This window comes from Streptomyces sp. NPDC017991 (genome assembly GCF_044328075.1).
Lineage (GTDB): Bacteria > Actinomycetota > Actinomycetes > Streptomycetales > Streptomycetaceae > Streptomyces.
This window is the reverse complement of the sequence record NZ_JBIRGP010000004.1, coordinates 342155-792137: the sequence shown is the minus strand read 5'-3', so window position 1 is coordinate 792137 and position 449983 is coordinate 342155. Positions and strand designations below refer to the sequence as shown.

Here is a 449983-nt window from a genome sequence, read left to right as displayed (position 1 = left end):
TCACCCTCTCGGGCTTTCCTCCGGGCGCTTCCCTTCGGTCTTGCTGTCTTGCGTTTCCGACTCTATCAGACCGTTTCCGGTTCCGATTTCCTCGGTGCTTTCCAGGTTTTCGCTTTGGCGTTTCCCTTTCCGGCGATTCCGACTCTACCAGACCCTTTCAGGCCCGATTCCCAGTCGAAGTGGGGGTTGTCTTCCCGGCTGTTGGGCCGTTCCGACGAGTGAGACTTTAGCGGAATCCTGGCCCCCGAGCTAATCGGGGTCGCGCTCTCTCGAACGCGGATTCCTCATTTCGCAAACACGCATGAAAGCGAACCGACGACGGATCGTCGATCGCTGTGTGCTTGTTGCGGAATGGCTGTCCGGGGACCAACCGAAGTCGGCGCTCACGTCGGACAACTCGGAGAACACTACGTAGCGGGCAGGGGTGTGTCAACTCGGGTACGGGGACCACCCCCGAGGCGTACCCTCCGTGTCATGACTACGTACGCGTGCACCCAGCTGTGGTGGGCCGCCTGACGGCGGCCGTACATACGCGTGTACTCAACGGCCGCCTCCTCGGCGGCCGTTTCTGTATCTCCTTCCTGGAGTGCCGGCCGGCGGTGGTGGCGGCCTCGACCAGGAGGTAGAGGGATGAAGCGGGTCTTCAGCGGGATCAAGCCGACCGGGCATCTGACGTTGGGCAACTACCTGGGGGCGATGCGGCGCTGGAGCGCGGTCGACCAGCACGAGGCCGACGCGTTGTTCTGTGTCGTCGACCTGCACGCGCTGACCGTGGACCACGATCCCGGGCGGGTGCGCAGACTGAGTCGGCAGGCGGCCACCCTGTTGCTGGCCGCGGGGCTCGATCCCCAGCTGTGCACCGTCTTCGTACAGAGTCATGTGGATGAGCACGCGCGGCTGTCGTATCTGCTGGAGTGCGTGGCCACGGACGGCGAGATGCGCCGGATGATCCAGTACAAGGAGAAGGCGGCGGCCGAGCGCGCGCGGGGCGGGAGTGTGCGGCTGTCGCTGCTCACGTATCCCGTGCTGATGGCGGCGGACATCCTGGCGTACGGGACCGACGAGGTGCCGGTGGGGGACGACCAGACCCAGCACGTGGAGCTGACGCGGGATGTCGCGGTGCGGTTCAACCAGCGGTACGGGCGGACGTTCGTGGTGCCGCGGACCACGCATCCGGAGGTGGCGGCCCGGGTCATGAACCTGCAGGACCCCACGTCGAAGATGGGGAAGTCCGACGATGTGGGGCCCGGAGTCGTCTATCTGCTCGACGAGCCCGAGGCCGTGCGGAAGAAGATCATGCGGGCCGTGACGGACAGCGGAAGCGATGTCGTCCACGACCGGGAGGCCCGGCCCGGGGTCTCGAATCTCCTGGAGATCCTCGCGGCCTGTGAGGGTGGGAACCCGAAGGACCTGGCCGGTGCGTACGAGACGTACGGATCTTTGAAGAAGGACACCGCCGAGGCCGTGGTGGAGCTCCTCAGGCCCGTACAGCAGAAGCACAAGGAGTTGTGCGCCGATCCCGCGTACGTGGAAGGGGTGTTGCGCGAGGGTGCGGAGAGGGCCAGGGAGATGGCGCGGCCGAGGGTGGACGCGGCGTACCGGGCGATCGGGTTGCTGCCGCCGGCGGTCTGAGCAGCCGGGGGCCGCGGTGGCTACTAGCTGTTGCCCGAGGCCAGTGCGCGGCTGCGGTCGCGGGCTGCTTCGAGGGCCGCGATGAGGGCGGCCCGTACACCGTGGTTCTCCAGTTCGCGGATGGCGTTGATCGTGGTGCCCGCGGGGGACGTGACGTTCTCGCGGAGCTTCACGGGGTGCTCGCCGCTGTCGCGGAGCATCACGGCGGCGCCGATCGCGGACTGGACGATGAGGTCGTGCGCCTTGTCGCGGGGCAGGCCGAGCAGGATGCCGGCGTCGGTCATGGCCTCGACCAGGTAGAAGAAGTACGCCGGGCCGGAGCCGGAGAGGGCGGTGCAGGCGTCCTGTTGGGACTCGGGGACGCGGAGCGTCTTGCCGACGGCGCCGAAGATCTCCTCGGCGTGCGCGAGGTGAGCGGCGGTGGCGTGGCTGCCGGCGGAGATGACGGACATGGCCTCGTCGACGAGGGCGGGGGTGTTTGTCATGACACGGACGACGGGGGTGCGCTGGGCCAGGCGCTCCTCGAAGAAGGAGGTGGGGATGCCCGCTGCGCCGCTGATGACCAGGCGGTCGGCGGGGACGTGCGGGGCGAGTTCGTCGAGGAGGGTGCCCATGTCCTGGGGCTTGACCGTGAGGATCAGCGTGTCCGCCGTCTTGGCGGCCTCCTGGTTGGTGACCGGCGTGACGCCGTGGCGTTCCTGGAGTTCCTGGGCGCGCTCGGGGCGGCGGGCCGTGACCAGGAGGTCGGCGGGGGCCCAGCCGGCTCGGATCATTCCGCTGAGCAGGGCCTCGCCGATCTTGCCGGTGCCGAGCACTGCGACTTTCTGGGTCATGTTCGGTTGCCCTCCGGGGGTGCGTCGTCCGGGGCCCATCCTCGCACCGGGGTGTGGGGGTGGCCCGCGCTGTCCGGTGGGCGGGACGCGGGCGGGCCCCGGGGCTGTACGGGGTCGGGCTGTCCGGGATCAGGGGGTGCGGCGGCGGAGGGTTGCCGCGCCGAGTGTCAGTACGAGGAGGGCGCAGGCCGCGACGATCAGGGCGTCGCGGACGAACGCGGTGGTGACGTCGGTGTGCTTCAGGACTTCGTTCATGCCGTCGACGGCGTACGACATGGGCAGGACGTCGGAGATGCCTTCGAGTACGGGGTGCATGTCGGGGCGCGGGGTGAACAGGCCGCAGAGGAGGAGTTGGGGGAAGATCACCGCCGGCATGAACTGGACGGCCTGGAACTCGGAGGACGCGAACGCCGAGACGAAGAGGCCGAGGGCGGTGCCGAGCAGGGCGTCGAGAAGGGCGACCAGGAGGAGCAGCCAGGCCGAGCCGGTGACGTCGAGACCGAGGGCCCAGACGGCGAGACCGGTGGCGAGGACGGACTGGACGAGGGCGATCGCCCCGAAGGCGAGGGCGTAGCCGGCGATGAGGTCGCCTTTGCCGAGGGGCATGGCGAGGAGGCGTTCCAGGGTGCCGGAGGTGCGTTCGCGGAGGGTGGCGATGGAGGTCACCAGGAACATCGTGATGAGGGGGAAGATGCCGAGCAGTGAGGCGCCGATGGAGTCGAAGGTGCGCGGGCTGCCGTCGAAGACGTAGCGGAGCAGCAGGAGCATCACGCACGGGATGAGGATCATCAGCGCGATCGTGCGCGGGTCGTGGCGGAGCTGGCGCAGGACCCGGGTCGCGGTGGCGGTGGTGCGGGCGAGGTTGATGGCGCGCGGCTCGGGGTGTGCGGCGGGGCTTGTGCGCGGGGCGGCGGTCGTGGTCATCGGACGGACTCCTTGCGGGGCCGGCCGGGCCGACCAAGCTGGTTGGGCTGGTTGCCGGCGGTGGCCGCGATCGCCTCGTCGACCAGGTGGAGGAAGGCCGCCTCGACGGTGTCGGTGCCGGTCCGGGCGCGCAGGGCGTCCGGGGTGTCGTCGGCGAGGATCTCGCCCTCGCGCATCAGGAGCAGGCGGTGGCAGCGTTCGGCCTCGTCCATGACGTGGGAGGAGACGAGGAGGGTGGCGCCCCGGTCGGCGGCGATGGTGTGGAAGAGCTGCCACAGGTCGCGGCGGAGTACGGGGTCGAGGCCGACCGTGGGTTCGTCGAGGACGAGGAGTTCCGGGGTGCCGAGGAGGGCCACGGCGAGGGAGACGCGGCTGCGCTGGCCTCCGGAGAGGTTGCCCGCGAGGGCGTCGGCGTGGGAGGCGAGGTCCACGTCGGAGATGGCGTGCTCGACGTTCTCGTGGCGGCGGTCGGCGGCGGCGCGTCCGGGGTCGAGGACCGCGGCGAAGTAGTCCAGGTTCTGGCGGACCGACAGGTCGTCGTAGACGGAGGGGGCTTGGGTGACGTAGCCGATGCGGGAGCGGAGGGCGGCGTGGCCCGCGGGGAGGCCGAGGACGTCCAGGGTGCCGGTGACCTTGGCCTGGGTGCCGGCGATCGACCTCATCAGGGTGGACTTGCCGCATCCGGAGGGGCCGAGCAGACCGGTGATCCGGCCGCGGGGGACGTCGAAGTCGAGTCCGCGCAGGACCTGGTGGGGGCCTCGGACGACGGTGAGGCCGGCGGCGTGGACCGCCGGGGGGCCGGGGGGTGATGGCGTGGGGGCGGCGGGTGATGGCGTGGGGGCAGGGGTGCCGGACGCATTATTCATCATGTGATGAATAATGCGCCTGGGTGCGGACCTCGTCAAGCAGCCGGGGCGACGATCAGGACGACCTCGTAGCTCTCCTCCACCTGGCCGTCGGGGAAGGTCTTCAGGAGGTGGGCGCGCTCCTCGGCGAAGAAGGTCGCCGTCGCCTCTTCTCCCAGGACCAGGAAGACCGAGTGGCTGCTGATGTTGGCCAGGTGGGTGTCCAGGGGGACGGTTCGGCTCCAGCGGATCTCGTGGCGGGTGCACGCGGGCATGTACGGGGCGCGGGCGAAGACGTCCTCCGTACGGGCTCGGCGGCCGGAGCCGCGCTTCTCGGCGACGTCACCGCCGATGAACTCCTCCACGCGCCGGTTCTGCTCCGACTGCCAGGGGACGTCGAGGGCGGGGTTGTTCCACCAGAGGGCCAGGGCGCCGGCGGGGCGCAGTACGCGCATGGCTTCGGGGAGGGAGCGGGCGGGGTCCGTCCAGTGCCAGGACTGCGCGTAGGTGACGAAGTCGACGGAGGCGGTGGCGAGGGGCAGCGCGTCGCCGTCGCCCCGGACGACGGGGGTGCCGGGGAGGGAGCGGCGGAACTGGGTCGCCATCCCGTCGCCGGGTTCGACCGCGACCACGTCGGCGCCTCGGGCGAGGAGGAGGGTGGTGGCTATGCCCGTGCCCGCGCCTACGTCCGCGATGCGGGCGCGCTTGAGCGGGCGGGGGGCCGTGCGCTCGATCGTGTCGAAGAGGGTTGGGGGGTAGGAGGGGCGGTTGGTCGCGTACTGGGCTGCGGCGGTGTTGAAGGAGAGGGCGTAGTTGGGGTGGGAGGGGGTTTTGGCGGTCATGGCTCCATCGTGGCTGGCCGCGCAGTTCCTCGCGCCCCTTGAAGGGCGGGGCTGCGCCCCGACCCCGTACTCGGGTGCGGGATCGGTGGGGGTTGTTCGCGCCGTTCCCCGCGCCCCCGAAGAGCGGGCCTGCGGCCCAGCCCGGTACTCGGGTGCGGGTTCGGTGGGGGTTGTTCGCGCCGTTCCCCGCGCCCCCGAAGAGCGGGCCTGCGGCCCAGCCCGGTACTCGGGTGCGGGATCGGTGGGGGTTGGCCGCGCCGTTCCCCGCGCCCCTAAGGGGCTCGGGGGTGGCCGCCTTGTTTCGTGTGCGGCTGAGGGTGGGAGCTGGGGTGTAGGCCCGGATTTGGGGGGTGCGGGGAAGTGCGCGGGCGGCCTCCGGCCAGCCGCAGACAGCCGGTAAAGGGCGTGGCAGGGGCTCGGGTCGCCATGGGGCTAGTTGTGCTTGCGGTGGGATGCCGTTTCGTGTTCGGCGCGGTGGAGGCTTTCGCCCGGCGCTTCCGTCAGTGAGCGGAAGAAGTACGCGGTGAGGGCGCCGACGAAGCCGATCGTCAGCAGGCCCCGCAGCGCGGACTGGCTGTCCGGGGCCGGACGTTTCGTGTAGCCCGCCCAGGTGTGGCGGAACGCCAGCGCGCTGCAGACGGCGAACATCACCGCGACCAGCCCGGTGACGAAGCCGCCCACGGCCGCGATCTCCAGTCCCTCGTACGCGAAGCGCAGGACCAGGCAACTGCCCGCGATCGCGACGAGCGAGCCGACGGTCACGGCCACGCGGCGGACCGCGTAACCGCCGTCGTGGTCCACCCAGGTCGCCGCGAAGAAGCGGATCGGTTCGGGGCGGGGGCCTGCGGATGCGGAGATGGTGTCCGGTGTGTCGCTCACGGCTTGATTATCGCCTCGGCCCACCGACCCGCGGGCCGAGGCGATAATCCGAACAGGCGTACAGGCGTACAGGCGTCAGGCGTCAGGCGCAGCGCGATGCCACGTACCCGTCGCTTCCCGTGCGCACGTACGCGTCGGATACGTACTCCCCGACCTCGATGTTGTCCCAGATCTTCGTCGTCCCGTAGGGGCCGCTGATCGTCTCCCCCGGGCGCTGGCAGAAGATCGGGACCCTGGCGCCCGGCGCCAGGGTGCGGATCAGGCGGTACTGGGTGCCGGGGCCGCTGCGGACGTTCAGGGTGGAGCCGGGGGCGATCGAGTAGAGCGTCTGTGCCGCGACCGCCGCGGCTGCCTCGGCGCTCGCCGTCTCCACAGCCGCTTCGGTCACTTCGGTCACTTCAGCTGCCTCAGCCACTTCGGTCACTTCGGTCACTTCGGCTTCTCTTACTTCTTCAACAGCCATGTGTGTCTCCCCGTTGGATGTGGTGCACGCGTTGTCTCGAATGTGGTGTCTCGAAACACTGTCTTTGTTTTGTGCACGCGGAGGCTAGCAAGCCGCGTGGGCCTCGAACGAACCATCGACTAGGCTCCGTGCGTCGCGCGTGCGTACGCAATTCACGGGGGTGGACGATGCCGCCAAGACGCATCGCCGGATCGGATGCCGAAGCGGAACTTCCCGAGTACGCAGGGCAGTACCGCCTTGAGTCACGCCTCGGCTCGGGCGGCATGGGCGTGGTCCATCTGGCCCGCTCGGCGTCGGGACTGCGGCTCGCGGTGAAGGTCATCAACGTCGAGTTCGCCAGGGACCCCGAGTTCAGAGGGCGTTTCAAGCAGGAGGTGGCGGCGGCACGGCGGGTCAGCGGTGCGTTCACCGCGCCGGTCGTGGACGCAGACCCCGAGGCGGACCGGCCCTGGATGGCCACTCTGTTCATACCGGGACCGACGCTCGCGGAGCATGTGAAGCGGAACGGTTCCCTGTCGTCGGCGCAGTTGCGTCAGGTGATGGCCGGGCTCGCCGAAGCCTTGCGCGACATCCACCGTGCCGGTGTGGTGCACCGCGATCTCAAGCCGAGCAACGTCCTCCTCGCCGAGGACGGCCCCAAGGTCATCGACTTCGGCATCTCGCGCCCGTCGGACAGCGAACTGCGCACGGAGACCGGCAAGTTGATCGGCACTCCGCCCTTCATGGCTCCCGAGCAGTTCCGCCGCCCGCGCGAGGTGGGACCGGCCGCCGACATCTTCGCGCTCGGGTCCGTGCTGGTGCACGCGGCGACCGGGCGCGGGCCCTTCGACTCCGACAGCCCCTATGTCGTGGCCTACCAGGTCGTGCATGACGAACCGGATCTGACGGACGTCCCCGACGACCTGTCTCCGCTGATCGCCCGCTGCCTCGCCAAGGAACCCGACGAACGGCCGACACCCGACGAGCTCATGGCCGAACTGCGGCATGTCTCGTCCCTCTACGACACGCAGGCGTTCATCCCGGCGCAGCGCACGGCGGAGGGACCGGCGGAGGGACCGGCGGAGGCATCGGAGGGATCGGAGGGATCCGCGGGAGCCGTGGCCGACTCCCGCGACCGTACGACTCACGTGCGCGGCAAGCGGCGTATGCCGACGGGGTCCGACGGCGACGGCAGCCGCCGGGGTGGTGGCGGCGACGCCGGGTCCCACGACTCGGATTCAGGTACGGGTGCAGGTGCGGGTGCAGGTGCGGGTGCGGGTTCGTCCTCGGTACGTTCCCGGCGCCGGGGCCTGCTGACCGTCGCGCTCGGTGGCGTGGTCGTGCTCGCGGTCGGTGGCGCGCTGCTGGCCGGCCTGCCGGGCGACGACGGTTCCGGACGGCGGCCGGGCTCCGCGTCGGATGGCGCGGGCGGGTCCGCCGGTGAGGCGTTCCGGCCGTGGGTCACGAAGGTGGGCACGGGCCGGGAGGGCATGGCCAAGTGCACGTACGGCGATGGAACCCTGCTCTGTGCCGGTCCCGGCGTGCTCGCCGGCGCCCTCGGTCCGCGGGACGGAAAGGCGCGGTGGACGCGTTCGGCGAAGACCGGGGAGGACAGCTCGGTCTCCGCGCCCGTCCTGTCCGGGGGCCTCGTGCACGCGGTGACCGCGGACGGCGGGCAGTTGGTCGCACTCGACCCCGGCACGGGCAGGACCCGCTGGAAGCTGAACACCTCGGTGTACGGGGGCGGTGCGCAGTACGCGGGCGACACCGTTCTGCTGACCTCGGGCGACGGCACGGTCACCGGCATCGACGGGAAGACCGGGGAGCGGCTCTGGCACGGCCGCCCGGCCGACGGGGCCCAGCCCGCCTTCGCGTACTTCGGCGGCGAACTCGCGTACGCGACGACACTGACGTCCGACGGTACGGGCACGCGGGTGATCGCGGTGGATCCACGGACCGGGGACGTGCGCTGGCGACACCGCCTCGACGGGCTGCTCACTCCGGTCGGCACGCGGAAGGGCACCCTCTGGCTCACCGCGAAGAACGCGTCCCAGGAGACGCGGAGCATCGTCGGCTACACGCCGGGCAGCGCGTCGGACAGTGTGTCGGGCGGCGCGTCGGACGGCACATCGGGCGGCACATCGGGCGGCGCGTCGGGCGGGGAAAAGGAACAGCGGATTCCGCTCGATCTCCCGCTTCCGTCGGCCTCGGCCGCCCTGCACGGCGACGCGGTCTACTTACTGGCCGCGGGAGGTGCGCTGGTGGCCGTCGACATCGAGGCCGGCAAGCAGCGCTGGCATCGTGAGACCTCGGTCAGCAGGGCCTCGGCGCCGACCGCCGACGACCGGAACGTGTACGTCAGCGCCCCTGACGGCCGGTTGCTCGCGGCCGATGTCCGCACCGGCGAACTCGTGGGCCAGACCCCCACCCGGCTCGGCGACGACGGCGAACGGGTCGTGGCCGAGGTGCTCGCGCCCATGGTCGTGGGCGACCGGGTCTACGCGAGCGCGCCCGACGGCAGCGTCTTCGCCGTGGACGCCCGCAGGCCGGCCGACTGGTGAGCCGAGTGCTCGACCGAGTGGTGGGCCGAGTGGTGGGCCGCAAGGGCGGCGGGCCTGTCCTGTGAACAGCGAACCCGCCCGGTGATGAGGACCGGGCGGGTTCGGATGCGCGGGAAGTGCGGGAGCGGGCGGGAGAGAGCGAGAGGTCGTCGGGCTAGCCGAGCATCGAGACGTCCCGGACCGCGCCCCTGTCCGCGCTGGTCGCCATCGCGGCGTACGCGCGCAGGGCGGCCGAGACCTTGCGCTCGCGGGCGACCGGGGCGTACACGCCCTTGAGGGCCTCGCGGCGCTCGGCCAGTTCCTCGTCGGAGACCAGCAGCTCGATGCTGCGGTTCGGGATGTCGATGCGGATGCGGTCGCCGTCCCGGACGAGGGCGATCGTGCCGCCGGACGCCGCCTCGGGCGAGGCGTGGCCGATGGACAGGCCCGAGGTGCCGCCGGAGAAGCGGCCGTCGGTGATCAGGGCGCAGGTCTTGCCGAGGCCGCGGCCCTTCAGGAACGACGTCGGGTAGAGCATCTCCTGCATGCCGGGGCCGCCCCTGGGGCCCTCGTAGCGGATGACGACGACGTCGCCGTGCGTGATCTCCTTCTTGAGGATCTTGTCGACGGCCTCCTCCTGCGACTCGCAGACGACCGCCGGGCCCTCGAAGGTCCAGATCGACTCGTCCACGCCGGCGGTTTTCACGACACAGCCGTCGACGGCGAGGTTGCCCTTCAGGACCGCGAGTCCGCCGTCCTTGGAGTACGCGTGTTCCGCCGAGTGGATGCAGCCGTTCTCCGCGTCCTCGTCGAGGGCCGCCCAACGCTCGGACTGGGAGAAGGCCGTGGAGGAGCGGACGCCGCCGGGCGCCGCGTACCACAGCTCCACGGCCTTCGGGGAGGGGGAGCCGCCGCGGACGTCCCAGGTCTTCAGCCAGTCGGCGAGGGACGGGCTGTGCACCGAGTGCACGTCCTCGTTCAGGAGGCCCGCGCGGTGGAGTTCGCCGAGCAGGGCGGGGATGCCGCCGGCCCGGTGCACGTCCTCCATGTAGTACGTCCGGCCGTTCGCCACGTTCGGGGCGACCTTGGCGAGGCACGGCACGCGGCGCGAGACCGCGTTGATCTCGTCCAGGCCGAACGGGACGCCCGCCTCCTCGGCGGCGGCCAGCAGGTGCAGGATCGTGTTGGTCGAGCCGCCCATGGCGATGTCGAGGGCCATGGCGTTCTCGAAGGCCGCGAGCGTGGCCACATTGCGCGGCAGGACCGACTCGTCGTCCTGCTCGTAGTAGCGCCGGGTGACGTCCATGACCGTGCGCGCCGCGTCCTCGTACAGGCCTTTGCGGGCCGTGTGCGTGGCGAGGACCGAGCCGTTGCCGGGGAGGGAGAGGCCGATGGCCTCGGTCAGGCAGTTCATGGAGTTGGCCGTGAACATGCCGGAACACGAACCGCAGGTCGGACAGGCGTTCTCCTCGATACGGAGGATGTCCTCGTCCGAGATCTTGTCGTTCACGGCGTCGGAGATCGCGTCGACCAGGTCGAGCGTACGGACCGAGCCGTCGACCAGCGTGGCGCGGCCGGACTCCATGGGGCCGCCGGAGACGAAGACCGTCGGGATGTTCAGGCGCAGGGCCGCCATGAGCATGCCGGGCGTGATCTTGTCGCAGTTCGAGATGCAGATCAGGGCGTCGGCGCAGTGGGCCTCCACCATGTACTCCACGCTGTCCGCGATCAGGTCGCGGGAGGGGAGGCTGTAGAGCATGCCTCCGTGGCCCATCGCGATGCCGTCGTCGACGGCGATCGTGTTGAACTCGCGCGGGATGCCGCCGGCGGCCGTGATGGCCTCGCTCACGATCCGGCCGACCGGCTGGAGGTGGGTGTGGCCGGGCACGAACTCCGTGAAGGAGTTGGCGACCGCGACGATCGGCTTACGGCCGATGTCCGCGCCCGGTACACCGGAGGCGCGCATAAGGGCGCGGGCGCCCGCCATGTTGCGTCCGTGGGTGACTGTGCGGGACCTCAGCTCGGGCATGGCCGCTCGCTCCTTCGGAGAGTGTTGACTGCTGTCGAGCGTACGCCGGGCATCCAGGGTTCGGACGTGGTGTCCGGTATGCGGGATTGCTGTCTCGGGGTTTGGGGGAGCGCGGGGCGCTCGGCGCGGGCTGCGGTTCGGGGGCGGGGCGCTGGGCGTGGAGGTTTCGGGTGCGGGGCGCATGTGGCTGGTCGCGCAGTTCCCCGCGCCCCTGACGGGCGCCCCTGCTGGGCATCCGTGCTGAGCGCCCTCTGAAAAGGTGCGCCGCGTTCACGGGGCTGTCAGGTGGGACTGGATCACCGGGGAGACCCGGGTGATGATCTGTTCCGGGGCGGCGGAGGCGAGGGGTTCCACCTTGATCACGTAACGCAGCATCGCGATGCCCACGAGTTGCGCGGCGGCCAGTTCGGCGCGCAGTTCGGCGTCCGGGAGGTCCAGCTGGAGGGCGACGCGGCGCAGCAGCTGGGTGGAGATCAGCCGGCGGAAGACCCCTGCCGCGGTCTCGTTGTTCACGGCGGAGCGGACGATCGCGAGCAGGGCCTTGCGGGTGGCCGGGTTCTCCCAGACGCCGAAGAAGAAGCGGGCCAGCCGTTCGCCCACACCGTCGAGGGGGCCCTCGCCGATCGAGCCGGGCGCGCTGAGGAGGGGGCCGATGGCGACCTCGATGGACGCCTCGAAAACCTGCTCCTTCGTACCGAAGTAGTGATGTACGAGCGCCGCGTCCACGTCCGCCGCCTTCGCGATGGCGCGCATGGAGGTCTTCTCGAAGCCCCGTTCCGCGAACTCCTCGCGGGCCGCGGCCAGGATGCGGTCACGGGCCGCGGGGGTGTCCTGCGAGTCCGTACGGGAGGGGCGTCCCCGCCTGCGCGGTGCCGCGGCGGTCATGAACGCGGGACCCGGGCCGCCGAGGCCAGGTGAAGGCGGGTGAAGGCGAGGGCTTCCGCCAGGTCGGCCTCGCGCTCGGCGCTCGACATGGCCCGGCGGGTGTTGACCTCGATGACGACGTGGCCGTCGTAGCCGGACAGGGCGAGGCGTTCGAGCAGCTCGGCGCAGGGCTGGGTGCCGCGGCCGGGGACCAGGTGCTCGTCCTTGATGGAGCCGCTGCCGTCGGCGAGGTGGACATGGCCGAGGCGGTCGCTCATGCGGTCGATCATCTGGAGCGCGTCCGTGCGGGCCGTCGCCGTGTGGCTCAGATCGATCGTGAAGTGCCGGTAGTCGTCCTTCGTCACGTCCCAGTCGGGTGCGTAGGCGAGCATCTCGCGATCGCGGTAGCGCCAGGGGTACATGTTTTCGACGGCGAATCGTACGTCCGTCTCGTTGGCCATCTGCCAGATTCCGGTGACGAAGTCACGGGAGTACTGGCGCTGCCAGCGGAACGGGGGGTGTACGACGACCGTGCTCGCCCCGAGCTTCTCGGCTGCCGCCCGGGCGCGCTGCAGTTTGATCCACGGGTCGGTGGACCAGACGCGCTGGGTGATGAGCAGACAGGGGGCGTGTACGGCCAGGATCGGGATGCGGTGGTAGTCGCTGAGGCGGCGCAGGGCTTCGATGTCCTGGCTGACCGGGTCGGTCCACACCATGACCTCGACGCCGTCGTAGCCGAGGCGTGCGGCGATCTCGAAGGCCGTCGCTGTCGACTCCGGATAGACGGAGGCCGTGGACAGGGCGACCTTCGCATCCGGGATGCGCACGACTGGTTCTGCCACGGGGACAGGTTACGGGGTGGGTCCGTCAGGTGTGGCGGGGCGGGGTTGTTTGGCCGGGGGCCGTCGGTTCAGGGGGGGGAGGGTGGGCGCGGGGGTGGGGGCCGGGGTGGGGGCCGGGGTGGGGTCGTACGTCGGGTGGCCGGCCGTGGAGGGTTGCTCGCGCCGTTCCTCGCGCCCCTTAGGGGGTCGGGGGCATCTGGTCCAGGGAGCGGAGGATTACGCCCTCTCGGAGTGCCCAGGGGCAGATGTCCACTGTTTCCACTCCGAAGAGGTCCATCGCGCCCTCGGCCACCATCGCGCCGGCGAGGAGCTGGCCGGCGCGGCCCTCAGAGACTCCGGGGAGTTCCGCGCGTTCGGCGGTCGTCATGGCGGCCAGGCGCGGGACCCAGTCCTCCAGGGACCGGCGCTTGAGCTCGCGCTGGACGTACAGCCCGTCGACCGAGCGGGCGGCACCCGCGAGCCGGGCGAGCTGCTTGAAGGTCTTGGAGGTGGCGACCACGTGGTCGGGGGCGCCGAACCGGCTGAACTCCCCGACCGTACGGGCGATCTGGGCCCGCACATGGCGGCGCAGGGCCTTTATGTCCGCCGGGTCCGCCGGGTCGGTCAGCAGCCAGCCCGCGGTCAGCCGGCCCGCGCCCAGCGGCAGCGAGGCAGTCGCGTCGGGCTCCTCGTCTATCCCGTACGCGATCTCCAGCGACCCGCCGCCGATGTCCAGGACGAGCAGTTTCCCGGCCGACCAGCCGAACCAGCGGCGGGCGGCGAGGAAGGTGAGCCGGGCCTCCTCCGCGCCGGTGAGGACCTGGAGCTCCACACCGGTCTCCTCACGCACCCGGGCCAGCACCTCGTCGGCGTTGCTGGCCTCACGCACCGCGGAGGTCGCGAACGGCAGCAGATCCTCGACGCCCTTGTCCTCGGCGGCCTCCAGCGCCTCCTGGATGACGGCGACCAGTTTGTCGACGCCCTCGGAGTCGATCGCGCCGCTGTCGTCCAGAAGTTGGGCGAGCCGCAGCTCCGCCTTGTGCGAATGCGCGGGCAGCGGGCGCGCGCCGGGGTGCGCGTCCACCACCAGCAGGTGCACCGTGTTCGAACCCACGTCCAGGACACCGAGTCTCATGTACGGCACGCTACTGCGCCCGGGCCGCTCGGCCGTCCCCAGAGTGGTCGTGAGCGACTTACTCTGGACTGGTGCCAAAGACGAAAAAGGCGAAGAGCGACAAATCGGCCAAGGGTTCCGTCGCAGGGTCCGCAGACGACTCGCTTCCGGTGAAGACGTCCGGGTCCACGACGACCGAGAAGACGGCGCGGGCGGAGAGGCCCGGAAAGCTTCCGAAGGCTCCGAAGGAGGCCCTGAAGGCCCCGAAGGCTCCAAAGGTGCCGAAGGGCGACGAGAAGGGGCTCGACTTCGCGCGTGCGTGGGTGGAGTTCCCTGATCCGGCCGACGACGAGCAGATCTTCCGCTGCGATCTGACATGGCTGACCTCTCGCTGGAACTGCATCTTCGGAAGCGGCTGCCAGGGGATCCAGGCGGGCCGGGCGGACGACGGCTGCTGCACGCTGGGCGCGCACTTCTCGGACGAGGACGACGAGAAGCGCGTGGCCGGTCACGTGGCGAGGCTCACTCCGGAGATCTGGCAGCACCACGACGTGGGGACCGTGACCGGCTGGGTCTCGCAGGACGAGGACGGGGACCGGCAGACGCGCCCGTACCAGGGGTCCTGCATCTTCCAGAACCGGCCCGGTTTCGCCGGTGGCATGGGCTGTTCGCTGCACATCCTGGCCGTCAAGGAGGGCCGCGAGCCCCTGGAGACCAAGCCGGACGTCTGCTGGCAGCTGCCGGTGCGGCGTACGTACGAGTGGATCGACCGGCCCGACGACACGCGGGTGCTGCAGGTCTCGATCGGCGAGTACGACCGCCGCGGGTGGGGTCCGGGCGGGCACGACCTGCACTGGTGGTGCACGTCGGCGACGTCCGCCCACGGCGCGGGCGACCCGGTCTATGTCTCGTACCGCCCGGAACTGATCGAACTGATGGGCAAGTCGGGTTACGACCGCCTGGTGGACCTGTGCGAGGAACGGCTGGCCTCCCAGCTCCCCCTCCTGGCCCCGCACCCGGCGGACCCACCCCGCCTCCCGTAAGGGACAACCCCCGCCCCCCGCAAGGGGCGCGGGGAACTGCGCGACCAGCCACGACGGACCCGCAGCTGGCCTCCGGACCCGAAGCCCACACCCCCCAAGGGGCGCGAGGAACTGCGCGACCGGCCACAACGGACCCGCAGCCGGCCTCCGGACCCGCGGAAGCGTTCAACTCTGCGACGGACGTGGCTCACCGCTGCCACCAGCGGGGCCACCGGTCGCCGGCGCGGAACCTCCGGAGGATTCCGGCGGAGGCTCCGGCTCCGGGTCCGACGGCCCCGGCCCACTGGGCGTCGGATCCGGCCCGGGATCGGACGGCCCCGGTCCGGACGGCGTCGGCTCGGGATCGGGCCCGGGATCCGATGGCCCAGGCCCGGGACCAGGGCCGGGCCCGGGGCCCGGTCCAGGATCCGACGGCCCGGGCCCGCTCGGCACAGACGGATCCGGCCGCGGCCCCGGCCGCGTGGGCCCCGCGGTCCCGTAACCGCCGATCGTGACCACCGCCCCCGCCGGCCCGACCGCCACCCGCGCGCTCCACGCCCCGATCGGCTCACGCAGATGATCGACGTACACCTTGATCGTCAGTGACTCCCCCGGTTCCAGCGTCCCCGCCGACTGGCTCAGGTAGAGCCAGGACGCCTCGGTCCGCGCCGACCAGCGGACCGCTGAACCGCCGGTCGCCGTGAGGGTGATCAGTGTCGTGTCACCGGTGGAGTGGGCCGCGACGGAGAGCCCGCCCTGCTGCCCCGGTGCCACGCTGACGACCTCCACGGAGACGTCGGACGAGCCGCTGCGTGGGGTGAAGCGGGAGCCGTGCCGCGTCCTGGCGTTGCCCGCGTTCTCGTAGCCGGGTGCCTTGTCGCCGAGTTCCTCGGGGCCCTGCGCCTCGTTCGCGGTGACCGGCCGGCCGTCGGTGCCCTCGCCGATGAGGGGCGCCCCCCGGTAGGCCGCCCACAGGGCGAGCACGGGGGCCGCCACGACGGTGGCGACGACCGTGGTCGTGACGGCACGCGCGCGCAGCCGGTCACGGCGGGCCGCGTGGTCCTTGGGGTCCATCGGAAAACCGCGCCGGTCGAAGCGCGGACCGCCGCCACGCGCGCGTGGGAGACGCGTCATCGCCTTGTGGAGGGCCGCGCGCGGGGCTTCGAGTACGGGCAGCGCGGCGGGCGTGACGCTGGTGCCGGGCCAGGATCCGGGGCCCGCGCGCTCGGCGGTCCGGCGGCAGCGCGGGCAGTCGTCGACGTGTCGGACCAGTTCGCGGCGCAGGGCCGCGCCGAGGACGAGGTGGTTGTCGCCGGTGAGCCGGGCCACGCCCGGGCAGGTACCGGTCTCGACGACGGCCAGGGCCGCGCGCGTGCGCTCGACCTCGCAGGCGCCCGCGGCGAGGAGCTCCCGGGCGGACACCGGGTCGGTGCCGAGGACGGCGGCGACCTCGTGCGCGGCGAGCTGGTGGCGCACGGCGAGTTCGAGCGCCTCACGCTGCTCGGGCGTCGTTCCGGCGGCCTCGGGCCAGGCCAGCAGGGCGAGTTCACGCCGGCGCCGGTCCTTCTCGGCGTCGGAGAGGAGATCGGCGATGCGATCGCCGCCTCGGTCGCTGTCCCGTTCACCGACGCGCCCGCTGACGCGCTCGCCGCCTCGGTCGCCGGTGCGGTCACCGGCGCGTTCGCCGGCCCGGCCGCCGGCCCGCTCGCCGGCGCGGTCGCCCGTACGCCCCGGGCCCGCGGAAGACGTGCCGCGGGCGGCGGCATGGGCGCCCTTGGACCGGGCCTCCGCATGAGGGCCGGCCGTGCCACCCTCCGCGCGCGGGTTCGGCCGGTCCTGCGCGTGCGGGCCGGAGGAACGGCCGTCCGAGCCGGCGGCGCCGCCCTCGGACCGGCCCGACGCGTGGGCACCGTGCCGCCGCTGCCTGGCCTCGGCGAGCTTGCGCAGGCAGGACCAGCGGGCGAGCGCGTACAGCCAGGCCCTGCGGTCGTCGGGCGTCTCGCGGCCACGATGGCCGCGGCGCTCGGCGACCGCGAGGACGTCGCCGAGGGCGGCGGTCGCCGTGTCGTGGTCGCACAGCACGGACAGGCAGTAGGTGAACAGGCCGTCCAGGTAGGGCTCGTAACGGGACGGCGGGCACTGCGCCACCGTGCGCGCCGCTGCCCGGTCGCGCGCCTCGCGGTGCGCCCGGTGTGCGCCGGTGGTGCGGGTCGAGGTCTCGGGACTGCTGCTCATCACCCGTGCGACCGTAGGTGCCTTGTGGCGGGCCCTTCTCCCTGCTTGAGCACATTTAATCCATACGGGTGAAACGATCCCTCAAATGAGGGCGGGAGCCCGGTATTCCGTGTCGTGTCCCTGTCGCACCCATACGGAAACTCGGCCGGTTTGCGAAGGGTGCCCCGTTATCGGCAGTGGATGCCGACAGGCCGTCACGGCTCTGTCAGTGGCGGCGGTTACGGTTCGTGTCATGGCTGCCCGTACGAAGACCGCGAAGGACCGGCCGTCCTACCGCTGCACCGAGTGCGGCTGGCAGACGGCCAAGTGGCTCGGCCGCTGCTCCGAGTGCCAGGCCTGGGGGACGGTCGAGGAGTACGGCGCGCCCGCGGTGCGTACGACGGCCCCCGGCCGCGTCACCACGAACGCGCTGCCCATCGGCCAGGTCGACGGCCGGCAGGCGACCGCCCGCTCGACCGGTGTGCCCGAGCTGGACCGCGTGCTCGGCGGCGGCCTCGTACCGGGCGCGGTGGTGCTCGTGGCGGGCGAGCCGGGCGTCGGCAAGTCGACGCTGCTGCTGGACGTGGCGGCGAAGGCGGCGAGCGACGAGCACCGCACGCTCTACATCACGGGTGAGGAGTCGGCGAGCCAGGTCCGGCTGCGCGCCGACCGCATCAAGGCGATCGACGACAACCTCTTCCTGGCGGCGGAGACCGATCTGTCGGCGGTCCTCGGGCACCTGGACGCGGTGAAGCCGTCCCTGCTCATCGTCGACTCCGTACAGACGGTGGCCTCTCCGGAGATCGACGGGGCCCCAGGAGGCATGTCGCAGGTCCGCGAGGTGGCCGGGGCCCTGATCCGCGCCTCCAAGGACCGCGGCATGGCCACCCTCCTGGTCGGCCATGTCACCAAGGACGGCGCCATCGCGGGACCGCGTCTCCTGGAGCACCTGGTGGACGTCGTCCTGAGCTTCGAGGGCGACCGGCACGCGCGCCTGCGACTCGTACGAGGCGTCAAGAACCGGTACGGCACCACGGACGAGGTCGGCTGCTTCGAGCTGCACGACGAAGGGATCACCGGGCTCACCGACCCCTCCGGTCTGTTCCTCACGCGCCGGGCCGAGCCCGTCCCCGGCACCTGTCTGACCGTCACCCTCGAAGGCCGCCGCCCGCTGGTGGCCGAGGTGCAGGCGCTCACCGTGGACACCCAGATCCCCACTCCGCGGCGTACGACCTCCGGTCTGGAGACCTCCAGGGTCCAGATGATGCTCGCCGTCCTGGAGCAGCGCGGCCGGATCAGCGCCCTCGGAAAGCGGGACATCTACACCGCGACGGTCGGTGGCGTGAAACTGTCCGAGCCCGCCGCGGACCTCGCGATCGCGCTCGCGCTGGCCAGTGCGGCGAGCGACACCCCGCTCCCGCAGAACCTCGTCGCGATCGGTGAGGTGGGGCTCGCGGGCGAGGTCAGACGGGTCACGGGCGTTCAGCGCAGACTCGCCGAGGCCCACCGTCTCGGCTTCACCCACGCCCTTGTTCCGAGCGACCCGGGCAAGATCCCTCCCGGTATGAAGGTCCTGGAAGTCGCCGACATGGGGGACGCGCTCCGGGTCCTCCCGAGGTCGCGTCGGCGAGACGCCCCACGGGACGAGGAAGAGCGCCGGTAGACTTTGCCCAGGTCTCGCCCGTCCGTACGAACCGAGGGCGCCCTCAAAAGCCTGCGACCGGAGGAGTGCAGTGGCAGCCAACGACCGGGCAGCAGTTTCCGGCAAGACCGGCGGGAGTTCCGGCACCGATGGCCTGATGCGCACGGCTCTCAGCGCTGTGGCACCCGGCACAGGGCTGCGTGACGGCCTGGAGCGCATCCTCCGCGGCAACACCGGCGGGCTCATCGTGCTCGGCTGGGACAAGACCGTCGAGGCGATGTGCAGTGGTGGATTCGTGCTGGACGTCGAGTTCACCGCGACGCGGCTGCGCGAGCTGTGCAAGCTCGACGGCGGCATCATCGTCGACAAGGACATCACCAAGATCCTGCGGGCCGGCGTGCAGCTGGTCCCCGACCCGACCATTCCCACCGAGGAGACGGGCACGCGGCACCGCACGGCGGACCGGGTGAGCAAGCAGGTCGGTTTCCCCGTCGTCTCCGTCTCCCAGTCCATGCGCCTGATCGCGCTGTACGTGGACGGGCAGCGGCGGGTCCTGGAGGACTCGGCCGCGATCCTCTCCCGCGCGAACCAGGCGCTGGCCACGCTGGAGCGGTACAAGCTCCGGCTCGACGAGGTCGCGGGCACGCTGTCCGCGCTGGAGATCGAGGACCTGGTCACCGTCCGGGACGTGTCGGCGGTGGCGCAGCGTCTGGAGATGGTGCGCCGGATCGCCACGGAGATCGCCGAGTACGTGGTGGAGCTGGGTACGGACGGGCGGTTGCTCTCCCTTCAGCTGGACGAGCTGATCGCCGGGGTCGAGCCCGAGCGGGAGCTCGTCGTGCGGGACTATGTGCCCGAGCCGACGGCGAAGCGGTCCCGCACGGTGGATGAGGCGCTGTTCGAGCTGAACGCGCTCAGTCATGCCGAGCTGCTCGAAATGCCTACCGTGGCGCGGGCGTTGGGGTACACCGGGTCGCCCGAGGCGCTCGACTCCGCGGTGTCGCCGCGCGGGTTCCGGCTGCTGGCGAAGGTGCCGCGGCTGCCCGGCGCGATCATCGACCGGCTGGTCGAGCACTTCGGCGGGCTGCAGAAGCTGCTCGCCGCGAGCGTGGACGACCTGCAGACCGTGGACGGGGTCGGGGAGGCGCGGGCGCGGAGCGTTCGGGAGGGGCTTTCGCGGTTGGCGGAGTCGTCGATCCTTGAGCGATACGTGTAGCCGTCCGGCGGTTTGACGTTGCCCCTCAGGGGCTGGGGTCGGCTGCCGGGTGCGGGCCCGGCGGGGGCTTGTCGCGCAGTTCCCCGCGCCCCCAAAGGACGGCGTCCATACGCCGACCCCCTGCCTCTAGGGGCGCGGGGAACGGCGCGAACGACCCCCACCGGGCCCGCACCCCAAAGCCGAGCGCAGACGGTAGTTCGTCGGGTACCGGCCGGTGGGGGCCACTCGCGCCGCTCCCCGCGCCCCTGAAAGCAAAAAGCACGGGGCCGACGTGCGATGGCGTCGCTGCCCCGCACCCCGCCGTCTTAGGGGCGCGAGGAACTGCGCGACAAGCCCCCACCGGACCCGCACCCGAAAGCCGAGCGCAGACGGTTCGTTGTCAGTCCTTCTTCAGGACGAAGGAGGTCTGGGACTTCGGAAGGCCCGCGGGCTTCGCTTCGACCAAGTACGTGCCGGGGCCGGCCGAGAGGGCCGGCGGAGTCGCGCACTGCGGCGCGCTCGCCTTGCGGTTCCATTCGACCGTGCGGATGACCTGGTCGTTCGCCGGGATGCGGAACAGGACGCTCGCCGCACCCGTCGGGCAGTCCGCCGAGGACCAGATCTCGTCGTCGCCCTTCGCCTGAGTGATCGTCAGTACCGCGCTCTTCGGACCGAGATCGAGCTTGCAGTCGCTGCCCGAGGAGTTCTTCGCGAGGAGTTCGAAGGTGGGCTTCTCGTCGGGCGTGTACGAGTTGTGAACACTGCGCAGCGTCAACTTCACCGAGTCGGGCGTGCAGTTGGGAAGGCTGGAGCCGGCCGGAACCGTGTCGCCCGAGCCACCGCCACCCTCGCCGTCGTCCGCGCCGCCACCGCCGGAACCGGAGCCCGAACCCGAACCGGCCCCGCCCGCGGCGGAACCACCCGACCCGCCCGACCCGCCGGAGCCCTCCGAGCCTCCCGAACCTTCGGAGCCGCCGTCGCTCGACTCGTCGCGCCCGCCCGGCGCTTGGCTGATCGCGGACTCCGAGTCCGAGGGGCCGGGCGTGATCGACGCGGTGGGGTTCTTGCCGTTGGACCCGTCGGCGTCGTGATTGCCTCCGCCTCCGCCGTCGGAGGTCACCACCCAGGTGACCAACAGGGCCATCACGGCGAACATGGACGCCAGAATGGCCCTCCGTCGCCAGTAGATGGAGGAGGGAAGCGGCCCGACCGGATTGCGCAGAGATCCCACGGCGCAAACTGTACGAGAGATCGGGGAGTTCACTGTCCCCACCCGCCGTCAACGGCCCCAACTTTTTCCGATCATCAGCCCGGGACGACCCCGGGGAGCGGTCTCAGGGGCGCGGGGAACCGCGCGACACGCCCCCACCGACCCGCGGACAACACACGAGGCACCCCGCCCAAACCCCCACACGCGCCACCGCATGGAACAATCGGCCGTGCCATGACTGCGCCCACGAAACCCACGATCCCCGCCCAGGCCGACACACCCGAATCCGTCGGCGACGACCTGCACGCCCCCGTCATCGACTGGTTCGAGGAGAACGCTCGCGACCTCCCGTGGCGGCGGCCCGACGCGGGCCCGTGGGGGGTGATGGTCAGCGAGTTCATGCTGCAGCAGACACCGGTGAGCCGCGTGCTCCCCGTCTACGAGCAGTGGATGGCCCGCTGGCCGCGGCCCGCCGATCTCGCCGAGGACACGCCGGGCGAGGCCGTCCGCGCCTGGGGCCGCCTCGGCTACCCCCGCCGCGCCCTGCGCCTGCACGGCGCCGCGGTCGCCATAACGGAGCGGCACGACGGCGACGTACCCACGGAGCACGCGCAGCTGCTCGCGCTGCCCGGCATCGGCGAGTACACGGCCGCGGCGGTGGCCTCGTTCGCGTACGGGCAGCGGCACGCCGTCCTCGACACGAACGTGCGGCGCGTGTTCGCGCGGGCCGTCACCGGGACCCAGTACCCGCCGAACGCCACGACCGCCGCCGAACGAAAGCTCGCCCGCACGCTCCTGCCCGACGACGAGCGCACGGCCGCGCTCTGGGCCGCCGCGTCCATGGAGCTCGGCGCCGTCGTCTGCACGGCGAAGAACGAGACGTGCGTACGCTGCCCGATCGCCGCCCTGTGCACCTGGCGGCTGGCCGGGAAGCCCGCGTACGAGGGACCGCCGCGGCGCGGGCAGACCTACGCGGGTACGGACCGGCAGGTGCGCGGCCGGCTGCTCGCCGTGCTGCGCGAGGCGGTCACCCCCGTCCCCCAGTCGGCCCTCGACCGTGTCTGGGACGAACCGGTGCAACGGGCCCGCGCCCTGGACGGACTGGTCGCCGACGGACTCGTCGAACCGCTCGCCGGCGCTCTGTACCGGCTCCCGCAGAGCTGACCCACAGGCTTCACCGAGCCCGGTAACAGAGTCGCGGCGGGCAAAACGCCCCGTACCCGTCCCAGTCGACACCTCGTCTTACCCGGGCCCTACTTCCGTTACACAACCTATGGACAGCCGAGCGCTTGTCGCATGCTCGCTCGGACAACCCCGTGACAACAGCTCCGTAACTTCAGTGCCGTACCGCGGACCAGCGGTACGGCAGGCAACGGACACCCGGCAGCAACCAGGCCGGAACGGGGACGGAGGCGGTTGAAATGGCGCACGGCGAGGTGCTCGAATTCGAGGAGTACGTACGCACTCGGCAGGACGCGTTGCTGCGCAGCGCACGCCGCCTGGTCCCCGACCCCGTCGACGCCCAGGACCTCCTGCAGACCGCGCTGGTACGGACGTACGGACGCTGGGACGGCATCGCGGACAAGCGCCTCGCCGACGCCTATCTGCGCCGCGTCATGATCAACACGCGTACGGAGTGGTGGCGGGCCCGCAAGCTGGAGGAGGTCCCCACCGAGCAGCTGCCGGACGCGAGCGTGGACGACTCCACCGAGCAGCACGCGGACCGCGCACTCCTGATGGACATCATGAAGGTGCTGGCTCCCAAGCAGCGCAGCGTCGTCGTGCTGCGACACTGGGAGCAGATGTCCACGGAGGAGACGGCCGCCGCCCTCGGTATGTCGGCCGGCACGGTCAAGAGCACACTGCACCGGGCACTCGCCCGGCTCCGCGAGGAGCTGGAGCGCCGGGCCCGTGACGAGAACGACGTGCACAGCGAAGTGATCAGCGACGGAAACAACGACCGGAACAACGGCCGGGACAACGACCGGAACGGCAAGCTCGGTGTACGCGTGCCGGGGCGTGAGGAGCGGGAGCGTTGCGCGGCCTAGACCCAGCGGCTCCACGGGCCCGTGAGGTCCGGAAGGCGGTGGTCACGGCAGCGGCCGGACTCGCCGCCCTCGGCCTTTCCGTGTCCGCCTGCGGTACGGGTGGCACCGGCGCCCGGGACGAGGGCCCGGCCCTCTCCGACTCGGCCGCCGGGAGCGCCCGGGACGTGACCCCCTCCGTCTCGGCCCCGACTCCGGCCACTCCCGACCGGGTGGACGCGGTACGTCTCGTCAGGGCCGATCCCGGGGTCAGTACGGCGGTCAAGCGCGACCTGAAGCCGTGTGTCGGCGACGAGTACCCGGTCGACGTGTCGTACGGCAACCTCACCGGCGGTTCCGCGGCCGACGTCGTGATCAACGTGATGACCTGCGGGGACGCGGTCGGCGTCGGCTCGTACGTGTACCGCGAGCAGGGCGACGAGTACAAGAACGTCTTCCGCGCCGAGGAACCCCCCGTGTACGCGGAGATCGACCGGGGCGACCTGGTGATCACCCAGCAGGTGTACGAGAAGGACGACTCGGTGACGTATCCGTCCGGCGAGGAAGTGATCACGTACCACTGGACGGCGACCCGCTTCACCGAGCGGGCCAGGACGCACAACGACTACAGCAAGGTGGTGGGCGGCGAGTCGGCGGCCCCCACCGACCAGTAGTCCCGCACCGCGCGATCGCGTCATCGCACAAGCAGAAGCAGAAACAGAAGCAAGCACGAGCAATGGCCCGACAGACCGAGAAAACGAGAGCACCCGGATGGCAGAGCAGACCCATGTCCTGTTCGTCGAGGACGACGACGTCATCCGCGAGGCCACCCAACTCGCGCTGGAACGCGACGGCTTCGTGGTCACCGCCATGCCCGACGGGCTGTCGGGGCTGGAGGCGTTCCGCGCGAACCGGCCCGACATCGCGCTCCTCGACGTGATGGTGCCGGGCCTCGACGGGGTGTCGCTGTGCCGCCGGATCCGCGACGAGTCGACCGTCCCCGTGATCATGCTGTCGGCCCGCGCCGACTCCATCGACGTCGTCCTGGGCCTGGAGGCGGGCGCCGACGACTACGTGACCAAGCCCTTCGACGGGGCCGTGCTGGTCGCACGCATCCGGGCGGTGCTGCGGCGCTTCGGACACGCGAGCGGGCCGCGCTCCGCCGACGGGAGCGACGGTACGTCGGCCGAGCACGGCGGGGGTGTGCTGACCTTCGGCACGGGCTCCGGTTCCGGCGAGCTGGAGATCGACACGGAGGGCATGGAGGTGCGCAGGGGCGGTGCCCCGGTGTCACTGACGCCCACCGAGATGCGGCTGCTGCTGGAGTTCTCGTCCTCGCCCGGTACGGTCCTGTCGCGCGACAAGCTTCTGGAGCGGGTGTGGGACTACGGCTGGGGCGGTGACACCCGGGTCGTGGACGTCCATGTGCAGCGGCTGCGCACGAAGATCGGCCAGGACCGGATCGAGACGGTCCGCGGCTTCGGCTACAAGTTGAAGGCCTGAGCGGAGCGGACGATGCGGGGGACGAGCGGCGATCCGGCCGACGGGCAAGGTGGGTTCGGCGATGACGGGAACGGGCGCGGGCAGGGCCGTACGCGTGGGCACGGTGGGCGGGGCGCGGACGGAGAGGGACACGGGCGGGTCGTCCGGGCCGGGCGCGTCGTTCGGGCCGGTGCGGCCGGGCGGCGCGAGAGACTCGGGCGCCTGATGCCGCGTACGGGGATCAGATGGAAGCTGAGCGCCGCCATCGCGGCGGTCGGAGCGCTGGTGGCCGTCGCGCTGAGCCTGGTCGTGCACAACGCCGCCCGGGTCTCGATGCTCGACAACGCGCGCGACCTCGCCGACGAGCGCGTCCAGATCGCGCAGCGCAACTACGAGGCGTCCGGGCGGCCGAACTTCCCCGGCGTCAGGATCGACGACCCCGCCCTGCCGAAGGACCTGCTGGCGAAGGCGACGGCCGGGCGCCGGGCGACCTATGTGACGGAGCACTCCGACGGCGTGCCCGACATCTGGGCGGCCGTTCCGCTCAAGGACGGCCGCATCCTGTCGCTGCACACGAACTTCACCGACCGCAGCACGACCGTCCTGAAGGATCTCGACGAGGCGCTGCTCATCGGTTCGATCGCGGTCGTCTTCGGCGGCTGCGCGCTCGGCGTGCTCATCGGCGGCCAGCTCTCGCGGCGGCTGCGCAAGGCGGCCACGGCGGCCCGCCGCGTCGCACAGGGCGAACCGGATGTGCGCGTACGGGACTCCATCGGCGGGGTCGTGCGCGACGAGACCGACGACCTCGCGCGGGCCGTGGACGCGATGGCGGACGCGTTGCAGCAGCGCATCGAGGCCGAGCGGCGGGTGACCGCCGACATCGCGCACGAGCTGCGCACGCCGGTGACCGGGCTGCTCACCGCGGCCGAGCTGCTGCCGCCGGGGCGCCCGACGGAACTCGTACGGGACCGGGCGCAGGCGATGCGTCAGCTGGTCGAGGACGTGCTGGAGGTGGCCCGGCTGGACAGCGCGAACGAGCGGGCCGAGTTGCAGGACATCCTGCTGGGCGAGTTCGTGACCCGGCGGGTGATCGCGCGGGACCCCGGGATCGTCGTCCGGGTGGTCCACGAGTCGGCGGTCACCACCGACCCGCGCCGCCTGGAGCGGGTCCTCATCAACCTGCTGGTCAACGCCGCCAAGCACGGCAAGCCGCCTATCGAGGTCACCGTCGAGGGACGGGTCATCCGGGTCCGCGACCACGGCCCCGGCTTCCCCGACGCACTGCTCGCCGACGGCCCCAGCCGCTTCCGCACCGGCAGCAGTGACCGGGCGGGGCACGGGCACGGCCTGGGACTCACCATCGCGGCGGGGCAGGCGCGGGTGCTGGGGGCGCGGCTCACTTTCCGCAATGTGCGGGCGGTGGGGGCGGCGGAGGGGGTTCCTGCGGAGGGGGCGGTGGCGGTGCTGTGGCTGCCGGAGCATGCGCCGACGAACACGGGCAGTTACCCAATGCTGCCGGAGTGACCTGCCCCGGGGCTGCCGCCCCCGGCCCCCTTTGTCCTCACGCGCCGGACGGGCTGGAGGGGGGTGGTCTGGCTCCGGCTGCGGCTCCGGCTGCGGCTGCGGCTGCGGGCCGGTGGGGGCTGATCGCGCAGTTCCCCGCGCCCCTGAAAACGGGGCTGCGCCCCTGTTTTCAGGCTGGCCGTGGACTCGACGCCCGCGCATCCACCCCCTCCGGCGCCCCTGTCCAGCCCCTCCGGCGTTTGAGGAGCGGGGGTTCGGGGGCGGAGCCTCTGGGGTGGGGACGGGAATGGGTAGGGGCGGCGGGGGCGGAAAAGGCCCCCGGTCCCGGACACCGTCCGAAACCAGGGGCCGTCAGGCCGAACCGCCGAGTCCTGCGGACTCAGACCGCCTCCATCGCCTTCTCCCCGCCGGAGGCGCCCTCACCAGCCCCCGATCCCGCCCCCCGAAGCGGAACCTCCTTCACGAACACGGCCCCCACCAGCGCGACCACCGCGACAACCGCCCCCAGCAGGAACGCGGAATGCGTCCCGGACGCGACCGCGTGCTGGTACGCCTCCCGCGCGGCCACCGGCAACTTCGCCAGACTCGCCGCATCCAGCTGCGCCGACTGCTCGGTCACCTTGGACCCCAGCGCCCCGGCCCGCTCGGTCATCACGTCCTGGACGCGGTTGTTGAACAGCGCCCCCATGATGGCGACACCGAAGGACGAGCCGAGCGTACGGAACAGCGTGGTGCTGGACGACGCGACGCCCATGTCCTTCATCTCGACGCTGTTCTGCGAGACGAGCATGGTGATCTGCATCAGACAGCCCATGCCCGCACCGACCACGGCCATGTACACACCGGACGTCAGCCTCGACGTGTCGGTGTCCATGAGTGACAGCAGGTACAGCCCCACCACCATCAGCGCACTGCCCACGATCGGGAAGGCCTTGTAACGCCCGGTGCTGGTGGTGACCCGTCCGGCGACCATCGAGGTCACGAGCATCGCGCCGAGCATGGGCAGGAGCAGCAGCCCGGAGTTGGTCGCGGACGCGCCCTGCACCGACTGCTGGTACAGCGGCAGGAACAGCACGGCGCCGAACATCACGAACCCGGCGACGAAGCCGACGACGGACATCAGCGCGAAGTTGCGGCTGCGGAAGATGTGCAGCGGCATGACCGGCGCGGCGGCCTTGGTCTGCACGAACAGGAAGCCGATGAGTGCGGCGACCCCGATGGCGATCAGTTCCATGATCCGGGCGGAGCCCCAGGCGTACTCGGTCCCGCCCCAGGTGGTGACGAGCACGATCGAGGTGATGCCCACGGTGAGCAGCGCGGCGCCCAGATAGTCGATCCGCGCGTCCACCCGCTTCTTGGGCAGATGCAGTACGACACTGATGGCGATCAGGGCTATGACACCGAGCGGCAGGTTGATGTAGAAGGACCAGCGCCAGCCCCAGTTGTCGGTGATGGTGCCGCCGATCAGCGGTCCGCCGATCATGGCGAGGGCCATCACGCCGGCCATCATGCCCTGGTACTTGCCCCGCTCCCGCGGCGGAATCAGGTCACCGATGATCGCCATGACGCCGACCATCAGACCACCCGCGCCGAGTCCCTGGACCGCGCGGAACCCGATGAGCTGGCCCATGTCCTGGGCCATTCCGCTGAGCGCCGACCCGATCAGGAAGAGCACGATCGACGTCATGAAGACGCCCTTGCGCCCGTACATGTCGCCGAGCTTGCCCCAGATCGGGGTGGAGGCGGCGGTCGCGAGCGTGTAGGCGGTGACGACCCACGACAGATGCTCCAGGCCGCCCAGCTCGCCCACGATGGTCGGCATCGCGGTGCCGATGATCATGTTGTCGAGCATCGCGAGCATCATCGCGATCATCAGCGCCATCAGGACGACCCGTACGCTCCTGGGCTGCTTGCCCGCGTCCACGGCGCCCGCGGCATCCGCTGCGTCCACGGCACCCCCGGCGTCCGCTGCCGACGCCGCTACCGACGCCTGGGACGCCGCCGCGGATTTCACCAGCGCGTCCCCCGGCTCAGCCGACTCAACCGACTCGACCGATTTCGCCGACTTCATCGGCTTGATCGGCCTCCGCAGCCTCCTGGGCCTCCCCGACTCGTCCGGAGCCGACCCCGGCACCACGTCCGTCGGTTCCGCCTCATTCGCTGCTCCGGCCGCTCCGGCCGTCCTGGTGTCCGCCACTCTGCCCACTCCCCTGGGTACCGCACTTCACTGCTACTTACTTGCCGACCGGCAAGTTGACTACACTGGGGAAAGTAGACCCGTAACTAGCCGGGCGTCAAGTAAGTTTTTCTTTACCCACGCTGCGGCGTGCGACCAGGACGAGGGGCGGCCACGATGGGCGGCAGCAGGCAGCGGCGGCGCGGAGACACCCGCCAGCGCATCCAGGACGTGGCTGTCGAACTGTTCGCCGAGCAGGGCTACGAGAAGACGTCCCTGCGCGAGATCGCCGAACGGCTGGACGTCACCAAGGCGGCGCTCTACTACCACTTCAAGACCAAGGAAGACATCCTCATCAGCCTCTTCGAGGATCTGACGAGGCCGATGGACGAGCTGATCGAGTGGGGCAAGGACCAGCCGCGCTCCCTCGACACCAAGCAGGAACTCCTGCGCCGGTACAGCCGGGCCCTCACCGACGCGACCCCCCTCTTCCGCTTCATGCAGGAGAACCAGGCGACGGTCCGCGAGCTGAGCATCGGTGAGTCGTTCAAGGACCGCATGGTCAAGTTGCTGGACATCATCAGGGAGCCCGAGGCCCCGCTGACGGACCAGGTCCGCTGTGTGAGCGCGCTGTTCACCATGCACGCCGGGATGTTCGCCCTCAAGGACATGGAAGGCGACCCCGAGGACAAGCGGAAAGCCGTCCTGGAGGTCGCCATCGAACTGGTCACACGGGCACACTCGGGCCCGCACGAGTCCTGAGATCCGTCAGGGACGAGTCATGCGGTCCGTCGGAGACGGATCATGAGGCCGTCAGAGACGGATCCTGAGATCCGTCAGAGGCTGAGCCCCTTGGAGCGCAGGAAGGCGACCGGGTCGACCGCCGAGCCGTAGTTGGCCGTCGTACGGATCTCGAAGTGCAGGTGCGGTCCGCTGGAGTTGCCGGTGTTGCCGGACAGTGCGATCCGCTGGCCGGTCTTCACGACCTGGCCGGCCTTCACGTCGATACGGGACAGGTGCGCGTACTGCGAGTACGTACCGTTGCTGTGCTTGATCACGACGGCGTTGCCGTACGCGGGCCCGTCACCGGCGCCGTTGCCGCCGGTCTTCACGACGGTGCCGCCGTGGGCGGCGACGACCCGGGTGCCGGAGGAGACGGCGAAGTCCTGGCCGGAGTGGGTGGACGACCACAGGTTGCCGGCCTGCGCGAAGCTCGCGGAGAGCTTGTACTTCGCGACCGGGTCGACCCAGGAGGAGGCCTTCTTCGCGGCGGCCGGCTTGGCCGCGGCCTTCTCGGCCGCCGCCTTCTTGGCAGCGGCCGTGCTCTTCGCCTGGGCGGCCTTCGCCTGGGCGGCGGCCTGCTCCTGCACGGAGGCGGCGGCCGCACTCGACAGGGAGACCGCACTCGGCTTGGCGTCCGCGGCGACCGCGACCCCGGCTCCGACGGCGGTCGAGACTCCCAGGCCGAGGGCCAGGACGGCGGCCCGGGCACGGAGCTGGGACGTGCCGGGTATGCGGGACGTGATGCGCTGCGACATGGGGACTACCTCCGGGGGACGGGCAACAACACACCCGGCGCGCTGTCGGTGCGCCGGGCGGGGGTCATCCCTTGGTAACCCGTACTCCCGCCATCCCCCAAAACACCCTTCTACGACCTCAAGTCGTACTTGACCCCGAAACTTCCGCCTCCTTGACAGAAACACCGTCGAGTACGAAATCCTCCCGGTTTTCTGTGAGAAGTCCGGTTTACCCCCACTTCAGAGTGGCTCCTCACGGCCCGGCCCCCACTTCGCCGACCACTCCGCCCACCCCGAAGGACCTCGGACCCACCCCCAGGGCCAAAGGTCCTTTTTGTCCACCCCGCATCCGCCACTACCGGCCCTAGTAGGACGCGAAAGGCCTGTGCGTCATGTCACCGGGCGGCCCCGCCCGGCGGCCACCGGATGTGACGGCCACCACCGGCCACGACCGGCCATCACCGCACTGCCTACCGGCCACCACCGCACTGCCTACCCGAGCAGCGGCAACGCCCCGAAGACGTGCTCCTGCCACAGCTCCCGGGACACCTCCTCCGGGTACGCCGTCACGGTCGGCCGCGTGTCGAAGAGCCGTACCGGCCGCCGATCGACGTCGTACGCCGGCCAGCCGGGCCCCTCCCCCGCCGCGAAGCCCGTCCAGGTCGCCCGGAACAGCGCCGACAGCTCCTCCGCCTCCGGGGGCGGCGCCTCCCCGAACAGCAGCGCGGGCAGCCCGCCGCGCAGGTTGCCGAAGACCAGCGGCACATCGAGCCCGTGGCAGGCCCCGAGCAGCCCGCCCATGCCCGGCGCCTCCCAGACCAGCTCGTAGACGTGGGCACGGCCGCCGCCCGCGATGTGGGCCTCGGCCAGATGCAGTGACGGCATCCGGAAGAGCCAGTCGGAGCGGACCAGCTCGTACAGCCCCGCCGCGTCGAGGCCCGGGACCGCCTTCCGGTACGCCTCCTCGCCGCCCGAGCCTCCCGCGCTGCCCGAGGCGCCCGCTCCGCCCGAGCCGGGCGAGAACGTCCGCAGCGCCGCCGTCGCCCGGTCCTCCGTCAGCTCCTCGCCGAGCGTTCCGTCGAGGGCCATGAAGAGCCGGTACTCGTCCCGCGTGTGGCCGGCCACCAGCTCGATGTCGCGTGCGGCTCCGGCCGCGAGCGCCTCCCACGGCGCGCGGGGCAGCACGTCTCCGTCCACGACGGGTGCCAGCGGGATCGCCGTGTGCGCGAGCACTCCCCACCGGTGCGCGTACCGCTCCATCCGTGCCCCGACCGCGTCCGCCGCCGCCGGCAGCAGACCCGGCGCCACCGTGCCCAGGTCGTCCACGGTCGGCCGCAGCCCCAGCTCCGCCGCGAACTCCCCGGCGATGTCCGCGGCGAGCGGGGCCGAGAGGAACGGGCCGGGCACGCTCTGTGCGACGGCCCGCCGGAAGAGCCCGGCCGCGCGCGGCATCGTCAGCAGCGCGGCGAGCGACCCCGCGCCCGCCGACTCCCCGAAGACCGTGACGCGGTCCGGGTCGCCGCCGAAGGCACGGATGTTGTCCCGCACCCATGCGAGGGCGGCGACCTGGTCGAGCAGTCCACGGTTGGCGGGCGCGCCCTCGATGTGTGCGAATCCCTCGATGCCGAGGCGGTAGTTGAGCGTCACCAGGACGACGCCCTCCGCGGCCAGCCGGCCGCCGTCGTACTCGGGCAGCCCCGACATCCCGATGACGTACGCGCCCCCGAGCAGCCACACCATCACCGGCAGTCCGGCGCCGGGGGCGGGGTCGGGTGTCCAGACGTTGAGGGTCAGCCAGTCGCCGTCGTCGGTGTCCGGGGACGCGAGCGCGTCCATGCCGAACGCCGAGGACTGCGGGGGCGGTGTCCCGAACGCGGTCGCCTCCCGTACGCCGTCCCAGCCCCGCGCGGGCCGCGGCGCCCCGAACCGCAGCGCGCCGACGGGCGGTTCGGCGAACGGGATGCCCCGGAACACCGCCGTACCCGCCTTCCCTGCCTCGCCCCTCAACACCCCGGCCAGCGTGCGGACTTCGGGTCGGTCGACATCCATTGCGGCTCCCTTCCAGGACAGTTCGGGACATCGCGCATCCTCCCGCCCACCGGTCCGTACGGCCACCGCTTTTGTCGCGCCAAGATCCGCGGTTCCAGGACCACGGTTCCAGGACCTACAGTTCCAAGATCCACGGACAGAGTCCCGCACGGCGGTTACGCTGACAGCCGCCAACCACCCACCATGCCCTCGGGGGAGCGTCATGGAACCGGCAACCGTAGGCGTGCGGCTGGCGTCCGGCGTGGCCACACCGCTGATCAGGAAACTCTTCGTGACGGAGGGGCCGGGCGCGGGCCTGGTCGACAAGCCCGTACGCATCTCGTCCCGCGTCTCCTTCAAGGGCGAGCAGCGCACGCTGAACAAGAAGGACGTGACCGAACTCGCCACCGAACTGGTCACGCGAGCCGTCACGGACGCCTCGGAACGGCCCGTTCCCGCCGACGAGGAACAGCCCGTCGTCCACGCCCTCGCCGACACCCTGCACGCTCTCGGCGACCTCACCATGACGGACGTACAGGCCGTGGCACTCGGGCACTCCGGCCTGGCTCTCCACCTCCGCCACACCGCCGGAAGCCCTGACCGGGATCTCGGCTTCGACGCGACGCTGTTCTACGAGCGGCTGCTCGACACGGCCTGTCTGCACATCCTGCACTTCTTCACCCAACGCTCGACCTTTGTGGCGAGGACCCTCGTCGAGCAGACGCGCAGACAGGCCGAACTGATCGCGAAGGTGGACGAGTTGATCGCCCGTACACCGCTGCCCGGCGGGGGCGACGCGGCGTTCGAGCGGCGCTTCCTCGCGTACACGGCGACGAAGCACAGTCGGCTCACCATCTACGGGATCGACCTGGTGGACTCGCCCGACCGGTGGCCCCTGGACGCCGCCTACCTCACCCTCCAGGCCCTGCGCGCCGCCACGGACGCCGAGGACGGCGGGGTTCTCGGCGCGCCCGGTCTCCCGCTCTCCGCCGAAGAGGCGCTGGCCGAGCAGGACCTGGTGCTGCTGCGGGGCGTGGCCGGCTCGGGCAAGACGACGCTGGTGCAGTGGCTGGCGGTGACGGCCGCGCGGGGCGAGCGCGGCGACCGGGTCCCCTTCGTCCTGCCGCTGCGCACGCTCGTACGCCGTCCCGACGGGCTGCCCGCGCCCGCCGACTTCCTCGCCGCCGTCCGCGTGCCCTTCCATGGCGCGGCGCCGGACGGCTGGCCCGACCGGGTGCTGGCGGCGGGCCGCGGGCTGCTGCTCGTCGACGGCATCGACGAGATCCCCGAGCCCGACCGCGAGCGCACCCGCCGCTGGCTGCGCGACCTGCTCGACGCCTACCCGGGCAACCAGTGGCTGGTCACCTCACGCCCCTCGGCCGTACGCGAGAACTGGCTCGCCGCGGACGGCTTCACGGAACTCGCGCTCTCCCCGATGAGCCGGGACGACGTCACGGCGTTCGTCGAGCGCTGGCACACCGCGGCCCGCGTCGACGCCCCGGACTCCGAACGCGACACCGAACGCCTCGCCGCGTACGAGTCCTCGCTCCTCGACGCCGTCCGCACCAAGCCCGACCTCGGCCGGCTCGCCACCAACCCCCTGATGTGCGCGCTGATCTGTGCCCTGCACCGGGACCGGCGCGGCTATCTGCCGCACGGGCGACGGGAGTTGTACGACGCCGCCCTCTCGATGCTTCTCGCGCGCCGCGACCAGGAGCGGGACATGCTCCCGCACGACACCGTCCGGCTCACCGAGCTGCCCCAGATCCAGCTCCTGCAACGGCTGGCCTACTGGCTGATCCGCAACGGCCGGCTGGAGATGGACCGTGAGCGCGCCGAGCACCTCATCGCGGACGCCCTGCCCGCCCTGCCCGCCGTCGCGAGCCAGGGAGACGCCCCCACGATCTACCGCCACCTCCTGCTGCGCAGCGGCCTGCTCCGCGAACCCTCCCTGGGAACGGTCGAGTTCGTCCATCGCACCTTCCAGGACCACCTCGGCGCGAAGGCCGCGGTGGAGGACGGCGACTTCGGGCTCCTCGTCCGCAACGCCGCCGACCACCAGTGGTCGGACGTGATCCGTATGGCCGTCGCCCACGCCCGGCCCCGCGAACGCGCCGACTTCCTGACCCAGTTGCTGGCCGCCGCCGAACAGGCCGGGCCCGCCGGGGGCACCCGCGTCCGGCTGCTCGCCCTGGCCGGCCTGGAACACGCCACGGAACTCGACCCGACGGTCCGGGCCGCCGTGGAGGAGCAGGCGGCCACGCTCATCCCGCCCCGTACGGCGGAGGAGGCCCGCGAGCTGGCCGCGGTGGGCCCGCTCGTACTGGAACTCCTGCCCGGACCCGAGGGGCTGTCCGAGGCGGAGGCCAGGGCGGTCGTCGTCACCGCGTCCCTCATCGGGACCGACGCGGCCGTCCCGGTCCTGGCCCGCTTCCGCACCCACCCGTCCCTGCCGGTCCGCTCGCAGCTCACCTGGACCTGGCACCGCTTCGACCCCGAGCGGTACGCGGCAGAGATCATCGCCCACCTGCCGGAGGACGACCTGTACTTCACGGCGCACTCGGCGGGGCATCTGCGGGCCCTGCGCTCACTCGGCGGGCGCGAGCGGCTGCAACTCGACGGCGTCATCGAGCCCGCCGAGCTGGAATCCGGCCTCGTCCCGGACACGACGCGCATGCTCGTCTCACGACGCAACACGGCCCTGCGCTCCCTGGACTGCCTTTCGTCGCTGCACCGGCTCAGGCACCTCGACCTGAGCGGCAGTCCGTACGTCGAAGACCTGAGCCCTTTGGTCCGGCTTCCGCTGGATTGGCTGTCACTGGACCTGGCGGAGGGACTGGAGACGCCGGGCGTTCTGTCACCGCTCTCGGCGTCCACGACTCTGCGCAGCCTCGACCTCGGATTCGCGCTCATCGGTGAGTCGCTCGACGCCGTGCTCCCCGAGAACCTCAGCCTCGGCTATCTGCGCTTCACCAAGAGCTCCCTCCGGCACACCGGGCTGCGCGGTTTGCGTCAGATGCGCTCGGTGCGGACGCTGAGCCTGGCCGGTCTGCTGGAACCCCTCACCCCGAAAGACCGCGAAGAGGTCGCACTGCTCCCCGAGCTGGAGGATCTGCGGCTCAACTGGACGGCGGTTCCCTGGACGGAAGGCCCCGTTCTGCCGGGCGTCGAGCGCCTCAGTCTCAACAGATTCACCGGAACCGAAGACCTCTCGGCGATACCGGCTCTTTTCCCCGGATTGCGGTCCGTCACCTTCGTCCTCGCCCCGGAGACGACGGACGTGCCGGAACGGATCCGTGAACTCCTGCCGGGCATGCACACCGTCGTGAAACCGCACACCGTGCTCTAGGACCTGTCTGACAATTCCCGCCTGCCTCGCGACGCCATGCACGCACTCTCGCCGCACCGGACACAGAGCCAAGTACGTCCAGTACGAGGCCCTGCGCCCGGCACTCCCCCAGCCTCCGGCCGGGGGGACCCCCAGAGCACGCACCTGACGCCGCGAGGCCGCCCTCCGGGCGACGACGGGAATTGCCAGACAGGCCCTAGCCCAACCCCACATGCCCGCCCTACAGTTACCGCCCGGTAATCTCGTCGCCCCCCGCCGGCCCCGCACGCCCGTGAGCATGCACCACGAGCCATGTCCCGCAGCGCTCCCATGCGAGAGGAACCCCCCACCCATGACCGGAAGCAGTCTGCAGCGCCTGATCGGCGTGGCCGTCGCCGCCACGGCCGCCACCGCGGCCCTGATGAGCCCGGCCACCGCCGCGACCCCGGCCGTGGCCACCACCACGGCCACCGCCGCCGCCGCCGACGTCGACCACGCCACCTGGCAGAACGACTGCCGGGCCGTCATGGCCGAGGCGCTGCCGTACCTGAAGGAACGTATCGCCGGTGCGGCGTCGGGCGAGAAGCAGGCCATCGTCTTCGACATCGACAACACCACGCTGGAGACCGACTTCGGCTTCAGCTATCCCTCGCCGGCCAACGCACCCGTCCTCGACGTGGCCGAGTACGCGCAGGACCACGGCGTCGCCCTGTTCTTCGTCACGGCCCGCCCGGGCATCATCAGGTCGGTGACGGACCACAACCTCAAGCACGTCGGCTACCAGGTCTCCGGCCTGTACGTACGCAGCTTCGTCGACCTCTTCAAGGACGTCGCCGCCTACAAGACCGCCCAGCGCAAGGCCGTCGAGGCCAAGGGCTACACGATCATCGCGAACATCGGCAACAGCGCCACCGACCTGTCGGGCGGGCACGCCGAGAGGACGTACAAGCTGCCGGACTACGACGGCCAGCTGTCCTGACGGACGGGACACACAGCGGGGCCTGGGCCTAAGGCGTTCCGGACATGCCGATGGGGCCGGTGCTCGAAAGCACCGGCCCCATCGGCCGCTCGGTGAGCGGTCGTGCTCAGACGGACCCGGAGGTCACGCCTCCTTGCTCAGGTTGGGGCCTGCCCCACCGGCCGCCTGCTCGATCGGCGGAACGTCCGGCAGTGCGGTCTTCTCCTCGCCACGGAAGGTGAAGGTCTGGGTCTCACCCTCGCCCTCGGTGTCCACGACCACGATGTGACCGGGGCGCAGCTCACCGAAGAGGATCTTCTCCGACAGGGTGTCCTCGACCTCGCGCTGGATCGTGCGACGCAGCGGACGCGCGCCCAGCACCGGGTCGTAACCCTTCTTCGACAGCAGCTCCTTGGCGGACTGGGAGAGCTCGATGCCCATGTCCCGGTCCTTCAGGCGCTCGTCGACCTTGCCGATCATCAGGTCGACGATCGTGAGGATGTCCTCCTGCGTGAGCTGCGGGAAGACGACCACGTCGTCGACGCGGTTGAGGAACTCGGGCCGGAAGTGCTGCTTGAGCTCGTCCGCGACCTTGTTCTTCATGCGCTCGTAGTTGCTCTTCTTGTCGCCCGAGGCCGCGAAGCCCAGGTTGAAGCCCTTGGAGATGTCCCGGGTGCCGAGGTTGGTCGTCATGATGATGACCGTGTTCTTGAAGTCCACGACCCGGCCCTGGGAGTCGGTCAGGCGACCGTCCTCCAGGATCTGCAGCAGCGAGTTGAAGATGTCCGGGTGGGCCTTCTCGACCTCGTCGAAGAGGACGACGGAGAACGGCTTGCGGCGGACCTTCTCGGTCAGCTGGCCGCCCTCCTCGTACCCCACGTAGCCGGGGGGCGAGCCGAAGAGACGCGAGACCGTGTGCTTCTCGCTGAACTCCGACATGTCGAGGGAGATCAGCGCGTCCTCGTCACCGAAGAGGAACTCCGCGAGTGCCTTGGACAGCTCGGTCTTACCCACACCGGACGGGCCGGCGAAGATGAACGAGCCACCGGGACGCTTGGGGTCCTTCAGACCGGCGCGCGTACGACGGATCGCCTTCGACAGCGCCTTGACGGCGTCGACCTGGCCGATGACCCGCTTGTGGAGCTCGTCCTCCATGCGCAGCAGACGCGAGGACTCCTCCTCGGTCAGCTTGAAGACCGGGATACCGGTGGCGGTCGCGAGGACCTCGGCGATGAGCTCGCCGTCGACCTCGGCGACGACGTCCATGTCGCCGGCCTTCCACTCCTTCTCGCGCTTGGCCTTGGCGGCCAGGAGCTGCTTCTCCTTGTCGCGCAGCGAGGCGGCCTTCTCGAAGTCCTGCGAGTCGATCGCGGACTCCTTGTCGCGGCGGACGCCGGCGATCTTCTCGTCGAACTCGCGGAGGTCCGGCGGCGCGGTCATCCGGCGGATGCGCATCCGGGAACCGGCCTCGTCGATCAGGTCGATCGCCTTGTCGGGGAGGAAGCGGTCCGAGATGTAGCGGTCGGCGAGCGTCGCCGCCTGCACCAGGGCCTCGTCCGTGATGGACACGCGGTGGTGCGCCTCGTAGCGGTCCCGCAGGCCCTTGAGGATCTCGATGGTGTGCGGCAGCGACGGCTCCGCGACCTGGATGGGCTGGAAGCGGCGCTCCAGCGCGGCGTCCTTCTCCAGGTGCTTGCGGTACTCGTCGAGCGTCGTGGCACCGATGGTCTGCAGCTCACCACGGGCCAGCATCGGCTTCAGGATGCTCGCGGCGTCGATGGCGCCCTCGGCGGCACCCGCACCGACCAGCGTGTGCAGCTCGTCGATGAACAGGATGATGTCGCCGCGGGTGCGGATCTCCTTGAGGACCTTCTTCAGGCGCTCCTCGAAGTCACCGCGGTAGCGGGAGCCGGCGACCAGCGCGCCGAGGTCCAGGGTGTAGAGGTGCTTGTCCTTGAGGGTCTCGGGCACCTCGCCCTTGACGATGGCCTGGGCGAGGCCTTCGACGACGGCGGTCTTGCCGACGCCGGGCTCGCCGATGAGCACCGGGTTGTTCTTCGTACGACGGGACAGCACCTGCATGACCCGCTCGATCTCCTTCTCGCGCCCGATGACCGGGTCGAGCTTGGACTCACGAGCGGCCTGGGTGAGGTTCCGGCCGAACTGGTCGAGGACCAGGGACGTCGAGGGCGTGCCCTCGGCAGGACCGCCACTGGCGCCGGCGGTCTCCTTGCCCTGGTAGCCGGAGAGCAGCTGGATGACCTGCTGCCGCACCCGGTTGAGGTCGGCACCCAGCTTGACCAGGACCTGGGCGGCGACGCCCTCACCCTCACGGATCAGGCCGAGCAGGATGTGCTCCGTGCCGATGTAGTTGTGACCCAGCTGAAGGGCCTCGCGGAGCGAGAGCTCCAGGACCTTCTTGGCACGAGGGGTGAAGGGAATGTGACCGGACGGAGCCTGCTGGCCCTGCCCGATGATCTCCTCCACCTGCTGACGGACCGCCTCAAGTGAAATCCCGAGGCTCTCCAGGGCCTTAGCGGCGACACCCTCACCCTCGTGGATCAGGCCCAGGAGGATGTGCTCGGTGCCGATGTAGTTGTGGTTGAGCATCCGGGCTTCTTCCTGAGCCAGGACGACAACCCGCCGCGCGCGGTCGGTGAACCTCTCGAACATCGTTAATCGCTCCTCAGAGCGGTCAGGCAGTAAGGGGACGCTCCCCTCCCTGTCCTTCCGCAGCTTAGTCCCGCAAGCGGGGACCGCTCATTCCAACTGCCGACACCGTCCTTGGCCTCCTGACCCCGAACGCCGACATCTGCTCCAACCCGATGGTGCGAGACGATGTTCCCGCAGGCCAGACAGATACCCCCACCATCAGTACGCCGATGGCGAACGCGAGATGCCCGATCCATGCGTGTCGCCCCTCCCACTAGGGATGTCTTACCCGTACGCACCGACACTCCATGCCGAGTGCACCGGTTCCCTCCGCTACGGGCGAACACCCTTGCGTCGCCGACCGCCTCCGGGCGCCCGCTTTCCGGGCACCCTTCGCACATGCCGGACCACCCAGCGTAACCCGGGCGCTCCCCCGGCGGTTGGCCTTGCATGGTCTCCACGGTCCCCTTTCCCCGTCGTCCGCCCGAGGCGGTCCGTCCGGACGACGCGGTCCGGCACTGGTACGAGAACGAACTGGGGTGGGCGACGGTGCCCGGTAGCCCGGTCGACCTGCTGACGGGGCTGCGCTTCGACGTCCTGGAGGCGCCGGCGGAGGCGGGGTACGCGGCGCTGCGGCATCTGGGGCCGGGCTCTCCGGTGGCCGTGCGGGCGGATCGGATGCGGCTGTTCGTCGCCGCGGGGAGCGCGGAGGAACTGCCGGGACTCCTCGACTGGCTGGAGTGGGGCTCTCTCGCGCTGGACCTCGGGGCGACCGGCTCGGGCGGGCGCGTGGAGGCGCCACTGCCGCCGGGCCCGGCCCGCGGCACGCACGGCGGCCTCGACGAGGCTGGTGCTAATGCTGGTGCTGGTGCTGGTGCTGGTGCTGGTGCTGGTGCTGGTGGGGCGACCGATACCGGCGGGGCGGACCGAGGCCGGACCGCCGGCTCGCAGGGGGCCGCCGTCTGGCTGCGGCCCCCTGAGCCTGGCTGCGAGGTGGAGTCGTCGCTGCCGACGCTGTCGGCGCTCGGCGGGGGCGGTGGGGGCGCCCCCGATCTCGTACGACTCGTGGAGACGATGGCTTCGGAGTGCCATCGCATCCGGCTGCGCCGTGGCTGTGCTCAGCCGTTGGCCTTCTCGTAGGCCTCGCGAATGGACGCCGGAACGCGGCCACGGTCATTGACCTCGTAACCGTTCTCCTTCGCCCAGGCACGGATCTGCGCGGTGTCCTGGCTGCCACCCGAAGCGGCGCGCGCCTTTCCACGGCCACCCGAAGCACGGCCTCCGGTACGACGGCCGCCCTTGACGTACGGCTCAAGAAGTCCACGGAGCTTGTCCGCATTGGCAGTCGTGAGATCGATCTCGTACGTCTTGCCGTCCAACGCGAACGTCACGGTCTCGTCCGCCTCGCCGCCGTCGAGGTCATCGACAAGAAGGACCTGAACCTTCTGTGCCACCGGATTTCCTTTCATCGATATCTTCAGGGCCGAGGATCCACGGCAGCTGCCGCAGTTTCGTGTCCCCTGTTATATGCACTACTGCAGTACGTCGGAAAGCAAACCGCTTTTGATGGAAAAACACAAACCCCTGGGAGAGACCGACGAGACCCGCGAAGACCGGAAACGTGCGCGTTTCGGACATAGAGGCACTGGGCATGGGCCGACGGGCCGGGAGCGGAGGTATGTCCGGAGTATTACGCGGAGGCGATCACAGATGCAGAAGCATCCGGCTGTTGCCCAAGGTGTTCGGTTTCACTCGTTCGAGCCCCAGGAACTCGGCCACGCCCTCGTCATAGGAACGCAACAGCTCGGCGTAGACATCGGTGTCAACGGGCGTCTCACCGATCTCGACGAAGCCGTGCTTCGCGAAGAAGTCGACTTCGAAGGTCAGGCAGAATACACGGCGAACACCGAGCCAGCGGGCGGTCTCCAGCAACTTCCCCAGCAACTGATGGCCCACGCCGGCGCCCTTCATCACGGGGTTCACCGCGAGAGTGCGCACTTCCGCGAGGTCTTCCCACATGACGTGGAGAGCCCCGCAGCCCACGACCTCCGAACTCGGCCCGGTACCGCGTTCCGCGACCCAGAACTCCTGGATGTCCTCGTAAAGCGTGACCGTCGCTTTGTCGAGCAGGATGCGCCCGCGGACGTACGAGTCAAGGAGGCCGCGAACCGCCGGGACATCGCTGGTCCTGGCCCGGCGGACAGTGAGGGCATTAGTGCTGACTTCGGGCTGCTCTGCTGGCATGAACCGGACGCTATCCCCCGGCCGCACCCTCTGCGGCGGCGGGGTTCTCGGCAGGAGGGTTCTCGGCCGCCGTGTTCTGCGCCACCGGGTTCTCGGCCGCCGTGTTCTGCGCTGCCGGGTTCTGTGCTGCCGTGTTCTGCGCCGCGGGCGTTTCCGGCCCTTGGACGATACGTACGGCATCGCGCAGTGCTTCGCGCTGTTGTGGGGACATCATGCCGAAGAAGGCGACGAGAGCGGCGGCCGGGTTGTCGCTCTGGGTCCAGGCGTCGTTCATGAGTGCGGCCGAGTAGGCGGCCCGGGTGGAGACCGCCTCATATCGATAGGCCCGGCCTTCCGCCTCACGACGCACCCAGCCCTTCTGATGGAGATTGTCCAAAACGGTCATCACGGTGGTGTAGGCGATGGACCGCTCCTGCTGAAGGTCTTCCAGGACTTCTCGTACGGTCACCGGGCGGTTCCACTTCCACACCCGCGTCATGACCGAGTCTTCGAGTTCTCCCAATGGGCGAGGCACAGCCAGAACAATAGGGGGAGATGTCACCGATCACGTGGTGGACGTGGCGTTGACCGACAAACAGCAACAAAAAGGGCGTACGACTCGAAAAGCTTATGAGTCGTACGCCGTGCCGTGAGCGGTGTGCGCAGGGAGCCGCGCTCAGGCCTCGGTGTCACGGGGGGTCTGGCGGGTGTGCTCGGCGCGGGCGAGGACGGCGTCGACGGCCGCGTCCTCCTTGGCCTTGTTGGCACCGCCCTGGGTCTTCACGATCGTCACGATCAGACCGACGAAGAACACGGCCATCACTACCGGGGGCACGAGCGCGGAGACGTATTCCATGCCGTCCAGAGTAGCCAGGGTGCCGGGCCGGACGGGGATCGGGGTCACGGACCAGCCCCAGGGCGTTTCTTCTGGAACCGGGCTGATCCAGAAGAAACGCCCTAGACGGCGGCGAGCTGCCGGGGAGGGCCGTCGGGGGTCGGGGACGGAGCGGACGGCTTGCGCCGCGGGGGGAAGACCTCGCCCGGGGTCGGGATGGGACGGTCCCGGCGCGGCGCTTCCGGGGCGGGCCGGGGGGCCGGGTCGCCGGCGGGCCGCTCGGCGGGCTTTCCACCGGGGAGGGCCGTCAGCCGCGTACGGGGGCGGGTGCGCGAGGCCGGCACCGAGCGGCGGGCGAGGCGCGTGCGCACGTCCTGCTCCACGAGCGTCTCGCAGCGGTCGAGGAGGGCGGTCGCCACGGGGTTGCCGCGCAGGGCGCGCAGGGCGGCCAGGTCGTCGGGGACCGGACGGTGGCCGGCGCCGAGGGCCTCCTCCATGAGCGTCAGATAGCCGGCCGCCGTTCCCGGCAGCGCGGTGCGGTAGCGGGCGAGGTCGGCCAGCAGGAAGGCGCGCAGCCGGGCGCCCTCGCGGGTCGCCTCGTCGACGCTGTCCGCAAGACGGAGGCAGTCCTGGACGTCCTGGGCCGAGGATGGGCCGGGGTGAAGGGCGAGAGCGAGCGCACGTCGGAGCACACGCAGCTCCTCCGTACCGAACGCCATGCCGCCGCGGGATCCGTAGGGCGTGGGCATGATCGCGACGATACGCGCTAATCAGACAAAGCCCGCAGATCGACCATCGTGTGGCGTGGCTTCACCACGGGGCGTTCCACCGGGGTGCCGCCCGCGTTCCACCGGGGTGCCGCCGGGGGCGGGCGGGCGCCTACGGCCCGCCTGTGTTCGGCCGCGCAGTTCCCCGCGCCCCTGGCCCAGGTAAGGGCGAAGGTGAATTGATGCCTGCGGGCCTGTTGTGGTCAACCGCACCGCCCCCCGCCACGCGGTATGGCACGGCAGCACGGCACGGCACATAGAACGCCCGGCGGACTACACCTGTCCCTGCCCCCACCAACCCAGGGGCGCGGGGAACTGCGCACCCAGCCACAGCAAGCCCGCAGACAACACGCGCGGTCACCCCCACCCACCCAGGGGCGCGGGGAACTGCGCAACGAGCCACCCCCGACCCGCACCCACCCACACGCGGTCACCCCCACCCCCAGGGGCGCGGGGAACTGCGCGACCAGCCACAGCGAGCCCGCACGCACCCACCGGCACCCATCCACCGGCAAGCGCCCACCGGCCCGCACCCACTCACGTCCACCCCCAGCGGAGCGACTACGTGCGGGAGACGTTCCGTTCGTACACCAGTCGCAGACCGATCAGCGTCAGCCAGGGCTCGTGCTCGTCGATCACCGACGCCTCACCGAGCACCATCGGCGCGAGACCGCCCGTCGCGATGACCGTGACGTCGTCCGGGTCCTCGGCGAGTTCGCGGGCCATGCGGTGGACGACCCCGTCGACCTGCCCGGCGAAGCCGTAGATGATGCCGGACTGCATGGCCTCGACGGTGTTCTTGCCGATGACCGTGCGCGGTCTCGCGATCTCGATCTTGCGGAGCTGGGCGCCCCGGACGCCCAGCGCCTCGACGGAGATCTCGATGCCGGGCGCGATGACCCCGCCGGCGTACTCCCCGCGCGCGGAGACCGCGTCGAAGGTCGTCGCCGTGCCGAAGTCGACGACGATGGCCGGTCCGCCGTAGAGCTCGACCGCCGCGACCGCGTTGATGATGCGGTCGGCGCCGACCTCCTTGGGGTTGTCCATCAGGATCGGGACACCCGTCTTGATGCCCGGTTCGACGAGGACGGCGGGTACGTCCCCGTAGTAGCGGCGGGTCACCTCGCGCAGCTCGTGCAGGACCGAGGGGACGGTCGAGCAGATCGCGATGCCGTCGATGCCGTCGCCCAGCTCGTCGCCGAGGAGCGGGTGCATGCCCATCAGGCCCTGGAGGAGCACGGCCAGTTCGTCCGCGGTGCGGCGCGCGTCCGTGGAGATGCGCCAGTGCTCGACGATGTCCTCGCCGTCGAAGAGCCCGAGGACGGTGTGCGTGTTGCCGACGTCGATCGTGAGCAGCATGCCTACTCAGCCTCGCTCAGGGGCGCCTCGGGGGCGTCGCGCAGGTCGAGGCCGATGTCCAGGATGGGCGAGGAGTGCGTGAGGGCACCCACCGCGAGGAAGTCGACGCCCGTGCGCGCGTACGCCCCGGCGGTGTCCAGGGTGAGGCGGCCCGAGGCCTCCAGGAGCGCGCGCCCGCCCACCAGGGCCACGGCCTCCTCGCACTCGGCGGGCGTGAAGTTGTCCAGGAGGATCAGGTCGGCGCCCGCGTCCAGGACCTCGCGCAGCTGGTCCACGGTGTCGACCTCGACCTCGATGGGCAGCTCGGGGAAGGTCTCCCGGACGGCCTTGAAGGCCTGCGCGACGCCGCCCGCGGCGACCACGTGGTTGTCCTTGACGAGGGCCGCGTCCGAGAGGGACATGCGGTGGTTGACCCCCCCGCCGCTGCGGACCGCGAACTTCTCCAGGGAGCGCAGCCCCGGCGTCGTCTTGCGGGTGTCCCGCACGCGCGCGCCGGTGCCCTCCAGGACGTCCGCCCACGCGCGCGTGGCCGTCGCGATGCCGGAGAGGCGGCACAGGAGGTTCAGCGCGCTGCGCTCGGCCGTCAGCAGGTCCCGGGTGCGGGTCGTGACGCTCAGGAGCCGCTGCCCGGCCTCGACACGGTCGCCGTCGTCGACGTGCCGCTCGACCTCGAACTCGTCGGTGCAGACGACGGAGACGACCGCCTCGGCGATCCGCAGGCCCGCCACGACACCGGCCTCGCGGGCGGTGAAGTCGGCGGTGGAGACGGCCTCCTCGGGGATGGTCGCGACCGTGGTCACGTCCACGCCGTGGTCGAGGTCCTCCTCGATGGCCAGATGCGCGATGTCCTCGACCTCGACGGGGTCGAGCCCTGCGTCGGCGAGGAGCTGCGCGAGGGCGGGGTCGAGCCCGCACTCGGCGTACTCCGCGTCGTCGGCGCTGTACTCGCCGCAGCCGCAGCCGTCGCCGCAGCCACCGCCGTCGAGGAGGGGAAGGTCCGGGGTGCTCACTTCTGTCACTGCTCCTGGGGGCTGGGCGTGGGGGTTTCCCCGGTGCGCGCGGAGTCGCGGGCCCGGGGGAGTGTCGGGGGAAAGTCTGCGGTGTCGGTGGTGTGTACCGCGAGCGTCCGGTCGGGATTGAGCCGTACGACGATGTGGCGCCGCCAGTTGTCGTCGTCCCGTCCGGCCCGGTCCTCGCGCCAGTGGCAGCCGCGGGTCTCCTCACGGAGGCGGGCGGCGGCCACCAGGACGCGGGCCACGCACAGGAGGTTGGTCGCCTCCCAGGTGTCGACGCCGGGTTCGGCGGTCTTGCCGTTCTCGTCGAGGGCGTCGCGGGCGTCGGCGTGCAGTTGCTGGAGGCGGTCGGCGGCGGTCTCCAGGGAGCCGGCCGAGCGCAGGACACCGGCGCCGTCCGTCATGATCCGCTGGATCGCGAACCGGGCCTCGGCGGCGAGCAGCGGGTGGCCGGGCCTCTCCGGCCGGGCGACGGGCGAGGGCACGCGCGCGTGGAGGTGCCCGTCCCGCCCGGGCCGTTCGTCGCGGTTCTCGTCGTGGTTCTCGTCGTGGTTCTCGTCGTGGCCGGCCGCGATGTCCGCCGCGATGCGCTCGGCGTAGACGAGGCCTTCCAGGAGGGAGTTGGAGGCGAGCCGGTTGGCGCCGTGGACGCCGGTGCAGGCGACCTCGCCGCACGCGTACAGGCCGGGCACGGTCGTACGGCCCCGGGAGTCGGTACGCACGCCTCCGGAGGCGTAGTGCGCGGCCGGGGCGACCGGGATCGGCTCGGTGACCGGGTCGATGCCGTGGGCGCGGCAGGCGGCCAGGATCGTCGGGAAGCGGTGCTCCCACATGTGCGCCCCGAAGTGCCGGGCGTCCAGGTACATGTGCTCGGCGTCCAGCTCCTGCATGCGCCGCGTGATGCCCTTGGCGACGATGTCCCGGGGCGCCAGTTCGGCCAGTTCGTGCTGCCCCAGCATGAAGCGCTCGCCGTTCGCGTCGACGAGGTGGGCGCCCTCGCCGCGGACCGCCTCGGACACGAGCGGCTGCTGGCCCTCCGCGTCCGCGCCCAGGAACAGCACGGTGGGGTGGAACTGCACGAATTCGAGGTCGGAGACCTCGGCGCCCGCACGCAGGGCCAGCGCCACGCCGTCGCCGGTGGACACCGACGGGTTGGTGGTCGCCGAGAAGACCTGGCCCATGCCGCCGGTCGCGAGGACCACCGCGGGCGCGTGGACGGCTCCCACGCCGTCGTGCTGGCCCTCCCCCATGACGTGCAGGGTCACGCCCGCCGTACGCCCCTCCGTGTCCGTGAGGAGGTCCAGGACGAGCGCGTTCTCGACCGTGCGCATCCCGCGCGCGCGGACCGCCTCGACGAGGGCCCGGGAGATCTCGGCGCCGGTCGCGTCGCCGCCCGCGTGGGCGATACGGCGACGGTGGTGGCCGCCCTCGCGGGTGAGCTCCAGATCACCCGCCTCGGACTCGTCGAAGTGGGCGCCCGTCTCGATGAGGCGGCGTACGGCGTCGGGGCCCTCGGTGACGAGGATGCGCACGGCGTCCTCGTCGCACAGGCCGACGCCCGCGACCAGGGTGTCGTCGAGGTGCTGCTCGGGGGTGTCGCCCTCTCCCAGGGCCGCGGCTATGCCGCCCTGGGCCCAGCGGGTGGAGCCGTCGTCGAGGCGGGCCTTGGTGACGACGACCGTCCGCAGACCGGCGGCGTCGCAGCGCAGCGCGGTGGTGAGGCCGGCGACTCCGGAGCCGACGACCACGACGTCGGCGGTGAGGGACCAGCCGGGCGCGGGCGCGTGCAGCCGTATGCCTGTGCTGGTCCCTGTGCTGGTGCCTGTGCTGGTCACGAGGCGGCTCCGAAGGTCAGAGGAATGTTGTCGATCAGCCGGGTCGCCCCGACCCGGGCGGCGACGGCGAGGACCGCCTCACCGGTGTGGCCGTCCGGGATCTCGGTGAAGTCGGACGGATCGACCAGCGCCAGGTAGTCCAGGGCGAGCGGCGGGCTGAGCCGGGCCGCGTCGTCTAGGACCAGCCGGGCGGCGGCGCGGACCGCGGCAGGGCCCCCTGGGGCCGCCTTGGCGACGGCGTGCGTGTCGGCGGCGGCGCGGGACTCGCCGATGGCGCTCAGGGCCTCGGCACGCGCGTGCGTGGCGGGCACTTCGCGGGCCCGCGCGCACAGGGCCTCCTGTGCGGCGTGCCGGTCGCTGCCCGCGAACAGGGCCTGGGAGAGGGCGAGCGCGGTGCGGCGCTCGCCTGCCGACAGATAGCGGTTGCGGCTGGACAGGGCGAGACCGTCCGCCTCGCGCACCGTCGGGACGCCGACGATCTCCATGCCGAAGTTCAGGTCGCGCACCATGCGGCGGATCAGGGCGAGCTGCTGGGCGTCCTTCTGCCCGAAGAGAGCCACGTCGGGCCCGGTGAGGTGCAGCATCTTGGCGACGACGGTGAGCATGCCGTCGAAGTGACCGGGCCGCGTCGCGCCCTCAAGCCGCTCCCCCATCGGTCCCGCGCTGATCCGGACCTGGGGTTCGCCGCCGGGGTAGACCTCGTCCACGGAAGGGGCGAACACGACGTCCGCGCCCGCCTGCTCGGCGATCTTGATGTCGGCGTCCAGGGTGCGCGGGTAGCGGTCGAGGTCCTCGCCCGCGCCGAACTGGAGGGGGTTCACGAAGACGGTGACGACGACCTCGCCGTCACCGCCCGCGAGTTCCCGGGCGGTGCGGATCAGGGTGGCGTGGCCCTCGTGCAGGGCGCCCATCGTCATGACGACGGCGCGGCGGCCCGTGCGTACGCGCGCGTGGAGCCCGTCGGCGGTGCTCAGCAGGACGGTGGTCATCGGACTGCTCCGTTCCCGGCGGCCGGACCCGGACCTGCCCCGGTGTCCGCGTTCCCGGCGCCCCCTCGTGAACCCGCGCGCGTCATCGGGCGTCTCCTTCGGGGACGTCCGGTCCGTCGGGGCCGTCGGGGCCGTCGGCGAGTACGCCCAGGAGGTCCTCGGCGAGCTCCGGCTTGAGCAGGCCGTGGGCGAGGGCCCGGTCGGCCGTCGCGCGGGCCATCGCGAGGTAGCCGGCGACGGTCTGCGGCGCGTGCTCGCGCAACTCGGTGATGTGCGCGGCGACCGTGCCCGCGTCGCCGCGCGCCACCGGTCCGGTGAGGGCCGCGTCGCCCGATCTGAGGGCGTTGTCCAGTGCGGCGCCCAGCAGCGGGCCCAGCATCCGGTCCGGGGCGTCGACCCCCGCCGTGCGCAGCAGGTCCATGGACTCGGCGACCAGGGTCACCAGGTGGTTGGCGCCGAGCGCGAGGGCCGCGTGGTAGAGCGGCCGGGACTCCTCGGCGATCCACTCGGGCTCGCCGCCCATCTCGATGACCAGGGCCTCGGCGGCCAGGCGCAGCTCGTCGGGGGCGGTGACCCCGAAGGAGCATCCGGCGAGCCGCTGGACGTCCACGGGGGTGCCGCTGAACGTCATGGCGGGGTGCAGGGCGAGAGGCAGGGCCCCGGCGCGCAGAGCGGGGTCGAGGATCCTCGACCCGTACCGTCCCGAGGTGTGCACGAGGAGCTGGCCCGGCCGGACGGAACCGGTGTCGACGAGTCCCTCGACCAGGCCCGGCAGGGCGTCGTCCGGGACCGTCAGCAGGACGAGGTCGGCCCGCTCCAGGACCTGCTCGGGTGTCACCAGCGGCACGTCGGGCAGCAGTTGCGCGGCGCGGCGCCGGGAGGCGTCGGAAACCCCGGACACGGCCACCGGGCGGTGCCCGGCGAGCTGGAGCGAAGCGGCCAGGGCGGGGCCCACCCGGCCGGCGCCGACGACGCCGACGGTGAGCCGCGCGGGGCGGTCCTTGGGGTCTGCCTGGGGGAATGTACTCACTCGACGGCGGCCTTCCGTTCCAGTCCGCTCGGGGTACCGGACGCTTTCTCGTCATGTTAACGCGATCGGTCCGAGGCCGTTTTTCTGTCCACAGGTTCTTGTCCACAGCCTGTGGGAAATCCCCTGCGGGAAATCCTCGGCCCCTGACACGGAGGCCGCTGTCGAATTCGCGTGCTCCTCGGCATGGCGTCCTGCATCATCCGGAGCATGAGCGATGCGGCGGAGGGGTCGGAAGTGGCGGAGCGGACGCCCGAACAGCGGCGGGAGCGGCGCAGGGTCGCCTGGCGAGGGGCCCGGCGGGCGCTGTGGCGGCCCGGTTTCCGCGCCACGGTCGGTGAACTGCTGGCCGGGCTGACGGACGCCGCGCCGGACGTGTACGACCTGGACCTGCCGGTGGACATGTACGGCAACGGGATCGTCGAGACCCTGGAGGAGCGGGTCGCCGCCCTGCTCGGCAAGGAGGCCGCCGCCTTCTTCCCGTCGGGGACCATGGCTCAGCAGGTGGCGCTGCGCTGCTGGGCGGGCCGTACGGGCAACGCGACGGTGGCGATGCATCCCCTCTCCCACCCGGAGGTCCACGAGAGGCACGCGCTCAGCGCCCTCGGCGGTCTGCTTACCGTCCATCCCACGCGCGAGCCGCGGATTCCCTCCGCCGAGGAGGTGCGCGACCTGGACGAGCCCTTCGGGACCCTGTTCCTCGAACTCCCCCTCCGGGAGGCCGGTTTCGTCCTGCCCTCCTGGGAGGAGCTGGTCGCCGTCACGGACGCGGCACGCGAACGCGACGCCGTGGTGCACTTCGACGGGGCCCGCCTGTGGGAGTGCGGCACGCATTTCGGCCGCTCCCCGGCCGGGATCGCGGAGCTCGCGGACAGCGTCTACGTGTCCTTCTACAAGTCGCTGGGCGGATTCGGCGGCGCCGCGCTCGCGGGCCCGAGGACGCTCGTCGACGAGGCGAAGGCCTGGCGCCACCGGTACGGCGGCCAGATCCTCCAGCAGTTCCCGACCGCCCTGTCCGCGCTGATCGGCCTGGAGAGGGAACTGCCCCGGCTCCCGGAGTACGTGGCCCACGCGCGCGTGGTCGCCGCGGCGCTGCGCGAGGGGTTCGACGGGGCGGGACTCCCCTGGGCGCGTGTCCATCCCGAGGAGCCGCACACGCACCAGTTCCAGGTGTGGCTGCCGTACGAGGCCGACGGCCTGACCGACGCGGGGACGCTGCAGGCGGAGGAGACGGGCGTGTCGCTCTTCCCGCAGGTCTGGGAGCGGCGCGGGCCCGGCCTCGCGTACACCGAGGTCACGGTGGGCGCGCCGGGCCTGGAGTGGACGGCGGACGACGTACGGGACGCCGTCAGGGAGTTCGCGGCGCGCATTCCCCGCTGATCACCGGGCCGGCCTTCCCGATCGAGCCGGCCTTCCCGGTCGGGCCGGCCTTCCCGCCCGCACGGGCGAACAGGCGCGCCCGGACCGCCCGTATCCGCCCCCGTCCCCACCCCCGTCCCTGGGCAGGGCGGCCGGCCAGGACCGCCCGGAACCGCCGGTGGTCGGGCAGTTCGCGCATGACCTGCCAGTCGTGGGCGCCGGGGGCGGGCGGGGTCGGGTCGCCGTGCCGCCGGGCGCGATAGGTGTCCAGTAGGTACTGCTGCGTGATGCTCATGGCGGATCGCCTTCTCGGGACGGGTACGGACGTCTCCCGGCACCGGATCCGGCATCGGTTGGCCTTCGCTTCCGACATCGGTTCCGGTTCCGGGCGTTCTCCGTGGGCCCCGCGGTGCCCCGGTGGACCCAGCGTGCGCCTGCCCCGCCGTCGCCGTCCCGTCGATTGACGGCGCTCGTCAATCGAGGGCCGCGTTGTCGGTGGCGGGGTGCACCATGAGGTCATGAGCGTGACCATCGACATCTCCGGGCTGCGCAGGGAGCGGGTGGCCGTCGTGCCCTCGCCCCTGGCCGAGTTGTGCATGGCACTGCACGCGCTGGCCGAGCCGGGCCACCACCCCGGCCTGCAGGGCTGGGCGACCGGCGTGACCGCCCGCCTCGACCCGCATCTGGCCGACCGGATGTGCGAGGCCGACTTCCTGTGGCGGACGACGTTCTCGGACCTGTTCCTGCCGTACGCGGGAGCGGCGGGCGGCAGCACGCTCCCCGGCGCCACCCTCGCCGAGGAGCTGGACCTGCTCGACAAGCTGACGGACGAGCAGTTCGTGGACGCGGCCCTGGAGTTCACCTGCGCGCTCCCGTACGAGGCGCAGGGCGCCGGCGCCCTGGCCGACCCCGTGTCCCGTCGGCGGGCCCTGGAGCTGGCCGCCGCGCGCGGGCCGCGGCCGGCGGAGTTCACCGAGCGGCTGCTGGCCGACCCGCCGCGGATCCGGGCCTGGCTGCGGCAGTTCCTGGAGGACTGCGACGAGGCCTTCTTCGCCGACACCTGGTCCCGGCTGCGCCACCAGCTCGCGGCGGACGCCCGCCGCAAGACGGACCTGCTCGGCCGGCGGGGCCTGGGCGAGGCCCTGGCGTCCGTGTCGGCCGCGGTGACGCTCGACGAGGCCGCGGGCCGGATCGTCGTCGACAAGCTGGGCCACGGCCGCACGTCGATCCGGGCCGGCAGTCTCCTGCTGGTGCCGACGAGCCTCGGCTGGCCGCACCTCATGGTGCTGCACCGGTACGGCTGGCAGCCGGTGATCCACTATCCGGTCGGCTCCCCGGAGCTGACGGTCCCGACCTCCGTCGAGCAGCTGACCCTGCGGATGACGGCCCTGTCCCATCCGATGCGGATGCGGCTGTGCCGGAGCCTGGCCCGCAGCGCGTTCACCACGAGCGAGCTGGCGCAGACGCACGGGATGACGGCTCCCGAGATATCCCGGCATCTGAGCGTGCTGAAGAAGGCGGGGCTGCTGACCACTCGCCGTCGCGGCCGGTACGTCCTGCACCAGCTGGACGTCACGATGGTGGCGCGCCTGGGCAGCGACTTCCTGGAGGGCATCCTGCGCTGACCGCTCCGCGGGGGCTGCCGGTTGTCGTCGGCTGCGGGCCGGCGGGGGCTGGTCGCGCAGTTCCCCGCGCCCCTAAGGGGCCAGGAGCGCAGGGGACGTGTGTGACGTGCCCCGCGCCCCTGAGGGGCCAGGAGCGCGGGGCACCCGTGAGACATGCCCCAGCCCCCGGCAACCCAGGGGCGCGGGGAACTGCGCGACCAGCCACACACGGCCGTCAGCCGACAACGAGCACCAGCCACCACCGAACCCCCAGGGGCGCGGGGAACTGCGCGGGCAAGCCCCGCCGGCCCGCAGCCGACAGCAGCGCTCAGCCCCCCTGTCCACCCGCCCGTACAAGGCCCGTCTCGTACGCCAGGACCACGACCTGGACCCGGTCCCGCAGCCCCAGCTTCGTGAGGATGCGGCCCACGTGGGTCTTCACCGTCGCCTCGGAGAGGACGAGCCGCGCCGCGATCTCGCCGTTCGACAGGCCCTGGGCGACCAGGATCATGACCTCGCGTTCCCGGCCGGTGAGCCGCTCCAGCTCCTTGTGCTGGGGATCCTTGCCGGCGCTGGGCAGCATCGGCGCGAAACGGTCCAGCAGGCGCCTGGTCGTCGAGGGCGCGACCACCGCGTCGCCGCTGTGCACGGAGCGGATCGCGGCGAGGAGTTCACCGGGCGGCACGTCCTTGAGCATGAAACCGGAGGCGCCCGCCTTGAGCCCCGAGAAGGCGTACTCGTCGAGGTCGAAGGTGGTCAGGATCAGCACCTTCGGCGGGTTCGGGTCCGAGCAGATGCGGCGGGTCGCCTCCACCCCGTCCAGCTTCGGCATGCGGACGTCCATCAGGACCACGTCGACGTCCCTCCCGCGCAGCGCCTGCAAGGCCTCCACACCGTCGCCCGCCTCCGCCACGACCTCCATGTCCGGCTGGGCGTCGAGCACCATCCGGAACCCGGTGCGCAGCAGCGCCTGGTCGTCGACGAGCATCACGCGGATCGGCATGGGGAGGTCCTCCGGTCGGTTCGAATGCGCGTACGCGTCTTCGCGGGCGGGCACGTGTCAGTGAGCGGGCTTGAGCGGAAGCAGGGCGCTGATGCGGAAACCTCCGCCGGGACGCGGCCCGGCGTCCAGGGTGCCGCCGACCATGCCGATGCGCTCGCGCATACCGATCAGGCCGTGGCCCTGGCCGTCCACCCCGCCCTCCTCGTACAGCTCGTGCGGGGCGCCCTTGCCGTCGTCCTCGACGAGCAGGCCGAGGCCGTCGTCGAAGTAGACCAGGCGCACACTCGCTCCCGCGTTCGGCCCCCCGTGCTTACGGGTGTTGGTGAGGGCCTCCTGCACGATGCGGTACGCGGTCAGCTCGACGCCGCTGGGCAGCGGACGCGGAGTGCCCTCGATCTTGAAGTCGACGGGGAGACCGGAGCCGCGGCACTGCTCGATCAGGTCGTCGAGCTGCTCCACGTCGGGTTGCGGCACGTACTCGCCGGACTCCTGGTGCTCGCCGGTGCGCAGCACCCCGAGGAGGCGTCGCATCTCGGCGAGCGCCTGCCGTCCCGTCCCGGAGATGATCTCCAGAGCCTTCTTGGCCTGGTCCGGGGCGGAGTCGAGAACGTACGCCGCGCCGTCCGCCTGGACCACCATCACCGAGACGTTGTGCGCGACGACGTCGTGCAGCTCGCGGGCGATCCGGGCACGCTCGGCCGCGACCGCGACCTTGGCCTGCGCCTCGCGCTCCTTCTCCAGCCGCGCGGCCCGCTCCTCCAGCTGCGCGAAGTAGGCGCGGCGGGTCCGCAGGGAGTCGCCGAGGACCCAGGCGAGGGCGAAGGGAACCGTCTGGAAGATCACTATCGCCACCTGCCCCGCGGCGCTCTGGTGCTCCTCCGGCCAGCGCAGCTGCGCCAGCGGGGCCGCGAGCAGACCCGCCGTGAGGGCAAGCCGGGACGCCCAGCGGGTGCCGTTCGAGGCGACCGTGTAGGTGATCACCAGCAGCGCGAAGTCGGCCGGCACCAGCGGCATGTCCAGCACCAGCTGCGCCGCGCCCATGGAGACGGCGAGGATCAGCATCGACTCGGGCAGCCGCCTGCGCAGCGCGATCACCAGGCAGAGCAGCAGGGTGATCGGAAGGACGACGGCCAGATGGTCGGTCCCGGAGTCGGAATTCTCCTGCCCGGACGTTCCACTCGCGACCGAGATCCCGAGCAGGACGACGGCCCAGAAGCCGTCGACCCATGTCGGGTGCCTGCGGAGAAAATCATAGAGGCGCTGCACGTAACCCAGCGTAGGGAAGCGTGCTGTGTGCAGGGGTCAACCGGAGGGTCGATCCGTAACCGGTGCTTGTACTCCCCAAGGTGGAGGCCGCCGCGAACTCGGCGCTTAGCCTGGCGCGGTGACAGCGAGGGAAACAGGGGTGGGCGCAGTGGAGCGTGAGGCGGCGGGCGGGATGCGCGGGTGGCGCCCGGCGACCGAGGAAGCGCTGTACGGGCCCCGCGGTTTCTATCGCAGGCCGGAGGGTCCCGCGGGCCATTTCCGCACCTCGGTGCACGCGTCACCGCTGTTCGCGGGGGCCGTGGCCCGGCTGCTGCGGCTCGTCGACGAGGCCCTCGCCCACCCCGCCGAACTCGCCTTCGTCGACCTGGGCGCGGGCCGGGGCGAACTCGTGAGTGCCGTCCTGAGGGCGCTCCCCGCCGAAGTGGCCTCCCGCGCGCGTGGGTACGCGGTGGAGCGCGCCGCCCGCCCCACCGGACTCGATCACCGGATCGAGTGGCTCCCGGAGCCCCCGCCGGGCGTCACGGGCCTCCTGTTCGCCAACGAGTGGCTCGACAACGTGCCGGTGGACGAGGTCGAGGTGGACGCGCGCGGGGTGCCCCGCCTGGTCCTCGTGGACGCGGACGGGACGGAGTGCCCCGGGGAGCCGGTGGGGGGCGCGGACGCGCGCTGGCTGGAGAGGTGGTGGCCGCTCACGCACACGACCGGCGGCCCGCCACCCGTCGAAGGTCTGCGGGCCGAGATCGGTCTCCCCAGGGACACCGCCTGGGCGTCCGCCGTGGCCGCTCTCGGCCGTGGTCTGGCCGTCGCCGTCGACTACGGGCACAGCGCGGGCGCACGGCCGCCCTTCGGGACGCTGACGGGCTTCAGGGAGGGCCGGGAGACGGCCCCCGTGCCGGACGGCTCCTGCGACATCACCGCCCATGTGGCGCTGGACGCGTGCGCCCTGCCCGGCGGCCGGCTGCTGAGCCAGCGGGACGCGCTGCGGATGCTGGGCGTGAGCGGCGAGCGGCCGTCCCTGGCCCTGGCCTCGACGGACCCTGCGGCCTACGTACGGGCCCTGGCGGGCGCGGGCGAGGCCGCCGAGCTGACCGCCCGGGGCGGCCTGGGCGACTTCGGCTGGCTGACGCAGCCGGTCGGCATCCCGGACCCCCTCCCGGGCCCCCTCCCTCACCCGGACCCGGAACAGCCCTCTACGTAGAGGGCTGTTCCGGTCGACGAGCCCTACTTGCCGCCGACGAGTGCTACTTGTCGATGTCCCCCACCACGAAGAACAGCGACCCCAGGATCGCCACCATGTCCGCGACCAGCGTGCCCGGCAGCAGCTCGGTGAGCGCCTGGATGTTGTTGTACGAGGCCGAACGCAGCTTCAGCCGGTACGGGGTCTTCTCGCCCTTGCTGACGAGGTAGTAGCCGTTGATGCCGAGGGGGTTCTCGGTCCAGGCGTACGTGTGGCCCTCGGGGGCCTTCAGGACCTTGGGGAGCCGCTGGTTGATCGGGCCGGGCGGCAGCTCCGCGAGCCGGTCCAGACAGGCGTCCGCGAGGTCGAGCGCGTTGTGGGTCTGCTCCAGGAGGCATTCGAAACGGGCCAGGCAGTCACCCTCCTGGCGTGTGACGACCTTCAGGGTGTCCTGGAGTTCCCCGTACGCGAGGTACGGCTCGTCGCGGCGCAGGTCGAAGTCGACACCGGAGGCGCGCGCGACAGGACCGCTCACCCCGTAGGCGTGCACCGCCTCGGGGGAGAGCACTCCGACCCCGCGTGTCCGCCCCCGGAAGATCTCGTTGCCGAGCACCAGGCCGTCGAACCGGTCCATGCGGGAGCGCACTCCGGAGACGGCCTCCCGCGCGCGCGTGGCCCAGCCGGCCGGCAGGTCCTCCTTGAGGCCGCCCACCCGGTTGAACATGTAGTGCATGCGCCCGCCGGAGACCTCCTCCATGACGTGCTGGAGCTCCTCGCGCTCGGTGAACGCGTAGAAGATCGGGGTGATCCCGCCCAGTTCCAGGGGGTACGACCCGAGGAACATCAGGTGGTTCAGGACCCGGTTCAGCTCCGCGAGGAGCGTGCGGGTCCATACCGCGCGCTGAGGCACCTCCATGCCGAGCATCCGCTCCACACCGAGGACCACGCCCAGCTCGTTCGAGAACGCGGAGAGCCAGTCGTGGCGGTTGGCCAGCATGATGATCTGCCGGTAGTCGCGCGCCTCGAAGAGCTTCTCCGCGCCGCGGTGCATGTAGCCGATCACCGGCTCCGCGTGCTGGATGCGCTCACCGTCCAGGACGAGCTTCAGCCTGAGTACGCCGTGGGTGGACGGATGCTGGGGCCCGATGTTGAGCACCATGTCGGTGCTCTCCGCGGCGCCGCCGATACCGACTGTGGTCTCCGTGGGACCCGCCGTAGGAGTCATGCGGACAGTGTGTCGTACGTACGCTTGCTGCATGGAGACGGGGACCTCGGAAAACGCGGGGCAGACAGCGGGCGGGCCGGCCGGGCGGGCAGCGGGGCGACCGGCGGACGAGCCGGTGTGGATCGCGCTGCCGCCGGGGCTGCTGAGGATGCGACGGCTGTTGCTGGTGGTGTGGCTGGGGCTGCTGGCCCTCGCCACGGGAGTGTTGCTCGGTCTGTTCGCCGGGCCCGCCTGGGCGGCGTTCGCACTGCTGCCGGCGGCCGCGCTGCTGTGGGGCTGGCCGATGCTGGGCCGCAACTGGCGTTCCTGGCGCTATGCCGAGCGCGCGGACGACCTGCTGATCAGCCGGGGTGTGCTGTGGCGCGAGGAGACCGTCGTGCCGTACGGGCGCATGCAGCTGGTCGAGGTGACCTCCGGTCCCGTGGAGCGGCACTTCGGGCTGGCGAGTGTGCAGCTGCACACGGCCGCCGCGGCGACGGACGCCCGTATCCCCGGGCTCGTACCGGCGGAGGCGGAACGATTGCGCGACCGGCTCACCGAGCTGGGCGAGGCCCGATCGGCGGGGCTGTGACGACGTCACCGAACGCCCCCAAGGACGTACAGGGCATACGGACCGAGGCCGGGCCGGTGGGGAGATCCGCGCCGGCCGGGGAGTCGGTGCCGCGCGAGCGGCGGCTGCATCCCGTGACTCCGCTGCGGCGCGCGTGGGCGCCGGTCGCGGTGATCGCCGGATGGGCCGTGCACGATCCCGACCAGGCGCAGCGGCAGCTGATGCGGCTCACGACGACCGTCCTGCTGGCCACGCTCGCCGCGGCCGTCCTGGGGGCTGCCCTCTACGGCTTCCTGAGCTGGTGGTTCACGCACTTCTCGGTGACCGACACCGAACTGCGCATCCGTACGGGCCTGGTGTTCCGGCGTACCGCGCACATCCGGCTCGAACGGATCCAGGCCGTCGACGTCACCCAGCCGCTGCTGGCCCGCGTGGCCGGTGTCGCCAAGCTCAAACTCGACGTCGTCGGGACCGACAAGAAGGACGAGCTGGCCTATCTGGGCCAGGAGGAGGCCCGGATACTACGGGCCGAACTGCTCGCCCGCGCCGCCGGTTTCGCCCCCGAGACCGTGCACGAGGTGGGCGAGGCACCGGTGCGCCGACTGCTGCACGTACCGGCCAGGGTCCTCGCCGTCTCGCTCGTCCTGACCGGGGCCACCTGGGGGACGCTGGCCGCCGCACTCGTCGTACCGCCGCTGCTGTGGTTCGCCACCCACAGCGTGTGGACGGTGCTCGCGACGGCGCTGCCGCTGCTCGGCGCGGCGGGCGCGAGCAGCGTGGGCCGGTTCGTCGCCGAGTACGACTGGACCGTGGGCGAGTCGCCGGACGGACTGCGCATCGACCACGGACTGCTCGACCGTACGCACGAGACCGTGCCGCCCGGGCGCGTCCAGACCCTCCACATCGTCGAGCCGCTCCTGTGGCGGCGGCGGGGCTGGGTCCGGATCGAGCTGGACGTGGCGGGCTCGTCCAACTCCGTACTCGTACCGGTCGCCCCGCGCGAGATCGCCGAGTCGGTCATCGCGCGCGTGCTGCCGGGCGTGACCGTACCGAGCACCCTCGCGCGCCCCCCGCGCCGGGCGGGCCGGTGCCTGCCGTTCTGGTGGCGGGGTTACGGGATCGCCGTGACCGACACCGTCTTCGTGGCCCGGCACGGGCTGCTGCGCCGCAGCATCTCGCTCGTACCGCACGCGAAGGTGCAGAGCGTGCGCCTCGAACAGGGGCCGTGGCAGCGCCGCCAGGGGCTCGCCGACGTCCGGGTGGACACCGGGGCCAACAAGACCGTGACGGCCCGGCTGCGGGACGCCTCGGAGGCTGCGGAGCTGCTGTACGCGCAGGCGGACCGTGCGCTGACCGGCCGGCGCGAGGCCGGGCCGGACCGCTGGATGTCCTGACCTGACCTGCCTCGGAGAACCGCGCCTTCTTTGAGAAGACCCCGCTTCGAGGAAACCGTCGGGAGACCTCTAGGAGACCGCGCTCCGCAGTCCCGTCAGGTCGATCTGTTCCGTCTCGTCGTGCGCGGTCAGGTCGATGACCTGGCCGACACCGCGCGACTCCTCGCCCACGGGCTTGAAGCCGGACTCGGCCTCGGCCTTGTGGAGCGCGAGCGCCTCCTGCCCGACCACGTCGGCGAGGTCCTCGTTCTGCACGGCCTCCAGCGCTTCCGCGCCCTTCTGCGTACCGAAGAAGTCGAAGCCGCCCTCTACGGAAGGGCGCCGCACGGGCGTGGCCGGTGCGACCGCCACGGCCGTCGGCACGGTGAAGTGTCCGGCGCGGCGCGCGGGCCGCGCGGCGGGCGTCAGCGCTTCAGCGCTCGTCGGCGACGGACCCGCTTCGGCCGCGGGCGGCTGCTGTACGCGGGCCACTTCCGACGGGGTGGGACGCGCGAGGGCGCTGCCCGGCGAGGATTCGGGCGCCGGGGCGTGCGCGGTGTCCGGCGCGGGCCGGGACGCCGTGCGGGTCGCGGTGGACTGCAGGGACGTCACTCCGACGGCGCCGGACCGGGCTCGGGGCCGGACTGTCCCGGCGGACTGCGTGGTCCCGGCGGGCTGCGCGGGGGGCCGTACGTTCTCGGTCCCGGCGGACTGCGCGGGCCTCGGGACGGTCGCGGCGGCCGTGCGTTCGTGCCCGACGACCGCCTCGGGCTTCCCCAGCGCCTCGCCCTCCTGGCGGGTGTCGCCTTTCGCCGGCGCCGCCGTCACGGCGCCGCCCGTCGCGGAAGCGGCGGCGGCCTTCGGGGAGCCGCCCGGCCTGGGCGCGCCCTTGCCGGGGCCGCCCGGCGACGGCGAACCCTTCCGGGCCCCGCCGTTCGCGGAAGTCCGCTTGGCCGGGCCGCCCTTGGGGGGCGTCGTCGGCGCGGGGCCGCCGGTGTCGGGGTCTTCCGGGGCCGGGTCGTCGGGGGTCGTGCTGTTCGCGACCGCGCCGGCCTGCGCCGGACCGGCCACGACTCCCGCGTCGGCTCCCGTGTCGCCTTCCGCTTCGGCGGCTATGGACGCGTCCATCGGCGAGTCGGCCCGCACCGAGCCGGACTCCTCCGGGACGGCCTCGACGGCGGTGTCGTCCCCGGACCCGACCGTGGAGGACTCGGCCGTGGACCCGTCGTCGTCCGAGGCGTCCGAAGCCTTCGAGGCCTCCGAGTCGTCCGCCCGAGCCGCGTCCTCGGCCGCGACGCCGTCGCGGGCCCCCCGGAGGCGGTCCAGCGCCGAGTTGGCCTTCACATAGAGGACCGAGGCCGCGGAGGACGCCGCCAGGGCCGCCTGGACCGTCGCCGTCGTCGCCTCGGGCACCGCAGCCTCGGGAGCGGTGTCGGCGGACCCCTCGGGGCCCGTCTCCTCGGCCGCCGAAGCCGTGTCGGCGGCCTCCGGGGCCGGAGCGGCCTCTATCTCAAGGAGCCGGCGGCCCTCCAGCGCGGTCGCCCGCTCGGTCTCCGCCGTGGCGTACCGCCTCAGCAGCGCGGCGTGTTCGTTGCGCAGCCCGGCCAGCTCGGCACGCTTGGCGCGCAGCCGTTGTTCCAGCTTCGTACGGAGTTCGCGCGACTCGTCGAGGTCGCTCTCCAGTTCGGCGACCCGCTCCTCGTGACGCCACTCGTCGCTCGCGCGCCCGCGGGCGAGATCCGCGACACGCCTGCCCGCCGAGGCGTCCCAGCGGCGCATGACGACCGCGCCCACGACAGCCGTCAGCGCGGCGCCCGCGGCCAGCCCTCGGAGCACCGTCGGTTCGGAGAACAGCCATGGCCCCACGGCGCAGACGACGGATACGCCGGCGATCGCCGAAGGGGGCAACAGCCGGTGCAGAGGTGGGGAATGGCGGTGACGTCCTCGTGGCATGGCCAGAAACTTACCGCGCGTAGGCGAATGATGGTGCCCCGCGGGGCAAAAACGCAGCCACACCGAAACCTTCTCACCGCCCCTTCACCGGACAATCCCCGCACCGGCCCCTTCCGGAACGCCACTTGGGCCCGCCACCAGCAGCCGCACGGGTCCCGCGCCGTTCACCCGCCGTCCGCCTATTCGAGGCCGGTTCCCGCGTGGCCGCTCCGCCACTTCTCGATCAAGCTCCGCGCATTCGCCGACGGACGGGATCCCCGGTCTTGCCACCACACTTCCGGAGATCCGCGAAAATCTTCCGGCCGGTGAATTCAGCGGACTTCGCGGCGTATTCGCGTACAGCCATCGTCGGAAACCATGACCGACGGCCGTTCGGCAGCCGGTCAGCGATCGGTCAGCGGTCGCTCAGCCGCCCGCTGAGCCACTGGAGGGTCGCCGGGATCTCGCGCCGCCAGGTGTTGAAGTTGTGGCCGCCGCTGTCGAGGATGATCGACGAGATCCGGGTCGGCTTCCTCGCCTCGACCAGGTCGATGAACCGCAGCGTCTCCCGGTAGTTGCTCTCGCCCTGTCTGCTGCTGCTGACGAGCAGCGAGGTGTCGGGCGCGGGCCGGTGCTTGAGGTACCAGACCAGGTCGGCGCTGTCGCGCGACTCCTGGTCCCCGTGGAAGAGATCGCCCGTCGTGGGGTCGGACGGCGGCCGGTAGTACGGGGACAGGCCCGCCCCGGCGGCGTACGTCCCCGGGTGGTGGATCGCGAGTTTCAGCGCGCAGTAGCCGCCCGTCGAGTCACCGACGATGCCCCAGCTGTCGGGCCTTCCGCCCACCCTGTAGTGATGTGACACGGCGTCGGGGAGGTCCCGGGCGAAGAACGTCTCGGTCCGCGGCCCGCCGGGGACGTCCACGCACTCGGTGTCGCGCGGGGGCGCGACGGTCGGCCGCATCATGACCAGGATCATCGGCTGCATCCGGCCGTCCTTGGCCAGCGCGTGGGCGGTCTGCGGATAGTGCAGGCCCTTGACGAGCGCCTCCGCGGTGCCGGGATAGCCGGTGAGCACGACAGCGGCCGGGAACGTACGGGTGCGGTACCGCGGCTGGAAGTACTCCGGCGGCAGATAGACGTACGCGGGACTGGCGATGTGCGTCCGCCTGCCCACCAGTTCGACCTTCTGGAGCCGGCCGCCGACCTGCGGCCGCGCCCCGCCGGACACGTTGACCTGCCGGGTGCCGACCACTCGGAGCTGCCCGGCCGCGTCCCCGGGATCGTGGTCGACCACCACGCCCTGTCCGGATTCCCGGCCGAGGAGGTCGGCCCAGCTCGCGTAGAAGCCGAAGGCCTGGTTGGCGCCGAGGCCGACCGATGCGAAGACCGCGAACTGAGTGGCCGTCAGCAGGGCGATCCGCCCCGACACGGCACGCCAGTCGCGGCGCGCGAGCAGCGGCCAGCACCACACCGTGCCGACGAACAGCAGCACGGCGGCCAGGACCACCAGTGCCAGCACCTTCTTGCTCGTGAGTCCCATGAGCTGTTCCTGCCTGCGCTTTCCGACCGGTGGCCGCACCGCTGCCTTCACGGCGGCTTGCCCCGGTCTTTCCTTTCCCTTTGGAGCGGTTTTCCGGAAGGGAGTGAACCTGGCTCCTCAAGACACCGTCCTAGAGGGCGCAATGTCGCCGGATGCCGGATTGGCACCGGATTCAAGGTCTCTCGCAGAACCACGGGATGCGATGTCTGTCAGGATAGATGGGGAAAAGTCGGGCGACGTTCCGGAACGAACGGACCGGCCGCGGGGCGCACTCGGCCGTCCGGGCGGCGCCCCGCGCGGTCCGCGCCGCGTCCTCCACGGTCCGCCTCCCGAGGCCGTCCCCGCCTGGGTCGCCCGAGCCTGCACGCTCGTGGGGGTCCTGGACATCGCCGCGGGTGTCTTCCCGCGCTTCCGCCACAGCCGGATGCACACGCTCGCGGAGGTACTGCCGGGCGCGCTCGGGCCGTTCGCCGCCGCCCTGTCGCTCAGTACGGGTGTTCTGCTGCTGCTCCTGGCCCACGGGCTGCGCCGGCGCAAGCGGCGGGCGTGGCGGGCCGCGGTGGGGCTGCTCCCGGCGGGCGCCCTCGCCCAGTTCACGTACCGGCACTCGCTCGTCGGCGTGATCATCTCGATGGCGCTGCTGGTCCCGCTGCTGCGCCACCGGGACGAGTTCACGGCGCTGCCCGACCCGCGCAGCCGCTGGCGGGCGCTCGCCAACTTCGTTCTCATGGGCGCCGGTTCGCTCGTCCTCGGCCTGGTCGTCGTCAGCGCCCACCCGCACCGGATGATCGGCGACCCGAGCCTCGCGGACCGTATCGCCCATGTGCTGTACGGCCTGTTCGGCCTGGAGGGGCCCCTCGACTACACGGGCACCACGTCCTGGACGGTGGCCTTCTCGCTCGGCGCGCTCGGCCTGCTGACCGCCGTGACCACGATCTACCTGGCCTTCCGCCCCGAGCACCCGGCCGCCCGCCTCACCGAGGACGACGAGGTGCGCCTGCGCGCCCTCCTGGACAGGCACGGCGGGCGGGACTCGCTCGGCCACTTCGCGCTCCGCCGGGACAAGGCGGTCGTCTTCTCCCCCAGCGGCAAGGCGGCCGTCACCTACCGCGTCGTCTCCGGCGTGATGCTCGCCAGTGGCGACCCGATCGGTGACGTCGAGGCCTGGCCCGGCGCGATCGAACGCTTCATGGACGAGGCCACGGCCCACTCCTGGACGCCCGCCGTCATGGGCTGCTCCGAGACCGGCGGCGAGGTCTGGACCCGCGAGACCGGCCTCGACGCCCTCGAACTGGGCGACGAGGCGGTGGTGGAGGTCGCGGATTTCTCCCTGGCCGGGCGCGCGATGCGCAACGTGCGCCAGATGGTGAAGCGCATCGAGCGCGCCGGCTACGAGACCCGGGTACGGCGCATCCGTGACCTGGGCGAGGGCGAGCTGGACCGGATCCGCAGGGCCGCCGAGGACTGGCGCGGCACGGACACCGAGCGCGGCTTCTCCATGGCGCTCGGCCGCATCGGCGACCCGGCGGACGGTGACTGCCTCGTCGCGACGGCCCACAAGGCGGACGCCGAACCCGGCCCGTACGGCGACCTGAAGGCCGTACTCCACTTCGTCCCCTGGGGCGTGGACGGAGTCTCCCTCGACCTCATGCGCCGCGACCGCGCGGCGGACCCCGGCATGAACGAACTGCTCATCGTGGCGGCCCTGCAGGCAGCGCCCCGCCTGGGCATCAGCCGCGTCTCGCTGAACTTCGCGATGTTCCGCGCGGCCCTGGCACGCGGCGAGAAGATCGGCGCGGGCCCGGTCCTGCGGGTCTGGCGCGGTCTGCTGGTGTTCCTGTCCCGCTGGTTCCAGATCGAGTCGCTCTACAAGTTCAACGCCAAGTTCCGCCCCTGCTGGGAGCCCCGCTTCGTCGTCTACCGCACCTCCCGCGACCTGCCCCGCATCAGCCTCGCCGCCCTGCAGGCCGAGGGCTTCGTGAGCCTCGCCCTGCCGCGCGTCCTGCGCCGCCGCCCGAAAGCGCCCCGCCCGTGCGCCCACCCACTCGCGGAACGCGACGTACGGGCGGCCTGAGCGCCCCCGACCCCCATCGAGCCCCGCCCCCACCGAGCCCCGGCCGCCTCGCGACGCCCACCCCCGTGCCGCGCGGCGGCCGGTCCTGGCAGGCCTGCGGCCGTGAGGGGTGACCCACTCCCTTGGGCCTAGGCTGGACGGTATGAGCAAGATGAGCGGGCGAGGGCAGGTGTCAGGGCTCCCGGCATGGGACCGCTGCGCGGTCATGGGCGTCGTGAACGTGACCCCCGATTCCTTCTCGGACGGCGGCCGGTTCTTCGACACGACCGCCGCCGTCAAGCACGGCCTCGACCTGGTCACGGAGGGCGCGGACCTGGTCGACGTGGGCGGCGAGTCCACCCGCCCCGGCGCCGCCCGCGTCGACGAGGCGGAGGAGCTCAAGCGCGTCATACCGGTCGTCCGCGGCCTCGTCTCCGAGGGCGTCACGGTGTCCGTCGACACCATGCGCGCCTCCGTGGCCGAGCGCTCGCTCGCGGCGGGCGCCGCACTCGTCAACGACGTCAGCGGCGGCCTCGCCGACCCGGCGATGATCCCCGCCGTCGCCGCCGCGGGCGCCCCCTTCGTGGTCATGCACTGGCGCGGCTTCCTCCAGGGCAGCACCGTGCGGGGGTCGTACGAGGACGTCGTCTCCGAAGTGGTCGACGAGCTCCACGCGCGCGTGGAGGCCGTTCTGGCGGGCGGTATCGCCCCGGACCGCGTCGTCGTCGACCCGGGCCTCGGCTTCTCCAAGGAGGCCGAGCACGACCTCGTCCTCCTCGCCCACCTCGACCGTCTCCGGGAGATCGGCCACCCCCTGCTGGTCGCGGCGTCCCGCAAGCGGTTCCTCGGCCGCGTACTGGCGGGCCCAAAGGGCGCCCCACCGCCCGCCCGGGAGCGTGACGCGGCCACCGCCGCGGTCTCCGCGCTCGCCGCCCACCAGGGCGCGTGGGCCGTCCGCGTCCACGAGGTACGGGCCACCGCCGACGCCGTCCGCGTCGCCCGGGCCGTGGAGGGCGCCCGCACCGCGGAGGGAGACCGGACGGCCCGGGCAGCCGCGACCGGCGAGGGAGCCCGGTGAGCGCCCCGCACACGGACGTCGAACAGGTCGAACTCGCCAACACGGCCTTCTACGAGACGCTGGAACAGGGCGACTTCGAGGAACTGTCCTCGCTCTGGCTGACGCCCTCCGACCTGGGCCGGGACGAGGAGTACCACGACCCCGCGCAGGCCGGTGAGATCTCCTGCGTCCACCCCGGCTGGCCGGTCCTCAACGGCCGCGGCGAGGTCCTGCGGTCGTACGCGCTGATCATGGCGAACACCGAGTACATCCAGTTCTTCCTGACCGACGTGCACGTCTCGGTCACCGGTGACACCGCGCTGGTGACCTGCACGGAGAACATCCTCAGCGGCGGCCCCCCGCCCGAGGACAGCGACGAACTGGGGCCGCTCGTGGGCCAGCTCGTCGTCGCCACGAACGTGTTCCGCCGCACCTCGGAGGGCTGGAAACTCTGGTCGCACCACGCCTCGCCCGTCCTCGCCGAGACCGACGACGACGAACCGGACGAACCGACCCCCTGAGGCCCGCCGAGGCACTGCAGGGGCCCTGCTGGGGCCCGCCGAGGCCCCGAGGCAGCCCGGGCGGCCGATCATCGTCGTAGTACGTTGGTGATCGTGGCGCCGGCCCCGTGGCCCGGCCGACCGGCCGTGTCAGTGCCCGCGGGTAGATTCGTTCCAGGTCGGCGCACCGCCCGCACACGGCGGACCGGCTGCCCTCACCGTCGACGATTGCAGGAGTGATTCGCGTGGATCGTGTCGCGCTGCGCGGCCTCAGGGCCCGTGGGCACCACGGCGTCTTCCCGAAGGAACGCGAAGAGGGCCAGACCTTCATCGTGGACCTCGTCCTGGGCCTGGACACCCGGCCCGCCGCGGCCGACGACGACCTCACGAAGACCGTGCACTACGGCATCGTGGCGGAGGAGGTCGTGGCCGTCGTCCAGGGCGACGCGGTGAACCTCATCGAGACCCTCGCCGAGCGGATCGCCACGACCTGTCTGAAGCACGACGGGGTCCAGGAGGTCGAGGTGTGTGTCCACAAGCCGGACGCCCCGATCACGGTCCCCTTCGACGACGTGACCGTCACCATCATCCGGAGCCGTGCATGACAGCGTTCACCGAGGGCCAGAGCGACCCGACCGTACAGCCGGTGCCCGCCTCCGTGGTGGAACAGGTGGACGCCGCCGACTCGACCCTGCAGAACCCCAAGCGGGCAGTGATCTCCCTGGGCTCGAACCTCGGCAACCGCCTGGAGACCCTCCAGGGCGCCATCGACGCCCTGGAGGACACCCCCGGCGTCCGCGTCAAGGCGGTCTCCCCGGTGTACGAGACCGAACCGTGGGGCGTGGCGGCGGACAGCCAGCCGTCGTACTTCAACGCGGTGGTCGTCCTGAAGACGACCCTCCCCCCGTCCTCGCTCCTGGAGCGGGCCCACGCGGTGGAGGAGGCCTTCCACCGGGTACGGGACGAGCGGTGGGGCCCCCGCACGATCGACGTCGACATCGTGGCGTACGCGGACGTGGTCGCCGACGATCCGACGCTGACCCTCCCCCACCCGCGCGCCCACGAGCGGGCGTTCGTGCTGGCCCCGTGGAACGACGTGGAGCCCGAGGCCCAGCTGCCCGGCCGCGGCCCCGTGGCACAGCTGCTCGCCGCGGTCACCCGGGAGGGTGTCGCGCCCCGGGCCGACCTGGAACTCCAGCTGCCCGATTAGTCGTTAAGGTCAAGACGCGTCAGGACACACCATCGTGAGAGGGACTGAGTGAAAGAGCTGCGCATCAGGACGCTGGCCGCGGTGTTCCTCGTGGCCGGGGTGCTGTCCTGGGCAGGTGCCCGCCTGTGGAACTCGGTGGGCACGCTGCCCCGGGTGCCCCTCGCGGCCCCCATCGTCCTGGCTCTGATCGCCGTGGTCCTGCTGGCCACGGCGCTCTCCCTGCGGGCCCGGCTGAAGGCCCAGCGCGAGCGTGTGGCCGGCGCCAAGGGGGTCGACCCCCTGATGGCCGCCCGCGCGGTCGTCTTCGGCCAGGCAAGCGCGCTGGTCGCGGCCCTCGTCGCCGGGATGTACGGCGGCACGGGCGCGTTCCTGCTGGAGTCGCTGGACATCCCCGCCCGCCGCGACCAGGCCATCTACGCTGGCTTCTCGGTCCTGGCAGGCCTCGCCGTCATAGCGGCCGCCTTCTTCCTGGAACGAGTCTGCAAACTCCCGGAGGACGACGACACGAACGGCAACACGGCCCCGGCCTAACCCCACGCCACGGGGGGGCGCAGCCCCTCCCCGAGGGGCGCGGGGAACGGCGCAGTCTTTATGTCTTTCGCCCTTCAGGGGCGCGGGGAACTGCGCGACCAGCCACGACGAACCCGCACGTTCCACCAAGCCGCGGCAGCCCCCGCCCCCCTCGCGGGAGCGAGCAACTCAACGAGCCATGATCAGACTCATGGCCTCGTTACGCGTCGCCGCATCCCGCAACTGCCCACGAACGGCAGAAGTTATCGTCTTGGCCCCGGGCTTACGAATACCGCGCATCGACATGCACATGTGCTCGCACTCCACCACCACGATCACCCCGCGCGGCTCAAGGATCCCCATCAGCGATTCCGCTATCTGCGTGGTGAGCCGTTCCTGCACCTGCGGCCGCCGCGCGTACACGTCCACGAGCCGGGCGAGCTTCGACAAGCCCGTGATCTTCCCGGACGTGCTCGGGATGTAGCCCACATGCGCCACCCCCCGGAACGGCACCAGATGGTGCTCACAGGTCGAGAACACCTCGATGTCCTTCACGAGGACCATCTCGTCGTGGCCCAGGTCGAACGTCGTCGTCAGGACGTCCTCGGCCCGCTGCCGCAGCCCCGCGAAGATCTCCTGGTACGCCCGGGCGACCCGCCCCGGCGTCTCCCGCAGCCCTTCCCGGTCCGGATCCTCACCGACCGCGATCAGCAGTTCTCGTACGGCGTTCTCGGCGCGCTTCTCGTCGAAGTCGCCGATCACACCCTCGCCGTCCAGCCTCACGGGGTCGGTCATCTCGTGCCTCGTTCCTGTGCCTCTCACACGCGCGAACCGCGCGCCTCTCGATCGGGCATACGAAGATGCCGCGCCCCCCAGGCTAGAACCTGGGGGGCGCGGCATGCATTCCGGGCCTGGTGAGGGCGCCGGGAGCCAGGGTGCCGTCAGCTCTCGGTGCGGTCCTCGGGGGCCGTCTCGGTCACCGGGTGGGCCTCGGCGGATGCGTTGGCCTTCGAGGTGATCGCGGGGGCGGATCCGTTCGTCCCGTTCGTCAGTGACAGCTCCCTGGGGGAGAGCACCGGCGGGCGGGTGGACGGGGTGCGGCGGGAGGAGCCGGTCCACGCGGGACGGGCCGGACGCTTGATGAGGGGAGTGAAGACCTCGGCGATCTGCTCCTTGCTCAGCGTCTCCTTCTCCAGCAGCTGGAGCACCAGCGCGTCGAGGACGTCGCGGTTCTCGACCAGGATCTCCCAGGCCTCGTTGTGCGCGTTCTCGATGAGCTTCTTGACCTCTTCGTCGACGAGCGCGGCGACCTCTTCCGAGTAGTCACGCGGGTGCGACATCTCCCGGCCCAGGAAGGGCTCGGTGTTGTCGCCGCCGAACTTGATGGCGCCGAGGCGCTCGGTCATGCCGTACTGCGTGACCATCGCGCGGGCCGTTGCCGTGGCCTTCTCGATGTCGTTCGCAGCGCCCGTGGTCGGGTCGTGGAAGACGAGCTCCTCGGCCGCGCGCCCGCCCAGCATGTATGCCAGCTGGTCGAGCATCTCGTTGCGGGTCGTGGAGTATTTGTCCTCGTCCGGCAGGACCATCGTGTAGCCGAGAGCACGGCCTCTGGAGAGGATCGTGATCTTGTGCACCGGGTCGGAGTTCGGTGAGGCCGCCGCGACCAGGGCGTGTCCGCCCTCGTGGTACGCGGTGATCTTCTTCTCCTTGTCCGACATGATCCGGGTCCGCTTCTGCGGGCCCGCGACCACACGGTCGATCGCCTCGTCCAGCATGTTGTTGTCGATCAGCTTCAGGTTGCTGCGTGCGGTGAGCAGCGCGGCTTCGTTCAGCACGTTCGACAGGTCCGCACCCGTGAAGCCCGGCGTACGACGCGCGACGGCCGACAGGTCGACGTCCGGCGCGACCGGCTTGCCCTTCTGGTGGACCTTGAGGATCTCCAGACGGCCCAGCATGTCCGGGCGGTCGACCGCGATCTGGCGGTCGAAGCGGCCGGGGCGCAGCAGGGCCGGGTCGAGGATGTCCGGACGGTTCGTCGCGGCGATGAGGATCACGCCGCCCTTGACGTCGAAGCCGTCCATCTCGACGAGCAGCTGGTTCAGCGTCTGCTCGCGCTCGTCGTGACCGCCGCCGAGGCCGGCGCCGCGATGGCGGCCGACCGCGTCGATCTCGTCCACGAAGACGATCGCCGGGGCGTTCGCCTTGGCCTGCTCGAACAGGTCACGCACTCGCGAGGCACCGACACCGACGAACATCTCGACGAAGTCGGAACCGGAGATCGAGTAGAAGGGGACGCCCGCCTCGCCCGCGACGGCACGCGCGAGCAGGGTCTTGCCCGTACCGGGAGGCCCGTACAGGAGGACGCCCTTGGGGATCTTGGCGCCGACGGCCTGGAACTTCGCCGGCTCCTGGAGGAACTCCTTGATCTCGTGGAGTTCCTCGACCGCCTCGTCCGAGCCCGCCACATCGGCGAACGTCGTCTTCGGGGTGTCCTTGGTGATGAGCTTCGCCTTGGACTTCCCGAACTGCATGACCCGGGAGCCGCCGCCCTGCATCTGATTCATCAGGAACAGGAAGACGACGACGATGAGGACGAAGGGAAGCAGGGACAGCAGGATGCCGACGAAAGCGTTCTGCTTGGTCGGCGAGACCGTGTAGCCGTCCGGGATCTGCTTGTTCTGGAACTTGTCCTGGAGGGTCGTGGCCAGGTTCACACCCTGGTCGCCGATGTAGCTCGCCTGGATCTTCGAGCTGCCCTCGATCTTTTCGCCGTCCTTGAGCTCGGCCTTGATGACCTGCTCGTCGCCGGTTGTGATCTTGGCTTGTTTGACCTTGTTGTCACTGATCGCCTGGACGACCTGGCCGGTGTCCACCGTCTTGTAGCCGCCGGACGAGCCGACGACCTGCATCAACACGACCACGGCAAGGACGGCCAGCACGATCCACATGACCGGCCCACGGAAGTATCGCTTCACGTCCATCCATACGGAGCGGTGCCGCCCCGTCCCTCCTGCCATAGTGAGTTTGATAAGACTGTTCTTCGGACGGTACCCCAGCATTGCCACCGGAAGCTGCTCGGTCCGGCTGACAAGCCCCGTCTACGTATGCTCCAACGGCGCGAAACCCTCTGGGGTTCCCGGCCGTCCTACAGGGGCTGGGCCCTTGTCAGGGGGATCACCCGTCCAGGGTGCCTCAACCGCCGTAGACATGGGGCGCGAGCGTACCGACGAACGGGAGGTTCCGGTACTTCTCCGCATAGTCGAGGCCGTACCCGATGACGAATTCGTTCGGGATGTCGAAGCCGACCCACTCCACGTCGATCGCGACCTTCGCGGCCTCGGGCTTGCGCAGCAGCGTGCACACCTTGAGGGACGCGGGCTCGCGGGAGCCGAGGTTGGAGATCAGCCAGGACAGCGTCAGACCGGAGTCGATGATGTCCTCGACGATCAGGACGTGCTTGCCCTTGATGTCGGTGTCGAGGTCCTTGAGGATCCGCACCACTCCGGAGGACTGGGTGCCCGCGCCGTACGAGGAGACGGCCATCCAGTCCATGGTGACGGGGGTGGACAGGGCCCGGGCCAGGTCCGCCATGACCATCACGGCGCCCTTGAGGACACCGACGATGAGCAGGTCCTTGCCCGCGTACTCCGCGTCGATCTTCGCGGCCAGCTCGACCAGCTTCGCGTCGATCTCTTCCTTGGTGATGAGCACCGACTGGAGGTCGGTGCCCAGGTCTTTCGCGTCCACCCGCATCACTTTCGGTCGTCCCACCGGCTGCTTCCCGGCCCCTCGGCGAAGAGGGGCCGCTCCCCGAAGGGGTTGCCCTCCGGGGGAGTCACCGCCCGAGGGGCGACTCTTTTTCAGCCTTGCCGAATCACCAGTCTGCCACCCTGCCGCTGGGCGACGACCTTGCCCGGGAGGTTGATGGCTCCCTGGCCGCGCCAGCCGGTGATCAGCCGGTCGATCTCCTCGATGTGCCGGGCGAACAGCGAACCGGCGGGCGCCCCGGCCTCGATGGCGGCCCGGCGCAGGATGCGGCGGCGCACGGCGGGCGGCAGGGCGTACAGCTTGGCGCACTCCAGGAGGCCCGCCGCGTCGCGTACGGAGGCCTCGGCCCGGCCGGCCCACGCGTCGAGGGCGTCGGCGTCGTCACGGGACAGCTGGGCCGTACGGGCGAGTGCTTCGACGACGCCCTTGCCGAGCGCCTTCTCCAGGGCGGGCAGTCCCTCGTGGCGCAGCCGGGAGCGGGTGTACGCCGGATCCGCGTTGTGCGGGTCGTCCCAGACGGGCAGCGACTGGACCATGCACGCCTTGCGGGCGGTCTGCCGGTCCAGGTGCAGGAAGGGGCGGCGGTAGCGGCGGTCGGCGCCCGGCCCGCCGGAGACGGCGGCCATACCGGACAGGGAGCGCGTCCCGGAGCCGCGGGCGAGGCCCAGCAGGACGGTTTCGGCCTGGTCGTCGCGTGTGTGGCCGAGCAGGACCGCGGTCGCGCCGTGTCGCTCGGCGGTGGCGTCCAGGGCGGCGTACCGCGCGTCGCGGGCGGCGGCTTCGGGGCCGCCGTCCCGGCCGACGGTGACCGCGACGGACTCGGCGGGGGCCAGTCCGAGTTCGGTGAGCCGCAGGACGACCTCGTCGGCGCGCAGGTCGGACCCGGACTGCAGGCCGTGGTCCACGGTGACGCCGCCGGCGCGGATGCCGAGCTTGGGCGCCTCGAAGGCGAGGGCGGAGGCGAGCGCCATGGAGTCGGCGCCGCCGGAGCACGCGACCAGCACGAGCGGCGCGCGCGAGGGCGCATCGGGGGCCTGATCGGGGGCGCGTTCGGGGGCGTGATCGGTGAGGACGTCATGGAGTACGCGGCGGACCGCCAGGCGTATCGCCGCGACCGCAGGATGGGGACCCATGTCCGGTTCCCTTCATGAAATTGTCGGGGGGTGAGCCCGGGTTCGGTCACTCAGAGTGTCTCGATGGTGACAGAACCGGGCCGTTCCCCGAGCATTGCACGCCTACCCATGCCTCACGGTCCCTCGGACGGGTGATTGGAGGGGCGTTCACCTGCCGTCGGCCGAATTCAATTCACGACTCTGCCTTACGGTGCACCCGCGCGACCCAGTCCGCCGGTTTGGCGATCTCCGACTTGGTGGGAAGTGTGTTCGGCGAGGTCCACACGCGGTTGAAGCCGTCCATGCCCACTTCGTCCACGACCGCGCGGACGAAACGCTCGCCGTCCCGGTACTGGCGCAGCTTCGCGTCCAGGCCCAGCAGTTTGCGCAGGGCCAGGTCGAGGCGGGAGGCGCCGCGGGCGCGCCGCTGCTGGAACTTCTCGCGGATCTCGGCGACGGACGGGACCACGGCGGGGCCGACGCCGTCCATCACGAAGTCGGCGTGGCCCTCCAGGAGTGACATCACCGCGGTGAGCCTGCCGAGGATCTCCCGCTGGGCGGGGCTCTGCACGATCTCGACGATGGAGCGGGCCTCGTCGCCCTCCTCGCCCTCGGGGCGGCTGCCCGCGAGGGACTGGGCGGCCTCGCGGACGCGTTCCAGGACGGTCATGGGGTCGACCTCGGTCTCCCCCAAGAAAGACTGGATTTCACCCTCAAGATGGTCGCGCAGCCAGGGCACGGCCGTGAACTGCGTGCGGTGGGTCTCCTCGTGCAGGCAGACCCAGAGCCTGAAGTCGTGGGGCTGGACGTCGAGTTCGCGCTCCACGTGCACGATGTTCGGCGCCACCAGGAGGAGCCTGCCGCCGCCGTTCTGCCCGGCGGGCAGTTCCCGGGAGGCCGGGGCGAACGTCTCGTACTGGCCCAGCACCCTGGAGGACAGGAAGGACAGCAGCATGCCCAGCTCGACGCCGGTGACCTTGCCGCCGACGGCGCCGAGGACGGCTCCGCCCGGGGTGCTGCCGCGACGTTCCTGCATCTTGTCGAGCAGCGGTTTGAGGATCTCCCGGAACCCGGCGACGTTCGCCCGGACCCAGCCCGGGCGGTCGACGACGAGTACGGGGGTGTCGTGGAGGTCGTCCCCGCCCATCCTCGTGAAGCCGCGGACGTGTTCCTCCGACGCCTTTGCATGCCGGCGCAGCTCGGCGACGATGGCCCTGGCCTCGTCGCGGCTCACCTCTGGGCCCGGCCGTACGAGTCGGGTCGCGGTCGCCACCGCGAGATTCCAGTCGACCATCTCGGCACCACGGATGCTCGTCATGCTGCCAACCGTACGTGAGCGCTGCCGCTGGGGGCAGGGGTGGGCGGTGGGGCGCGCTCGCGGCGCCATACGCTGCGGGGGTGCCGCGTTGTCCGCTCGCCTGCGGATCCGCCGTGGCCGGGCGCGCAGTTCCCCGCGCCCCTTTTGGGCGCCCCCGCCCGTGCGGTCCCGCCAGCGCCTCGCGGATCGTCCGCGGGTGCGCCGTGGCTGGGCGCGCAGTTCCCCGCGCCCCTTGAGGGGGCTGCCCTGTTCGCTTGCCTGCAGGTCCGTCGTGGCTGAGCGCGCAGTTCCCCGCGCCCCTTGAGGGCGCCCCGCCCGTGCGGTCCCGCCAGCGCCTCGCGGATCGTCCGCGGGTCCGCCGTGGCTGGGCGCGCAGTTCCCCGCGCCCCTTGAGGGGGCGGTCCGTCGTGGCTGGGCGCGCTGTTCCCCGCGCCCCTTTGGGGGCGTGGCTGTGGGCGGCTTGCCGGTTTTTAGGGGCGCGGGGAACTGCGCCGCCTGCCCCCACCGGCCCGCAGGCGCGTTTTCACGGGGCGCGGTGCGGAGCTAGTCGCAGCCGCAGGTCGCCAGCGTGGAGGCCAGGGTGTCCAGGCCCTGCTGGGTGGTGGTCGCGTCCGTGGGCGGGTCGGACTCGGTGAGGAACGCGAAGGCCAGGAGGCGGCCGTCGGTGTCGACGACCGTGCCCGCGAGGGTGTGCACGCCGGTCAGGGTGCCGGTCTTGGCGCGTACGAGACCGGTGCCGGGCCGCCCCTCGTAACGCTTGCTGAGGGTGCCGGTGAAGCCGGCGACGGGCAGGCCCGTGAGGACCGGGCGCAGTTCGGGGCGGTCCTGGTCGGCCGCCTCGGCCAGCAGGGCCGTGAGCAGGTCCGCGGTGAGTTTGTCCGCGCGGTCCAGCCCGCTGCCGTCCGCGAACTTCGCCCCCTTGAGCGGCAGCCCGAGCTTCTTCAGCTGCTCGTGGGTCGCCGCGCCGCCGCCCTTGAAGCTCGCCGGTTCGCCCGCGGCGAGGGCGGTCTGACGGGCGAGGGCCTCGGCGATGTCGTTGTCGCTGCTGGTCAGCATGCGTTCGACGAGTGCGGACAGGGGCGGCGACTTGACGGTGGCGAGGGTCTTGGCGCGGGCGGACGCCTTCGAGGTGCCGGGGACCGTGGTCCTGATGCCCCGCTCGTGGAGGAGGTCGGCGAACTTCTCGGCCGCGTCGGCCGCCGGGTCGTCGCTGCGGTCCGCGGGGCCGCTGGAGGAGTCGTCGAGGCGGCCCTCGTCGGCCATCAGGGCGGTGACCGGGGCGAGGTTGGTGTTGCCGGCGCCGATGGGGTGCACGGCGGAGCCCGCGTACAGCGAGGTGTCGTACGAGAGCGTCACCTCGGCGGCCTTGCCACCCTTGCCACCTTTGCCGCCTTTGTCGGTCTTGCCGGTCTTGCCGGTCTTGCCGGTCTCGCGGGACTTGAGTGCGCGGGCCGTGTCGTCGGCGAGGTCACGCAGGCTCGCGTTGCCGTCCGCGTCCTTGCGGGCGGTCAGCGTGGGATCGCCGCCGCCGACGAGGACGACTTCCTCGGTGCCGGGTTCCAGGACCGCCCGGGTCGCGATGCGGTGCTCCGGGCCGGCCGCGGTGAGCGCCGCCACGGCCGTGGCGATCTTCGTGGTGGAGGCCGGGGTCAGCGGATCGTCCGCACCCTTGCCGTACAGCCGCTTGCCGGTTGCCATGTCGACGACGACGCCCGCGCGGTCGGTGCCGAGCGCGGGGTCGTCGAGCAGCGGCCCCAGGACGCCGCTCAGGGCCTTCTCCGTGGGCGAGGGCACGGAGCCCACGGAGTCCACGGAGCCGCCGAGGCCCGCGAGCACGGACACGGCGCTCGGCGCGGGCGCCGGTTCCTTGCCGGACGTACCGGACACCGAGCCGTGATCTGCGCCACCTGCGCGCTCCCGCGATGCGGCCCAGTCGCGCTCCGCCGTACGCTGGCCCGTGGAGTCCCAGGGCCCGGCCGCGGTGACCACGGTGGCCGCCACGACGAGTCCGAGAGTGGCGGCGCCCGTGGTGAACTGCACGGTGGACGGCCGCTTGACCAGCGGTTTCACGGCTTCCGTCGCCCGGACGAGCGGTGGTTTCACCACTTCCGCCGCCCGTACGAGCGGGGGCTTCACGGCCGCCGCCGCCCGGACGAGTCGCGGTCCGACGGATCGTGCGACCCGCACCACGCGCGGTCTCGCGGCCCGCCAAGCCCTCAGCTCCGGCACGACCACCAGCCCCTTTCGCGATCACACACCTGCGTGAGGGACACTTAACCACCAGAACTATGTGTTGATCATGGAGGAGCCACCGGTGGAGTTCGACGTCACGATCGAGATTCCGAAGGGTTCACGGAACAAGTACGAGGTGGACCACGAGACCGGTCGGATCCGTCTGGACCGTCGCCTCTTCACCTCGACCAGCTACCCGGCCGACTACGGCTTCGTCGAGAACACCCTCGGCGAGGACGGCGACCCGCTGGACGCGCTGGTCATCCTGGACGAGCCGACCTTCCCCGGTTGCCTCATCCAGTGCCGCACGATCGGCATGTTCCGTATGACGGACGAGGCCGGCGGCGACGACAAGCTGCTGTGCGTTCCCGCGCACGACCCGCGCGTGGAGCACCTGCGGGACATCCACCACGTGTCGGAGTTCGACCGTCTGGAGATCCAGCACTTCTTCGAGGTCTACAAGGACCTGGAGCCGGGCAAGTCCGTCGAGGGCGCCAACTGGGTCGGCCGCACGGACGCCGAGGCCGAGATCGAGCGTTCTTACAAGCGCGCCAAGGACGCGGGCGGTCACTGATCTCCCTGTCTCCTGCGGGCCGCGTGACCCCGACCGGGTCGCGCGGCCCGTTTGTGTATCAGTGCGCATACTGGGGCGTACTGGACGTGCGAACCAGGAGTGGTGCGTGACGGAATCGGACGCCGAGGACCGCAAGCCGCAGTCGGACGAGGCACGCAGCGCCTTCGTTCCGCCGAGCGGTGTGGTGACACAGGCCCCGCCGGTCGAGGAGGAGTCCTCGACGACGTCCGAGTTCGCGCTGCCCAAGGGCTACGGCGTCCCGCAGACGCCCGTCGCCGATCCCCCCGAGGGGTCGGCGTTCAGCATGCCGAGGACGTACAGCTCCAGGGACGCGCCGCCCGCCTTCACGCCCCCGGCGGGCATACCGCGGGTCGACCTCACCAAGGACGCCCCCTGGCAGGACCGGATGCGCACGATGCTGCGCATGCCGGTCGCCGACCGGCCCGTACCCGAGACCGTGCAGAAGTCGGAGGACGAGGGGCCCGCCGTGCCGCGCGTCCTCGACCTGACCCTGCGCGTCGGCGAGCTGCTGCTCGCGGGCGGAGAGGGCGCCGAGGACGTGGACGCGGCGATGTTCGCCGTCTGCCGCTCCTACGGCCTCGACCGCTGCGAGCCGAACGTCACCTTCACCCTGCTGTCGATCTCGTACCAGCCCTCGCTGGTCGACGATCCGGTGACCGCGTCGCGGACCGTGCGGCGCCGGGGCACCGACTACACACGTCTCGCGGCCGTGTACCAGCTCGTCGACGACATCAGCGACGACGAGACCGAGGTCTCCCTTGAGGAGGCCTACCGGCGGCTCGCGGAGATCCGCCGCAACCGGCACCCGTACAGCGGCTGGGTGCTGACCCTCGCCACCGGGCTGCTCGCGGGCGCGGCCTCCGTGCTCGTCGGCGGTGACATCATCGTGTTCGTCGCGGCGGTCGTCGGCGCGATGCTGGGCGACCGGCTGGCGTGGCTGTGCGCCGGGCGCGGGCTGCCGGAGTTCTACCAGTTCACGGTGGCCGCGATGCCGGCCGCCGCGCTGGGCGCCGCGCTCACGATCGCGCACGTCGACGTACGGGCGTCCGCGGTGATCACCGGTGGGCTGTTCGCGCTGCTGCCCGGACGGGCGCTCGTGGCGGGTGTGCAGGACGGACTGACCGGCTACTACATCACCGCGTCGGCCCGTCTCCTGGAAGTCATGTACTTCTACGTCGGCATCGTCATCGGCGTCCTGGTGATCCTGTACTTCGGCGTGACGCTGGGCGCCCAGCTCAACCCGGACGCGGCCCTGCTGTCCACGAACCGGCCGCTGTGGCAGATCGGCGCGTCGATGCTCCTGACGCTCGCCTTCGCGGTACTGCTCCAGCAGGAACGGTCGACCGTGCTGATCGTGACCCTCAACGGCGGGGTCGCGTGGAGCGTGTACGGCGCGATGCACTACGCGGGCGAGATCTCGCCGGTCGCCTCGACGGCGGTGGCCGCCGGTCTGGTGGGGCTCTTCGGACAGCTCATGTCGCGCTACCGGTTCGCCTCCGCGCTGCCGTACACGACCGCCGCCATCGGGCCGCTGCTGCCCGGCTCCGCCACGTACTTCGGGCTGCTCGCCATCGCCCAGAACGACGTCGACCAGGGCCTTGTGCAGCTCTCCAAGGCCGCGGCCCTCGCGATGGCCATCGCGATCGGGATGAACCTGGGGTCCGAGATCTCGCGGCTGTTCCTGCGGTTGCCGGGGGCTGCCGCTGGTGCGCGGCGGGCTGCGAAGCGGACCAGGGGGTTCTGACGGGTGGGGTGGCGGCCGTCGCTGTGTGACTGACCGCCGGTGGGGGCTTGTCGCGCAGTTCCCCGCGCCCCTTTCAGGGCGCCGTCAGTTGCGGCCGTGCTCCTGGCCGTACGGGTACTGCTGCTGGCCCTGCTGGTACTGCTGCTCGCCCTGCTGGTACTGCTGCTGGTCCTCGGGGTACTGCCACTGCTGCCGGCCGTAGTTCTGGTCCTGGCCGTACGGCTGCTGCTGGTAGTAGCCCTGGTTCTGATCCTGGTTCTGGTTCTGGTTCTGGTTCTGGTTGCCGTACTGGTCGTACTGGTCGTACTGCTGGCCGCCCTGGTCGCCGTAGCCCTGGTCCTGGCCGTACTGCTGCCGGCCGTACTGCTGCTGGTCGTAGCCGTTCTGGTGGGGCTGCGGGATCTGGCGGAGCTGGGCCGTGCGGTCGTCCATGACGGGGCCCGCCTGCGGGGCGTGACCGGCGTCGGGCTCGGTCTGCGACCCGTTCGCCGCGTTCTTCTTGGACTTTCCGCGGGCGCGCAGGAACTCGATGGCGATCGGGACCACCGAGATGAAGACGATCAGGAGCAGGATCGGCTCGATGTTCTTGTGGACGAACTCGATGCTGCCGAGCCAGGAACCGAGCGCCGTGACGCCCGCGCCCCACAGGACGCCGCCGATCACGTTGAAGATCAGGAACGAGCGGTACTTCATGCCGCTGACGCCGGCGATGATCGGCGTGAACGTGCGCACGATGGGCACGAAGCGGGCCAGCACCAGCGACTTCGGGCCGTACTTCTCGAAGAACTCGTGCGCCTTGACGACGTTCTCCTGCTTGAAGAGGCGGGAGTCCGGCCGGGTGAAGAGCGACGGGCCGACCTTCTTGCCGAACATGTAGCCCGCCTGGTCGCCGAGGATCGCGGCGAGACAGATCAGCGCGATGGCGCCCCACAGCGGGAAGTCCAGGGTGCCGGCGGTGATCAGCATGCCCGCCGTGAACAGCAGTGAGTCACCCGGCAGGAAGAAGCCGATGAGCAGGCCCGACTCGGCGAAGACGATCAGGAGCAGGCCCCAGATACCGAACGAGTCCAGCAGGTAGTCCGGATCCAACCAGCTTGGGCCAAGGGCAAGCGTCGTCACGTTTCCGGGCTCCTGAGGGTGGTGGATGCGGCGGCGGGCGAAGGTGTGGCCGACCAAAGTTATCAACGTGCCACGACGGGACCAGGTTCCACCGGCTCCTACAGGATGCACTGTGCCCCGACTGGGACAAAGCTGTGAGCCATGGGTATCGAAGAATACGGCGGGGGCCAGGGTCCCCGGCCCGACGTGCTGGTCGTGACGACGAACGACGTACCCGGCTACCGGGTCGAGCAGGTCATCGGAGAGGTCTTCGGGCTGACCGTCCGCTCCAGGCATCTGGGCAGCCAGATCGGCGCGGGGCTGAAGTCGATGATCGGCGGCGAGCTGAAGGGCCTCACGAAGACCTTGGTGGAGACCCGCAACCAGGCCATGGAACGGCTCGTCGAGCAGGCACGGGCACGGGGCGCCAACGGCGTGCTGATGTTCCGCTTCGACGTGACGGACGCACAGGACGTGGGCACGGAGGTGTGCGCGTACGGCACGGCCGTGGTGATGGTCAAGGATTAGCCGGCCGGGGGACGGACGGCAGAGAAACAGCGCGACCCTTGGGTAAGGGGCGCCCGCCATTGCGGGCGCCCCTTACCCAGCCATTACCGAGCCGTCATGCGCGCCGCGTCGCGTTCGCCGTGATCGCGTCCCTGAGATGCTCGGCGAGCCCCGGGCGCATGGAGTCGTAGAACGCCTTGAACCGTTCGTCGGACACGTACATCTCGCCGAGCCCCCGATGGATGTCGTACGAGCACGCGTAGAACCAGCGGGTGATGTGCTGCCGGTGTTCCTCGGCCAGGTCCATGGCGGGCTCCCCCGTGGCGGGCTCGCCGGACGCCATGAGAGCGTCGTAGCGCCCGCCCCAGGCGGCGACCTCGGCCTGCATGCGCTTCCAGTCGTCCTTGCCGTAGCGGGCGGCCCGGCGCTGCGACTCGGCGTACGCCTCCGTACCGCCCCAGCGGCTCCCGGCCTCCTCGGCGTGTTCCTCGGGGTCCTTGCCGCCGAAGACCTCGAATTTTTCCTCGGGTGTGAGCTCGATGCCCATCGTGTGTGCCTCCATGGCGTGCTCCACGGCCGTGGCCATCTTCCGCAGCTTCTCGATCCGGGCGGTGAGCAGGTCGTGCCGGCGGCGCAGTTGCGCGCGCGGGTCCGCCGTCGGATCGTCGAGCAGGGCCGCGACCTCGTCGAGCGGGAACCCCAGCTCCCGGTAGAACAGGATCTGCTGCAGCCGGTCGAGATCGGCGTCGCTGTAGCGCCGGTGGCCCGCGTGGCTGCGACCGCTCGGTACGAGCAGTCCGATCTCGTCGTAGTGGTGCAGCGTCCGCACCGTCACTCCGGCGAAACCGGCGACCTGTCCCACGGGGTGGCTCATGGCCTCCGCTCCCTCTTTCTCGGCCGTTCTCGGCCTTTTCGGTACGCGGTCCAGGCTGACGCCTCACGCCACGTGAGGTGCAAGCCGGAAAGCCGCCCCGCGCGATGTCGGTTTTACCCGCTTTTGGCGAGAGCGTGACCCACCATGGAGCCCTGGACCCCCTCAACCCCTTCGACCCCCTCGACCCCCTCGACCCCACCCAGACGACCGGAGGCATCATGGCGCTCCACAAAGGCCCCGCGAAGTCCGACGAGCACCCCTCGACCGTCAACCCCTTCTACGGGGAGGCGAATCCGGTCGACGGCATGACCGAGGCCCCGCCCCAGCACCGGCTGCCCGACGGGCCGCTGGCTCCCTCCACCGCCTATCAATTGGTCCACGACGAGCTGATGCTGGACGGCAATTCCCGGCTCAACCTCGCGACCTTCGTCACCACCTGGATGGAGCCGCAGGCCGACGTACTGCTCGGCGAGTGCCGGGACAAGAACATGATCGACAAGGACGAGTACCCGCGCACGGCCGAGCTGGAGCGCAGGTGCGTGGCGATGCTCGCCGATCTGTGGAACGCGCCGGATCCGGCCGCCGCCGTCGGGTGCTCGACGACCGGGTCGAGCGAGGCGTGCATGCTCGCCGGCCTGGCGCTCAAGCGCCGCTGGACCAAGCGCAACGCGGACCGGTATCCGGGGGCCCGCCCGAACCTCGTCATGGGCGTCAACGTGCAGGTCTGCTGGGACAAGTTCTGCAACTTCTGGGAGGTCGAGGCCCGCCAGGTGCCCATGGAGGGCGACCGCTTCCACCTCGACCCGCGGGCCGCCGCCGAGCTGTGCGACGAGAACACCATCGGGGTCGTCGGCGTCCTCGGCTCCACCTTCGACGGGTCGTACGAGCCGATCGCCGAACTCTGCGCCGCGCTGGACCAGTTGCAGGAGCGCACCGGCCTGGACATCCCCGTCCACGTGGACGGGGCCTCCGGCGCGATGGTGGCGCCCTTCGTGGACGAGGACCTGCTCTGGGACTTCCGGCTGCCGCGGGTCGCCTCCATCAACACCTCGGGGCACAAGTACGGGCTGGTCTACCCGGGTGTCGGCTGGGCGCTGTGGCGCTCGGCCGCCGAGCTGCCGGAGGACCTGGTCTTCCGTGTGAACTATCTGGGCGGCGACATGCCGACCTTCGCGCTCAACTTCTCCCGCCCCGGGGCCCAGGTGGTGGCGCAGTACTACACCTTCCTGCGGCTGGGCCGGGAGGGCTACCGGGCCGTCCAGCAAACGACCCGGGACGTCGCCATGGGGCTCGCGGAACAGATCGGGGCCCTCGACGAGTTCCGGCTGCTCACCCGGGGTGACCAGCTGCCGGTGTTCGCGTTCACCACCGCCCCGGACGTCACGGCGTTCGACGTCTTCGACGTGTCCCGGCGCATGCGGGAGCGGGGCTGGCTGCTGCCCGCGTACACCTTCCCGGCCGATCGCGAGGACCTGTCCGTGCTGCGGGTGGTGTGCCGCAACGGCTTCTCCTCGGACCTCGCCCAGCTGTTCCTGGAGGACCTGCAGCGTCTCCTGCCCGAACTGCGCTGCCAGTCGCGGCCGGTGACGAGGGACAGGGAGGCTGCCACCGGCTTCCATCACTGAGTCCAGGCGGGGAGTGGGCCTGAGCTTCACGGCCCACTCCCCGCCTGTCGCCGGAATCAGGGGGCCGCCGGACCGTACGCCGGTGCCTCGTCCTCATCGAGCGCGTAGGACAGCTCGGCGTGCAGTTGCTCCGCCTCGACCACGCTGAGCCGCACATGGGCATCGCCCTTGTGTTTGCCGTCGTGCAGCAGCCAGAGCGGCAGCCGTACGCCCTGGTGAACCGCCGTCACCCGCTTGCCGGGGATGCGGTCGATGCGCCATCCCTTGGCCTGGTCCGTCTCGTTCATTCGATTCCCCTTCGATTACCCGGAGTTGCCGAATACGCTCACAGCGTGACCGACTGGGGGCTACGGTCGGTAGTGGAGAGGCGTAGACCCGCACGTCAGGGCCATGGAGGGGGACCGACAATGCCACCACGGAAGCCGAACCAGAACCGGGGTAGCCATCACAACGGGTCAGCACGGATGGTGCTGGCCGCGGAACTGGCGCGGCTGCGCGAGAAATCCGGCAAGTCGCTGAGCGACCTCGCGGCGGACACGACGTACGACCGCACGTATCTGCACAAGCTGGAGACGGGGGTGAAGCTGGGGTCGCCCGACGTCATGGAGGCACTGGACAAGGTCCACGGGACCGGTGAGCACCTCGTTCACCTGTGGGTACTGGCTCGCGCGGACGGCATCAAGGACAAGTACCGGCACTTCATGGAACGCGAGAGGGAAGCGACCATGCGGTACGAGTACGCAAGCTCCACGATTCCCGGCCTGTTGCAGACCGAGGGCTACGCCCGCGAACAGTTGCGTACTGCCCGTCCTGCGGACGAGAACGAACTCGACGCACAGGTCATCACGCGCCTGGACCGCCAAGCCCTGCTACATGGCGAGGGCGCCGTCGAGTTCCGTGCCGTGTTGGACGAGTCCGCCGTACGACGTCCGCTCAGCGATGCCACCGCGTGGAGCGAGCAGCTTGCGCACCTGTTGAAAACGGCAGAACTCCCGAGCGTCACGCTGCAAGTGTTGCCTTTCTCCGCTGGTCTACAGCACCTTCTCGGTGGATCACTGACGTTGCTGTGGCTACCAGGCGGCCGCAACATCGCCTATACCGAGAGCGCCTACTCCGGAGACCTCGTCGAGGATCCGGCGGATGTCGAACAACTCCGCCTGTCATACGATTTGCTGCGAGACTCGGCGCTCTCGCCACGCGAATCCGTGGCACTGATCCGAAAGATCCTGGAGGCCAGCCCATCATGCGAACGCCCCGACTCGACCTCAGCGAAGCCGCCTGGCGGAAGTCCAGCTACAGCAACGCGGACGGCGGCAACTGCGTAGAAGTGGCCGTCAACCACTACCCCCTCACCCCCGTCCGCGACAGCAAACGCCCCGAGGCCCCCGCCCTGGTCGTCGCCGCCCCCGCCTGGGCGGTCTTCATCAGCCACCTGAAGGGCTAGTTCAACCGGGAGACGCCGCGCCCGTGCCGTACGGGTTCGCCTCGCCCTCCGAGAGCACCCCCACGAAGGGCTCGCCCTCGCCCGCGAAGGTGTACGCGCCGCCCTTGATCCGCTGGATCAGACCGCGGGTCCACTCGGCGCCGCTGTCGGCGGAGTGCACCCAGAAGTTCATGATCTCGCCGATGTGGCCGAGCTGGCCGGGCCCGTCGTCCGGCACATAGTGCTCGGTGACGGCCGTGCGCCACTCCTCGATGCCCCGCACCCGCTCCTCCAGGAGTTCGAGCGCCTCCTCGCGGCCGAGGTCCACCACGAAGCCGAGCGCCGCGGAGAGGACGTCCGGCTTCTGGTCGTACGAGGTCAGGGACTCGCGCAGGAGGGTGAGGTACTCCTCCGTGCCCTTCTCCGTGATCTCGTACTCCGTGCGCGGCGGACCGCCGACCGTGGAGGGCGCGATCTCGTGGGCGATCAGCATTCCCTGCTTCGCCATCTGCTTGAGCGCGTGGTAGATCGAGCCCGGCTTGGCGTTGGACCACTCGTGCGCGCCCCAGTACTCCAGGTCGTTGCGCACCTGGTAGCCGTGGGCCCGGCCGTGCTGACGTACGGCGCCGAGGACGAGGAGGCGGATCGCTGACATGCGGTCAAGCGTAGGACGCCGCGGTCCGCCCCGGGCGCCGGGCCCACCGGGACCCGGCGCGAACCTCTCGGCTCGGTACCGCTCAGAACGGGAAGAGGCTGCGGCCGTGCTGGACCGAGATCCACTTCTGGGTGGTGAACGCCTCGACCGTGGCCTCGCCGTTCAGCCGGCCCACGCCCGAGGACTTCTCGCCGCCGAAGGCGACCAGCGGCTCGTCGTGCACGGTGCCGTCGTTCACGTGGAACATGCCCGTGTCGATCCGCTTGGCGAAGGAGACACCGCGCTCGACGTCGGCGGTGTGCACGGCGCCGCTCAGCCCGTACGGGGTGTCGTTGACGATCCGTACCGCCTCCTCCTCGCCGTCGAACGGCACGAGGAGCGCGACGGGGCCGAAGATCTCCTGCCGGAGGATGTCGGACTCGGCGGGCAGACCGGTCAGCACGGTCGGCTCGACGAGGTTGTCGGTGGTCGTGCCCCGCACCAGGGCGGTCGCGCCCTCGGCGAGCGCCTGACCCACCACGGACGAGAGCGCGTCCGCCTGCGAGGAGTTGATGACCGGGCCGATGACGGTCTCCGGGTCGCTCGGGTCGCCGACCTTGAGGGACTTCACCTTGGCCACGAACTTCTCGGTGAACTCCGTCTCGACCGAGCGGTCCACGAGGATGCGGTTCGCGGCCATGCAGACCTGGCCCTGGTGCACGAACCGGCTGAAGACCGCCGCGTCCACGGCGTAGTCGACATCCGCGTCGTCCAGGACCACCAGGGCGCTGTTGCCGCCCAGTTCGAGGATCGAGCGCTTGAAGTGCGCGGCGCAGACGGTCGCGACATGGCGGCCGACCTTGTCGGACCCGGTGAAGGAGATGACCTTCGGGACCGGGTGCTCCAGGAAGGCGTCGCCGATCTCCGCGATGTCGGTGATCACGACGTTGAGCAGGCCGGCCGGCAGACCCGCGTCCTCGAAGATCTTCGCGACCAGGGAACCGCCCACGATCGGGGTGTTCTGGTGCGGCTTGAGGACCACGCCGTTGCCGAGGGCCAGGGCGGGCGCCACGGACTTCAGCGACAGCAGGAACGGGAAGTTGAAGGGGCTGATCACACCGACGACGCCGACCGGGACGAGGTAGAGGCGGTTCTCCTTGGTGTCGCCGGGCGAGGGGATGATCTTGCCCTCGGGGCGCAGCGCCAGGTTGACCGACTCGCGCAGGAACTCCTTGGCGAGGTGCAGTTCGAAGCCGGCCTTCAGCCGGGTGCCGCCGAGCTCCGCGACGATCACCTCGGCGATCTCCTGCTCGCGCTCCTCGACGATCCGCAGCGCCTTCTCGAACACGGCCCGCCGCGCGTACGGGTTCGTCGCCGCCCATTCCTTCTGGGCGCGGGCCGCGGCCCGGTAGGCCTCGTCCACCTCGTCGACCGTGGCTATCGTGATCGAGGCCAGCTTCTCACCGTCGTACGGATTGAAGTCGATGATGTCCCAGGACCCGGTACCCGGACGCCATCGGCCGTCGATGTACTGCTGAGCCAGGTCGGTGAAGTAGGACGACGACATGTGATCCCTCAATCCCTTGCTGCCCGAGGCAACAGCCCATGCATCTTCACGGTCTGATCACATGTCATCGTACGGGTGTTTCAACTGAGTTGGAGCAGTCCTCGGAGCAAATCGCGGCTCTCGTCGGGGCCCGGACTGTCCTGCTGGAGCTCCTTCATCGCCTTCTCGTACTGGGCGACGTCCTCGCGCTTGTCCAGATACAGCGCGCTGGTGAGCTGTTCCAGGTAGACCACGTCCGACAGATCGGACTCGGGGAAGCTGAGCACCGTGAAGGCCCCGCTCTCCCCCGCGTGCCCGCCGAAGCTGAACGGCATGACCTGGAGCCGTACGTTGGGGCGCTGGGAGATGTCGATGAGGTGCTGGAGCTGCCCGCGCATCACGTTCCGGTCGCCGTACGGCCGCCGCAGCGCGGCCTCGTCCAGCACCACGTGGAACTCGGGCGCGCTCTCCGCCACGAGGTACTTCTGGCGCTCCAGGCGCAGCGCCACGCGCCGCTCGATGTCGGCTGCGCTCGCGCCTCTCATGCCCCGGGTGACGACCGCGTGCGCGTACGCCTCGGTCTGCAGCAGACCGTGCACGAACTGCACCTCGTACGAGCGGATCAGGGCCGCGGCGCCCTCCAGACCGACATAGGTCGGGAACCAGCTGGGCAGGACGTCGGAGTAACTGTGCCACCAGCCCGCGACGTTGGCCTCCTTGGCGAGCGACAGCAGTGACTTGCGCTCCGCCTCGTCGGCGATCCCGTAGAGCGTCAGCAGATCCTCGACGTCTCGCGTCTTGAAGCTCACCCGACCCAACTCCATACGGCTGATCTTCGATTCGGAGGCTCGGATCGAGTAGCCGGCCTTCTCCCGGGTGATCCCACGCGATTCGCGCAGCCGCCTCAGATGTGAGCCGAGCAGCATGCGCCGTACCACCGATCCCGACTCCTGCGCGCTCACGTTCGCCAGCCTCCCCAACCCGTCTTCAAGGGCCGCAGTCTGCCACTAAAACACTTCAAGCAGTACTCGTTCGGTTACAGAAACGGCAAGCTTTCAGGGGAGTTACACAGGAAACGACAAGGAGAAGACAAGCCAGACCGAGAAATGTGACGGATAGGTGGCGGAAAAAAGCACCAAGAAGCGGTATGGGAAGGTCCAATTCGGGCGCGTGCACGTGCATCTGCCCTTGCATCTGCTGAACGCAGACGGAACGATGGTCTAGCGCCACCGCTGCATCGCAACGACCGCGAACCCCGGGAGTGCCTCGCATGGGGACGAATGGATCGACCATGCTGGAGCCGTTAAGGCAGGGGCTTCCGCCACTGGACCCGGCGGCCGTCTCCAACGCCGCCTCCTGCGCCCTCCCGCCGCGTTACGAAGCGGTGCGCGACGCACGGCAGTTCACCCGCCGCACGCTCGACCAGTGGGACGTGGGCAACCGCTTCGACGACGTCTGCCTGGTCGTCTCGGAACTCGTCACCAACGCGCTGCGGCACGCGCTGCCCGCGGACACCCCCCGATCCGCCGACCAGGACCCGCCCGTGCGGCTGCACCTGATGCGGTGGACCGAGAGACTGGTGTGCGCGGTGCGCGACCCCAGCCACGACAGCCCGGTCGCGGGCGACTCCGACGACTTCTCGGCGGAGTCGGGACGGGGCCTGTTCCTGGTCGAGTCCTTCGCCGACGGCTGGGGATGGCACCCGCTCGCCAACACGCTCAACGGCAAGGTCGTGTGGGCGCTGTTCCGCCTGGGGCCTTCCGCGTGATGAACCGCGGCGCTTTTTTCGCGCCGCGGTTCTACGCGCGTTACGGGCCACCGGGGCTCCCGGGGCCGTCGGGCGCCGCCTTCGTGCCGCGGGGCGCACGGCCCGAAGGCCGTATACACGCCGGTACACCTCTAAGCGCCCCTGCTTACACACCCTGCCTTACGCACCCCCTGACAGCCGGCGGCGTCAGCCCGCTATCAGATGGTCGAACTCGCCGTCCTTGATGCCCAGGAGCATGGCCTCGATCTCCGCGCGGGTGTAGACGAGGGCCGGGCCGTCGGGGAAGCGCGAGTTGCGCACGGCCACCTCGCCGCCGGGCAGCCGGGCGAACTCCACGCAGGACCCCTGCGAGTTGCTGTGCAGGCTCTTCTGCCAGGCCGCCTCGTGCAGCTCCGTGGCAGCCATGCCGTTGTACACGTCGTGGTCCACAGGTCGCTCCCCGGTGGTGCATTGGTGTCTGTTGCCATAGATGCAGTGGTCAACTGCCCCGGATCATAGCTGTCTTCACATGCAGATGCATGGGCATATGCACGTGCACGGGGGGTGGTCTCCTGGTTACAGGTTTGACGGTCGCGAAGCCCGAATCGTTCCAACTCCGCGCCCTGCCCATGGAAGAGACGCACGCCGGGCCGTTCCTGTTCCGACATGACCCCGCCCCGTCCGAAGTTTGAACGGGCGGGGCGGGGCCGTCGGGCAGGCGGGTGCGGTCGAGGCCCAGGAGACCAGGGGGACCTTGGGGGACTTGGGGAGCAGGAGGCTTCAGGGGCCTCCCGAAACCGGTGGGAGCGCCGCGGCGGCCGGGATTAGCGCGACGCGTAGGGCAGCAGAGCCATCTCACGGGCGTTCTTGATCGCGCGGGCCAGCCGCCGCTGCTGCCGGGCGGAGACACGGGTGACCCTGCGACTGCGAATCTTCCCGCGGTCGGAGAGGAACCTGCGCAGAAGGTCCGTGTCCTTGTAGTCGATGTACGTGATCTTCGCCGCGTCCAACGGGTTGGGACGGGACGACGACGGCTTGCGGTCGGCGCTTCGGGCGTTACGGGTGCCACGGGCGCCACTGGCATCACGGGCGTCACGGGCGTCACGGGCCATGGGGTCAGACCTCCAGGAGGGTGTCGAAGGCGGGCGGGAGCCGTTTCCAGGCGGTGCGGCCGGCGGCGTACTCCACGTCGGTCAGCAGGCAGGACTCCAGGAGCAGTTCGAGCCCGTCGCGGTCCAGGCCCGGCGAGGTGAAGACGAGGTGCTGGCAGCAGTCACCGTGCTCGGGGTGCCAGTCGAGCGCGGCGGCGGCCCGGCGCACCGGCGGCACCATGTCCCAGGCCGCGTCGGGCAGGGACGCCATCCAGGGTCCGGCGCTCTCCACGCACAGGGCGCCGCCTGCCGCGTCCCAGTGCAGCAGGGTGTCGGGCCGGTCCGCGAGCCAGAACCGGCCCCGGCTGCGCGCGGCGGCGCAGGCCAGTTCCTCCAGGGCCGCGTAGAGCCGCTCCGGGTGGAAGGGCCTGCTCCGGTGCCACACGAGCGTGGAGACCCCGCACTCGTCCGCCTCGGCCGGCAGCAGCGCGCAGGCCGGATGCTGGGCCGCGGCGGCCGACTCCACGTCGAAGCCGGCGAGGGCGGCGGTGGCCAGGGGCGAGGGGGCGTGCGCGGAGGGGCCGAGCGTGGAGGGGTCGAGCGTGGAGGGGTCGATCGGGACCCGGCGGGCGGTCGGGTGGAGTTGGGCCAGCAGGGCACGGTCCTCGTCGTCGGCCTCCGCCGAGTCGGCGAGGGCCAGGACCGGGGCGTACTCCAGCTGGCGGGCGAAGGTGTCGGCGATGGTGCGCTGGTCGGTCGCGGCGGCGGCGAGGCCCGCGTCGGCGAGGTCGTCGCCGTTGCCGAGGTACGGGAGCACCAGCGCGGGGTCGACCGCGGTGATGACGCCCGTGAGACGGAGTCCGGCGCTCGCGACCACCTCGGCCATCGCCTTCGGCTCGACCGAGTCCCAGAGCTCGACGATCGCGAGACGGGTCACGCCGTCCGCCGCGAGCCGCTCCAGCTCCGGGACCAGGTCCTCGCGCAGGGCGCAGCACGCGCAGTCGTTGACCAGCGGCGCCTCACCGGCCGAGACGATGCCGGTGCGGTCGCGGACGGTCCGTACCACGGTGCCCTTCGCGGCCGTCGCGAGGTCGTGGTGCAGCGCCACCGCGCCCGGTACGTCGGCGAGCAGCCGCTCCACCGCCTGCCCGCGCGCGTCGGCGTGCAGCCCGCCGACGACGGCGACGGACAGCATCAGCGCTCCCCGCTCTGGTCGTCACCGGGAGCAACACGCCTGCCGTCGCGCCTGCCGTCGCCGTTGCCGTCGCGCTTGCCGAAGCGGCGTTCGAAGCGCTCGACACGGCCGGCCGTGTCCAGTACGCGGGCGGTCCCCGTATAGAAGGGGTGGCTCACGTTCGAGATCTCGACGTCGACGACCGGGTACGTGTTGCCGTCCTCCCAGTCGATCGTCTTCTCGCTCGTCATGGTCGAGCCGGTCAGGAAGGCGTGGTTCGCGGCCCGGTCCCGGAAGACGACGGGCCCGTACGCCGGGTGGATTCCCTCGCGCATGACGCTCAGCGCTCCTCTCGGAAGTCGACGTGCCGGCCTGCGACCGGGTCGTACTTGCGCAGGGTCATCCGGTCGGGGTCGTTGCGGCGGTTCTTGCGGGTGACGTATGTGTAGCCGGTCCCGGCCGTGGACCGGAGTTTGACGACCGGGCGTAGTTCGTTGCGTGCCATGTGGCTAGTATATGAAAACGACTCCCATTGCCAATAACGAAAAGCCTGAAGCGACAGAGAGGTACGTCACTCACATGTCCGCGCACTGCATGCTGACCGGGACCCGGCCGGGCTTCGGCAACTCCATCTCCCACTCACACCGGCGCACGTCGCGCCGCTTCGACCCGAACATCCAGAGCAAGCGGTACTGGTTGCCGGGCGAGGGCCGTTACGTACGGCTGAAGCTGAGCACCAAGGGCATCAAGACGGTCGACGTCATCGGCGTCGAGGCCTCGGTGGCCCGGATCCGGGCCCGCGGGGTGAGGGTCTGATGGCCAAGAAGAGCAAGATCGCGAAGAACGAGGCGCGGCGGGCGGTGGTGGCGCGGTACGCCGTGCGGCGGGCCGAGCTGAAGGAGATCGTGCGCCGTCCGTCCTCGACGGAGGCGGAACGGCTGGCCGCCGGGCGGGAGTTGGGGCGGCAGCCGCGGGATGCCGCGGCTGTGCGGGTGCGTAACCGGGACGGGGTGGATGGGCGTCCGCGGGGGTATGTGCGGGCGTTCGGGGTCTCCCGGGTGAACCTGCGGGTGCTGGCGCATCGCGGCTTCCTGCCGGGGGTTCGGAAGTCTTCCTGGTAGGGGGTTATTGGGGGGCGGGGCCTGCGTGCCCTGCGGGGCCTGCGGGGCTTCACTTCGGCTGCGGGCCGATGGGGGCGGGCCAGGGTGCGCAGTTCCCCGCGCCCCTTGAAGGCGGGTCGGTGGGGGCCAGGCAAGGGAGGTCCAGCCCTGGGCCCCGTCAGGGGCGCGGGGAACTGCGCGACCAGCCCCCACCGGGCCCGCACCGGCGAACCCGCCCCGCCCCGCCAGGGGCCTTCAGGGGCGCGGGGAACTGCGCGGCCAACCCCCACCGGGGCCGCACCAACAAACCCGCGTCGCCCCGCCAGGGGGCTGAAGGGGCGCGGGGCGCCCCCACCGGCCCGCGCCGGCGGACCGATACGCCTACTGCTGGTAACTTGCAGCGGTTGGACCCGTCCGGCCAGACCCCTGGAGGCTTCAGTGACTTCGGCGACCTTCCCGCGCACGCGCACGCGCAAGCACACGCGCATCGCGGCCGCAGCCGCAGGGCTGACAGTCGCGCTCGCCCTGACGACGGGCTGCAGCAGCGACGGCGGCGGCGACAGTGACGGTGGCAAGGACCCGTCGTCCACTACGAGCGCCGCACCCACCAAGTCCGCGGACGCCGACGCCGACGCCGACGAGCTGGACGGCAACTGGCTGACCACCAAGGGCGGCAAGGCCGTGGCCCTGGTGTTCACCGGCAAGCAGGCGGGCCTGTTCTCGACGAGCGGATCCGTCTGCAGCGGCACCGCCGGCAAGACCTCGGGCATGCGGATGATCACGCTGAAGTGCACCGACGGGAACAAGGACCGGGCCGAGGGCATGGTGGACTCCGTCAACTCCACCACCCTGAAGGTCACCTGGGACGGCTTCGGCTCGGAGACGTACACCAGGTCCGAGGGCGAGGGCCTGCCGCCCGGCCTGCCTACGGCGAGCCTGGGTTCCTGACACCGTCCGTCTCCGTGCCCGTCGCAGTGCCCGCCTCCGTGACCGGCTCCGCGCCCGCCGACGTCCCGTCGAGCGTCATGGGCGGTACGGCGGTGTCGAGGGCCTCGGACAACTCGGTCAGCGCATCGAGGACGAGACGTGCCGCGCCGCCCACGAACGTGTCGTTGGAGGGGACGAGGGAGACTTCCTCCGCGTCCGGCGGCCCCGTCTCCCAGGCCTCCACGGCAGCCCGTACCGCGTCCCAGCCCGGCACCCGGCGCTCGCGGATGCCCTTCGCGCCCTGCTGCGTGGACTCGCGCAGAGCCTCGGCGAGACCGGCGGCTGCCGGGACCGGTGTCGCGCCGCGTTCCGGAAGATGGGCCTCCAGGAGCATGGCGACGCGGCCCAGCCGGCCGAGCGCGTCCTCGGCGTCGTCGGCGGCGGTCCGGGAGAGGCCGCGGTGGCGGACCGGCTCGGCGGTGGCACGGGCCACGGCGGTGTGCCAGGCCGCCCGGGCGGTACGCGCGGCGAGCAGGGCCGCACGGACGTCCGGGGCGTTCCTGAGCGCCGGGTCGGCGTAGGCGTCGAAGACCACGGCCGCGTAACGGCCCTGCGTCGCCAGCCAGTCCGCGAGGCGGGTACGCAGGCGCGGGGTCTCCCACGCCGGGTAGACGGCGTACGCGATCATCGCCAGCAGTCCGCCGAGCAGGGTGAGCAGGACACGCTCGGGCACGGTCTGCGTCCACTGTTCGCCGCCCATGCCGAGCAGGAAGACGACGTACGCGGCGATGCAGCCCTGGGCGGCGAACTGGCCCGTACGCATCAGTAGGTACATGAGCGCGGCGCTCACCACTGCGAGGGCGCCGGAGAGGTACGTGCCCGGGTCCGCGAGCCGCACCACTGCCGTGGCCACGGCCACGCCGACGACGGTGCCGCCGAGCCGGGCCACCGCCCGGCTGTACGTCTGTGAGAAGTCCGGGCGCATGACCATGACCGAGGTCAGCGGGGCCCAGTAGCCGTGGCCGAGGGGCAGCGCGGTGCCGAGGACGTATCCGGCGGCGGCGACCGCGGACACCCGCGTGGCGTGCCGGGTGATCGGGGAGCCCCTGCGGAGTTCCTTGCGCATGGCCTTGAGCGCGGTGGGGATCAGGGCGAGCAGGGTGGGGCGGCTGCGGCTGCGGGGGCGGTGGGACGGGGCGACCGGGGTGACCGGGGCGATGCCGACGGCCGGGGTCCGGTCACTGCCCTTCGGTGGGCTGCCGCCCGCCGTTTCCAGCACGTCCTGGAGGAGGGTGTTGAGGCGGGACGCCGCGCGGTAGGGGCGGCCGGTGAGAATGCTCCCGGTGTCCGGGGTACGGAAGGTGGCCAGGGCCGCGCCCGGGACGGTCACGGGCTCGCCCCGGCGGATCGAGTGGGCCGCCACGTCGAGGACGGCGCCGGCGGCGGCGAGCAGTTCACGGACGCGGTCGCGGGCGTGCCCCTCCGCCGGTACGCCCATCGCGGGGTCGGCCAGGGAGGCGAGTACCGGGCGGATGCGCTCGGCGATGCCCCGGGCGCCGTGCAGTTCGGCGGGGCGGCGGCGGGCCTGGCGGGGTGTGACGGCGGCCGCGTTGCGCGCCTCCATCAGGGGCAGCGGATCGAAGGACGCGAGGGGATCGTGGCGCAGCCGGCGTGCGTAGTCCGCCTCGGCGGCCAGGGCGTCGGCGAGAGCGTCACGATGGGCGCCCCAGCGGCGTACGGGGAAAAGCACGATCAGCGCGGCCTGGACGACACCGCCCACGATCATCATCGCGGCGTGGCCCGCGGCCTGGGCGACGGAGGTCGGCAGGGTCACCGTCACGAGCATGATCGCCACGTTCGAGGACGCGATCAGGCCGATGGTCGGGCCCGCGGCCCAGCTCATCCCCGCGGCGAACGTCCACACCACCAGCAGTGCGAGGAAGAGTGGTTCCTGGGAGATCGTCAGGTAGCCGAGGAAGGTGGAGACGGCGAGGCTCGTACCGGAGGCGAGGGCCAGTTCGGGGCGGGGGCGCCAGCTGCGCTGGAACGTGGCGATCGCCGCCTGGAACGCGCCGAACGCCGAACTCGCGGCGGCGGCCGGACCGAAGGCCCACAGGCTCACCGCGATCACGATCGCGAGGCCCACCGCTCCGCGCACCGCGACGAGAGGTTCGAGCCGTGTCTTCTCCACGGCGAGCCCCGAGCGCGCGGTGTCCTTAAGCGCTCGTCGCCAGCTCACTGCGCCAGCGTACGGGAGGGGCCGGAGGGGCGGAGGATCCATGATGATCTACGGATACCGTCATCACCCCGCATCACCGTCATCACCCCGCATCACCAGCATCAGCGGTACCAGGACCCGTACCGACATCAGCATCCTGAGGCCAGAGGAAATCCATGCGCACCCTGCCGATCGCCGTCACCGCCCTCGCGGCGACGCTCACCCTGACCCTGACCGCCTGCGGCGACGACGGTGGCGGCGGTGACAAGAAGACCAGCGGCGAGAAGAACGGTTCGCCGAGTTCCTCCAGCGCCTGCGCGGCCGACACGTTCGGTCAGGAGGTCGTCGCCAGTGAGGCCCCGGCCGCGGGCGACACCGGAACCGTCTCCGTCACCCTCACGAACGGCTCCGGGGCCGACTGCACGCTGAAGGGCTTCCCCACCGTCGGCCTGGACGTCCGCGGCACCGCGCTGTCCGTCGCTCCGGAGAAGTCCGCGGTGGCGGAGAAGCTGACCGTGAAGAAGGACGAGACGGTCGGCTTCACGATCACGTACGTACGAGGGCCCGCGGGTGACGCCGAGAAGGCCGCCGCGGTGACGACCGCGAAGTTCGCTCTGCCCGGGGCCGATGGCGAGCTGTCCTTCGCCTGGAAGTACGGCGAGGTGGCGCTGCGGGACGCGGGCGGCAGCGAGCCGGACGCGTCGGTCACCGCGCTGCAGCGCACGGGGGACTGAACGCTTCCGCGGCGAGCCTGGGATGACTCTGCGGGCCGGTGGGGGCCGGCCGCGCAGTTCCCCGCGCCCCTGACGGGGCCCGGCGTGGGCGAGACGGGCGCGTCGGTCACCGCGCCCCTGGCGGGGCCGGGTCAGGGGGTGGGGAGGGGTGGGTGGGTCCTGACCTGGGCGCGGTCCGCCGCCGCTGCTCCCTCCTGCCAGCCGGCCGCGTCGTTCACCCCGCGTAGCCGGGTCGTGACGGTGTCCGGGAACATGCGCTCCGTCTCGTCCGTGACCGCGACGTCGCGCGCCGCGAGGACCGGCAGCAACTCCCCCGCCGCGGCGGTCACCTGCCCCTCGGCCGCCTCGGCCAGCCGGTCGCCGATGCGATGCGCGTACGCGGCGAGGAAGGACTGCCGGAAGGACTTCGTACGTTTCCTGCCGCCCGCGCGCTGGGCCGCTTCCGCCTTGGTCATCGCGGCCGTGGCCTGCACGAGGAGCGAGGTGTGGAGGAGTTCGACCGCCTCCAGGTCGGGCTCGAAGCCGACGACGGTGGAGAAGCCGAGGGCCTCGTTCCACACCGCCCGGCAGCGGTTGGCGCCGGCCACCGCGTCGAGGAGGACGGCCTTGGCGGTCTCGTACGGCGGGTCGACGCCGATCCGGCAGGCACCGGGCGCGTCCTTGGCGTGCGTACGCGCCGCGAGCAGCGCCTCGTCGATGCTGTGCCGCGCCATCAGCTCCTGCGCCTTGGCGCTCAGCGCCTCCGCCTCCTCCGGGAACCCGGTCGCCTCCGCCTTGGCGAGGAGCGCGCGGATACGGGTGAGCATGCGGGTGTCCCGCGGGGCGGAGCCGCCCCCGGGCGCGCGGGGCGCGCGGGGCACATGGGCGTCCAGCGGCTCCAGGGAGGGCAGGCGCAGCAGCAGCCGGTACACCTCCAGGGCGGCGGTCGCGTACTGGAATCGGTCCAGGCGGTCCGGGCGGCCCGGCCCCGCGCCCAGCCCTGTCAGTTCGTCCAGCTGTGCCGTCCAGCGCGGGCCCCGGGGCGTACGGTCCCGGGCGGCCTCGGCGAGGACCAGCTCCGCCGCGAGGCGTTCGTGCACGTCGTCCAGCTCGCGCCGCACGATGCGTACGACGTCCGCGGGCTGCCAGCCGCGCCGCCAGGCCGCCGCGACGAACTCCTCGCCGCGACGGGCGAGTTCGGTGTCGGAGGCGGGGTCGGCGGCGAGCAGGGAGGCGCCGGTGTCGAGGGCCGTGTCGGAGTCGGCGTAGAGGGCGGCCGCGAAGGCGCGCTCCACCGTGGAGGACGTACTACTCATCCGTCGATCGTGTCATGGGGGGGAACGGACGACCGGAACGGGACCGCCGTCGGGCCGCCGCGGGACCGTCGGGAGATCCACGCCGGGGCCGGATACGGACGCGGGCGTCTCAGCGGGTGAAAATCGCTCGACCCGGCGGTCGGCGGGCCCGATCATGCCCCCATGGTCGACACCTCTCTGTACGCGGCGTTCCTGGTCGCCGCGCTCGCGCTCGTGGTGAGCCCCGGCCCCGACATGATGTTCATCGTGGCGATGGGAGGCCGGGGCGGGCCGGTCACGGGGGTGATGGCCGCGGCGGGCGTCGCCACGGCGATGCTCGTGCACTCGGTCGCCGCGATGCTGGGCCTCTCCGCCCTGTTCACGGCGCTGCCGACGCTGTACCACGTACTGCGCTGGGCCGGTGCGGCCTACCTCCTGCATCTCGCGGTCAAGGCGTTCCGGGACCGCTCGGTGCCGGTCGAGGAGGACGCCGCCGCCGTCGGGCCGGGCCGGCGGCGGGCCTTCTGGCAGGGGGCGGTCACCAACCTGCTCAACCCCAAGGTGATCCTCTTCAACGTGGCGTTCCTGCCGCAGTTCGTGGACCCCGGACTCGGCCATGTGATGGGCCAGTTCCTCGTCCTCGGCGTCACCATCGTGGTCATGGGCTTCGTTTTCGACGCCTCCGTGGGGCTGCTCTCCGGCCGCCTCTCCGACCTGCTGCGGCGCAGCCGCCGGGTCGCCCGGGCGCTCAACATCTTCAGCGGAACGGTCTTCACGGGGCTGGCCGTACGCCTGCTCGTGGCGTCCCCGAAGTAGCCGATACAGGCCGGGGCAGCCAGGGCAGCCCGTGGCGGCCATCGATCCAGGAACGTACGCCAACCAGGACGCAGACCACCCGGGAATGCGGTGTCAACGCGAGGTTGACACTGCTGCACTGTCAACCTACGGTTGACACATGACCACGAATCCACGCGGCACCACTTCCGTACGCCTCGACGACCTCATCGAGGCCATCAAGAAGGTCCACGAAGACGCCCTCGACCAGCTCCAGGACGCGGTGATCGCCGCGGACCACCTCGGCGACGTGGCCGACCACCTGATCGGGCACTTCGTGGACCAGGCCCGGCGTTCGGGCGCCTCCTGGACGGACATCGGCAGGAGCATGGGGGTCACCCGGCAGGCGGCCCAGAAGCGGTTCGTACCGAAGGCCGAGTCGGACCTCGACCCGAGCCAGGGCTTCAGCCGTTACACCGCACGCGCCAGGAACGTGGTGGTGGCCTCCCAGGAGGAGGCCAGGACCGCAGGCAACGACCAGATCCGCACCGAGCACCTGGTCCTCGGCCTGATCGCCGACCCGGAGGGCCTCGGGGCGAAGGCGATCACCGCGCAGGGCGTCGCCCTGGACGCCGTACGCGAGGCCGCGAACACCGGTCTCCCGCCGCGCGCGGAGACCATGCCCGCACTCGTCCCCTTCGACGCCGACGCCAAGAAGACCCTCGAACTCACCTTCCGTGAGGCCCTGCGCCTGGGCCACAACTACATCGGTACGGAGCACATCCTGCTCGCCCTGCTGGAGCACGAGGCCGGCACGGGCCTGCTGAGCGGACTCGGCGTCACCAAGGCGGCGACCGAGGCGGACATCGCGAAGTCGCTGGAGCAGCTGAAGAAGCCCGTCCAGTAGGCCCGGTCCCCTCCAGCGGTGGGACCGGATTGTCAGACCCTCCTGCGAGACTCACGTCATGACCGGACGGTGGGCTCTCGCGCCGGCCGAGGACGGCGGCGCCGAGCTGGCCCCCCTCGGCCCCGACGGGCTGCCCGCCGGACCGCTCCTGCGGGAGCCGGACCTCGCCGAGTCCGTACGGTCCCGGCCGGACGTCACCCGCTGGGTGTGGCGGGCGACGGCGGAGGTGTACCCACGGCTGCGCGCCGAGGGCGTCCGGGTCGAGCGGTGTTACGACGTGGAGGCCGCCGAGACCCTCCTCCTCGGCCACGAGGGACGGCTCGGCGAGCCCCGTTCGGCCGCCGCCGCCCTGGCCAGGCTGCGCGGCGGCCCCGTACCGCCCGACCCTCCGCAGCGTTCCGCCGAGCCCGGCTCGCAGTCCTCCCTCTTCGAGCCGCGCCCCGGCCCCGGCAGCCACGTATCGCTGGCCCAGCTCATCGAGGTGTACGGGGAACAGCAGCGCAGACACGACGCGACCGCGCGGCCCGAGCGGATGCGGCTGCTCACGGCCTCCGAGTCGGCGGGCACGCTGGTGGCGACCGAGATGAACGAGCTCGGGCTGCCGTGGAGCACCGACGTGCACCGGGAGGTCCTGCACGAACTGCTGGGCGAGCGGTACGCGGGCGGCGGTGAGCCACGGCGGCTGGCCGAGCTGACGGAAGAGGTGTCGGCCGCGTTCGGCCGCCGGGTCCGGCCCGACCTGCCCGCGGATGTCGTCAAGGCCTTCGCGCAGGCCGGGATCAAGGTGAGGTCCACGCGGCGCTGGGAGATCGAGACCATCGACCACCCGGCGGTGAAGCCCCTGGTCGAGTACAAGAAGCTGTACCGGATCTGGGTCGCCCACGGCTGGTCGTGGCTCCAGGACTGGGTGCGGGACGGGCGGTTCAGACCGGAGTACCAGGCGGGCGGCACCGTCACCGGCCGCTGGGTGACCAACGGCGGCGGCGCGCTGCAGATCCCCAAGGTCATACGCAGGGCCGCGGTCGCCGACCCCGGCTGGCGGCTCGTCGTGGCGGACGCCGACCAGATGGAGCCGCGCGTACTGGCCGCGATCTCCCGCGATCCCGGTCTGATGGAGGTGGCGGGCCGCGAGAGCGACCTCTACCAGTCCGTCTCCGACCGGGCCTTCTCCGGGGACCGCGCCCAAGCGAAGCTCGCCGTCCTCGGCGCGATCTACGGCCAGACGTCCGGCGACGGCCTCAAGAACCTCGCGCTGCTGCGCCGCCGCTTCCCCAGGGCGGTGGCGTACGTGGACGACGCGGCCCGCGCGGGCGAGGAGGGCCGGCTCGTACGGACCTGGCTGGGCCGCACCTGCCCACCGGCGGCGGGGTCGGACTCCTCGGGTGAGGAGGCGGGCATTCCGGACAGCGAGGAGGCCGGCGGCTCGGGCGGTTCGAGTGGTCCGGGCGGCCTGGGTGGTCCTGGCGGTCCGGGTGGTCCTGGCGGTCCGGATGAGGGCGCCGACGCCGGGAGCGCCCAGGACTGGGTGCCCGGTTACGCGTCCAGCAACTCCCGGGCCCGGGGCCGCTTCGCGCGTAACTTCGTGGTGCAGGGCAGCGCCGCCGACTGGACCCTCCTCGTGCTCGCCGGGCTCCGGCGCACCTGCCGGGACATGGCGGCCGAGCTGGTCTTCTTCCAGCACGACGAGGTGATGGTGCACTGCCCGGAGGAGGAGGCCGACGCGGTGGTCGAGGCCATCCGGGAGGCGGCGGCGGAGGCGGGACGGCTGACGTTCGGGGAAACGCCGGTGCGGTTCCCGTTCACCACGGCGGTGGTGAAGTGCTACGCGGACGCGAAGTGAGCACCGTGAGCACCGTGAGCACCGTGAGCGCCGTGAGCACCGTGGGTGCCGCGGGTGCCGCGGGTGCCGCGGGTGCCGGGAATGCCGTGGGTCCTGCGGTCCCTGTGATCCCAGCGGCCCCGCCCAGCGGCCCCGCCCAGCGGCCCCGGTGATCGGTGATCCCGGTGATAGGTGATCTCGGTGAGTGAGGGTCAGCCGATGCGGCTCAGGAGCAGATCCCGCAGCTCATCGACCACCGGACTGTCGGTGCCGTCGAGGTTGGCGAGGGCCAGTTCCCACTGCTCGTACGCCTCCTCCGTGCGGCCCGCCGACCGGAGGAGCAGTCCCTGCTGGTGCCGGGCGAGACCCGCGGTGTAGCGGTCGGCGCGCCGCTCGGCCCGCTCCAGCAGCAGGGCGCACTCCCGGGCGGCCCGCTCCGAGCGGTCGAGGTCGCGCAGGGCACGCACCAGACCCAGCCGGGTCTGCGAACCGCTCTGCCAGTCGACCCCGTCCGAGACGCTCAGGGCACGGTCGAAATGCTCCAGCGCACCGGCCGGTTCGCCGAGCGTGAGGTGGGCGTACCCGATGTTGCAGTGCCCCGACTCACGGACCCGCGAGTCGCCCATGACCTCCCCGAGCGCGAGGCTCCGCTCGTGCCATTCGATGGCGGCGCGCGGGTCGCTGTGCTCGTACAGGTTGCCGAGGTTGCTGTAGACGACGGCCTCGCCGTCCGCGTCGCCCGCCAGCCGTGCCAGTTCGAGGCTTTCCCGCAGGGCCGTCTCGGACTCGGCGTACCGGCCGAGGCTTTCGAGCAGCAGCCCCCGGTTGTTCAGACAGCGCTGGACGCGCGGCAGGACGCCGAGACCGCGCCAGCGTGCGAGCGCCTGGTCGGTCAGGACGAGCGCCTCGCCGGCCCGTCCCTGCATGAAGCGCAGACCCGCCAGGTCGGAGAGCGCGATCGCCTCGGCGGCGTCGTCACCGAGGCGCCGCGCCACGTCCAGCGCCCGCCGCCCGAGCGTCGCCAGCTCGCGGAGCCGGCCGCGGCGCTGCAGATACGGGAAGAGGGCGCGGACGAGGACGGGCACGAGCGGGGAGACGGCGGCCCGTCCCTCGACGAGCGCGACGACGTTCGCCACCTCCCGGTCCCCCCAGGCGACGGCCTCGCCGACCGAGCCGAACGGCGGGGGCGGGGCCCCGCCTCCACCTCCGTCGGCGGCCACGCACTCCCGCTCGGCGACGGTCACACCGAGCCGGTTGTCCCGGTCGACACCGGAGGGGGTCAGGGCCAGCACGCATTGGCGGGCGGAGGCGATGTACCAACGGAGGGCAATGTCTGTCGGGTCGTACGGATCCGTCGGGTACGGCTTCGCAGGGTCCGTCAGGTACGGGTCCGGCGGACCCGGGGTACCGGATCCCGCCCCCGCCGCGCAGGCGAAAGCGGCGGCATCCTCGCGGGAGACCTCATGGGAGACCTCATGGGAGACCTCGCGGGCGAAATCCCGTACGAGGTCGTGGGGGGCGTAGCGGCCGTACGTGCTCTCGTCGAGGAGGGCGACGTCGACGAGGCGGTCGAGGGCGGCCTCCGCGCGCCGCTCACCGGTGCCCAGCAGCCGTGCGAGCAGCGGGATCCCGTACGTCGGCAGGTCGAGCGCGCCGATCCGGCGCAGGGCGAGCGCGGCATCCCGGTCGGCCTCGCGGTCGGAGACGCGCAGCGCGTCGAGGGCGACCGCGAGCGAGCGGCGCACACTCAGGTCGTCGTACTCCAGATGGTTCAACCGTTCGTCACTGGCGGCCAGTTGACCCGCCAGCGCGTCCGGTGTGAGAACGTGCCGGGCGGCCAGGCGCGCCGCGACGATCCGCAGCGCGAGGGGCAGCCGTCCGGTGAGGCCGACGAGCGGGTGCGTACCGTCGAGGCCGTCCCGACCGGAGACGGCGCGCAGAAGTTCGGCGCTCTCCTCGTCGGAGAGCGGCGCGAGCGGAAAGCGTTTCGCGCCGTCCAGCGCGGTGAGGGGCGAGCGGCTGGTGACGATCACCGCGCAGCCGGGTCCCGCGGGCAGCAGGGGGCGGACCTGGGCGGCGTTCGCGACATCGTCCAGCACGAGCAAGGTGCGGGTGGGTGCCAGCAGCGAGCGCATCAACGCGCTGGCCGCGTCCGGGTGTTCGGGCACGCCTCGCGGCTCCACCCCGAGGTCGCGGAGCAGTGCGGCGAGGGCCTGCCCTGCGGTGAGCGGCGGCACGCCCGGTGTCGCCCCGTGCAGGCGCACGTACAGCTGGCCGTCGGGGAACTCCGTCCGCAGCCCGTGCGCCACCTGGACGCCCAGCGCGCTCTTCCCGACCCCCGCCATGCCGCTGACGACGGCGATCCGGGGGCGGCCGTCCCCGGCCGGGAGGAGCGCGGCGCGCAGCGCCTGGATGCTCGCCTCACGACCGGTGAAGTGGACCGGAACGGGCGGAAGTTGGGCGGGCCTCGGAATGGTGGTGCCGGTGGCGGTGGCCGTGGTGGTGCCGGTGGCGGTGACAGCCCGGGAGGCCTGGGAAGCCTGCGCGGGAATAGCCGGAACCGGAGCCCGAAGCGGGACCGGAGCCGAAGCCGTAGCCGCAAACGGCCCTGTGGCGAACGTCTCCGCCAGGATCGTGGTGGTGGCCGGCCGCAGGGGCCGGGCGGTCCTCCGGGAGCCGGACGCGCCGGTGGCCCGCTCGCCCACGGCCCGTTCGCCTGCGGCCATTCCACTGGCGGCCAGTTCGCCTGCGGCCCGTTCGCCCGCGGCCATTCCACTGGCGGCCAGTTCACCGGCGGCCAGTTCACCGGTCCGCGCCCGGAAGCGGGTGGTGACCCCCGCGGCCCCGCCTCCCGGAGGCCCGGCCCCCGGCTCCCGCAGAATCTCCAGGTGGGCCTCGCGTACCGCGCTCCCCGGCTCCACACCGAGTTCGCGGACGAGCCTGCCGCGCAGGTCGCGGTGGACTGCCAGTGCCTCCGCCTGGCGGCCCGTCCGGTACAGGACCAGCATCAGCTGCCGGTGGAAGGCCTCACGCAGGGGGAACTCAGCGGCCAGCGCGGCCAGTTCGGGAGCGAGCCCGGACAGCCGTACACCCCGCTCGGCCGCTCCCTGACAGAGCTCCAGTTCGGCGTCGTAACGGCACTCCAGGGCGAACAGCCGTGCCTCCTCCAGCCGCTGGACGAGGGAGATCCCACCGGCCTCCGGGGACCAGCCGTCCAACGGGGTGCCGCGCCACAGCGCGAGGGCCGCCACAGCCTCGGCCGAAGCCCTCCCCCAGTCGCGCCGCGCGTGTGCCGCACGGGCGGCCACGACCCGGGCCTCGAAGACCCGTACGTCCAACTCCCCTTCCGATACCCGCAGTCGGTAACCGGGCGCCACCGACCGCAGGCGGTCCGGGTCGTCCAGGAGCCGCCGCAGCCGGGTCACATGATTCTGCAGCGAGGCGTGCGCGGACGCGGGCGGGAAGGCGCCCCACAACGCGTCCTTGAGCGTGTGCACGGAGACGACCCGCCCCGGCTCCAGGAGCAGAGCGGTGAGCAGGACGCGCCCTTTGGCGCTGCGGACCGGCCGGGGTACGCCGTCGGCGTCGTACACGACCGTGGGCCCGAGCAGCCCGAAGCGCAGCCGACCCGGGCCCGCGACGGGAGCTTCGAGCAGGCCATCGGGCAATGCATCTGGCAAAGGGGCCGGAGCTTCGGACGTGGACGTGCCGGGCAAAGGAGCCGGGACTTCGGACATGGACATGGACGTGGACGTGGACGTGGACATAGACGTGCCGGGCGGGCCGAGCAGTCCGGCCTCCCGTTCCGACCGCGTCCCGCCGCCCACCTGTTCGCCCTCCCCGTCGACGGCGTCGGGCGGCCGGAATCCGACGCTCCGCCTGCCCCCGGGCGAAACTCCGTGCCCCGCCGCACCGTTCGTCCCATGTTAGCGATCGGTTGGCGTGGCCTGTTTTGATCACCACATCGGATCCGGTCGTTCCGGTACGCGGTTGGCGTCGTAGGTCGCCGCGACTCGGGGGAGTGTCGCCGTCGCGACCGGGTCCGAAAGTCCCGTGGAATACGCGTGAGGCACCCGCGTACCGGGCGAAACCCCAGGAAACAGGCCTCGCGCCTCTCCCCCTGCCCCTACCCCTCCTCCCCCTTCCGCTCCGTCTCAGATGACGGGCGGCCGACCCAGCCGCGTAAGCCGCCACACGGTCTTCCAGCGCATCGGCCGACGCTCCCCTGCCGACGCCCTCAGCCCCTCCACGAAACCGCCGAACCACGCCCGCAGCCCACCGACGGACCGCGTCCGTACGAGGGTCAGCGCGATCCAGACCGCCAGGTGGACGGGGATGAGCGGAAGGGGCAGCCGGCGCCTGACCAGCCAGACGCGGTTGCGGGCGGTGACGCGGTAGTAGATGGCGTGCCGGGCGGGTGACGTCTTCGGGTGCTGGAGCAGCAGCTGGGGCTCGTACCGGATGGTCCAGCCGGTGTCGGCGGCCCGCCACGCCAGGTCGGTCTCCTCGTGCGCGAAGAAGAACTCGGCGGGCCAGTCCCCCGTCTGCGCGAGCATCTCCATGGAGAGGGCGTGGCCGCCGCCGAGGAAGCAGGTCACCTCGCCGCCCCGCAGGGGGTCCTTGGCGCCGAGCCTGGGTACGTGGCGCCGCTGGGTCTCGCCGTTCTCGTCGGCGATGCGGAAACCGACGATGCCCAGGCGCGGCTCGACGGCGTACAGATCCCGTACGGTCCGCAGGACATCGGGGTCGATGAGCAGCCCGTCGTCGTCCAGTTCGACGACGACGTCCACGTCCCCGAACTCCCGCAGGCGCCGCAGTGCGACGTTGCGGCCACCCGGACAGCCGAGGTTCTCGTCGACCTCGATGGCGGTGACCTCACCGGGCAGGCCCAGCCGCTCGGCGAACTCCGGCAGCGGACAGCCGTTCCCGACGATCACGATCCGCTCGGGGGCGACGTCCTGCTTGGCCACCGACGTGAGCAGCGCGTCGACCTCGTCGGGCCGCGTCCCCATCGTCACCACGGCCACCGCGATCCGCGGTCCCACCGACACGACGCCCACCCCGATCTCGACCTCGTCGGACAAATCAGAGGACGATGCTAGCCGTTCACGCTGTGGACTCCTCACGTACGCGACTTCGTAAGGGTCTCGCGGCGCGCGTTCCGGCTCGTGTTCCCCGTGCCCGTGCTGTACGGATGTGAGCTCCAGCCGTCTCACGGCCGCACTGCGCTCCCGCGACTGCGCGGCGCTCCGTCACGTCGGGCGTCACGTCGGGCGTCACGTCGGGCGTCACGTCGGGCGTCACTCCAGGCCGTCACTCCGGGCAGCCGTCACACCAGGCCGTCATTCCGCTGGGTGCTCGGGGGCCCGGCGACCGGTAGCGTGTCCATGACCCGCAGGACCACGGGACCACGGGACGACGGGACGACCGGCAGATTCGGCGGACCCGCAGGACGTGCGGGACCCGCAGGACACGCAGGACCGAGGGGAAGAAGGGGCCCACGACATGACCGTAACCATCTCCCTCATGCTGATGGCGGCCGTCGCCCTGACCGCCGCGGTCGTGGCGCCCCGAGTCCTGACCGGCGCTTCCTGGCCCGAGCGGGAGCCCGTACTCGCACTGTGGGTGTGGCAGTGCCTGGTCGCCACGGTCCTGCTCTGCTGTCTGTCGTCGCTCGTGCTGAGCGCCTCCGCCGTCTTCCACACGGTCCGCGCCCATGTCTTCGCACCCGCGCCGCCCTCCGTCACCGCGGCGTACGACCTGGCCGCCGCCCCGCCGTGGACCACCGCGCTGACGCTGCTGCTGGCCGGCGGCGCCGCCTGGACCACGGCGATGCTCGCCCGTGAGGTGACGGAGGCCCGCAGGCGCAGCCGCCTGCGCCGCGAGCACCTGCGCGAGCGCGCGCCCGAGCTGCCGGCGGGCCTGCCGACCTCCCGCGGACCGCTGCTCGTGCTGGAGGACGAGTACCCGGACGCCTGGTGGATGCCGGGCAACCCGTCCCAGCTCGTCGTCACCACGGGCGCCCTGCAGCGCCTCACCGACCACCAGCTGGACGCCATCCAGGCCCACGAACTCGGCCATGCCCGCGCCCGCCACGACTGGCTCCTGCATCTCTCCCAGGCGCTGGCCGGCGGCTTCCCCGGCATCCCGGTCTTCCGGGACTTCCGCGACCAGACGCACCGCCTCGTCGAACTCTCCGCCGACGACACGGCCTCGCGCCGCTGCGGCCACCTCACGACCGCGCTGGCCCTCATCGAGCTGAACCAGCACCGGGGCGTACTCTCCTGCGCCACCCCCAGGCCCCTGCTCCACCAACGCGTGGAACGCCTCCTGGACCCCCCGCCCCGCCTCACCCGATCCCACCGCAGAAGCACCACGACGGCCGCCGCACTGGCCCCGCTGGTCCCGTTGCTGATCGCCTTCGGCCCGGCGTTGGCGACCCTGACCTCTTAGAACCCGTCGTCAGTTGCAGCCCCCTCCTCTTCCGTCCGTGCTGCGGGCAGATCCGTGGCCGTTCGCCCCGGACAGGTGACCTCCGTGCGACGTGACGCCCTGAATCCGGCGCCCCCGGGTCTCACGCCTCGCATTCGGCCTTGACGTCGATGGCGTCGCCGTTGCAGGTGTCGGTGTTGAAGCCCCCGTTGAGGGTGTCGCTGAAACCGTCGACGTCATGGAGCGAGTCGTTGCCGACATCGCCGAAGAGGATGTCGGCTCCGGTACCCCCGACGAGGGTGTCGTCGCCGAAAGAGCCCCCCAGGAAGTCGACGCCCCCGAGGCCGTTCATGGTGTTGGCCGCCACGCTGCCGAAGAACGCGTCGCCGAACTGGCTGCCGACGATGTTCTCCACGCTGGTGAGGACGTTGTCGCCCTCCCCGGTGGCGCCGTCGTCGCCGACGTCGTCGATGCTGACGACCACGCCCGAGCCGCTGTCCTGGTAACTGACGGAGTCCCTGGTGCCGCCTCCGCCACTGAAGGTGTCGTTACCGGGGCCGCCGATCATCTGGTCGAAGTCGGGTCCGCCGAGGAGGAGGTCGGGGTCCGCCCCACCGTTCAGGATGTTGTTGCGCGGAGTGGGCCCGCCGTCGATGACGTCGCTGCCCGGCCCTCCCCTCAGATCCCCCGCGAGATTGCCGGTCTTGGTGATGGTGTCGTTGCCGTCCCCGGCGTTGACCACGACGGTGGCGCTCCCGACATTGACGCTGCAGGTCACCGAACCGTCTCCGACGGCGAAGCAGCCTGCGCCGGCCGTCACCGTGTCGGTGGCGTCCCGGATGACGACCTTGCTGGCCGACAGACCGATCGTGATGTCGTTCGAAACGCCCGCGGCCGTGTTCACGGTCACGACGTCCCCGCTCCTGGTCACACCGGTGGCCGCGTTCGCCGGTCCGCCGCTCAGGGTCACCGCGGACCCCACCATCGCGGCGACGACCACGCCCCGGACCCACACTCTTCTCCTCATCGACTCCCCCTCGCTCGTAGCTCGGGCACACGCACACGCACACGCACACGCACACGCACACGCACTCGGACGCGTACTCGTCATGGCGCTCGCACTCGGGCTCGTAGTCACGCTCGTGATCGCGCTTGTAGTCGCACTCGTACTCATAGCCTCAGAGGCTGCTCGCGTCGGCGTGGCACGGCTTGAGTAGCCGCTACTCATCCGCACTCATCCGCACTCATCCGCGCTCACCAGGGGTGCGGGCAGCGCGCCGGGGGGACGGCGCTGCCCCGAGGGTCCGGGCCAGTTCGCGTCGGGTGGTGACGCCGAGTTTGATGTAGGCGTGGTGGAGGTGGTTGTCGACGGTGCGCACCGACAGGGTCAGGGCCTCGGCGATGTCCTTGCTGGCGTTGCCGACCGCGGCAAGCAGGGCTATCTCGCGTTCGCGGGCGGTGAGCGGAGCGGTGGCCCGGGCGGTGGTCAGCAGTGGCGTGCGGGCGCCTTCGCAACGGGTGAGGGCCGCGGCGGCCCGGTGGTCGGCCGCTGCGGCGCGCCGCGTGCGGTGTGCCCGGCGATGGGCGGCGGCGGCCGCGGTGGCCGCCTCGGCGGCGAGCAGGTTCGCGCCGATGTCCTGACACGCCTCGGCGGCCCGGAGGAGGCGGTCGGGGTCGCCGGACGCCAGCGCGGCCGCCAGGTCGGCCCGGGCGGGGGCGAGCGCCCCGTCGCATCTTCGCGCGATGGCCGTCAGCCGGTCCGTGACATCGCCCGCGCCGCCGAGCCGCGCGACATCGGTCAGCAGCAGCGCCTCGCCGGTGAGATGGCCGGTCGAACGGGCGACCCCGGCAGCGGCGGTGAGTACGGACCGTGCCCGCCCCAGGTGCCCACGGGCGGCCAACAGCCATGCCTCGCCCAGGCGTTCCTCACCGGCGGACAGCAGGCCGGGGGCCAACGGCGGCAGGGTGGCGTGCTCGGCCAGCGACGCCTCGGCGGCGTCCAGGTCACCGAGAACGGCCGCACACGCGGCGAGCCCTCCGAGCGCCGGGCGCAGGGCCATGACGTGGTCGAAGGTACGGGCCAGGGCGGCGGCCTCGGCCCACCAGCGGCGGGCGGTCGCCGGCCGCCCCGCCAGCCACTCCGCACGGCCGAGGAAGACCGCCATCCAGACCCGTACGACGGAATCGGCGACGACCAGTTCGGCATAGGCGCGCTCGCCCTCGCGGCGGGCTTCGGCCAGGCGGGCGGCCTCGCTGAGCGCGAGGACGAGCGGGACGCGCTGGATGGCCGGATGGGACACCAGAGCGTGTTCGTCGACCTGGCGGTGACCGGCGTGGGCGCGCTCCGCCCAGGTCACGGCGTCCGCGGTACGCCCGACCAGCGCCAGCGCGAAGGCCTTCATCCAGGCGCCCCGTAACCAGGCGTTGACATCGGAGGCGTCGCGGACGTCGGTCTCCAGGTCCTCCAGCAGGGCCAGCCCCTGGCTCGGCAGGCCTCCGACGATCCGCATGAACCCCTCGTTGACGGTGAGTCCGTGCCGGCCCGCCGCGCCGCTGATCCGTTCCAGGGCTGCCGTGTTGACCGCGAGCGCCTCGGTGAGGGGAGCGTTGCTCCACAGCAGATTGATCGTACGGACCAGGGCGACCGCGATCTGATCACGCTCACCGCGGGCCAGGGCGTCGGCCCGGGCGAGCACGGCCTCGGCCTCGGCCCAGCGGCCCATCTCGAAGAAGGCGTTGCCGAGCATCAGGTCGGTGGCGGTGGTGCGACGGCGTTCGGGCAGCGCCCCCAGAAGGGCGACGATCCGGGGGTAGTCGTGCGCGTGCCGGGCCACCGCGGCGGCCTGCGTGAGCAGGGCGGGGTCGGCGGTGCCGGTGGCGGCGAGCCGCCAGGTGGCAACGCGCAGCGGATCGCCCCGGCGACGGGCACCACGTGCCTCGACGCGCGCGGCCTGGTCCAGGAGCAGGTCCCGGCGGCGCAGGAGCGGCAGAGCGGCGCGCAGCACCTCGCCGTACAACGGGTGGGCCAGGGCGACCGTGGTACGCCGCCCTTCCAGGGTGACGCGGACCAGCCCGGCCTGTTCCAGGACCGCCATCACCTGCGGCCGGGCAACGGCTTCGGCATCGGCCAGGGGCAGCGGCTCGCACAGCGCCAACAGTTCCAGCGTGGGACGTCCGGCCGCCTCGGCGGACGCCAGCCGGGCACCGATCACCTCGATCAGCCGCGCCGTGGCCGGAAGCCGCCCCTCGGCAAGGTGCCAAAGGTGCCAGAGCTCACCGTCCTCGGTCAGCTCCCCGGCCGTCAGGGCTCCGAGGACCAGTTCGCGCAGGTACAGCACGTTGCCGCCGCTCGCGGCCGACAGCTCGTGCAGGGTACGCCGGGCGACCGGCCCTCCCAGCGCGGCCTGCAGCAGCGCCTCGATCTGCGCCGGGCCCAGTACGGCCAGGTCGACCCGGTGCACCGCATCCCCGCCCCGCAGCGCCGCGACAGCCTCCCCGTACGGCTCACCGGTACGCACCGTGCCGATCAGCAGGAGCGCTCCGGTGTCCATCAGCTGCCGCAGCAGCATCGCCGAGGCGGAGTCCAGCAGATGCATGTCGTCGATCAGCAGCACCCGCTGCCGCCCCGGCCCGGCGGCAAACCTCCTGGCGACCGCGGCGAACCCGGCCACCGGGTCGGACAGGTCCACCCCGGCGGGCAGCAGATGGGCGATCGCCCCCAGCGGCACCGCACCCGCCGCGGCACTCGCCGTGGCCCGCCCCACCCGCAGCCCCAGCGCCGCGGCCCGCTCCAGACACTCCTCGGCCAGCCGGGACTTGCCGACGCCCGCCGCTCCGCCCACCACGAACCCCCGGCACCCCCGGTCGGCCAACGCGTCGGCGAAGGCGTCCAGCTCCGGCCCTCGCCCGACCAACGGCCAGCGCCCCATCCGATCCCGCACCGTGCCTCCCCCGGCAGGCCACGCCACACGCTCCGCTGAAAACCAAAACTGACGCCAGATCAGCCTAGGAACGGGGGCGAGGAATGGCCAACGAGTTCTCCGGCACTTCTCCGACGCGCCTATCCCCCGCGCCTCTTCCCCGCGATTCACCCCCGCGCTTCTCCGACCGGTTCGCGAGCGGGCTCAGGACGTCCCGGCCCCGCCGTCCGTCGGCCACGCGCTCGGCTACGCGATGTGGTCTTCCTGCAGTTCCGCGGTATGGCGGTTGGTGAAGCGGTTGACCATGCGGTTCACGTCGTCGTCGGACACGAGGACGCCGTACGTCGTCTCCAAGGCCTCGCTGAACTGCCGGGCCGTGGGGTAGCTGCCGTCTATCGACTTCTTGAAGACGAGGTAGCCGTCCTCCTCGCGCAGCTGGAACTCCTCCGCGGACTGGCGCGCGGTGATCCTCTCGATCTTGGCGTCCATCTCTTCGCTGCGTCGGACAAGAATTCCCAGTTCGCGCCTGACCAGCGCGGCAGTGCGCTGGGCCTCCCGGAGCGCCTCGGCTTCGACCCTCCTGGCCTCTGTGACGATCCGCGAAGCGTCCGCCCGAGCCTCCTCCAGGAATTCCCAGGACCGTCTCAGGATCATCCCGGACACGGAGTGCTTGTGCCCCAGCTGTACGGCCTCCAGCAGGTTTACGCCGGGCTCGGTGACGGCGTGGTCCACGAGGAGGGTGCTCAGTGCTTCGTAGACCGTGGCCGCGTCCGCCGGGCGGTCCCCCGGGCGCTTGGCGAGGAGGCGCAGGATGAGGTCGTTCAGCGGGGCAGGGAGGCCTTCCACGTAGGCAGCGGGCGGTTCCGGGACGGCCTCGCGCTGTTTGCGGAGCACGGCCCACTGGTTGGTGCCGGTGAACGGTTGCCGCCCGGCCACAGCGTGGTAGAGGAGACACCCCAGGGAGTACAGGTCGCTGCGATGGTCGATCTCCCGGTCACCCTCGACCTGTTCCGGAGACATGTACGCCGGTGAGCCGAGCGGGGTGCCCGTGACGGTGAGTGCGCGGGCACCGAGGGTGTCACCCATGAACTTCGCGACCCCGAAGTCGAGCACCTTCACCGTCCCGTCCGGCCTGAGCAACGCGTTGGCGGGCTTGATGTCCCGGTGGACGACACCCTGCCGGTGCGCGGCGTGCAGCGCTTCGGCGATCTGCGCGGCCCACCCGGCGGCCAGCGGCCAGGACGGCGTGGACTCCTTGAACCGCCGGTGGAGTGAGACTCCCCGCACGAGTTCCATGACCAGGAAGAGGGTCGAACGCCCGTCGACCGACACCTCCCCCCAGTCGTGCACAGTGACGATGTTCTGATGGGAGAGCCGTCCCGCCAGTTGCACCTCGCGCTGGAAGCGGGCCTGCGTCTCCGCCTCATCCATGCCGTACTGCGGATGAACGACCTTTACGGCGACCTCCCGCCGCATTCGCTCGTCCTGAGCCGCCCAAACCTGCCCCGAGCCACCAGCGCCCAGCCGGTCACCGATCCGAAACCGCTCGGCGAGCAGTACGCCCTGCACCAGTCCCCTCCCCCGTCGGTGGACGGCCACCGCCGCGCGACGGTACGGCCCAACTCCCTTACGAGTATGGCGCCTTCACCAGTCCGTCGAGTCCCGGACGCTCCAGCACACATGGCCCGTCTCCGCTGCTCGCGGATCCGACGCACGGTACTGCGGAGGAGTACGCCCGTGGTTCCTCAGGAACTTCCCGAACTGCCGAACGACCCGCCCGCCAGGCGCCGCAACCGCCGGGCCTCCTCCTCGATGCGGCGGGCGACATCGTTGATGCCCGTCGTCTCGTCCAGTCCGCTGTCGATGAGCTGGGCGGCAAGGGTGGTGAAGTAGTGGCTGGTGGTGAGGAGATACTCGTCGACGTCGACACCGACGGACGCGGCCGCCCCTGCTGGAATGCGGTTGGCGTCATCACCGACTCGACCGATCTGTCGTTTGATCTCGTCCCCGACGTCCCACGACAGAGCCACCGCCCTATGGACCTGAGCGCGGATGGAATGGCAGGAATGCCTGAGCTCCCGCAGCAGCCGGTCGTCACGGTTGCGAGGGGTGCCCCCCGACGTCACAGGGCTGGGGTGACCCAGCGTGTTCCGCACGTCCGCGAACTGCACCTCGTAGGGCCGTAGGTCGAATGGCCTGGTGGCGCCAAGTGCTGCCCTGAAGCACGCGTGGACGTGGAACTCCGTCTCGTGCGGCTGGACCGGCAGGTCGTCGTCACCCGCGAACACCACGTCGTTCCCACGCCGGACTCCGAGAAAGCCGACGCCGTAGAGCACGTCGATGACTCCGGGCAGGGTCAAAGCGTTGGCGTACGCGGGGAAGTCATGGTGGAGAGTCTCAGCCGCGGCCTCGAAGCGACGTGCGAGCGCGACACGCGTGACGACATAGCCGGTGTTCTGGAAAAGCGGGCGCAGATGATTGAGGAACGGGTGCGCGACCAGATACTCCGAGCTCAGATCCTTGAGCTTCCACTCCGAGAACTGCCGGCTCGCCTGCCACACGTCCGCCTCGGTGATCCACTCACGCTGGTGCTCCAGCCAGGCCTTTTCCTGGCAGAGGTTGAGGAACTGGATGGCGTCACGCGGCCGTGGCAGACAGTGGCGGAAGAGGTACTTCGCGGTCTCCTCCCCACCCACGGTCTCCGGAAACAGCTCCGTCCACAGCCGCTCCTCGTCAAGGTCCTCCCCGACGGACGCCCGCGCCCGGGCGACCGCCAGATCTCTCAGGGCCCGCTCGGTCCAGGCGATCCGCAGTTCGTCACCGTGGAACTTGTCGCCCTCCCCGAAGGACAACGAGTCATAGATGTCGGCCCTCAGGAACAACAGAAAACGCACCGACCGCCCGTACAGACTTGCCGCGTGCTTGGCCGCCAACAGCAACCCGATCACCATGGAGTTGCTGTCCGGCTCAGCGGACCACACCTGCTCCAGCTGATCGACCATCAGCAGCAACGGGGGGTGCAGGCCCGCCCCACACCCCAGATCGACGAAGGCCCGTGTCACCCCCTGCTCGACGACTTCCAACTGCCGTGCGGCCCGCGCCCCTTCGGACGGAGACTGCGCGAGATCCACGCCCGCTTTGACGCCGAAGGCCTCCAGCGACAGCGAGGTCTGCAACCCGCGCGCCCCCTGCGCCAGTCTGTCCACCAGCCGATCACCGGCCGCCGCTTCCCCGTTCTGCTTCAGGAAACGGCCGAGCGCCTTCACCGAGTCGGGCCGTTTGCCGTGCGCTTCCTTGGCGTGGCCGACCAGATGCCGAGCCGCATGTACGGCAAACACATAGCGCCAGATCAGCGCCCTGGCCGAGTCCCCGGGAAGCCCCTGCAACTCGAACCGTCGGATTTCCTCTCCCGCCGCCTCGTCGGGCGTGACGAGTATCTTGCCGCCCCTGTGCCCACCGGGCCCGTCCGCCAGCAACTGCATGCAGATCGCACTCTTGCCGGACCCCTTGCGCCCGATGATCAACATCTTTCGCCCGGTGAGAGCACCCCGATAGGCGGCGTTGGGCACGAACCCGCCCCGCAGCAGCAGCCCCTCGGTCACATCCCGTTCGGCATCCTCACGCCCGAAATGCAGCTGTGCGAGTACTGGGCCGTCGGCCATCCTGTCCCCCTAGGTCATCCAGGTCTCCAAGTATCGACCCCGACTCGCACCGACGGCCTGCCCTGGGCCCCGTTCTCGCGCACACCCACAAGTCACCGGATGTGAACACGAGCAACAGCACCCGTCTGTCTCCGTCCACTCGACCGTGTTCGAAGCCCTGCTCACCGAGGCAGATGTCGACGCCCGCCGACTGACATGCCCACGACTTACACGTTCCTGCCCCGGAACCTGCTATGAGTCCGTGCCCGGGGGCTGGGACTGGGACTGGGACTGGGACTGGGTCGGGGATTGGAGACCGCCGCACGGCCCGCGCTCTCCGCATCCGCATCCGCATCCGCCCAAAGCAAAAGCCCCAGGTCACGGCGAGTGAGAATCCTGGGGCTTCTACAGAGCCGCCTTCGGGATTCGAACCCGAGACCTACGCATTACGAGTGCGTTGCTCTGGCCATCTGAGCTAAGGCGGCGCGCTGCCAGCACTATGGTGCGATCGGCAACGTCAGCAAGTCTACACAGGTTCCGGGGGTGCTCCGTACCGGCCCTGGGGGCACCCCCGACCGCTCGGTGATCAGGTCGCCGAGCAGCGCTTTCCCTTCTTCGGAGGGGTGCCTTCGAGCAGGTACTGGTTGATCGCGGAGTCGATGCAGGCGCTGCCGCGGCCGTACGCCGTGTGGCCGTCGCCGTCGTAGGTCAGGAGCGCCCCGGAGGAGAGCTGGGTGGCGAGGGCCTGCGCCCAGGGGTAAGGGGTCGCGGGGTCGCGGACCGTGCCGACGACGACGATGGGCGCCGCGCCCTTCGCCTCGATGCGGTGCGGCTCACCGGTCGGCTTCACCGGCCAGTAGGCGCAGTTCAGCGAGGCCCAGGCGAGCCCCTCGCCGAAGACGGGGGAGGCCTTCTCGAAGTCGGGGACGCCCTTCTCGACCTCCTCGGGGGAGGCGAAAGCGGCGGGCAGGTCCAGGCAGTTGACCGCCGCGTTGGCGGACATCAGATTGGCGTACGTACCGTCCGCCTCGCGCTCGTAGTAGCTGTCGGACAGGACCAGCAGGCCCGCCCCGTCCTTGTCCTTCATGGCCGTGCTGAGGGCCTCGCGCAGTTGCGGCCAGGCCCCCTCGTCGTACATCGCGGCGATGACCCCGGTCGTGGCCAGCGCCTCGCCCAGTTTGCGGCCGTCCGCGTCGCCCGCGTCGATGGGAGCGGAGTCCAGTTGCCGGAAGAAGGCCTTCAGGTTCTTGCCGACCTGCTCCGGCGACGTGCCCTTCCCGCCCAGCGGGCAGTCGGACTCCCCGACGCAGTCCTTCGCGAAGGACCTGAAGGCCGTCTCGAAGCCGGCCGTCTGGTCCCGGTTCAGCTGCCGCGCGGGCAGGGACGGGTCCATCGCGCCGTCCAGGACCAGCCGGCCCACGCGCTCCGGATACAGACCCGCGTAGGTCGCCCCGAGGAACGTGCCGTAGGAGGCACCCACGTACGTCAGCTTCTCGTCGCCCAGCGCGGCCCGTACGAGATCCATGTCGCGGGCCGCCTCGACCGTGGACACATGGCGCAGCAGATTCGCCGAGCGCTGTCCGCAGGCCGCCGCGAACTCCTTGTAGGCGTCGACCAGTTCAGTGGTCTCGCGCGCGTTGTCGGGGGTCGTGTCCGTCTGCGTGTACGCGTCCATCCGCTTGCCCGTGAGGCATTCGACGGGCTCGCTGCGGGCGACGCCCCGCGGGTCCACCGCCACCATGTCGTAGCGGGCGCGCACCTTCGCCGGGTAGCCGATCCCCGCGTACGACTGGAGGTAGTCGACCGCCGAGCCGCCCGGTCCTCCCGGGTTGACCAGCAGCGAGCCGATCCGCTTGCCCGGGCCCGTGGCCTTCTTGCGGGCCACGGCCAGCCGGATGTCGCCCTTGGCCGGCGCGGCGTAGTCGAGCGGCGCCTTGAGCGTGCCGCACTCGAAGCCGGCCACACCGCAGGCCCGCCAGTTCGTGCGCTGCGCGTAGTACGGGGCCAGCGCGGACGGGGTGGCCTCGGGCAGCGCGTGCAGCGCCACCGACCCGGCCGGGCTCGCGGCGGTCGTCGAACTCCCCGCGGAGCAGGCGGAGACGAGGAGTCCGGCGACGGCGAGCAGGGTGCCGCACGCGCGGAGGGATCGATGGGCCCGGGACGACCCGGGCCGGCGCCTGGTGTACATCGACCGAGCGTAACCCTGTGCGACGGATTGATTGCTCAGAGTTGCACGCATGCCTCGTACGAGTGATGCCGTCACCTCCCCGTTCGACCTGCGCAGGCCCGTCGCGCCCGCCGCGCCCGCCGCGCCCGCCGCGTCAACCGCGCCGACCGCCGGTGCGAGCCCGCCGCGCCGGCACCCGGTGACCGCACCGGGTTCCGCACTCGATGTCAGCCCGCCACGTCCGCACCCCGCGTCAGCGCCCAGCGCCCTCCCACCGCGTCAGCCCGCCGCCGTGCGGGCCCGCGTCAGCCCGCCGTGCTCGCCCGCGTCAGCCCGCCCGCAGCGCCATCGTCATGGCCTCCACCGCCAGCAGCGGCGCCACGTTCCGGTCCAGGGCCACTCTGCATGCGGCGATCGCCTCTATCCGGCGCAGGGTGGCCTCGGGCGACGACCCCCTCGCCAGCCGGTCCAGCGCGTCCTGCATCTCCGTGTTGGCGAGGGCGAGATCCGTGCCGAACTGCAGGGCGAGCACATCGCGGTAGAAAGCCGTGAGGTCGATCAGGGCCAGATCCAGGCTGTCGCGCTGCGTACGCGTCTTGCGGCGCTTCTGCCTGTCCTCCAGTTCCTTCATCACGCCCGCGGTGCCACGCGGCATACGGCCGTTCTGTCCCGCGCCGAGGGCCGCCTTCATGTCCTCGGTCTCCTTGACGTCGGTCTCCTCGGCGACCTGCTTGGCGTCCTCGGAGGCGGCGTCGATCAGCTCCTGGGCCGCTTTGAGGCAGGCGCCCACGTCGTCGACACGCAGCGGCAGTTTGAGGACGGCGGCCCGGCGCGCGCGGGCCCGCTCGTCCGTGGCGAGGCGCCGGGCGCGCCCGATGTGGCCCTGGGTGGCACGGGCCACGGCGGCGGCGATGTCCGGCTCGATGCCGTCGCGGCGTACGAGGACATCGGCGACCGCGGCCACCGAGGGCGTCCGGAGCGTGAGGTGGCGGCACCGGGAGCGGATCGTGGGCAGCACGTCCTCCAGGGAGGGCGCGCACAGGAGCCAGACCGTACGGGGCGCGGGCTCTTCGACGGCCTTCAGCAGCACGTTGCCCGCGCCCTCGGTGAGGCGGTCGGCGTCCTCCATGACGATGACCTGCCAACGGCCGACCGCCGGGGACAACTGGGCGCGGCGGACCAGGTCGCGCGTCTCCTTCACACCGATGGAGAGCAGATCGGTGCGGATGATCTGCACGTCCGCGTGCGTCCCGATCAGGCTCGTGTGGCAGCCGTCGCAGAATCCGCAGCCGGGGATCCCGCCGAGGGCGCGGTCGGGGCTGATGCACTGCAGGGCCGCCGCGAAGGCGCGCGCCGTGGTGGAACGGCCCGACCCGGGCGGCCCCGTGAAGAGCCAGGCGTGCGTCATCTTCGAGGCCTCGGGCGGCGGGGTGTCGGCAGCGACCGCGGTGACCAGGGCGTCGGCGTCCCGCGCGGCGGCCTCAAGCTGCCCGCTGACCTTCTCCTGGCCCACCAGGTCGTCCCATACGGTCATGGGGCGCCGCCCTTTCGTCGAACCTGCCGTCGTCGGCGCAGCCGGAGCCGCTGCCGCGCCTTTTGTCGCACGTGTGCCTGCTGCGTCCCATTGTGCGGGAGGGCACTGACAACGAGGCCCGACGCCGGCACGGCCCCGCTGCCAGGGCCCTGCCGGCGCCCTGCCGACGCCCTGTCAGCGCGCTGTCGGCACCGTGCCGACGCCCGTGCCCCCGATGGCTTCAGCGCCGCCGGCGCCCGTTCCCCTCGTCCTGCTCGTCGTCGTCACGCGGGCCGAGCAACTCGTCGGCCAGCGTCGGCAGATCGTCCAGCGGGGTCTCCTCCGCCCAGTCCGAACGGGGGCGCCGCCGGGGCCTGCCCTCGGCGTCTACCTGGGGCAGCTCACGAGTGCCACCGTCGGAGGCCCCGGTTCCGGTCCCGTACCCGGGAGGGACCCGGTTCTCGGGCCCACGGCCACGCTCGTCCCGTACCGGGCGAAGGACCGCCGTCTCGTCCGCGGCGGGCTCCGGACGGACCGGCGGCAGCACCGCGGTCTCATCGACGGCGCCCTGCGGGGGCTGCGGAACCTGCGGCAGCACAGCCGTCTCGTCGCCGGCCGAAACGCCGGCCGACCCAGCACCCGGTCCGGTGCCCGACCCGGCACCCTGCCGGGCATCGCGCGGCGGCACCGGAGGCAGGACGGCCGTCTCGTCGACCGGACCACCGGACGCGTTCGTCGGCGTCACCATGGGCGTCTGCACGGTGCTCTCGTTGTCCGGGCTCTCATTGTCCGGACCCTCGTTGTACGGGCCGCCGCTGCCCGAGTTCCCCTTGTCAGGACTCTCGTGGCCCGGACCACCCGCCACCCGACCGGACCCGGCCCTTCCGGAAGGCCCGGAGGCCGCAGGCCCAGCCCCCGCGGACGCAGACGAGGCAGACGCGGACGCCGCAGCCGCCTCCCGCGCCGAGGCCGCCGCAGCCGCCGAAGCAGTGGTGGCCGCCGCAGCAGCAGCCGCGGCCTCCGCCGCCCGCCGCGCCTCCTCGGCCCGGACCAGCGCCTCCTCGGCCTTCCGCTGCTTCTCCAGGCGCCGCTCCTCGGCCTCGGCCCGCAGCCGCGCCTCCTCCTCGGCCTGCTTGCGCCGGCGCTCCTCCTCGGCCGCGCGGGCCTTCTCCTCGGCGAGCTGCCGTGCCTTCTCCTGCTCGGCACGCACGCGTGCGGCCTCGGCGCGCTGCCGGGCCTCCTCGGCCTGCCGCTCGGCCTCGCGCCGCTGCGCCTCTTCCAGTTCGAGCCGCTTGCGCTCTTCCTCCTCCGCGCGCAGCCGGGCGAGCTGTTCCTGGCGCTCGCGCTCCAGCCGCTCCTCCTCCGCCTTGCGGGCCGCCTCTTCCTCGGCCTTGCGGCGCGCCTCTTGCTCGGCGGCCCTGCGTGCCTCCTCCTTGGCCTCGATCTCGGCCTCGGAGAGCGGCAGCACCACGTCGAGCCGGTGCCGGATCACGGTCGTGACGGCCTCGGGTTCCTGCCCGGCGTCGACGACCAGGTAGCGGCCGGGGTCGGCGGCGGCCAGCGTCAGGAAACCGGACCGCACGCGCGCGTGGAACTCGGCGGGCTCCGACTCCAGCCGGTCCGGCGCCTCGGTGAACCGCTCGCGCGCGGTCTCCGGCGCCACGTCCAGCAGCACCGTCAGATGCGGTACGAGCCCGTCCGTGGCCCAGCGGTTGATCCGGGAGACCTCGGTGGGGGACAGATCGCGCCCCGCTCCCTGGTAGGCCACCGAGGAGTCGATGTACCGGTCCGAGACCACGACCGCGCCCCGCTCCAGCGCGGGCCGCACCACGGTGTCCACATGCTCCGCGCGGTCGGCCGCGTACAGCAGCGCCTCCGCGCGGTGCGAGAGGCCGGCCGACGACACGTCCAGCAGGATCGACCGCAGCCGCTTGCCGACGGGGGTGGCGCCGGGCTCGCGGGTCACCACGACCTCGTGCCCCTTGGCGCGGATCCACTCCGCGAGGGCCTCGGCCTGGGTGGACTTGCCTGCCCCGTCACCGCCCTCCAGGGCGATGAAGAACCCGGCGTCGGTGGGTGCCTGTACCGGGTCGTCCCCGCCGCGCAGCGCGTCCCGCAGGTCGTGCCGCAGAGGTACTCCGGAGCGGTCGTCGGCCTTGGCGAGGACCAGTGCGGCGACCGGCAGGAGCAGCGCACCGACCAGCATCAGCGTGAAGGCGGCGCCGCCGTGCGCGAACACGAACTTGCCGTTCTCCAGGCGGTGCGGACCGATGGCGGCCGCCACCAGCGGCGCCACCAGGACGCCCACGGCCACGAAGACCCGTACGACCGCGTGCAGGTGTTCCGTCGTACGCGCGCGGCGGTAGTCCTCGGCCTCCTGGTCGAGGAGCGCGTGGCCGGTGTTGGCGGCGACGCCCGCGCCGATGCCCGCGAAACCGACGATCAGGAGCACGGTGGTGACGTCCGGGACGAGTCCCGCGGCGAGCAGCGCGATCCCGGTGAAGGCGATCGCCAGGGCGAGCAGCCGCCGGCGCGACAGGGACGGCAGCAGCTTGGGCGCCGTACGGATGCCGACCACGACCCCGCCGGTCGCCGCGAGCACCAGCAGCCCGAACGTCACCGGACCGCCGCCCAGGTCCTTGGCGTGCAGCACGGCTACCGCGACGGCTGCCGCGACGGCCCCGGCGACGGCCGCGCAGGCGAGCACCAGGAGCGGGATGGCCCCCGTACGGCCCTTGTCGATGCCCGAACCCGTCCTGGGGCGGCGCAGCCCTTCCAGCGGCGACCGCGCGCGCGGGGTGCGTACGTCGGGCAGTTCGAGGAAGGTGAGCACCGACAGGGACGCGGCGAACAGGCCCGCGGCGACGTACGAGGCGAGCGCCGCCTGGTGCTGGTCGAACCACGCGAGTCCGGCGCCCAGCAGGTTGTTGAGGAGCCCGGCGACGACGAGCACCGCCGCCGCGAGGGGCGCCGCGACGAATCCCGTACGCAGGGCGAGGCGCCGCAGGGCGTCCATGTGGTCCGGCAGCGGCCGTACCGTCGCGCCCTCCAGCGGCGGCGCGGGCAGCAGCGCGGGCGCCGCGCTCTCGCGGCACACCGTCCAGAAACGCTCGGCGACCCCGATGACGAACGCCGTCACGAGGAGCACGGCCAGCGCGTTCTCAGGGGTCCAGTCGATCCACAGGGGCGCGATGATCAGCAGTACGGCCCGTACGCCGTCCGCGCCGACCATGGTCCAGCGGCGGTCGAGCGGACCGTCCTGGGCGGTGAGGGAGGTGAGCGGGCCCAGAAGCACCGCTCCGAAGAGCAGCGTCGCGAGGATGCGTGCGCCGAAGACCGCCGACACGGCGAGGGCCACTCCGCGGTAGCCGCCTCCGAAGGATCCGTCGGACACCGCGGCCTGCAGGGCGAGCAGGACCAGCACCAGCAGGGCGAGGGCGTCACCGACGCCGCTCACCAGCTGTGCGCTCCACAGCCGCCTCAGTTGCGGTACCCGCAGCAGCGCCCGGACGGCTCGCTCCCGTGAGTCTGCGACCAGGGAGTCGTCGGGGGCCGGAGTGTGGGCCGTTGGCTGCTCGGCTCGCGTCATCCTGCCAGCCTATCCGGACGCACCCGGTCCCCGAATAGGGCCCCGAACATGCGAACGCCCTCGACACCAAGTGGTGTCGGGGCGTTCGTTCCGGGAACCGAAGGTGCAAGAACCGGTCCGCCTCCGGTCGGTCTCCCGACCGTCTGCGGACCGGTCCTCGACACCGGTCCTCGACCGGGGACGGAGAGCGGCTCAGTCCTGGGTGCGGCCTCTGTGAAGAACGGCTCAGTCCTCGGCAGTCGCCTTGGCCGCCGTGGCCTTCGCGGTTGTCTTCTTGGCGGCCGTCTTCTTGGCGGTGGTGGTCTTCTTTGCGGCCGTTTTCGTAGCAGCGGTCTTCTTTGTCGCTGTTTTCTTCGCGGGCGCCTTCTTGGCGGGTGCCTTCTTCGCCGCCTTCTTGGCCGTCTTCTTCGCCGGCCCCTTCGCCCGCTTCTCCGCGAGCAGTTCGAAGCCCCGCTCCGGAGTGATCGCCTCGACACTGTCGTCGGACCGCAGGGTCGCGTTGGTCTCGCCGTCCGTGACGTACGCGCCGAAGCGGCCGTCCTTGACGACGACGGGCTGCCCGCTGACCGGGTCGGTGCCGAGTTCCTTCAGCGGCGGCTTGGCGGCCGCGCGGCCACGCTGCTTGGGCTGCGCGTAGATCGCGAGGGATTCGTCGAGAGTGATCGTGAAGAGCTGGTCCTCGCTCGTCAGGGAGCGGGAGTCGGTGCCCTTCTTCAGGTACGGGCCGTAGCGGCCGTTCTGGGCGGTGATCTCCACGCCCTCGGCGTCCTTGCCGACGACGCGCGGCAGCGACATCAGCTTGAGCGCGTCCGCGAGCGTCACCGTGTCCAGGGACATCGACTTGAAGAGCGAGGCCGTACGCGGCTTCACGGCGTTCTTGCCGGTCTTCGGGGTGCCCTCGGGCAGCACCTCGGTGACGTACGGGCCGTAGCGGCCGTCACGGGCGATGATCTGGTGGCCCGACTCCGGGTCGGCGCCCAGCTCGAAGTCGCCGCTCGGCTTGGCGAGCAGTTCCTCGGCGAGCTCCACGGTCAGCTCGTCAGGTGCCAGGTCCTCCTGGACGTCGGCGCGCTGGTGGTTCTCGGAGTCCTTCTCGCCGCGCTCGACGTACGGCCCGTAGCGGCCGACGCGCAGCATGATGTCGCTGCCGTCCACGGCGAACGACGAGATCTCGCGGGCGTCGATGGCACCGAGGTCGGTGACGAGCTCCTTGAGACCGCCGAGGTGGTCCCCGTCGCCGTTGCCCGCCTCCGCGGCGCCGGTCGCCTCGCCCTCGCCGAAGTAGAAACGCCTGAGCCACGGGACGGACTGGGCCTCGCCCCGCGCGATGCGGTCGAGGTCGTCCTCCATCTTGGCCGTGAAGTCGTAGTCGACGAGCCGCCCGAAGTGCTTCTCCAGGAGGTTGACCACGGCGAAGGACAGGAAGGAGGGCACCAGGGCCGTCCCCTTCTTGAACACATAGCCGCGGTCGAGGATCGTGCCGATGATCGACGCGTACGTCGACGGGCGGCCGATCTCCCGCTCTTCGAGCTCCTTGACCAGGCTGGCCTCGGTGTAACGGGCCGGGGGCTTGGTCGCGTGGCCGTCGACCGAGAGCTCCTCGGCGGACAGCGGGTCGCCCTCCTCCACCTGCGGGAGGCGGCGCTCGCGGTCGTCCAGCTCGGCGTTCGGGTCGTCCGCGCCCTCGACGTACGCCTTCAGGAAGCCGTGGAAGGTGATCGTCTTGCCGGACGCGCTGAACTCGGCGTCCCGGCCGTCGGAGGCCCTGCCCGCGATCTTCACGGTGACGGAGTTTCCGACCGCGTCCTTCATCTGGGAGGCGACGGTCCGCTTCCAGATCAGCTCGTACAGCCGGAACTGGTCACCGGTCAGGCCCGTCTCGGCCGGGGTGCGGAAACGGTCGCCCGAGGGGCGGATCGCCTCGTGCGCCTCCTGCGCGTTCTTCACCTTCCCGGCGTACACACGCGGCTTGTCCGGCAGGTAGCTCGCGCCGTAGAGCTGCGTGACCTGGGCGCGGGCCGCGGTGATCGCGGTGTCCGAGAGGGTCGTGGAGTCCGTACGCATGTAGGTGATGAAGCCGTTCTCGTACAGCTTCTGCGCCACCTGCATCGTGGACTTCGCGCCGAAGCCGAGCTTGCGGCTCGCCTCCTGCTGGAGCGTGGTCGTACGGAACGGTGCGTACGGCGAACGTCGGTACGGCTTCGACTCGACGGACCGTACGGAGAAGTCCGTGTTCTCCAGGGCGGCGGCCAGCGCGCGGGCGTTGGCCTCGTCCAGGTGAAGGGTGTTCGCGCCCTTGATCCGGCCGAGCGAGTCGAAGTCACGGCCCTGCGCGACACGCTTGCCGTCGACGGCGGTCAGCCGGGCGACCAGGTTCGACGGGTCGCTGCGGTCGCCGGCCCGGCCGGTGCCGAAGGTGCCGGTCAGGTCCCAGTACTCGGCGGAGCGGAAGGCGATGCGCTCGCGCTCCCGCTCGACGACGAGCCGGGTCGCGACCGACTGGACGCGGCCGGCCGACAGCCGCGGCATGACCTTCTTCCACAGGACCGGCGAGACTTCGTAGCCGTAGAGGCGGTCGAGGATACGACGGGTCTCCTGGGCGTCGACCATGCGCTGGTTGAGCTCGCGCGGGTTGGCGACGGCGCTGCGGATCGCGTCCTTGGTGATCTCGTGGAAGACCATCCGGTGGACGGGGACCTTGGGCTTCAGTACCTCAAGGAGGTGCCACGCGATGGCCTCGCCCTCGCGGTCCTCATCGGTTGCGAGGAAGAGCTCGTCGGAATCCTTCAGCAGGTCCTTGAGCTTCTTTACCTGGGCCCTCTTGTCAGCGTTGACCACGTAGATCGGCTGGAAGTCGTTCTCGACGTCCACACCGAGCCGACGCACTTCGCCGGTGTACTTCTCGGGCACCTCCGCGGCGCCGTTGGGGAGGTCGCGGATGTGCCCGACACTCGCTTCGACGACGTATCCGGGGCCGAGATAGCCCTTGATCGTCTTCGCCTTGGCAGGCGACTCGACGATGACGAGTCGGCGGCCGCCGTGTGCGGTCTCGCTGGTCGGGGACAACTTCGCTCTTCTCTCCGGTCGACGCAGGGGGTCTCGCCCCAGGCCTTGAACCCGGGGGTCGGGTCATGCTGACGCTGCGGAGTGTGACGGTACATCCCGCCCCCGTGTCAAACGGGAAAAGCCCGCAACGGCCACTCGAACGGTAACCCGACTCCCGCCATTCCTGCCGCCCGGAGTGCCGACCTGCCCTTTCCGGGACATCCGGAGCGTGACCTCTCAATTACCGGAGAGGGCAAATCCGACCGGCGTCGATCTTGCCCGCGCCCGCCCTCGTACGGCGATTACAGGACAGGGGAGACGGTGTTTCCCGGACAGCGGGGCGGCGTTGCGGGCGGCGGGGCGGCCTCGCGCGGACACCGGGAGGCGTTGCCCGAAGAACGGGGCGGCCCGGCGCGTCGATGGCGACGGCGCTCAGACGCGAGTGAAACACCACACTGCGAGGAGCACGGCAGCCGTCCCGGCGAAGCCCGCGACCGTCGCCGATGCGACGGGGCTCACCCCGTGGGCGACGGGCGCGCGCTGCCGCAGCCGGACCGCGGTCCACAGCAGCAGTCCGCCCCCGAACAGGGCGAACACCGATCCCGTGAAGATCGCCGGTCCGCTCTCCATGACTCGTCCCTCCGCCCTGGTGTGTCCCCCGGGGTCCGCCCTCACGGGCCCCGGGTCGCGCCCTCGTGTGCTCCGGGTCGCGCCCTCGTGTGCTCTGGTCGGGAGGCTGGCACCTCCGGGAAGCCGGAATCCCAACCCGGGGTGAACGGGAGGCGGCCGACTCCGTGCGCCCCGAAGCGGAACAGCCCACACCGCGACCCGCACCGTTGCCGCACCCAGCACCGCACCGGTGCCACGCCACTCCCGCCGGGAGCGAGCCGGGAGCGGACCGCTCGGAAGGGCCGACCACCGCACGTAACAGGAGCCGACCATGCCGCCAGGTGGAGTCCGTCACACCGCGCCGGGCGCCGATATCTTTCCGCTCGTCTGCGCGGCGCCGGCAGGGCTCACCGCGCCCACCGCGCACACCGCCTCGGTGGATCCCCGGTTCCAGAAGTACTGGTCGGCTCGCGGCGCCGCGAGCCGTTCGGCACCGACTTGAACGGCGCGAGCGCCGTACGGGAGAGCCGGTCCCGGCGGGCCCGGGGGCCCGCGGCGTCACCGCGCCGCGGGCTCGATGAATCCCTGCTCGACCAGCAGCCGGATCTGGGCGGGCGTCCGGTCGCGCAGCAACACCGGATCCTCTCCGACCAGTTGGGCGATGGCGTCCAGGATGCTTCCCGCGCTCAGCGTGCCGTCGCAGACGCCCGCGAACCCCGCGCCGACCGTGTCCACCTTCGTGGCCCGCCGCATCCCGCGGTGCTGGCGCAGCACGACGTGCTCCGGGTCCTCGGCACCGGGCAGCCCGACCTGCTCCTGCACGACCTCGCCGACCAGCCGGAAGTGAGCCGCCAGCAGGGCCGCGTCGTCGTGCTCACGCAGATAGTCGACCCGCTCGAAGTGCGCGCGCACGGCGTCGCCGAGCGGCTGCTCGACGGAGTGCGGCCACTCCTCCAGGACGACCGAGGGCAGCTCCGCGTCCGACCTGCGCAGCGTGATCCAGCCGAAGCCGACGGCCTTCACCTTGCGCGCCTCGAACTCGTCCAGCCAGGCGTCGTACCGCGCCTGGTACTCCACGGGATCGGCGTGGTGGTCGCCCGCGTCCCGCAGCCACAGTTCGGCGTACTGCGTGATGTCCTGGACCTCGCGCTGCACGATCCACGCGTCGCAGCCGCGCGGCACCCAGGAGCGCAGCCGGTCCTGCCAGTCCTCGCCCTCCACGTGCTGCCAGTTGGCCAGGAACTGCGCGTATCCCCCTTCGTTCAGGTGCTCCCCCGCCTCCTGAACGAGCGTGCGGCACAGATCGTCCCCGCCCATCCCGCCGTCGCGGTAGGTGAGCCGGGCGCCGGGGGAGATCACGAAGGGCGGGTTCGAGACGATGAGGTCGAACGTCTCGTCGCCCACCGGTTCGAAGAGGGAGCCCTCGCGCAGGTCGGCCGCCGGAGCCCCGGACAGCGCGAGGGTGAGCGCGGTGATGTGCAGCGCGCGGGGGTTGAGGTCGGTCGCGCTCACGCGCGTGGCGTGCTGTGCGGCGTGCAGCGCCTGGATCCCGGAGCCGGTGCCGAGATCGAGCGCGGAGGCGAAGGGGGCGCGCACGGTGATGCCCGCGAGCGTGGTGGACGCGCCGCCCACTCCGAGTACGACACCTTCGTCATGGCTGCCGATGCCGCCGGCCCCGCCGACCGCGCAGCCCAGGTCGGAGACGATGAACCAGTCCTCGCCGCCCGGTCCGCCGTACGGCCGTACGTCGACCGCCGCCGCGACCTCGTCCCCGCCGACGCGAATCAGCCAGCCGCCCTCCAGGCAGTCCTCCACCGGCAGAACGTCCGCCACGCGCGCGTGCGGCACGGGCTGCTGCAGCAGGAACAGCCGTACGAGCGCTTCGAGCGGGGAGTCGCCCCGGGTGGCCCGGAGCGCGGGTACGGTCTCGCTGCGGGCCAGCGCCGCGTACGCGGGGGCGCCGAGCAGGTCGAGCAGCCCGTCGGCGCTGAAGGAGGCGCCCAGGAGGGCGTCCCGCAGCCGTGCGGTGACGTCGGTGCGGTCGGACGAGGGCAGCGGTGCCAGGCTGGTGTTACTCACCCGCCCATTGTGACGCGCGACCGGCACCGGGCGAGCGGCCCGCGTCCCCACGTCACCCACCTGACCGGATCCGCGTCGCAGGGCCCGCGTTACGTGGTTCGCGTTACGCGGTCCGATCATGCGATCCGTCGGAGCGGGCGGGCCCGCGCCGGAGGGCCTCGGCGGCGCCCCGGCGTTGGGCAGCGAATCCGCCGGGGTTCAGCTCTTCGTCGCCGAAGCCGACGGGGACGCGCTCTTGCAGCTCTCCTGCTTGGCCATCGCCTTGCCCACGTCGCCCTCCTCCAGCTTCGCGAGGGCGTCGTTGCCGCTCTGGCTCAGCTTGTCCAGCTGGGTGGCGATCCCCTTCAGACCGTCGGCGAACTTCGCCTGGTCCTTCGTGTCGAGGTCGTCGACCTGCTTCTTGAGGTCGCCGTACGACGCGGAGATGGTGTTGAGCTCCTTGACGGCGTCCGTCTTCTTCTTCTCGCCGCCCTCCACATCCGGCGCCCCGGCCTTGTTCACGGCGCTGCCGATCGCCTTGTAGGCGTCGGACATGTCCTGGAAGGCCTGGGCGTCGGTCTTCTGGACGTCCGCCGGGGTGCTGTTGTCCGAGGTCTGCTTCTGGATGGCGGTGTTGGCCGCCGAGATCTTCTTGGCCTGCGGCTTCACCGCGTCGCAGACCTGCTTGGCCCAGGAGTTCAGCTTGTCGCTGTTGTCGTCACTGCCGCCGCATCCCGACAGCGCCAGTACCAGTACCGCACCGCCGGACAGCGCGGACGCGAGCTTCTTGTTCACCGGGTTGGTCCCTTCCATGGCTCTCGGCCCCGGAACATACACGCCAATCGGGCGACACCACCGTGACGAACATCCGTTTGACCCTCTATTGAAGCCATTTGCACCAGGCGGGGAACAGGCGAGATAAGGCTCACGAAACAGGGCGTACGCACAGACGTACACACCGGCGTACGCACAGACGGGCGGGCGGACAGCGCGTCAGTACGCGCCGTCCGCCCGCCCGTTGAGCGGAACCCGCCCAGTCGATTGCCCGGAGGCTACGAAACCACCGCCGGATCGACCGGCTTGGCCACCCGCTCGGAGTTGCCCTCGTCGCCCACGGCGATGCCGCGCCGCTTGGACACGTACACCGCGCCGATGATGACGGTGAGCGAGAGCACCGCGATGAGGACCCGCATGCCGACGCTCTTGTCCTCGCCGTAGCTGAATTTGACCACTGCCGGCGCGATGAGCAGCGCCACCAGGTTCATCACCTTCAGGAGGGGGTTGATCGCCGGGCCCGCGGTGTCCTTGAACGGGTCGCCGATCGTGTCGCCGATCACCGTCGCGGCATGGGCCTCGCTGCCCTTGCCGCCGTGGTGGCCGTCCTCGACGAGTTTCTTGGCGTTGTCCCACGCGCCTCCGGAGTTGGCGAGGAAGACCGCCATCAGCGTGCCGGTGCCGATGGCGCCCGCGAGGAACGAGCCGAGCGCGCCGACCCCGAGCGTGAACCCGATCGCGATCGGCGTCAGTACGGCGAGCAGACCGGGCGTGGTCAGCTCGCGAAGCGCGTCCTTCGTACAGATGTCGACGACGCGCCCGTACTCGGGCTTCTCGGTGTAGTCCATGATCCCGGGGTGCTCGCGGAACTGCCGCCGCACCTCGTAGACCACGGCCCCGGCGGACCGCGAGACCGCGTTGATCGCCAGCCCCGAGAAGAGGAAGACGACCGCGGCGCCCGCGATGAGCCCGACCAGGTTGTTGGGCTGCGAGATGTCCATCATCAGGTTCATCGGGGCGCCCGGGCCCGAGACCTTCTGCCCCACGTCGTTCGCGGCCGTGAGGATGGCGTCCCGGTACGAGCCGAAGAGCGCCGCCGCCGCCAGTACCGCGGTGGCGATGGCGATGCCCTTGGTGATGGCCTTGGTGGTGTTGCCGACGGCGTCCAGGTCGGTGAGCACCTGCGCGCCCGCGCCCTCGACGTCGCCCGACATCTCGGCGATGCCCTGCGCGTTGTCGGAGACCGGCCCGAAGGTGTCCATGGCGACGATGACGCCGACCGTGGTGAGCAGACCCGTTCCGGCGAGGGCCACCGCGAACAGCGCCAGCATGATCGACGTACCACCGAGCAGGAAGGCCCCGTAGACGCCGAGGCCGATCAGCAGAGCGGTGTAGACGGCCGATTCGAGACCGAGCGAGATACCGGCGAGGACGACGGTGGCCGGGCCGGTGAGCGAGGTCTTGCCGATGTCCTTCACCGGGCGACGGGTCGTCTCGGTGAAGTAGCCGGTCAACTGCTGGATCAGCGCGGCCAGCACGATGCCGATGGCGACCGCGAGGAGCGCGAGGATCCGCGGGTCGCCGGACTTGCCGAGGATGGCCTCGTCGGTGACACCGTCCAGGTCGGCGTACGAGGACGGCAGATAGACGTAGACGGCCACAGCCACCAGCGCCAGTGAGAACACCGCGGAGATGAAGAAGCCACGGTTGATGGCGCTCATCCCGCTGCGGTCCGCACGGCGCGGAGCGACCGCGAAGATGCCGATCATCGCGGTGAGTACGCCGATCGCGGGCACGATCAGCGGGAAGGCGAGCCCTGAGTCGCCGAACGCCGCCTTGCCGAGGATCAGCGCGGCGACGAGCGTGACGGCGTACGACTCGAAGAGGTCGGCGGCCATACCGGCGCAGTCGCCGACGTTGTCGCCCACGTTGTCCGCGATGGTCGCGGCGTTGCGCGGATCGTCCTCCGGGATGCCCTTCTCGACCTTGCCTACCAGGTCGGCGCCGACGTCGGCCGCCTTGGTGAAGATGCCGCCGCCGACACGCATGAACATGGCGATCAGAGCGGCGCCGAGACCGAAGCCCTCCAGGACCTTCGGCGCGTCGGCCGCGTACACCAGCACCACACAGGAGGCGCCCAGCAGACCGAGCCCCACCGTGAACATGCCGACGACGCCGCCCGTGCGGAAAGCGATCTTCATGGCCTTGTGCGAGACGGCGGTGAGATCCTTTTCGGGCTCACCCTCCGCCGGGGTCGCTTCCCGTGCCGCGGCGGCCACGCGAACATTGCTGCGTACGGCGAGCCACATGCCGATATATCCGGTGGTCGCCGAGAACGCCGCGCCGATCAAGAAGAAGACCGATCGGCCGGCACGCTGATTCCAGTCGTCCGCGGGCAGCAGCATGAGCAGGAAGAACACCACGACGGCGAATACCCCGAGGGTACGCATCTGCCGCCCCAGGTAGGCATTCGCGCCCTCCTGGATCGCGACCGCGATCTCCTTCATGCTTTCGGTGCCCTCGCCCGCCGCGAGCACCTGGCGGACCAGGACTCCGGCGACGGCAAGCGCCGCAAGGGCGACGACCGCGATCACCACGACGATGAGGCGGTTGTCGTCCGTCAGTACCGCGGCTGCGAGGGTAGTGGGCTGGTCAAACTGATGAGGGGTAGAAAGCCCCGCCATTCGTCCTCCTTGACGCTTGGACCGAGCTCAAGATGTGGACGGATTGTAGGTACCGGAACCTGATCAAAACAGTGCGCGGTAAGCGGAATTGGCCTTCGCGTGCCCTTCAGCAAATGATCCGGGGATCCGCAGGGGGCTCGAAAGTGGTAATGCCTCAAACGCATTGACGCCAGGTCCATTACCGTGCGGCGCGGCGTAAAGCTGATCTTATTGTTGATCGAAATCCAGATCGTGAATTCATTCACGAAATACGCGTGGCTTGATCCGGAGGGCGCCGGGGGCACGGAGGGCCCCGTCGGTGACGACCACCCGAGGGGCTGGAGAGGTCGGAGAGGGCCGATGGGCCGGCCGAGCAGCGGGTGGGGCCGCCGTCGCCCCGTGAGGCGCTCAATGGGGCGCCTGTCGACACCTGGGGGGTATGAGGAACCGCAGCCGCGGGGAGCCCCGCCGCAGGACAGACGTGCCGGAGAGGCGCCGTGGTGGCCGTGGGGCGGACACCGGGCGGCAGAACCGTGCAACGGTGACGGTGCAGGCCGTGAGGCGCGACCCCAGGCCGACCGGTGGGGCGACGCGGTCGGTCGGTGGGGCAGCGCGGTCGGTCGGTCGGACACAGGTCAGCCGCGTGGGCGGCGAGGCGGGGCCGTCGCTGAGCAGTGTGGCCGGGCGGTGGCCGTGCAGTGGCCGGACATGCCAAAGGGCCCTGGTGAGCAGGGCCCTTTCGCACAGGTTCAGGCAGTACCAAGAGGGGTGGATCAGGAAACGAGCGTGGCCGGCGGCGTGGTGGGCCAGCTCATCCTGATCAGTCCGCCGTTCTCACCGGCGGTCACTTCCACGTCGTCGACGAGGCCGCTGATGACCGCGAGGCCCATCTCGTCCTCCTCGGTCTCGACGTCCGCGCCGTCGGCTCCGCCATGGGCACCCGGCGACTTGTCACCGGGAACCGTGTGCGGCGCCTCATCACCGACCTCGATGGAGAAAAGCTTCTCCTCCTCGATCAGCGAGACCCGCACCGGCGCCGAGATTCCGGCGCTTTGGTGCAGGCCGACGGCCCGGGTGCAGGCCTCGCCCACGGCGAGCCTGACCTCGTCGAGGACGGCCTCGTCCACTCCGGCCCTGCGCGCCACCGCTGCCGCCACCAGTCGGGCGGTCCTGACGTGCTCGGGCAGCGCGCTGAAGCGGAGTTCAACGGTGGCCATGCATCCCCCTCGGAACTACGGGCGTGCGGTCGGGGGGTCGGGTCGCCGAGACCTGACCCCCCTCCATTGACTTCTGCCTCCCGGGCCGTGCCCGGGATTCGGCTGTGACGGCTGACCGGCCAGTCAGCAGGGACGGGCCGGACCGTGGCCGCTCAGTCGGTGGCCGCCACCGCTTCTTCGACCGAGGTGTGGATCGGGAACACCTTGGTGAGACCGGTGATGCGGAAGATCTTCAGAATGCGCTCCTGGTTGCAGACCAGGCGGAGCGAACCCTCATGGGCACGCACCCGCTTCAGGCCGCCCACCAGAACGCCGAGACCGGTCGAGTCGAGGAAGTCCACGCCCTCCATGTCGACGACAAGATGGAAACTGCCGTCGTTCACCAGCTCGACCAGCTGTTCGCGCAACTTGGGCGCGGTATATACATCGATTTCGCCACCGACCTCGACGACCGTACGATCGCCGACGGTACGGGTCGACAGGGACAGGTCCACGGATCCTCCAGCACCTTGCTATCGAGCGGTCATCCCAAGGGACACCTCGGCGGAGCCCCCGGGACGGTTCGCCAGCCGCGATGGCATTCAATCACTTACCGGCAGGCGTGCACGACGCCTTGGGCCCATTGTCCGTCATGCCAGTGACACACTCGATGCCGATGGCCAATAATCTCCGACCCGATCGCACCTCGACGGACACCGCGTCCCGCCCCTCGCCGGGCGAGATCCTGGACCGGCTGGCCTCTGGGCCGAGCCGGGCTTCGCGCATCACTCATACGGAGCACTTGCCCCCACGTGAGGGTCGCCATGCCGTGTGGCCCGACCGGATCCGCTCGGAGATCGTCGCGGCGGTGCAGTCCGCCGGTATCGCACACCCCTGGGCCCACCAGGCACTCGCTGCCGAGCACGCCCTGGACGGCGAGTCGGTGATCGTCTCCACGGGTACGGCCTCCGGCAAGTCCCTGGCGTATCTCGTCCCGGTTCTGTCGACACTCCTCGACGGTTCCGAGGCGCCGAACGGCCGCGGCGCGACCGCCCTCTACCTCGCGCCGACCAAGGCCCTCGCCGCGGACCAGCGCCGATCCGTGAAGAAACTCTCACTTCCGCTGGGCCACGCCGTACGTTCCGCGGTCTACGACGGGGACACCCCCGTCGAGGAACGCGAGTGGGTACGCCAGTACGCCAACTACGTCCTCACCAACCCCGACATGCTGCACCGCGGGATACTTCCCTCCCACCCCCGGTGGGCCTCCTTCCTGCGTGCCCTGCGCTATGTCGTCATCGACGAGTGCCACACCTACCGGGGCGTCTTCGGGTCGCATGTCGCCCAGGTGCTCCGCCGGCTGCGCCGACTGTGCGCCCGTTACGGCTCGTCCCCCGTCTTCCTCATGGCCTCCGCGACCGCCGCGGAGCCCTCCGTCGCCGCCTCCCGCCTCACCGGCCTGCCCGTGGTGGAGGTCGCCGACGACGCCTCGCCCCGCGGGGAACTGGTCTTCGCCCTCTGGGAACCGCCCCTCACCGATCTGCACGGCGAGAAGGGCGCCCCGGTCCGCCGCTCCGCCACCGCCGAGACCGCGGACCTCCTCACCGACCTGACCGTGCAGGGCGTCCGCTCGGTCGCCTTCGTACGGTCCCGCCGCGGGGCCGAATTGATCTCGGTGATCGCCCAGGAACGGCTCTCCGAGATCGATCGCTCCCTGGCCCGCCGCGTGGCCGCCTACCGCGGCGGATACCTCCCCGAGGAACGCCGCGCCCTCGAACAAGCCCTCCACTCCGGTGAACTCCTCGGCCTCGCCGCCACCACCGCTCTCGAACTGGGCATCGACGTCTCCGGACTGGACGCCGTCGTCATCTCCGGTTACCCGGGCACCCGTGCGTCCCTGTGGCAGCAGGCAGGTCGCGCGGGCCGCTCCGGACAGGGGGCGCTCGCGGTGCTGGTCGCCCGTGACGACCCGCTGGACACCTTCCTCGTCCATCACCCGGAAGCCCTGTTCGACCAGCCGGTGGAATCCACCGTCCTCGATCCGGACAACCCGTACGTCCTCGCGCCCCACTTGTGCGCCGCGGCATCCGAACTCCCCCTCACCGAGGAGGACTTCGACCTCTTCGGCCCGACCACCGCCGAACTGATGCCTCAACTGGAGGCCGCGAAGCTGCTCCGCCGCCGCACGAAGGCGTGGCACTGGACCCGCCGGGAACGGGCCGCCGACCTGACCGACATCCGCGGCGGAGGCGGCAACCCGGTGCAGATCGTGGAGACCGGCTCCGGAAGGCTCCTGGGCACGGTCGACGCCGGAGCCGCGCACACCAGCGTCCACGAAGGCGCGGTCCACCTCCACCAGGGCCGTACGTACCTGGTCGACGAGCTGCACCTGGACGATTCGGTCGCCCTGGTCACGGAGGCCAACCCGCCGTATTCGACGGTCGCCCGTGACACCACGGCCATCTCCGTCCTGGAGACGGACGTCGAGATCCCCTGGGGCGACGGCCGGCTGTGCTACGGCTCCGTCGAGGTCACCAATCAGGTCGTCTCCTTCCTGCGTCGTCGTCTCATGACCGGCGAGGTGCTCGGCGAGACGAAACTCGATCTGCCTCCCCGCACGCTCCGTACGCGTGCCGTGTGGTGGACGGTCACGGAGGACCAGCTCGACGCCGCCCGGGTGAACCCCGAGATCCTGGGCGGCGCCCTGCACGCCGCCGAGCACGCCTCGATCGGCATGCTGCCGCTCTTCGCCACCTGCGACCGCTGGGACATCGGCGGCGTCTCCGTCCCACTGCACCCGGACACCCTCCTGCCCACCGTCTTCGTGTACGACGGCCATCCCGGCGGCGCGGGCTTCGCGGAGCGCGCCTTCCACACCGCCCGCGAATGGCTCACCGCCACCCGCCAGGCCATCGCCTCCTGCGAGTGCGACGCCGGCTGCCCGTCCTGCATCCAGTCCCCCAAGTGCGGCAACGGCAACGAGCCCTTGCACAAGCGGGGAGCCGTGCGGCTGCTGACAGTTCTCCTGCAGGGAGCGCCGACAGCACCGGCGGACCGACCCGGGGAAGCTCCCCCCGAGGAGGCGCGGCAACAGGGCGGCGGGCAGCCGGACGCCGTCACCGAGGTCTAGCCCGCAAAGGGCTTGAGTCCACAGCCACGGGTCCGGGCGGGCCCGCCCGTGACCTGACCTCGGCCATCAGCGGCTTCCGTCCCGCCTCGACCGTGACATCCGCGATCTCGCCCCGGACGGCGCACCGTACGATCCGGGTGCCCTGGGCCCGTGCCACACGGTCCGCCCGGGCGCATGCCTCCGTCCCGCCGTACATCCAGTGGTCGGCCGCCGCGAGCGCCGCCAAGTCGGCCGCGCCGCCCGCACGATGACGGACCACCACCGCCTGTCCCATCACGAGCACGGCGCCGAAGACCACGCACAGCACCGCGAGCGCACCCACGGTCCAGACGGTGGCCGACCCCCGGTCCGATCCCGCCCCCGCCGCCCATGACCTCGTACGCCGCCCGGGGCCGCCCTTCCTCGCCCCTCTCGATCCGCGGGGCCCTCTTGCCCCTCCCGGCATTCTCAGCGCCCTCGCCGTCCCTGCCGCCCCCGCCATCCCCGCCATCCCCGCCCTTCTCACCGCACCGCCCCGATCGTGTCCTCCGCCAGGGCGGTCGCCTCCTGCGCGAGGTCGAGGGCCAGCGCGTCCGGGCCGGGGGTCTCGGCCTGGACCCGGACGTGCACCAGGTCGCCCTCGCGCCGGACGGAGATCGTGGCGCCGCTCGGCGCCGCCTGGCGGGCGGTCTCCAGCACCGTGCCCGGCGGTTCCTGCCGGGCCGCCGCACGAGCGCCCGCCCGGGCCGCGTCCACGCACTGGATCAGCGCGGCCGCGGCCAGCAACGCCCAGACCAGCGCCATCGTGAACGCGACCAGCACCGGCAGCACCACAGCCGCCTCCGCCGTCACGAAACCGCGGTCCCGGGCCGCCGAGCCCTCGCGCACACCCGCCCTCGCACCGACCTCAGAACTTCCCACTGAGCGCCCGCCCCACGATGCCCTGCAGAGCCTCGCGCACCTGCCCGCTGGTGAGCACCTCGTAGAGCAGCGCGGCGAACCCCACCGCCGCGATCAGCCCCATCGCATACTCGGAGGTGACCATCCCGGCATCCCTCCGCCCCGACCCGGCCCGTCCCACCCGGGCCCAGCCCTCCAGAACCCACGCCCATGCCCGCACCCGCACTGCCTTGCCCATCCGAACCCCCGTACAGCTCTGTTCCGTCGACCTTTGACGTTTGGCCCTTGACGTTTGGCCTTGGACGTCTGGCCTTGGACGTCTGGCCCATGACCGCTGACCTTGCTCACTCGTGGTTCCGCCCGTCATCCATCACCCCCACCCAGCACCCCGCTCGCCAACCCGAGCACCACCGGCAGTACGCCGATCGCGATGAACGCGGGCAGGAAGCACAGCCCGACGGGAGCGGTGATCAGGACGCCCGCACGTCGCGCCCGAGCCGTTGCGGCGCGCCCTCGTTCCGCGCGGGCCTCGAAGGCGAGGCGTGCGACCGGTACCGCCGCCGGTACTCCCGAGCGGCCGGACCGCTCCAGCAGCCGGGCCAGCCCCCGCGCACCGGGCAACGCGGCCAGCGCGCGCCAGGCCTCCGCCGGTTCACCGCCTAGCCGCACCTCGGCCGCTCCTCGCGCCAGCCGCGCCCCCACGGGCCCCTCCAGCGCCTCCCCCACCGCCCGGGCAGCCATGACGGGGCTGGCGCCCGCCGCGATGCAGGCGGCCAGCAGATCAGCGGCAAGGGGCAGTTGCCGCGCGGCCCGCACCGCGTCGAACTCCTCCGCCGACGCCGACTCCGATCTGCGCTGCCACCTCCACATCCCGAACGCGGCCCCCAGTCCCGCCACGACCCCGGCCGTGCCACCGACGAACACCCAGCAGGCGCTCAGTGCGCCGATCACCGGCAGCCATCGCCGCACCGCGTCACGCAGGTGCGGGCGCCGCCGGAAGGAGACAGGCTCCACAGCCGGTTCGCGCTCGTCGGCCAGGATCGTCAGCATCGCCTCAAGCCGACCGCGGACCTTCCGCCTGCGCCCGGCCGCTCCCAGGGACCGGGCGAGCGCCCACAGTCCCGTCGCCACGCACATCGCCACCCCCAGCCTGTGGACAACCTCCGCACTCATCCGTCCTCCGCTCCCCGTACGATCCGCAGCGCCCACCACAGGCCGACGCCCTCCAGAACCCCGCCGACCAGCAGGCAGCCGAGGCCCGCCCCGGTGTGCAGCAGGATGTGCAACGGGTCGGCCCCGAGCGCGGTGCCGAGAAGCAACCCGAGCGCCGGCAGCCCTGCGAGCAGCACAGCCGTCGAGCGGGCGCCCGCCAACTGGGCCCGCAGGTCGGCACGTTGGTCCCGCTCCGCGCGCAGTGCCCCCTCCAGCCGGTCGAGCCCGGTCGCGAGGCCTGCACCCCGGTCCACGGCGACACGCCAGCACGCGGCGAGTCCCAGCAGCCCTTCGGCCCCGGGCCGCCGGGCCGCGTCGGTGAGCGCGCCCGGCACATCCCCGCCGAACCTCGCGGCGGCCAGGACCGACGCCTGCACGTCCCCGAGCCCTCCCGAGTCCCGGGCGGCGCCCAGCAGCGCCTCGCCCGGCTGCCGTCCGGCCCGGACCTCCCCCGCGAGCGCCCCGCACAGCGCGATCACCGCGGCGGCCCGCCGCTCACGCACCCGCCGCGCCGCTCCGGCCCGTCGGACACTCCGCACCAGGGGCACTCCGAGCGCCCCCAGGACGACCGGCACCACGGAGGCTCCCAGGATTCCGACCACCGACCCGGCGGCCAGTGCCCACCACTCGCCCCGCGTCCCGTGCAGCCGCCGAAGCCGCTCACCGGTCCGCAGCGCCCACTTCCACGACGGCGGACCGGTGCCCACCGCCCCGGCGCTCGCGCACACCAACCGCGCCCGACGCGTCCCGTGCCCCGGCCCGCCCATCAGCCAGACCGCCGCTCCGGCGCACACCGCCGCCACCACCGACATCCCGGCGACCCCCGTCACAGCCCGACCCTCCGCTCGCTCACGCCGTCCAGACCCGTCACATCTCCCCCGCCGCCCACGTCACCCATGCCGCCGAGCAGCCCTCGCAGCCGCGCCCACCCACGCCCGTACGTGAAGGCCTCCGCGCCCCATCGCAGTGCGGGCACCGTCACGACCAGCCCCGCCGGATCCCGCTCCAGCACATGCACCTCGGCGATCCGACGCCGTCCGGCCCGGTCCCGTACGAGATGGAGCACCACCGACAGCGCCGCCGCCACCTGGCTGTGCAACGCGGCCCGGTCGAGCCCGGCGGCCGTGCCCAGCGCCTCCAGGCGAGCCGGCACCCCCGAGGCGGCGTTGGCGTGCACGGTCCCGCAGCCGCCCTCGTGTCCCGTGTTCAGAGCGGCCAGCAGCGCGACCACTTCGGGCCCCCGGACCTCACCGACCACCAGACGGTCCGGTCGCATGCGCAGCGCCTGGCGCACCAGGTCCTGGAGCGTGACGAGTCCCGCGCCCTCCTGGTTGGGCGGTCTGGATTCCAGCCGTACGACATGGGGGTGGTCCGGGCGCAGCTCCGCCGAGTCCTCGGCGAGCACGATCCGCTCGCCCGGCCCGACGAGGCCGAGCAGCGCGCTGAGGAGCGTCGTCTTGCCGCTGCCCGTACCGCCACTGATCAGGAACGAGAGCCTCGCGTCGAGCAGCGCGCGCAGCAGCCGGTCCCCGCCCGGCGGTACCGTCCCCGCGGCCACCAGTTCGGCGAGCGTGAACGCCCTCGGCCGTACGACCCGCAGGGACAGGCAGGTCGAGCCGACGGCGACCGGTGGCAGCACCGCGTGCAGCCGGGTGCCGTCGGGAAGCCTGGCGTCCACCCAGGGGTGGGCGTCGTCCAGCCGCCGCCCGGCCACGGCGGCGAGTCGCTGTGCCAGCCGCCGTACGGCCGCCGCGTCCGGGAAGGACACCGCGGTCAGCTCCAGGCCGCCGCCGCGGTCCACCCACACCCCGTCGGGCGCCGAGACCAGCACATCGGTCACCGAGGGATCGTCGAGCAGTGGTTCCAGCGGGCCGCTTCCGACCAGCTCCGACCGCAACCGCTCGGCCGCGCCGAGGACTTCGGCGTCCCCGAGCACCCGCCCCTGCTCCCGCAGGGCCTGCGCCACGCGCGCGGGAGTCGGTTCGCCCCCGCTCTCCGCCAGCCACTGCCTGACCCCGTCCAGCAGTCCCGTGTCGGAGGCCGGGCCGCCGCGCGGCTGCCCGCCTACGAGCGGACCCGTGCCCGGTCGGCCGAGCGTGCCCGTGCCGGTGCGGCCTCCGGAGAGGCGGCCCCCCGACGGCCCCGCGTGCACCGGATGTCCGCCACGCGACCCCGTACCCCCGCTCATACGCCCCCTCCGGCGACCGCGGCCCGCTCCCAGAACGCCGAGCAGAAGCGGGCGAGCGGCCCGCGTCCGTCCCCGCCGGGCGGAGCGCCCCGCTCCTGGGCCGCCGGCAGCCCCGTCTCCGCGGGCACTTCACCGATCAGGGGCAGTCCCAGAAGCCGGGCCACCTCCCGGTCGTCCAGACCTGGCGCGTACGGCCCGCGGACCGCGACGCGCAGGTCCCTCAGGACCATGCCGACCGCGGACGCCACCCGTCCGGCCGCCGCGACGGCGCGCAGCTCGGCCGGGACGACGAGCACCCCGAGGTCGATCTGGGCGAGGGCCTCCGCGACCCCTTCGTCGATCCGGCGCGGCAGATCGACGACCACCACCCCGCCGCGCCGTCTGGCGGCGGCCAGGACCGCGCGGACGGCCTCGGGTGCCACGGTGACGCAGTCGCCCCGGTCCCAGCTGAGGACCCGCAGGGCGTGCAGTGAGGGCAGCGACTCCTCCAGGGCTCCGCCGCCGACCCGTCCGTGCGAGGCGGCGAAGGCGGGCCAGCGGAGTCCCTCGACGGATTCCCCGCCGAGGAGTACGTCGAGTCCGCCGCCCAGGGGGTCCGCGTCGACAAGGAGGGTGCGGGCGCCCCGGCGCGCCGAGGTGACCGCGAGCGCGCAGGCGAGCGTGGACGATCCGGCGCCTCCGCGACCGCCGATCACGCCGACGGTGAGGGCGGGCGGCCCGACTCCCTCGGCCACGTCGGCGATGCGGTCGACCAACCATTGTTCGCCATCCGGCAGCATCAGGACGTGGTCGGCGCCGATCTCCACAGCCCTTCGCCAGACCCCCGGATCGTCCTGATCCCGACCCACCAGCACGACTCCGCGTCTGCGTGCGGCGCCGCGCACCCGGCGCGCGGCGTCGTCGCCGACGAGCACCAGCGGTGCCGTGTCCCAGCCGCCGCCGCGCTCCGGCACCCCGTGGTGGACTTCGGGCCGGGCGCCGGCCGCGGCGCACAGCCGCAGCAGGTCGTCCAGCAGATCCGCGTCCTCGGTGACGATCAACGGTCCGCCCTGCCGCCCTTCGGCGGCCGACGGCCGGTCGTGTGTGATGGCTCCCGCCACGCTCTCCAGCCCCCTTCGCTGCTTACCCGCGGAACCCCTGCGGTCCCGCGATTCCCGCCCAGCGCAAGAGCCGTCAACCGGCCCTCCATATGAACCGCCGATACGAACCGGCCATAGCCGCCGGACAAACGGAACCGGCCATGAACTTCCGCGAGCGGTACGCGCTGGAATCACGGTGCAGGGAAGCTGGAAATCGTGTGGATCTTGGTCGATAACTGTGGACAACTCGGCGCCTGTGAATATCGCCTTCACCCAAACCGGTGACCGTTGTACGACTTCCTCGGCGCGACGCCACAGCTACACACAGTGACGAATCCTGTGCGGAGACAGAGAAACGCCGGGCCCCGCAGTGCGGGGCCCGGCGCTCTCAACAACGGACGGGAAAACCCATCCGGACATGCGACGACCCCCGCCGGGGGGGAGAGCGGGGGTCGTCCCCACGGTTTGACTCGGGGGGGGAGGAGCCAAACCGGGTTAGCACGGTCGCGAACGATCCGTGACTTCCATGGTGTACCCGAGAGCTCTCTCAGGCAAACCCACACGTCCCACACTAGCCCGAATGGCGGGCGCATATGCTCAACCTGTGGAAAACCACTCCTTGCCTCGTACAGCGGCCTTCTTTGACCTGGACAAGACGGTCATTGCGAAGTCGAGCACGCTCACCTTCAGCAAGTCGTTCTACCAAGGCGGTCTGATCAACCGCCGGGCGGTGTTGCGTACCGCATATGCCCAGTTCGTGTTCCTCGCGGGCGGCGCCGACCACGACCAGATGGAGCGGATGCGCGCGTACCTGTCCGCGCTGTGCCGCGGCTGGAACGTCCAGCAGGTGAAGGAGATCGTCGCCGAGACCCTGCACGACTTGATCGACCCGATCATCTACGACGAGGCCGCCTCCCTCATCGAGGAGCACCACACCGCCGGCCGGGACGTCGTGATCGTCTCGACCTCCGGCGCGGAGGTCGTCGAGCCCATCGGTGAACTCCTGGGCGCCGACCGGGTGGTGGCCACCCGCATGGTCGTGGGCGACGACGGCTGCTTCACCGGGGAGGTGGAGTACTACGCGTACGGCCCCACGAAGGCGGAGGCGGTCAAGGAGCTGGCCGCGTCCGAGGGATACGACCTGTCGCGCTGCTACGCGTACAGCGATTCGGCGACCGACATCCCGATGCTCACGGCGGTCGGCCACCCCCACGCGGTGAACCCGGACCGTGCGCTGCGCCGCGAGGCCCTCGCGCGCGCGTGGCCCATCCTCGACTTCAACCACCCCGTGCGGCTCAAGCAGCGGCTGTCCGCGCCGCCCCGGCCGGCCATCGTCGCCGCGGCGGCCATAGGGGCGGCGGCGGCCACCGCGGGGCTCGTCTGGTACGCCAGCAGGCGCCGCGCGACGGTGAGCTGACCAAGGCCGAGGAGGCACCACTCCAGCCCCCTATGGGCCTCTCCTGGTTCACCCCTTCGAGCCGGTCGCCCGATTCGTTCATCTTTGACCGCAAAAGTAAAGAAGCGCGGCGAGGGGTTCCGCTTGCCCCGGACCAGGAGTACAAAGGGATTAACGGCCCGCGAGACCAAGGACATCCGAGAGGATCACCTTCAAACGCAACCGAGGCCCCACGGACCGCGCATGAACACCGGGCACCCACGCGACGTCGACCCGTCGATTACGGGCCAGCCGCACCAGGCGACGGGCAACAGTTCCCGACCTGATGGGCAACACTCCGAGGACGCTTGGTACCCCGGTGAACATGCCAGCGGCGGTACGGACTCCGTACCGCCGCACCTTTGTGGCAAGGACTTATGCGGCGCCTCGCTGCAGCGCCTCGCACACGGCCGTCGACTCCCTGGCGCCGAGTTCGACCGCTCTGCCGCAGTGGGCGATCCAGGCCGCCATCCCCTCCGGAGTGCCCGAGGCGTAGCCGTCGAGAGCGGCGGCGTAGGCCGCTCGGCCGAGTTCCGCGTGGCCGACCTCCGGCGGGCAGACCGACTTGGGGTCGAGGCCGCTGCCGATGAGGACGATCCGTTCGGCCGCGCGGGCGACCAGGCCGTTGTGGGAGCCGAAAGGGCGCAGCGCGAGCAGTTCGCCGTGCACCACGGCGGCGGTCACCAGGGCGGGCGCCGAACTCCCCGCGACGACCAGCCGCGCCAGACCGTCGAGCCGGCCCTCGACCTCGCCGGCGCCAGGCAGCGGAAGCCCGATCAGCGGCGGCCCGGCGGCGCCTGCCGCCGGAGTCTCCGTGGCGGGCTCCCCGTCCCGTCGCGGACGTCCGACCGCGTCCCCGTTGTCGGCGGCGGCCACCAGATGCAGCCTCGCCAGCACCCGGAGGGGCGACTGCCGCCAGATGGACAGGAGTTCGCCCGACTCGGCGGTCAGCCTGAGGGCCGCGCCCACCACCCTGGCCTGGTCGTCCCCGCTGAAGTCGGCCCTTCGGCGCACCTCTTCGAGGGCCCAGTCCGCGCCGGACAGCGCCGCGGATCCACGGGAGCCCCGCAGTGCGGCCTCTCCAGTGATCTCGTTGCTGCGGCGCCGCATGATGCGATGCCCGTAGACCCGGTCCACGGCCTTGCGCACGGACTCCACGGATTCCGCCACACCGGGCAGCGAGCCAAGCGCCGCGAGGGGGTCGGCGTTCGTACCTGTCGCACCCGCTCCTGTCGTACTCATGAGTACGACCCTACGCACCCCGGCCCGCGCCCCACGAACGAGTGGTCTTCTTCACGTCCGACGGCCCTCCGGGGCAGCGGCACCACTACGCTACATGAACATGAAAATTGCTTTCGTTGGGAAGGGCGGCAGTGGCAAGACCACCCTGTCCTCGCTCTTCGTCCGTCACCTCGCGACCACCGGATCGCCGGTCGTCGCGGTGGACGCCGACATCAACCAGCACCTCGGCCCGGCACTCGGCCTCACCGACGCCGAAGCGCGGAACCTGCCCGCCATGGGCGACCGTCTGGGCCTCATCAAGGACTACCTGCGCGGCTCCAACCCGCGCATCACCTCCGCCGAGACGATGATCAAGACCACCCCGCCCGGCGAGGGCTCCCGGCTCCTGCGGGTGCGCGAGGACAACCCGGTGTACGAGGCCTGCGCGCGGCCGGTGGAACTCGACGGCGGCGCCGTTCGTCTCATGGTCACCGGCCCGTTCACCGAGGCCGACCTGGGAGTGGCCTGCTACCACTCCAAGACCGGCGCGGTGGAGCTGTGCCTGAACCACCTCGTCGACGGCCACGGCGAGTACGTCGTCGTGGACATGACGGCGGGCTCGGACTCCTTCGCGTCCGGCATGTTCACCCGCTTCGACATCACGTTCCTCGTCGCGGAGCCCACTCGTAAGGGCATCTCGGTCTACCGGCAGTACAAGGAGTACGCGCGCGACTTCGGCGTCACCCTGAAGGTCGTGGGCAACAAGGTGCAGGGCCAGGACGACATCGACTTCCTCAAGGGCGAGGTCGGCGACGACCTGCTGCTGACGGTCGGCCACTCGGACTGGGTGCGCGCCATGGAGAAGGGCCGCCCGCCCCGGTTCGAGCAGTTGGAGGACGGCAACCGCCGTGCGCTGCGCGCTCTCCAGGCGGCTGCCGACGCGACCTACGGACAGCGCGACTGGGAGCGCTACACGCAGCAGATGGTCCACTTCCATCTGAAGAACGCGCAGTCCTGGGGCAATGAGCGCACGGGGGCCGATCTGGCCGCCCAGGTCGACCCCGCCTTCGTCCTGCGGGAGGCCGCGCCCGCCACGGCGTGAGCCTCACGCCACCCAACACGGCCGGTCGGCCGGCGACGACCGGCCCCCTCGGACGGCGCCCGGGTACCACCCGGGCGCTACGGCTCGACCCCCGGACGCTTACGGCTTGACCGCCGGGGCGCCCGGCACTCCCTTCGGGGCCGGAGCGGGGGCCGGCCGGTCGGACAGGAACGACGCCCAGTCCTGCTTCGGGGACTGGCCCACCTTGAGCGTGCGGAGCTTGTCGAGGGTCTCGGGATCCTGGGCGTCGAGCCAGTCGGCGAGCTGCCGGAAGGACACACACCGCACCTCGCGCTTGGTGCAGACGCGCTCGATGGTCTCCTCGATGGCCCGCATGTACGTGCCGCCGTTCCAGGACTCGAAGTGGTTGCCGATGATCAGGGGCGCACGGTTGCCGCGGTAGGCGCGGGAGAAGCCCTTGAGCAGGCCGTCACGCATCTGGTCGCCCCAGTACTCGTGCTTGTCGGGATCGCCCTGGGACGTGGTCCCCGACTGGTTGACCATGAAGTTGTAGTCCATGGTCAGCGTCTCGAACCCACGGCCCGGGACCGGGACGAGCTGCATCGACAGATCCCACAGGCCCGCCTTCTTCTTGGGCCAGACCTGATCGTTGACGCCGCTGGTGTCGTAGCGGAAGCCGAGCTCGCGGGCGGCCCGCATGAAGTTCTTCTGCCCCTCCAGGCAGGGCGTGCGGGCGCCGATGAGCTCCTTGTCGTAGTCGAAGGGCAGCGGTGAGCCCTTCGCCGTGCCGGTGTTGGTCTTCCACGACTTGACGAAGGACTTGGCCTGGGCGATCTCGTCCTTCCACTCCCCGACCGACCACTCGCCCACTCCGCCGCCGCTGCCGCAGAAGTGGCCGTTGAAGTGCGTGCCGATCTCACTGCCCTCAAGCCAGGCGCCGCGCAGCTGCTTCACGGTGTCCCTGATGCCCTGCTCGTCGTTGAAGCCGATGTCGGAGCGCCCGGGTGAGTGCTGCGGCGGCCGGTACAGATCGCGCTTGCCCTCCGGGAGCATGTACACGCCGCTGAGGAAGTACGTCATGGTCGCCCGGTTGTCCTTGGCCACCTTGCGGAAGTGCGAGAACAGCTTCTGGCTGTCCTCGCCGGCCCCGTCCCAGGAGAAGACCACGAACTGCGGCGGCCGTTGACCGGGCTTCAGCCGCGCGGCCCGGGGCAGCCGCGGCTGCGCGCCGGTGAACGCGGTGGAGCCGTCGCCGATCAGCCGGACCGGGTGCTTCGGCGCCGGAGCGCCCCCGGCCTTCCTGGCACCGTGCGCACCCTCGTCGTGCGCCCCGTCACCGTGGGACCCCTCGCCACGCGCGCCTTTCCTGGCGCCCGTGTCGCCGATCCCGCATCCGGCGAGCGCCGCGGCACAGACCGCGATGACGGCGACGCCCGTGGTGAACCTCTGAGTGGCGGCCATGTTCCGCCCACCTTCTTCCTTCGATCGGGACAAAACAGACGGCGAGGCCAAGATCGCAGGGGTCCCGAAAGGAGGCGGTACGACAAGCCGATCAAAATGACTAATCACTCTCCGGAGTGAATCAATGGACTATTTGCGCGATTTTTCCTGACACGTCCTTTACTCTCCATTACGATTCATTTACCGAGCGTTGATAAATCCCGCCGCTGTACGCCGTGACCCACGGCCGCGCCCCCAAGCGACCGCGTAGCCCCGGAGGAGACGGGAACCATGACTGCCTTCGTCCCCACTCGCACCGACGACTCTTCGCACACCCCGGACGAGGGGCGGCCGCACAGCCCCTCCCCGCCCGACCGCCGAACTCCCCGGATCCCACGGATCCCCCGACCCCCCCGGCTCCCCCGGATCGCGGCCGTCGACCTGTCGGCCTCGGTCGCCGTCTTCCTGATCGCCCTGCCCCTGTCCCTGGGCATCGCCCTCGCCACCGGAGCACCGCTGCAGGCCGGGCTCGTGGCCGCCGCCGCGGGCGGGCTCGTGGCCGGCCGGCTCGGTGGGGCGCCGCTCCAGGTGAGCGGACCCGCCGCGGGGCTCACCGTGGTCACCGCCGACCTCATCCAGAAGTACGGATGGCGTACGACCTGCGCCCTCACCGTCCTCGCCGGACTGGCCCAAGTCGGCCTGGGCTTCCTGCGGGTGGCCCGCTCCGCGCTGGCCGTCAGCCCCGCGATCGTGCACGGCATGCTGGCCGGCATCGGCATCACCATCGCCGTCGCCCAGCTGCACATCGTGCTCGGCGGATCCCCGAGCAGCTCGGTGGTCGACAACATCCGAGCGCTGCCCGCCCAGTTGGCCCACCCCCAGGTGGCAGCGCTGTCGATGAGCGCCCTGGCCCTGTCCGTCCTGCTGGCCTGGCCCCGCATCCCCGGGCGCGCGGGCCGGCTCCTGCGCATCGCCCCGGCCGCACTCGTCGCCGTCGCCGCGGCCACCACGACGGCCGTCCTCGCCGGGCTCACCCTCCCGAAGGTCGATCTGCCGTCCTGGCGGAGTCACGCGCTGGCCGGGCTGCCCGAGGGCCCGGCGCTCGGAATCATCGCCGCCGTGCTCACCACCACACTGGTGTGCAGTGTCCAGTCGCTCCTGGGCGCCGTCGCCGTGGACAAGCTCACGGCCAGACGGCCGGCCCAGCAGGGGCGCTCCGACCTCGACCGCGAGCTGCTCGGGCAGGGCGCCGCCAACATCGTCTCCGGCACGCTTGGCGGGCTCCCCGTCGCGGGCGTGGCCGTACGAAGCTCGGCGAACGTCCACGCCGGCGCCCTCAGCCGGAACTCCACGATGCTGCACGGCATCTGGATCACGGTGGCCGCACTGCTGATGGTGCCGCTCCTGGAGCTGATCCCCCTCGCGGCACTGGCCGCCCTGGTGATGGCCGTCGGCATCCAGATGGTCTCCCTGCACCACATCCGCACCGTCACCCGCCACCGCGAGGTGCTGGTGTACGCCGTCACCACCCTCGGCGTCGTCGTCCTCGGCGTCCTGGAGGGCGTCACGCTCGGGATCGCCATGGCCGTCGGCGTCGCCCTGCACCGCCTCACCCGCACGCGGATCACCCGCTCGGTGGGCCCTGACGGCGTCCACCACGTGCGCGTGCGCGGGCAGTTGACGTTCCTCGCCGTGCCCCGCCTCAGCCGGGCACTGCATCTGGTGCCGCCGGGGGCCGATGCCGTGATCGAGCTGGACGGCTCCTTCATGGACCACGCGGCGTACGAGTCGCTGCACGACTGGCAGAGCGCGCACACCAACCGGGGCGGTTCCGTCGAGCTGACCGGGCGCACCGGGGCGCGGCTCGCGGAACCGCACGCCAAGGACGACGACGGGCAGACCTCGCACTGCCACTGCCGTCCCTGGACGCCCTGGCGCAACCACCACTGCGAGAGCCCCGAGACACCGCCGCCCGGCGGGCACCGCAGTGGGCATCAACTGGCCAGCGGCATCAGCACGTTCCAGCGCAACACCGCACCCCTGGTGCGCGGCGAGCTGGCCCGGCTCGCTCGGGAGGGGCAGCAGCCCTCACAGCTCTTCCTGACGTGTGCCGACTCCCGGCTGGTCACGTCGATGATCACTTCCAGCGGCCCCGGTGACCTCTTCGTCGTACGCAATGTCGGCAATCTCGTGCCGCCGCCCGGCGAGGAGAGCGGCGACGACTCGGTGGCGGCCGCGATCGAGTACGCGGTGGAGGTGCTGCGGGTGCGGTCCATCACCGTGTGCGGGCACTCCGGATGCGGGGCGATGCAGGCGCTGATGAACACCGAACCGGGAGGCGCCCGGACACCGTTGAGACGGTGGCTGCGGCACGGCCTGCCGAGCGTGGAGCGCATGACCGCCGAGGACCGGCCCGGGACGCGGATCGCCGGACGCGCGCCCGCCGACGCCACCGAGCAGCTCTGTCTCACCAACGTCGTGCAGCAGCTGGAGCACCTGCGGGCGCACGAGGCGGTGGCCCGGGCTCTGGAGGAGGGGTCGCTCGAACTGCACGGGATGTACTTCCACGTGGGAGAGGCCCAGGCCTATCTCCTCACGGAGGCCACCTCCCGTGACGAGGAGGAGGGCGAGCTCTTCGACCGGGTCGCGGCGACCGCCCTGTACGACACCCAGGCCTGAACCGCCGGCCCGCGCGACCCCCCGGCCTGAACCGCTCCCCTCCCCCGTCCGTGAGAACGTGTGGCCGCCCGTGTCCGCGGGCAGGCCACACGCACACAGGATCCCGCGCACCGATCCGGCACACAGGTCTAAACCAATTCTCGGACGGCCCTTGTCACCAGGGGCCCGCGTCTGATGAGCTGTGGCCTGGGACACAAGGGGCGCCCCTGGCACAGCACCGCAAGGGAGATGTCGTGAGCAACGAAAGCCTGGCCGACCTGCTGAGCGAGGAGGGGGAAGTATGAGTGAGCCGTCCTCCCTCTCCAACCTGCTCAAGGAAGAACGCAGGTTCGCGCCGCCCGCCGACCTGGCCGCGAACGCCAACGTCACCGCGGAGGCGTACGAGCAGGCCAAGGCTGACAGGCTCGGTTTCTGGGCCGAGCAGGCCCGCCGACTGACCTGGGCCACCGAGCCGACCGAGACCCTGGACTGGTCGAACCCCCCGTTCGCGAAGTGGTTCAAGGACGGCAAGCTCAACGTCGCGTACAACTGCGTGGACCGGCATGTCGAGGCCGGCCACGGCGACCGGGTCGCCATCCACTTCGAGGGTGAGCCCGGTGACAGCCGCACCATCACCTACGCCGAGCTGAAGGACGAGGTCTCCAGGGCGGCCAACGCCCTCACCGAGCTGGGGGTCGAGAAGGGCGACCGGGTCGCCGTCTATCTGCCGATGATTCCCGAGGCCGTCATCTCGATGCTGGCCTGCGCCCGCATCGGCGCCGCGCACTCGGTCGTCTTCGGCGGCTTCTCCGCCGACGCCATCGCCACCCGTATCCAGGACGCCGACGCCAAACTGGTCATCACCTCGGACGGCGGCTACCGGCGCGGCAAACCCGCCGCGCTCAAGCCCGCCGTGGACGAGGCGGTCGCCCGGGTCGACGGCGTGGCCAAGGTCCTCGTCGTACGGCGTACGGGCCAGGACGTCGCGTGGACCGAGGGCCGCGACGTCTGGTGGCACGAGATCACGCAGAAGCAGTCCGCCGAGCACACGCCCGAGGCCTTCGACGCCGAGCACCCGCTGTTCATCCTCTACACCTCGGGGACCACGGGTAAGCCCAAGGGCATCCTGCACACCTCCGGCGGCTACCTCACCCAGGCCGCGTACACGCACCACTCCGTCTTCGACCTCAAGCCGGAGACCGACGTCTACTGGTGCACCGCCGACATCGGCTGGGTCACCGGGCACTCGTACATCACGTACGGGCCGCTGGCGAACGGCGCGAGCCAGGTGATGTACGAGGGCACGCCCGACACCCCGCACCAGGGGCGCTTCTGGGAGATCATCCAGAAGTACGGCGTGACGATCCTCTACACGGCCCCGACGGCCATCCGTACATTCATGAAGTGGGGCGACGACATCCCCGCGAAGTTCGACCTGTCGAGCCTGCGGGTCCTCGGCTCGGTCGGTGAGCCGATCAACCCCGAGGCGTGGATCTGGTACCGCAAGCACATCGGCGGCGACCGCACCCCGATCGTGGACACCTGGTGGCAGACCGAGACCGGCGCGATGATGATCTCGCCGCTGCCGGGCGTGACCGAGACCAAGCCGGGCTCGGCGCAGCGGGCGCTGCCGGGCATCTCGGCGACGGTCGTCGACGACGAGGCGCGGGAGGTTCCCGACGGCGGCGGCGGTTATCTCGTCCTGACCGAGCCGTGGCCGTCGATGCTGCGCACCATCTGGGGCGACGACCAGCGGTACATCGACACCTACTGGTCGCGCTTCGAGGGCAAGTACTTCGCGGGCGACGGCGCCAAGAAGGACGACGACGGCGACATCTGGCTGCTCGGCCGGGTGGACGACGTCATGCTCGTCTCCGGGCACAACATCTCGACCACCGAGGTCGAGTCGGCACTCGTCTCGCACCCGTCGGTCGCCGAGGCGGCGGTCGTGGGCGCGGCCGACGAGACGACCGGCCAGGCGATCGTGGCCTTCGTGATCCTGCGCGGTTCCGCGTCGGAGACCGAGACCCTCGTAGCCGAACTGCGGGCCCACGTCGGCAAGGCCCTCGGCCCGATCGCCAAGCCCAAGCGGATCCTGCCGGTGGCCGAGCTGCCCAAGACCCGCTCCGGCAAGATCATGCGCCGGCTGCTGCGCGATGTCGCGGAGAACCGCCAACTGGGTGACGTCACCACGCTGACCGACTCCACCGTCATGGACCTCATCCAGACGAAGCTCCCCGCGGCGTCCAGCGAGGACTGAGGCAGGTCCCGATACGGACGCGGACCCGGGCCTCGTACGGACGCGGACCCAGGTCACGTACGGGCCGGACTTCGAAGGGGCACTCGGCGGCGGTCTCGCCGGGTGCCCCTCCGCCATGACGGGTAGGCTGCGAAACACGTAAATACGCGACAACACAACGTCCGCGCTCCGAACGAGCCCGGAGTTTCCACAGGTGCGCCGGGAAGTCTGGTCGGCATGTGCTCTGCCCTGCCCACCGACCGGAGGTCGACCTCGTGTCCGCGCCCACTCCCACACCAGGCACCGACCGACAGGTCGCCAAGAACCGCAAGGTCCTCGCACGGCTCTCGCTGCCCGAGCGGACCTTCGTCGCGGACGCGCTGCGCACCGAGACGGTCGGCGGCGTCCTCCTCCTCATCGCCGCCGTCGCCGCGCTGATCTGGGCGAACACCCCCCTGCGGGAGAGTTACGAGTCCGTCCGCGACTTCCACGTCGGGCCCGCCGCCCTCGGCCTGAACCTCTCCGTCCAGCACTGGGCCGCCGACGGACTCCTCGCGGTCTTCTTCTTCGTCGCCGGCATCGAGCTCAAGCGCGAACTGGTCGCCGGCGACCTCAAGGACCCACGGGCCGCCGCGCTCCCGGTGGTCGCCGCGCTCTGCGGCATGGCCATGCCCGCGCTGGTCTACACCCTGGTCGCAGTCACCGGCGGCGGCTCGCTCGCGGGCTGGGCCGTACCCACCGCGACGGACATCGCCTTCGCGCTCGCCGTCCTCGCCGTCCTCGGCACGTCGCTGCCGAGCGCCCTGCGCGCCTTCCTGCTCACCCTCGCCGTCGTCGACGACCTCTTCGCGATCCTGATCATCGCGGTCTTCTTCACCGACGACCTGGACTTCGCCGCGCTCGGCGGCGCCGCCGTCGGCCTCGCCGTCTTCTGGCTGCTGCTCAGAAAGGGCGTACGCGGCTGGTACGTGTACGTGCCGCTCGCCCTGGTCGTCTGGGGCCTGATGTACAACAGCGGCATCCACGCCACCGTCGCCGGCGTCGCGATGGGCCTGATGCTGCGCTGCACCACCCGCCCGGACGACGGCGAGGAGCACTCACCGGGCGAACAGGTCGAACATCTCGTACGTCCCCTGTCGGCGGGCCTCGCCGTACCGCTGTTCGCGCTGTTCAGCGCCGGCGTCGGGGTGTCGGGCGGCGCGCTCGGCGAGGTGTTCACCCAGCCGGAGACCCTCGGCGTCGTACTCGGCCTCGTCGTCGGCAAGGCGGTCGGGATCTTCGGCGGTACATGGCTGACGGCCCGCTTCACCAGTGCGTCGCTCTCCGACGACCTCGCCTGGCCGGACGTCTTCGCGGTGGCCTCCCTCGCGGGCATCGGCTTCACCGTGTCGCTGCTCATCGGCGAACTCGCGTTCACGGACGACCCGGCGCTCACCGACGGCGTCAAGGCGGCCGTCCTGACGGGCTCCCTGATCGCGACCGTCCTGTCGGGCGTGCTGCTGAAGATGCGCAACGCCAGGTACCGCGGGCTGTGGGAGCACGAGGAGCGCGACGAGGACCTCTCGGGCGTCCCCGATGTGTACGAGCAGGACGATCCGGCCTACCACCTGCGCATGGCCGAGATCTACGAGCGCAAGGCCGCCGAACACCGAAGGCTTGCCGAAGTGACGGGCGGGGCAGGCGTGGAGCACGACGGTCCGGCATGATCTGACACACACGGTCCGAAACGTACGGCCCGAAACCAATGGCCGGACCTGACGGTCCGAAACCACCGGCCGGGACATCCGGACGGGCAGGACAACGGCGACACGACAACCAAGACAACAGGGAGAACGCGATGAGCGCACCCGACGGCAGCCCGGTCGGCGCCGAACGCAGCATCGGCCAGCTGTTCGCCTCGGCGACGACCGAGATGTCCGCGCTGGTGCACGACGAGATCGCGCTGGCGAAGGCGCAGCTCAAGCGGGACGTCAAGCGCGGGGCGGTCGGCGGCGGCGCGTTCAGCGCGGCCGGCGCGGTACTGATCTTCTCCCTGCCGATGCTGAGCTTCGCCCTGGCGTACGGCATCCGCACCTGGAGCGGCTGGAACATGGCCGTCTGCTTCCTGCTGTCGTTCGCCGCGAACGTGCTGGTGGCCGCGGTCCTCGCACTGATCGGTGTGGTCTTCGCGAAGAAGGCCAAGAAGGGGAAGGGCCCGCAGAAGACGGCGGCTTCGGTCAAGGAGTCGGCGGCCGTACTGCAGAACGTGAAGCCGCACCCCCGTGAGATGACCACTGTGTACCGGGTCGGTGACGGAGTCGAGGCTGTGACACGCTCGTCCTCATGACGGGCTCCTCCATCCCTGCGGGGCAATCACCCTCGGCGCCACCCACCTCTGTCGTACGGCTCGACGTGCCCGGCGCGAAAGAGGTGATCCACCGGGATGTCGCCGCGAACGGGGCGCGCTTCCACATCGCCGAGATGGGTGACGGGCCGCTGGTCCTGCTGCTGCACGGCTTCCCGCAGTTCTGGTGGGCCTGGCGGCATCAACTGGTGGCGCTCTCCGACGCGGGCTTCCGCGCGGTCGCCATGGACCTGCGGGGCGTCGGCGGCAGCGACCGCACCCCGCGCGGCTACGACCCCGCGAACCTCGCGCTCGACATCACCGGGGTCGTACGGTCCCTCGGTGAGCCGGACGCCGCGCTGGTCGGCCATGACCTCGGCGGCTATCTGGCGTGGACGGCGGCCGTGATGCGCCCGAAGCTGGTGCGCAGGCTCGTGGTCTCCTCGATGCCGCACCCCCGGCGCTGGCGCTCGGCGATGCTCTCGGACATGAAACAGACCGCGGCCGGTTCGTACGTCTGGGGCTTTCAGCGGCCCTGGATCCCGGAGCGCCAACTCATCGCCGACGAGGGCGCCCTGGTCGGCCGGCTCATCCGGGACTGGTCGGGGCCCCGGCTGCCGGAGGACGACGTCGTGGAGGCGTACCGGCGGGCGATGCTCATCCCGTCCACCGCGCACTGCTCGGTCGAGCCCTACCGGTGGATGGTCCGTTCGATGGCCCGCCCCGACGGCATCCAGTTCAACCGGCGGATGAAACGGCCGGTGCGGGTGCCGACGCTGCATCTGCACGGATCGCTCGATCCGGTGATGCGCACACGGAGTGCGGCGGGGTCCGGGGAGTACGTCGAAGCGCCGTACCGCTGGCGGCTGTTCGACGGGCTCGGGCACTTCCCGCACGAGGAGGACCCTGTGGCGTTCTCCACCGAATTGGTGAACTGGCTGAAGGACCCCGAGCCGGACCGCTGAGACGGCCTCTCGGAGGGCCGACCACAGCCGATCACAGACCGATCACAGACCGGTCGCAGGGCCCCGTCAGAAGCTCCGCCAAAGGGCCCATCAGGGGTTCCGCCGCAGGTCGCATCGCAGGTCCGGGGGCCGGCAGTGGGGGCTGTCGCCCCGTGCGTCACACGGGTCCCAGGAACGTCTGTTCTACGAACGCCAATTGCCTCACGCATAGGCCAATTGGGGGGCGTGGGGGCGGTTATCGACCTTGGGGCTGGGGCAGACGTCGGTGTATGGGCTGGACGCACGACTACAGTGACGCAGCACGCAACCGCCGCTCGATCGGCGGGCTGAGTTCCCACCGGAGGGGCGCCCCGCGGTTGCAGGGCACGGACCCCCGGCTGGGAATCCCGCACATTCTGAGGCGCCGGGCCCGATGGGTCTCGGCGCGTCTGCGTCATCCCCGCGGCTGAACCGCCCAGGGATCTTCACCCGCGTGGCCCTTGCGGACAGGCATGACAGGCAACTCGCGCGACCCGGGTGACGGGTCTCAGAGCGCGCAGCTGTCGCTGTCCACCTGCTGGTTGGCGGTGCGGCCCTTGCTGATGTCCTCCTGGATCTCGTCCACGGTCAGCGCGTAACCCGTCTCGGGGTCGTCGAGGGACTTCGCGAACACCACGCCGTACACCTTGCCGTCCGGGGTGAGCAGGGGGCCGCCGGAGTTTCCCTGGCGCACGGTCGCGAAGAGCGAGTACACCTCGCGCTTCACCGTGCCCCGGTGGTAGATGTCCGGGCCGTTGGCCGTGATCGGGCCGCGCACCCGCGCCGCGTTGATCGTGTACGAGCCGTTCTCCGGGAAGCCCGCGACGATCGCGCCGTCCGATCGCACCGCCGGCCGGGAGGAGAACTGCAGGACGGGTGCCTGCAGTTCGGGCACGTCGAGTACGGCGATGTCGCGCTCCCAGTCGTAGAGCACGACCTTCGCGGCGAGCCGCCTGCCCTCGCCGCCTATCTGCACGTACGGCTCGTCCACGCCGCCCACCACGTGCGCGTTGGTCATCACGCGGCGCTGCCCGAAGACGAAGCCGGTGCCTTCGAGGACCTTGCCGCAGCTCTGGGCGGTGCCGGTGACCTTGACGATGGAGCGCTGGGCACGGGTGGCTACCGGGCTCGTCGCGAGGGCCGGATCGGGAGCGGCCACCTCGTCGATCTGCTCGTCCGAGAAAGGGCTGAAGACCTGCGGGAAGCCGTTCCGTGCGAGGACCGATGAGAAGCCGTCGAACCAGGTGTCGGCCTGGGCGGGCAGGGCCCGCGCCACTCCGAGGAGCACCTTGGAGCCGCGGACCTCCTTGCCGAGCGTCGGCAGCGTCGTACCGGCCAGGGCCGAGCCGATCAGCCAGGCCACGAGGAGCATCGCCACGACGTTGACGAGGGAGCCGCCCGTGGCGTCCAGGGCGCGGGCCGGGGACCAGGTGATGTACCGGCGCAGCTTGTTGCCCAGGTGGGTGGTGAGGGCCTGGCCGACGGAGGCGCAGACGATCACCACGACCACGGCGACGACGGCGGCGGTCGTACCGACCTTCGCGTCGTCCGTCGCCGCGCCCCAGACGACGGGCAGGAGGTAGACAGCGACGAGGCCACCGCCCAGGAAACCGATCACCGACAGGATGCCGACGACGAACCCCTGGCGATAGCCCACGATCGCGAACCACACGGCGGCGACCAGCAACAGGATGTCCAGCACGTTCACTGCTTCAAGCCTCGCCTCATCACTTTGCGGTAGCCACGTCCTCCTGGCCGGGGGGTCGGCCCACCGCGCAGCGGCAGGGGGACACGGAGCCTCCCGGGAAGACACAGCACAGGGGCCACCCTGTCATGCGCGCCAGTCGAGCGGGACCTGCTTGTCGCGGTCCCAGGGACGCTCCCAGTCGGCGTAGTGCAGCAGGCGGTCGATGATTCCGGCTGTGAAGCCCCACACCAGGGCCGATTCGACCAGGAATGCCGGACCTCGGTGGCCGCTGGGGTGCACCGCCGTCGCACGGTTGGCCGGGTCCGTGAGATCCGCCACGGGCACGGTGAAGACCCTCGCGGTCTCGTTCAGGTCGACCGCGTCGACCGGTGTCGGCTCCCGCCACCAGCCGAGGACGGGGGTCACCACGAAGCCGCTCACCGGGATGTAGAGCTTCGGGAGCACACCGAAGAGCTGGACGCCCCGGGGGTCGAGCCCGGTCTCCTCCTCGGCCTCGCGCAGGGCGGCCCGCAGCGGCCCGTCGGTGTGCGGGTCGCCGTCCTCGGGGTCGAGGGAGCCACCGGGGAAGGACGGCTGTCCGGCGTGCGATCTGAGCGAGGTGGCGCGCTCCATGAGCAGCAGCTCGGGACCGCGCTCGCCCTCGCCGAACAGGATCAGTACGGCCGACTGGCGTCCCGCGCCGTCCTCCGGCGGCAGGAAGCGGCTCAACTGGCGCGGCTGGACCGTCTCGACGGCGCGCACCACCGGGTCCAGCCAGCCCGGCAGCCCTGCCCTGGTCACGGCCGGCTCGCCGTACCGCGTGCCGTGCGTGCCGTCCTGTACGTCGTGCGTGTGGCTCGCGCGCGTCATCGCCACCCCCGTTCTGCTGCTCTCAACGCCCGCGAGGCCGCAGATCGTTCCGTCATCCGGTGCCCCGCGAGGGTGAACCGGGCGCGGGCGCGGCGGAACCGGTCGCGGGCGAGGTGGAGGCGGCGGGCACGGGTGAGGCGGAGGCGGTCGCGCCGAGCGGCGGGGCCGGGATGCCGCCCGCGTCCAGGTAGGACTGCGGAGGGTTGAGGCGCTGGCCGGGGAAGCCGCCCTTCTCGTACTTCAGGAGCTTCTTCGCCTTCTCGGGGTCCGTCTCGCCCTCCCCGTACGCCGGGCAGAGCGGGGCGATGGGGCAGGCGCCGCAGGCGGGTTTGCGGGCGTGGCAGATACGGCGGCCGTGGAAGATCACGTGGTGCGACAGCATCGTCCAGTCGGTCTTCGGGAAGAGCTCGCCGATGGCCCGCTCGATCTTGTCGGGCTCCTTCTCGGCGGTCCACTCCCAGCGTCGTACGAGCCGCTGGAAGTGGGTGTCCACGGTGATGCCGGGCCGGCCGAAGGCGTTCCCGAGGACGACGAAGGCGGTCTTGCGGCCGACGCCGGGCAGCTTGACCAGGTCTTCGAGACGGCCGGGCACCTCGCCGCCGAAGTCGTCCCGCAGAGCCTTGGAGAGGCCCATCACCGACTTGGTCTTGGCCCGGAAGAACCCGGTGGGCCGCAGGATCTCCTCGACCTCCTCCGGGTTCGCCGCGGCCAGGTCCTCGGGCGTGGGGTACTTCGCGAAGAGCGCCGGTGTCGTCTGGTTCACCCGCAGGTCGGTCGTCTGCGCCGACAGGACGGTGGCGACCACCAGCTGGAAGGGGTTCTCGAAGTCCAGCTCCGGGTGGGCGTACGGGTACACCTCGGCCAGCTCGCGGTCGATACGCCGGGCCCGCCGGACGAGAGCCGTGTGCGACTCGTTCCGGGGAGGCTTGGCGGGGGCGACTCGGGCGGGGCTCACTTCGGCGGATACCGCTTTCTTCCCGGCCACGGATTTCTTGGCGGGCGCGGACTTCTTGGCCGACGCGGCCTTCCTGGCGGGAGCGACCCTCTTGGCAGGCGCGGCCTTCTTGGCGGCAACGGTTTTCTTGACCGGCGCGACCTTCTTGGCGGGTGCGGACTTTTCAGCGGGCGCGGACTCTTCGGCTGGCACGGCTTTCCTCACGCGGGCGGCCCTCTCGGCGGACACGACTTTCCCGGCAGGCGCGGCCCTCCCGGCAGGCGCCGCCTTCCCGGCAGCCGCCGTCACGGACGCGCTCTTCGTCGCGCCCGCCCCGGATGCCCGGGCCCTGCCCACCGCGGACGCCCGGGCCTTCTTGACGGGCGCCTTCTTGGCGGACGTCTTCTTGACGGGCGCCTTCACCGGCGCGCTCTTCCTCTCGGTCTCCTTGGCGGTCCTCTTCGCGGCGGCGGCCTTCTTGGCGACCGCAGCCTTCTTCGCGGCCGCGGCCATCTCCGAGGCAGCGACCCCCGCGGCCTTCCCGGCGGCCCCCGCCGCGGTCGTCGCCGGTCTTGACCCTGCCGCTTTTGTCGCTTTCTTCGCTCCACCGGAACCCTGTTCGCCCACAGCGGAATCACGACGTACACCCACGCGCCCAGCCCCCTTGGCCTGTGCTCTCACCGGCGATTTGGACACCCGACCAGCCTAGAGCCCACCACCGACATCTGCCCCGGCCACCATCCATCAGCCCCCAATTGGCCCCCTGCCGCACTGTCGGACACGCCGGTGCGGCAGACTTGTGACTGATCACACTGTTTGGACCGTCCAGCAAAACGGGGAACACGGACCCCTGGTACACCGGGACCAAGATCCCCTGAGCAGGTCGACAAGGAGAGAACTCGTGGACGACGTTCTGCGGCGCGCCCCGCTCTTCGCGGCGCTCGATGACGAGCAGGCCGCGGAGCTCCGCGCCTCCATGAGTGAGGTGACCCTCGCACGCGGTGACGCGCTCTTTCACGAGGGCGACCCCGGAGACCGCCTGTACGTGGTCACCGAGGGCAAGGTGAAGCTCCACCGCACCTCACCCGACGGCCGCGAGAACATGCTGGCGGTCCTCGGCCCCGGCGAGCTCATCGGCGAGCTGTCGCTGTTCGACCCGGGCCCGCGGACGGCGACAGCCTCCGCGCTCACCGAGGTGAAGCTGCTGGGCCTCGGCCACGGCGACCTCCAGCCCTGGCTGAACGCACGGCCCGAGGTGGCCGCCGCCCTGCTGCGCGCCGTCGCCCGGCGGCTGCGCAAGACCAACGACCAGATGTCCGACCTGGTCTTCTCCGACGTGCCGGGCCGGGTGGCCCGCGCACTCCTGGACCTCTCGCGCCGCTTCGGCGTGCAGTCCGAGGAGGGCATCCACGTCGTGCACGACCTGACCCAGGAGGAGCTGGCCCAGTTGGTCGGCGCCTCCCGTGAGACGGTCAACAAGGCGCTCGCCGACTTCGCGGGCCGCGGCTGGCTCCGCCTGGAGGCCCGCGCGGTGATCCTGCTGGACGTGGAGCGCCTCGCGAAGCGCTCGCGCTAGTCGTCGCCACAGGACGCGCGTCGGCGGTACCTCACGACTTCTTGAAGAAGGGCCCTGCCACACGGCAGGGCCCTTCTTGTGCTCATTGGCCTTCATTGGGGGGCGCAAGGGGCGGGAAGGTACGAGGACAATGCGCCGGAGCCGGCCCGACCCGGGCCGGGCCGCGCCCGCGCCCGCGCGCCCGGAGTGCCGCTGGCGGCATGCCTGACAGCGATGAACGTTTGCAACGGGGAGAAATGACATGCTCTCGCCGCCCCCGCCCGGGCACAGTGGTCGCATGTCGAAAAGAGGGCTCGACTCCCTGGGGTACATCGAGCGCGAAGGTTCCCCCGGGCGCGTACCGGAGGCGTTCCGGCCGGTCGTCGCCGCGGCCCGCGAGCGGGTGCTGGGCGTCTTCGGGGCCCGGCTGCACAGCGCGTACCTGTACGGGTCGATTCCGCGCGGCACCGCGCGCGTGGGCCGTTCCGACCTCGACCTGCTGCTGGCCCTGCGCGAGGACCCCACGGAGGCGGACCGGGCGGACGCGCGCACGCTCGACGAGGCCCTCGACAAGGAGTTCGCCCAGATCGACGGGGCCGGGACGCTGCTGTTCGGCCGGGCACAGGTGCTGAGCGACCTGGAGAGGCACGACCTCGGGTGGTTCGTCGCGTGCCTCTGTACGCCGCTGCTGGGCGACGATCTCGCCGAGGAGCTGCCGTGCTACCGGCCCGACACACTCCTCGCCCGCGAGACGAACGGCGACCTCGCGCTGCTCCTCCCGCGCTGGCGCTTGCGGATCGCCGAAGCCACCGGAGCCACCGGAATCGCGAGGGCCACCGGAGCCGCCGAAGCCACCGGGGCGGGCGGTCCCGAGGAGGCAGCCCTGCGGCCCCTGGTGCGCCACATGTCCCGCCATCTCGTCCGAACGGCCTTCACGCTCGTCATGCCCCGCTGGAACGGCTGGACGAGCGATCTGGCGGAGATGGCCGAGGTGTTCGCCGCCCACTACCCGGAGCGGAACCACCCCTCGCGGGCCGCCCAGCTGCGGAAGGCCGCCGTCCTCGGCCACGAGCCGGTCGGCGACCGTGCCGTCCTGCGGTCGTACGTCGACGACCTCGGGCCGTGGCTCGCCGAGGAGTACGCGCGCGTGCACGGCGTCAAGAACCCGCGCCCCTGAGCGGCCGACGTTCACTCCCGGCCGATGAGTCCGTGCTCCTTGAGGTAGTCCAGCTGCGCCCGTACCGACAGTTCCGCCGCCGGCCACAGGGAGCGGTCGACGTCCGCGTAGACGTGCGCGACGACCTGGGACGGGTCCGTGTAGCCGTCCTCGACGGCCGTCTCGACCTGGGCGAGGCGGTGGGCCCGGTGGGCCAGGTAGAACTCGACGACTCCCTGGGCGTCCTCCAGGACCGGCCCGTGGCCGGGCAGGACCGTGTGCACGCCGTCGTCGACCGTCAGGGACCTGAGCCGCCGCAGGGAGTCCAGGTAGTCGCCCAGCCGCCCGTCGGGGTGGGCCACGACCGTGGTGCCCCGGCCCAGGATCGTGTCGCCGGTCAGCACGGCTTGGTCGGCGGGCAGATGGAAGCAGAGCGAGTCGGCGGTGTGGCCGGGTGTCGGTACGACCCGCAGCTCCAGGCCGCCCGTCGTGATCACGTTCCCGGCGGCCAGGCCCTCGTCGCCGAGCCGTAGCGCCGGGTCGAGCGCCCGCACCTTCGTGCCCGTCAGCTCGGCGAACCGCGCGGCGCCCTCGGCGTGGTCCGGGTGCCCGTGCGTCAGCAGGGTCAGGGCGACCCGCTTGCCGGCCTTCTCGGCGGCGTCGACGACAGCACGCAGGTGTACGTCGTCCAGGGGCCCCGGATCGATCACCACCGCCAGTTCGGAGTCCGGCTCGGCCACGATCCAGGTGTTCGTGCCGTCCAGGGTCATGGCGGACGCGTTCGGGGCGAGGACGTTGACGGCACGCGGGGTGGCGGGGCCGGAGAGCACCCCGCCGCGCGGCTGGCCGGGCAGTGCTGCGGCGTCGGTCATGCGTGGGCTCCACCGGTCGGGATGTGCTTGGTGAACTCGTCGTGGCCCGGCCAGCTGAGGACCAGCTCGCCGTCCACCAGCCTGGCCTGTGCCAGGACGGGTGTCATGTCCCGCCCGGGTGCCGCCGCGAGGGCCTCGGCGGCGGTCCCGTACGCGCCGAGCTGGCGCAGGGTCGCGATGGTGGGCGGCATCATCAGGAGGTCGCCCCTGTCGTAGCCGTCCATCGCCTCCGAGGGGCGGATCCAGACGGTGCGGTCGGCCTCCGTGGAGGCGTTCCGGGTGCGCTGGCCCTCCGGGAGGACGGCCACGAAGAAGAAGGTGTCGTAGCGGCGGGGCTCGAACTCCGGGGTGATCCAGCGCGTCCAGGCACCCAGGAGGTCGGAGCGCAGCACGAGCCCCCTGCGGTCGAGGAACTCGGCGAAGGAGAGGTCGCGCGCGACCAGGGCCGCCCGGTCGGTCTCCCAGTCGTCCCCGGTGGTGTCGCCGACCACGGTGTCCGCGGCCGGGCCGGCGAGCAGGACGCCCGCCTCCTCGTACGTCTCGCGGACCGCCGCGCAGACGATCGCCTGGGCGGAGGCCTCGTCGACGCCGAGCCGGGACGCCCACCACGCGCGCGTGGGGCCCGCCCAGCGGACGTGGTGGTCGTCGTCCCTGGGGTCCACCCCGCCGCCCGGATACGCGTACGCGCCTCCGGCGAAGGCCATGGAGGCGCGTCTGCGCAGCATGTGCACGGCGGGACGGGAGTCGGTGTCCCCGGAGCCGGAACCGGTGTCCCCGGAGGCAGAGCCGGTCTCCTCGGAGGCGGAGCCGGTCTCCTCGGGGTCGGCGCCCGGGCCGGTGTCCTTGAGCAGCATGACGGTGGCCGCCCGCCTGGGAACGACCGGTGTGAGCGTGCCCGCCGCGAGTGCGCGGATCCTCTCGGGCCACTCCGGGGGGTACCACTGCCCATTCGCCATGGGCGGAGGCTATCCCGGAGTGAGCTGATGTTCGAGAGGCAACAATCGGTCCCTCCGGAGGGCCCCATCAGCGCGTCGTCTCCCCGGCGAGGCGGGCGAAGGCGTGCTTACGCCTCCGTCAGCTCCACCTGGATCTCGACCTCCACGGGCGCGTCGAGCGGCAGCACCGCCACGCCGACCGCGCTGCGCGCGTGCACGCCCTTGTCGCCGAGGACCTCGCCCAGGAGCTCGCTCGCGCCGTTCAGGACGGCGGGCTGGCCGGTGAAGTCGGCCGCCGAGGCGACGAAGCCCACGACCTTCACCACGCGCGCGATGCGGTCGAGGTCACCCGCGACCGACTTGACCGCCGCGAGGGCGTTCAGCGCGCAGGTGCGGGCCAGTTCCTTGGCCTCCTCCGGGGTGACCTCCGCGCCCACCTTGCCGGTGAGCGGAAGCTTGCCGTCCACCATCGGGAGCTGTCCGGCCGTGTACACGTACACGCCCGACCGCACGGCGGGCTGGTACGCGGCCAGCGGCGGCACGACGGCCGGCAGGGTCAGCCCCAGTTCGGCCAGTTTCGCCTCGACAGCGCTCACGCGGCCCGCTCCCGCTTCAGGTAGGCGACGAGCTGCTCGGGGTTGTTCGGCCCGGGCACGACCTGGACGAGCTCCCAGCCGTCCTCGCCCCAGGTGTCCAGAATCTGCTTCGTGGCGTGGACGAGCAGAGGCACGGTTGCGTATTCCCACTTGGTCATGGGGGCGACTGTATCCGCTGGCGCGGCCCGTCTTTCCTGGACCTCCGTCCGCCGCCCGGCCGATGCCGGGGTGACGACCGGGGCCGCGACAGGGGCGACGACCGGGCCGATGACTGGGCGGGGCGCTCCCTGGGCACCCGTATGCGAAGCAGGGCCCCACGGCCACCGCACCACCCAGTGAGGAATTAGGCTCGAAGACGTGAGCAGGCTTCAGGTCGTCAGCGGCAAGGGCGGTACCGGAAAGACCACGGTCGCCGCAGCACTCGCGCTCGCCCTCGCGACCGAGGGCAAGCGTGCCCTTCTGGTCGAGGTCGAGGGCAGACAGGGCATCGCGCAGCTCTTCGAGACGCAGGCGCTGCCCTACGAGGAGCGGAAGATCGCCGTCGCTCCCGGTGGCGGGGAGGTGTACGCACTCGCCATCGACCCCGAGCTGGCCCTTCTGGACTACCTCCAGATGTTCTACAAGCTCGGCGGCGCGGGCCGCGCCCTGAAGAAGCTGGGCGCCATCGACTTCGCGACCACCATCGCGCCGGGCCTGCGGGACGTGCTCCTGACGGGCAAGGCGTGCGAGGCCGTACGCCGCAAGGACAAGCGCGGGCGGTTCGCGTACGACTACGTGGTGATGGACGCGCCGCCGACCGGGCGGATCACCCGCTTCCTGAACGTGAACGACGAGGTGGCCGGGCTCGCCAAGATCGGTCCGATACACAATCAGGCGCAGGCCGTGATGCGGGTGCTCAAGTCGCCCGAGACCGCCGTGCACCTGGTGACGCTCCTGGAGGAGATGCCCGTCCAGGAGACCGCCGACGGCATCGCGGAGCTGCGTGCCGCGCGGCTGCCGGTGGGGCGGACCATCGTGAACATGGTGCGGCCCGCGATCCTGGACGAGGCCGACCTGGAGCTCGCGCGCGAGGCGCCGCGTACGGCCGTCGCCAAATCGCTGTCGGCCGCCGGGCTCGGCGGCGCGCGCCGCGGCGGGGTCGCCGAGCGCCTGGTGGAGCCGCTGCTGAACCAGGCGGACGAGTACGCCGAGCGGTACGCGCTGGAGCGCGAGCAGCGGGCGGTGCTCCAGGGCCTGGAGCTGCCGCTGCACGAACTCCCGCTGCTCGCCGAGGGAATGGACCTCGCGGGCCTGTACGAACTCGCCAAGGAACTGCGTCAGCAAGGGATCTCATGAGTCAGGACCCGGCCCGCGCAAACGATTCTGCCCGCGGACGCGAGCCCGCTCGTACGTCCGGCCCCGCCCGCACACGCGACGCCCGCACGTCTGAGGCCCGCCCGTCTGAGGCCCGCACGCCGGACGGCCGCACGCCCGAGGCCCGCGCGATCGACCCCTCGTCCGCGGCCGTCCTGGGTGTCGACGCCCTGATCGACGATCCCGGGACCCGCATCGTGGTCTGCTGCGGTTCGGGCGGCGTCGGCAAGACCACCACGGCGGCGGCGCTGGGACTGCGGGCCGCCGAGCGCGGCCGCAAGGTGGTCGTCCTCACCATCGACCCGGCCCGCAGGCTCGCCCAGTCGATGGGCATCGACGCGCTCGACAACACCCCGCGCCGGGTGAAGGGCATCGACGACTCCGCGAGCGGCGAGCTGCACGCGATGATGCTCGACATGAAGCGCACCTTCGACGAGATCGTCGAGGCGCACGCGGACCGCGAGCGGGCGGCCACGATCCTGAACAACCCCTTCTACCAGTCGCTCTCCGCCGGCTTCGCGGGCACGCAGGAGTACATGGCGATGGAGAAGCTGGGGCAGCTGAGGGCGCGCGAGGAGTGGGACCTCATCGTCGTCGACACGCCGCCGTCGCGCTCGGCCCTCGACTTCCTGGACGCCCCGAAACGGCTCGGGTCGTTCCTGGACGGCAAGCTGATCCGGCTGCTGACCGCGCCGGCGAAGCTGGGCGGCCGGGCCGGGATGAAGTTCCTGAACGTCGGGATGTCGATGATGACCGGCACCCTCGGCAAGCTGCTGGGCGGTCAGCTCCTCAAGGACGTGCAGACGTTCGTGGCCGCCATGGACACCACCTTCGGCGGTTTCCGTACCCGCGCGGACGCCACGTACAAGCTGCTCCAGGCGCCCGGTACGGCGTTCCTGGTCGTCGCGGCCCCGGAACGGGACGCGCTCCGCGAGGCGGCGTACTTCGTGGAACGGCTGGCCGCGGAGGAGATGCCGCTCGCCGGTCTCGTGCTGAACCGGGTCCACGGCAGCGGTGCCACTCAGCTGTCCGCCGAGCGCGCGCTCGCCGCCGCGGAAAATCTTGCCGGGGCCCGCATTGTGGATCAGGTGGGCGGGAAAGCTGGACTTCGTAACTCTCCCGACACGTACGGCAGTTCAGAAACACCCGCTACCGAGACCGCCGTTCCCGAGGCTCCCTCATCCGACGCAGGCTCCCCCGCCGCGGACCGGACCAGTGCCGACGGAGCCGGAACGGACGACGACCGCAGCACGGAAGACCGCAGCATCGAAGACCGCGACGACCGCAGCACGGAAGGCCGCACCGTCGAAGAACTCACCGCAGGCCTGCTGAGGCTGCACGCCGAACGTATGCAACTGCTCTCCCGCGAGCAGCACACACGTGATCGCTTCGCCGCGCTCCACCCCGAGGTGGCGGTGGCCGAAGTGGCCGCGCTGCCCGGCGATGTGCACGACCTCGCGGGACTGCGGCACATCGGGAACCGGCTCGCGGCCGACATGCCCGCGGCCGGCATCTGACCGACCGGAGACCTTGAGCCCAAGGAGACGCTCCCTGGGCCCCTCGGGGCCCACAGGACCCCTTGTGGTGTTGCGCCGTCGTACATCGCGTACGGCGTCGTACGGAGGGCACGTGGACGTCACTCGTACCTCCGAGGACGCCACTCGTACCTCTGGCGCTTACGGAACCGATGTGAGTCCGCCGCGTGCGCGGAGCCCGGTCAGCCCACCGCTGCGTAGTTCTCGTACACCTCTTCCTCGTCGAGAGGCAGGATTCCCGCCCCCCGCTCGTACTCGGTACGCGCGGTTTCGAGCAGCCTGCGCCAAGAGGTGACGGTTGGTCGCCTGCGCAGCAGTGCGCGGCGCTCCCGCTCCGTCATCCCTCCCCACACGCCGAACTCGACGCGGTTGTCCAACGCGTCGGCCAGGCACTCCGTGCGCACCGGGCATCCGGTGCACACCGCCTTCGCCCGGTTCTGCGCTGCTCCTTGAACGAACAGTTCATCCGGATCGGTAGTGCGGCAGGCCGCCTGCGCACTCCAGTCGGTTACCCAGCCCATACCGGCGCCGTCCTCTCCCGAATCGAGGCTCCCCCACGGCGGCAGCGGCATATTCACCGCTACCAGTTCAGGACGTTACGGAAGGTGGGCACAGTCAACCAGCCCCTTCGGGCCCAATCTTGAATGGCCCGAATGGACTATGGGTACGCGACAGATCACCCAACGGAGTGACCCGACGACATACGTGACCTTCCCGGCAAACCGGGGCAGTTGAGTTGCGTCACAACGGGCACCAGGTGACACATAAGGCGGATTCGGGCACGTCCTCAACAAAAAAGTCGAGTGTCGACCGAACCGATCAGGGGTCGCCGGACGTATTGATACGTGGTCCTACTGCTGTGACAGTTGAGAGCAGCTTAGGCCAATGCCTATACGCGTGTCCGGCGAATGAGAACGTAGGCTGCCCTCATGCCAAAGAAGCGCTCGGGCGGTGGTCTGTCTCCCACGCAGCAGGCCGCCAAGTTCCTCGGTGTCAGTGTGCTCGCGGGGGCCGTCATGGCCGGGATCGCCGTGCCGGCGTTCGGTGCGCTCGGACTCGCGGCCAAGGGTTCGGTCGAGGGGTTCGACGAGATCCCGGCCAACCTGAAGCGGCCGCCGCTGAGCCAGCGCACCACGATCCTGGACAACCAGGGCGGCCAGATCGCCACGGTCTACTCGCGTGACCGCACGGTGGTCGACCTCAAGGACATCTCGCCGTACATGCAGAAGGCGATCGTCGCGATCGAGGACGCGCGGTTCTACGAGCACGGCGCGGTCGACCTCAAGGGCGTCCTGCGGGCCCTCAACAAGAACGCGCAGAGCGGCAACGTCTCGGAGGGCGCCTCCACGCTCACCCAGCAGTACGTGAAGAACGTCTTCGTGGAGGAGGCCGGCAACGACCCGACGAAGGTCGCGCAGGCCACCCAGCAGACCCTCGGCCGCAAGGTCCGCGAGCTGAAGTTCGCGATCCAGGTCGAGGAGGAGCTGGGCAAGAAGAAGATCCTTGAGAACTATCTGAACATCACGTTCTTCGGGCAGCAGGCCTACGGCGTGGAGGCGGCGGCCCAGCGCTACTTCTCCAAGTCCGCCAAGGACCTGGAGGTGCAGGAGGCCGCGCTGCTGGCCGGCATCGTCCAGTCGCCGACCCGGTACGACCCGGTCAACGACGAGGCCGAGGCCACCAAGCGGCGCAACGTGGTGCTGCAGCGCATGGCCGAGGTGCACGACATCTCGCAGGCGGAGGCCACCGCGGCCAAGAAGAAGCCGCTCGGCCTGAAGGTCAGCAAGCCGAACAACGGCTGCATCACGGCCGTCAAGGACGCCAGCTTCTTCTGCGAGTACGTGCGCAAGGAGTTCCTGAACGACCCGGTCTTCGGCAAGACCCAGAAGGCCCGGGCCAAGGTCTGGGACCAGGGCGGCCTGACGATCCGTACGACGCTCGACCCGCAGGCGCAGAAGTCGGTGCAGACCTCGCTCAAGGATCACGTCAACCAGTCGGACAAGGTCGCGGCGGCGTCGACGCTCGTCGAGCCGGGCTCCGGCAAGATCCTGGCGATGGGTCAGTCGAAGCCGTACGGCTTCGGAAAGAACGAGACCGTGATCAACTACTCGGTCGACTACTCCATGGGCGGCTCGAACTTCGGTTTCCCGACCGGTTCGACGTTCAAGCCGTTCCTGGCCGCGGCGGCCCTGGAGGGCGGCAAGCCGGCCACGCAGTCCTATCCCGCGCCGTACGAGATGCCGTACCCCGACAGTGTCCAGGCGTGCGGCGGAAAGACGTGGCGCAACACCGACAAGGCGAAGGTCGAGAACGAGGACGAGTCGGAGTCCGGCCCGTACGCGCTGAAGAAGGCCATGGCGCTGTCGGTCAACACCTACTTCGTGCAGATGCTCGAAGACATCGGGATGTGCCCGGTGGTGGAGATGACCGACAAGCTGGGCGTGGTGCAGGGCAACGGCACCAAGCTGCCCGAGCAGCCCTCGTCGATGACCCTCGGTTCCACCGGTATCTCCCCGCTGACCATGGCGAGCGCGTACGCCGCCTTCGCCAACCGGGGCACGTACTGCACGCCGGTCGCGATCGCGTCGATCAGCCAGCAGCTCGGCGGTGAGAAGAAGTCCCTGCCGGTTCCGAAGTCGTCGTGCTCGCGCGCGATGTCGGAGACCACCGCGGACACGATCAACACCCTGCTGAGCGGTGTGGTCGACTCCGGTACGGGTCAGCAGGCCGGTCTCACCGACCGCGCCAACGCGGGCAAGACCGGTACGACGGACTACCGCAAGAACGCCTGGTTCGTCGGCTACACGCCGAACATGTCCGGCGCGGTCTGGGTCGGCAGTGCCACCCAGAAGGTCAAGATGGTCAACATCACCATCGGCGGGACGTGGCACGAGAAGGTCTTCGGTGGCGCGGTGCCGGGTCCGATCTGGAAGGACGCCATGACCGGCGCCCTGTCCGGCAAGGACTCCCCGGGCTTCAACCTCGTCGACATCCCCGACGCCGACAAGGACCGTGACAAGGGCCGCGACGACGACAACAACGGGGACGACGGAGCCAACGGCGACAACGACAACGGCGGCGGGAACGGGAACGGGAACGGGGAGAACCGGGGAAATGACAACGGGGGTGGCACCGACGGTGGCCAGCCCCAGATCCCCACGCCGACCTTCTCCATCCCCGACGAGTGGACGATCGGCGGGAACGACAACGGCGGCGGGAACGGGAACGGTGGCGGCGGCAACTGGCCGTAGCCCGGCCTGACTTCTGCCGGCCTTGCCTGCTCTACCTGCTCCGCCTGTACGCCGATGGGGGCGCCCCTTGTTCTGAGGGGCGCCCCCATCGGCGTACAGGTGTGAGTGTGCCTTTGTCTGCGGCCGAGGCTTCGGCTGCGGTTGTGGCTGCGGCTACGGCTCGGCTTCGGCCGATGGGAGTGTCCGGGGGTCAGCCCGCGAGGCGCTTCTTGACCTCCGCGGCGACGCGACCGCCCTCCGCCAGGCCGGCCACCTTCGGGTTCACGATCTTCATGACCTGGCCCATGGCACGGGGCCCCTCGGCGCCGGCCGCCTTCGCCTCCTCGACCGCCCGCGCGACGATCTGCCGCAGCTCGTCGTCGGAGAGCTGCTTGGGCAGGTACTCGGCGAGGACCTCGCCCTCCGCCTTCTCGCGCTCGGCCGACTCGGCACGGCCGCCCTGTGCGAAGGCGTCGGCCGCCTCGCGGCGCTTCTTCGCCTCCTTGGCAATCACCTTCTGCACCTCGTCGTCGGAGAGTTCGCGCTTCTGCGTACCCGCGACCTCCTCCTTCTGGACGGCGGCGAGGGTCAGCCGGAGCGTCGAGGAACGGAGCTCGTCGCGCCCCTTGATCGCGGCATTGAGGTCTGCCTGCAGCTTCGACTTGAGCGTGGTCATGGGGTGATTGTCGCAGGTGTGGTGCGACGGACGCCCATGGATTTCGGCCGGGGCCGCCGCGGGCCGTCCGTGCGCCCGGCCGTGCGCCCGTACATGGGCCTCCCGTGGGGTTCGGGGCGTCCAGGGTCTGACACGATGGGCGTATGCGCGCGCGATACGGAGTACCACTGGGAATCGCGGCGGCTGGCGCCGCCGGTCTGCTCTACTCGGCGGGGTTCGAAGCCCGCTCGTTCAGACTTCGGCGGGTGACGGTCCCGGTGCTGCCCCCCGGGATGCGACCGCTGCGCGTGCTCCAGGTCTCCGACATCCACATGGTGAGCGGACAGCGGAAGAAGCAGCGCTGGCTGCGCTCGCTGGCCGGGCTGCGCCCCGACTTCGTCATCAACACCGGGGACAACCTCTCGGACCCCGAGGGCGTACCGGAGGTCATGGACGCCCTCGGCCCCCTGATGGAGTTCCCCGGCGCGTACGTCTTCGGCTCGAACGACTACTACGGGCCCACGCTCCGCAATCCCGCCCGCTACCTGTTCGAGAAGACGCAGGGCCGGCACGGGCTGAACGGCAACGCGCCCGCCGTCGACGTCGTCCACAACCCGTGGGAGGAGCTGCGCGACGGCTTCGACGCGGCGGGCTGGCTGAACCTGACGAACGTCCGGGGCTCGCTGAAGATCGACGGCTTCGAGATCGAGCTGACCGGGCTCGACGACCCGCACGTCAAGCGTGACCGGTACGCGCGCGTGGCCGGCGGCCCGTCGGACGCGGCCGACCTCTCCCTGGGCATCGTGCACGCGCCGTACCTGCGCGCGCTGGACGCCTTCGCCGCGGACGGCTACCCGCTGATCCTGGCGGGCCACACGCACGGCGGGCAGTTGTGCATCCCCTTCTACGGCGCCCTGGTCACCAACTGCGACCTGGACACCGACCGGGTGAAGGGCCTGTCCACCTACACGGAGGCGGAGTCGGACCGGACGTCCTACCTGCACGTGTCGGCGGGCTGCGGGACGAGCAGGTACACACCGGTACGGTTCGCGTGCCCGCCGGAGGCGACGCTGTTGACGCTCACGGGACGGGGACCGACTTCCGCGTAGCGGAGTTGCGGTCTCTCGGGGGGGGAGGGGGGAGGGGGGAGGAGGAACGGACTGCAGCTCTCTCCTCCCTCTCCTCCCTCTCCCCCCTCGGAGACCGCTACTCCTCTCCCTCCCACCCATCCGGTTCAATCCATATCGCCCCTTTTGTCCACCCCTCCTAGCGTGAGGGGATGACCACCCCCATACCTGCGGACATCCCGGACATCCCCAGGATCCCCGGCATAGCCGCCAGCGCCGCCGCTTCCGCCGTCCCCGTCGTGCCCGCGTACGCGGTGGTCCCGCGCGTACGCCGCCCCCTTGTCGCCGTCTTCCGCCTCCTCGTCGCGCTGGCGTCGGCCGCGGGTGTGGCGATCGATCTACTCCTGGGCGACCCGCTGCGCGTCCTGAGCTACGCCACGATCCTGAGCAGCATCCTGGTGACCGCGGTGTTCACCGTCTCGGCCTGGCGGGCGTGGAAGGCCCGCCACCCGCTGCGCCCGTCCATCACCGCCTGCACCCTGCTGTACGCGGTCGGGACGGGCCTCGTCTACCACCTGATCCTGGCCGACGACGCGAGCACCTTCTCCATGACGAGCGACGGCGCGGCGCTCACCGGGTGGCACGCGGTCACGAACCAGCTGCTGCACACGGTGATCCCGGTGGCGGTCGCGTTGGACTGGCTGCTGCTGACCCGGCCGGGGGCGCTGCGCCTGCACAGCGCGGCTGCCTGGCTGATCCTCCCGGTCGCGTACCTGGCGTACACGGTGACCCGGGGCCTGCTCCTCCCCGCGGGCACGCCGGTCCGCTACCGCTACCCCTTCCTCGACGTGTCCGAGCACGGCTTCGTCGAGGTCCTGGGCAACGTCACGATCCTCGGCCTCGCCTGCTACGGCCTGGCCGTCCTCCTCGTCGCCCTGGACCACATCAGGCCTGGCCCACGGCGCCACCGCGCCCCGGAAAACCGGATTTCGCCTCCGGCCACCGGTGGGCTAAAGTAAACGACGTCGCCACGGCACACACCACGAGAGTGGCTCGCCGCCAGTGACATCGGGGTGTAGCGCAGCTTGGCAGCGCGCTTCGTTCGGGACGAAGAGGTCGTGGGTTCAAATCCCGCCACCCCGACAGCCAAAACAGCAGGTGAGGCACCTACGGATTTCTGTAGGTGCCTCACCTGTTTTTGCGTGGGTCTCTAATCCAGAGGGTGCGGACTAGGGCGCGGTCGCCGAGCCGTCGTAGATGTTCTTCGGGGTGGCGACCGCTGTGATCGCTCGGGCTAGCAGGGTGGACGGTTCCTGGCCCTGGCTCGTGATGTCGGTGTTCATCATGACGACCAGGGTGGCCTTCTCCGAGGGCAGGTAGACCGTCACGGTCTCGTAGCCCGGGATGGAGCCGTTGTGCCCGATCCAGCCGTTGGTCTTGAGGATGCCGAGACCGTACGTGGTGCCGGGGATGCCGGTGGGCAGCGTCCTGAGCCGCTGCTTCTGGGTCTCGGGGCTGAGCAGCTGTCCGGTCGCGACGGACTTGGCCCAGTGCCGCAGATCGTGCAGGTTCGAGATCATCGCTCCCGCCGCCCAGCCCCAGCTGGGGTTCCAGTCCGTCGCGTCCGCGACCTCGCCGCTCAGCGTCTGGTCTGTGTAGCCGCGCGGGTGCGGCTGCGGGAACTCGTTGCCCTGCGGGAACAGCGTGTGGCGCAGGTGTGCCGGGCGCAGCACACGGTGGTGGATGAAGTCGGCGAGCGTGCGGTCGCTCACCTTTTCGATCACCATGCCCAGCAGGATGAGGTTGGAGTTGGAGTACTGGAACTTCTTGCCCGGCGCGAAGGTGTTGGGGTGCTTGAAGCCGTACGCGAGGGACTGGCGCGGGGTGAAGGTGCGCTGCGGGTCACTCAGGAGGTCGTGTACGAAGCCGGCGTCCTCGGTGTAGGGGAACAGGCCGCTGCGCATCTCCGCGAGCTGGCGCAGCGTGATGCGGTGGCCGTTGGGCACGCCCTCGACGTAGGTGGAGATCGGATCGTCCAGCCCGATCCGGCCTTCGTCCACGAGCTGCAGCAGCGCGGTGACGGTGAACGTCTTGGTCTCGCTGCCGATCCGGACGTAGGAGTCGGCGGCCATCGGCTCGCCGGTCCTGATGTCGGCGACGCCCATGGACCGGACGTAACAACCCTTGCCCGGCATCCACAGGCCGACGACGGCCCCGGGGATGTCCGCCTTCCTTCCGACGTCGTCCATGGCCTTGTCGAGGCGGGACGTGAGCTTGCGCCCCAGGCTGCGTGGGCAGTCGCCCTTGTCGGGGTGGGCGGAGACCGGTCGCTGCTCGGCCGCGGCGGGATGGGCTGCGGCGGGATGGGCCGCGGCCGAGTGGGCCGCCGTCGGCGCCCACAAGGACGCGGCTAGCAGCACTGCACAGAGAGTACGGCGGGAGGTGGTACGTCTCATTCGGGGCGCCTCTTCCAGACGGGGGGGCGGACGTCACGAACATCAGCACCTGACCCGCGGCGCGGGGCCTACCGCCCGTCCCCGTGTCGGGAAGTCCACTCGTTCGGCGCCACCGCACACCGCACACCATCGAGATCGAGGGTTACGCGTCCCGCACCGCAACCGTCGGTGCGTTCGGAGAGTCGTACCCGCCATGACCGACACACGTACACACCGCGGCGTGAGGCTGTCGCCCGCTTGCTCCACGGCGGTGGGCGTCGGGAGCCTGGTCCTCGCCGCGGTGGGGAGTTGGAGCGACCTCTTGCTGGTCGTGCGGGGGCGGGTGGTCCCCGGGTGGGGAGTGAGTGCGGCTCTCCTCGTCATGGCGCTCGTTCTTCGGTGGGCACTCGCCCGGGTGGATCACCTGGCGTCGGCGGATGCTGCGCGTCTCCCGCGGAAGCGAGCCGTGTGGGCGCCTCTGGGTACTCGTCTGCTGCTCGTCACGGCGGTGCTCGGCACCGCAGGGGGAGCGGTGGGCGATCTGTTCTCGGGCGCGGAGTACCACGTGCTGCGCCCCTCGGGGCCGGGGGGCTGCACGGCGGTGGTGCGCGAGGCGTCCTTTCTCATGAGCGGTGGTGGCGAGGCGTACGCGGTGGGGCGCACCGGCCTGGCCCTGGGCGAGTCGGGCTCCTGGACGGTCGACGACGGCTACCGGCCCGTCGACTCAGGCACGTACGCATTGGACTGGGGGCGGGACGCTGGTCTTCTGCGGATCAGCGGCACGAGCACCGACCCGGTCATCAGCGGAGGGTCGACCGACATCGACTGCGGATGGTGAGGCCGCCACCCGATGAACCGAGGGTGCGGACTTCGACCAACCCGATTCGATCAGCGGTCGAGGACAACCGCCGTGGAGCGAACGTCCCGTCCCGATCCGAGCGGCGCCGCTCGGCGCAGGAGCAGCTGCAGCGATCAGGCGGGCGGCAACTGCGTGGACGTGGCCGGCAGCTTTCTCCGGCGTCGCCCCGTCCGTGACGGCAAGGTCCCGTACGGGCCCTCCGTTACGTTCGCCGCGACGACCGAAGCAGCCGACGTCAGATCCGGACCGCCACCCCCGTGAACGTCGTCTCCGGGGTCTGGGGGCTCGTGAAGCGGGCGTTGACCAGGTACAGGCGGTTGGCGAAGCGGGCCGCTGTGGTGGGGACGTCGAAGCGGGGGTCCGTGATCGTGCCGGTCAGGGTGGCCCGGGTCGACGACCGGTTCAGGTGGAACACGCTGATCACGTTCAGGCGGTTCTGGACCACGTACAGGGTGCGGCCGATGCGGTAGAGGCCGTCGCCGTTCACGACGTTCGTCGCGCCGACCAAGGTGATGCGCGTGGCGTGGCCGGTGCGGACATTTATCTTGTACAGCTCGCCCGGGGTGCTCTTGACCACGATGAGGGCCCGGCCGTCGGGGGTGCCTACGACGCCGTTGGCGTTGTTGACGTCCGGGAGCTGGACCCAGTCGCCGGTGAGCGGCAGGGTGCGTACGGCTCCGGCGCGGCCCCTCGGGACTGCGTACAGCGCCGCCGCGCGGGAGTCCGTGAACCACGCCCTGTCACCCAGCAGCGCCACGTCGTTGATGAAGTGGCCCGTCGCTTCGCTCAGTTGGTGTGTTGCCACGACATCGCCCGTACGGGAGTCGTGTGTACGGGCCACCCCCGTGTTGCCCGCCACGTACAGCAGGCCGTCCCTGTCGAGTTTCAGGCCCACCGCCACCAGGCCCGTGCCGCCCGCGAAGAGGATCCCGCCCCTGCCCGTACGCAGATCGGTGCGGTAGATCGCCCCGTTCGCGCGCGAGCCCATGTACGCGTACGGCTCACTGCCGATGGCTATCCCTTCGGGGAGGAAGCCGTCGGGGAGGGGGAACTCCGTCGGCCACTTGGCGGTCGCGGAGGTCGTGGTGGCGGCGGTCGCGTTGCCCGTGCCTGCCGCCGCCGTGAACGCGGTGAGGGCAGCGCCGCCCAGGAGCGCCCGCCTGGAGGGGCGTTGCGGGTGTCTGCGGTTCGAGGGGGTCGAGGGGATCGAGGGGGTCGAGTGGGTCATCGTTCCGGGCCTCCTTGGAGGGACTGAGAACTGCAACTCCCGTTGAAGATAAGCCTGTTCGTGTGACGCGGGGCAGACGCGCGGTCCGTACCGCCCACCTCATCCTGGCTCAACCCCAGCGCTTCTCCCCCGTGCCTACCTCGTATCGACAGAGGATCGACAGCTTGGCCCGCGCGCGTACGTAACGTCTCAGCCGTTCCAGCTCTCGTCGTACGGATCCCGGGGGGCCTTGATCGGTTTGGCCTCCGTGACGTTCAGGAACGGGATGACTCCTTCGTTCACCGGGTCCTTCGTCCGCTTTTCGGTGTACGTGCCGGTGACCTCCAGCCAGGTGTCCGGGCGCAGGACCGTGGGCGTGTGGCCGGTCAGGCCGATCTTCACCGGCTGGGCGTCCGCCGCACAGCAACTGAGCGCCATGCGCACCAGGTAGGGCGTGCCGTCGCTGCCCACCGCCAGGAAGCCCGCCGTCCTGATACGGCGGTTGTCGAGGGAGCGGCCGTGGTCGTACGCGGCACGGCCCGCGTAGTCGACGAGGCTCAGGCGGACGGTGTCCCCCTCGGGCAGGTCGGCGAATCCCCACGGCTGTTTCTGCAGAGCCGTCCCCGTGCGCATCGCGCTGTACGAGCCGAGCGCCGGCGGGGCCACCAGGACGAGGGCCAGGAGGGGGAGGGTCATGAGCCAGGCGATACCGGGTTCCCGGTGAGGGTGAACTTCCCTTTGGGCACGGTTCCGTCGGTCGCGGCGTTCGTACCAGACCGTCGCGATCGCCGTCGCTATCAGGACCACCCCCGCCGCCAGCAGCAACGGCCGCAACCCCGCCTTGACGTACCGGAGATAGAGGTCGGTGAGGCCCGCGTGCAGGATCGCTCCGCCGGTGAGGAAGAGCACCGCTGCCTGTGCCTGGCGGTTCACAGGAGCACCGCCCCTACCAGGGACGACACCAGGACGGCGAGGGTGAAGGTGGCGGGTGCGAAGCGCAGGGCGAATCCCCGGCCGAACGTCGCCGTCTGCATCGCGAAGAGTTTCAGGTCGATCATCGGGCCGACGACCAGGAAGGTCAGCCGGGCCGTCAGGGAGAACTGGGTGAGGGACGCGGCCACGAAGGCGTCCGCCTCGGAGCAGATGGAGAGGAGCACGGCCAGGACCGCCAGGGCGAGGATCGACACCACCATGTTGTCGGCGGCGTATCCGAGCCAGTCCGCCGGGACCACCGCCTTGAGCGTCGCCGCCGCCATCGCGCCGACCACCAGGAACCCTCCCGCGTGCATCACGTCGTGCCGTACCGATCCCCAGAACGCCGCCCCCTTGCCGAGGCCCTCCCAGGAAGGGCGGTCCGGCGGGCGCAGCCAGTCCGCGCGGCCCAGCCGGTGCCAGAGCCAGCCCATCGCGCAGGCCACCAGCAGGCTCGCCACGAAACGCGCCAGGACCATCTGCGGCTCGCCCGGGAACGCGACCGCGGTCGCCGTCAGTACGATCGGGTTGATCGCGGGCGCCGACAGCAGGAATGCCAGCGCCGCCGCGGGCGTGACACCCCGGCGCACCAGCGCCCCGGCCACCGGCACGGACGCGCACTCGCAGCCAGGCAGCACCGCTCCGGCCATGCCCGCGACCGGTACCGCGAGGACCGGCCGCTTCGGCAGCGCGCGGGCGAAGAACGACGGCGGGACGAACACCGCGATGACCGCCGAGAGCATCACGCCGAGCACCAGGAAGGGCAGTGCCTGCACGATCACCGCGACGAACACGGTCATCCAGCTCTGCATCACCGGCGCGGACAGCGCCCCGCGGATGGGTCCCTGGAGCACGACACCCGCGAGCAGCAGCATGGTCAGGACGAGGGGGGAGTTGAACTGCCAGCCCTTCGACCCACCGCCGCCGGCCGTCTCGTCGTCGGCCATCGCATCGGCCGCCGTCGCGTCGTCGGCCGTCGCGTCGGTCGCCGTCACATCGGCCGCCGTCACATCGGTCGCCGTCACGTCGGCCGTCTCGCGGTCCTCAACCCCGGGTGGTGCTGCGTCGGTTGTGGTCACGGGAGAGGTACCTCCGGTAGGGAAGGGCTTCGTCGGTGGATCGCCCTCCGCCTTCAGTACGCCCGTTCCGGCACAGCTTCTCATCCCGGCCCGCCACCAGTTCCTGCAGCCGGTTCCCGCACGGCAGGCCACCGTGCAACCGCGGGTACTCGTGAGGCACTCTGTGCTGTTGTGGGGAGCCTTCCGAATCAGAGCGGATCGAACGATCGCGGACCGGACCATCGAGCGACGCACATGGTGGTGTGCGGGGACGACGCTCTCGCGCACCGGCTGGCGGCCGAGTTGCGGGGCGTCTACGGGGAGCGGGTGACGCTGGTCGTGCCGTCCGCCGAGCGGACCGTGCGGCCTCCGGTCGTGGGACGGGCCCGCGCCTCGACGCTGCTCGACCGGGTGTCGGCCGCCATGACCCGGGCCGCCGGAAACGGCACCGCAGGCACCGCACCGCTGCCGCCGGACAGCGCGTCCGGCCGCGGGACCGGCCGCGGAACCGCTTCTTCCGAAGGGGAGCGCACGGAACAGGTGTTGGAGGCCGCGGTCCTGACCGAGGCCGTGCTCGCCGAGGCCGGGGTCGAGCACGCCCACGCGCTGGCCCTCGTCCATGACGACGACGAGACCAACATCCGCGCGGCCCTCATGGCACGCCGGCTCAACCCGCGTCTCCGCCTGGTCATACGGCTCTACAACCGCCGTCTCGGCCAGCACATCGAGGCCCTGCTCGACCAGGCGTCCGCCCTGGCCATGGCGGGGATCGGGGAGTCCGCGGGCTCACCCGCGCCCGGTCTCCTCGACGCCTCCACGACCGTACTCTCCGACGCGGACACCGCCGCGCCCGCGCTGGCCGCCACCGCCGTGGCCGGGACCAGCAAGGTCGTACAGACCGACGGGCTGATGCTGCGGGCCGTGGAACGGCAGCCGCCGGGGCCCGGGGAGGTCGCCGATCCCGGGCTGTGCACCCTGGCCCTGCTGTCGGCCACCACCAACGACCCGGCCGGCGCGGACGGTTCGGAGAGCAGCGGCGAGCACGGGCCGCGGCTGCTGCCCGACGAGGCGTCCGTGGCCGCCGCGACCGGCCGCGGCACCATCGTCCTGGAGACCGTGTCGTACTCCGGTCCCCCGCTGCCCGCCCGACGCGGTGTCCTGCCGGGCGGGCTGTCCATCGGCCTGCCCCTGGGGAGGCTGTTCTCCCGGCGGCTGCGCTGGTCCTTCGCCGGCCTGGTGGCCTGTGTGGTCGCGCTCGCGGTCGCGTCCATGCTCGTCACGGGCGCCCATCCGCTGCACGCCACCTATCTGACCCTCCTCGACCTCTTCGCGATCAACGACCCCGCGCTCGACGACCCCCTCGGCCGCCAGATCCTCCAACTCCTCTCCGGACTCGTCGGGTTGCTGCTGCTTCCCGTGCTCCTCGCCGCCGTCCTGGAAGGCCTCGGTACGTTCCGCAGCGGGACGGCGCTGCGCAAGCCGCCCCGGGGGCTCTCCGGTCACGTCGTCCTCCTCGGAGTCGGCAAGATCGGTACGCGCGTCCTCGCGCGCCTTCGCGAACTCGACATCCCCGTGGTGTGCGTCGAGGCCGACCCCGAGGCGCGCGGACTCGCGCTGGCGCGCCGGCTGCGCGTGCCCGTCGTGCTCGGTGACGTCACCCAGGAAGGCGTCCTGGAAGCCGCCAAGATCCACCGGGCGCACGCCCTGCTCGCCCTGACCAGCGCCGACACCACCAACCTCGAAGCCGCCCTGTACGCACGGTCGGTGCGGCCCGATCTGCGGGTCGTCCTGCGTCTGTACGACGACGACTTCGCCACGGCCGTCTACCGCACCCTGCGCGCCACCCACCCGCACGCGCTCACCCGCAGCCGCAGCGTCTCCCATCTGGCCGCGCCCGCCTTCGCCGGAGCGATGATGGGCCGCCAGATCCTGGGGGCGATCCCCGTGGAACGCCGGGTGCTGCTCTTCGCGGCCCTGGACGTCGCGGGGCATCCGCATCTGGAGGGCCGGACCGTCGCCGAGGCGTTCCGTGCGGGGGCGTGGCGGGTCCTCGCCCTGGACACGGCGGTCCTGGACACTGCGGCCCCGGGCGGTCGCCGTTCCCGTCCGCCGGCCGACCCCGCCCCACCCGCGCCGAACCACCCGGCGTCCCCGGCCCCACCCCGGTCGGCCCCATCCCCGTCGGCCCCATCCCGGTCGGCCCCACCCCCGTCGGCTTCGGACCGCGACCGCAACGCCCCGTCCCCCGACCGTCCCTCGGGCCTGGTCTGGGACCTGCCCCCGAACTACGTGCTCGGTTCCGGGGACCGCGTCGTCATCGCCGCCACCCGACGGGGCCTCGCCGAGCTGCTGGGACGCGGCACCCGGGAACGGACGGTCGGCGAAGCCACGTAAGGGGCGCGGGGAACCGCGCGACCGGCCCCCACCGGCCCGCAGGTCGGCAGCGTGCTGCAGGTCGGCACCGGGCTTCAGCAGAGCGCTGCAGCAGAGCGCTCTCAGGAACGCTCCACCAAGCGCACCCGCCCCCTGACAACCACTTCCGAACTGCGGGGATTCGAAGTTCGGCCGCGCCACCACCCACTCCGGCCGGAGAGTTATCCACAGGCTGAGGGGCCCGTCAGCACGATGTCGTCCTGTGCGTGCAATATGGGGCCATGACTGAGAGCAACGGGGCCATCCCGCACGAGGGAACCATGCCCGACTGGGAGAAGCGCTTCCGGGCGCCGCGGGTGTCCTTGCCGGACTGGGCGGAGGACGCCCCGCACCGGTCCCTGTTCGTGTCCAACGCGACAGGGACGTACGAGTTGTACGCGTGGGACCGTGAGACGGGCGCCCAGCGCCAGGTCACGGACCGGCCCAACGGGACGACGGACGGCGTGCTGTCGCCCGACGGCGAGTGGATCTGGTGGTTCGACGACAAGGACGGCGACGAGTTCGGGATCTGGCGCCGACAGCCCTTCGCCGCCGGGACGGGCGATGAGGGCGGGTCCGGCGACCGGGGCGGACCGGCCGGGCCCGACGCGCCTGCCGCTCCCGGGCTCGACCCCTCCTACCCCGCCGGACTGGCGCTCGGGCGGGACGGGCGGACGGCGATCGTCGGCAGGTCGACCGACGAGGACGGTTCGACGATCTACGTCAGCCGCGCCGGCGAGGATCCTGTCGAGGTCTACCGCCACCGCGAGTCGGCGGGAGTCGGCGACCTCTCGCACGACGGAACGCTGATCGCGGTCGAGCACACCGAGCACGGTGACGCGATGCACTCCGCGCTGCGGGTGCTGCGGATGGACGGTTCGGCGGTCTCCGAGCTGGACGACACCCAGGGCGGCACGGCCGAGCTGGGCCTTGAGGTACTGGGCTTCGCACCGGTGGCCGGGGACACGCGGCTGCTCGTCGGACACCAGCGGCGGGGGCGCTGGGAGCCGATGGTGTGGGACGTGGTGTCGGGCGAGGAGACGGACCTGGAGCTGGCCTCGCAGCTGGACGGCGACCTGAGCGCCGAGTGGTATCCGGACGGCTCCGCCCTGCTCGTCGTCAACAGCTTCGAGGCGCGCAGCGAGCTGTGGCGGTTCGACCTGGCGACCCGCCGGCTGGAGCGGGTGCCGACGCCGAAGGGCTCGGTGTCGGGCGCGACCGCCCGCCCCGACGGCAGCGTGGAGTATCTGTGGTCGTCCTCAGCCGAGGCGCCGGTGGTCCGCTCCACGTCCGGCGAGGTCGTCCTCGATCCGCCCGGTATGAAGGCCCCGGGGTCGGTGCCCGTCGAGGACGTGTGGGTGACCGGTCCCGGCGGCCGTATCCACGCCCTCGTGCAGCGGCCGGCCGGAGCGAGCGGTCCTCTGCCGACCGTCTTCGACATCCACGGCGGCCCGACCTGGCACGACAGCGACTCGTTCGCGGCGGGCCCGGCGGCCTGGGTGGACCACGGGTACATGGTGATCCGGGTCAACTACCGGGGTTCCACGGGATACGGGCGCCAGTGGACGGACGCCCTCAAGCACCGGGTCGGCCTGATCGAGCTGGAGGACATCGCGGCCGTCCGGGAGTGGGCGGTCTCGTCGGGTTCCGCCGACCCGGACCGGCTGATCCTGACCGGCGGTTCATGGGGCGGCTACCTCACCCTTCTCGGTCTGGGTACGCAGCCCGAGGCATGGGCACTCGGTATCGCCGCGGTACCGGTCGCGGACTATGTGACGGCCTACCACGACGAGATGGAGGCCCTGAAGGCGATGGACCGCACGCTGCTCGGCGGCACTCCGGAGGAGGTTCCGGAGCGTTTCGAGGCGTCGTCCCCGCTGACGTACGTCGACGCGGTGAAGGCACCGGTCTACATCTCCGCCGGGGTCAACGACCCGCGCTGCCCGATCCGTCAGGTCGAGAACTATGTGACCCGCCTGGCCTCGCGTGGCGCGGACCACGAGGTGTACCGCTATGACGCGGGGCACGGTTCGCTGGTCGTGGACGAGCGGATCAAGCAGGTCCGGCTGGAGCTGGACTTCGCGGAGCGGCACCTGGGCGGCTGACCGCACCGGGGCCCGCGCGGGAAGGCCGGGAAGTCCGGGAAGTCCGGGGAGGGCGTGGAGGGCGTGGAGGGCGGGGACCGAGGCACCCCCCTCGGCCGTGCTCTCCGCGGGGCCCCGTACCTTTGAGGTCGTGTACCGGTTCCTGCTGACGCCCCGCTGGTGGGGGATCAACGTCTTCGTGCTGTTGGCCATCCCCTTCTGCGTGTTCATGGGGTCATGGCAGTTGGGGCGTTTCGAGGACCGGGTCCAGGACCATCGCGACGCAGGCGAACAGGCCTCAGCGGCCAGGACGCAGGCTCCCCGGCCGCTCGCCCGGCTGCTGCCCGTGGACAAGAAGACGTCGGGCAAGCAGGCCACGGCGACGGGCCGGTACGGGAAGCAGTTGCTCGTGCCCGGCCGGGAGCTGGACGACAAGCGCGGCTTCTACGTCCTGACGATGCTGCGCACCGACGACGGCAGGGCCCTGCCGGTGGTCCGGGGCTGGCTCGCCGGCGACGCCGACACCGCGAAGGCCCCGGCGGCTCCGGCCGGTGAGGTCACCGTGACCGGCGCGCTGCAGGCGTCGGAGACGCCCGGGTCGAACGGTGTGCCCGCGGCCGGCGGGCTCCCCGCCGGACAGACCGGCGCGATCAGCTCGGCTGCCCTGGTGAACCTCGTGCCGTACAAGATGTACGACGCGTGGATCACGCTCGCCGAGGCCGACCCGGGGATGAAGGCCGTGCCCGCCGCCGCGCCTTCGGACACGGGCCTGGATCTGAAGGCCTTCCAGAACCTGGGTTACACCGGTGAGTGGTTCGTCTTCGCGGGTTTCGTGGTCTTCATGTGGTTCCGGCTGATGCGGCGCGAGGTGGAGTCCGCGCAGGACGCGGAGCTGGGCCTCGTGGAGGAGACTCCGGCGGAGACCGGCGCCACGAAGGTGTCGTCCGCTTCGTCCACCACTGCCTGACACTGTCTGACAAGGCCCGGCACCCGGGCCCGGTCAGTGCCAGGAACCCTGTACCCGCCACCCCGTACCCAGTACCTGGCGCCCGGTACCTGCCACCCGCTACCTGATGCCCGGGCCCGAGCGGCAGCGCGGGCCCGGCGCGGTCAGGAGCCGGCCAGTACGCCGGTCCGGTAGACCGTCCCGGCACACGCGTTGGACACGGTCGTCGCGGTCGCCGGTGCGCCGCCCTCGGCCGTGTAGGACACGCTGACGCTTCCGTCGACGGTCCCGTCGGCCCTCATGAGCTGCGTGTCCACACCGCTGGTGCCCTCCGAGGCCGTACCACCGCTGTCCCCGGTGGGGTCCTCCGTGGGGGTCGGGTCGGGCGTGGGTTCCCCGCCGCCGGTGCCGCCTCCGTTGGTCGGGCAGGTCGCCGAAGGCACCCAGGCGAACTTCACGTGGTACGTCCCGCCCGGCGGCAGTAGCAGGGAGGCGGCGTAGGTGGACGGGTCGGGCAGTCCGGCGGCGGGGTCGCCCGCCATGTGCAGAGCCGTCGTGAGCTGGGACTGGTCCGCGGCGCCCACCGCGGTCGGCGACACCGAGCCGTCGCCGACGACCGTACAGCTGGCGGTCGAGACGTTGGTGACCGTGAAGGTGCCGTAGACCGCGCCGGTGGCGTCGGGGGTGCCACCCCCGGCGGCGGCGGTGAGCTGCGTCGGTGAGCAGGTCGGCGCGCTCGCGGTGGAGGTCGTGGGCTGGGCGCCGGCCGTGCCGCCGTCGCCTCCCTTGCCCTTGCTGGTCTCACCCTTCTTGTCGCCCTTGCCGGTGCCCTTGGACGAGCCCGAGGAATCGCCGGAGCCCCTTCCCGAGGAGGCTTCCTTGCCCTCGTTCGCACCGCCCTGGGTCGCCGAGGTGTTGCCCGCCATGGTCGGGTCGGCGTTGGAGCCCGTGGAGTTCGAGACGTGCACGAGGGCCGGGACGGCGGTGCCGATGAAGAGCGCGGCGGCGGCCATGCCGACGAGGGCCTGGCGCTTGCGTGCCCGCCTGGCCGGTACCGCGCGCCGCAGATGGTCCAGCGTGCCGTCGGTCGGCTCGATCTCCTCGACGGCCTGGTGCAGCAGTCGCCGCAGGGCCAGCTCGTCGGAGCCGAACCCGTCCGGTCCGGACCCGCCCGTGCCTCCGGGCTCCGAGCCGGCGGACTCCGTACCCGTGGACTCCGTACCCGAGCCCCCCACGCCACCCGAGCCGCCCGAGTCGCCCACGCCGTCCAAGTCTCCCGCATCGCCCGAGGAGTCCTTCGTGGACCGAGGGGACAGGGGCGACGGAGGGGACAGGGGCGAGACCTTGGTCGGTGCGTCGGCGGAAGCCTTCTCCGGCGTGCTGCCCGCGGCCTCGGCCGGGGACGTGTCCGGCGACTCGACCGCGTCGCCGGGGTCGACCGACTCGACCGAGTCGTCCGAGGCGTCCGGGGGACCACCCGGCGAGCGGTCCGACGGGCGGCCTTCCGTATCCGTGCGGCCCGACTCTTCCGGGCCCGAGTTCTCCGAGGGGCCGTGATTCACAGTTCCGTTCCCAGCGTGCAGCTCTTGCTCGTCGTCGTCGCCGTGGCGACCGTGCTCGTCGTGGCGCGCTCGCTCGTCGTGCCCGCTCATGCCGACGCCTCCATGGCGATGCGCAGCGCGGCGATGCCGCGCGACCCGTACGCCTTCACGGAGCCCAGGGAGACACCGAGGGTCTCGGCGACCTGCGCCTCGGTCATGTCCGCGAAGTACCGCAGGACCAGGACCTCGCGCTGGCGTCTCTGGAGCCCCTTCATCGCCTTGATCAGGGCGTCGCGCTCCAGCTGGTCGTACGCTCCCTCCTCCGCGCTCGCCATGTCGGGCATCGGCTTGGAGAGGAGCTTCAGACCGAGGATGCGCCGCCGCAGGGCGGAGCGCGAGAGGTTGACGACGGTCTGGCGCAGATAGGCGAGCGTCTTCTCCGGGTCGCGCACGCGCTTGCGCGCCGAGTGCACCCGGATGAAGGCCTCTTGGACGACGTCCTCACAGGACGCGGTGTCGTCGAGAAGGAGCGCCGCGAGGCCGAGGAGCGACCTGTAGTGGGCGCGGTAGGTCTCGGTGAGATGGTCGACGGTGGTGCCGGCCGCCAGGGCCTCGTCAGCGCCTTCACGCTGATTCGGGATGTGGGTCGGCCGCGCTGCGGGCATGGGGGCGATCACCGGCATGCCGCCGCCGGACGCGCCGGACGTGCGGGGTCGGCGGGGCGGACGGAGGGTCGTGCCCCGCGTCGCCACAGTGAATTCGAGAACCTCAGCCACGCCAGTTGGACACACGTCCCCCCGTCGGGGTTGTACGCGACAGGCATCACGTTTGCGTCGGACCTCATGCCGGGCCGTGCGCTAAGTGTCCTCATACGTAAAAGCCCATCCCCTATGCCCCATATGAACGTGGCGTCCGGTCACCCCTGAAGGGCGACCGCAAAGACGCTCCCCGCCCTCCGCGCGGTTGCGGAGAACGGGGAGGAAAATCTTCGAACGCCAGAGGTTTGGTTCCTGTGGTCCGGACCACAGCTTCGGCCACGATCGAACCATAGAAGTCGCACAGATCCTACAAAACATTCAACTTACGACCAGTGAATTTGCCACCGGGGCGGTCGGCCCCGGGACGGGTCACAGCTCGGCCGCCACCAGTTCCGCGATCTGCGCGGTGTTCAGCGCGGCGCCCTTGCGCAGGTTGTCGCCGCAGACGAAGAGCTCCAGCGCCGTCGGGTCGTCGAGGGCCCGGCGCACCCGCCCGACCCAGGTGGGGTCCGTACCGACCACGTCGGCCGGCGTCGGGAACTCCCCCGCCTCGGGATTGTCGAAGAGCACCACTCCGGGTGCCGTGGCGAGGATCTCCCGCGCCCTGCCCACCGTCACCTCGCCCTGGAAACGGGCGTGGACGGTCAGCGAGTGCGTGGTGACGACCGGCACACGGACACAGGTGACGGCGACGGGCAGGTTCGGGAGCCCGAGGATCTTGCGGGACTCGTCCCGCACCTTCATCTCCTCCGAGGACCAGCCGTCCTCGCGCACGGTCCCGGCCCACGGCACCACGTTGAGCGCCACCGGCTCCGGGAACGGCCCGGTGTTGTCCCCCACGGCCCGCCGTACGTCGCCGGGGGTCGTCCCCAGTTCCGTACCGGCGACGAGCTTCAGCTGCTGCCGCAGTGTGTCGACCCCGCGCTGCCCGGCCCCGCTCACCGCCTGGTACGAGGACACCACCAGCTCGCGCAGCCCGAACTCGGCGTGCAGCGCGCCCAGGGCCACGATCATCGACAGGGTCGTGCAGTTGGGGTTGGCGATGATGCCGCGCGGCCGGACACGGGCGGCATGCGGATTGACCTCGGGCACCACGAGCGGCACCTCGGGGTCCATCCGGAACGCGCCCGAGTTGTCGACCACGACGGCACCCTTGGCGGCGGCCACCGGCGCCCAGCGCGCGGCCACCTCGTCGGGTACGTCGAACATGGCGACGTCGACCCCGTCGAAGGCCTCCTCCGCCAGGGCCACCACCTCGACCTGCTCGCCCCGCACGGTCAGCTTGCGGCCGGCCGAGCGGGGCGAGGCGATCAGGCGGATCTCGCCCCAGATGTCCGCGTGCTGGGACAGGATCTGGAGCATGACCGTGCCGACGGCTCCGGTCGCACCCACGACCGCGAGCGTCGGCCGCCCGGTCGCCGTCACCTTCCCCGTCCCCGTCACCGTCGTACGCCTCCGTACGAGGGGACGGTCATCGTCCGGTGCCTCCGTAGACCACGGCCTCGTCGCTGTCGGAGTCGAGCCCGAAGGCGCTGTGCACGGCGCGCACGGCCTCGTTGACGTCGTCCTGGCGGGTCACGACCGAGATGCGGATCTCGGAGGTCGAGATCAGCTCGATGTTGACGCCCGCGTCGGACAGCGCCTGGAAGAACGAGGCGGTGACGCCCGGGTTGGTCTTCATACCCGCGCCGACCAGGGAGATCTTGCCGATCTGGTCGTCGTAGCGCAGCGACTCGAAGCCGATCGCGCCCTTCGCCTTCTCCAGGGCCTCGATGGCCTTGTGGCCCTCGGACTTGGGGAGGGTGAAGGAGATGTCCGTGAGGCCCGTGGAGGCCGCGGACACGTTCTGCACGATCATGTCGATGTTGATCTCGGCGTCCGCGATCGTCCGGAAGATCACCGCGGCCTCGCCCGGCTTGTCCGGGACGCCGACGACTGTGATCTTGGCTTCGGAGATGTCGTGCGCGACTCCGGAGATGATGGCGTGCTCCACCTGCGCGTCCCCTTGCGGATTCTCGTTGCTGACCCAGGTGCCGCGCAGTCCCGAGAAGGACGAGCGGACGTGGATCGGGATGTTGTATCGGCGTGCGTACTCGACGCAGCGGTGCAGCAGCACCTTGGAGCCCGAGGCGGCGAGCTCCAGCATGTCCTCGGAGGAGATCCAGTCGATCTTCCGGGCCTTCTTCACCACCCGCGGGTCGGCGGTGAACACACCGTCGACGTCCGTGTAGATCTCGCAGACCTCGGCGTCGAGGGCGGCGGCGAGAGCGACGGCCGTGGTGTCGGACCCGCCGCGCCCCAGCGTGGTGATGTCCTTCTTGTCCTGGCTGACGCCCTGGAACCCGGCGACGATCGCGATGTTGCCCTCGTCGAGCGCCGTCCTGATGCGGCCCGGCGTGACATCGATGATGCGCGCTTTGTTGTGGACGGAGTCGGTGATCACGCCTGCCTGGCTGCCGGTGAAGCTCTGGGCCTCGTGGCCCAGGTTCTTGATGGCCATGGCCAGCAGGGCCATGGAGATCCGCTCTCCCGCTGTCAGCAGCATGTCGAACTCACGCCCGGCAGGGATCGGGGATACCTGCTCGGCGAGATCGATCAGCTCGTCCGTCGTGTCACCCATCGCCGACACCACGACGACGACCTGGTGGCCGTCCTTCTTGGCGTCGACGATTCGCTTGGCGACACGCTTGATGCCCTCGGCATCGGCTACGGAGGAACCTCCGTACTTCTGCACGACAAGGCCCACGTGCGCTCCTCGCTCAATCCGTCTCGTACCGCACGACTGCGGTCGGCTCAGTCTAACGAGCGGCCGAATTCCACCCGAGTGATATCGCATCGTGAGATGTCCCGCTCACGTGTTGATCACCCGGTCCGGTCGGGTCCGGTCCTGCGGTCGGCCGATCGGTCGGCTCCCGCAGTCCGGCCCTCCGGCCGCTCCAGGACCGCATCTGCCCGTCCGGGACTCGACTCACTCGCAAAGTGCGCCGGGTCACACGTGTGAGGGTGGATTTCGGGCGCCCATGCCCGTGCCCCTGGAGCCGGGACTCAGACTCCGGGCTGAGCTGCGGCGACGAAGGCGGCCCAGGCGGGGGCGGGGATCACCAACACGGGCCCCTCGGCGGCGAGTTCGGTGTCACGTATGTGCCTCTGCGGTGGTGCAGCGAGCCCACGGCCGCGGCGCCGTTCGTGGAGGCGGGGCGGTTGGGGGAGGTGCTGGGGAGGGTGGGGCCGTAGGCCTGTCCTGCCGGCCCCACCCTCGTACGCCGCGCTACTTGACCTCGCGCAGGCCCAGGCCCAGCGGAGCCGCGATCTCCTCCGCCATCACCCGGCCCGCCTCCTCCGCGAGGGCGTCCTCGCTGAACTCCTGGTCGGTGTCCAGGCCGTCCAGCTCCTGCAGGGGCTGGTTCAGCCGGACGTGCGCCACCAGGGACTGCAGGGCGCGCAGGGTGGCCGAGGCCGTGGAGCCCCAGTTCGAGAAGTACGAGAACTGCCACCACCACATGGCCTCGGTGGTGCGGCCGGCGCGGTAGTGGGCCATGCCGTGCCGCAGGTCCGCCATGACGTCGGCCAGATCGTCCGAGATACGGGCCGGGACGGGGGGCTTACGGGGCTCGTACGGGTCGAAGACCTCGGAGTAGACGTCGACCGGGTCGAGCATCTCGGCGAGGCGCTCGCGCAGTTCGTCGACGTCCGGCTCGGGGCCCAGATCGGGCTCGTACCGCTCGTCGGGAAGGATGTCCTCGTGCGCGCCGAGACGGCCGCCGGCCAGCAGGAGCTGGGAGACCTCCAGGAGCAGGAAGGGGACGGCCGAGTCCGGCTCGTCGCCTCTCGCGACCTCTGTCACCGCGACGAGGAAACTCTCGATCTGATCCGCGATCTGGACCGAGAAGTCGTCGGGGTCGGGATCGGTCGCGTGCAGCGTGGCGTCAGACATCTAGGAGCCGGCCTTCCTCAAGAACTTCGTCCCTTACATCAACCAGTCGTTCAGACATCCAGCAGCCGCCTTCCCTCGAAGGCGCGTCCCAGGGTGACCTCGTCGGCGTACTCCAGGTCGCCGCCCACCGGCAGCCCGCTGGCGAGGCGGGTGACCCGCAGGCCCATGGGTTTGATCATGCGGGCGAGATAGGTGGCCGTGGCCTCGCCCTCCAGGTTCGGGTCGGTGGCCAGGATCAGTTCCGTGACCGCGCCGTCGGCGAGCCGCGCCAGCAGCTCCCTTATGCGCAGGTCGTCCGGGCCCACGCCCTCGATGGGACTGATCGCGCCGCCGAGCACGTGGTACTTGCCCCGGAACTCGCGGGTCCGCTCGACGGCGACCACGTCCTTCGGCTCCTCGACCACGCAGATGACCGAGAGGTCGCGGCGCGGGTCGCGGCAGATGTTGCACAGCTCCTCCTGCGCCACGTTCCCGCAGGTGGCGCAGAAGCGGACCTTCGCCTTGACCTCCATGAGGCACTGCGCGAGACGGCGTACGTCCGTCGGCTCCGCCTGGAGGATGTGGAAGGCGATCCGCTGCGCGCTCTTGGGACCGACGCCGGGCAGCCGCCCCAGCTCGTCGATGAGGTCCTGGACCACGCCTTCGTACACGGATTGCCTTCCTGTTCCCACGGACTCGGTACGTACCGTAGTCGCGCTTGCTCTCTTCGTACGTACGGTAGTTGGCGGTCGCCCTTCTTAGAAGGGACCGCCGGGTTGACTTAGAACGGCAGGCCGGGGATGCCGCTGCCGCCGCCGAGCCCCTGGGCCAGCGGGCCGAGCTTCTGCTGCTGGAGCGCCTGGGCGTTCTCGTTCGCCGCCTGGACCGCCGCGACGATCAGGTCGGCGAGGGTCTCGGTGTCCGCGGGATCGACGGCCTTCGGGTCGATGACGAGGCCGCGCAGTTCGCCCGAACCCGTCACCGTCGCCTTCACCAGGCCACCGCCCGCCTGACCGTCGACCTCGGTGCGCGCCAGCTCCTCCTGGGCGTTCGCGAGGTCCTGCTGCATCTTCTGGGCCTGCTGGAGCAGCTGCTGCATATTGGGCTGGCCACCACCGGGAATCACGATCAGCTCCTGGTTCGTACGGCTGTGAGTACTGCGGTGAGTACTGCCTTCGGATACGGCTTTCGGATACGGCTTTCAGATACGGCTTTCGGGCGTGAATTCCGCCTTGGCACGAGCCTACGTGGTCTACCGGACCGTCGCTTCGGCACTCTTTCGAGTGAGAGGGCGATTTGGTCTATACCTGATCAGGACCCACATCCGAGCGGAAAAGCCCCGAAAGCAGGACTGCCCCCACCCGCGGGGAGGTAGTAAGGGTGCGGCGCATCAGCACCACGCGCCACGTTACCGTCACACAACACCACAGAACGTCACGGAACATCTCAGAACGTCTCAGAACGTCACAGCGAGGGAGCGTCGCGTGAGCCAGCCGGACATGCGGCCCGAGGGGCCGGCCCAGGGCGGTCAGGGCGACGGTCCGGTGGAGCCCGGCGATCTGATGGGGCGGGCCTTCCCACTCGGCGACTGGGGTGAGCCGGCCGAGCGGCTGGACGAGCTCTACCGGTGGGTGGAGGCGGGTGCGCTCACCACCGCGTACTGGTACCTCACCGACCGGGTGTGGAAGCGGCGGGGTGCGCGGGCCCTGCGGGCCGGGGCGGCCGCGGGGGCACTCGCCGGGGCCGGGCTGCCCCTGCTGGACCTCGCCGGGGTGCTCGGCGGGGGCGCCGCCTGGGGGTATCTGGCGTTGCTGGTGGCGGTCGCCTGCGCGGCGGGGGACCGGTTCTTCGGGGTGACGTCCGGGTGGATGCGGGACGTGGCGACCGCTCAGGCCGTGCAGCGACGGTTGCAGGTCCTTCAGTTCGACTGGGCGTCCGAGTGCGTGCGGGAGGTTCTCGGGCCGGCCGAGGGGACCGCGGGGGAGGCCGCCGAGCGGTGTCTCGGGGTGCTGCGCCGCTTCTCCGAGGACGTGACGGAGCTGGTGCGGGTGGAGACCTCGGACTGGATGGTGGAGTTCCGGAGCGGGGTGGCGCCGTTGGCGCTGCAGGCGGGTGGGGGCGGGAGTAGCTGTGCGCGGGATGCCGCGCCGACCGGACGTTCGCCGCTGCCACCGGGGACGCGGCCGAACATGCCGCGCCAGCGGCCCCCGGAGCCCCGGTAGGCGCGTTTCCCGGCCCACGCCCCCGCGATCGCGCTGGGCGTTTCCCGCCCCCGCCCCCACGATCGCGCTGCGCGCTCGTCCTCGAACGCCGGACGCCTGACGTCTGGCGCCCTACGCCTGACGCCGGGCGGGCTGTAACTACTGCTTCGTGTACGTCAGCGCGTCGCCGCTGCTCGCGTTCACTCGGCGCAGCCGGCCGTCCGGCAGGAGGGTCAACTCCGTTGCCTCGCCCGGCGAACAGGATGTGGCCGGTTCGCCGACGGTGACCTCGGACGGACCGATCCGCAGGGGACCGCCGTCGCTCGGGGCCTCGGTGAGCGCCGCCCGGAACACACAGTGGTACGTGCCGCCGTCCGCCGGTCCGTCCGCCGTGAGCGAGAGGACCGCGGCGCCCACCTCGCCCTGCTGGATGCTGAGCCGGCGGGTGTTGCGGCCCGTGGCGTTGTCGATGGACGCGGTCCAGGTGCCGAGGTACCCGGCGGGGATCGCGCCGTCCGCCGGTGTCCCCTTCCCCGTGCTGGGCGGCTGCGTCGAGGGCTCCCGGGTGGACGAGCCGGGGGTGGTGGGCGCGCCCTTCGTCCGGGACGCGCTGGGGTCGCCGCCCGCCCGGCCGTCCCCGTCACCCCTCATGAGCGCGTACACGGACGCGCCCGCGCCGAGCGCGACGACCAGCGCCACCACGATCAGCACGGCGGTGGAGCGGGTGTTCCTGCGCGGCGGCTCCGGTTCCGGCTGCGGCGCGAAGCCCGGTCCGTAGGGAGGGTTCGGTCCGTACGGAGGGTTCGGGCCGTACGGCGGGGTCGAAGCCGGGTTCGGGGCATGGCCGTCGGGGTTCGCGTAGCCGCCCGGGGGCGTCGGCCAGGCGCCGGGCCGCTGCTGGTGCGGGTAGCCGTAGCCGGCGGCGGGCTGGGGGTGTTGCTGGGGGTAGCCGTAGGCCGGGTGGACGGGGCCCGGGGCCGGGGTGTGCGCGGGCGGGGCGGCCGGAGGCGGTGCCGGGGGCCGCCCCGCGGTCATCGTCGGGAGGTGATCGGCGGAGGCGCCCGCCGGGGGTTCCGGGAGGGGCGGGGAGGAGGCGTCGGGGGTGGGGGCGTGTTCCGGCGAAGCCGTGGGAGGGGGTACGGGGGCGACGGCCGGGGTGGGCGGCCGGGCGGGTGCGGAATCCTGAGCTTTCTCGCCCGCGCCACGCCTTACCGTCCCCTCGCCCGCGCCACTCCTTCCCGTCCCCTCTCCCCCGACATTCCTTCCCGTCCCCTCGTCTCCGGGGGCCGAGACATCCGGATCCTCCGAGTCCAGCAACCGCACCGCGTGGCGGCCCAGTTGGGCCACCAGCATCCCCGGCAGCCAGGGGTCGCGGCTGCGGCCGTCCGCGACGGTGTCCTCCGCACCCGTGCGCTCCAGGATGTCGTCGAGCGTCGGGCGGGAGGCGGGGTCCTTGCGCAGGCACTGGCGGACGAGGTCGGCGATGCCCTCCGGCACCCCTTCCAGGTCCGGTTCCTCCTGCGCGATCCGGAACATCAGGGCGTGCACCCCGCTGGTTGCCGCGCCGAAGGGAAGGACGCCCGTGGCCGCGTACGACAGGACCGAGCCCAGGCAGAAGACGTCGCACGCGGGCGTGACCCGGTCGCCGCGGACCTGCTCGGGAGCCATGAAACCGGGCGAGCCGACGAGTGCGCCGGTGCGGGTGAGGCCGCCGTCGGTGACCGTCTCCAGGGCGCGGGCGATACCGAAGTCGATGACACGCGGGCCGTCGATCGTGACGAGGACGTTCGACGGCTTGAGGTCGCGGTGGATCAGTCCGGCCGCGTGGATGTCCTTGAGCGCGTGCGCGAGGCCGGCCGCGAGGATCCGTACGGAACGTTCCGGGAGCGCGCCGTGGTCGTGGCCGACGACCTCCTGGAGCGAGGGCCCTGCCACATAGCCGGTGGCGACCCACGGGATGGCCGCCTCGGTGTCCGCGTCGAGCACCGGCGCCGTCCAGTAGCCGCCCACGCGCCGGGCCGCCCGCACCTCCTGACGGAAGCGGGCGCGGAACTCCTCCTGTTCGGCGAGTTCCTGGCGGACGAGCTTGACCGCGACGGTCCGTCCGCGGTCGGAACGCGCCAGATACACCTGGCCCATACCGCCCGCACCCAGCCGCGCCAGCAGCCGATACGCGCCGATCCGGTGCGGATCCGCAGGTCCGAGCTTCTCCATCGAAACGCCGCCCTCCCCCGTACATGTGCGACAGCCCGAGGATAGTGCGGCGGAACGGGGAGGCGGCAGGTGCGGTGTCTACGGTTCCGTAACAGGAGGTGCGGGTTCCGTGGCCGTTCCGGCGCCGGCTACCGAGGCTGTTCCCGTGCCTGCTCCCGAGGCCGTGTCGGCTCGCGTGTCTGCTCCCGTGGCGGGTTCGGCGGGCGCGCCCGTGGCCGTCTCCATCGCTCCGATCAGCCGCTCCAGCACCCGTACGGTCTCGGCCAGTGCCTCCTCCCCGAGGGTTTCGGCGAGCCGGTCCGCGAGGGCCGCGTGTCCGGGGCCGATCTTCCGGACGGCCTCGAAGCCCTCCCCGGTCGGCCGGAGCAGCTTGGCGCGGCGGTGTGCGGGGTTGGGTACGTACTCGGCGAGCCCCCGCTCCACCAGCAGGTCGGCGATCCGCTGCACGCTCTGCCGGGTGATGCCCATGGCCCTGGCGATCCCCGAGACGGGCAGGGGTTCCCCCAGGACGGCACCGAGTACCTGCCACCGGGCGGCGGTGAGCCCGGCCGGCCCGGCCAGTTCCTCGGCGACGCCCAGGTACTGGCCGTTCAGCCGGAAGACCGCGAGCGCGCTCCGGCTGAACAGGTCCTGGCGTTCCCTGCCCGCCTCGCCCATCCCACCTCCTCCACTCACTGTCCGGCCGCCTCAAGGATTTCGTACGCCTGCGCGTCCGAGTCGTGGAACAGCCGGTACCAGGCGTCGAGCACCTCTCCCTCGTACACGCCGAGCAGTGCGAACACCTCCCGCGCGAACGCGACGGGCTCGGTGGGTCCGGCGGTGACGAGCCCGCCGTCCGTCACGGCGTCGGCGTCCACGTACCGGTCGCCGCCCCGGTAGCCGGTGGCGGCCAGGTAGAAGGACACGGCTCCGGTGTGCGCGCGGTCGTCGAGCAGGCCCTCCCGGGCGAGTCCCGCGGTGGCCCCGCAGATCGCGGCGACAGGCACGCCGGCCGCCAGGAACTCCCGCGCCGTGCGGGCGAAGGGGACGAGTTCGTCGCCCGTGTCCCAGAGGTCGGCGCCCGGCAGGATCAGCAGCGCGGCGTCCTCGGGGCGTACGCCGTCGAGCGTCACGTCGGGCCGGATCCGCAGCCCGCCGACGGACCTCACCGGGTCGCCGGACAGGCCGACCGTCCGGATCTCGTAGCCGGCGCGGGCGAGGTACGCGGTCGTGTGACCGGTCTCCCAGTCGGCGAGCGTGTCGTAGACGGCGAGGTACACGGGCTTGCGGGCGGGACTGCGGGTCATGGCTTCTCCTCGGTCGCTCACTGGGTTACTCACTCGGGCATTCGCTCACTCGGTTATTCGGTCGGTCGGTTATTCGGTCGGTCGATGTGTCAGCATGCTGTCATTTGGACAGCACGCTGTCAACGAATCTCCCGGCGTCCCGGCGGGGCCTCCCCACACACGACAACCTGTCGCTTTCACGGCCGCACCGCAGACAGGACGCCGATGTCGCACCCGTGCCCCGGACACCTACCCTCGGGCGCATGACCCCTCAGCCCAATCCCCAGGCCGGCGCCGCCGTGAAGGCCGCGGACCGTGCACACGTGTTCCACTCCTGGTCGGCGCAGGAGCTCATCGACCCGCTCGCCGTCGCCGGTGCCGAGGGGTCCTACTTCTGGGACTACGACGGCAAGCGGTATCTCGACTTCACCAGCGGGCTCGTCTTCACGAACATCGGCTACCAGCACCCGAAGGTCGTCGCCGCGATCCAGGAGCAGGCCGGGAAGCTGACCACCTTCGCGCCCGCCTTCGCCGTCGAGGCGCGGTCGGAGGCGGCGCGGCTGATCGCACAACGGACGCCGGGCGACCTGGACAAGATCTTCTTCACCAACGGCGGCGCCGAGGCCGTCGAGAACGCCACCCGTATGGCCAAACTGCACACCGGCCGCCCGAAGGTGCTGAGCGCCTACCGCTCCTACCACGGGGCCACCGCCGCCGCGATCAACCTCACCGGCGACCCGCGCCGTTGGCCGAACGACAGCGGGACGGCCGGGGTCGTGCGCTTCTGGGCGCCCTTCCTCTACCGCTCCCCCTTCCACGCCGAGACCGAGCAGCAGGAGTGCGAGCGCGCGCTCCAGCACCTCGCCGACACCATCGCGTTCGAGGGCCCGGCCACCATCGCCGCGATCATCCTGGAGACGATCCCGGGCACGGCCGGGATCATGATCCCGCCCCCGGGCTACCTGGAGGGTGTCCGCGCGCTCTGCGACCAGTACGGCATCGTCTTCGTCCTGGACGAGGTCATGGCCGGCTTCGGGCGTACGGGAAAGTGGTTCGCCGCCGACCACACCGGTGTCGTACCGGACCTGCTGACCTTCGCGAAGGGCGTGAACTCGGGGTACGTGCCGCTCGGTGGTGTCGCCATCTCCGGGGCGATCGCCGACACGTTCGCCCGGCGCCCGTACCCCGGCGGACTCACCTACTCCGGGCACCCGCTCGCCTGCGCCGCCGCCGTCGCGACCCTGAACGTGATGGAGGAGGAGGGCGTCGTCGAGCAGGCCGCCCGGCTCGGCGAGACCGTCCTCGGTCCCGGGCTGCGCGAGCTGGCACAGCGCCACCCGAGCATCGGAGAGGTGCGCGGCACCGGCGTCTTCTGGGCCCTGGAACTCGTACGGGACAGGGAGACCCGCGAGCCACTCGTCCCCTACAACCCGGCGGGTGAGGCGAACGCCCCGATGGCGGCCTTCGGCGCGGCGGCCAAGGCGCACGGACTGTGGCCCTTCATCAACATGAACCGCACCCATGTCGTGCCGCCGTGCAACATCACGGAGGCGGAGGCCAAGGAGGGCCTGGCCGCGCTCGACGAGGCCCTCTCCGTGGCGGACGAGCACACGGCCCGGTAGGGCCGGGCAGGAGGGTGTGACGGAGGACTCCCACAATCCGGGTGGCCCGACATCGAACGCGTAAGGTGACTGGCTCGTAGAGATGAGCGAGTACTTATTCGATGTTCGATGGGGGAAGGACCCGGACGATGCCCGCCACCGGCAGCGGCAATGGCGCCGTGACCCGCAGCACCCTGCGGCAGCAGATCGCGGACGCGCTGCGCGACGAGGTGCTCGCCGGGCGCCTCCAGCCGGGCAAGGAGTTCACGGTCAAGGAGATCGCCGAGCAGTACGGCGTCTCCGCGACCCCCGTCCGTGAGGCTCTGGTCGATCTGTCGGCCCAGGGCCTCCTGGACGCGGACCAGCATCGCGGGTTCCGCGTCCACGAGTACTCGCTGAGCGACTACCGGGGCATGATCGAGGCCCGCAGCCTCGTGACGGAGAGCATCTTCCACGGGCTGCTGGACGCGACGGCCGCCACCACCCGGGGAGCCCGCGCCGCGCTCGCCACCCGCACCGACGATCCGCGCACCTCCGCCGCGCTCGCCGGGGTGCGCCGCCGCGGCGAGGAGGCGCAGCGGGCCGCCGCCGCGGGCGATCTGAACATCCTCATCGGCTACGACCTGCGCTTCTGGCGCGAGCTGAGCGGCTTGTTCGGCAACCCGTACCTCGCCGACTTCCTGCACCGGCTGCGCGTCCAGTCCTGGGTGTGCGCGGTCCAGCACCTGCGCCGGATCGAGGACCTGCGCGGCCATCTGTGGGCCGAGCACACCGACCTCGTGGACGCCCTCACACGGCGGGACGCCCCGGCTGCGCACGAGATCGTCACGGCGTACAACACCCACTCGCTGGCACTCATCGAGCTGCTGGCCCAGGGCTGAGAGCCGTCGGCCCAGGGCCGGGCGCGGTCGGTGCGGGGCCGAGAGCCACGGGTCGGCGGTGGATCGGCGGTGGGCCGGCCGGTGTGGGGTATCCGACCCGCACGAAGGGGACCTAGCGTGCCCTCACCCATTACGCTGCCTTGACCACCGTGCTGAACGAGGAGTTCTCAGTTGGCCTGTGACCTGTGGCTGGTCCCACTCGTCGACGTGTTGTGCCACACCCCCGACAATCCCTTCGCCGAGGAACTCGCGCTCTACGACAAGGTGCTGGGCGAGGCAGGCCTCCCGCCGGTGCCGGTGTACGCGTACATGCCGGGCCTCTCCGGTGACGTGGCGCCGGTCGCCGGTTTCGACTACGACGCGCTGCACTTCCTGCGCCGCGCCTACCTTCTCCAGGTGTGCCAGCTGCCGGTGACGCCGGTCGGCGAACTGGGCGGCGACTACGAGCAACTGCTGGAGATGTTCGACACGACGGCCCAGCAGTCCCACCTGGTCTGGCACTACGACCACGCGGGCGCGTACGTCCCGGTGGACTTCCCGCACCCGCTGTCGAGCGACGAACTGCTCGCGGGAGGCGGCCCGTTGGGCTCCTCCCAGGTGCTGCTGCGCGAGCTGGAACTGGTCGCGCCGTCGATCGGCATCGACCCCGCCAACCCGCCGCTGCCGCCGCAACCTCCGATGGCACCGACGGAGTTGGAGGAGCCGGCCGCCCCGGCGCCCTTCGACGCGAGCCCGTTCGCCCGTGAGCGCCACGTATGGCTGGGCCTGCACGCGGCGGCGACCCGGAGCCTCGCCCAGGGCTCGATGATCATCTTCAGCTAGGGTCCGGGCGACCGGCCTCTGACCTCGCGGATCCAAGCGTACGCGTACTTGCTCAGGCTATGCCCGTTATGCCGGTACTGACAGGCCGGTGCGGCGGCGGTGTGGGCGGGCATGACCAGGCACCGGACGACGAACGCGTCCCGGACGACTGCGCCGGATCCTCGACGGCACACCGCCGCCTCGTACGAAGGGTTCGTACGAGGCGGCGGTCACGCGCGTGTCACCCACGCGCCGGGCGGTACCACCGCGGAGCAGGCTCACCCTCGGAGCGGGCTTACCGCAGGAACGAGTTGATCTCGATCGTCTCGTCGCGGCCCGGGCCCACGCCGATGGCGGAGATCGGGGCGCCGGACATGTCCTCCAGCGCCTTCACGTACGCCTGGGCGTTCTTCGGGAGGTCGGCGAAGGTCTTGGCCTTCGTGATGTCCTCCGACCAGCCGGGCAGGTTCTCGTAGATCGGCTTCGCGTGGTGGAAGTCGGTCTGCGAGTAGGGCAGCTCCTCGACGCGCTTGCCGTCGATCTCGTACGCGACACAGACCGGGATCTCGTCCCAGCCGGTGAGGACGTCGAGCTTGGTGAGGAAGAAGTCGGTCAGGCCGTTGACGCGCGTCGCGTAACGGGCGATGGGCGCGTCGAACCAGCCGCAGCGCCGGTCGCGACCGGTGGTGACACCGCGCTCGTGGCCGATGCGGCGCAGCGCCTCACCGTCCTCGTCGAGCAGCTCGGTCGGGAACGGACCCGCGCCGACCCGGGTCGTGTACGCCTTCAGGATGCCGATGACCCGGCTGATCTTCGTCGGGCCGACACCCGAACCCGTGCAGGCGCCGCCCGCGGTGGGGTTCGACGACGTCACGAAGGGATACGTGCCGTGGTCGATGTCCAGCAGCGTGCCCTGGCCGCCCTCGAAGAGGACCACCTTGTCGTCGTCGAGCGCCTTGTTGAGCACCAGGACGGTGTCGGCGACGTACGGGCGCAGCTTCTCCGCGTAGGTCAGCAGCTCCTCGACGATCTGCTCGGTCTCGATGGCGCGGCGGTTGAAGACCTTGGTGAGGAGCTGGTTCTTGCCGTCGAGGGCCGCCTCGACCTTCTGCGTCAGGATCGACTCGTCGTACAGGTCCTGGACGCGGATGCCGACGCGGTTGATCTTGTCGGCGTAGGTCGGGCCGATGCCCCGGCCGGTGGTGCCGATCTTCCGCTTGCCGAGGAAGCGTTCCGTCACCTTGTCCACCGTCACGTTGTAAGGCGTGATGATGTGCGCGTTTCCGCTGATGAGGAGCTTGGACGTGTCGACGCCTCGCTCGTTCAGTCCGTTCAGCTCGGAGAACAGGACCGACGGGTCGACAACGACTCCGTTACCGATGACCGGGGTGCACCCCGGCGAGAGGATTCCGGAAGGGAGGAGGTGGAGGGCGTACTTCTGATCGCCCACGACTACCGTATGGCCGGCGTTGTTGCCGCCTTGGTAGCGCACCACATAGTCCACGGAACCACCGAGCAGGTCGGTGGCCTTTCCCTTGCCTTCGTCACCCCACTGAGCACCGAGCAGCACAAGTGCGGGCACGCGCGTACACCCCTTCCGGGCGGGGCATGTCCAAGGTCGGGGACGTACGCGGCTGTATCTGGTACGGCTGCGTACGCCGGCGACCACCTTTGGCCGCGACCGTCGGACCGGATGCCCCGGAATAGACGAAGCCCCTGGCGCAATAGCGCAAGGGGCTCTTGCACAAAGATGCTACCCGAGGAAGCGAGGCATGACCGAGGTGGCGACTTCCGACCAGCTCCTGGTGGTCATCGACCCGGTCGCCCGTCACGGTGACGGTGAGGCGGTACGGATCGCAAAAGACGTGCTCAGCGCGGGTGCGACGACAAAAGTGTGCCTCCCTGACGGGCCCGAGGAATTCGATCGGGCACTGGTCCGGAGAGGGTCGCGGCGACCCGTCGTGATCGGGGACGACCGGGCGCTGTTGCGCGCTGTGTCCCTTTTGCACCGGCGGCGCGAGCTGGCTGGATGTGCGCTGTCCCTGGTGCCGGTGGGCGCCGGCGGCGGAACGCTGACGCTCTCGCGGGCCCTCGGCGTGCCCATGGGGGCCGTCGCGGCGGCACGGGCGGTGCTCGACGGGTCCGAGCGGCGGCTCGACCTGCTGGTGGACGACAGTGACGGGGTGGTGCTGGGGGCGCTGCGGATTCCGCCGCTGGGCGGGGACGGGGACAGGGGCGGGGGTGCGGGTGCCGGTGCGCGGGCCGGTGCCGGTGGGGCCGGATCCTCGGCGGCGGACGGCTCGCGTCACCACCCGCACTGGCTGCGGACCTGCCAGTCCCTCGTCCGCACGCTCGCCGCGCGGCCCGCACGGGCACCGGCGTCCGCCTCACCCGGGCCCGCCCGGCTGCGGATCGAGGTCGACGGACGGACCCTCGTCGACCTGGACCAGCCCGTGGAGGCCGTGTCGATCACTCCGGGAGCCGCCGGGGGTGGTGCGCGGGTCGAGATCCGGCCCGTCTCCGTCGGGGCGGAGGCCGCGCCGCTGGAGGCCGTGGGCCGGACGATCACCGTGTCGGGGGCGGATTTCCGGTATCGGGCGGATGCGGTGGTGGGGGGGCCGGTACGGACGCGGACGTGGACCGTCCGGGAGGGGGCTTGGGGGTTGACTCTGCCGAGGTAGCGTGCGGCGGGGGGCATGCCCGGGTTTTCTCGCCCCCGCCGCCCCTACCCGTTCCCGTCCACGTATGGGGGCTCCGCCCCCGAACCCCCGGTCCTCAAACGCCGGACGGCTGAAACGTATTCAGCCCGTCCGGCGTTTGAGGACGAGCGCGCAGCGCGATACGGGGGCGAGGGGCGCAGCCCCATGCAGTGACGGGAAGGGTAAGGGCGGCGGGGGCGGAGAAACGCCTAGTCGGCACCGAAGTGCCGTTCCCGGTGCACCCGCCACCGATCCATCATCAGCGCCACCTCCCCGTCGACGAACTCGAAGAACGCGAGCGTCTCGGCCAACCGCCGCCCCGCCGGACTGCCCCCACCCAGGCTGTCCACGCCCTCGCGCAGAGCCCGCTCCCAGCTCTTGAGGACCGCCTCACGATTGGTGAGCGCTTCGTACCACTGGTTGCTGTGCACCCGGTACCGCTCGCGCCGCGATCCGGGCTCACGCTCGCGCGCGACCATGTGCTGCTGCGCGAGATAGCGCACCGCCCCGGACACGGCGGCCGGACTGATCCGCAGCTGTTCGCCCAGTTCGACCGAGGTCATGATCCCGGAGTCGGAGGACAGCAGCGCGGCGAACACCCGGGCCGGCATCCGCTGCATCCCGGCCTCGACGAGCTGCGCGGCGAAGCTCTCCACGAACTTCGAGACCGCCTCGGCGTCACGCGCCGCGCCCTCGCCTTCCCGTGCCGCCCCACTCGGTTCCGCCATCCCGCGATCCACCCTCTCCCACGCCTCTCGCCCGTACCCCTCGCCTGTACCCCTTGCCCGTGGTCGAGTCTATCCGTCGTTCATACGCTTCTTTAACTTCACAAGTTTGTGAAATCAGCGTACGTTCTGAAGCATGACGCAGGCAATCACGGTCTCCGGACTGCACAAGTCGTTCGGCGGCACGCACGCGCTGGACGGTCTCGACCTCGTCGTGGAGACCGGCGAGGTCCACGGCTTCCTCGGCCCCAACGGCGCAGGCAAGTCCACCACCATCCGCGTCCTGCTGGGCCTGCTGCGCGCCGACTCCGGTGCCGTCCAGTTGCTGGGCGGCGACCCGTGGGCCGACGCGGTGGAACTGCACCGCCGGGTCGCCTACGTCCCCGGCGACGTGACGCTCTGGCGCAACCTGTCCGGCGGCGAGGTCATCGACCTGTACGGGCGTCTGCGCGGCGGCCTGGACCGGGCGCGCCGCGCGGACCTGGTCCAGCGCTTCGAACTGGACCCCACGAAGAAGGGCCGCACCTACTCCAAGGGCAACCGCCAGAAGGTCGCCCTCGTCGCCGCCTTCGCCTCGGACGTGGACCTGCTGATCCTGGACGAGCCCACGTCGGGCCTGGACCCCCTGATGGAGGAGGTCTTCCAGCGGTGCGTGGAGGAGGAACGCGACCGGGGCCGTACCGTCCTGCTGTCCTCCCACATCCTCAGCGAGGTCGAGGAGCTGTGCGACAGGGTCAGCATCATCCGCAAGGGCGTCACGGTCGAGACCGGTTCGCTCGCCGATCTGCGGCACCTCACCCGCACCAGCGTCACCGCCGAACTCGCCGGACCCCCCGGCGGACTGGCCGCCCTGCCCGGCGTCCACCACCTCGACGTCCAGGGCACCCAGGTCAGGCTCCAGGTGGAGAGCGACAAGCTGAACGCCGTACTGCGCTCGCTCACCGAGTCCGGCGTACGGTCCCTCACCTCGACGCCCCCGACCCTGGAGGAACTCTTCCTGCGCCACTACCAGGAGGACGCCCGGGCGAAGGCGGAGGTAGCGTCCCGATGACCGCCGCCGTGACCTCGCCCGCCGGGCCTGCCGGGCCTGCCGGGCCTGCCACCGTACGGGGCAGGGGTTCGCGCCCACTGGCGGGAACCTGGCCCCTGCTGCGGCTCGCACTGCGCCGGGACCGGGTGGTGATCCCGCTATGGGTCGGCGTGGTCGCCCTGATGGTGGTCTCCATGCCGGGCTCCCTGAAGAGCGTGTACTCCACGGCCGCCGAACGCACCGAGCTCGCCCGGCAGATGCTCACCAACAGCTCCCTGCGCGCCATGTACGGGCCGGTGTTCGGCGACTCGCTCGGCGGTCTCGTGGCGTGGCGCATCGGCGCGTACGCGGGGGTGTTCGCCGGGATCATGAGCCTGGTCGTCGTCGTACGGCACACCCGGGACGAGGAGGAGAGCGGCCGTCAGGAGATGGTCTCGGCGGGCATGGTGGGCCGCCGCGCCCCGCTGACCGCCGCGCTCCTCGCCGCCCTCGTCGCGAACACGGCCCTCGCCCTTCTCATCACCGCCGGCCTCGCCGGACAGGGCTCGTCGGGCGCCCTGGCGCTGGGGCTCGGCACGGCCGGGGTCGGCATGGTGTTCGCGACGGTGGCGGCGGTCGTCGCCCAGCTCACGGAGAGCGCGCGGCTCGCCAAGGGGCTGACGGGCGGCCTGCTGGGCGCGGCGTTCGCTCTGCGGGCGGCAGGCGACTCCTCGGTGAGCGACGGCTCGTCCGTGCTGACGTGGCTGTCCCCCGTCGGCTGGCTGGAGAACCTGCGTCCCTTCGCGCACGAACGCTGGTGGGTTCTGCCGCTCTTCGCCGCCGCCGTCACGCTCCAGGGCGCTACCGCGTACGAACTGGCCGGGCGCCGCGACGTCGGCATGAGCTTCCTGCCGACCCGGCCCGGCCCCGCCGCCGGCCGCCTCGGTACGGCGGGCGCGCTGGCCTGGCGACTGCAGCGCGGCAGCCTGCTCGGCTGGAGTCTCGGCTTCCTCGCCGCCGGGGCCGCCTTCGGCGGGGTGACGAAGGGGGCGACGGATCTGGTCGGCGACAACGAACGCACCCGCGAGATCATCGAGCGCATGGGCGGGCAGTCCGGTATCACCGACGCGTTCCTCGCCACGATGGTCGGCATGCTCGGCATGGTCGCCGCGCTGTACGTCGTCCAGTCCGTGCTGCGGCTGCACGGCGAGGAGACCTCCCAGCGCGCCGAACCGGTCCTCGCGGGCGCGGTGGGCCGCCTGCGCTGGGCCGGCGGCCATCTGCTGATCGCCTTCGGCGGGGCGGTGCTGATCATGCTCCTCGGCGGCCTGGGCCTGACAGCCGGCTACGGCCGGTCCCTCGGCCCCATCCTGGGCGCCTGCCTGGTCCAACTCCCCGCGATCTGGACCATCGGCGCCCTGGCGGTCCTCCTGTACGGGGTGTCGCCACAGGTGGCTCCGGCCGCGTGGGCGGTGGCCGGCACCGCGCTGCTCCTGGGCTGGATCGGCCCTGCCCTGGACCTCCCCGCCCCGGTGCTGGACCTCTCGCCCTTCGGCCACCTGCCGAGACTCCCCGGCGGCGAGATGACCTGGACACCGGTACTGGCACTCACGGCGATCGCGACGACCCTGGCCGCGGCGGGCCTGACAGCTTTCAGACACCGCGACCTGACAACGGGTTGAGGCGCGGGAGGCGCCGTCAAGGGGCGCGGGGAACTGCGCGACCAGCCACGACGCACCCGCAGCCGACTCACGTTGTAGGGGCGCGGGGAACTGCGCGCTCCGCCCCCACCGGGCCCGCAGACGAAAGCGACACCCCACCCACCCCGCCCCGGTCCGGTCCGGTACGCCCCGGTGCGTCAGACCTCGACCAGCAGTCCCTCCAGCCCCCGAATCACAAAGTTCGGCTTCCGCGAAGGCTCGGCCGCGAGCCGAAGCGAGGGAGCCTGCTCCAGCAACGCCCCCATGGACGCGGCGAGTTCGAGCCGGGCGAGCGGCGCCCCGATGCAGTAGTGGATACCCGCGCTGAAGGAGATGTGCGGATTCTCCACCCGGGACAGATCGAGCGACTCCGGCTCGGCGAACACCGCCGGGTCGTGGTTGGCCGCCCCGAAGAGCAACGCCACCTCGCTCCCCCGCGGGATCACCGTCCCGTCGACCTCGATCTCGTCCAGCACCCACCGCTCGAACAGCTGCAGCGGGGTGTCGTACCGCATCAGCTCCTCCACCGCCGTACCCACCAGCCTCCGGTCCGCGCGCAGCGCCGCCAGCTGCTCGGGGTGCCGGAACAGTGCCCACCAGCCGTTCACCGTGGCGTTCACCGTCGCCTCGTGGCCCGCGTTCAGCAGGAGGACGCACGTCGAGATCATCTCCTGCTCACTGAGCCGGGCCCCCTCGTCGTACGCCGCGATCAGTCCCGAGATCAGGTCGTCCCCCGGCTCCCTGCGCCGTACGGCGATCAGCTCCCGCAGGAACTCGGTGAACTCGACCGACGCCCGTACCGCGTTCTGCGCCGTCTCCTTCGACGGGCTCAGCTCGTACATCCCGCAGATGTCCGCCGACCAGGGACGCAGTTGCGCCCGCTCGGACTCCGGGATGCCCAGCATCTCCGCGATCACCGCCACCGGGAGGGGCTCGGCGACGACCGTCAGCAGGTCTCCGCCGCCCGCCGCGACCAGCTCGCCCACCAGGTCGGACGCCAAGCGGTCCACGTACGGCCGCAGCCGCTCGACCGTGCGCGGCGTGAACGCCTTCGACACCAGCCGCCTGATCCGTGTGTGGTCCGGTGGTTCCAGGTCGAGCATGCCGTGGTCGTTCAGCACGTGGAACGGCTCGTGCTCGGGCGGTGGTGGCGTGCGTCCGAAGTCCTCGTGCGTGAACCGGTGCTGGTAGGTACGGCCCAGCCTGCGGTCCCTCAGCAGCGTCGACACGTCCGCGTGGTGGGGTACCAGCCACTGGTTGGTGGGCTCGTAGTAGTGGACCCTGCCGTGGGCGCGGAGGTCCGCGTACGCGGGGTACGGGTCTGCCAGGAAGGTCTGGTCCCAGGGGTCGAAGGACTTCGGGGTGTTGATGGCTGCCATGAGCGGACGCTAGCCGGTGGTGTCCCTGTCTGGACAGGGCCTGCCCTCTTGAACTGGGGCTTCGCTCCGCGGGAGGTCGCTTTCGGCTGCGGGTCCGCGAGGGCTGGCCGCGCCGTTCCCCGCGCCCCTTTGGGGGGGGCTTCCCCCGGGGGCGGTCAGCCTGGGGTTACCAGGCGGGCCTCGTAGGCGAAGACCGCTGCCTGGGTTCGGTCTCTCAGGCCGAGTTTCACCAGGACGCGGCTCACGTGGGTCTTGATGGTGGACTCGGCCACGACCAGGCGGGTGGCTATCTCCGCGTTGGACAGGCCCTGGGCGATGAGGACCAGCACCTCGGTCTCGCGGTCGGTCAGGTCGCCGTACGCCGCGTGCGTGGTGGCCGACCAGCGGGGCTCCTCGGACAGCTTCGAGAACTCGGTGATCAGCCGCTTCGTCACCGAGGGCGCCAGCAGTGCCTCGCCGGCCGCCACCACCCGTACCCCGTCCGCGAGCTGCCGGGCCGAGGCGTCCTTCAGGAGGAAGCCCGACGCCCCGGCCCGCAGCGCCTGGTACACGTACTCGTCGAGGTCGAACGTGGTCAGCACGAGCACCTTCGCCGAGCCGTCCGCCGCGACGATCTCGCGCGTCGCCTCGATGCCGTTCATCTCGGGCATCCGGATGTCCATCAGGACGACGTCCGGTGTGAGCTCCCTGACCCGGTCGACCGCCTCGCGGCCGTTGACCGCCTCGCCCACCACCTCGATGTCCGGCATCGCGCCGAGCAGCACCGAGAACCCCTCGCGGACCATCATCTGGTCGTCGGCGATCAGTACCCGAATGGTCATGCCGTGTCCTCCTCCGCCGACGCCGTCGACGCCGCCGCCGACGAGACCGGCAGGAAGACCGCGACCTCGTAGCCCCCGTCGTCCGTCGCCTCCGCCGTCATCTCCCCGTCCAGCATCGACACCCTCTCCCGCATGCCCGTGACGCCGTGTCCGGCACCCGGCGACGGCTTGACCAGCCCGGTCGCCGGACCGTTCACCACGCGCAGCCCGAGCCCGCCGAGCACATAGCTGACCTCCACCTTGGCCGACGCGCCCGGCGCGTGCCGCAGGCTGTTGCTCAGCGCCTCCTGGACTATTCGGTAGGCGGACAGCTCGACACCCTGCGGAAGCTCCCGCACCGCACCGGTGACCGTGCTGTCCACACCCAGGCCGGCGTCGCGCACGTTCTCCAGGAGGCGGTTCAGGTCCGCGAGCCTGGGCTGCGGGGCGTCCGGGGCCTCGTAGTCCTCCGCCCGTACGACGCCCAGGACCCGGCGCAGCTCGGAGAGCGCTATGACCGCGTTCTCCCTGATCACCTTGAAGGCGTACTCCAGCTCCGGCGGGGGGTTCTCCACGCGGTAGGGCGCGGCCTCCGCCTGGATGGCGACCACCGACATGTGGTGGGCGACCACGTCGTGCAGTTCGCGGGCGATCGTCGTGCGCTCTTCGAGAAGGGTGCGCTTGGAACGCTCGTGCGCGGTCACCGTCTGCTGGGCGGTCACCTTCTGCGCGGCCTCGCGGCGCACGTGCCACACCGTGACGACCAGCAGGACCAGTGCGCTCACGAACAGGAAGGGCATCGTGTTCGTGTAGTCGTGGCCGCCTGGGAAGAAGCCCTCCGAGACGAGGCCGTAGGCCGCGGTGATCGCCCACATCCAGCCTGCCGTGCGAGGCCTTGTCCGCATCGCCACGACCGTGAGGACGACCAGCTGGGTCGCGAAGGCGCCGGGTGCCCAGGGCCACTCGCTGTCCCACCAGTTCCCGAACTGGGCCGTGACCAGTGCCACCGCCAGGGAGGACCAGAAGGCGACCACCGGCCTGAGCAGGGTCAGCAGAATCGCGCCCATCCCCATGAGGCCGGTCAGGAACTGTGCCAGATCGCCGCCACCGTTGCCCGCGAGGGAGATGAGCAGCGTGATCACACCGGCCAGCACCACCAGGGCGTGCGGGAGCAGGGTGGCCCGCTCTCTCAGAGCCGGCGGCAGACTTCGGACGACGGGACCGTCCGCCCGCGTCCTCGGCAGCGGGCGGAGGGCGAAGGCGTCATGGAACAGGTCCTGCCGCAGCCCCCGTGACACGTCCATCGCGAGCTGGAACTCGGGGCTGCGCGGCCGTCCGCCGCCTGGCTGTCTCATCTGCGTCTGGGTCGTCTCGGTCATGTACAGAACGTAGGCGGGGGCGGGGGCGGCGGTCGTCACCAGTGAGACGGGTCCTCGCGCCTCCTTCTCAGGTACTACGGGGTGGCCCGGTGGCCCGGGCCCGCCCTACCAGGCCAGTTGGGCGATCTCCTCCGCCACCACCGCGCACGCGTCCGCCGCCGGGTCGATCAGGGGGAAGTGGCCGACGTCCTCCAGGAGCGTCAGGCCCACCACCTCACCGGCCTTCGCCGCGGCGTCCGCGTATGCCTCGGCGACCGCCTGTGGCACGACGGTGTCCGTCCGGCCCTGTACCAGCGTCGTGGCGATACCCGTCGGGAGGAGCAGGGCCGGGTCGGCGTACGGCTGTCGTTCTTCGAACCTGGTCGCGCCGCCGAGGAGTTGAAGCGTGGCCCCGGAGCAGACGTCCAGCTTCTCCGCGACCGTGAAGTCGGCGATCGGGGCCAGGGCGACGACACCGCGCAGCGGGGCCGGCCTCTCCAGGTACCAGGGCGCGTCGGTCGGCAGCAGGTGGCGGGCGGCCGCCCAGAGCGCCAGCTGACCGCCGGCCGAGTGGCCGGTGACCACCGTGCGGCGGACGTCGGCTCCCGGCAGGGCCTTCCGTACGAGAGCCGGTATCGCGTCCAGCGCCGCCGCGACGTCGTCGAAGGTGTCGGGCCAGCGCCCCGCCACCGGGCCCGTGCCGCCCTGGGCCGGGATCGTGCCGCCGCGCCGGTACTCGACGTTGGCCACGGCGAAGCCCCGCCGGGCCAGGAAGTCCGCGAACGGGGTGATGTGCCGCCGGTCGTACGGGGCACGCCAGGCGCCGCCGTGCAGGACGACGACGAGCGGGGCCGACTCCTCACCGCCGCGCGGTGCGTAGAAGTCGACGACCTGGTCGGGGTGGTCGCCGTACGCGGCGGTGGCGTCGGGGTCGACGGGCGGATGGGAGAAGGCCGACTCCTCCTCCGCGGCGTCGCGGGCGTCGTCCGGCATGCTCCAAGCCTCTCAGCGGTGCGGTGTTCGTTCCCCGGCCCGTGAACTCTCGGAGCTTGCGGTCAACGTGCTCCGGAACGCGGGTCGTTGGCGGGACGGTATCAGGCCGGTGACGTGCGCCTACACACCGCCGTGACGCTCGGTGAGGGGTAAACGGTGCTGGTGTTTCGTTACGCTGGTGGAGTGCCGTCCCTCGTCGCCCGTCACCACGCCTGATCGCGAAGGAGTCCCCCTCATGACCGCCGAGCCCGAGCCAGAACCCGAGCCGGCTCCCGGGGCTGTGCCCGAACCCGGGACCGTCCGTCCCGGAGGGCGTACCGCTCGGGTCCGTACGGCCGTGCTGCGCGTCGCCGGGGACGTGCTGGCCGAGCGGGGGTTCGCCCATCTCGATCTGGCGGACGTGGCCCGGCGCGCGGGGGTGGGGAAGACGACCGTGTACCGGCGCTGGGGCTCGGTCACCGGGCTCGTCGCCGACCTGCTCGGTGACATGGCCGAGCAGTCGCTCCCCCGTACCGAGACGGGCTCCGTGCTCGGGGATCTGCGGGCCAACGCCGCGCTGGTGTGCCGTACCCTCGCCGATCCCCGGCAGGGGGCGCTGTTCCGGGCTGTGATCGCCGCCGCGGCGTGCGACGCGCGTACGGGGGAGGCGTTGCGGCACTTCTACGACGTGCGGGTCGCCGAGTGGGCGCCCTGTGTCGAGCAGGGGGTCGCGCGGGGGGAGTTGCCCGCCGGGACTGACGCGGGGGAGGTGGTGCGGGCTGTTTCCGCGCCGCTGTACTACGCGTTGCTCACGTCGGGGGTGGCGCCCGGGGCCGACACGGCGGAACGCGCCGCGGCGGCGGCGGTAGCCGCCGCGCGGGCCGGGGTGTTCGCGGGGCAGGAACTTTCCTCGCCGCCGCCGCCCCTGCCCTCCCCCATCGTCAACGACTCGGGGGCGCTGCCCCCGAACCCCCGCTCCTCAAACGCCGGAGAGGCTAACCACTAGAACAACCCGCCCAACACCCCCGCCGCCCTCTCCACATCGCCGAATCCCACGTACAGCGGGGTGAAGCCGAAGCGCAGGATGTCCGGTTCCCGGAAGTCGCCGATCACGCCCTGTTCGATCAGGCGGCGCATCACCCCACCCGCGTCCGCGCATCGCAACGCGACCTGGCTGCCCCGCTCCCCGTGGCCGGCCGGAGTCACCGACTCCACCGCGCCCGCGGGCACGTACACCGCCACGCACTCCAGGAAGAAGTCCGTCAGGGCGAGGGACTTGGCGCGGACCGCCTCGATCGAGACGTCGTCCCAGACCTCCAGGGCCGCCTCCAGGGCGAGCATGGAGAGGATGTCCGGGGTGCCGACACGGCCGCGGAGGGCTCCGTCGGCCGGGACGTGGTCCGGGGTCATGCCGAACGGGTCGGCGTGCGAGTTCCAGCCCGGCAGCGGGGAGTCGAAGCGCGCCTGGTGGTCCCGGCGGACGTAGAGGTACGCCGGTGAACCCGGGCCGCCGTTCAGGTACTTGTAGGTGCAGCCGACCGCCAGGTCCACGCCGTGTTCGTCCAGGCCCACCGGCAGGGCGCCCGCGCTGTGGCAGAGGTCCCACACCGACACGGCGCCCGCCGCGCGGATCGCGGCCGTCAGCGCCGGCAGGTCGTGCAGACGGCCCGTGCGGTAGTCGACGTGGTTCAGGAGCACCGCGGCCGTACGTCCGCCCAGGGCGTCCGGGACCTCGTCGGGCGCCACCGGCCGCAGCGTGCATCCGGTGAGCCGCGCCGCCGACGCGGCGATGTACCCGTCCGTGGGGAACGTCGTCGCGTCGACCAGGATCTCGTCCCGGACGCCCGGCCCCTCCCGGCCGTCCGCACCCCCGCCGGCCAGGCGCACCGCGCCCACGACCGCCTTGAACACGTTCACGCTCGTCGAGTCGCCCACGACGATCTGGCCGGGCGCCGCGCCCACCAGCGGGGCGATCCGGTCGCCGATCCGCTCCGGCGCCGTCCACCAGCCGCTCTCGTCCCAGGACCGGATCCGCAGCGAACCCCACTGTCGGCGCACGACGTCCTCGACGCGGCCCGGCACCGAGCGCGGCAGCGCGCCGAGCGAGTTCCCGTCCAGGTACACCGTGTCGTCCAGGACGAACCGCGCGCGCAGCTCGGCCAGTTCGTCGGCGGCGTCCAGCGCCGCCGCCCGGCCCGCGTACGACTCACCGCCGGCGTCCGCGTACGGCTCAGACATGCGACCGTGCCGTCCACAGCTCGGGGAACACGTTCTTGCGGGCCCGCTTCTCCAGCCAGGCCACGCCCGCCGAGCCGCCGGTGCCCGTCTTGGAGCCCATCGCCCGCCGGGTGGCGACCAGGTGGTCGTTGCGCCAGCGCCAGACCAGTTCGGCGACGTCGGTCAACGCCTCGCCGAGCCGGGCGAGTTCGGAGCTCTCGTCGCCCGCGTAGAGGTCGGTCCAGACGGCCTCGACCTCGGGGGAGGGCTCGTAACGTCCGGACACGTCCCGCTGGACGACCGAGGACGGCACCGCGTGGCCGCGCCGCGCGAGCAGCCGCAGCACCTCGTCGTACAGGCTCGGCTCGTGCAGGGCCTTCTCCAGCTCGGCGTGCACGCGGGGCGCGCCCCGGTGCGGTACGAGCATGGACGCGGACTTGTCGCCGAGCAGGAACTCCATGCGGCGGTACATCGCCGACTGGAATCCGGAGCCCTCGCCGAGGGCGCTGCGGTACGAGTTGAACTGGGCCGGAGTGAGCTGGCCGAGGGGCTTCCATGAGGCGTTCAGCGCCTCCAGCTCCCGTACCGAACGCTTCAGCGCGGCCACCGCGACCGGCACGCGGTCCTCGCGCAGCGCCTTCGCCGCGGTCTCCCACTCGTGCACGATGACGGTGAACCACAGCTCCATGACCTGGGTCGTCACCAGGAAGACCATCTCTCCGGGGTCGTCGGAGAGGGTGTGCTGGAGGTGGGTGAGAACGTCCGCCTGTACGTAGTCCTCGTAAGGGGTCGTTCCCATGAAGTCGAGATGCGGGGTCTCGGGCTCCGAAGCCGTGTCGCGGGCCTCGCCGTACTGAGCCTGTTGGGACATCGCTGTCTCCTGCTGTACTCCGGGTAGCGGTCCGCCCCTGCCGAATTCCGACACGGGGGCCCCGGTCCCCAACCGGCATCCTCCACAATCGTGCCCCGAAACCGCAAGGTCCGCCTGGTCACACCAGGCGGACCTGCACGTACGTGGCCCCTGACGGGCTCGTAGGGCTAGCCCAGGGTCTGGGCCGCCGCCGGGGAGGAGTCCTTCAGGAACTGCGCGCAGCGCTCGTACTCCGCCTGCTCGCCGATCGCCTGGGCGGCGCGGGCGAGGCCGTGCAGGGCGCGCAGGAAGCCGCGGTTCGGCTCGTGCTCCCACGGCACCGGGCCGTGGCCCTTCCAGCCGCCGCGGCGCAGGGAGTCGAGGCCCCGGTGGTAGCCGGTACGGGCGTACGCGTACGACTCGACGACGCTGCCGCGCTCGTACGCCTCGTCGGCCAGTTGCGCCCAGGCGAGCGAGGAGGTCGGGTACTTCGCGGCGACATCGGCGGGCGCCGTGCCGTTCGCGAGGAGCTCGCGCGGCTCCGGGTCGTCGGGCAGGTGGGTCGGGGGCGGTCCCCCGAGGAGGTTCTCGTGAATGGCCATGGGTTCCAGTTTGCGCTATCCGCGGCCACCCCGGGCTCCATGGGCGGAGCCGCCTCGCTGAAAACTACTCCAGCCGCCCCCGCGACCGGTTCGGCTCCAGCGGCGGAGCCGTCACGCCGCCGTGCGTGAGGCATTCCGGCCGCAGACAGCCCGGCGGGGGCTTGCGCACGGTCGCGAAGGCGATCACCGCGCCCACCACCAGGATGCCCGCGCACAGGGGCATGGCCCGCCGGAACGCGTCGTCGAAGGCGTCCGCCGACCGGTACGCCGCCTCCCCCATCCCGGCCAGCAGCGGCAGCGCGGCCACCGCGACAAGACCGGCAGCGCGGGCCGCCGCGTTGTTGATGCCGCTGGCGAGCCCCGCCCGGCCGGTGTCCACGGAGGCCAGCACCGTCGCGGTGAGGGGCGCCACCAGCGTCACCATGCCGGCGCCGAGCACCAGGACGGCGGGCAGCACGTCGGCCGCGTACGAGGCGTCCTCGCCCACTCTCAGCATCAGCAGCATCCCGGTCGCGCACAGCAGCGGGCCGACGGTGAGCGGGATGCGCGGGCCGACCCGCTGGGCCAGCTCGCCCGAGCGGGCCGACAGCAGCAGCATCAGGACGGTGGTCGGCAGCAGCGCCGTACCGGCACCGAGGGCCGAGTAACCGGACACGACCTGGAGCTGGACCGCGGAGAGGAAGAAGAACCCGCCGAAGGCCGCGTACACGCACAGAGTGACGAGGTTGACCGCCGTGAACTGGCGGGACGCGAAGATGTCGAGCGGCATCATCGGGTCGGGCCGCCGCTTCTCCACGGCCACGAAGGCGACCCCCGCCGCGACACCGGCCGCCGCCGTCACGGCCACGACGGGCACCGAACCGCCGGGTGCCTCGATGAGGGCGTACGTCACCAGGGCCAGCGCCAGTGCGCCGAGGGCGGCGCCGAGCACGTCGAAGCCGCGTCCGTGGACCCGGTCGTCCTTCGACTCCGGTACGTGTCTCAGGGCGATCGGGGCGCACAGCAGGGCGAGCGGGACGTTCAGCAGGAACACCCAGCGCCAGCCGGGGCCGTCCACCAGCCAGCCGCCCAGGAAGGGGCCGACCGCCGCGCCGATGCCGCCGAAACCGGACCACAGACCGACGGCCCGCGCCCGGTCCTCCGGGTGGAACGACGCCTGGATGAGGGCCAGCGAGCCGGGGGTGAGCAGTGCTCCGCCGACGCCCTGGAGCGCGCGGGCGGCGACCAGCACGCCCGCGTTCGGTGCGAGCCCGCACAGCAGTGAGGCCGCCGCGAACCACACCACGCCGACGACGAACACCTTCCGCCGTCCGAAGCGGTCGCCCAGGGCGCCGCCCAGCAGGATGAGTCCGGCGAGGGTCAGCATGTAGGCGTTGACGGTCCACTGGAGGCCGGCCAGGTCGGCGCCGAGGTCACGGCCGATCGTCGGCAGCGCGACGTTCACCACGGTCGAGTCCAGCATCGCCATGCCCGAACCGAGGACCGTCGTCAGCAGGATCCACTTCCCCGTGGGGGAGGCCATCCGGACGCCCGGGGACGCCGCCGGGGAGGAGGCCGGAGACTCCTTCGACGGGACCGGCGGAACCGGCGGGACGGGCGGGCCCGGTGGGTCCGGCGGGGGCGTGGGGGCAGCCATGTTCCGGATCATACGGACATACGTCGGGGCCCGGTTCTCCCTGTGGACAACCGGGCCCCGCGTACGGGAAACGGACGCTTACTTGATCTTCGTGCCCGTGGAACGCAGGTGGCCGCAGGCCTGGGTGACGCGCGCGGCCATCGAGCCCTCGGCGAGCTTGCCCCAGGTGCGGGGGTCGTACGTCTTCTTGTTGCCGACCTCGCCGTCGACCTTCAGGACGCCGTCGTAGTTGCGGAACATGTGGTCCGCGACCGGGCGCGTGAACGCGTACTGGGTGTCCGTGTCGATGTTCATCTTCACGACGCCGTTCTCCAGGGCCGTGCGGATCTCCTCCTCGGAGGAGCCGGAGCCGCCGTGGAAGACGAAGTCGAACGGGGACGGCTTGCTGTACTTCGCCGCCACGCCGTCGTTCAGCTCCTTGAGGAGCTCGGGGCGCAGGACGACGTTGCCCGGCTTGTAGACGCCGTGCACGTTGCCGAAGGACGCGGCCAGCAGGTAGCGGCCCTTCTCGCCCAGGCCCAGGGCCTCGACGGTACGGAACGCGTCGTCGACCGTCGTGTAGAGGGAGTCGTTGATCTCGTGCGTGACACCGTCCTCCTCGCCACCGGTCGGGGTGATCTCCACCTCAAGGATGATCTTCGCGGCGGCGGCGCGGGCCAGCAGTTCCTGGGCGATGGCCAGGTTGTCGGCGAGGGTCTCCGCGGAGCCGTCCCACATGTGGGACTGGAACAGCGGGTTCCGACCGGCCTTGACGCGCTCCTCGGAGACCGCGATCAGCGGACGCACGTACCCGTCGAGCTTGTCCTTCGGGCAGTGGTCCGTGTGCAGCGCGACGGTGACGTCGTACTTCGTGGCGACGATGTGCGCGAACTCGGCCAGCGCCACCGCGCCGGTGACCATGTCCTTCTTGTGCTGGCCGCCCAGGAACTCCGCACCGCCGGTGGAGATCTGGATGATGCCGTCGCTCTCGGCCTCCGCGAAGCCGCGGAGCGCAGCGTGCAGGGTCTGCGTCGAGGTCACATTGATGGCCGGGTAGGCGAACTTGCCTGCCTTCGCCCGGTCGAGCATCTCGTTGTAGACCTCGGGGGTTGCGATGGGCATCTGTCCGCTCCTTGTATATGCGGGTGGCGTTCTGCTGAGAACCCTGACCTAGGGGGCGACGTCATCGTCGGCCCCATCCTTCCAGACATGACCGGATGCTCCGGCCTGGCTGTCCGACCCTGTGGACAACTGGTCACCCGGGGCCGGGGCCGGGATCAGGCGAGACCCAGCTCGTCCTTGGAGTACGCGAAGAGGTACGGGACCCCGGCGGCTTCCTGGATCTTCTCCGCGGCGCCGGTGGCCCGGTCGACGATGGTCGCCACGCCGACGACCTCCGCGCCGGCCTCGCGCACGGCCTCGACGGCGGCGAGCGGGGAGCCGCCGGTCGTCGAGGTGTCCTCGACGACGAGCACGCGGCGGCCCGCGATGTCCGGGCCCTCGACCCTGCGCTGCAGGCCGTGCGCCTTCGCCTCCTTGCGGACGACGAAGGCGTCGACGCGCCGGCCGCGCGCGTGGGCGGCGTGCAGCAGGGCTCCGGCCACCGGGTCGGCGCCCATGGTGAGGCCGCCGACCGCGTCGAAGTCCAGGTCCGCCGTCAGGTCGAGCAGCACCTGGCCGACCAGCGGGGCGGCCTCGCCGTCCAGGGTGATCCGTCGCAGGTCGACGTAGTAGTCGGCCTCGATCCCGGAGGAGAGGGTCACCTTGCCGTGCACCACGGCCTTGTCCTTGATCTGCTGCAGCAGCTCGCCACGTACGTCGCTCATGCGGGTCAGCTTAGAGGCGGCGCCAGGTCCAGGTGGTGGCGGCTTCCAGGGGGTCGATGGGGGTGACCAGGCGGGGCAGGGTGTTCAGGCCGTTGGGCGGGCCGGTCTGCGGCTCCACGCACACCGCGGCCTCCTGCTCGTCGTACACGACGACCCACTGCTCGCGGGCGGCCACGTTCAGCTCCAGCCGGCCGGGCCAGGTGAGGGTGACGTCGACGCCGTCGGGCATCCCGAAGCAGTCGTCCCAGGGGCTCGGCCGCGGTTCGATACGACGGCCGGTCGGCAGATGGTCGTCGCCGCGCTCCTCCTGCCAGGCGGCGCTGAAGTCGACCCGCACGCCGTCGGTGCCCTCACCTCCTTCGAGGTTCCGGTTGAACCAGGGGTGCCACCCGATCTGCGCCGGGAAGGAATCGCCGTACGTCTCCACCGACATGGTCAGCGTCAGGGAGTCCTCGGTCAGCCTGACGACCTGGGTGACCCGGCCGGGGTACGGCCAGGGGTCGACGAGGTCGTACGTGATGACGGCCTCGTCGGCGCTCTTGCGGGCGGTGCGCCAGGCGGCGTCGCGGGCGGTGCCGTGGATGGCGTGGGGTGGGGAGTTGAGGGGGAGCTGGTGGGGGGTGGCGCCGTTCAGGAAGCGGCCGTCCCTGGTGCGGCCGCACCACGGGACCATGGGGAAGCAGCCGAACTTGTCGCCCTGGCGCAGCAGTTCGACGCCGTCGACTCTCAGTCCGCCGATCCGTCCGCCGTTGCCCGGCTGTACGGTCGCCTGCGCGTCGCCGGCGGTCAGCGTGATGTCTTCGTTACTCACGCGACGACCCTACGGGGTGGAGCGCGGGATGTGGACCGCAGGCCCCAATCCCGAAGGCTGGCCGCGCAGTTCCCCGCGCCCCCAGGACAGCCCCCTTTAGGGGCGCGGGGAACTGCGCGGGCAACCCCCACCCACCCGCAGGCAAAACACCCACCTCGCGCGGTGTGCCGGCTGCAGGCCGCCCGTGGCTGGGCGCGCAGTTCCCCGCGCCCCTGAGGGGGCACCTGCTCGGCTGCCAGCTGCGGGCCGCCCGTGGCCGGGCGCGCAAGACGGGCCCCTCCAGGGGCGCGGGGAACTGCGCGGGTGACCCCCCCTCGCCCGCGGGCAGAAGCGTTCGGCCCCGCGGCCAGCGGTCAGTGGCGTTTGCGGAGGGCTCGGCCCACCACGATCGCCGAGGCCAGCGCGAGCGCCGCCGCGGGCGCGGCCCAGCGGAGGACCGCGCTGCCACCCGCGGACTCGGGCGCCGGCACGGGCGCGTACCGACCCCGCGGCGGCGCGTGGTCGACCTCCTCCGCGCTGCGGCCGATCATCGTGCGCCGCGCGTGCGCCGCCTCGGCCGGTGCCCCCGGCGGCGAAGTCCCGTCGTCCTCGAAGCCACCCGCGAAGTCGCCCTCGGCGAACGGCACGTGCGAGGAGGGGGACTCCTCCACCGGATCGGGCGCAACGACAGGCGCCTCTTCCGGTGACGGCTCCGGCGACGGCCCCGGCTCCGGTTCCGGCTCCGGCTCCGGCGCCAGGTGTTCCGCGAACCGGTTCAGCAGGCGGGTCGTCGCCGACGCCACCTCGTCCGCCGGCAGATCGGCGATACGGCCGTCGGCCGAGGCCGTACCGGTGAAGGTGAGCGTCGAGCCCCCTTCGGCCGGACGGAGGACCAGCGTGAGCGCGAGCTTCACCGTCCCCGCCCCCCGCGCCTCCGTGGCGTCCGCCTCGACGGAGTACGAGCCGTCGTCCCGCGGGGAGACACCGAGCGTCCCCCGGTACGTGATGGAGTGCCCGCCGACCCGTACCTTCAGGCGCCCGGAGACGGGCGCCGTCCCCGCGTCCTGCTGAAGACCGGGCAGCGCCCGCGCCACCCGCGCGGGATCGGCGAGGGCCTCGCGCAGACGCTCGACGGGAACCGGAACGAACACCTCATGCTCCATGTCGGCCGAGCCTACCCAGCACCACCCGTACCGCACCCGTACATGCGGGGATTCCCCCGGGATCCGCCGCAGACGGACGCGTACGCCGACTCAGTCGGCGTATCTCGGGTGCACCAGCGTCGAGGGCGGCAGGCCCACCAGCCGGGTGCGCTCCGCCGCGCGGACGCCCGCCTGGAGGGACGGGACGCGTGGCACCCCCTCCGCCGCCGCCCCGTCCCCGAGGTGCGGCGGCGTGCGCGACGCGAGCACGTACCCCCAGTCGTGCGGAGCCCGCGAACCGCCCGCCGGGGAGGAGTCACGGCCGCCGACCGAGTACGGCACCGTCCGCAGCCCGGCCGCCCGTACCGTCGCGTCCACGGTCCAGAAGGCGCGCGGCCGTGCCGCCACGGGCCCGGCGTGCACGACGAGCCGCCCGCCGTCGCCGAGCACCTCGCGGGCCAGCCCGTAGAACTCCTGCGAGTACAGCTTCGTACTGGACGTGTTCTCGGGGTCGGGCAGATCGGAGACCACCACGTCGTACGCGTCCCGCGGGGCCCGCCGCAGCCAGCCGAACGCGTCCGCGGCGACGACCCGCACCCGCGGATCCCCGTACGCGTGGCCGTTCAGCGCGGACAGTGCGGGATCGGTGCGCGCCAACTCCACCAACTCGGCGTCGAGTTCGACGACATCGACCCGCCGTACGCCCCGGTGTCGCAGCACCTCGCGCACGGCGAGCCCGTCACCGCCGCCGAGGACGAGCACGCGCGCGTGCGGGCCGTTCATCGCGGGGTGGACCAGGGCCTCGTGATAGCGGCCCTCGTCGCTGCCGCTGACCCGCAGCCTGCCGTCGAGGTAGAGGTCGAGCCGGCTGCCGTCGGCGCCGCCGGTGAGGACGACGTCCTGGACGTCGGTGTGCATCGCCACCCGGACGTCCCTGCCGTACATCGCGTGCCGCGCGGACCGTTCGAAGTCGTCGACGAGCACGGCGGCCGAGGCGAGCAGCGCGAGGACGAGGAGGTTGGCGACGACCAGCAGCCAGCGGTCGCGCCGGGTCAGGTCCTGCCGGAACAGGCCCAGGACGAGCGCGGCGCCGGCGATCGCGTTGACGGTTCCGGTGATCAGCGTCGCGGTCAACTGGCCGAGCAGGGGCAGCAGCAGGAACGGGAACGCGAGTCCGCCGGCCAGCGCGCCCACGTAGTCCGCGGCGAACAGGTCGGCGACGGCGCCGCCCGCGTCCTGTCTGCGCACGCGCTGGATCAGCTCCATCAGCAGGGGCACCTCGGCGCCGATGAGCAGGCCGATGGCGAGGGAGAAGCCGACGAGGAGGTAGCTGGGGCCGTTCGCCCAGGCGCCGCCCCAGTCGCCGGTCCAGGCGAAGACGGCGTACAGGGCCATCGCGCTGCAGCCGCCGACGAGGGCGAGCAGGGCCTCCACGGCGCCGAAACCTGCCGCGGCGCGGCAGCGCAGCCGTTTGGCCAGGAGTGAGCCGATGCCCATCGCGAAGACCATCACGGACAGGACGACGGAGGCCTGGGTGATGGAGTCGCCGATCAAGTACGAGGCGAGGGCGACCAGTTCCAGTTCGTACACCAGTCCGCAGGCCGCGCAGATGAACACGCCCGTGAGGACGAGGAACCGGCCGGTGGCGGGCCTGACCGGCAGACGCGCCTGGCCCGCGCCGCGTCGGGGCGGCGGGGCCGTACCGGGCGGGGCGGGCGCGTGCGGCTCGATCACCCAGGGAACGCTACGTCACGGTTTCACTGCACCCTGTCACCCACACGTGTGTAAATGCCGTCGCCCGCGCATACTTTGCCCGTTTCGGGGCTCCTCCCCCGGACCCACCTCATGACCCGCCTCATGACCCGCCTCATGACCCGCCTTAGAGGGGCGCGGGCACCCGTACGCCCACCTTCGTGCGGGTGGCGACCAGTTGGCCCTCCTGGGGGTAGGCGTGCCAGGTGCGCCAGTGCACCTGGCCCTCGTGGCGCTGCGCGAGCATCGCGGTGAAGGCGTGGGGGCTGCCGGGGAAGACCCCCGCCAGTCCGTTCGGATGGTCGGCGACGAGGGCGAGCAACTCCTGGGCCCGGCCGGCGAAGGATCCGCGCGACAGCGTCTCCACGCGCGCGGCGAACTCGTACTCCCAGTCGTCCACCCGTTTGGCGACGCCGAGCGGCAGCGGTGAGCTGCTGCCCGCGATACAGGCGACGGTCTCCGAACAGGTGCCCCGCTCCTGCTCAAGGAGCACCTGGTGGGACGCGCCCAGCAGTCGCAACTGCAGTTTCGCGTCGAAGAGTTCGATGTCGAGGGTGGCGAGCGCGGGCAGCGGCTCGTGTCCGAGGGCCCAGGCGAGGTCGGCCGCGCGCGTGTCGGTGTAGGCGGTGTTGAGGGTCGTGAGCATGGGTCGGCTCCGCTGCACGCAAGGGTGGGGTCGGTCCGTCGCACCCCGGTCGGCGCCGGGCGGTGATCGGGCCCGGTCGGCCAGGTCAGAAGGTTGTTCCGGGGTCTGCGTCGGCGATACGAGGGAATCATGAACGGCGCGTCCGCCACAGCGTTTTTACCCAACTTCGTAGGGTTTCCATCCCCCCGAGGGCTCCACAGCTCAACTGTTCAACCAGAAAGTGCGCCCCTGGGGGGCTCGCAGACAACTTCACGCCCCCACAACGACGAAGCGCCCGCCGGGAGGTGACCCCCGACGGGCACTCGTTCGACCGGCCGGTCCGGACGCGGCTCCCGGCCCGGACGCGGTTGCCCCGCCCGGAATCCGGCTGCCGCCCGGAGCTCAGCTGCCCCGTGTCAGCTGCCTCCGCCGCACCCGCCTCCGCCTCCGCAGGACGACCCTCCGCCGCACGAGGAGCTGTGACCCGACGAGCCCGACGAGCAGGAGGAGCCGCCGTCGCCTCCGCCCACCGCTCCGCTGCCTGCCCACCAGCTGTCGCTGTTGCGGCGCGGACGCCCCCTGCCCCGACCGCGCCCCCGGCCGGCGGCGGATGCGATCCGCGCGACCACGACGACCACGAACCCCACGACGAACAACGCCAGGATGATGCCGATGACCATGGCGCCACCCTCCTTCCGTTCCCCCGAAGCGGCCCCCCGTGGGCTCTGCTTCTCGTGTGCCTGCTGCCTGTTCCCTACCGAGATCCTTGCTGTGACTGCTGCTGTGATTCCTGCCGCACACCCAGGTGTGCTCCTTGCGTGGGAGGGTGATGCCCTCTCGTCTCACGGACCAAAGCAGAGTTGAGCAACTTCAGAGCCTTCTCATGGACCAAAGGCCCCTGACCTGCACAGAAGGGCAGGTCAGGGGCCGTCCATGGCTCACTGGGCCGTCTGTGGGCCGTGATCTTCCCCCGAGAGGTGCCGGAACACGGAGTCGATCGCGCCGCGAGCCCGGTCGCGGCTGTCCGGCATCAGATGGGCGTACACCCGCAGGGTCAGCCCCGGGTCGGCGTGCCCCATGTACTCGCTCACGGCCTTGATGTTCTCCCCGGCGTCCAGCAACGCGGAAGCGTAGAAGTGCCGGAGGGCGTGCATGCCGTGCTCGCGCGCCGATTCGTACCGGCCGTCCGCCCTTGCGCCCCCGATGAGCCCCGCAGCGGACAGAGCAGGCTTCCACTCCTTGCTGTTGAAGTTGCTCCGCCACACGATGCCGCCCTGCTCCCCCGTGAAGATCACCCGTGCGGACACCTTCGGCCCTTCCGGCACCCCCCACGGCAGTGTGATCTCCACCGGCTTCCAGGCGTCCATATGCGCCCGGAGAGCACCCGCCACGGAGTCGGGCAACGGCACGTCCCGCTTCTTGCCACCCTTGGGCAGATCGAACACCGGGCGTCCCTCCACGTGCTTGATCTGCCGAACGACACGGAGGGTGCGCCCCTCGGCGTCGATCGCGTCCTCGGCCAACCCGAACACCTCGCCCTGCCGGAGCCCGCACCCAGCGCCAATGTCGACCATCGCCCGGTACCGCTCCAAGAGCGCTGTTCGAACGGTGAACATCTGCCCGGGTTCCCATGGAACCACCGGGTGCGCGTCCGGCTTGGGGCGCCGCACCGTTCGCGCACCGCACGGATTGCGGGAGAGCAGCGAGTCATCCACTGCGGCGGACAGGACCGACTGAACGTCGGCGAAGATGTTCCGCGCATAGGCGGGGCTCACACCGCGCTTCGCTTCCAGGGCTGCCAGGAGTTCCCGGATGTGCTCTGGCCGGAAGGTCCCGACCGGTCGGGAGCCGAGCACCGGGTAAACGTGAAGCCGTAGCCGCCGGCCAAGTTCCTTCCGAGTCATCGGGCTGGAGGTCTTGCTGTCCAACCACTTCTCGGCGTACTGCCGGAATGTGATCCGGACCGACTTGGGGTCGGTGTACTGCCCGCGCGTCATGTCCGTCTCAATGGCGCTCAGCCACTTCTCGGCGAGGCGCTTCTTACCATCGGGGAAGCTCTTGGACTTCTCGGTTCCGTCGGGGCCGATGTACCGGGCCCGGTAGCGCAGGCCGCTTCCGTGGCGGTCGCTTTTGACGCGGACGGTCTTGCCGGCCGCGTTGGTGTCGGTCTTGTACCAGCGGTCTTGGATGTGGCCTGCCATGGGGTGGTGGTCCTCTCGACATGCAGCAGGGAGAGTCGCCGGGTGGCGGCTCTCCCTGCTGTCTGCGGCGGGTGGTGGGTCAGGCGGCGTTGTGGTCGGCGGTCTTGAGCTGGGTGACGTAGGCGCGGACATCGGCGGGGTCGTAGCGGAGGTGCTTGCCGATGCGGAATCCAGGTGGACCGACGTTCTTTCGGCGCCACTGGTAGACGGTCTCTTTGGGGACCTCGAAGATTTCGGCGATGTCGTCGGGGGTGAGGTACCGGTCCGGCAGTCCGCCGCGGAGCGTGGCGCGCGGGTCCGGCTGTTCTCGTGCGGTGCTCATGGCGGGTCCTCCGTGCGCGGGCCGGGCGTGCTGGGGGGTGTCGTGTGTGTCCGAGGTGGGGATTTCTGCGTCACCCGCGTCATCTGCGTCACGCAAGCGCCTGACCTGCGGGTTTGTGGTGACGCAGAGAGTTGGGTGTGCGTCATCGGTGACGCAGGCGTCCGTCATCGATGACGCAGGTGACGCACGATGACGCAGAGATATGCCGTCTGCGTCACCCGTGTCTGCGCAGGTCACCCACCGTTTTGGGGGGTCGGGTGACGCAGGTGACGCAGCGCTTCCCTACTTAGGAAAAAAGGAGGGGCTGTCTGTGGTCGTGGCGGTGTCGCTCAGAGCGTGAATGAGGGGCCGCTGCGCGGCACGTCCTTGGGGCGCCGCGAGCGGCGAACAGCAAGAGGAGCACGCCTCGCCCCGGGTGCTCCTCTTGCTTGTGCGCGCGGTTGTGGCGCCGGTCAGAACGCTGCTTCCTGCTCGTGTGCGGGTGGGGCGAGTCGGGTGATCTCGATGTAGCGGCCTTCTTTGGTGCGGCCGGAGTCGATGATGACGCCCCGGGCGGCGAGGGTGGGCTGAAGACGCTTGAGCCGGTCGGAGAGGACTTTGCCGGTGGTCGGCCACCCCTTGGGTAGCGCGCGCATGTCCTCGCCGGCGTAGAGGCGGCTGAGGCAGTACAGCCACTGCGTGGACGTCATCCGCTCCTCCGCACCCGCCGCCATCGTCGACGCGTGCTCGATGACGGTCTGCGCCAACAGATCACCCTCGATCACGTCGTCATTCAGGTCATCGAGGCAGGCCCGGTACGCGTTCAGTGCTCCCAGACCGGTGGCCGTGTCGAGCTGCGCGCACAGGTGCGCGAAGTCCGCCATCCGCAGATCCGTGGGCGTCTCGGCAGCAACGGCCCGGACCTTGACCGTGAGGTCGAGGAGCGAGCCGAGGATGACGGGCAGTACCTGCGCGTACTCCGTCCACAGCTCATCCTCGGTGCGCCGCACCCGGGGCCGCTCCAGGCGCAGGGGAAGCAGCCGGTCGGCGAGGTCGGGCCGGATGAGTCCCACATCGATACCGGTCAGCAGGAGGGGGCGGCGGTAGCCGACGCGGAACACGTCCCCGTCGGTGAACAGGGCCCGCTTCACGCTCTCGGCTCCCGTCACGATGCAGCACATGGCGTCCGACAGGTCCGGGGTCATGTGGGACAGGTTGTCCAGCGCGGTCACCCATCCCGCGGCCACGGCCGCGATCAGGTTTTCCTCGTCCTTGGGTGCGCGGCGCAGGTCACCGGTCATGCCCTCGATGATCCGCACCAGCATCCGCCCGCCGGTGGACTTGCCGGCGCCCTGCGGTCCGGTGAGGAACGGCGCAGGGACCGGCACCGACGGCCCCAAGCAGCCGATCAGCCACGCGATGGCCAAGCACTCGGTCTCCGCGGTGGCGAAGTTGCAGAGCCTCATCAGCAGGTCGATGCCCTTGCCGTCGGTGTCCTTGACGGGCAGGGGAAGTTCTCCGGTGAGCTGGGTACGGCGCCAGCACACTTCCCGCGGGTCGGGGGTGAGAATGTCCCATCCGGTGGGGTGGATGCGGACGGACTGCCCGTCGTCACGGCCGAGGTCCAGCCACGTGGCGCCCTCGTATCCGGGGGCCACCCGGATGTGGACGGGCTGTACGTCCTCGGTCAGGGCGAGTGCTTCGATCAAGTCCAACGCCTCCTTCAGCGCGGTCCCGTTGAAGACGCCGATTCCGTCGCGGAAGAGGCCGACCATGAGTTCCTGCCGGTGGCTTCCGGTGGTGCCCTGCGAGCGGATCGGACGGGCCACGGGATGAGCGTTCTTCTGCGCGTACACGGTTCCGTCGCCGGTGCGGAAGTACCGGAAGTGTTCCTGCGCGTAGGCGGTGATGACCTTGCGGGCCGGGTCCTTCTCGTCCTCAGCCATCGCTACAGCCCCAATGCGGTTCGGGCGTTGGTCCACGCGTCGGTGCAGTGCCGGGCACTTTCGCCCTTGGCCTGCGCGGCGGTGAACAGCCGGCTGATGTGGCTCTCGGTGAGGCAACCGCACCGGCCGTGCGTGGACAACACCGCGAGGAACACCCGGTAGACGGCCGCATGTACCGCGCTGGACGCGTCGGTGATGCGCTGCACGGCCATGGCAATGCCACGATCGAGGTAGGTGGGTGTGCGGTGCGGGCACGCCCCACTTTGCCCCGTAAAAGGCACCGTGAGGGTCTGTGGCGTCCTGCGGACGGGCGGCGGGGCCTTTACTGCCAGCGCGCGCACCACGGCGGGGAGAGCGGCTGTGGCGCCTATGCCGGGTCCCAGCCAACGGGCGTACGACATCAGCGACTTGATGTCCACCCCGGGACGCACCGCGTTCACGGACTGCATGACGCCCCGGTAGATCCAGTGCTCACCCCGCGTCGTCACCACCGTGCGCGTCGCGGGCAGGGTGGCGCGGGCCCACGCGATGGCGTCCGCGTTGTCCAGGTCGACCACGCTGAGCCCTGCCCCGCCGGGGTGGTAGGCGACCGCAGCCGCGGCACGCCACGCGCTCGCCCACGCGGGCGAGGTGAGGGTGTGCGGGTCGGTGGTGGCGGCGGCCCACGCGTGGCAGGGGTACGGGCAGGAGCAGGGGCCGGGGGTTCGCATGTTCGGCCGGCCACCGCACACGTTCCGGGCGCAGGTACGGCAGTTGCCGAACGGGCCCTTTCCCGCGCGCAGCGGCAGTACGGGCACGCCGTGCGCGGCGAGGGTGAGTGCGGCGGGCACTCGCCTGATGTCGGTCGGTTGCGTCATGCTGGGAGACCTCCACAGGTCTGTAGGGATCAGGTGGACAAGGGCGGCCCCGCTTCTTTGGCGAGAGGGAGGGGCCGCCCTTGGCGTAGCTAGAAGGGCGGTTCGTTGCTGTAGCCGGGCGGGGTGCGGCGCGGCCAGCGCGGCAGGGGCAGCAGGATCACGGCCCACTGTGTCCAGCACGGGCAGGGCTCCCAGTCGGTGCCCGCGTACTCGCCGTTGTGGTCGCCGTAGTCATACGCGATGCCGCCCTCTCCCCAGCAATCAGGGCAGTCAGGGCGAGGGGTGTCGGCCAGGGTCAAGGCCCGGCGGGGGCAGTGGGTGACCTTGATGCGAAGTCGGATCACTGGGGTGGTCTCCTCGTCAACCGTAGAACTTGTTCCGCTTGATCACAGCCCGACGGATATTGACCGTGGTTCCGCTCCGGTGGCTGCTCGAGCCGAGGATCTGCACGGCGATCCACCCGCCGAAAATGACCGCGGCGAGGGTGATCAGTTGGGTGATGAACGCGGTCAACGCAGCGATGAACGACGTGAGCAGCAGCAGCCCGCCGCACACCGCGAGGAACCCGACACCCCCGAGGGCGACGTTCACCGCGGCGCGGGACACGGCCGGTTTCGGAGCGAGGGGTTCCGGCTGCATGGGGCTGATCGCGTAGCCGGTGACGATCCGTCCGTCGGGCAGGACGATGCTCGCCACACTCGGGACCGCGCCCGGCTGGACGGACACGAGTGGCGCCGGCTGAACGACGACCGCCGGCGTGATGGGGGTGGGCTGGTAGGTGGTCACGGCCCGTTCGGCGGGCAGGTGGCCGGGGTGTTCGGGGTACATGCGGAATCCCTTCCGGCAGTGGGTCAGGGAGGCTCAGGCACCCCCTTGGGGGTGCGCTGTGGAGGGGGTTTCCAGGGTCTGACCTGGGGTGCCTCCCTGCCTCCCTGAACGATCATTTGTGCAGGTCAGGGTGAGGGAGGCGAGTCAGGGAGGGGGTGAGGGAGTTCTCCCTGCCTCCCTGACCCACCACCGGTCAACTCCCTGTCACTCAGCGGCGGAAGCGGAACCCTCGCTGTCGCGGTTGGCGAGCGCACGGGCGAGGCGGTCACGGCTGATGACCATGACGCCGTCGGACTTGTACGGCTCCGCGCCGGTGCCGTCCAGGACGCGCTTGAGGTCGATGAACGACCAGCCGCCGTAGGCGTCCGCGTTCAAGGTCCCGAGCCGGGGCAGCACGTCCTTCGTGCGCACCCGCTCTGCCGTGCCGACCACGGACGCGATGTCCGCGAGCGGGTCGTGTTCGGCGCCCCGCTCGATGACGTGCAGGGTGGTGACGCCGTCGCGCATGGCTTTGGCCCGGTCGGCGATGGCGTTGGCGTCTGCGTCGTCGATGTAGTGCGTGCGGATCGTGATCGACGCCTGCCCGGCGGGGATGGCGATGCCGTCGGACGCGACGACCAGGGTTCCCTTGTCCAGGCCCTGACGGAGCAGGTGCGGTGCGGCCCCGCCCTCCACGGCCTTGTCACCGAGCGCCATCTTGGCTTGTGACTCGCTGCCCAGGACCAGTGAGGCGCGGGTGTGGGCACCCTCGCGGACCAGCTTGGGAAGGTTCTGATCGGTGGGGTCCTGGGTGCCCTCCCACAGCGTCACGTTCACGGCGCGGCCCTGGTTGTGGACCTTGCGGACGGCCATGAAGTAGCGCGAGGTGGCCTTGGACCCGCCGTAGGGGTTCTTGTCGGCGTCCTTGAGCGGGCACATGAACGCGACCTGCGCCTCGTCCACGATGCCGACCAGCGGCAGGAACACGGTGCCGGGAGGCGACTGGAGACGCCGTTCCATCTCCGTGACCAGACCTTCCACCATCTCGGTCGCCTGGATGACGTGGTCGTCGGTCGGCCCCTGGATGAGCAGGGAAGCGAGCCCGTCGAACATCGCCCAGTCGCCGGCGCCCTTGAGGTCGGCGATCCGGAACTCGACCGACCTGTCCAGGGCGAGCCACAGGGCGAGCGCGCGCAGGGCGGCGGTCTTGCCCTGGTTCGACAACCCCGTGATCAGCAGGTGGCGTTGGTAGACGCTCAGCGCGGCGGCGTCCCCGCGAAGGTCCTGCCCCCAGGGTGCGCGGCCCTTGGTGTAATCGGCGGTCATCGTCTCGTCCGTGACCAGCGGAGACGGGCCGATCGGCTCGTCCAGCGCCCCGGAGTCGGCCACCCACAGGCGCACCGTGCGCGCCGCCTGCGGGATGTTGATGAACACCTCGTGCTCGTGGCGGGTCAGGTTCTCGGCCAGCTTGCGACGCCGGTTCTGCACCTCGATCGTCGACACCCCCGAGGGAAGCGTCACGTCGACTTCCACCCCGCATCCGGCGATCCGGATCGGCCCCAACATGCTCGCGCCGGCATCGCCCATCTCCTTGATGGCGTTGCGCAGCGCGGGCACCCCGAGGTCGCGCAGGGCCTTGACGACGATCGAGGGAGTGATGGGTTCGCCCTCGCCCGATCGGACGTGGTCAGGCATCGACCATGCCGGGGCCGCCTGCTGCTTGCTGCCGACCGCCCACAGCGCGAGCAGCGCCAGGAACGGACCGATCGTCAGCGCGGGGCCCCACACGATCTGAACGATCCGGATCACGGTCGCGATGAACTCGATCGTGGCCGCGAGCGGCGTGATGACGTCGGCGATGTCACCGTTGTTGATGGCCATCACGATGCCGAGCGCGACCAGCGCACCGATCCCCATCCCCGTGCCCACCGCGACGCCCTTGGCAGCCTCTACCGGGGAGTGCAAGAGATCCATGCGGCGGTGGTGACGGGCGGCACGGAAGCGCTGCAACCGCTCCTCCCACTCCTCCGCAACCTCCAGATTCCCGGCAGCCTCGGCCGCCCGGATCATCCGCTCGTAGCGGGCACCCGTCTTCCCGTCCCACGTGCGACGGGCCACGATCCGGCCCCCGTTGAAGGTGTACAGGCTGTGCCGGGCGATGGCCCGAGCGGCGGTCTTCGTCTTCTCGTGGGTGGCTGCGGTCTTCACGGCGTGGCCGGAGCGCACCCACAACGGCACGATCGGCGCCGCCGGGGCGTCCGGGACCACGGTGAGCACGGTGGGTGCCGTGTCGGTGGTGGGCGGGTCGGTGTGCTTGTGGAGGTGAACGACGTTCTCAGACATGCTGGAACTGCTCCTGACTGCCCCCTCGGGGGCGGACGTGAGGGAGAGAGCCGGGGTGCCCGTGTCCGTCCAAAGAGGCGGGCACCCCGGCGTAGAGGTGGGGTTGCGGCTGGTCAGAACCAACCGGCCTTCTTCTTGGCCGCCTTGGCGCGGGCCGCTTCGGTGATCAGGCGCTGACGCTCGCCGTGCAACGCGGTCAGTTCCGCGTTCAGCCGCATCTCCGCAGCCGTGCCGGCCGTCTCCAACCGCTGATCGGAACGACCCGTGCTCCGACCCCGGGCGGTCTGGTAGGAGCCGCCGACCAGCGCTCCGGCGATGGCGCGGCGCTCGCGGCTGTTCAGCGGCCACCACTCACCCCGGCGGACCGCGTCCAGCTTCCTGCTCGTCTTCTCGATCTCGCGTTCAAGGCGGCGCAGTTCAGGCTTGCTCACGGGTGGTCCCTTCCGGTTCCGTCGGGTGGTCGGGGTAGGCGCAGGGCACGCACATGCCGAGCGAGAGCGGGATCACGTATCCCGCATCGCGCCGGCAGGACGGGCAGGTACGGCGGGCCGTGTTCGCCTTGGCCAGGGCCGCCCACCGGCCCGGAGTCATGGGGCGGACGGGCTTGGCACGGTCGAGGCGGTAGAGGTAGGCGACCAGCGGCCCCCGCCGGAAGCGGGGCCGCAGCACCTGCCCGGCGATCGGCTGTCCGCCGGGGCGCAGACCGCGGGCGCGGAGCTGTCGGCGGGTGGCGTAGCCGTCGGGGGCGTAGCGCCACGGGAAGGTGGGGATGCCGTGGCGGGCGCCGTTGGGGTCGAAGCACTTGCCGAACGAGCCGCCCATCACCGGGTGATGGTGGCGCGTTCGGCAAGCAGGGTGTCGCGCAGCATCCGGGCGTTGGCCGGCGAGGTGTGAACTTGCCGGCGGATGCCCTCAGCCGTCACCTTCACGTCCGGCCAACCCGCCGACACGGTCCGCGCCTCATCGAGCAGTTGAGCGGTGGTGCGCTTGGGTCGGGTGGTCCGGGCGGCTGCGGGAAGTCGACCGGTGGCCCGGCGGGTGCGGGTCGACTCGGCCGGTGCCGGGCGCGGTGTGATCGAGGCGACCGGCACCGCAGCCACGGCGGGGATCGGCTTGAGCGGCAGCGTCGGCTTCAGGAATGCGACCGTGACCGGGACGGGCATCCGCACCGGTGCTGTAGTGATCGGTGCGGGGGTCGATTCTCCGAGGTCAGCTGTAGACCGAAACCTTTCGGTCTCGGTAGATTCCTCCGCATTCGCGACCGGGGCCAAAGTCGGGGTGGGTCGGTGGTGCAGGACCTTGGCGACCAGGTCGGAACCGAAATAGATCGAGCCGACCGGCAGCGACGTCGCGAGCAGGACGAGAGCCCAGTTCGCCGGATCCCAGTCCGCGAGTCGACTCCAGTCGACCTGTACGCCCGGGGTGCTGTGGAGTTCCGGCACGAGACCGTGCACGTAGTTGAGGACGAGGGAGGCGAGGGTGTAGGTGCCCAGCACCCTCAGCGCGAACTTCCGCGCATCGTCGGTGAGCACGAGGGTGGCGATGAGGGCGAGTGCCATGAGGCCGTCGACCACGAACGGGTAGAGCGTCGCGGCCGTCTCGTCAGCTCCGACCGCACCCGCGATGTCGCGCAGCGCGTTCCACGAGACGCGGAAGGCCATGCCGACCACGGCGACCAGGGCCAGCACGAGGGCCGCCCTGCCTTTGCGGTTGAGGTTCATGCGACGCCCCCGAGGGCGAGCAGCGCGGCGAGGACGAGCAGCGCCCCACCGGCCGTGGTCAGGTCGATTGCACGGCGCAGGCCCGTGTACTTGGCCAGCGCGATCCGCGACAGGCTCACCACGGCCGCCGCCTGGTCGGCGGTGAGGGTGGCGGGGATCTGGTCGGCGGTGAGCGTGGCCCACAGCGGGAAGCCGTGCCCGCCCCGCAGGTTCGGCCGCACCGACCGCAGCAACAGACCAGCCGCGGTGACTAGTAGCGCCGTCCCGGCGCCGCCGGCGACGTATGCGGGGGTGGTTAGGGGGACGTCCTTGGCGATGGTCCACGATCCGGCAAGGACTGCGCCGATGAACGCCAGCAACAGACCGGTCTTCGTGTCGGTCCGCACGATCTCCGCCTTCACCTCCGCATGCGCGGCGGCGAGCGTCTCGGTGGTGCTCATGCGGCGCCACCGGCCGCGCGGTTGACGAGGGCGACCCGGGCGGCGAGCGCTCGGCGGCGGGCCCGGCGGATACGCCGCTCGTCCAGCTCGGTCGGGGTGCGGTCCAGGGTGGTGATGTGCGCGTCGAGCAGGTCGACGTCCGCCAGGATGACGGGCATCTCCTGCTCGATCACCTTCAACTCAGCGTCCGTCGGCTCCATCCACGGAGCGAACGCGGTAACAGCGTCCTGAAGTGTGACGATGTGGTTCATGGGTCGTGGTCTCCCTAGCAGGTGAAACGGCCCAAACGCGGTCCCCGGGTTGCCCCCCGGGGACCGCTCGCCGTTGTGGTGGGAACAGCCGCGAACGATGCGCGGCACGGCCGCAGATCAGCGGCCGGAGTGCCCCGTGCCAGATTCGATCCGGCACCGTCACGGCCCCCGCCTTACGTACGGCGGGTCCGGGGCGAGGTGGTGTCAGCGCTGGACGACGGGGCGGGCCATGTCCCGGTGCGTGACCGTGACCTGGTGGCCGTCGATGCGCAGGCGTTCGGCCAGAGCGGCGGCGAAGGTGGGGGCGCGGTGCCGGCCGCCGGCACATCCGTCGGCCACGATCACGGCCCCGGCGCTGGGACCGGAAGCGAACGCGGTCACGGCGATCGCGGTGGCGTCGACCAGAGCCATGATGCCGGGGGTGTTCAGCACCGCCGTGCGCACCGGCTCGTCGGCGGCGGTCATGCAGCGCAACTCCGGAGAGACGTGCGGGTCACGGAAGTGGTGGCGCAGGTCGATGGTCAGATGCGCGGCGGGCGCCGCATCGTGCAGATAGCCGAACGAGACGATCTCGACAACAGCAGTCATCAGGACTCCACAGGAGAGAAGGGATGTTCCGGCTCCCCTCAGCGCTGCTCGTACGAGACGAGCAGCGGAGGCAACCGGCCCGCAGCGCTGGAGCTTCGGGAGGGGTCAGATGCGCTGAACCGCACACGGGACAGAACCCGCGCACGCCGCCCTCTTGCTTGCAGAGGTGGAGCGGCCACCTCAGGCACACTGTTGAGTTTTCAATCAATGCGTGCTCACTTCGTACTCACCCCCTCGGGCTTTCCTCCGGACACATCCCTAGGGTTCCCTAGGGTTCCCTGCGGTGTCAAGCGGTAGGCTAGGGAACCTCAGGGAAGTGACGACGAGGAGCAAGCGACATGGCAGGCCAGGCCGACAATCGGGCCCCGTACGCGAAGATTGCCGCCCACTACACGGAGTTGATCGCGTCTGGTCAGCTACAGCCGGGGAGGCTCTTGCCGAGCATCAAGAACCTCGCGGAAGAGTGGAAGGTGAGCACTGCGACGGCAGAGAAGGCTCTGCGCAAGCTGCGCAACGAGGGTCTTGTTCGCGGCATCCATGGCATCGGGACCGAGGTGTTGGACCGGCCGGCGTCGATGTCGTCAGGGTCTCAGCGTCAGGACCGAGGACGCCGCACCGGGTCCAGTTGGGGTCAGGGTGAGCGCTCCGACTCTCACCAGGCGGCCGTGGTGTCAGCCCCCGCCGAAGTAGCTCAAGCGCTGGACATTGAGCCTGGGGCCGACGTAGTCCGCCGTAGCCGCGTCTACAGGGACCGGCACGGCATCGTGGCCCACAGCACGTCCTGGATTCCTGCGCGATACGGGAAGCTGATCCCTCAGCTAGCAGCGAGTGAGCGGCTGACGGGCGGGACGTCGCTCCAACTCATCACCCAGTCAACCGGCCACCCGATCAGTCACCGGATCGATACTGCTTCCGCGCACCTCCTTACGCCGGAGTACGCACGGCTCTTGGAGCTTGACTCTGACAGTCCACCGGCTGAACCAGTAGTCGTGATGACTGCGAAATTTGTTGACACTGAAGGCAACATCGTCGAGTACGGCGTGGACCTCGGAGGCCCGGGCCGTACGTGGCGCACGGAATCAGAGGTCTCCTTGTGACGGTCCTGGACGACACGCTCATGAGCGTGCTGGAAGGCCGCCTAGGAACGCTGCTCACGGCTCGTAGGACTGGCATAATCACGTCTGGAACCGAAGCAGAGATAGAAGCCATCGCCCAGACCTTGACGAGACCGATGCTGCCACGTCCTTCCTTTTGCGTCTTGATGGCCGGGCTTCCCGGCTCCGGTAAGACCACCCTTTCCCGCACACTCACAGCCCGCGGGTTCGTTCGGCTGTGCCCTGATGAGGAGATGTTCCGCCGACATGGCGTCTACGGCGTGGACTTCCCTCGGGGCACCTTCCCCACCCTTGAACGACCGATCCTCGAAGACGTGGCTGACAAGCTGAGCGAACAGCTCAAAGCGGGGCACGACGTGGTCGTTGACCACGGTTTTTGGACGCCGGAGGATCGGGACAAATGGCGCACCATCGCTACTGACGCCGGCGCCACACCCGTGCTTGTCTATCTCGCGGCTAGTCACGATGAGCTTTGGGCGAGAATCAGCAAGCGCAACGAACTCCACAAGAACGATCCAAACTCGATCTACTTCGCAGAGAGCGACCTACAGCGATATCGCACTCGATTCGTTCCTCCCAGGGCAGACGAACCGCATCTTCTATACGACGGCGATACGTCAACTCTGTTTGCGGCCCTAAGAGCCGCATCTCCTCGGCACGCGGAAGATTAAAAAATCAGGTCAGCCGAAGAGAGGACTCCACCTCAGGCTACGCCCATCAACACCTCGCACCCGAACGCGATCGAACGCGGTAGAGTTTCCCTCTCCATAAAGGCTCGCACACAACACGGAAACGTGTCGCGCTGCCGGCAAGGATGTCACCCTTGAATCGGTCATTCAGAATCTATTGGCCTAACTTATTCATCTCGGCGCGTAATGGTGACAGTGCCCCATGGCCATCTCATACCTGAAGCATCTCTCCGATCTTTTCTCGCCATCCGCCTTTTATATATCCTGTTCCAAACCAGCGCGAACAGAAGGACGGAGACAAGCAAAATAATGTAACCCTTCCACGCGCCTACGGCTCCCTGGGCAGCCAGATTCCTTAGAGGCCCAGCCGCCGTTCCCCAAATCCCTGTCGGTGGAATTTCTTTTGCCACATTCAGTGTGTCCTCTACGGCCGGGAGACCCAGGACTGCAGCCGCCACCGCAGCTGTGGCAGCAAGTGTATTAGCGCGGCGAGCAGATCGCTGAGAATCGTTCGTTGCAACAAGCTGCTGGAGTTGACTCAGGCACTCGAGCGTGTGCTCGTACAAACGATCCGCTTCTAGCCCTACTAGAATTTCGTTGGCAGCATCTCTAGCCGTACCATAAGACAAGGGAGAATTCCGGTACTCCCTCATGCCAAATATTGCGTCTCGCTGGAGCTGAGCAATTTCCCTCAAATGACCAGCACTGCTAGTAACACGCTTATCAATCATCTTGATCTGCCAGTACTGCAAAAGAGCACATTCTACAACAATAATGTGATTGAGGTGCCCTGCGTACTCTTCAGGACCGGAAGCTCCCGGCCACCGGATGGAGATGGTGTGTGTCGCATCCATGTAAACCGAGTGATCAAGGTCTAGCGATCTGTCGCGCGGAATGAGTTCCGAAATCGCAGCCCCTCTTTCACCACGCCGAGAGCTATAACGCGACAGCAACGAGACTAGCTCGGCAGAGTGAAGGCTGCGGAATTGATCTTCGGATTCGCAGCAGTCGATTTTCTTCACGAAAACTACAGGATGACACAGCCACTCGTTCGATGATTCTTTGATGGCGATCCTATAAATGGCGTCTAGATAGGCCAAGAAAAGGTCGGCCACGGATGCGGGATCCTGAAAACGACACCTCCGCCATCGAGTGCCTGACCTCTCGCCTTCAACCCAATGCCCCAATAGCCGTTCTTCAAGATCCCGACTGGATGTAGCGGCGCGAAGCAACACCTCAGGGTACTCAGCAGCAGAGATAATTGGGCTTCCACCAAACTGCATACGCTCTAGCTGGATTGTCGATATACCCCTCGGGAATTGAAGTGCAATCTGAATCTGGACGACACCGGATGGATGCAGAAGCAGTGTGGCATTCGCATATACCCCTTCACTGTAATCCTCGCTACCTCTTTCATCACCTCCACCCAAAACATCTAGCCACACTACGATCGGCTTGAGGTGCAGCCGGAGGTAGGGTTCACCATATCGATAGTCTGGCCTATACATATCCTGCTCGACCGTGTGTTGAATTGCGTTTACAGACTGCGCTTCAGCAACAGAATTCCGAATAAAATCCGAAGTTTCTCGCGTACGTTCAATCATCTCTTCAATCGAGGACACATATTCAGCTCGCGCAGATTCAGAAAGAATTGATCGGAGAATTCTGGGTGCCGTCTTCACCGCTTGCCCGGGGTTTCTGCGAATCCACGCCCATGGCTTACCATCACGCAAAGCGGACGCAAGTTGCCCATAAGACTCCCTTACGCGAATTAGATTCATAAATTCCGCGTAACGTGGCGCTACCCGCACCTCGGAATCGCTCGGGGAACCAACTGTTTCGGCAATCTCAGCCTTTAGGATTTTGCTCGCAACCTGATGTACATCCATGCGACTTGTCCCGCCAGCCGTGAAGACGAAATACCCAATACTGTCTGCGACTGTCGCTGTGTGTGAGGAGCCATCCGCCATACCTCAGTGAAGCACGATCGGCCAGCTCCTGATCTGGGAATCACAAAGGCCCGTTTCCTCGTGAGGATCGCTCACGGGCCGATCGCGCTATAGGCACTCGTCCAGGTACGTCGAAAGCGAGCCTGGCGGTTCGGACCAATCAGGTTCCGTTGCCCGAGAGCTCCTCCGAAGAAGTTTGGGAAGCTTCGCACGGCGGCTCCACCAACAGCGAAGCCCCTCCACCGCCGGGCCGTCCCTGGGCCGTCCAGCAGCGACCAACGACGACAACTAACAACCGTTGACGACAGCTCCGCTCCAGCTCAGGCAAGGCCTGTCGGACACCCTCCCAGGCCCTCACCCCCGAACCTGAGTTGAGCAACTCCAGAGGTTGAGCGCAGGATGGCCGTCATGACCTCCAGCGCACGCCGCCCCCTTCTCAACCGCCGTCTCGCCGAGTTCGGGACGACGATCTTCGCCGAGATGTCGGCCCTCGCCCTGAGTACCGGCGCGATCAACCTCGGCCAGGGCTTCCCCGACACGGACGGCCCCGAGGAGATCCGGGAGGCGGCCGTGCGGGCGCTGCGCGACGGGCGCGGCAACCAGTACCCGCCGGGCCCGGGCGTCCCCGAGCTGCGTACGGCGGTCGCCGCGCACCAGGAGCGCCGGTACGGGCTCACCTACGACCCCGGCACCGAGGTCCTCGTCACGGCGGGCGCGACCGAGGCCATCGCGGCCACCCTGCTCGCCCTGCTGGAGCCCGGCGACGAGGTGATCGCCCTGGAGCCGTACTACGACTCGTACGCGGCCTGCATCGCGATGGCCGGCGGTACGCGCGTGCCGGTCACCCTGCGGCCGCACGAGGAGAGCGACGGCGACGGGGTCGTGCGGCGGCGGTTCCGGCTGGACCTGGACGAGCTGCGCGACGCGGTCACGGACAACACCCGGCTGCTGCTGCTCAACACCCCGCACAACCCGACCGGCACGGTCCTCACCCGCGAGGAGCTGACCGCGATCGCCGAGCTGGCCGTCGAGCGGGATCTGCTGGTGGTCACCGACGAGGTGTACGAGCACCTGGTCTTCGACGAGGCCGAGCACATCCCGCTCGCGACCCTGCCCGGAATGCGCGGGCGCACGATCACCATCGGCTCGGCGGGCAAGACGTTCTCGTTCACCGGTTGGAAGGTCGGCTGGGTGACCGCCTCACCCGATCTGGTGACGGCGGTCCGCTCGGCGAAGCAGTTCCTCACGTACGTGGCCTCGGGGCCCTTCCAGTACGCGGTCGCCGAGGCGCTGGCGCTGCCCGACACGTACTTCGACGCGTTCCGCGCGGACATGCTGGCCAAGCGGGACCTGCTGAGCGCGGGACTGGCGGAGGCGGGCTTCGGGGTGTTCCGGCCGGCCGGGACGTACTTCGTCACCACCGACATCCGGCCGCTCGGCGAGAGCGACGGCTTCGCCTTCTGCCGAGCCCTGCCCGAGCGCGCGGGCGTCGTCGCCATCCCGAACGCCGTCTTCTACGACCATCGCGAGGAGGGCGCCCCGTTCGTGCGGTTCGCGTTCTGCAAGCGGACCGAGGTACTGACAGACGCGGCGGAACGGCTCCGCAAGGCATTCGCGGGCTGACCGGCACCCCGCGGGACTGGCCGACGCGTCCCCCACCGCTTGCCGCACCGACAGGCTCGGACGTACAATTTTCTGTACGTGAAAGGAGGGGTCGATCGTGAAGACCATGACGTATTCCGAGTCGCGCGCACGGTACGCCGAGGTGCTCAACTCCGTCACCGACGACCGCGAAGAGGTCGTCATCACCCGGGCCGGACATGAGCCGGTCGTCATCGTCTCCCTTGAGGACTACGAGTCCCTGAAGGAGACCGCGTACCTGCTGCGCAGTCCGGCCAACGCCCGGCGCCTGCTCGCGTCCATCGACGAGCTGGAGAACGGCGGCGGCGCCGTGCGCGAGCTGGCGACCGACGACTAAGGGCCGAGAGTTGAAGATCACCTTCTCTTCCCGCGCCTGGGAGGACTATCTGTGGTGGCAGCTTCAGGACCGGAAGATCCTGAAGCGCATCAACACGCTCATCGCGGACATCACCCGGAACGGCAACGAGGGCATCGGCAAACCGGAACCGCTCAAGCACGGATTCCAGGGCTACTGGTCGCGCCGCATCAACGACGAGCACCGGCTGATCCACAAAGCCACCGAGGACGGCGTCCTGATCGCACAGTGCCGCTACCACTACGAAAGCTGACAGGACTCGGGGGTCGGGCCCTTCCAGTACGCGGTCGCCGAGGCGCTGGCGCTGCCCGACACGTACTTCGACGCGTTCCGCGCGGACATGCCGGCCAAGCGGGACCTGCTGAGCGCGGGACTGGCGGAGGCGGGCTTCGGGGTGTTCCGGCCGGCCGGGACGTAGCGCGCCGGGGACTGTGGGCTGTGGGCCGTACGGCTTGAACCCCGGTGTCACGGCGGCGCGCCGTGGCAGGGGAATATCGGGGTGAATCGGACCCGGTCGGCCGCGCGTTGCTCGCAAAAGGTGTGAAGTGCGATCAATCTTCGGATGTGACCCTCGCACGTACCCTCGCGCCCTCCCCCGTCACGCCCCCCGCCGGGAGCGGGCGTCCGCCGCGGCGCCGCCCGGTCCCGGCCGCCACGATGGGCACGGCCCTCGGACTGTTCCTGGCGGCCCGGCTGCTGGGCGCCGCGGCCGTGGCCCTGACGGCCTGGGCGGTCGGCGAACATCCCGTGCTGCTGCTGGGGCGGTCCTGGGACTCCATCTGGTACCTGCGGATCGCCGGGGACGGCTACGGGCGCAACCTGCGGTTCCACCCCGACGTCGTCCACAGCGACCTGGCGTTCTTCCCGCTCTATCCGGGGCTGCTGCGGGCCGTCACCGAGCTGACCCCGCTGAGCGGGCCCGGCGCCGGCCTGCTCGTCTCGTGGACGGCCGCCGGGGTCGCCGCCTGCGGGATCTACGCGATCGGGGCCCGGCTGCACGACCGGGCCGTCGCCACCGCCCTCGTCCTGCTGTGGGCCCTGCTGCCGCACTCCGTCGTGCTGTCGATGGCGTACACGGAGCCGGTCCTGACCGCCTTCGCGGCCTGGTCGCTGTACGCCGTCCTCACCGGCCGGTGGGTGTGGGCGGGCGCCCTCGCCATGGGTGCGGGACTGGCCCGGCCGAACGGTTTCGCGGTGGCCGCGGCGGTCCTCGCGGCGGCGGCGTACGAATTCTTCCGGCGGCGCGGAAAAGTTACCCACAGGCTGTGGACGGGCGCGGCGCTCGCCCCGCTCGGCTGGATGGCGTACGTGCTGTGGGTGGGGCGGCGGCAGGGCGATCCGCTCGGCGGGTACTTCGAGGTGCAGCGGCTGTGGGGCTCGCGCTTCGACTTCGGCCTGGACGCGCTGCGCTTCGTACGGCATCTGCTGCTGGAGGGCGACCTGCTCGTCTTCCCGATGTCGATGGTGATCGTCGCGGCGGCCCTGCTGCTGTACGGGCTGCTGCTCGCGGACCGCGCCCCCCTGCCGCTGCTGGTCTACGCGGGCGTGCTGCTGTTCGTGGCGGCGGGCGGTGCCGGGTTCTTCGAGTGCAAGCCGCGGTTCCTGCTGCCGGCGTTCCCGCTGCTGCTGCCACTGGCGTGCGCGCTGGTACGGACGGCGAGAGCCCGGCCGTGGCACGCGACCCTGGTGGTCGGCGCCCTGGCCGGGCTCTCGTTCGCGTACGGGGCGTATCTGGTCGTACTCGCCCACAAGCCGCTGTGAACCGAGGACAGCCGCTGTGCGGACTACTCGTCCTCTTGGGGCTTCTCGGCCTCGTCGATCTCCTGCTCCAGGCCGAGCTGCTCGACGAGCCACTTGTCGAACTCGATGGCGGCCCGCACCCAGCTGACCGTCGACGACACGAAGTGCTCCAGGCTGACGCCCGTGCCGATCAGCATCTGTGCCTCGCCGATCAGGCGGACGGTGCCGTCGTCGTGCGTGTGGCTGTAGACCTTGGGCCACAGCGTGCGCCGGTTCCAGTCGTCGATCGATTCGAGCAGCTGCTGCTTCTCGTCGATCTGGTGCGGCCGGTCGTAGAACGTCCGCACCGAGAAGACCTGCTGGTCGTCCTCACCGCGGAACATGAAGTACGTACGGAACTGCTCCCACGGCGCCGCGAGGTCTCCCTCGTCGTCGACGACATACTTCAGCTCCATCTGGTCCAGGAGCTGCTTCACAAGGTCCTGATCCGGGACGACGGGGCCCGCCGGTCCGCCGGGGTTCGGCTCTGGCTGGCCCCCGAAGTTCGGAATCGAGGACGGGTCGATGCTCACCGTGATTTTCCCTTCGTACGGATTCCGCCATCCTCCCCCATGCGGGGCGGGGGCCCGCAACCCCCGCCCCCGCCGGTGACGGAATTCCGCTCAGAGCGTTTTGCCCGAAGCCGGGCCGCTTGCAGGACCGCTTGCCGGGCCGTCCCCCGGGCCCTCCGCAGGACCGCTGGCCGGGCCCTCAGCGGCGACCGTCACAGGTCCCGTCGCCGGTCCGACGATCAGGCCGTCACCGAAGGCGTCCACACGGACCGTGTCGCCGTCCTTGACCTCGCCGGAGAGGATCTCCTTGGCGAGCCGGTCGCCGATGGCGGTCTGGACGAGACGGCGCAGCGGGCGCGCCCCGTAGGCCGGGTCGTTGCCCTCGTCCGCGAGCCAGGCCAGCGCCTCGTCCGTGATCTCCAGGGTGAGCCTGCGCTCGGCGAGCCGCTTCGCGAGACGGCCGACCTGGAGCCGCGCGATGCGTTCCAGTTCCGTCTTGTTCAGCGCCGAGAAGACCACCAGGTCGTCGAGCCGGTTGAGGAATTCCGGCTTGAAAGAAGCCCTCACCACCTCCATGACCTGTTCCTTCTTCTCCTGCTCGCTCGTCAGGGGGTCGACCAGGTACTGGCTGCCCAGGTTCGAGGTGAGGACCAGGATGGTGTTGCGGAAGTCGACCGTCCGGCCCTGCCCGTCGGTGAGCCGCCCGTCGTCCAGGACCTGGAGCAGGACGTCGAAGACCTCCGGGTGCGCCTTCTCCACCTCGTCCAGGAGCACGACGCTGTACGGGCGCCTGCGGACCGCCTCGGTGAGCTGGCCGCCCTCCTCGTAGCCGATGTAACCGGGAGGCGCGCCCACCAGGCGGGCCACGCTGTGCTTCTCGCCGTACTCCGACATGTCGATGCGGATCATGGCCCGCTCGTCGTCGAAGAGGAAGTCCGCGAGCGCCTTGGCCAGCTCGGTCTTGCCGACACCCGTCGGGCCGAGGAAGACGAACGAGCCGGTCGGGCGGTCTGGGTCGGCGATACCCGCGCGCGTCCGCCGTACGGCGTCGGAGACGGCCTGCACGGCCTCCCGCTGGCCGATCAGCCGGCGGCCCAGCTCATCCTCCATGCGCAGCAGTTTCTGCGTCTCGCCCTCCAGGAGGCGGCCGGCGGGGATGCCGGTCCAGGCGCCGACCACGTCCGCGATGTCGTCCGGGCCGACCTCCTCCTTCACCATCGTGCCCTTGGCGGCCTCCTCCTCGGCCTCGGAGGCCTCCTCCAGGTCCCTCTCCAGGGTGGGGATCTCGCCGTAGAGCAGCTTGGAGGCGGTGTCGAAGTCGCCGTCGCGCTGGGCCCGCTCGGCCTGGCCGCGCAGCTCGTCGAGCCGCTCCTTCAGCTCACCGACGCGGTTGAGGGACTGCTTCTCCTTCTCCCAGCGGGCGGTGAGACCGCGCAGCTCCTCCTCCTTGTCGGCGAGGTCGCGGCGCAGCTTCTCCAGGCGCTGCTTGGAGGCGGCGTCGGTCTCCTTGTCGAGTGCCAGCTCCTCCATGCGCAGCCGGTCGACGACCCGCTGGAGCTCGTCGATCTCGACGGGTGACGAGTCGATCTCCATACGCAGCCGGGACGCGGACTCGTCGACGAGGTCGATGGCCTTGTCGGGCAGGAAACGGGAGGTGATGTACCGGTCGGAGAGGGTCGCGGCGGCGACGAGCGCGCTGTCCGCGATGACCACCTTGTGGTGGGCCTCGTACCGGCCCTTGAGTCCGCGCAGGATGGCGATGGTGTCCTCGACGCTCGGCTCGGCGACCAGCACCTGCTGGAAGCGCCGCTCCAGCGCCGGGTCCTTCTCGATCCGCTCGCGGTACTCGTCGAGGGTGGTGGCGCCGACCATGCGCAGTTCGCCGCGGGCGAGCATGGGCTTGAGCATGTTTCCGGCGTCCATGGCCGAATCACCGCCCGCGCCCGCGCCGACGACGGTGTGCAGCTCGTCGATGAAGGTGATGATCTGCCCGTCGGAGTCCTTGATCTCCGCGAGCACGGTCTTGAGCCGCTCCTCGAACTCGCCGCGGTACTTGGCGCCCGCGACCATCGCGCCCAGGTCGAGCGAGACCAGCCGCTTGTTCTTGAGGGACTCGGGCACATCGCCCTTGACGATCCGCTGGGCGAGGCCCTCCACCACGGCGGTCTTGCCGACGCCGGGCTCCCCGATGAGGACGGGGTTGTTCTTGGTGCGCCGCGACAGGACCTGTACGACGCGGCGGATCTCCTGGTCGCGGCCGATGACCGGGTCGAGCTTGCCCTCCCGGGCCGCGGCGGTGAAGTCGGTACCGAACTTTTCGAGTGCCTTGTACTGGCCCTCGGGATCCGGGGTGGTCACCCGGCGCCCTCCCCTGCTCTTCTGGAACGCGTCCAGCAGCTTCTTGGCGCTGGCCCCCTGCTGGGAGAGTATGTCGCCGATCTGGCCGCCCTTGGCGGCGATCGCGATCAGCATGTGCTCGGTGGAGAGGTACTCGTCCCCCAGCTCCTTGGCCCGCTCGCTCGCGTCGGCGATGACCGCCAGCAGCTCGCGGTTGGGCTGCGGCGGGGCGACGGTGGAGCCGGTCACGCTGGGCAGCGCGGCGAGGACGCGCTCGGCGCCGGCCCGTACGGCGGCCTGGTCGGCCTCGACCGCGGCCAGCAGGTCGGTGATGTTCTCGTTCTCCTGCCCGGCCAGCAGCGCGAGCAGCAGGTGCGCGGGGGTGAGGTCGGGGTGACCTTCGGACACGGCCCTGCTGCTGGCCGCGTTGATGGCGTCCCGGCTCCTGTTGGTCAGCTCGGCGTCCACGTTCGCGTTCTCCTCCTCGTGCTCGTGCCTGTACTCGTACTCGTATTCACGCTCGTACCCGTGCGGTGTTGGCTGACCCAACCAACGTACACAAAGTTGAGTCTATTCCACTCAAGCCAGCTCGGGGACCCGGGGCTCGGGGGGCCCAGGGGGGATAGACGGGTTAGGTTCCGGTTCATGGCCTCGTACCCCGTGAACCCGCGCGATCCCGGCGACTCCTATCTCGGCTTCTGGCGGGAACGCCATGTGTGCACCCTGAGCACCTTCCGTCCCGACGGCACCCCGCATGTGGTGCCCGTCGGCGTTACATACGATCCCGAGGCCGGTCTGGCTCGGGTCATCGCCTCCAAGTCCAGCAAGAAAGTGCGCAACGTGCTCGCCGCCGGGTCCGACGGGATGCCGGTCGCCGTCTGCCAGCTGGAGGGGCGGCGGTGGGCGACGCTGGAGGGGCGCGCGACGGTGTCCGGGGACCCGGAGCGGGTCGCGGAGGCGGTGCGCCGCTACGCCGAGCGCTACAGCAGGACGCCGTCGCCCAATCCGGCCCGGGTGGTCATCGAGATCGCCCTGACGTCGGCGATGGGCAACTGCTGACATCGGCCGGTTCTCACCCTTGTGGAGCCCCGGGGGAGGCATGAAGCATGCCTGCTGAAACGTGTCTGCCGGAAAGTGCCTGAAAACTGCAGCGGCGTCACCGTGTTCAGGTCACGGTGACGCCGCTGCGGGGGGAAGCGCCTGAGCGATTTGGAACGACGGGGGAATCGCGTCAGGCACTGCGGGGGGTGGCTGCGATGGTTCGTACGTCCGGGGCCTCCGGCTCGTCCAGCCGATGGTCGCGCTGATCGAGGTTCACAAAGATCATTCCGTACCGGATGGCGCACCGTACCGGCTGTGGCGCCCCCCGGGGCCGCCGCAGACACCGGTACGCCCGTACGTCGTCCTCGTCGTCCCGCGTCACCACGACCGGCTCTCCGAAGACGGTCACCATCAACGAGTCACCGCTGTGGGGGATGGCGGTGGCCAGGTCGATGAAGTGCCAGCCCGAGCGGTAGGCCGTGGCCATCTCTCTGCGGAAGGATCGGTCGTCGGGAGGAGTCGTCATGTCAGCCCCCGGAACCGTCGTCCACCGGCGGGGCCGGCCAGTGGGAGTCCGGCACGCCTGCGGCCTGGTAGTCGATCGCCGCCGCCGGCCAGTGGCTGTCGGCCCGATCGTCAGCCTTCGCGAGAGAAGCGTCGCTCAATGCTCCGAATGCCACGACGGCGGAGAAGGCGGCGACAAGCACCGAGCGAAGCATTTTCTTACGCATAGTCGGCTTCGTCCTCACTTGAAAGTTCCGTCTTCCCCCGTCGGGTACGACGATGGCTCATTCGGGCACGTCGTGACCACATAATCGATGCATCATGTTCCTGCACGTTCAGGACCCTGGGGGGTGGAGATTTGACAATAAGTAGAACAAAAGCGACACATCCCCATTCGGTGGCCGAACTGTGTGAGGAAGGTGGACGTCTTTACGCAGACGCTCTACGAGTGGGTCGCATCGCCCGCACGGACGTGGAGGCCGCTCCCTGTTTGATGGAGTTCGCGCTGCTTCACCCCGATCCCGACGACGCGGAGTGGCTTCGCCCCGTACCGCCGTCGGTCGCGCTGGCGCAACGACTCAACCCCATCGAGCGCGAGATCACCGACCGCAGACGGCTCTCGATGCAGCTGGCCGATGCATTCGAGCCATTCATGGCCCTGCGGGTCCAGGAGACGACGACCACCAACTCGATCACGGTCCTGGAAGGCAGCGACCGCATCAACGCGGCGCTCAACCTCGCCACGGCCCAGTGCCAGACCGAGATGCTCACGATCCAGCCGAGCGACCGCGGTTCGGAGCGCAGCCTGCTGCAAGGGCTGGAGCGCGACAAACCGATGATCGAACGTGGTGTGCGCATACGGACGCTGTACCAGCACACGGCCCGTTACAGCCCCGAGCGGCTGGCCTACGTGGCCCAGCTCGCGGAGGGCAAGGTCGAGTACCGCACCATCGACGAGCTGGTGGAACGCCTCATCGTCTGTGACGAGACGGTCGCCTTCATCCCCACCCGCGACGATCAGCAGGTCGCCCTGGAACTGCGGCACCCCGGCCTCGTCCGCTACCTGATCAAGGTCTTCGAGTTCGTCTGGGGCCGGGCCGTACCGCTGACCGCCGGCGCCCGCTACGAAACCTCCCCGGACGGCATCACGAACATCCAGCACTCCATCGCCAAACTCCTGGTGGAGGGCCATGTCGACGAGGCGATAGCCCGGCGCCTCGGCATGAACGTGCGGACCTGCCGCGCGCACATAGCGAAACTCGCCACCGCCCTGGGCAGCGGAAGCCGCGCGCAGCTCGGCTACCTGATCGCCATGTCGGGAATCCTGAAGCAGGACGGTGTCCCGGAGTGACGGTCTTACACACGGCGCACGACGTGGAGGACCTGTGCCCGGCCGGAGCCGCGCTGTACGAACGGGCCCTGCGCGAGGGGCACGTCCCCGCGGACGAGGCCCGGGAAGCCCCCTGCCTCGTGGACTCCGGGCTGCTGCACCCGGCCGTCGAGGACCTGGGCGTGCTGGAACCGGTCGCCCCGGTCGTGGCCCTCCACCGGCTGCTGCAGATCTCCGGGAAGCGCATCGCCGACGAACGGCGGCGCGAGGCCCGGCTGGCCACGGTGTTCGAACCCCTGATGCGGGTCACCGGCCGGCGGACGGCGGCGACGGACACACCCGCGATCACCGTCCTCAGCGGTACCGGACGGATCAACCAGGCCATCACCGAGGCCATGAGCGACGCGACGCGCGAGATCCTCTCCATCCAGACCAGCGCCGGACGCGCGGGCGGTCGCCAGGAGGCGTCGGAGATCGTCGCCCTCCCCCGCGACCAGGCCTTCCTGAACCGCGGCGGCCGGATCCGCGCCCTCTACCAGCACACGCTGCGCCACTCGCCCAGCGTCCTGTCGCGCTACGAACAGCTGCGGGGCGACGTCGAGGCACGCTCCCTCGACGAACTCACCGACCGTCTCATCGCCGTCGACGGCGAGGTCGCCTTCCTCCCCGCGAACAAGGACGGCACGCTCGCCCTGGAGGCCCGCCACCCCGCGCTGGTCGGCTACTTCGTCACGACCTTCGACCGGTTCTGGCGGCTCGCCACGCCCATGTACCCGGTCGCCGTACAACGCCCGTCCCTCAACGGCGTCACCCCGCGCCAGCAGGCCATCGCGGGCCTCCTCGTCGAGGGCCACACCGACGCCGTCATCGCCGAACGCCTCGGCCTGAACGTGCGTACCGCCCGCATCCACATCGCCAGACTCGCCGCGACCCTCGGCAGCGAGAGCCGCGCCCAGCTCGGCTATCTCATCGGTCGCTCGGGGATCCTGGACGGTTCGGAACGGTGACGGGCTGGAGTTCCGCGGCGCGCGGCGGCCCGTCCAGGCCCGCCTGGGCGATCCGCACCCCCAACTGCGTACGGCTGGCGGCCCCCAGCGTCTCCGAGAGCCGCGCGATGTGCGCCCGGCACGTCCGGACGCTGATGCCGAGCCGCTCCGCGACCACCGCGTCCTGGTGCCCTTCGGCGAGCAGCGCCGCGATGGAGCGTTCGCGGTGGGTGATGCCCTCGATGCCCGTGTCCGGCAGCGGCGCGGTGAGCGGGATCGCCAGGCGCCAGAGCCGTTCGAAGACGGTGACCAGATACCCCACCAGCGCCGGGTGGCGCAGCTCCAGGGCCATGGTGCGGTCGGGGCTCGCGGGGATGAACGCGACCGTGCGGTCGAAGACGATGAGCCGCTCGGTGACCTCGTCGAGGGTACGGGCCTCCGCCGCCTCCTCCATCAGCTCCATGTAGTTCCGCAGGCCCTGGCCGTGCCGGGCCACGTGCGTGTACAGGTCGCGCATGCGCACCCCGCGGCGGCGCAGCGCGAGCGCCCGGTGCAGGCCTTCGGAGAGTTCGTCCTCGCGGCGGATGCCGCCCGGCTGGACGGCCAGCACCTCGGAGGTGCACGCCTCGGTCGCCTCGTCCATCGCGGCCCGGATCCGGGGCAGTCCGTCGAGCACCCGGATCGCCACCCCTTCGGCGGGTGAGCGCGCGTCACCACCGAGGGCCGCGTACCACTCGAAGGCGGACACCGCCTCGCCCATGCGCGACTGGGTGGCGACGACGTGCTCGTGCACCTCGCGCAGCAGGCGCGTCATGACTTCCTGCGGTGAGGTCGGCACCAGCCAGCCCATGTCGTCGGGGTCGGGGTGCAGAAGCGCCAGTTCGACCAGGCAGGGCACCGATTCGGCGTCCTCGCGGGACACCCGGCCGCGCCGCACCGCCCGGGAGTACACCCGGTCTCCGGCATCGCACAGGCGGTCAGCACCGTGCGGATGCGCTTCCGTCCTGTGCCCGGCCATCTCCCCAACCCCCGGTTCCAGCCTCTTCCGCAGCGCAACTATGCGCGGCGTCCCCCGGCTCCGCAACACGGCTCCGCACCACCGAACCGCCCTATCGGCATACTTGCTCCGCTTTTGCCCCTACCCCCGCATGACGCGTTGCAACAACCTGGTGCGGGAACGGCGCGCAGCCCAGCACATGACACCCCGGCCGCCACGACGTCCGCGTCGATTTTGGCCGAATACCCGCTGCATGAGGGGCCCGCGGAACGGTGGCGCATGACCTTGGTCCGCGTCCCGGCCCGTCCCGCACCTCCGCCCGGACCACCGTCCGCCAGGTGGCACACGGGCGAGGTACGCGGCTGACCTGGGAGACCGGGAACCTACTGCGCCCAAGTCGGCGTCGCACGAGGGCACCTTGCGCAGCCACGAGTACAAGCCACCCCCCGGCGGCCCATTTGAACCCGATATCGCGAATGGCACATTACGCGCCCCCTCCTCCTGCAAAAAGATGAGGGTGTGAGCGCACGGACACACGGTGCGATCGTGACGCCCGATCCGAGAACGCGTCAAAAAGCGAAGGAGAGAAATGCAGAAGAAATTGGCCGTGCTGGCCGGTGCCGCCGCGCTGCTCGCCGCGTCCATCGCCACCGCGCCCGGCGCGCAGGCGTCGGACGAAGAGAACCTGCTGAGCATGGAGGTGTGCAAGCGCCCGTCGGTGTCCAAGTTCAAAATGCATCTTTGGTACAACTCGGGCCAGGGAGGGTCGTACAGAAACATCGGTTACAGCGTCTACGACTTCAACGCCCTGCGCGTGGGCGGGTCCGACCCCAGCTCCCAGCCCATCAACTTCTGCATCATCGCCGGTGCCAGCGGCTATTGGCCCGGTTCCGGCCTGAGGATCAAGAACAACGCCGCTTCGGGCCAGAACGACCATTACAAGTACACGGCCGAAGTCTGCTTCAACAGCGGGTACAAGGGCGTCCGGGACAAGATGGCCCCTTACCAGCACATCGACCGTTTCCGGTACGTCTACAACGACAACGCCTCATTCCGATGGGTCTAGAGACGCACGGTTCACTCAAGCGAGGGGGAAAAGCAGTGAATTCCAGGAGAGCGGCCGTGCGGATGGGTATCCCGCTTCTTACCGCCGGGGTCGTGTGCACCATCGCGGTGATCGGTACGGTTTCCGACCCGGCCGCCCGGAAGGACCGCACCGCGCCGGCGTCCGCGGCCGGGCGGCCCGAGGCTCCGGTCACGTCCGCGGGGGACGCGGAGGACCCGGCGACGTGGCAACTCCCCATCGCGGCGTACATGCCCACCGCGGCACAGACCCGGATGGCCTCCGGGCTCCGGGACGGTCTCATCGACGCGTGCATGGAGGACGCGGGGTTCGCCGCGTGGACCCCTGCCCCCGACCTCCCCGCCATCGGTGGCAAGACGCTGACCGACTGGCGCTACGGCATCCACGACGACGCGCTGGCCGCCAGGAACGGGTACCACCCCGCCCCCGCGGAGCAGCGGGCGTACGACGAGGCCCTCGCCGAGGGCGCGGTGGACGAGTCCGGAGCCGACGACGGCCAGGTGCGTCAGTGCGCCGAGCAGAGCAGCGGTGACGTCCCGGCCCTGCAGACGGCCGACCTGGTGGCGCAGATCGACGGCGACACCTACCGCGCCGCCATGGAGGACCCGGCCGTGGTCGCCGCCTTCGGCCAGTGGTCGTCCTGCATGACGGACAAGGGCTACTCGTACGCGAAGCCCATGGACGCCAACGACGATCCGGCGTTCACCGACCCGAACACCATCACGCCCGCGGAGATCGCCACCGCGACGGCGGATGTCGCCTGCCGCGACGAGCACAAGGTCGAGAAGACCTGGTTCGACACCGAGGTCGTCCTCCAGAAGGCCGCCATCAAGAAGAACCAGGCCGCTCTGGACAAGATCAAGGACACCACCCGGGCCTCGGCCGCCCAGGCGGAGGCATACGCCGCACAGCGGTAACAGCCGGCGCGCGGCTGTCGTACCGCGGCCGACGAGCGGCGAAGGGAAGTCCACGCCCTTCTGCCCGTCTGCACTTCTGACCGTCTCCCCTTTTGCCCGTCTGCCCTCTTGTCCGTCTCCCCGTCTGTCCGTTTCCGGAAGGGCGGACGGGGCCGGACGCGTCCATCGGACCGCCGCAGCACCCCGGTACGGAGCTGCGGCGGTCTCCTGCGTGCTGCCCACATCCATCGACTCGAAGGGAAGTCCTCCCGTTGAGAGTGCTCAGACCGGTCCGATCGGGGATCGCGGGCCTCGCGGCCACCGCGGTCCTCATCGGACTGATACAGACCGTCGCCGTCGCCGACGAACCCGGCCCCCGGCCCACCCCGCGGCAGACGGAGAACCCGGCGACCACGCCGTCGAACCCCGCGGCGGTCCCCGCGGAACAGCGGTCCCGGCTGCTGGGCGGGGACTGGCGCGCGTCGGCGGACCGGGCGTGGACGACCAGCTCCGACGCCCAGGGTTTTCACCTCCTCACCGCCGACAAGGCCGACGGCTACCTCTGGAAGACCGCCGCATCGCTCTCCGAGCCCGGCTTCGACGCGGACGCGTGGATCGGCAACGCCTGCGTCACCTCTTCCGGCAGACACGCGGTCGCCGTCTACGCGCCCCGCACCTTCACCAACAAGCCGGAACTGATGACGCGGGGCGCCTTCACCGCGGTCGTCGACCTGACCACCGGCAAAGTGACCAAACTGCCGGTGCAGTCGTCCCTCGCCTACTTCTCGCCCGGCTGCGGACAGGGCGAGGCGGCGGTGGTGTCGCAGTTCACCGATGACAGTGCCGAGCAGAGCGGGACCCGGCTGGTCACCGTGGACGCCGCGACGGGCAGGACCGGCAAGCCGATCGGGCTGAAGGGCCAGGTCACCTCCGCGGTCCCCTACCGGGACGGTGTGGCGGCGGCGGCCGGCCACCAGGTGGTGAGGATCGGCACGACCGGCAGACGCAGCCTGCTGACCACGACGTCCGGGGTGCCGTTCCAGCTCCGTGCCGACCGCGAAGGCGGCTTGGTGTTCCTCGACCGCGCGGGCAAGGACCGGGGTACGGTCAAGCGCTTCCATGCCGGGAAGACCTCGGCACTGGCCACGGGCCGGCTCGCGGACATCGACCTGAGTGCCTCGGCCGACGGCTCCGTGTTCATCACCGGCAAGGCGAGAACGACCCGTGCGCTGCCCGGCAGCGTGCGGAACCCCGGCGTGGACAAGAGCGCCACCGCCAGTACCCGCGGCCAGGCGGTCGTCGTCTCCCGCTGGCAGGACGCGAAGAAGCCGCCGCGGAGCGCCGACGCGCTGTCGGCCCGTCCGGTGGCCACCCAGGTCCTCACCCTCGCCACCGGCCGCTCCGCGCGTCTCACCGCCTCCCCCGGCAGCCTGCCGGTCGCCGCGGCCAGGATCGCGCAGGGCGGACAGACCTCACCCGCCCTCACCACCGGCTCCAGCGCGTCGAAGGCGCAGCGCGGTGCGGCGGCGGCCTCGCCGACCGACCCGGTCGAGGACGAACGCACCTGTGCCGTCCCGCGCGGCAGCGTCACCAAGCAGGCGCTCCAGCCGACCCCGCGCCAGGTCGAGTGGGCCGTGGACCAGGCGGTCATCGACGGACTGGACACCTGGATCGACCGGCCCGCCAACTGGAACGGCACCGGTATGAGCGCGTACTCCCCGCAGGTCCTCTTTCCCCTGCGCACCCTGGACGGCGATCCGAACGGGGTCCCCGACCGCGCGGACGAGTGGCACATCCCGGCCCAGATCCTGCTCGGCATCACCGCGCAGGAATCCAACATGTGGCAGGCCACCCGGACCGTGGTGCCGGGACTGACCGGCAACTCACTGATCGGCAACTACTACGGGATCAAGTACTCCGCCGACGGCAACCAGGGGGACCCCTGGGCCATCAACTGGGGTAAGGCGGACTGCGGTTACGGCATCACCCAGGTCACCGACGGGATGCGGAAGGCCGACACCTCGTTGTCGTCCGTGCAGAAGGAGGCCGCGGCGCTCGACTACACGGCGAACATCGCCTACGGCGCGGACATCCTCGCCTCGAAGTGGAACCAGACCCGTAAGGCCGGGATGACCGTCAACGGCGGCAAGCCCAAGTACATCGAGAACTGGTTCTTCGCCCTGTGGGCCTACAACTCCGGCTTCTACCCGCAGTCCGAGGCCGGCAACAACAGCGGTAAATGGGGCGTGGGCTGGACCAACAACCCCGCCAACCCGCTGTGGAAGGAGAACCGGCCGCCCTTCCTGGAAGGGAGCAACGGCGCCGACGACTACTCGCACGCCGCGCGTCCCCAGGAGTGGCCGTACGAGGAGAAGGTCATCGGCTGGGCCGGGCGGCCGATCTCGGCGATGGCCAAGCCGGGGGAGATGACGATCGGCTACCGGCCCGCCTGGTGGAACAACAACCAGGACCGCACCATGGCGAAGCCGCCGAACATGATCTTCTGCACCGAGGCGAACGACTGCGACGACGACAAGATCAACGACGGTGCGTCGAACGACACCGGCAAGGGCCCGTGCATGCTGCCCGGCGATCCGAGCGAATCGGACCCGCTTTACCTGAAGTGCTGGTGGCACGCCAGTGTGAAATGGAAGGACTGCGAGGCCGCCGCGCAGTGCGGCAACGCCATCCACCGCTTCAACAACAGTGACTATCCCGAGCAGCCCGACGAGAACTCCTCCTACCCACCCCGCTGTGCGTCCGGCCTGCCGGCGGGCAGTCTCGTCGTCGACGACGTGCCCGACGGCACCAGACCCGCCGGACAACAGGGGAACAACTGCGGGACGGTCTCCTCGGCGGGCTCGTTCGGCTTCGAGTTCGCCGGCTGGAACGGGACCCACCCCGGGAAGATCGACCTGCACCAGATCGGTGCCGGCTACGGCGACCACTTCTGGTTCACGCACACCCGTCAGAACGGCACCACCGACGGGGACCGGCTCAAGACGACAGGCACCTGGAAACTCGGCAGGAGCCTGAACGAATGGGTCCGTGTCATGGTCCACGTCCCCGACCACGGCGCCCACACCCAACAGGCCCGGTACGACATCGACACCGGCAACGGCTCGTTCTCCCGCCAGCGCTACATCGGCCAGAAGTGGAAGGTCAACTCCTGGGTGTCCCTCGGCGTCTACAAGGTCAGCGGCACGCCCCGCGTCCGCCTGACCAGCCAGACCGGCGACGGTACCGGTGACGAGGACGTCGCCTGGGACGCGGTCGCGTTCCAGCCGGTCGGGGCCAAGCCCCAGCACATCGTCGCGGCCATCGGCGACTCGTACACCTCGGGTGAGGGTGCGGGCGCCTACTCCCCGGAGAGCAACAAGGACCACGGCACCGGGCAGTGGAACGGCTGCCGGCGCAGCGCCAACGCCTGGGCCCGCAAACTGGTCCTGCCCGGCACGAGCCGGCCCCTGGGAACCATCTCCGACGACTTCGGCAAGGACGCCGAACTCGGTACCGTCGCCTGCTCCGGCGCGATGACGAAGAACGTCGCGCCCTACGTCCCGTCGGGCAACGCTCCCCAGCGCCATCTGGAGGGCCAGTTCCACGAGATCACGCAGACCGACTCGGGCGTCCTCAGCGCGGACACCACCCTGGTCATGCTGACCCTCGGCGGCAACGACGAAGGTGGATTCGCCTACGCCGTACAGGAGTGCGGAGGCGTGGGCAACTGTGCCAACGACTCCGGCTTCCTGCCCAAGTACAAGGCGGTCGTCGACCGGATGATCCCCGACCTGCGGGCAGTCCTGGAGCAGGTCGCGGTGAAGGCGCCGAACGCCCAGATCGTCCTGATGGGCTACCCCGAGCTGCTCAGCCGCACCGTCAAGTGTGCCGGGTCCCTGTACTACGACCTGACGGAGGTCCAGGCCCTGGCCGAACTCGTCGACTATGCCGGCACCAGCCAGAAGACCATGGTCGACGCCTTGCGCACCGGCTCCTCGCAGATCAGGATCGAGTACGCCGATCCGGTCGGCGCGTTCGTCGGACACGGGGGCTGCGACGACCCGGAATGGATCAATAAGCTCGTCGTCGGTCCCAACGGCGACGGCGACTTCCACAAGGGCGATCCGGCCTCCGTACCGGCGTCCTGTCTGTGGGGGTTCCTGGGCGACACCTGCCTCAGCCGGGAGTCCTTCCACCCCAAGGCCGCCGGCACCACGGGATACGCGGCGGTGATGAGCAGGCGGCTGAGTGAGATCGGCTACAAGGGATCATGACGTGACCTCGGAGACCGGCGTCCGCACCCGACTGTTCACAGTCGGGTGCGTGGCCCTGCTCGTCGTGGTCCTGCTGCTCGCCGGGGCCGCGTTCCTGATGTCCCTCGCCGTGCAGGGCTTCTTCGACCGTCCGGCGCAGCCGGAGCACGAGCTCGTCGCCAAGAAGGCCGGGCTGACCCGGTACCGGCTCCGGGAGGCCGCGCAGGACGGCGCTCTCACGGACCGGGAGATCGCCCACGCGGCCGGGGACACCCGCTGGGGCAGCACACGGGACACCTCGGCCGTCCGGATCACGGTCGCCTACCCGACGAGCGGTGACGCCGAGACCTGTTACCTGTTCACTCTCCCCCGGCCCCTGACCGACCGGGCCCTCGACGATCCCGTACGGCTGTCCCGCTGTCCCGCCGACCTCGGCGAACCGGCTACTTGATGCCGAGTTCCTCGCACGCCGAGCGGTACTTGGCCGTGCAGATCTCCTCCGCCGAGTAGATGCCGTCCTCGACGACCGTCGACTCGATGGTGCTGCGGGTCAGGGAGGAGACCTGGACGAGGCTGGCGGGGATGCTCTTGTCGGTGGGGCTGGAGACCTTGTCGGGGGTGAGCGAGTCGAACTCGATGCCGTAGCCGCGGACGCGGGCCACCGCTATCTCGGCGGCGGTCTCCGCCTCCTCCGGGTAGGGCTTGTAGACGCTCATGAACTGGTCGCCGGCGAGAACGCGCTGCACCGCGTCCAGTTCGGCGTCCTGGCCGGTGATGGGCGGCAGTTTGGTGGCGCCCGCGGCCTTGAGCGCGGAGATGATGCCGCCCGCCATGCCGTCGTTGGCGGAGTACACCCCGGCGATGTTGTCGACGCCGATGGAGGAGATGGCCGCCATCATGTTGGCGCGGGCGTTCGCCGGCTTCCAGTCCTTGGTGTCGTACGTCTTGGCGATGGTGACCTTGTTCTTCAGTTCGGTGAGGGCGGCGGCCTTGAACTGTGCGGCGTTCGGGTCCGTCACCGCGCCGTTCATCATGACGATCTTCTGGGACTTGTCGCCGTCCAGCCGGTCGGCGAGGGCCCGGCCCTGCACCTGTCCGACCTCCTCGTTGTCGAACGAGATGTACGCGTCGATCGGGCCCTCGGCCAGCCGGTCGTACGCGATGACGGGAATCCCGGCCTTCTTGGCCTTCTTCACGCCGGCGGCGATGGCCCGGGAGTCCACGGCGTCCACCATCAGCACGTCGACCTTGTCGTCCACCATTTTCTGCAGCTGCCGGCTCTGCACGTCGGCGTCCTGCTCGGCGTTCGCGTAGACGACCTTGCCCTTGCCGTCCGTGAGCGTGCCGACCTTCTCCTTGATGATGGGGTAGTCGAACTTCTCGTAGCGGGAGTTCGCCTTCTCCGGCAGCAGCAGGCCCACCGTGATGTCGTCACCCTTGGTGGGGCTCGCTTCGGTTCCGCCGTCACCGCTCCCGCACGCGGCGAGGGTCAGGGTCAGGGAGCAGGCGGTCACGGCCAGGGCGGTACGACGTGTGGCGCGGTTCACTTCAGGTGCCTTCCGTACGAGGGCGACAGTGCGGGCCCAGGTGACAAAAAGCCAACGCGGGGGTTCTCGGGGCGTCAAGGAGTAACTGCTAACGACCTCGCAACAGAAGTCTGTGAAGAGACGGGGGCGAAGTCGGGCGGATGCGCGGAGTGAGAATCCACACCGCCCTCGCACTCTTCACAGGACAGAAGGGTGGGAGTCGGTACGGATCCTGATGAGTCAGCATGAAAGGTGACAGAACCCCACGTCCGGGTCAGTGTGAGCACCTGATCGGCGGCGCACGGATTGCGGCGGGGCGGCTGCCGGAACTTGCTGGGACCAGACAACTCGTTCCGACCGTGTCCTCCCTCACCACGGAGTTCCCATGCGCGCTTTCTCCCGAGCCCTCATAACTGCGCTGGCCGCGGGCTGCCTCGCCCTGACGGCAGGCACGTCCGCGGCGGCCGTCACCCGGTCCGCGGCGCCCGCGCCCGCACCCGTACCCGTGTCACCGGCCGCGCCCGATCCGGTCCCCGGCGCCTGTGACGTCGACTGGACCGGACTGGCCGGGATCACGGGGACCGGCACCCTGCACGAGGCGATCGTCGCCTGCGTCGAGGCCTACACGAAGCGCGACCTCGACAGCTGGCTCCAGACCCCACCGAAACCGCCCGCCGAGCAGCAGGAACAGCGGGAGGGGCAGCAGAGGCAGGAGGGGCAGGCGCGGGAGGACTGGACCGGGGCCGGCGCCGGGGACTGGGCGACCGACCTGTCCTGCGACCTGGCCGAGCTGTTCAAGGAGCCCACGGCATGCCGCCGGACTCCGTGACACAGCGGTAGAACCTTCTCGCGGGTGACAGAACCGACCGGAATCCGAGCACTCGCGGATGAACGCGAATCCGCGAGTGCTCACCCTCCGGCGGACATGTTCCGGTTCGTGCCTCCGGAGCCCGGCTCACCGCAGCCGCTCTCAGCCGCCGTCGTCCGAGGGGTGTTCGTGGCCCCGCGGACGTTCGGGGAAGGGGAGGAGGCGGGCCGGTGGCCGGTCCGGGCCCACCAGGTGCTCCTGTCCGGACGCCCGGGCGTGCTCCTCCCAGCCCGCGCGGAACCAGCTCAGCTGATGCCGCTGCAGCTCCTCCTCGGTGAGTACGCGGACGCCGTCCGGGCCCGCGACCCGCACCTTCTCGGCCAGGACGCCGAGCAGTTCGCCCACGGTCTCCACGACGTCGGCGACGCTCTCGGCCTCGGCCCCACGGCCGCCTCCCGGTTCACCCATGCCGCGCTCCGTTCCCTCCGCCGTCAAGCACCCTCCGGCAGGAACTGCCGGGCCACCCTGGCGAACAGCTCCCGCAGTTCGGGCGGTACACCCATCCGGCAGGCGGCCTCCTCGGGGCTGAGCCACGGGTGCTCCTCCCCGTCCGCGGGGCGGCCCGTGCCGGTCAGCGGCAGATCGTCCTCGGTCAGCCGCCCCGAGCGGATGAGCATCTCCCGCAGGGGTACGCCGAGTACGGCCGCGATGCGCCGCATCGTCTCCAGGTCGGGCATGGACTGCCGCTGGAGCAGCCTGCTCACGGCGGCCCGGTGCACCCCGGCGTCGTCGGCCAGTTTCGAACGGCCGCCGCCGCGCGGGCTGTCGATGTCGTAGCCCCGGGCGCGCAGCAGTTCCTCGATCCAGCCGGCGAACTCCCGCAGCCCCGCGGCCCGGTACGTCTGATCCGTACGGGCCCCGGCCCGTGCGCTCGAAGCCATGTGTCCGCTCTCCCCTCGTCGCCGGGGCAGCGTACCGATCGCACACGCGCCAATTTGTGTGCGCGCTCGCACGTAACTGTGGAGATTCGGCGACTTCGGTAACTCTGTGCAGCGAAAACGGGATTGACAGGCCGTCACCGCACCACCCTTCACGGAACGTAATCACTTGCGTACGCGCTCGCAACATGCGACTCTGACCGCTCGCCCGCAACTGTCGAACACATGTTCCCATACATGGGGAGGGGTTGCACGTGACCGACCAGCCGTCCGTGACCGCCACCACATCCACCACCGCCGCCCGTCGTCCTCCCACGTTTCCCCCCGCACCGCACGCGGAACTGGACTGGCGCAGAGAGGCCGCCTGCGCCCACCTGTCCGAGCACTCGGTGTTCACCCGGGTCCCTGCCGAGGCGGAGCCCGTCTTACGGGCCTGCGGCCGGTGCCCGATCCGCAAGCGGTGTGAGGCCGTCGTCGACCCCTCGCACACCTGGTTCGACGGGGTCAGCGGTGGCCGCCTGTGGCGCAACGGACGCGAGGTCACCCGATGAGCGAGAACCAGGGCGGAGCCGTGTGGATCGCCTCGCTGGTCCGCCGGTGGCCGGACCTCGTCGACGAGTTGTCCCCCACGGGCCGCGGCGCACTGCGGGAACGGCGTGGCGGCGCACCCGTCGGCGGTACGACCGCTCCGGTGCGCCTGTATGTCTCCGACGCCGTACGGGACATCACCGACGGGGTCGTGGAACTGGAGGAGGCCGTACGGGAACGGCTCGGGCTGCGGCCGGTGCCTCCGGCGTCCGTACCGGTACGGCTGCGCCGGATCGCCGGGCTGCTGGACCGCATCGCCGCCGACCCGCTGCTCGCTCCGCACGTCGAGGACGAGACGCGGCGGATGGCCGCCCGCTGCGCCCGCGCGCTCGGCGATCCGGAACAGCTCGTACGGCTGCCCGGCCGCTGCCCCGCGTGCGACTGCGTGTCCCTGCGGGCGCTCCCGGAACGGGCCGAGATCAGGTGCGTCAATCCCGCGTGCCGGCGGGTGCTGGAGGCCGAGCCCTCGTGAACGACGCTCCCCCTTTGATCACCACTGAGCTGGCCGCCGACGAGGCGGGCGTCACGACCGCGACCATCCGCAAGTGGGTGCAGCGCGGCCATCTGCGGTCCGCGGGCAGCCAGGGACGGCGACGCCTCTTCCGCCTGGAGGACGTCTTCGCGGCCGAGCGGACGACGTACCGCGCCCGGCGCCACGACCGCTGAACCGCGATCCGCACGACCACTGATCCCGCCGTACGCGGGAGGGGCCCCACCGCACCACGCGGTGGGGCCCCTCCCGCGTACGGCCCGAATACCCCTCCGGCATAAGCCGGTTGCACGTTTGCCCGACCGGTGTCACATTGGATGCAGCGGCAGAGCTGCGCCCGGCGAACGGGCGGCGGACCTGCCGCTTTGTGTTGCCCGGAAACTCAGGGCACCCCGGGAAACCTCATCTCCCGAAGGGAGCGTCCATGTGGCCATCCTGACCTTTCCCGACGCCGAGCGACTGGTCGTCGACTTCCTCAAGAACCGGGCCGAGCTGACCGGCGTCACCGTCGACAGCCGCCCGCCGGCCGGGTTCGACGGCACCCAGAAGGTCGTCCTCGTCTCCCACATGGGCGGCGCCTGGGTCGACGACCAGCATCTCGACCAGCCGCTGCTCGACCTGGAGGCGTACGGCCCGGACAAGCCCACGGCGCACACCGTGGCGCTGTCCGCCCGTGCCTGTGTCCTGGAGCTGGCCGACACGGTGTACGGCTCCGCGGCCGTCGTCGATGTCACCGAGGCCGACGGACCGCGCTGGCTGCCCGACTACACGCGGTCGGCGGCGAACCGCTACCGCTCCACGATCCGGCTGCTGCTGCGGCTGGGCTGAACCCCGCGTCCCACCCCAGCGGTACCTGTACCCCATCCGTACCTGTACTCCATCCGTACCTGAGAGAGGCGTTCGCATGGCAACGAACAACGGCAAGGAAATCCGTGTCGCCGGTACCGGCCGGGTCCTGGTGGCCCCCGCCGGCACCACCGCGCCGGTCAAGTCCGACGACGTCTGGCCGACCGGCTGGGTGGAGCTGGGCTACACCTCCGCCGACGGCATCAAGCTCAACAAGAAGGACAAGATCGACCCGGTCGACACCTGGCAGTCGGCGAGCCCGGGCCGGTTCATCTACTCCGACCGCGATCTGACCGTGAAGTTCCAGCTGCTCCAGATGAACAAGAGCACGCTCTCCTTCTTCATGGGCATCCCGGCCACCGGCATCACGCAGACCTCGGTGGGCGGCACGGCGGTGGCGGACACGTACGAGTTCCTGATCCCGAGCACACCGGCCAAGGACGAGCGGGCGCTGGGCATCGAGTTCACGGACGGTACGGACGCCGTGTACCGGTTCATCCTGCCGCGCGGGCAGGTCACCGAGACCGAGGAGATGGGCTTCACGCGGACCGGGTCCGTGAAGCTCGGGGTCACGTTCACCGCGCTTGAGGCGGAGAGCGCGAACCGTGAGCTGGCCAAGTGGATCATGAAGGACAAGGCGTACGCCGCGCTCTGATCCGCCTTCCTCGACAGCCCGGCTCATTCACCGGCCCGCGGTCGCATGTCGGCCGCGGGCCGGTGGGGGCCGGCCGCGCAGTTCCCCGCGCCCCGCCCTTCAGGGGCGCGGGGAACTGCGCGGCCAGCCACAACGCACCCGCACCGGACACACCACGGCACCCGTATCCCCCGTACCCACAAGGGAGTTCACAGATGGCCGGATTCAACGTCAACGCGGCCCGCGCGCAGCGCCTGGAAGCGCTCGGACAAACCTGGACCTTCGAGCTCGACGACGACAGCTTCGAGCTGCCGACCGAGCTCACCCGCACAACGGCCCGCACGCTCCGCGACCTCGACGACAACGACGTGGACGGCCTGCTCCGACTCCTGCTGGGCGAGGCACAGTTCACCCGGTTCGAGCGGCACGACGTCACCCTGCAGGACATCGCCGCGATCCTGGAGGCCTACGGCAAGGAGACGGGGCTGGGCCTGGGGGAAGACTGAGCCTCGGCGTGCTCGTCGAGGAGCACGCCGAGGCCCTGGAGGCGGACCTGCTCCGTCACTACGGGGTCGACCTGCTGGACTGGCACCGGGGCCGGCTGTCGTCGCGGCGGCTCTCCGTGCTGGTCCAGCACCTTCCGCGGGACAGCGCGACCGCCCGCGAACTGCACGGCGAGGCGGCGGACTGGTCGGTCACCGACTACCTGCTCGCCTCGGTCGTCGACCAGCTCGCGGAGGCGAACTGGATGTTCGCGACGGTCAACCGGGACGAGGACAGCGAGCCGCTGGAGTTCCCCGAGGCGGTACCGCGGCCGGGCGACCAGCCGAAAAACGGCCCGGACGCCGAGCCGGCGGAACGAACAGGAGCACGGACAGGAGCACGGACAGGAGCGCCGACAGGAGCGCCGACAGCGGAGGAACTGACCCGCTTCTTCCTCTGATCGCCCTCGATCCCCCTGAAGCTCTATGAATCTCACTGAATCTTCCGAGGTCTCGTCGTGATTCCGGCTAGGTGCCGAAGAAGAGCATGAGGAGGGAGAGGACGAGCACCAGGCCGGAAATGATCGACGCGAGCAAGGAAACCCTACCGCTCATCATTTCACTGGGGGTCACGACATTGGACAGGTCCTGCGGATCGAAGATCACCTCGATGTCACCCCCCACGGAGACGGGCGGATTCCGGTAGGGCCCCACGGTTGTTTTCATGAATTTACCGGGTCTCGTACCGAACTGCACTTCAAGATGCATTATCCCGTCCCGCCCTTTCTGCTCCCCTATGCATGTCGCGGTGGTGCGAATTCCGCGTTTCCGTAACGCTCGACCCCGCCGAAAAGCCGTGACGGAGAACCAGAACACCAGACTCGTCAGCATGGCGACCGGTATCGCAGGTCCGTACATGTGAACCCCCCAGTTGAATGAACCGGCCCATTGTTGTGCCGTCGACATGTCTACGTCAAGACGTCATGAACACCCAGGGCGAAAGAGAGAAGGTGCCCCATGACTCAACATTCGGTCGACGACGTCTACGCACAGGTCACCGAAATAAAGAAAAAGCTTGAATCGGCCTCGAAGGACAAGCCGAAACCGGAACCGAAGGACGAGCCTTCACAGCTGGAGAACTGGGCCAAGTCCATAGGATTCGGCCTGGATGAACTGGTCAAGACCGTACAAGATTTCAAGATGAGTTCTCTGGCGGCATGGTCCACCCTCGGCGCGGTCGTGGCCGGCATCGTCATCGGTAATTTCATCGACAAAGAGGTGGCAGCCGAAAAGGCGTTGAACACGGTAAGGCTCCAACGCGTTCCCGGGAAGGCACTTCCGCGCCCCCGGGGACGCCAGGAAGAAGACGTTCCGGCGCCTGCTCCGAGAGTCCCCGTCACCAGTATCGACGTGAACCGTGTCACAGCGCTGCGCAGTTCCTCCATCGTCCTGTCCCGCGCACTGAACGATCTCGCCAAGGACGTACGTAACGCGTCGCGTGAGATCGCCTGAACCGGGGAGTTCCCATGTCACTCGCGCGCAATTCCACCACCGCCGCCGGAGCGCTCGCACGTTTTCGCGGCGCGGCCTCCCAGGCATCGGCCTCCGTACGGCAGTTGCGGACCGCGACCAGCGGCGCCAACCCCTCGCTGGACAGGATCCGTGGCGGTTCCGACAAGCTCAACACCTCGCTGGGCCGGCTGCGGACCGCCGCCTCCCAGAGCGGCGGCGGCCTCACGAAGGCCGGCTCCGCGGCCAAGGGCGCCGACGGCTCCCTCACCAGGTCCAAGGGCGCCACCGACAAGTTCAAGGCCTCCCTCGACAAGCTCAAGTCCTCCGCCGACAAGGCCAAGAACGCCCTCAAGGACGTCAGGCAGCAGTCCGACGCCGTCGAGAAGTCCGTGGGGAGGGCCGGCAAGAACGCCGACAAGGGCGGGAAGTCCATGGGGAGTCTGGGGAAGGGGCTCAAGGGCGCGTCCACCGCGCAGAAGGGCCTCAACCTCGCCATGGCGTCCAACCCGTTCGGGCTGGTGATGACCCTGGTCGCCCCGCTCATCGCCCAGTTCGTCAACATGGACAAGGTCGCCGCCCTGGTCCGCAAGGGACTCACCGCCGCCTGGACGCACATCAAGAGCGCCTCGCAGTCGGCGGCGAAGATGCTCGGGCCGCTCTTCAAGGGCGTCGTGAACGGCTTCCTGACGCCCAGCCGCATGCTCATCCGCGGCCTCAACGTCCTGATCGGCGCCCTCAACCGGGTCAAGTTCAAGGTCCCGGACTGGGTGCCCGGCATCGGCGGCCGGGGCTTCGCCTTCAACCTGCCGCCCATCCCGGTGCCGCAGCTCGCGAAGGGCGGTGTCGTCCGGGCCCGTACCGGCGGCACGCTCGCCCTCCTCGGTGAGGCAGGCGAGCACGAGGCCGTCATCCCGCTCTCCAAGCTGGAGCGGATGCTCGGCTCCGGCGGCGGTATGCGCCGGCTCGCGGCGGCCGTGGAGGCGCTCGCCGACCGGCCCGTCCAGATCGACGTGGACTCCCAGACCATCGCGCGCGCCGTCCAGCTGGGACAGCGCAAACTCGCCCGGAGGTGAGGCAAGGACATGGCCAGGAACCTGTGGATCGGCAAGCCCGGTCTGCTGCGGGAGATCGACCAGGCCGCCAAGAGCTGGGACCGTACCGCCGAGTTGAACGTCACCGAGTTCAAGTCCCTCGAAGGACGGATCACCACCGTCGCACCGCCCCGTACGATCCGCCGGCTCAAGTTCTCCTGGGACTGGCTCGAACCGGGTGACGCCCAGCACCTCACCCGGCTCGCCCGCCGGGTCGAAGGGCCCGGTCTGCTCGGCAGCCCGAAGCCGTCGTACGGAGCGCTCGCCGTCGTCGACCCGGCCTCCGTCAATCTGCTCGGGCCGTACCAGGCCGCCGCCCAGAGCGCCGAACCCGGCGGCACCGACCACTGGTTCACCGTGACCGGCTCGCTCGGCGTGCTCCCGTACACCGGTGACACCGTCATCGGGGACTTCGGGGAGACCACCCGGGTCGGCTGGAAGCACGGCACCTGGACCGGCTGGCCGGTGGCCCCCGGGATGCGGGTGTCCTGGCGGGTGCCGCCCGACTGGAATCCGGCGCTCGCGACGGCCCAGCTGGACTGGAAGCGCGCCGACGAGAGCTATCTCGCCACCACGGCCGTGACCGGTGCGGGCGTCGTCACCGGCACCGCTCCCGCCGAGGCCGCGTTCGTCACCCCGGTCGGCGGCCCCGGTGAGGCCGTGCTCGCCGGACTGGCGGGCGCCTGCCTGACCATCGACGCGGACCCCGTCGCGTACGCGCTCGGCGACGGCTGCCCGGCGATGACCGTGACCGCGTACACGGACGTCCCGGCGGCCCGGCTGCCGTACCGGAACATCAGCATCGACCTGGTGGAGGTGTAGAAGGTGCAGAACTCCGACGACCTGCTCGGCGCCGCCCTCGCCGCCCCGGCCCGCTCCCCGGCCCACGCCACCCGGCTCGGCGGCCGTGAGCTGGGCGGCCAGATCCAGTCCTGGAAGGTGGAACGGGCCTACAGCACCGACCTGCCCGAGGCCCTGCGCGCCTTCTCCGGAAGCGCCTCGGCCCAGCTGGAACTGCTCCTCGGCGGTATCGGCGCGCCCGCGCCCCTGCTGTACTCGGCCTGGGCGGGCCGCGGCACCGGCGACGTCGTACGCCCCGGCCAGTCCGTCGTCCACAGGGCGGGGGCGGGCGGCCGTACCGTGCCCGCCTTCCGGGGCACGGTACGGTCCCGGTCGGCCGCGTCCGGCAGCGACACCGTCACCGTGCAGGCACTGGACGGCGCGGAGCGGCTGCGCGGACCCGCGCAACTGCCACGCCCGTACCACGGTCTGCGGTACGGGCGGCCGGTGGCGACCGCGACCTGGTGCGTGGACGAACTCCTGCGCCAGGGCGGTATCCACAGCTGCCCGCCGCCCCGGGCGCCGGCCGTGGCGGACGACCCCGCCAAGCCGTTCACCGTGCTCTACACCTCCCTGCACGGCGGCTTCAACTCCTCGTACGGACAGCCCGAGACACTGCCGGCCCCGGCGGCGTACTCCTGGATCCGGGACGGGGCCCCGTTCGAAACGGCGCTGATGCCGAAGGCGGCCGGGCTTGAGGTGTCCTGGATGCCGCGGTCCCGTTTCGTCGTGGCCGGGAAGGTGTTCCAGGCGGAGCTGCACGTCAACACCGCCCTCGCGGTGGGCAGCGAGCTGGAACTCAAGCTGATCCTCGACCGCAGCGCGGGAGCCTTCGGGAACTACGCGATGAACGTCTACTTCGCGACCGGCGTCGTGAAGATCACCTCGGGCACGGTCGGCGGCGGGGGCACGGTCGCGAGCTGGACGTTCCCCGAACTCGCCTCCCTCAAGGGCGTGTGGCACCTCGGCTTCACGGTGGACACCCGGGCGGGAGCCGTCGGCGGCGTGAGCACTCCGGCGACCGTGTATCCGCGGCTCACCGCACCCGACGGGGAGTACCTGCCGACCGCGCCCTACACCTTCACGCAGGCGGCGGCGCTCCAGCCGCCCTCCGAGCTGTCCCAGGTCGATCTCAAGACGGACGTGGCCGTCGAATGCCTCCAGGTCACCGACCGTTCCTGGCCGGACGGCGACTCGTACACCGCCGACGAGTGGGAGCAGAAGGGACGCTGGGCGAAGGGCGCGGTGCTCGACGACGCGACCGTGCCGCTGTTCGACCTGCCCAAGGTCGCCGGCTCCCAGTGGGACGCCATCACCGAGATCGCCCGCGCCACCCTTTCGACCGCCGAGTTCGACGAACAGGGCGTCTTCCGCTGGCGCGGCCCGGCCCGGTTCCAGTCGGCGCCGGAGCGCCCCGACCTCACGGTCACGACCCGCCGTGACATCGCCGCGCTCACCGTCTCCGAGGAGATCGACGCCTGCCGCAACTACTGCGAGCAGACCTACCAGGACTGGACGGGCGTCAGCCACACCTTCAGCGACACGGTCACCGACACCGTCGTACGGGAGATCCAGCCGGGCGCCTCGGTCGAGGTCGCCTACGCCATCGCGGAGGACGAACTCGACATCGGACCGCCCCAGATCGAGGACGACATCGCGCCCATGACGGGGCACCGGGTGCGCTTCGGCAGCGCGGCGACCGGCGGCACCTCGGTCAAGGGCGGTGTGACGGTCGGTTCCCGGCGCGACGGCCCGAACTACATCGTCCGCTTCACCAACCACGGGACGGCGAGCGTCTGGACGGTCACCAAGGACGGCAAGCCGTCGGTGCAGATCGTGCCGCAGAAGCGCACGGGTGATCCGCGGCAGCGCACGTACGCCTGGTACAACACCACGAGCCAGGCGCACTACGGCAAGCAGGTCTACCAGGCGCCCGCCACCGACTGGGTGCAGCAGCGGCAGGTCGCCTCCGACCTGTCGTACGCCATGCTCAACGCCGGCCGCTATCCGGTGCCGGTGCTCGGGGACGTGGAGGTGCTGCACGATCCCCGTATCCAACTCGGCGATGTCGTACGGGTGGTGGACACCAGCGGGGCCGCGCTCGACACGCTCGCCTGGGTCGTCGGCATCCGCACGACCTGCGCGTCGGGCGCGGCCCCGCAGCAGACCCTGACCCTGCGCGGCACCTCCTACAACGGTGTGCCGTCCGACACCGGGCTCGCCCCGGACCCGCCGGTCGATCCGGAGTACGGCACGACCCGTACGTACTCCCTGATCGAGGCGCAGAACGCGACGCTGGCTGTCCTGACCGACAGCGGGGTCACCTATCGGGAGCTGCTCAGGGGAACGGGAGGCGCGGCATGACCGAACTGCCCGTGCATGCACAGCTCTTGGGGCCGGGACCGCTGGAATCGGGGCCGTCGGAGGCGGAGGCGCCGGAGCCCGACGGCAGCGTGGCGCATCCCGTGCCGATCGACAGCCCGACGACACGTGACGGCGACGGCGGCACGCCCGCCGACACGCTCCCGCCACCCCTCGGCACCTGACAGCCCAGCCCTCACCGCATCCCTCACCCATCACCCATCACCCGTCACCCGTCACCCGTCACCCGCTTCAGGAGGAGCCCGTCATGGCCCTGCTCACTCCGCTCGGCAGTCTCCCGTATCCGCAGCCGGCCGACGCGGCGAACATTCCCGTGCACATCCAGTCGCTCGCCGAGGCCGTGGACGGCCGTACGGTGCTGCGATTCGCCGACAGCGCCGCCCGGGACAGCAAGGTGACCGCCCCCGTGGCGGGCATGCTCTGCTGGCTCGGCACACCGAAGCAGTACTGGTACTACACCGGCAGCGCCTGGGCCCAGCTCGCCCCGTCGCCGGTGCACAAGGCGAACGCGACGGCCGGCACGACCGCCTCGACCGCCTTCGTGGAGGCGCTCACCGGCTCCACCGGCGATCCGACGGTCGCGACCTTCACGGCGCCGGCGTCCGGTTCCGTGCTCGTGTCGCTGGGCGCGCGCATCAGCAACAGCGCCGCGGCCGGCACCTGCCTCATGTCGGCGAACGTCCGCGCCAGTTCGGGCTCGACGGTCGTGCTGGCCGCCGCCGACGGCCGTTCGGCGATCTCCACCGGCACGGGTCAGATCTCCGGGAGCACCCAGTACCTCGTCACCGGCCTGACCCCGAACAGCGCGTACACGGCGACCGCCGCCTACCGCTGCACCACCGGAACGGCCACGTTCATGTACCGCTTCGTCACCGTCACGCCCGTCAACTGACAACCGACGACCGACGACCGACGACCGACAACTGAGGACAGTCATGGCCACACCCCTCACCGCCGAGGCCTTCGTCCGCGCGCTGCGCGGCGAGGGCCTCGCCCTTTCGGAACACACCGGCTGGCGTACGCACAACCGCGATCACAAGGGCGCCTGGGGCCCGGTGCACGGCGTGATGCTGCACCACACCGCGGGCACCGACAGCCTCCGCCTGTGCCGCGACGGCACCGCGGCGCTGCCGGGCCCGCTGTGCGTCGGCCTGATCGCGAAGGACGGCACACCGCACCTCCTCGGATACGGCAGGACGAACCACGCCGGCGCGGGCTCCGCCGCGGTCCTGGACGCCGTACGGGCCGAGAAGTCCCCCCTCCCCGCCCCCGGACCGGACGCCGTGGACGGCAACGCCCGCTTCTACGGCTTCGAGATCGAGAACCTGGGCAACGGCCGGGACCCGTACCCGGCGGCTCAACTCCGCACGGTGGAACGGCTGTCGGCGGCGATCTGCCGGGCCCACGGCTGGTCGGCGAAGAGCGTGGTCGCCCACAAGGAGTGGACCCGGCGGAAGATCGACCCGTCGTTCCCGATGGCGGTGCTACGCGCACGGGTCGAGGCCCTGCTGAGCGGCAAGCCGGCCCCCGCACCTCTTCACGCCCCTTTCCCGGGCGCCGCGTTCTTCGTGCCGGGCCGCCGCAGTGCGCTGATCACGGCGGTCGGCAAGCGGCTGGTGGCCGAGGGCTGCGGACGGTACGCGTCCGGCCCCGGCCCCGTCTGGACCCAGGCCGACGTCCTGTCGTACGCGGCCTGGCAGCGCGCCCTCGGTTACGTGGGCCTGGCGGCGGACGGCATCCCGGGCCGGATCAGCTGGGACAAACTGCGCGTGCCGAACACCTGACGCGCGACGCGTACCACCTACCACCTACCACCTGACGGACGACGAACACGGGAGGTACCCGATGACGACGACCGAGACCGAGGAGGTCGTCCTGGAACTGGAGCGCCTGCGTCGTTCGGTCGACGTCGGCTTCGCCACCACCCGGGGCGACCTCGCGCTCCTCCTCCAGCGCGTCGACCAGACCGACAAGGCCCTCGACGAGCACGAGACCCGTATCGAGGCCCTGGAACGCGCACGCTGGCCGCTGCCGTCACTGGCCGCGGCCACGTCGTGCCTGGCCCTGGCGCTCACGGTGTGGCAGACGATGGGCCGCTAGCAGCGTCTGTCCGGCTGCTCCCTGGGCGGCCCCTCCCTGGCCGGTTACTTCTTGGCCCGTGGAGGTCCTGTGATCGCTTCCGTGATGACGAAGCCCTTGGCGGGGCCCTCGGGGATGGTGACGTCCGTGCCGAAGGGCACGCGGTGGACGCCCACCCAGTCGGCCCTGTCGGGGCGGGGCTCGGTGAGGACGGTCACGGTGCCCTGGTCGTCGTGGTCGTCGATGACGACGTACACCGGGATGGCGGCGCGGGCGTACTCGCGGCGCTTCTTGACGCGGTCGCGCTCCTGGCGGCGTCCGTCCGGGGAGATCACCCCCGCGACCAGCCGGACGGCCGCCGCGGTGATGCCCACGCCGTCGGCGGTGACGTACCGCTCCGTGTCCCTGGCCGCGACGAACAGGTCGGGCACCCATACGCAGCCCGCGTGAACGACGTTCGTGTCGTTCCTGGCGGCGAAGTCCCCGCCCTTCAGAAAGCCCCCCAGCGCCTCCCTGAGGAGGAAGACGGTCTGGCTGTGCGCGTAGCGGCCAGTGGATGACACTTCGACGGCTCCTTCGATGATCTCGGCCCGGTAGCCCTCCGGGAGGTCCATGGCCTCCCATGCCTGCCACAGGACCTCGTCGAGGCCGGGCCCTTTCTCGGGCGGGCAGGGAGGCTCGGTCCTGGTCTCGGTCATGATCACAAGTGTCTCGCAAATGCCGGTTCACCTGCGAAAACGCCGTCGATTCACCCAAACCGGCGAGGCAGAAACGACTCACCGGGTGGTGGGTCGGACGCGGGTTGCCGGTCGAGGGCCGAGCGCGACCGGCAACGGGCTCCGCCACGGCTCCGACACGACAGCAGGGCCCGGACCGCGCGTCGCGGTCCGGGCCCTGCTGTCCGGGGTGTGTCAGCTCTTGGCGCTGTCGTCGTCCGTCTGCCGGGCGGCCTCGGCCTCGGCTGCCTTCTCGCGCATCTTGCGCACCAGCTCCGCCTTCTGGTCGGCCGCGCCCTGGCGGTCGGCGTTGCGGTACGGGCCGTTGTTCTGCCGTTCGGCGCGGGACTGCTTCTTGCGCTGGCCGCCGCCCTGGCCCACGGGGTTGTTGATGTTCTTGCTCACGGTCACGGGTTCTCCCGGTGCTGATGTGGAGTGATCTACGGATTCGTCGGTGGGGGACGGGCGGCGACATCGAAGGACGTCAGCCGGGGGCCCGTCACGCTCTCACTCGTAAATCGGCGTCTGGAAGAACATGCCAAAGACGTTACCCGGTTCCGTCGGCCCCGCACACCAACATTTTCGCCGCCCCGGCGCTCACACCGTCGGCCGCAGCTCGAACCACACGCCTTTCGCGTACCGCCCGGTCCTCGCGTCGGCGACGCCCCACGTGTCCGCCACCTCCGCGACCAGGGCGAGCCCCCGCCCCCAGCCGGCGACGGCCCCTGCGGCGGGGTGCGCGACGACAGGTGGGTCGGGACTCTCGTCGAAGACGCTCACGTGGAGGCGGGCCGAGGTCAGCCGGACTCGGAGTATGGCGGCGCCCTTGGTGTGCAGGTGGACGTTGGTGACCAGCTCCGAGGTACACAGCGCGGCGGGCATGACGAGGGCTTCGTGCCCGTGCGTGTACAGCACGGCCCGCACGAAGTCCCGGCAGACGCGGGGCGCGGTGGCGTCGGCGGACGCGAAGAGGCTGTAGTCGTGGGCGAGTTGGGTGGGGCGGTGGGCGGCGATGCGGGCGGGATCCATGGGCGTGGGCTCCAATCGTGGTACGGGCCCAGCGATGGCGATGCCCGCGCGCTCCCGGATGGAGGGGCGGGTGCTCTGTCGGCTTGTGGGCAGGGGGAGTTGGCCGATTTCGGTGCGTTACCTAAACCACACTTAAAGTAGCGGAATGGGGATGTAAATCTCAACCCTTTGCCTGATTCGGTGGACCGACCTCCTTGAGCAGGGCAGACTTTAAGCGAGCCATCAAGGAGTGATCCGTGGGACTGCGCACCACCATCAGCGAACGTCAGCGACGACTCGGTTTTGAACTCAAACACCTGCGCGAACAAGCTGGATTGAGTGCTGGTGAGGGGGCTGAGAGCATCGGGATGAGCCGGGCTCAGTTGAGCCACATCGAGTTGGGGCGCACATCGATCCTCACCGAGCGACTGCTGAACCTCTGCCGTACTTACGGTTGCACAGACAAGCCCTACATTGACGAACTGGTGTCCATGTCTGAGGCGGCAGGAAAAGGATGGTGGAGCGCACACAAGAAGCGGCGCGGCCTGGACGCGCTCAACACGGCGGAGCTGGAGTCCGATTGCACCGCACTGCGGATGCACCAGTCACTGTTCATCCCGGGGCTCCTCCAGACGGCCGAGTACACCCGAGCCATCTTCGCCAGCCCTGGATTGGGCTTTGAACGCAAGGAAGATGCCGTGGAGTTCCGTATGGAGCGACAGCAGGTGCTCACCCGCGAAACTCCTCCCTCGGTGCACGCGGTGATCCACGAGTCAGCCCTGCACATGCAGTTCGGCGGACCAAGAGTGGCCCGAGAGCAACTGCTACACCTCGTCGAACTAGCGGGCCTCCCTCATGTCACCATCCAGATCTATCCGTTCAGCGCCCCGGCGTACGCCGCCCTCAGCGGCAACTTTGTCCACGTCGTCCCAGGACTGCCGCAGTTGGGCACCGTCGTCCTCGAAAAGCCCGTTGGCCTCCAGTACTTGGCGGACAGGGCAAGCCTGGAGCGGTACGAGAAGCTGTTCCGCCATCTCGCCGAGAATGCCCTGCCCCCTATCGACGTATCGTTGGCCCCCGATGCACACTCCGTAAAGGACTCGCTGGCTCTCATCCAGCACGTTCTCTACACCTTCTAGGGAGGCCTCAATGCCGGAACTGAACTGGCAGAAGTCGACGTTCAGCGGCGGCCCGGAAGGCGAATGCCTCTACATAGCCAACGCCCCCGACGGAACCCTCCGCCTCCGGGAGAGCGACACCCCCGACGTCATCCTCGCCCCCGCCCGGCAGGGCCTCGCAGCACTGCTGCACCACGCCCGCGGCCCCGCGCAGACCAACGACTGATGGAGCCGGAGGGGGCCCACATGTCCGAGCTGCACTGGCAGAAGTCAACGTTCAGCGGCGGCCCTCAGGGCAACTGCCTCCAAATAGCCGCCGCCCCCGACGGAACCCTCCGCCTCCGCGAGAGCGACACCCCCGACGTGACCCTCGCCACCGCCCCACAAAGCCTCGCCGCACTGCTGCACCACGTGTCCGAGCCGGAAGACTGGCAGAAGTCCACGTTCAGCGGCGGTCCACAGGGCGAGTGTCTCTACATAGCCACCGCCCCCGACGGAACCCTCCGCCTCCGGGAGAGCGACACCCCCGACGTCATCCTCGCCACCGAGCCGCAGGCCCTCGCCGGACTGCTGCACCATGCCCGCCGCCCCGCGCAAGGCAATGGCTGACGAGAACTTCGCCCACCCCCGGCTCGCCGCTATCTACGACCCGCTCGATCCCGGTCGCGGCGACCTCGACGCGTACGTCCGTGTCGCGGAGGAGTTCGGGGCGCGGCGCGTGCTCGACATCGGCTGCGGGACCGGCGTGTTCGCGCTGCTGCTCGCCGGCCGCGGGATCGAGGTCGTCGGCGTCGATCCGGCGCGCGCGTCCCTCGACGTGGCCCGCGCCAAACCCGGCGGCGAGCAGGTGCGCTGGCTTCACGGAGACGCCACCACGCTGCCACCCCTGCGCGTCGACCTCGCGACCATGACGGCGAACGCGGCCCAGCAGATCGTCGACGACCAGCCGTGGCGGGACACCCTGCGGGGCGCGTACGAAGCTCTGCGACCCGGTGGGCACCTCGTCTTCGAGACCCGGGATCCGGCGCGGCGCGCCTGGGAGGAGTGGACGCGCGATGCCTCGTACCGCGTGACGGAGATCCCGGGGGTCGGCGCGGTCGAGAGCTGGGTCCGGACGACCGAGATCAGCGGGCAGTTGGTGAGCTTCCGGCAGACCTATGTGTTCGCCGCCGACGGGCAGGAGCTGACCTCGGATTCGACGCTGCGTTTCCGCGAGCGGCAGGAGGTCGAGGCGGACCTGCGGGGCCAGGGGTTCGTCGTGCGGGACGTCCGCGACGCGCCCGACCGCCCCGGCCGCGAGTTCGTCTTCGTCGCGCAGCGGCCGGAACCGGCCTCCCGGGCCGGCCGCGCATCCGGGCCGGGATAGCCGCGGGCGGACCCCACGCCCTATGCGGCGGAGGCCGCGAGCGTCGTGCGGGTGCCGCGGCGCCACACCTCGCGCAGGTTGAGGGTGTCGCCGATCGTGGTCGTGGGGTCGCCGTCCACGAGGAGCAGGTCGGCCCGCAGGCCCTCGGCGATGCGGCCACGGTCCTCCAGGCCGAAGCGCCGTGCCGGGGTGGCGGTCGCCGCGCGCAGGGCCTGGACCGGGGTGAGGCCGGCCCGTACGAGGTACTGGAGTTCCTGGTGGACGCTCGCGCCGTGGACCACGCCGCCCATGAACATCAGCGGCATGGGAGCCGCGTCGGTGCCCGCCAGGAGGTCGACGCCGGCGTCGTGCAGGGCCTTGACCGAGGCCAGTACGTCCTCAAGGCTGCCCTGCGGATAGCGGTCGTAGCTGGTGTTGAGGACGTTCGTCCACGCCTCGTTCAGGCGTGACCCGACGCGTGGGTCCGCGGTGAGGGACGATCCCGTGATGCCCATCATGGAGGCGTTCAGGACGACACAGGGGACGACGAACGCGCCGGAGGCGGCGATGAGTTCGATGATCTCGTCGGTGTGCGGCCGGTCCATGAACAGGTGGGCGAAGCCGTCGATGCCGGCCTCGATCGCCATCCGTGTCGCGTCGACGGTCAGCGTGTGGGCGATGGTGAGCATCCCGTGCCGGTGGGCCTCCGCGACCCCGGCGTCCAGGGTCGCCTGGTCGAGCATGGGCAGACCGGGGTGGCCCTCGACACTCCCGTCGTCGACCATGAACTTGATGTAGTCCGAGCCCGCCTCGACGAGCCGGGGGATGAAACCGACCGCCTCCTCGGGCGTGGTCGAGAACGGCATCACGGGCATCTCGCGCGGCGCGGCCCCCTCGCCCGGCCCGCGGTGCCCGCCCGGCTTGAAACCCTTCGGCATGAGTTCGCTGGGGTGGCCCCCGGGAGGGGTGATGCCGAAGCCCGCCGAGCGCACGTCGGCGAGGGAGTCGTTCTCCGAGACGCGCTCGCGGGCGGGCCCGGTGTTCATGCCCTGCATCTCCAGTTCGGTGGTGATCCCGAACCGCAGTGCCAGCGCGAGCGCCTCGTCGGAGGTGTGCACATGGGCGTCGAACAGACCGGGCAGCAGGGTGCCGCCCCTGGCGTCGACGATCTCCGCACCGGCGGGCACCTCGCCGCCGACCGCGGCGATCCGCGCGCCGTTCAGTACGACCGTGGTGTCCTCCAGCACGCGCTCGCCGTCGAACACCCGGCCGTTGATGATGGCTGTGATCATGACTCTCTCCTCCGGGCAGGCCGATCGCTCCGCTGGTGCCGAGTGCTCCCCACCGCGAGCACCACATTAATGCAACTGGCAACTCCATGCATAATCACATGCATCTGTGGAGTGCAGATACATGCGATAGGCTGCGCGGGTGACTGACACGGATGCCTCCATGCCGCAGGGCGAGGCCCTCCTGGACGCCGTCGGCGCGGCCTTCGCCCGGCTCAGGCGGCGCACCATGCAGGCGCCCGTCGACCCCCCGTCGGGCCCCAAGGACCTCAAGCGCAACCTCGTCCTCAACATCGTCGACGAGGCAGCCGAGGCGGACGCGGAGATGACGGTCGGCGGGCTCGCCGAACACCTGCTGGTGGACCCGTCGGTGGCCAGCCGCATGGTGAGCGACTGCATCTCCCACGGCTACCTGGTCCGCGCGGCCTCGCAGCAGGACGGCCGCCGCACCGTGCTCCACCTCACCGAGGAAGGCACCGCCCTCCTCCACCGCTTCCGCCACCAGCAGCGGCAGGCGTTCGACTACATCACCCGTGACTGGCCCGAGGCCGAGCGGCTCGAATTCGCCCGCCTCCTCCTCAAGTACACGGACTCCACCGCCCGGTTGCCCGCGCCGGGCGCCGGGGCGGCCCGGCGGGAGGGGGCATAGACAAGGGGCCCGGAGGTTCGAATGAACCTCCGGGCCCCTTGACGTGACCGGGCCCTTGACGTGACCGAGTTCCTTGGGACGTGACCGCGTGACCGCTCAGTCCGTCGGGGGGCGCTTCGGGCGCCACACGACGAGGGCGCTCGTCTGCTGGACCTCCTGGTACGGGACCAGGTCGCGGCGGTACGAGGCGTGGACCGCGGCCTCGCGCTGCTGCATGGTCGCCGCCGCGCCCTCCAGGGCCGACGACAGTTCCGCGACCCGGGACTGCAGCGCGGCGACCTGGTTCTCCAGCTCGATGATGCGCTTGATGCCGGCGAGGTTGATGCCCTCGTCCTGCGACAACTGCTGGACGGTGCGCAGCAGTTCGATGTCGCGGGCCGAGTAGCGCCGGCCGCGCCCGGCCGTGCGGTCCGGGGAGACCAGGCCGAGGCGGTCGTACTGACGCAGCGTCTGCGGGTGCAGACCGGAGAGCTGGGCGGCCACCGAGATGACGTACACCGGTGTCTCTTCCGTCAGCTCGTAGGCCCTGCCGGTGAACGAGTTCTGCCGACGGCGTCCGGGTGCGTCCATGATGTCCTCATGCTCCCTTCGCGGCCTGGAACAGCTCAGCCCGCGGATCCTCCTCCGCGGTCGCCTCGCGATACGCCTCAAGCGCGTCACGAGCCTTCCCCGTCAGGTCCGCCGGAACACTCACCTCGACGGTGACCAGGAGGTCCCCGCGGGAGCCGTCCTTACGGACCGCGCCCTTGCCGCGGGCCCGCATCGTACGGCCGTTGGGCGTGCCCGGCGGCAGTTTCAGGGTGACCGGAGGCCCCCCGAGCGTGGGTACGCGGACCTCGCCGCCGAGTGCCGCCTCCGTGAAGGTGACGGGCACGGTGACGGTGAGGTTGTCGCCCTTGCGGCCGAAGACCGGGTGCGTGTCCACGTGCACCGTGACGTACAGGTCGCCCGAAGGGCCGCCCCGTTCGCCCGGCGCGCCCTTGCCGCGCAGCCGGATGCGCTGGCTGTCCGACACCCCGGCGGGGATACGGACCTGCATGGTCCGGGACGACTTGGCGCGTCCCGAGCCGCTGCAGACCGCGCACGCGTGCTCCGCGATCAGGCCGCGGCCCTTGCAGTCGGGGCACGGGTCGGTCAGCGAGAACCCGCCGCCCGAGCCGCGCGCCACCTGGCCGGTGCCGACGCAGGTCGGGCACACGCGCGGTGTGCCGTTCTTGTCGCCGGTGCCCGAACAGGCCTTGCAGGGCGACTGCGAGGTCATCCGCAGCGGGACGGTCGCGCCGTCCACCGCCTCCGTGAAGCTGAGCGTGACCTCGGTGTCGATGTCCTGGCCGCGCCGCGGCTGCGTCCGGGCACCGGGGCCCGCGCCGCCGCGGTTGAAGAGACCTCCGAAGACGTCACCTATGCCGCCGCCGAAGCCGCCGGCCCCGCCCTGCGGACCGCCACCGCCCGCTCCGCCCTGGGGGCCGCCTCCGAAGAGGTCCCCCAGGTCGAAGTTGAAGGAGCCGCCCGAACCGGCCGGGCCGGGACGGAAGCCGCCGTTGCCGAAGAGGGTGCGGGCCTCGTCGTACTCCTTGCGCTTCTTGGGGTCCCCGAGGATGTCGTTCGCCTCGGAGATCTCCTTGAAGCGCTCCTCGGCGCGCGCGTTCCCCTTGTTGGCGTCCGGGTGGAACTCGCGGGCGAGCTTGCGGTACGCCTTCTTGATCTCGGCCTCGGTGGCGTCCTTGGGGACGCCGAGGACCTTGTAGTAGTCCTTCTCGATGAAGTCCTTGGTGCTCATCCTCGACGCCCCTCCTTCCGTACGCCACCGTCACGTACGCGCTCGACGTTCTCCGTGCCAAGGGGCGCGCGTACGCCCTGTTCCACGTCAGCCCTCGTCCGGGCCACCGCTCTCCTTGTCGTCGGCCGCCGCGGTCCCCGCATCCGTCTCGTCGCCCTTGGCGGGCTGCGCGCCGGGCTGCGGCTCGGCGACCGCCACCCGCGCGGGGCGGATGGTGCGCTCGCCGAAGCGATACCCCGGCTGCAGAATCGCCACGCACGTCGTCTCCGTGACGTCCGGCGCGTACGAGTGCATCAGGGCCTCGTGGATCATCGGGTCGAAGGGCTCGCCCTCCTTGCCGAACTGCTGCAGGCCCATCTTCGCCGCGACGGTCTCCAGCGACTCGGCCACCGACTTGAAGCCGCCGAGCAGTTCGCCGTGTTCCCGCGCGCGGCCGATGTCGTCGAGCACGGGCAGGAGCTCGGTCAGGAGGCTCGCGATGGCGAGCTCCTTGACCGCGATCCGGTCGCGCTCGACCCGGCGGCGGTAGTTCTGGTACTCGGCCTGGAGCCGCTGGACGTCCGCCGTACGTTCGTTGAGCGCCGTACGCACCTGGTCCAGCTGGGCCGTCAGGCCTGCGATCTGGGCTGCTGACTGAGCTGCTGCCGTGTCCCCGGCCGGGGCCGCCCCGTCCTCCGCGGAGGAGGGGGCGGCCTTCGGCTCGGCGTCTTCAGGGGTGGCGCCGGAGGGGACGTCGGGCTGCTCGTCGAAGCCCGGGGTCTCCTCCGTCACGCGGCACCGTCCTTGCGGTCACGGTCCTCGTCGACGATCTCCGCGTCGACCACGTCGTCGTCGGCGGCCTTGGCACCGGCGTCCGGGCCGGCGCCCGGGGCCTCGGCGCCCGCGGCACCCTGGGAAGCCTGCGCGTCGGCGTACATCGCCTGGCCCAGCTTCTGGGAGACGGCGGCGACCTTCTCGGTGGCCGTACGGATCTCGGCGGTGTCCTCGCCCTTGAGCGCGGCCTTCAGCTCCTCGACGCTCGTCTCGACCTCGGTCTTGACGTCGCCGGGGACCTTGTCCTCGTTGTCCTTGAGGAACTTCTCCGTCTGGTAGACGAGCTGCTCGCCCTGGTTGCGGGCCTCGGCGGCCTCGCGGCGACGGTGGTCCTCGTCCGCGTACTGCTCGGCCTCCTGGCGCATGCGGTCGACCTCGTCCTTCGGCAGCGAGGAGCCGCCGGTGACGGTCATCTTCTGCTCCTTGCCCGTGCCGAGGTCCTTCGCGGTCACGTGCATGATGCCGTTGGCGTCGATGTCGAAGGCGACCTCGATCTGCGGGACCCCGCGCGGGGCCGGCGGCAGACCGGTCAGCTCGAACATCCCGAGCTTCTTGTTGTACGCCGCGATCTCGCGCTCGCCCTGGTAGACCTGGATCTGGACGGACGGCTGGTTGTCCTCGGCCGTCGTGAAGATCTCGGACCGCTTGGTCGGGATCGTGGTGTTGCGCTCGATGAGCTTGGTCATGATCCCTCCCTTGGTCTCGATACCGAGGGACAGCGGGGTCACGTCGAGGAGCAGGACGTCCTTGACCTCACCCTTGAGGACACCGGCCTGCAGGGCGGCGCCGATGGCGACGACCTCGTCCGGGTTGACGCCCTTGTTGGCGTCCTGGCCGCCGGTCAGCTCCTTGACGAGCTCGGCCACGGCGGGCATACGGGTGGAGCCACCGACGAGAACGACGTGGTCGATCTCGCTCAGCTGGATGCCGGCGTCCTTGATGACGTTGTGGAACGGCGTCTTGCAGCGCTCCAGCAGGTCGGCCGTGAGCTGCTGGAACTGGGCGCGAGTGAGCTTCTCGTCCAGGTGCAGCGGGCCCTCGGCGGACGCGGTGATGTACGGCAGGTTGATCGAGGTCTCCGTGGAGGAGGACAGCTCGATCTTGGCCTTCTCGGCGGCCTCGCGCAGGCGCTGGAGCGCCATCTTGTCCTTGCCGAGGTCCACACCGTGGCCGCTGTTGAACTGCTTCACCAGGTAGTCGACGACCCGCTGGTCCCAGTCGTCACCACCGAGGTGGTTGTCGCCGTTCGTGGCCTTCACCTCGACGACGCCGTCGCCGATCTCCAGGAGGGACACGTCGAACGTGCCGCCACCGAGGTCGAAGACGAGGATGGTCTGGTCGTCCTTGTCGAGGCCGTACGCCAGGGCCGCGGCGGTCGGCTCGTTCACGATGCGCAGGACGTTCAGGCCCGCGATCTCGCCGGCCTCCTTCGTCGCCTGGCGCTCGGAGTCGTTGAAGTACGCCGGGACGGTGATGACCGCGTCGGCCACCTTCTCGCCCAGGTACGCCTCGGCGTCGCGCTTCAGCTTCTGCAGGATGAAGGCGCTCATCTGCTGCGGGTTGAAGTGCTTGCCGTCGAGCTCGATCTTCCAGTCCGTGCCCATGTGACGCTTCACGGACCTGATGGTCCGGTCCACGTTCGTGACCGCCTGGCGCTTCGCGACCTCGCCGACGAGCACCTCGCCGTTCTTGGCGAAGGCGACGACGGACGGCGTGGTCCTGGCGCCCTCGGCGTTGGTGATGACGGTGGGCTCACCGCCCTCCAGAACGCTGACGACGGAGTTAGTCGTGCCCAGGTCGATGCCGACCGCACGTGCCATTTCAATTCCTCCAGCAATGACTTGAGTGGAACGGACTCAAGTGTGCATGACGCTTGCCGCGTGGTCAACAGAGGTGAGTCGTGGGGGCTCAACTCTTATCTCTTCCTTACGCGCACTTTGGCCCCTGACCTGCGGGGCACGCACCCGCTGCACCCCGCCGGGGGCGGTTCGCGCCGTTCCTCGCGCCCCTCAGAATCACGTCCCGCCGTGGTGGGGTGCGGGCCCGCCCCCACCGGCCCGCACCCGACGGACAAGCCCGGCTTCGGCGCGTGTACCCACGTGTGGGGCAGCGACGCAGATCACCGTGCCGCTGACTACAGTGCGGACAGCGGAATGGGTAGTCTCGAAGGACTGCGTAAGCTACCGCTCAGTAATGACCCTCGCAGGCCCGAGGAGCCCCGAAATGCAACTCGCCGCGATCATCGTGTCGCTGGTCCTGACCGTGGTCGGCGTCGCGCTCATCGCCCGCGCCATCGGCCAGTTCGTCCGGTACTTCAAGCTCGGCCAGCCGATCCCCGCCGGGAGCCGCACCGACAACCCCTACCAGCGCAGCGTCACGCTGGTGAAGGAGTTCCTCGGTCACACCCGGATGAACCGGTGGGGCATCGTCGGCTTCGCCCACTGGTTCGTGGCCATCGGCTTCCTGACACTGCCGCCCACCCTCGTCCAGGCCTTCGGCCAGCTCTTCCAGGCCGACTGGGTACTGCCGGTCATCGGCGAGTTCCTGCCGTTCGAGCTCTACATCGAGTTCATCGGCGTGATGACGATCCTGGGCATCGCCGTGCTCATCGCGATCCGGCTGCTGAGCCTGCCCTCGCGGGCCGGCCGCAAGTCCCGTTTCGCGGGCTCCAAGTCCGGCCAGGCGTACTTCGTCGAGTACGTCATCCTCACCATCGGCCTCGCCATCTACGTGCTGCGCGGCCTGGAGGGCGCGATCCACCACGTCGAGGGCTACGAGGCCGGGTACTTCGCCTCGTACCCGCTGGTCCTGGCCTTCAAGGGCCTCGGCCTGAGCACGCTGCAGAACCTGGTCTACCTCGTCGCGACGATCAAGATCGGCACGTCCTTCGTGTGGATGATCGTCGTCTCGCTCAACACCAACATGGGTGTCGCCTGGCACCGCTTCCTCGCCTTCCCGAACATCTGGTTCAAGCGCGAGGCGAGCGGCGGGACCGCCCTGGGCGGCCTCCAGCCCATGACGTCCGGCGGCAAGCCCATCGACTTCACCGATCCCGGTGACGACGACGTCTTCGGTGTCAGCCAGGTGGAGCAGTTCTCCTGGAAGGGCCTGCTCGACTTCTCCACCTGCACCGAGTGCGGGCGCTGCCAGTCGCAGTGCCCCGCCTGGAACACCGGCAAGCCCCTCTCCCCGAAGCTCCTCATCATGTCGCTGCGCGACCACGCGCACGCCAAGGCCCCCTACCTCCTCGCCGGTGGCGGCAAGGACATGGAAGGCAACGAGAAGGCCTCCGCCGAGCAGCTCAAGGACGTTCCCGCCGCCGCCCTCGCCGAGGCCGAGCGGCCGCTCATCGGGACCCTCGAAGAGAACGGGGTCATCGACCCCGACGTCCTGTGGTCCTGCACCACCTGCGGCGCCTGCGTCGAGCAGTGCCCCGTCGACATCGAGCACATCGACCACATCGTCGACATGCGCCGCTACCAGGTGATGATCGAGAGCGCCTTCCCGTCCGAGGCCGGGACGATGCTCAAGAACCTGGAGAAGAAGGGCAACCCCTGGGGGCTCGCCAAGAAGCAGCGCCTGGAGTGGACCAAGGAGGTCGGCTTCGAGATCCCGGTCGTCGGCCGCGACCTGGAGGACCTCTCCGAGGTCGAGTACCTGTACTGGGTCGGCTGCGCCGGCGCCCTGGAGGACCGGGCCAAGAAGACCACCAAGGCCTTCGCCGAGCTGCTGCACATGGCGGGCGTCACGTTCGCCATCATGGGCGGCGACGAGAAGTGCACCGGTGACTCCGCCCGCCGCCTGGGCAACGAGCCCCTGTTCCAGGAACTCGGCATGGAGAACGTCATGTCCCTCAACGCCGCCTTCGGCGAGGAGATGGACGACGACGGCAAGGTCACCGCGGAGTCGAGGAAGCCGAAGGCGGCGAAGAAGATCGTCGCCACCTGCCCGCACTGCCTGAACACCCTCGGCAACGAGTACCCGCAGCTCGGCGGCGACTACGAGGTCATCCACCACACCCAGCTGCTCCAGCACCTGATCGACGAGGGCAAGCTGGTCCCGGTGACCCCGGTCGACGGCCTCATCACCTACCACGACCCCTGCTACCTGGGCCGGCACAACAAGATCTACACGCCTCCGCGCGAGATCATGTCCGCCGTCCCCGGCCTGCGCCAGCAGGAGATGCACCGCCACAAGGAGCGCGGCTTCTGCTGCGGTGCCGGTGGCGCGCGGATGTGGATGGAGGAGCGGATCGGCAAGCGCATCAACAACGAGCGCGTCGACGAGGCACTGTCCCTGAACCCCGACATCGTCTCCACCGCCTGCCCGTTCTGCCTCGTCATGCTGACCGACTCGGTCAACGGCAAGAAGAACGAGGGGAAGGCCAAGGAGTCCGTGCAGGTCGTGGACGTGGCCCAGTTGCTGCTCGACTCCGTCAAGACCCTGCCGGAGCCTCCGGCGGGTGCGGCCGACGCGGAGAGCGAGCCGCAGCCCGAACCGGTCAAGTAGTCAGGTGAGTCGAAAGGCCCCCACCGGCAGTCTGCCGGTGGGGGCCTTTCGCGCGGTTCCCCGCGCCCCCGGCGGGGCAGCACGAAGAGATGTCCGGCCGCCCGGTGACCAGTCCGGTGACCAGCCTGGTGACCAGTTCCGTCAGCCGCCCCGCCGGCCGCCGAGCGCGGTCGTCAGTTCGCCCCGGCGCCGGATGCCCAGCTTCCGGTAGGTGCTGGTCAGGTGGGTCTCCACGGTGCGGCGCGCGAGGTGCAGCAGTTTCGCGATCTCCGTGTTCGTACGGCCGTCGGCGGCCAGCTCGGCTATCCGGCGCTCGCTGCCGGTGAGCGCGCCCGAGCCGGTGAGCGCCGTCGTGGTGCGGCGGGCGCCGCCCTCGCGCAGGGCCTCCTCGGCGGTGGCCCGCAGCCGTACGGCACCCAGCCGTTCGGCGCGTTCGGCCGCCTCCCGCAGGCAGTCGCGGGCGCGGGCCCGGTCCCCGGCGGCGGTGAGCTGGCGTCCCTGTGCGACCAGCGCGGGGATCAGTTCCGTGTCGATCACCACGTCCGCGGAGGCGTTGCGCAGTACGCGTACGGCCTGGTCGGCGAGTTCCAGGCCGCGCCGGCCGCCGGTGGCCATGCCGAGCACCCGCAGGGCACGGCCCACGAGCCGCGGGGTGTTCCAGACCTGGGCCAGCCGCAGTTCCTCCTCGGCCAGTTCCAGCGCCTCCCGGGGGCGGCCGAGCGCCAGTCGGCACTCCGCCGAGGCCGTCCGCCAGGGGGTGACGACCGGGCTCACCACATCGCGCGCCGACTGCCGGCGCCCGCATTCGAGGAAGTCGTCGAGCGCGCCCGCCGGGTCCCCGCCGGCGGCCCGCAGCACCCCGCGCGCGTACAGGAACCGGTTCACCTCCCAGGAGTCCTTCGCCTCCCGCAGGTCGAAGCCGCCCGCGAGCCGACGGGCCTCCACCACCCGGCCGGTCTCGACGAGCGCGACCACGGCGTGCGCCTGGCCGTTGCCGGGACCCAGCCGGGTGCCGGGCGAGGGCCGGGCCTCGGGACCGGTGAGCAGCCACGCGTAGTCCCCGCGGGCGGCGGCGATGTCGGCCCGGACGTTCAGCAGCGCGCGGTGCATCGGGTGCAGCAGGGACGGGCGCTGTCTGGCGAGGCCGCGTCCGACGAGCCGTTCGGCCTCTTCGAGTTCGTCGGCCCACTGGGCGACGGCGGCGGCCGTACCCAGCAGGAACGGCTCCGCGAGCGGTTCGACCGGCTCCGCGAGCAGGGCCCGTACGCGTTCCATGGCGGCGTCCGCCGAGAGCAGGCCCGCGGTGGCCTCGTACCGTACGAGCAGTGCCTGGCCCGCGGTGCCGACCAGGAGCGGTGAGTGGCCGGCGCTCTCCCGCAGCCGGCGGTAGATCTCCTGCCTGATCTCGTGGTCCTGGTCGGAGAGCAGCGCCGAGGCGATCCGCACGGTGCGGGCCAGGTCGGGGTGGCCCGTCAGCTGCGAGTCCAGCGAACGCAGTACGTCGACGGCGGCGCGGGCCTCGCCCCGGCCGGCCAGGGCCGTGCCCAGGGCCACCGCGGCGCGTACCCGGTCCTGGGGGACGCCCGGCAGGCGTACCGCCTCGGCGAGGCGGGGTATGCCGGCCGAGGAGCGGACGGTGGCGTACTCCAGGGAGCCCAGTTCGGTGAGGAGCCGCTGCCGGTGGTCGTCGGGGAGCGGTTCGTCCAGGGCGCGGCGCAGGTAGGGGAGGGCGTCGGCGGTGCGGCCGTCGTGCACGGCGACGGCGGAGGCGTCCAGCAGGACGCCGGTGACCCAGGGCTCGCCGACCGCGTCGGCCCGCAGCAACTGGCCGGCCACGACCTCGGCGCGTTCGCCGCGCCGCAGCATGACCTCGGCGGCCCTGCGGTGCGCGGCCCGCCGCCGGGCCACGGGCCAGCCGCTCAGTACCGCGTCCCGCAGCAGGGGATGCGCATAGCGGGGACGCCCGTCGGCACCGGCCCGCAGGAACCCCAGCCGCGCCATGGCGGTGAGCCACCCCGCCACCCGCGCGGGATCGGCATCGGTAACCCCACCGAGCAACTCGGATAGCTCGTGCGCGGCGGCGTCGTCCGGGGTCGGGTCGACGCGGGCGGGGGCGGGGGCGTCCGAGGCCGGGGCGCCCGGCGCGGAGCCGGCGCCCGAGCAGTCGTCCGTGCGCGGCCCGTCGCCGATGGAGCCGTCGGCGGAAGGCGGGGTGGCCTCCGAAGGCCGGGCTCGGCCGTCCTCCGCCGGTTCGCCGTGGGCGGGGGCGCCCGCGTCCGGGCGGCCCGCACCGCCGCCAGGCCGACTCGCGACGGGCCCGCCTGCGCCTGCGTCTGCGCCTTCGGCATCGGCATCGGCAGAGACGGAAGCGAAAGCGACGGCACCAGCCGAGGCGCCTGCCTCCGGCCGAGCCGACCCCCGCCGGTCCTCCGGCGGTGCATCGCACCCGTGCCCCCCGTTCTCGTCCGGCGACCCGGCCCCGGACTCCCCGTTCCCAGCCGGGAAGGCAGCCCCGTACTCCCCGCTCCCGGCCGGGGAGTAAGGCGCCGGGGAGTAAGGCGCCAGGGAGGCGGCGGTGGGTGGTTCGGTGTTCGGTGGCTCGAACGGTGTCCGGGGGCGAGGGCCGGGCAAGTCGTCGTCCAGTGCGGCGAGCGCTCGGGCCACCTCCGTCGTCGCGGGGCCCGCGCTGTCCAGCCACCACGACACGGCGGCCTGGTACGCGCCCGGGTACAGCGCGGCGCTCGACCTCGGCACGGTGGCCGGCAGCGTGCCGCGCAGGTCGTCCAGCAGGGCGCGCAACAGCAGCGGGCTGCCCGCGCCCGCCCGTACGCAGTCCTCCACCCACGCCTGTGGGACCGTGCCGAAGTCCGCACGGACCAGCCGGGTCGTGGAGTCGACGCCCAGCGGGGCGAGGGTGAGGGTGCGGACCAGCGCGGGCGAGAGCGTGTGCGCCAGGCCGGCCACCGGCGCGTCTATGTCGTACTGGCTGCGCTCGGTCACGACCAGCAGCACCGGTAAACGGTCCACCCGCCGGGCGGCGTCGACGAGCCAGCGCCGCGAGGCGTCGTCCGCGAGATGGACGTCGTCCACGGTCACCAGGAGCGGCGGCCCGGCCGTGAACGAGCGCAGCAGCCGCCACAGCCAGGCCCCCCGGGCCCGTTCGTCAGGCACCTCCCGGTCCTCGGAGAACTCCGCGTGGGGACCCAGCAGTTGACGCACGGCCGCGAAGGGAAGCGCCGTGTCGTCGGGCGAGCAACGGGCCCGCAGCACCCGCATCCCGGCCTCCTCCGCCTGCTCGGCGGCGGCTTCGAGGAGCGCGGAACGGCCCGTACCCGTGGCCCCCCGCAGCAGCACCAGCCGTCCGGTTCCGGCGCGGGCGCGCGCGGCCTCGGCGGCCACCAGTTCCAGGGTTTGACGACGCTCAAGCAGTGGTACGTACATCCCTGCCTCCCTCGCGGCCGTGGTGCGGCCCACTGTGTGGGACGGCGGAACGGGTGGCTGTCGTTGCGTGAGATGACCCACTGTCATGTATGCGACGCCGTTTCCGATCTGGTTCCCGATCTCGTGGTGTGTCTCGTGGTGCTCCACGATTGCGCCGAACACACGGCCCCCAGAAGTGTGATGACCGCACGCCTGTCACGGACGCCACAGAGGTGACGGGCTCGTGAACATAGGGGAGTCCGTTGCGCAGCTCATTTGGGACCGCGGCTCCGGGCACGGCAGAGCCCGAGTCCCGAATACCGGTGGCGGTACACGCCTCGGACCCGATCACCCGGGAGGGAGCGCTCAGCCAGTTGCGGCAGCACCCGGTGATCGACCTCCGCGAGGAGACCGAGACCGGACCCGACACCGTCGCCCTGCTGATCAGCGAGACGCTGGACGAGACCGCGCTCTCCCGGCTGCGCAGACTGGTGCGCAGCGAGGGCGCCCGTGCCGTCCTCGTGGTGAGCATGATCCGCGAGACCGAACTCCTCGACGTCATCGAGTGCGGGGTCGGCGCCATCGTGTGGCGCCACGAGGCCACCGCGCACCGGCTGGTGCAGGCGGTCGTCGCGGCCTCCCGGGGCGACGGCGATCTGCCCGCCGATCTGCTCGGCCGGCTGATCAGCCAGGTGGGTTCGCTGCACCGCACGGCGAGCAGCCATCCCGGAGCCCCTTCCTCGGGGCTCGCCCCGCGTGAGGTGGATGTGCTCAGACTCGTCGCCGAGGGGCTCGACACCGGGGAGATCGCCAGCAAGCTGTCCTACTCCGAACGGACCGTCAAGAACGTGATGCACGGGCTCACCACCCGGCTGCATCTGCGCAACCGGGCGCATGCGGTGGCACATGCCCTCCGCGAAGGCTACATCTGATCGAACGGGCAGCCGGAGACGGACGTGGGGGCAGCACTCTCTGCCCGCCGGTCGTCCCCGGCGTGCCTGCGGAGGCGAAGCCTTCAGAGGCACGATCGGTTGGTACAGCGGTCATCGGTGACAACAGCGGTCCACGGCAGCGGTCGCGGTGTCGCCGCGGGACAGCCGCGCCGTCATCCGGTGGCGGTACGGCAGGGCACGGCAGGGCGGGAGCACGACGGTGATCCACGAGGTGGACGAGGTCCTCAAGCGGCTGCTCGGGGGCGGTGCGCTGGCCGGCTCCGGCATCGACGTCTCCTTCGAGGCACCGACCCGCGACTGGGCGGCCCGGCGCAACGCGCCGACCATCAACACCTACCTGTACGACATCCGTGAGGACGTGTCCCGGCGCCAGCGCGGCCACACCGCCGTGCGCGACGACCGCGACATCGTCGTACGCCGTCGTCAGCCGCCCCGCTGGTTCCGGCTGTCGTACCTGGTCACCGCCTGGACCAAGCAGCCGCTGGACGAACACCGGCTGCTCTCGGCGGCGTTGGCGACGCTGCTGCCCCACGAGCTGATGCCCGCGAGCGAACTGCCGGGCCCGCTCGGCGCGCTGGGCCTGTCCATCCCGCTCACGGTGGCCGGGCTGCACACCGAGTCCCGGTCCCTGGCGGAGATCTGGTCCGCGATGGGCGGCGAACTGAAGCCGTCCCTGGACCTCGTCGTCACCGCGCCCTTCCCCGCCTTCCCCGAGTACGACGCCGGTCCCCCGGTCACGGAGGGCGCGGGCGTGCGCCTTCGCGGCATGGACGGCTCGCTGGAGGGTTCGGAGGAACGCCGGCACCGGCCACGGCACCTCAAGTCCTCGCCCCTGGGGACCGGTACACGCGAGGACACCGGACAGCACGACGGCTCCGGTCAGCACGACAGCACCGGTGACCGGCAGAACACCGGTGACCGTGACCGGCAGAACACCGGAGAACGGCAGAAGTGACCGCACACGCCCCGCTCACGTCCGACACGCTCCTGCTCCGGCTGGCCCGACTGCGCGACCGCGTCGCCGAGTTGGTCGACGAGCGCCAAGCCGGAGATCCCACGGCGGGTGACCCGCTGCGTGGCCTGTACCTCTCCGACGAGGCCGTACGCCACCTTCTCGGGCCCGCGACGACCTCGTACCCCTCCGCCTTCGAGGACGGGACGGGCGACCGGGACCGCGGCGGGGACGGGGACGGGGACGGGGCGGTGTCCGAGGGCGCCGGTGCCGACCGGCTGGAACTGCTCGCGGCGCGGCTCGGGCTCACCGAGCTGGACCTGCGGATCCTGCTGATCGCCCTCGCTCCCGACCTGGACCGCTCCTTCGAGTCGCTGTACGGGTACCTCAACGACGACGTCAGCAGACGCCGGGCCACCATCGGACTCGCCCTCGACCTGTGCGGGCTGCCCGTGCACTTCGCCGGGGCACGGGCCCGTTTCCACCCCTCGGCGCCCCTGACCGCGCTCGGACTGCTGAGCGTCGAGGATCCCGAACGGCCCTTCCTCAGCCGGTCGTTGCGCATACCCGACCGGCTCGTCGCGCATCTGCTCGGCGACGACACCCTGGACCCCGCGCTCGTCGGCCACGTCCACCCGCTCGCGACCGCCGCGCCCTCGCACGACGACGCGTTCACCGCCAAGCTGGCCGCCCGGCTGGGCAGCGCGCCCCTCACCGTCTATCTGCGCGAACACCGCGAGGGCGACGGGCTCGCCGGTGCCGCCGCCGCCCTGCGGGTCGCCGGATACGAGGCCCTGCACTACACGGGCCCCGAGGACCGCGTACCCGAACTCCTGCGTGAGGCCCGGCTGCGCGGCGCGGCCGTCGTCGCGTCCGCCCTGCCGGAACAACCCGGCTCGCTGGTGCGGGCGTTGGTGCTCTCCGGCGTGCCCGTGCTGCTCACCGGGTCGCGGCCGTACGACCCGCAGTGGAGCGAGCACGATCCGCTGGTGCTCGACGCGCCCCGGCAGCGGGCCGGCGCGGTGGACGTCTGGTCGGCCGCCCTGCGGCACGAGCCCGGCTTCGACCTGGCCGCCACGGTGGCCCCGTACCGGCTCGGCGGTGACCGCATCCTGCGGGCCGCGCACGCCGCCCAGAGCCTCGCCGGCTTCGACGGTACGCCGGTGACCGCCGCACATCTGCGGCTCGCCGCACGGCAGCAGTCCGCCTCGGGTCTTGAGCGGCATGCCCGGCGGATCAGGCCCGACGTGGGCTGGGAGGACCTCGTCCTGCCCGACAAGCCCCTCGTGCAGTTGCACGAACTGGCCCTGCGCGCCCGCCACCGCGACCAGGTGCTCGGCGACTGGCGGCTCAGCGCGGGCGGCGGGCGGGGCCGTGGTGTCCTCGGTCTCTTCGCGGGCGAGTCCGGCACCGGCAAGACCCTGTCGGCCGAGGTCGTCGCCGCCGAACTCGGCCTGGACCTGTACGTGGTGCAGCTCTCCTCGATCGTCGACAAGTACGTGGGCGAGACCGAGAAGAACCTGGAGCGGATCTTCACCGAGGCCGACCGTACGGACGCGGTGCTGCTCTTCGACGAGGCGGACGCGGTCTTCGGCAAGCGCTCCGAGGTCAAGGACTCGCACGACAAGTACGCCAACATGGAGAGCGCCTACCTGCTCCAGCGCCTGGAGTCCTTCGACGGCATCGCCCTGCTCACCACCAACCTGCGCGCCAACATCGACGAGGCGTTCACCCGGCGGCTCGACATGGTGGTCGACTTCCCGTTCCCCGACCCCGGGCAGCGCCTCGCCCTGTGGCGGCACAGCCTCGCCGCGGTGCCGTGCGCGGAGGGCACCGACCCCTCGGCGGTCGCCGACGCCTTCGAGCTGGCGGGCGGCTCGATCCGCAGCGCGGTCGTCACCGCCGCCTACGCCGCCGCCGGACGCGGCGCCCCGGTCACGACGGCGGATCTGCGCGAGGGCGCCGAACGCGAGTACCGCAAGGCGGGCCGGCTGGTGCCGGGAGAGGGCAACTGGTAGCCGCCCCGCTACCCGAGCCGCTCCGCCAGGTCCGGTGGGGGTGGGCCGCGCAGTTCCCCGCGCCCCTCAAAAGCGGGGCTGCGCCCCTGCTTTTGCCCTTAAGGAGCGCGGGGCCGCAAACGGTTCACACGGTGAACTTGACCGCTTCGAGCCAGAGGTTGTTGTCCAGGGTCCCGCCGAAGATGAACCCTTCACCCTCACCGGGCTTGTCGCAGCCGAGGCCGAGCCAGGCCCCGTCACGGATGTGCGCGTTCTGGCAGACGGCCCCGCCACCGTTGTCGACGTTGACGGTGAACCCCAGCAGGTTCGGCGCGTCCTTCTTCGTACTGCCGACGTAGTTGTCGATACCGTCTGCCGCACCCGACCAGGGCGCGACGTAGTGCCCCTGCCCGTTGGTCGACTCGGGGTCGTGGACGAACGCCGCGCTCGCCGTCCCCTTGGTCCCCGACACCGCGATGTTGAGGCTCTTGAGCGGCGTCTCCTGGCCCACCGTGCCCGCCGTCTCGCCGTCACAGACCGCTTCCGTCCAGCCCTTGTCCTTCACGAAGGCCCGGTAGCAGATGTGCTTCTTGTCCGGTTCCTCCGTGGCCAGTTCCTGGACGGCGGTCGCCGCGGTCCGCTCCGGGGCCTTGGTCTCCTTCTCCTCCTCGGAACCACCGCCCCCGCCCCCGGCTCCGGCCGCCGCCCCGCCCGCGGCCTGCGTCGGCGCGGCGGCCGGGGGCGCCGAGGGAGCGGCGGTGGGAGTGGTCGGTATGGGAGGAGACGCCGTGGGGCTGCTGGGCGGCAGCGTGCTGATGCCGGCTTCCTGGAGTTTCTCCGTGGCGGCGCTGCGTACCTGTGGCTTGTAGGCGATCCACAGCATCACGAAGGTGATGGCGAGCGCCATGAAAACGCCCAGGAAGGTCGCGAGCCAGCGCGGCAGGAAACCCCGCTGGACGTAGGTGCCCTCCACATCCAGCGGCTCGACGCCCGACCGCTGCACGGCCAGCGTGTACGGGCGGGACTCCTTCGATCCGAACCAGATGATCTGCCGCGGCTTCAGCGTCGTCTTCACGAACGCCGCACGCCCAGGCTCGATCTGCACATTCGACGGATGGATGTCGTACGACAACTGATCACCGTTGTCGCTGCCGCTCACCGACGCCGTCAGCTTCGTGTTGCCCAGGTTGTCCACCGCCAGCTTCGGACGACCCCGGAAACGCCCCTTCACCGTCGGCGGCACCAACTCCGCCCGCACCTCAGTGAACGGCGTGATGGTCAGGTTCCCCTCGGGAACCGTCGTCGCCTCGGGATGCTCGGTCGGCGTGATCCGCACCGCGTACGCATTCGGCCCCGCCGTCGCATCCGGCGTACGCGGCGGCGCGAACGCGATGTCCACCGAACCCGTCGTCCCCGGATACAACCGCAACACCTGCGGCTCCACCCTCGCCCACGGCGCCAACGGACCGACCGCCTCGAAGCGGTACTCGTCCACCACATCACCGGTGTTACGCAGACGCAGCCGCACCGTCGTACTGCCACCCGGGTCCACGGTCGCGGAGGCGGGCTCCAAGGAAGTCCATAGGCTCACTCTGGGAACTTAAACGCAGCGCCGGTGCCGGGGCAGGAAGCAGCGGGGCACGATGCATGCCCGAACAGGCGGCACGGGCTGCCCCGGGTCTCATTCCTTGGAGGGATGGATGACCAGCCACTCCTGGTCGTCGGTGTTGGAGCAGTGATACAGCGTCAGGTTCGTGTCGACGCCGCCGGTGCTGAACCCTGCCACGTCCAGGCATTCGTTGTTGCTGGCGAAGTTGCGGATCCAGTAGGCGCCGCTCTCCTGCTTGTCGATCCACCACAGGTCGTTGTCGGCCGACGTGCCGTCGCACGGGGACTCGTACACCCCCACCTGCACGGGCTCGGCCCCGGAGTTCGGCAGGTCCATGCAGAGCTGGTCCTTGACGTTGCGGATCACGAAGAGGGCGGAACCGCCGGGACCCCCCTTCGGCCGGCGCACCTCCAGGTTCCAGAGCTGGTTGTCCTCGTCCGGGTTCTCGGTGCAGGTGGCCTGCTGTACGCGGCCGTGCTCCTTGCCCTTCTCACGGCCCGGGAGGTCGGCGCACATCTTGGTGGTCGGGTTCCGCAGGAGGATCTCGGTCGCGGGGACGACACTCTTCGGTGTCGGCTTCGGCGTCGGGCTCTCCCCACCTCCGCCGCCGCCCCCGCCACCGTCACCGTCTCCGGACGCCGACGGAGCGGCGGGCTCGGAGGCCACCGGCTCGACCGACGGGGCCTTGGGCGCCTCGGGGGTAAGTGAGGGGGAGGGTGCCAGGGTGCTGATGCCGGCTTCCTGGAGTTTCTCCGTGGCGGCGCTGCGTACCTGCGGCTTGTAGGCGATCCACAGCATGACGAAGGTGATGGCGAGGGCCATGAAGATGCCGAGGAAGGTGGCGAGCCAGCGCGGGAGGAATCCCCGCTGGACGTAGGTGCCTTCGACGTCCAGCGGCTCGACGCCCGACCGCTGCACGGCGAGGGTGTACGGGCGGGACTCCTTCGACCCGAACCAGATGATCTGCCGCGGCTTCAGCGTCGTCTTCACGAACGCCGCACGCCCCGGCTCGATCTGCACATTCGACGGATGGATGTCGTACGACAACTGATCACCGTTGTCGCTGCCACTCACCGACGCCGTCAGCTTCGTATTGCCCAGGTTGTCCACCGCCAGCTTCGGACGACCCCGGAAACGCCCCTTCACCGTCGGCGGCACCAACTCCGCCCGCACCTCCGTGAACGGGGTGATGGTCAGGTTCCCCTCGGGGACCGTGGTGGCCTCGGGGTGCTCGGTCGGCGTGATCCGCACCGCGTACGCATTGGGACCCGCCGTCGCATCCGGCGTACGCGGCGGCGCGAACGCGATGTCCACCGAACCCGTCGTCCCCGGATAGAGCCGCAACACCTGCGGCTCCACCCTCGCCCACGGCGCCAACGGACCGACCGCCTCGAAGCGGTACTCGTCCACCACATCACCGGTGTTACGCAGACGCAGCCGCACCGTCGTACTGCCACCCGGGTCCACGGTCGCGGAGGCGGGTTCGAGAGAAGTCCAAAGGCTCACATATGGACGCTAGCCGTCCGACGGGCGCCGGGCAGCGGACCCGAGTGCACGCCGCGTTGCCCGAACGGCCCACAGGCGGGGCCGTCAGCTCCTGGGGATCGGTGAGCCGGTCGCCGTCATGACGAAGTGCGCGTAGGAGTCGGCGTTCATCAGTGCGCGCCGGCCCATGGCGTACCAGTTCTCCTGCCGCTTCGGACGCTGCGTCTCGTTGTCGCCCGTGTAGGTGTCCGGGTCGCGGGCGACCCGCCTGCCGAGCATCGCGGCGTCCTGCGTGGCCGCGGTGGCCGGGTCCAGGACCGTCGCCAGGCCCGCCTGCGCGGCGTCCTCCGACAGCTCGTGGTCGTACGAGCTGTACTGGTAGTCCAGCGTTCCGGCGAACCGGTGCGTGGCCTCGTGGATGACGTACCAGGCCACCTCGCCCTCCTCCCGGAGGTTGATCGCGCCGGTGCGCCCCGAGTCCATGGACGGAAGCTCCTCGCTCTTCATGTAGTCGGGATTCAGCCGGGCGGCATAGTCCTTGGTGCTCGCGTCGACCCAGCCGGCCGCGCCGGACGCGTTCGCCCCCTTGGCCGAGAGGTCGAACATGGACGCCTCCCCGACCAGGGCGATCTGCGCGCCCTGCGAGGCCAGGCCCACCTGAACGCGTCGCAGCACCTCGGAGATCCGCGGCAGGAGCGTACCGACCTGCTGGGGAGTCGCCGTCTGGAACACCGGGAACGCGGACCTCAGTGCCTGCAGCAGCACGCCGCTCGGGGCGCCGCCCGCCGAGTTCAGCAGGGCCAGCGCGGCCGTCATCTTCTGCTGGGCCTCGACCACCGCCTTGCGGGTCCTGGTCTCGCGCTGCGGGTACTTGTGGTCGGCGATGGTCCCGCGCTTGGAGATGGCGACGGCGCCGCTGCTGTGCAGTTGCCGGGTGGCGTCGTCGTACTTGTCACCGTGCTGGAGGGAGGTGGAGTCGACCTGCAGTTCGGCGGTGGTCCTGGTCCGGCCGTTGTCGTCGAACCACATGCCCGAGTTCTGCCCCATGGCGTGATGCGTCCTGGTGCTGCCGTTGAACGTCCACACCGCGCGCTGGACCGCCTGCCCACCGGCGGCGTGCCCACCGGAAGCATGTCCACCGGAGGCGTGCCCGGCGCCCGCGGTCGCGGAGTCGTTCAGAGCCTCGGTACCGGTCGTTCCCCCGGGAGCGACCGCGCGCTGCACCGGCGGCGCCCCGCTCCGCGCCCGCGCCTCGACCGCCTCCGCCCGCTTCTCGCCCCAGTCGCCCTGGCTGGACACCTTCAGGCCCGAGCCGTTGTCGGTGCCGGGGACCGCACCCCTGCGCTGGTCCTTGACGTGCTGCAGCTCGTGGATGAGGGTCGGCTTGTCCTTGCCGTCCCAGACCACGTTGTCGCCGGCGGTGTACGCCCGGGCGCCGATCGCCTGGGCGGACTGCAGGGCGACCGTGTCCGTGTGCAGCTTCACGCTGCTGAAGTCCTCGCCGTCGAACCAGCTCGCCGTCTCCTTGAGCAGCGAGCCGTTCATCCGGCTGCCCGGGGACTTCACGACCTGGTCCACCAGCGCGCGCTGTTCGTCCGGGCCGTGCCCGCAGCCGGCGCTGTGCTGGTGCTGCCTGCGCTGCACGGCCCGGGTCACCGCCGCGTTACCCGCCGCGCTCTGCAACGCCAGGATCCGGTCCGCGGTGGTGTTCCGCTCCGTGGTCGGGCGGACCCGTACCTGATCACCACGGGCCTGGTCGGCCTGGGCTTCCTGCGCGCGCATGACGTTCCCCTCCACAGCTGATCTTCCAGCGTTACCGGGTGGGGCCGGTCGCGGGGAGAGCGGTGAGGGCAGTCCTGCGGGCAGCGCGGACGGTCCCGGGGGCACTCGGGCGTGCCGGACTGCCCTTGTGGGCAGGGAGTTTGCCCCCGATCAGGTACCGCAGGACGTTTCAACGAACGCCCGCGCGCGTGAAGGTCGGAGTAGACCTGTCTCGTACCCCGAGGAGAGCAGAGCATGCCGTCCTACCTGTCGCCCGGCGTTTACGTCGAGGAGGTGGCCAGCGGCTCGCGTCCCATCGAGGGAGTGGGCACATCGGTGGCGGCCTTCGTGGGGCTCGCCCCACACGGCCCGCTGAACGAGCCGACGCTGGTGACCAACTGGTCGCAGTACGTCGCGGCCTTCGGTGCCTTCACCGACGGCTACTACCTCGCGCACTCCGTGTACGGATTCTTCAACAACGGCGGCAGCGCCGCGTACGTCGTACGGGTCGGCGGCGCCGCCGACGGCGCGTCGGCGAACGGCGTGTCCGCGAACGGCACTCCGGCGTCCCTCTCCGGCTCCGCGGCCCCCGCCGCGCTCACGGCCGGCGAGCCGAAGCAGCTCGGCACCTTCAGTGTGACCGCGGTCGCGGGCGGCTCGCTCAGCGTCGAGGTCGCGGACCCCGAGGGCGAGGGTCCCGCCGAGCGCTTCAAGCTGATCGTCAAGGACGGCGACAAGCCGGTCGAGTCCTTCGACGTGACCGCCAAGAAGGGCGGCCGCAACTACGTCGTCACGCAGGTGAAGGAGCGCTCCAAGCTCATCACCGTGCAGGAGGCGGCGCCCACCGCGCAGCTGGCACGCCCCGAGAACCAGACCGTCGCCCTGGCCGCCCCTTCGGCCGCCTCGGCCACCGCCCCCGCCGTTCCGGCCGGGTCGCAGGACTCCCACCCGGGCCCGGCCCAGTACCTCGGCGACTCCGCCGACCGCACCGGCTTCGGCGGCCTGGAGGCCGTGGACGAGATCTCCATGGTCGCCGTCCCCGACCTGATGGCCGCCTACCAGCGCGGCGCGATCGACCTGGAGGCCGTGAAGGCCGTCCAGCTCGGTCTCATCGCGCACTGCGAGCTGATGGGCGACCGCGTCGCCGTCATCGACCCGCCGCCCAGCCTGAACGCCCGTGAGATCCGTGTCTGGCGTCAGGAGACCGCCGGCTACGACTCCAAGTACGCGGCCCTGTACTACCCCTGGGTGAAGGTCTTCGACCCGGCGAGCGGCCAGTCCCGGCTGACCCCGCCGAGCGGTCACGTCGCCGGCATCTGGGCCCGTAACGACTTCGAGCGCGGTGTGCACAAGGCGCCCGCCAACGAGGTCGTACGCGGCGCGGTGGACCTGGAGCTGCAGATCACCCGCGGCGAGCAGGACCTGCTCAACCCCATCGGCGTCAACTGCATCCGCGCCTTCCCGGGCCGCGGCATCCGCGTCTGGGGCGCCCGCACCATGTCCTCGGACCCGGCCTGGCGCTACCTGAACGTCCGCCGGTACTTCAACTACCTGGAGGAGTCGATCCTGCTCGGCACCCAGTGGGTGGTGTTCGAGCCGAACGACCACAACCTGTGGGCCCGGATCCGGCGCAACGTCTCGGCGTTCCTCGTCAACGAGTGGCGCAGCGGCGCGCTCTTCGGCCAGCGGCCGGAAGAGGCGTTCTACGTCAAGTGCGACGAGGAGACCAACACCCCGGAGTCGGTCGACCTCGGCCGCGTGATCTGCGAGATCGGCATCGCGCCCGTCAAGCCCGCCGAGTTCGTGATCTTCCGCCTGGCCCAGTTCTCCAGCGGCAGCGGCGAGCTGGAGGAGTAGGCACCGCCCACTCCCTAGCTGCCGCGTGCCACCCGGCACGCGGCACCCTGCTCCTCCTCGTACGGCACCGACCCGTACGACAACGACAAGAACCCTCAGAAGGACAGAGAACAGATGAGTCTCAGCCCGGGTGACGCTCTCACTTCACATAATTTCGGTCTCCAGATCGACGGCGTCATGGTCGAGTACCTGGCGGAGGTCAACGGCCTCAGCATCGAACAGGACGTCATCAAGCACCTGTCGAACTCGGCGCAGGGCAGGCCCGAGGTCAGTCTCATGCCCGGCGTGCAGAAGGACGGGCAGTGCACCGTCGTGCGCGGTATGACCCAGTCCCCGGCGTTCACGACGTGGATCAACGACTCGATCGCCGGTCAGATGAGCACGGCCCGCAAGAACGCCTCCATCATCATGATGGATTACCAGAACAACCCGGTGAAGCGGTACAACATGCGCAACGCCTGGTGTTCCAAGATCGACGCCAGTGCGCTCAAGGCCGGCGAGGCCTCCGCGCTCACCGAGACCGTGACCATCGTCTTCGAAGAACTGGTCATCGAGTAATGCGCCGTACTGCTGCCAGGGCGGGCGCGGGCCAGGTCGTGGACGCGCCGGTACCGGAGCCGGTGGCGGCGCCGGAGCAGACCTTTGCTCCGGCGCCCGCCGCCGCTCCGGCGCCGGCGCCCGCGCCGGTGGCACAACCGCTGCGCACGGAGTTCCCCTTCGAGCTTCCGCGCGGCTACGTCGACGACGCGGGCACGGTGCACCGGGACGGCGTGATGCGTCTGGCCACCGCCCGGGACGAGTTGATCCCGCTGCGGGACGTCCGTGTCCAGGAGAACCCCGCCTATCTGTCGGTGGTCCTGCTGGGCCGGGTCATCACCCGCCTCGGCACGCTGGCGATGGTGCACGACGGCATCGTGGAGAACATGTTCGCCTCCGACCTCGCGTTCCTGCAGGACTTCTACCGGCAGGTCAACGCCGAGGGCCACACCCGCGCCTCCGTGGAGTGCCCCCACTGCTCGGAGCCCTTCGAGGTCGAACTCGGCGGGAGCCGCCTGGGGGAATCGTGACGTACGCGACCGACCGGCTGCACGAGGAGATCGCGTACGTCGCCTACCACTTCCACTGGAGCCTGGAGACGATCCTGGATCTCGAACACCAGGATCGCCGCCGCTACACGGAACAGATCGCGTCCCTGGTGACCCGGGGCGGGGCGGAGGGCTGATCGGTGGGGTTCCTCGACCGACTGAGGGGCGGCACGGCGACATCCGCCGCACGTTCCGCTCCCGCGGGAGCGCATGCGGATACGGGTACGGGTACGGGTGCTGGTGCCGTACCCGCTGCGGTCGTTACGGGTACGACTGCCTCGGGCACGACTGCCATGGGTACGGCTGCCACGGGTGCCACTGTCTCGGGTGCCTCCGTGGGTGCCGGGCCGGCCGCGGTGGTCGGCTGGACGGGGCTGCCGCCGATCCAGCGGGCCGCCCTGGGCCGTACCGGCGTGGCCGACTCCGGCTTCGGCGGCCGGCTGAGCACCTGGCAGAACCCCTCCCTCACCGGGACCCTGTCCCACGCCGTCCTCGACGGAGCGCCGGGCGGGCTGATCAGGAACGCGCTCACCACGTCGGCCGGGCCCGTCGCCGGACTCGAACCGCCGTCGCGCGTCCTGCCGGTGGCGGGGCCCGACGTCCCCGGCGCCGCCCCGTCGCCGGCGGTCGGTGACGCACCACCGGTGCAGCGCGCGTCCCTGCCCGTCACGGCGTCCCGCCCGACGGGCCCCCGGGTGACCGCCGTACCCCCCAGGCCCCACCGGCAGAGCCCGCTGACCAGGGCGCCCGCCACGCCCGCAGTACAGCGGCGTGCTCTGCCGGTGGCCCAGCGTCCGGCGTCGGCGTCAGCTCCGGTTCCGGTGTCGGCTCCGGTTCCGGCGTCGGCTTCAGCTCCGACCGCGACCGGGGAGCCGGGCGCGGCTTCGGTTGGACCTGCTTCGCCTGGCCCCGCCCCGCTGGGTCCCGGCCCGTCAGGGTCCGTTGCTTCGGGGTCCGTTGCTTCGAAGTCCGTTGCGTCAACTGCTTCGACGGCGGGAGCTGCGAAGTCGGGTGCTACGGCTTCGGGTGCCGCCTCCCCGGGGGCGGGCGCACCCGCGAGGGCGCCTGCCGCGGGTACGGCGGTCAACGTCCAGCGGGCCCCGGCGACCGGTCCCACCGCAGCACCGGCACGCACGGGCAGCCCGGCCCCGACCGGCCCCAGCGACCCGACTCCGGCCGAACCCGTACGACCCGCGGCCACCACCGCGTCCGGTGCCGGTACGGCGGCCACATCCGCATCCGGCGCAGCTACGGCCGCCGGCTCCAACAGCCGGGCTGTCGAGGCCGGTGGCACGGGGAGCAATCCCGGTAACACGGTGGCCCGTTCCAGTGGACCGGCGGTCAACGTCCAGCGGGCTCCGGCGACCGGCCCCGCCGCAACACCGGCCCGCGCGGGCAGCCCGACCCCGACCGGCCCCAGCGACCCGACTCCGGCCGAACCCGTACGGCCCGCGACCGCGACCACGTCCAGGGCCGGTACGGGGGCCAACCCCGGCAGCGCGGTGACCCGTACCAGCGAACCCGCGCTCAACGTCCAGCGGGCGAGGGCCGGTTCGGGCAGTACACCAGCCCGCGCGGGCAGCCCCACCCCGACCGGCCCCAGCGACCCGGCTTCGGCCGACCCCGGCAGCACAGTGGCCCGTTCCGGCGGACCCGCACTCAACGTCCAGCGAACAAGAGCCAGTTCGCCCAGTACACCGGCCCGCACAGGCAGCCCCACCCCGGCCGGGCCCGTACGGCCCGCGGCCACGACGGCGTCCGCGTCCGGTAGCAGTACGGCGGCCGGCCCCGGCAGCGCGGTGACCCGTACCAGCGAACCCGCGCTCAACGTCCAGCGGGCGAGGGCAGGTTCGGCCGGCGCGGCGCCCACGCCTGCCGCCGCACCCGCATCCGCACGCGTACCCGCACCCGCACCCGCACCCGCTGCGAACGCGGTCTCTGACTCAGCGGCCACCGGCCCCAGCAGCCCCATAACCCGCCCCGCCACGGTCCAGAGGGCGGCGGTCGGCACCCCTGCCGCTCCCCCGTCGGCGGTGAGGCCCGGCGGCGAGTCGGCGGTCGAGGTCCGACGGCCGACCGGCGTACCCCAAGTGCCCGCCGCTGTCCCTGCTCCCGCCGGAACCACGGCCGCCGGTACCGGCAACGCGCCCGTCCGCGTCCAGAAGGCGGCAGCCTCCCCCAGTGGCTCGGCGGTCGACGTCCAACGGGCCGGCACCGGTCCCAGCCGTACGGCGAGCGCGTCCGCCGGAACACCGGTCGGCCCGAGCGCCACGACGGCCGCCTCCAACAGCCCAGCGGTCAGCGCCCCTTCGGGCACGGCACCCGTCGTCCAGAGGGCGGCAACCGGGCCCACCGAGCACAAGGCACCACCGGTGGCCGGCCCCGCCGCCGCGAACTCGCCCGCTTCCGGGCCGAGTCAAGGCGGCCTCGGGACCCCCGCCGCCGCTTCGCCCCTTCCGGCCGCCCCGACCGCTCCGGCCGGCTCAGGCACGTACCCGGTGCAGCGGAGTGCTTCCCCCGGCGCGCGGCGTATGGGCCTCGGCGCGCCGATGACGGGGAACCCGTCCGTCACCCGCGCACCGGCCGCTCGCCCCGGCCCGACAGCCCCGCTTCCCGTCACCTCGGCCACCCCGCCCTCGGCCCTACCGACCGGTCCGACCGCAGCCGCGAGCCCCGTCGACCGTCCGCACACCCCGGCCGTACCGCCGGCGCTCCCGAACCCGACCCCGGCCCCGGGCGGCCCGGCCTCAGCCCCGGTCACTCCCCCGTCCACCCCGGTCCAGCGCGCCACCGCGCCCGCCGCCCGGCAGCGCCCCCTGCTCGGTGCTCCCCTCGCCGCTCCTCCCGCGGACGCGCGGCCCCTCTCCGGGCCCGGGCGTACGTCTCCGGTCGGTTCGGCTCCTGCCGGAGCGCCTTCCGTGCAGCGTGCGCCCGCACAGGCACCCGCGCCCACACCCTCACCGCCGACACAACAACTCCGCCGCACGGCCGTGCCCCTCTCCACCCCGCGCGCCAACGGCCTCTCCGTACAGCGCGCCACGGCCGCCCCCTCCGCGGTCGTCCCCGTCGCCAAAGCCGTGACCAGCAGACAAACACCGTCACAAGCACACGCACCCACACCCGCACAGCAGCAAGCACACGCACCGGCACCGGCACCGGCACCGGCACCGATGCGTGCCCTCACCCCCGCCCGTGCCCTCGCGCCGGCCTCCACGCCCACGGCACCCCCCGCGCACCAGCGCCCCGCACCCCCGGCCCCCGCCCCGCTGCGCCGCCCGGCGGTCGTGCAACGGGCCGTCACGCCCGGTGTTCCCGCGAACCGGGCCGTGCCCCTCCTCGCGGCCGGCAGGTCCGCTCCCGCCGGGCCCGTCAGGACGGCTCCGCCCGCGCAGCCGCTGACGATGCCGAACGCGTACCCGGCACCGCCGGTCGTCCAGCGGCAGGCGGTCGCCGCACCCCGGACGGCCAAGGCACCCGCCCCCACGGCACCCGCACCGGCTCCGACGCCCGCGCCGCCACGCCCCGCTCCCGCACCGGCCCCCGTACAACGCGCCCTGCTGCCGACGTCCGCCAGGACCACCGCCGCCGTGTCCGCGGTCACGGCTCACGGGAGTTCGTCGCGCGGCTCGTCCGGGTCGGGGTCCGCCGACGATCCGCCGCCGCCGTACGAGCAGGGCGGCCCCCCGCCCGCGTACACCGCGGTCGCCAAGGGCCAGTTCGACCCCCGCTCCCTGACCGACTTCCAGCTCGACGAGCTCACGCACCGCCTGATCAGCCGGATCACCCGGCTGATCCGTACGGAACTGCGGCTCGACCGGGAGCGGATCGGCAAGCTCCGCGATCCACGTCGCTGAGCCGCCGCCGACCGGCCTAGACCCGCAGCACCCCGCAGCACCCCGCACCGCCCGGCACCACCCCGCACGACCGACGTCCGCAGAAAGGCCGCCCCCGATGCCCCGCGATCTCGACCCGGGCTCCACCATCTTCTTCACCCTGACCATCGACGGCGAGAGCCTCGGTTACTTCAACGGGTGCGAGGGACTGTCGTCCGCGGTGGAGATCGAGCAACGCCAGGAGGGCGGCAACAACGGGTTCGTCTGGCAGCTCCCGTCCCGTGTCACCTTCTCCAACATCCGGCTGACCCGGCCGCTGACCCCCGACACGTCGAAGGTCGCGGCCTGGATCTCGTCCGTGGCCACGGGCATCAAGCGGCCGACCGCGCAGATCGCCGCGCTGCGCGCGGACGGTTCGGAGGTGGCGCACTGGGGGCTGATCGACGTGCTGCCGGTGAGCTGGCAGGGGCCCTCCCTGGACCCGGCCAACCCGAGCGTGGCCACCGAGGTCCTGGAGATCACTCACCACGGGTTCACGGACTGAGGGGCGGGACACCACCATGGCCAAGGGAAGCAAGGGCGCGGGCAAGAGCCTCGTACGCGCCACGATCGCCATCCACGAACCGCCCGTCGGATCGAGCACCACTCCGGGCGGTCTGATCAAGACGTTCAACTTCGACTTCAACCCCTCGCAGCTGCAGCTGAGCCGGCGCGGCCAGTGGAAGTCCACGCCGGCCGCGGCCGTGCGCGACGGCACGGTCCCGGAGTTCATGGGACCCGAGCCCCGGGAGATGACGGTCGAGATCTTCCTCGACTCGTCCACGAAGCCGACCAGCAACGCCGTGCTGAAGAACGTGGAGTCCCTCCTGGACTGCTGCGAGGTGACGGCCAAGAGCATCGCCGCGAAGCAGCCCTCCCCGCCCTGGGTGGTCTTCCAGTGGGGCTCGTTCTCCACCGCGCGCTTCACCTCGTACGTGAGTTCCGTGGACGTCACCTACTCGCTGTTCGGCACGACCGGTGTGCCGATCCGGGCCACCTGCCAGGTGTCGCTGCACGAGATCCCCAGCAAGACCAAGGGCCAGAACCCGACCTCGGGCGCGCTCACCGCGCAGCGGGTGCACCGGGTCGTCGCGGGCGACTCCCTGCAGTCGCTGGCCTGGCGCGAGTACGGCAACGCGTCCGCCTGGCGCGCGATCGCCGAGGCCAACGGGATCGACAACCCCGCGCACCTGCCCACGGGTGTCGAGCTGGTCCTCCCCGCCGCCGAGGAGGTGCGCCACTGATGGCGAAGACGTCCTTCTCCAACATCATCCACGTCACCATCGACGGCAAGAAGATCCCGCCCGACTACATCAACCTGCTCGTCGCCGGCTGGGCCGACCTCGGAGCGGGTGTGCCCGGCGAGTTCCGGCTCACCTTCCGCGACCCGGACCGGGAAGTGCTCGGCAAGCTGAACATCAGGTTCGGCTCCAAGGTGGTCCTCGCCCCCGTCGCCGACGGCCAGGGCGCGGCGAACCCGCTGCTCACCGGCGAGGTCACCGGCATGGAGACCGACTACGACGGCACCGGCACGTTCAGCGTCGTCCGCGGCTACGACCCGGGCCACCGTCTGATGCGGGTGCGCCGGGTGGCCGCGTACCGCAACCAGACCGCCTCCGACATCGCGCGCAAACTGGCCGCGATGAACGGTGTGGCGATCGGGAAGATCCAGACGACCAAGACGGTCTACGAGTTCATCTCCCAGTCCAATGTGACGGACTGGGACTTTCTCGCGCGGCTCGCCGACGAGAACGAGATGGTGATGTCGCTGGACGCCAAGGGGAAGTTCGAGTTCGGCGAGCCGGACCCGGCCTCCAAGGCACCCCTGTCGACCTCCCCCGAGGATCCGAACCCCCGGGTGCTGCGGGGCCGGGTCGACGTACTGCGCTGCCGGGCCGCCGTCACCGCCGCCGACCAGGTCGACAAGGTCGAGGCACGCGGCTGGGACATCCCGACCAAGAAGAAGATCGTCGAACTGACGAAGGCGGGCACCTACTCCGGTTTCGCCATCGGGACGACTCCGCAGAAGGCCGCCAACGCCTTCAAGGCGGCCAAGCTGGTGGAGACCGACACCCCGTACGACCGCCGGCCCGAGGTCAAGTTCGCCGCCGCCTCGCTCGCGGACGACCTCACCTCCTCGTTCGCCGAGCTGGAGGTCACGGTGCACGGCAATCCCGTGCTGCGCCCCGGGGTGGCCATCGCGCTCACCGACGTGGGCGTGCCCTTCGAGGGCAAGTACACGGTCACCTCCGTACGGCACACCTTCGGCGCGGGCAGTCACTACGAGACCCTGGTGACCGTGAGCGGCCGGCAGTGGCGCTCCCTGTTCGGGCTGACGTCCGGCGGCGGCGCGACGGCGCCCCGGCTGCCGAGTGTGGCCAACGCGCTCGTCACCGACGTACAGGATCCGCTGAGGCAGGGCCGGGTGAAGCTGCAGTTCCCGTGGCTGGACGACGCGTACGTCAGCGACTGGACGCGGACCGTGCAGCTGGGCGGCAAGAAGGGGGGCAGCATCTTCCCGCTGGACGTCGGGGACGAGGTGCTGGTCGCCTTCGACCGGGGAGCGCTCGACCACCCCTTCGTCATCGGCGGCCTCTACAACGGCATCGACAAGCCGACCGTCGTGAAGGACGTGGCGCTGCACGACCCGGTCAAGAAGAAGGCGATCCGGCACACCCTGTCCGACCGGGACGGCAACCGGGTGGACCTGCTCAGCCAGCAGACCGGCGGCCGCAAGCAGGGCGTCCGGGTGGCCAGCGGCAACGACAAGCTGGTCATCAACCTCGACCGCACCAAGACCGAGATCACCGTGGACAGCAAGGGCGCGGTCAGCATCACGGGCGGCACCTCGGTGTCCATCGACGCGGGCACCGACCTCTCGCTGAGCGCCCGGCGCAACATCAGCATCAAGAGCGGCGGCGCGCTCACCCTGCAGGGCCGCGGGATGGTCAACCTCAAGTCGCTCGGCGGCGTGGTGAACGTGCAGTCGATGGGTGCCCTGCGTCTCACGGCGTCCGGCGCCGCGACGCTGAACGCGGGCGGCACCGTGCAGATCAACACCATCGGCCAGGTGGGCATGCGGGCCATCAACATCGACCTCATGGGCCTCGTGACGGTCAACAAGAAGCCGTACCCGATCCCGTGACGAACAGGACCGTGGCGAACAGAACCGCAACGACCGCGACCGTGACGACCACGGTCGTGACGACCGTGACGACCATGACGACGAGGACGAGAAGGCGGGTGGCCCCCTGATGGCCGAGCAGTTCGTCGGATCCGGCTGGGCGTTCCCGCTGCGCATCGGCCCCACCGGGGGCATCGCCCTGGTCAGCGGGGAGCGCGAGATCGAGGAGGCCATCCGGCTCGTCCTGGCGACCGCGCCGGGCGAGCGGCCGATGCGCCCCGAGTTCGGCTGCGCCATCCACGACCTGGTGTTCGCCCCGGTCAACGAGGCGACCGCCGGCCGTATCCAGCACGAGGTGTACACCAGCCTCGACCGCTGGGAGCCGCGTATCGAGGTGAGCGACGTCGATGTGACCGCCGGCTCCGACAGCGAGCAGGGCGTGCTCTTCATCGACGTCCGCTACTCGATCCGCGGCACCAACAACCCGCGCAGCCTCGTCTTCCCGTTCTACGTCATCCCTTCCCACGAGGAGCCCGACGCCTCCGGCGCGGGCGACTCCCCTGAAAGCGACCGCTGATGGCACTGCCCTCCCCGAACCTCGACGACCGCCGCTTCCAGCAGTTCGTCGACGACGCCAAGCGCTACATCCAGCAGCGCGCCCCGGAGTGGACCGACCACAACGTCTCCGACCCGGGTGTCACCCTCGTGGAAACGGTCGCCCACATGGCCGACCAGATCGTCTACCGGCTCAACCGGGTGCCGGAGAAGAACCACCTGGCGTTCCTGGACCTGGTGGGCATCACCCTCTTCCCGCCCTCCGCCGCGCGTACGGACGTCACGTTCTGGCTGTCCGCGCCGCAGGACGAGCCGGTGCTGCTGCCGGTGGGCACCGAGGTCGCCACCACGCGCACCGAGAGCCAGGAGGCCGCGGTCTTCGCCACCGAGGACGAACTGACCATCGTGCCCTGTCAGTTGCGGTACCTGGTGGTCCAGCGCGACGGTGAGCCCGTCACCGACAGGACCGCCGACCTCGCCGAGGGCAAGGACCTGATGTGCTTCACCGAGTCCCCGCGGCCCGGTGACTGCATGCTGATCGGGCTGGACACCGCCGTCCCGCACTGCGCGGTCGCGATGGAGCTGGACAGCCGGGTCGACGGCGTGGGCGTGGACCCGCGCCAGCCCCCGCTGCTGTGGGAGGCGTGGACCGAGGACGGCTGGGTCGTCTGCGAGGTCGACCGGGACGGCACCGGCGGTCTGAACCGGCCCGGCGAGGTCGTCCTGCACATCCCCGGCGCGCACACCCTGTCGCGCACCGGCGGCCAGGAGGCCGGCTGGCTGCGCTGCCGGGTCACCGAGCCGCTGCCCGACCAGCCCTTCTACACGACCTCGCCGACGGTCCGTTCCGTGGACGCGTTCACGCTCGGCGGCACCACCGCGGCCGTGCACGCCGAGACCGTGACCGACGAGGCGCTCGGCGAGTCCAGCGGCCTGCCCGGGCAGCGGGTGCGGCTGGCCCACTTCCCCGTGGTGGGCGACACGCCCCCGGTGCTGCTGCAGACCGCCGAGCACGAGGGCTGGACCGACTGGGAGGTCGTCCCGTCGTTCTCGGCGTCCACCCCGTACGACCGGCACATCACCCTGGACGCCGCGACCGGCGACATCGCCTTCGGCCCGGCGGTACGGGAGCCCGACGGCACCCTGCGCCAGTACGGGGCGGTGGCCCCCAAGGGCGCCGTCATCCGCGCCCGGCGCTACCGCACGGGCGGCGGCAAGTCCGGGAACGTGGCGCGCGGTGCCGTCCAGGTGCTGCGCACCTCCGTCCCGTACGTCTCCGAGGTCGTCAACCGGGAGGCGGCGCGCGGCGGGGTCGACGGCGAGACGGTGGAGGAGGCGAAGACCCGCGCGCCCATCACGCTGCGCGCTCAGGAGCGGGCGGTGACCCTGCGCGACTACGAGGAGCTGGCCCGCCGGGCGGCGCCCGAGACGGCCCGCATCACCTGTCTGGAGGGCGAGGAGGGGGAGCACGGGGCGTACGCGGTACGGGTGCTGGTGGTCCCCCAGGCCGTACCGGACCCCGGCGGTCGGCTGCGTTTCGAGCAACTGGTCCCCGGTGACGCGCTGTTGCACCGCATCACCCGGCACCTCGACGAACGACGCCTGATCGGCACGCGCCTGGCGGTGGGCCCGCCCTTCTACCAGGGCATCACGGTGGTCGCGACGGTGCACGCCTTCCGCGGCACCGACACGGACCGGGTACGCCGTCAGGCCCACGACGCCCTGTACCGGCACCTGGACCCGCTGACCGGCGGCGCCGACGGGCGGGGCTGGCGCTTCGGCCGGCCCGTGCAGTCCGGCGAGGTCTTCGCCGTCCTCCAGCGGGTCCCCGGCGTCGAACTGGTCGACGAGGTCCAGCTCCACCCGGCCGACCCGCTGACCGGCAAGCGCGGCGACCCGACGGACCGTATCGACCTCGCCGCCCCGTCCCTGGTCTTCTCCTTCGACCACCGCGTCCGAGTGATCGGAGACCGCGCGTGACCCACCGTCCGAAGGCCTCGGTCCCCCTCCCGTCCCCCACCACCACGCGGGACTCCCGCGCCCGGACCGCACACGACGGCATCCGCCGCACGGCCGGCACACCGGCGCGCCCCACGGGCCGGACGAGCCACGCGGCCCGTCCGACCCATCCGGTCCGTCCGGCCCGTCCGGCCCATCCGGCCGAGGGCCGCGCCCGGACCGTCGCCGGGGTCCCGGGGGGCCTCGCCCGGCACGCGTACGCCTACGCGAGGGGGGACAGGCCGTGAGGGGTTCCATCGACGGGCTGGGATCCTCCGCGCCCATCGGGATGACACTGCCCGCCGTGTTCGCCGACGACGATCTGGCGCAGCGTTTCGTCGGCGGGCTCGACGACGTGCTCGCGCCGATCCTGGCCGTCCTCGACAACCTGGACTCCTACTTCACGCCGTCCCTGGCACCGGTGGACTTCACGCGGTGGCTGGCCGGCTGGGTCGGCGCCGAGACCGACGGCAGCGAGCCCGAGGACCGGCTGCGCGCCGCCGTCGCCGCCGCCGCGTTCCTCCACCGGGTACGGGGCACCAGCCGCGGCCTGTCCGAGGCGGTGCGCCTGGTGTTCGGCGTGGCCCCGGAGATCACCGAGAGCGGCGGCGCCTCCTGGGACGCCCGGCCACTCGGCCCGGTCCCCGGCGACCGCCGCCCGCGTCTGCACGTCGCTCTACGGCTGCCCGACCCGACCCGCGCGGACGAACACCGCCTCGACAGCCTCGTGGCAGCCGCCCGTCCCGCCCATATGCCCTACACGGTCCAGGTGACCGCCGCCGAAAGGACTCCCGAGAGATGACCAGCCAGAACTCCGGCACGGGACAGGAGCCGGCGCGCAGCTGTGCCGAGTGCGGCACCCGCGCGGAGCCCGGCCAGTCCTTCTGCGATTCCTGCGGTGCGGTACTCGGCTGGGGCACCGGCCGCAACGCCGCGGCCCCGGTACCCGCGGGAGCCGCCGCCCCGGCAGGAGCCGCGACCCCGGCGCGGGACTCCGCGGCCGGCCGCGGGACCGACACCGACGCGGGCGGCGGTCCGGGCGCTGACCCGGGATGGGACGGCTTCGCCGTGCCCGCCGCCGGTACGGGCACGGCCCGCACGGGCCACGACCTGCCGGCCACGGCGGCCGGTTCGGCCGCCGCCCCCACCCCCGGGGACGAGTCCCAGCGGCGCACCGCCGGGGCCAGCGACACCGGCGGCGGCCCGGGCAGCGCCCCGTCCACCCCGTCCACCTCTTCCGCCGCCTCCGGAGCGGCGGGTACGGCCGGTGCGGCCGGTGCGGCCGGCGCCGCCGTCCCCGGGCAGCGGAACCCCGCGCCGGCCCCCGCAGCCGCGTCCCCGGCCGCACCGGCCGACCCGGCCGCCCCCGACATCTTCTCCGCCCTCACCCCCCGAACGGCCACCGGCGGCCACGTGGACGACACCGACACCGAGCCGAGGGTGGCCCTGGGCCACGGCGCCCCGCCCCCCTCCGCCGCCGACACCGCGGACGAGCGGGCCAGGTCCCTCCTCATCCCCGTGAACGACCCCGCACCCCGGGCTCCCGTCACACCCGCCGTCGCCCCCGTGCTGCCGGGCGTCCCGATGGCGGGCCGCCCCCAGGTCCGCGCCCCGGGCCCCGAGGCCGGCCCGCAGGACGGCCCGCCGTGCCCGTGGTGCGCCACCCCCAACCGGCCCGACCGGCACTTCTGCGCCCGCTGCGCCATGCCCATGGAAGGCGGCCCGCGCCCGCCGGACCGGCAGACCTGGTGGCGCCGCCTGCTGAACTTCGGCAACGGGGACATCCCGTGGGCGGGCGAACGCCCCCGCCTGCGCCGCGGCTTCGGACGCATCATGAACTGGGTCGTCGGCGCCGCCGTACTGGGCCTGATCATCGCCCTCATCGTCAACATCGGCGACGGCATCGACGCGACCCGCGACCACTTCGCCAAGCGCGCCCCGGTCGGCCCGGACAGCGTCAGGGCGTCCCGCTCCTACCCCGGGCACAGCGCGCAGCTCGCCTTCGACGGCCTCAGCAACACCTGGTGGGGTCCGGGGGTCTCGCAGTCCGGTGAGGGCGAGTGGGTGGAGGCCCGCTTCGACACCCCGACCCGGCTGCTGGACGTGGTGATCACCTCCGGCGTCTCGGCCAAGGTGGAACACCTTCAGGAGTCGGCCCTTCCGAAGCGCATCGAGGCGCAGATCACCACCGCCGACGGCAAGAAGAGCACCCGGATCATCAACCTCGACCGGAGCGCGGGCGGCCAGGCCCGCAAGTTCCGGGTGGGTGAGGTCGTCGCGGTGCGGTTCATCCTGCGCTCGGCCTACGCCGCCGACGCCAAGAAGCAGGTGTCCATCGCGGAGATCGAGCTCTTCGGCCGCTCCAACGGCAGCAGGTCGTGACGAGCGACACGGTGTCGACAAGGGCTGAAAACGGCCACTCCTGATGACTTATGACACGTCCCGACCGCATCATGTGCAGGTTGTTGTCTCACGATGCGGTCGGGGTTGACGTGGCCATGGGGAAGAACGGAATACGTGCGGCGGGTGCCGCGGCGGGCTGCGCCCTGCTGCTCGCCGGGTGCGGCGGGCCGGACGGCGGGACCAAGTCGGGCGCCGCCGACCGCGACCCCGTCACGGTCGCTAAGGCCCCCGCCCGGATCCCCGTACCGCTGGGCAGGGGCAGCAAGGTCGACAGCGACTTCAACGGCGACGGCCACCGTGACCTCGTACTGAACGATCTCGTGAAACGTGACACGCACGGGGACGACGCCGGCATCGGGATCGTGTACGGCTCGGCCCGCGGACTCGCCCCCGGCGCACGGCAGTTGCTCAGCCCCGCGCAGCACGCGGCCACCACCAAGGGGCAGTCGCCCGCCGTCTTCGACGCCGAGGCGAGCTGCGACCTGGACAAGGACGGCTTCACCGACCTCGTCGTGTCGACCGACCCGCCGTACGACGGACAGGGGCAGCCGCCGGTGCCGCTGCAGATCGTCTTCGGTTCGGCCCGGGGCCTGTCCGGCAAGGCGGTGAAACTGGCGATCCCCGCGCAGGCACGTTTCGGCAACGACTGGCCCGACCAGCCGGTGTGCGGCGACTTCAACGGCGACGGGGCGGCCGACCTCGTCGTGCACGCCTCCGACGGACGCCTCAGCCATCTGCGCGGCCCCTTCACCCGCAAGGGAGCCCCCAAGGCGGCCGGCGCGCCGCTCGCCTCGCCCGGCAACGCCCCGGCGCCCCCCGCCGTGGACGTCGACGGCGACGGCTACGACGACCTGCTCGTGCGTACGGCCGAGGGGTCCGGCACCTCCGACTCCTCCCTCGTCCTGGGCGGGCCGACGGGCCCCACCGGTACCGCGGTCGCCCTCCCGAAGGGTGTCGACGTCGCCTTCGGCCAGTTCGGCAAGGGCAAGGGGCTCGACGCGGCGATCGGCACGCTGCGCGGCACGGCCCTGCGGTACGAGGTCCCGGGCACCCTGCGCGGTGAACTCGCCGTCGCCGGCACGGTCCTGGACTCCGGGGACTTCGACGGCGACGGGGTGAGCGAACTGGTCTCCAGCGGTTCGCAGTTGAGGATCCTCAAGAGCCGCGCGGGCGGGCTCTCCACGTCCGGCATGGTGACCGTGCAGCCGCCCGCCCGGGGAACCACCCGGGTCCTGACGGTCGCCGACTTCGACGGCGACAAGCGGGCGGACCTGGTGGTGCGCACCTACCGCGGGGACACCGAGGACACGATCGCCGTGTACCCGGGCGCGAAGAAGGACCTGATCGCACGGAAGCCCGCACTCACCTTCTCCACCTCGGGATTCCTCGGCGCGGAGGGCTGATGCGCCGCGCCGGACCTCTGCGGACAGCCGTCGCACTGCTCGTCGGCGGCTGCTGCTGCCTGGTCGCGGGATGCGGCGGCGGCCCGCCCGACGGCCCCGCCACCCCCGCCCACACGAAGCCCGGCGCCGGAAAACCCTCCGGGAACCCCCGCCCCGGCGACTTCAACGGTGACGGCTACGACGACTTCGCGACCGTCGTCACCTCCCAGTCCAAGGACAGGTCCCGGTCCGAGGAGAACCTGGTCGTGGTCTACGGCTCCCGCGACGGCCTCGCCCCGGCCACCGCGAAGCGGACGTCACCCGGCACGAAGTTCGCGTACTTCACCTCCCCCCTGCGCACCGACCTCGACGGCGACGGCTACACCGACCTGGTCGTCGGCCGCGGCAGGGGCGACTCCCGCCTGACGACCCTCGCCTTCTTCGGCGGCGCCCGCGGCCTGGGCCCCGCCACCGAACTCGCCGCCCTGCCCGAGGGGTTCCGGCCGATCGCCGCCACCGACTTCGACGGCGACGGCTCGGTCGACCTGCTCGACGGCGGCCACGGCGGCCAGGGGTACGCTTACGAGGCCGGGCCGGGCCCCCACGGGCTGCTCCTCCACGGCCCCTTCGACCGCGAGGGCACCCCGAAGCGCCGGGCCGTGCTCGACCTGGACCAGCAGGGGTACGCGGCACCCACCTCGGCCACCACCGGTGACTTCGACGCCGACGGGAAGGCGGAGGTGGTGTTCACGTACACCTTCGACGCGGAGGAGGACGAGAGCGCGCCCGAGGGTCTGCACACGGTCGGCTACTACGAGGGGCAGAGCGGGGACGGCCGGGCCGGACTCGTCCGTGACCCCGCCCGCGAGCCGGCCATCGGCGAGGCCGTGGAGACCTTCGACGGCCCCCGCACCCCGGCCACAGGCGACGCGGACGGCGACGGGATCGACGACCTGCTGCTGCCCACCCAGCTGAAGGTGGCCCCGGCGGACATGCCGGCCGAGGGCGGCGCGCTCACCATCCTGTACGGCGACAGGTCGGGCCTGGGCGGCGGACGCGAGACGTCCGTGATCGAGGGCGAGGGCGGCGCGAAACGGCGTATCGACTACGGGAGTTCACCGGCGGCCGGCGACGTCGACGGCGACGGGAAGCCGGACATCGTGGTCAACACCCCGGACTTCCGGCGCCACGACGGCAAGGTCACGCTGCTGCCCGGCGGACCCGGGGGCGTCCCGTCGGCGGCCGGCGAGCAGACCGTCGACGCCGGGACGGACGGCCTGCCCGGCACCCCGAACCCGCACTACTGGAACGCCTTCGGCCACCAGCCGCCGCTGCTCGACGTGGACGGCGACGACCACGCCGACGCCGTGGTCTTCGGCCCGCTCTACGAGCAGCGCAAGGGCGCGTTCCTGGTCCTGCGGGGCACGGACGACGGCTTCGACCCGGCGAGGGTCCAGCTCTTCACCCCGGACGACGTGGGCGTACCGCTGCGCCTGAAGTGAGGCGAGCGGGACGGGTACCGGGATCCACCTGACAGGCACCGGCACACAACCGTTCGTGCGCCCCACGGGTCACACACACGAACCACGAACAGGATTCTTGATCCTCCACGTACTCGGGAGTGCTCCGTGCGCGCAAAGAAGCTGGCCCTCGCGGCCTCCGTGGCCGCACTCGCGGTGCCGGGGCTGACGCTGCCCCTGGCAGGCCCCGCAGCGGCGGCCTCCACACTGTCGGACGACTTCAACGGCGACGGCTACCGCGACCTGGCCGTCGGCACACCGAAGGCCAACGCCGTCACCGTCACCTTCGGATCCGCCTCCGGCGTCTCCCCGTCCCGCTCCGTGACCGTCACCCAGAACACCGCGGGCGTGCCCGGGGTGACGGAGGCCGAGGACGAGTTCGGCGAGAACGTGACCAGCGGGGACGTGAACGGCGACGGCTTCGCGGACCTTCTCGTCGGCGCGCCCGGCGAGAAGGTCACCGACAGGGCCGACGGCTCGGTGACCATCGTGTGGGGCGGCTCAAGCGGCTTCGGGACCGGCGCCATGGTGCTCAACGCGCCGTCCGCCGAGGACGTGCGCTTCGGCGAGGGCGCCTCGTTCCGGGACCTCGACGGCGACGGCACCGGCAACCTCGTGGTCGTCTCCGCGAACCGCTTCTGGTGGTACGCGGACGGGGTGCCCTCCGGCACGGCGTTCGCCCCCGAGGTCGACTTCCTGCCCGCCGGGGTCACCCTGGACGGCGTGCGGGGCGGCCACTTCTCCGGCACGTCGGGAAGCGACTACGTGGTGTTCGGCAAGGGCGCCACGGGCAAGGGCTACGCCGGTTACGTCAAGGGCGGCCCCGGCGACATCGGCCGCTCCTACAAGCCGCTGCTCCAGAGCTCGGTGGCGGGCTCCGTGGACGAGGCCGCGGTCGCCGTCGCCGACATCACCAAGAACGGTTACGAGGACCTGGTCCTCGGGGCGCCCGACTCGATCAACGCGGGAGAGGTCTACGTCTGGCCCGGCAACGTGCGCGGCCTGGACGAGGACGACTACCCGCAGCGTACGTACGACCAGGGCAGCGCGGGCGTTCCGGGCACCCCCGAGGAGGGCGACCGTTTCGGCGCGTCGGTCGCCGTCGGGGACGTGACGGGCGACGGGTACCCGGAGGTCGCGGTAGGCGTGCCCGGCGAGACCGTCGGCACGGTCGCCGGGACCGGGAACGTGGTGGTGCTGAAGGGAGCGGCCGGAGAGCTGGACGACGGCGGGGCGTCCTGGCACCAGGCCACGGCGGGGGTGCCGGGGGCCGCGGAGACGTCGGACCGGTTCGGGTCCTCCGTCGCCCTGAAGGACATCAACGGCGACGGCCGGGCCGACCTGGCCGCCGGCGCGTCCGGCGAGGACATCGGATCCGTCGCGGACGCCGGCGCGGTATGGGTGCTGCGGGGCGCCTCCGGCGGGCTCACCACGTCTTCCGCCACGTCGTTCAGCGGGGCGGACTTCGGGCTGGGGGGAGCGGGTTCGGAATTCGGAACGGTCCTTCGGTAACGCTTCCTCCTGCGTACGCCGACGACCGGGGCTGGTTCCAGGCCGACGGCACGGCGGGCAAACACGTCTGGTGCGAACCGGGCACCCCGTAACGGGCGCGGGGAGCAGCGCAGTCCTTGCTTTCAGGGGCGGGGAACTGCGCGACCGGCCGCACCCACCCGCAGATCGCCGGCACCCCCGCACAACCCCACCCCGACTCCAGGTGTCACACAGGTGAACCAGACGGGACCACCCGATCTCGGCCACCCGGCCAACCGTTTGAAGCCACCCCAGCCCCCTGGAGCCCCCGTGCGCATACGGACGTACGCCGCCCTCGCCGCCACCGTCGCCGCAGCGACCACCTCGGCCCTCACCCTCGCCCCCGCGGCAGCGGCAGCCGCGCCCCAACCCTCCCCCTCCACCAGCGACTTCAACGGCGACGGCTACCCGGACCTGGCCGTAGGCGTGCCGCAGGGCGCCGTCGCCGGCAAGGCCGGAGCCGGGTACGTCAACATCCTGTGGGGCGGCAAGAACGGCATCGGCGCCCACGGCAGCATCCGCATCACCCAGGCCACCGCCGAGGTACCCGGCACCCCGGAGACGGGCGACCGCTTCGGCGCCGCCGTGGCGCTGGAGGACCTCAACGGCGACGGCATCGCGGAACTGCTCGCCGGCGCCCCCGGCGAGGACATCACCGGGCGCGGCACGGACGCCGGCGTGGTCGTCGTCGTGGGCGGCGCGAAGGGCGGTCCGGGCCCCGGCGCCAACGTCACCACCGGCCCCGCCGCCTCCGCCGCGTACGGACAGTCCGTCGCCGCGGCCGACCTGACCGGCGACGGCAGCAGGGACATCGTGGTCGGCGGCAAGGACAAGGTGGTCCTGCGCACCGCCGACGGCCTCGCCGCCACCGTCGTCAGCGCCCCCATGGGCGGCCGGGCCCCGATCCTGACCACCGGCGACTTCACCGGCGACGGCGCCGCGGACCTGGCGGTGGGCTACTGGACGAACGACCCGTTCACCCAGTCCCACGTACGCATCTGGGCCTGGGAGACGGCCGAGCAGGCCCTGGCCAACGTGTGGAACACCGACAACTCCGGCGTCTCCGCCCTCGCCTCCGGCGACTTCGACGGCGACGGCCACGACGACCTGGTCCTCGGCGAGTGCCGCGAGATCGCCGACGAGAACATCGACGACCCGTGCGGCCCCGAGGAGTACGCGAAGGGCGGCGGCCTCCACATCCACTACGGCGCCGCGTCCAGCGGCTCCTTCGGCTTCCGCAAGCAGACCCTGAACCAGGACACGGTCGGCGTACCGGGCATCGCCGAGTCCGGCGACCGCTTCGGCGCGGCCCTCGCCGTCGCCGACCTGAACGGCGACGGCCGGGACGACCTCGTCGCGGGCGCCCCCGGCGAGGCGATCGGCACCCGGGCGGACGCGGGCGCGGCCACCGTGCTGTTCGGCACAAAGGACGGCCTGGCCGACGAGTCCGGCGCCGCCCACGCGGTCGCGTACAACCAGGGCACCCCGCGCGTGCCGGGCGCGGCGGAGGCGGGCGACGCCCTCGGCGCGGCCGTCGCGACCGGCGACTACGATCACGACGGCAGGAAGGACCTGACCGTCGGCTCCCCCGGCGAGAACGTCAACTCCGGTGGCCTGTGGGTGTTCCCGCACACGAGCGCCGACGGCTCCTACGCCCTGACCCCCGCCCGGCTGGGCCTGCCCGCCCCGACGAGCGCGCTCACCTACGGCAAAACCCTGAGCAGCCTCTGACGAAACGTCTGGCAGAGCCCCTAGGGGATGTCACAGCTCGGCAGCAAAGCCGGGTCCGATGCCCCGGGCCCGGCACGTGACTCTGCGGGACCAGGTACGTTCGATTACGTGGCTGGATTCAGGATCGGACGCGGCCGGGACAACCGCACGCAGCAGGCGCCTCCGCAACAACAGCGGCAGCAGCCGTACGGACAGCAGGCCCCCCGGGGCGGCCCGTCGTACGGCTATCCCCCCGCGCCCGGGGCCAACCCTCAGCAGCCCCCGTACGGCGGTGGCGGCGGCAACGGCCCGCAGCAGTGGCCGCAGGGCAACGGACACCCGCAGGGGAACGGGCACGGTGAGCCGGAGTACTTCGGCGACCCGGGCCACCCCCCGCAGGGCCGTCACCCCCAGGGCCGGCAGCCCCGGGGTGACCAACCGCAGGGTCACGACCCGTACGCGGCCAACCAGCCGGGCCACACGACGGCGTTCTCCGTCGGCGAGGACCCGTACAACCAGGGCGACACCTACCGTGCGGGCAGCACTCCCGCGCCGCCCGTCGGCCCGCCCCTGCACTGGAAGGCACTGCTGAGCGGCGTCATCACGCGCCCGAACCAGACCTTCCTGCACATGCGCGACTACACGATGTGGGGCCCCGCCCTCATCGTGACGTTCCTCTACGGCCTGCTGGCCGTCTTCGGCTTCGACGGCGCCCGCGCGGACGCCATAAACGCCACCCTCTCGAACGCGGTCCCCATCGTCCTGGTGACGGCGGTCGCGATCGTGGTCAGCGCGTTCATCCTGGGCGTGGTCACCCACACCCTGGCCCGCCAGCTCGGCGGCGACGGCGCCTGGCAGCCCACGGTCGGCCTCTCCATGCTGATCATGTCGCTCACGGACGCGCCGCGCCTGATCGTCGCGATGTTCGCGAGCGGCGACGCGCCCTTCGTACGCATCCTGGGCTGGGCGACCTGGGTGGCGGCCGGCGCGCTGTTCACGCTGATGGTCGGCAAGTCGCACGACCTGCCGTGGCCCAAGGCCCTGGGAGCGTCGGCGATCCAGCTGATCGCACTGCTGTCGATCATCAAGCTGGGCACGTTCTAGAAGCCCCGCGCACGTCCCGCGGATGTCCCGCGTACAGGAGGCCGGCCGCTCGCGGTCCGGCCTCCCGGCCCGTCCGAGGGGGCACCATGGGAGCCATGGACGCCACGGAAGCCGCCACGGACGTGACAGACGCGACAGACGAACGCAGCAGCGCTGTTCCAGAGGTCAGCGCACCCGGCCGCGTGGCCGCCCCCGACGAGGGCGTAAGCCACGAGGAACTCGCCCTCGCGGCCCGCAACCACGGCCTCCCCCTGGAGGCCCTGCGCTACGACGTGACACCGCCCGGACTGCACTACATCCTCGTGCACTACGACATCCCGGCCGTCGGCGCCGACACCTGGAACCTCACCGTCCACGGCCGCGTCCGTACGCCCCTGACCCTGGACCTGGCCGCCCTGCGCGCCCTCCCGCCGGTCACCCGCCGCGTGACGATGGAGTGCGCCGGCAACGGCCGGGCCCGGCTCGCCCCTCGCCCGGTGAGCCAGCCCTGGCTGGTCGAGGCGGTCGGCACGGCGGACTGGACGGGCGTACCCCTGCGGACGCTGCTCGCCGAGGCGGGCGTGGAGCCGGACGCCGTCGAGGCGGTCTTCACGGGGGCCGACCACGGAGTGGAACGCGGCGTCGAGCAGGACTACGCCCGCAGCCTCACCCTCGCGGACGCGACCGCCACCGATCCCGACCCCGAGGTGCTGGTGGCGTACGAGATGAACGGCGCCCCCCTGCCCCCGCAGCACGGCTACCCGGTACGTCTGATCGTCCCCGGCTGGTACGGCATGGCCCATGTGAAGTGGCTGACCGACATCGAGCTGACCGACACCCCCTTCACCGGCTTCCAGCAGGCGGTGGCGTACCGCTTCCGCCAGTCCGCCGACGAGCCCGGCGACCCGGTCACCCGTATCGCCCCGCGCGCGCTGATGATCCCGCCCGGCTTCCCCGACTTCATGTCCCGCACCCGGGTCGTACGGCCCGGTCCCGTGCGGTTGGAGGGGCGGGCCTGGTCGGGCCGCGCGCCGGTCACGAAGGTCGAGATCAGCGCGGACGACGGCGCGTCCTGGCAGACCGCCGAACTCGCCGCGCCGGAGGCCGGCCCGTGGTCCTGGCGCCACTGGCACACGCCCTGGACTGCGGCGCCCGGCCGGCACGTCCTGACGGTCCGTGCCACGGACGCCGAGGGCACGGCCCAGCCCCTCACCCAGCCATGGAACCGAGGCGGCTTCGCCAACAACGAGGTCCAGCGGATCCCGGTGGTCTGCCAGTAGCCGCGGCGACGGCTGCGGCCGTGCCGACGGAGGCGCTCAGGCGGCGGCTTCCACCAGCGCGTGGCGGGTGGTGAGCCACACGCTCGCGCCCGGCGCGACGCGCACCTGCCGCGGCCCGCGGAACCCGAGATGCCGCAGCTGGTCCCCGTGCCGGGCGGACAACGTGATCGCGACGGCGGTGGCGTCCTGGTCGTCGACGGCCCGCAGCCCCGGAGCCAGCAGCCCGTCGACCACCGTACGGTCCCAGGCCTCCGTCTCGTCCGGGGCGCAGACGGCGACCAGCGTCCAGTACGGCGTCGACCGATCGGGCCCGGCCGCCTTCAGCACCGTCGACAGGAACGGGTGCCGCGGCAGGCAGAAGGCGGGGTCGGCGGCGGAACGGCCGGTGGGGAGTTCCCGGGAGAGGACGCTCTTGAGGTGCGGGCCGGGAGGATCGGTGCCGGTCCCGGGCGGCAGCCAGATGGCGGCCGCCAACAGCGTCCCGTCGTCGTCCCGCTCGGCGACCCACACCTGCCCCTTCTCCAGGGCGTGATGGGCCAGCACCAGCCGCATGGCGCGTTGAGCCTGCTCCGAGTGCCCGGCGGAACTCCGCGTGATCAACCGCACCACGGCGGGCACGTCCACGAGTCCGGCGGCGCGCACGGCGGCCCGTACGGGAATCTCAAGACTGGTCATGGTCATTTTCTACGTTCACTGCCTTTCAGAGAGCGGCCCGGCTCATGCCGGTGAGAGGGACATCCCTTTCGGCCCGGGACGGTGCCCCCGGCAGGCTGAGCAGGAGTACACCGCGGGCGGCTGCGGCGGCGCCGAGGAGGGCCAGGAGGCCCCCGAGCCCGCCGAAACCTCCGTACCGCACGCCCTCGCCGAGCAGGGTGATGCCGATGGCGGACGCGGCGACGGGATTGACCAGGGTGAGCACGGCGAGCGGCCCACCGAGGCCACTGCGGTACGCCCGCTGCGAGAGCAGCACCCCCGCGGTGGCGAACCCCACGGTCAGGACGGCCGGCGCCGCGAGACCCCAGCTCGACGCGGACCCGACGGCGAGCTTCTGCGCCAGCGTGGAACCCACCCCGGCGGCGACACCCGAGGCCGCCGCGAAGGCGAGGCCGCCGGCCGGGGTGGCGGAGAGACGGCCCGAGCCGCCGAGACGGACGAGCGCGCCGACGGCACCGGCGCCGGCGAGCGCGACAAGAAGCACCTCACCGGTCCCCAGCGTGCCGACCGGCGCACCGCCCGACGCGGTGGCGACGAGCAGCGCGGCGAGCCCCACGAGGGTGAAGGCGGTCCCGCGCCACTGCCTGCCGGAGGTCCGGCCGCGGGTGACCAGCGAACCGAGCGGCACCGCCACCACCAGACTCAGCGCGCCGAGGGGCTGCACGAGGGTCAGCGGCCCGTACCGCAGCGCCACCACGTGCAGCAGCGCCCCGCCTGCGTTGAGGGCGACGGATCCCCACCAGGAACCGCGGCCGAGCGCGGAGCGCAGACTCGCGGCGCCGGCGGCGGTCCGTTCCTGGACCACGGCGGCGGTGGCGTAACAGACGGCGGAGACCAGGGAGAGGCCCACGGCCAGCAGCACTGTCACGGCGCCCCTCCCTCCCCGGGGTCAAGCGATACGAAACGGTTTCGTACACACAAACTACGGAACCCGAAAGCGAAACGCAAGCGTTTCTTTAATGGCTTGACGGGCCGAGGGAACGACGGGTTGCCGGGACTACGGGTCGATGGGTCGACGCGTCGATGGTCCCGCCCGCCCGTGCCCACCCGACCGAACCGGGCACGGACTGTCGGGTCCGGCAAGGTACGACGTTCCTACCGTGGAGGACGCAAAGGAAGGAGGCCGAGTTGCTGGAGCGACTGAACGAGGCCCTGGAACACATCGAGTCGCGCCTCGACCAGCCGATCGAGGTGACCGAACTGGCGCGGATCGCGGTGACGTCGGAGTACCACTTCCGCCGGCTGTTCTCCGCGCTGGCGGGGCTCCCGCTGTCCGAGTACGTCCGGCGCAGACGGCTCACCGTGGCGGGCGCCGAGGTGCTGGCCGGTGAGCGGACGCTGCTGGAGATCGCGGTGCGGTACGGCTACGGCTCGGGCGAGGCGTTCGCGCGGGCGTTCCGCGCGGTGCACGGCGTGGGGCCCGGCGAGGCCCGGAGCACCGGCGCCACCCTGACCTCCCAGCCCCGGCTGTCCTTCCGCCTGGTCATCGAGGGGAGCAGCAGTATGCGCTACAGGATCGTACGGAAAGAGGAGTTCCAGGTGGTCGGGAAGAGGATCAGGGTCCCGCTCGTCCACGAGGGGATGAACCCGGAGATCGTCACGTTCATCCGGGGCCTGGCCCCGGAGACGGTGCGGCAGATCGCCGCCCAGTCCGAACTCTCCGGCCAGGAGCCGCGGGGGATCGTGGGGGTGAGCGACAACCTGGACCCGAGCAGGGCGGAGGGAACGGAACTGGACTACTACCACGCGGTGGTGACCGGCACCGGGCCGCCCGTCCCGGAGGACCTGGACTCCCTCACGGTCCCGCCGGGCACGTGGGCGGTCTTCGAAAGCTCGGGCCCGTTCCCGCTGGCACTCCAGCACATGTGGCGGGACGTGTTCACCCAGTGGTTCCCGTCCAACCCGTACCGGAGCAGGCCGGGCCCGGAGATCCTCCGCACCCACCTCTCCCCGGACGCCACGCAGGCGGACGCGGAACTGTGGATCCCGGTGGAACGAACGACACCCTGACGACCCGTCGTGAAGCGGTCGGGGCAGGCGCTCGCCCGCCGACGTCACGTCAGGCGTCGAGCACCTGCCCCGCCCGCTTCACGACGGGCGGCTCGACGCTCCACGGAAAGTTGATCCACTCGTCGGTGCGCTTCCACACGTACTCGCACTTCACCAGGGACTGCGACTTCTCGTAGATGACGGCGGAGCGGACCTCGGCGACGGCGTCGACGCAGAAGTCGTACACGAGTTTCAGCGTCTTGCCGGTGTCGGCCACGTCGTCCGTGATCAGCACCTTCTTGTCCGAGAAGTCGATGGTGTTGGGGACGGGCGCGAGCATCACCGGCATGTCGAGGGTGGTGCCGACGCCCGTGTAGAACTCGACGTTCACGAGGTGGATGTTCTTGCAGTCGAGGGCGTAGGCGAGCCCGCCGGCCACGAAGACACCGCCGCGGGCGATGCTGAGCACGATGTCGGGCTCGTACCCGTCGTCGGCGATGGTCTGGGCAAGCTCGCGAACGGCCGCCCCGAACCCCTCGTACGTCAGATTCTCCCGTACGTCACTCATGTTCGTCCCGCTCCCGCTCACACCTGGGTCCGATGGAAGTTGAGGAAGGAGCGGGAGGCGGTCGGGCCGCGCTGCCCCTGGTAGCGGGACTCGTACCGGTCACTGCCGTACGGGAACTCGGCCGCCGAGCTGAGCTGGAACATGCACAGCTGCCCGATCTTCATCCCCGGCCAGAGCTTGATGGGAAGGGTCGCGAGATTGGACAGCTCAAGGGTCACGTGCCCGGAGAACCCGGGGTCGATGAACCCGGCGGTGGAGTGGGTCACGAGCCCGAGCCGCCCGAGCGAGCTCTTGCCCTCGAGCCGGGACGCGAGGTCGTCGGGCAGGCTGATGACCTCGTACGTACTCGCGAGTACGAACTCCCCGGGATGCAGGATGAACGGCTCGTCCCCCTCGGGCTCGACGAGCCGCGTCAGATCCGCCTGCTCGACGGACGGATCGATGTGGGGGTAGCGGTGGTTCTCGAACACCCGGAAGTAGCGGTCGAGCCGCACATCGATGCTTGAGGGCTGCACCATGGATTCGTCGTAGGGATCGATCCGCACACGCCCGGCGTCGATCTCGGCCCGGATGTCCTTGTCAGAGAGAAGCACGCCCCGAGGATACGCAGAGCCCGCGGGCCCACCACAATCCGGTGATCGTGGCGGGCCCGCGGACTCCTGCACTACTGACTGCTTCCCACACTTCCGACTGCTGCCGGCACTACTGGCCGCAGTCGGCACCACTGACTGCTGTCGGCCTAGCGCTTCTCGAACTCCACCGGTACGACGTTGCGGAGCCGGGTGCAACGGGGACAACGGATCAGCCGGCCAGGACCGAGCCGATCGGCCTGCTGCATCGGAAGCGATGCGGTGCTGAATACGTGCCCCTCGGCACAACGGACGACGGTGCTGCTTTCCATCAAGTCCTCAGAGTCCCTTCCCCAAGAGCCGCGTCTGACTGAAGAGGAAGCCACATTACGGGATGAAAGGGACGGCCTTCCAGGCGGCACTCCGATCCCGCCCGACCCCTCTCCAGCTCCTCCACCGTACGCTTCAACTCCCGCGCCTCGCAGCCCCGTCCACCCCCCGAAACGCCCCCGGGCCCCACGGCTTCAGCGCCGGGGGCCTGGCATGGGGTATGGTGAATCCGCGTTTCCGACACCGGCACGAACGACACGAATCCGGCGTCTTACGCGGGTGTAGTTTAGTGGTAGAACATCAGCTTCCCAAGCTGAGAGTGCGAGTTCGATTCTCGTCACCCGCTCCATGAAGAGGGCCCAGGTCACCGACCCGGGCCTTTCTGCTGTCCTCGTAGACACTCGCCGCGTGCCAGATTCGTGCCAGATGGTTGATCGTCTGGATCGCCGGTGTCTTCGTCTGGCACGGCCGCAGCTTCCTGGCGTGCCTTCCGTACGATCGCGTCGAGTCCGGCTGCAACTCCCCCGTCTATAAACCGTCGGGCGGCGCAGGCACCTCAGGCGATGTCGTGGACGTTGCACTCGATCAGGTCGGACGCATGCCGGGCAATGGTGCCGTAGTCGGCGTCGTCATGGAGGACAGTCAGACCGTGGTGGGCGGCAGTGGCTGCGATGACGAGGTCCACTGCCGAGGCACTGCGATGCTCCCCTGCCTGGGCCATACGGTGTTGCACCGCGCTGATCCAACGCCCCGCGTTCTTCGGCACCGCGACGTCGGGATAGAGGTCAGAGAACATTTCCGCGATCTCGTCGCACTCGCGGCCGTGTCGGGCGCTGTACAGGAACTCGGCGCGTTGCACGAAACAGGACGCGATGGCGCCGGCATCGATCGCGTCGTACCAGGCCGCTTGCAGTTTTGTATCGCGGAGCAGCCGGACCAGGCCGGACGTGTCGAGCAGGTAAATCACCGGTTGTGCTTCTCCGCCCTGTGCAGACGCTCGGCATCCTCGACGGCACCCCACTCACGCGCACGCTCGAAGTGACGGCTTATGCGCGCCGCACGCTCCTGCTGCTCGGCGTAGAAGTTCAGAGCGAGATTGACCGCCTCTTTCTTGGTCCTGACGTGAGCCAGAGCCATGGCGCGCTCCAGGGCGTCGTCATCGATGTCGATCTGGGTCACGGACATACCGTGCCTCCCACGTGATGTTGGTGATGTACATAGAAGAATACGTCACCAACATTGCCGGGTCCACTCGTCGGTTCCGATGTACGCAGTCGCGAAGGACCCTGCGGATCGGCCTCACAGGCGATGCGGTTCGGTCGGTGCAGCCGTTGCGCGCCATACGGTTCGGCAGCTGGTAAGCCCGTGCCCGCAGCGTGCCCGTAAAAGCGGAAAACCGCGGTCAGCAGCGGTGCCACCAAGCACTCGCACCTGTCACGACAGAACGAGTCCGTGCAGCTCAGGAGCCGTGTATCGACCCAGACGCCGTAGCTTCCCAAGCTGAGAGTGCGAGTTCGATTCTCGTCACCCGCTCTTGCAGAAGCCCCAGGTCAGTGGCCTGGGGCTTTTACGCGAGCGGGGCTCACGGGGCATGTGGAGGGCACGAGTGCCTTGCGGGTGCAGCCCGCTCACGTTGCAGCACGGAAGTGACCTGCGACTTCACGTCAACCATGAGCAGGTTCGCGCGGTCGGAGCACTCAGCCTGCCCGTCCCGAACGACACCGGACGCCTACCGCTCATCGCGCGTCTCGACAAGAGGGGCGCAACTTCCTTGCGGGAGCCGGCGCTTGGCCGCCGAGGATCTCGCGTCAGAGCGGAAGGTCGTCCGGGAGTACCCGGAACGCCTTGTGGCGGCCCAAGGGTCGCACGGCCCGGAAGTCCCTTCGGTCGAGGGTGAGAATCGCGTCGGTGTCGTAGTCGGCGGCGAGCGCCACGTTCACCCCGTCGGCCAGGTCCAGGTCGAGCGCGCCGTAGCGGACTCGGACGGACTGCGCGGCACCCAAGTGGTCTTGCGTGATCTCGGGCATGACGATCCGACCCCGGCTCATCCACCGCCGCAGGTCATCGATTGCGCTGATGGCGGCCTCCCGCCCGAGTTCGCGCGTGGCCACGTGATCGAGTTCCGCCAGCAGGAGCGGGGACATCACCAGGAGACCAGCCGCCATGATCGCCTCGTTCGCCGCCCCGTGTTCCGGGTGTGTCAAGTCGAGAGCGGCCAGGAGGCCGGACGTGTCCGCAATGACGATGATCACGCGGCGGTTCCCGGGTCCGTCTCGCGGCGGACCGCATCGACGACCGCGTCACGGACCTCAGACTTGGTCGGCGTACGCCCCGACCCCTCGAACGTCCGCGAGAAAAGCGGCTCGTCCCAGACTCGGTTCGCCATGGCCGCGAGATGGATCCCCTGCCGGATGATCTCAGCCTCGCTTACGCCCCTCCGCTTGGCCGCCTCCTTGATGATCGCCAGGTCTTCGGGGTCGGCATAGACGTTCGTACGCTTCATGGACATGTACCAAAGGTATCCCATGTACTGGATTGATGTATAAGTGAGCTACAGACCTCCACTGCCCGAGCCGCAAGGCTCAGCGCGGGCAGTGGCAGTGCCGGGATGCCGACCGTGCTCGGCCCCTTCTACGCCTCAAGTTCCCTCAGCGGCGGGCGGAGGCTTCCAGCCGACCGGACATCTCATGGACCACGGCGAGGGACAGTTCGATCTCAGTCATGTCTCTGCCCGCGTTCTCGGCCGGATCGAAGCCGGGCCCGTCGTCCGCCGAGTGAACAAGTCGAGCCGGGCGACAGTGACCGCGGTGGGCGGCCTACGCGGTTGTGGCGATGCCGCCGTCTACGGGGATCACGGCGCCCGTCAGGTACGCGCCTGCCCTGCTGGCGAGGAACACGGTGACACCCGCCATGTCGTCGTCGCGGCCGATCCGGCGTAGTGGGGCCGCCGCCGCGATCGCCTCGCCGAACTCATCGAGGGTTGCGGCCATCATCGTCGACGGGAACGGTCCCGGCGCCACGGCGTTCACGGTGACGTGCTGCGGTCCTAGTTCCCTGGCGAGCACTCTGGTGAGTTGATGCAGTGCGGCTTTGCTGCTGGAGTAGGAGTAGTTGGGTCGGTGGGGGATGTGGATGGCTGCGATGCTGCCGATGTTGATGATCCGCGCGGGATCGTCGGCGGTGCCCGCCCTGCGAAGTGTGGGCAGCAGCTCCTGTACCAGCCAGAACGGCGACTTCAGGTTGAGGTCGAGGACCGTGTCCCAGGCCTCGTCCGGGAACGTCGCCAGCGGCTCGTCCCACAGGGCGCCCGCGTTGTTGACGAGGATGTCGAGACGCTCCGAGTCGGCGGTGACGAGGTCGGACAGCCGCCGACACTCGTCGTGGCGGGACAGGTCGGCGGGGATGGCCCGCACCTCACCGAATTCGGAGAGCTGTTCCTGCGCCTGAGCGCACGCTTCTGCGTTGCGTGAGCTGATGACCACGCGGACGCCCGCCTGGAGAAGGCCACGCGCGATCATCATCCCGATACCTCTGGTGCCACCGGTGACGAGCGCGCGCTTTCCACGCAGATCGAAAAGTTCTGCATGCGTGGTGAATTGGTTGTCTACCACTTGCTGTCTTTCTCTTTGGTCGTGCCGTGCCGGACGATACGTCGGCGCGTCGGGGGTTCGGTTCAGCTGTCGGTGTTTTCGTCACGACTTTGCCGGGGCCGGGGTGGCTGGCCGTAGAGGAAACTCATGTCCCTGCAGCCGAGCCCGAGAGCCGCCGAGATTTCGAGGTTTGGAGAGCGGCCTGGACAACATCCGCGCGGCCCTGCACCTCAAAGCTATGGCCTTGATGTGCACTCCAAGCAAGCGGAACAGGTAAGCGGAACGGATAAGCGGAACAGGTAAGAAATCGACAGGGTGCACCCGTCCAGCCGCCGCGGCACGCCTGGGATGCTCCGGAGCACGTCGCCCACGCCTTCGTGTACGGAGCGGCACCGCGCCGTCCTGACCGCCGTACGAACGGTGTTTTCCCTTGATGTCGCCCAGGAGAGGGGTTGTTGATGCCCTCGGAGAGTCCCGGCTGCCTCGTCGTCGCACTGGTCGGGATTCAGGGCGGTCCGGCCACATGGGAGCGGGTCGAGCAGCACTTCCGAGATGTGGTGTGGTCCTACCGGACACCGTCGCCGAAGGAACGGCGAGCGACCCGGCGAGCTTTCCGCTCCGATCCGGCGGACTCCCGTTTCCTCTGAGTCGACGTGCCCGTCACCGGTTCACCCTGGCGTGCGGACCGAGAGGCTTCCTGGCAGCTGGCCGCCGTGCGCCGGACGGCGCAGGTCATCGTCTACGACCGTATGCTCCGGCGGGAGGAATCCGACCGGACGACGCAGCCCGAGTGGCAGACGCATTCGACGGAGGCCCGGGCATGGGCCACCATGCCACCGCACGCGCCCAGTTGGTCGAGACCCGTCCGGTGGCTGCGCGGCGCCCTCTACGGCGCGGCCCTGCGGACGGGACTGTTCAAGGCCGAGACGGTCGTCGGCGCCCCCACCGAGAACTCCGACGGATGCTTCTGGGTCGCCCGCGGCTCGGCGTCCGGCCCCCTCCTGAACGGCTCGGTCAACCTGTGCGGCAAGGCCGCCGGCATCGCCGTACGCGGAATAACAGGCTCCTTCGGCGCCGCCCTCTCCAGCCCGCACGTGGAGAACTGAGGCGGGCAGTCCCTGACCGGGGTCCTAGAGCCGTCCTTCACGCGTCCAGGACCCCGAGGCCGCCCAACTCCTCGGACCGGAGCCGGCTCACCGGCCTCGGCCCGGCGGGACACGGTCCGTCCAGTGCCGCGGGCTAGACGCGGTCCTGGAACACGCAGTGCCATACGTGCGTGCCCGCGACGCTGCCGTCGGCGCGTACCGCCTGCAGGGTGTAGAAGTGCGTGGTTCCGCGTGATGCTGTCGTGTCCGTGTAGGCCTCCGTCCCGGTCGGCAGCAGTCCGGTGTGCAGAGGCTCGTACGCTTTCGTGGCCGCGTTCCAGCGGCTGATCCGGTAGCCCGCGACGGTGTCGCACTCCGCCGTCCTGGTGCACCTCCAGCCGATGGACGGGCCGTCCTGCGCGGCTCCGCCGATCACGGTTCCGTGGGCCACGGTGCCGAGGTTCCAGTCCCGGGTGACCGTCACGGACGGCCGGACGTCCAGCTCGGTGACCTCGACGGGGGTGACCTTCGGGTCGCTCGGGTGCAGCGCGTTGCCCCAGCGGTCCCTGGCGACGATGGCGTACACGTACGTCTCGCCGTCCGGCAGGTCGCCGCAGAGGAGCGCGAGGGGGTCGCCCGTACCGTCCCGGCACTCGGCGGAACCGAGCCACTTGACCGTGCCGTCGGCCTGCCGGACTCCCGTCCAGCCGTCGTAGCGCTCGACATCGTCCTCGGTCGAGGCCGCCCAGCTCATCAGTACGCCGTCGGCGCGCGGGGTGGCCTTCAGGCCGGTGACCGGGCCGGGTGCGACGCGGTCACCGGTGCGGACGACGAGCGGGGCGGACAGCGCCGACTCGTTGCCGGCCGGGTCCACCGCCGTGACCGCGTACGTCACGTACGTGCCCGCGGGCATGTCCACGTCCTCGCAGATGCCGCCGGAGTTGGTCTCGTCGCTCTCCTCGGCGCAGGTCACGCGGGTGAGCGCGGCCGGGTCGAGGGTCTTGCCGGGCGAACGGTGGACGCGGTACGTCCCGCCGTTGGAGAAGTCCTCGTCGAAGCCGTCGGGCTGCTTCCAGTACACCTCGGTGTGGCCGACGCGGGCGATGGCGGCGAGGGCGATAGGGGACTTCGGCGGGGTCCGGTCGACGCCGTCGCCGGTGGCGGTGGTGTACGCCGACGGGTTGCCGAGCGCGTCGAGCGCGCGGACCCGGTAGTAACGGGCGGTGTTCTCGGGCGCGTTGGCACGGTACGACGTCGTGGTCGTCGTACCCAGCAGCTCGAACGGGCCGGTGGCCGCGGAGGCGGCGTACACCTCGTACCGCGCGGCGTCGGCGACGCCCTGCCAGTCCAGGGTGGCCCACCACGCGTCGCCGGTGACCGTGAGACGGGTCGGCGCCGCGGGGCCCGTACGGTCCACGCTCGTGACGGTGACGTCGGAGCTGCCTGCCGACTCGCGGCCCGCCTTGTCGACGGCGCGGACCTCGTACAGGAAGGTCTGGCCCGTGGCGGGCGTCGCGTCCACGTAGGACAGGGAGGTGAGCGGCGCCGAGCCGCTGACCTTCGCCCACGGGGCGGTGCCCAGCCGCCGGTACACGCGGTAACCGGCGAGGTCCATCTCGTTGTTCGCGTTCCAGCGCAGGGTCGTCTTCGTGGTGTCCTGGTTGTAGTTGCCCCTGAAGCCGGCCGGGGCGAGCGGCTTGACGGTGTCGACGGCTGCCGCGGTGCGTGGCGCGTACGTGAACGAGGCCTGGGCGCGGCCGGTCCAGGCGACGTAGTCCACGCGGAGTGTGTGCTTGCCCGCCGGGATGGTCAGGTCGACGGTCTTGCGGGCGGTGGCGGAGACATTCTCCCAGAGGTTGATCTTCCGTACGCCGTCGACGTAGACGCGCATGCCGTCCTGCGTGGCGGCGGAGAGCCGGAAGGGGCCGCCGGAGCCGAAGTCCCGGGTGAGGGACCAGCGGACGGAGAAGTTGTCCTTGGGCAGCGTGACGCCGGGCGGGTCGCCGTATCCGTAGTCCTCGGCGACGACGGAGTCGCACGCGGTCAGTTTCGGGGTGCCGCTGAAGGCGGAGTTGCCGAAGTACTGCGCCTTCCAGAGGGGAGACGCGCAGGTGACGGCTGCGGAGGCGGGGGCGGCGGTGAGCAGGCCGCCGGCGGCGACGAGGGCGGCCGTCGCGGCCACCGCGGTCAGCCGGGTACGAGTCAGCACAGAGAGTGGGGCCCTTTCCGGACCATGGGGAAGCATGGGTTACGGGTCATGGGTAACGGGTGTCGGGTCACAAGTGACGGGTGATGCTTGTGTGACCCACGAGGTGGGCGCACGGTTGCCCCCGTTTCCGCAGGCTCTGCACGTGCCCGGAACTGTGGCTTCCATCACAGCGGAAGTGATCTTGGCCTGGTGAGATCACCGGATGCTCGGTTTCCTCATCCGTCTCCTGCCGTTCTGGGTCCGTGAGCCGCTGCTCATCGTGCTCGGTTCCGTCCTCGGCGTACGGATCATGTATCTCGCCGTCCACGATCACGATCGGATCGCGGCGGGTCTCGGCACGGTGTTCCTCGTGTTCACCGCGATACGTGTCCATATGGTGGTCCGGGCCCTGCGTGCGCGCCGGCACCCGAGTCCGCCAACCTCCGCGGACGGGGACGGGGACGGGGACGGAGGCGGAGGCGGGGACGGAGGCGGGGGCAGGGTTGCAGTTGATGTGGTCACCCAGCCGCCGGCTCAGCCCCGAGCCGACGCTCCGGAGAAGGAGCCCAACGCGTGGGGGCAGGCCGCCGCGGCCGTGGCCGTGTTCGGGGCTCTCGCGGTCGCGCTGTGGGCGGCCCCGCGTTTCATGCCGTCCACCGACAACACCCCGCAGGCCCCCTCCTGTTCGGACGGGTCACACGAGGAGCTTCCGAAGGCCTACAAGGACTCGCCCCGGCCGGTGACCGGTGAAGAACTGTGCAAGGCGCTCAACCGGCCGGACCTGGCCGAACTCCTCGGCACGCCGGGAGAGACCGCGACCTCCGTCTCCAGCACCAACAACACCGCTCCCCTGACCGCTGAGAAGGTCGCCCAACCGGAGGCCACGGTCACGTTCGACACGTACACCGTGAATTTCTCGGCCACCTACAACAAGCTGTCGATCGACCAGTCCGTGAAGCTGATGAAGTTCGGGGACGAGACGGACGTCAGGACGCTCACGGTCCTCGGGCGGCCCGCGGTCCTCTCCTCGGCTCACACCATGAAGTTCGAGATCGATCTCGGAAGCAGCGGGTCCGGCGGGCCGGTCGAAGAAGGCCCTCTGGCCAGGTCGGTGTCCGTGGCCATGGACCGTGACGACCGGGGCGGCTACTGCGACGTCACCGTGTGGAGCACGTCCGGGACCCTCCCGGACGACAGCGTTCTCCTCGACATCGTCGAGACGGTTCTTCCGGGGATCCCCGAACGGCCGAACGGCCCGGCCGCTGAGGCACCCTGAGGCGTCCACGCCCACACCACCGCTGACGCCACGCCACGCCACGCCGACGCCGACGTTGATGTCTCATCGTGCCGGGTCTCCCGGGACGGGAGGTGCGTGGCGGGGCAGGTTCGCCGTTCGCTCGGCCGCGAGTTTGCGGTGGAGGTCGAGGAGCCAGTCGGGTGGGCTGTGGAAGAGGGCGGCAAGGTCGCCGACGGTGCTCACGTGCAGGTGCTGCCGCACGCTCGTGGCGTGTGCGATCTGGAGGGCCTTGGTGACCTGGCCTGGCAGCAACGGTTCGTCGTGCGGCCGGGTGAGCAGCCGTTCCGCCCGGGTCGAGATCAGCATGTGCGGATGAGGCGGCTCGCCCTGGATCCGGGGTGCCGGGCGGGAGGGGGCAGCCGCACGAGCCTCGTGCTCGGCGGTCGCCGCCTGCGCTGACAGGCGGGCCAGGCCGGCTTCTCGCTGCGCCGCGAGAGCACGGTGGGCGTCCTTCAGCCACTGGGGCGGCGAGGCGAAGGCGGCCTGGAGTTCGCGCACGTCGGTGATCACGAGTCCGCGGCACTCGAAGGTCCCCGGCGCCATCTGCAGTGCCTTGCCGACCTGGGTGGTGGTCAGGCGCTGCTCCGGAGGCCGGGACAGCAGTGCCTTCGCCTTCGACGAGACGAGCAGTTCGGGATGCGGCGGCGCGGTCGGCGACGTCCCCTGTGTGGGCACCCTGGCCTGGGCCGGTGTCGTGGGTCGGGGCGGTGTCGTAGGTCGGGGATGTGTCGTGCGCTGGGCCGGCATGACCGCGGGGGTGACGGCCGGGCGTCGTCGCTCGGCGAACGTGGTCAGTTTGGTGACCGCCGTGTCCGGGATGTGGCTCCAGCGGGGCTGCGGGCGGTGGTTGGGGCGGGCGGTGGTCCGGTGGTGGCGCATCGGGAGCCGCCAGCCCTCGTGCCGGGCCAGCCCGGAGGTGGCTCGGGCCTCGGCCTCCGAGATGCCGCCCTTGGCCGTCAGTACGTCCAGCAGGCGGCCCTCCGGAGTGTCCGGGCACTGCTCGCACGCCGCGCAGAGCCGCCATACGCGGCCCCGGATCTCCAGCTCGGCGGCGTCCGGCTGGGCCGGCCCGCCGCAGTACGCGCATCCCCACACCGCGTGCGCGGCCACCGTCGCACGGACGGTGCGTGGAAGTGGGCCGACGGGGGGAAGTTCCCGTAACAGGCCCTCCAGAACCGCAAGTTCGGCGGGAAGCGGCTCATCGGGGGCCGGCATTCCGGGTGTCGCCGTGAACGTCTGGCGGAGCAGGGGCCGGGGAGCCAGGGGAGGCAGTCCCAGCGCCGCACGCAGCGCGTCGACCCGGGCCTCGTCGGCGACGGGGTGCTCCGCCACCGTGCCGTAGACCTGGGGGCGCCCTTCGGCGACGCAGAGGGCGTCGGTCGCCTCGGCCAGGAGCCCGGCCGGGATCCGGCGCTTTCCCGCCGCCGCGGTGACCAGCGGCAGGACCGTGCGGATCTCCCGGCCGTCCAGGGCCAGCAGCACGCGGTGCGCGGCGAGCACCCCCTGATCGCCGACCTGCTCCCGGCCCGGCCAGCCGCGCAGGGAACCGCACGTCATCGCGAGGTACTTGAACGCCTCGCGCCGGCACTGGGCGGCGTAGCGGACGCGACCGGCCTTCTCCGCCGGGCCCGCCTCACGAACCCGCCGCCGGGTGTCCTCGACCCGGGCGGCCCACTGCTCCAGGCCCGCCTGGATCTCCTTCGTCAGCATTCCGGTCGGGGAGCGGCGGGGGGACGAGTGACAGGAGCAGGGGCGGGAGCGGGAGCAGGAGCGGGTGCAGGAGCGGGTGCAGGAGCGGATGCGGAGGCAGACGTAGGCATGGCGGAACGAGGCTTCCTGGTGGGGGACATGGGCGGCACGGCGGGCCCCATGCTGGACCACACCCCACCCGCCGAGATGGCTGCACGCGACCTAGATCACCCGTACGAGTGGACAGTCGGCCACAGCCGGGGCCGTCGAACCGCCGTGGGCGCGCGCCCGTCCCGCGGGCACCCCACTCGGTACAGCTTGGTACAGGTTCCCCAACTCGGCCTTTTGCCCCTCCAGTTGTCCGCGAACCTCTTCGGGATTGTCCTTGATCCGTAACGGGGCCGTTCGGGAGGCATCGTGGCTCGTACTGTTCTGGCTGTCGCCGGGTGACCGGGGAGTTGGTGGGTAACTTCGAGGGAGCGGGGCGGACATGGCGCGGCACAGTGGCGGACGCGGCTGGTACAGCAAGGTGCTCGGCGCGGCGCTCGGGGTGGCGTTGGCCGCCACCGGTGCCTCGATATGGACCGCGCAGGCCGGGACCGTGGGCGGTTCGTCGAAGCCGGCCTCGGCGGAGACCGCCGTCAAGCCGGTCGCGGCGACCATCGTGCACGCCTCCGACAAGGGCGCGCGCGGAGTCAACATCACCATCGACGACGGCCCCGACCCCGTGTGGACCCCGCAGATGCTCGACGTGCTGCGGGAGAACGGGGTGAAGGCCACGTTCTGCATGGTGGGGACGCAGGCCGAGGCCCACCCCGACCTCGTGAAGAAGGTCGTCGCGGCGGGGCACCGGCTGTGCGACCACTCGGTGTCGCACGACACCGCCATGGACAAGCAGTCCCAGGCCTACCAGTCGAAGCAGATCCTCGACGCCGAGCGCATGATCACCAAGGCGTCCGGCGGCGTACGGCCGATGTACTACCGGGCGCCGGGCGGTGCCTTCACCCCGTACAGCCGCAAGCTCGCCGCCTCCCGCGGTATGCGCCCGCTCGGCTGGAACGTGGACACCAAGGACTTCGAGCGGCCCGGCACGGCCGCCATCGTCGCCACCGTCGAGGAGCAACTGCCCGAAGGGCCGACGCTCCTCTTCCACGACGCGGGCGGCGACCGCTCCCAGACCGTCGAGGCGCTGCGCCAGGTCCTCCCCCAGCTCAAGCAGGAGGGGTACTCCTTCGGGTTCCCGGTGCGCTGATTGCCTGTGCGCTGATTGCCGGGGCCCGACCAGGGGAGTGACCTGGGGGAGTGGCCTCAGCGCACGTCCACGTAGTCGCCCGTCGCGTTGGCCGCGGCCGTGGTCGACGTGGCGGCGAAGCTGTAACGCCAATAGCCGTCCGTGGCCGCCTTCACCGTGGTCTTCAGGTTTCCGGAGCTGTCCGAGGTGACCGTCTTCACGGTCGTGTACGCGGACGCTCCCTTCTTGCGGAACTGCAGCTTCACCTTCTGGGCCGAGTAGCCGTGGTAGCCGCCGCGCGTCTCCCAGTCCACGCGGGACAGCTTGCCCGTGACGGTCAGGGTCCTGCCCTTGGTCACCGGCTCGGGAGCCGCGTTCGCCGTCAGCTTCGCGTCACGCAGGAGAGCGATGGTTCCGGCCGCGTGCACGTCGGCGTGGCCCTTGCCGTCCGCCGACTCCGCCCACGCCGCCACCTTCCACGTACCGGCGAGCGAGTTGCGCCCCAGGGTCCAGCGGGGCTGGATGTAGGCGAACTGCGTCTCGCAGGTGGAAGTCGTCGCGGTGGCCTCGGTGCAGGCCGCGGACCAGGCGCCGTGGAGGACGGCGTCGGGGGTGTCGTACGAGCCCTTGTACAGGTACATGTCTCCGCCCGCGATCCCCGAGGGGTCGGTGGCGGTGAACTTCGCCGTGAACTCCTGCAGCGGCGTGTCGGTCAGCTCGACCGCCTTGCCCCCGTTCACCACGACGTTCGAGACGCGGGTCGCACCCACCGTCTCGTCGCCCTGCGGGGCCGGGCCCGCGAACGCCCGCGTGATGGTGCGGCGCAGGACGCCGCCCTGGTCGTCGGCGGCGGTGACGCGCAGGGAGACGAAGGAAGCCGTCGCGGGGACGTCGACCGTCGCCGAGCCGTCCGCCGCGAGAGCCGCGTCCGTCCAGGTCGCGCCGTCGTCCGTGGAGAAGGCGAGCCCGGTGACCCGGGTGTTCGCCTGGGCCGCGTCCGTGGCGCGGGTCGTCGCGCTCACCCCGATCCGTACCGGGCCGGCCGTCGCGCGGCCGAGGCTGTTGAGGCCGGGGACGTCCAACTCGGTGTCGATGAGCGGGAGTTCGCCGCCCGCCGCGTAGTCCGAGCGGAACGTCCATTCGCTGCGCACGTCCGTCGAGAGGCGGGTGTACGGGACCCGGCGGTGCGCCGTCTGGTCGAGGGTGTACGTCCGCTGCTGCGAGGGCAGAGCGGCCGACGTCAGCGTGTCGTAGGCGTCGAGCCCCTCGGCCTGGGCGTAGGTGACACCGTCCGAGGAGCTGAGCTCGTACGAGTACGTCGCGCGGCCGTCGGTGCCCGGGTGGCCGGCCGTGTCACCGAAGGTGTGCGGCTCGTACAGCCAGATCTTGCCGGAGTTGCGCTGCGAGCCGCCCCACTCCCGGCGGACCGGCTGTGCGGGCGCCGCGCCCACGGTCTCGCCCGCGCCGGTCCCGGCGGACAGCGTGCGGTCCGGGAGGTCGAGGGTCATGTCGCCCGGGCCGTAGGAGAACAGGCGGCCGTAGGTGACGCCCGGAGTGGCGTACTCGGTGATCGCACCGGCCGTCGGCACCGCGGAGCCGATGTAGACGCCCGTCCACTCGCCGAAGGACGGGACGCTCTGCAGGGTGGCCGTCGTCCGCGTGCCCTGGGCGGCCACCTGGGTGACCGTCTTCGCCAGGGACGACGTACGGACCGTCTTGACGGGCGTGGCGGGCACGGTGGTGGTGAAGCTGTGGGTGAGGTCGTAGCGGTAGGGGCTGGGCGCGCTCACGGAGGAGCCGGCCTTGCCGAGCAGCTCGTGCAGGCGCAGCGAGACACCGCTCAGCGAGAACGGGGTGACGTACACCTTGTCGGCGGCCGAGCCCGCGAAGCCGGCGAGGTCGCCGCCCGGGACGCTGATCCAGACCGCGGCCGCCTGGCGGGTGGCGGTGGTGTCGTCGGTGCGGATCGCGGTCTCCTTTGCCGCGCGCTGGTCGAAGCTGACCGTCTTCGCCGCCGAACCCACCGTGAAGCTGCTGGTGAGCAGGTAGCTCGGCTCCTGCCAGTCGTTGTGCAGCGCGACCGAGAAGTAGTCACCCGGCGGCAGCTTCACGGTCGACGAGGCGCCCGCGGTGTCGCTGTTGACGGCGTACGACGTCCAGGTCCTGCGGTTCCAGACGTAGAACAGCTTGGAGTCCACGTCGGCGTGCGTGATGCTCAGCTTGACCGAGTACGTCGCCGCGGCCGCCTTCGCCGTCGCGGTGGCGCCGGTCGTGGCGGCACGCCGGGTGCCGCCGGCTTCCGTCGGCAGCGGAAGCGTCGCCGTCGGGCCTTCGGACGCGGTCGTGCCGTCGTCGGACGCGGGCTTCCGGGCCGGCCGCACGGACACCGTGCCGTTCAGTGACGCCACGGAGTAGCGGGCTTCGTGGGCGTCGCCCCGCGCGTCCGCCGTCACCCGGACGTCCCGTCCGTCGATGAGTTCGACGCCGCCGTCCTCACCCGTCCCGGCACTCCGCCCGGTGCGGAGTTCACCGCCCTTGCCCTCGTTCTCCGCCGGCGAGACCACTCCCACCGCGGCCCGCCCACCGTCCGACACGGACGCGGACACCGACGTCGCAGCAGCCGCCGTCGAAGCCGTCGCCGACGCCGTCGCCGCGAGAGTCGGCTGGGGCGCGAGCAACGCCGAGGCGGTCAGCGCCGCCCCGCACAGCCCCGCCGCCGTGCATCTTCGAAACCGCCGGGCGTGAAAATCGGACATCGATTGCCCCCCTGATGTTCCCACTTGACTGTCCCCTGGGACCGTCCCCGGCACATCTGTCACGGGCGACGGTCAGCACACTCTAAATGGTGGTGCGCCGGCGTTCCGTCCGGCGTTCCAGGCAGGTCAAGTTTCCGCAGGTCAGGGCCAGTTTGAGCATTCCAGCGTCCCGTAATTCCCGGTGGAGTGGCGGATGGGACGGCGGGCGGCACAAGGTGGGGTCATTCCCAGCACGGCGCCTCGCCGGGGGTCACCCACCGGGTGTGTGCCACCCACCCGACGTTCAGAGAAAGCAGTCCACCCATGCGTAAGAGCACTCGTTCCTTCTCCCGTACGGCCGCCTCCTCCCTCGCCGTCGCCGCCCTCGCGCTCGTCGGGTTCCAGGCCACCGGGCAGACCGCCTCCGCCGCCACCACGGCCGCTAAGGCGTCCTCGATCGCCACCTGCACGACGGCGAACACCAAGGTGAGCGTCAGCACGGTGTCCCGGCCGATCAACCACCTGCTGCTGAAGGCCACCAACACGGGCACCAAGCCCTGCTACGCCTACAGCGCCCCCTTCCTGCGGGCCGGTGCCGACGCCCAGGCCCCGCTGCAGTGGGTCGAGGAGAGCACTCCGCAGTCCGTGCTGATGCTGGAGCCCGGCCGGTCCGCGTACGCCGGCATCCTGACGTACTCCCCCGACGGCGAGGGCGGCAGCCAGGCGAAGAACCTCGGGGTGCTCCTCACCGACAGGAACGGCCACGCGACCGCCGCGGAGAAGAGCCTGAAGCTGCCGGGCAGCGGTGTCTTCTTCAACAGCGCCGCCGCCGTCACGTACTGGCAGGACAACGCGGCGGACGCCCTCGTCTGGTAGCCCGGAGTCCGGCCCGGATCCCGCGATCCGCCGTGGCCATGTCACCAGCGTGTGACAGCGCTGTCCTGGTACGACGGCGGTGGGATCCCTCTGCCTCTCGGACCCCTCATAGTGATCAAGCGCGCAGCGGGAGGCCGGGACCGTTCCGGACCCGGCCTCCCCGAACACTCTTCTCGGCCTCCCCAACTACAGCTCACCAAAGGGAACTTCATGTCTGGCAACCGTCGCAGGGCCTTCCTCGTCTCCGCCGTCGTCGTGGGCAGCGCGCTGCTGATGACCGCGTGCCAGGAGACGGAGGACAAGGCCAAGGACACCGGCGCCGGGGGGAGTTCCTCCTCCACCGCTGCGCCCGACGACGCGGCCACGCCGTCCGGTTCGTCGAGCGCGGGCAGCGACCAGGCCGCGGACAAGGGGAAGGACTCCGACGCGGGCGAGGAGAGCGGGAACACGGACGGCTCCGGCGTCGACACCGGCGACGGCACGCGGGAGAAGGTCGAACAGGGCTGCGGCGCCAACGACATCACCTGGAGCACCAGGTCCGAGAGCCAGGCCGGCGGATACGTCCTGATCATCGCGAAGGCGAAGTCGGGGATCACCTGCTACCTGCCCGCCGAGCTGCCGACCGTGGCGTTCGGATCCGACGGCACCGAGGCGGGCCCCGCGGAGCAGAGCGTCGGCGAGCAGATCAAGCTGAGCGGGAACGTCACCGCCTACGCGGGAGTGAACCCGAAGACCACCAACTCGGACGGTGGCAAGGAGCTGGAGAACATCATCGTCGCCATCGGCAACGACGACCCCGACCCGGTCACCCTGCCGGTCGACACCATCACCGTCGACGAGCCGATCGTCACCAACTGGCACACCTCCCCCACCGAGGCCGTTCCCTTCAGCTGAACCGGGCCGGACCAACCGCGTCGATGAGTCGAAGTGCCGTCGTGGCCGTTCTTCAAGAATGTGCAGGACGTACTCGACCCAGGAGTCTGTGATGAGCACCAAGACAGGACCCCAGCGATACCCCTCCGCGAGCCGGGCCAACTGGTACCAGGACGATTTCGGCGGTGACCCCATGCAGGTCAACGTCGTCGTCCTGCACACCACGGAGGGTTCCGCCCTGCCCGGTTACGGCGGCGGCTCCTCCGCGCCGAACCTGACCGCGGTCCCCGACCTCGCCGCCAAGAAGCTGAAGTGGTACCAGCACTTCGACGTGGAGACCTCCTCCCGGGCCCTGGTCAATCTGGCCGGCGGCGTGGAGACGAACACCATGAACGTGTGCCAGGTCGAGCTGGTCGGCACCTGCGACCCGAAGACGCACGCGAAGTGGAAGTCCGCGGGCCGGGCGCACGTGTACTGGCCGGACGCCCCCGACTGGGCGCTGCAGGCGGTCGCCCGCTTCCTGGCCTGGATGCACGAGGAGCACGGCGTACCGCTGTCCGGCCCGAAGGCGTGGCCCGCGTACCCCTCGTCGTACGCGAACGGCGGCGGTCAGCGGATGTCGGGCGCGAAGTGGACGGCCTTCAAGGGCGTGTGCGGGCACATGCACGTGCCGGAGAACGTCCATGGCGACCCCGGCGCGATCGACTTCGCCAGGATCCTCAAGTACGCGAAGGCCGACCTGGACGTGGACGACGACACCCCGGGGACGACCACACCCGCCGTCCCCGCGTTCCCCGGACGCAAGTACTTCGCGGCCGGGGCGTCCAACGCGTACGTGCTGCAGCTCGGCAAGCAGCTGGTGAAGCGCGGCTTCGGCGACCACTACAAGGTCGGCCCGAGCAAGAACTGGGGCGAGGCGGACCGGCTGAACGTCCGCGACTTCCAGAAGTCCCGCAAGGAACTGCGCGGCGACGCCGACGGCGTCCCCGGCCCCCTGACGTGGCGCCTGCTGTTCTCCTGAACAGCCCTCAACAGCCCTCGGAGCCTGTGTCCCAGCGGGCGGCGGGGGCGCGCAGGGCGGACAGGGGGTCCTCACCGTCCGACGACCCCGGCCTCCCGGTGCTCAGGCCGGTTCGGGCTGGGGGTCCAGTTGGTGTGCCGGGGCGGGCTTCGGTTCCCACGCCGTCGTGGTGCGTACGTAGCCGTGGATCACCGAGGCCGTCGCCAGGACGACCAGGGGGCCGTAGATCCACGGGTGGCGGGCCATCTCCGACGGCAGGAAGCGGTACGCGACCAGGAGCGCGGCGAAGACACTCGCGCCGTGGGCGGTCAGCCGGATCCCCGAGCGGTCCCAGCCCCGGTCGTACGAGCGCAGGGCCGCCTCTATCGTGAGGACGAACACCACACCGGCGATGAGGTCAGCCCCGTAGTGGTAGCCGAAGCCGAGCGTGGCGGTCAGTGTCGCGATCAGCCAGAACGCGCCCGCGAACCGTATGAGCCTCGGGCCCTTCCGGGAGTGGATGAAGATCGTGACGGCCCACGCCGTGTGCAGGCTGGGCATGCAGTTGCGCGGGGTGATCTCGTCGAAGCCCATCGGCTGCGGGGCACCGATCGGCGGCGGCGTACGCGGCCACAGATCGCCCACCGCCCACTGCGCGCTGGGCTGGCCGGCATCCGACCACATGCTGACCCCCGCCCAGTGCTCGACACCGGTACCGAAGGCGAAGACCGGCCCGACCACCGGGAAGATCATGTAGACGGCCGGCCCGAGGAGACCGACCAGCAGAAAGGTGCGCACCAGGTGATGGCCCGGGAAGCGGCGCTCGGTCGCGACATCGCGCAGTTGGTACAGGGCGACGACGACCGCGGCCACCGCGAGCTGCCCGTAGACGAAGTCGAGGAGATTGAAGCCGAGCGGGCCACTCGCGGTGACGAGCCTGCCCACCGGCCAGGAGAGGTTGCCCAGGGCGTGGTCGGCGGTCGCCATGTACTGGTCGAGCACCATCGGGCGGGTCTTCGAGGTGATGAGCAGCCAGGTGTCCCCGGTCTTGCGGCCGACCACCAGCAGCAGACCCAGCCCGACGCCCTTCAGCAGCAGAACGCGTTCCGCGCCGGTGCGGCGGGTGAGCGCGATGACCGCACAGCCCAGGATCACCCACAGCGCGCCGTTCCCGAAGGGGTGGCCGTCGGTCACCCTGATGTCGGCCGCCCACCGGACCAGCCAGAAGAGGGCGTCGATACCGAGCGCGGCGCCGACCGCGGCGAACCGTTGCCGCCAGGGGAGCACCACCAGCGTCAGCGCCATGCTCGCGTACAGCAGTCCCCCCGACTTGGGGGCGAAGACCACCTCGCGCACCTGGTTGGTCATCGGCCCCGGCAGGCCGTAGCGCCGCGCGGCGATCTCCAGCGTGATCATGAATCCGAGGGCCGCCACACCCACTGCGGCCCAGAGTCCCGCCCGTCGTCGGCGCCACGGGGAGGGCGCGACGCCGGGGTCTGTTCGGGCGAAGACCTGCGATTTTATATGTTTCAAGTTTTTCAGTCGATTGAGTAGGTATCGGGCAGGCCCGGGCCGGGCCCCTCAGCAGTGGAAGACGGGGAGATCAGGGGTCGGGTTCCGGTCTCACCCCTCGGCCCTGTGCCGCAGCTGTGCCACCAGCAGGGCCCCGGCGGCGGCCCCCACCGCGCCGACCGCGCCCAGCGCCAGGAATCCGCCGGTCGAGCGCCACGACAGCACCGACCAGCGGGACTGCGCGGAGAACAGCGATCCCGTACTCAGCCATGAGCCGGTCGAGATCAGTGACAGGGACGAGCCGATCGAGCCGACCGACAGAGCGCTGCCGATCGATCCGACGGACAGGGCCGAACCGACGGACCCCACGGACAGCACCGAGCCCACCGAGCCGATCGACAGCACGGAGTCCTGGGACCACAGCGACAGCGCCGATCCGGTGGAGCCGGTACCGGCGGAGCCACGACCGACCGATCGTACGGACAGCTTTTTCATAGGAACATCTTGCCTGCCCGGTGGCCCCGCCCGGGAGGTCCCGTACGCGCTTGCGATCCGCCACTACGAGTTCGACCTCGGCGACAACGGCATCACGTACGAGGCGGGCGACGCGCTGGCCGTCGTACCGCTGAACGACGACGCGCTGGTCAGGGCGCTGCTCGATTACCTGGGCGCGGGCGGCGACGAGGAGACCGCCCGGGTCCTGCGCGCCGAGCGCGAGATCCGTACCCCGTCCAAGGAGCTGATCGCCGACCTCGTGGAGCGGGCGCCGTCGAGCGAGCTGGCCGCGGTCGTCGCGCACGGCGACCGGTCCGACCTCGACTCCTGGCTGTGGGGCCGGGACGTGCTCGACCTGCTGCGGGACGCCGGGTCCGCCGCGCCGGGACCGGCCGAACTGCTGCCGCTCCTGCGGCCGTTGCAGGCCCGCCAGTACTCGATCTCGTCGAGCCCGCTCGCCCACCCGGACCGTGTCCACCTCACCGTCGCGTCGGTCCGCTACGGCACCGGGCAGCGTACGTACGCGGGCGTCACGTCGTCGTATCTCGCGGACCGGGTCGGCGCGGAGGCGCCCGTGGGCATCTACCTCCAGCCCAACGCCTCCTTCGGCGTCCCGGCCGACGACGACACCCCGATGGTCATGATCGGCCCCGGCACGGGCATCGCGCCCTTCCGCGGCTTCCTGCACGAACGGGCCGCGCGGGGCGCCTCGGGACGCAACTGGCTGTTCTTCGGCGACCGCCACCGCGACACCGACTTCGTGTACGAGGACGAGCTGGGCCGGCTGCGGGAGAGCGGCGTACTCACCCGGCTCGACCTCGCGTTCTCGCGCGACCAGGCCGAGAAGGTGTACGTCCAGACGCGGATGCGGGAGCAGGCGCGCGAGCTGTACGCCTGGCTGGAGGACGGCGCGCACGTCTACGTCTGCGGAGACGCCGCCCGGATGGCGAAGGACGTCGAGGCGGCCCTGCTGGGCGTCGTCGCCGGGCAGCGCGGGCGCGGGGACGCCGACGCCGCCGAGTACCTGGCGGACCTGCGCCGGGCGAAGCGCTACGTACGGGACGTGTACTGAGCATGACGGACCACGACAACCCCTACGGGCACGGGCAGTGCGCGTTCGAGGGGTGCTGCGGCAGACGGAACAGCAGTGTGCGGCTGATCGACGCGCGGATGCCGGAACTGGCCCGCTGCCTGACACTCTTCCAGTACGTCCAGGCGATCACCGGCGGGCCGGTCGCCCGCATCGAACAGGCGGGCAGCTACGCGGTACCGAGCCTGCTCGGCGAGGCGTTCGCCGTCCACCCGGGCTCGATCGCCCTGCGTGTCGACGGCGACGGGATCGCCTCGGCGGTGGTCGCGCGGGACGAGGACACCGGCACGGTCGCCCTGAGCCTGCTCGACGCGGACGGCCGGACCGTGCACCAGGGGCGGCTGCTCTCCGAGGGGGACCGCCTGCTGGCCGGACTCGCCCGCACGGTCGCCCCGGGGCTTCCGGCGGCCGGACCGTCCACCGCGTCCGGGGTACCGGCATGGGAGAACGGCGACCAACTGGCCCAGCTCGACGCGGTGTTGGCGGACGGCGGGGCCGCACGGCGCGCGGCCTTCCACCGCTACCGCGGGGAGCACCGGGCGATCGGGATCGATGTCGTGCCCGCGGTGCTCGACCACGTCTGCTCCGTCGGGCTGCCGGTCGGCGTCGCGGTGTTCGGCCCGGGGGCGATGCAGGCGTGCGGCGGCCGGGTGCACGTCACCGACCGGACCGTCGGCGGGCGGGTGTTCGCGGCGGTCGCGGAGAGCTCGGTGGAGATCGACCTCGCGGGCGTCCGGGCCTGCCGTCTCGTGCGCTCGACGGCCGCGCACGGCCCGACCTCGGCGCTCGAACTCGACGACGGGGACGGGCGCTGTGTCGCGGTCGTCACGCAGTTCGGGATGGTCGGCGAGGACGTGCACACGGCGTGGGAACACCTGGCGGCGTCACTGCCCGACGCCTGACCGGCCGGTCGATCGACACGGCCAGGCGTCGGACCCACTCACCAGTGCCGCGGCACTAGTTGGTGAAGGTGATGTACTTCCAGGCGCCGTGGGTCGTGGAGTTGACCGTGTCGCCGGAGGAACCGTTGATGTACGACGAGCGGACGCGGGCCCGGATGCCGGACTCGCCCGGCGCCTCCAGGGTCACGACGGACTTGCCGTTGGTGCCGACCGCGAAGTACTCGGAGCCCGAGTCGTACCAGGAGCCCTGGTAGTACACCTGGACCTGGAAACGCTGCTCGCGGCCCGCGTAGTAGTTCATCGTGGTGGTGAACTTCGGGTCGGTGTTCTTGCGGAACCACTGGTACGTCGTGGAGCCGATCTTCGCCGTCCTGTAGTGCTTGGAGACGGTGGTGGAGACCTTCGCCTTGGCGTACGCCGTCGACTTCACGGTCTTGGAGGCGTAGCGGGCGTCGCCGGTGAAGACCGCGGTGACCGTGGTGTCACGGGTCATGTCGACGGTCGCCGACAGGTTGCCACTGGAGTTGACCTTGGCCGTCTTCAGCAGCTTCTTCGGCTTGTCGGAGCCGAAGGGGTCCGCGTAGATCGCGACCGTACGGTTCTTGTACGTCGTCCCGAGGTGCGCGGTGAAGGAGACGTCCTTGCCGTACGAGTACAGCTTGCCGTTGTTGTTGAGCGTCAGCGTGGTCGCCTTGCGGGAGACCTCCACCGCGTCGGAGCCGGAGACGGCGCCGTGCGTGGCGTCGCCCGCGTAGGACACCTTGTAGGTGACCTTGCCGCCGGCGGGCGGGGTGTCCGCGAAGGAGAAGCTGCCGTCCGCCTTCGTCTTGACGGCGGCCAGCGCCTTGCCGCCCGGGGACTCGACGTCCGTACGGGTCACGCTCAGGGAGGTGCCCGCCGGGAGCGCCGACTTCGAGGTCAGCCTGCCGGTGACGGTGAGCTTCTTGGCGCGGTCCGACGTGGCGGGGGCCGACACCTTGAGGGCGGGCAGCTCCTTGGTCGGGTCGGACAGGCCGCGCAGCGTGTACGTGCCGTAGGTGTTCACGGAGACCGCGAAGACCTGGCTCGCGTCCGGCGCCCAGGCGAGCGCCCCGTCCACGAGGGTGTCGGCGCCGCTGCTGTTGCCGGTGTTGGGGAAGTCGTACTCCCGCACCGGTGTCTGGTCGCCCGGCCGGTGGATGTGGACGTCCGGGTCGTACCAGGAGTCGCTGCCGCCCGCGACGCTGCCGTCGGGCGCGACCCGCACCGCGTTCGGGTAGGCGTCGATGGGGTAACCGGGCTGCTCGGCCAGGTCGGTGGCCGCGTAGGCACCGATGCCGTAGCCGTACTCCGGGTCGCCCCACGAGGTGAGGACCTGGCCGCCGTCGGGCGTCAGATCGATCTGCCGCACCGCGGTGTCCATGCCGCCCTTGACCCGCAGCGCGGCCCCGTCGGCGGACACGTCGTACACGGCGAGGTCACCCCCGTTGCCGACCGCCAGGACACCGGGGACGGCCGGGTCGGAGGCCAGGAACATGCCGTAGGCGCCGGAGAAGCCGACGTCCCCGCGCTGGGCGAGGTGCACGACGGGCTCGGCGCCCGAGACGTCGAGCGAGCCGAAGTCGGTGCCGTGGGCGAACCAGATCCGCCCGTCCACCACCTCCAGGTCGCCGGGGGCCGCGCCCACCGGGTAACTGGCGGTCTGCGTGTACGTTCCGGTCTCCACCGAGACGATGCGGTTGCCGTTCTTGACGGCCGCGTACACCTGCCCGGAGTCGGCGGACAGCGCGAGGCCGCTCACGCCGGAGAGCCCGGCCAGGGTGGCCCGTACGGCACCCGTGTAGTCGGTGACGACGATCTTGCCGCCGGTGGGATCGGAGACGTACACGCGCCGGTGGGCGCCGTCCACGACGATGTCCCCCACGGACGCCACCGGTAGAACCTTCGCGGAGTCGGCCGACGCCGGACCCGCTGTGCCCGCGGCCAGAGCCGCGGAACTGAGGACGACCGCGAGTGTCGTCGCGATCGACATGCTGCGCCTGCGCACAGTGATGTGACCCCCCACAAAGAAGCCCGGTACTCGCCGGGCGTGCTTGGACCGGCCGCGTGTTCCCCTCGCACCGTCGACGGTGCGTACAGGCGGCCGAAGACGCAGCGTATGGCATGCCAGTGACAAAGGTGACCGGGTTAATGCCCGGCGCCCGCCGAAGCCGGGGCGGGGAGGTCGCGGCTCAGCCGTGCAGCGCCCGGTACGCCTCCGCCGCCCCGGGGTGCAGCGCGATACCGCCCGTGCCGATCAGGCTGCCGACGTCGAGGAACTGGGTGCCGACCGCGTTGTCCGGCACGAGGGCGCTCGCCCGCAGGACCAGCAGGCGGGTCAGTGCCTCGGCGACGGCGTGCGGCAGATCGGGGCGGCACACCAGCAGGTTGGACACCCCGATGGTCGCGACCCCGCCCGCCGACCGGTACGCGCCCTGCGGCAGGGACACCTCCTCCAGACCGGAACCGGCCCGGCCGGCGCGCCCGCCCAGCCGGGGCAGCAGCCCGGCCAGCGGCAGGAACCGCAGCCCCGGCCGTTCGTCGAGGTCGGACAGCGCGGGCAGAGGTACACCGCCCGCGACGATCAGCGCGTCGACCGTGCCCGCCCGCATCGCCTCGGCCGCGTCGGCCAGCGGGAGATGGAGCACGGGCACATCGGTGCCCGGGGTGAGGCCCGCGGCGTGCAGGATCCGGGCGCCGAGCACGGCCGCGCCCGACCCGGTCGCGCCGAGCGAGACAGGGTGTCCGGCCAGGTCGGCCACCTCGCGTACCGGGGAGTCGGCGCGCACGACGAACTGCAGGTAGGTCTCGTACACGCGGCCGATCGCGCGCAGGGGCACCGGTCGCGGGAAGAGGTCGGTGCCCTGGGCGGCCAGCGCCGTGTCGGTGAGGACGAGTCCGAGGTCGGCGCGGCGGTCGCGGAGCAGCCCGATGTTGGTGAGGCTGCCCGCGGTGGTGCGGACGCGGCAGTTCAGCCGGGGGTACGCCGACTCCAGTTCCGCGGTGAGGAGGCGGCCGAACGCCTCGTAGAAGGCGGTCGGTTCACCGGTCGCGATGCGCAGCACACCGCTCGGCCCGGGGCGCTGCCCGGAGGCGTCGGCGGTGAGCGCACCACCGAGAACGGCGACGGCCGCCGTGCCCAGGGCAGCGTGGAGGAGGGTGCGGCGGTCGAGGGTTCGGCGGTCGAAGGGGCGGCGGTCGAGGGAGTCGGGGCGGGGGCGGGGGCGGTTCACCGGGCATCACCCGGCTCGCCCCGGCCGCCGGTACCGCCCGCTCCACCCGGCACCGCGCGCGGCACCACCGCCCGCACCCGCAGCCCGCGCGGGCTCGCCGCCGTCAGTTCCAGTCGGCCGCCCCGGCCCGCCAGAAGCTGTTCGGCGATGGCGAGGCCCAGGCCCGTACCCGCCGTGCGGTTCTCGGGCCGGCGGCCCGAGCGCCAGAAACGCGTGGTGGCCAGGGCGAGTTCGTCCGTACCGAGGCCGGGGCCGTCGTCCGTCACCGTGAGGACGGCGACGCCGGACCCGGACCCGGACTCGCCCCCGGCCCCGGTGGCGCAGTCGAGGGAGATCTCGGCGCCCTCGCCCGCGTACTTGATGGCGTTGTCCAGGAGGATGTCCGCGATCTGGGCGAGTTCGCGGTCCGTGCAGGCGACCGGGACCGGGGGCGCGGCCGAGGTGAGGGTCAGCCGGGCTCCGGCGCGTTCGGCGACCGGTTCCCACAGGCGGTACCGGTCGGCCGCCACCGCCACGGCGTCGCAGCGGACGCCCGAGCCGTCGGTCACCGTCAGTTCCCCGGCCCGGTGTTCGGCGGTGGCGAGGGCGAGCAGGTCGTCGAGGAGGGTCTCCAGCCGGTCGAGTTCGGTGGTGACCCCGGTGTACGTGCGCTCGCCCGACAGGGCCAGGTGTGTCTGCAGGGCGTCGACCCGCAGCCGGAGCGCCGCCATCGGGTTGCGCATCTGGTGGGACGTGTCGGCGACGAGCCTGCGCTGCTGCTCCAGGGCCGCCGTGACGGTACGCGCCATGCGGTTGAAGCCGATGGCGAGCTGGCGCAGTTCGGGCGGGCCGCCCGCCCGGGTCTGTTCCGGCGGGAGTCCGGCGGCGAGCTGGCCCACCGCCCGGTCGAGCCGGCGCAGCGGGCTGACCACCCACCCCGTCGCGGCCCGCGCGAGGACCGCGCAGGCGACGGCGACCAGCGCGGCCCCGGCGAGGACGGCGGCCCAGCGCCGGGTGATCTCGTCCGCGGCGGTGCCCACCGAGGCCCGCAGCACGACGGCCCCGGAGACGCGGGTCCCGGTACCGGCGGGCTCGGCGAACATCCGGTACCCCCGTGACCAGGGGCGCAGCGCCCCCGAGGGATGTTCGGTCTGGTTGCGCAGCGCCGCGTCGAGCAGTTCGGCGACGGCGGGGTCGGCGGCCCGCATACCGCCGGTCTGGACGACGGTCCTGCGGCGCGTGTCGGTGACGACGAGTGGTTCGCCGTACAGCTCGGTGTAGCGCCGGGCCTCGGCGGCGACGGCCGAGGTGTCGCCGGTCGCCGCGGCCTGGTCCATGAGGGCCGCGAAACGGTCGAGGTCGGCGCTGCGGGCGAGGACCAGTTGCTGGGTGCGGTCGGACGCGGTGAACAGCAGCAGCGGTACGGCGAAGGCGGCCACCGTGATGACGACGAACAGCAGCAGTGCGGCCTGGACCCTCGTGCGCACGCGTCGGCCCCTCAGCCCCGAGGATCCCGGCTGTCCCGGCTGTCCCGGCTGCCCCGGCTGTCCCGGCTGTCCCGGCTGCCCTGGTCGTCCCGGCTGTCCTGGTCGTCCCCGAAGCGGTAGCCGAAGCCCCGGATGGTCGTGAGCAGCTCGGGGCGGCGCAGCTTGGCGCGCAGCTGGGTGAGGTGGACGTCCAGGGAGCGGGACACACCGTGATGGGCGTCGCCCCACACCTCGTCGAGCAGCTGCTCACGGCTGACGGCCGTACCCGCGCGCCCGGCCAGCACGGCGAGGATGTCGAACTCCTTGGTGGTCAGCTCGACCTCCGCCCCGTCGACCCGGACCCGGCGCGCGTCCAGCTCCACCTCGACGTCGGCGGCGCGGACGGTCCGTACGGCGGGAGCGGCGGGCGCGTTCCTGGCGGTGTTACGCCGGGTGACGGTGTCGATGCGGGCGAGCAGTTCGGCGAGGCGTACCGGCTTGACGAGGTAGTCGTCGGCGCCGAGGCGCAGCCCGCGCACCACCGACCGCTCGTCGCCGCGCGCGGTGAGCACCACCACCGGCAGGTCGCTCACCGCCCGCAGTGCGCGCAGCACGTCCAGGCCGTCGGTGTCGGGCAGCCCCAGGTCGAGAAGGAGCAGGTCGGAGCTTCGGTGGTAGGTGAGTACATCCCGGCCGTACCGGACCCGCCGCGTGACATGCCCGTGGTCGTACAGCGCCTCGACGAGCGCGGCGGCCACGCCGTCGTCGTCCTCGGCCAGCAGTACCTGCACCCGGTCCACCTCCTTCGGCCACTCCGACCCCTACGGGAAACGCGGCCACTCCCCGTAGCCACGTAACCGAATGTAGACCACACCGGCCCCGCGCCCCCCGGAGTGTTAAGGGGACGTTAGTTCTGTGTTCGGTCCTCTCGTGCGGCGGCGCGGGCCCGGGTGAGGCTGCACGGCACCCAGCAGAGCAGCTCGGCTTGCGAAGGACGCCGTCATGATCATCGACTGTCACGGTCACTACACGACCGCCCCTCCCGCCCTGGGGGCCTGGCGCGATCGGCAGACCGCCGCCCTCACCGACCCGTCGGCCGCCCCCGACCGCGCGGACCTGCGCATCGGCGACGACGAGCTGCGCGAGAGCATCGAGGCGAACCAGTTGCGGCTGATGGACGAGCGCGGCATCGACGTCACGGTCTTCTCGCCGCGCGCCTCGTTCATGGCCCACCACGTCGGGGACTTCGCTACCTCCGCCGCCTGGGCCGCGATCTGCAACGAACTCTGCTTCCGGGTCGCGCGGTTGTACCCGGAGCGCTTCGTGCCCGCCTCGATGCTCCCGCAGTCGCCGGGCGTCGACCCCGCCACCTGCGTACCGGAACTCACCCGCTGCGTGGAGGAGTACGGCGCCGTCGCGGTGAACCTGAACCCCGACCCGTCGGGCGGCCACTGGACCTCCCCGCCGCTCACCGACCGCTCGTGGTACCCGCTCTACGAGAAGCTGGCCGAGTACGACGTCCCGGCGATGATCCACGTCAGTACGAGCGTCAACCCGGCCTTCCACACCACCGGCGCGCACTACCTCAACGCCGACACCACGGCGTTCATGCAGCTCGTCCAGGGTGACCTGTTCGCCGACTTCCCGACCCTGCGCTTCGTCATCCCGCACGGCGGTGGGGCCGTTCCCTACCACTGGGGCCGGTTCCGGGGCCTGGCGATGGCACTCGGCAAACCGCCGCTCGAAGAACACGTCCTGGGCAACGTCTGGTTCGACACGTGCGTCTACCACCAGCCCGGCTCGGACCTCCTGTGCGACGTGATCCCGGCCCGCAACCTCCTCTTCGCCTCGGAGATGATCGGCGCGGTCCGCGACATCGACCCGTGCACCGGCCACCACTTCGACGACACCCGCCGGTACGCCGAGGCCGCCGACCTCTCCCCGGACGACCTGGCGGCGGTCCAGGAGCACAACGCCCGCGCGGTGTACCCGCGGCTGGACGCCCTGCTGAAGCGACAGGGGCGGTGACCCGCATGAGCGGATCCCTGGGCTCCCCCAAGACCCCCGGCTGGCTGGACTGGTACGAGAATCCGTCCGAGCCCACCTTCCGGCTGCCGCCGGGCACGGTCGACACGCACTGCCATGTCTTCGGCCCGCAGGCCGAGTTCTCCTTCGCACCGGAGCGCAAGTACACGCCCTGCGACGGCGGCAAGGAGGACCTGTTCGCGCTCCGCGACCACCTGGGGGTGGCCCGCAACGTCATCGTGCAGGCCACCTGCCACGGCGCGGACAACAGCGCCATGGCCGACGCCGTGCGGTCGGCCGGCGGCAGGGCACGCGGCATCGCGACGGTCCGCCCGGACATCGCGGAGAGCGAACTCCTCGCACTGGACGCGGCGGGTGTGCGCGGGGTGCGCTTCAACTTCGTACGCCGTCTGGTGGACACCTCGCCCGCCGACGACCTGCTCACCATCGCCAAGAAGGTCGCCCCGCTCGGCTGGCACGTCGTCCTCTACTTCGAGAGCGTCGACCTGCCGGAGCTTGAGGGCTTCTTCGGTTCGCTGCCCGTCCCGCTGGTCGTGGACCACATGGGACGGCCGGACGTGACGCGGCCGGTGGACGGCCCGCAGTTCACCCGCTTCCTGCGGTTCGTCGAGGACAACGACGTGTGGGTGAAGGTGAGCTGCCCCGAGCGCCTCACCGTCACGGGCCCGCCCGCCCTGCACGGCGACCTGCACGGCGAACGGCACGACGAACTGCACGGCGACCTGCACGGCGAGCGCCACGCCTACACGGACGTCGTCCCCTTCGCCCGCCGGGTCGTGGCGGAGTTCCCCGACCGGGTGCTGTGGGGCACCGACTGGCCGCACCCCAACCTCACGGGCCACATGCCGGACGACGGTCTCCTCGTCGACCACATACCGCACGTGGCGGTCACGGCCGAGCAGCGGCACAAGCTGCTGGTCGCCAACCCGATGGGCCTGTACTGGCCCGGCGAGGACTTCTGACATGCGGCACTCCAACGCGCTGAACCGGCTGGACAGGCTGCCGGTCTCCCGGTTCCACAAGGTCACCCTGCTCGCCGTCGCCTTCGCGTACTTCTTCGAGTTCGCGGACATCAACAGCTTCGCCACCACCGCGCCGAAACTGATCAAGCTGTGGGGCCTGACGGTCGACCAGGTCGCCTACGTCACCTCACTGTCCTTCGTCGGCATGTTCATCGGGGCGATCGTCGCCGGGTCCATAGCCGACCGGTGGGGCCGCAAACGGGCCCTGGTCTGGACCACGCTGTTCTTCGGCGTCTCCTCGTTCGCGGCGGTGTTCTCCTGGGACCTGGTCTCGCTCGGCGTCTTCCGCGTCCTGACCTCGGCGGGCCTGTCGGCGATGACCGTCGTGGGGGTCGTCTACGTCAACGAGATGTACCCGTCGGCGATCCGCGGCAAGTACCAGGCGTACGCCATCGCCATCGGCATCTGCGGCACGCCCGTCACCAACCTCATCGCCAGCGTGGTCGTCCCGCTCAACGACTGGTCGTGGCGGCTGGTCTACCTGTGGGGTTCGCTGGGTGTCCTGCTCGTCCTCTTCTCCGGCCGCCTCAAGGAGTCGCCCCGCTGGCTGGAGAGCCGGGGCGAGCACGCGGCGGCGGACGCGGTCCTGACGGAGATCGAGGCGGACGTGGTGGCGGAGAAGGGGCCGCTGCCCGAGCCCGCGCCGCCGATCGCCGAGACGCCGTCGACGAAGGCGCCCCTGCGGCTGCTGCTGCGGAAGAAGTACCTGCTTCCGACCCTGCTGCTGTCCGTCCTGTGGATGACGCAGACCATCGGCTTCTTCGGCTATTCGAGCTGGGCGCCGACCCTGCTGGCCAAGGAGGGGTTCAGCGTCGAGAAGTCCGTCTTCTACGTGGCACTGACGACGGTCGGAGCGCCGCTCGGCTGCTATCTGGCGTCGCTGGTCACCGACCGGTTCGAACGGAAGTGGTGCCTGGTGGCCTTCGGCACGGTGATCGCGGTGTGCGGGCTGCTGTACGGGCTGACCTTCAACCCGGTGCTCATCATCGTCTTCGGCTTCCTCGTGAACCTCTTCGAGCGCGGCTACACGGCGTTGGCGTACGCGTACTCGCCCGAGCTGTTCGACACGCGGGCCCGGTCGTTGGGCACGAGCGTGTCCTACGGGCTGGGCCGGCTGTCGAACGCGGCGGGTCCGCTGATCGTGGCGGCGCTGTACACCGGGCACGGGTATCGGAGCGTCTTCTACTTCATCGCGGGGACGTGGCTGGTGGGGGCGGTTGCGCTGGCCGCTTTCGGTGCACGTACCCGGTCCACGCGGCTGGCTGAGGCGGAGTCCCAGCGGGTCCGCGTCCCGGTGTGACCCCTCCTACCGGGGGCCGACCGCCGGGTGCGGCCCGTGGGTGGCTGGCCGCGCAGTTCCCCGCGCCCCCATCAGGGGCGCGGGGAATTCGGGGGGGGGAATGCAACGGCGTTCAGGACACCGAGTCGTAGTGGCCGCGGCCACGGCGCAGCGCGCGGGCGCACCAGCCGATGACGAGCGCGTTGACCAGCGCCCCGAACGCGACGGCGACGAGGAACATCGCGGCGGCGTCCGGCAGCAGCATCAGCGGCACGAGACTGGCCGGGGCGGTGGCGAGGAGCGGGATGACACCCGCCATGGAACCGTCCGAACCGTCGCTCGCGCTCACCACGTACGCCCACACGACGAGGCCGGCACAGACCACCAGATAGACGAGGGCGAAGACGTCCTTGAGAGCGTGTCCCAGACGTCGTGCGAAGGCGGTCGGGCCGGAGCCGCGGCTCTTACCGGTCACAGGGCCGTACTCCTGGGGTCGGTGCCGGGCGGATTCGGCCGGGCGAGCCCGAGGTCGTACGCGAGGATCGTCGCCTGGACGCGGTCCCGCAGGCCGAGCTTGCGCAGCAGCGCGTTGACGTGGGACTTGACCGTGCCGACGGTGATCCCGAGTTCGTCGGCGATCTCCGCGTTGTTGAGTCCGGACGCGAGCAGGGCGAGGACGTTGCGCTGACTGCCGGTGAGGCTGTCCAGCGCGCTCGGCCCGCTCCCGGCCCGTGTCCCGGCGCCCGCTCCCGACGCGTAGTGGCCGATGAGCCGGCGGGTCGCGGACGGGGCGAGCACGCTCTCCCCGGTGGCCACCACCCTGATGCCCTGCAGCAGTTCGGCCGCGTGCACGTCCTTGAGCAGGAAACCGGAGGCTCCGGCCCGCAGCGCGTCGAAGACGTACGAGTCGAGGTCGAAGGTGGTCAGCACCAGGACCCGGGGCGCGTCCTGGCGGCCGGTGATGATGCGGGTGGCGGCGATGCCGTCGAGCACGGGCATCCGGACGTCCATGACGACGACGTCGGGGGCCAGTTCCGCGGCGAGGCGTACCGCGGCGGCGCCGTCGGCGGCCTCACCGACGACCGTCATGTCCTCCTCGGCGTCGATCACGGCGGCGAACCCCGCCCGCACGATGCCCTGATCGTCGACGACCAGTATCTTGAGGCTCATCGCTCCCTCTCCTCGGCCGACCTGACGTCGTCCTCCTGCGGACCCGGTGCGAGTGGCAGCCGGAGCCCGACCGTGCCCGGCCGGTCGGTGTCCAGGGTGCCGCCGAGCGCGGCGGCACGCGCCGCCAGCAGTTCCCGTACGGCGGGGCGGGCGGCGCGGGGGACCCCGGTGGCCGTGAGCGTCAAGGTATCCCCGTCCACGTCGAACTCCAGCACCGCGGTCTCCTCGCCGCCGGCCCCGAGCACCGTCTCGGCGGCGTGGTACGCGGCCAGGTCCACCGCCGTGGGCAGCCGCTCCGGTACGCGGCCGGTCACCCGTATCTCGACGTCACGGCCGCCGGCCCGGGACTGCCGGGCAAGCAGATCGAGGGCTTGGAGGGTCGGTTGCGGCCGCAGTTCGGCCCCCCGCTCCCGCTCCCCTTCTCCCCCTCCCTCCCCGTCCCGGACGGTGTCGAGGAGGGCGCGCATCGCGGCGAGGGCCTCGCGGGCGCGTTCGGCGGTCGCGTCGAGGTGGCCCGCCTCCGCCTCGGCGACCATGTCGGCGGTGCGCGCCAGCACGGTGGTCTCCAGCCCGGCCGCGATCCGGCGCCGCTCGGCCCACGCGTCCCGGACGGCCTCCCCCGTCCAGGCGGCCAGCCGCTCGTCCCGCACACCCCGGGCACGCCCTACCCGCCGCCCCCGCAGCAGCCCACCCCAGAGAGCCCCACCCACCAGAACCCCCACCCCACCCACACCACAAACCCCCACCGCCCACTGCCCCACCCCAGCAAGAACGACGCCCACGCCATGCACCCCCACAGCAACCACCCCAAGCCCCACAGGGCCACGGGGAACAGCGCAATCTCCGGCCTCCACCCCCACAGGGGCGCGGGGAACGGCGCAATCCTTCGCCTCCACCCCCACAGGGGCGCCGGGAACAGCGCAATCCTTCGCCTCCACCCCCACAGGGGCGCGGGGAACAGCGCAATCTTTGGCCTCCACCCCCACAGGGGCGCGGGGAACAGCGCAATCTTTGGCCTCCAGCCCCCCAGGGGCGCGGGGAACGGCGCAATCTTTGGTCTTGAGGCGCGCGGAGAACGGGGCGCGGAGGGCAACGCGCGCCTGTCTCTTCAGGGGCGCGGGGAACGGCGCAGTCTTTCGTCCCTCCCGCGCGCGGGCAACGCCCCGCCCCGCCCCGGAGCTTTCAGGGGCGCGGGGAACTGCGCGACCAGCCCCCACCGCCCCGCGGGCATACGACGACGCCCCCGCCCAAACCGCCGCACACGTGACCAGCACGCTCAACCCCACCGGCAGAAGAACCGGCCCCCCGTACTCCCCCACCCGCATCGCCGCAGGCCAAAGAAGCGCCAGCCCGAACAGCGCGCCCCAGGCAACCCGCGGCGCCCGCCGCAGCCACAACAGCGCGACCACCTGCGCCGCCGCCAGCAGCGCGAAGAGCAGCCCCGCGGACACACCCCCGTCACCCGGCGCCTCGCTCTCCTCCCGGATGACCAGCACGGGAAGCAACGGCTGCAGAACGAGCCCGGCGGCGGCCACCACCTGAGCCACCCGATAGCTCCGCGGCACGACCCGCCCCACCGGCCCGGCGACCCGCCCGGGCAGCACGGCCCGTACCTCCCAGCCGCCCTCCTCCGTCGGCCCACTGGTCAGCGTCCCGCCCGCCTCCCGCGCCCGGGCCCGCAGGAACCCCTGGCCGCGCCCCCCGCCCAGACCGGCCCCGTGCGCCACCGCCGCCGCACCGGAGGGCACCGCCGCACTGGTCACCACGGCCTCCGTGCGCGTGTCGCCGTACCGGCACCGCACCACGGTCCGGGCGCCGGGCGCGTGCCGGGCCACGTTGGTCAGCGCCTCGCGCACGATGCCGAAGACCGCGTCCGCGACGGCGCCGTCCGGCAGGGGGTCGATCTCGCAGTCCACGGGCTGCCCGAGACGCTGGAAGCCCGCGACGAGTTCCCGCAGCCGGTCCTCCGGCGAGGGCAGATCCTCCCGCGAGGGCGCCGGTGCCCGTACCGCACCGAGCGCCCGGGTGACCTCACGACCGGTCTCGACCGCGAACCCGAGCGCGTCCCCGGCCAGTTCGGGACGCCGCTCGCGCAACCCGAGCGCGGCCCCCGCCGTGACCACCACGGCCGTCAGATGGTGGGCACTGACGTCGTGCAACTCCCTCTCCATACGCCGCCGTTCGACGGCCGGAAGCCGGTGCCGCTCGGCCTCGGCCCGCTCCAGCAACTGCCCGGCCGCCAGCCGGGCACGACGGGCCCGCCGTACGAACAGGCCGGCGCCGCACGTGACGGCGTACAGCAGGGCGGTCAGGACGAGGTCGAGTCCGTCGCGTTCGCTGAGTCCGTGCAGGCTGAGGTTCTGCAGCAACTGCCACAGGGCGAGCGCCGTCACGCACAGCACGACGGTGAAGGTGTCCCGTTCGGCCGCCACGGTGAACAGGGCCAGCCCGACACCCGCGGTTCCGAGTACCGCCGTCGCCCCGGTGGGCAGCGGCCCGGCGCCCAACGCGCAGGCGGCGGCGACCAGGACGAGGGTGACCACCGGGCGGGCGCGGCGCAGGGCGAGCGCGGCGGTCACCGATCCGGCGACCAGGACCGCCACCAGGAGCGCGGACGCGTCCGGCGCGGCCCCGCGTACGAGCGCGGCGCCGGGCCACACCAGGGCCTGGACGCAGAGCAGCAGGACCGGAAGCGACCGGTCGTCGATTCGGTTCATGGCGGATCTCGTGGCAGATCTCAACGCGGGCTTCATGGCGGGTTTCGTGGCTGGTTTCATGACGGATCAAGGCTAGGGCCGCCACCGAGCGGCCCGACTCCGGCCGAGGGGGGATTCCCGTCTCTTACCAGGGTTGGAGATGAGCGGGCACGTCGGTCATCCGGCAGCGTGACGACCACGCGACACCCCCGGACCTAATCTTGAACACATCGAGAGAGCGGCGGCACACCGAAAAGAATTAACGAACCGCTCCCATTCGGTCCACCGCAATTCGGTCCAGTCCAATTCAGGGGGATATTCCATGTCCAAGCGCCTTCTCATCTCGTCGCTCGTCGGTGTCGCCGTCGTAGGCGGAGTCGCCGTCGGCGGGTTCGCCATGGCCTCGTCCTCCTCCGCACCGGCCCTGAGCGACAGCTCGGCCCGCTACACGGCTCCGACCGGCAGCGGCGCCGGTTCGCTGACCTTCACCACGGACGTGCGTGACGACTCGGGCATCAAGGGTCTCAAGGTCATCGCGTGGCCCGCGAGTTCGAAGCTCGACCCGTCCGAGGCGGAGCTGCGGTCCGTGGACAGCGCCGAGTGCCGGAGCACCTCGGACGAGACGTCCCGCTGCACCTACACGCTGAAGGTCACGGAGAAGGAGGAGGCCGAGCTGGACCGGGGCACCTGGCACCTCTCCGCGCTGGCGACGGCCAAGGACGGCGACACGAAGTTCGTGCCCCGTGCCGGCGCCTTCGAGATCACCGGCTGACCGGCCACCGACAGCCCGTCACCGACAGGCCCGTCACCGACAGCCCGGTCACCGCCACGCTCCCGACAGGCTCCGGTTGACGACCGAGCTGAGGATGCGTACGCCCCGCGTCGAGCCCGGGTCGATGTCCGTGAGCTCCCGTACCCGGCGAAGGCGGTAGTCCAGGGTGCGCGGATGGACGTTGAGGGCTTCCGCCGTGGCACCGCGGTTCATGTCGTGGCGGTAGTACGCGTCGAGGGTCAGCAGGAGGTCCGGGCCGGGCGCGAGGCTCCGGGCCACCGAGCGGAGCCAGTCGTCGACGAACGGCACGTCGGCGACCGTGAGTTCGACGAAGACGTCCGCCATGGTGTGCGCCCGCAGCCGCGCGGACGTACGCCGCAGGGGGGCGGCCCCGCTGATCCGCCGGGCCCGGTCGAGAGCACCTGCCAGTCCGGACAGCGGCGCGCCGGCGGTCCCCACGGCACAGTGGCGGCCGAGCGCCTGGGCGACATCCCGCAGGAGATCGGACACGGCCGAGCCGGATACGGCCGGGCCGGGCGCGGCCACTTCGGGCGCGGCCACTCCGGAGACGGCCGCCGCGTCGGGGGACGCGTCAGGTGCCGACGACAGGCCGGGGGAGGCGGGGGACAGCTGCCCGCTGTCGGCGGCCCCCGGCACCAGAGCGATCAGCTCACCGCCCCGGCCCCCGCGCTCAGGACACCAGGTGACGGGCACCCGGTGGGTCCTCACCAGCGTCTCGATCCCGCTCTCCAGGTCACGGTCGCCGACGGGGCAGTCGGGCACCCGGACCACCGTGACCTCGTAGTACTCGGCCAGTTCCAGGCCCGTGAGCAGCGCCAGCTCCGCCGCGATGGAGTCCTCGGCCAGCAACGACCTCGCCAGCAGGCCGACTTGCTCGACATACGGCAGCCGGCGCCGCATCGCCGTCACGAAGCCCTGCCGGTAGGCGCCGATACCGCGCTCGCCCTGCGGGGCGAACCAGCTCATGACGCGCATGAGTTCGTCGACATCGCCGCCGCGCTGCGCCTCCGTGGCCTCGTTGATCTCGCGCAGCATGAGTGCGGTGTGCACGCGCAGGACCCGCTGCCGTGAATCGAGTGACATTCCCGCCCCGGCCCGCGCCTCGCCCATCGACGCGATGTAGCCGAGGTCGGCGTCGGTCAGCATGCCGTTGACCGGCGCCAGTTCGAGCGTGCGGCGCCTGAACCACACCGAGTACTCCAGCGTCTCTTCCCTGGCCCGGGAGTTCACGTCGAGCGACCCGAGTTCCGGTATCTCGCGCACATACGTCTCGACCTCGCGGCGCGCGTTGGCCGACGCCTGCCGGGCCAGCTCGGCGAAGAGGCTCCCCATAGACATGAGCATGTCACCAAGATCGGGGGCGCCGCCAGATGAAATCCGGACGGGCGCTTATCACTCCGGGTGAATCGATGAAGGATATGTCGACCGCGCTTTTGTCACAGTGCGCAAAGTTCCTTGATCCGGCCCTATTTGTGACCCGATCGGCTTGTCGGGCCGACCCTGCCTGGGCTTAATGGAAACCGCGCAGCCGACTCGAATCGATCCGCTCACCGTAAAGCGGAATTATTTCGTACGGGTCAAACGGGAGGGAAAACAATGAGAACAGCGGTCAAGAAGAGAATCGCGGCGGCGGTAGCGCTCGTGTCCGCGGCAACCGCGCTCACCCTGAGCGCACCCGGCTCCAGCTCCGCCGCCCCCGACGCCACTCCCAGCCTGCGGGCGTACGGGATCTTCGGCACGGGCACCACGATGGCCACGTTCCTCACCGACGACCCGACGACCCTCAACTGGGTCAAGACCATCAAGGGACTCGTCGGCGACACCAAGCTGATCGGGATCGACTTCCGCGTGCAGAACGGCCTCCTGTACGGCGTCGGGGAGAAGGGCGGGATCTACACGATCACGTTCCCGCCGACCACCGCCGAGGTGGTCGTCACCAAGGTCTCCCAGCTCGCGGTCACGCTCTACGGCTCGGTCTTCGACATCGACTTCAACCCTGCGGCCGACCGGTTGCGGGTGATCAGCAACTACGGCCAGAACCTGCGGCACAACCTGAACGACGGCACCACCGCCACGGACAGCGCGCTGAACCTCCCGCCGCTCACCACGGCGGCCCAGGGCGTCACCGCGGCCGGCTACACGAACAACGACAAGGTCGGGTCCACCGCGACGACCCTGTTCGACATCGACACGTACAACGACCAGGTCGTCATCCAGTCGCCGCCCAACGCCGGCAACCTCGTCCCGACCGGTCTCCTCGGCTTCGACGCCGGTACCGACGCGGGCCTGGACATCTACAGCTATCTGAGCAACGGCAAGACGGTCTCGAACGCCGCCTTCGCCTCCCTCACCCCGTACGGCGCCGAGACCCCGTTCTTCTACGAGGTCGACGTCCTCACCGGGGAGCCGTCGCCCGTCGGTCAGTTCCCGCTGAACGTCACGGACATCGCGATCAGCCTGACCGGGACCTGAGCACCGGCAACAAGCCCCGGCCCGCCCAGCCCCACCGAAGCCCACCGATCCACCGATCCACCGATCCACCTAAGCCCACCGACCCGCCGCGGCCCGTACGCTCCGGACCGCGGCGGGTCCGACGGCTGCTCACAGCGCGGTCGGGCCCGCCTGCACCAGTCCCGTCTGATAGGCGATGACCACCAGTTGGGCCCGGTCCCGGGCACCCAGCTTCGTCATGGCCCGGTGGATGTGGGTGCGTACGGTCAGCGGGCTGACCGTGAGGTCCTCGGCGATCTCGATGTTGGACTTGCCCTCCGCCGCCAGGGCCATCACCTCGCGCTCGCGGACCGTCAGTTCGGCCAGGCGTTCCGGGGGCGCCAGGTGGCCCCCGGGCGCGGGGGACGTGAGGAAGCGGGTGATGAGCGTGCGGGTGGCGCCCGGCGAAAGCAGGGCCTCGCCGGACGCCACGGTTCTCAGCCCGTCCAGCAGGGTGTCGGCCGTGACGTCCTTGCCGAGGAACCCGCTGGCACCCGCGCGCAGCGCCTGGGCGACGTAGTCCTCGGTCTCGAACGTGGTGAGGATGAGGACGCGGGTGGCGGACAGTTTCGGGTCCGCGCAGATCTCGGAGGTGGCCGTGAGGCCGTCCGCACCCGGCATACGGATGTCCATGAGAACGATGTCGGGGTGGTGGGCGCGGGTCAGGTCCACCGCCTCCACGCCGTCGGATGCCTCGCCGACCACCGTCATGTCGTCGCAGGAATCGATCAGGATCCGGAAAGTGGCCCGCAGCAGGGCCTGGTCGTCGGCGAGCAACACCCTGATGCTCATGGCTTCTCTCCTTCTACGGGGTCGACGGAAGCGGCCGAACCGGCGGAGCCGGACCGGCCGGAGGACGTGAAGGAGGTCAGGGAGGTGAGAGAGGTGAGGGAGGTCAGGGAGCTGAAGGAGGCGAAACAGCTGGAGCACACGGTGGGCATCGTTGGCTTTTCCACGTCGGCGGTGTCGGAGGAGGCGGCGGAGGCCACGGATGTGCCGGCCGCCACGGAGGTGCCGGCCGCTCCGGAGACTTCCTCGGCCACTCGCGGCACCCCGGTCCCACCCGTCATCAGCGGCTGCAGCGGCAGCGCCGTGGTGACCTCGAAGCCGCCTTCCGGGCGGGGGCCCGCTCGCAGCTCCCCACCGATGGACCGGGCGCGTTCGTGCATGCCCATCACCCCGAAGCCCCGGCCCGGCTCGACGGCCGGGGCAGCCTTGGAAACCGTGAAGGCCGTGGCGGCCGTGACCGCCGCGGGAGCCGTGGCCGCCATGGCGGCCACGGCCGCGGGGCCGTCGTTGGTGACCGTGATCAGCAGCCGTGAGTCGGCGTAGCCGAGCCGCACGTGCGCGCTCTCCGCGGCGGCGTGCTTGGTCACGTTGGTCAGCGCCTCCTGCACGATCCGGAACGCCGTGAGGTCCACCCCGGGGGAGAGCGGCTTGGGCACGCCCTCCGTGGTCACCGCGACGGCGACCCCCGCGGACTTGCACGCCGCCACCAGATCGGGCAGGCAGTGGAGGCCGGGGGACGGTTCGAGCGACGGGGAGGCCGGGTCGTCGCTCTGGCGCAGCAGCCCCAGCGTGGCCTTCAGCTCGCGCAGCGCCGACGACGTGGTCCCGGTCAGATCGGTGAGGATCTTCCGCGACTGCTCGGGGTTGCTGAGCGCGAGGTGGGCGGCGGTGCCGGCCTGCGCGTTGGCCAGGGCCAGATGGTGGGCGACGACGTCGTGCAGTTCGCGGGCGATCCGCATGCGCTCCTCGGTGACGCGCAGCCGCGCCTCCTCCTCCCGGGTGCGCTCGGCGTGTTCGGCGCGGGCCTGCACGGCCGTGAGGTAGGCGCGCCGCAGCCGGGTCATGTTGCCCGCGGCGATCGGCAGCAGCAGCCAGAAGAACGGGCCGATGGTCCTGAGCAGCAGGGAGATGCCGTCCATCGAGTCGGACAGCGCCGTCGCGACCATCAGCGCCAGCATGGTGGTGATGCCGTAGGCGCGGGTCGTCCTGCGGTCGCTGATGGCGGCCATCCAGTAGAGCGCCGCCATGATGGGCGCCAGCAGGAGGGGCGTGAGCAGGTAGTCCAGCGAGATCGCGATCGCCGTGCAGACCGCCGTCACGGTGACGGCGGTGCGCGGGTGGCTGCGGTGCTTGAGCAGGGCGAGGCAGGACACGCCCATGAGGATGACCGCCGCCTTGTCCTGGTCGGGCGGGTCGGCGCCGGGCATGGTGAGTGAGCTGCCGAGGCTCGCGGCGCCCATCAGTGCCACGACCACCCCCGCGTCGATGACATAGGGGTAGCGGTCCGCGTACTGCTCGAAGCGGTCCGTGTAGCGCTCCAGACTGGTGGACATCGGGCTCTCCGGTTGGCTGGACTGGGTCCTTCGTGCTGCGTCGTCCATCGTGGACGCTCCGAGGTGCGAACGGCGGACGGGGCCGCCCGTGTCGTTCACCACGGGCGGCCCCGTCCGGGGGAGGGAGGCGGTCGCCTCAGGTGGACCTCATGGATCTCAGGTGCGGGCCACTTCCAGGTCCGCCGTGTCGGCCGGGGCCGGCTCCGTCTCGGGCCTGCGGCTGAGCGCCTCGCCCTCCACGTCGACGCGGGGCAGCAGCCGGTCGAGCCAGCCCGGCAGCCACCAGGCCTTGTGGCCGAGCAGGGCCAGGACCGCGGGCACGATCGCCATCCGTACGACGAAGGCGTCGAAGAGGACGGCGGTGGCCAGCCCGAAGCCGATCATCTTGATCATGGACTCGCTCTCGCCGATGAAGCCGGCGAACACCGCGATCATGATCAGCGCGGCGGCCACGACGACCCGGGCGCTGTGCCGGAACCCGCTGGTCACCGCCTGGGCGGGCGACTCCCCGTGGACGTACGCCTCACGCATCCGGGAGACCAGGAACACCTCGTAGTCCATGGCCAGGCCGAAGACGATGCCCACCAGGAAGATCGGCATCAGGCTCATGATCGGGCCGGTCTGCTCCACGCCCAGGAGTTCGGCGCCGTGGCCCTGCTGGAAGACCAGGACGACCACACCGAGGGAGGCCAGGACCGACAGGAGGAAGCCGAGGGCCGCCTTGAGCGGGACGAGCAGGGACCGGAAGACCACCATCAGCAGGATGATCGCGAGCCCGACCACGACGATCAGGTACGGGACCAGGGCGCCCGAGACCTTGTCGGAGATGTCGATGTTCAGCGCGGTGGTGCCGGTGACCTCGAAGGTCGCGCCGGTCTCGGCCTCGACCCCGGTCCGCTCGCCGCGGATGGTCTTCACCAGGTCCGTGGTCTTCTGGTCGGTCGGCGCGGTGGAGGGCACGACCGAGAAGACGGCGGTGTCGCCGCCCTCGTTGAAGCGCGCCGGGGAGACGGACACGACCCCCTCGGTGGCGCCGATCTCCTTGGAGATCGTCTCCACGGCACCCTTCGCGTCGGAGTCGCCCTTGGCGTCCACGACGACGGTCAGCGGGCCGTTGAAGCCCGGTCCGAAGCCCTCGGCCAGCGCGTCGTAGGCCCGGCGCTCGGTGGTGGCGGTCGACTTCGCCTCGTCGCCGGGCATGCCCAGCTGCAGATCGGCCATCGGCACCGCGAGGGCTCCGAGACCGACCACGCCGAGGAGCAGCACGGGCACGGGCCGGCGCAGGACGAACCGCGCCCAGCGGGTGCCTCCGTTGTCCTGGGCCTCCTTCTCGACCCGGCCGCTCCTGCGGGCCTTCCGGGTGAGCACGGCGTTCGGCCAGAAGCCGAGCAGTGCCGGTACGAGCGTCAGCGCGATGAATACGCCCACGACGACGGCGCCCGCCGCGGCCAGGCCCATCTTGGTGAGCATCGGGATGCCGACGACCGCGAGTCCGGCCAGCGCGATGACGACGGTGAGTCCGGCGAAGACGACCGCGGAACCGGCCGTACCGGCCGCGAGTCCGGCGGCCTCCTCGGGCGTACGGCCCTGGGCGCGCTCCTCCCGGTAGCGGGAGACCACGAACAGGGCGTAGTCGATGCCGACCGCGAGGCCCAGCATCATCGCCAGCGTGCCGGTCGTGGTGGACAGACCGAGGGTGCTGGCCAGCGTCAGGATCGTGGCCATGCTCACGCCGACGCCGATGAGGGCGGTCAGCAGCGGCAGCCCGGCCGCGGCGAGGGAACCGAAGGTGACCAGCAGGACGACCGCGGCGATCGCGACACCGATCAGCTCGGCCGCTCCGCCCGGCCCGCCGTTCTCCTCCATCGCGGTCCCGCCCGCCTCGACGGTGAGCCCGGAGTCCTGGGCCTCGTCGAGCGCCTTCACCAGCTGGGACCTGCTGGCGTCCGTCAGCTCCTCGGGCCCGACCTTGTAGGTGACGGTCGCGTACGCCGTCGTGCCGTCCTTGCTGACCGCCTTCGCCTGGAAGGGGTCGGCGGCACTGGCGACCTGCGAGCCGTCGCCCAGCTCCTGCACGGTCTTCTCGACGGTCTTCCTGCTCTCGGCGGCGGTGACCTTCCCGCCGTCCGGCGCGACGAAGACGACCCGCGCGGTGGCGCCGTCGGCGGACGTCCCGGGGAAGCGCTGCTCCATCAGGTCGAACGCCTTCTGGGACTCGATGCCCGGCATGGAGAACGCCTCCTCGGCCGCCGCCGGGGCCTTCATCGCGCCCAGTCCGACCGCGGCCAGGACGGCCGCCCAGACGAGGGCGACGTACCAGCGACGCCGGAAGGCCAGACGGCCCAATCGGTACAGGAAAGTAGCCACGGCAGGAGGTCTCCACATCTGGTGCCGAATGTCCCTCAAGGCTGTCCGGTGGAGACCCGTCCTGTCGTCGTGCGTCTGCCGACACATTTCGCTACTCGGTACGCAGTAGGAACAGGCCGCCGGCTCCGTCTGCGGGACGACGGGGCGGGCCGCCTTGTCAGCCTCTGGTCTGGCTCCCGTCAGCTTCCGGTCCGCGTCCCGTCGGCTTCGGACGTGCCGCCGGGGTGACGGGAACCGCCGCGTTATTAGACATCCCGTCAAGTTACCGAACCGTAACCCTCCTACTGCTACCACGAGTAACTTACTCATAGGTAAGTTCCAGGCGAACCACTTCACGAACCACTTCCCAGCGGTACGGGATCGCGGACCCGTGGGACGCGTCCGCCCCTCCGTGCCGTCGCACCCGTGCACCTCTCTGCCGGCCGCTCCACAGGAGGTTCGCCATGCCCGCACGCAGAAAACTGCTGGCCGCGGCAGTCACCGCCGCCGCCTGCCTCACCACCCAGGCACTCACGGCCACCGCCGCCACGGCGGCGGACGAGGTCGTGTCCCGGGGTGTCACGATCCCCGCCTTCTACAACCCGCCGACCACCCTGCCCGCCGCGAGCGGCACGCTCGTCCGCAGCGAACCGCTCCCGCTGGCCCTGACCCTGCCCAGCCTCGACGGACCGCTGCCGGGCACCGCGACCAGGCTGATGTACAAGTCCACCGACTCGAACGGGAAACCGGTCGCCGTCACCGGGGCGTACATCGAACCGACGGCCCGGTGGCAGGGCGGCGGACCGCGGCCCCTGGTCGCGCTGGCGCCCGGCACCCTGGGCCAGGGCGACCAGTGCGCCGCGTCCATGGGCCTCGAACACCCGCTGTCGTTCAACGGCCAGACGGTCTCCGTCGGTTACGAGGACCTGTCGATCTACCGGCTCCTCGCCAAGGGCGCCGCCGTGGTCGTCACCGACTACGCCGGCCTGGGCGCGACCGACCGGCTGCACACCTACGTCGACCGGGTCGACGAGGCGCACGCGGTCCTCGACGCGGTCCGCGCGGCCCGCTCGCTCGGCGGCGCCTCGGTCACCGCCGCCTCCCCGGTCGGGCTGTTCGGCTACAGCCAGGGCGGCGGAGCGACGGCCGCCGCCGCCGAACTCCAGTCCTCGTACGCCCCCGACGTCACCCTCGCCGGAACCTACTCGGGCGCCCCGCCCGCCGACCTGGCCGCCGTCACCGAGGCCATCGACGGCAGCGAGCTGGCCGGTGCGCTGGGCTGGTCCCTCAACGGCTTCCTCCAGTCCGACCCGGAGCTGAAGCCGATCGCCGAGGCGCATCTGAACGCGGCCGGGAAAGCGGCCCTCACCGATCTGTCCACCATGTGCGTCGGTGACGCCCTCTTCGGCTACGGCTACGCCAAGAGCACCAAGTGGACGACCGACGGCCGCTCCCTCAGCGACATCATCGCCGCCACACCCGAACTCAAGACGTTCCTGGACGGCCAGCGCATCGGCAGGCTGAAGCCGTCGGGGCCGGTCCGGCTCGCGACGGGCGTCAGCGACAACCTCGTCCCCCACGGCCAGTCCCGTGACCTCGCGGTCGACTGGTGCCGCAAGGGGGCCGACATCACGTACAAGCCGGTGGTCCTGCCGGGCGTGGGCAGCGCGCTGCTCAACCACTTCGCCCCCCTGCTGACCGACCAGGGAGACGCCATCGACTGGCTCACGGACCGCCTGTCGGGCACCCCCACCACGTGCAACTGCCGGACGCTCCCGCTCCAGCCCTGACGAGAGAGGGCCGCAGGCCCTGAGAAGGGACTGCGGACGAGAACCCCGCCTGGCGGCAGCCCCCGCGCAGGGCTCGCCGCCGGGCGCCCGGCACACAGAAACCATGGCACCCCGGCCAATCAATACCTGTGCTGGCCGCATGAGAATTGACCCCGACGCGCGATGACAATTACTTACTCGACAGGCTGAGCGAAATCATTCATCATGCACCACCGATCGCGCCGTGCTAGTCTCGATCTCAGTTGCATGTTGTGGTTCCCGAAAATCTTGACAGGCATCCCCACCAGTTCGTTACGGGTGGGGATCCTTTATGGCTCCGGTTGTATTTCCGGTGGGGTGATCATCACGGCGACACGGAGCACACGCAGTGTGTGCCCCGACGCACCGCCCCGAAGGAGATAAACATGGCTTCCGGTACCGTGAAGTGGTTCAACGCAGAAAAGGGCTTCGGCTTCATCGAGCAGGACGGTGGCGGCGCTGACGTCTTCGCCCACTACTCGAACATCGCCGCCCAGGGCTTCCGCGAGCTGAACGAAGGCCAGAAGGTCACGTTCGACATCGCGCAGGGTCAGAAGGGCCCGACGGCCGAGAACATCGTTCCCGCCTGACGTCGGCACGCACTTCGCAGCTGGGGCCCGCACCTTGGGGTGCGGGCCCCAGCTCGCTGCATTCCAGGGGATTCGCGACCCGCTCCACGGGGTCCTCCGTCCAAGCTCCGGATGAAAATCCTTCGGAGCCACCCGCACGGAACGACCGACCCCGTCCCAGGAAACGCGCAACGCGCTCCGGCGAGGCCACCCGCGAATATTCCCCGCCGCTTCGATTTCCCAACCGATTCGGCTCCCCATTACTTCGGCTCGTTCTTGCAATTCTCTGCGCGGCTCGTCTTCCGCGGGAATTCCTTGATACGCGCCATGTCAAGGAAGGTTCCACGTGAACCGCACGCGCACGAACGACCGCTACTCCCGTACCCGCAGCGCCGGAGCTCCGAGCGCCGGCCGGACCGGTGGCGGTACCCGCTCCAGCTCCCCGCGCCGCTCCGAAGGCGGCGGCTACGGCGGCGGCCACGGCCGCCGGCAGAGCTCGCCCCAGGGCGAGTTCGCGCTGCCGAAGACGGTCACCCCGGCCCTGCCCGCCGTCGAGGCGTTCGCCGACCTCGACATGCCGGCGCAGCTGCTGGAGGCGCTCAGCCACGAGGGCGTCACCGTGCCCTTCCCGATCCAGGGCGCGACGCTGCCGAACTCCCTCGCGGGCCGTGACGTACTCGGCCGCGGCCGCACCGGCTCGGGCAAGACCCTCGCCTTCGGCCTCGCGATGCTCGCCCGTACGGCGGGCCTGCGCGCCGAGCCGAGGCAGCCGCTGGCCCTGGTCCTCGTACCGACCCGCGAGCTGGCCCAGCAGGTCACCGACGCGCTCACCCCGTACGCCCGCTCCCTGCGGCTGCGGCTGACCACCGTCGTCGGCGGCATGTCGATCGGCAAGCAGGCCGGTGCGCTGCGCGCCGGCGCCGAGGTCGTCGTCGCCACGCCGGGCCGCCTCAAGGACCTCATCGACCGGGGCGACTGCCGGCTGAACCAGGTCGCCATCACGGTCCTCGACGAGGCCGACCAGATGACCGACATGGGCTTCATGCCGCAGGTCACCGCGCTGCTCGACCAGGTGCGCCCCGAGGGCCAGCGGATGCTGTTCTCGGCCACGCTGGACCGCAACGTCGACCTGCTGGTCCGCCGCTACCTGACCGACCCCGTGGTCCACTCCGTCGACCCCTCCGCGGGCACCGTGACCACCATGGAGCACCACGTCCTGCACGTGCACGGTGCGGACAAGCAGCGCACGACCACCGAGATCGCGGCCCGCGAAGGCCGCGTGATCATGTTCCTGGACACCAAGCACGCGGTGGACCGGCTGACCGACCACCTGCTGAACAGCGGGGTACGGGCCGCGGCCCTGCACGGCGGCAAGTCCCAGCCGCAGCGCACCCGGACCCTGTCCCGCTTCAAGTCCGGGCATGTGACGGTGCTGGTGGCGACCAACGTCGCGGCGCGCGGGATCCACGTCGACAACCTCGACCTGGTCGTGAACGTCGACCCGCCCACCGACCACAAGGACTACCTGCACCGCGGCGGCCGTACGGCCCGGGCGGGCGAGTCCGGCAGCGTCGTCACGCTGGTGACCCCCAACCAGCGCCGTGACATGAGCCGTCTGATGGTCGCCGCGGGCATCAACCCGCAGACCACCCAGGTCCGTTCGGGCGAAGCCGAGCTGAACCGCATCACCGGCGCCCAGGCCCCCTCGGGCGTCCCGGTCACCATCACCGCCCCCGCCTCCGAGCGGCCCCGGCGCAGCACCTCCTCCTCCGCACCCTCCGCGGCGTCCCGCGGCCGGCGCGGGCGCGGCAGCCGCACCCGTTCCACGGGCGACGCGGCACGCCGTCCGGCGCCCCGCTCGTCCGCCGTCGACGCGGCTGCCTGAGCGCCCCGCCGGGCAGGGTCCCGCGTGCGCGGGCCGGCGGGGGCCGGTCCGGTCACGTGACGCGGTCGCGGCAGTTCTGCCGCCCCGCCAGGCGTCCGCGGCGAGTACCGTCCAGGACTGGACGTCCTCGCCCCGCCCGGCTGATCCACCCCGCCCCACCCCGCCCCCGTCCCGGGTCGGCCCTCCTTCTCCCTCTCTGTCTGTGAGGCATCATGCGCTGTGTCATCGCCCGGTTCCCGTTCGACCTCACCAAGAGCGGGGTGCTGGACTCGATGAAGGGTGTCAAGCCCGAGGCCATCACGGGTGAGTCCGTGCTCATCGGCCGCCGCCAGTACCCGGTCAAGCAGGTCGGCGAGATCATCACCCGGCAGGACCGGCGCGACTTCACCGGCGGTGAGGTCACCCGGGCCATGGCCCGCCTCGGCTTCACGTGCCGCAGCGTCCAGGAGCCCGCGCCCGTCGCGCCGCGCGTCCTGACCCCGCTCCAGAACGCCTCGGCGATGCTCGGCGAGGCCGAGCCCACCCCGGCCGTGGACGCCGACGCGCCCGCCGAGGCGACCGCGGACATGAACGCCGACAGGAACGCGGACGCGGCCGTCGCCGGCTGACCCGCAGGACAGTGAAGGGCCCTGCCGACGCACGTCGGCAGGGCCCTTCGTCATGTGTAGGCGGGTACGGACGGGTACCGGCGGCTCAGTGGTCGGAGTAGCTGAAGTCGCCCACGGTCCAGGCGCTGACATCCGTGATCGCGACGCGGTACATCCCGCCGGTCTCGGGAATCCCGACGTTGCCCTGCAGGATGCGGGCGAGATGGAAGTGCAGATGGGTGGGCGCCTCGTCACGGCCGGCGTGGTCGCCGCGGTCGCCGTGATCGGCACGGTCCTGTGGCCGGCCCGCGAGGAAGACGGCGGAGAACGGGCCCAGATGGTCGGAGTCCTTCAGCACCTCCGAGACCCGCTCCCGCCACACGGCTTCGGGAGCCAGTCTGCCGGTGATGACAGCACCACCGGCGACCACGGTCAGCGACATCCGATTGCTCTGCCCGGACTCCACCAGGGCTGAGATACCGACGAGCAGTTCGTCAGGGTTCGACATGGAAGCCGATTCTATGCAGCGGTCGGCCCTACCCACCTCCCGCAGAGATGACACCAAGATACTTGGGATTCATGCTGACAAAAATCTATCTTTGCCAGAGTAGACATTGGCCGCGCACGTGGCTAAGGTTTCTCTCGTAGACGAGGTCGAGCAAGGCCCGCAGACACGAACTGACGGGTCCGAGTACGAGAAGTGCGCAGTTCAGAGCGGTTGTGGAGTTCCGAAGCCACGTGGTTCGCAGGACGGTGACGGGACTGACGACCGCGCTGGGTGGCTCGCGGGCCGAGGAGCCGCCACCAGCACCACCATGGATTTCGAAGAAGGACGGAAGGAGCAGACGCCATCAGGATCGCCCGGCCGAGAACATTCGGCCGGGTCCGCCAGACCCCGGATTGGAAGGTGGTCCCCGGTCACGCAACCACGGTCCCCGTACTCCCTGCCCTCTCCCGGGCCGGGCGGCGGAAACAGAAGGTCGGCGCGGCAGTAGCGCCGGCAGATGGTGTTCAATTTCCTTCGGGGCCCTGGTGCCGTACGGCACCAGGGCCCCTCGACGCGTTGCAGAACGAGGTGACATGACAGCAGAGAATCCGCTGGGCAATCGACTGGAAGACGACGACTACCCCGCGTACACGATGGGCCGGGCCGCCGAGATGCTCGGCACCACTCCTGGATTCCTCCGGGCCATCGGGGAGGCCAGGCTCATCACGCCGCTGCGCTCCGAGGGCGGGCACCGGCGCTACTCCCGTTACCAGCTCCGGATCGCCGCCCGCGCGCGCGAGCTGGTCGACCGGGGTACGCCGGTCGAGGCCGCCTGCCGCATCGTGATCCTTGAGGACCAGCTTGAGGAAGCACAGCGGATCAACGCCGAGTACCGGCGCACGGCGGGTCGGGGGGCATCGGACGGATCCGGGACCTCCTGACCCGGCCGACGGGCGCGCTGCGGCCGGTCGCGCGGTTCCCCGCGCCCTTCCGGAGCGGGCGGGCGCGATGTCCTGATGCGCGCGGCATTGCCCTCGGGCCCCGGTGAATCCGCGCAGGAGCGTCACACAGGCTGCACACAGTGCCTCGGCGGCCTGGTTAGCGTGGCTGGCGTTCGACCCCACGTACCCACGTACGACCATGACCGGGCAGGGAACCGGCGGGGCGGCGACCAGTCAACTCAGGAAGACGCTGATGGACTACTGCTCCTCGTGTCGTCGGCATCTCAACGGCGCCCTGGTGTGCCCCGGATGCGGCGCCTACGCCCCCGACATCGCCCCGGTCACCGTCAGCCGCCACACCGTCCAGCCCCGGGTCACCATGGCCCCCGCGAGCACGACGCCGGACCACGTGCCGGACGGGCCGGACCTCCCGGACCTCCCGGACGTCTCGGTGTGGGAGCCCGCCGCCCTCGCCTCGTCCGCCCCTGCCTCGTCAGCCGCCCCCGACCCGTCCGGCCACGGCACGTACGACGGCGACGCGTGCGACCACGAGGGCTTCGAGGGCTTCGAGGGGGCGACGCCCGCACCGCAGGGGCGGGCCGCACGCCGTCGCCGGCGTGCCCGCTGGAAGAAGAACCAGCGCCGGGCCGTCGTCGCGACCGCCGTCGCGCTCGTCGGAGGCGGTCTGACCTTCACCGCCATGGACCGGCTCTCGGCCGACCGGGCGGAGGCCGCGTCGGCTCCGGAAGCCACGGGCATGGGCACGAGTACGAAGACAGGCGCGGGCTCCGCGGCCGAAGAGGCGACGCAGTACACGCGTCCCTCGTCGACACGGCCCGACGCGCGGCGGTCCTCGGCGGCCACGTCCACGCGGCCGACCGCGAGCGGCCGGTCGGCCGGGCGGGGCGCGGCCGTCCCGTCCTCCGTCGCCCCGCAGGGCTCCCGGCCGGACGCGCCCGCCCCGGGTACGGCATCGGCGTCCGACCAGCGGTCGCGGAGCGCCTCCTCGGCCTCTTCCCCGGCCTCGTCGTCGTCCTCGCCGTCCTCGTCTGCCTCGTCCGCCTCGTCCGCTTCTCAGGACCCGGCCGACAGCGCGTCACAGCAGCCGTCCACACCCGCTGACACCGAAGGGACGAGTAGCACGGGCAGCTCAGGCGGCACGGGCGCGGCGGACTCGACGACGTCACCGGCGAGCCCCTCGCCGTCGGCGACTTCGCCTTCGCAGCTCTGCCTGCTCGTTCTCTGCATCGGCTGACATCCGCCGGCCCGCGGCGGACGACGGCACGGCGCTCGTGGTCATCCGTCTGTGACGCACCGGCCGGCACCCGAGGAACGCGGATGGCGCGGATGGCGCGGGGCACGCGTCGCGCGTCGCCCGGGCCCGTGGTGTGGCGGTCGCCGCCGGTGTCGTGCGCACCGGCGGCGACCGCACCGCCCTTCCGCGCCGCCCCCCGGCAGCGGTTTCGGGGCATGAGATCCCTCGGCGGGTCGCGGCGGCACGCGGGAGTGCACCGCCGACGGGTCCGCAAGGGACATGTGGACAGGGGGCCCGCAGGCAAGGGAAGCGGCGGGAAGGGGAACTCGCTCGGCGTTCTCGATCGCCTCGTCCCGGCACCAGGGGTCAGGGGCTGGTGCACCCGGGGGCAGGGGGCGCGAGGGAAGCCGCGGACCGCGGCTTCGTCATCATCGGCGGGCTCGGGTGCTGACCACGGGTCCAGGTGAGCCTCACACACATTCTGTTCAGAGCGTAGGCGAGAGCGGCGGCCCTGCACAGCCCTGTGAACCGTCGTCCGCCGCGCGACGCCGTCCACGGCCGCACGGCCCGTGGCACATGTGTTCCACGGATCCCCCCCGCCCCCTCCCACCTCCCTCCCCTCTCCCTTGCCCGGCCGCGCGAAGGGCCCGAGCACGCCGCCGAACATGACGGGCCATCACCGACCCGTGCGGATGCCCCGTTTACCCCGGCGGCTCCTGCTGTGATGATGCCGAGTCCGGGGATGTCCGTCCCGCGGCCGGGGGGAGGCCCGTATGGCAGAGGTGTACTTGCGCAGACTGTCCCGGTGGCAGGCGGAGCAACAGCGGGACGCCGTCGCGGACGTGTACGTCAGCGCGTACCACGGCGCGGCGGGGGCGGAACACCGTGACCGCCAGGGCTTCCTGCTCCGGCTTGAGCAGCATGTGCAGCACACCGGCTTCGACATGGTGGTCGCCGACACGGCCGGGACGGTCGGCTGCGCGTACGGGTTCCGAGTGCCGCGTACCGGCGAGTGGTGGTCGGACTTCCAGGGGGAGCTGCCGAGGGACATCGAGGAACTCACCGCCTCGGGCCGTACGTTCCTGCTCGCCGAACTGATGGTGCTGCCGGCCCACCGCCGCCGCGGCATCGCCACACGCCTGGTCGAACGGCTGCTGCTCCGGCTCGACGCCGATCTGGTCGTCGCGGCCGTCGGCCGGGACACGGACCGCCCCTCCGACAGCAGCGGCAACGGCACCGACGGCGCCGCCGGGGGCGACGGGCCGCCGGGCGCCGCGGCGGAGGCGTTCCGCGCCTGGGGATGGTCGAGGTTCGGTGTCCTCGGTCCGCACAGCGCCCCGTACACCGCTTTCGACGCCGGCCCCGGCCCGGATGCGATGGCCGGGGAGGTCTGGATCCGCAGACCGCTGCGGTGACTTCACGCCGCTCGACGACCGGCTGCCGTCAGCTCACGCGGAAACCCGCCCTGGCCCGGCGGTCGGCCGACCGCCGACCGCCGACAGGGCACACCGGTCAGGCCCCCGCGGGGGACGGGCCCACCAGCTCCGACAGGACGTCCTCCATGGTGACGAAGCCGAGGACCTTGCCCGCCTCGCCGGTGACCGCCGCGAGGTGACTGCCCGTGGCCCGCAGCGCGGTGAGCGTGTCGTCGAGCGGGGTGTCGATGCGGACGCGGGTCACCGGGTGCAGGGCGCTCCGGGGGAACGGCCGGTCCCGTTCGACGACGCCGAGGGTGTCCTTGATGTGGAGGTAGCCGAGCAGCGTGCCGTCCCCGCCGGTCACGGGCAACCGGGAGAAGCCGGCCTCGGCCGCCGCGCGTTCCAGCCGCGCCGGGGTCACGGTGTCGTCGACCGTGCGCATCCGCTGGGCCGGGACAAGGATCTCGCCGACCGGGCGGGTGCCCAGCTCCAGTGCGTCGCGCAGCCGTTCGCCGTCCGCGGCCGTCAGGAGCCCGGCCTCGCTGGAGTCGACGACCATCCGGGCGAGCTGGTCGTCCGTGAACGCCGACTCCACCTCGTCCTTGGCCTCGACGCGCAGCAGCTTCAGCAGGGCGTTGGCGAAGGCGTTGATCCCGAAGATGAACGGCTTCAGGGCCCGGGTGAGGGCCACCAGCGCCGGACCGAGGAGCAACGCGGTCTGCGCGGGTGCGGCGAGCGCGATGTTCTTCGGCACCATCTCGCCGAACAGCATGTGCAGATACGTCGCCACGGTGAGCGCGATCACGAAGGCGATCGGGTGCACCAGGCCGTGCGGGATGTGCGCCGCCTCGAAGGCGGGCTCCAGCAGGTGCGCGATGGCCGGTTCGGCGACCGCGCCCAGGACCAGCGACGAGACGGTGATGCCGAGTTGGGCGGTGGCCATCATCGCCGAGATGTGCCGCAGACCCCACAGGGTCATCCGGGCACGCTTGTTGCCCTCCTGGGCCAGCGGCTCGATCTGGCTCCGGCGTACGGAGATCAGGGCGAACTCGGCGCCGACGAAGAACGCGTTGGTCAGCAGGGTGAGGGCGCCGATGAGCAGTTGGATCGTGGTGGATGTACTCATCGTGACTCCCGCGCGCTCTGACCGACCGGTTCGCCGTCCTGGTCGCCGTCGTGGTCGTCTCCGTGACCGCCGTCGTGACCGCCGTGACCGTCGCCCGGCTCGGCGGCCGGTCCGGTGATACGGACCCGGTCGGCCCGGTGGTGCTCCACGGCGAGGACGTCCAGCCGCCAGCCGCCCAGGTCGAGGACGTCGCCCTCGACCGGGATGCGGGCCAGCCGGGTGGCGACCAGGCCCGCGACCGTCTCGTACGGCCCGTCCGGCGCGCGCAGGCCTGTCGCGGCCAGCTCGTCCAGCCGTACGCCGCCGTCCGCCTCCCAGGCCGTGCGGCCGTCCGCCGCGGCGGGGGCGGGCAGCAGGTCGGGGATCTCGACGGGGTCGTGCTCGTCGCGGACCTCGCCGACGACCTCCTCCACGATGTCCTCCACCGTGGCCACGCCCGCCGTGCCGCCGTACTCGTCGATGACGACGGCCATCGTGCGGGCCGTGCGCATGCGCTCCAGGAGCCGGTCGGCGGGCAGGCTGTCGGGCACCAGCAGCGGGGCCGTGGCCAGTTCGGTGACGGGCGTCGTGGCCCGCTCGTCCGGCTCCAGGGCGAGTACGTCACGGATGTGGACCGTGCCGACGACCTCGTCCAGGCTGTCGCGGTAGACCGGGAAGCGGGACAGGCCGGTCGCGTGCGAGAGGTTGGCGGCGTCGGTGGCCGTGGCGTGCGCCTCCAGCGCCCGCACGTCGACGCGCGGTGTCATCACGTTCTGGGCGGTCAGCTCGCCCAGGTGCAGCGTACGGACGAACAGTTCGGCCGAGTCCGGCTCCAGGGCGCCCTGGGCGGCCGAGTGCTGGGCCAGCGCCACCAGCTCCTCCGGGCCCCGGGCGGAGGCCAGCTCCTCGGCGGGCTCCAGACCGAAGCGGCGTACGAAACGGTTCGCGGTGTTGTTCAGGTGCCGGATGAACGGGCCGAACGCCGCCGTGAAGGCGCGCTGCGGACCCGCGACCACCTTGGCGACGGCCAGCGGGCGGGAGATCGCCCAGTTCTTCGGGACCAGCTCGCCGACGACCATCAGGACGACGGTGGAGAGCACCACGCCGAGCAGGGTCGCCGTGGTCGAGGCCGCGCCGCCCAGGCCCAACGACGTGAGCGGGCCCTCCAGGAGGACGGCCAGTGACGGTTCGGCGAGCATGCCGATCACCAGGGAGGTGACGGTGATGCCCAGCTGGGCGCCGGACAGCTGGAACGTCAGCTTCCGTACGGCCTTCAGCGCACCGTCCGCGCCCCGCTCGCCCGCTTCGGCCGCCCGCTCCAGATCACCGCGCTCGACGGTGGTCAGCGAGAACTCGGCCGCCACGAACACCGCGCAGGCGAGCGTGAGCGACAGGGCGAGCAGAAGCAGCAGGATCTCGGTCACCGTGCCACCCCCGCTCCCGTGCGCGTACGTCTCGGGCCGGGGGTGGCACGGCTGGTACTAGGAGGTTCACCCATGGTGGAACCGCTGCTCCTTCGTCGTCGTCAGGCGTTCGACCCAGTGTAAAGGAATCGCAAAGTAAGGAGTCCAGAGGTGTCGGCCTCACGTGGCGCAGCTCACGTTCTCCCAGGTGGGACGTGGGCGGGGGTGCCTGATTCCGGTGCGACGGGCCGCCCTTAACCTCTACATGTACGTAGAGCATGACCCGTACATGTACGCGGAGCATGGCCGGGCACGATCACCCGCACACGAAGGAGTGGACCCCTCGATGGTGTTCAAACGGCTGCTCGGATCACTCGGCGTGGGCGGCCCCACGGTGGACACGGTCCTGAGCCCCGCCCCCGCCCTGCCCGGCGGGACCCTCTCGGGCGAGATCCGGCTCAGGGGCGGCGGCTCGGACGTCGACATCGAGCACATCACGCTGGAACTGGTCGCGGGCGTCGAGGCCGAGCACGAGGAGGGGGAGAGCGAGAGCGGGATCGTCTTCGACCGCTTCACCGTCGGCGGCGGCCTCCGGCTCGCCGAGGGCGAGGAGCGGACCGTCCCGTTCGGCGTCACGCTCCCGTGGGAGACCCCGGTCACCGAGCTGTACGGGCAGGAGCTGGGCATCACCCTCGGCCTGCGTACGGAACTCTCGGTGGCGGGCGCGCGGGACAAAGGCGACCTGGACCGGCTGACCGTGGCACCCCGGCCCGTGCAGGAGGCGATCCTGGAGGCCTTCGGGCAGCTCGGCTTCGGCTTCAGGTCCGCGGACCTGGAACTGGGCCGGATCGGCGGTACGGGCCAGCAGCTCCCCTTCTACCAGGAGCTGGAACTGACCCCGTCGCCCGCGTACGCCCACGCGGTCAACGAGATCGAGGTGACCTTCCTCGCCGCCCCCGCCGGCATGGAGGTGGTCCTGGAGGCCGACAAGCGCGGCGGTCTCCTCTCCTCGGGCGACGACACGCTCACCCGGTTCACCGTCTCCCACGAGGGGGTCGGCCACCAGGACTGGAACGCCGTGGTCGACGGCTGGGTCCGGCAGCTGGTCGAGCACCGGGAGTCCTACGATCCCGACGCGGCGTACGGGCACGACCGGCACGAGCTGCACGAGCGGTCGGTCCCCGGTATCGGTGCGGGGGTCGCCGCGGGTGCGGCGGGGCTCGCGGTCGGGGTCGCCGGCGGGCTGGTGGCGGCGGAGGTCGTGGACGAGGTGGGCGACTTCTTCGAAGGGGACGAGGAGGAGGGCTCGGGGGAGGAAGCGGTCTCGGGGGAGGAAGCAGGCTCGGGGGAGGAAGCCGGGGAGGACGAGGGCTGACGGCTGGTCGGCCACTCCGCGCGCGGCTCGCTCCGAACGGAGGGGTCTCAGTCCTCCCTCTCCGCCCCGGGGTGGGCCAGCAGGTCGCGCAGCAGGCGTTCGTCGTCGGGCTCCAGGGACGTCACGAAGCTCGCGAGTACGGCTTCCCGGTCCCGTTCGCCGTCGAGGACCCGGCGCATCCGGCGGGCCGCCAGACCCGCCTCGTCCGACGCCGGGGTCCACGCGAAGGACCGGCCGACGCGTTCACGGCTCACCGCGCCCTTCGCCAGCAGCCGGGTCAGGATCGTGATCACCGTCGTATAGGCGAGGTCACCACCCAGGCGCTCCTGCACCCAGCCCGCCGTCGCGGGCCCCTCCGCCGCACGCAGGGCCGACAGGACCTGCGCCTCCAGCTCACCCTGCCCCCGGCGCGGGGGACGCTGCCGCCGGTCCGTCACGTCCTGTCTCCTTCCTTATTTTCTACAGTGCTGTAGATTCTGCCCCACGAGGTACGTTCGCACCAATAAGGAGATCGGCGTGGGAGTTTCCCTTTCCAAAGGCGGCAATGTCTCGCTCAGCAAGGAGGCGCCGGGCCTGACGGCCGTGCTGGTCGGCCTCGGCTGGGACGTGCGGACCACGACGGGCACGGACTACGACCTCGACGCCTCGGCGCTGCTGGTCGACGAGTCGGGCAAGGTCCTTTCCGACCAGCACTTCATCTTCTACAACAACCTGAAGAGCCCCGACGGCTCGGTCGAGCACACCGGTGACAACCTCACGGGTGAGGGCGAGGGTGACGACGAGTCGGTCAAGGTGAACCTGGCGACCGTGCCGGCCGAGGTCGCGAAGATCGTCTTCCCCGTGTCCATCCATGACGCCGAGGCCCGCGGGCAGAGCTTCGGGCAGGTCCGGGGGGCCTTCATCCGCGTCGTCAACCAGGCGGGCGGCGCCGAGATCGCGCGCTACGACCTGTCCGAGGACGCCGCCACCGAGACGGCGATGGTCTTCGGCGAGCTGTACCGCCACGGCGCCGAGTGGAAGTTCCGCGCGGTGGGCCAGGGATACGCCTCCGGACTGGCGGGCATCGCCTCCGACTTCGGCGTCGGCGTCTGACGGGGGCGGGGCGGAAGGGGGGACGCACATGTTCGGGCTGAGCGAGCTCGCCGTCGTCCTCGTCGTCGTCATCGTCGTCCTGGCCGTGAAGAAGGGGCCGGATCTGGCCCGTTCCGCGGGGAAGTCCGCGCGGATCCTTAAAGCCGAGAGGCGGGCGGGGGTGACTTCGTCGACTTCGGAGGGGGACGCTCCGCGGGTGGTCCGGGGAGAGGTCGTCCCCCCGGACGGTCCGCCGCCGGGGCGGCGGCCCTCGGGGCCGAGGGCCTGAACGGGGGGTCACTCGTGACCGCCCGCGCCGTTCCCCGGCCCGCCTGCCTGTCCCGTGCGGGTCCGCTGTGGCGGCCCGCACCAGACGTACGGCCGCACCCCAGGGGTGCGGGGAACTGCGCGGGCCGCGGCCGTTACTTCTCCGCGGGCGCGTCCGGGGTCGGGACCAGGTCCCGGTCCTCCGCCGCGTCGGGCCCAGGCCCAGGCCCCGGCCCGGCCGACCGCCGCCCGACCAGCAGCGCAGCCACCGGCTCCGTATACCTCGCGGTCAGCGGACCGACGATCACCAGGATCAGCACATACGCCGTGGCCAGCGGCCCGAGCCGCGGCTCGATCCCGGACGTCACCGCCAGCCCGGCGATGACGATCGAGAACTCGCCGCGAGCGACCAGCGTGCCGCCGGCCCGCCACCGCCCCTTCGCCGAGATCCCGGCCCGCTTGGCGGCCCAGTAACCCGTCGCGATCTTCGTCCCGGCCGTGACCACGGCCAGCGCCAGCGCCGGCAGCAGCACCGGCGGAATACTCGCCGGATCGGTGTGCAGCCCGAAGAAGACGAAGAAGACGGCGGCGAACAGGTCCCGCAGCGGCGACAGCAGCCCGTGCGCCCCCTCGGCCACCTCCCCCGACAGCGCGATCCCGACCAGGAACGCCCCCACCGCCGCCGACACCTGCAGCTGCTGCGCCACACCGGCGACCAGCAGGGTCAGCCCCAGCACCACAAGGAGCAGCTTCTCCGGGTCGTCGCTGGACACGAACCGGGAGATGTGGCGGCCGTACCGCACCGCGACGACGAGCACGAGCCCGGCGACACCGAGCGCGATGGCGAGCGTGGCACTGCCCGCCGCCAGACCCGCACCGGCCAGCAGCGCGGTGATGATCGGCAGGTAGACCGCCATGGAGAGGTCTTCGAGGACCAGGATGCTCAGGATGACCGGAGTCTCACGGTTGCCGAGCCGCCCCAGGTCGCCGAGGACCTTGGCTATGACACCGGACGAGGAGATCCAGGTGACTCCGGCGAGGACGACGGCGGCCACCGGCCCCCACCCGAGCAGCAGCGCCATCGCCGCGCCGGGCAGGGCGTTCAGGGCGGCGTCCACCAGGCCCGCCGGGTACTGGGTCTTGAGGTTGGAGACCAGGTCGGTCGCCGTGTACTCAAGCCCGAGCATCAGCAGCAGCAGGATGACGCCGATCTCGGCGCCGATCGCGACGAACTCCTCGCTGGTGCCCAGTGGCAGCAGCCCGCCCTCGCCGAAGGCCAGCCCGGCCAGCAGATAGAGCGGTATCGGCGAGAACTGGAACCGTCCGGCGAACCGGCCGAGCAGCCCCAGACCGAGGATGATCGCGCCGAACTCGATCAGGAAGACCGCGGACGAGTGCACGTGTCACTCCCTTCCGAGTATGGTCGCGGCCGACTCCACGCCCTCGCGGGTGCCGATCACGATCAGGGTGTCCCCGCCGGCCAGCCGGAAGTCCGGCGTCGGCGAGGGAATGGCCTCGGCGCGACGCAGTACGGCGACGATCGACACACCGGTCTCGGTCCGCATGCAGGTCTCACCCAGCAGGCGTCCGTTCCAGTACGAGACCGACGACAGCTCGATACGTTCGGCGACCAGGCCCAGCTCGGTCGTGGACAGCAGGCTGGGGCTGTGGTGGGCGGGCATCAGGGCGTCGATGAGCGCCGCGGACTCTCCTGCGGAGAGCCGGACGGACAGGGCGCAGGCGTCCGGGTCGTCCTTGCGGTACGCGCTCAGCGTCCGGCCGCCGTCGCGGTGCGCGACCACCGAGAGGCGGCGTTGCTCGCGGGTCGTCAGGTCGTACCGCACCCCGATTCCCGGCAACGGCGTACTGCTCAGGCGTGGAGTGCCCATGACTGGTCCCCTGTCCGATGTCGATCTGCTGATCCGTTCACCCTACGGCGGGCCCCGGAATGCTTCCCTTTGCGGGCCGGTGGGGGTGGGCCGCGCAGTTCCCCGCGCCCCCAAAAGATGAAAGGCAGGGGCGCAGCCTCCACCGGCCCGCAGGCGGATGCCGTGCCGTCAGTCGGTGACGTCGACCTTGCCGTTGGCGGGCGGCGCGGTCGGCGCGGCCGTCGGCCCCGTGATCCTGCGCAGCAGTTCCGGCAGGTCGACCCCCGTCGTGGAGCTGAGCAGCTCGACCCCCTGGGCGACGTTGTCCGCGACCGTACGGGACAACTGGCTCGCCCCGTCCGTCGAGATCACCGTCATCTTGTCGATCGCGCTGAGCGGCTCGGACGCCTTGGCGACGACCTGCGGCAGCACCTCGACGACCATCTGCAGCACCGCCGCGTCGCCGTACCGCGAGAACGCGTCGGCCTTCAGCCGCATCGCCTCCGCCTCGGCGGCCCCCTTCGCCCCGATCGCCGCGGCCTCCGCCTCACCCTCGATCCGTACGGCGTCGGCGAGCGCCGCGCGGTGCGCCTTCTCGCCCTCACCGGTCAGCCGGGACCGCTGGGCGTCCGCCTCGGCCTGCTTGACCAGCGCGACCCGGCGGGCCTCCGCCTCCTGCTCGGCCTGGTAACGCGCCGCGTCGGCCGGCTTGCGGACCTTGGTGTCCAGCTCGCGGTCGGTCAGCGCGGCCTGCCGCTGGGCGACCTTCTCCTGTTCCGCGAGGACTTCCTGACTGCGGGCCGCCTCGGCGAGCGGACCGGCCGCCGCGGCACGGGCCGCCGCCTCGTCCGTCTCGGCCTTGATCTCCGCGGTCTTGAGCGCGAACGTCCGCTGGGCGATCGCGATCTCCTCCTCGGCCTTCAGCCGGGCCTGCTCGGCGGCGCGCCGGGCCACCGCCTCCGCGATGTCGGCCTCCTGCTTGGCGCGGGCGGCCTCGGGGCGGCCGAGGTCCTCCAGGTAGGAGCCCTCCGTGGTGATGTCCTGGATCTGGAAGGCGTCGAGCACCAGGCCCTGTCCGGACAGACTCGCCTCGGCCTCCTCCGCGACCTGCCCGGCGAACGCGGCACGGTCCCGGATGATGTCCTCCACCGACATACGGCCCACGATGGAGCGCAGCGCGCCGGAGAGCACTTCCTGGGTGAAGCCGACGATGCCGTTCTGCTGCATCAGGAACCGCTGGGCGGCGGCGCGGATGGAGTCCTCGGTGCCGCCGACCTTGACGATGGCGACGCCTTCGAGGTTCGCCTTGACGCCGCGCAGGGTGACCGCGCCGCGCACCGTGATCGGGATGTGCCGGCTGGACAGGTCGAGCGTGAACTTCTGCTGGACGAACGGCACGACGAAGACACCGCCGCCGACCACGACCTTCTGGCCGCTGTTGTCGGTGAACACCCGCCCGGTGTCCGGGTCGGTGGACTTCTTGCCGCGCCGCCCGGTGACGATGAAGGCCTGGCTGGGCCCGGCCACCTTGTACCGCGTGACGACGACGAGCGCGAGCAGGACGAGGAGTACGACGACTCCCACGACCGCGACGAGCACTGGACTCATGATGAATTCCCCCCTTGCCACCCCCAAGGCGGCAGATCGTTACGGACCAGAATCAAGAACAAAGAACAAAGAACAGAGAACAGAGAGCCAACGACCAAGAAATGCCAACTGCGGATCGCTTCAGCGCCGGACCGGGCGGACCGCCACCGACGTCGGTGACAAGGACTCCTCGACCCAGACCTCGGTGCCCCGGGCCACCGCTTCGGGGCTCTTCGCCGCGAGTTTCAGCGGCTGGCCCGCGAGACGCACGAGCACCTCGCCGTAACCGCCGACCGGGATCGGGGTGACGACGGAACCCGCACTGCCGACGAGGTCGGTGCCGCGCGGTGTGGCGGACGGCTCGTCGCGCATCAGGGCCCGGCTGAACCGCCAGGTCAGCCCGCCCGCCGCGGCCCCGGCCCCGATACCCACGGCGGTGGCGGGCCCGGCTCCGAGTCCGGTGGTGCCGAGCACGAGGGCGCCGCCGAAGCCGAGCATCGACACGAACCCGGCGATCACCGGCAGCGAGAGCAGTCCGTCGAAGAGCCCGTCCAGGAAACCCGCCCCGCCGAACAGCCCTTCCATTACGCCGTCGAAGACCAGCGTCAGAAGCAGCAGCACGACCCCCGCGATGCCGAGACCGAGAAACAGGTTCATCCGGCCACCTCCCCGACTGTGCCGATCACCTCGGCGGACTCGCAGTGTGCCAGATTCATGCGTTATACACATTGCCGGATTCCGGCAGTCTTTACGCTTTCTTGGTGCCGCTTCGACACACGAGCCCCGGGTGTCTCGGCCCCTTGGCGCCGCCCGGCATCAGGGACGCGCGAAGACTGCCGGGATCCGGCAATGCGCGGGTCCCTCTCCCCCGGGCACGATGGGCGGGCAGAAACAGGGAACCACGCGGAAGTGACGGGGGATCCGCGTGGGCCTGCAACGGGGGACGGACAGGGGCCCCGGTAGCGAACACCGTCAGCCGACGGCCGGTACCGGGGCCCCGCCTCTGCCGTGTCCCGGCAGCGAACCCCACCCTCACCGCACCACACCCCCGCCCCATGCGCTAGAAAGGCGTCACCAGCTCATCGAGGGAAAACGGCTCATCGGGAGAAGAGGGGCGCGCATGGCGGGGCGGGACGTACCCGAGGAGTACCTGGACGGGTACGCGCGTATCCTCGCGGACGCCTCCGCGACGGGCCGGCGGCTGACCCGGGACGAACTCGACTCCCGGCGTGCGCTGGGCGAACGGGCCGCCGAGGCCGGGTTCGGACTGCGCGCCCTGGTCGGCGCCCACCTCACCACCGCGCGCGTGCATTGGCCCGTTACCGCCGGGGAGAGCACCCTCGCCGCCGTCGAGCAGGCCGTCGACGCCTTCGCCGAGGGCTACGAACGGGCGCAGCTCCTCGCCGTACGCCAGGAGGAGGCCGCGCGCCGGGAGTTCATCGACGACCTGCTGCACGGCCGCAGCGACCTCGGTCTGCTCGCGGAACGCGCCGAACGCTTCGGGCTGCGCCTCTCGCACGCGCACGCCGTCGCCGTGGCCCGGGGCAGCGCGGGTCACGACGGGTACGACGAGGGGGACACCGTGCCCCGCGAGGTGGAGCGCGCGCTGATCGCCAGGTTCGGCGACCGCAGCATCCTCGTCACCACCAAGGACGGGCGCCTGGTGTGCATCGCCCCCGGCGACCAGGACGACGTACTCACGTTCTTCGCCAAGCAGGCGTACGCGGCCACCGACGGCGGGCAGGTCGCCATCGGCCGCTCCCAGCCAGGGCCCGGCGGGGTCGTCCAGTCCTACGAGGAGGCGCTGAACGCCCTCGACCTGGCGGACCGGCTGGAGTTCGACACGCCCGTGCTGCGCTCCGCCGACCTGCTCGTCTATCCCGTCCTGACCCGGGACCGGCAGGCCATGGCCGACCTGGTGGTCAGCGCGCTCGGACCGTTGCGCGCGGCCCGCGGCGGCGCCGAACCGCTCCTCGACACGCTCACCGCGTACTTCGACTCGGGCTGTGTCGCCGCGGAGGCCGCCCGGCGCCTGGCGCTGAGCGTCCGCGCGCTCACCTACCGGCTGGAACGCATCCACAAGCTGACCGGGTCGAACCCGGCGGACCCGGTGCACCGGTACACGCTGCAGACCGCGGTCATCGGCGCGCGGCTGCTGGACTGGCCGGAGAAGGACTTCTGAGGACTCCGAAGGACGTCCGGGGAATCACCCTCCCCGGCCGCCCTGCCGACCGCCCTCCCTGGCGCTCACTCCTCGCCGTCGTCCGCGTCGTCCCCGTCGTCGTCCTGGTCGTCCGACTGGTCTTCCTCGCCCTTGTCCTGCTTGCGCGGCTTCCCCGCGTCCTCGTCGGGGTCCGGCACGACCTCCCGAATCTCCTCCGTGACGGAGGGGGAGGCGGAGGGCGCCGTATTGACGTCGGGCGCGGTCCCGGTCTCCTGACCCTGTTCCCCGCCCCGGTCCCCTCCCTGGCCCTGGTCCTGGTCCTGGCCCTGGTCCACCGCTCCGGCCACGGGCGCCCCGGTGGCCGACCTGCCGGACGAGCCCGCGGTCGCACCGGCGGAGGGTGTCGCGTCCTTCGACCCGTCCTCCGACCCGGTGTTCTCCGGCGAGAACATCGACATGCCCGCGAGCACGGCCAGTACGAAGATCACGGCACCGGCGAGGATGCCGAACACCCGGGGCCTGCGACGGACGGCGGTTCCCACACCGCCGCGTCCGCCGCCACCGCCGGCGGGCCGTGCGCGCCGCGAAGGCCCGGAACGGGCGGAGTGCGAAGCGTGCGAGGAGGGTGCCGTGGCGGGCAGGGGACCGGAGCGGGCCGCGTGCGCGGAGCGCCCGGTCGGCTGCGCGGCGGTCGCCGGGAGCCGGTACGTCGTCGGGGCCCCGCTGTCGGCTCCCCCGGGCTGCTGCGGGGGAGCGGTCGCGTACGACACCTGGGTACGCGCCTGCTGTGCGGCCACCGGGAGCGGCTCGGCCCGTCCCTGCCAGGCGCCCGTGCCGAACCAGTCCGCGACCTCCTGGGCCGTGGGCCGGTCCTCGGGCTGCTTGGCGAGCAGACCGAGGAGGTAGTTCTCGAAGGCGGGCGGCAGTTGGACACCGCGCTCACGGGGCGGCACCGGCGCCATGTCGATGTGCTGGTGCAGGGTGACCGTCGCGCTCTCGCCCTGGAACGGCGGTCTGCCGGTGAGGAGTTGGTAGAGCACGCAGCCCAGGGAGTACACGTCGGAGGCGGCGGACGCCGGACGGCCAAGGGCCCGCTCGGGAGCGAGATAGAGGCTGGTGCCGACGATCTGGCCGGCCGTGGTGAGCGCGGACGACGGGTCGTCGACGAAACGGGCGATGCCGAAGTCGCCGATCTTCACGGTGCCCTGGGCGTCCACGAGGAGGTTGCCGGGCTTGATGTCCCGGTGCACGATCCCCTCGCGGTGCGCGGCGGTGAGGCCCGCTGCGGCCTGGGCGGCGATGGTGGCCACCCGTTCCGCCCCGAGGGTGCCGGACGCGGTCAGCTCCTGGGCCAGACTGCGGCCTTCGACCAGCTCCATGACCAGGTAGAAGCGGTCGTCCCAGGCGCCGAAGTCGAAGACGGCGACGACGTACGGGTGGCTGAGCCTGGCCGCCGTCTGGGCCTCCAGCCGGAACCTCGCGGACGCGGCGCTGTCCGCCTCGTCCCCCAGCAGCAGCTTGACGGCCACGGCCCGGCCGAGCACCTCGTCGGTGGCCTGCCACACCTCGCCCATCCCGCCTCGGCCGATGGACGCCTGCAACCGATACCGCTCCGCGACGAGCACCAGCGAATCATCCTCAACAGCAGAAGGCCAACACGACTACCGCGAACGGCACTTCAGTGTTACGGAAGCGCGCGGATGGGGGGACTCGCAGTCCCCTTAGCCTACCGATCCCCCGACCCTGCGAACGCCCTGCGGGCCGCGGGGTCGTTCGGCTGCGGGCCCGGTGGGGGTTGCCCGCGCAGTTCCCCGCGCCCCCAAAAGATGAAAGGCCGGGGCGCAGCCCCGCCTTTCAGGGGCGCGGGGAACTGCGCGACCAGCCACAGGCGACCCGAACCCGACATCCCACCAGGGGCGCGGGGAACTGCGCACTCAGTTGGAGGGAGGGCGGACCATCACGCAGTCGAATTCGACTACTTGGCCTGTCGCGGGGTCTCGGGTCACGGGGTACATGCCGGTGACCCCGAACCCCGCCGCCTCGTAAGCGGCGACAGCCTCCCTCATCGCCGGACTCCCCTCGTACAACCGCAGAGCGGCCACCTCGGACTGCATCCCGACGAACTCCGAGATCCGCTCACCCGCCCCGGCGAACACCTCCATGTCGAAGCCCTGCGTGTCCATCTTCAGATACGGCCGGGGGTCCTCGACCCCTTCGAGCGCCTTCTGCATCACGCCGTCGAGACGCCGGATCTCGATCTCCTCGGTACGCCCCTTGGCGAACCGCCGGTAGCGCTCCTTGCCGTACTCGCTGGGCGGAAGCAGGGAGTTCATGGACTTCCAGTCCACATGAATGGACTGCACCGCCTCCTCGCGGCCGAGCGCGAAGTTGTACACATGCCAGTCCGGGTCGTTCTCGGCGGACTTCCGCAGCTTCTCGAACGTCGCGGAGACCGGCTCGAACGACACGATGCGCCCGGTGTAGCCGAAGCGCCGCAGCCCCTTCCCGTACTGCCCGCTGTTGGCCCCGACGTCGAACACGCAGTTCACGCGGTTCAGTTCCAGCAGCGCGGCCACATGCTGCGTGCACAGATAGTGCGCGGCGGCGAGCTGGAACTCCCGCTCCCCGTCCGCCGGGACCGCCTTGTCGAGGAGCAGGCGCGCGCCCGTGTCGCCGAGGGGGACACTCCGCACGTCCCGCTGCGCCGACCCGCGGGCCACCACCCAGGTGTCGGTGCCGGCGTCCGTGACCGCGTACCGGCTCCGGCCGCGGGTCACCAGATCGGCGCCGCTCCCCACCGGCACGACGGTGCGGTCGCCCCGCCGGAACAGCAGGGAGGTACCGGGACCGAGATCGACCACCTTCACACCTATCCGGGGAAGGAATCCGAGCAGTCTTCTGTAAAGGGTCGGCATCGGGTCAGCCTCGCAGAAGTCGCCGCGGATTCACCGGTACTTCACGGAACAAGTTCTTACCGACGACCGGTCGCGTGGCGGTCGAGTTCGTACGCCGCTCTGATGAGGGGCACGTGCGTGAACGCCTGGGGAAAATTGCCCAGTTGGCGGCCGGCGACGGGGTCGTACTCCTCCGCCAGCAGGCCTACGTCGTTGCGCAGGAGCAGCAGCCGTTCGAACAGGGTCCGGGCCTCGTCCTCGCGCCCGGTCAGCCGCAGGGCGTCCGCGAGCCAGAAGGAGCAGGCCAGGAAGGCGCCCTCGCCCCCGGCCAGCCCGTCGGGGCCCGCGGATCCGCCGGCGTTCGTCGAGTAGCGGCGGACCAGGCCGTCGTCGGTCGCCAGCTCGCGTTCGACGGCGGCGACCGTGCCGACCACCCTCGGGTCGTCCGGCGGCAGGAACCCGGTGCGCGGGATGAGCAGCAGCGCCGCGTCGAGGGCGCGCGAACCGTAGGACTGCGTGAACGTGGAACGCGCCGGGTCGAAGCCCCGCTCGCAGACCTCCCGGTGGATACGGTCCCGGATCTCCCGCCAGTGGGCGACGGGCCCCGGGCGCCCGTGGTCCTCGGCCAGCCGGACCGCACGGTCGAAGGCGACCCAGCACATGACCTTGGAGTGGACGTGGTGGCGGGGTTCGCCGCGCATCTCCCACAGGCCCTGGTCGGGCCGGGACCACACCTTCTCCAGATGGTCGAGCACGGCCCGCTGGAGCGCGACGAGATGCCGCTGGGGCCGCAGCCCCGAACTCAGCGTCAGGGCCAGGGTGTCCATCAACTCGCCCGGTACATCGAGTTGTTGCTGCACGGCGGCGCCGTTGCCGATCCGCACCGGCCGCGAACCCTCGTACCCCGGAAGCCAGTCGGCCGTCCACTCGGTGAGTCTGCGCTCGCCGCCGATGCCGTACATGATCTGGATGTCCTGCGGGCGGCCGGCCACGGCCCGTTCCAGCCAGCCGCGCCAGGCGTCCGCCTCGGCGGTGAAGCCGCTGCGCAGCAGCGCCTCCAGGGTCATGCCGGCGTCCCGCAGCCAGCAGTAGCGGTAGTCCCAGTTGCGTACCCCGCCGGGCTGTTCGGGCAGGGAGGTGGTGGGCGCGGCGACGATGCCGCCGGTCGGCTCGTAGGTGAGGGCCTTGAGGGTGATGAGGGAGCGTACGACCGCTTCGCGGTAGGTGCCGTCGTACGAGAACGGCCGCAGCCAGTCGCTCCAGTACTCCTCGGTGCGGCGCAGCGCCTCGAAGGGGTCCACGGGGCCGGGGGCGGGCAGGTGGGAGGGCTGCCAGGTCAGGACGGAGGGGATGCGTTCGCCCGCGGTGACGGTGAAGTCGCCGGTGTGGGCGTGTCCGTGCGCGGTCAGCGGGACGGGCGTGGACAGCCGCACCGACTCGGGTCCGGCGACCCCGGTGAGCTGCCCGTGCTCGCGGTGCATCCAGGGCACCACGCTCCCGTACTCGAAACGCAGCCGCAGGTCCATGCGCAGGTCGACCGTGCCGGACACGCCCTCGACGAGGCGTACGACGCTGGGGGCGCCGTCGCGGCGCGGCATGAAGTCGACGACGGTGGCCCGGCCGGTGTCCGTCTCCCACTCGGTCTCCAGGACGAGGGAGTCCCCGCGGTAGCGGCGGGTGGAGGCCGGCGGGCCGGAGCCGTCGTACGCGGCCACCGGGGCGATCCGCCAGCGGCCGTTGTTCTCGTCGCCCAGCAGCGCGGCGAAGCAGGCGGGGGAGTCGAAGCGGGGCAGGCACAGCCAGTCGAGGCTGCCGTCGCGGCCGATGAGAGCGGCGGTCAGCAGGTCTCCGACGAGGGCGTAGTCCTCGATCCGTCCCGGCATGGGGTCAGTGTGGCCGCGGGAGTGGGCGGAGGCATCTCGAAGGCGCCCGCCGGCTCACCCGGTCGGCCCGGTGCGCTGGTGGGAGGTGCCGCGCGATGGTGCCGTGGGAGGAGATCCAGCAGAACCCCTGTCGTCGGGAGCCGTAGGAGGCATCCGTGCTGAACCGTCCGCCCCGCCGTCAGTGCCGTCAGCGCCGTCACCGGCGTACCGTCCCCGCCCTCGGGCCGGCCCTCGTCCCGGTCCTCGCGGTGGCCGCGCTGCTCACGACGGCCGGGTGCTCGGGCGGTGGCGGCGGAGCCGGTGCCGGTGCCGCGGACGACGCGGCGGCCTCCGCCTCCGCCGTGGCCGCGCGGGCCCCCTCCCCCTCCCCGTCGGTCACCGTCGCGCGCACGCTCACCGAGGCGCAGGCGAAGTCGGCGCTGATCACCCCCGCCGACCTCGGCGACGGCTGGACGGGGACCCAGGGCGCGGCGACCTGGCGGGACGCCCTCCTCAAGGGCAAGGCGGACGTCACCGACTGCCAGCGGCTGCTCGACGGCCTGTACGCCGAGAACCTGCTGGGCGATCCCGCCGGGTCCCGCGCGGCGGCCGGCTTCGACGACACCGGCGCCGGGGCGCAGCTGCGGTACCAGGTCGGGGCGTACGACCGGGCGGCGCTGGACTCCTCGCTGGCCTGGCTGAAGACGGTGCCGGAGAGGTGCGGGCAGTTCACGGCCACGGATGTCAGGGGCGGCCAGTTCACCGTCCGGGCCGTCGCCGCGCCGCTGCCCGGCCTGGGCGAGGCCGCCGAAGGTCTGCGGGTGACCGTGAGCGGCGACGGCGGCGGCTGGCCGGCCGTGCTCACCCTGGACCACGCCGCCGTACGGGTCGGCGACAGCGCGCTCTCCCTCACCGACGGCGGACTCGACGAGGTGGACGCCGAGGACATCCGGCGGGCCGCCGAGGCCGGCACGCGGCGCCTTGAGGAGGTCCTGGCCGGCCGGACGCCCGCGGCGGCGCTTTCGGCTCCGGCTTCGGCTTCCGCTTCGGACTCGGCTTCGGTCCCCGCCCCGGAGGCGGAGTCGGAGTCGGAGGCAGAGTCGGAGGCCGAGCCGGACCCCGATGAGCTGAGTTGAGCTGAGCTGAACCGAGCTGAACCGTGACCGCGGGTACGGCCGTCACGGCCGGTCGGTGAGGTACCGCTCAACCGGGCCCAGCGTGAGCAACCCGCTGCCCGCGCCCGCGAGTTCGGCGGCGGCGGGACGGAGGCGGTCGCGGGCGCGTTCCTGTGCGGGGCGGTCGCCGAGGCGGCGGGCGGCTTCGGCCTCCAGCGCGCAGCAGGCCTCGTACAGGAGGTCGTGCGGGGGCTCCGGGAGGGCGCGCAGGGCGGTACGGGCCTCGGTGCGGCGGCCTGCTTCGAGCAGCGTGAACGGCTCGGCCCAGGGGCGGTACGGGCCCCAGTCGGGCGGCCGGGGGCGCTGGTCCGGATTCGGGTCCGGGTCCGGGTCCCGGTCCGGGTCCACCGGGAGGTCGTGGGTCAGGCGCAGGCAGAGGAGCGCTAGGGGGAGGAGGCCGCGTTCCAGGCCGGGCATTCCGGCGCCCGCCAGGCGGGTGGCGGCGGCGCGGTAGGCCTTCTCCGCTTCGGCCGGCCGGCCGGTCGCGCTGAGCCGCAGGGCTCCGTACCACTCGGTGAAGACGCTCACGAGGGGTAGTTCGTGGCGTTCGGCGAGGTGGTCCGCGGCGGTCGCGTGGCGGTCCGCGCCGGGGAGGTCGCCGAGTGCCGCGCGGGCCTGGAGGCGGATGAGGTGACCGAGGACCTCGTAGGTCACCAGGCCGTGGCGTGCGGACAGTTCGACGAGTTCGGCGCCGATCGCGTCGCGTCGCGGGGCGAGGCCCGCGCGGGTGAAGGACTGCATGAACGTGCCGTTGAGGGCGAAGGCCAGCAGGGCGGGGTCGTCGAGGCGGCGGGCGAGGGTCTCCGCCTCGCGGGCGGCGTCGGGGCCGCGCCGGCCGTGCGCTCCGCGGGTTTCCAGGGCGATGGTGGCCAGGAGGCGGCAGCGGGCCGGGTCGTGCGCGCGGGTGCCTGCCGGCAGGGCTCTGAGGGTTCGTTCCGCGGCGGCCACGATGTGGGCGGCGGCCGTGGGGTCGTCCGCGCGGGTCCAGATCGCCGGGACGTCGTACGCGCCGATCACCCGGGCGGTCAGCTCCGGGTCGGCGAACTCCTCCGCCGCGGCGATGGCCGCCGTGCGGTGGCGGCGGGCCTCCTCCAGGCCCGCGCCGCCGGTGACCGCGAGGTTGCGGAGCAGGCCGACGGTGGAGTGGAGGCGGGTGCGGGCGCCTCCGGCGACGGTGCGGTGGTAGGACTCGGCGGCCCGGGTCCACAGCTGGGCCGTGACCTCGGTCGCGGTGTGGCTGCCGCCGGGTGCGGTGTGGCTGCCGCCGGGTGCGATGTCGGGTGCGGGTGCGTTGGGGCTGGGCGCGCCGTTCCCCGCGCCCCCGAAAGACGAAAGACTGCGCCGTTCCCCGCGCCCCTGGGTGGGTGGGGCGTCGGCCTCGTTGCCAAGTGCGGGTGCGTTGGGGCTGGGCGCGCCGTTCCCCGCGCCCCTGAAAGACGAAAGACTGCGCCGTTCCCCGCGCCCCTGGGTGGGTGGGGGTAGGTTCAGGTGGGGGTTTTGGGTGAGGATGTCTGATTCCAGGTGGCGCAGGTGGGGGCCCGGGTCCACTCCCAGTTGGGTGATCAGGACCGTGCGGGCGCGGCGCAGGACGGCGAGGGCGTCTCCCTGGCGGTCCTGGCGGTAGAGGGACAGGGCCAGCAGGCGCCAGGCGTTCTCCCGCCAGGGGTGGTCCGTGAGGTGGGCGTCCAGGTCGGGGACCGCGTCGGCGGGGCGGCCGAGGGCGAGCAGGGTCTCGGCACGGCGTTCCACGGCCTGGAGGCGCAGTTCGGCGAGGCGGGCCCGTTCGGCGCGGGACCAGTCCTCCCCCTCCCCGGCGAACTCGGCGTACGCCGGGCCCCGCCACCAGCCCAGAGCCTCCTCCAGGGTCGAGAGCGCCGCCGGGGCGGGCAGACCGGCCGCGGTACCGAGCGCCGTCTCGAAGCGCCAGGCGTCCACCGTGTCCGGCGCGGCACGCAAGGCGTATCCGGGCCCGTCGGTGACCAGCAGCCGGGCCGGCGCCCGGGGCGGCCGGTCCGGCTCCAGGGCGCGCCGCAGGACCGCCACGAAGGTCTGGACGGCGCCCACGGCTCCGGCGGGCGGCTCCGTCCACAGGTCCTCGACCAGCCGGGACACGGGTACCACCCGGCGGCGGGCCACGATCAGCCGGGCCAGCACGGCCCGGTGCCGCGGCCCCTTCAGGGCGAGCTCCCGCCCGTCCTCGTCCGACGCGACCGTCGGCCCGAGCACCCCGAACACCACTCGCACGTCCCGCTCCACACCGACCTCTCCCACCACCGCGTCCTCCCGGCCCACGCTACCTGCGCCGGTCACGCCGTACCCGCCTGCTGACCAGCCGCTGATTCGCACCCCCCACCCTGAGACCCAGGCCCGGCCCGTCCGCCCTTCTGGGGCGCGGGGAACTGCGCGACAAGCCCCCACCGGCCCGCATCCGACACACCACCTGCGAGGACCCCCATGCCCCACACCACTCCCACGATCCCGGGCTTCGCCCACCACCGCATCCCCGGCGCCGACGGCATCGAACTGAACGTCGCAGTCGGGGGCGGCACAGGCACCCCCGTCGTCCTCCTCCACGGCTTCCCCCAGACCCACCTCATGTGGCGCCACGTCGCCCCGAAGCTCGCCACCGACCACACCGTCATCTGCCCCGACCTCCGCGGCTACGGCGCCAGCGACAAGCCCGCCGACCCCGACGGAACCGCGTACGCGAAGCGCGCCATGGCCGCGGACGTCGTCGCGGTCGCCAGGGCGCTGGGGCACGAGCGGTTCGCGCTGGTCGGCCACGACCGCGGCGCCCTCGTCGCGATCCGGGCGGGCCTCGACCACCCGGAGACGGTCACCCACCTCGCCTCCCTGGACGTCCTGCCGACCCTCGACATGTGGGAGGTCATGCACGGAACATCCGCCGCGATCGGCTTCCACCTCTACCTCATGGCCCAACCGCCGGGCCTGCCCGAGCAGTTGATCGGCGCGAGCCCCGACGCGTTCTTCGGCCACTTTTTGGACGTCTGGACGCGCGACCCGGCCGCCGTACCGGCGGACGTCCGTGCCGCCTACCTCGCGGCGTCCCGCGCGGCCGTCCCGTCGATCGTCGCGGACTACCGCGCCTCCGCGGGCGTCGACGTCACGCACGACCGGGCCGACCGGGAGGCCGGCAACCGGCTGCGGATGCCGGTGAGCGTGCTCCAGCAGGACTGGGGCGCCGCCCTCGGCTTCGACGCCGCCGCGCTGTGGTCAGCGTGGGCGGACGACCTGCGGCACAGCACCGTCTCGTGCGGCCACTTCATGGCGGAGGAGGCCCCCGACGTCGTCGTAGGGGCGATACGGGAGCTGCTGCGCCGGTGACGCGGGGGGCTGCCAACCGGAAACGGCTCGGTTAGCTTGCCTGGGGAGACCTGCCCCGCGCGGCCCGCCGGAGAAGAGACCGGACAAGAGGCCGACGGGGAGCCCGGTGGGACGTCCGGTGAAGAGTCCGGTGGAGAGGAGAGGGCCGGTGGACAAGCGCACGCCCCGACTCGGCGAGGTCCAGGAGACCCTGCTCATCCCCCTCTACGCCCGTGCGGTCGAGACCCGTAAAGCGCACGGACTGCTCAGCGATCCACAGGCTGTGGAGATGGTCGACTCCCTCGACTACGACTTCTCCCGCTTCGACGGGGCGCGGAGCCTGCTCGGGGCGAATCTGCGCACCCTGCTCTTCGACCAGTGGGTACGGGAGTTCCTGGCACGGCACCCCGCCGGCACGGTCGTCGAGATCGGCACGGGACTCAACACGCGGTTCGAACGGCTCGACAACGGCACGGTCCACTGGTTCGACCTCGACCTGCCCGATGTGATCGCCCTGCGGCGGGGCTTCTTCAAGGACACGGACCGGCGGCACATGGTCTCCGCCTCGGTCACCGATCCGCAGTGGATGGAGCAGGTGCGCGGCAGCAGCCCCGGGCCGTACTTCCTGGTCGCCGAGGCGGTGCTGGTCTATCTGGAGGCGGAGCTGGTCCGTTCGGTGTTCCAGCAGGTCGGGGAGGAGCTGCCCGGGGCCCGCTTCGCCCTGGAGACCGCGGCGTCCCGCGTGGTCGACGCCCAGGACAGCCATGACGTACTGGCCGAGGTGACGGCCCGTATGCGCTGGAGCTGCGACAACCCCGGTGCGCTCGAACAGTGGGAGCCGGGCCTCAGCCTCACGGACTCCCGCACCCTGGCCCGTCTGCCGGCCCCGGTCGCACACCGGCTGCCCCTGCGCTACCGCCTCCTGCTCCCGGTCGTGGCGACGCTCAGGCGCCGGGACGTCGAGGCGTACCGCTGCAACCTGTTCAGGTTCGCCGGGGAGTGATCGGGTAACCGGCCGTGCGGTGCGCGTAGTCGGAGGTGGCTGGGGGTGGTACTCCAGGTGAAGCGTGCGCGAGGATGGGGTCATGACCGCGGCCCCTCGCGCCATTGCTCTTCTGGAGACCTGGCCGAACCTGGTAAGTGGCCCGCCCCGGTGCGCCGTTGGGCATGCCTTCGCTTCGGCGGGACACGAGATCGTCCACTTCCACTCCGACGACTCCGCCGACCTCTGCCTCACGCCCACGGCGGTCGAACGCCTGCTTCCCCAACTCCTGCACGCCAGCGCGATCAGAGTCCGCCCCGGCGCCTCCTGGATCACCGTGCTCCTCGACTGCGACGCCGACGTCCAGCTGCTGCTGGGGCTGGTGAGTGTCGCGCTGAAGGAGCAGGGCGCGGTCCCGCTCCGGCGCCCGACACCGCCCTGCGACTGGGAGCGTCCGGCGGTGGTCCCCGGGCCACGTCCGGGAGCGGCCCGCCGCGTGGTGGACCGGCTCATGCCGCACCACCGGCAGCCGCCACCCCTGACGACCGCCACCGCCGACGGCCGCGGTCACTGACGGCCTCGGTCACTGCCAGCCGCCGCCTTTGAAAACAGCCTCTTGGAGGCCACACCCGCTCCTCCCGAGAAAGGGAGGCACGCCAGGAGGAGGGGGTGGTCGACGGGAGGCAGTCGTGCGGACCTCCGTGGGACTGCTCCCACCCTCACGCCATGTCACCGCGCCTGCAACTAACGCGCAGTAAAGCTCACACCAGGACTTGGCCCGCAACGTCTCAGGGCGTCGCGTCCGTGCCCCCGGCCGCCGCCGACTCCTTCGCCCGCGCCTCGTCCGCCAGTTCCTTCGCCCGCGCCGCGTCCGTCAGCTCCTCCGCCCGCGCCGCACCGGCCGGATCCTGCGTCGCCGGCTCCGTCCCCGCCTGCGGGACCTCCACACCGCCGCCCGCCCGCGACGGCTCGGGGTCGGGCCGGGACTCACCGGTCGGCCGTGCCGTGGCCGCCCCCACCACCTCGACCACCGCTCCCGGCCTGAGCACCTTGTACAGCCACATCGCGTCCACGCTGCGCATACCGATCGCGCCGCCGGTGATGTCGTAACTGCCGGGCGCCTTCTCGTCCCAGCTGAGGGCGAGGAGGTAGTTCGTACGGTCGTCGGGGCCGCGCAGCCGTATCACCCAGGTCGCCTTGATGTCGTACGCGCTCCAGCCCGCGACCGCGCCCGGCACCATCGTCGCCTTGTACTTGGCGGTGACCGTCATCAGTCCCGTCGGCGTCGGCGACGTGCCCGCCCCGGCGGAGATGGGCAGGGTGCGTCCCTCGGCGGTCAGTTCCCGCCGGTCGAGGTCCACCGTCGCGGCGGCGACGACCGGAGAGGGCCTGGCGGTCGCGGGGGGCGTTTTCACGCCGTAACTGGCCGCGGGCGGAACCGACCGGGCACTTTCGCCATCAGTGAGCACCACGGCCAGGACCAGGGCCAGCACTCCCGCCCCGGCCGTACCGACGGCGGCCAGCGAGGCCTTGCGGCGCCGGCGGCGGCGTACCGCTCGACGGCGGATCTCCGCGCCCGGGACGGCCACGGGGGTCTCGTGGTCCTGGGCCAACCCGCGCAGTGCGACGGTGAGTTCGGAGCGGTTCGATCCGTCGCCGGGGTCCTCGTGCGCGTGCCCGCGGGCGGGGGTGAGCTCATCGGACACGGTCGTCCTCCCTCTCACCCAGTTCGTCGGCCTCGCCCAGCCGCCGCGCCAGCGCCGCCCGGCCGCGGGACAGCCGGGCCTTGACCGTCCCTGTGGGCGCACCGGTTTCGGAGGCTACCTGTTCGACACTCAAGTCGCACAGATGGTGCAGAACGACGGCCATGCGCTGTGCCTCGGGCAGTTCCCGCAACGCGGCCATCAGCGCGGCCCGTTCCGGCCCGGGCCCCGGGGTGTGCTCCGGCGGCGGATTGCGGCGCACCAGTTCCAGCCAACGCCTGGCCCGCCGCCACCGGCTCACCGCGAGCCGCATCGCGACCGTACGGATCCAGGCTTCGGGCGCCCCGTCGGCGAGGAACTCCCGCCGCCGGTCCCAGGCCCGGACGAATGCCTCCTGGACGACGTCCTGCGCCTCACCGTGGTCACCGGTGAAGGCGTAGAGCTGCCCGGTCAGCCGGGGGAACGCGGCCGCGTAGAACCCGTCGAACTCGTCCTCGGTCATACCCCCCGCCACACCCCCTGCCGCTGTTCTCGGAAGTCCCGTGCAACCCGGCTGCCTCTGTCGTGCGTACAGGTCCCGTACGTCACGTACGCAACACAGGTCGCGTAGGTCGCGTACATCGAAGCACAAGCACCGAGCAGGGCCGATCCGGAGGGAGTGGCGCGCATCGTCGCGCTCGACTGACCATGGACGACGACTTCACCGCCCGCGCCGGGGAGTACTGGCCCCGGCTCACGCGCACGGCCCGTCTGCTGACGGGGAACTCCGCCGACGCGGACAGACGCGCGAGAGCCGCGGTGGCGGAGGTCTACGCGCGGCGCCGCGTCCCGGGCGACGACGCGGAGTTCTACGTACGGCGGGCTCTGGTACGGGGTTTCCTGCGACGGAGGCCACGGCTGGTCGCCCGTCCACTCGGGCGCTTTTGGCGTTCTGGGGGCTCCTGGGGTTCCGGGGGTTCTGGAGGCCCCGGGGGTTCTGGACGCTCTCGGCACTCCCGGAACTCCGGGCGTGCCGGGTACACGCCGGAGCCGTACGTGCCCGATCCGCTCGACCCGCTCACCGAGGTGCTGGCCGGCCTCCCGCCCCGTCGGCGGGCCGTGGCCGTGCTCCGGCACTGGGACGGCCTGACCCACCGCGAGATCGCCGCGCTCCTCAACTCCTCGCGGGGGGCGGTGAAAGCGGTGGACCGCCGGGCGGCGACGGCCCTGCGCGCTCACGCCGCGTACCGGGAGGACCCGCTCGGCCCGCATGAGTCGCATGGCCCGCTCGGGCCGCACGGCGGGGGCCCGGTCTCGTCCCTTCCCGCGACCGCCATCGAGGCGGCCGGGCGCACGCTCCGCAAGCAGCGCCGGCGCACCACCGCGGTGCTCACCTCCGTGGGCGCCCTGCTCCTCGTACCCCTGGTCGTGGGAGCGGTGCGCGGCACGGGCTCCGGGTCCGGGTCCGGTGGGGTCACGGTCTCCGAGGAGAGGGCGGCGGTCCGCGTCGTGACACCGGGCGAACGCGTCACCGCCGCGCCCGGTGTGCAGTTCTGGCTCTCCAAGGACGGCACGCACCTGTCGGCACCGGGGCAGCCGAACCAGTTCCGCGACGCCGGAGAGGGCGGCTCGGGTCAGGGCGGCTCGGGGAAGGGCGGGGCCGGTGGTCCCGCCCTGACTCTCTGGGTGGATTCCACGAGCGGGAAACGGCTCTTCCTCTCCGGCATCCACCGGGGCAGCCGCGAGGCGTCCCGCGTCGAAGTCCGCACGACCGAGGGCACGTTCACCGCCCGTCTGCTCACCCTGGCGGGCTCCCCCGGCTGGTCCGCCTGGTACGTGGACGCCCGGCTCACCGGCAGCGACACGTCCTCGCCGGGCATCACGGTGAAGGCCTACGACTCCGCCGGCACACTCCTCGCACGGACGGACTCCCCCTCATGAACGCCCGCGTGAAGACCCGTACGAAGACCCGCGTGAACGCCCGCGATCTACTCCGCCGCGGCGGCGCCCGCCTCCGCGGCATCGGCACGTTCCTGCGGCGGACACGGGTCCGCCGGCGCCGCACCCGCGTCCGCCGCCTCCGCCGCTTGCTGGCCGCCCTGCTGACGCTGTTCCTCCTCGCGTGCGCCGCGGTCGTCGTCGCGTACCGGATGACGCCCATCCCCGAGCCGCACCCGGAGACCGTCAGCCAGAGCACGGTCTTCGTGGACGCCGGGGGCGAGTACCTCGGCAGGCGCGGACCGGTCGACCGCCAGGACATCCCCCTCAAGCAGGTCCCGCGGCACGTCCAGGACGCCGTGATCGCCGCGGAGAACCGCTCCTTCCGCACGGACTCGGGGGTCGCCCCCTCCGCGATCCTGCGGGCCGCGCTCGCGACCGTGACGGGGGGCGACCGCCAGGGCGGCTCCACGATCACGCAGCAGTACGTGAAGAACGCCCTGCTGACCCCCGAGCAGTCCCTCGAACGCAAGGCGCACGAGGCCCTCATCGCCGTGAAGCTGGACCGCACGAGGGCCAAGGACGACATCCTGGCGGGCTACCTCAACACCGTGTACTTCGGCCGCGGCGCCGCCGGCGTCGAGTCGGCCGCGCGCAACTACTTCGGCGTCGGCGCCCGCGACCTGACGGTCTCCCAGGGCGCCGCCCTCGCCTCCATCCTCAACCTGCCCTCGTACTACGAGCGGGCGGGCGCGGACGCGAAGGTGACCGGGACGCTGGAGCGCCGCTGGGTGTGGGTGCTCGACGCGATGGCGGACTCGGGCGCGATCAGCGCCCGCGAGCGGACGGCCGCCCGCTTTCCCGCCTTCCGCTTCTACCCGCCGGGCGGCTCGAACGGCCAGCGCCAGTACCTGATCGACACGGCGTCCGCGGAGGCCGCCGACCGGCTCGGCATCACGGAGGACCAGTTGGCGCGCGGCGGCTACAAGGTGCACACCACCTTCGACCTCGGCCTCCAGGACGAGACGGCCGAGCTGGTGCGCGAGCGGACGCCCGACAGCGACACGGGCGGCACGGGCCGCAAGGACGGCAAGGACGGCAAGGGTGCCGCGGGTGTCAAGGACGCCCGGCTGCACACGGCCGTCGTCGCGACCGTCCCCGGCGACGGCGCCGTCCGGGTGCTGTACGGCGGAGCGGACTACGCCCACCAGCCGTTCAACGACGCCGTGGACGGGGCGGTCGAGGCGGGCACGGTCCTCGAACCGTTCACCTACAAGGGCCTGCGGTTCGGCGACCCGCTGAGCACACTCGTCGAGGAGACGGCTCCCACCCCGCTGCGCCTGAACTCCGCGTACGCCACGCTGGCCGCCGACGGCACCTACGCGGCCCCGTACACCGTCGCGAAGATCACCAAGGCGGGCCGTACGGTCCACACCGCACGTCCGAAGACGCGTACCGCGATGCACGGAAAGGAGGCGGCGGTGGTCACCGAGCTGCTGAACGCGCCGTCCGCCGAGGACGGTGCCTTCGTGCCCGGCGTCAAGGACGGAACCTTGCTGCCGGTCAGGGCCGTGCCCGCCGTGCCGGTCGTGCACTCGGCCGGCGCGGGCAGCGGGCCGGGCGCCCGGACGGCCTGGCGGAGCGTGTACTCGCCCCGGCTCGCCCTCACCCTCGCCCTGTTCGCCGAGCGCGGCGGAAAGCCCGTCCGGGTCGCGGGGCTCACCGGCGACGTCCCGCCCGACTCGTACGCGGCGCTGACGGCGGACGAGGTATGGCGCCTGGCCGGCTCCCCCGGCGGCCGCACCCCACAACACCCCAACCCCAAACCCACCACGGCCCCGGCCCCCTAGGGCCCATGGAATCCACTCCCTGGGACACCTTCCCTGGGCCCCGGGTGCTGGTCGGCGCGTCGGGGTGGTCGGGGCGGCGGGGTGGTCGGTGGGTCACTCGGACAGGTCATCCCGTTGGTGGGGGTGGCGGGGGCGTGATGCTGTGGGCGGGTGCCCGGTGACCATGTCCAGCCAGACCCGCGCATGCTGCTGACCCAGGCGGAACTGGCGGCGCTCGCGGACGCCGTGCACCGCTCCGAGAACGTGGAGGAGTCCGCGGAGCGGCTGCTCGACGAGCTGACGCTGACCCGGCGGCTCCTCGACCACTGCCCGGCCGGTATCGCCGTTCTCGACAGCGAGCTGCGCTACCTCTACCTCAACGACGCGCTCGCCCGGCTCAACGGCGTCCCGGCCGCCGAGCACCTCGGCCGCCGGCTGCGGGACGTGCTGCCGGACCTGGAGTCCTCGGAGCAACTGCTCGCGAAGGTGCTGCGTACGGGAGTTCCGCAGGTCATCACGGTCGGCGGACAGACGCCTGCCGCCACGACGGACGACAACCGGTGGTGGCTGGGCGCCTACCACCGGCTCTCCGGACCGTCCGGAGAGGTCCTCGGCGTGGCCGCCGTAGTGCTGGAGGTCACCGACGCGCTGCGCGGGCGCGAGGACCTCGTCCGGGCGCGCAACCGCATGGCGCTGCTCGACGAGGCGAACCGCAGCACCGGCGCGACCCTCGACCTCGGCCAGGCCTGTCAGGCGCTCGCCGACCTGCTGGTGCCGCGCTTCGCGGACTACGCGGCGGTGGACGTGGTGGACCCGGAGGGCACGCCCCAGGTGCCCTCGGACCGGTACCCGCTGCGGCTGCGCCGGATCGCGCTCGCCACCACACCGGAACTCGCGGAGGTGTCCTCGCCGCTCGGCCTCCTCGGCGAGTTCGTCGTGTACCGGGCCGGGTCCCCCATGGCCCACGTGCTGGCCGAACGGCGCCCGCTCGTCCTCACCCACCCCGCCGACGAGGCCCTGCGCCAGTTCTCGCTGTCGAACGAACGCAAGGAGCACTTCCGCCGGATGGGCGCGCACTCCGGGATCTATCTGCCCCTCGCGGTCCACGAGGAGGTGGTGGGCGCAGTGATCGTGTTCCGGGCCGGTGACTCCGCCCACCTCACCGACGCGGACGCCCAACTGCTCGGCGACCTCACCGACCGGGCCGCCACGGGCATCGCGCACGCCGTCCGCTACACCCGCGAGCACGAGACGGCACTGGAGATGCAGCGGGCCTTCCTGAACACGCCGACCGTCACGGGCCCCGGTGTGGAGACCCTGGGCCGCTATCTGCCGGCGGGCGCGGGGGCGGAGGTGGGCGGCGACTGGTTCGACACGCTCGCGCTGCCCCACGGCCGCACCCTGCTGGTGGTGGGTGACGTCATGGGGCACGGGATCCGCGCGGCCGCCGCGATGAGCGAGTACCGCTCGGTGCTGCGCACCCTGGCCGTCCAGAGCAGCACCCCGGACTTCATCCTGCTCCAGGCCGAACGCACCGCGCTCACCCTGGAGTTGGACCGGGTCGCGACCTGCCTGCTGGCCCTCCTGGACCCCCGCAGGGAATGCGCCACCTTCTCCAACGCCGGCCACGTCCCCCCGCTGCTCGTGGCCCCCGACGGCACCCGCACCCTGCTCAGCCTCCCGGTCGCGCCGCCCCTGGGGGTGGGCCTGGGCTCCTTCTCGGCCACCACGGTCCCCGTCTCTCCCGGCTCGGTCCTCCTGCTGTGCACGGACGGCCTGATCGAACGCCGCGACCGTGACATCGAGACCGGCCTCACCGCCCTGGCCGACCTCCCCATCGACCCGGCGGCCCCCCTCCCCGCCCTGCTGGAAACGGTCACCGCACACCTGGACCCGGCCACCTCGGAGGACGACGTGGCCATCCTCCTGGCCCGCACCGGCCCCTCCCCCTCACACACGGACCACCTGCCCTGGCTCCCCCAGGGCTGGATGCACGAGCGGAACCCACCGCCGGGCTGACCCGCCACCCGACAGGGCGGGCACGTCACGCGGCAGGCAGTCACACGGCGGGCACGTCACGCGGTGGGCATGTCCGGCTCCAGGCGGACCGTCGCGTCGATCATCGTGTCCAGCATCGAGGACGACCGCGGCCAGCCCTCGTAACGGACGCTCAGTTCGCGGCCGTTCGTCTCCACCGAGGCCACGCCGTACGGCAGGTCGAGTCGGCGTATGTCCCGACGGCGCAGCCGTGCGGTCGGACGGCGCTCGGGCAGAAGGACCAGAATCGTCGTCAGTTCCGCCATCACCTCACCCGTGTCCTCCGTCGAGCAGACGACACCCACCTCGGTGCCTTCCCGGCGGCCCAGGGCGAACAGGCTGCCGGGGTACCAGGAACTCGCGGACAGCTGCCATCGCGTCGCATCGCCGGTGAACGCCGTCGTAGCGGTGCCGAAGCACCCCTCGTTGCGGGCGGCCCACGCGGACAGGACCCCCTGGCTCACCGTCCGGCGCTGCGCCGACTCTCGCGCGTCACGCAGTGCCACACCGGTGAGCACGGCGACCAACGCGACCGTGATCACGAGCACGAACAGGGACAACTGCCAGGGGAATCCGAAGAAGAGACCGGTCACCACGAGCACCGCCGACGCGCTCACCGCGATGAACAAGCCCTCTTTCAGCGCTTCACTGTCTTCGTCGCTGGACGGCATGGAACGCAGTACACCACCGACCGCGACGGACCGACACCGCCCCGCACGAGGGATCCGGACGCCGTGCCGGGGTTCCCGCTCACTCCTCGACGACGATGGTTCCTATGGCAGATTCCGGGCCCGGCCCCTCCGGGCGGTCGACCTTCCACCAGCCCAGTACGTCCTCGTACTCCGGCTGGGGGATCGCACGGCCTTCGGCAGTCATCAGGCGTCCCTGATACGCCTGGGCGTACCGTGCGCGGACCGAGTACACGCCGGGTTCGTCGGGGACGACGAGCTCGCACGACACACTCACCCACTCCGCCGGACCCGGGTTGTCCTCCGCCAACGCCTCGACGCTCGTACCGGCGTTGACCACCTTCGGGCCGCCCCCGCTGCGCTGCTTGCCGTTCCACACCGACGCCTGGGCCCGGTCCTCGCCCGCCAGTCCGACGATCACCTGGTTGACGGCGTTGCCGCACGCCGAGCAGTCGTGCAGCACCTCGAACTCGATCCGGTGCGAACCGCCTCCCCGCACTCTCACCACGGCACCCCCGCCGTCGATCCGCACCTCACGGATCCTGAACCGCGACGGCTCCACCATCTCGGTGCCGGGCGCGGGAACCGTGGTGCGGCGGACATCGCTGTGACTCGTCTTGTCGGTCATGAGCCAAGTCAACAGGCCACCACTGACAACGACTCAGCGGTTCACCAACTCACCGCTTCTCGTACGGGTCCGAAGGCGCCGTCGTCCTCCTCACCGCCACGGCGTCCAGTACGGGGCGGGCCGCGTCCGTGCCCGGTTTCCCCGTGGGGTGCCAGGTTCCGGTGACCGTCACCCAGGTGTCGGCCGCCGGGGCGTCCTCGCCGCGGATCTCGACCTTCAACGCCTGTGCGTCGGCGGCGCAGCAGGTGACGAGCAGCCGGGCCACGGACCAGGTGCCGTCGTCGTCGCGGGTCACGAAGCCGGTCAGCCGGACCGTGCGCCCCGTCAGGGACGCGCCCGTGTCCCACTCCGCCCGCGAGGCGAAGGCGCCCAGGGTCAGGTCGAGGGGGTCCCCGGCCGGGAGCTCCGGGAAGGTGCCGGCCCCCTGCGCCGCGACCCTCGCCTCCTCGCGTTCCGCGCTGTACGAGCCGAGCGCTGGCGGCGGGAAGAGGAGGAGGGCCAGGGCCGGCGCGGTGAGGAGCCAGGCGATGCGGGGGTTACGGGTGTGGTCGTGGTCGTGGGCGTCCGACCGGTCGGGGTCGGCGGCTTCATCGCCGCTTTCACCCCCGTCCTCGTCTCCCTCTCCCTCTCCCTCTTCCTCGTCCTCTTCGTCCTCGTGGGTCCGGGCGAGCAGCCCCAGCAGGCCGAGTGCGATCAGGGCCGCGCCGGAGACGATCAGGTACGGGCGCAGGCCCTCCTTCACATAGCGCAGGTACAACTCGCTGAAGAAGGCGATCCGCAGCAGGGCAGCACCGCAGAGGATCAGCAGCACGCCCTGCGGACGCAGACGCAGACGCAGGCGCAGGGGGCTCACAGCAGCCACCCGCCCACCAGCACGCTGCTCACCACGGCCACCACCCAGGTCACGGACGAGAACCGCACCGCGAACGCCCGCCCGAAGGTCCCCGCCTGGAGGGCGATGAGCTTCAGGTCGACCATGGGCCCGACGACCATGAAGGCCAGCCGGGCCGTGGGCGAGAACCCGGTCAGCGAGGCCGCCACGAAGGCGTCCGCCTCGGAACACACGCACAGCACGACGGCGAGGACGGCGAGCAGCAGCACCGACAGCCAGGGCGAGCCGGTGAACACGTCGAGCAGGGACCGCGGCACCAGGATGTTGAACGTCGCCGCGGCGGCCGCCCCCAGCACGAGGAAGCCCCCGGCGTGCAGGAAGTCGTGCTGGAGTCCGTCCCGGAATCCCCGCCAGCCGCCCGTCCCGAAAGCTCCGCCACCCCCGTGCCGTACGGACGGCAGCCACTCCTCCTTGCCGAACCGCACCCACAGCCACCCCATCGCGACGGCGGTGGCGAGGGACGCGACGAGCCGGGCGCCGACCATGGCCGGATTGCCCGGGAAGGCGATGGACGTGGCGACGAGGACGACCGGGTTGATGGCGGGCGCGGACAGCAGGAAGGCGAGCGCGGCGGCCGGGGCGACCCCGCGCCGCATCAGACTGTCCGCCACGGGCACGGACGCGCACTCGCACCCCGGGAGCACGGCCCCGGCCGCTCCGGCGACGGGTACGGCGAGCGCCGGGTTCTTCGGCAGTACGCGTCGGAAGACCCGCTCGGGAACGAACGCGCCGATCGCCGCCGACACGACCGTGCCCAGCAGAAGGAAGGGGATGCCCTGTACGGCGACGGCGGTGAACACGGTCCACCAGGCGGCCATGGCGGGGGTGGCGAGATCGAGCACGACCATGGGCCCGAGCACCGACCCGACGGTGCCGATGGCGAGCAACGCCACCCCACCGACCACCGCGTACACGAGCGCCCGGGCCACCACCCGCACCCCGTCGGCTACGTTCCGTCCGTTCTCCATAGGTTCGAGCAGGCTAACGGCAGGTCCTGTGCACACCTGCGGAGGGCCTGGGAGAACCCTGTCAGCGGAACCGGCGCGACCAGCCCCCACCGAACCCGCGGAGCGACCCGGGTGGAGCCCTTAGTGAGGAACCGCGTTCGCCGCACTCACCAGCGCGGCGAACGCAACCACGGCCGCACCGAACGCCACTATGAAACGAGCCGGAAGGTAGCGCGTGGCAATGCGTCGGAACACGGCGACAACCTCGCAACGTCAACGTAGGCCAGCGTATTAAATATGCTTCATCGTGCGCTTAACGCGCCGCTTAACCTAGGGCGTGTTCGCCTCCGGGGCAAGGGCCGCATTGAGCCGATCGACGGCCGCGCCGCAAGACTTAACTTGCCCGTTTCAACAGGAAGTTGGATAGCGGACAGGTGTAACTCGGCTTACTGGCATGCTTACGCCATGGCCGAGCGCGACGACCCGGGAATCATCGGGCGCAGAGTGCAGCAACTGCGTACGGAACGCGGGCTGACACAGAAACAACTGGCGGAACCCGCCTACACCCCCGCGTACGTCTCCACGCTGGAGGCAGGACGCGTACGGCCCTCCGAGGAGGCACTGCGGCACATCGCCGAACGGCTCGGGGTCGCCTACGAGGAACTGGCCACCGGGCGGCCCGCCCACCTCGCCACCGACCTGCGGCTGCGGCTCACCGACGCCCAGCGCACGCTGGCGACCGGCGAGGCGGAGATCGCCGCCGAGCAGTACACCGCGCTGCTCGCCGAGGCGCAGGCCCACGGCCTGAACGCCGAGTGCGCCGCCGCCCTGCTCGGTCTCGGCGAGTGCGCCATGGACACCGGCGACCTGGCGACGGCCCGGCTGCGCTTCGAGGAGTCGGAGAAGCGGCTCGCGGACGAACCGCTGCCCGTCCGGGTCCCGGCCCTGCGCGGCCGTGCGGTCTCGCACTACCTCGCGGGCGAACTCCGGTACGCCTGTTATCTGCTCGAATCCGCCATCGACGAGCTGAACAAGGGCGGGCTGCACGACCCGGACGCCCTGCTGCTGCTCTACTCGGCGGTGATCGCGCCCTACATGGACATGGGGGCGCACGCGCGGGCGGCGCAGGCGGCGGAGTTCGCGCTCGCGCTGGCCCCGCAGGTCGGCGACCCCGCACTGCTGGCTCGTATGCACCGGTCCGTCGCCCGCACGATGATCGCCGAGGGGCGGATGGCCGAGGCCGACGCGTCCCTGGGCAAGGCGGCGGAGCTGTACCGGCAGCTCCAGATCCGTACCGAGCTGGCCAACTGCCACTGGATGCGCGGGTACTTGTACGCGCAGAACGGTGATCTGGAGCGTGCCGAGAGCGAGTTGCGCGAGGCGCAGGCCATGCACTCCGCGCAGCGCGCCGCGCTCTACACCAGCCAGGTCGCGGTGGAACTGGCGGACGTGCTCCACCGGCGCGGCAAGTCGGAGGAGGCCGCGACCCTCCTGCACGGCGTCCTGGGCGACCTCAGCTCGGAGCGCGGGGCCGTCCACTCCGCGGGCGCGCACCGGCTGCTCGGCATCATCGCGGAGGACAGCCGGGACACCGAGACGGCCGAGGAGCACTACGTGCGTGCGCTCAGCCTGCTGGAGCGGGCGGGCGCGGCGGGCGACCTGGCCGATCTGTGCCGCCTCCTCGGGGACCTGCTGCGGCGTACGGGCCGGATCGACGCGGCGCTGGACGCGTACCGCACGGGCCTCGGGCACCGGACGGCCCCCGGCACGACGACCCTGGGGCCGGCCCCGGCCCATCCGCCCCTCTGACCGACACGTTGTCACGATGTGACGGAAACCATCCAAAACACCCCTCCTGATACCACTCCGCCCGCTTTACGGTGGACGGATGTCGCTCCCTGCCCCCTTGGCCCCCCTCGTCGAGATCGCCCGCACGTACGCGCCGCGCTTCGCGGAGTTCGCGTTCGAGCCGGCGTTCACGGCGGCGGTGGACCAGCATGTGGCGGAGTTGCGCGAGCGGCTGACGGCGGCGGGCCCGGGTCTGGTCCCGCTCCCGCCGGACCGCGAGACCCTCACGGACTACGCCCTCGGCTTCCTGGACGGGCTCGCGGAGACGGACTGGCGGGAGCCGGTGGGCCACGACTACGCGGTGTGCCGGCTGACGGCGATCAGCTGGCTGATCGACCTGCACGGCCTGATCCCGCCCCAACGTGACCACTAGCCGTGGGGGCGGGGCCGTACGGTCCATTTACGGCTGCGGGCCGGTGGGGGCCGTCCGCGCAGTTCCCCGCGCCCCTGAAAAGCGGGGCTGCGCCCCAGCTTTTCGTCTTTCAGGGGCGCGGGGAACTGCGCGCTCAGCCCCCACCGCCCCGCGGATGACAGCCGGACCGGGGCGCAGCCCCGCCTCTAGGGGCGCGGGGAACTGCGCGACGAGCCCCCACCGGCCCGCGGATGACGTGCGGCCGTCACATGTCCATCGTCGAGCCGGCGCCGGCGCCGGAGTCCGGGCCCGCGGCCCGGTCCGTACGTTCCCGCGCCGGCTGCCCGCGCAGGGCATCGTCCCGGCCCGACTGATACGCCGACATGCTCCCCTTCGCGTTCAGCGACTCCCGCTCAGCCGTGTCCAGCCACCGCTCCCACCGCTGCCGCATCGGCATGATCATGCCGCCGCCCACACCGACGATCAGGATGCCCGCCACGGCCGCGAGCGCCGCGTACAGGACCGGCTGCGTGACCGCCGTGGCGATACCCGCCTGGCCGAGCGCCGCGATCACGCCCAGCGCGAGGATGCACGCCCACATCATGGTCGCGACCGTCCTCCCGTAGGAGACGGACGACAGCGCGCTGCCCACGATCGTGCGGACCGCGTTCGCGACGGCCATCGCGATCACCACGAGGACCACGGCGACGATGCCGCGCGGCAGCCAGGCCACGATCCCGTTGATCATCTCGCTGACGGGGTTGGCGCCGAAGACGCCGAGCGCGAGCTGCAGTGTGATCAGCATCAGCGCGTAGTACACGATCTTGCAGACGATCCCCGTCATGTCGTACTTGGACTCGCTGAGCAGCCGTTCCGTGCCGGCCCGCTCCGACAGGCGCTCGGAGCCCGCCTTGCGCAGGACCCGGTCCAGTACGCGGGCGATCATCTTCGAGATGATCCAGCCGATCACCAGGATGACGAGGAACCCGATGAGTTTGGGGACGAATGTCGCGATCTTCGACCAGGCGTCGTCGAGCCCCTGGGTGAAGTTGATGGCGAGCGTGCCTGCCATGCCGCACTTCCTTCGGTGGGTGTCGTCCCCCTCCCTCGTGGATAGCAGCGGCACCCGGCCACGACCGCGCTGAACACCGCCATACGAGTGATACGCGCCATATACGGGCGACGGTCGGCCCCGGCGTACGGACGCCGGTGTCGGCCGCACTGGAGATGTTCGTCGACCCCTAGGGCCGCCTAGTGCCCCTATGGCCTGTCGTCAGGACCTGTCGTCAGGGGCTGTCGTCTCAGACCTGTGTCCGGAGTCGGCTGAGGTTGCGCCGGATGTCGTCCAGCGCGCCCTGCCGGCGCCCGGGAACCCGTCCGCGCAGACCGGCCAGCGCGGGTCCCAGCTCACGGGCCCGCGTCGAGTCGCCGATCCGGCCCCACTGGTGGTGCGCCCGGTCGACGGCCGCCTCGACACCGGCCGCGTCCGGGGGCTGCCCCGCGGTCAGCCGCGCGTCGGCCACCGCGAGCCAGATCCGGCAGCTCAGCTCGGCGTCGCCCGCGAACATGGCCAGGTCCGCGCGTACCTCCATCCAGTGCACGACCTCGTCGGCACCCGGCCCGTACGTCCGCAGCGCGGTCCGCTCCCACCGCTCGGCCAGCACGGCGGCCTCGGCGTGCCGGCCGCTCTGCACCGCGGCGGTGATCTCGGCATGCGGATCCACGCGGGCGGGCACGGGAACCGGCACCGGCACCGGCACCGGCACCGCCACGGGCGGGGTCGCGGGCATGGGCACGGCGGCGAGGTAGGGCATGGGCGCGGGTGCGGCGGCCGGTGCCGCCGCGTACCCGTGCGCCGTCGCCGGCCCCGGCATCGGAACCCCTGCCCGGTACCTGGGCTCGACCGCGAGGACGAGGTCCCGGCGGGCGGAGTCCGGCTCCTCGCCGTACGAGCGGGTCAGCGCCTGCTGGTGGAGGTCCGCGAGCGGCGGACGGTGACCGCTGCGGAGGATCGTGGCCAGGGACTTCATGTACGTGGGCACCGCCATCGCGCGTCGCGGGGGAGGCGGGGCCACGCGGCCGTACAGCGCGACTCCGGGGCCCCCGGTGAGGGGCTGGCCGGCCAGTTGCTGCCAGGTCTCCGCGTCGGTGTGCAGGTCGACGAGGAGCGTCGTACTGCCCGGGGCGCGCAGGCGGAGTTCCTCGCGGATCCAGTGCCACGGGAAGCCGGTGTAGCGGACGGTCGCGGGGGTCGTCCGGGCGAGCGCCAGGTGCGGACGCCGCTGACGGCGGTCCAGTTGGAGCTGCCCGGTGAGGAAGACCGTGAGCGGGCCGGGGGCCGTCGCGGCGGCCCTCAGCCGGGTCAGGACCGCCTGTGGCTGCAGGGGGTCGGCGAGCTCGACCACGTTCGCGGTGTCCGTGCCGGAGAGCACGGAGGGCGCCACCGCGGCGAGTACGGGGAGCACGGACGCGGCGTCGACGAGGCAGCTCCGGCCTGTCGGCGACGCCGCGATCAGCAGTACGGTTCCGGGCATCGCCGTCCCCCTCCCCTTCGCTTCCCCTTCGATCACCACGGCAGCACGGTAACCGGTGCGGGTGCAAAGGGGGTTGCGATGGGGGCGATAGGGGTGGGTGGTGGGGGTTTTGTTCGGCCTCCGGCTCACCCACGGGCCGGGCGGACCGCGAAGATCGTCGTGTCGTCCACCAGGTGGCCCGTGCTGTGGCGGAGGGTGCCTTCGCGGACCAGCTCCACCAGGTGGCCGGGGTGGGCGACGCCGGGGTCGACGGAGACGGCCAGGGCGACGTGTTCGTGGAGCGGGAAGAAGGCGCCCTCGGCGTCCCGGGCCTCGGTCACGCCGTCCGTGACGAGCAGCAGGGTCTCGTCGGGGGCGAAGGGGACACGGCGGACCGGCGGGACGCCCGAGGCCGGGCCGGCCAGCCCGCCGAAACCGAGCGGCAGGCCGTCGCCGGGCGGCAGGAGGCGTACCCCGGCCGGTCCGGCCACCAGCGGGGGCTCGTGCCCGAAGTTGACGACCTCGATATGGCCGCCGGGAGCGCCCGGCGGCGGGAACCCGACGAGGACCGCGGTCGCGAAGCGCTCCACACCGCGGGCCGGCTCCTCGCCCAGGTCCGCCACGTACTTCCGCTGGCGGCGCATCCGTACCTCCAGCCGTTCGGCGACGACGGCCAGGGACTCCTCGTGGTACGCGGACTCGCGGAACGTGCCGAGCAGCGCGGCGGCGGCGTCGACCGCGGGCAGGCCCTTGCCCTGGACGTCCCCGAGGAGGACGCGGGTGCCGTACGGGCCCGGCTGGATGTCGTAGAAGTCGCCGCCGACGCGGGCCTCGCTGTCGGCGGCCAGGTAGACGGCCGCGTGGTCCAGGCCTGCCCAGGGGGTGGGCAGCGGGCGCAGCACGGTACGGCGGGTCGTGTCGGCGACGTCCCGCATGTGCAGCATGCGCCGCTCTTCCCGGACGCGTACGGCACACGCCGTGGTGGCCAGGGCGCCGCCCACGGCGACCAGGATGAAGTCGGGCAGGCCGGTCTGGTCCTGGTGCGGCCAGGCGGCGTCCACCTCGATGTACGTGATGAGCGCGAGGGCGGCGAAGACGGCCGTGCCTCTCACTCCGCAGATGGCCGCGGCGATGCCGGGGACGAGGACGATCCAGGAGATGATCCTGAACTCGCCCGAGGTGTTGCTGTCGATCACGGCGATCGCGGTGAGGAGGAGCAGTGGGGGTGCCCAGGCGACGCTGCGTCCGCGCACGCGGAGCAGTTGCTGTCGCTGGGCCCGCGTCTGTTGCTGCGCGCCGCCGCTCATCCGCCCAGCGAAGCACGCGCGGGTGCGGGCCGCACGCCGGGGTTCGCGGCCCCGCCGATCCGGCCGTCATGTGACCGCGGGCCGGTGGGGGCCGGCCGCGCAGTTCCCCGCGCCCCTCAAAAGCGGGGCTGCGCCCCAGCTATTGTCCTTCCGGGGCGCGGGGAACTGCGCGAATGGCCCCCACCGGCTTGCAGCCGACTCTCACGACTTGCCGTCGCCACCCCCCAGGTGTGACCTGGAAGGCAGGGGCGAGGAAGAGAGGAGTGCTGTCATGGCTCACACGGCACCCGCAAGGACCGGACCACCGACCACCCACCACCCCGCCGTCCCGGCGAAACTCGCACTGCCCGTGCTCGCCGGCATCGTCTACGGCCTCTGGACCTCCGGCATCGCCCGCCACGCAGGCCCGATCACCGGCTGGAACGTACTCCTGGGCGTGATCTCGGCCCTCGCGTTCGCCGCGGCGGCATACGGCATCCACACCATCGCCCCCCGCCTGCCACGCGAACTGGGCGCAGCCGTCTGGGCGGCGTTCGCGGGCATCTCGTTCGGCTTCATCTACAGCCTCTCGGACGCCGGCGTCCTGAAGACCGTGGGCCTGTCCCTCGTGATCACGGCAGGCGTCCTCGCGGTCGTCTTCTACCGCTACCACACGACCGAGGACTGACGCACCCCAAGGCTGCGGGGCCCCGGTTCGAAGGCGCGAACCGGGGCCCTTTCTCCTGGGCACACCCTCTCCGCCGAGGTCGACGAGCACCGCCCCACCGATGAGTTTCCGCGGCCCCGGCGGTCTGCACTCCGAAACCAGTTACGGAACCCGTTACGAAACCAGTCACGGAACCAGTCACGAGATCAGTCACCAGAACGACGCGGATGGGCGGACCGACATGACGAGCAGCAACCGCACCGACCACTGGGCCGGGCCGGCCATCGAGACCGCGGGCCTGGTGAAGACCTTCGGCGACACCCGCGCGGTCGACGGCGTGGACCTGCGTATCGAGCCGGGCACGGTCTACGGCCTGCTGGGCCCCAACGGCGCGGGCAAGACCACGACCGTACGCATGCTGGCGACCCTGCTGCGTCCCGACGGCGGCGAGGCCCACGTCTTCGGCCACGACGTCGTACGGGAGGCGGACGCGGTCCGCGGCCGGGTGAGCCTCACCGGTCAGTACGCGTCGGTGGACGAGGACCTGACCGGCACCGAGAACCTCGTGCTGCTGGCCCGTCTGACGGGCCACGCCAAGAAGGCCTCGTACGACCGGGCGGCCCAACTCCTGGACGCCTTCGGCCTGTCGGAGGCGGCCGGCCGCCAGGTCAAGAACTACTCGGGTGGCATGCGGCGCCGTATCGACATCGCCGCTTCCATCCTCAACACCCCGGATCTGCTGTTCCTGGACGAGCCGACGACAGGCCTCGACCCGCGCAGCCGCAACCAGGTGTGGGAGATCGTGCGGGCGGTCGTCGCCCAGGGCACGACGGTCCTCCTCACCACCCAATACCTCGACGAGGCGGACCAGTTGGCGTCCCGGATCGCCGTCATCGACAAGGGCAAGGTCATCGCCGAGGGCACCAAGGGCGAGCTGAAGGCGTCGGTGGGCGCGGGCGCCGTGCACGTACGGCTGCGGGACGCGGACCGGCGTCCGGACGCCGAGCGTGTGCTGCGGCAGGCCCTGGGCACGGACGTCCAGCTGGAGCCGGACCCGGTGGCGCTGACGGCCCGGGTCGGCAACGGCTCACCGGACGGCGCCGCAGCCGCCGAGAAGGCCTCCCGCGCCCTCGCCGAACTCGCCCGCGCGGGCATCACCGTCGACAACTTCTCCCTCGGCCAGCCGAGCCTGGACGAGGTCTTCCTCGCCCTCACCGGCAAACCCGACCACCCGCGGCCCCCGTCCGGGACACAGGACTCGACACGGGACGCGACACCGGGCTCGACGCAGGACTCGACGCAGCTGAAGAAAGAGGCCACGGCATGAGCACCGCGACCCAGTCCTCCGGCACCGGAACCGGAACCGCGGACACCGCGGACCTCGCGCCGGTCCGCACCGAGACCCTCGCCGCGATCCTGGTCGCCGGCGAGCGCCCGCCGCGCCCGAACGCCCTGCAGACGTCCCTCACCTTCGGCTGGCGGGCCATCCTCAAGATCAAGCACGTACCGGAACAGCTCTTCGACGTGACGGCGTTCCCGATCATGCTGGTGCTGATGTACACGTACCTCTTCGGGGGCGCGCTCGCCGGTTCCCCCGAGGAGTACATCCAGTACCTGCTCCCCGGCATCCTCGTCATGTCCGTCACCATGATCACGATGTACACGGGCCTCGCGGTCAACATCGACATCGAGAAGGGTGTCTTCGACCGCTTCCGCTCGCTGCCCATCTGGCGCCCTTCGACGCTGGTCGGCTATCTGCTCGGGGACGCCCTGCGCTACACGATCGCCTCGGTCGTGATGCTCGCGGTGGGCCTGATCATGGGCTTCCGTCCGGACGGCGGCGTCCAGGGCGTGGTGGCGGGCGTCGTCCTCCTGATCGTCTTCTCGTTCGCCTTCTCCTGGGTGTGGACGATGTTCGGCCTGCTGCTGCGTACGGAGAAGTCGGTCATGGGCGTGAGCATGATGATCCTGTTCCCGCTGACCTTCCTCAGCGACATCTTCGTCCGCCCCGAGACGATGCCGGGCTGGCTCCAGGCCTTCGTCAACAACAACCCCGTCACGCATCTCGCCTCGGCGGTCCGCGGCCTGATGGAGGGCTCCTGGCCGAGCGCCGAGATCGCCTGGTCGCTGGGCTGGGCCGGCGTACTGGTCGCGGTCTTCGGCCCGGTCACGATGAGGCTCTACAACCGCAAGTAGTCGAGACCCCAAGCCCACGACCGGCCCTCCGGAGCTTCCCGAAGGCCGTCCGGGTCCCCCGGAAGAACGCAATCCGCGTCCGGATGCAGTCACCCCGGCCGTGCCCCGATGGCGGAGGGCACGGCCGGGGTTCTTCCTTGAGGGGTGCGCAAAGACACAGGCCCTGACACCGACCTCTCGGCGCCGCGAAGAGTCCTCTCGGCGCTGCTGATCGTGCTCGCCTGCGTCCTCGTGCCGCTGGGCGGGCTCTCGGCGTGGGCGAAGTACGAGATCGGCGACACAGGGCGGTACGTCGACACGATGGCGCCGCTCGCCGCCGGGCCCGACGTCCAGGGCGCCATCGCGGACACCGTCACGGACGGGATCATGAGCGAGGTCGAGGTCGGGCCGCTGGAGGGGGAGGTCCGCGCGTACGTCCACCGGGCGGTGCGGTCCTTCACCGGCACGGAGGCCTTCCGCGCGGCCTGGACCACGGCGAACCGGGCCGCGCACGATGCCGTCCTGCGGGCCCTGCGCAGCGACAGCGAGGGTGCCGTCACACTCGACCTGGCTCCGGTCACGGCCCGCCTCAAGGCACAACTGGCCGACGACCGCGTGCCGTTGGCGAACCGCATCCCCGTCGAGCACACCGAGGTCACGGTCCTCGGGGCCCACGAGCTGAGCTCCCTGCGGAAAGGCTTCCCCGTGCTGGAGATCGCGGGCTTCTGGCTGCCGCTGGCGGCGGTCGCCCTGGCCCTGGGCGGCATCCTGCTGGCCGTACGCCGCCGCCGTGCCGTCACGGCCACCGCGCTCGGCATGGCCCTGGGCGCCGCCCTGCTGGCCCTCGCCACGGTCGTCGGCCGGGCCCTGACCCTCGCGGGCCTGCCCGAGCACGTCTCGCGCGCCGCGGCGGGAGCGGTCTACGACGCCCTCACCGAGACCCTGCGCACCGCGACCTGGTTCATCCTCGCGCTCGGCCTCACGGTGGCGCTGGCGACCTGGCTCACGGACGTCCGCGCGCGACGTCGCGCAGCGTCCGCAGCGCCTGTCCCAGCACCGGTACCGGAACCGACGCGAGCCCGAGCCTGACGGCGTCCGGCGCGCCCTGCGGCCCCACCGCGAAGGCGGCCCCCGGAGTGACCGCGACCCCGCGTGCGGCGGCGGCGGCCGTGAAGGTGTCCGCGCGCCAGGGCGCGGGCAGCTCCCACCAGGCGTAGTACGCGTACGGGTCGGCCCGGACCGTGAACGTGTCGAGCAGTTCCGCGACGACGCGCTGGCGCCGGGCCGCGTCGGCCCGCTTCTTGCCGACGAGCCGCTCGACGGTGCCGTCCCGGATCCACCGCGTACCCGCCTCCAGCGCGAACCGCCCCGCCGTCCAGCCGCCCGACCGCAGGGCCCCGCCCACCGCCCCGGCCCGCTCCCCGGGCACGACGAGGAAACCGATGGTCAGCCCGGGCGCGACCCGCTTCGACAGGCCGTCGACGACATGGACGCGCTCGGGTGCGTACGCGGCGAACGGCACGCCTTCCTCGTGAAGAAAGGACCAGATGCGGTCCTCGACCACGGGCAGGTCCAAGTCCCGCACCACACCGGCCAGTTCGCGCTTCCTCGCGTCCCCCGCCGTCACCCCGGTCGGATTGTGCAGCGTCGGCTGGACGTAGAGGGCGGAGAGCGGGGCGGCGCGGTGGGCGGCGGTGACGGCATCGGGCCGCAGCCCCTCCTCGTCCGTGGCGAGCGGCACGAGCGTGCAGCCGATCCGCTCCGCGATCTCCTTGACCAGCGGATACGTCAGCGCCTCCACGCCGACCCGCCCGCCGGGCCGTACCAGCGAGGCGAGGGCGCCCGCGATGGCCTGCCGGGCGTTGCCCGCGAAGAGGAGCTGTTCGGGCGCGGGCCGCCACCCGCATCCCGCGAGCAGCCCCGCGACGGCCTCGCGCGCGGCGGGGGTCCCGGTGGCCGGGACGGTACGGGTGGCCTCGCCCAGCACGTCGGCCCGCAGCAGCGGCGCGAGCCCGTCGGCCATCAGCTCCGACTGCCCTGGTACGGAGGGGTAGTTGAGCTCCAGGTTGATCTTCACCTGGGGGTCGTGTTCGTGCGTGGCCTCCGCGAGGGCCCGGCCGGAGGGGGGCGGCGCGGCTCGTACGAAGGTGCCGCGCCCGACCTCGCCGACGACGAGGCCGCGCCGCACCAGCTCGCCGTACACCCGCCCGGCCGTGCTTCCCGCGATGTGCCGGCGCCGGGCGAACACGCGCTGCGGCGGCAGCCGTTCGCCGGCCTTCAGCCGCCCCGAGTAGATCTCCTCGGCCAGCCGGTCGGCGATACGCCGATAGTCCTCCACGCCGCCCCTTCCTGAAACACGTCCGCAGCCCGCCCGGATTGCACCGAGAGCAAAGATCTTATTGCACCGAGGAGTTGGGGGGATCTAGGGTCCGATCATGGCTCCCTTCCTCGCATACGAGGACAAAGGCCCGCATGCCGCCACGGCACTGCCCCTTGTCCTGATCCACGGCCACCCCTTCGACCGCACGATGTGGGCTCCCCAGGTGGCGGCCTTCGCCCAGGACCGCCGGGTGATCGCGCCGGACCTGCGGGGCTACGGCGCGTCCCCGGTCGTCCCCGGGACCACCCCGCTCTCCGTCTTCGCCGAGGACGTGGCGGCCCTCCTCGACGACCTCCGGGTACCCGAATTCGTCCTCGGGGGACTGTCGATGGGCGGCCAGATCGCCATGGAGTGCTACCGGCTGTTCCCCGGGCGGATCCGGGGCCTGCTCCTGGCGGACACGTTCCCGGCGGCGGAGACCCCGGAGGGGAAGAGGTCCCGGGGCGCGACGGCCGACCGGCTGCTGCGCGAGGGGATGGGCGGGTACGCCGAGGAGGTCCTGTACCGGATGGTCGCGCCGTACGCCCGTCCGGAGGTGGTGGCGCATGTCCGCCGCATGATGACGGGTACGTCGGCGGAGGGGGCCGCGGCGGCCCTGCGGGGGCGGGCGGAGCGGCCCGACTACCGGGAGCTGCTGACCCGGGTCGGCGTTCCCACGCTGGTGGTGGTGGGGGAGGACGACGAGTTCACTCCCGTGGGGGATGCGGAGGCGATGCACGCGGCTGTGCGGGACTCGACGCTGTGCGTCGTAGGCTCCGCATCCCACATGCCGAACCTGGAACAGCCGACCCACTTCAACGAGGCCCTGGCCGGGCTGCTGACCCGCTGCGACCGGGTGCGGGCCGGTGGGGGCTGAGCGCGCAGTTCCCCGCGCCCCTCAAAAGCGGGACTGCGCCCCAGCTTTTGCCCCTTCAGGGGCGCTCTTAGGGGCGCGGGGAACTGCGCGGCCAACCCCCACCGGACCCGCAGCCGAAGGGTTCAGGCCGGGGCGCAGCCCCGCCTCTCAGGGGCGCGGGGAACGGCGCAATCTTTTGCCTTCAGGGGCGCGGGGAACTGCGCGACAAGCCCCCACCGGGCCCGCAGACGACCCCCCGCCACGCAACCCCCCACACACTCCCCCCGTCTTTGAGGGAGGATCCATGCAGATGACCGGGGTGGGTGGGGGGACAGAAGGAGTGGAAGACGTGGCCTTGCACGGCACGACGACGGGGGCAAAGACGGGCGAGCGCACCAGGGACGCCAACGTCCCACCGTCAAGACACGGCACCACCCGCCCCGGCGCCTGGTTCGCAGCCCTCCTCCTCCTCACCGTGAGCATCGTGCTCGGCTGCCGCGTGGCAGACACGGACGCCATCACCCCCATCCCCCAACTGCTCGCGTTCCTCCCCTGGCTCCTCGCCCCCACCGCCGTCGCCCTCCTCTTCGCCGCCCTGTCCCACTGGCGCATCGGCCTCGTCTGGGGCGTGGCCGCCCTCGCGGTGACCGCCTGGTACATCGAGCCGTACGGCAAGACGATGGAACCCGGCGGCGTCCCGGTCGCCGAGATCCGCGTGCTCACCGCGAACGTCGAGTTCGGCCGGGCCACGGACGGCCTGATCGAGGCGGTCTCGAAACAGCGCCCGGACCTGGTCTTCGTCCAGGAGTGCGAGGACACCTGCCAGAAGAAGCTGGACCAGGCCTTCGGCAAGGACGCCAAGGGCAGGTCCACCGCCGAACCCGGAGAGCGCGTCTACCCCTACCGGCAGGCCGTCGAGAGCGCCACCTCCGAGGGATCCGACGGTTCCGTCATCCTCAGCCGCCATCCCCTCACGCCCGCGAAGGGCATCCCCGCCACCCTGGGCATGCCCGGCGCCACCGCCGACGTGGACGGCCAGGAGATCCGCCTCCAGCTGGCCCATCCCATGCCGCCGCTGCCGTCCCACCTGGGCACCTGGCGCAAGGAGCTGGCCGCCCTGCGCGACTACGCCGCCGCGAACATCGGCCGGCCCACCGTCGTCGCGGGCGACTTCAACGCCACCCAGGACCACGCGGCCTTCCGCCGCATCCTGGACACCGGCTTCATGGACGGCGCCCGCCTCACCGGCGACACCCGTACGCCGAGCTGGCCCGCCCTGACCGCCCCGGCCTTCGGTGCCCAGATCGACCACGTCCTGGTGTCCCGGGGCTTCACGGCGACCAGGACCCGTTTCCTGGATCTGGACGACACCGACCACCGGGCCCTGGTCGTGGACCTGACCCTGCGCAAGAGCACCTAGCGGGACCCGTACCCGGGAACACGACGTGGGCCGCCCTCTGTGCAGGAGGGGCGGCCCACGTCCGTGGGGGGTGGGGTGGTACATCCGAGGGGGACCTCTCGGTCCCGGCGCCGAGGCGGTGCGGCGCCGACTCCGCACCGCCTCGACACTGGATCGGTCCTGGTCGACGTCAGTTCTGGTCGACCTGAGCCCTGGTCGACCTCAGTCCTGGTTGACCTTCGCCAGGGCCTTCGCGAGGCCGTTGGCCCACAGCTGGTTCACGCGGGAGCGCTCCGCGCTGTTGGGGATCGAGTTCGTGCAGGACGTACCCGGCCCGCCGCCCGACATCAGCTCGCTGCACGGCCCGGAGTAGTGGTCGGGGAGTCCGAGCACGTGCCCGGTCTCGTGGGCGGTGACGCGCGTGGAGTCGTACTGCTGGTTCTGCCGGTAGTCGAGGAATATGTACCCTCTGCCGTGCCCGTCCGTGGACGCGTACGAACCGCGCGAGTCGTTCCCCTCGCGGTACGTGAAACTCGCCCCGCTGCTGCCGGCCTGGAGCTTGACGTTCGAGACGGAGCTGTTCCAGATCGACGTGCTGCGGGCTATCTGGGTGGCGAAGGACGGCGCCGCCGAGGCGTTGTAGACCACGGTGACGGCGGCGGCGGACGTCGGGTTCGCGGCGCGCTTCTCGGCCACGGACTTCAGCACGGCTTCGAAGAAGGCCTCGTTGGCCTTCGCCTCTTCGCCGGAACCGTTGTAGCCCGCGCCCGCCACGGAAGCGACGGAACCGGTGGACGCCGGCTCCGGTGCCTGGGCCGCCGAGGCCGGGACGGTACCGAGCGCGGCGGCGGTGAGGCCGAGGCCGAGCGCGGCGGAGAGCATGGGTGTGGACAGTCGCATCGATGACTCCTTGCGTGGGGGGTGAAGTCGTCACCGAGGAGTTTCGGCTTCTGTGAGGCGGCTGTGATGATGCCAACAGGCGATAGGACACAGCTATCCGTACGCATCCGATCGCCCGACTCACTTGATTTGGGTGGGATTTGTGCGTCTGGTGAAAGCTGTACTTCCGCTTTAGGCTCCGGCGACATGGACCTAGAGGTCAGGCACCTCCGCGCACTGTGCGCCATAGCCGACACCGGCAGCCTGCACCGGGCCGCCCGGCAGCTCGGCGTGGCCCAGCCCTCGCTGAGCACCCAGCTCAAACGCATCGAGCAGGAGCTCGGCGGCCCCCTCTTCCTCCGCGAACGCACCGGCTGCCGGCCGACCACGCTCGGCCTGGTCGTGCTGGGCCGCGCCCGCCCGCTGGTGGCCGAAATGCGGTCGCTGGTCGCGGAGGCACGGGCCGCCGCGACGGACGCCGACGGGCCCCAGCTCCGTATCGGCTCCACCGCGAGCCGCGCCCTCGCGGGCTGGCTGCGCCGGCTGCGCGCCCGGCAGCACGAACCGGTCCTGCAGATGGACGTCTCCCCGAACGCCCTGCTGCGCATGCTCGCCGCCGGCCGGCTCGACGTGGCCTTCGTGCACGAGGTGGAGGGCAGTTCGCTGCGCATCCCGGACGGGCTCGCGCTGCGGGTGCTGGTCGACCGCGAACCGCAGTTCGTCTCGCTGCCGGCCGACCATCCGGCTGCCGCGCGAACGGAGGTCAGGCTCGCCGACCTGGCCGGGGACCGGTGGATGATCGACCCGACGGTCGACGGCGAGTGGGACGCCGTGCACCGCATGCTGCGGACGGCGGGGCTGCGGCCCCGGGTGCTGCACGGGGACTACCACACGGCCGCCTCGCTGGTCGCAACCGGCGAGGTCGTCACGGTGTGCCAGCCGACGTGCCAGCCACGGCCGGAGATGGCGGTGCGGCGGATCCAGGGGGATCCGCTGGGGGTCCGGCTGGTGCTCGCGGCGCGTACGGAGGGGGAGTTGGACCTTGTGTTCCCCGAGCTGTGGGAGGCGTACGCGGAGGTCGCGCGGGCCGCCCCCGGCTATGGGGAGTGGCTGGATCTGGTGGGGGTGTAGGGGCGGTCGGGTGTCGGGACGGTCGGGTGCGGGTCCGGTGGGGGCCGGCCGCGCAGTTCCCCGCGCCCCTTTGGGGCGAGGGCGCCCCCTGTTGCAGGAGGCGCCCCCGTTCCCGTACGCATCACACGCCGATGTCCTCGCCGTCCTTGCGCCAGACCGAGACGACCGACGGGCGAACGATCCTGCCCGGGCCGTCGGGCCAGACGCTCGCCGGGTTCTCGACGGTCGCGCCGGTGATCTCGCCCGGGTGCTGGACGGCCACCAGGACGCGGCGGTCCTGGACGAGCGGGCCGCAGGTCTCGGCGCCCTTCGGCACGGTCAGGAACTGCTTCAGCTCACCGCGCCGGTCGCCCTTGGTCGCCACGCCGAACAGGCCGTCGTGGGAACCGAGCTGGGCGCCGTCGGTGGAGATCCACAGGTTGCCGTGCGGGTCGAAGGCCACGTTGTCCGGGCAGGAGATCTGGCTGACCTTGTCCTTCGGGTAGCCCGCGAAGTACGTCGCCGGGTCCTTCGGGTCGCCCGCGACCAGGAACAGCGACCAGGCGAAGCTGGTGGCGTCGGCGCGGTTGCGGCGCTCGGTCAGCTCCAGGACGTGCCCGTGCTTGTTGGCGTTGCGCGGGTTGGCCTCGTCCACCTTGGCGTTGGAGCCGACACCGCGGTTGGTGTTGTTCGTCAGGGCGACGTACACCTTGCCGGTGTGCGGGGAGGGCTGGATGTCCTCCGGCCGGTCCATCTTGGTGGCGCCCACCTTGTCACCGGCGAGGCGCGTGAAGACGTACACCTCCTCGGCGGTCATGCCGGGGACGTGCGAGACGGCGCCCTTGGCGGTGGCGGTGGCGGTGGCCAGCGGGATCCACGTACCGCTGCCGTCGAACTCGCCGTCCGACGGGAGCTTGCCGGTGCCGTCGATCTCGATCGCCGGGGAGTCACCGCTGAGCTTGGCGACGTACAGCGTGCCCTCGTCGAGGAGGGTCAGGTTGTGCTCGCGGGCGGCGCGGCTGTTGCCGTGGCGCATCCGCTTGCTGCCGACGAACTTGTACATGTAGTCGAAGCGCTCGTCATCACCGGTGTAGGCGACCGGGCGGCCGTCGTCCGTGAGACGGATCGTCGCGCCCTCGTGCTTGAACCGCCCGAGCGCGGTCCGCTTACGGGGCGTCGAGGTCGGGTCGTACGGGTCCAGCTCGACGATGTAGCCGAAGCGGTGGACCTCGTTCGGCTCCTGGGCGACGTCGAAGCGCTTGTCGAACCGCTCCCACTTGCGCTCGGTGGCGCCGGTGCCGATCCCGTAGCGGGCGTCGGTCGTGCGGCTCGCGCCTGCGAAGTACTGGTTGAAGTTCTCCTCGCCGTGCAGCGTCGTGCCCCAGGGGGTCTCGCCGCCGGCGCAGTTGTTGAGCGTGCCGAGGACCTTCCTGCCGGTCGGGTCGGCGGAGGTCTTCAGGAGGGCCGAGCCCGCGGCCGGGCCGGTCACCCTGAACTCGGTGGTCGCGGTGACACGGCGGTTGAGGTGGTGGCGGGGCACGGCGGTGAGCCTGCCGGTCCTGCGCTCCTCCTCGACCACGACGACGCCCAGACCGTGCGCGGCCCATGCGATCTCGGCCTGCTCGCGGGTCGGGTTCGCGGGGTCGTAGCCCTTGAACATCAGGACCTCGTCCGTGTACTCGTGGTTCGCCACGAGCAGCTGCCGGCCGCGCTCGCCCGGCAGCGGGAGCAGCGCGAGGAAGTCGCAGTTGTAGCCGAACTGGCCGGCCTGCGCCGCCGCGGTCTGCTGGTCCGGGTCGAAGGCGGGGGCGCCGCGCAGGATGGGCTCGCCCCAGCGGATGACCACGTTCTGACCGTAGCCCTCGGGGACGGTGACGGCGTCGGTGGTGTTCGGCGCGACGGGGGTGAAGCGCAGGCCGCGGGCGGCCTTGCCCTTCGAACCCTGGGAGCCGTGCGAGCCGAGCGAGCCCTTCGAGATGGTGGCGGCTCCGGCGGGCTGGGCGGCGGCGGGGGCCGCGCCGGCGCCGAGGACCGCGCTCCCGGCCGCCGCCGTGGTCACGGTCACCGCGGCGGCGGCACGCATCATGGAACGACGGCTGAGCGCTCCGGCGATGACGTCGCCGACGTATTCGTTGGCGCTGGTGTTGGGCGCCGGGTGGAAGCAGGCGTCACCACAGCGGTACCGACAGGTCATCTCGGAACGGCCGCCCGGGTGTGAGCCGGTCGAGCCGATCAGCGGCAGCAGGTTGCGCACGTTCACTCCCCTATGTCTGTGTCTGCCGTGACGCTAGGGGCACGCGCGTGCGAGAGCGCGGACGCAGGGTGAACGGAGAGTGAACTGGGCCCAGCCAAAAGGGCTTTGACCCCGACAGGCGTGCGGGGACCGGGCCCATGTTTGGGCCCGATAAAGATCTTCGGTCCTGGCGGCTAACCTTACGTGTCCGTCCTGGCCAGGGATTGACGGAACCAACTCATGCGAAGGGTTGCGCACATGGGCATTCTCACCCGCCTGCGGAATGCGTTCGGAAAGTCACGCAAGGGGGACGCTGCCGCTGCCGCGGTCCCTTCCGCAACTGCCGCCGCCGAGCCGACGGTGCCGGCGGCCCGGCAGGAGACGGCTCCCGAGCCCACGCCTGCGGCAGCCGAGCCTGAGGTCTCTGTCCCCGCACCGGCCACGGAGCGCGAGCCCGAGGCTGTGACCGGGGCCGGGGCCGAGCGTACGACCGAGCGCAAGGCCGGGACGAAGGCGTCCTCGGTGGACGACCTCGTCTCGGCGGCGTTCGACAACGTGACGGTCCCGAAGCAGACGGCAGCACCTGCGACGCAGGCTGACGCTGACGCTGAAACTGAAGCTGCAACGAAGGCTGAGGCTGAGGCGAAGCCGGTCGCGGAGTCCGAGCCCGAGCCTGCGGCTGACCCGGAGCCCGTCGTCGAGACGGCACCGGAGCCGGAGCCGACGCCCGAGCCCGTCGCCGCCGAGGTCACCGAAGAGGCCACCGAAGAGGCCACCGAGGTCGCTCCGGCGGCCGAGCCGGTGGCGGCACCCGAGCCGGAAGCCGCTGCGGCGGCCGACCCGGAGCCCGTAGTGGCACCCGAGCCGGCAAAGGCAGAGGCAGAGGCTGAGGCTGAGGCGAAGCCCGAGCCCGTCACCGCGGCCGAACCGGCATCTGTACCGGCATCTGTACCGGCACCCGAACCGACGCCCGAGTCGGCCCCCGAGCCCGTGCTTGCCGCGGCCGATGCCGAACCCGAGCTGGTCATCCAGCTCGTCCCGGAGCCGGAGCCGAAGCCGAAGACCGAGCCGGTCGTCCAGCCGGAGGCCGAGGCCGTCGCCGCCGAGGAGGCCGCCGACGCGGAGGCCGAGATCGAGGCGGCCGTCGCCGAGGTGACCCCGGAGCCCGAGCCGGACTCGAAGCCGGAGCCGAAGCCGAAGTCCGAGCCCCTCGCGGCAGAGGCAGAGAAGCCGTCGGCCCCCGAAGCCAAGGCCGAGGCGGCACCCGAAACCGAACCCGATACCGAACCCGCCACCGAGACCAACGCGACCGCCGCGACCGAGACCGCAGGGGACGAGGACGCAGTCGCCTCCCAGGCCCCCGCCCTCCTCAGCGCCTACAAGGCCGCCGCCACCGCCCTGGCGAACCAGGGCCTCACCGGCGCCCGCGCCAAGGTCTACCTGGTCCTCGACCGCTCCGCGTCGATGCGCCCGTACTACAAGGACGGCTCCGCACAGGCACTTGGCGAGCAGACCCTCGCCCTCGCGGCCCACCTCACGCCGGAGGCGAACGTCCAGGTCGTCTTCTTCTCCACCGAGCTGGACGGCACCGGCGAACTCACCCTCGCCGAGCACGACAACAAGATCGACGAACTCCACGCCGGCCTCGGCCGCATGGGCCGTACGAGCTATCACGCGGCCGTGGAGGAAGTGATCGCCCTGCACGAGAAGTCGGGCGCTCCCGCGGAGCCCGGCCTGGTCGTCTTCCAGACGGACGGCGCCCCGGACGCCAAGACCCCGGCCACCCAGGCCCTGACGGCGGCGGCGAAGAGCCACCCCGGCCTCTTCTTCTCCTTCGTCGCGTTCGGCGAGCAGGACAACAAGGCCTTCGACTACCTCCGCAAGCTGAAGTCGGACAACACGGCCTTCTTCCACGCGGGCCCGACGCCCCGCGAGCTCACGGACGCGGAGATCTACGAGGGCGTACTGGCGAACTGGCGCCCGTGACCCCTCGCGGGACCCCACCCGGGCCGCCCCTTCTCGTCCCATAAAACGAGGAGCGGGCGGCCCACCCATGTCGGCTACGATTTCAAGGTTCGTAAGACGGCCGAAAGTCGAAGCAGCACTCGACCGGACGTCACCCCACGTAGCGACTCGGGAGCAGCCCGCAATGGCTCGACACCTCATCACCAGCGCCCTTCCGTACATCAACGGGATCAAGCACCTGGGCAACATGGTGGGGTCCATGCTCCCGGCGGACGTCTACGCCAGGTACCTCCGCCAGCGCGGCCACGATGTCCTCTACATCTGCGCGACGGACGAGCACGGCACCCCGGCCGAACTGGCGGCGAAGGAGCAGGGCCTGCCGGTCGCCGAATTCTGCGCCGGAGCGCACGACGCGCAGAAGGCGATCTACGACGGCTTCGCCCTCGCCTTCGACCACTTCGGCCGCAGCTCCTCCCCGCAGAACGCGGAGCTGACGCAGCACTTCGCCCGCAGGCTGAACGAGAACGGCTTCATCGAGGAGCGCGCGATCCGGCAGGTGTACTCGCCGGCCGACGGCCGCTTCCTGCCGGACCGCTACGTCGAGGGCACGTGCCCGCACTGCGGTTACGACAAGGCGCGCGGCGACCAGTGCGAGAACTGCACGCGCGTCCTGGACCCGACCGACCTGATCGACCCGCGCTCGGCGATCTCGGGTTCGACGGAACTCGAAGTGCGCGAGACGACGCACCTCTTCCTCCTCCAGTCGAAGCTGCAGGGCGAGGTGGAGGCGTGGATCGACGAGGTCGCGGACGAGTGGCCGCAACTCGCGTCCTCCATCGCCCGCAAGTGGCTGACCGAGGGTCTGCACGACCGCGCGATCACCCGTGACCTGGACTGGGGCGTACCGGTCCCGGCCGACACCTGGCCGACGCTGGCCGCCGACGGCAAGGTCTTCTACGTCTGGTTCGACGCGCCGATCGAGTACATCGGGTCGACGAAGGAGTGGGCGGACGCGGCGCCGGAGGAGAACCGGGACTGGAAGTCGTGGTGGTACGAGCCGGCGGGCGCGTCGGACGTGCGGTACACGGAGTTCATGGCGAAGGACAACGTCCCCTTCCACAGCGTGATGTTCCCCGCGACGGAGATGGGCGTACGGGAGCCGTGGAAGAAGGTCGACCAGCTCAAGGCCTTCAACTGGCTGACGTACTACGGCGGTAAGTTCTCGACGTCGCAGAAGCGCGGAGTCTTCACCGACCAGGCCCTGGACATCCTCCCCGCCGACTACTGGCGCTACTTCCTCATCGCGAACGCCCCCGAGTCGGACGACTCGTCGTTCACGTGGGAGCACTTCACGGCGACGGTGAACAAGGACCTGGCCGACACCCTCGGCAACTTCGTCAACCGCGTCCTGTCCTTCTCGCGCAAGCGCTTCGGCGACGACGTCCCCGCGGGCGCGGACGCGGGCGAGGTGGAGGCGAAGCTCGGCGAGGAGATCGCGTCACTCCTCGCCGACTACGAGACCCAGATGGAAGCACTCCAGTTCCGCAAGGCGGCGGCTGCCCTGCGCGCCCTGTGGTCGGCGGGCAACTCCTACCTGGAGGAGAAGGCCCCCTGGCTGGAGATCAAGACGAACCCGGAGGGCGCGGCGCTCACCCTGCGCACGGCGATGAACCTGATCCACCTGTACGCGGTGGTCTCGGAGCCCTTCATCCCGTCCTCGTCGGCCGCCATGCGCGCGGCCTTCGCCCTCCCGAACGACACGGCGACGTGGGTGACGCAGGAGGAGGCCAAGTCCCTGGACTCGCTCCCCGCGGGCACCCCCTTCACGGTCCCCCCGGTCCTCTTCGCCAAGATCACGGACGAGGACCTGGAAACGTACAAGGAGCGCTTCGGCGGGGCGCCGGAGTAACGACGCCGCGCCTCCCACTTCCCACCCGGGGTGGCCGGACACCGTACGACGACGGTGCCCGACCACCCCGTTCGCTTACCCGGAACCGAGGACTACGCGACGCCCAGGTCACACCACACGTACTTGCCCCCGCTTCCATTCCTCGGCAGTGGATACCAGCCCCAGACGTCCGCGCAGGCCTGGACGAGGGCGAGGCCTCGGCCCGATTCCGACTCCGCCGAGTCCGCCAAGTTCGCGAAGGCAGCCGTCGGTTGCGGAGGGTCAGGGTCCCCGTCCCACGCACCGATCCGCAGGACCCCGTCCCGCCAGCGCAGGCGCAGGGCGGCGGGACCCTTCGCGTGAGACACCGCGTTGGAGATCAGCTCCGTCGCCAGCAGCTCGGCGACGTCGGTGAGGCGGATCAGGCCGTGGATCGTGAGGATGAGGCGGAGGGTACGGCGGCAGACCGTCACGGCGCGGGGGTCGTTGGGAATGCTGAGCGTGTACTCCCAGGGTTCGAGCTCGTTGACGTTTTGCGGCATGCGGGAACTCCGTTCCATGAATGGGGGAGGGTGAGGTGGGGAGTAGTGGCATGCCGCAGCCGTCGTGGCAGGACGGAGTGGTGCGCTTCCGGAGTCCCCGGGATGTCGCAGGGTGTGCGTCGCATCACTGACGGTAGAGACCAAAGTTGGTCTCGTGCAACCAGCTGTCATAATCTGCCCCCGAACGAGGCAACCCGCACCGCCGTTGTGACGAGGAGAATCCATGGCTCGGCGACGGCAACCAACCGCACGCCAGATGCGCCTCGGCACCGAGTTGCAGAGGCTGCGCGAGGCCGTCGGCCTCAAGGGGCGCGAGGCTGCTGCGGCGCTGGGAACGGACTCGGCACGGTTGAGTCAGATCGAGTCCGGAGTCGTCGGCATGAGCGAGAACACCGTCCGCCGACTCGCCGCCATCTACTCCTGTTCCGACGGCCAGTTGATCGATGCCCTGGTATCAATGGCAACTGACCGGACCCGTGGCTGGTGGGAGAAGTATCAGGGCCTGCTGCCGGTCTCGTTCCTGGACATCGCCGAGTTGGAACACCACGCCTCGCACCGGTTCGATGTCGAGTTCCTGCATGTCCCCGGCCTTTTCCAGACAGAGGACTACGCTCGCGGACTCTTCTCGTACCGCGTCCCAGAACTTCCGCACAAGGATCTGGAATTGCGAGTGGGCCACCGTATGGAACGCAAGGTGATCATTGCCGGTCCCACACCCATCCCGTACGAAGCGCTGATCCACGAGTCGGCCCTTCGCATCCGAGTCGGCAGCCGGAGCGCCACACAAGCTCAGTTGACTCGCATCCTGGAATACTCCGAAGCCGATCACATCACTACTCGCGTGATCCCCTTCGACCTTGACGACTTCGGCGGAGCGTGGAGCGCAATGGCGTACGCGGGTGGCGCGGTACCCAAGCTGGATACAGCGCTTCGCGATACCGCCCACGGAACCGCCTCCATTGATTCCGAGGCACAACTCACAGCGTTGCGAACCCTCTTTCATAAGGTGAAGACCGTGTCACTCGAACCCGAACGGTCGCGTGACTTCATCCACCGGCTGGCCAAGGAACTGTGAGGCGCACCATGCCCACCCCCAAGAACTGGCAGAAGTCGTCCTTCTCCGGCGGCGCCGACGGCAACAACTGCGTCGAACTCGCCACCGAGACCCACACCATTCGCCTCCGCGAGAGCGACGCCCCCTCCACAGAACTCGTCACCACCCCCGCCTCCCTCGCCCACCTCCTCCAGGGCATACGTTCTGGCGGCGCCGTCGGCAGCGAATGAGAGTGCCGAAGCCGACGCCGCTCGAACCCGAACGGTCGCGTGACTTCATCCACAGGCTGACGAAGGAGCTGTGAGGCGCGCCATGACGACCCTCGACAACTGGCAGAAGTCGTCCTTCTCCGGCGGCGGCGACGGCAACGCCTGCGTCGAACTCACCACCGAGGCCCACACCATTCGCCTCCGCGAGAGCGACGCCCCCTCCATAGAACTCGTCACCACCCCCACCTCCCTCGCCCGCCTCCTCCACGGCATACGTTCCGGCGCCCTCCGCAGCGCGTAGCTGTCGTCGCCCTCTCCGCCGACGCGATCTTCACGGACGACTAGCCGCGTCATGACTCGGCAAAGCTCCCGCCCCGACCGGGCGGGGGCAGGTCGCCCCGAAGGCCCCGCTCACGGCACCCTCGGCCCCGTGACCAGTCGCCCCTTCGTGTCGTACGGCCAGACGTTCGGGGTGCAGCCCCGCATTCCCTTGATCTGTTGCATCATCGCCGGGGCCGGTTTGCCCGGGCCGGGGCACGTGACGTGGTCGTGGCCGAGGAAGTGGCCGACCTCGTGGTTGATGATGAGGGCGCGGTACGCGTCCACGTCGTCGGCGTAGACCGGGGTCGCCAGCAGCCAGCGCTTGAGGTTGACCACCACGTCCTTGCCCACACTGCAGTTGACCTCGCCCCGCGTGTTCAGGCCGTAGCGGCCGCAGATCTCGTCCACCGTTCCCGGTGTGGCCAGCCGTACGACGAAGTCGGCCGAACCTGTCGAGACCCGCTTGAAGCCCGACCGGCCGTCGGCCGTCCAGCCTCGTCGGTCTGCCAGTACGCCCTCCACCTGAGCGGCCACGTCCGCCGCCGACTGCGCGAGACCGTTCTCGACGACGACCTTGTAGCGCAGCGTGCGGGCGCCCTTTCCCACGGTTCCGCTGCCGCCACCGGCCGTGGTGAACCTGCCAGACCCCGTCGACGGTATGGAGGGTGAGGCCGAGGGGGCGGACGAGGGGGCCGAGTCCGGTGATTCCTCGTTTCCCCGGCTCGCACTGGGCTCGCTCTCGGGCGAGGGCCGGCTCGACTCGTCGACCGCCGCCTCCGGTTCGTCGGCGGAGTCGTCGGAGGTGGAGGCCGCCGGCGTCGTTCCGCTCACTGCCAGAGCCGCCGTCGATAACACCGCCAGCGCCGCCAAGCCCCACAACAGGGGTCCCTTTCCCCTGCCACCGTCCGTGGAGCCTCTGCGACGACGGCGGGATCTCGCGGTCGGGGACGGCTTGGTCGCACGGCGGTCGATCATGGTCATGAGCATCAAGAGTGAATACGCGAGGTGTTGGGTTCTGGCTCAGCGGATAACGAAGCCGTAACGCCCAGTTGCGCGCACCCCGTTACGGGACCCCGCTCCTGGCATGTGCACGATTCATCCGTATGGTTTCGTCATGGCAGTCCCCCAGGTCATCCCGATCGCGTACGAGCCGCGCCACCGCACCGATGCCATCGGTCACTACGCGGAGGGGCAATTCCTGGGGTCGGTCGCCTATGCCTTCCCCGAGGATTACCACCCCGACGACGGCTGGGAAGAGCACAAACGACTCTTCACGGTGCTTCATACCTTCGATACAGAGGGCCGCTACCGCGACTCGGAGATCTGGTGCGCCGGTAGCTGGGCCCAGCAGCAGCGCAACCCGCAGGGGCCCGACTCGGTCCTCGCCCAGGCGCAGGCCCATCTCGCGAAGCTGCTCCGCAGTCTTCCCCGGCGCCGTTACACGGACATCGCGCTCCAGCCCTTCCGGCTCACCCGCGACGGCGTGCTGTTCGGCCTGCTGACCGGCGAGGACGAGGGCGAACCCTGGGCCGAGCTGTACCCGGACCGCCTCGGCTTCGGCCCGCCCTGGGACGGCACCTACGACACCTGAGCACTCCGCCGGGCCTCCGCGTCGGCCCGGTCCAGGCCGAGGGAGGTACGAGCGCTGCGGACATGGTCCAGGCCCTCGGCGGCCGTCCGTGTCACCCGGGCGTACTCGGCCGCCGTACGGGCGGTGGCCAGTTCGGCCCGGGCCGTGCGCAGGCCTTCGGAGGCATCCGCGAGGGACTGCGCCGCCATCCCGTCGGCCCCCGCCCGGGTCCGTACGTCGAGAGCCGACAAGCCTGCACCGAGCCGGACCACCCAGCGGTTGGCGTCGGCCTCCGCGTCCAGGACGGACATTCCGCGCGTCCGGCCCCAGCGGCGCCTCGCGACCACCGCTCCGGCGATCAGCAACAGTGCGAGCAGCACGGCGAATCCCATGTTCTCCTCCGGTGATCTCGTCCGGCGCCGCCGGCGTCCCGCGGGGTGTTCTCACCCTCGCACCTGCCATCAGACGCCCTGGTGCTGTGCGCACTCGACGAACACCCTGTGGGTCACCTGATCACCTGATCACCCCAATGGGCCCGGGATTTCCTTCGTCCCGGGCCCATTCTCCGTGCGCGTTCCCGTGCAGCCGACTCAGCCGGCGGTCACCCGCTCAACTCACCGAAGCCGACGCCGACGCCGTCGCACCCGGCTGCACCGCGTCGTCCGTGCCCTCGTGCGTCGTGTCCGGGTCGACGCCCATCGTGATGGTGCCGAGCACACCCTTCGCGATGGCGTTCTTCTTGTACTTGAGCTTGAGGAGACCGCCGGCCGTACCGGACTGGTCGTAGATCGTGTCCTCGGTGAGCGTCGTGCGCTCGGTCGTCGACGTGGAGTACGGCTCGACCTCCGCCGAGGCGAGCACCGACTCCTCGTCGAAGAAGAACTGGCCGGTGTGACAGGTGTTCCCGCCCTCGTAACCGGCGTCCGTCCAGGTGCCGCCGACATGCACCTTGGTGTGGATGTGGACACAACGCCCCTGGTACCAGCCGGGGAAGACCGTCCTGAAGGTGACGAAACCCTGCTTGTCCGTCTTCCACGTGCCACGCAGGTAGCGCTTGTCGTCGGTGGGTTCCTGGTGGCCGCCACCGCCACCGCCGGGCGGGGGACCGGTCGGCGAGCCGGTCGGGGTGCCGGAGGGCACGTCGGTGGGCGTTCCGCTGGGCGGTGTGCCGCCACCGCCGCCACCGCCGGAGAGGTCCTCGTAACCGGAGTAGAGACCCAGCGCGTCACAGTGCCAGATGTCCACCGCGGCGTTCTTGACGGGCTTGCAGGTCTCGTTGTCGATCACCTTGAGGCGGAGGGTCATCGCGATGCCCTCTCTGTCCTCGGTGATGTCCTGCCGGAGCTTGTCGGCATCGATGTAGTACGGCCCCTCGGTGGTCTCCGAGGTGAGCTTGTAGCAGCCCTCCGCGGCGGTCGACGTGGCGCTCGCCGACGCGCCCTTCGCGCTCGCGGCCGTCTGGCCGGCGTTCGCGGTCGCAGCGATCGTGCCGCCCACGCCCACCGCGGCGACCGCCGCGCCACCTGCCACGACCACCTTGCGCCGCGTCACGTTCCGCTTGTGTTTCGGCCCCTGGACCGACTGACTTTCCGTCATGTTTTCCGTCATGAGCGAGGAAGCTAGGTAAGAACGCTGTCAACAACGTGGGCGCGGACTGTGGATTACCGTTCGCGTACGAAACGTGGCGCGAATTGATCGGCCGCGGTCGAACCCTCCGGGCTGGGGGTTCCGGACGGCCGCGGCTCAGCGGCTCCCGCGCGTCTCGGCCGCCCGCCTCGACACGTCACGGACCAGGGCCGCCCGGTCCACCCGTCCGAGCGCGTCGGCGAGCCGGGTGAGCAGGTCGTCGGCGGCCCCTTCGCGCTCGGCGGTGGTCCCGGAGAGGGCGGCGTGGTCCGGAACGCGCGCGAGACAGGCGCGTACGGCCAGTTCGACCGTGTCCCGCAGTCCGGGTTCCCGGATCGCGACGGTGACGTGCACGGACTCCGTGTCGAGGGTGCGGGTGTGGTGGGCGATGCCCTCCGGGAGATACAGCACCTGGCCGGGCCGCAGGTCAACGGTCTCGGCGCCCGCAACGGCCTGTTCCGGTACGTATCCGGGGCGCCAGTCGGCCGCCTCGCGCGGAGTGTCGTACAGGTACCAGCGCTTGGTCCCGGTGATCTGGACGACGAACAGATGGCCGTCGTCCCGGTGGACGCGCAGGCCGTCCTCCCCCGCCCGCGTCCAGAACGCCACGGCCCCGGCTCTGGCCGAGAACAGTCGCGCGAGGCGTCGGCACAGTCGCTGTGCGGGGCGGTGCCACTCGTGCAGGTTCTGCACGACCACGGTCGCCCCGGCCGCCAGCTGGGACCGGACCTTCGCCCCGTCCACGTAACCGCCCCGGGGGTCGCCGGACACGTGCAGGACCCGGGTCAGCTCCTCGGGCGGTACCGGGGTGCCGCCGCGCATCGCGTTCAGCACCGGGTAGTGGAGCAGGCCGCAGTCCAGCCAGTCCTCCAGGTCCTGTCGGGCGACGACCTCGGCGACGTCCGGCGAGGCATCGAAGACGGCGTGGGCCCTCCCCCACGGCAGGCCGTCCGCGGTACGGGGGTCACGGCAGAGCAGCCGCAGCGCGTCCCGCGGCCCGGCCCCCACCTCGTTCTCCGCCGCCTCCTCAGCCTCAGCCTCCGCCGCCTCCGCAGAGCCGGCCGAGCCAACTGTCACCGTCATCGTGCCTCCTCGTGCTCATGCTCATGCTCGTGCTCATGGACTCGGAACGTGTACGGCTCCTGCGACTCGGGCGTCCAGTGAGGCCGGTGCGCGCGCGGTCAGCGCCGCCAGGAATCCGGCGGCCGATCCCGCCACCGGCCCGGTACGGGCCAGCGCGCCCCGCAACAGCGCCCAGGCCTCCGCCCTGTCCGCCCAGCCCGCGCCGAAGCGGGCGACGAGTCCCGCGCGGACGGTGTCCCGCCAGGCGTAACCCGCCAGGTAGGAACGCCAGTGCAGGACGCGGGTCTGCCGCAGCAGGAGCAGTTCCGGAGCCCACCGCAGTCCGGTGCCGGCGGCCACCGCCGACGCGGCCTCCAGTGCCTCGGCCGACGTCCGGCAGCCCGCGAGGTCCGTGTCGAGGGCCAGGTCCGCCGCCATCAGGCCACGGCTGAAGTGCTCCTCCTCGGCGAAGAAGCGGGCGAGGACCGCGGCGGTCTCCTCGTCGATCCCCAGCCGGGCGAGAAACGCCGTCGACCCGGCCGACTGCTCCAGCAGCAGGGCCCAGCCCTCCGACCGCAGCGGATCGAACGTCCACCGGTCGGCCAGCGGCGCCCCCGCCGGGCGCGCCGCATGCTCGGCTAGATGGGCCAGCTCGTGCTGCAGGTACTGGACCGTCACCGGAGTGACCGCGGTCGGCAGAGAGAGCAGCGAGGCACCGGGCAGCCGTACGGGCATGACCATGGACGGGGTGTTCGGGCGCCGCAGCACCCGCACCCGGTGACCGGGCGGCAGCAGCCCGTGCCGCCGCGCCTCCCCGACGAGCCGGGTGATCAGCTCGTTCAGCGGGGGCAGTGCCCCGCCCGGCCGCCCGCGCAGGCCCTTGCCGAGCAGCAGAAAGCGCCAGTTGTACTCGGCTGTGGCCGGGCCGCGCAGTCCGGCCGGGCGGGCCCAGGCCTCGGCGGTCTCCGACAGATCCGGCACCGGGGCCGCCACCTCGGCGAGCCGCCGTACGGAGTCGCTGGGCAACGGGAGCGCCGACTCCCCGCACCACCAAGGCAGTTCACCGTGGCCAGGGGATTCGGCGGCGGCTGCGCGGCGGCGGTCGGTCAGCCACCGCCAGACCTCCCCGGTCAGCTCACGCGCCTCGGCACACCAGATCTCGTACGAGGCCCGCCGGCCCTCCTCGTCGGCCTCCAGGTCGAGTACGGCCCCGGGGGCGGGCACGGGTGCCGACTCCCCCAGGAGTTCGGCCACGAACCGGGAAAGGCCCAGGCCGGCCAGCTCGTCGGCGGCCTGCCGGGCCCGCCGGGCCGCCGGAACCGGATCCCGGCCGGGCAGCCCGGCGCGCTCCAGCTGGAGATCGGCGAGCAGATCCTCGATGTGGGCCGGGGCCGCGGGGGCCGGGTGGACGGCGGTCATGGCGCGGGCACCTCCTGAGGTCCCGTCGTCGGTTTCGCCGCCGTCGGCTCCGCCATCGGCGGGGTCGGTCCCTCGGGTGGCGCCGCCCCCTCCCGTACGGCCAGCGAGGCCACCCACAGCCCCGCCACCCCGAAGCCCGCCGCGGCGAGCGGCCAGGCCACGGCCGCGCTGCCTAGGTCGCCCACGGCCAGGCCGGTCAGGATCAGGCCGCCGCCGGTGAACAGGCTGTTGAACAGCGAGGCCACCGACAGCACGGTGGCGCGGTGCCCGCTGTCGATCCGTTCGTTCATGGCCGCCCGGACGCCGGGCATGCACAGGCCGAACGCCGTGGAGAAGCAGACGTAACAGACGATCGAAACGGCCGGTTCCCGCACGGCGGCGGCGCAGACGAGCGCCAGCGCGCCGGTCGTGGACGCGGTGACGATGACGGTCCGGCGCGCGGCGGCCCGGCGTTTCTGCAGGCTCATGGTCCAGCCGAGCAACGGGATCTCCAGCAGCGAGCCGACGCTGCGCATCGCGCCGAGCACCAGCAGATCGCCGCCGACGAGTCCCTCGTACACGACCGTCCACTGCACGCCGGGGATGCCCCGGAACAGCCACAGCAGTGCGGTGGCCGCGATCAGGGCGATCAGTACCCTGTCGCCGCGCAGGGTGAGCCGGGTCCCGGCCATGACCTCCCCGAACGACTCCCGCAGGCGGGGGGCGAAGCCCTCGCGGGGACCGGGACCGGGGCCGGTGCCGGGGCCGGAGCCGGTGCCGGGGCCGGTGCGCTCCGGATTCGGGCGGCAGGTCATGAGCCGCAGGGACAGTACGGCCGCCAGCGCGCAGGAGACGCCCGCGACGATCTGGGGCAGTGCCAGGTCCAGCGTGCCCAGTGCGGCGCCGGTCAGCGTGCCCAGTACGAGGCCGGCGTTCTCGGCGATCTTGCCCTGGGCGAAGAGACGGTCCAGGGCGCCCGGGTCCCTGGCCCCGGTCTCGTCCACGGCCCAGGCCTCCAGGGCGCCGGACGCGAAGGTGCCGCCCAGCGCGGCGAGGAGGACCCCGGCGGCGGCGACGTACACGCTGCCGCTGAAGAACAGGGCGCTGTAGCCGACCGCCCGCAGTACGAAGCTGATCGCGACCGAGACGCGACGGCCGAGCAGGTCGGCGAGGACGCCCGTGGGGATCTCGGAGACCCCTTCGACGATCCACACCGCGGCGATCAGGGCGAACACCGCACCGGAACCCATGCCCAGCGACTGCAGCAGCAGGACCGACGTCACGGTGAGGAGCATGTCGGCGAAGTAGTCGAGGCCGGACACCAGCAGATAGCCGCGCCGGACCCGACGGAGGCCCTGGGACGTAGGGGAGGTCACCTGGCGGCCCCGTCCACCAGTCCGGCGCCGACCGCCCTGACGTAGGCGGGTGTCCCGGCGGCGCCCTCCGGCATGTGCGCTCCCGTGTCCCAGAGCCAGCGCAGTGCGGCGACCGTGTCACCCGTCAGGCGTACCCGGCGGACGCGTTCACCGGCCGGGAGCGAGATGACGGCGAGCGGCGCGGGACGGCGTTTCACCAGCAGCAGGGCCTCGGGCCAGGGATCGACGGTGCCCCGCTCACGCAGCAGCCTGCCGTACGCGGGTACGTCGAACGTGGCCTCCGCCGTCCAGGCGCCCGCCACCAGCCGGGGACGACCGGCACAGTCCCGGTACGCGTCCGTCGTCGCCCCGCCGAAGAGGTGGGCGTCCTCGAAGGCGAAGGCTTCGCCGACCCAGTCCTCCTGCCGGGCGATCCAGTCGGACGCGCGCAGGTACCCGGCGAAGGCGGCCGACGCGGTGGCCGCGGGCGGGAAGACGGACCCGGGCTGGGCGGGACGCCGCTGCCAGAACTCGCTGTCCAGGAAGGTGTGCAGGCCTTCCGCGCCGGTCCGCCCGTAGTACGCGAAGAAGGTGACCGGGAAGCTGACGTTCAGCACGTTGGCGACGGTCTTGCGACGCCGGGCCTGCTCCATGTCGAAGCCCGGCCCGCTGGTGCCCTCGGCGACGACCGCGCGCTCGGCCGGGGGCAGTGTGTCGAGCAGTTCGGCACGGCGGCCCGGGGTCGCGTTGAGGATGCGCCAGGTCGTGTCGGTCAGCCTGGCGTAGTCGAGCCTGACGTGGTCGGGCCTGACGTGGTCAAGTGCGTCTCGGGTCACGGGGTGCTCCACCAGTGGTCGGCCCGGCGGGCGAAGCGCCGTACGCTCTCGGTCAGTTCGTCGGCGCTCATGCCCTCCGCCTCGGCCATCACCGAGCGCAGCCGGGGAGCGCGGGGGAGCAGCGCGTCGGCGAGTTCCCACACCTCGTCGCCGACCGGCCAGTCGTGCTTGTCGTCGACCAGGCGCACCCCGCCCTCGAAGCGCCGGACGAACGTGCCGCTCATGTGCGCCTCGACGACCCGGTCCCAGGCGATGTCGTCGTCGCTCGGCAGCACCGGCGGCAGCCCCCGCTGCACCCGCAGCCCGTAGAGGTGTCCGACGTCGATGGTCATCAGGCAGTCGGCGCGTTCCGCGATGCGCGTCATCAGGGTGAGGATGTCCTGGTCGCCGACCACGAAGGGGTAGGGCGCGTTCTCGATGGTCAGCGGTCGGCCGATGACGTCCTGGGCGTGCTTGACACGGTCCACCGCCCAGTCGACCGCCTCGTCGACGAGCGGCATGGGCACCAGGGACTCCAGCAGGGTCTCCCCTTGGCGGACCCACATCGCCAGGTCGATGTTGAGCCAGGGCGAGTCGAGTTCGTCGGCGCGCCGGCCGAGCAGGCGCAGCAGCCGGTCGTCGAGCGGGTCGGTGCCGCACACGTCCAGGTCGAGGGGGTGGAACAGCGCGTGCAGCCCGTGCCGACGGCAGAAGTCGGCGCAGCGCAGGGCCAGTTCCTGGTCCGTGGCGAGGATGCCGACGCTGTACCAGGTGGCTGTCGCCGGGGCCGGGGCCGGGGCCGGGGCTGTGGCTGTGGCTGTGGCTGTGGCGCCGAGCCTGGTGGCCACCTCCTCCGCGATGTCCATGTCCTTGATCGAGTCGCAGCTGAAACAGATCCCGCGGACACCGGGCGGCCCCGGTTCGGGGACCGGGACCCGCGTGCCGGTCGCTGGGGCTAGGGCTGTAGCTGTAGCTGTAGCTGTGGCTGTGGCTGTGGGGGTGTGGTCGGTGCTTTCCATGCGCTAGTCCCTCCCGTGCGGGCCGACGGCGCCCGGGGCCCGCGCGAAGCCCGCCTCCCGCGCCACGGCCTCGGTGCGTTCGATCAGGTCGTGCAGCGGGACGCGGTCGTGTCCCGGGTGGGGCAGCACCGCTTCGAGGCCGCCCGCGTCCAGCAGGGGGAAGCCTGCTTCGGCGTCCTCCAGCAGGCGTTCCGTGAGGAGGTTGGGCGCGTGGCGCAGCGACACGACGTCCAGCTGCAGCCCGGCGTGCGATGCCCTGGGGAGACCCGGGCCGTCCCCGATGGAGGCGAGCGCGAGTTCCCCCTGCGCCAACGCCCCGTCGATCCGGTCCTGCCACTGCCTGCGGAAGGCCCTCAAAGTGTCGCTGAACCGCTGTACCTCGGGCAGTTCGAAGAGCGTGAAAGGGCTCGGCAGCTCGTCCGGGTCGAAGACGACACCGAGCCGCCGGGCGTAGAAGTCGCGGATCGGTGTGCCCTCGTAGAGCACGAGCGCGGTGTAGAGGTGGTCGTGCGGCACGTAGTCGTAGAAGCCCGTCTCGCGCAGGAACTCCATGTTGGCGCGGATGTCGGCCAGGGTGGTGGCCGGGTCCAGCATGATGAAGTCGAGGGAGATCTCGATGCCGAGGCGCTTCAACAGGCGTACGGCCGCCACGTTGACCTCGGGTTTCACATGCTTGGCGAGCCGTTCCAGCACCGGTTCCGAGGCGGACTCGATGCCCAGCTCGATGAACCGCAGGCCGCGTTCCTTGAGCCGGGGCAGGACTTCGGCGGCCTTGAGGATCTGGTTGACCCGGGTGCCGAAACTGAAGGTGACCTGCGGGTCGGCCTCGTACAGCGCCTCGGCGACCTCCAGGGCACGGGTCGGCGAGACGAAGAAGTTGGCGTCGCTGAAGTACACGTGCTCGTAGTGGACGCCGTGCCGCGCACGGAAGTGGAGCAGCTCGGCGACGACCCGCTCCGCCTCGCGCGAGCGGTACTTGCGGCCGATGGTGAGCACCCCGCAGAACGAGCAGTCGTACGGGCAGCTGCGGCTGCTGCAGATCGTCAGCGCGGCCTTCAGCCGGCCCTGCACCTCGTCGTAGTACGTGAGATCGGGGTAGCCGGAGTGCGAGACGAACTCGGCGTCGGGGAACGGGATCTGATCGAGGTCGGGTACGAAGTCCCGGTCCTCGTTGACCAGGAGGCCGCCACCGCCACCGCCATTGCCACCACCACCACCATTGCCACCGCCACCGCCACCGCCATTGCCACCGCCGTCTCCGTCGCTGTCGCCGTCTCCGTCGCCGTCGCCGTCGCCGTCGGGAGCGCGCCAGGTGGTGCCCCTGATCGTGGTCAGCTTGGCGCGGTCGTCGAGGCCGCGGACCAGTTCGAGCATCGCCTCCTCGCCCTCGCGCCGGACCACGACGTCGACGCAGGGGTGGCGGCGCAGGATGTGCTCGTGCACGGCGGTGGCGTGCGGGCCGCCGAGGACGATCAGGCACTCCGGTCGACGGCTCCTGATCCAGTCGGCCATGGCGACCGCGGCGCGGAACGACTCGTTGTAGACGGAGAACCCGACGACGTCGAAGCGGTCGAGTCCGTAGAGCGCGGCCAGTTCGACGGCGTCGTCCTCGGAGTCCCCGAAGTCGAAGCCCGAGCTGGGGAAGCCGGCCTTCTCCAGGTAGGCCATGATGTACGCCAGCCCGATGGGCTTGGACTTACGGCGGTCGGAGAAGCCGACCGAGGGGTTGACGAAGGCGATGGCCGGCGGTGTCAGCGTGCCCATCTCACACCCCCTCCGTCGCGGAAGCCGTCACTGACGCCGTCGCGGACGCCGTCGCTGACACGGGTGCGGTGTGCAGGGTGCCGCCCCGGACGAGACCGAGCAGGAAGTCGCGGTCCGGTGCGGGCAGGGTGTCGAGGTCCACGGGGCGGCGCAGGGCCTCGCGCCACACACGGGACGCGTGACGGTTGAGCTTCAGACAGGACCGTGCCGGTCCGGCGAGCGGCACGTAGACATGACCTGCCTGGTCCAAGTAGGGCAGTTCCGAGGTGATGCGCTGCATCGACGGGCTCTCCGGGGTCCGGCACGACAGAACTCGGGGGCCGGGGCCCCGGCTTCTCGCACACCGGGGCCCCGAGGGAACGGTCAGGGAACAGCGGTCAGGGATCAGGCGTAGATCTTGCCGAGCATCTTGGTGTAGCTGGCGCCGCCGAGGCTCACGATGTCCGCCTCGGGGGTCTCGACCTCGTCGAACCCTGCGATCTCCAGTTCGTCATGGGTGCGCTCGGTGAGCGACTTGCGGACCGGCTTGTGCTGGTTCTCCGCGCTACGGGCCATCGTTGGTCTTCCTCTCGTCCGGCCCCGGGCATCCTGGGGCCCCTCCCAGGTCGCCCCGGAAGCGGGGAGACCTCGTGCTGGAGGAGCGTGCTGGGAGGGGCACTTCGCGGTCAATGAGGTGTATGGCCGGTAAGTGACGTCACGCTGCGCGACTGTGGGGAGCGTGCGGAGGGGGCGCGGTCAGCGTCGGGGCAGTGCCCGCACGGCGGTGGCGATCAGGGCCCGATTCCGCCACGCTTCGGTTACTGAAGGTCACGACAGGCGCGTACTGTCCGGAACTCTACGTCCCGGGAAAAACCCTTATCACCCGTATGGGCGCAGTCGCGGGTTCACTCGTCGTCATCGCCTATCCATGCCACTGTGTGCCTCATGGCAAGCGAGTCAGGCGAGACAGGCGAGTCGGACGAACTCGACGGCAGTCGTGGCGACCTCGCCGCCGTCACGCCCGGTGAGGCAGCAGCCGCCCGGGAGCGCGCCTTCTGGGAGAGCCGTCGCCGGTACCAGGAGCTGGACGACGACGAGGCCGGGCGTCGTGAGAAGCGCCGCCTCAGCAAGGAGTCCCGGCGTATGAACCTGGAGGTGCGCATGCACCGCTACGCCCGGAGCCACGACGAGGGCCCGGCCCCGGCCGACCTACGGCTCCCGCCGCTCCCGCCCCTCCCGCCACGTGTGGACGAGGGCGAGGACGAGAACGAGCGGCCCGGCCGGTGAACGGCTGTGGGGCGGTGCCACCTCGTCCAGAGGTGGCACCGCCCCACAGATGCGTGACGTCGGTCGGCGCGGCCCGGACGGACGGGCCTACTTCGCCGGGTTCACCGGCTTGCGCACCGAGAGGTGCAGCTCACGCAGCCGCGTCTCGTCCAGCTCGGTGGGCGCGCCCATCATCAGGTCCTGCGCGTTGCCGTTCAGCGGGAACGCGATGGTCTCCCGGATGTTCGGCTCGTCGGCGAGGAGCATGACGATGCGGTCGACGCCGGGGGCGATACCGCCGTGCGGAGGGGCGCCGAAGCGGAACGCGCGCAGCATGCCCGCGAACTGCTCCTCGACGGTGTCCCGGTCGTAGCCCGCGATCTCGAAGGCCTTGAGCATGATCTCCGGCTCATGGTTCCGGATGGCGCCGGAGGACAGCTCGACACCGTTGCAGACGATGTCGTACTGCCAGCCCAGGATGTCCAGCGGGTCCTGGGTCTCCAGGGCCTCCAGACCGCCCTGCGGCATCGAGAACGGGTTGTGCGAGAAGTCGATCTTCCCGCTCTCCTCGTCCTTCTCGTACATCGGGAAGTCGACGATCCAGCAGAAGCGGAAGACGCCCTCTTCGAAGTGCCCGGCGCGCTTGGCGGTCTCGACGCGTACCGCGCCCATGATCTTGGAGACCTCGTCGAACTCGCCCGCGCCGAAGAACACCGCGTGGCCGGCCGCGAGCGACAGGCGCTTCGTCAGCTCGGCGACGTTCTCCTCGGTCAGGAACTTGGCGATCGGGCCCGTCAGAGAACCGTCCTCGGCCACCCGCACCCAGGCCAGGCCCTTCGCGCCCTGCGAGACCGCGTAGTCCCCGAGCTGGTCGAAGAACTTGCGGGACTGCGCGGCCACGTCCGGCACCGGCAGGGCCCGTACGTGCTTGCCCGCGAAGGCCTTGAACTCCGAGCCCTCGAAGATGTCGGTGATGTCGACGAGCTCCAGCTGGGCCCGCAGGTCCGGCTTGTCGGAGCCGTACTTCAGCATCGACTCGCGGAACGGGATCCGCGGGAAGGGGGAGGTGACGTTCCGGCCGTTGCCGAACTCCTCGAACAGCTCGGTCATGAGCTTCTCGATCGGCTGGAAGACGTCCTCCTGCTCGACGAAGGACATCTCCACGTCGAGCTGGTAGAACTCGCCCGGCGAGCGGTCCGCGCGGGCGTCCTCGTCACGGAAACAGGGCGCGATCTGGAAGTACCGGTCGAAGCCCGAGATCATCAGCAGCTGCTTGAACTGCTGCGGGGCCTGCGGCAGGGCGTAGAAACGGCCCGGGTTGAGGCGGGAGGGGACCACGAAGTCGCGCGCGCCCTCGGGAGAGGTGGCGCTGAGGATCGGGGTCGCCATCTCGTTGAAGCCCAGCGTCGTCATCTTGTGCCGGATGGCGGAGATGACCGACGTGCGCAGCAGGATGTTGCGGTGCATGCGCTCGCGGCGCAGGTCGAGGAAGCGGTACTCCAGGCGCCGCTCCTCGTTCACCCCGTCCTCGGTGTTGATCGTGAAGGGCAGCGGGGCGGCGGCGCCGAGCAGCTCGACCTCGCTCACCTCGACCTCGATCTCACCGGTCGGCAGCTCCGTGTTCACGTTCTCCGCGCCGCGGGAGACGACCTTGCCGTCGACCCGGACGGTGGACTCCTTGGAGACCTTGTCGAGGGCCTCGTACGCGGGGGTGCCGGGGCGGGCGACGAGCTGCGTGATGCCGTAGTGGTCGCGCAGATCGATGAAGAGGATGCCGCCCAGGTCTCGCCGATTGTGCAGCCAGCCGCTCAGCCGGACGTCGGTGCCGACGTCAGAGGCGCGGAGCTCGCCGCAGGTGTGGGACCTGTACCGATGCATCGTCGTTCATCCAGTCTTAGCGGTCGGGGACATGTTTCACGTGAAACACGTGCAAGCGTACCGGCCGCCCCGTGATCGCCGTCCGCAATAGTTCGCAGGGCCGCGGTGGCACCCTTCGTTCACCTGTTCATACAGTGGGTCAATGCGCACAGGTGATCCCCTTCCGTCCGTGGGGGATGTCCTCGTCACCCTCGCCACCGGCCTGTGGAGGTGGGACGACGCCGCCGGGAAGGTCACTCTCGATGCCGAGGCCTCCCGGCTTCTCGGCCTGCTCTCGCAGCCGACCGTGCTGACGGAGGCAGGCGTACGGGCCCGTTTCCACCCTGTCGACTGGAACGAGGTCAACGGCGTCGTCCAGCTCGCCGCCGCCGAGGGAACGCTCGCCGAGCTGCGGCTGCGGGTCATGGACGTCCAGGGCCGCGTGCTCCGTACCGTACGCAGCCGTTCCAAGCCCTCGATCGACCCGAACACCGGGGCGTACCAGCTGATCGGCACCCTCCAGGAGGTCACCGAGCCGTCGCCGGGCGCCGCGGCGCGTACGCCCGTGACCGGTGACTGGCGGCGCTCACGCGAGGCGTTCCTGCTGGACGCGGGGCGCGCGCTGGCCGAGGCACGGAACACGGAGGAAGTGCTGCGGGTCGCGGCCGGCCTGTCGATGCCCGGATTCTCGCCGGACGGACTCGCGGTCTTCGGCGCGGAGGCCGACCGGCTCACCGTCATCGGCCACTTCGGGCAGCAGCCGGGTGACGAGGAGCCGTTCTCGCACATGCCGCTGGAGACGGACTATCCGGCCGCGGAGGTCGTCCGCACCGGTCGCGCGGTCTATCTGTCCTCCCCGGACGACTACCGCGGCCGCTATCCGGCCGCCTGGCCGCTCGCCGAGGGCTTCGGCCGGGAGTCCTGGGCGTTTCTGCCGCTCACGGTGGCGGGGCGCACGATGGGCGCGTGGATGGCGGCCTTCACGTATCCGGTCACCTTCACGCCCGACGAGCGGTCCGTGCTGACGACGGTGGCGCGGATGCTGGCGCAGGCCCTCTCGCGGGCCGGGGTCGCCGAGTCCGAGCGGGAACTCACCGACGGGCTCCAGCGCTCGATGCTGCCCACCCTGGGGCCGAAGATCCCCGGCATGAGCGTCGCCGCCCGGTACGTGCCCACGGGCGGCGGGCTCCAGGTGGGTGGCGACTGGTACGACATGATCCCGCTGCCCGGCGGCACCTCGCGGACCAGTCCCGGGGGCGGTCGCTTCGCGCTGGTCATCGGCGACGTCCAGGGCCACGACGTACGCGCGGCGGGGCTGATGGGCCAGCTGCGGATCGCGCTGCGGGCGTACGCCTCGGAGGGGCACCGCCCGGACGCGGTCCTCTCCCGCGCCTCACGCTTCCTGTACGGGATCACCTCCGACGACGAGATCGCGGACCTGCGCTTCGCGACCTGCCTGTACGTGGAGGTGGATCCGGAGAGCGGGGTGCTGGAGATAGCCAGGGCCGGGCATCCGGACCCGGCGATACGCATGGCGGACGGGACCGTGCTGACCCGGCCCACCGCGGGCGGACTGCCGCTGGGCATCGACCCGGACGCCGACTATCCGACGACGCGGCTCGTGCTGGAGCCCGGCGAGACGATGCTGATCTGCACGGACGGGCTGATCGAGACCGGCGGGCACGACCTGGAGACCGGCTGGCTCAGGATCCGCAAGATCCTGGAGAGCCACGACGGCGACATGGAGGTGCTCGCCGACGCGCTGGTCCGGGCCGTGCACGGGCCCTCCTCGCACCACACGACAGGTCCCCTGGCGGACCGGCGCGAGGACGACATCGCGGTGCTGCTGCTGTGCCGGGCGGGGGAGGAGGGCTGTGATCCCGACGCCTCGGTGACCACGCGGACCACCGTACGGCGCACCATGCTGACCGTCGCGCAGGCCGAGCCCCAGAAGGTCGCGCTGGCACGGCAGCAACTGCGGGAGTTCCTGCACGACTGGCCCACCGTCGACCAGGTCGACTCGGCGGTCCTGCTGGTCTCCGAGATGGTCACGAACGTACTCGTCCACACGGACGCGGACGCGCTCCTCGTCGCCGAGATGACGGGCACCGCGGGCGCCCGCCGGATACGGATCCAGGTGACGGACGGCAGCGACGACCTCCCCCACCGGCGCCACCCGGGCGAACTGGCGTCCTCCGGCCGGGGCCTGGTCCTCACCGAACTGCTCGCCGACGCGTGGGGGGTCGACCCGCGGGGCGAGGGCAAGAGCATCTGGTTCGAGCTGTACGAGGACGGTGCGGGGGCCGACGGGGAGACGGGCGGCGTATGACGAGAGGGGCCCCGTCCGGTGCGGACGGGGCCCCTCTCGTCGTTCCCGGTGAGCTCTAGAGCCCGCCCTCCGACATGCCGTGCACCGCCGGGACCGTGCCCAGGCGGCCCTTCTGGAAGTCCTCGAAGGCCTGCTGGAGCTCGTCACGGGTGTTCATCACGAACGGGCCGTAGTGGGCCATCGGCTCACGGATCGGGCGACCGCCCAGGATGACGACCTCCAGGTCCGGAGTGTTCGCGTCCTGCTTCTCGTCCGCGCGGATCGTGAGCGAGGAACCCTCGCCGAAGACGGTCGTCTGCCCCGTGTGGACCGGACGACGCTCCGCTCCGACACTGCCGCGGCCGGCCATCACGTACGCGAGGGCGTTGAAGTCCTCGCGCCACGGAAGGGTCAGCTCGGCGCCCGGCGTGACGGTCGCGTGGACCATGGTGATCGGCGTGTGCGTGATGCCGGGACCCTCGTGCCCGTCCAGCTCACCGGCGATGACCCGCAGGAGCGCGCCGCCGTCGGCGGTGCTGAGCAGCTGGACCGAACCACCGCGGATGTCCTGGTAGCGCGGCGCCATCATCTTGTCCTTGGCCGGCAGGTTCACCCACAACTGGAGCCCGTGGAAGAGACCGCCCGACACGACGAGCGACTCCGGCGGGGCCTCGATGTGCAGCAGGCCCGAGCCCGCCGTCATCCACTGGGTGTCGCCGTTGGTGATCGTGCCGCCGCCGCCGTTGGAGTCCTGGTGGTCGAAGACGCCGTCGATGATGTAGGTCACGGTCTCGAAGCCGCGGTGCGGGTGCCAGGGCGTGCCCTTCGGCTCTCCCGGCGCGTACTCCACCTCACCCATCTGGTCCATCATGATGAACGGGTCGAGATGGCGGTAGTTGATCCCGGCGAACGCGCGTCGGACCGGGAAGCCCTCACCCTCGAAACCGCTCGGCGCGGTGGTCACGGTGAGCACGGGACGGGCGACGGCCTCTGCCGATGCCGCCACACGGGGCAGGGTCAGCGGGTTCTCGACGGTCACTGCAGGCATGTCGGTACCTCCTTGTGCTCGGAGTTTAGTTGAACGTAGAACTTCTTGCCACCCGGAACGCGGAACGCCTGGAGGGAATTCCCTCCAGGCGTCCTGGCGTGGCTGGGGTGAGGTGGGCGGGTACGGGTGTCCTGTGGCTGGTCGCGCAGTTCCCCGCGCCCCTTCTGGGGCGCGGCTCACAACGCACCCGGACCACCCCGAGCCCGCCGGGCCCACCGGCGAAGGACTCAGCCGTACATCCGGCGCATCGCGAAGTCCACCATCTGCTCGACCGCCTTCGCGTCGAAGACGATGCGGTGCTCACCCTCCATGTCGAGGACGAAGCCGTACCCCGTCGGAAGCAGGTCGATCACCTCGGCCCCGGTGATCACGAAGTACTTGGACTCCTTGCCCGCGTACCGGCGCAGCTCCTTGAGCGAGGTGAACATCGGGATGACGGGCTGCTGCGTGTTGTGCAGCGCCAGGAACCCGGGATTGTCGCCCCGCGGGCAGTAGACCTTGGACGTGGCGAAGACCTGCTGGAAGTCCTCGGGGGTCAGCGACCCCGTGGTGAACGCGCGCACCGCGTCCGCGAGCGACGGCGGCGACGGCTCCGGGTAGAGCGGCGGCTGCTGGCCGTACCCGCCGACCCCGCCGACCCCACCGGGCATCTGCTGCTGCGGCGGCGGCTGGGACTGCGCGTACTGCTGCTGCCCCGGTCCCACGTTCTGGTCATAGCCGTACATGGGGGCAAGAGTACCGACGGCACGGGGGCCCAAGGTCGCCACTGGCGGATTTCCTCGAACAGGTGGCGGACCCGTCGACTCGCAGCCGAATGTAGACCCTGCTCACACTTGGGCAAACAGGGGTTGCTTCTTATTACCGACGGGTAGCATCATCGTAGCTACTAGTTGGTACGTGAACCAGATGCGCACCGGACTGGCACCACGTAGCCCGAACCAGGTACGAGGAATCACCACCTCCCCGATCCCTTAACGGAGCCGTCGCCATGGGGCACTACAAGTCGAATCTCCGCGACATCGAGTTCAACCTCTTCGAGGTACTCGGGCGCGACAAGCTGTACGGCACCGGCCCGTTCGCGGAGATGGACACCGAGACCGCCAAGAGCATCCTCGAAGAGCTGACCCGCCTCTCGGAGAACGAGCTGGCGGAGTCCTTCACGGACGCCGACCGCAACCCGCCGGTCTTCGACCCGGAGACCAACACCGCGCCCGTGCCGGCGTCCTTCAAGAAGTCCTACCAGGCCTTCATGGACTCCGAGTACTGGCGGCTCGGCCTGCCCGAGGAGATCGGCGGCACCACCGCTCCCCGCTCCCTGATCTGGGCGTACGCGGAGCTGATCCTCGGCGCGAACCCGGCGGTCTGGATGTACTGCTCGGGCCCCGCGTTCGCGGGCATCCTCTTCGAAGAGGGCAACGAGGTCCAGAAGCACATCGCGAAGATCGCCGTGGACAGGCAGTGGGGCTCCACCATGGTGCTCACCGAGCCGGACGCCGGTTCGGACGTCGGCGCCGGCCGCACCAAGGCGGTCCAGCAGGAGGACGGCTCCTGGCACATCGAGGGCGTGAAGCGCTTCATCACGTCCGGTGAGCACGACATGTCGGAGAACATCCTCCACTACGTGCTTGCCCGCCCCGAGGGCGCGGGACCCGGCACCAAGGGCCTGTCCCTCTTCCTCGTACCGAAGTACGAGTTCGACTTCGAGTCCGGCGAGCTGGGCGAGCGCAACGGCGTGTACGCGACGAACGTCGAGCACAAGATGGGCCTCAAGGCCTCCAACACCTGCGAGATGACGTTCGGCGACCGCCACCCCGCCAAGGGCTGGCTCGTCGGCGACAAGCACGACGGCATCCGCCAGATGTTCCGCATCATCGAGTTCGCCCGCATGATGGTCGGCACGAAGGCGATCTCCACGCTCTCCACGGGCTACCTGAACGCGCTGGAGTACGCCAAGGAGCGCGTCCAGGGTCCCGACCTCGCGCAGTTCATGGACAAGACCGCGCCCAAGGTCACCATCACGCACCACCCGGACGTGCGCCGCTCGCTGATGACGCAGAAGGCGTACGCGGAGGGCATGCGCGCGCTGGTGCTGCACACCGCCGCGATCCAGGACGAGATCCAGGTCAAGGAGGCCGAGGGCGAGGACGCCACCGCCCTCGAAGCGCTCAACGACCTGCTCCTGCCGATCGTGAAGGGCTACGGCTCCGAGAAGGGCTACGAGCAGCTCGCCCAGTCGCTGCAGACCTTCGGCGGCTCCGGGTTCCTCCAGGAGTACCCGATCGAGCAGTACATCCGCGACGCGAAGATCGACACGCTGTACGAGGGCACGACCGCGATCCAGGGCCAGGACTTCTTCTTCCGGAAGATCGTCCGCAACCAGGGCGCGGCGCTGAACTCGCTCGCCGAGGACATCAAGAAGTTCCTGGCGCTCGGCACCGGCGGCGAGGAGCTGTCCGGCGCCCGTGAGCACCTCGCCAAGGCAGCCGTCGAGCTGGAGGCCATCGTCGGCCTGATGCTCACCGACCTCGCGGCGACCGAGCAGGACGTCAGGAACATCTACAAGGTCGGGCTGAACACCACCCGCCTGCTGATGGCCTCCGGTGACGTCGTCGTCGGCTACCTGCTCCTGAAGGGCGCGGCCGTCGCCGCCGAGAAGCTCCAGACGGCCTCGGCGAAGGACCGCGCGTTCTACACCGGCAAGATCGCGGCGGCCACGTTCTTCGCCGCGAACGTCCTGCCGGGCGTCACCGGCGCGCGCAAGCTCGCCGAGGCGGTCGAGCTGGACCTGATGGACCTGGACGAGTCGTCGTTCTGACCGGGACCACAGGCTGAAGGGGAACTGCGGGGCGCAGCCCCCGCCGTTCCCCTTCAGGGGCGCGGGGAACTGCGCGACCAGCCACACGCGACCCGCACCCGACAACACGCGCCCCCGGGCAGGGGCGCAGCCCCGCCCTTCAGGGGCGCGGGGAACCGCGCGGCCAACCCCCACCGGCCGGCACCCGACCAGGCAACCCCACCCCTTCCCGGCCGGAGGGCCCGTTCCCGTCCCCGGGAGCGGGCCCTCGTACGTCGTTAAGGTGAACCCATGCGCACACCGCCCCGCTTCGACCGCGGACACACCGACGACCTCATGTCCTTCCTGGCGGCGAGCCCGTCCCCGTACCACGCGGTGGCGAACGCCGCCGAGCGGCTGGAGAAGGCCGGCTTCCGCCAGGTCGCGGAGACCGACGCGTGGGACGGGACCACGGGCGGCAAGTACGTGCTGCGCGGCGGCGCGATCGTGGCCTGGTACGTGCCGGAGGGCGCCGAGCCGCACACCCCGTACCGCATCGTCGGAGCGCACACCGACTCCCCCAACCTGCGCGTGAAGCCGCGCCCCGACAACGGCGCGCACGGCTGGAGACAGGTCGCGGTCGAGGTCTACGGCGGTCCGCTGCTCAACTCCTGGCTCGACCGCGACCTCGGACTGGCCGGACGGCTGTCGCTGCGGGACGGTTCGACACGGCTCGTGAACATCGACCGCGCGCTGCTGCGGGTGCCGCAGCTCGCCATCCACCTGGACCGTTCCGTCACCGCCGAGGGCCTCAAGCTCGACAAGCAGCGGCATCTGCAGCCCGTCTGGGGCCTCGGCGACGACGTGCACGACGGCGATCTGATCCGCTTCCTGGAGCAGGAGGCCGGAATCTCCGAGGGCCAGACCATCGGCTGGGACCTGATGGTCCACTCGATCGAACCGCCCGCCTACCTGGGCCGCGACAAGGACCTCGTCGCGGGCCCGCGCATGGACAACCTGCTGTCCGTACACGCCGGTACGGCGGCGCTGGCGGCCGTGGCCACCTCCGAGGAGGCCCTGCCGTACCTCCCGGTCCTCGCGGCGTTCGACCACGAGGAGAACGGCTCGCAGTCCGACACGGGAGCGGACGGCCCGCTGCTCGGCAGCGTGCTGGAACGTTCGGTCTTCGCGCGCGGAGGGTCGTACGAGGACCGGGCGCGCGCGTTCGCCGGCACCGTCTGTCTCTCCTCCGACACGGGCCACGCCGTGCACCCGAACTACGCGGAGCGGCACGACCCGACGCACCACCCGCGCGCGGGCAAGGGCCCGATCCTCAAGGTGAACGTCAACAACCGCTACGCCACGGACGGTTCGGGCCGTGCGGTCTTCGCCACGGCCTGCGACAAGGCCGGCGTGCCCTTCCAGACCTTCGTCTCCAACAACTCCATGCCCTGCGGCACGACCATCGGGCCCATCACCGCGGCCCGCCACGGCATCAAGACGGTCGACATCGGCGTGGCCATCCTGTCGATGCACAGCGCCCGCGAACTGTGCGGCGCGGACGACCCGTTCCTGCTGGCGAACGCCTTGGTGGCGTTCCTGGAGGGCTAGGGCGGCGGCGGACGGGGGACCTGCCCGGCACCTCCTTGAACCTGTTCATGACAGCTCTCTCCGGCTTACGATGCCTCCTTGATCAGCTTGTCCACGGGGGGACTTGACATGAGACAGCTGTACGCGAAGCGGCGATCCCTGGTGCTCGCCTGCGCGTCGGTCGCGGCCGGGTTGCTGCTGGGGACGGTACCGACGGCGTCCGCGGCCACGGCGGCGCCCGAACTGGTGGCCGCGGGCGGCTCCGGCGAACCGTCCAGCGGACTGCTCTCGGTCACCGCACGGTCCGACAGCCCGATCACCGCCATCACCGCCCACCTCTACGCCTCGGACGCCTCGAACGGCTCCGGCGGCTCCGGCGGCCTCGAAGAGGTCGCGACGGTCGACGACTTCCACCTCGGCTCCGGAAGCGACACGGACGGCCGCTGGGCGACGACGACACCGTTGCGCCTCGCCGAACTCGACACCTACCGCGTCGTCGTGGACCTCACCGACGCCGACGGGGACACGTCCTCGACACAGAGCACCACCGGATTCCCGTACTGGCGCACGGCGAACCTGCTCGACTTCGAGGTCACGCCCGAACACCCGGACCACAGCCACCAGGAGGTGTCCGTCTCCGGCCGGTACACGGTCACCGATCCCCGTACGGGCCTGACGGCCCCCGCGGCCGACAGCGACGTCCGGCTCATCACCTCGAACTGGGGCTCTCCCGTCCCGCTCCGCACGGACACCGACGGCCGGTTCACCTATGCGTACACCCATACGTACGACGGCTGGGGCCTCGTCACTCCGGACCTCGACCTGACCCCGCCCGGGCAGCAGAACGGCGCCACGGCCTACGTCACACCGGTCCGGTCGACCACGCGGGTGCTGCTCGACACCGACGAACTGAGCACCGTCGAGGGCGAGCCCGTGACCGTCTCGGGCCGTGCGGAGGTGATGGGCGAGGACGACTGGGAGCCGCTGGCCGGAGCCACCGTCCGGGCCCTGTGGGACAGCGACTCGGGCGCCGCCGTGACACGGCCCGTCACCGACTCCGAGGGCCGGTTCTCCGGCGAACTGCTGATGCCCCGCTCGGGAACGGCGCAGGTACGGGTCCTCGGCGGCACGTATCTCGACGCCAGTGGGGAGGAGCCGCTGAGGGTGAACGTCGCCCGCGCCACCTCCATCGGCTCGTTCACCGTGTCCGTCGGCAAGGACTCCCGGCTCACCGCTCAGGGGCGCCTGTACACCGGTGAGAGCACGCCCTCGGAGGACGACAACAAGGTGCGGATCCGGTACTGCGCCGACGGCGCCACCGGCTGGACCACGGTGGCCACGGTCGTACCCGGCTCCGCCGATCCCGAGGAAGGCGCCCTGTTCCAGGGCACGTTCACCGCCCCCGCCGGGCAGGGGCACTACCGGGCCGAGTTCGAGGGCAGCCCCAACTGGCAGGCCGCGTCCAGCGAATCGGTCCTCGTCACCGTTCCCTGACGTCCCGTCCTCCCGCGCATGGAAGGGCCGGGTCCGGGTACCCGCACGGGGCCCGGGGCCGTACGGTCTCCGGGCCCGGCACGAGACCGTGCGCAACAGGAGGCGACAACCATGGGCCTTGGCGGATGCATCATTCTGATCGCCGCAGGGGCGATCCTCACCTTCGCGACCGACTGGGACATGCAGGGGGTCAACCTCGACCTGGTCGGCGTCATCTTCATGATCGTCGGCCTGATCGGCGTGGCGACCTTCAGCAGCATCGCCAGGCGTCGGCGGGCCGTGGTGCCCCCGCCGACCACCACGGTGATCGACGACCAGCGTCACCACAACCACAGCGGCTACAGCGACGGCTACGGCGGCTGACCGGCGTACGCGTCATCTGATAACCGTCACCGGATATCCGTCACCTGATATCCGTCCAGACCCAGCGCGCCGGAACTGAGCAGGACCTGGCTCAGCTCGCCGTCGCTGGGGAGGCCGCCGGCGACCCTGAACGACCCGTCGGCGTCGGGGACTTCTGAGCGCCTTCGATTACCGTGCGGTCACCCTGGGAACGGACGGTATGTCCGGGTCGGGCGGCGCGCAGACCGGTTCCGGCTCCCGCGATCGCGATCGCGATCGCCCGATCATGGTGCCGCCGGACTCGGTACGGGCAGGTCGAACCAGACCGCCTTGCCCTCCGGGTGGGTCTGCCCGCCGTACGGGATGTCCGGACCGTGGCCCCAACGGCCCTCCGTGAGGCTGTCCACCAGGTAGAGGCCCCGGCCACCGCCCCGCTCCCACGCCTCGGCCGACAGTTCTCTTATCACCGGCGGGTTCTCGTCCCCGTCGTACACCACCACCCGCACCTTCCCCTCCTCCACCGCCAGCCACAGCACGGTGCCGTCGCCTTTGGCGTGCACGCAGGCGTTGGTGACGAGTTCGGAGGTGCAGAGGATCGCGTCGTCCACGAGGGCGCGGTCCAGTTCCAGGACGCGCAGGACGGTGGCGACGAACTCGCGGGCGACGTGGGGGGAGGTGTCGCGAGGCGGGCAGATGAGGGTGTACGAGTCGCTCTTCGTGAACCCGGATCTCCCCGAGGAGGAACGCGAGATACGCGTCTCGTTCCGGATGCGTCGCCAGCAGGTCCTTGAGTCGGGGACGCCGTACAACGTGATCGTCCACGAAGCCGCACTACGGATGCGCGTCGGCGGCTCCAAAGTCACCGGGGCTCAACTCGCCCATCTCCTTGAGGCATCGGAGAGGGAATCACTCACTCTTCGTGTCATCCCCTTCGCCACAGAGGACTTCGCGGGCGCGGGCCTTGCCGTGCAGCACTAGTCGTCCCGCAATTGCACACTGTGCAGATCGATACGCCACACGGTGCCGAATTCATCGACGCACCAGCCCAGTTGCTTCGGTATCGGACCAAACTCGAACGCGTTGACAGGGTGGCCCTCACGGAGCACGCTTCCCTCGGCCTCATCCGCTGCATCGCCCAGGAACTTTGAAAGGTCTCCGGTGTCTCAAATACTCCGCTGGCAGAAGTCCTCGTACTCCGCAGGCGACGTGGACAACGACTGCCTGGAGATAGCAGCCACCCCCACCCTCCACCTCCGCGAGAGCGACACCCCGGCCGCCGTCCTCTCGCCCACCCCCACCGCCTTGAACGCGCTGCTCACCGCAGTGAGATACGCGCCCCCTATGTCTTCCGATGCCCACTGGCAGAAGTCGTCGTTCTCCGGGGGCGGTGGCGACGAGGACTGCCTGGAGATAGCAGCCACCCCCACCCTCCACCTCCGCGAGAGCAACACCCCGGCCGTCATCCTCTCGCCCACCCCCGCCGCCCTGAACGCCCTGCTCACCGCAGTGAAACGTCGGTAGCGGCTCAGCGCAGCGCATGCCCCGTCGTCGCGTCCACATGGTCCGGTACCTCGTCGTGGCGGTCGCCGACCGTGGACGTCCCGGTCGGTTCGAGGAGGAGGATCTCGGTCGGTACGGGGGCGTACGGCTTGTGCTCCGTGCCGCGCGGGACCGTGAAGACGCTGCCCCTGGGCAGGACGACCGTGCGCTCGCCGGCCGCCTCGCGCAGCGCGATGTGCAGTTCGCCGTCCAGGACCAGGAAGAACTCGTCGGTGTGGTCGTGAACGTGCCAGAGGTGTTCACCCTCGACCTTGGCCACGCGGACGTCGTAGTCGTTGACGGCGGTGACGATGCGAGGACTCCACCGCTCGGTGAACGAGGCCAGGGCGGCGGACAGGGCGACAGGTTCCGTGAGTGTGCTCATACCGATCATCGTCGGCGATGGCGCACGCCGCGTACGAGTGCTAGAAATCGCACATGCCGCATGGATCCTCGCACCGCGTGGCCGTGATCGTCGACGAGGGCACCAACCCCTTCGAGGTCGGGGTCGCGACCGAGCTGTTCGGGCTGCCCCGCCCCGAACTCGGCCTCCCGATCCCCTTGTACGAGCTGACCCTGTGCACGCCCACCCCAGACATCCGGATGAACCACGGCTTCTTCACGCTGAGCGGAGTGCCCGGGCTCGAAGCGGTGGACAGCGCGGACACCCTCGTCGTCCCCGGCCGCCCCGACAACGTCGTGCCGCGCGGGGAAGCCGTCCTCGACGCCGTCCGGCGCACCCACGCGCGGGGCGCCCGTGTCGTGAGCCTGTGCACCGGGAGCTTCGCGCTCGCCGAGGCCG

The 449983-nt window shown here is 71.2% G+C and carries 398 protein-coding genes, 3 tRNA genes and 6 pseudogenes (1 of these 407 only partly in view); 187 read left to right on the top strand and 220 right to left on the bottom strand.

Annotated features, from left to right (window positions below; genetic code table 11):
• Positions 1 to 630 precede the first annotated feature (630 nt).
• A complete protein-coding gene (trpS, locus tag ACH4DZ_RS16295) occupies positions 631 to 1632 on the top strand; it encodes a tryptophan--tRNA ligase (protein WP_398287725.1) in 1002 nt (333 codons plus the stop codon).
• Between the two features lie 23 nt (positions 1633 to 1655).
• Here the strand turns inward: trpS and proC are convergent, their stop codons facing one another.
• The 6 genes from proC to ACH4DZ_RS16265 form a co-directional block, all read right to left on the bottom strand.
• On the bottom strand, positions 1656 to 2465 hold the full coding sequence (proC, locus tag ACH4DZ_RS16290; protein WP_210881848.1) for a pyrroline-5-carboxylate reductase: 810 nt from the start codon (positions 2463 to 2465) through the stop codon (positions 1656 to 1658).
• Positions 2466 to 2594: 129 nt separating this feature from the next.
• Entirely contained in the window at positions 2595 to 3389 is a 795-nt protein-coding gene (locus tag ACH4DZ_RS16285; protein ID WP_398287724.1) for an ABC transporter permease, read from the bottom strand.
• Positions 3386 to 4258, bottom strand: coding sequence for an ABC transporter ATP-binding protein (locus ACH4DZ_RS16280; RefSeq protein WP_398287723.1), 873 nt, complete (start codon positions 4256 to 4258; stop codon positions 3386 to 3388). Before ACH4DZ_RS16280 ends, ACH4DZ_RS16285 begins: the two co-directional genes overlap by 4 nt.
• Positions 4259 to 4290: 32 nt before the next feature.
• Entirely contained in the window at positions 4291 to 5076 is a 786-nt protein-coding gene (locus ACH4DZ_RS16275) for a class I SAM-dependent methyltransferase (protein WP_398287722.1), read from the bottom strand.
• Positions 5077 to 5508: 432 nt separating this feature from the next.
• The gene (locus ACH4DZ_RS16270; protein WP_398287721.1) at positions 5509 to 5955 is read right to left on the bottom strand and encodes an EamA/RhaT family transporter; all 447 of its coding nucleotides are present in this window, start codon (positions 5953 to 5955) and stop codon (positions 5509 to 5511) included.
• Between the two features lie 82 nt (positions 5956 to 6037).
• A complete protein-coding gene (locus tag ACH4DZ_RS16265) occupies positions 6038 to 6418 on the bottom strand; it encodes an SH3 domain-containing protein (RefSeq protein WP_398287720.1) in 381 nt (126 codons plus the stop codon).
• A 167-nt stretch (positions 6419 to 6585) separates the two neighbouring features.
• Between ACH4DZ_RS16265 and ACH4DZ_RS16260 the strand changes: the two genes are divergently transcribed.
• Complete coding sequence (locus tag ACH4DZ_RS16260; RefSeq protein WP_398287719.1) at positions 6586 to 8958, top strand: serine/threonine-protein kinase; 2373 nt, start codon at positions 6586 to 6588, stop codon at positions 8956 to 8958.
• Between the two features lie 154 nt (positions 8959 to 9112).
• Here the strand turns inward: ACH4DZ_RS16260 and ilvD are convergent, their stop codons facing one another.
• From ilvD to ACH4DZ_RS16240, 4 genes are all read right to left on the bottom strand, one after another.
• Positions 9113 to 10966 carry a dihydroxy-acid dehydratase gene (gene ilvD / locus ACH4DZ_RS16255; protein ID WP_398287718.1) on the bottom strand — a complete coding sequence of 618 codons (1854 nt, stop codon included), beginning with the start codon at positions 10964 to 10966 and terminating at the stop codon, positions 9113 to 9115.
• Between the two features lie 270 nt (positions 10967 to 11236).
• Entirely contained in the window at positions 11237 to 11851 is a 615-nt protein-coding gene (locus tag ACH4DZ_RS16250; protein ID WP_398287717.1) for a TetR family transcriptional regulator, read from the bottom strand.
• Positions 11848 to 12672 (bottom strand): sugar phosphate isomerase/epimerase family protein, encoded by an 825-nt coding sequence (locus tag ACH4DZ_RS16245; protein ID WP_398287716.1) that lies wholly within the window; start codon positions 12670 to 12672, stop codon positions 11848 to 11850. Before ACH4DZ_RS16245 ends, ACH4DZ_RS16250 begins: the two co-directional genes overlap by 4 nt.
• A gap of 178 nt (positions 12673 to 12850) precedes the next feature.
• Positions 12851 to 13786: a Ppx/GppA family phosphatase gene (locus ACH4DZ_RS16240; protein WP_398287715.1), complete on the bottom strand. Its 936-nt coding sequence runs from the start codon at positions 13784 to 13786 to the stop codon at positions 12851 to 12853.
• Between the two features lie 149 nt (positions 13787 to 13935).
• Here ACH4DZ_RS16240 and ACH4DZ_RS16235 point away from each other — a divergent pair, with 149 nt between their 5' ends.
• The gene (locus ACH4DZ_RS16235) at positions 13936 to 14808 is read left to right on the top strand and encodes a hypothetical protein (protein ID WP_398287770.1); all 873 of its coding nucleotides are present in this window, start codon (positions 13936 to 13938) and stop codon (positions 14806 to 14808) included.
• Positions 14809 to 14973: 165 nt separating this feature from the next.
• On the opposite strand, the gene ACH4DZ_RS16230 is transcribed toward ACH4DZ_RS16235, so the two are convergent.
• A complete protein-coding gene (locus ACH4DZ_RS16230; protein ID WP_398287714.1) occupies positions 14974 to 17022 on the bottom strand; it encodes a hypothetical protein in 2049 nt (682 codons plus the stop codon).
• A 232-nt stretch (positions 17023 to 17254) separates the two neighbouring features.
• Here ACH4DZ_RS16230 and radA point away from each other — a divergent pair, with 232 nt between their 5' ends.
• Both radA and disA read left to right on the top strand, forming a co-directional pair.
• Positions 17255 to 18664 (top strand): DNA repair protein RadA, encoded by a 1410-nt coding sequence (radA, locus tag ACH4DZ_RS16225; protein ID WP_398287713.1) that lies wholly within the window; start codon positions 17255 to 17257, stop codon positions 18662 to 18664.
• Positions 18665 to 18734: 70 nt separating this feature from the next.
• The gene (disA, locus tag ACH4DZ_RS16220) at positions 18735 to 19859 is read left to right on the top strand and encodes a DNA integrity scanning diadenylate cyclase DisA (RefSeq protein WP_398287711.1); all 1125 of its coding nucleotides are present in this window, start codon (positions 18735 to 18737) and stop codon (positions 19857 to 19859) included.
• A gap of 379 nt (positions 19860 to 20238) precedes the next feature.
• Here disA and ACH4DZ_RS16215 read toward each other — a convergent pair whose 3' ends face one another.
• Positions 20239 to 21069 carry a hypothetical protein gene (locus tag ACH4DZ_RS16215; protein WP_398287710.1) on the bottom strand — a complete coding sequence of 277 codons (831 nt, stop codon included), beginning with the start codon at positions 21067 to 21069 and terminating at the stop codon, positions 20239 to 20241.
• Positions 21070 to 21282: 213 nt separating this feature from the next.
• Between ACH4DZ_RS16215 and ACH4DZ_RS16210 the strand changes: the two genes are divergently transcribed.
• From ACH4DZ_RS16210 to cseC, 6 genes are all read left to right on the top strand, one after another.
• Positions 21283 to 22212, top strand: a complete 930-nt coding sequence (locus tag ACH4DZ_RS16210) for an A/G-specific adenine glycosylase (protein ID WP_398287709.1) — start codon at positions 21283 to 21285, stop codon at positions 22210 to 22212.
• A 257-nt stretch (positions 22213 to 22469) separates the two neighbouring features.
• Positions 22470 to 23096 (top strand): SigE family RNA polymerase sigma factor, encoded by a 627-nt coding sequence (locus ACH4DZ_RS16205; protein ID WP_398287708.1) that lies wholly within the window; start codon positions 22470 to 22472, stop codon positions 23094 to 23096.
• Between the two features lie 38 nt (positions 23097 to 23134).
• On the top strand, positions 23135 to 23746 hold the full coding sequence (locus tag ACH4DZ_RS16200) for a hypothetical protein (RefSeq protein WP_398287707.1): 612 nt from the start codon (positions 23135 to 23137) through the stop codon (positions 23744 to 23746).
• Between the two features lie 97 nt (positions 23747 to 23843).
• Positions 23844 to 24575, top strand: a complete 732-nt coding sequence (gene cseB, locus ACH4DZ_RS16195; RefSeq protein WP_398287706.1) for a two-component system response regulator CseB — start codon at positions 23844 to 23846, stop codon at positions 24573 to 24575.
• Positions 24576 to 24636: 61 nt separating this feature from the next.
• Complete coding sequence (locus ACH4DZ_RS16190; protein ID WP_398287705.1) at positions 24637 to 24780, top strand: hypothetical protein; 144 nt, start codon at positions 24637 to 24639, stop codon at positions 24778 to 24780.
• Positions 24780 to 26078 carry a two-component system sensor histidine kinase CseC gene (gene cseC / locus ACH4DZ_RS16185; RefSeq protein ID WP_398287704.1) on the top strand — a complete coding sequence of 433 codons (1299 nt, stop codon included), beginning with the start codon at positions 24780 to 24782 and terminating at the stop codon, positions 26076 to 26078. The genes ACH4DZ_RS16190 and cseC overlap by 1 nt, the downstream gene beginning before the upstream one ends.
• 379 nt (positions 26079 to 26457) lie before the next feature.
• Here the strand turns inward: cseC and ACH4DZ_RS16180 are convergent, their stop codons facing one another.
• The gene (locus ACH4DZ_RS16180) at positions 26458 to 28029 is read right to left on the bottom strand and encodes an MDR family MFS transporter (RefSeq protein WP_398287702.1); all 1572 of its coding nucleotides are present in this window, start codon (positions 28027 to 28029) and stop codon (positions 26458 to 26460) included.
• 402 nt (positions 28030 to 28431) lie between these two features.
• On the opposite strand from ACH4DZ_RS16180, the gene ACH4DZ_RS16175 reads away from it, so the two are divergent.
• A complete protein-coding gene (locus ACH4DZ_RS16175) occupies positions 28432 to 29016 on the top strand; it encodes a TetR/AcrR family transcriptional regulator (protein ID WP_398287701.1) in 585 nt (194 codons plus the stop codon).
• Between the two features lie 74 nt (positions 29017 to 29090).
• Here ACH4DZ_RS16175 and ACH4DZ_RS16170 read toward each other — a convergent pair whose 3' ends face one another.
• A complete protein-coding gene (locus ACH4DZ_RS16170; protein WP_398287699.1) occupies positions 29091 to 29792 on the bottom strand; it encodes a M23 family metallopeptidase in 702 nt (233 codons plus the stop codon).
• A gap of 471 nt (positions 29793 to 30263) precedes the next feature.
• Positions 30264 to 31820, bottom strand: a complete 1557-nt coding sequence (locus ACH4DZ_RS16165) for a carboxylesterase/lipase family protein (RefSeq protein ID WP_398287698.1) — start codon at positions 31818 to 31820, stop codon at positions 30264 to 30266.
• A gap of 202 nt (positions 31821 to 32022) precedes the next feature.
• Here ACH4DZ_RS16165 and ACH4DZ_RS16160 point away from each other — a divergent pair, with 202 nt between their 5' ends.
• Together ACH4DZ_RS16160 and ACH4DZ_RS16155 are read left to right on the top strand one after the other, a co-directional pair.
• Positions 32023 to 35148, top strand: coding sequence for an NACHT domain-containing protein (locus ACH4DZ_RS16160; RefSeq protein ID WP_398287697.1), 3126 nt, complete (start codon positions 32023 to 32025; stop codon positions 35146 to 35148).
• A 331-nt stretch (positions 35149 to 35479) separates the two neighbouring features.
• Positions 35480 to 36106 (top strand): HAD family acid phosphatase, encoded by a 627-nt coding sequence (locus tag ACH4DZ_RS16155; RefSeq protein ID WP_398287696.1) that lies wholly within the window; start codon positions 35480 to 35482, stop codon positions 36104 to 36106.
• 123 nt (positions 36107 to 36229) lie between these two features.
• Here the strand turns inward: ACH4DZ_RS16155 and ACH4DZ_RS16150 are convergent, their stop codons facing one another.
• Positions 36230 to 38758, bottom strand: coding sequence for an ATP-dependent Clp protease ATP-binding subunit (locus ACH4DZ_RS16150; protein ID WP_398287695.1), 2529 nt, complete (start codon positions 38756 to 38758; stop codon positions 36230 to 36232).
• A gap of 429 nt (positions 38759 to 39187) precedes the next feature.
• On the opposite strand from ACH4DZ_RS16150, the gene ACH4DZ_RS16145 reads away from it, so the two are divergent.
• Complete coding sequence (locus ACH4DZ_RS16145) at positions 39188 to 39877, top strand: SCO3374 family protein (protein WP_398287694.1); 690 nt, start codon at positions 39188 to 39190, stop codon at positions 39875 to 39877.
• Here the strand turns inward: ACH4DZ_RS16145 and ACH4DZ_RS16140 are convergent.
• The 10 genes from ACH4DZ_RS16140 to ACH4DZ_RS16095 all read right to left on the bottom strand — a co-directional run bounded on the left by ACH4DZ_RS16140 (position 39856) and on the right by ACH4DZ_RS16095 (position 48788).
• Positions 39856 to 40191, bottom strand: coding sequence for an Lsr2 family protein (locus ACH4DZ_RS16140; RefSeq protein ID WP_030573823.1), 336 nt, complete (start codon positions 40189 to 40191; stop codon positions 39856 to 39858). The two genes, ACH4DZ_RS16145 and ACH4DZ_RS16140, sit on opposite strands and share 22 nt — an antisense overlap.
• Before the next feature lie 250 nt (positions 40192 to 40441).
• The gene (locus ACH4DZ_RS16135; RefSeq protein WP_189773262.1) at positions 40442 to 40981 is read right to left on the bottom strand and encodes an amino-acid N-acetyltransferase; all 540 of its coding nucleotides are present in this window, start codon (positions 40979 to 40981) and stop codon (positions 40442 to 40444) included.
• Between the two features lie 10 nt (positions 40982 to 40991).
• On the bottom strand, positions 40992 to 41459 hold the full coding sequence (locus ACH4DZ_RS16130) for a BlaI/MecI/CopY family transcriptional regulator (protein WP_398287769.1): 468 nt from the start codon (positions 41457 to 41459) through the stop codon (positions 40992 to 40994).
• A 177-nt stretch (positions 41460 to 41636) separates the two neighbouring features.
• A complete protein-coding gene (locus ACH4DZ_RS16125; protein ID WP_398287693.1) occupies positions 41637 to 41816 on the bottom strand; it encodes a hypothetical protein in 180 nt (59 codons plus the stop codon).
• A gap of 101 nt (positions 41817 to 41917) precedes the next feature.
• Positions 41918 to 42544: a hypothetical protein gene (locus tag ACH4DZ_RS16120; protein ID WP_398287692.1), complete on the bottom strand. Its 627-nt coding sequence runs from the start codon at positions 42542 to 42544 to the stop codon at positions 41918 to 41920.
• 579 nt (positions 42545 to 43123) lie between these two features.
• On the bottom strand, positions 43124 to 43921 hold the full coding sequence (locus ACH4DZ_RS16115; RefSeq protein WP_107022346.1) for a type III pantothenate kinase: 798 nt from the start codon (positions 43919 to 43921) through the stop codon (positions 43124 to 43126).
• A 2-nt stretch (positions 43922 to 43923) separates the two neighbouring features.
• On the bottom strand, positions 43924 to 44931 hold the full coding sequence (gene nadC / locus ACH4DZ_RS16110) for a carboxylating nicotinate-nucleotide diphosphorylase (RefSeq protein WP_398287691.1): 1008 nt from the start codon (positions 44929 to 44931) through the stop codon (positions 43924 to 43926).
• A gap of 5 nt (positions 44932 to 44936) precedes the next feature.
• Entirely contained in the window at positions 44937 to 46769 is a 1833-nt protein-coding gene (locus tag ACH4DZ_RS16105) for an L-aspartate oxidase (protein WP_398287690.1), read from the bottom strand.
• Entirely contained in the window at positions 46766 to 47758 is a 993-nt protein-coding gene (gene panC / locus ACH4DZ_RS16100) for a pantoate--beta-alanine ligase (protein WP_398287689.1), read from the bottom strand. The genes ACH4DZ_RS16105 and panC overlap by 4 nt, the downstream gene beginning before the upstream one ends.
• Before the next feature lie 82 nt (positions 47759 to 47840).
• Complete coding sequence (locus tag ACH4DZ_RS16095; RefSeq protein WP_398287687.1) at positions 47841 to 48788, bottom strand: Rossmann-like and DUF2520 domain-containing protein; 948 nt, start codon at positions 48786 to 48788, stop codon at positions 47841 to 47843.
• Positions 48789 to 48995: 207 nt separating this feature from the next.
• Between ACH4DZ_RS16095 and ACH4DZ_RS16090 the strand changes: the two genes are divergently transcribed.
• Entirely contained in the window at positions 48996 to 50165 is a 1170-nt protein-coding gene (locus tag ACH4DZ_RS16090) for a threonine aldolase family protein (protein WP_398287686.1), read from the top strand.
• Here the strand turns inward: ACH4DZ_RS16090 and ACH4DZ_RS16085 are convergent.
• The gene (locus ACH4DZ_RS16085) at positions 50134 to 50439 is read right to left on the bottom strand and encodes a hypothetical protein (RefSeq protein WP_398287771.1); all 306 of its coding nucleotides are present in this window, start codon (positions 50437 to 50439) and stop codon (positions 50134 to 50136) included. The two genes, ACH4DZ_RS16090 and ACH4DZ_RS16085, sit on opposite strands and share 32 nt — an antisense overlap.
• Before the next feature lie 223 nt (positions 50440 to 50662).
• Between ACH4DZ_RS16085 and ACH4DZ_RS16080 the strand changes: the two genes are divergently transcribed.
• Entirely contained in the window at positions 50663 to 51769 is a 1107-nt protein-coding gene (locus ACH4DZ_RS16080) for a DUF5937 family protein (protein ID WP_398287685.1), read from the top strand.
• 307 nt (positions 51770 to 52076) lie between these two features.
• On the opposite strand, the gene ACH4DZ_RS16075 is transcribed toward ACH4DZ_RS16080, so the two are convergent.
• Complete coding sequence (locus ACH4DZ_RS16075; protein ID WP_398287684.1) at positions 52077 to 52751, bottom strand: response regulator; 675 nt, start codon at positions 52749 to 52751, stop codon at positions 52077 to 52079.
• Between the two features lie 57 nt (positions 52752 to 52808).
• Positions 52809 to 54017, bottom strand: coding sequence for a sensor histidine kinase (locus ACH4DZ_RS16070; RefSeq protein ID WP_398287683.1), 1209 nt, complete (start codon positions 54015 to 54017; stop codon positions 52809 to 52811).
• A 172-nt stretch (positions 54018 to 54189) separates the two neighbouring features.
• Between ACH4DZ_RS16070 and ACH4DZ_RS16065 the strand changes: the two genes are divergently transcribed.
• Positions 54190 to 55215, top strand: a complete 1026-nt coding sequence (locus tag ACH4DZ_RS16065) for an SAM-dependent methyltransferase (protein WP_398287768.1) — start codon at positions 54190 to 54192, stop codon at positions 55213 to 55215.
• A gap of 43 nt (positions 55216 to 55258) precedes the next feature.
• Here the strand turns inward: ACH4DZ_RS16065 and ACH4DZ_RS16060 are convergent, their stop codons facing one another.
• A complete protein-coding gene (locus tag ACH4DZ_RS16060) occupies positions 55259 to 56419 on the bottom strand; it encodes an NADH-quinone oxidoreductase subunit D (RefSeq protein ID WP_398287682.1) in 1161 nt (386 codons plus the stop codon).
• A gap of 31 nt (positions 56420 to 56450) precedes the next feature.
• Here ACH4DZ_RS16060 and ACH4DZ_RS16055 point away from each other — a divergent pair, with 31 nt between their 5' ends.
• Both ACH4DZ_RS16055 and ACH4DZ_RS16050 read left to right on the top strand, forming a co-directional pair.
• Positions 56451 to 56990, top strand: coding sequence for a PH domain-containing protein (locus ACH4DZ_RS16055; protein WP_398287680.1), 540 nt, complete (start codon positions 56451 to 56453; stop codon positions 56988 to 56990).
• A gap of 56 nt (positions 56991 to 57046) precedes the next feature.
• Complete coding sequence (locus ACH4DZ_RS16050) at positions 57047 to 58363, top strand: PH domain-containing protein (protein WP_398287767.1); 1317 nt, start codon at positions 57047 to 57049, stop codon at positions 58361 to 58363.
• Between the two features lie 69 nt (positions 58364 to 58432).
• Here the strand turns inward: ACH4DZ_RS16050 and ACH4DZ_RS16045 are convergent, their stop codons facing one another.
• Positions 58433 to 60295 carry a hypothetical protein gene (locus ACH4DZ_RS16045; RefSeq protein ID WP_398287679.1) on the bottom strand — a complete coding sequence of 621 codons (1863 nt, stop codon included), beginning with the start codon at positions 60293 to 60295 and terminating at the stop codon, positions 58433 to 58435.
• A 394-nt stretch (positions 60296 to 60689) separates the two neighbouring features.
• A complete protein-coding gene (locus tag ACH4DZ_RS16040; RefSeq protein WP_398287677.1) occupies positions 60690 to 61814 on the bottom strand; it encodes an alpha/beta hydrolase in 1125 nt (374 codons plus the stop codon).
• Between the two features lie 202 nt (positions 61815 to 62016).
• Between ACH4DZ_RS16040 and ACH4DZ_RS16035 the strand changes: the two genes are divergently transcribed.
• The 6 genes from ACH4DZ_RS16035 (at position 62017) to ACH4DZ_RS16010 (ending at position 67165) form a co-directional block, all read left to right on the top strand.
• Positions 62017 to 63888 (top strand): phosphatidylglycerol lysyltransferase domain-containing protein, encoded by a 1872-nt coding sequence (locus ACH4DZ_RS16035; RefSeq protein WP_398287676.1) that lies wholly within the window; start codon positions 62017 to 62019, stop codon positions 63886 to 63888.
• Between the two features lie 142 nt (positions 63889 to 64030).
• Positions 64031 to 64945: a dihydropteroate synthase gene (gene folP / locus ACH4DZ_RS16030; protein ID WP_398287675.1), complete on the top strand. Its 915-nt coding sequence runs from the start codon at positions 64031 to 64033 to the stop codon at positions 64943 to 64945.
• Complete coding sequence (locus tag ACH4DZ_RS16025; protein ID WP_398287674.1) at positions 64942 to 65445, top strand: nuclear transport factor 2 family protein; 504 nt, start codon at positions 64942 to 64944, stop codon at positions 65443 to 65445. The genes folP and ACH4DZ_RS16025 overlap by 4 nt, the downstream gene beginning before the upstream one ends.
• Before the next feature lie 224 nt (positions 65446 to 65669).
• A complete protein-coding gene (folB, locus tag ACH4DZ_RS16020; protein WP_107022331.1) occupies positions 65670 to 66029 on the top strand; it encodes a dihydroneopterin aldolase in 360 nt (119 codons plus the stop codon).
• A complete protein-coding gene (gene folK / locus ACH4DZ_RS16015; protein ID WP_398287673.1) occupies positions 66026 to 66634 on the top strand; it encodes a 2-amino-4-hydroxy-6-hydroxymethyldihydropteridine diphosphokinase in 609 nt (202 codons plus the stop codon). The genes folB and folK overlap by 4 nt, the downstream gene beginning before the upstream one ends.
• A 48-nt stretch (positions 66635 to 66682) precedes the next feature.
• A complete protein-coding gene (locus ACH4DZ_RS16010; RefSeq protein WP_398287672.1) occupies positions 66683 to 67165 on the top strand; it encodes a DUF3180 domain-containing protein in 483 nt (160 codons plus the stop codon).
• A gap of 168 nt (positions 67166 to 67333) precedes the next feature.
• Here ACH4DZ_RS16010 and folE read toward each other — a convergent pair whose 3' ends face one another.
• From folE to dacB, 6 genes are all read right to left on the bottom strand, one after another.
• The gene (gene folE, locus ACH4DZ_RS16005; RefSeq protein WP_398287671.1) at positions 67334 to 67939 is read right to left on the bottom strand and encodes a GTP cyclohydrolase I FolE; all 606 of its coding nucleotides are present in this window, start codon (positions 67937 to 67939) and stop codon (positions 67334 to 67336) included.
• Positions 67940 to 68085: 146 nt separating this feature from the next.
• Positions 68086 to 70125 (bottom strand): ATP-dependent zinc metalloprotease FtsH, encoded by a 2040-nt coding sequence (gene ftsH / locus ACH4DZ_RS16000; protein WP_398287766.1) that lies wholly within the window; start codon positions 70123 to 70125, stop codon positions 68086 to 68088.
• A gap of 211 nt (positions 70126 to 70336) precedes the next feature.
• Entirely contained in the window at positions 70337 to 70897 is a 561-nt protein-coding gene (hpt, locus tag ACH4DZ_RS15995) for a hypoxanthine phosphoribosyltransferase (protein WP_189773346.1), read from the bottom strand.
• A gap of 107 nt (positions 70898 to 71004) precedes the next feature.
• The gene (tilS, locus tag ACH4DZ_RS15990; protein WP_398287670.1) at positions 71005 to 72045 is read right to left on the bottom strand and encodes a tRNA lysidine(34) synthetase TilS; all 1041 of its coding nucleotides are present in this window, start codon (positions 72043 to 72045) and stop codon (positions 71005 to 71007) included.
• A gap of 172 nt (positions 72046 to 72217) precedes the next feature.
• Positions 72218 to 73342 carry a zinc-dependent metalloprotease gene (locus tag ACH4DZ_RS15985; RefSeq protein ID WP_398287669.1) on the bottom strand — a complete coding sequence of 375 codons (1125 nt, stop codon included), beginning with the start codon at positions 73340 to 73342 and terminating at the stop codon, positions 72218 to 72220.
• A gap of 543 nt (positions 73343 to 73885) precedes the next feature.
• Complete coding sequence (dacB, locus tag ACH4DZ_RS15980) at positions 73886 to 75577, bottom strand: D-alanyl-D-alanine carboxypeptidase/D-alanyl-D-alanine-endopeptidase (RefSeq protein WP_398287668.1); 1692 nt, start codon at positions 75575 to 75577, stop codon at positions 73886 to 73888.
• Between the two features lie 79 nt (positions 75578 to 75656).
• Here dacB and ACH4DZ_RS15975 point away from each other — a divergent pair, with 79 nt between their 5' ends.
• Positions 75657 to 76148, top strand: coding sequence for an inorganic diphosphatase (locus tag ACH4DZ_RS15975; RefSeq protein ID WP_107018199.1), 492 nt, complete (start codon positions 75657 to 75659; stop codon positions 76146 to 76148).
• 106 nt (positions 76149 to 76254) lie between these two features.
• Positions 76255 to 77913 (top strand): threonine/serine exporter ThrE family protein, encoded by a 1659-nt coding sequence (locus tag ACH4DZ_RS15970; protein WP_398287667.1) that lies wholly within the window; start codon positions 76255 to 76257, stop codon positions 77911 to 77913.
• A gap of 84 nt (positions 77914 to 77997) precedes the next feature.
• Here the strand turns inward: ACH4DZ_RS15970 and ACH4DZ_RS15965 are convergent, their stop codons facing one another.
• Positions 77998 to 79032 (bottom strand): DedA family protein, encoded by a 1035-nt coding sequence (locus ACH4DZ_RS15965; protein WP_398287666.1) that lies wholly within the window; start codon positions 79030 to 79032, stop codon positions 77998 to 78000.
• Positions 79033 to 79173: 141 nt separating this feature from the next.
• Here ACH4DZ_RS15965 and ACH4DZ_RS15960 point away from each other — a divergent pair, with 141 nt between their 5' ends.
• A complete protein-coding gene (locus tag ACH4DZ_RS15960) occupies positions 79174 to 79539 on the top strand; it encodes a YbjQ family protein (protein ID WP_398287664.1) in 366 nt (121 codons plus the stop codon).
• 94 nt (positions 79540 to 79633) lie between these two features.
• Here ACH4DZ_RS15960 and ACH4DZ_RS15955 read toward each other — a convergent pair whose 3' ends face one another.
• Positions 79634 to 80392: a MerR family transcriptional regulator gene (locus ACH4DZ_RS15955; protein ID WP_398287663.1), complete on the bottom strand. Its 759-nt coding sequence runs from the start codon at positions 80390 to 80392 to the stop codon at positions 79634 to 79636.
• 218 nt (positions 80393 to 80610) lie between these two features.
• Here ACH4DZ_RS15955 and ACH4DZ_RS15950 point away from each other — a divergent pair, with 218 nt between their 5' ends.
• Entirely contained in the window at positions 80611 to 82017 is a 1407-nt protein-coding gene (locus tag ACH4DZ_RS15950) for a glutamate decarboxylase (RefSeq protein ID WP_398287765.1), read from the top strand.
• 56 nt (positions 82018 to 82073) lie between these two features.
• On the opposite strand, the gene ACH4DZ_RS15945 is transcribed toward ACH4DZ_RS15950, so the two are convergent.
• Positions 82074 to 82304: a hypothetical protein gene (locus ACH4DZ_RS15945; protein ID WP_398287662.1), complete on the bottom strand. Its 231-nt coding sequence runs from the start codon at positions 82302 to 82304 to the stop codon at positions 82074 to 82076.
• A gap of 177 nt (positions 82305 to 82481) precedes the next feature.
• Here ACH4DZ_RS15945 and ACH4DZ_RS15940 point away from each other — a divergent pair, with 177 nt between their 5' ends.
• Positions 82482 to 83342, top strand: a complete 861-nt coding sequence (locus ACH4DZ_RS15940; RefSeq protein ID WP_398287661.1) for a helix-turn-helix domain-containing protein — start codon at positions 82482 to 82484, stop codon at positions 83340 to 83342.
• A gap of 2 nt (positions 83343 to 83344) precedes the next feature.
• Positions 83345 to 83461, top strand: coding sequence for a DUF397 domain-containing protein (locus ACH4DZ_RS15935; RefSeq protein ID WP_398287660.1), 117 nt, complete (start codon positions 83345 to 83347; stop codon positions 83459 to 83461).
• 1 nt (position 83462) lies between these two features.
• On the opposite strand, the gene ACH4DZ_RS15930 is transcribed toward ACH4DZ_RS15935, so the two are convergent.
• From ACH4DZ_RS15930 to ACH4DZ_RS15920, 3 genes are all read right to left on the bottom strand, one after another.
• Positions 83463 to 84095, bottom strand: a complete 633-nt coding sequence (locus ACH4DZ_RS15930) for a PadR family transcriptional regulator (RefSeq protein ID WP_398287659.1) — start codon at positions 84093 to 84095, stop codon at positions 83463 to 83465.
• Positions 84096 to 84177: 82 nt separating this feature from the next.
• Complete coding sequence (locus ACH4DZ_RS15925; protein WP_398287658.1) at positions 84178 to 85641, bottom strand: aldehyde dehydrogenase family protein; 1464 nt, start codon at positions 85639 to 85641, stop codon at positions 84178 to 84180.
• Between the two features lie 80 nt (positions 85642 to 85721).
• The gene (locus ACH4DZ_RS15920; RefSeq protein WP_398287764.1) at positions 85722 to 86546 is read right to left on the bottom strand and encodes a helix-turn-helix domain-containing protein; all 825 of its coding nucleotides are present in this window, start codon (positions 86544 to 86546) and stop codon (positions 85722 to 85724) included.
• Between the two features lie 344 nt (positions 86547 to 86890).
• Here ACH4DZ_RS15920 and ACH4DZ_RS15915 point away from each other — a divergent pair, with 344 nt between their 5' ends.
• A complete protein-coding gene (locus ACH4DZ_RS15915) occupies positions 86891 to 87388 on the top strand; it encodes an ATP-binding protein (protein WP_248778615.1) in 498 nt (165 codons plus the stop codon).
• A 186-nt stretch (positions 87389 to 87574) separates the two neighbouring features.
• On the opposite strand, the gene ACH4DZ_RS15910 is transcribed toward ACH4DZ_RS15915, so the two are convergent.
• The 5 genes and pseudogenes from ACH4DZ_RS15910 to rpmG all read right to left on the bottom strand — a co-directional run bounded on the left by ACH4DZ_RS15910 (position 87575) and on the right by rpmG (position 90137).
• The gene (locus ACH4DZ_RS15910) at positions 87575 to 87817 is read right to left on the bottom strand and encodes a DUF397 domain-containing protein (protein WP_398287657.1); all 243 of its coding nucleotides are present in this window, start codon (positions 87815 to 87817) and stop codon (positions 87575 to 87577) included.
• A 374-nt stretch (positions 87818 to 88191) separates the two neighbouring features.
• Complete coding sequence (rpsR, locus tag ACH4DZ_RS15905) at positions 88192 to 88479, bottom strand: 30S ribosomal protein S18 (protein ID WP_398287656.1); 288 nt, start codon at positions 88477 to 88479, stop codon at positions 88192 to 88194.
• A gap of 4 nt (positions 88480 to 88483) precedes the next feature.
• Positions 88484 to 89653: a GTP-binding protein gene (locus tag ACH4DZ_RS15900; protein WP_398287655.1), complete on the bottom strand. Its 1170-nt coding sequence runs from the start codon at positions 89651 to 89653 to the stop codon at positions 88484 to 88486.
• 71 nt (positions 89654 to 89724) lie between these two features.
• Positions 89725 to 89967: pseudogene (locus ACH4DZ_RS15895) on the bottom strand (type B 50S ribosomal protein L31); the annotation flags it as partial.
• A gap of 5 nt (positions 89968 to 89972) precedes the next feature.
• Positions 89973 to 90137, bottom strand: coding sequence for a 50S ribosomal protein L33 (gene rpmG / locus ACH4DZ_RS15890; protein WP_055610751.1), 165 nt, complete (start codon positions 90135 to 90137; stop codon positions 89973 to 89975).
• 74 nt (positions 90138 to 90211) lie between these two features.
• On the opposite strand from rpmG, the gene rpmB reads away from it, so the two are divergent.
• From rpmB to ACH4DZ_RS15875, 3 genes are all read left to right on the top strand, one after another.
• Positions 90212 to 90448, top strand: coding sequence for a 50S ribosomal protein L28 (rpmB, locus tag ACH4DZ_RS15885; protein WP_398287654.1), 237 nt, complete (start codon positions 90212 to 90214; stop codon positions 90446 to 90448).
• Positions 90448 to 90753 carry a 30S ribosomal protein S14 gene (gene rpsN / locus ACH4DZ_RS15880; protein WP_398287653.1) on the top strand — a complete coding sequence of 102 codons (306 nt, stop codon included), beginning with the start codon at positions 90448 to 90450 and terminating at the stop codon, positions 90751 to 90753. The genes rpmB and rpsN overlap by 1 nt, the downstream gene beginning before the upstream one ends.
• Positions 90754 to 91170: 417 nt before the next feature.
• Positions 91171 to 91680: a hypothetical protein gene (locus tag ACH4DZ_RS15875; protein WP_398287651.1), complete on the top strand. Its 510-nt coding sequence runs from the start codon at positions 91171 to 91173 to the stop codon at positions 91678 to 91680.
• Here ACH4DZ_RS15875 and ACH4DZ_RS15870 read toward each other — a convergent pair.
• Entirely contained in the window at positions 91658 to 93898 is a 2241-nt protein-coding gene (locus tag ACH4DZ_RS15870) for an FUSC family protein (RefSeq protein WP_398287650.1), read from the bottom strand. The genes ACH4DZ_RS15875 and ACH4DZ_RS15870 overlap by 23 nt on opposite strands.
• Before the next feature lie 155 nt (positions 93899 to 94053).
• Here ACH4DZ_RS15870 and ACH4DZ_RS15865 point away from each other — a divergent pair, with 155 nt between their 5' ends.
• Positions 94054 to 94611 (top strand): DUF4232 domain-containing protein, encoded by a 558-nt coding sequence (locus ACH4DZ_RS15865; protein ID WP_398287649.1) that lies wholly within the window; start codon positions 94054 to 94056, stop codon positions 94609 to 94611.
• Between the two features lie 131 nt (positions 94612 to 94742).
• Here the strand turns inward: ACH4DZ_RS15865 and ACH4DZ_RS15860 are convergent, their stop codons facing one another.
• On the bottom strand, positions 94743 to 95906 hold the full coding sequence (locus ACH4DZ_RS15860; protein ID WP_398287648.1) for a DUF2786 domain-containing protein: 1164 nt from the start codon (positions 95904 to 95906) through the stop codon (positions 94743 to 94745).
• Positions 95907 to 96068: 162 nt separating this feature from the next.
• Here ACH4DZ_RS15860 and ACH4DZ_RS15855 point away from each other — a divergent pair, with 162 nt between their 5' ends.
• The 3 genes from ACH4DZ_RS15855 (at position 96069) to ACH4DZ_RS15845 (ending at position 99406) form a co-directional block, all read left to right on the top strand.
• Positions 96069 to 96701 carry a LysE family translocator gene (locus tag ACH4DZ_RS15855; protein WP_398287646.1) on the top strand — a complete coding sequence of 211 codons (633 nt, stop codon included), beginning with the start codon at positions 96069 to 96071 and terminating at the stop codon, positions 96699 to 96701.
• A gap of 139 nt (positions 96702 to 96840) precedes the next feature.
• Positions 96841 to 97566 (top strand): Clp protease N-terminal domain-containing protein, encoded by a 726-nt coding sequence (locus ACH4DZ_RS15850; protein WP_398287645.1) that lies wholly within the window; start codon positions 96841 to 96843, stop codon positions 97564 to 97566.
• 58 nt (positions 97567 to 97624) lie between these two features.
• A complete protein-coding gene (locus tag ACH4DZ_RS15845) occupies positions 97625 to 99406 on the top strand; it encodes a bifunctional 3'-5' exonuclease/DNA polymerase (protein ID WP_398287644.1) in 1782 nt (593 codons plus the stop codon).
• Positions 99407 to 99597: 191 nt separating this feature from the next.
• On the opposite strand, the gene ACH4DZ_RS15840 is transcribed toward ACH4DZ_RS15845, so the two are convergent.
• A complete protein-coding gene (locus tag ACH4DZ_RS15840) occupies positions 99598 to 103152 on the bottom strand; it encodes a BTAD domain-containing putative transcriptional regulator (RefSeq protein ID WP_398287643.1) in 3555 nt (1184 codons plus the stop codon).
• Positions 103153 to 103539: 387 nt separating this feature from the next.
• A complete protein-coding gene (locus ACH4DZ_RS15835) occupies positions 103540 to 104451 on the bottom strand; it encodes a glycosyltransferase family 2 protein (RefSeq protein WP_398287763.1) in 912 nt (303 codons plus the stop codon).
• 439 nt (positions 104452 to 104890) lie between these two features.
• On the opposite strand from ACH4DZ_RS15835, the gene ACH4DZ_RS15830 reads away from it, so the two are divergent.
• A complete protein-coding gene (locus ACH4DZ_RS15830; RefSeq protein ID WP_398287642.1) occupies positions 104891 to 105838 on the top strand; it encodes a M56 family metallopeptidase in 948 nt (315 codons plus the stop codon).
• A 121-nt stretch (positions 105839 to 105959) separates the two neighbouring features.
• Here the strand turns inward: ACH4DZ_RS15830 and ACH4DZ_RS15825 are convergent, their stop codons facing one another.
• The 15 genes from ACH4DZ_RS15825 to bldG form a co-directional block, all read right to left on the bottom strand.
• Positions 105960 to 106844 (bottom strand): calcium-binding protein, encoded by an 885-nt coding sequence (locus tag ACH4DZ_RS15825; protein WP_398287641.1) that lies wholly within the window; start codon positions 106842 to 106844, stop codon positions 105960 to 105962.
• A 217-nt stretch (positions 106845 to 107061) separates the two neighbouring features.
• Complete coding sequence (locus ACH4DZ_RS15820) at positions 107062 to 109758, bottom strand: LuxR C-terminal-related transcriptional regulator (RefSeq protein WP_398287640.1); 2697 nt, start codon at positions 109756 to 109758, stop codon at positions 107062 to 107064.
• Positions 109759 to 109983: 225 nt separating this feature from the next.
• Positions 109984 to 111306 carry a protein kinase gene (locus ACH4DZ_RS15815; RefSeq protein ID WP_398287639.1) on the bottom strand — a complete coding sequence of 441 codons (1323 nt, stop codon included), beginning with the start codon at positions 111304 to 111306 and terminating at the stop codon, positions 109984 to 109986.
• A 176-nt stretch (positions 111307 to 111482) separates the two neighbouring features.
• Positions 111483 to 113399 (bottom strand): P-loop ATPase, Sll1717 family, encoded by a 1917-nt coding sequence (locus ACH4DZ_RS15810; RefSeq protein WP_398287637.1) that lies wholly within the window; start codon positions 113397 to 113399, stop codon positions 111483 to 111485.
• A 390-nt stretch (positions 113400 to 113789) separates the two neighbouring features.
• Positions 113790 to 113863, bottom strand: a tRNA-Thr gene (locus ACH4DZ_RS15805).
• 101 nt (positions 113864 to 113964) lie between these two features.
• Positions 113965 to 115566 (bottom strand): alpha/beta hydrolase, encoded by a 1602-nt coding sequence (locus ACH4DZ_RS15800; protein ID WP_398287635.1) that lies wholly within the window; start codon positions 115564 to 115566, stop codon positions 113965 to 113967.
• A gap of 307 nt (positions 115567 to 115873) precedes the next feature.
• On the bottom strand, positions 115874 to 117079 hold the full coding sequence (locus ACH4DZ_RS15795) for a DNA polymerase III subunit delta' (RefSeq protein WP_398287634.1): 1206 nt from the start codon (positions 117077 to 117079) through the stop codon (positions 115874 to 115876).
• A 220-nt stretch (positions 117080 to 117299) separates the two neighbouring features.
• Positions 117300 to 120647 carry a dTMP kinase gene (gene tmk / locus ACH4DZ_RS15790; protein WP_398287633.1) on the bottom strand — a complete coding sequence of 1116 codons (3348 nt, stop codon included), beginning with the start codon at positions 120645 to 120647 and terminating at the stop codon, positions 117300 to 117302.
• A 225-nt stretch (positions 120648 to 120872) separates the two neighbouring features.
• Positions 120873 to 123713, bottom strand: a complete 2841-nt coding sequence (gene topA, locus ACH4DZ_RS15785) for a type I DNA topoisomerase (RefSeq protein WP_398287632.1) — start codon at positions 123711 to 123713, stop codon at positions 120873 to 120875.
• 411 nt (positions 123714 to 124124) lie between these two features.
• The gene (locus ACH4DZ_RS15780; protein WP_398287631.1) at positions 124125 to 124322 is read right to left on the bottom strand and encodes a hypothetical protein; all 198 of its coding nucleotides are present in this window, start codon (positions 124320 to 124322) and stop codon (positions 124125 to 124127) included.
• Positions 124323 to 124859: 537 nt separating this feature from the next.
• On the bottom strand, positions 124860 to 126380 hold the full coding sequence (locus ACH4DZ_RS15775) for a methyltransferase (RefSeq protein ID WP_398287629.1): 1521 nt from the start codon (positions 126378 to 126380) through the stop codon (positions 124860 to 124862).
• A 198-nt stretch (positions 126381 to 126578) separates the two neighbouring features.
• On the bottom strand, positions 126579 to 127172 hold the full coding sequence (locus tag ACH4DZ_RS15770) for a small secreted protein (protein WP_398287628.1): 594 nt from the start codon (positions 127170 to 127172) through the stop codon (positions 126579 to 126581).
• A 239-nt stretch (positions 127173 to 127411) separates the two neighbouring features.
• Positions 127412 to 129817, bottom strand: coding sequence for a sodium-translocating pyrophosphatase (locus tag ACH4DZ_RS15765; protein WP_398287627.1), 2406 nt, complete (start codon positions 129815 to 129817; stop codon positions 127412 to 127414).
• 752 nt (positions 129818 to 130569) lie between these two features.
• Positions 130570 to 131013: an ATP-binding protein gene (locus ACH4DZ_RS15760; protein WP_189773175.1), complete on the bottom strand. Its 444-nt coding sequence runs from the start codon at positions 131011 to 131013 to the stop codon at positions 130570 to 130572.
• Positions 131014 to 131165: 152 nt separating this feature from the next.
• Positions 131166 to 131507 (bottom strand): anti-sigma factor antagonist BldG, encoded by a 342-nt coding sequence (bldG, locus tag ACH4DZ_RS15755; RefSeq protein WP_003975386.1) that lies wholly within the window; start codon positions 131505 to 131507, stop codon positions 131166 to 131168.
• Positions 131508 to 131587: 80 nt separating this feature from the next.
• Here bldG and ACH4DZ_RS15750 point away from each other — a divergent pair, with 80 nt between their 5' ends.
• Positions 131588 to 134122, top strand: a complete 2535-nt coding sequence (locus ACH4DZ_RS15750; RefSeq protein ID WP_398287626.1) for a DEAD/DEAH box helicase — start codon at positions 131588 to 131590, stop codon at positions 134120 to 134122.
• On the opposite strand, the gene ACH4DZ_RS15745 is transcribed toward ACH4DZ_RS15750, so the two are convergent.
• The 7 genes from ACH4DZ_RS15745 to ssd form a co-directional block, all read right to left on the bottom strand.
• On the bottom strand, positions 134109 to 134567 hold the full coding sequence (locus tag ACH4DZ_RS15745) for an Rv3654c family TadE-like protein (protein WP_398287625.1): 459 nt from the start codon (positions 134565 to 134567) through the stop codon (positions 134109 to 134111). The two genes, ACH4DZ_RS15750 and ACH4DZ_RS15745, sit on opposite strands and share 14 nt — an antisense overlap.
• A gap of 56 nt (positions 134568 to 134623) precedes the next feature.
• Positions 134624 to 135022 carry a TadE family type IV pilus minor pilin gene (locus ACH4DZ_RS15740; RefSeq protein ID WP_398287624.1) on the bottom strand — a complete coding sequence of 133 codons (399 nt, stop codon included), beginning with the start codon at positions 135020 to 135022 and terminating at the stop codon, positions 134624 to 134626.
• Positions 135009 to 135146: a DUF4244 domain-containing protein gene (locus ACH4DZ_RS15735; protein WP_398287623.1), complete on the bottom strand. Its 138-nt coding sequence runs from the start codon at positions 135144 to 135146 to the stop codon at positions 135009 to 135011. Before ACH4DZ_RS15735 ends, ACH4DZ_RS15740 begins: the two co-directional genes overlap by 14 nt.
• Before the next feature lie 218 nt (positions 135147 to 135364).
• Positions 135365 to 136174, bottom strand: a complete 810-nt coding sequence (locus ACH4DZ_RS15730; protein ID WP_398287622.1) for a type II secretion system F family protein — start codon at positions 136172 to 136174, stop codon at positions 135365 to 135367.
• Complete coding sequence (locus ACH4DZ_RS15725) at positions 136171 to 137025, bottom strand: type II secretion system F family protein (protein ID WP_398287762.1); 855 nt, start codon at positions 137023 to 137025, stop codon at positions 136171 to 136173. Before ACH4DZ_RS15725 ends, ACH4DZ_RS15730 begins: the two co-directional genes overlap by 4 nt.
• 14 nt (positions 137026 to 137039) lie before the next feature.
• Complete coding sequence (locus tag ACH4DZ_RS15720) at positions 137040 to 138401, bottom strand: TadA family conjugal transfer-associated ATPase (RefSeq protein ID WP_398287621.1); 1362 nt, start codon at positions 138399 to 138401, stop codon at positions 137040 to 137042.
• Positions 138398 to 139501 (bottom strand): septum site-determining protein Ssd, encoded by a 1104-nt coding sequence (gene ssd, locus ACH4DZ_RS15715; protein ID WP_398287619.1) that lies wholly within the window; start codon positions 139499 to 139501, stop codon positions 138398 to 138400. Before ssd ends, ACH4DZ_RS15720 begins: the two co-directional genes overlap by 4 nt.
• 559 nt (positions 139502 to 140060) lie before the next feature.
• Here ssd and ACH4DZ_RS15710 point away from each other — a divergent pair.
• Positions 140061 to 140897, top strand: a complete 837-nt coding sequence (locus ACH4DZ_RS15710; protein WP_398287618.1) for an HAD family hydrolase — start codon at positions 140061 to 140063, stop codon at positions 140895 to 140897.
• A 393-nt stretch (positions 140898 to 141290) separates the two neighbouring features.
• On the opposite strand, the gene ACH4DZ_RS15705 is transcribed toward ACH4DZ_RS15710, so the two are convergent.
• A complete protein-coding gene (locus tag ACH4DZ_RS15705; protein ID WP_398287617.1) occupies positions 141291 to 142157 on the bottom strand; it encodes an oxidoreductase in 867 nt (288 codons plus the stop codon).
• 94 nt (positions 142158 to 142251) lie between these two features.
• Between ACH4DZ_RS15705 and ACH4DZ_RS15700 the strand changes: the two genes are divergently transcribed.
• Positions 142252 to 143238 carry an ATP-binding protein gene (locus ACH4DZ_RS15700; RefSeq protein ID WP_398287616.1) on the top strand — a complete coding sequence of 329 codons (987 nt, stop codon included), beginning with the start codon at positions 142252 to 142254 and terminating at the stop codon, positions 143236 to 143238.
• 99 nt (positions 143239 to 143337) lie between these two features.
• Here the strand turns inward: ACH4DZ_RS15700 and ACH4DZ_RS15695 are convergent, their stop codons facing one another.
• A complete protein-coding gene (locus ACH4DZ_RS15695; protein WP_398287615.1) occupies positions 143338 to 144660 on the bottom strand; it encodes a hypothetical protein in 1323 nt (440 codons plus the stop codon).
• Positions 144661 to 144930: 270 nt separating this feature from the next.
• Between ACH4DZ_RS15695 and ACH4DZ_RS15690 the strand changes: the two genes are divergently transcribed.
• The 6 genes from ACH4DZ_RS15690 (at position 144931) to ACH4DZ_RS15665 (ending at position 153273) form a co-directional block, all read left to right on the top strand.
• Positions 144931 to 147318, top strand: coding sequence for a bifunctional SulP family inorganic anion transporter/carbonic anhydrase (locus ACH4DZ_RS15690; protein WP_398287614.1), 2388 nt, complete (start codon positions 144931 to 144933; stop codon positions 147316 to 147318).
• A 280-nt stretch (positions 147319 to 147598) separates the two neighbouring features.
• On the top strand, positions 147599 to 149557 hold the full coding sequence (gene acs / locus ACH4DZ_RS15685) for an acetate--CoA ligase (protein WP_398287612.1): 1959 nt from the start codon (positions 147599 to 147601) through the stop codon (positions 149555 to 149557).
• Between the two features lie 254 nt (positions 149558 to 149811).
• Positions 149812 to 151242: a Na+/H+ antiporter NhaA gene (gene nhaA / locus ACH4DZ_RS15680; RefSeq protein WP_398287611.1), complete on the top strand. Its 1431-nt coding sequence runs from the start codon at positions 149812 to 149814 to the stop codon at positions 151240 to 151242.
• A gap of 131 nt (positions 151243 to 151373) precedes the next feature.
• Entirely contained in the window at positions 151374 to 151862 is a 489-nt protein-coding gene (locus tag ACH4DZ_RS15675) for a phage holin family protein (RefSeq protein ID WP_210881761.1), read from the top strand.
• Positions 151859 to 152824, top strand: coding sequence for an alpha/beta fold hydrolase (locus tag ACH4DZ_RS15670; RefSeq protein WP_398287610.1), 966 nt, complete (start codon positions 151859 to 151861; stop codon positions 152822 to 152824). The genes ACH4DZ_RS15675 and ACH4DZ_RS15670 overlap by 4 nt, the downstream gene beginning before the upstream one ends.
• Positions 152825 to 153093: 269 nt before the next feature.
• Complete coding sequence (locus tag ACH4DZ_RS15665) at positions 153094 to 153273, top strand: hypothetical protein (protein ID WP_398287609.1); 180 nt, start codon at positions 153094 to 153096, stop codon at positions 153271 to 153273.
• Between the two features lie 77 nt (positions 153274 to 153350).
• Here the strand turns inward: ACH4DZ_RS15665 and ACH4DZ_RS15660 are convergent, their stop codons facing one another.
• The 3 genes from ACH4DZ_RS15660 to nth form a co-directional block, all read right to left on the bottom strand.
• Positions 153351 to 154550: a MarP family serine protease gene (locus ACH4DZ_RS15660; RefSeq protein ID WP_398287608.1), complete on the bottom strand. Its 1200-nt coding sequence runs from the start codon at positions 154548 to 154550 to the stop codon at positions 153351 to 153353.
• 123 nt (positions 154551 to 154673) lie between these two features.
• Complete coding sequence (locus ACH4DZ_RS15655; protein ID WP_398287606.1) at positions 154674 to 155399, bottom strand: NUDIX hydrolase; 726 nt, start codon at positions 155397 to 155399, stop codon at positions 154674 to 154676.
• Positions 155400 to 155451: 52 nt separating this feature from the next.
• A complete protein-coding gene (gene nth / locus ACH4DZ_RS15650; RefSeq protein ID WP_398287761.1) occupies positions 155452 to 156582 on the bottom strand; it encodes an endonuclease III in 1131 nt (376 codons plus the stop codon).
• 652 nt (positions 156583 to 157234) lie between these two features.
• Here nth and ACH4DZ_RS15645 point away from each other — a divergent pair.
• Positions 157235 to 157909, top strand: a complete 675-nt coding sequence (locus ACH4DZ_RS15645) for a Crp/Fnr family transcriptional regulator (protein ID WP_016642758.1) — start codon at positions 157235 to 157237, stop codon at positions 157907 to 157909.
• 277 nt (positions 157910 to 158186) lie between these two features.
• Positions 158187 to 159065, top strand: a complete 879-nt coding sequence (locus ACH4DZ_RS15640; protein ID WP_398287605.1) for a nucleotidyltransferase — start codon at positions 158187 to 158189, stop codon at positions 159063 to 159065.
• A gap of 11 nt (positions 159066 to 159076) precedes the next feature.
• Here the strand turns inward: ACH4DZ_RS15640 and ACH4DZ_RS15635 are convergent, their stop codons facing one another.
• From ACH4DZ_RS15635 to ACH4DZ_RS15620, 4 genes are all read right to left on the bottom strand, one after another.
• Complete coding sequence (locus ACH4DZ_RS15635) at positions 159077 to 159916, bottom strand: MBL fold metallo-hydrolase (protein WP_398287603.1); 840 nt, start codon at positions 159914 to 159916, stop codon at positions 159077 to 159079.
• Complete coding sequence (locus tag ACH4DZ_RS15630) at positions 159913 to 160872, bottom strand: NUDIX hydrolase (RefSeq protein ID WP_398287602.1); 960 nt, start codon at positions 160870 to 160872, stop codon at positions 159913 to 159915. The genes ACH4DZ_RS15635 and ACH4DZ_RS15630 overlap by 4 nt, the downstream gene beginning before the upstream one ends.
• A gap of 107 nt (positions 160873 to 160979) precedes the next feature.
• Positions 160980 to 161447, bottom strand: a complete 468-nt coding sequence (locus ACH4DZ_RS15625; RefSeq protein ID WP_398287601.1) for a RidA family protein — start codon at positions 161445 to 161447, stop codon at positions 160980 to 160982.
• Complete coding sequence (locus ACH4DZ_RS15620) at positions 161444 to 161605, bottom strand: DUF4177 domain-containing protein (protein WP_107018142.1); 162 nt, start codon at positions 161603 to 161605, stop codon at positions 161444 to 161446. Before ACH4DZ_RS15620 ends, ACH4DZ_RS15625 begins: the two co-directional genes overlap by 4 nt.
• A 199-nt stretch (positions 161606 to 161804) precedes the next feature.
• Here ACH4DZ_RS15620 and ACH4DZ_RS15615 point away from each other — a divergent pair, with 199 nt between their 5' ends.
• Together ACH4DZ_RS15615 and ACH4DZ_RS15610 are read left to right on the top strand one after the other, a co-directional pair.
• Entirely contained in the window at positions 161805 to 162782 is a 978-nt protein-coding gene (locus tag ACH4DZ_RS15615) for an ArsA-related P-loop ATPase (protein ID WP_398287600.1), read from the top strand.
• Positions 162779 to 164317: an ArsA family ATPase gene (locus tag ACH4DZ_RS15610; RefSeq protein ID WP_398287599.1), complete on the top strand. Its 1539-nt coding sequence runs from the start codon at positions 162779 to 162781 to the stop codon at positions 164315 to 164317. The genes ACH4DZ_RS15615 and ACH4DZ_RS15610 overlap by 4 nt, the downstream gene beginning before the upstream one ends.
• Before the next feature lie 200 nt (positions 164318 to 164517).
• Here the strand turns inward: ACH4DZ_RS15610 and wblA are convergent, their stop codons facing one another.
• Entirely contained in the window at positions 164518 to 164856 is a 339-nt protein-coding gene (wblA, locus tag ACH4DZ_RS15605; RefSeq protein WP_055515737.1) for a transcriptional regulator WblA, read from the bottom strand.
• Between the two features lie 408 nt (positions 164857 to 165264).
• Between wblA and ACH4DZ_RS15600 the strand changes: the two genes are divergently transcribed.
• Positions 165265 to 167586: a transglycosylase domain-containing protein gene (locus ACH4DZ_RS15600; protein ID WP_398287598.1), complete on the top strand. Its 2322-nt coding sequence runs from the start codon at positions 165265 to 165267 to the stop codon at positions 167584 to 167586.
• A 190-nt stretch (positions 167587 to 167776) separates the two neighbouring features.
• Here the strand turns inward: ACH4DZ_RS15600 and ACH4DZ_RS15595 are convergent, their stop codons facing one another.
• Positions 167777 to 168241 carry a GatB/YqeY domain-containing protein gene (locus ACH4DZ_RS15595; RefSeq protein ID WP_398287596.1) on the bottom strand — a complete coding sequence of 155 codons (465 nt, stop codon included), beginning with the start codon at positions 168239 to 168241 and terminating at the stop codon, positions 167777 to 167779.
• 143 nt (positions 168242 to 168384) lie between these two features.
• Between ACH4DZ_RS15595 and ACH4DZ_RS15590 the strand changes: the two genes are divergently transcribed.
• The 3 genes from ACH4DZ_RS15590 (at position 168385) to ACH4DZ_RS15580 (ending at position 170430) form a co-directional block, all read left to right on the top strand.
• Positions 168385 to 169329 (top strand): metallophosphoesterase, encoded by a 945-nt coding sequence (locus tag ACH4DZ_RS15590; RefSeq protein ID WP_398287595.1) that lies wholly within the window; start codon positions 168385 to 168387, stop codon positions 169327 to 169329.
• 170 nt (positions 169330 to 169499) lie between these two features.
• Positions 169500 to 170306 (top strand): Pr6Pr family membrane protein, encoded by an 807-nt coding sequence (locus ACH4DZ_RS15585; protein ID WP_398287594.1) that lies wholly within the window; start codon positions 169500 to 169502, stop codon positions 170304 to 170306.
• Positions 170307 to 170356: 50 nt separating this feature from the next.
• Positions 170357 to 170430 (top strand) — tRNA-Pro (locus tag ACH4DZ_RS15580).
• 86 nt (positions 170431 to 170516) lie between these two features.
• Here the strand turns inward: ACH4DZ_RS15580 and ACH4DZ_RS15575 are convergent.
• A complete protein-coding gene (locus ACH4DZ_RS15575; protein WP_398287592.1) occupies positions 170517 to 171743 on the bottom strand; it encodes a serine hydrolase domain-containing protein in 1227 nt (408 codons plus the stop codon).
• Positions 171744 to 171963: 220 nt separating this feature from the next.
• Here ACH4DZ_RS15575 and ACH4DZ_RS15570 point away from each other — a divergent pair, with 220 nt between their 5' ends.
• Both ACH4DZ_RS15570 and ACH4DZ_RS15565 read left to right on the top strand, forming a co-directional pair.
• Positions 171964 to 172560: a hypothetical protein gene (locus tag ACH4DZ_RS15570; protein WP_398287591.1), complete on the top strand. Its 597-nt coding sequence runs from the start codon at positions 171964 to 171966 to the stop codon at positions 172558 to 172560.
• Positions 172561 to 172572: 12 nt separating this feature from the next.
• The gene (locus ACH4DZ_RS15565; RefSeq protein ID WP_398287590.1) at positions 172573 to 172842 is read left to right on the top strand and encodes a DUF397 domain-containing protein; all 270 of its coding nucleotides are present in this window, start codon (positions 172573 to 172575) and stop codon (positions 172840 to 172842) included.
• On the opposite strand, the gene ACH4DZ_RS15560 is transcribed toward ACH4DZ_RS15565, so the two are convergent.
• The 3 genes from ACH4DZ_RS15560 to ACH4DZ_RS15550 form a co-directional block, all read right to left on the bottom strand.
• Entirely contained in the window at positions 172817 to 173809 is a 993-nt protein-coding gene (locus ACH4DZ_RS15560) for an SMP-30/gluconolactonase/LRE family protein (RefSeq protein ID WP_398287589.1), read from the bottom strand. The genes ACH4DZ_RS15565 and ACH4DZ_RS15560 overlap by 26 nt on opposite strands.
• Before the next feature lie 189 nt (positions 173810 to 173998).
• Positions 173999 to 174721, bottom strand: a complete 723-nt coding sequence (locus ACH4DZ_RS15555) for a TIGR03943 family putative permease subunit (RefSeq protein ID WP_398287588.1) — start codon at positions 174719 to 174721, stop codon at positions 173999 to 174001.
• The gene (locus ACH4DZ_RS15550; protein ID WP_398287760.1) at positions 174718 to 175707 is read right to left on the bottom strand and encodes a permease; all 990 of its coding nucleotides are present in this window, start codon (positions 175705 to 175707) and stop codon (positions 174718 to 174720) included. The genes ACH4DZ_RS15555 and ACH4DZ_RS15550 overlap by 4 nt, the downstream gene beginning before the upstream one ends.
• Positions 175708 to 176073: 366 nt before the next feature.
• Between ACH4DZ_RS15550 and ACH4DZ_RS15545 the strand changes: the two genes are divergently transcribed.
• The 3 genes from ACH4DZ_RS15545 (at position 176074) to ACH4DZ_RS15535 (ending at position 181281) form a co-directional block, all read left to right on the top strand.
• Positions 176074 to 178212: an NAD-binding protein gene (locus ACH4DZ_RS15545; protein ID WP_398287587.1), complete on the top strand. Its 2139-nt coding sequence runs from the start codon at positions 176074 to 176076 to the stop codon at positions 178210 to 178212.
• Positions 178213 to 178472: 260 nt separating this feature from the next.
• Positions 178473 to 180335 carry a prolyl oligopeptidase family serine peptidase gene (locus ACH4DZ_RS15540; RefSeq protein WP_398287585.1) on the top strand — a complete coding sequence of 621 codons (1863 nt, stop codon included), beginning with the start codon at positions 178473 to 178475 and terminating at the stop codon, positions 180333 to 180335.
• 130 nt (positions 180336 to 180465) lie between these two features.
• Entirely contained in the window at positions 180466 to 181281 is an 816-nt protein-coding gene (locus tag ACH4DZ_RS15535; RefSeq protein ID WP_398287584.1) for an SURF1 family protein, read from the top strand.
• A gap of 143 nt (positions 181282 to 181424) precedes the next feature.
• Here the strand turns inward: ACH4DZ_RS15535 and ACH4DZ_RS15530 are convergent, their stop codons facing one another.
• The 8 genes from ACH4DZ_RS15530 to ACH4DZ_RS15495 form a co-directional block, all read right to left on the bottom strand.
• Positions 181425 to 182912 (bottom strand): hypothetical protein, encoded by a 1488-nt coding sequence (locus ACH4DZ_RS15530; RefSeq protein WP_398287582.1) that lies wholly within the window; start codon positions 182910 to 182912, stop codon positions 181425 to 181427.
• A complete protein-coding gene (locus tag ACH4DZ_RS15525; protein ID WP_398287759.1) occupies positions 182909 to 183484 on the bottom strand; it encodes a SigE family RNA polymerase sigma factor in 576 nt (191 codons plus the stop codon). Before ACH4DZ_RS15525 ends, ACH4DZ_RS15530 begins: the two co-directional genes overlap by 4 nt.
• A gap of 444 nt (positions 183485 to 183928) precedes the next feature.
• The gene (locus tag ACH4DZ_RS15520; RefSeq protein WP_398287758.1) at positions 183929 to 184984 is read right to left on the bottom strand and encodes an aspartate-semialdehyde dehydrogenase; all 1056 of its coding nucleotides are present in this window, start codon (positions 184982 to 184984) and stop codon (positions 183929 to 183931) included.
• Positions 184985 to 185030: 46 nt separating this feature from the next.
• Complete coding sequence (locus tag ACH4DZ_RS15515; protein WP_107018122.1) at positions 185031 to 186305, bottom strand: aspartate kinase; 1275 nt, start codon at positions 186303 to 186305, stop codon at positions 185031 to 185033.
• A 299-nt stretch (positions 186306 to 186604) separates the two neighbouring features.
• Complete coding sequence (locus ACH4DZ_RS15510) at positions 186605 to 186667, bottom strand: hypothetical protein (RefSeq protein WP_398287757.1); 63 nt, start codon at positions 186665 to 186667, stop codon at positions 186605 to 186607.
• Positions 186668 to 186827: 160 nt separating this feature from the next.
• Positions 186828 to 187493 carry a DUF5063 domain-containing protein gene (locus tag ACH4DZ_RS15505; protein WP_398287581.1) on the bottom strand — a complete coding sequence of 222 codons (666 nt, stop codon included), beginning with the start codon at positions 187491 to 187493 and terminating at the stop codon, positions 186828 to 186830.
• A 50-nt stretch (positions 187494 to 187543) separates the two neighbouring features.
• A complete protein-coding gene (gene recR / locus ACH4DZ_RS15500) occupies positions 187544 to 188143 on the bottom strand; it encodes a recombination mediator RecR (protein WP_189773119.1) in 600 nt (199 codons plus the stop codon).
• A gap of 110 nt (positions 188144 to 188253) precedes the next feature.
• On the bottom strand, positions 188254 to 188598 hold the full coding sequence (locus ACH4DZ_RS15495) for a YbaB/EbfC family nucleoid-associated protein (protein WP_398287580.1): 345 nt from the start codon (positions 188596 to 188598) through the stop codon (positions 188254 to 188256).
• Positions 188599 to 188956: 358 nt separating this feature from the next.
• Between ACH4DZ_RS15495 and ACH4DZ_RS15490 the strand changes: the two genes are divergently transcribed.
• Entirely contained in the window at positions 188957 to 189694 is a 738-nt protein-coding gene (locus ACH4DZ_RS15490; RefSeq protein WP_398287579.1) for an SLATT domain-containing protein, read from the top strand.
• Between the two features lie 138 nt (positions 189695 to 189832).
• Here ACH4DZ_RS15490 and ACH4DZ_RS15485 read toward each other — a convergent pair whose 3' ends face one another.
• The 3 genes and pseudogenes from ACH4DZ_RS15485 to ACH4DZ_RS15475 all read right to left on the bottom strand — a co-directional run bounded on the left by ACH4DZ_RS15485 (position 189833) and on the right by ACH4DZ_RS15475 (position 193173).
• Positions 189833 to 191887: a serine/threonine-protein kinase gene (locus tag ACH4DZ_RS15485; RefSeq protein WP_398287578.1), complete on the bottom strand. Its 2055-nt coding sequence runs from the start codon at positions 191885 to 191887 to the stop codon at positions 189833 to 189835.
• A gap of 192 nt (positions 191888 to 192079) precedes the next feature.
• A pseudogene (locus ACH4DZ_RS15480) lies at positions 192080 to 192544 on the bottom strand (MarR family winged helix-turn-helix transcriptional regulator); the annotation flags it as partial.
• Between the two features lie 14 nt (positions 192545 to 192558).
• Positions 192559 to 193173 (bottom strand): type 1 glutamine amidotransferase family protein, encoded by a 615-nt coding sequence (locus tag ACH4DZ_RS15475; RefSeq protein WP_398287577.1) that lies wholly within the window; start codon positions 193171 to 193173, stop codon positions 192559 to 192561.
• 242 nt (positions 193174 to 193415) lie between these two features.
• Here ACH4DZ_RS15475 and ACH4DZ_RS15470 point away from each other — a divergent pair, with 242 nt between their 5' ends.
• The 3 genes from ACH4DZ_RS15470 (at position 193416) to ACH4DZ_RS15460 (ending at position 196456) form a co-directional block, all read left to right on the top strand.
• Complete coding sequence (locus ACH4DZ_RS15470; RefSeq protein ID WP_398287576.1) at positions 193416 to 194774, top strand: aspartate aminotransferase family protein; 1359 nt, start codon at positions 193416 to 193418, stop codon at positions 194772 to 194774.
• 128 nt (positions 194775 to 194902) lie between these two features.
• On the top strand, positions 194903 to 195634 hold the full coding sequence (locus ACH4DZ_RS15465) for a GntR family transcriptional regulator (protein ID WP_398287574.1): 732 nt from the start codon (positions 194903 to 194905) through the stop codon (positions 195632 to 195634).
• Positions 195635 to 195805: 171 nt separating this feature from the next.
• Complete coding sequence (locus tag ACH4DZ_RS15460; RefSeq protein WP_398287573.1) at positions 195806 to 196456, top strand: hypothetical protein; 651 nt, start codon at positions 195806 to 195808, stop codon at positions 196454 to 196456.
• 274 nt (positions 196457 to 196730) lie between these two features.
• Here ACH4DZ_RS15460 and ACH4DZ_RS15455 read toward each other — a convergent pair whose 3' ends face one another.
• Positions 196731 to 198017: an adenylosuccinate synthase gene (locus ACH4DZ_RS15455; RefSeq protein ID WP_398287572.1), complete on the bottom strand. Its 1287-nt coding sequence runs from the start codon at positions 198015 to 198017 to the stop codon at positions 196731 to 196733.
• Positions 198018 to 198207: 190 nt separating this feature from the next.
• Here ACH4DZ_RS15455 and ACH4DZ_RS15450 point away from each other — a divergent pair, with 190 nt between their 5' ends.
• Positions 198208 to 199116 (top strand): diacylglycerol kinase, encoded by a 909-nt coding sequence (locus ACH4DZ_RS15450; RefSeq protein ID WP_398287571.1) that lies wholly within the window; start codon positions 198208 to 198210, stop codon positions 199114 to 199116.
• Between the two features lie 227 nt (positions 199117 to 199343).
• On the opposite strand, the gene ACH4DZ_RS15445 is transcribed toward ACH4DZ_RS15450, so the two are convergent.
• Positions 199344 to 199862 (bottom strand): GbsR/MarR family transcriptional regulator, encoded by a 519-nt coding sequence (locus ACH4DZ_RS15445; RefSeq protein ID WP_398287570.1) that lies wholly within the window; start codon positions 199860 to 199862, stop codon positions 199344 to 199346.
• Between the two features lie 133 nt (positions 199863 to 199995).
• On the opposite strand from ACH4DZ_RS15445, the gene ACH4DZ_RS15440 reads away from it, so the two are divergent.
• Positions 199996 to 200910: an ATP-binding cassette domain-containing protein gene (locus ACH4DZ_RS15440; RefSeq protein ID WP_398287569.1), complete on the top strand. Its 915-nt coding sequence runs from the start codon at positions 199996 to 199998 to the stop codon at positions 200908 to 200910.
• Positions 200907 to 202550 carry an ABC transporter permease gene (locus ACH4DZ_RS15435; protein ID WP_398287568.1) on the top strand — a complete coding sequence of 548 codons (1644 nt, stop codon included), beginning with the start codon at positions 200907 to 200909 and terminating at the stop codon, positions 202548 to 202550. The genes ACH4DZ_RS15440 and ACH4DZ_RS15435 overlap by 4 nt, the downstream gene beginning before the upstream one ends.
• Before the next feature lie 176 nt (positions 202551 to 202726).
• On the opposite strand, the gene ACH4DZ_RS15430 is transcribed toward ACH4DZ_RS15435, so the two are convergent.
• The 4 genes from ACH4DZ_RS15430 to ACH4DZ_RS15415 form a co-directional block, all read right to left on the bottom strand.
• Positions 202727 to 203947: a cytochrome P450 gene (locus ACH4DZ_RS15430; protein ID WP_398287567.1), complete on the bottom strand. Its 1221-nt coding sequence runs from the start codon at positions 203945 to 203947 to the stop codon at positions 202727 to 202729.
• Positions 203948 to 204102: 155 nt separating this feature from the next.
• Positions 204103 to 204768: a response regulator gene (locus ACH4DZ_RS15425; RefSeq protein WP_398287566.1), complete on the bottom strand. Its 666-nt coding sequence runs from the start codon at positions 204766 to 204768 to the stop codon at positions 204103 to 204105.
• Positions 204765 to 206126, bottom strand: a complete 1362-nt coding sequence (locus ACH4DZ_RS15420; RefSeq protein WP_398287565.1) for a sensor histidine kinase — start codon at positions 206124 to 206126, stop codon at positions 204765 to 204767. Before ACH4DZ_RS15420 ends, ACH4DZ_RS15425 begins: the two co-directional genes overlap by 4 nt.
• Before the next feature lie 105 nt (positions 206127 to 206231).
• Positions 206232 to 207098, bottom strand: coding sequence for an alpha/beta hydrolase (locus tag ACH4DZ_RS15415; RefSeq protein ID WP_398287564.1), 867 nt, complete (start codon positions 207096 to 207098; stop codon positions 206232 to 206234).
• 235 nt (positions 207099 to 207333) lie between these two features.
• Here ACH4DZ_RS15415 and ACH4DZ_RS15410 point away from each other — a divergent pair, with 235 nt between their 5' ends.
• Entirely contained in the window at positions 207334 to 208083 is a 750-nt protein-coding gene (locus tag ACH4DZ_RS15410; protein ID WP_398287563.1) for a TetR/AcrR family transcriptional regulator, read from the top strand.
• Here ACH4DZ_RS15410 and kynU read toward each other — a convergent pair.
• From kynU to ACH4DZ_RS15290, 24 genes are all read right to left on the bottom strand, one after another.
• Positions 208080 to 209315 carry a kynureninase gene (gene kynU / locus ACH4DZ_RS15405; RefSeq protein WP_398287562.1) on the bottom strand — a complete coding sequence of 412 codons (1236 nt, stop codon included), beginning with the start codon at positions 209313 to 209315 and terminating at the stop codon, positions 208080 to 208082. The two genes, ACH4DZ_RS15410 and kynU, sit on opposite strands and share 4 nt — an antisense overlap.
• Positions 209308 to 210165: a tryptophan 2,3-dioxygenase family protein gene (locus ACH4DZ_RS15400; protein WP_398287561.1), complete on the bottom strand. Its 858-nt coding sequence runs from the start codon at positions 210163 to 210165 to the stop codon at positions 209308 to 209310. Before ACH4DZ_RS15400 ends, kynU begins: the two co-directional genes overlap by 8 nt.
• Before the next feature lie 167 nt (positions 210166 to 210332).
• The gene (locus tag ACH4DZ_RS15395; RefSeq protein ID WP_328495512.1) at positions 210333 to 210746 is read right to left on the bottom strand and encodes a DUF3151 domain-containing protein; all 414 of its coding nucleotides are present in this window, start codon (positions 210744 to 210746) and stop codon (positions 210333 to 210335) included.
• Positions 210747 to 210810: 64 nt separating this feature from the next.
• Positions 210811 to 212268, bottom strand: a complete 1458-nt coding sequence (locus tag ACH4DZ_RS15390) for an MFS transporter (RefSeq protein WP_398287756.1) — start codon at positions 212266 to 212268, stop codon at positions 210811 to 210813.
• A 192-nt stretch (positions 212269 to 212460) separates the two neighbouring features.
• Positions 212461 to 213483, bottom strand: coding sequence for a class II fructose-bisphosphate aldolase (gene fbaA, locus ACH4DZ_RS15385; RefSeq protein ID WP_398287559.1), 1023 nt, complete (start codon positions 213481 to 213483; stop codon positions 212461 to 212463).
• Between the two features lie 155 nt (positions 213484 to 213638).
• Positions 213639 to 214187, bottom strand: a complete 549-nt coding sequence (gene pyrE / locus ACH4DZ_RS15380) for an orotate phosphoribosyltransferase (RefSeq protein ID WP_398287558.1) — start codon at positions 214185 to 214187, stop codon at positions 213639 to 213641.
• A 10-nt stretch (positions 214188 to 214197) separates the two neighbouring features.
• Positions 214198 to 214998 (bottom strand): aldose 1-epimerase, encoded by an 801-nt coding sequence (locus ACH4DZ_RS15375; protein ID WP_398287555.1) that lies wholly within the window; start codon positions 214996 to 214998, stop codon positions 214198 to 214200.
• A 353-nt stretch (positions 214999 to 215351) separates the two neighbouring features.
• The gene (locus tag ACH4DZ_RS15370; RefSeq protein ID WP_398287554.1) at positions 215352 to 216140 is read right to left on the bottom strand and encodes an SRPBCC domain-containing protein; all 789 of its coding nucleotides are present in this window, start codon (positions 216138 to 216140) and stop codon (positions 215352 to 215354) included.
• A gap of 90 nt (positions 216141 to 216230) precedes the next feature.
• Positions 216231 to 217853, bottom strand: a complete 1623-nt coding sequence (locus tag ACH4DZ_RS15365) for a polyamine aminopropyltransferase (protein ID WP_398287553.1) — start codon at positions 217851 to 217853, stop codon at positions 216231 to 216233.
• A gap of 145 nt (positions 217854 to 217998) precedes the next feature.
• Entirely contained in the window at positions 217999 to 218517 is a 519-nt protein-coding gene (locus ACH4DZ_RS15360; protein WP_398287552.1) for a DUF2617 family protein, read from the bottom strand.
• Between the two features lie 395 nt (positions 218518 to 218912).
• Complete coding sequence (locus ACH4DZ_RS15355) at positions 218913 to 219176, bottom strand: hypothetical protein (protein WP_398287551.1); 264 nt, start codon at positions 219174 to 219176, stop codon at positions 218913 to 218915.
• A gap of 258 nt (positions 219177 to 219434) precedes the next feature.
• Positions 219435 to 220697, bottom strand: a complete 1263-nt coding sequence (locus ACH4DZ_RS15350) for a tyrosine-type recombinase/integrase (RefSeq protein ID WP_398287550.1) — start codon at positions 220695 to 220697, stop codon at positions 219435 to 219437.
• A 79-nt stretch (positions 220698 to 220776) separates the two neighbouring features.
• On the bottom strand, positions 220777 to 221019 hold the full coding sequence (locus ACH4DZ_RS15345) for a helix-turn-helix domain-containing protein (protein ID WP_398287549.1): 243 nt from the start codon (positions 221017 to 221019) through the stop codon (positions 220777 to 220779).
• 452 nt (positions 221020 to 221471) lie between these two features.
• Positions 221472 to 222944, bottom strand: coding sequence for an ATP-binding protein (locus ACH4DZ_RS15340; protein WP_398287548.1), 1473 nt, complete (start codon positions 222942 to 222944; stop codon positions 221472 to 221474).
• Between the two features lie 2 nt (positions 222945 to 222946).
• Positions 222947 to 223801, bottom strand: a complete 855-nt coding sequence (locus tag ACH4DZ_RS15335) for a bifunctional DNA primase/polymerase (RefSeq protein ID WP_398287547.1) — start codon at positions 223799 to 223801, stop codon at positions 222947 to 222949.
• A gap of 89 nt (positions 223802 to 223890) precedes the next feature.
• The gene (locus ACH4DZ_RS15330; protein ID WP_398287546.1) at positions 223891 to 224145 is read right to left on the bottom strand and encodes a hypothetical protein; all 255 of its coding nucleotides are present in this window, start codon (positions 224143 to 224145) and stop codon (positions 223891 to 223893) included.
• 16 nt (positions 224146 to 224161) lie between these two features.
• The gene (locus ACH4DZ_RS15325) at positions 224162 to 224629 is read right to left on the bottom strand and encodes a hypothetical protein (RefSeq protein ID WP_398287545.1); all 468 of its coding nucleotides are present in this window, start codon (positions 224627 to 224629) and stop codon (positions 224162 to 224164) included.
• A gap of 204 nt (positions 224630 to 224833) precedes the next feature.
• Positions 224834 to 226951 (bottom strand): FtsK/SpoIIIE domain-containing protein, encoded by a 2118-nt coding sequence (locus ACH4DZ_RS15320; RefSeq protein WP_398287544.1) that lies wholly within the window; start codon positions 226949 to 226951, stop codon positions 224834 to 224836.
• Between the two features lie 113 nt (positions 226952 to 227064).
• Positions 227065 to 227382: a hypothetical protein gene (locus ACH4DZ_RS15315; protein ID WP_398287543.1), complete on the bottom strand. Its 318-nt coding sequence runs from the start codon at positions 227380 to 227382 to the stop codon at positions 227065 to 227067.
• A complete protein-coding gene (locus ACH4DZ_RS15310) occupies positions 227369 to 227773 on the bottom strand; it encodes an RRQRL motif-containing zinc-binding protein (RefSeq protein WP_398287755.1) in 405 nt (134 codons plus the stop codon). The genes ACH4DZ_RS15315 and ACH4DZ_RS15310 overlap by 14 nt, the downstream gene beginning before the upstream one ends.
• The gene (locus tag ACH4DZ_RS15305) at positions 227773 to 228672 is read right to left on the bottom strand and encodes a DUF2637 domain-containing protein (protein WP_398287542.1); all 900 of its coding nucleotides are present in this window, start codon (positions 228670 to 228672) and stop codon (positions 227773 to 227775) included. The genes ACH4DZ_RS15310 and ACH4DZ_RS15305 overlap by 1 nt, the downstream gene beginning before the upstream one ends.
• On the bottom strand, positions 228669 to 229112 hold the full coding sequence (locus ACH4DZ_RS15300) for a Pycsar system effector family protein (protein WP_398287541.1): 444 nt from the start codon (positions 229110 to 229112) through the stop codon (positions 228669 to 228671). The genes ACH4DZ_RS15305 and ACH4DZ_RS15300 overlap by 4 nt, the downstream gene beginning before the upstream one ends.
• Positions 229109 to 229363, bottom strand: a complete 255-nt coding sequence (locus ACH4DZ_RS15295; RefSeq protein WP_398287540.1) for a DUF6284 family protein — start codon at positions 229361 to 229363, stop codon at positions 229109 to 229111. Before ACH4DZ_RS15295 ends, ACH4DZ_RS15300 begins: the two co-directional genes overlap by 4 nt.
• A 204-nt stretch (positions 229364 to 229567) precedes the next feature.
• Positions 229568 to 229951 carry an ATPase gene (locus ACH4DZ_RS15290; protein WP_398287539.1) on the bottom strand — a complete coding sequence of 128 codons (384 nt, stop codon included), beginning with the start codon at positions 229949 to 229951 and terminating at the stop codon, positions 229568 to 229570.
• 338 nt (positions 229952 to 230289) lie between these two features.
• On the opposite strand from ACH4DZ_RS15290, the gene ACH4DZ_RS15285 reads away from it, so the two are divergent.
• Positions 230290 to 231048, top strand: coding sequence for a GntR family transcriptional regulator (locus ACH4DZ_RS15285; RefSeq protein ID WP_398287538.1), 759 nt, complete (start codon positions 230290 to 230292; stop codon positions 231046 to 231048).
• On the top strand, positions 231045 to 231737 hold the full coding sequence (locus ACH4DZ_RS15280) for an AAA family ATPase (RefSeq protein WP_398287537.1): 693 nt from the start codon (positions 231045 to 231047) through the stop codon (positions 231735 to 231737). The genes ACH4DZ_RS15285 and ACH4DZ_RS15280 overlap by 4 nt, the downstream gene beginning before the upstream one ends.
• Positions 231738 to 231922: 185 nt before the next feature.
• On the opposite strand, the gene ACH4DZ_RS15275 is transcribed toward ACH4DZ_RS15280, so the two are convergent.
• Complete coding sequence (locus ACH4DZ_RS15275; protein ID WP_398287536.1) at positions 231923 to 233644, bottom strand: hypothetical protein; 1722 nt, start codon at positions 233642 to 233644, stop codon at positions 231923 to 231925.
• Positions 233645 to 234103: 459 nt separating this feature from the next.
• On the opposite strand from ACH4DZ_RS15275, the gene ACH4DZ_RS15270 reads away from it, so the two are divergent.
• The 5 genes and pseudogenes from ACH4DZ_RS15270 to ACH4DZ_RS15250 all read left to right on the top strand — a co-directional run bounded on the left by ACH4DZ_RS15270 (position 234104) and on the right by ACH4DZ_RS15250 (position 237461).
• On the top strand, positions 234104 to 235327 hold the full coding sequence (locus ACH4DZ_RS15270) for a pyridoxal phosphate-dependent aminotransferase (protein WP_398287535.1): 1224 nt from the start codon (positions 234104 to 234106) through the stop codon (positions 235325 to 235327).
• Between the two features lie 97 nt (positions 235328 to 235424).
• A complete protein-coding gene (locus ACH4DZ_RS15265) occupies positions 235425 to 235682 on the top strand; it encodes a type II toxin-antitoxin system Phd/YefM family antitoxin (RefSeq protein ID WP_398287534.1) in 258 nt (85 codons plus the stop codon).
• A gap of 10 nt (positions 235683 to 235692) precedes the next feature.
• Positions 235693 to 235953: a Txe/YoeB family addiction module toxin gene (locus ACH4DZ_RS15260; RefSeq protein WP_398287533.1), complete on the top strand. Its 261-nt coding sequence runs from the start codon at positions 235693 to 235695 to the stop codon at positions 235951 to 235953.
• 15 nt (positions 235954 to 235968) lie between these two features.
• A pseudogene (locus ACH4DZ_RS15255) lies at positions 235969 to 236115 on the top strand (aminotransferase); the annotation flags it as partial.
• 149 nt (positions 236116 to 236264) lie between these two features.
• Positions 236265 to 237461: a hypothetical protein gene (locus ACH4DZ_RS15250; protein ID WP_398287532.1), complete on the top strand. Its 1197-nt coding sequence runs from the start codon at positions 236265 to 236267 to the stop codon at positions 237459 to 237461.
• A gap of 23 nt (positions 237462 to 237484) precedes the next feature.
• Here ACH4DZ_RS15250 and ACH4DZ_RS15245 read toward each other — a convergent pair whose 3' ends face one another.
• Positions 237485 to 238012 carry a YbjN domain-containing protein gene (locus ACH4DZ_RS15245; protein WP_267028386.1) on the bottom strand — a complete coding sequence of 176 codons (528 nt, stop codon included), beginning with the start codon at positions 238010 to 238012 and terminating at the stop codon, positions 237485 to 237487.
• A gap of 198 nt (positions 238013 to 238210) precedes the next feature.
• Positions 238211 to 240796 (bottom strand): annotated as a pseudogene (clpB, locus tag ACH4DZ_RS15240) (ATP-dependent chaperone ClpB); the annotation flags it as partial.
• A gap of 177 nt (positions 240797 to 240973) precedes the next feature.
• Between clpB and ACH4DZ_RS15235 the strand changes: the two are divergent.
• On the top strand, positions 240974 to 241387 hold the full coding sequence (locus ACH4DZ_RS15235; protein WP_398287531.1) for a pyridoxamine 5'-phosphate oxidase family protein: 414 nt from the start codon (positions 240974 to 240976) through the stop codon (positions 241385 to 241387).
• A 172-nt stretch (positions 241388 to 241559) separates the two neighbouring features.
• On the opposite strand, the gene ACH4DZ_RS15230 is transcribed toward ACH4DZ_RS15235, so the two are convergent.
• A complete protein-coding gene (locus tag ACH4DZ_RS15230) occupies positions 241560 to 241895 on the bottom strand; it encodes a hypothetical protein (RefSeq protein WP_107018073.1) in 336 nt (111 codons plus the stop codon).
• Between the two features lies 1 nt (position 241896).
• The gene (locus ACH4DZ_RS15225; RefSeq protein WP_398287530.1) at positions 241897 to 242088 is read right to left on the bottom strand and encodes a hypothetical protein; all 192 of its coding nucleotides are present in this window, start codon (positions 242086 to 242088) and stop codon (positions 241897 to 241899) included.
• A 143-nt stretch (positions 242089 to 242231) separates the two neighbouring features.
• Between ACH4DZ_RS15225 and ACH4DZ_RS15220 the strand changes: the two genes are divergently transcribed.
• A complete protein-coding gene (locus ACH4DZ_RS15220; RefSeq protein WP_398287529.1) occupies positions 242232 to 243224 on the top strand; it encodes a helix-turn-helix transcriptional regulator in 993 nt (330 codons plus the stop codon).
• Positions 243221 to 244210, top strand: a complete 990-nt coding sequence (locus tag ACH4DZ_RS15215; protein WP_398287528.1) for a LuxR C-terminal-related transcriptional regulator — start codon at positions 243221 to 243223, stop codon at positions 244208 to 244210. The genes ACH4DZ_RS15220 and ACH4DZ_RS15215 overlap by 4 nt, the downstream gene beginning before the upstream one ends.
• On the opposite strand, the gene ACH4DZ_RS15210 is transcribed toward ACH4DZ_RS15215, so the two are convergent.
• Positions 244170 to 245207, bottom strand: coding sequence for a LuxR C-terminal-related transcriptional regulator (locus ACH4DZ_RS15210; protein ID WP_398287527.1), 1038 nt, complete (start codon positions 245205 to 245207; stop codon positions 244170 to 244172). The genes ACH4DZ_RS15215 and ACH4DZ_RS15210 overlap by 41 nt on opposite strands.
• Positions 245208 to 245775: 568 nt before the next feature.
• Here ACH4DZ_RS15210 and ACH4DZ_RS15205 point away from each other — a divergent pair.
• From ACH4DZ_RS15205 to ACH4DZ_RS15190, 4 genes are all read left to right on the top strand, one after another.
• Positions 245776 to 246252, top strand: coding sequence for a hypothetical protein (locus ACH4DZ_RS15205; RefSeq protein WP_398287526.1), 477 nt, complete (start codon positions 245776 to 245778; stop codon positions 246250 to 246252).
• Between the two features lie 56 nt (positions 246253 to 246308).
• Complete coding sequence (locus tag ACH4DZ_RS15200) at positions 246309 to 247187, top strand: hypothetical protein (RefSeq protein WP_398287525.1); 879 nt, start codon at positions 246309 to 246311, stop codon at positions 247185 to 247187.
• 257 nt (positions 247188 to 247444) lie between these two features.
• Positions 247445 to 251440 (top strand): hypothetical protein, encoded by a 3996-nt coding sequence (locus ACH4DZ_RS15195; RefSeq protein WP_398287753.1) that lies wholly within the window; start codon positions 247445 to 247447, stop codon positions 251438 to 251440.
• 1 nt (position 251441) lies between these two features.
• Positions 251442 to 251870, top strand: a complete 429-nt coding sequence (locus tag ACH4DZ_RS15190) for a hypothetical protein (protein ID WP_398287524.1) — start codon at positions 251442 to 251444, stop codon at positions 251868 to 251870.
• On the opposite strand, the gene ACH4DZ_RS15185 is transcribed toward ACH4DZ_RS15190, so the two are convergent.
• The gene (locus tag ACH4DZ_RS15185) at positions 251863 to 252966 is read right to left on the bottom strand and encodes a substrate-binding domain-containing protein (protein ID WP_398287523.1); all 1104 of its coding nucleotides are present in this window, start codon (positions 252964 to 252966) and stop codon (positions 251863 to 251865) included. The two genes, ACH4DZ_RS15190 and ACH4DZ_RS15185, sit on opposite strands and share 8 nt — an antisense overlap.
• 364 nt (positions 252967 to 253330) lie before the next feature.
• Here ACH4DZ_RS15185 and ACH4DZ_RS15180 point away from each other — a divergent pair, with 364 nt between their 5' ends.
• Complete coding sequence (locus ACH4DZ_RS15180; RefSeq protein WP_398287522.1) at positions 253331 to 253774, top strand: hypothetical protein; 444 nt, start codon at positions 253331 to 253333, stop codon at positions 253772 to 253774.
• 141 nt (positions 253775 to 253915) lie between these two features.
• On the opposite strand, the gene ACH4DZ_RS15175 is transcribed toward ACH4DZ_RS15180, so the two are convergent.
• The gene (locus tag ACH4DZ_RS15175; protein ID WP_398287521.1) at positions 253916 to 254221 is read right to left on the bottom strand and encodes a hypothetical protein; all 306 of its coding nucleotides are present in this window, start codon (positions 254219 to 254221) and stop codon (positions 253916 to 253918) included.
• A gap of 23 nt (positions 254222 to 254244) precedes the next feature.
• A complete protein-coding gene (locus ACH4DZ_RS15170; RefSeq protein WP_398287520.1) occupies positions 254245 to 254694 on the bottom strand; it encodes a helix-turn-helix domain-containing protein in 450 nt (149 codons plus the stop codon).
• A 251-nt stretch (positions 254695 to 254945) separates the two neighbouring features.
• On the opposite strand from ACH4DZ_RS15170, the gene ACH4DZ_RS15165 reads away from it, so the two are divergent.
• The 7 genes from ACH4DZ_RS15165 to ACH4DZ_RS15135 all read left to right on the top strand — a co-directional run bounded on the left by ACH4DZ_RS15165 (position 254946) and on the right by ACH4DZ_RS15135 (position 258192).
• A complete protein-coding gene (locus ACH4DZ_RS15165; RefSeq protein WP_398287519.1) occupies positions 254946 to 255242 on the top strand; it encodes a hypothetical protein in 297 nt (98 codons plus the stop codon).
• Positions 255239 to 255751 carry a hypothetical protein gene (locus ACH4DZ_RS15160; protein WP_398287518.1) on the top strand — a complete coding sequence of 171 codons (513 nt, stop codon included), beginning with the start codon at positions 255239 to 255241 and terminating at the stop codon, positions 255749 to 255751. The genes ACH4DZ_RS15165 and ACH4DZ_RS15160 overlap by 4 nt, the downstream gene beginning before the upstream one ends.
• A 14-nt stretch (positions 255752 to 255765) precedes the next feature.
• Positions 255766 to 255945, top strand: coding sequence for a helix-turn-helix domain-containing protein (locus tag ACH4DZ_RS15155; protein ID WP_398287517.1), 180 nt, complete (start codon positions 255766 to 255768; stop codon positions 255943 to 255945).
• Positions 255946 to 256195: 250 nt separating this feature from the next.
• Positions 256196 to 256597: a hypothetical protein gene (locus tag ACH4DZ_RS15150; RefSeq protein ID WP_398287516.1), complete on the top strand. Its 402-nt coding sequence runs from the start codon at positions 256196 to 256198 to the stop codon at positions 256595 to 256597.
• Positions 256598 to 256673: 76 nt separating this feature from the next.
• Positions 256674 to 257270 (top strand): phage tail protein, encoded by a 597-nt coding sequence (locus tag ACH4DZ_RS15145; RefSeq protein WP_398287515.1) that lies wholly within the window; start codon positions 256674 to 256676, stop codon positions 257268 to 257270.
• A gap of 194 nt (positions 257271 to 257464) precedes the next feature.
• On the top strand, positions 257465 to 257755 hold the full coding sequence (locus tag ACH4DZ_RS15140) for a hypothetical protein (protein ID WP_398287514.1): 291 nt from the start codon (positions 257465 to 257467) through the stop codon (positions 257753 to 257755).
• 8 nt (positions 257756 to 257763) lie between these two features.
• Positions 257764 to 258192 (top strand): hypothetical protein, encoded by a 429-nt coding sequence (locus ACH4DZ_RS15135; protein WP_398287513.1) that lies wholly within the window; start codon positions 257764 to 257766, stop codon positions 258190 to 258192.
• Positions 258193 to 258259: 67 nt separating this feature from the next.
• Here the strand turns inward: ACH4DZ_RS15135 and ACH4DZ_RS15130 are convergent, their stop codons facing one another.
• Positions 258260 to 258457 (bottom strand): hypothetical protein, encoded by a 198-nt coding sequence (locus ACH4DZ_RS15130; protein ID WP_398287512.1) that lies wholly within the window; start codon positions 258455 to 258457, stop codon positions 258260 to 258262.
• 291 nt (positions 258458 to 258748) lie between these two features.
• Between ACH4DZ_RS15130 and ACH4DZ_RS15125 the strand changes: the two genes are divergently transcribed.
• The 8 genes from ACH4DZ_RS15125 to ACH4DZ_RS15090 all read left to right on the top strand — a co-directional run bounded on the left by ACH4DZ_RS15125 (position 258749) and on the right by ACH4DZ_RS15090 (position 265656).
• Positions 258749 to 259243 carry a hypothetical protein gene (locus ACH4DZ_RS15125; protein WP_398287511.1) on the top strand — a complete coding sequence of 165 codons (495 nt, stop codon included), beginning with the start codon at positions 258749 to 258751 and terminating at the stop codon, positions 259241 to 259243.
• 14 nt (positions 259244 to 259257) lie between these two features.
• On the top strand, positions 259258 to 260316 hold the full coding sequence (locus ACH4DZ_RS15120) for a hypothetical protein (RefSeq protein WP_398287509.1): 1059 nt from the start codon (positions 259258 to 259260) through the stop codon (positions 260314 to 260316).
• Between the two features lie 9 nt (positions 260317 to 260325).
• Positions 260326 to 261156 carry a hypothetical protein gene (locus tag ACH4DZ_RS15115; protein WP_398287508.1) on the top strand — a complete coding sequence of 277 codons (831 nt, stop codon included), beginning with the start codon at positions 260326 to 260328 and terminating at the stop codon, positions 261154 to 261156.
• Between the two features lie 3 nt (positions 261157 to 261159).
• Positions 261160 to 263538, top strand: coding sequence for a hypothetical protein (locus ACH4DZ_RS15110; RefSeq protein WP_398287507.1), 2379 nt, complete (start codon positions 261160 to 261162; stop codon positions 263536 to 263538).
• Positions 263535 to 263720, top strand: coding sequence for a hypothetical protein (locus tag ACH4DZ_RS15105; protein WP_398287506.1), 186 nt, complete (start codon positions 263535 to 263537; stop codon positions 263718 to 263720). Before ACH4DZ_RS15110 ends, ACH4DZ_RS15105 begins: the two co-directional genes overlap by 4 nt.
• An 83-nt stretch (positions 263721 to 263803) precedes the next feature.
• Positions 263804 to 264448, top strand: a complete 645-nt coding sequence (locus ACH4DZ_RS15100) for a hypothetical protein (protein ID WP_398287505.1) — start codon at positions 263804 to 263806, stop codon at positions 264446 to 264448.
• A gap of 43 nt (positions 264449 to 264491) precedes the next feature.
• Entirely contained in the window at positions 264492 to 265340 is an 849-nt protein-coding gene (locus ACH4DZ_RS15095; protein ID WP_398287504.1) for a peptidoglycan-binding protein, read from the top strand.
• A 61-nt stretch (positions 265341 to 265401) separates the two neighbouring features.
• The gene (locus tag ACH4DZ_RS15090) at positions 265402 to 265656 is read left to right on the top strand and encodes a hypothetical protein (protein WP_398287503.1); all 255 of its coding nucleotides are present in this window, start codon (positions 265402 to 265404) and stop codon (positions 265654 to 265656) included.
• Between the two features lie 44 nt (positions 265657 to 265700).
• Here ACH4DZ_RS15090 and ACH4DZ_RS15085 read toward each other — a convergent pair whose 3' ends face one another.
• The 3 genes from ACH4DZ_RS15085 to ACH4DZ_RS15075 form a co-directional block, all read right to left on the bottom strand.
• On the bottom strand, positions 265701 to 266333 hold the full coding sequence (locus tag ACH4DZ_RS15085) for a Uma2 family endonuclease (protein WP_398287502.1): 633 nt from the start codon (positions 266331 to 266333) through the stop codon (positions 265701 to 265703).
• A gap of 213 nt (positions 266334 to 266546) precedes the next feature.
• Positions 266547 to 266762 carry a DUF6243 family protein gene (locus ACH4DZ_RS15080; protein WP_398287501.1) on the bottom strand — a complete coding sequence of 72 codons (216 nt, stop codon included), beginning with the start codon at positions 266760 to 266762 and terminating at the stop codon, positions 266547 to 266549.
• A 186-nt stretch (positions 266763 to 266948) separates the two neighbouring features.
• Positions 266949 to 267380, bottom strand: a complete 432-nt coding sequence (locus ACH4DZ_RS15075) for an ATP-binding protein (protein ID WP_398287500.1) — start codon at positions 267378 to 267380, stop codon at positions 266949 to 266951.
• A gap of 236 nt (positions 267381 to 267616) precedes the next feature.
• On the opposite strand from ACH4DZ_RS15075, the gene ACH4DZ_RS15070 reads away from it, so the two are divergent.
• From ACH4DZ_RS15070 to ACH4DZ_RS15055, 4 genes are read left to right on the top strand one after another with little or no spacing between them, the layout of a single operon-like run.
• A complete protein-coding gene (locus ACH4DZ_RS15070; RefSeq protein WP_398287499.1) occupies positions 267617 to 268498 on the top strand; it encodes a helix-turn-helix domain-containing protein in 882 nt (293 codons plus the stop codon).
• Positions 268499 to 268508: 10 nt separating this feature from the next.
• Positions 268509 to 268703 carry a DUF397 domain-containing protein gene (locus ACH4DZ_RS15065; protein WP_398287498.1) on the top strand — a complete coding sequence of 65 codons (195 nt, stop codon included), beginning with the start codon at positions 268509 to 268511 and terminating at the stop codon, positions 268701 to 268703.
• Positions 268704 to 268723: 20 nt separating this feature from the next.
• The gene (locus ACH4DZ_RS15060; protein ID WP_398287497.1) at positions 268724 to 269086 is read left to right on the top strand and encodes a DUF397 domain-containing protein; all 363 of its coding nucleotides are present in this window, start codon (positions 268724 to 268726) and stop codon (positions 269084 to 269086) included.
• Positions 269079 to 269843 (top strand): class I SAM-dependent methyltransferase, encoded by a 765-nt coding sequence (locus ACH4DZ_RS15055; protein WP_398287496.1) that lies wholly within the window; start codon positions 269079 to 269081, stop codon positions 269841 to 269843. The genes ACH4DZ_RS15060 and ACH4DZ_RS15055 overlap by 8 nt, the downstream gene beginning before the upstream one ends.
• A 20-nt stretch (positions 269844 to 269863) precedes the next feature.
• Here ACH4DZ_RS15055 and ACH4DZ_RS15050 read toward each other — a convergent pair whose 3' ends face one another.
• Positions 269864 to 271114, bottom strand: coding sequence for an amidohydrolase family protein (locus ACH4DZ_RS15050; protein WP_398287495.1), 1251 nt, complete (start codon positions 271112 to 271114; stop codon positions 269864 to 269866).
• Between the two features lie 139 nt (positions 271115 to 271253).
• On the opposite strand from ACH4DZ_RS15050, the gene ACH4DZ_RS15045 reads away from it, so the two are divergent.
• Complete coding sequence (locus ACH4DZ_RS15045; RefSeq protein ID WP_398287494.1) at positions 271254 to 271760, top strand: MarR family winged helix-turn-helix transcriptional regulator; 507 nt, start codon at positions 271254 to 271256, stop codon at positions 271758 to 271760.
• A gap of 96 nt (positions 271761 to 271856) precedes the next feature.
• Here ACH4DZ_RS15045 and ACH4DZ_RS15040 read toward each other — a convergent pair whose 3' ends face one another.
• From ACH4DZ_RS15040 to dnaK, 4 genes are all read right to left on the bottom strand, one after another.
• Complete coding sequence (locus tag ACH4DZ_RS15040; RefSeq protein ID WP_107018054.1) at positions 271857 to 272330, bottom strand: heat shock protein transcriptional repressor HspR; 474 nt, start codon at positions 272328 to 272330, stop codon at positions 271857 to 271859.
• A gap of 7 nt (positions 272331 to 272337) precedes the next feature.
• A complete protein-coding gene (dnaJ, locus tag ACH4DZ_RS15035; protein WP_107018053.1) occupies positions 272338 to 273540 on the bottom strand; it encodes a molecular chaperone DnaJ in 1203 nt (400 codons plus the stop codon).
• An 87-nt stretch (positions 273541 to 273627) separates the two neighbouring features.
• Entirely contained in the window at positions 273628 to 274311 is a 684-nt protein-coding gene (gene grpE, locus ACH4DZ_RS15030) for a nucleotide exchange factor GrpE (RefSeq protein ID WP_384805922.1), read from the bottom strand.
• Positions 274308 to 276173, bottom strand: coding sequence for a molecular chaperone DnaK (dnaK, locus tag ACH4DZ_RS15025; RefSeq protein WP_398287493.1), 1866 nt, complete (start codon positions 276171 to 276173; stop codon positions 274308 to 274310). Before dnaK ends, grpE begins: the two co-directional genes overlap by 4 nt.
• Before the next feature lie 403 nt (positions 276174 to 276576).
• On the opposite strand from dnaK, the gene ACH4DZ_RS15020 reads away from it, so the two are divergent.
• Positions 276577 to 278862 (top strand): (Fe-S)-binding protein, encoded by a 2286-nt coding sequence (locus tag ACH4DZ_RS15020; RefSeq protein ID WP_398287492.1) that lies wholly within the window; start codon positions 276577 to 276579, stop codon positions 278860 to 278862.
• 141 nt (positions 278863 to 279003) lie between these two features.
• Here ACH4DZ_RS15020 and ACH4DZ_RS15015 read toward each other — a convergent pair whose 3' ends face one another.
• Positions 279004 to 282303: an AAA family ATPase gene (locus ACH4DZ_RS15015; protein WP_398287491.1), complete on the bottom strand. Its 3300-nt coding sequence runs from the start codon at positions 282301 to 282303 to the stop codon at positions 279004 to 279006.
• A gap of 242 nt (positions 282304 to 282545) precedes the next feature.
• On the opposite strand from ACH4DZ_RS15015, the gene ACH4DZ_RS15010 reads away from it, so the two are divergent.
• The 3 genes from ACH4DZ_RS15010 (at position 282546) to ACH4DZ_RS15000 (ending at position 286205) form a co-directional block, all read left to right on the top strand.
• Positions 282546 to 283214 (top strand): LuxR C-terminal-related transcriptional regulator, encoded by a 669-nt coding sequence (locus tag ACH4DZ_RS15010; protein ID WP_398287490.1) that lies wholly within the window; start codon positions 282546 to 282548, stop codon positions 283212 to 283214.
• Positions 283215 to 283434: 220 nt separating this feature from the next.
• Positions 283435 to 284190: a DUF4255 domain-containing protein gene (locus tag ACH4DZ_RS15005; RefSeq protein ID WP_398287489.1), complete on the top strand. Its 756-nt coding sequence runs from the start codon at positions 283435 to 283437 to the stop codon at positions 284188 to 284190.
• Positions 284187 to 286205 (top strand): ATP-binding protein, encoded by a 2019-nt coding sequence (locus tag ACH4DZ_RS15000; protein ID WP_398287488.1) that lies wholly within the window; start codon positions 284187 to 284189, stop codon positions 286203 to 286205. Before ACH4DZ_RS15005 ends, ACH4DZ_RS15000 begins: the two co-directional genes overlap by 4 nt.
• Before the next feature lie 124 nt (positions 286206 to 286329).
• Here ACH4DZ_RS15000 and ACH4DZ_RS14995 read toward each other — a convergent pair whose 3' ends face one another.
• The 3 genes from ACH4DZ_RS14995 to ACH4DZ_RS14985 form a co-directional block, all read right to left on the bottom strand.
• A complete protein-coding gene (locus tag ACH4DZ_RS14995) occupies positions 286330 to 287775 on the bottom strand; it encodes a hydrolase (protein ID WP_398287487.1) in 1446 nt (481 codons plus the stop codon).
• A 90-nt stretch (positions 287776 to 287865) separates the two neighbouring features.
• Positions 287866 to 289299 (bottom strand): RICIN domain-containing protein, encoded by a 1434-nt coding sequence (locus ACH4DZ_RS14990; protein WP_398287486.1) that lies wholly within the window; start codon positions 289297 to 289299, stop codon positions 287866 to 287868.
• A gap of 84 nt (positions 289300 to 289383) precedes the next feature.
• Positions 289384 to 291060: a DUF4157 domain-containing protein gene (locus tag ACH4DZ_RS14985; protein ID WP_398287485.1), complete on the bottom strand. Its 1677-nt coding sequence runs from the start codon at positions 291058 to 291060 to the stop codon at positions 289384 to 289386.
• A gap of 234 nt (positions 291061 to 291294) precedes the next feature.
• On the opposite strand from ACH4DZ_RS14985, the gene ACH4DZ_RS14980 reads away from it, so the two are divergent.
• The 4 genes from ACH4DZ_RS14980 (at position 291295) to ACH4DZ_RS14965 (ending at position 294118) form a co-directional block, all read left to right on the top strand.
• Positions 291295 to 292896, top strand: a complete 1602-nt coding sequence (locus ACH4DZ_RS14980; protein WP_398287484.1) for a phage tail sheath subtilisin-like domain-containing protein — start codon at positions 291295 to 291297, stop codon at positions 292894 to 292896.
• A 114-nt stretch (positions 292897 to 293010) separates the two neighbouring features.
• The gene (locus ACH4DZ_RS14975; RefSeq protein ID WP_143640089.1) at positions 293011 to 293454 is read left to right on the top strand and encodes a phage tail protein; all 444 of its coding nucleotides are present in this window, start codon (positions 293011 to 293013) and stop codon (positions 293452 to 293454) included.
• Complete coding sequence (locus ACH4DZ_RS14970; protein ID WP_398287483.1) at positions 293454 to 293963, top strand: hypothetical protein; 510 nt, start codon at positions 293454 to 293456, stop codon at positions 293961 to 293963. Before ACH4DZ_RS14975 ends, ACH4DZ_RS14970 begins: the two co-directional genes overlap by 1 nt.
• A complete protein-coding gene (locus tag ACH4DZ_RS14965; protein ID WP_188114298.1) occupies positions 293960 to 294118 on the top strand; it encodes a DUF6760 family protein in 159 nt (52 codons plus the stop codon). Before ACH4DZ_RS14970 ends, ACH4DZ_RS14965 begins: the two co-directional genes overlap by 4 nt.
• On the opposite strand, the gene ACH4DZ_RS14960 is transcribed toward ACH4DZ_RS14965, so the two are convergent.
• Positions 294067 to 296334: a hypothetical protein gene (locus tag ACH4DZ_RS14960; protein ID WP_398287482.1), complete on the bottom strand. Its 2268-nt coding sequence runs from the start codon at positions 296332 to 296334 to the stop codon at positions 294067 to 294069. The genes ACH4DZ_RS14965 and ACH4DZ_RS14960 overlap by 52 nt on opposite strands.
• A gap of 565 nt (positions 296335 to 296899) precedes the next feature.
• Here ACH4DZ_RS14960 and ACH4DZ_RS14955 point away from each other — a divergent pair.
• The 15 genes from ACH4DZ_RS14955 to ACH4DZ_RS14885 all read left to right on the top strand — a co-directional run bounded on the left by ACH4DZ_RS14955 (position 296900) and on the right by ACH4DZ_RS14885 (position 314438).
• Entirely contained in the window at positions 296900 to 297835 is a 936-nt protein-coding gene (locus tag ACH4DZ_RS14955) for an extensin (RefSeq protein WP_398287481.1), read from the top strand.
• A gap of 97 nt (positions 297836 to 297932) precedes the next feature.
• On the top strand, positions 297933 to 298358 hold the full coding sequence (locus tag ACH4DZ_RS14950) for a phage tail protein (protein ID WP_398287480.1): 426 nt from the start codon (positions 297933 to 297935) through the stop codon (positions 298356 to 298358).
• 16 nt (positions 298359 to 298374) lie between these two features.
• Entirely contained in the window at positions 298375 to 299097 is a 723-nt protein-coding gene (locus ACH4DZ_RS14945; RefSeq protein ID WP_398287479.1) for a LysM peptidoglycan-binding domain-containing protein, read from the top strand.
• Positions 299097 to 300998 carry a VgrG-related protein gene (locus ACH4DZ_RS14940; RefSeq protein WP_398287478.1) on the top strand — a complete coding sequence of 634 codons (1902 nt, stop codon included), beginning with the start codon at positions 299097 to 299099 and terminating at the stop codon, positions 300996 to 300998. Before ACH4DZ_RS14945 ends, ACH4DZ_RS14940 begins: the two co-directional genes overlap by 1 nt.
• 109 nt (positions 300999 to 301107) lie before the next feature.
• Complete coding sequence (locus ACH4DZ_RS14935; protein ID WP_398287477.1) at positions 301108 to 301554, top strand: GPW/gp25 family protein; 447 nt, start codon at positions 301108 to 301110, stop codon at positions 301552 to 301554.
• Complete coding sequence (locus ACH4DZ_RS14930; protein WP_398287476.1) at positions 301554 to 303512, top strand: putative baseplate assembly protein; 1959 nt, start codon at positions 301554 to 301556, stop codon at positions 303510 to 303512. The genes ACH4DZ_RS14935 and ACH4DZ_RS14930 overlap by 1 nt, the downstream gene beginning before the upstream one ends.
• Entirely contained in the window at positions 303509 to 303778 is a 270-nt protein-coding gene (locus tag ACH4DZ_RS14925; protein WP_398287475.1) for a hypothetical protein, read from the top strand. Before ACH4DZ_RS14930 ends, ACH4DZ_RS14925 begins: the two co-directional genes overlap by 4 nt.
• The gene (locus ACH4DZ_RS14920) at positions 303775 to 304332 is read left to right on the top strand and encodes a phage tail protein (protein WP_328495454.1); all 558 of its coding nucleotides are present in this window, start codon (positions 303775 to 303777) and stop codon (positions 304330 to 304332) included. Before ACH4DZ_RS14925 ends, ACH4DZ_RS14920 begins: the two co-directional genes overlap by 4 nt.
• Positions 304329 to 305912, top strand: coding sequence for an NADase-type glycan-binding domain-containing protein (locus tag ACH4DZ_RS14915; protein ID WP_398287474.1), 1584 nt, complete (start codon positions 304329 to 304331; stop codon positions 305910 to 305912). The genes ACH4DZ_RS14920 and ACH4DZ_RS14915 overlap by 4 nt, the downstream gene beginning before the upstream one ends.
• A gap of 116 nt (positions 305913 to 306028) precedes the next feature.
• Positions 306029 to 307336: an FG-GAP repeat domain-containing protein gene (locus ACH4DZ_RS14910; protein ID WP_398287473.1), complete on the top strand. Its 1308-nt coding sequence runs from the start codon at positions 306029 to 306031 to the stop codon at positions 307334 to 307336.
• Positions 307336 to 308817 carry an FG-GAP and VCBS repeat-containing protein gene (locus tag ACH4DZ_RS14905; protein ID WP_398287472.1) on the top strand — a complete coding sequence of 494 codons (1482 nt, stop codon included), beginning with the start codon at positions 307336 to 307338 and terminating at the stop codon, positions 308815 to 308817. The genes ACH4DZ_RS14910 and ACH4DZ_RS14905 overlap by 1 nt, the downstream gene beginning before the upstream one ends.
• 126 nt (positions 308818 to 308943) lie before the next feature.
• A complete protein-coding gene (locus ACH4DZ_RS14900) occupies positions 308944 to 310347 on the top strand; it encodes an FG-GAP repeat protein (RefSeq protein ID WP_398287471.1) in 1404 nt (467 codons plus the stop codon).
• A gap of 288 nt (positions 310348 to 310635) precedes the next feature.
• Positions 310636 to 312096, top strand: a complete 1461-nt coding sequence (locus ACH4DZ_RS14895) for an FG-GAP-like repeat-containing protein (protein WP_398287470.1) — start codon at positions 310636 to 310638, stop codon at positions 312094 to 312096.
• Positions 312097 to 312123: 27 nt separating this feature from the next.
• Positions 312124 to 313179, top strand: a complete 1056-nt coding sequence (locus ACH4DZ_RS14890) for a Yip1 family protein (RefSeq protein ID WP_398287469.1) — start codon at positions 312124 to 312126, stop codon at positions 313177 to 313179.
• A 95-nt stretch (positions 313180 to 313274) separates the two neighbouring features.
• A complete protein-coding gene (locus ACH4DZ_RS14885) occupies positions 313275 to 314438 on the top strand; it encodes a sulfite oxidase (RefSeq protein WP_398287468.1) in 1164 nt (387 codons plus the stop codon).
• Positions 314439 to 314474: 36 nt separating this feature from the next.
• Here the strand turns inward: ACH4DZ_RS14885 and ACH4DZ_RS14880 are convergent, their stop codons facing one another.
• Both ACH4DZ_RS14880 and ACH4DZ_RS14875 read right to left on the bottom strand, forming a co-directional pair.
• Positions 314475 to 315113 carry a hypothetical protein gene (locus ACH4DZ_RS14880; protein WP_398287467.1) on the bottom strand — a complete coding sequence of 213 codons (639 nt, stop codon included), beginning with the start codon at positions 315111 to 315113 and terminating at the stop codon, positions 314475 to 314477.
• 25 nt (positions 315114 to 315138) lie between these two features.
• Complete coding sequence (locus tag ACH4DZ_RS14875) at positions 315139 to 316020, bottom strand: hypothetical protein (protein ID WP_398287466.1); 882 nt, start codon at positions 316018 to 316020, stop codon at positions 315139 to 315141.
• A gap of 260 nt (positions 316021 to 316280) precedes the next feature.
• On the opposite strand from ACH4DZ_RS14875, the gene ACH4DZ_RS14870 reads away from it, so the two are divergent.
• Positions 316281 to 317162, top strand: coding sequence for a GyrI-like domain-containing protein (locus ACH4DZ_RS14870; protein WP_398287465.1), 882 nt, complete (start codon positions 316281 to 316283; stop codon positions 317160 to 317162).
• Positions 317163 to 317211: 49 nt separating this feature from the next.
• Here the strand turns inward: ACH4DZ_RS14870 and ACH4DZ_RS14865 are convergent, their stop codons facing one another.
• Positions 317212 to 317709, bottom strand: a complete 498-nt coding sequence (locus tag ACH4DZ_RS14865) for a phosphoribosyltransferase (RefSeq protein ID WP_398287464.1) — start codon at positions 317707 to 317709, stop codon at positions 317212 to 317214.
• A 17-nt stretch (positions 317710 to 317726) separates the two neighbouring features.
• Positions 317727 to 318302: a dCTP deaminase gene (dcd, locus tag ACH4DZ_RS14860; protein WP_398287463.1), complete on the bottom strand. Its 576-nt coding sequence runs from the start codon at positions 318300 to 318302 to the stop codon at positions 317727 to 317729.
• Positions 318303 to 318883: 581 nt separating this feature from the next.
• Here dcd and ACH4DZ_RS14855 point away from each other — a divergent pair.
• Positions 318884 to 318957: transfer RNA gene (locus tag ACH4DZ_RS14855), tRNA-Gly, on the top strand.
• Between the two features lie 207 nt (positions 318958 to 319164).
• Here ACH4DZ_RS14855 and ACH4DZ_RS14850 read toward each other — a convergent pair.
• The 5 genes from ACH4DZ_RS14850 to ACH4DZ_RS14830 form a co-directional block, all read right to left on the bottom strand.
• On the bottom strand, positions 319165 to 319575 hold the full coding sequence (locus ACH4DZ_RS14850) for a PIN domain-containing protein (protein ID WP_398287462.1): 411 nt from the start codon (positions 319573 to 319575) through the stop codon (positions 319165 to 319167).
• Positions 319572 to 319793 (bottom strand): type II toxin-antitoxin system VapB family antitoxin, encoded by a 222-nt coding sequence (locus ACH4DZ_RS14845; RefSeq protein WP_398287461.1) that lies wholly within the window; start codon positions 319791 to 319793, stop codon positions 319572 to 319574. The genes ACH4DZ_RS14850 and ACH4DZ_RS14845 overlap by 4 nt, the downstream gene beginning before the upstream one ends.
• Before the next feature lie 623 nt (positions 319794 to 320416).
• Positions 320417 to 320860: a PIN domain-containing protein gene (locus ACH4DZ_RS14840; RefSeq protein WP_398287460.1), complete on the bottom strand. Its 444-nt coding sequence runs from the start codon at positions 320858 to 320860 to the stop codon at positions 320417 to 320419.
• A complete protein-coding gene (locus ACH4DZ_RS14835; protein WP_398287459.1) occupies positions 320857 to 321117 on the bottom strand; it encodes a CopG family transcriptional regulator in 261 nt (86 codons plus the stop codon). Before ACH4DZ_RS14835 ends, ACH4DZ_RS14840 begins: the two co-directional genes overlap by 4 nt.
• Before the next feature lie 307 nt (positions 321118 to 321424).
• Positions 321425 to 322219, bottom strand: a complete 795-nt coding sequence (locus tag ACH4DZ_RS14830) for an SDR family oxidoreductase (protein ID WP_398287458.1) — start codon at positions 322217 to 322219, stop codon at positions 321425 to 321427.
• 632 nt (positions 322220 to 322851) lie between these two features.
• On the opposite strand from ACH4DZ_RS14830, the gene ACH4DZ_RS14825 reads away from it, so the two are divergent.
• Positions 322852 to 323304 (top strand): hypothetical protein, encoded by a 453-nt coding sequence (locus ACH4DZ_RS14825; RefSeq protein ID WP_398287457.1) that lies wholly within the window; start codon positions 322852 to 322854, stop codon positions 323302 to 323304.
• 133 nt (positions 323305 to 323437) lie between these two features.
• On the opposite strand, the gene ACH4DZ_RS14820 is transcribed toward ACH4DZ_RS14825, so the two are convergent.
• Entirely contained in the window at positions 323438 to 325492 is a 2055-nt protein-coding gene (locus tag ACH4DZ_RS14820) for a PA14 domain-containing protein (RefSeq protein WP_398287456.1), read from the bottom strand.
• 202 nt (positions 325493 to 325694) lie between these two features.
• Here ACH4DZ_RS14820 and ACH4DZ_RS14815 point away from each other — a divergent pair, with 202 nt between their 5' ends.
• Entirely contained in the window at positions 325695 to 326747 is a 1053-nt protein-coding gene (locus tag ACH4DZ_RS14815) for a DUF6215 domain-containing protein (RefSeq protein WP_398287454.1), read from the top strand.
• A gap of 63 nt (positions 326748 to 326810) precedes the next feature.
• Here the strand turns inward: ACH4DZ_RS14815 and ACH4DZ_RS14810 are convergent, their stop codons facing one another.
• Positions 326811 to 328478, bottom strand: a complete 1668-nt coding sequence (locus ACH4DZ_RS14810) for a hypothetical protein (RefSeq protein WP_398287453.1) — start codon at positions 328476 to 328478, stop codon at positions 326811 to 326813.
• 469 nt (positions 328479 to 328947) lie between these two features.
• Between ACH4DZ_RS14810 and ACH4DZ_RS14805 the strand changes: the two genes are divergently transcribed.
• A complete protein-coding gene (locus ACH4DZ_RS14805) occupies positions 328948 to 329709 on the top strand; it encodes a polysaccharide deacetylase family protein (protein ID WP_398287452.1) in 762 nt (253 codons plus the stop codon).
• A gap of 56 nt (positions 329710 to 329765) precedes the next feature.
• Here ACH4DZ_RS14805 and ACH4DZ_RS14800 read toward each other — a convergent pair whose 3' ends face one another.
• Positions 329766 to 332444 carry a hypothetical protein gene (locus ACH4DZ_RS14800; protein ID WP_398287451.1) on the bottom strand — a complete coding sequence of 893 codons (2679 nt, stop codon included), beginning with the start codon at positions 332442 to 332444 and terminating at the stop codon, positions 329766 to 329768.
• A gap of 303 nt (positions 332445 to 332747) precedes the next feature.
• Here ACH4DZ_RS14800 and ACH4DZ_RS14795 point away from each other — a divergent pair, with 303 nt between their 5' ends.
• From ACH4DZ_RS14795 to ACH4DZ_RS14785, 3 genes are all read left to right on the top strand, one after another.
• Entirely contained in the window at positions 332748 to 333299 is a 552-nt protein-coding gene (locus tag ACH4DZ_RS14795) for a DUF4232 domain-containing protein (RefSeq protein WP_398287450.1), read from the top strand.
• A gap of 210 nt (positions 333300 to 333509) precedes the next feature.
• On the top strand, positions 333510 to 334193 hold the full coding sequence (locus tag ACH4DZ_RS14790; RefSeq protein ID WP_398287449.1) for a DUF4232 domain-containing protein: 684 nt from the start codon (positions 333510 to 333512) through the stop codon (positions 334191 to 334193).
• 91 nt (positions 334194 to 334284) lie between these two features.
• The gene (locus tag ACH4DZ_RS14785; RefSeq protein WP_398287448.1) at positions 334285 to 335193 is read left to right on the top strand and encodes a peptidoglycan-binding protein; all 909 of its coding nucleotides are present in this window, start codon (positions 334285 to 334287) and stop codon (positions 335191 to 335193) included.
• A 102-nt stretch (positions 335194 to 335295) separates the two neighbouring features.
• Here ACH4DZ_RS14785 and ACH4DZ_RS14780 read toward each other — a convergent pair whose 3' ends face one another.
• On the bottom strand, positions 335296 to 336588 hold the full coding sequence (locus ACH4DZ_RS14780; RefSeq protein ID WP_398287447.1) for a phosphatase PAP2 family protein: 1293 nt from the start codon (positions 336586 to 336588) through the stop codon (positions 335296 to 335298).
• Positions 336589 to 336795: 207 nt separating this feature from the next.
• Complete coding sequence (locus tag ACH4DZ_RS14775; protein ID WP_398287446.1) at positions 336796 to 337179, bottom strand: hypothetical protein; 384 nt, start codon at positions 337177 to 337179, stop codon at positions 336796 to 336798.
• On the opposite strand from ACH4DZ_RS14775, the gene ACH4DZ_RS14770 reads away from it, so the two are divergent.
• Positions 337124 to 338251, top strand: coding sequence for a sulfite reductase flavoprotein subunit alpha (locus ACH4DZ_RS14770; RefSeq protein ID WP_398287445.1), 1128 nt, complete (start codon positions 337124 to 337126; stop codon positions 338249 to 338251). The genes ACH4DZ_RS14775 and ACH4DZ_RS14770 overlap by 56 nt on opposite strands.
• Positions 338252 to 338253: 2 nt before the next feature.
• Positions 338254 to 339171 carry a hypothetical protein gene (locus ACH4DZ_RS14765; protein WP_398287444.1) on the top strand — a complete coding sequence of 306 codons (918 nt, stop codon included), beginning with the start codon at positions 338254 to 338256 and terminating at the stop codon, positions 339169 to 339171.
• 55 nt (positions 339172 to 339226) lie between these two features.
• Here ACH4DZ_RS14765 and ACH4DZ_RS14760 read toward each other — a convergent pair whose 3' ends face one another.
• The 4 genes from ACH4DZ_RS14760 to ACH4DZ_RS14745 all read right to left on the bottom strand — a co-directional run bounded on the left by ACH4DZ_RS14760 (position 339227) and on the right by ACH4DZ_RS14745 (position 344658).
• Positions 339227 to 341182 (bottom strand): YncE family protein, encoded by a 1956-nt coding sequence (locus ACH4DZ_RS14760; protein ID WP_398287443.1) that lies wholly within the window; start codon positions 341180 to 341182, stop codon positions 339227 to 339229.
• A 199-nt stretch (positions 341183 to 341381) separates the two neighbouring features.
• Entirely contained in the window at positions 341382 to 342422 is a 1041-nt protein-coding gene (locus ACH4DZ_RS14755; RefSeq protein ID WP_398287442.1) for a TAXI family TRAP transporter solute-binding subunit, read from the bottom strand.
• Positions 342419 to 343888 carry a sensor histidine kinase gene (locus tag ACH4DZ_RS14750; RefSeq protein ID WP_398287441.1) on the bottom strand — a complete coding sequence of 490 codons (1470 nt, stop codon included), beginning with the start codon at positions 343886 to 343888 and terminating at the stop codon, positions 342419 to 342421. Before ACH4DZ_RS14750 ends, ACH4DZ_RS14755 begins: the two co-directional genes overlap by 4 nt.
• Before the next feature lie 11 nt (positions 343889 to 343899).
• Positions 343900 to 344658 (bottom strand): response regulator transcription factor, encoded by a 759-nt coding sequence (locus tag ACH4DZ_RS14745; RefSeq protein WP_398287440.1) that lies wholly within the window; start codon positions 344656 to 344658, stop codon positions 343900 to 343902.
• A 211-nt stretch (positions 344659 to 344869) separates the two neighbouring features.
• Between ACH4DZ_RS14745 and ACH4DZ_RS14740 the strand changes: the two genes are divergently transcribed.
• Genes ACH4DZ_RS14740 through ACH4DZ_RS14730 form a run of 3 tightly spaced genes read left to right on the top strand, consistent with a single transcriptional unit; the run spans position 344870 to position 348235 of the window.
• Positions 344870 to 345895: an amidohydrolase family protein gene (locus tag ACH4DZ_RS14740; protein ID WP_398287439.1), complete on the top strand. Its 1026-nt coding sequence runs from the start codon at positions 344870 to 344872 to the stop codon at positions 345893 to 345895.
• Positions 345896 to 345900: 5 nt separating this feature from the next.
• The gene (locus ACH4DZ_RS14735; protein WP_398287438.1) at positions 345901 to 346875 is read left to right on the top strand and encodes an amidohydrolase family protein; all 975 of its coding nucleotides are present in this window, start codon (positions 345901 to 345903) and stop codon (positions 346873 to 346875) included.
• 1 nt (position 346876) lies between these two features.
• Positions 346877 to 348235: an MFS transporter gene (locus ACH4DZ_RS14730; RefSeq protein ID WP_398287437.1), complete on the top strand. Its 1359-nt coding sequence runs from the start codon at positions 346877 to 346879 to the stop codon at positions 348233 to 348235.
• Between the two features lie 112 nt (positions 348236 to 348347).
• Here the strand turns inward: ACH4DZ_RS14730 and ACH4DZ_RS14725 are convergent, their stop codons facing one another.
• From ACH4DZ_RS14725 to ACH4DZ_RS14715, 3 genes are read right to left on the bottom strand one after another with little or no spacing between them, the layout of a single operon-like run.
• The gene (locus ACH4DZ_RS14725) at positions 348348 to 348689 is read right to left on the bottom strand and encodes an SCO4225 family membrane protein (RefSeq protein ID WP_398287436.1); all 342 of its coding nucleotides are present in this window, start codon (positions 348687 to 348689) and stop codon (positions 348348 to 348350) included.
• On the bottom strand, positions 348686 to 349384 hold the full coding sequence (locus ACH4DZ_RS14720) for a response regulator (RefSeq protein ID WP_398287435.1): 699 nt from the start codon (positions 349382 to 349384) through the stop codon (positions 348686 to 348688). The genes ACH4DZ_RS14725 and ACH4DZ_RS14720 overlap by 4 nt, the downstream gene beginning before the upstream one ends.
• On the bottom strand, positions 349381 to 352101 hold the full coding sequence (locus tag ACH4DZ_RS14715; protein WP_398287434.1) for a sensor histidine kinase: 2721 nt from the start codon (positions 352099 to 352101) through the stop codon (positions 349381 to 349383). Before ACH4DZ_RS14715 ends, ACH4DZ_RS14720 begins: the two co-directional genes overlap by 4 nt.
• 301 nt (positions 352102 to 352402) lie before the next feature.
• On the opposite strand from ACH4DZ_RS14715, the gene ACH4DZ_RS14710 reads away from it, so the two are divergent.
• Positions 352403 to 352852, top strand: coding sequence for a DUF5707 domain-containing protein (locus ACH4DZ_RS14710; RefSeq protein ID WP_398287433.1), 450 nt, complete (start codon positions 352403 to 352405; stop codon positions 352850 to 352852).
• A gap of 48 nt (positions 352853 to 352900) precedes the next feature.
• Here the strand turns inward: ACH4DZ_RS14710 and ACH4DZ_RS14705 are convergent, their stop codons facing one another.
• A complete protein-coding gene (locus ACH4DZ_RS14705; RefSeq protein ID WP_398287752.1) occupies positions 352901 to 354205 on the bottom strand; it encodes a PucR family transcriptional regulator in 1305 nt (434 codons plus the stop codon).
• A gap of 264 nt (positions 354206 to 354469) precedes the next feature.
• Here ACH4DZ_RS14705 and ACH4DZ_RS14700 point away from each other — a divergent pair, with 264 nt between their 5' ends.
• A complete protein-coding gene (locus ACH4DZ_RS14700) occupies positions 354470 to 355345 on the top strand; it encodes a DUF4394 domain-containing protein (RefSeq protein WP_398287432.1) in 876 nt (291 codons plus the stop codon).
• 129 nt (positions 355346 to 355474) lie between these two features.
• Here the strand turns inward: ACH4DZ_RS14700 and ACH4DZ_RS14695 are convergent, their stop codons facing one another.
• The 3 genes and pseudogenes from ACH4DZ_RS14695 to ACH4DZ_RS14685 form a co-directional block, all read right to left on the bottom strand.
• Positions 355475 to 356155 carry a response regulator gene (locus ACH4DZ_RS14695; RefSeq protein WP_398287431.1) on the bottom strand — a complete coding sequence of 227 codons (681 nt, stop codon included), beginning with the start codon at positions 356153 to 356155 and terminating at the stop codon, positions 355475 to 355477.
• Positions 356156 to 356436: 281 nt separating this feature from the next.
• Positions 356437 to 357705 (bottom strand): annotated as a pseudogene (locus tag ACH4DZ_RS14690) (sensor histidine kinase); the annotation flags it as partial.
• Positions 357706 to 357861: 156 nt separating this feature from the next.
• Positions 357862 to 360072 carry an MMPL family transporter gene (locus tag ACH4DZ_RS14685; RefSeq protein ID WP_398287430.1) on the bottom strand — a complete coding sequence of 737 codons (2211 nt, stop codon included), beginning with the start codon at positions 360070 to 360072 and terminating at the stop codon, positions 357862 to 357864.
• A 443-nt stretch (positions 360073 to 360515) separates the two neighbouring features.
• On the opposite strand from ACH4DZ_RS14685, the gene ACH4DZ_RS14680 reads away from it, so the two are divergent.
• From ACH4DZ_RS14680 to ACH4DZ_RS14665, 4 genes and pseudogenes are all read left to right on the top strand, one after another.
• Positions 360516 to 361841, top strand: coding sequence for a lipase family protein (locus ACH4DZ_RS14680; RefSeq protein WP_398287429.1), 1326 nt, complete (start codon positions 360516 to 360518; stop codon positions 361839 to 361841).
• Between the two features lie 404 nt (positions 361842 to 362245).
• On the top strand, positions 362246 to 362449 hold the full coding sequence (locus ACH4DZ_RS14675; protein ID WP_107017975.1) for a cold-shock protein: 204 nt from the start codon (positions 362246 to 362248) through the stop codon (positions 362447 to 362449).
• A 325-nt stretch (positions 362450 to 362774) separates the two neighbouring features.
• The gene (locus ACH4DZ_RS14670) at positions 362775 to 364313 is read left to right on the top strand and encodes a DEAD/DEAH box helicase (protein ID WP_398287428.1); all 1539 of its coding nucleotides are present in this window, start codon (positions 362775 to 362777) and stop codon (positions 364311 to 364313) included.
• 212 nt (positions 364314 to 364525) lie between these two features.
• Positions 364526 to 364822 (top strand): annotated as a pseudogene (locus ACH4DZ_RS14665) (SCO5918 family protein); the annotation flags it as partial.
• Positions 364823 to 365006: 184 nt separating this feature from the next.
• On the opposite strand, the gene ACH4DZ_RS14660 reads toward ACH4DZ_RS14665, so the two are convergent.
• Entirely contained in the window at positions 365007 to 365408 is a 402-nt protein-coding gene (locus ACH4DZ_RS14660) for a hypothetical protein (protein ID WP_398287427.1), read from the bottom strand.
• A 572-nt stretch (positions 365409 to 365980) separates the two neighbouring features.
• On the opposite strand from ACH4DZ_RS14660, the gene ACH4DZ_RS14655 reads away from it, so the two are divergent.
• The 3 genes from ACH4DZ_RS14655 (at position 365981) to ACH4DZ_RS14645 (ending at position 368998) form a co-directional block, all read left to right on the top strand.
• Positions 365981 to 366328, top strand: a complete 348-nt coding sequence (locus ACH4DZ_RS14655; protein ID WP_398287426.1) for a MerR family transcriptional regulator — start codon at positions 365981 to 365983, stop codon at positions 366326 to 366328.
• A 199-nt stretch (positions 366329 to 366527) separates the two neighbouring features.
• Complete coding sequence (locus ACH4DZ_RS14650; protein ID WP_398287425.1) at positions 366528 to 367583, top strand: hypothetical protein; 1056 nt, start codon at positions 366528 to 366530, stop codon at positions 367581 to 367583.
• 773 nt (positions 367584 to 368356) lie between these two features.
• The gene (locus tag ACH4DZ_RS14645; RefSeq protein WP_398287424.1) at positions 368357 to 368998 is read left to right on the top strand and encodes a GNAT family N-acetyltransferase; all 642 of its coding nucleotides are present in this window, start codon (positions 368357 to 368359) and stop codon (positions 368996 to 368998) included.
• A gap of 97 nt (positions 368999 to 369095) precedes the next feature.
• Here ACH4DZ_RS14645 and ACH4DZ_RS14640 read toward each other — a convergent pair whose 3' ends face one another.
• Together ACH4DZ_RS14640 and ACH4DZ_RS14635 are read right to left on the bottom strand one after the other, a co-directional pair.
• Complete coding sequence (locus ACH4DZ_RS14640) at positions 369096 to 370127, bottom strand: hemolysin family protein (RefSeq protein WP_398287423.1); 1032 nt, start codon at positions 370125 to 370127, stop codon at positions 369096 to 369098.
• Positions 370124 to 371530 carry a hemolysin family protein gene (locus tag ACH4DZ_RS14635; RefSeq protein WP_398287422.1) on the bottom strand — a complete coding sequence of 469 codons (1407 nt, stop codon included), beginning with the start codon at positions 371528 to 371530 and terminating at the stop codon, positions 370124 to 370126. Before ACH4DZ_RS14635 ends, ACH4DZ_RS14640 begins: the two co-directional genes overlap by 4 nt.
• Positions 371531 to 371855: 325 nt before the next feature.
• Here ACH4DZ_RS14635 and ACH4DZ_RS14630 point away from each other — a divergent pair, with 325 nt between their 5' ends.
• On the top strand, positions 371856 to 372884 hold the full coding sequence (locus ACH4DZ_RS14630; protein ID WP_398287421.1) for a sporulation protein: 1029 nt from the start codon (positions 371856 to 371858) through the stop codon (positions 372882 to 372884).
• Between the two features lie 47 nt (positions 372885 to 372931).
• Here ACH4DZ_RS14630 and ACH4DZ_RS14625 read toward each other — a convergent pair whose 3' ends face one another.
• On the bottom strand, positions 372932 to 373321 hold the full coding sequence (locus ACH4DZ_RS14625) for a BlaI/MecI/CopY family transcriptional regulator (protein WP_398287420.1): 390 nt from the start codon (positions 373319 to 373321) through the stop codon (positions 372932 to 372934).
• Positions 373322 to 373400: 79 nt separating this feature from the next.
• Between ACH4DZ_RS14625 and ACH4DZ_RS14620 the strand changes: the two genes are divergently transcribed.
• Both ACH4DZ_RS14620 and ACH4DZ_RS14615 read left to right on the top strand, forming a co-directional pair.
• The gene (locus tag ACH4DZ_RS14620; protein WP_107017966.1) at positions 373401 to 373976 is read left to right on the top strand and encodes a TerD family protein; all 576 of its coding nucleotides are present in this window, start codon (positions 373401 to 373403) and stop codon (positions 373974 to 373976) included.
• Between the two features lie 28 nt (positions 373977 to 374004).
• Complete coding sequence (locus ACH4DZ_RS14615; RefSeq protein WP_398287419.1) at positions 374005 to 374244, top strand: twin-arginine translocase TatA/TatE family subunit; 240 nt, start codon at positions 374005 to 374007, stop codon at positions 374242 to 374244.
• A gap of 133 nt (positions 374245 to 374377) precedes the next feature.
• Here ACH4DZ_RS14615 and ACH4DZ_RS14610 read toward each other — a convergent pair whose 3' ends face one another.
• The 4 genes from ACH4DZ_RS14610 to ACH4DZ_RS14595 form a co-directional block, all read right to left on the bottom strand.
• Positions 374378 to 375622: a cation:proton antiporter gene (locus tag ACH4DZ_RS14610; protein WP_398287418.1), complete on the bottom strand. Its 1245-nt coding sequence runs from the start codon at positions 375620 to 375622 to the stop codon at positions 374378 to 374380.
• Between the two features lie 3 nt (positions 375623 to 375625).
• Positions 375626 to 376111 (bottom strand): cation:proton antiporter regulatory subunit, encoded by a 486-nt coding sequence (locus tag ACH4DZ_RS14605; RefSeq protein ID WP_398287416.1) that lies wholly within the window; start codon positions 376109 to 376111, stop codon positions 375626 to 375628.
• Positions 376112 to 376279: 168 nt separating this feature from the next.
• Positions 376280 to 377698 carry a flotillin family protein gene (locus tag ACH4DZ_RS14600; RefSeq protein ID WP_398287415.1) on the bottom strand — a complete coding sequence of 473 codons (1419 nt, stop codon included), beginning with the start codon at positions 377696 to 377698 and terminating at the stop codon, positions 376280 to 376282.
• A 120-nt stretch (positions 377699 to 377818) separates the two neighbouring features.
• Complete coding sequence (locus ACH4DZ_RS14595; protein ID WP_398287414.1) at positions 377819 to 378334, bottom strand: hypothetical protein; 516 nt, start codon at positions 378332 to 378334, stop codon at positions 377819 to 377821.
• A gap of 463 nt (positions 378335 to 378797) precedes the next feature.
• Between ACH4DZ_RS14595 and ACH4DZ_RS14590 the strand changes: the two genes are divergently transcribed.
• On the top strand, positions 378798 to 379859 hold the full coding sequence (locus ACH4DZ_RS14590) for a PucR family transcriptional regulator (protein ID WP_398287413.1): 1062 nt from the start codon (positions 378798 to 378800) through the stop codon (positions 379857 to 379859).
• A gap of 65 nt (positions 379860 to 379924) precedes the next feature.
• Here ACH4DZ_RS14590 and ACH4DZ_RS14585 read toward each other — a convergent pair whose 3' ends face one another.
• From ACH4DZ_RS14585 to ACH4DZ_RS14575, 3 genes are all read right to left on the bottom strand, one after another.
• The gene (locus tag ACH4DZ_RS14585) at positions 379925 to 381415 is read right to left on the bottom strand and encodes a serine/threonine-protein kinase (RefSeq protein WP_398287751.1); all 1491 of its coding nucleotides are present in this window, start codon (positions 381413 to 381415) and stop codon (positions 379925 to 379927) included.
• 360 nt (positions 381416 to 381775) lie between these two features.
• Positions 381776 to 382756, bottom strand: coding sequence for an FkbM family methyltransferase (locus ACH4DZ_RS14580; RefSeq protein ID WP_398287412.1), 981 nt, complete (start codon positions 382754 to 382756; stop codon positions 381776 to 381778).
• A gap of 56 nt (positions 382757 to 382812) precedes the next feature.
• Complete coding sequence (locus ACH4DZ_RS14575) at positions 382813 to 384618, bottom strand: glycoside hydrolase family 15 protein (protein WP_398287411.1); 1806 nt, start codon at positions 384616 to 384618, stop codon at positions 382813 to 382815.
• Positions 384619 to 384773: 155 nt separating this feature from the next.
• On the opposite strand from ACH4DZ_RS14575, the gene ACH4DZ_RS14570 reads away from it, so the two are divergent.
• On the top strand, positions 384774 to 385733 hold the full coding sequence (locus ACH4DZ_RS14570; protein ID WP_398287410.1) for a hypothetical protein: 960 nt from the start codon (positions 384774 to 384776) through the stop codon (positions 385731 to 385733).
• A gap of 42 nt (positions 385734 to 385775) precedes the next feature.
• On the opposite strand, the gene ACH4DZ_RS14565 is transcribed toward ACH4DZ_RS14570, so the two are convergent.
• Positions 385776 to 388016 carry a BTAD domain-containing putative transcriptional regulator gene (locus ACH4DZ_RS14565; protein ID WP_398287750.1) on the bottom strand — a complete coding sequence of 747 codons (2241 nt, stop codon included), beginning with the start codon at positions 388014 to 388016 and terminating at the stop codon, positions 385776 to 385778.
• A gap of 210 nt (positions 388017 to 388226) precedes the next feature.
• Between ACH4DZ_RS14565 and ACH4DZ_RS14560 the strand changes: the two genes are divergently transcribed.
• From ACH4DZ_RS14560 to ACH4DZ_RS14550, 3 genes are all read left to right on the top strand, one after another.
• Positions 388227 to 389117 (top strand): alpha/beta fold hydrolase, encoded by an 891-nt coding sequence (locus ACH4DZ_RS14560; protein ID WP_398287409.1) that lies wholly within the window; start codon positions 388227 to 388229, stop codon positions 389115 to 389117.
• 148 nt (positions 389118 to 389265) lie between these two features.
• Entirely contained in the window at positions 389266 to 390099 is an 834-nt protein-coding gene (locus ACH4DZ_RS14555; RefSeq protein ID WP_398287408.1) for a class I SAM-dependent methyltransferase, read from the top strand.
• 82 nt (positions 390100 to 390181) lie between these two features.
• On the top strand, positions 390182 to 390652 hold the full coding sequence (locus ACH4DZ_RS14550; protein ID WP_398287407.1) for a luciferase family protein: 471 nt from the start codon (positions 390182 to 390184) through the stop codon (positions 390650 to 390652).
• Positions 390653 to 390866: 214 nt separating this feature from the next.
• On the opposite strand, the gene ACH4DZ_RS14545 is transcribed toward ACH4DZ_RS14550, so the two are convergent.
• Positions 390867 to 391784 (bottom strand): L,D-transpeptidase, encoded by a 918-nt coding sequence (locus ACH4DZ_RS14545; RefSeq protein ID WP_398287406.1) that lies wholly within the window; start codon positions 391782 to 391784, stop codon positions 390867 to 390869.
• Positions 391774 to 392283 carry a SigE family RNA polymerase sigma factor gene (locus tag ACH4DZ_RS14540; protein ID WP_398287405.1) on the bottom strand — a complete coding sequence of 170 codons (510 nt, stop codon included), beginning with the start codon at positions 392281 to 392283 and terminating at the stop codon, positions 391774 to 391776. The genes ACH4DZ_RS14545 and ACH4DZ_RS14540 overlap by 11 nt, the downstream gene beginning before the upstream one ends.
• Positions 392284 to 392816: 533 nt before the next feature.
• Here ACH4DZ_RS14540 and ACH4DZ_RS14535 point away from each other — a divergent pair.
• The 3 genes from ACH4DZ_RS14535 to ACH4DZ_RS14525 all read left to right on the top strand — a co-directional run bounded on the left by ACH4DZ_RS14535 (position 392817) and on the right by ACH4DZ_RS14525 (position 397546).
• Positions 392817 to 393701: an RNA polymerase sigma factor gene (locus ACH4DZ_RS14535; RefSeq protein ID WP_398287404.1), complete on the top strand. Its 885-nt coding sequence runs from the start codon at positions 392817 to 392819 to the stop codon at positions 393699 to 393701.
• Entirely contained in the window at positions 393698 to 395548 is a 1851-nt protein-coding gene (locus tag ACH4DZ_RS14530; RefSeq protein WP_398287403.1) for a transglycosylase domain-containing protein, read from the top strand. Before ACH4DZ_RS14535 ends, ACH4DZ_RS14530 begins: the two co-directional genes overlap by 4 nt.
• A gap of 183 nt (positions 395549 to 395731) precedes the next feature.
• Positions 395732 to 397546, top strand: coding sequence for a SpoIIE family protein phosphatase (locus tag ACH4DZ_RS14525; protein ID WP_398287402.1), 1815 nt, complete (start codon positions 395732 to 395734; stop codon positions 397544 to 397546).
• Positions 397547 to 397602: 56 nt separating this feature from the next.
• On the opposite strand, the gene ACH4DZ_RS14520 is transcribed toward ACH4DZ_RS14525, so the two are convergent.
• The 4 genes from ACH4DZ_RS14520 to ACH4DZ_RS14505 form a co-directional block, all read right to left on the bottom strand.
• On the bottom strand, positions 397603 to 398235 hold the full coding sequence (locus ACH4DZ_RS14520; protein WP_398287400.1) for a hypothetical protein: 633 nt from the start codon (positions 398233 to 398235) through the stop codon (positions 397603 to 397605).
• A gap of 79 nt (positions 398236 to 398314) precedes the next feature.
• Complete coding sequence (locus tag ACH4DZ_RS14515) at positions 398315 to 398881, bottom strand: hypothetical protein (RefSeq protein WP_398287399.1); 567 nt, start codon at positions 398879 to 398881, stop codon at positions 398315 to 398317.
• A 49-nt stretch (positions 398882 to 398930) separates the two neighbouring features.
• Positions 398931 to 399713: a TIGR03943 family putative permease subunit gene (locus ACH4DZ_RS14510; protein WP_398287749.1), complete on the bottom strand. Its 783-nt coding sequence runs from the start codon at positions 399711 to 399713 to the stop codon at positions 398931 to 398933.
• 17 nt (positions 399714 to 399730) lie between these two features.
• Positions 399731 to 400741 carry a permease gene (locus ACH4DZ_RS14505; RefSeq protein WP_398287398.1) on the bottom strand — a complete coding sequence of 337 codons (1011 nt, stop codon included), beginning with the start codon at positions 400739 to 400741 and terminating at the stop codon, positions 399731 to 399733.
• A gap of 444 nt (positions 400742 to 401185) precedes the next feature.
• Between ACH4DZ_RS14505 and ACH4DZ_RS14500 the strand changes: the two genes are divergently transcribed.
• Both ACH4DZ_RS14500 and ACH4DZ_RS14495 read left to right on the top strand, forming a co-directional pair.
• Positions 401186 to 402529, top strand: coding sequence for a helix-turn-helix domain-containing protein (locus tag ACH4DZ_RS14500; protein ID WP_398287397.1), 1344 nt, complete (start codon positions 401186 to 401188; stop codon positions 402527 to 402529).
• A gap of 79 nt (positions 402530 to 402608) precedes the next feature.
• Positions 402609 to 402941, top strand: a complete 333-nt coding sequence (locus ACH4DZ_RS14495) for a DUF6401 family natural product biosynthesis protein (RefSeq protein WP_398287396.1) — start codon at positions 402609 to 402611, stop codon at positions 402939 to 402941.
• Between the two features lie 244 nt (positions 402942 to 403185).
• Here ACH4DZ_RS14495 and ACH4DZ_RS14490 read toward each other — a convergent pair whose 3' ends face one another.
• The 3 genes from ACH4DZ_RS14490 to ACH4DZ_RS14480 form a co-directional block, all read right to left on the bottom strand.
• Entirely contained in the window at positions 403186 to 403992 is an 807-nt protein-coding gene (locus ACH4DZ_RS14490; protein ID WP_398287395.1) for a hypothetical protein, read from the bottom strand.
• Positions 403993 to 404221: 229 nt separating this feature from the next.
• Positions 404222 to 405454: a hypothetical protein gene (locus ACH4DZ_RS14485; protein WP_398287393.1), complete on the bottom strand. Its 1233-nt coding sequence runs from the start codon at positions 405452 to 405454 to the stop codon at positions 404222 to 404224.
• A 125-nt stretch (positions 405455 to 405579) separates the two neighbouring features.
• Positions 405580 to 406740: a PP2C family protein-serine/threonine phosphatase gene (locus ACH4DZ_RS14480; protein ID WP_398287392.1), complete on the bottom strand. Its 1161-nt coding sequence runs from the start codon at positions 406738 to 406740 to the stop codon at positions 405580 to 405582.
• A gap of 271 nt (positions 406741 to 407011) precedes the next feature.
• Here ACH4DZ_RS14480 and ACH4DZ_RS14475 point away from each other — a divergent pair, with 271 nt between their 5' ends.
• The 4 genes from ACH4DZ_RS14475 to ACH4DZ_RS14460 all read left to right on the top strand — a co-directional run bounded on the left by ACH4DZ_RS14475 (position 407012) and on the right by ACH4DZ_RS14460 (position 410650).
• Positions 407012 to 407407, top strand: coding sequence for a hypothetical protein (locus ACH4DZ_RS14475; protein WP_398287391.1), 396 nt, complete (start codon positions 407012 to 407014; stop codon positions 407405 to 407407).
• A 220-nt stretch (positions 407408 to 407627) separates the two neighbouring features.
• The gene (locus tag ACH4DZ_RS14470) at positions 407628 to 408713 is read left to right on the top strand and encodes an ATP-binding cassette domain-containing protein (protein WP_398287390.1); all 1086 of its coding nucleotides are present in this window, start codon (positions 407628 to 407630) and stop codon (positions 408711 to 408713) included.
• A complete protein-coding gene (locus ACH4DZ_RS14465; RefSeq protein ID WP_398287389.1) occupies positions 408710 to 409582 on the top strand; it encodes an ABC transporter permease in 873 nt (290 codons plus the stop codon). The genes ACH4DZ_RS14470 and ACH4DZ_RS14465 overlap by 4 nt, the downstream gene beginning before the upstream one ends.
• A gap of 144 nt (positions 409583 to 409726) precedes the next feature.
• Entirely contained in the window at positions 409727 to 410650 is a 924-nt protein-coding gene (locus ACH4DZ_RS14460; RefSeq protein WP_398287388.1) for a hypothetical protein, read from the top strand.
• Here ACH4DZ_RS14460 and ACH4DZ_RS14455 read toward each other — a convergent pair.
• Positions 410565 to 411899: a PLP-dependent aminotransferase family protein gene (locus ACH4DZ_RS14455; RefSeq protein ID WP_398287387.1), complete on the bottom strand. Its 1335-nt coding sequence runs from the start codon at positions 411897 to 411899 to the stop codon at positions 410565 to 410567. The two genes, ACH4DZ_RS14460 and ACH4DZ_RS14455, sit on opposite strands and share 86 nt — an antisense overlap.
• Positions 411900 to 411996: 97 nt before the next feature.
• Between ACH4DZ_RS14455 and ACH4DZ_RS14450 the strand changes: the two genes are divergently transcribed.
• Complete coding sequence (locus tag ACH4DZ_RS14450; RefSeq protein ID WP_398287386.1) at positions 411997 to 412797, top strand: alpha/beta fold hydrolase; 801 nt, start codon at positions 411997 to 411999, stop codon at positions 412795 to 412797.
• A gap of 328 nt (positions 412798 to 413125) precedes the next feature.
• Positions 413126 to 414196 carry an endonuclease/exonuclease/phosphatase family protein gene (locus ACH4DZ_RS14445; RefSeq protein ID WP_398287385.1) on the top strand — a complete coding sequence of 357 codons (1071 nt, stop codon included), beginning with the start codon at positions 413126 to 413128 and terminating at the stop codon, positions 414194 to 414196.
• Between the two features lie 201 nt (positions 414197 to 414397).
• Here ACH4DZ_RS14445 and snpA read toward each other — a convergent pair whose 3' ends face one another.
• Entirely contained in the window at positions 414398 to 415075 is a 678-nt protein-coding gene (gene snpA, locus ACH4DZ_RS14440; protein WP_398287384.1) for a snapalysin, read from the bottom strand.
• Between the two features lie 186 nt (positions 415076 to 415261).
• Between snpA and ACH4DZ_RS14435 the strand changes: the two genes are divergently transcribed.
• Entirely contained in the window at positions 415262 to 416185 is a 924-nt protein-coding gene (locus ACH4DZ_RS14435) for a LysR substrate-binding domain-containing protein (protein WP_398287383.1), read from the top strand.
• Positions 416186 to 416306: 121 nt separating this feature from the next.
• Here the strand turns inward: ACH4DZ_RS14435 and ACH4DZ_RS14430 are convergent, their stop codons facing one another.
• The gene (locus tag ACH4DZ_RS14430; protein WP_398287748.1) at positions 416307 to 418418 is read right to left on the bottom strand and encodes a PhoX family protein; all 2112 of its coding nucleotides are present in this window, start codon (positions 418416 to 418418) and stop codon (positions 416307 to 416309) included.
• 237 nt (positions 418419 to 418655) lie between these two features.
• Between ACH4DZ_RS14430 and ACH4DZ_RS14425 the strand changes: the two genes are divergently transcribed.
• Together ACH4DZ_RS14425 and metG are read left to right on the top strand one after the other, a co-directional pair.
• Entirely contained in the window at positions 418656 to 420383 is a 1728-nt protein-coding gene (locus ACH4DZ_RS14425; RefSeq protein WP_398287382.1) for a VWA domain-containing protein, read from the top strand.
• Positions 420384 to 420546: 163 nt separating this feature from the next.
• Positions 420547 to 422271 (top strand): methionine--tRNA ligase, encoded by a 1725-nt coding sequence (gene metG, locus ACH4DZ_RS14420; RefSeq protein WP_398287381.1) that lies wholly within the window; start codon positions 420547 to 420549, stop codon positions 422269 to 422271.
• Positions 422272 to 422363: 92 nt separating this feature from the next.
• Here the strand turns inward: metG and ACH4DZ_RS14415 are convergent, their stop codons facing one another.
• Positions 422364 to 422792, bottom strand: coding sequence for an ATP-binding protein (locus ACH4DZ_RS14415; RefSeq protein WP_398287380.1), 429 nt, complete (start codon positions 422790 to 422792; stop codon positions 422364 to 422366).
• Positions 422793 to 423015: 223 nt separating this feature from the next.
• Here ACH4DZ_RS14415 and ACH4DZ_RS14410 point away from each other — a divergent pair, with 223 nt between their 5' ends.
• The 3 genes from ACH4DZ_RS14410 (at position 423016) to ACH4DZ_RS14400 (ending at position 424356) form a co-directional block, all read left to right on the top strand.
• A complete protein-coding gene (locus ACH4DZ_RS14410) occupies positions 423016 to 423867 on the top strand; it encodes a helix-turn-helix domain-containing protein (RefSeq protein ID WP_398287379.1) in 852 nt (283 codons plus the stop codon).
• Between the two features lie 8 nt (positions 423868 to 423875).
• Positions 423876 to 424076, top strand: a complete 201-nt coding sequence (locus ACH4DZ_RS14405; RefSeq protein WP_398287378.1) for a DUF397 domain-containing protein — start codon at positions 423876 to 423878, stop codon at positions 424074 to 424076.
• Between the two features lie 82 nt (positions 424077 to 424158).
• On the top strand, positions 424159 to 424356 hold the full coding sequence (locus ACH4DZ_RS14400) for a DUF397 domain-containing protein (RefSeq protein ID WP_398287377.1): 198 nt from the start codon (positions 424159 to 424161) through the stop codon (positions 424354 to 424356).
• A gap of 110 nt (positions 424357 to 424466) precedes the next feature.
• Here the strand turns inward: ACH4DZ_RS14400 and ACH4DZ_RS14395 are convergent, their stop codons facing one another.
• A complete protein-coding gene (locus ACH4DZ_RS14395) occupies positions 424467 to 425351 on the bottom strand; it encodes a DUF3152 domain-containing protein (RefSeq protein WP_398287747.1) in 885 nt (294 codons plus the stop codon).
• Between the two features lie 139 nt (positions 425352 to 425490).
• Here ACH4DZ_RS14395 and ACH4DZ_RS14390 point away from each other — a divergent pair, with 139 nt between their 5' ends.
• Positions 425491 to 425967, top strand: coding sequence for a hypothetical protein (locus ACH4DZ_RS14390; protein ID WP_398287376.1), 477 nt, complete (start codon positions 425491 to 425493; stop codon positions 425965 to 425967).
• On the opposite strand, the gene ACH4DZ_RS14385 is transcribed toward ACH4DZ_RS14390, so the two are convergent.
• From ACH4DZ_RS14385 to ACH4DZ_RS14340, 10 genes are all read right to left on the bottom strand, one after another.
• Complete coding sequence (locus ACH4DZ_RS14385) at positions 425955 to 426338, bottom strand: hypothetical protein (protein ID WP_398287375.1); 384 nt, start codon at positions 426336 to 426338, stop codon at positions 425955 to 425957. The genes ACH4DZ_RS14390 and ACH4DZ_RS14385 overlap by 13 nt on opposite strands.
• Before the next feature lie 217 nt (positions 426339 to 426555).
• Positions 426556 to 427554 carry an intradiol ring-cleavage dioxygenase gene (locus tag ACH4DZ_RS14380; RefSeq protein ID WP_398287374.1) on the bottom strand — a complete coding sequence of 333 codons (999 nt, stop codon included), beginning with the start codon at positions 427552 to 427554 and terminating at the stop codon, positions 426556 to 426558.
• Between the two features lie 135 nt (positions 427555 to 427689).
• Positions 427690 to 428655, bottom strand: a complete 966-nt coding sequence (locus ACH4DZ_RS14375; RefSeq protein WP_398287373.1) for a JmjC domain-containing protein — start codon at positions 428653 to 428655, stop codon at positions 427690 to 427692.
• Between the two features lie 33 nt (positions 428656 to 428688).
• Entirely contained in the window at positions 428689 to 430053 is a 1365-nt protein-coding gene (locus tag ACH4DZ_RS14370; protein WP_398287372.1) for a hypothetical protein, read from the bottom strand.
• Positions 430050 to 431408, bottom strand: coding sequence for an MFS transporter (locus ACH4DZ_RS14365; protein ID WP_398287371.1), 1359 nt, complete (start codon positions 431406 to 431408; stop codon positions 430050 to 430052). The genes ACH4DZ_RS14370 and ACH4DZ_RS14365 overlap by 4 nt, the downstream gene beginning before the upstream one ends.
• Positions 431405 to 432223: a hypothetical protein gene (locus tag ACH4DZ_RS14360; protein WP_398287370.1), complete on the bottom strand. Its 819-nt coding sequence runs from the start codon at positions 432221 to 432223 to the stop codon at positions 431405 to 431407. The genes ACH4DZ_RS14365 and ACH4DZ_RS14360 overlap by 4 nt, the downstream gene beginning before the upstream one ends.
• Positions 432220 to 433068 carry a DUF692 family multinuclear iron-containing protein gene (locus ACH4DZ_RS14355; protein WP_398287369.1) on the bottom strand — a complete coding sequence of 283 codons (849 nt, stop codon included), beginning with the start codon at positions 433066 to 433068 and terminating at the stop codon, positions 432220 to 432222. Before ACH4DZ_RS14355 ends, ACH4DZ_RS14360 begins: the two co-directional genes overlap by 4 nt.
• Before the next feature lie 156 nt (positions 433069 to 433224).
• On the bottom strand, positions 433225 to 434985 hold the full coding sequence (locus ACH4DZ_RS14350) for a B12-binding domain-containing radical SAM protein (protein WP_398287368.1): 1761 nt from the start codon (positions 434983 to 434985) through the stop codon (positions 433225 to 433227).
• Position 434986: 1 nt separating this feature from the next.
• The gene (locus tag ACH4DZ_RS14345; RefSeq protein ID WP_398287367.1) at positions 434987 to 435265 is read right to left on the bottom strand and encodes a hypothetical protein; all 279 of its coding nucleotides are present in this window, start codon (positions 435263 to 435265) and stop codon (positions 434987 to 434989) included.
• Between the two features lie 104 nt (positions 435266 to 435369).
• A complete protein-coding gene (locus tag ACH4DZ_RS14340) occupies positions 435370 to 435540 on the bottom strand; it encodes a hypothetical protein (RefSeq protein WP_398287366.1) in 171 nt (56 codons plus the stop codon).
• 369 nt (positions 435541 to 435909) lie between these two features.
• Between ACH4DZ_RS14340 and ACH4DZ_RS14335 the strand changes: the two genes are divergently transcribed.
• Entirely contained in the window at positions 435910 to 436251 is a 342-nt protein-coding gene (locus ACH4DZ_RS14335; protein ID WP_398287365.1) for a hypothetical protein, read from the top strand.
• Positions 436252 to 436338: 87 nt separating this feature from the next.
• On the opposite strand, the gene aspS is transcribed toward ACH4DZ_RS14335, so the two are convergent.
• Entirely contained in the window at positions 436339 to 438108 is a 1770-nt protein-coding gene (gene aspS / locus ACH4DZ_RS14330; RefSeq protein WP_398287364.1) for an aspartate--tRNA ligase, read from the bottom strand.
• Positions 438109 to 438250: 142 nt separating this feature from the next.
• Between aspS and ACH4DZ_RS14325 the strand changes: the two genes are divergently transcribed.
• Complete coding sequence (locus ACH4DZ_RS14325; RefSeq protein WP_398287363.1) at positions 438251 to 440416, top strand: SpoIIE family protein phosphatase; 2166 nt, start codon at positions 438251 to 438253, stop codon at positions 440414 to 440416.
• A gap of 55 nt (positions 440417 to 440471) precedes the next feature.
• Here ACH4DZ_RS14325 and ACH4DZ_RS14320 read toward each other — a convergent pair whose 3' ends face one another.
• A complete protein-coding gene (locus ACH4DZ_RS14320; protein ID WP_398287362.1) occupies positions 440472 to 441443 on the bottom strand; it encodes a pirin family protein in 972 nt (323 codons plus the stop codon).
• Between the two features lie 227 nt (positions 441444 to 441670).
• Positions 441671 to 442168, bottom strand: coding sequence for an SseB family protein (locus ACH4DZ_RS14315; protein WP_055517152.1), 498 nt, complete (start codon positions 442166 to 442168; stop codon positions 441671 to 441673).
• A 263-nt stretch (positions 442169 to 442431) separates the two neighbouring features.
• Between ACH4DZ_RS14315 and ACH4DZ_RS14310 the strand changes: the two genes are divergently transcribed.
• The 4 genes from ACH4DZ_RS14310 (at position 442432) to ACH4DZ_RS14295 (ending at position 447663) form a co-directional block, all read left to right on the top strand.
• Positions 442432 to 444258, top strand: coding sequence for an acyl-CoA dehydrogenase (locus ACH4DZ_RS14310; protein ID WP_398287361.1), 1827 nt, complete (start codon positions 442432 to 442434; stop codon positions 444256 to 444258).
• A 270-nt stretch (positions 444259 to 444528) separates the two neighbouring features.
• A complete protein-coding gene (locus ACH4DZ_RS14305) occupies positions 444529 to 445827 on the top strand; it encodes a M18 family aminopeptidase (RefSeq protein WP_398287360.1) in 1299 nt (432 codons plus the stop codon).
• Between the two features lie 108 nt (positions 445828 to 445935).
• On the top strand, positions 445936 to 447300 hold the full coding sequence (locus ACH4DZ_RS14300; protein WP_398287359.1) for a hypothetical protein: 1365 nt from the start codon (positions 445936 to 445938) through the stop codon (positions 447298 to 447300).
• Between the two features lie 111 nt (positions 447301 to 447411).
• Positions 447412 to 447663, top strand: a complete 252-nt coding sequence (locus ACH4DZ_RS14295) for a DUF6458 family protein (protein ID WP_398287358.1) — start codon at positions 447412 to 447414, stop codon at positions 447661 to 447663.
• A gap of 263 nt (positions 447664 to 447926) precedes the next feature.
• Here the strand turns inward: ACH4DZ_RS14295 and ACH4DZ_RS14290 are convergent, their stop codons facing one another.
• Positions 447927 to 448451 carry an ATP-binding protein gene (locus ACH4DZ_RS14290; RefSeq protein WP_398287357.1) on the bottom strand — a complete coding sequence of 175 codons (525 nt, stop codon included), beginning with the start codon at positions 448449 to 448451 and terminating at the stop codon, positions 447927 to 447929.
• Here ACH4DZ_RS14290 and ACH4DZ_RS14285 point away from each other — a divergent pair.
• From ACH4DZ_RS14285 to ACH4DZ_RS14275, 3 genes are read left to right on the top strand one after another with little or no spacing between them, the layout of a single operon-like run.
• Entirely contained in the window at positions 448336 to 448620 is a 285-nt protein-coding gene (locus ACH4DZ_RS14285) for a Scr1 family TA system antitoxin-like transcriptional regulator (RefSeq protein WP_398287356.1), read from the top strand. The genes ACH4DZ_RS14290 and ACH4DZ_RS14285 overlap by 116 nt on opposite strands.
• Positions 448621 to 448640: 20 nt before the next feature.
• Positions 448641 to 448790, top strand: a complete 150-nt coding sequence (locus ACH4DZ_RS14280) for a Scr1 family TA system antitoxin-like transcriptional regulator (RefSeq protein WP_398287355.1) — start codon at positions 448641 to 448643, stop codon at positions 448788 to 448790.
• A gap of 10 nt (positions 448791 to 448800) precedes the next feature.
• Entirely contained in the window at positions 448801 to 449163 is a 363-nt protein-coding gene (locus tag ACH4DZ_RS14275; protein ID WP_398287354.1) for a DUF397 domain-containing protein, read from the top strand.
• A gap of 4 nt (positions 449164 to 449167) precedes the next feature.
• Here the strand turns inward: ACH4DZ_RS14275 and ACH4DZ_RS14270 are convergent, their stop codons facing one another.
• Positions 449168 to 449566 (bottom strand): cupin domain-containing protein, encoded by a 399-nt coding sequence (locus ACH4DZ_RS14270; protein ID WP_398287353.1) that lies wholly within the window; start codon positions 449564 to 449566, stop codon positions 449168 to 449170.
• A 53-nt stretch (positions 449567 to 449619) separates the two neighbouring features.
• Between ACH4DZ_RS14270 and ACH4DZ_RS14265 the strand changes: the two genes are divergently transcribed.
• A protein-coding gene (locus ACH4DZ_RS14265; protein WP_398287352.1) for a GlxA family transcriptional regulator crosses the window boundary here: on the top strand, positions 449620 to 449983 show its beginning. The gene runs 626 nt beyond the window's last position; 364 of the gene's 990 nt are visible here — the first part of the coding sequence; it begins with the start codon at positions 449620 to 449622; its stop codon lies off the right edge, out of view.

Bases quoted from the DNA above. Each gene is read 5' to 3' on its own strand.
- trpS (WP_398287725.1), top strand. From the start codon at position 631: ATGAAGCGGGTCTTCAGCGGGATCAAGCCGACCGGGCATCTGACGTTG.
- proC (WP_210881848.1), bottom strand. From the start codon at position 2,465: ATGACCCAGAAAGTCGCAGTGCTCGGCACCGGCAAGATCGGCGAGGCC.
- ACH4DZ_RS16285 (WP_398287724.1), bottom strand. From the start codon at position 3,389: ATGACCACGACCGCCGCCCCGCGCACAAGCCCCGCCGCACACCCCGAG.
- ACH4DZ_RS16280 (WP_398287723.1), bottom strand. From the start codon at position 4,258: ATGATGAATAATGCGTCCGGCACCCCTGCCCCCACGCCATCACCCGCC.
- ACH4DZ_RS16275 (WP_398287722.1), bottom strand. From the start codon at position 5,076: ATGACCGCCAAAACCCCCTCCCACCCCAACTACGCCCTCTCCTTCAAC.
- ACH4DZ_RS16265 (WP_398287720.1), bottom strand. From the start codon at position 6,418: ATGGCTGTTGAAGAAGTAAGAGAAGCCGAAGTGACCGAAGTGACCGAA.
- ACH4DZ_RS16260 (WP_398287719.1), top strand. From the start codon at position 6,586: ATGCCGCCAAGACGCATCGCCGGATCGGATGCCGAAGCGGAACTTCCC.
- ilvD (WP_398287718.1), bottom strand. From the start codon at position 10,966: ATGCCCGAGCTGAGGTCCCGCACAGTCACCCACGGACGCAACATGGCG.
- ACH4DZ_RS16250 (WP_398287717.1), bottom strand. From the start codon at position 11,851: ATGACCGCCGCGGCACCGCGCAGGCGGGGACGCCCCTCCCGTACGGAC.
- ACH4DZ_RS16240 (WP_398287715.1), bottom strand. From the start codon at position 13,786: ATGAGACTCGGTGTCCTGGACGTGGGTTCGAACACGGTGCACCTGCTG.
- ACH4DZ_RS16230 (WP_398287714.1), bottom strand. From the start codon at position 17,022: ATGAGCAGCAGTCCCGAGACCTCGACCCGCACCACCGGCGCACACCGG.
- radA (WP_398287713.1), top strand. From the start codon at position 17,255: ATGGCTGCCCGTACGAAGACCGCGAAGGACCGGCCGTCCTACCGCTGC.
- ACH4DZ_RS16210 (WP_398287709.1), top strand. From the start codon at position 21,283: ATGACTGCGCCCACGAAACCCACGATCCCCGCCCAGGCCGACACACCC.
- ACH4DZ_RS16205 (WP_398287708.1), top strand. From the start codon at position 22,470: ATGGCGCACGGCGAGGTGCTCGAATTCGAGGAGTACGTACGCACTCGG.
- cseB (WP_398287706.1), top strand. From the start codon at position 23,844: ATGGCAGAGCAGACCCATGTCCTGTTCGTCGAGGACGACGACGTCATC.
- ACH4DZ_RS16190 (WP_398287705.1), top strand. From the start codon at position 24,637: ATGACGGGAACGGGCGCGGGCAGGGCCGTACGCGTGGGCACGGTGGGC.
- cseC (WP_398287704.1), top strand. From the start codon at position 24,780: ATGCCGCGTACGGGGATCAGATGGAAGCTGAGCGCCGCCATCGCGGCG.
- ACH4DZ_RS16175 (WP_398287701.1), top strand. From the start codon at position 28,432: ATGGGCGGCAGCAGGCAGCGGCGGCGCGGAGACACCCGCCAGCGCATC.
- ACH4DZ_RS16170 (WP_398287699.1), bottom strand. From the start codon at position 29,792: ATGTCGCAGCGCATCACGTCCCGCATACCCGGCACGTCCCAGCTCCGT.
- ACH4DZ_RS16165 (WP_398287698.1), bottom strand. From the start codon at position 31,820: ATGGATGTCGACCGACCCGAAGTCCGCACGCTGGCCGGGGTGTTGAGG.
- ACH4DZ_RS16160 (WP_398287697.1), top strand. From the start codon at position 32,023: ATGGAACCGGCAACCGTAGGCGTGCGGCTGGCGTCCGGCGTGGCCACA.
- ACH4DZ_RS16155 (WP_398287696.1), top strand. From the start codon at position 35,480: ATGACCGGAAGCAGTCTGCAGCGCCTGATCGGCGTGGCCGTCGCCGCC.
- ACH4DZ_RS16150 (WP_398287695.1), bottom strand. From the start codon at position 38,758: ATGTTCGAGAGGTTCACCGACCGCGCGCGGCGGGTTGTCGTCCTGGCT.
- ACH4DZ_RS16145 (WP_398287694.1), top strand. From the start codon at position 39,188: ATGGTCTCCACGGTCCCCTTTCCCCGTCGTCCGCCCGAGGCGGTCCGT.
- ACH4DZ_RS16135 (WP_189773262.1), bottom strand. From the start codon at position 40,981: ATGCCAGCAGAGCAGCCCGAAGTCAGCACTAATGCCCTCACTGTCCGC.
- ACH4DZ_RS16130 (WP_398287769.1), bottom strand. From the start codon at position 41,459: ATGACGCGGGTGTGGAAGTGGAACCGCCCGGTGACCGTACGAGAAGTC.
- ACH4DZ_RS16125 (WP_398287693.1), bottom strand. From the start codon at position 41,816: ATGGAATACGTCTCCGCGCTCGTGCCCCCGGTAGTGATGGCCGTGTTC.
- ACH4DZ_RS16120 (WP_398287692.1), bottom strand. From the start codon at position 42,544: ATGCCCACGCCCTACGGATCCCGCGGCGGCATGGCGTTCGGTACGGAG.
- ACH4DZ_RS16115 (WP_107022346.1), bottom strand. From the start codon at position 43,921: ATGCTGCTCACGATCGACGTCGGCAACACGCACACCGTCCTCGGGCTC.
- panC (WP_398287689.1), bottom strand. From the start codon at position 47,758: ATGACCACCGTCCTGCTGAGCACCGCCGACGGGCTCCACGCGCGCGTA.
- ACH4DZ_RS16090 (WP_398287686.1), top strand. From the start codon at position 48,996: ATGAGCGATGCGGCGGAGGGGTCGGAAGTGGCGGAGCGGACGCCCGAA.
- ACH4DZ_RS16085 (WP_398287771.1), bottom strand. From the start codon at position 50,439: ATGAGCATCACGCAGCAGTACCTACTGGACACCTATCGCGCCCGGCGG.
- ACH4DZ_RS16080 (WP_398287685.1), top strand. From the start codon at position 50,663: ATGAGCGTGACCATCGACATCTCCGGGCTGCGCAGGGAGCGGGTGGCC.
- ACH4DZ_RS16075 (WP_398287684.1), bottom strand. From the start codon at position 52,751: ATGCCGATCCGCGTGATGCTCGTCGACGACCAGGCGCTGCTGCGCACC.
- ACH4DZ_RS16065 (WP_398287768.1), top strand. From the start codon at position 54,190: ATGCGCGGGTGGCGCCCGGCGACCGAGGAAGCGCTGTACGGGCCCCGC.
- ACH4DZ_RS16060 (WP_398287682.1), bottom strand. From the start codon at position 56,419: ATGACTCCTACGGCGGGTCCCACGGAGACCACAGTCGGTATCGGCGGC.
- ACH4DZ_RS16055 (WP_398287680.1), top strand. From the start codon at position 56,451: ATGGAGACGGGGACCTCGGAAAACGCGGGGCAGACAGCGGGCGGGCCG.
- ACH4DZ_RS16045 (WP_398287679.1), bottom strand. From the start codon at position 60,295: ATGCCACGAGGACGTCACCGCCATTCCCCACCTCTGCACCGGCTGTTG.
- ACH4DZ_RS16040 (WP_398287677.1), bottom strand. From the start codon at position 61,814: ATGGGACTCACGAGCAAGAAGGTGCTGGCACTGGTGGTCCTGGCCGCC.
- ACH4DZ_RS16035 (WP_398287676.1), top strand. From the start codon at position 62,017: ATGTCTGTCAGGATAGATGGGGAAAAGTCGGGCGACGTTCCGGAACGA.
- folP (WP_398287675.1), top strand. From the start codon at position 64,031: ATGAGCAAGATGAGCGGGCGAGGGCAGGTGTCAGGGCTCCCGGCATGG.
- folK (WP_398287673.1), top strand. From the start codon at position 66,026: ATGACAGCGTTCACCGAGGGCCAGAGCGACCCGACCGTACAGCCGGTG.
- folE (WP_398287671.1), bottom strand. From the start codon at position 67,939: ATGACCGACCCCGTGAGGCTGGACGGCGAGGGTGTGATCGGCGACTTC.
- ftsH (WP_398287766.1), bottom strand. From the start codon at position 70,125: ATGGACGTGAAGCGATACTTCCGTGGGCCGGTCATGTGGATCGTGCTG.
- hpt (WP_189773346.1), bottom strand. From the start codon at position 70,897: ATGCGGGTGGACGCGAAAGACCTGGGCACCGACCTCCAGTCGGTGCTC.
- tilS (WP_398287670.1), bottom strand. From the start codon at position 72,045: ATGGGTCCCCATCCTGCGGTCGCGGCGATACGCCTGGCGGTCCGCCGC.
- ACH4DZ_RS15985 (WP_398287669.1), bottom strand. From the start codon at position 73,342: ATGACGAGCATCCGTGGTGCCGAGATGGTCGACTGGAATCTCGCGGTG.
- ACH4DZ_RS15960 (WP_398287664.1), top strand. From the start codon at position 79,174: ATGGGTATCGAAGAATACGGCGGGGGCCAGGGTCCCCGGCCCGACGTG.
- ACH4DZ_RS15955 (WP_398287663.1), bottom strand. From the start codon at position 80,392: ATGAGCCACCCCGTGGGACAGGTCGCCGGTTTCGCCGGAGTGACGGTG.
- ACH4DZ_RS15950 (WP_398287765.1), top strand. From the start codon at position 80,611: ATGGCGCTCCACAAAGGCCCCGCGAAGTCCGACGAGCACCCCTCGACC.
- ACH4DZ_RS15945 (WP_398287662.1), bottom strand. From the start codon at position 82,304: ATGAACGAGACGGACCAGGCCAAGGGATGGCGCATCGACCGCATCCCC.
- ACH4DZ_RS15940 (WP_398287661.1), top strand. From the start codon at position 82,482: ATGGTGCTGGCCGCGGAACTGGCGCGGCTGCGCGAGAAATCCGGCAAG.
- ACH4DZ_RS15930 (WP_398287659.1), bottom strand. From the start codon at position 84,095: ATGTCAGCGATCCGCCTCCTCGTCCTCGGCGCCGTACGTCAGCACGGC.
- ACH4DZ_RS15925 (WP_398287658.1), bottom strand. From the start codon at position 85,641: ATGTCGTCGTCCTACTTCACCGACCTGGCTCAGCAGTACATCGACGGC.
- ACH4DZ_RS15920 (WP_398287764.1), bottom strand. From the start codon at position 86,546: ATGCTGCTCGGCTCACATCTGAGGCGGCTGCGCGAATCGCGTGGGATC.
- ACH4DZ_RS15915 (WP_248778615.1), top strand. From the start codon at position 86,891: ATGGGGACGAATGGATCGACCATGCTGGAGCCGTTAAGGCAGGGGCTT.
- rpsR (WP_398287656.1), bottom strand. From the start codon at position 88,479: ATGGCCCGTGACGCCCGTGACGCCCGTGATGCCAGTGGCGCCCGTGGC.
- ACH4DZ_RS15900 (WP_398287655.1), bottom strand. From the start codon at position 89,653: ATGCTGTCCGTCGCCGTCGTCGGCGGGCTGCACGCCGACGCGCGCGGG.
- rpmG (WP_055610751.1), bottom strand. From the start codon at position 90,137: ATGGCACGCAACGAACTACGCCCGGTCGTCAAACTCCGGTCCACGGCC.
- rpmB (WP_398287654.1), top strand. From the start codon at position 90,212: ATGTCCGCGCACTGCATGCTGACCGGGACCCGGCCGGGCTTCGGCAAC.
- rpsN (WP_398287653.1), top strand. From the start codon at position 90,448: ATGGCCAAGAAGAGCAAGATCGCGAAGAACGAGGCGCGGCGGGCGGTG.
- ACH4DZ_RS15865 (WP_398287649.1), top strand. From the start codon at position 94,054: ATGCGCACCCTGCCGATCGCCGTCACCGCCCTCGCGGCGACGCTCACC.
- ACH4DZ_RS15860 (WP_398287648.1), bottom strand. From the start codon at position 95,906: ATGAGTAGTACGTCCTCCACGGTGGAGCGCGCCTTCGCGGCCGCCCTC.
- ACH4DZ_RS15855 (WP_398287646.1), top strand. From the start codon at position 96,069: ATGGTCGACACCTCTCTGTACGCGGCGTTCCTGGTCGCCGCGCTCGCG.
- ACH4DZ_RS15850 (WP_398287645.1), top strand. From the start codon at position 96,841: ATGACCACGAATCCACGCGGCACCACTTCCGTACGCCTCGACGACCTC.
- ACH4DZ_RS15845 (WP_398287644.1), top strand. From the start codon at position 97,625: ATGACCGGACGGTGGGCTCTCGCGCCGGCCGAGGACGGCGGCGCCGAG.
- ACH4DZ_RS15840 (WP_398287643.1), bottom strand. From the start codon at position 103,152: ATGTCCACGTCCACGTCCACGTCCATGTCCATGTCCGAAGTCCCGGCT.
- ACH4DZ_RS15830 (WP_398287642.1), top strand. From the start codon at position 104,891: ATGACCGTAACCATCTCCCTCATGCTGATGGCGGCCGTCGCCCTGACC.
- ACH4DZ_RS15825 (WP_398287641.1), bottom strand. From the start codon at position 106,844: ATGAGGAGAAGAGTGTGGGTCCGGGGCGTGGTCGTCGCCGCGATGGTG.
- ACH4DZ_RS15810 (WP_398287637.1), bottom strand. From the start codon at position 113,399: ATGGCCGACGGCCCAGTACTCGCACAGCTGCATTTCGGGCGTGAGGAT.
- ACH4DZ_RS15800 (WP_398287635.1), bottom strand. From the start codon at position 115,566: ATGTACACCAGGCGCCGGCCCGGGTCGTCCCGGGCCCATCGATCCCTC.
- ACH4DZ_RS15795 (WP_398287634.1), bottom strand. From the start codon at position 117,079: ATGACCGTATGGGACGACCTGGTGGGCCAGGAGAAGGTCAGCGGGCAG.
- tmk (WP_398287633.1), bottom strand. From the start codon at position 120,647: ATGACGCGAGCCGAGCAGCCAACGGCCCACACTCCGGCCCCCGACGAC.
- ACH4DZ_RS15780 (WP_398287631.1), bottom strand. From the start codon at position 124,322: ATGGAGAGCGGACCGGCGATCTTCACGGGATCGGTGTTCGCCCTGTTC.
- ACH4DZ_RS15770 (WP_398287628.1), bottom strand. From the start codon at position 127,172: ATGGAAGGGACCAACCCGGTGAACAAGAAGCTCGCGTCCGCGCTGTCC.
- ACH4DZ_RS15765 (WP_398287627.1), bottom strand. From the start codon at position 129,817: ATGGCGGGGCTTTCTACCCCTCATCAGTTTGACCAGCCCACTACCCTC.
- ACH4DZ_RS15760 (WP_189773175.1), bottom strand. From the start codon at position 131,013: ATGGCCACCGTTGAACTCCGCTTCAGCGCGCTGCCCGAGCACGTCAGG.
- ACH4DZ_RS15750 (WP_398287626.1), top strand. From the start codon at position 131,588: ATGGCATTCAATCACTTACCGGCAGGCGTGCACGACGCCTTGGGCCCA.
- ACH4DZ_RS15745 (WP_398287625.1), bottom strand. From the start codon at position 134,567: ATGCCGGGAGGGGCAAGAGGGCCCCGCGGATCGAGAGGGGCGAGGAAG.
- ACH4DZ_RS15735 (WP_398287623.1), bottom strand. From the start codon at position 135,146: ATGGTCACCTCCGAGTATGCGATGGGGCTGATCGCGGCGGTGGGGTTC.
- ACH4DZ_RS15730 (WP_398287622.1), bottom strand. From the start codon at position 136,174: ATGAGTGCGGAGGTTGTCCACAGGCTGGGGGTGGCGATGTGCGTGGCG.
- ACH4DZ_RS15725 (WP_398287762.1), bottom strand. From the start codon at position 137,025: ATGTCGGTGGTGGCGGCGGTGTGCGCCGGAGCGGCGGTCTGGCTGATG.
- ACH4DZ_RS15720 (WP_398287621.1), bottom strand. From the start codon at position 138,401: ATGAGCGGGGGTACGGGGTCGCGTGGCGGACATCCGGTGCACGCGGGG.
- ACH4DZ_RS15710 (WP_398287618.1), top strand. From the start codon at position 140,061: ATGGCGGGCGCATATGCTCAACCTGTGGAAAACCACTCCTTGCCTCGT.
- ACH4DZ_RS15705 (WP_398287617.1), bottom strand. From the start codon at position 142,157: ATGAGTACGACAGGAGCGGGTGCGACAGGTACGAACGCCGACCCCCTC.
- ACH4DZ_RS15700 (WP_398287616.1), top strand. From the start codon at position 142,252: ATGAACATGAAAATTGCTTTCGTTGGGAAGGGCGGCAGTGGCAAGACC.
- ACH4DZ_RS15695 (WP_398287615.1), bottom strand. From the start codon at position 144,660: ATGGCCGCCACTCAGAGGTTCACCACGGGCGTCGCCGTCATCGCGGTC.
- ACH4DZ_RS15690 (WP_398287614.1), top strand. From the start codon at position 144,931: ATGACTGCCTTCGTCCCCACTCGCACCGACGACTCTTCGCACACCCCG.
- acs (WP_398287612.1), top strand. From the start codon at position 147,599: ATGAGTGAGCCGTCCTCCCTCTCCAACCTGCTCAAGGAAGAACGCAGG.
- ACH4DZ_RS15675 (WP_210881761.1), top strand. From the start codon at position 151,374: ATGAGCGCACCCGACGGCAGCCCGGTCGGCGCCGAACGCAGCATCGGC.
- ACH4DZ_RS15670 (WP_398287610.1), top strand. From the start codon at position 151,859: ATGACGGGCTCCTCCATCCCTGCGGGGCAATCACCCTCGGCGCCACCC.
- ACH4DZ_RS15665 (WP_398287609.1), top strand. From the start codon at position 153,094: ATGGGCTGGACGCACGACTACAGTGACGCAGCACGCAACCGCCGCTCG.
- ACH4DZ_RS15655 (WP_398287606.1), bottom strand. From the start codon at position 155,399: ATGACGCGCGCGAGCCACACGCACGACGTACAGGACGGCACGCACGGC.
- ACH4DZ_RS15640 (WP_398287605.1), top strand. From the start codon at position 158,187: ATGTCGAAAAGAGGGCTCGACTCCCTGGGGTACATCGAGCGCGAAGGT.
- ACH4DZ_RS15635 (WP_398287603.1), bottom strand. From the start codon at position 159,916: ATGACCGACGCCGCAGCACTGCCCGGCCAGCCGCGCGGCGGGGTGCTC.
- ACH4DZ_RS15630 (WP_398287602.1), bottom strand. From the start codon at position 160,872: ATGGCGAATGGGCAGTGGTACCCCCCGGAGTGGCCCGAGAGGATCCGC.
- ACH4DZ_RS15620 (WP_107018142.1), bottom strand. From the start codon at position 161,605: ATGACCAAGTGGGAATACGCAACCGTGCCTCTGCTCGTCCACGCCACG.
- ACH4DZ_RS15610 (WP_398287599.1), top strand. From the start codon at position 162,779: ATGAGTCAGGACCCGGCCCGCGCAAACGATTCTGCCCGCGGACGCGAG.
- wblA (WP_055515737.1), bottom strand. From the start codon at position 164,856: ATGGGCTGGGTAACCGACTGGAGTGCGCAGGCGGCCTGCCGCACTACC.
- ACH4DZ_RS15600 (WP_398287598.1), top strand. From the start codon at position 165,265: ATGCCAAAGAAGCGCTCGGGCGGTGGTCTGTCTCCCACGCAGCAGGCC.
- ACH4DZ_RS15595 (WP_398287596.1), bottom strand. From the start codon at position 168,241: ATGACCACGCTCAAGTCGAAGCTGCAGGCAGACCTCAATGCCGCGATC.
- ACH4DZ_RS15590 (WP_398287595.1), top strand. From the start codon at position 168,385: ATGCGCGCGCGATACGGAGTACCACTGGGAATCGCGGCGGCTGGCGCC.
- ACH4DZ_RS15585 (WP_398287594.1), top strand. From the start codon at position 169,500: ATGACCACCCCCATACCTGCGGACATCCCGGACATCCCCAGGATCCCC.
- ACH4DZ_RS15575 (WP_398287592.1), bottom strand. From the start codon at position 171,743: ATGAGACGTACCACCTCCCGCCGTACTCTCTGTGCAGTGCTGCTAGCC.
- ACH4DZ_RS15565 (WP_398287590.1), top strand. From the start codon at position 172,573: ATGAACCGAGGGTGCGGACTTCGACCAACCCGATTCGATCAGCGGTCG.
- ACH4DZ_RS15560 (WP_398287589.1), bottom strand. From the start codon at position 173,809: ATGACCCACTCGACCCCCTCGATCCCCTCGACCCCCTCGAACCGCAGA.
- ACH4DZ_RS15550 (WP_398287760.1), bottom strand. From the start codon at position 175,707: ATGGCCGACGACGAGACGGCCGGCGGCGGTGGGTCGAAGGGCTGGCAG.
- ACH4DZ_RS15545 (WP_398287587.1), top strand. From the start codon at position 176,074: ATGGTGGTGTGCGGGGACGACGCTCTCGCGCACCGGCTGGCGGCCGAG.
- ACH4DZ_RS15540 (WP_398287585.1), top strand. From the start codon at position 178,473: ATGACTGAGAGCAACGGGGCCATCCCGCACGAGGGAACCATGCCCGAC.
- ACH4DZ_RS15530 (WP_398287582.1), bottom strand. From the start codon at position 182,912: ATGAGCGGGCACGACGAGCGAGCGCGCCACGACGAGCACGGTCGCCAC.
- ACH4DZ_RS15525 (WP_398287759.1), bottom strand. From the start codon at position 183,484: ATGCCGGTGATCGCCCCCATGCCCGCAGCGCGGCCGACCCACATCCCG.
- ACH4DZ_RS15505 (WP_398287581.1), bottom strand. From the start codon at position 187,493: ATGTCTGACGCCACGCTGCACGCGACCGATCCCGACCCCGACGACTTC.
- ACH4DZ_RS15485 (WP_398287578.1), bottom strand. From the start codon at position 191,887: ATGGAGAAGCTCGGACCTGCGGATCCGCACCGGATCGGCGCGTATCGG.
- ACH4DZ_RS15475 (WP_398287577.1), bottom strand. From the start codon at position 193,173: ATGACCCGCAGTCCCGCCCGCAAGCCCGTGTACCTCGCCGTCTACGAC.
- ACH4DZ_RS15470 (WP_398287576.1), top strand. From the start codon at position 193,416: ATGACCCCTCAGCCCAATCCCCAGGCCGGCGCCGCCGTGAAGGCCGCG.
- ACH4DZ_RS15465 (WP_398287574.1), top strand. From the start codon at position 194,903: ATGCCCGCCACCGGCAGCGGCAATGGCGCCGTGACCCGCAGCACCCTG.
- ACH4DZ_RS15450 (WP_398287571.1), top strand. From the start codon at position 198,208: ATGACCGAGGTGGCGACTTCCGACCAGCTCCTGGTGGTCATCGACCCG.
- ACH4DZ_RS15445 (WP_398287570.1), bottom strand. From the start codon at position 199,862: ATGGCGGAACCGAGTGGGGCGGCACGGGAAGGCGAGGGCGCGGCGCGT.
- ACH4DZ_RS15440 (WP_398287569.1), top strand. From the start codon at position 199,996: ATGACGCAGGCAATCACGGTCTCCGGACTGCACAAGTCGTTCGGCGGC.
- ACH4DZ_RS15435 (WP_398287568.1), top strand. From the start codon at position 200,907: ATGACCGCCGCCGTGACCTCGCCCGCCGGGCCTGCCGGGCCTGCCGGG.
- ACH4DZ_RS15430 (WP_398287567.1), bottom strand. From the start codon at position 203,947: ATGGCAGCCATCAACACCCCGAAGTCCTTCGACCCCTGGGACCAGACC.
- ACH4DZ_RS15425 (WP_398287566.1), bottom strand. From the start codon at position 204,768: ATGACCATTCGGGTACTGATCGCCGACGACCAGATGATGGTCCGCGAG.
- ACH4DZ_RS15420 (WP_398287565.1), bottom strand. From the start codon at position 206,126: ATGACCGAGACGACCCAGACGCAGATGAGACAGCCAGGCGGCGGACGG.
- ACH4DZ_RS15415 (WP_398287564.1), bottom strand. From the start codon at position 207,098: ATGCCGGACGACGCCCGCGACGCCGCGGAGGAGGAGTCGGCCTTCTCC.
- ACH4DZ_RS15410 (WP_398287563.1), top strand. From the start codon at position 207,334: ATGACCGCCGAGCCCGAGCCAGAACCCGAGCCGGCTCCCGGGGCTGTG.
- kynU (WP_398287562.1), bottom strand. From the start codon at position 209,315: ATGTCTGAGCCGTACGCGGACGCCGGCGGTGAGTCGTACGCGGGCCGG.
- ACH4DZ_RS15400 (WP_398287561.1), bottom strand. From the start codon at position 210,165: ATGTCCCAACAGGCTCAGTACGGCGAGGCCCGCGACACGGCTTCGGAG.
- ACH4DZ_RS15395 (WP_328495512.1), bottom strand. From the start codon at position 210,746: ATGGCCATTCACGAGAACCTCCTCGGGGGACCGCCCCCGACCCACCTG.
- ACH4DZ_RS15390 (WP_398287756.1), bottom strand. From the start codon at position 212,268: ATGGCCTCCCCCACGGGGAAGTGGATCCTGCTGACGACGGTCCTCGGT.
- fbaA (WP_398287559.1), bottom strand. From the start codon at position 213,483: ATGCCCATCGCAACCCCCGAGGTCTACAACGAGATGCTCGACCGGGCG.
- pyrE (WP_398287558.1), bottom strand. From the start codon at position 214,187: ATGAGCGACGTACGTGGCGAGCTGCTGCAGCAGATCAAGGACAAGGCC.
- ACH4DZ_RS15370 (WP_398287554.1), bottom strand. From the start codon at position 216,140: ATGGAGCATGAGGTGTTCGTTCCGGTTCCCGTCGAGCGTCTGCGCGAG.
- ACH4DZ_RS15360 (WP_398287552.1), bottom strand. From the start codon at position 218,517: ATGCTCACGACCCTCAACACCGCCTACACCGACACGCGCGCGGCCGAC.
- ACH4DZ_RS15355 (WP_398287551.1), bottom strand. From the start codon at position 219,176: ATGGTCATCGGCATCATCCTGGCGTTGTTCGTCGTGGGGTTCGTGGTC.
- ACH4DZ_RS15350 (WP_398287550.1), bottom strand. From the start codon at position 220,697: ATGGCAGGCCACATCCAAGACCGCTGGTACAAGACCGACACCAACGCG.
- ACH4DZ_RS15345 (WP_398287549.1), bottom strand. From the start codon at position 221,019: ATGAGCACCGCACGAGAACAGCCGGACCCGCGCGCCACGCTCCGCGGC.
- ACH4DZ_RS15340 (WP_398287548.1), bottom strand. From the start codon at position 222,944: ATGGCTGAGGACGAGAAGGACCCGGCCCGCAAGGTCATCACCGCCTAC.
- ACH4DZ_RS15335 (WP_398287547.1), bottom strand. From the start codon at position 223,801: ATGACGCAACCGACCGACATCAGGCGAGTGCCCGCCGCACTCACCCTC.
- ACH4DZ_RS15325 (WP_398287545.1), bottom strand. From the start codon at position 224,629: ATGTACCCCGAACACCCCGGCCACCTGCCCGCCGAACGGGCCGTGACC.
- ACH4DZ_RS15320 (WP_398287544.1), bottom strand. From the start codon at position 226,951: ATGTCTGAGAACGTCGTTCACCTCCACAAGCACACCGACCCGCCCACC.
- ACH4DZ_RS15310 (WP_398287755.1), bottom strand. From the start codon at position 227,773: ATGGGCGGCTCGTTCGGCAAGTGCTTCGACCCCAACGGCGCCCGCCAC.
- ACH4DZ_RS15305 (WP_398287542.1), bottom strand. From the start codon at position 228,672: ATGAACCTCAACCGCAAAGGCAGGGCGGCCCTCGTGCTGGCCCTGGTC.
- ACH4DZ_RS15300 (WP_398287541.1), bottom strand. From the start codon at position 229,112: ATGAGCACCACCGAGACGCTCGCCGCCGCGCATGCGGAGGTGAAGGCG.
- ACH4DZ_RS15295 (WP_398287540.1), bottom strand. From the start codon at position 229,363: ATGAACCACATCGTCACACTTCAGGACGCTGTTACCGCGTTCGCTCCG.
- ACH4DZ_RS15290 (WP_398287539.1), bottom strand. From the start codon at position 229,951: ATGACTGCTGTTGTCGAGATCGTCTCGTTCGGCTATCTGCACGATGCG.
- ACH4DZ_RS15285 (WP_398287538.1), top strand. From the start codon at position 230,290: ATGGCAGGCCAGGCCGACAATCGGGCCCCGTACGCGAAGATTGCCGCC.
- ACH4DZ_RS15275 (WP_398287536.1), bottom strand. From the start codon at position 233,644: ATGGATGTACATCAGGTTGCGAGCAAAATCCTAAAGGCTGAGATTGCC.
- ACH4DZ_RS15270 (WP_398287535.1), top strand. From the start codon at position 234,104: ATGGCCGTCATGACCTCCAGCGCACGCCGCCCCCTTCTCAACCGCCGT.
- ACH4DZ_RS15235 (WP_398287531.1), top strand. From the start codon at position 240,974: ATGGCCTCGTACCCCGTGAACCCGCGCGATCCCGGCGACTCCTATCTC.
- ACH4DZ_RS15230 (WP_107018073.1), bottom strand. From the start codon at position 241,895: ATGACGACTCCTCCCGACGACCGATCCTTCCGCAGAGAGATGGCCACG.
- ACH4DZ_RS15225 (WP_398287530.1), bottom strand. From the start codon at position 242,088: ATGCTTCGCTCGGTGCTTGTCGCCGCCTTCTCCGCCGTCGTGGCATTC.
- ACH4DZ_RS15210 (WP_398287527.1), bottom strand. From the start codon at position 245,207: ATGGCCGGGCACAGGACGGAAGCGCATCCGCACGGTGCTGACCGCCTG.
- ACH4DZ_RS15205 (WP_398287526.1), top strand. From the start codon at position 245,776: ATGCAGAAGAAATTGGCCGTGCTGGCCGGTGCCGCCGCGCTGCTCGCC.
- ACH4DZ_RS15180 (WP_398287522.1), top strand. From the start codon at position 253,331: ATGCGCGCTTTCTCCCGAGCCCTCATAACTGCGCTGGCCGCGGGCTGC.
- ACH4DZ_RS15175 (WP_398287521.1), bottom strand. From the start codon at position 254,221: ATGGGTGAACCGGGAGGCGGCCGTGGGGCCGAGGCCGAGAGCGTCGCC.
- ACH4DZ_RS15170 (WP_398287520.1), bottom strand. From the start codon at position 254,694: ATGGCTTCGAGCGCACGGGCCGGGGCCCGTACGGATCAGACGTACCGG.
- ACH4DZ_RS15160 (WP_398287518.1), top strand. From the start codon at position 255,239: ATGAGCGAGAACCAGGGCGGAGCCGTGTGGATCGCCTCGCTGGTCCGC.
- ACH4DZ_RS15145 (WP_398287515.1), top strand. From the start codon at position 256,674: ATGGCAACGAACAACGGCAAGGAAATCCGTGTCGCCGGTACCGGCCGG.
- ACH4DZ_RS15140 (WP_398287514.1), top strand. From the start codon at position 257,465: ATGGCCGGATTCAACGTCAACGCGGCCCGCGCGCAGCGCCTGGAAGCG.
- ACH4DZ_RS15130 (WP_398287512.1), bottom strand. From the start codon at position 258,457: ATGAAAACAACCGTGGGGCCCTACCGGAATCCGCCCGTCTCCGTGGGG.
- ACH4DZ_RS15125 (WP_398287511.1), top strand. From the start codon at position 258,749: ATGACTCAACATTCGGTCGACGACGTCTACGCACAGGTCACCGAAATA.
- ACH4DZ_RS15120 (WP_398287509.1), top strand. From the start codon at position 259,258: ATGTCACTCGCGCGCAATTCCACCACCGCCGCCGGAGCGCTCGCACGT.
- ACH4DZ_RS15115 (WP_398287508.1), top strand. From the start codon at position 260,326: ATGGCCAGGAACCTGTGGATCGGCAAGCCCGGTCTGCTGCGGGAGATC.
- ACH4DZ_RS15105 (WP_398287506.1), top strand. From the start codon at position 263,535: ATGACCGAACTGCCCGTGCATGCACAGCTCTTGGGGCCGGGACCGCTG.
- ACH4DZ_RS15100 (WP_398287505.1), top strand. From the start codon at position 263,804: ATGGCCCTGCTCACTCCGCTCGGCAGTCTCCCGTATCCGCAGCCGGCC.
- ACH4DZ_RS15095 (WP_398287504.1), top strand. From the start codon at position 264,492: ATGGCCACACCCCTCACCGCCGAGGCCTTCGTCCGCGCGCTGCGCGGC.
- ACH4DZ_RS15090 (WP_398287503.1), top strand. From the start codon at position 265,402: ATGACGACGACCGAGACCGAGGAGGTCGTCCTGGAACTGGAGCGCCTG.
- ACH4DZ_RS15085 (WP_398287502.1), bottom strand. From the start codon at position 266,333: ATGACCGAGACCAGGACCGAGCCTCCCTGCCCGCCCGAGAAAGGGCCC.
- ACH4DZ_RS15075 (WP_398287500.1), bottom strand. From the start codon at position 267,380: ATGGATCCCGCCCGCATCGCCGCCCACCGCCCCACCCAACTCGCCCAC.
- ACH4DZ_RS15065 (WP_398287498.1), top strand. From the start codon at position 268,509: ATGCCGGAACTGAACTGGCAGAAGTCGACGTTCAGCGGCGGCCCGGAA.
- ACH4DZ_RS15060 (WP_398287497.1), top strand. From the start codon at position 268,724: ATGTCCGAGCTGCACTGGCAGAAGTCAACGTTCAGCGGCGGCCCTCAG.
- ACH4DZ_RS15055 (WP_398287496.1), top strand. From the start codon at position 269,079: ATGGCTGACGAGAACTTCGCCCACCCCCGGCTCGCCGCTATCTACGAC.
- ACH4DZ_RS15050 (WP_398287495.1), bottom strand. From the start codon at position 271,114: ATGATCACAGCCATCATCAACGGCCGGGTGTTCGACGGCGAGCGCGTG.
- ACH4DZ_RS15040 (WP_107018054.1), bottom strand. From the start codon at position 272,330: ATGGACGCACCCGGACGCCGTCGGCAGAACTCGTTCACCGGCAGGGCC.
- dnaJ (WP_107018053.1), bottom strand. From the start codon at position 273,540: ATGAGCACCAAGGACTTCATCGAGAAGGACTACTACAAGGTCCTCGGC.
- dnaK (WP_398287493.1), bottom strand. From the start codon at position 276,173: ATGGCACGTGCGGTCGGCATCGACCTGGGCACGACTAACTCCGTCGTC.
- ACH4DZ_RS15020 (WP_398287492.1), top strand. From the start codon at position 276,577: ATGCAACTCGCCGCGATCATCGTGTCGCTGGTCCTGACCGTGGTCGGC.
- ACH4DZ_RS15015 (WP_398287491.1), bottom strand. From the start codon at position 282,303: ATGTACGTACCACTGCTTGAGCGTCGTCAAACCCTGGAACTGGTGGCC.
- ACH4DZ_RS14985 (WP_398287485.1), bottom strand. From the start codon at position 291,060: ATGCGCGCGCAGGAAGCCCAGGCCGACCAGGCCCGTGGTGATCAGGTA.
- ACH4DZ_RS14980 (WP_398287484.1), top strand. From the start codon at position 291,295: ATGCCGTCCTACCTGTCGCCCGGCGTTTACGTCGAGGAGGTGGCCAGC.
- ACH4DZ_RS14975 (WP_143640089.1), top strand. From the start codon at position 293,011: ATGAGTCTCAGCCCGGGTGACGCTCTCACTTCACATAATTTCGGTCTC.
- ACH4DZ_RS14970 (WP_398287483.1), top strand. From the start codon at position 293,454: ATGCGCCGTACTGCTGCCAGGGCGGGCGCGGGCCAGGTCGTGGACGCG.
- ACH4DZ_RS14950 (WP_398287480.1), top strand. From the start codon at position 297,933: ATGCCCCGCGATCTCGACCCGGGCTCCACCATCTTCTTCACCCTGACC.
- ACH4DZ_RS14945 (WP_398287479.1), top strand. From the start codon at position 298,375: ATGGCCAAGGGAAGCAAGGGCGCGGGCAAGAGCCTCGTACGCGCCACG.
- ACH4DZ_RS14940 (WP_398287478.1), top strand. From the start codon at position 299,097: ATGGCGAAGACGTCCTTCTCCAACATCATCCACGTCACCATCGACGGC.
- ACH4DZ_RS14935 (WP_398287477.1), top strand. From the start codon at position 301,108: ATGGCCGAGCAGTTCGTCGGATCCGGCTGGGCGTTCCCGCTGCGCATC.
- ACH4DZ_RS14930 (WP_398287476.1), top strand. From the start codon at position 301,554: ATGGCACTGCCCTCCCCGAACCTCGACGACCGCCGCTTCCAGCAGTTC.
- ACH4DZ_RS14915 (WP_398287474.1), top strand. From the start codon at position 304,329: ATGACCAGCCAGAACTCCGGCACGGGACAGGAGCCGGCGCGCAGCTGT.
- ACH4DZ_RS14910 (WP_398287473.1), top strand. From the start codon at position 306,029: ATGGGGAAGAACGGAATACGTGCGGCGGGTGCCGCGGCGGGCTGCGCC.
- ACH4DZ_RS14905 (WP_398287472.1), top strand. From the start codon at position 307,336: ATGCGCCGCGCCGGACCTCTGCGGACAGCCGTCGCACTGCTCGTCGGC.
- ACH4DZ_RS14890 (WP_398287469.1), top strand. From the start codon at position 312,124: ATGTCACAGCTCGGCAGCAAAGCCGGGTCCGATGCCCCGGGCCCGGCA.
- ACH4DZ_RS14885 (WP_398287468.1), top strand. From the start codon at position 313,275: ATGGACGCCACGGAAGCCGCCACGGACGTGACAGACGCGACAGACGAA.
- ACH4DZ_RS14880 (WP_398287467.1), bottom strand. From the start codon at position 315,113: ATGACCAGTCTTGAGATTCCCGTACGGGCCGCCGTGCGCGCCGCCGGA.
- ACH4DZ_RS14865 (WP_398287464.1), bottom strand. From the start codon at position 317,709: ATGAGTGACGTACGGGAGAATCTGACGTACGAGGGGTTCGGGGCGGCC.
- ACH4DZ_RS14845 (WP_398287461.1), bottom strand. From the start codon at position 319,793: ATGTCCGTGACCCAGATCGACATCGATGACGACGCCCTGGAGCGCGCC.
- ACH4DZ_RS14835 (WP_398287459.1), bottom strand. From the start codon at position 321,117: ATGTCCATGAAGCGTACGAACGTCTATGCCGACCCCGAAGACCTGGCG.
- ACH4DZ_RS14815 (WP_398287454.1), top strand. From the start codon at position 325,695: ATGCTCGGTTTCCTCATCCGTCTCCTGCCGTTCTGGGTCCGTGAGCCG.
- ACH4DZ_RS14810 (WP_398287453.1), bottom strand. From the start codon at position 328,478: ATGCTGACGAAGGAGATCCAGGCGGGCCTGGAGCAGTGGGCCGCCCGG.
- ACH4DZ_RS14805 (WP_398287452.1), top strand. From the start codon at position 328,948: ATGGCGCGGCACAGTGGCGGACGCGGCTGGTACAGCAAGGTGCTCGGC.
- ACH4DZ_RS14800 (WP_398287451.1), bottom strand. From the start codon at position 332,444: ATGTCCGATTTTCACGCCCGGCGGTTTCGAAGATGCACGGCGGCGGGG.
- ACH4DZ_RS14795 (WP_398287450.1), top strand. From the start codon at position 332,748: ATGCGTAAGAGCACTCGTTCCTTCTCCCGTACGGCCGCCTCCTCCCTC.
- ACH4DZ_RS14790 (WP_398287449.1), top strand. From the start codon at position 333,510: ATGTCTGGCAACCGTCGCAGGGCCTTCCTCGTCTCCGCCGTCGTCGTG.
- ACH4DZ_RS14785 (WP_398287448.1), top strand. From the start codon at position 334,285: ATGAGCACCAAGACAGGACCCCAGCGATACCCCTCCGCGAGCCGGGCC.
- ACH4DZ_RS14780 (WP_398287447.1), bottom strand. From the start codon at position 336,588: ATGATCACGCTGGAGATCGCCGCGCGGCGCTACGGCCTGCCGGGGCCG.
- ACH4DZ_RS14775 (WP_398287446.1), bottom strand. From the start codon at position 337,179: ATGAAAAAGCTGTCCGTACGATCGGTCGGTCGTGGCTCCGCCGGTACC.
- ACH4DZ_RS14765 (WP_398287444.1), top strand. From the start codon at position 338,254: ATGACGGACCACGACAACCCCTACGGGCACGGGCAGTGCGCGTTCGAG.
- ACH4DZ_RS14760 (WP_398287443.1), bottom strand. From the start codon at position 341,182: ATGTCGATCGCGACGACACTCGCGGTCGTCCTCAGTTCCGCGGCTCTG.
- ACH4DZ_RS14740 (WP_398287439.1), top strand. From the start codon at position 344,870: ATGATCATCGACTGTCACGGTCACTACACGACCGCCCCTCCCGCCCTG.
- ACH4DZ_RS14735 (WP_398287438.1), top strand. From the start codon at position 345,901: ATGAGCGGATCCCTGGGCTCCCCCAAGACCCCCGGCTGGCTGGACTGG.
- ACH4DZ_RS14730 (WP_398287437.1), top strand. From the start codon at position 346,877: ATGCGGCACTCCAACGCGCTGAACCGGCTGGACAGGCTGCCGGTCTCC.
- ACH4DZ_RS14720 (WP_398287435.1), bottom strand. From the start codon at position 349,384: ATGAGCCTCAAGATACTGGTCGTCGACGATCAGGGCATCGTGCGGGCG.
- ACH4DZ_RS14715 (WP_398287434.1), bottom strand. From the start codon at position 352,101: ATGAACCGAATCGACGACCGGTCGCTTCCGGTCCTGCTGCTCTGCGTC.
- ACH4DZ_RS14710 (WP_398287433.1), top strand. From the start codon at position 352,403: ATGTCCAAGCGCCTTCTCATCTCGTCGCTCGTCGGTGTCGCCGTCGTA.
- ACH4DZ_RS14705 (WP_398287752.1), bottom strand. From the start codon at position 354,205: ATGGGGAGCCTCTTCGCCGAGCTGGCCCGGCAGGCGTCGGCCAACGCG.
- ACH4DZ_RS14700 (WP_398287432.1), top strand. From the start codon at position 354,470: ATGAGAACAGCGGTCAAGAAGAGAATCGCGGCGGCGGTAGCGCTCGTG.
- ACH4DZ_RS14695 (WP_398287431.1), bottom strand. From the start codon at position 356,155: ATGAGCATCAGGGTGTTGCTCGCCGACGACCAGGCCCTGCTGCGGGCC.
- ACH4DZ_RS14680 (WP_398287429.1), top strand. From the start codon at position 360,516: ATGCCCGCACGCAGAAAACTGCTGGCCGCGGCAGTCACCGCCGCCGCC.
- ACH4DZ_RS14675 (WP_107017975.1), top strand. From the start codon at position 362,246: ATGGCTTCCGGTACCGTGAAGTGGTTCAACGCAGAAAAGGGCTTCGGC.
- ACH4DZ_RS14660 (WP_398287427.1), bottom strand. From the start codon at position 365,408: ATGTCGAACCCTGACGAACTGCTCGTCGGTATCTCAGCCCTGGTGGAG.
- ACH4DZ_RS14655 (WP_398287426.1), top strand. From the start codon at position 365,981: ATGACAGCAGAGAATCCGCTGGGCAATCGACTGGAAGACGACGACTAC.
- ACH4DZ_RS14650 (WP_398287425.1), top strand. From the start codon at position 366,528: ATGACCGGGCAGGGAACCGGCGGGGCGGCGACCAGTCAACTCAGGAAG.
- ACH4DZ_RS14645 (WP_398287424.1), top strand. From the start codon at position 368,357: ATGGCAGAGGTGTACTTGCGCAGACTGTCCCGGTGGCAGGCGGAGCAA.
- ACH4DZ_RS14640 (WP_398287423.1), bottom strand. From the start codon at position 370,127: ATGAGTACATCCACCACGATCCAACTGCTCATCGGCGCCCTCACCCTG.
- ACH4DZ_RS14630 (WP_398287421.1), top strand. From the start codon at position 371,856: ATGGTGTTCAAACGGCTGCTCGGATCACTCGGCGTGGGCGGCCCCACG.
- ACH4DZ_RS14615 (WP_398287419.1), top strand. From the start codon at position 374,005: ATGTTCGGGCTGAGCGAGCTCGCCGTCGTCCTCGTCGTCGTCATCGTC.
- ACH4DZ_RS14605 (WP_398287416.1), bottom strand. From the start codon at position 376,111: ATGGGCACTCCACGCCTGAGCAGTACGCCGTTGCCGGGAATCGGGGTG.
- ACH4DZ_RS14600 (WP_398287415.1), bottom strand. From the start codon at position 377,698: ATGAGTCCAGTGCTCGTCGCGGTCGTGGGAGTCGTCGTACTCCTCGTC.
- ACH4DZ_RS14595 (WP_398287414.1), bottom strand. From the start codon at position 378,334: ATGAACCTGTTTCTCGGTCTCGGCATCGCGGGGGTCGTGCTGCTGCTT.
- ACH4DZ_RS14590 (WP_398287413.1), top strand. From the start codon at position 378,798: ATGGCGGGGCGGGACGTACCCGAGGAGTACCTGGACGGGTACGCGCGT.
- ACH4DZ_RS14585 (WP_398287751.1), bottom strand. From the start codon at position 381,415: ATGGGCGAGGTGTGGCAGGCCACCGACGAGGTGCTCGGCCGGGCCGTG.
- ACH4DZ_RS14580 (WP_398287412.1), bottom strand. From the start codon at position 382,756: ATGCCGACCCTTTACAGAAGACTGCTCGGATTCCTTCCCCGGATAGGT.
- ACH4DZ_RS14575 (WP_398287411.1), bottom strand. From the start codon at position 384,618: ATGCCGGGACGGATCGAGGACTACGCCCTCGTCGGAGACCTGCTGACC.
- ACH4DZ_RS14560 (WP_398287409.1), top strand. From the start codon at position 388,227: ATGCCCCACACCACTCCCACGATCCCGGGCTTCGCCCACCACCGCATC.
- ACH4DZ_RS14550 (WP_398287407.1), top strand. From the start codon at position 390,182: ATGACCGCGGCCCCTCGCGCCATTGCTCTTCTGGAGACCTGGCCGAAC.
- ACH4DZ_RS14540 (WP_398287405.1), bottom strand. From the start codon at position 392,283: ATGACCGAGGACGAGTTCGACGGGTTCTACGCGGCCGCGTTCCCCCGG.
- ACH4DZ_RS14530 (WP_398287403.1), top strand. From the start codon at position 393,698: ATGAACGCCCGCGTGAAGACCCGTACGAAGACCCGCGTGAACGCCCGC.
- ACH4DZ_RS14525 (WP_398287402.1), top strand. From the start codon at position 395,732: ATGCTGCTGACCCAGGCGGAACTGGCGGCGCTCGCGGACGCCGTGCAC.
- ACH4DZ_RS14520 (WP_398287400.1), bottom strand. From the start codon at position 398,235: ATGCCGTCCAGCGACGAAGACAGTGAAGCGCTGAAAGAGGGCTTGTTC.
- ACH4DZ_RS14515 (WP_398287399.1), bottom strand. From the start codon at position 398,881: ATGACCGACAAGACGAGTCACAGCGATGTCCGCCGCACCACGGTTCCC.
- ACH4DZ_RS14505 (WP_398287398.1), bottom strand. From the start codon at position 400,741: ATGGAGAACGGACGGAACGTAGCCGACGGGGTGCGGGTGGTGGCCCGG.
- ACH4DZ_RS14500 (WP_398287397.1), top strand. From the start codon at position 401,186: ATGGCCGAGCGCGACGACCCGGGAATCATCGGGCGCAGAGTGCAGCAA.
- ACH4DZ_RS14495 (WP_398287396.1), top strand. From the start codon at position 402,609: ATGTCGCTCCCTGCCCCCTTGGCCCCCCTCGTCGAGATCGCCCGCACG.
- ACH4DZ_RS14490 (WP_398287395.1), bottom strand. From the start codon at position 403,992: ATGGCAGGCACGCTCGCCATCAACTTCACCCAGGGGCTCGACGACGCC.
- ACH4DZ_RS14485 (WP_398287393.1), bottom strand. From the start codon at position 405,454: ATGCCCGGAACCGTACTGCTGATCGCGGCGTCGCCGACAGGCCGGAGC.
- ACH4DZ_RS14480 (WP_398287392.1), bottom strand. From the start codon at position 406,740: ATGAGCGGCGGCGCGCAGCAACAGACGCGGGCCCAGCGACAGCAACTG.
- ACH4DZ_RS14475 (WP_398287391.1), top strand. From the start codon at position 407,012: ATGGCTCACACGGCACCCGCAAGGACCGGACCACCGACCACCCACCAC.
- ACH4DZ_RS14470 (WP_398287390.1), top strand. From the start codon at position 407,628: ATGACGAGCAGCAACCGCACCGACCACTGGGCCGGGCCGGCCATCGAG.
- ACH4DZ_RS14465 (WP_398287389.1), top strand. From the start codon at position 408,710: ATGAGCACCGCGACCCAGTCCTCCGGCACCGGAACCGGAACCGCGGAC.
- ACH4DZ_RS14450 (WP_398287386.1), top strand. From the start codon at position 411,997: ATGGCTCCCTTCCTCGCATACGAGGACAAAGGCCCGCATGCCGCCACG.
- snpA (WP_398287384.1), bottom strand. From the start codon at position 415,075: ATGCGACTGTCCACACCCATGCTCTCCGCCGCGCTCGGCCTCGGCCTC.
- ACH4DZ_RS14435 (WP_398287383.1), top strand. From the start codon at position 415,262: ATGGACCTAGAGGTCAGGCACCTCCGCGCACTGTGCGCCATAGCCGAC.
- ACH4DZ_RS14425 (WP_398287382.1), top strand. From the start codon at position 418,656: ATGGGCATTCTCACCCGCCTGCGGAATGCGTTCGGAAAGTCACGCAAG.
- metG (WP_398287381.1), top strand. From the start codon at position 420,547: ATGGCTCGACACCTCATCACCAGCGCCCTTCCGTACATCAACGGGATC.
- ACH4DZ_RS14415 (WP_398287380.1), bottom strand. From the start codon at position 422,792: ATGCCGCAAAACGTCAACGAGCTCGAACCCTGGGAGTACACGCTCAGC.
- ACH4DZ_RS14410 (WP_398287379.1), top strand. From the start codon at position 423,016: ATGGCTCGGCGACGGCAACCAACCGCACGCCAGATGCGCCTCGGCACC.
- ACH4DZ_RS14405 (WP_398287378.1), top strand. From the start codon at position 423,876: ATGCCCACCCCCAAGAACTGGCAGAAGTCGTCCTTCTCCGGCGGCGCC.
- ACH4DZ_RS14400 (WP_398287377.1), top strand. From the start codon at position 424,159: ATGACGACCCTCGACAACTGGCAGAAGTCGTCCTTCTCCGGCGGCGGC.
- ACH4DZ_RS14395 (WP_398287747.1), bottom strand. From the start codon at position 425,351: ATGATCGACCGCCGTGCGACCAAGCCGTCCCCGACCGCGAGATCCCGC.
- ACH4DZ_RS14390 (WP_398287376.1), top strand. From the start codon at position 425,491: ATGGCAGTCCCCCAGGTCATCCCGATCGCGTACGAGCCGCGCCACCGC.
- ACH4DZ_RS14385 (WP_398287375.1), bottom strand. From the start codon at position 426,338: ATGGGATTCGCCGTGCTGCTCGCACTGTTGCTGATCGCCGGAGCGGTG.
- ACH4DZ_RS14380 (WP_398287374.1), bottom strand. From the start codon at position 427,554: ATGACGGAAAACATGACGGAAAGTCAGTCGGTCCAGGGGCCGAAACAC.
- ACH4DZ_RS14375 (WP_398287373.1), bottom strand. From the start codon at position 428,655: ATGACGGTGACAGTTGGCTCGGCCGGCTCTGCGGAGGCGGCGGAGGCT.
- ACH4DZ_RS14370 (WP_398287372.1), bottom strand. From the start codon at position 430,053: ATGACCGCCGTCCACCCGGCCCCCGCGGCCCCGGCCCACATCGAGGAT.
- ACH4DZ_RS14355 (WP_398287369.1), bottom strand. From the start codon at position 433,068: ATGGACATCGCGGAGGAGGTGGCCACCAGGCTCGGCGCCACAGCCACA.
- ACH4DZ_RS14350 (WP_398287368.1), bottom strand. From the start codon at position 434,985: ATGGGCACGCTGACACCGCCGGCCATCGCCTTCGTCAACCCCTCGGTC.
- ACH4DZ_RS14345 (WP_398287367.1), bottom strand. From the start codon at position 435,265: ATGCAGCGCATCACCTCGGAACTGCCCTACTTGGACCAGGCAGGTCAT.
- ACH4DZ_RS14340 (WP_398287366.1), bottom strand. From the start codon at position 435,540: ATGGCCCGTAGCGCGGAGAACCAGCACAAGCCGGTCCGCAAGTCGCTC.
- ACH4DZ_RS14335 (WP_398287365.1), top strand. From the start codon at position 435,910: ATGGCAAGCGAGTCAGGCGAGACAGGCGAGTCGGACGAACTCGACGGC.
- aspS (WP_398287364.1), bottom strand. From the start codon at position 438,108: ATGCATCGGTACAGGTCCCACACCTGCGGCGAGCTCCGCGCCTCTGAC.
- ACH4DZ_RS14325 (WP_398287363.1), top strand. From the start codon at position 438,251: ATGCGCACAGGTGATCCCCTTCCGTCCGTGGGGGATGTCCTCGTCACC.
- ACH4DZ_RS14320 (WP_398287362.1), bottom strand. From the start codon at position 441,443: ATGCCTGCAGTGACCGTCGAGAACCCGCTGACCCTGCCCCGTGTGGCG.
- ACH4DZ_RS14315 (WP_055517152.1), bottom strand. From the start codon at position 442,168: ATGTACGGCTATGACCAGAACGTGGGACCGGGGCAGCAGCAGTACGCG.
- ACH4DZ_RS14310 (WP_398287361.1), top strand. From the start codon at position 442,432: ATGGGGCACTACAAGTCGAATCTCCGCGACATCGAGTTCAACCTCTTC.
- ACH4DZ_RS14305 (WP_398287360.1), top strand. From the start codon at position 444,529: ATGCGCACACCGCCCCGCTTCGACCGCGGACACACCGACGACCTCATG.
- ACH4DZ_RS14300 (WP_398287359.1), top strand. From the start codon at position 445,936: ATGAGACAGCTGTACGCGAAGCGGCGATCCCTGGTGCTCGCCTGCGCG.
- ACH4DZ_RS14295 (WP_398287358.1), top strand. From the start codon at position 447,412: ATGGGCCTTGGCGGATGCATCATTCTGATCGCCGCAGGGGCGATCCTC.
- ACH4DZ_RS14285 (WP_398287356.1), top strand. From the start codon at position 448,336: ATGAGGGTGTACGAGTCGCTCTTCGTGAACCCGGATCTCCCCGAGGAG.
- ACH4DZ_RS14270 (WP_398287353.1), bottom strand. From the start codon at position 449,566: ATGAGCACACTCACGGAACCTGTCGCCCTGTCCGCCGCCCTGGCCTCG.